451 protein-coding genes, 1 tRNA gene, 1 other RNA gene, 5 pseudogenes, 4 riboswitches and 3 other annotated features (2 of these 465 cut by a window edge) are annotated in these 461,373 nt (G+C 48.6%); of the genes and pseudogenes, 316 read left to right on the forward strand and 142 right to left on the reverse strand.

All coding sequences use genetic code 11. The annotated features are described in order from the left end of the window. The 6 genes in view from AC5LIL_RS02995 to AC5LIL_RS03020 are tightly spaced (at most 22 nt apart) and all read left to right on the forward strand, a layout consistent with a single transcriptional unit that may run on beyond the window. On the forward strand, positions 1-1,916 hold the 3' portion of the coding sequence (locus tag AC5LIL_RS02995; protein ID WP_499824839.1) for a beta-galactosidase. 73 nt of this gene lie to the left of the window's left edge; only the last 1,916 of its 1,989 coding nucleotides appear in the window; its start codon lies beyond the left edge, outside the window; its stop codon occupies positions 1,914-1,916. After that, positions 1,913-3,979 (forward strand): alpha-galactosidase, encoded by a 2,067-nt coding sequence (locus AC5LIL_RS03000; protein ID WP_499824840.1) that lies wholly within the window; start codon positions 1,913-1,915, stop codon positions 3,977-3,979. Before AC5LIL_RS02995 ends, AC5LIL_RS03000 begins: the two co-directional genes overlap by 4 nt. A gap of 22 nt (positions 3,980-4,001) precedes the next feature. Then, positions 4,002-5,186 (forward strand): galactokinase, encoded by a 1,185-nt coding sequence (locus tag AC5LIL_RS03005; RefSeq protein WP_499824841.1) that lies wholly within the window; start codon positions 4,002-4,004, stop codon positions 5,184-5,186. Then, positions 5,183-6,187 (forward strand): UDP-glucose 4-epimerase GalE, encoded by a 1,005-nt coding sequence (gene galE, locus AC5LIL_RS03010; protein ID WP_499824842.1) that lies wholly within the window; start codon positions 5,183-5,185, stop codon positions 6,185-6,187. Before AC5LIL_RS03005 ends, galE begins: the two co-directional genes overlap by 4 nt. Beyond that, a complete protein-coding gene (locus tag AC5LIL_RS03015) occupies positions 6,184-7,713 on the forward strand; it encodes a UDP-glucose--hexose-1-phosphate uridylyltransferase (protein WP_499824843.1) in 1,530 nt (509 codons plus the stop codon). The genes galE and AC5LIL_RS03015 overlap by 4 nt, the downstream gene beginning before the upstream one ends. A 14-nt stretch (positions 7,714-7,727) precedes the next feature. Then, on the forward strand, positions 7,728-8,690 hold the full coding sequence (locus AC5LIL_RS03020) for an aldose epimerase family protein (protein WP_499824844.1): 963 nt from the start codon (positions 7,728-7,730) through the stop codon (positions 8,688-8,690). Positions 8,691-8,776: 86 nt separating this feature from the next. Here the strand turns inward: AC5LIL_RS03020 and AC5LIL_RS03025 are convergent, their stop codons facing one another. After that, the gene (locus AC5LIL_RS03025; RefSeq protein ID WP_499824845.1) at positions 8,777-11,383 is read right to left on the reverse strand and encodes a tetratricopeptide repeat protein; all 2,607 of its coding nucleotides are present in this window, start codon (positions 11,381-11,383) and stop codon (positions 8,777-8,779) included. Between the two features lie 4 nt (positions 11,384-11,387). Continuing rightward, positions 11,388-12,755: a PDDEXK-like family protein gene (locus AC5LIL_RS03030; protein WP_499824846.1), complete on the reverse strand. Its 1,368-nt coding sequence runs from the start codon at positions 12,753-12,755 to the stop codon at positions 11,388-11,390. A gap of 227 nt (positions 12,756-12,982) precedes the next feature. Here AC5LIL_RS03030 and AC5LIL_RS03035 point away from each other — a divergent pair, with 227 nt between their 5' ends. The 3 genes from AC5LIL_RS03035 (at position 12,983) to AC5LIL_RS03045 (ending at position 19,723) form a co-directional block, all read left to right on the forward strand. Beyond that, positions 12,983-13,747: an SH3 domain-containing protein gene (locus AC5LIL_RS03035; RefSeq protein ID WP_499824847.1), complete on the forward strand. Its 765-nt coding sequence runs from the start codon at positions 12,983-12,985 to the stop codon at positions 13,745-13,747. Positions 13,748-13,973: 226 nt separating this feature from the next. After that, complete coding sequence (locus tag AC5LIL_RS03040; RefSeq protein ID WP_499824848.1) at positions 13,974-18,428, forward strand: Ig-like domain-containing protein; 4,455 nt, start codon at positions 13,974-13,976, stop codon at positions 18,426-18,428. 110 nt (positions 18,429-18,538) lie between these two features. After that, the gene (locus tag AC5LIL_RS03045) at positions 18,539-19,723 is read left to right on the forward strand and encodes a transglutaminase domain-containing protein (RefSeq protein ID WP_499824849.1); all 1,185 of its coding nucleotides are present in this window, start codon (positions 18,539-18,541) and stop codon (positions 19,721-19,723) included. A 69-nt stretch (positions 19,724-19,792) separates the two neighbouring features. Here AC5LIL_RS03045 and AC5LIL_RS03050 read toward each other — a convergent pair whose 3' ends face one another. The 9 genes from AC5LIL_RS03050 to AC5LIL_RS03090 form a co-directional block, all read right to left on the reverse strand. Then, the gene (locus AC5LIL_RS03050) at positions 19,793-20,473 is read right to left on the reverse strand and encodes a DUF4956 domain-containing protein (RefSeq protein ID WP_214816736.1); all 681 of its coding nucleotides are present in this window, start codon (positions 20,471-20,473) and stop codon (positions 19,793-19,795) included. A 13-nt stretch (positions 20,474-20,486) separates the two neighbouring features. After that, positions 20,487-21,185, reverse strand: a complete 699-nt coding sequence (locus tag AC5LIL_RS03055; protein WP_214784430.1) for a polyphosphate polymerase domain-containing protein — start codon at positions 21,183-21,185, stop codon at positions 20,487-20,489. Continuing rightward, complete coding sequence (locus tag AC5LIL_RS03060; RefSeq protein WP_499824850.1) at positions 21,182-22,909, reverse strand: CotH kinase family protein; 1,728 nt, start codon at positions 22,907-22,909, stop codon at positions 21,182-21,184. Before AC5LIL_RS03060 ends, AC5LIL_RS03055 begins: the two co-directional genes overlap by 4 nt. Before the next feature lie 15 nt (positions 22,910-22,924). Further along, positions 22,925-24,361, reverse strand: coding sequence for an exopolysaccharide Pel transporter PelG (gene pelG, locus AC5LIL_RS03065; RefSeq protein ID WP_427372314.1), 1,437 nt, complete (start codon positions 24,359-24,361; stop codon positions 22,925-22,927). Further along, on the reverse strand, positions 24,324-25,763 hold the full coding sequence (gene pelF / locus AC5LIL_RS03070; RefSeq protein ID WP_499824851.1) for a GT4 family glycosyltransferase PelF: 1,440 nt from the start codon (positions 25,761-25,763) through the stop codon (positions 24,324-24,326). The genes pelG and pelF overlap by 38 nt, the downstream gene beginning before the upstream one ends. Further along, positions 25,763-27,397, reverse strand: coding sequence for a DUF2194 domain-containing protein (locus AC5LIL_RS03075; protein WP_499824852.1), 1,635 nt, complete (start codon positions 27,395-27,397; stop codon positions 25,763-25,765). The genes pelF and AC5LIL_RS03075 overlap by 1 nt, the downstream gene beginning before the upstream one ends. Positions 27,398-27,407: 10 nt before the next feature. Further along, the gene (locus AC5LIL_RS03080) at positions 27,408-28,277 is read right to left on the reverse strand and encodes a hypothetical protein (RefSeq protein WP_499824853.1); all 870 of its coding nucleotides are present in this window, start codon (positions 28,275-28,277) and stop codon (positions 27,408-27,410) included. Continuing rightward, on the reverse strand, positions 28,267-30,390 hold the full coding sequence (locus tag AC5LIL_RS03085) for an NAD-dependent epimerase/dehydratase family protein (protein ID WP_499824854.1): 2,124 nt from the start codon (positions 30,388-30,390) through the stop codon (positions 28,267-28,269). The genes AC5LIL_RS03080 and AC5LIL_RS03085 overlap by 11 nt, the downstream gene beginning before the upstream one ends. Positions 30,391-30,618: 228 nt before the next feature. Beyond that, positions 30,619-31,266 (reverse strand): acetyltransferase, encoded by a 648-nt coding sequence (locus tag AC5LIL_RS03090; RefSeq protein WP_499824855.1) that lies wholly within the window; start codon positions 31,264-31,266, stop codon positions 30,619-30,621. Between the two features lie 227 nt (positions 31,267-31,493). Between AC5LIL_RS03090 and AC5LIL_RS03095 the strand changes: the two genes are divergently transcribed. From AC5LIL_RS03095 to AC5LIL_RS03135, 9 genes are all read left to right on the forward strand, one after another. Next, positions 31,494-32,339: an HpcH/HpaI aldolase family protein gene (locus tag AC5LIL_RS03095; protein ID WP_499824856.1), complete on the forward strand. Its 846-nt coding sequence runs from the start codon at positions 31,494-31,496 to the stop codon at positions 32,337-32,339. After that, the gene (locus AC5LIL_RS03100) at positions 32,336-33,247 is read left to right on the forward strand and encodes an NAD(P)-dependent oxidoreductase (protein WP_499824857.1); all 912 of its coding nucleotides are present in this window, start codon (positions 32,336-32,338) and stop codon (positions 33,245-33,247) included. Before AC5LIL_RS03095 ends, AC5LIL_RS03100 begins: the two co-directional genes overlap by 4 nt. 208 nt (positions 33,248-33,455) lie before the next feature. Beyond that, on the forward strand, positions 33,456-34,508 hold the full coding sequence (locus tag AC5LIL_RS03105) for a glycosyltransferase family 2 protein (RefSeq protein ID WP_499824858.1): 1,053 nt from the start codon (positions 33,456-33,458) through the stop codon (positions 34,506-34,508). Positions 34,509-34,521: 13 nt separating this feature from the next. Beyond that, the gene (locus AC5LIL_RS03110; protein ID WP_499824859.1) at positions 34,522-35,676 is read left to right on the forward strand and encodes a glycosyltransferase family 4 protein; all 1,155 of its coding nucleotides are present in this window, start codon (positions 34,522-34,524) and stop codon (positions 35,674-35,676) included. Between the two features lie 17 nt (positions 35,677-35,693). After that, positions 35,694-36,905 carry a hypothetical protein gene (locus AC5LIL_RS03115; RefSeq protein WP_499824860.1) on the forward strand — a complete coding sequence of 404 codons (1,212 nt, stop codon included), beginning with the start codon at positions 35,694-35,696 and terminating at the stop codon, positions 36,903-36,905. A gap of 105 nt (positions 36,906-37,010) precedes the next feature. Then, positions 37,011-37,772, forward strand: a complete 762-nt coding sequence (locus tag AC5LIL_RS03120) for a YveK family protein (protein ID WP_499824861.1) — start codon at positions 37,011-37,013, stop codon at positions 37,770-37,772. Next, positions 37,741-38,442, forward strand: coding sequence for a CpsD/CapB family tyrosine-protein kinase (locus AC5LIL_RS03125; protein ID WP_499824862.1), 702 nt, complete (start codon positions 37,741-37,743; stop codon positions 38,440-38,442). The genes AC5LIL_RS03120 and AC5LIL_RS03125 overlap by 32 nt, the downstream gene beginning before the upstream one ends. A gap of 12 nt (positions 38,443-38,454) precedes the next feature. Further along, the gene (locus AC5LIL_RS03130; protein ID WP_499824863.1) at positions 38,455-40,011 is read left to right on the forward strand and encodes a lipopolysaccharide biosynthesis protein; all 1,557 of its coding nucleotides are present in this window, start codon (positions 38,455-38,457) and stop codon (positions 40,009-40,011) included. Then, positions 40,008-40,649 carry a sugar transferase gene (locus AC5LIL_RS03135; protein ID WP_499824864.1) on the forward strand — a complete coding sequence of 214 codons (642 nt, stop codon included), beginning with the start codon at positions 40,008-40,010 and terminating at the stop codon, positions 40,647-40,649. Before AC5LIL_RS03130 ends, AC5LIL_RS03135 begins: the two co-directional genes overlap by 4 nt. On the opposite strand, the gene AC5LIL_RS03140 is transcribed toward AC5LIL_RS03135, so the two are convergent. The 4 genes from AC5LIL_RS03140 to AC5LIL_RS03155 all read right to left on the reverse strand — a co-directional run bounded on the left by AC5LIL_RS03140 (position 40,639) and on the right by AC5LIL_RS03155 (position 43,725). Beyond that, positions 40,639-41,514, reverse strand: a complete 876-nt coding sequence (locus AC5LIL_RS03140) for a polysaccharide deacetylase family protein (RefSeq protein ID WP_499824865.1) — start codon at positions 41,512-41,514, stop codon at positions 40,639-40,641. The two genes, AC5LIL_RS03135 and AC5LIL_RS03140, sit on opposite strands and share 11 nt — an antisense overlap. Further along, entirely contained in the window at positions 41,511-41,975 is a 465-nt protein-coding gene (gene pgaD / locus AC5LIL_RS03145) for a poly-beta-1,6-N-acetyl-D-glucosamine biosynthesis protein PgaD (protein WP_499824866.1), read from the reverse strand. The genes AC5LIL_RS03140 and pgaD overlap by 4 nt, the downstream gene beginning before the upstream one ends. Continuing rightward, entirely contained in the window at positions 41,933-43,192 is a 1,260-nt protein-coding gene (gene pgaC / locus AC5LIL_RS03150; protein ID WP_499824867.1) for a poly-beta-1,6-N-acetyl-D-glucosamine synthase, read from the reverse strand. The genes pgaD and pgaC overlap by 43 nt, the downstream gene beginning before the upstream one ends. Positions 43,193-43,464: 272 nt before the next feature. Further along, positions 43,465-43,725 carry a hypothetical protein gene (locus tag AC5LIL_RS03155; protein WP_499824868.1) on the reverse strand — a complete coding sequence of 87 codons (261 nt, stop codon included), beginning with the start codon at positions 43,723-43,725 and terminating at the stop codon, positions 43,465-43,467. A 104-nt stretch (positions 43,726-43,829) separates the two neighbouring features. On the opposite strand from AC5LIL_RS03155, the gene AC5LIL_RS03160 reads away from it, so the two are divergent. The 3 genes from AC5LIL_RS03160 (at position 43,830) to AC5LIL_RS03170 (ending at position 45,898) form a co-directional block, all read left to right on the forward strand. Continuing rightward, positions 43,830-45,071, forward strand: a complete 1,242-nt coding sequence (locus AC5LIL_RS03160) for a UDP-glucose dehydrogenase family protein (protein WP_499824869.1) — start codon at positions 43,830-43,832, stop codon at positions 45,069-45,071. A gap of 98 nt (positions 45,072-45,169) precedes the next feature. Next, entirely contained in the window at positions 45,170-45,577 is a 408-nt protein-coding gene (locus AC5LIL_RS03165) for a DUF3784 domain-containing protein (RefSeq protein WP_499824870.1), read from the forward strand. A 24-nt stretch (positions 45,578-45,601) separates the two neighbouring features. After that, entirely contained in the window at positions 45,602-45,898 is a 297-nt protein-coding gene (locus AC5LIL_RS03170) for a hypothetical protein (RefSeq protein ID WP_499824871.1), read from the forward strand. Between the two features lie 13 nt (positions 45,899-45,911). Here the strand turns inward: AC5LIL_RS03170 and AC5LIL_RS03175 are convergent, their stop codons facing one another. Then, the gene (locus tag AC5LIL_RS03175) at positions 45,912-48,608 is read right to left on the reverse strand and encodes an EAL domain-containing protein (protein WP_499824872.1); all 2,697 of its coding nucleotides are present in this window, start codon (positions 48,606-48,608) and stop codon (positions 45,912-45,914) included. Between the two features lie 112 nt (positions 48,609-48,720). Beyond that, a complete protein-coding gene (locus AC5LIL_RS03180) occupies positions 48,721-50,523 on the reverse strand; it encodes a C40 family peptidase (RefSeq protein ID WP_499824873.1) in 1,803 nt (600 codons plus the stop codon). Between the two features lie 295 nt (positions 50,524-50,818). Here AC5LIL_RS03180 and AC5LIL_RS03185 point away from each other — a divergent pair, with 295 nt between their 5' ends. Continuing rightward, the gene (locus AC5LIL_RS03185) at positions 50,819-52,666 is read left to right on the forward strand and encodes a sensor domain-containing phosphodiesterase (RefSeq protein ID WP_499824874.1); all 1,848 of its coding nucleotides are present in this window, start codon (positions 50,819-50,821) and stop codon (positions 52,664-52,666) included. 14 nt (positions 52,667-52,680) lie between these two features. Here AC5LIL_RS03185 and AC5LIL_RS03190 read toward each other — a convergent pair whose 3' ends face one another. Together AC5LIL_RS03190 and AC5LIL_RS03195 are read right to left on the reverse strand one after the other, a co-directional pair. Beyond that, positions 52,681-54,054 carry a sensor histidine kinase gene (locus AC5LIL_RS03190; RefSeq protein WP_499824875.1) on the reverse strand — a complete coding sequence of 458 codons (1,374 nt, stop codon included), beginning with the start codon at positions 54,052-54,054 and terminating at the stop codon, positions 52,681-52,683. A 12-nt stretch (positions 54,055-54,066) separates the two neighbouring features. Further along, entirely contained in the window at positions 54,067-54,753 is a 687-nt protein-coding gene (locus tag AC5LIL_RS03195) for a response regulator transcription factor (RefSeq protein WP_499824876.1), read from the reverse strand. Between the two features lie 107 nt (positions 54,754-54,860). On the opposite strand from AC5LIL_RS03195, the gene AC5LIL_RS03200 reads away from it, so the two are divergent. From AC5LIL_RS03200 to AC5LIL_RS03210, 3 genes are read left to right on the forward strand one after another with little or no spacing between them, the layout of a single operon-like run. Beyond that, on the forward strand, positions 54,861-55,622 hold the full coding sequence (locus tag AC5LIL_RS03200) for an ABC transporter ATP-binding protein (RefSeq protein WP_499824877.1): 762 nt from the start codon (positions 54,861-54,863) through the stop codon (positions 55,620-55,622). Further along, the gene (locus tag AC5LIL_RS03205; protein WP_499824878.1) at positions 55,609-57,441 is read left to right on the forward strand and encodes an FtsX-like permease family protein; all 1,833 of its coding nucleotides are present in this window, start codon (positions 55,609-55,611) and stop codon (positions 57,439-57,441) included. The genes AC5LIL_RS03200 and AC5LIL_RS03205 overlap by 14 nt, the downstream gene beginning before the upstream one ends. A 13-nt stretch (positions 57,442-57,454) precedes the next feature. After that, positions 57,455-57,799, forward strand: coding sequence for a YxeA family protein (locus AC5LIL_RS03210; RefSeq protein WP_499824879.1), 345 nt, complete (start codon positions 57,455-57,457; stop codon positions 57,797-57,799). Between the two features lie 48 nt (positions 57,800-57,847). Here AC5LIL_RS03210 and AC5LIL_RS03215 read toward each other — a convergent pair whose 3' ends face one another. Further along, positions 57,848-58,291, reverse strand: a complete 444-nt coding sequence (locus tag AC5LIL_RS03215) for a MerR family transcriptional regulator (protein WP_499824880.1) — start codon at positions 58,289-58,291, stop codon at positions 57,848-57,850. Between the two features lie 317 nt (positions 58,292-58,608). On the opposite strand from AC5LIL_RS03215, the gene AC5LIL_RS03220 reads away from it, so the two are divergent. The 7 genes from AC5LIL_RS03220 (at position 58,609) to AC5LIL_RS03250 (ending at position 64,232) form a co-directional block, all read left to right on the forward strand. After that, positions 58,609-58,818, forward strand: coding sequence for a hypothetical protein (locus AC5LIL_RS03220; RefSeq protein WP_214784309.1), 210 nt, complete (start codon positions 58,609-58,611; stop codon positions 58,816-58,818). A 68-nt stretch (positions 58,819-58,886) separates the two neighbouring features. Beyond that, on the forward strand, positions 58,887-59,027 hold the full coding sequence (locus tag AC5LIL_RS03225; protein ID WP_214694127.1) for a YvrJ family protein: 141 nt from the start codon (positions 58,887-58,889) through the stop codon (positions 59,025-59,027). A gap of 27 nt (positions 59,028-59,054) precedes the next feature. Further along, on the forward strand, positions 59,055-59,267 hold the full coding sequence (locus AC5LIL_RS03230) for a hypothetical protein (RefSeq protein ID WP_074036277.1): 213 nt from the start codon (positions 59,055-59,057) through the stop codon (positions 59,265-59,267). 26 nt (positions 59,268-59,293) lie between these two features. Beyond that, the gene (locus AC5LIL_RS03235) at positions 59,294-59,506 is read left to right on the forward strand and encodes a DUF2922 family protein (protein WP_074036279.1); all 213 of its coding nucleotides are present in this window, start codon (positions 59,294-59,296) and stop codon (positions 59,504-59,506) included. 124 nt (positions 59,507-59,630) lie between these two features. Continuing rightward, on the forward strand, positions 59,631-61,475 hold the full coding sequence (locus tag AC5LIL_RS03240; RefSeq protein ID WP_499824881.1) for a methyl-accepting chemotaxis protein: 1,845 nt from the start codon (positions 59,631-59,633) through the stop codon (positions 61,473-61,475). Positions 61,476-61,657: 182 nt separating this feature from the next. Continuing rightward, entirely contained in the window at positions 61,658-63,364 is a 1,707-nt protein-coding gene (locus AC5LIL_RS03245; RefSeq protein ID WP_499824882.1) for a methyl-accepting chemotaxis protein, read from the forward strand. Positions 63,365-63,482: 118 nt separating this feature from the next. Then, positions 63,483-64,232 carry an SDR family NAD(P)-dependent oxidoreductase gene (locus AC5LIL_RS03250; RefSeq protein ID WP_214744286.1) on the forward strand — a complete coding sequence of 250 codons (750 nt, stop codon included), beginning with the start codon at positions 63,483-63,485 and terminating at the stop codon, positions 64,230-64,232. 35 nt (positions 64,233-64,267) lie between these two features. On the opposite strand, the gene AC5LIL_RS03255 is transcribed toward AC5LIL_RS03250, so the two are convergent. Continuing rightward, positions 64,268-65,143 carry a tetratricopeptide repeat protein gene (locus AC5LIL_RS03255; RefSeq protein WP_214759628.1) on the reverse strand — a complete coding sequence of 292 codons (876 nt, stop codon included), beginning with the start codon at positions 65,141-65,143 and terminating at the stop codon, positions 64,268-64,270. A gap of 118 nt (positions 65,144-65,261) precedes the next feature. Here AC5LIL_RS03255 and AC5LIL_RS03260 point away from each other — a divergent pair, with 118 nt between their 5' ends. Then, positions 65,262-65,486 carry a hypothetical protein gene (locus AC5LIL_RS03260; protein ID WP_499824883.1) on the forward strand — a complete coding sequence of 75 codons (225 nt, stop codon included), beginning with the start codon at positions 65,262-65,264 and terminating at the stop codon, positions 65,484-65,486. Positions 65,487-65,505: 19 nt separating this feature from the next. Further along, positions 65,506-65,670, forward strand: coding sequence for a hypothetical protein (locus AC5LIL_RS03265; protein WP_214816856.1), 165 nt, complete (start codon positions 65,506-65,508; stop codon positions 65,668-65,670). Between the two features lie 11 nt (positions 65,671-65,681). Here AC5LIL_RS03265 and AC5LIL_RS03270 read toward each other — a convergent pair whose 3' ends face one another. Continuing rightward, a complete protein-coding gene (locus AC5LIL_RS03270; protein WP_499824884.1) occupies positions 65,682-66,857 on the reverse strand; it encodes a hypothetical protein in 1,176 nt (391 codons plus the stop codon). A gap of 133 nt (positions 66,858-66,990) precedes the next feature. Between AC5LIL_RS03270 and AC5LIL_RS03275 the strand changes: the two genes are divergently transcribed. Continuing rightward, positions 66,991-67,551: an AAA family ATPase gene (locus tag AC5LIL_RS03275; protein WP_499824885.1), complete on the forward strand. Its 561-nt coding sequence runs from the start codon at positions 66,991-66,993 to the stop codon at positions 67,549-67,551. Positions 67,552-67,585: 34 nt separating this feature from the next. On the opposite strand, the gene AC5LIL_RS03280 is transcribed toward AC5LIL_RS03275, so the two are convergent. Genes AC5LIL_RS03280 through AC5LIL_RS03300 form a run of 5 tightly spaced genes read right to left on the reverse strand, consistent with a single transcriptional unit; the run spans position 67,586 to position 71,528 of the window. Next, positions 67,586-68,305 (reverse strand): carbohydrate deacetylase, encoded by a 720-nt coding sequence (locus AC5LIL_RS03280; protein WP_499824886.1) that lies wholly within the window; start codon positions 68,303-68,305, stop codon positions 67,586-67,588. Continuing rightward, on the reverse strand, positions 68,274-68,567 hold the full coding sequence (locus tag AC5LIL_RS03285; RefSeq protein WP_214694114.1) for a PTS sugar transporter subunit IIB: 294 nt from the start codon (positions 68,565-68,567) through the stop codon (positions 68,274-68,276). The genes AC5LIL_RS03280 and AC5LIL_RS03285 overlap by 32 nt, the downstream gene beginning before the upstream one ends. Next, positions 68,564-68,863: a PTS sugar transporter subunit IIA gene (locus tag AC5LIL_RS03290; protein WP_224862777.1), complete on the reverse strand. Its 300-nt coding sequence runs from the start codon at positions 68,861-68,863 to the stop codon at positions 68,564-68,566. The genes AC5LIL_RS03285 and AC5LIL_RS03290 overlap by 4 nt, the downstream gene beginning before the upstream one ends. A gap of 29 nt (positions 68,864-68,892) precedes the next feature. Beyond that, the gene (locus AC5LIL_RS03295; protein WP_499824887.1) at positions 68,893-70,212 is read right to left on the reverse strand and encodes a PTS sugar transporter subunit IIC; all 1,320 of its coding nucleotides are present in this window, start codon (positions 70,210-70,212) and stop codon (positions 68,893-68,895) included. Next, positions 70,209-71,528 carry a 6-phospho-beta-glucosidase gene (locus AC5LIL_RS03300; RefSeq protein WP_499824888.1) on the reverse strand — a complete coding sequence of 440 codons (1,320 nt, stop codon included), beginning with the start codon at positions 71,526-71,528 and terminating at the stop codon, positions 70,209-70,211. The genes AC5LIL_RS03295 and AC5LIL_RS03300 overlap by 4 nt, the downstream gene beginning before the upstream one ends. Positions 71,529-71,701: 173 nt before the next feature. Between AC5LIL_RS03300 and AC5LIL_RS03305 the strand changes: the two genes are divergently transcribed. Continuing rightward, positions 71,702-72,418 (forward strand): GntR family transcriptional regulator, encoded by a 717-nt coding sequence (locus AC5LIL_RS03305; RefSeq protein ID WP_214694104.1) that lies wholly within the window; start codon positions 71,702-71,704, stop codon positions 72,416-72,418. Positions 72,419-72,585: 167 nt separating this feature from the next. On the opposite strand, the gene AC5LIL_RS03310 is transcribed toward AC5LIL_RS03305, so the two are convergent. Further along, positions 72,586-72,855, reverse strand: a complete 270-nt coding sequence (locus tag AC5LIL_RS03310) for a type II toxin-antitoxin system RelE family toxin (protein WP_499824889.1) — start codon at positions 72,853-72,855, stop codon at positions 72,586-72,588. After that, complete coding sequence (gene relB, locus AC5LIL_RS03315) at positions 72,852-73,076, reverse strand: type II toxin-antitoxin system RelB family antitoxin (protein ID WP_498388111.1); 225 nt, start codon at positions 73,074-73,076, stop codon at positions 72,852-72,854. The genes AC5LIL_RS03310 and relB overlap by 4 nt, the downstream gene beginning before the upstream one ends. A gap of 142 nt (positions 73,077-73,218) precedes the next feature. Between relB and AC5LIL_RS03320 the strand changes: the two genes are divergently transcribed. Genes AC5LIL_RS03320 through AC5LIL_RS03330 form a run of 3 tightly spaced genes read left to right on the forward strand, consistent with a single transcriptional unit; the run spans position 73,219 to position 75,053 of the window. Beyond that, positions 73,219-73,920, forward strand: a complete 702-nt coding sequence (locus AC5LIL_RS03320; RefSeq protein ID WP_074036296.1) for an ABC transporter ATP-binding protein — start codon at positions 73,219-73,221, stop codon at positions 73,918-73,920. Beyond that, complete coding sequence (locus AC5LIL_RS03325; RefSeq protein ID WP_074035973.1) at positions 73,920-74,687, forward strand: ABC transporter permease; 768 nt, start codon at positions 73,920-73,922, stop codon at positions 74,685-74,687. The genes AC5LIL_RS03320 and AC5LIL_RS03325 overlap by 1 nt, the downstream gene beginning before the upstream one ends. A 3-nt stretch (positions 74,688-74,690) precedes the next feature. Next, on the forward strand, positions 74,691-75,053 hold the full coding sequence (locus tag AC5LIL_RS03330) for a VOC family protein (protein WP_499824890.1): 363 nt from the start codon (positions 74,691-74,693) through the stop codon (positions 75,051-75,053). 41 nt (positions 75,054-75,094) lie between these two features. On the opposite strand, the gene AC5LIL_RS03335 is transcribed toward AC5LIL_RS03330, so the two are convergent. Further along, the gene (locus AC5LIL_RS03335; protein WP_499824891.1) at positions 75,095-75,559 is read right to left on the reverse strand and encodes a hypothetical protein; all 465 of its coding nucleotides are present in this window, start codon (positions 75,557-75,559) and stop codon (positions 75,095-75,097) included. Positions 75,560-75,677: 118 nt separating this feature from the next. Next, positions 75,678-76,019: pseudogene (locus tag AC5LIL_RS03340) on the reverse strand (short chain dehydrogenase); the annotation flags it as partial. Positions 76,020-76,227: 208 nt separating this feature from the next. Between AC5LIL_RS03340 and tnpB (AC5LIL_RS03345) the strand changes: the two are divergent. After that, entirely contained in the window at positions 76,228-77,319 is a 1,092-nt protein-coding gene (gene tnpB / locus AC5LIL_RS03345; RefSeq protein WP_499824892.1) for an IS200/IS605 family element RNA-guided endonuclease TnpB, read from the forward strand. Here tnpB (AC5LIL_RS03345) and AC5LIL_RS03350 read toward each other — a convergent pair. From AC5LIL_RS03350 to AC5LIL_RS03370, 5 genes are all read right to left on the reverse strand, one after another. Beyond that, the gene (locus AC5LIL_RS03350; protein ID WP_499824893.1) at positions 77,268-77,699 is read right to left on the reverse strand and encodes an NAD-dependent epimerase/dehydratase family protein; all 432 of its coding nucleotides are present in this window, start codon (positions 77,697-77,699) and stop codon (positions 77,268-77,270) included. The genes tnpB (AC5LIL_RS03345) and AC5LIL_RS03350 overlap by 52 nt on opposite strands. Before the next feature lie 69 nt (positions 77,700-77,768). Continuing rightward, entirely contained in the window at positions 77,769-78,128 is a 360-nt protein-coding gene (locus tag AC5LIL_RS03355) for a nuclear transport factor 2 family protein (RefSeq protein ID WP_499824894.1), read from the reverse strand. Further along, the gene (locus AC5LIL_RS03360) at positions 78,125-78,457 is read right to left on the reverse strand and encodes a DMT family transporter (protein ID WP_012727175.1); all 333 of its coding nucleotides are present in this window, start codon (positions 78,455-78,457) and stop codon (positions 78,125-78,127) included. Before AC5LIL_RS03360 ends, AC5LIL_RS03355 begins: the two co-directional genes overlap by 4 nt. An 11-nt stretch (positions 78,458-78,468) precedes the next feature. After that, on the reverse strand, positions 78,469-78,777 hold the full coding sequence (locus AC5LIL_RS03365) for a DMT family transporter (protein WP_499824895.1): 309 nt from the start codon (positions 78,775-78,777) through the stop codon (positions 78,469-78,471). A gap of 1 nt (position 78,778) precedes the next feature. Continuing rightward, positions 78,779-79,306 (reverse strand): TetR/AcrR family transcriptional regulator, encoded by a 528-nt coding sequence (locus AC5LIL_RS03370; protein WP_499824896.1) that lies wholly within the window; start codon positions 79,304-79,306, stop codon positions 78,779-78,781. Between the two features lie 116 nt (positions 79,307-79,422). Here AC5LIL_RS03370 and AC5LIL_RS03375 point away from each other — a divergent pair, with 116 nt between their 5' ends. The 9 genes from AC5LIL_RS03375 to AC5LIL_RS03415 all read left to right on the forward strand — a co-directional run bounded on the left by AC5LIL_RS03375 (position 79,423) and on the right by AC5LIL_RS03415 (position 85,745). After that, positions 79,423-79,989 (forward strand): zinc dependent phospholipase C family protein, encoded by a 567-nt coding sequence (locus AC5LIL_RS03375; RefSeq protein ID WP_499824897.1) that lies wholly within the window; start codon positions 79,423-79,425, stop codon positions 79,987-79,989. Next, complete coding sequence (locus AC5LIL_RS03380; RefSeq protein ID WP_499824898.1) at positions 79,986-80,273, forward strand: hypothetical protein; 288 nt, start codon at positions 79,986-79,988, stop codon at positions 80,271-80,273. The genes AC5LIL_RS03375 and AC5LIL_RS03380 overlap by 4 nt, the downstream gene beginning before the upstream one ends. Positions 80,274-80,278: 5 nt before the next feature. Then, positions 80,279-80,572 (forward strand): hypothetical protein, encoded by a 294-nt coding sequence (locus tag AC5LIL_RS03385; protein WP_499824899.1) that lies wholly within the window; start codon positions 80,279-80,281, stop codon positions 80,570-80,572. A 111-nt stretch (positions 80,573-80,683) separates the two neighbouring features. Further along, a complete protein-coding gene (locus tag AC5LIL_RS03390; RefSeq protein ID WP_499824900.1) occupies positions 80,684-80,902 on the forward strand; it encodes a hypothetical protein in 219 nt (72 codons plus the stop codon). Between the two features lie 231 nt (positions 80,903-81,133). Further along, the gene (locus AC5LIL_RS03395) at positions 81,134-82,144 is read left to right on the forward strand and encodes a siderophore ABC transporter substrate-binding protein (protein WP_499824901.1); all 1,011 of its coding nucleotides are present in this window, start codon (positions 81,134-81,136) and stop codon (positions 82,142-82,144) included. 9 nt (positions 82,145-82,153) lie between these two features. After that, positions 82,154-83,158, forward strand: a complete 1,005-nt coding sequence (locus AC5LIL_RS03400) for an ABC transporter permease (protein WP_427372371.1) — start codon at positions 82,154-82,156, stop codon at positions 83,156-83,158. Next, positions 83,155-84,213: an iron chelate uptake ABC transporter family permease subunit gene (locus tag AC5LIL_RS03405; RefSeq protein ID WP_499824902.1), complete on the forward strand. Its 1,059-nt coding sequence runs from the start codon at positions 83,155-83,157 to the stop codon at positions 84,211-84,213. Before AC5LIL_RS03400 ends, AC5LIL_RS03405 begins: the two co-directional genes overlap by 4 nt. Continuing rightward, the gene (locus tag AC5LIL_RS03410; protein WP_012727166.1) at positions 84,210-84,962 is read left to right on the forward strand and encodes an iron ABC transporter ATP-binding protein; all 753 of its coding nucleotides are present in this window, start codon (positions 84,210-84,212) and stop codon (positions 84,960-84,962) included. Before AC5LIL_RS03405 ends, AC5LIL_RS03410 begins: the two co-directional genes overlap by 4 nt. Before the next feature lie 87 nt (positions 84,963-85,049). Beyond that, entirely contained in the window at positions 85,050-85,745 is a 696-nt protein-coding gene (locus tag AC5LIL_RS03415) for a ferredoxin--NADP reductase (protein ID WP_499824903.1), read from the forward strand. A gap of 3 nt (positions 85,746-85,748) precedes the next feature. On the opposite strand, the gene AC5LIL_RS03420 is transcribed toward AC5LIL_RS03415, so the two are convergent. The 5 genes from AC5LIL_RS03420 to AC5LIL_RS03440 all read right to left on the reverse strand — a co-directional run bounded on the left by AC5LIL_RS03420 (position 85,749) and on the right by AC5LIL_RS03440 (position 90,867). Next, positions 85,749-86,324, reverse strand: coding sequence for an anthranilate synthase component II (locus tag AC5LIL_RS03420; protein ID WP_499824904.1), 576 nt, complete (start codon positions 86,322-86,324; stop codon positions 85,749-85,751). Continuing rightward, on the reverse strand, positions 86,321-87,652 hold the full coding sequence (gene trpE / locus AC5LIL_RS03425) for an anthranilate synthase component I (protein WP_499824905.1): 1,332 nt from the start codon (positions 87,650-87,652) through the stop codon (positions 86,321-86,323). The genes AC5LIL_RS03420 and trpE overlap by 4 nt, the downstream gene beginning before the upstream one ends. Positions 87,653-87,706: 54 nt before the next feature. After that, positions 87,707-87,938, reverse strand: a binding site (T-box leader). A gap of 49 nt (positions 87,939-87,987) precedes the next feature. Next, positions 87,988-88,254 carry a hypothetical protein gene (locus AC5LIL_RS03430; RefSeq protein ID WP_499824906.1) on the reverse strand — a complete coding sequence of 89 codons (267 nt, stop codon included), beginning with the start codon at positions 88,252-88,254 and terminating at the stop codon, positions 87,988-87,990. A 78-nt stretch (positions 88,255-88,332) separates the two neighbouring features. Further along, positions 88,333-88,623 (reverse strand): DUF2651 family protein, encoded by a 291-nt coding sequence (locus tag AC5LIL_RS03435; RefSeq protein WP_499824907.1) that lies wholly within the window; start codon positions 88,621-88,623, stop codon positions 88,333-88,335. A gap of 12 nt (positions 88,624-88,635) precedes the next feature. Then, positions 88,636-90,867, reverse strand: a complete 2,232-nt coding sequence (locus AC5LIL_RS03440; protein WP_499824908.1) for a C40 family peptidase — start codon at positions 90,865-90,867, stop codon at positions 88,636-88,638. A 185-nt stretch (positions 90,868-91,052) separates the two neighbouring features. Between AC5LIL_RS03440 and AC5LIL_RS03445 the strand changes: the two genes are divergently transcribed. Continuing rightward, positions 91,053-91,427, forward strand: a complete 375-nt coding sequence (locus AC5LIL_RS03445; RefSeq protein WP_499824909.1) for a nuclear transport factor 2 family protein — start codon at positions 91,053-91,055, stop codon at positions 91,425-91,427. A gap of 46 nt (positions 91,428-91,473) precedes the next feature. Here AC5LIL_RS03445 and wecB read toward each other — a convergent pair whose 3' ends face one another. Both wecB and galU read right to left on the reverse strand, forming a co-directional pair. Beyond that, positions 91,474-92,583, reverse strand: a complete 1,110-nt coding sequence (gene wecB, locus AC5LIL_RS03450; RefSeq protein WP_499824910.1) for a non-hydrolyzing UDP-N-acetylglucosamine 2-epimerase — start codon at positions 92,581-92,583, stop codon at positions 91,474-91,476. A gap of 4 nt (positions 92,584-92,587) precedes the next feature. Beyond that, complete coding sequence (gene galU / locus AC5LIL_RS03455; protein WP_499824911.1) at positions 92,588-93,520, reverse strand: UTP--glucose-1-phosphate uridylyltransferase GalU; 933 nt, start codon at positions 93,518-93,520, stop codon at positions 92,588-92,590. 352 nt (positions 93,521-93,872) lie between these two features. Between galU and AC5LIL_RS03460 the strand changes: the two genes are divergently transcribed. From AC5LIL_RS03460 to AC5LIL_RS03500, 9 genes and pseudogenes are all read left to right on the forward strand, one after another. Beyond that, entirely contained in the window at positions 93,873-95,162 is a 1,290-nt protein-coding gene (locus tag AC5LIL_RS03460) for a nucleotide sugar dehydrogenase (RefSeq protein WP_499824912.1), read from the forward strand. 94 nt (positions 95,163-95,256) lie between these two features. Further along, positions 95,257-96,063 carry an ABC transporter permease gene (locus AC5LIL_RS03465; RefSeq protein WP_499824913.1) on the forward strand — a complete coding sequence of 269 codons (807 nt, stop codon included), beginning with the start codon at positions 95,257-95,259 and terminating at the stop codon, positions 96,061-96,063. 17 nt (positions 96,064-96,080) lie between these two features. After that, a pseudogene (tagH, locus tag AC5LIL_RS03470) lies at positions 96,081-96,866 on the forward strand (teichoic acids export ABC transporter ATP-binding subunit TagH); the annotation flags it as partial. 37 nt (positions 96,867-96,903) lie between these two features. Next, positions 96,904-98,556 carry a glycosyltransferase family 4 protein gene (locus tag AC5LIL_RS03475; RefSeq protein WP_499824914.1) on the forward strand — a complete coding sequence of 551 codons (1,653 nt, stop codon included), beginning with the start codon at positions 96,904-96,906 and terminating at the stop codon, positions 98,554-98,556. Continuing rightward, the gene (locus AC5LIL_RS03480; RefSeq protein WP_499824915.1) at positions 98,549-100,165 is read left to right on the forward strand and encodes a glycosyltransferase family 4 protein; all 1,617 of its coding nucleotides are present in this window, start codon (positions 98,549-98,551) and stop codon (positions 100,163-100,165) included. Before AC5LIL_RS03475 ends, AC5LIL_RS03480 begins: the two co-directional genes overlap by 8 nt. Positions 100,166-100,221: 56 nt before the next feature. Continuing rightward, positions 100,222-101,595 carry a hypothetical protein gene (locus tag AC5LIL_RS03485; RefSeq protein WP_499824916.1) on the forward strand — a complete coding sequence of 458 codons (1,374 nt, stop codon included), beginning with the start codon at positions 100,222-100,224 and terminating at the stop codon, positions 101,593-101,595. 18 nt (positions 101,596-101,613) lie between these two features. Next, positions 101,614-102,984 carry a hypothetical protein gene (locus tag AC5LIL_RS03490; protein WP_499824917.1) on the forward strand — a complete coding sequence of 457 codons (1,371 nt, stop codon included), beginning with the start codon at positions 101,614-101,616 and terminating at the stop codon, positions 102,982-102,984. Positions 102,985-103,218: 234 nt separating this feature from the next. Then, on the forward strand, positions 103,219-105,111 hold the full coding sequence (locus AC5LIL_RS03495) for a bifunctional metallophosphatase/5'-nucleotidase (protein WP_499824918.1): 1,893 nt from the start codon (positions 103,219-103,221) through the stop codon (positions 105,109-105,111). Between the two features lie 66 nt (positions 105,112-105,177). Beyond that, positions 105,178-105,678: a YdcF family protein gene (locus AC5LIL_RS03500; RefSeq protein ID WP_499824919.1), complete on the forward strand. Its 501-nt coding sequence runs from the start codon at positions 105,178-105,180 to the stop codon at positions 105,676-105,678. Between the two features lie 20 nt (positions 105,679-105,698). Here the strand turns inward: AC5LIL_RS03500 and AC5LIL_RS03505 are convergent, their stop codons facing one another. From AC5LIL_RS03505 to AC5LIL_RS03515, 3 genes are all read right to left on the reverse strand, one after another. Beyond that, complete coding sequence (locus AC5LIL_RS03505; protein WP_499824920.1) at positions 105,699-107,519, reverse strand: acyltransferase family protein; 1,821 nt, start codon at positions 107,517-107,519, stop codon at positions 105,699-105,701. A 153-nt stretch (positions 107,520-107,672) separates the two neighbouring features. Continuing rightward, positions 107,673-108,857, reverse strand: a complete 1,185-nt coding sequence (gene chrA / locus AC5LIL_RS03510) for a chromate efflux transporter (protein ID WP_499824921.1) — start codon at positions 108,855-108,857, stop codon at positions 107,673-107,675. 4 nt (positions 108,858-108,861) lie between these two features. After that, a complete protein-coding gene (locus tag AC5LIL_RS03515) occupies positions 108,862-109,170 on the reverse strand; it encodes a PadR family transcriptional regulator (protein WP_074036378.1) in 309 nt (102 codons plus the stop codon). A gap of 200 nt (positions 109,171-109,370) precedes the next feature. On the opposite strand from AC5LIL_RS03515, the gene AC5LIL_RS03520 reads away from it, so the two are divergent. Beyond that, entirely contained in the window at positions 109,371-112,055 is a 2,685-nt protein-coding gene (locus AC5LIL_RS03520) for a sensor domain-containing diguanylate cyclase/phosphohydrolase (RefSeq protein WP_499824922.1), read from the forward strand. A gap of 39 nt (positions 112,056-112,094) precedes the next feature. On the opposite strand, the gene AC5LIL_RS03525 is transcribed toward AC5LIL_RS03520, so the two are convergent. From AC5LIL_RS03525 to AC5LIL_RS03535, 3 genes are read right to left on the reverse strand one after another with little or no spacing between them, the layout of a single operon-like run. Next, positions 112,095-113,195, reverse strand: coding sequence for an ABC transporter permease (locus AC5LIL_RS03525; protein ID WP_499824923.1), 1,101 nt, complete (start codon positions 113,193-113,195; stop codon positions 112,095-112,097). Then, the gene (locus AC5LIL_RS03530; protein ID WP_499824924.1) at positions 113,182-114,315 is read right to left on the reverse strand and encodes an ABC transporter permease; all 1,134 of its coding nucleotides are present in this window, start codon (positions 114,313-114,315) and stop codon (positions 113,182-113,184) included. The genes AC5LIL_RS03525 and AC5LIL_RS03530 overlap by 14 nt, the downstream gene beginning before the upstream one ends. A gap of 11 nt (positions 114,316-114,326) precedes the next feature. Next, positions 114,327-115,259, reverse strand: coding sequence for an ABC transporter ATP-binding protein (locus AC5LIL_RS03535; RefSeq protein WP_499824925.1), 933 nt, complete (start codon positions 115,257-115,259; stop codon positions 114,327-114,329). A gap of 144 nt (positions 115,260-115,403) precedes the next feature. On the opposite strand from AC5LIL_RS03535, the gene AC5LIL_RS03540 reads away from it, so the two are divergent. Beyond that, a complete protein-coding gene (locus AC5LIL_RS03540; RefSeq protein ID WP_499824926.1) occupies positions 115,404-115,799 on the forward strand; it encodes a hypothetical protein in 396 nt (131 codons plus the stop codon). A gap of 109 nt (positions 115,800-115,908) precedes the next feature. Here the strand turns inward: AC5LIL_RS03540 and AC5LIL_RS03545 are convergent, their stop codons facing one another. The 8 genes from AC5LIL_RS03545 to AC5LIL_RS03580 all read right to left on the reverse strand — a co-directional run bounded on the left by AC5LIL_RS03545 (position 115,909) and on the right by AC5LIL_RS03580 (position 122,934). Next, positions 115,909-117,123, reverse strand: coding sequence for an exo-beta-N-acetylmuramidase NamZ family protein (locus AC5LIL_RS03545; RefSeq protein ID WP_499825347.1), 1,215 nt, complete (start codon positions 117,121-117,123; stop codon positions 115,909-115,911). 198 nt (positions 117,124-117,321) lie between these two features. Next, positions 117,322-118,260 carry a C39 family peptidase gene (locus AC5LIL_RS03550; RefSeq protein ID WP_499824927.1) on the reverse strand — a complete coding sequence of 313 codons (939 nt, stop codon included), beginning with the start codon at positions 118,258-118,260 and terminating at the stop codon, positions 117,322-117,324. A 129-nt stretch (positions 118,261-118,389) separates the two neighbouring features. Beyond that, entirely contained in the window at positions 118,390-118,956 is a 567-nt protein-coding gene (locus AC5LIL_RS03555; protein ID WP_499824928.1) for an N-acetylmuramoyl-L-alanine amidase family protein, read from the reverse strand. A gap of 92 nt (positions 118,957-119,048) precedes the next feature. After that, positions 119,049-119,807, reverse strand: coding sequence for an ABC transporter permease (locus tag AC5LIL_RS03560; RefSeq protein WP_499824929.1), 759 nt, complete (start codon positions 119,805-119,807; stop codon positions 119,049-119,051). Then, the gene (locus AC5LIL_RS03565; RefSeq protein ID WP_499824930.1) at positions 119,807-120,655 is read right to left on the reverse strand and encodes an ABC transporter ATP-binding protein; all 849 of its coding nucleotides are present in this window, start codon (positions 120,653-120,655) and stop codon (positions 119,807-119,809) included. The genes AC5LIL_RS03560 and AC5LIL_RS03565 overlap by 1 nt, the downstream gene beginning before the upstream one ends. Continuing rightward, a complete protein-coding gene (locus tag AC5LIL_RS03570; RefSeq protein ID WP_078147432.1) occupies positions 120,652-120,858 on the reverse strand; it encodes a PLD nuclease N-terminal domain-containing protein in 207 nt (68 codons plus the stop codon). Before AC5LIL_RS03570 ends, AC5LIL_RS03565 begins: the two co-directional genes overlap by 4 nt. 111 nt (positions 120,859-120,969) lie before the next feature. Continuing rightward, positions 120,970-121,383 carry a universal stress protein gene (locus tag AC5LIL_RS03575; RefSeq protein ID WP_214693889.1) on the reverse strand — a complete coding sequence of 138 codons (414 nt, stop codon included), beginning with the start codon at positions 121,381-121,383 and terminating at the stop codon, positions 120,970-120,972. A gap of 69 nt (positions 121,384-121,452) precedes the next feature. Continuing rightward, on the reverse strand, positions 121,453-122,934 hold the full coding sequence (locus AC5LIL_RS03580) for a SulP family inorganic anion transporter (protein WP_499824931.1): 1,482 nt from the start codon (positions 122,932-122,934) through the stop codon (positions 121,453-121,455). Between the two features lie 224 nt (positions 122,935-123,158). On the opposite strand from AC5LIL_RS03580, the gene AC5LIL_RS03585 reads away from it, so the two are divergent. The 9 genes from AC5LIL_RS03585 (at position 123,159) to AC5LIL_RS03625 (ending at position 133,909) form a co-directional block, all read left to right on the forward strand. Continuing rightward, positions 123,159-123,476, forward strand: a complete 318-nt coding sequence (locus tag AC5LIL_RS03585; RefSeq protein ID WP_499824932.1) for an ArsR/SmtB family transcription factor — start codon at positions 123,159-123,161, stop codon at positions 123,474-123,476. A 12-nt stretch (positions 123,477-123,488) separates the two neighbouring features. After that, a complete protein-coding gene (arsD, locus tag AC5LIL_RS03590) occupies positions 123,489-123,848 on the forward strand; it encodes an arsenite efflux transporter metallochaperone ArsD (RefSeq protein WP_499824933.1) in 360 nt (119 codons plus the stop codon). A gap of 4 nt (positions 123,849-123,852) precedes the next feature. Beyond that, positions 123,853-125,619: an arsenical pump-driving ATPase gene (gene arsA / locus AC5LIL_RS03595; protein ID WP_499824934.1), complete on the forward strand. Its 1,767-nt coding sequence runs from the start codon at positions 123,853-123,855 to the stop codon at positions 125,617-125,619. Continuing rightward, positions 125,616-125,894, forward strand: a complete 279-nt coding sequence (locus tag AC5LIL_RS03600; RefSeq protein ID WP_499824935.1) for a Fe-S cluster assembly protein HesB — start codon at positions 125,616-125,618, stop codon at positions 125,892-125,894. The genes arsA and AC5LIL_RS03600 overlap by 4 nt, the downstream gene beginning before the upstream one ends. 33 nt (positions 125,895-125,927) lie before the next feature. Next, the gene (locus tag AC5LIL_RS03605; protein WP_224861893.1) at positions 125,928-127,214 is read left to right on the forward strand and encodes an arsenic transporter; all 1,287 of its coding nucleotides are present in this window, start codon (positions 125,928-125,930) and stop codon (positions 127,212-127,214) included. A gap of 12 nt (positions 127,215-127,226) precedes the next feature. Continuing rightward, positions 127,227-128,885 carry an FAD-dependent oxidoreductase gene (locus tag AC5LIL_RS03610; protein WP_499824936.1) on the forward strand — a complete coding sequence of 553 codons (1,659 nt, stop codon included), beginning with the start codon at positions 127,227-127,229 and terminating at the stop codon, positions 128,883-128,885. A gap of 60 nt (positions 128,886-128,945) precedes the next feature. Beyond that, entirely contained in the window at positions 128,946-129,515 is a 570-nt protein-coding gene (locus AC5LIL_RS03615) for a hypothetical protein (protein WP_339963199.1), read from the forward strand. A 175-nt stretch (positions 129,516-129,690) separates the two neighbouring features. Continuing rightward, positions 129,691-132,612 (forward strand): type I pullulanase, encoded by a 2,922-nt coding sequence (gene pulA, locus AC5LIL_RS03620; protein WP_214784133.1) that lies wholly within the window; start codon positions 129,691-129,693, stop codon positions 132,610-132,612. A 220-nt stretch (positions 132,613-132,832) separates the two neighbouring features. Continuing rightward, positions 132,833-133,909 carry a nitric oxide synthase oxygenase gene (locus AC5LIL_RS03625; RefSeq protein ID WP_499824937.1) on the forward strand — a complete coding sequence of 359 codons (1,077 nt, stop codon included), beginning with the start codon at positions 132,833-132,835 and terminating at the stop codon, positions 133,907-133,909. A 365-nt stretch (positions 133,910-134,274) separates the two neighbouring features. Here the strand turns inward: AC5LIL_RS03625 and tnpB (AC5LIL_RS03630) are convergent, their stop codons facing one another. After that, a complete protein-coding gene (tnpB, locus tag AC5LIL_RS03630; protein WP_499824938.1) occupies positions 134,275-135,363 on the reverse strand; it encodes an IS200/IS605 family element RNA-guided endonuclease TnpB in 1,089 nt (362 codons plus the stop codon). Positions 135,364-135,489: 126 nt separating this feature from the next. Here tnpB (AC5LIL_RS03630) and AC5LIL_RS03635 point away from each other — a divergent pair, with 126 nt between their 5' ends. The 6 genes from AC5LIL_RS03635 to AC5LIL_RS03660 all read left to right on the forward strand — a co-directional run bounded on the left by AC5LIL_RS03635 (position 135,490) and on the right by AC5LIL_RS03660 (position 138,757). After that, the gene (locus tag AC5LIL_RS03635) at positions 135,490-135,696 is read left to right on the forward strand and encodes a hypothetical protein (RefSeq protein WP_243834794.1); all 207 of its coding nucleotides are present in this window, start codon (positions 135,490-135,492) and stop codon (positions 135,694-135,696) included. 193 nt (positions 135,697-135,889) lie between these two features. Next, positions 135,890-136,741 (forward strand): DegV family protein, encoded by an 852-nt coding sequence (locus AC5LIL_RS03640; RefSeq protein WP_499824939.1) that lies wholly within the window; start codon positions 135,890-135,892, stop codon positions 136,739-136,741. 19 nt (positions 136,742-136,760) lie between these two features. Then, a complete protein-coding gene (locus AC5LIL_RS03645; RefSeq protein WP_074036441.1) occupies positions 136,761-137,087 on the forward strand; it encodes a thioredoxin family protein in 327 nt (108 codons plus the stop codon). 87 nt (positions 137,088-137,174) lie between these two features. Further along, positions 137,175-137,576 carry a (4Fe-4S)-binding protein gene (locus AC5LIL_RS03650; protein ID WP_214693869.1) on the forward strand — a complete coding sequence of 134 codons (402 nt, stop codon included), beginning with the start codon at positions 137,175-137,177 and terminating at the stop codon, positions 137,574-137,576. Between the two features lie 14 nt (positions 137,577-137,590). Next, positions 137,591-138,484: a DUF5996 family protein gene (locus AC5LIL_RS03655; RefSeq protein WP_499824940.1), complete on the forward strand. Its 894-nt coding sequence runs from the start codon at positions 137,591-137,593 to the stop codon at positions 138,482-138,484. Then, entirely contained in the window at positions 138,485-138,757 is a 273-nt protein-coding gene (locus AC5LIL_RS03660) for a GNAT family N-acetyltransferase (RefSeq protein WP_214786035.1), read from the forward strand. It abuts the gene before it with no gap. Between the two features lie 34 nt (positions 138,758-138,791). On the opposite strand, the gene AC5LIL_RS03665 is transcribed toward AC5LIL_RS03660, so the two are convergent. The 3 genes from AC5LIL_RS03665 to AC5LIL_RS03675 form a co-directional block, all read right to left on the reverse strand. Further along, positions 138,792-139,517 (reverse strand): DUF4261 domain-containing protein, encoded by a 726-nt coding sequence (locus AC5LIL_RS03665; RefSeq protein WP_214693859.1) that lies wholly within the window; start codon positions 139,515-139,517, stop codon positions 138,792-138,794. A gap of 84 nt (positions 139,518-139,601) precedes the next feature. Then, positions 139,602-141,923 (reverse strand): ABC transporter permease, encoded by a 2,322-nt coding sequence (locus tag AC5LIL_RS03670; protein WP_499824941.1) that lies wholly within the window; start codon positions 141,921-141,923, stop codon positions 139,602-139,604. 12 nt (positions 141,924-141,935) lie between these two features. Continuing rightward, positions 141,936-142,634: an ABC transporter ATP-binding protein gene (locus tag AC5LIL_RS03675; RefSeq protein ID WP_499824942.1), complete on the reverse strand. Its 699-nt coding sequence runs from the start codon at positions 142,632-142,634 to the stop codon at positions 141,936-141,938. A gap of 160 nt (positions 142,635-142,794) precedes the next feature. Here AC5LIL_RS03675 and AC5LIL_RS03680 point away from each other — a divergent pair, with 160 nt between their 5' ends. Next, positions 142,795-143,625, forward strand: coding sequence for a DegV family protein (locus tag AC5LIL_RS03680; RefSeq protein ID WP_499824943.1), 831 nt, complete (start codon positions 142,795-142,797; stop codon positions 143,623-143,625). 295 nt (positions 143,626-143,920) lie between these two features. Then, a complete protein-coding gene (locus tag AC5LIL_RS03685; RefSeq protein ID WP_499824944.1) occupies positions 143,921-145,600 on the forward strand; it encodes a sensor domain-containing diguanylate cyclase in 1,680 nt (559 codons plus the stop codon). A gap of 45 nt (positions 145,601-145,645) precedes the next feature. Here AC5LIL_RS03685 and AC5LIL_RS03690 read toward each other — a convergent pair whose 3' ends face one another. Next, positions 145,646-146,287 (reverse strand): homing endonuclease associated repeat-containing protein, encoded by a 642-nt coding sequence (locus AC5LIL_RS03690; RefSeq protein ID WP_074036465.1) that lies wholly within the window; start codon positions 146,285-146,287, stop codon positions 145,646-145,648. A 453-nt stretch (positions 146,288-146,740) separates the two neighbouring features. On the opposite strand from AC5LIL_RS03690, the gene AC5LIL_RS03695 reads away from it, so the two are divergent. The 6 genes from AC5LIL_RS03695 (at position 146,741) to AC5LIL_RS03720 (ending at position 152,642) form a co-directional block, all read left to right on the forward strand. Beyond that, complete coding sequence (locus tag AC5LIL_RS03695) at positions 146,741-147,553, forward strand: undecaprenyl-diphosphate phosphatase (protein WP_214693843.1); 813 nt, start codon at positions 146,741-146,743, stop codon at positions 147,551-147,553. Positions 147,554-147,633: 80 nt separating this feature from the next. Then, positions 147,634-147,775: riboswitch (FMN riboswitch) on the forward strand. Between the two features lie 153 nt (positions 147,776-147,928). After that, the gene (ribD, locus tag AC5LIL_RS03700) at positions 147,929-148,993 is read left to right on the forward strand and encodes a bifunctional diaminohydroxyphosphoribosylaminopyrimidine deaminase/5-amino-6-(5-phosphoribosylamino)uracil reductase RibD (protein WP_499824945.1); all 1,065 of its coding nucleotides are present in this window, start codon (positions 147,929-147,931) and stop codon (positions 148,991-148,993) included. After that, positions 148,993-149,634 carry a riboflavin synthase gene (gene ribE / locus AC5LIL_RS03705; protein ID WP_499824946.1) on the forward strand — a complete coding sequence of 214 codons (642 nt, stop codon included), beginning with the start codon at positions 148,993-148,995 and terminating at the stop codon, positions 149,632-149,634. Before ribD ends, ribE begins: the two co-directional genes overlap by 1 nt. After that, positions 149,634-150,818 carry a GTP cyclohydrolase II gene (gene ribA / locus AC5LIL_RS03710; RefSeq protein ID WP_499824947.1) on the forward strand — a complete coding sequence of 395 codons (1,185 nt, stop codon included), beginning with the start codon at positions 149,634-149,636 and terminating at the stop codon, positions 150,816-150,818. Before ribE ends, ribA begins: the two co-directional genes overlap by 1 nt. Then, positions 150,815-151,279 (forward strand): 6,7-dimethyl-8-ribityllumazine synthase, encoded by a 465-nt coding sequence (gene ribH / locus AC5LIL_RS03715; protein ID WP_214745735.1) that lies wholly within the window; start codon positions 150,815-150,817, stop codon positions 151,277-151,279. Before ribA ends, ribH begins: the two co-directional genes overlap by 4 nt. Before the next feature lie 127 nt (positions 151,280-151,406). Then, positions 151,407-152,642 carry a GAF and HD-GYP domain-containing protein gene (locus AC5LIL_RS03720; RefSeq protein ID WP_499824948.1) on the forward strand — a complete coding sequence of 412 codons (1,236 nt, stop codon included), beginning with the start codon at positions 151,407-151,409 and terminating at the stop codon, positions 152,640-152,642. A gap of 39 nt (positions 152,643-152,681) precedes the next feature. Here AC5LIL_RS03720 and pruA read toward each other — a convergent pair whose 3' ends face one another. Continuing rightward, complete coding sequence (pruA, locus tag AC5LIL_RS03725; protein ID WP_339963217.1) at positions 152,682-154,226, reverse strand: L-glutamate gamma-semialdehyde dehydrogenase; 1,545 nt, start codon at positions 154,224-154,226, stop codon at positions 152,682-152,684. Positions 154,227-154,397: 171 nt separating this feature from the next. Between pruA and AC5LIL_RS03730 the strand changes: the two genes are divergently transcribed. The 3 genes from AC5LIL_RS03730 to AC5LIL_RS03740 all read left to right on the forward strand — a co-directional run bounded on the left by AC5LIL_RS03730 (position 154,398) and on the right by AC5LIL_RS03740 (position 157,356). Next, positions 154,398-155,201, forward strand: coding sequence for a hypothetical protein (locus AC5LIL_RS03730; protein WP_499824949.1), 804 nt, complete (start codon positions 154,398-154,400; stop codon positions 155,199-155,201). A 12-nt stretch (positions 155,202-155,213) separates the two neighbouring features. Then, complete coding sequence (gene bcp / locus AC5LIL_RS03735) at positions 155,214-155,651, forward strand: thioredoxin-dependent thiol peroxidase (protein ID WP_337874838.1); 438 nt, start codon at positions 155,214-155,216, stop codon at positions 155,649-155,651. Positions 155,652-155,994: 343 nt separating this feature from the next. Beyond that, a complete protein-coding gene (locus AC5LIL_RS03740) occupies positions 155,995-157,356 on the forward strand; it encodes an alanine/glycine:cation symporter family protein (RefSeq protein WP_499824950.1) in 1,362 nt (453 codons plus the stop codon). Between the two features lie 40 nt (positions 157,357-157,396). Here AC5LIL_RS03740 and AC5LIL_RS03745 read toward each other — a convergent pair whose 3' ends face one another. Then, positions 157,397-159,100: a methyl-accepting chemotaxis protein gene (locus tag AC5LIL_RS03745; RefSeq protein ID WP_499824951.1), complete on the reverse strand. Its 1,704-nt coding sequence runs from the start codon at positions 159,098-159,100 to the stop codon at positions 157,397-157,399. Positions 159,101-159,316: 216 nt separating this feature from the next. On the opposite strand from AC5LIL_RS03745, the gene gatC reads away from it, so the two are divergent. The 8 genes from gatC (at position 159,317) to AC5LIL_RS03785 (ending at position 166,680) form a co-directional block, all read left to right on the forward strand. Continuing rightward, positions 159,317-159,607 carry an Asp-tRNA(Asn)/Glu-tRNA(Gln) amidotransferase subunit GatC gene (gene gatC, locus AC5LIL_RS03750; RefSeq protein WP_012727041.1) on the forward strand — a complete coding sequence of 97 codons (291 nt, stop codon included), beginning with the start codon at positions 159,317-159,319 and terminating at the stop codon, positions 159,605-159,607. 11 nt (positions 159,608-159,618) lie between these two features. Further along, positions 159,619-161,061: an Asp-tRNA(Asn)/Glu-tRNA(Gln) amidotransferase subunit GatA gene (gene gatA, locus AC5LIL_RS03755; RefSeq protein ID WP_074036499.1), complete on the forward strand. Its 1,443-nt coding sequence runs from the start codon at positions 159,619-159,621 to the stop codon at positions 161,059-161,061. Positions 161,062-161,073: 12 nt separating this feature from the next. After that, positions 161,074-162,504, forward strand: coding sequence for an Asp-tRNA(Asn)/Glu-tRNA(Gln) amidotransferase subunit GatB (gene gatB / locus AC5LIL_RS03760; protein WP_499824952.1), 1,431 nt, complete (start codon positions 161,074-161,076; stop codon positions 162,502-162,504). A 63-nt stretch (positions 162,505-162,567) separates the two neighbouring features. After that, entirely contained in the window at positions 162,568-163,545 is a 978-nt protein-coding gene (locus AC5LIL_RS03765) for a diacylglycerol kinase (RefSeq protein WP_499824953.1), read from the forward strand. A gap of 65 nt (positions 163,546-163,610) precedes the next feature. After that, positions 163,611-164,972 carry a 23S rRNA (uracil(1939)-C(5))-methyltransferase RlmD gene (gene rlmD, locus AC5LIL_RS03770; protein WP_337874841.1) on the forward strand — a complete coding sequence of 454 codons (1,362 nt, stop codon included), beginning with the start codon at positions 163,611-163,613 and terminating at the stop codon, positions 164,970-164,972. Between the two features lie 72 nt (positions 164,973-165,044). Further along, positions 165,045-165,638, forward strand: a complete 594-nt coding sequence (locus AC5LIL_RS03775) for a dihydrofolate reductase family protein (protein WP_214785998.1) — start codon at positions 165,045-165,047, stop codon at positions 165,636-165,638. Then, positions 165,635-166,168, forward strand: a complete 534-nt coding sequence (locus AC5LIL_RS03780; protein ID WP_499824954.1) for a GNAT family N-acetyltransferase — start codon at positions 165,635-165,637, stop codon at positions 166,166-166,168. Before AC5LIL_RS03775 ends, AC5LIL_RS03780 begins: the two co-directional genes overlap by 4 nt. A 71-nt stretch (positions 166,169-166,239) precedes the next feature. Next, the gene (locus AC5LIL_RS03785; RefSeq protein WP_499824955.1) at positions 166,240-166,680 is read left to right on the forward strand and encodes a hypothetical protein; all 441 of its coding nucleotides are present in this window, start codon (positions 166,240-166,242) and stop codon (positions 166,678-166,680) included. Here AC5LIL_RS03785 and AC5LIL_RS03790 read toward each other — a convergent pair. Both AC5LIL_RS03790 and AC5LIL_RS03795 read right to left on the reverse strand, forming a co-directional pair. Continuing rightward, on the reverse strand, positions 166,672-167,199 hold the full coding sequence (locus AC5LIL_RS03790; protein WP_499824956.1) for an AAA family ATPase: 528 nt from the start codon (positions 167,197-167,199) through the stop codon (positions 166,672-166,674). The two genes, AC5LIL_RS03785 and AC5LIL_RS03790, sit on opposite strands and share 9 nt — an antisense overlap. Positions 167,200-167,302: 103 nt before the next feature. Continuing rightward, on the reverse strand, positions 167,303-168,247 hold the full coding sequence (locus AC5LIL_RS03795; protein ID WP_499824957.1) for a DUF5692 family protein: 945 nt from the start codon (positions 168,245-168,247) through the stop codon (positions 167,303-167,305). Between the two features lie 201 nt (positions 168,248-168,448). On the opposite strand from AC5LIL_RS03795, the gene AC5LIL_RS03800 reads away from it, so the two are divergent. From AC5LIL_RS03800 to AC5LIL_RS03870, 15 genes are all read left to right on the forward strand, one after another. Continuing rightward, a complete protein-coding gene (locus AC5LIL_RS03800; protein WP_499824958.1) occupies positions 168,449-169,063 on the forward strand; it encodes a TetR/AcrR family transcriptional regulator in 615 nt (204 codons plus the stop codon). 84 nt (positions 169,064-169,147) lie between these two features. Then, positions 169,148-170,140, forward strand: coding sequence for a tRNA dihydrouridine synthase (locus AC5LIL_RS03805; RefSeq protein ID WP_442899505.1), 993 nt, complete (start codon positions 169,148-169,150; stop codon positions 170,138-170,140). A gap of 97 nt (positions 170,141-170,237) precedes the next feature. After that, positions 170,238-171,305 (forward strand): glycoside hydrolase family 5 protein, encoded by a 1,068-nt coding sequence (locus tag AC5LIL_RS03810; protein WP_214785980.1) that lies wholly within the window; start codon positions 170,238-170,240, stop codon positions 171,303-171,305. A gap of 112 nt (positions 171,306-171,417) precedes the next feature. Continuing rightward, positions 171,418-171,741 carry a PadR family transcriptional regulator gene (locus tag AC5LIL_RS03815; RefSeq protein ID WP_214745790.1) on the forward strand — a complete coding sequence of 108 codons (324 nt, stop codon included), beginning with the start codon at positions 171,418-171,420 and terminating at the stop codon, positions 171,739-171,741. Beyond that, positions 171,738-172,274, forward strand: a complete 537-nt coding sequence (locus tag AC5LIL_RS03820; RefSeq protein WP_214785978.1) for a DUF2812 domain-containing protein — start codon at positions 171,738-171,740, stop codon at positions 172,272-172,274. The genes AC5LIL_RS03815 and AC5LIL_RS03820 overlap by 4 nt, the downstream gene beginning before the upstream one ends. A gap of 23 nt (positions 172,275-172,297) precedes the next feature. Next, positions 172,298-172,468, forward strand: coding sequence for a hypothetical protein (locus tag AC5LIL_RS03825; RefSeq protein WP_214785976.1), 171 nt, complete (start codon positions 172,298-172,300; stop codon positions 172,466-172,468). A gap of 115 nt (positions 172,469-172,583) precedes the next feature. Next, positions 172,584-173,126: an RNA polymerase sigma factor gene (locus tag AC5LIL_RS03830; protein WP_214785974.1), complete on the forward strand. Its 543-nt coding sequence runs from the start codon at positions 172,584-172,586 to the stop codon at positions 173,124-173,126. Next, the gene (locus tag AC5LIL_RS03835) at positions 173,123-173,872 is read left to right on the forward strand and encodes a hypothetical protein (protein WP_499824959.1); all 750 of its coding nucleotides are present in this window, start codon (positions 173,123-173,125) and stop codon (positions 173,870-173,872) included. Before AC5LIL_RS03830 ends, AC5LIL_RS03835 begins: the two co-directional genes overlap by 4 nt. Before the next feature lie 33 nt (positions 173,873-173,905). Continuing rightward, positions 173,906-174,556, forward strand: coding sequence for an SIMPL domain-containing protein (locus tag AC5LIL_RS03840; protein WP_214785970.1), 651 nt, complete (start codon positions 173,906-173,908; stop codon positions 174,554-174,556). Beyond that, on the forward strand, positions 174,553-174,993 hold the full coding sequence (locus AC5LIL_RS03845) for a hypothetical protein (protein ID WP_499824960.1): 441 nt from the start codon (positions 174,553-174,555) through the stop codon (positions 174,991-174,993). The genes AC5LIL_RS03840 and AC5LIL_RS03845 overlap by 4 nt, the downstream gene beginning before the upstream one ends. 55 nt (positions 174,994-175,048) lie before the next feature. After that, on the forward strand, positions 175,049-175,516 hold the full coding sequence (locus AC5LIL_RS03850) for a flavodoxin family protein (RefSeq protein ID WP_214745811.1): 468 nt from the start codon (positions 175,049-175,051) through the stop codon (positions 175,514-175,516). A 114-nt stretch (positions 175,517-175,630) separates the two neighbouring features. Further along, a complete protein-coding gene (locus AC5LIL_RS03855) occupies positions 175,631-176,029 on the forward strand; it encodes a hypothetical protein (RefSeq protein WP_214874696.1) in 399 nt (132 codons plus the stop codon). Between the two features lie 86 nt (positions 176,030-176,115). Continuing rightward, positions 176,116-177,228 carry a M14 family metallopeptidase gene (locus AC5LIL_RS03860; protein ID WP_339963226.1) on the forward strand — a complete coding sequence of 371 codons (1,113 nt, stop codon included), beginning with the start codon at positions 176,116-176,118 and terminating at the stop codon, positions 177,226-177,228. Positions 177,229-177,303: 75 nt separating this feature from the next. Beyond that, positions 177,304-178,107 (forward strand): alpha/beta fold hydrolase, encoded by an 804-nt coding sequence (locus AC5LIL_RS03865; protein ID WP_499824961.1) that lies wholly within the window; start codon positions 177,304-177,306, stop codon positions 178,105-178,107. Between the two features lie 257 nt (positions 178,108-178,364). Continuing rightward, positions 178,365-178,793 (forward strand): CBS domain-containing protein, encoded by a 429-nt coding sequence (locus AC5LIL_RS03870; RefSeq protein WP_074033810.1) that lies wholly within the window; start codon positions 178,365-178,367, stop codon positions 178,791-178,793. A gap of 37 nt (positions 178,794-178,830) precedes the next feature. On the opposite strand, the gene AC5LIL_RS03875 is transcribed toward AC5LIL_RS03870, so the two are convergent. The 3 genes from AC5LIL_RS03875 to AC5LIL_RS03885 all read right to left on the reverse strand — a co-directional run bounded on the left by AC5LIL_RS03875 (position 178,831) and on the right by AC5LIL_RS03885 (position 182,185). Then, positions 178,831-179,940, reverse strand: coding sequence for a low temperature requirement protein A (locus AC5LIL_RS03875; RefSeq protein WP_499824962.1), 1,110 nt, complete (start codon positions 179,938-179,940; stop codon positions 178,831-178,833). Between the two features lie 84 nt (positions 179,941-180,024). Beyond that, complete coding sequence (locus AC5LIL_RS03880) at positions 180,025-180,972, reverse strand: LLM class oxidoreductase (protein ID WP_499824963.1); 948 nt, start codon at positions 180,970-180,972, stop codon at positions 180,025-180,027. Between the two features lie 10 nt (positions 180,973-180,982). Next, positions 180,983-182,185, reverse strand: a complete 1,203-nt coding sequence (locus AC5LIL_RS03885; protein WP_499824964.1) for an MFS transporter — start codon at positions 182,183-182,185, stop codon at positions 180,983-180,985. Positions 182,186-182,449: 264 nt separating this feature from the next. Between AC5LIL_RS03885 and AC5LIL_RS03890 the strand changes: the two genes are divergently transcribed. From AC5LIL_RS03890 to AC5LIL_RS03905, 4 genes are all read left to right on the forward strand, one after another. Continuing rightward, the gene (locus tag AC5LIL_RS03890; protein ID WP_012727011.1) at positions 182,450-182,776 is read left to right on the forward strand and encodes a winged helix-turn-helix transcriptional regulator; all 327 of its coding nucleotides are present in this window, start codon (positions 182,450-182,452) and stop codon (positions 182,774-182,776) included. An 82-nt stretch (positions 182,777-182,858) separates the two neighbouring features. Further along, positions 182,859-183,362 (forward strand): cupin domain-containing protein, encoded by a 504-nt coding sequence (locus AC5LIL_RS03895; RefSeq protein ID WP_499824965.1) that lies wholly within the window; start codon positions 182,859-182,861, stop codon positions 183,360-183,362. Continuing rightward, on the forward strand, positions 183,359-184,252 hold the full coding sequence (locus AC5LIL_RS03900) for an aldo/keto reductase (protein WP_499824966.1): 894 nt from the start codon (positions 183,359-183,361) through the stop codon (positions 184,250-184,252). The genes AC5LIL_RS03895 and AC5LIL_RS03900 overlap by 4 nt, the downstream gene beginning before the upstream one ends. A 135-nt stretch (positions 184,253-184,387) precedes the next feature. Next, on the forward strand, positions 184,388-185,455 hold the full coding sequence (locus tag AC5LIL_RS03905; RefSeq protein ID WP_499824967.1) for a DUF389 domain-containing protein: 1,068 nt from the start codon (positions 184,388-184,390) through the stop codon (positions 185,453-185,455). Between the two features lie 31 nt (positions 185,456-185,486). Here AC5LIL_RS03905 and AC5LIL_RS03910 read toward each other — a convergent pair whose 3' ends face one another. Next, the gene (locus AC5LIL_RS03910) at positions 185,487-187,181 is read right to left on the reverse strand and encodes a M3 family oligoendopeptidase (RefSeq protein ID WP_499824968.1); all 1,695 of its coding nucleotides are present in this window, start codon (positions 187,179-187,181) and stop codon (positions 185,487-185,489) included. Between the two features lie 208 nt (positions 187,182-187,389). On the opposite strand from AC5LIL_RS03910, the gene AC5LIL_RS03915 reads away from it, so the two are divergent. Both AC5LIL_RS03915 and AC5LIL_RS03920 read left to right on the forward strand, forming a co-directional pair. Further along, entirely contained in the window at positions 187,390-187,890 is a 501-nt protein-coding gene (locus AC5LIL_RS03915; RefSeq protein WP_012727005.1) for a PTS sugar transporter subunit IIA, read from the forward strand. 90 nt (positions 187,891-187,980) lie between these two features. Continuing rightward, on the forward strand, positions 187,981-188,586 hold the full coding sequence (locus AC5LIL_RS03920) for a helix-turn-helix domain-containing protein (RefSeq protein ID WP_499824969.1): 606 nt from the start codon (positions 187,981-187,983) through the stop codon (positions 188,584-188,586). Positions 188,587-188,650: 64 nt separating this feature from the next. On the opposite strand, the gene AC5LIL_RS03925 is transcribed toward AC5LIL_RS03920, so the two are convergent. From AC5LIL_RS03925 to AC5LIL_RS03935, 3 genes are all read right to left on the reverse strand, one after another. Then, positions 188,651-189,076, reverse strand: coding sequence for a hypothetical protein (locus AC5LIL_RS03925; protein WP_499824970.1), 426 nt, complete (start codon positions 189,074-189,076; stop codon positions 188,651-188,653). A 64-nt stretch (positions 189,077-189,140) separates the two neighbouring features. Then, positions 189,141-190,334, reverse strand: a complete 1,194-nt coding sequence (locus AC5LIL_RS03930) for an ABC transporter permease (protein WP_499824971.1) — start codon at positions 190,332-190,334, stop codon at positions 189,141-189,143. Then, positions 190,324-191,214, reverse strand: a complete 891-nt coding sequence (locus tag AC5LIL_RS03935) for an ABC transporter ATP-binding protein (protein ID WP_499824972.1) — start codon at positions 191,212-191,214, stop codon at positions 190,324-190,326. Before AC5LIL_RS03935 ends, AC5LIL_RS03930 begins: the two co-directional genes overlap by 11 nt. Positions 191,215-191,330: 116 nt before the next feature. Between AC5LIL_RS03935 and AC5LIL_RS03940 the strand changes: the two genes are divergently transcribed. Together AC5LIL_RS03940 and AC5LIL_RS03945 are read left to right on the forward strand one after the other, a co-directional pair. Further along, positions 191,331-192,275: a ring-cleaving dioxygenase gene (locus tag AC5LIL_RS03940; protein WP_214693727.1), complete on the forward strand. Its 945-nt coding sequence runs from the start codon at positions 191,331-191,333 to the stop codon at positions 192,273-192,275. Then, entirely contained in the window at positions 192,272-192,871 is a 600-nt protein-coding gene (locus tag AC5LIL_RS03945) for an alpha/beta hydrolase (protein WP_499824973.1), read from the forward strand. The genes AC5LIL_RS03940 and AC5LIL_RS03945 overlap by 4 nt, the downstream gene beginning before the upstream one ends. A gap of 5 nt (positions 192,872-192,876) precedes the next feature. On the opposite strand, the gene AC5LIL_RS03950 is transcribed toward AC5LIL_RS03945, so the two are convergent. After that, entirely contained in the window at positions 192,877-193,365 is a 489-nt protein-coding gene (locus tag AC5LIL_RS03950; protein ID WP_214693723.1) for a hypothetical protein, read from the reverse strand. Positions 193,366-193,694: 329 nt separating this feature from the next. Here AC5LIL_RS03950 and AC5LIL_RS03955 point away from each other — a divergent pair, with 329 nt between their 5' ends. From AC5LIL_RS03955 to AC5LIL_RS03975, 5 genes are all read left to right on the forward strand, one after another. Continuing rightward, positions 193,695-194,750 carry an acyltransferase family protein gene (locus AC5LIL_RS03955; RefSeq protein ID WP_499824974.1) on the forward strand — a complete coding sequence of 352 codons (1,056 nt, stop codon included), beginning with the start codon at positions 193,695-193,697 and terminating at the stop codon, positions 194,748-194,750. A gap of 74 nt (positions 194,751-194,824) precedes the next feature. Continuing rightward, positions 194,825-195,160: an Asp23/Gls24 family envelope stress response protein gene (locus AC5LIL_RS03960; RefSeq protein ID WP_074033784.1), complete on the forward strand. Its 336-nt coding sequence runs from the start codon at positions 194,825-194,827 to the stop codon at positions 195,158-195,160. Positions 195,161-195,360: 200 nt separating this feature from the next. After that, a complete protein-coding gene (gene pgmB / locus AC5LIL_RS03965; RefSeq protein ID WP_074033782.1) occupies positions 195,361-196,026 on the forward strand; it encodes a beta-phosphoglucomutase in 666 nt (221 codons plus the stop codon). A gap of 209 nt (positions 196,027-196,235) precedes the next feature. Continuing rightward, positions 196,236-196,646 (forward strand): Rok-like winged helix domain-containing protein, encoded by a 411-nt coding sequence (locus AC5LIL_RS03970; RefSeq protein ID WP_499824975.1) that lies wholly within the window; start codon positions 196,236-196,238, stop codon positions 196,644-196,646. Between the two features lie 124 nt (positions 196,647-196,770). After that, positions 196,771-197,823, forward strand: coding sequence for a glycosyltransferase family 4 protein (locus AC5LIL_RS03975; RefSeq protein WP_074033780.1), 1,053 nt, complete (start codon positions 196,771-196,773; stop codon positions 197,821-197,823). A gap of 40 nt (positions 197,824-197,863) precedes the next feature. Here the strand turns inward: AC5LIL_RS03975 and AC5LIL_RS03980 are convergent, their stop codons facing one another. Further along, complete coding sequence (locus tag AC5LIL_RS03980; protein WP_499824976.1) at positions 197,864-198,871, reverse strand: LCP family protein; 1,008 nt, start codon at positions 198,869-198,871, stop codon at positions 197,864-197,866. Between the two features lie 41 nt (positions 198,872-198,912). Further along, the gene (locus AC5LIL_RS03985) at positions 198,913-199,554 is read right to left on the reverse strand and encodes a YigZ family protein (protein WP_499824977.1); all 642 of its coding nucleotides are present in this window, start codon (positions 199,552-199,554) and stop codon (positions 198,913-198,915) included. Between the two features lie 180 nt (positions 199,555-199,734). Here AC5LIL_RS03985 and AC5LIL_RS03990 point away from each other — a divergent pair, with 180 nt between their 5' ends. From AC5LIL_RS03990 to AC5LIL_RS04070, 17 genes are all read left to right on the forward strand, one after another. Continuing rightward, positions 199,735-200,859, forward strand: coding sequence for a sensor histidine kinase (locus AC5LIL_RS03990; RefSeq protein ID WP_499824978.1), 1,125 nt, complete (start codon positions 199,735-199,737; stop codon positions 200,857-200,859). A 22-nt stretch (positions 200,860-200,881) separates the two neighbouring features. Beyond that, entirely contained in the window at positions 200,882-201,574 is a 693-nt protein-coding gene (locus tag AC5LIL_RS03995) for a response regulator transcription factor (RefSeq protein WP_499824979.1), read from the forward strand. A gap of 94 nt (positions 201,575-201,668) precedes the next feature. Beyond that, positions 201,669-202,517, forward strand: a complete 849-nt coding sequence (locus AC5LIL_RS04000; protein WP_499824980.1) for a DegV family protein — start codon at positions 201,669-201,671, stop codon at positions 202,515-202,517. A gap of 51 nt (positions 202,518-202,568) precedes the next feature. Then, entirely contained in the window at positions 202,569-203,276 is a 708-nt protein-coding gene (gene treR, locus AC5LIL_RS04005) for a trehalose operon repressor (protein ID WP_499824981.1), read from the forward strand. A 200-nt stretch (positions 203,277-203,476) separates the two neighbouring features. After that, entirely contained in the window at positions 203,477-204,925 is a 1,449-nt protein-coding gene (gene treP / locus AC5LIL_RS04010; protein ID WP_499824982.1) for a PTS system trehalose-specific EIIBC component, read from the forward strand. Positions 204,926-205,008: 83 nt separating this feature from the next. Next, a complete protein-coding gene (treC, locus tag AC5LIL_RS04015) occupies positions 205,009-206,643 on the forward strand; it encodes an alpha,alpha-phosphotrehalase (protein ID WP_271305323.1) in 1,635 nt (544 codons plus the stop codon). A gap of 125 nt (positions 206,644-206,768) precedes the next feature. Further along, the gene (locus tag AC5LIL_RS04020) at positions 206,769-207,926 is read left to right on the forward strand and encodes a DEAD/DEAH box helicase family protein (RefSeq protein WP_499824983.1); all 1,158 of its coding nucleotides are present in this window, start codon (positions 206,769-206,771) and stop codon (positions 207,924-207,926) included. Beyond that, positions 207,923-208,591, forward strand: a complete 669-nt coding sequence (locus AC5LIL_RS04025; protein WP_499824984.1) for a ComFC family protein — start codon at positions 207,923-207,925, stop codon at positions 208,589-208,591. Before AC5LIL_RS04020 ends, AC5LIL_RS04025 begins: the two co-directional genes overlap by 4 nt. Before the next feature lie 18 nt (positions 208,592-208,609). Beyond that, positions 208,610-208,996 carry a flagellar protein gene (locus AC5LIL_RS04030; protein WP_499824985.1) on the forward strand — a complete coding sequence of 129 codons (387 nt, stop codon included), beginning with the start codon at positions 208,610-208,612 and terminating at the stop codon, positions 208,994-208,996. A gap of 23 nt (positions 208,997-209,019) precedes the next feature. Beyond that, on the forward strand, positions 209,020-209,271 hold the full coding sequence (locus AC5LIL_RS04035; protein WP_499824986.1) for a flagellar biosynthesis anti-sigma factor FlgM: 252 nt from the start codon (positions 209,020-209,022) through the stop codon (positions 209,269-209,271). A 114-nt stretch (positions 209,272-209,385) separates the two neighbouring features. Further along, complete coding sequence (gene flgN / locus AC5LIL_RS04040) at positions 209,386-209,742, forward strand: flagellar export chaperone FlgN (RefSeq protein WP_499824987.1); 357 nt, start codon at positions 209,386-209,388, stop codon at positions 209,740-209,742. Between the two features lie 14 nt (positions 209,743-209,756). Further along, entirely contained in the window at positions 209,757-211,277 is a 1,521-nt protein-coding gene (flgK, locus tag AC5LIL_RS04045; protein ID WP_499824988.1) for a flagellar hook-associated protein FlgK, read from the forward strand. Positions 211,278-211,283: 6 nt separating this feature from the next. Continuing rightward, positions 211,284-212,219 carry a flagellar hook-associated protein FlgL gene (flgL, locus tag AC5LIL_RS04050; RefSeq protein ID WP_339963241.1) on the forward strand — a complete coding sequence of 312 codons (936 nt, stop codon included), beginning with the start codon at positions 211,284-211,286 and terminating at the stop codon, positions 212,217-212,219. A gap of 27 nt (positions 212,220-212,246) precedes the next feature. After that, on the forward strand, positions 212,247-212,801 hold the full coding sequence (locus tag AC5LIL_RS04055) for a DUF6470 family protein (RefSeq protein WP_499824989.1): 555 nt from the start codon (positions 212,247-212,249) through the stop codon (positions 212,799-212,801). Between the two features lie 15 nt (positions 212,802-212,816). Further along, on the forward strand, positions 212,817-213,254 hold the full coding sequence (gene fliW, locus AC5LIL_RS04060) for a flagellar assembly protein FliW (RefSeq protein ID WP_499824990.1): 438 nt from the start codon (positions 212,817-212,819) through the stop codon (positions 213,252-213,254). Further along, positions 213,254-213,481 (forward strand): carbon storage regulator CsrA, encoded by a 228-nt coding sequence (gene csrA / locus AC5LIL_RS04065; RefSeq protein ID WP_214785909.1) that lies wholly within the window; start codon positions 213,254-213,256, stop codon positions 213,479-213,481. Before fliW ends, csrA begins: the two co-directional genes overlap by 1 nt. Positions 213,482-213,574: 93 nt before the next feature. Continuing rightward, positions 213,575-214,630, forward strand: coding sequence for a GGDEF domain-containing protein (locus tag AC5LIL_RS04070; protein WP_499824991.1), 1,056 nt, complete (start codon positions 213,575-213,577; stop codon positions 214,628-214,630). 56 nt (positions 214,631-214,686) lie between these two features. On the opposite strand, the gene AC5LIL_RS04075 is transcribed toward AC5LIL_RS04070, so the two are convergent. Further along, the gene (locus AC5LIL_RS04075) at positions 214,687-215,601 is read right to left on the reverse strand and encodes a YitT family protein (protein ID WP_026825390.1); all 915 of its coding nucleotides are present in this window, start codon (positions 215,599-215,601) and stop codon (positions 214,687-214,689) included. A 179-nt stretch (positions 215,602-215,780) separates the two neighbouring features. Between AC5LIL_RS04075 and AC5LIL_RS04080 the strand changes: the two genes are divergently transcribed. The 3 genes from AC5LIL_RS04080 to AC5LIL_RS04090 all read left to right on the forward strand — a co-directional run bounded on the left by AC5LIL_RS04080 (position 215,781) and on the right by AC5LIL_RS04090 (position 218,113). Continuing rightward, positions 215,781-216,641 carry a YitT family protein gene (locus AC5LIL_RS04080; protein WP_499824992.1) on the forward strand — a complete coding sequence of 287 codons (861 nt, stop codon included), beginning with the start codon at positions 215,781-215,783 and terminating at the stop codon, positions 216,639-216,641. A 142-nt stretch (positions 216,642-216,783) separates the two neighbouring features. Continuing rightward, positions 216,784-217,071 (forward strand): putative quinol monooxygenase, encoded by a 288-nt coding sequence (locus tag AC5LIL_RS04085; RefSeq protein ID WP_499824993.1) that lies wholly within the window; start codon positions 216,784-216,786, stop codon positions 217,069-217,071. Between the two features lie 106 nt (positions 217,072-217,177). Next, complete coding sequence (locus tag AC5LIL_RS04090; RefSeq protein WP_499824994.1) at positions 217,178-218,113, forward strand: DMT family transporter; 936 nt, start codon at positions 217,178-217,180, stop codon at positions 218,111-218,113. Between the two features lie 31 nt (positions 218,114-218,144). Here the strand turns inward: AC5LIL_RS04090 and AC5LIL_RS04095 are convergent, their stop codons facing one another. After that, positions 218,145-218,645, reverse strand: a complete 501-nt coding sequence (locus tag AC5LIL_RS04095; protein WP_074033734.1) for a hypothetical protein — start codon at positions 218,643-218,645, stop codon at positions 218,145-218,147. Positions 218,646-218,801: 156 nt separating this feature from the next. On the opposite strand from AC5LIL_RS04095, the gene AC5LIL_RS04100 reads away from it, so the two are divergent. From AC5LIL_RS04100 to AC5LIL_RS04115, 4 genes are all read left to right on the forward strand, one after another. Then, the gene (locus AC5LIL_RS04100) at positions 218,802-219,287 is read left to right on the forward strand and encodes a hypothetical protein (RefSeq protein ID WP_499824995.1); all 486 of its coding nucleotides are present in this window, start codon (positions 218,802-218,804) and stop codon (positions 219,285-219,287) included. Between the two features lie 66 nt (positions 219,288-219,353). After that, positions 219,354-220,181, forward strand: a complete 828-nt coding sequence (locus AC5LIL_RS04105) for a GNAT family N-acetyltransferase (protein WP_499824996.1) — start codon at positions 219,354-219,356, stop codon at positions 220,179-220,181. 10 nt (positions 220,182-220,191) lie between these two features. Continuing rightward, complete coding sequence (locus tag AC5LIL_RS04110; RefSeq protein WP_499824997.1) at positions 220,192-220,515, forward strand: hypothetical protein; 324 nt, start codon at positions 220,192-220,194, stop codon at positions 220,513-220,515. Positions 220,516-220,638: 123 nt separating this feature from the next. After that, complete coding sequence (locus AC5LIL_RS04115; RefSeq protein ID WP_499824998.1) at positions 220,639-221,925, forward strand: methyl-accepting chemotaxis protein; 1,287 nt, start codon at positions 220,639-220,641, stop codon at positions 221,923-221,925. 91 nt (positions 221,926-222,016) lie between these two features. Here AC5LIL_RS04115 and AC5LIL_RS04120 read toward each other — a convergent pair whose 3' ends face one another. Continuing rightward, positions 222,017-224,635 carry an SH3 domain-containing protein gene (locus tag AC5LIL_RS04120; RefSeq protein WP_499824999.1) on the reverse strand — a complete coding sequence of 873 codons (2,619 nt, stop codon included), beginning with the start codon at positions 224,633-224,635 and terminating at the stop codon, positions 222,017-222,019. A gap of 324 nt (positions 224,636-224,959) precedes the next feature. Between AC5LIL_RS04120 and AC5LIL_RS04125 the strand changes: the two genes are divergently transcribed. Then, the gene (locus AC5LIL_RS04125; protein ID WP_021066574.1) at positions 224,960-225,802 is read left to right on the forward strand and encodes a flagellin; all 843 of its coding nucleotides are present in this window, start codon (positions 224,960-224,962) and stop codon (positions 225,800-225,802) included. Positions 225,803-225,980: 178 nt separating this feature from the next. On the opposite strand, the pseudogene AC5LIL_RS04130 reads toward AC5LIL_RS04125, so the two are convergent. Continuing rightward, positions 225,981-227,327: pseudogene (locus tag AC5LIL_RS04130) on the reverse strand (IS1182 family transposase); the annotation flags it as partial. 430 nt (positions 227,328-227,757) lie between these two features. On the opposite strand from AC5LIL_RS04130, the gene AC5LIL_RS04135 reads away from it, so the two are divergent. The 5 genes from AC5LIL_RS04135 (at position 227,758) to AC5LIL_RS04155 (ending at position 234,488) form a co-directional block, all read left to right on the forward strand. Continuing rightward, on the forward strand, positions 227,758-231,522 hold the full coding sequence (locus tag AC5LIL_RS04135) for a hypothetical protein (protein WP_499825000.1): 3,765 nt from the start codon (positions 227,758-227,760) through the stop codon (positions 231,520-231,522). 178 nt (positions 231,523-231,700) lie between these two features. Beyond that, positions 231,701-232,057 carry a flagellar protein FlaG gene (locus tag AC5LIL_RS04140; protein ID WP_499825001.1) on the forward strand — a complete coding sequence of 119 codons (357 nt, stop codon included), beginning with the start codon at positions 231,701-231,703 and terminating at the stop codon, positions 232,055-232,057. Between the two features lie 12 nt (positions 232,058-232,069). Next, positions 232,070-233,749 (forward strand): flagellar filament capping protein FliD, encoded by a 1,680-nt coding sequence (gene fliD, locus AC5LIL_RS04145; protein ID WP_499825002.1) that lies wholly within the window; start codon positions 232,070-232,072, stop codon positions 233,747-233,749. A gap of 14 nt (positions 233,750-233,763) precedes the next feature. Further along, positions 233,764-234,138 (forward strand): flagellar export chaperone FliS, encoded by a 375-nt coding sequence (gene fliS / locus AC5LIL_RS04150; protein ID WP_214758342.1) that lies wholly within the window; start codon positions 233,764-233,766, stop codon positions 234,136-234,138. After that, positions 234,102-234,488 carry a flagellar protein FliT gene (locus tag AC5LIL_RS04155; protein ID WP_499825003.1) on the forward strand — a complete coding sequence of 129 codons (387 nt, stop codon included), beginning with the start codon at positions 234,102-234,104 and terminating at the stop codon, positions 234,486-234,488. Before fliS ends, AC5LIL_RS04155 begins: the two co-directional genes overlap by 37 nt. Before the next feature lie 35 nt (positions 234,489-234,523). On the opposite strand, the gene AC5LIL_RS04160 is transcribed toward AC5LIL_RS04155, so the two are convergent. Further along, a complete protein-coding gene (locus tag AC5LIL_RS04160) occupies positions 234,524-234,901 on the reverse strand; it encodes a DUF3021 family protein (protein WP_499825004.1) in 378 nt (125 codons plus the stop codon). Positions 234,902-235,060: 159 nt separating this feature from the next. On the opposite strand from AC5LIL_RS04160, the gene AC5LIL_RS04165 reads away from it, so the two are divergent. From AC5LIL_RS04165 to AC5LIL_RS04180, 4 genes are all read left to right on the forward strand, one after another. Continuing rightward, positions 235,061-235,246, forward strand: coding sequence for a hypothetical protein (locus tag AC5LIL_RS04165; RefSeq protein WP_499825005.1), 186 nt, complete (start codon positions 235,061-235,063; stop codon positions 235,244-235,246). A gap of 135 nt (positions 235,247-235,381) precedes the next feature. Then, positions 235,382-236,008, forward strand: a complete 627-nt coding sequence (locus AC5LIL_RS04170) for a DUF5068 domain-containing protein (protein WP_499825006.1) — start codon at positions 235,382-235,384, stop codon at positions 236,006-236,008. A 159-nt stretch (positions 236,009-236,167) separates the two neighbouring features. Further along, positions 236,168-236,836: a DUF4352 domain-containing protein gene (locus tag AC5LIL_RS04175; RefSeq protein ID WP_499825007.1), complete on the forward strand. Its 669-nt coding sequence runs from the start codon at positions 236,168-236,170 to the stop codon at positions 236,834-236,836. Between the two features lie 100 nt (positions 236,837-236,936). Next, a complete protein-coding gene (locus tag AC5LIL_RS04180; protein WP_499825008.1) occupies positions 236,937-237,458 on the forward strand; it encodes a DUF402 domain-containing protein in 522 nt (173 codons plus the stop codon). On the opposite strand, the gene AC5LIL_RS04185 is transcribed toward AC5LIL_RS04180, so the two are convergent. The 8 genes from AC5LIL_RS04185 to AC5LIL_RS04220 form a co-directional block, all read right to left on the reverse strand. Further along, positions 237,446-237,946 (reverse strand): DUF1572 family protein, encoded by a 501-nt coding sequence (locus tag AC5LIL_RS04185; protein WP_214785877.1) that lies wholly within the window; start codon positions 237,944-237,946, stop codon positions 237,446-237,448. The two genes, AC5LIL_RS04180 and AC5LIL_RS04185, sit on opposite strands and share 13 nt — an antisense overlap. A gap of 104 nt (positions 237,947-238,050) precedes the next feature. Next, the gene (locus AC5LIL_RS04190) at positions 238,051-238,716 is read right to left on the reverse strand and encodes a DUF2225 domain-containing protein (protein WP_499825009.1); all 666 of its coding nucleotides are present in this window, start codon (positions 238,714-238,716) and stop codon (positions 238,051-238,053) included. A gap of 9 nt (positions 238,717-238,725) precedes the next feature. Further along, positions 238,726-239,169, reverse strand: a complete 444-nt coding sequence (locus AC5LIL_RS04195; RefSeq protein WP_499825010.1) for a YaaR family protein — start codon at positions 239,167-239,169, stop codon at positions 238,726-238,728. A 24-nt stretch (positions 239,170-239,193) separates the two neighbouring features. Continuing rightward, positions 239,194-240,096, reverse strand: coding sequence for a flagellin N-terminal helical domain-containing protein (locus AC5LIL_RS04200; RefSeq protein ID WP_499825011.1), 903 nt, complete (start codon positions 240,094-240,096; stop codon positions 239,194-239,196). Next, positions 240,080-240,460 (reverse strand): flagellar export chaperone FliS, encoded by a 381-nt coding sequence (locus AC5LIL_RS04205; RefSeq protein ID WP_214785869.1) that lies wholly within the window; start codon positions 240,458-240,460, stop codon positions 240,080-240,082. The genes AC5LIL_RS04200 and AC5LIL_RS04205 overlap by 17 nt, the downstream gene beginning before the upstream one ends. Continuing rightward, positions 240,457-240,747, reverse strand: coding sequence for an EscU/YscU/HrcU family type III secretion system export apparatus switch protein (locus AC5LIL_RS04210; RefSeq protein ID WP_074033686.1), 291 nt, complete (start codon positions 240,745-240,747; stop codon positions 240,457-240,459). Before AC5LIL_RS04210 ends, AC5LIL_RS04205 begins: the two co-directional genes overlap by 4 nt. A 9-nt stretch (positions 240,748-240,756) precedes the next feature. Further along, complete coding sequence (locus AC5LIL_RS04215; RefSeq protein ID WP_214785867.1) at positions 240,757-242,472, reverse strand: hypothetical protein; 1,716 nt, start codon at positions 242,470-242,472, stop codon at positions 240,757-240,759. 74 nt (positions 242,473-242,546) lie between these two features. Continuing rightward, complete coding sequence (locus AC5LIL_RS04220) at positions 242,547-243,041, reverse strand: competence protein ComK (RefSeq protein ID WP_214745974.1); 495 nt, start codon at positions 243,039-243,041, stop codon at positions 242,547-242,549. Positions 243,042-243,313: 272 nt separating this feature from the next. Here AC5LIL_RS04220 and cspD point away from each other — a divergent pair, with 272 nt between their 5' ends. The 12 genes from cspD to AC5LIL_RS04280 all read left to right on the forward strand — a co-directional run bounded on the left by cspD (position 243,314) and on the right by AC5LIL_RS04280 (position 257,265). Beyond that, positions 243,314-243,511: a cold-shock protein CspD gene (gene cspD, locus AC5LIL_RS04225; protein ID WP_012726946.1), complete on the forward strand. Its 198-nt coding sequence runs from the start codon at positions 243,314-243,316 to the stop codon at positions 243,509-243,511. 303 nt (positions 243,512-243,814) lie between these two features. Continuing rightward, positions 243,815-244,378: a ribosome hibernation-promoting factor, HPF/YfiA family gene (hpf, locus tag AC5LIL_RS04230; RefSeq protein ID WP_214687196.1), complete on the forward strand. Its 564-nt coding sequence runs from the start codon at positions 243,815-243,817 to the stop codon at positions 244,376-244,378. Between the two features lie 139 nt (positions 244,379-244,517). Continuing rightward, positions 244,518-247,040 carry a preprotein translocase subunit SecA gene (gene secA, locus AC5LIL_RS04235; protein WP_214760051.1) on the forward strand — a complete coding sequence of 841 codons (2,523 nt, stop codon included), beginning with the start codon at positions 244,518-244,520 and terminating at the stop codon, positions 247,038-247,040. Positions 247,041-247,095: 55 nt separating this feature from the next. Continuing rightward, positions 247,096-248,196 (forward strand): peptide chain release factor 2, encoded by a 1,101-nt coding sequence (gene prfB, locus AC5LIL_RS04240; protein WP_214693596.1) that lies wholly within the window; start codon positions 247,096-247,098, stop codon positions 248,194-248,196. A gap of 61 nt (positions 248,197-248,257) precedes the next feature. Next, the gene (locus tag AC5LIL_RS04245; RefSeq protein ID WP_214693594.1) at positions 248,258-249,115 is read left to right on the forward strand and encodes a YitT family protein; all 858 of its coding nucleotides are present in this window, start codon (positions 248,258-248,260) and stop codon (positions 249,113-249,115) included. Between the two features lie 108 nt (positions 249,116-249,223). Then, a complete protein-coding gene (gene cccB, locus AC5LIL_RS04250) occupies positions 249,224-249,559 on the forward strand; it encodes a cytochrome c551 (RefSeq protein WP_012726941.1) in 336 nt (111 codons plus the stop codon). A gap of 113 nt (positions 249,560-249,672) precedes the next feature. Continuing rightward, on the forward strand, positions 249,673-251,280 hold the full coding sequence (locus AC5LIL_RS04255; protein ID WP_499825013.1) for a BCCT family transporter: 1,608 nt from the start codon (positions 249,673-249,675) through the stop codon (positions 251,278-251,280). 354 nt (positions 251,281-251,634) lie between these two features. After that, positions 251,635-252,321, forward strand: a complete 687-nt coding sequence (gene ftsE, locus AC5LIL_RS04260; RefSeq protein WP_499825014.1) for a cell division ATP-binding protein FtsE — start codon at positions 251,635-251,637, stop codon at positions 252,319-252,321. Continuing rightward, positions 252,311-253,213, forward strand: coding sequence for a permease-like cell division protein FtsX (gene ftsX, locus AC5LIL_RS04265; protein ID WP_499825015.1), 903 nt, complete (start codon positions 252,311-252,313; stop codon positions 253,211-253,213). Before ftsE ends, ftsX begins: the two co-directional genes overlap by 11 nt. 23 nt (positions 253,214-253,236) lie before the next feature. Beyond that, positions 253,237-254,577: a murein hydrolase activator EnvC family protein gene (locus AC5LIL_RS04270; protein ID WP_499825016.1), complete on the forward strand. Its 1,341-nt coding sequence runs from the start codon at positions 253,237-253,239 to the stop codon at positions 254,575-254,577. Between the two features lie 101 nt (positions 254,578-254,678). Continuing rightward, positions 254,679-256,082 carry a S41 family peptidase gene (locus AC5LIL_RS04275; RefSeq protein WP_271305288.1) on the forward strand — a complete coding sequence of 468 codons (1,404 nt, stop codon included), beginning with the start codon at positions 254,679-254,681 and terminating at the stop codon, positions 256,080-256,082. A 43-nt stretch (positions 256,083-256,125) separates the two neighbouring features. After that, positions 256,126-257,265, forward strand: a complete 1,140-nt coding sequence (locus AC5LIL_RS04280; RefSeq protein ID WP_214785857.1) for a PDZ domain-containing protein — start codon at positions 256,126-256,128, stop codon at positions 257,263-257,265. A gap of 65 nt (positions 257,266-257,330) precedes the next feature. Here the strand turns inward: AC5LIL_RS04280 and glpK are convergent, their stop codons facing one another. Beyond that, on the reverse strand, positions 257,331-258,848 hold the full coding sequence (gene glpK / locus AC5LIL_RS04285; RefSeq protein ID WP_214785855.1) for a glycerol kinase GlpK: 1,518 nt from the start codon (positions 258,846-258,848) through the stop codon (positions 257,331-257,333). 28 nt (positions 258,849-258,876) lie between these two features. Continuing rightward, entirely contained in the window at positions 258,877-259,584 is a 708-nt protein-coding gene (locus tag AC5LIL_RS04290; RefSeq protein WP_214746002.1) for an MIP/aquaporin family protein, read from the reverse strand. A gap of 451 nt (positions 259,585-260,035) precedes the next feature. On the opposite strand from AC5LIL_RS04290, the gene uvrB reads away from it, so the two are divergent. The 3 genes from uvrB to AC5LIL_RS04305 all read left to right on the forward strand — a co-directional run bounded on the left by uvrB (position 260,036) and on the right by AC5LIL_RS04305 (position 266,115). Beyond that, positions 260,036-262,006, forward strand: coding sequence for an excinuclease ABC subunit UvrB (gene uvrB, locus AC5LIL_RS04295; protein WP_499825018.1), 1,971 nt, complete (start codon positions 260,036-260,038; stop codon positions 262,004-262,006). Beyond that, positions 262,007-264,880: an excinuclease ABC subunit UvrA gene (gene uvrA, locus AC5LIL_RS04300; protein ID WP_214785853.1), complete on the forward strand. Its 2,874-nt coding sequence runs from the start codon at positions 262,007-262,009 to the stop codon at positions 264,878-264,880. It begins immediately after the preceding gene. Positions 264,881-264,945: 65 nt separating this feature from the next. After that, positions 264,946-266,115 (forward strand): DUF4097 family beta strand repeat-containing protein, encoded by a 1,170-nt coding sequence (locus tag AC5LIL_RS04305; protein WP_499825019.1) that lies wholly within the window; start codon positions 264,946-264,948, stop codon positions 266,113-266,115. Between the two features lie 37 nt (positions 266,116-266,152). Here AC5LIL_RS04305 and AC5LIL_RS04310 read toward each other — a convergent pair whose 3' ends face one another. After that, entirely contained in the window at positions 266,153-266,509 is a 357-nt protein-coding gene (locus AC5LIL_RS04310; RefSeq protein ID WP_214785849.1) for a hypothetical protein, read from the reverse strand. Positions 266,510-266,657: 148 nt separating this feature from the next. On the opposite strand from AC5LIL_RS04310, the gene hprK reads away from it, so the two are divergent. The 10 genes from hprK (at position 266,658) to AC5LIL_RS04360 (ending at position 275,630) form a co-directional block, all read left to right on the forward strand. Next, a complete protein-coding gene (hprK, locus tag AC5LIL_RS04315; protein WP_214693573.1) occupies positions 266,658-267,593 on the forward strand; it encodes an HPr(Ser) kinase/phosphatase in 936 nt (311 codons plus the stop codon). 2 nt (positions 267,594-267,595) lie between these two features. Further along, positions 267,596-268,414 (forward strand): prolipoprotein diacylglyceryl transferase, encoded by an 819-nt coding sequence (gene lgt / locus AC5LIL_RS04320; protein ID WP_074033649.1) that lies wholly within the window; start codon positions 267,596-267,598, stop codon positions 268,412-268,414. Then, positions 268,414-269,064 carry a pyrophosphatase PpaX gene (gene ppaX, locus AC5LIL_RS04325; protein WP_499825021.1) on the forward strand — a complete coding sequence of 217 codons (651 nt, stop codon included), beginning with the start codon at positions 268,414-268,416 and terminating at the stop codon, positions 269,062-269,064. The genes lgt and ppaX overlap by 1 nt, the downstream gene beginning before the upstream one ends. Further along, positions 269,057-269,539, forward strand: a complete 483-nt coding sequence (locus AC5LIL_RS04330) for an acyltransferase (protein ID WP_214746036.1) — start codon at positions 269,057-269,059, stop codon at positions 269,537-269,539. The genes ppaX and AC5LIL_RS04330 overlap by 8 nt, the downstream gene beginning before the upstream one ends. Before the next feature lie 294 nt (positions 269,540-269,833). Further along, positions 269,834-271,306 carry a tetratricopeptide repeat protein gene (locus AC5LIL_RS04335; RefSeq protein WP_499825022.1) on the forward strand — a complete coding sequence of 491 codons (1,473 nt, stop codon included), beginning with the start codon at positions 269,834-269,836 and terminating at the stop codon, positions 271,304-271,306. A 68-nt stretch (positions 271,307-271,374) separates the two neighbouring features. Beyond that, positions 271,375-272,328: a thioredoxin-disulfide reductase gene (gene trxB, locus AC5LIL_RS04340; protein WP_214746041.1), complete on the forward strand. Its 954-nt coding sequence runs from the start codon at positions 271,375-271,377 to the stop codon at positions 272,326-272,328. 120 nt (positions 272,329-272,448) lie between these two features. Then, complete coding sequence (gene rapZ / locus AC5LIL_RS04345; RefSeq protein ID WP_074033636.1) at positions 272,449-273,321, forward strand: RNase adapter RapZ; 873 nt, start codon at positions 272,449-272,451, stop codon at positions 273,319-273,321. Position 273,322: 1 nt separating this feature from the next. Continuing rightward, positions 273,323-274,318 (forward strand): gluconeogenesis morphogenetic factor MgfK, encoded by a 996-nt coding sequence (mgfK, locus tag AC5LIL_RS04350; RefSeq protein ID WP_499825024.1) that lies wholly within the window; start codon positions 273,323-273,325, stop codon positions 274,316-274,318. A gap of 34 nt (positions 274,319-274,352) precedes the next feature. Then, positions 274,353-275,306 carry a DNA-binding protein WhiA gene (whiA, locus tag AC5LIL_RS04355; protein ID WP_074033630.1) on the forward strand — a complete coding sequence of 318 codons (954 nt, stop codon included), beginning with the start codon at positions 274,353-274,355 and terminating at the stop codon, positions 275,304-275,306. 84 nt (positions 275,307-275,390) lie between these two features. After that, the gene (locus AC5LIL_RS04360) at positions 275,391-275,630 is read left to right on the forward strand and encodes a CopG family transcriptional regulator (RefSeq protein WP_074033629.1); all 240 of its coding nucleotides are present in this window, start codon (positions 275,391-275,393) and stop codon (positions 275,628-275,630) included. Between the two features lie 50 nt (positions 275,631-275,680). Here AC5LIL_RS04360 and AC5LIL_RS04365 read toward each other — a convergent pair whose 3' ends face one another. Beyond that, positions 275,681-276,577: an IS3 family transposase gene (locus tag AC5LIL_RS04365; protein ID WP_499825348.1), complete on the reverse strand. Its 897-nt coding sequence runs from the start codon at positions 276,575-276,577 to the stop codon at positions 275,681-275,683. Then, on the reverse strand, positions 276,520-277,029 hold the full coding sequence (locus tag AC5LIL_RS04370) for a helix-turn-helix domain-containing protein (RefSeq protein ID WP_483299210.1): 510 nt from the start codon (positions 277,027-277,029) through the stop codon (positions 276,520-276,522). Before AC5LIL_RS04370 ends, AC5LIL_RS04365 begins: the two co-directional genes overlap by 58 nt. Positions 277,030-277,165: 136 nt before the next feature. Here AC5LIL_RS04370 and AC5LIL_RS04375 point away from each other — a divergent pair, with 136 nt between their 5' ends. The 3 genes from AC5LIL_RS04375 to AC5LIL_RS04385 all read left to right on the forward strand — a co-directional run bounded on the left by AC5LIL_RS04375 (position 277,166) and on the right by AC5LIL_RS04385 (position 278,966). Beyond that, positions 277,166-277,681 carry a DUF2179 domain-containing protein gene (locus tag AC5LIL_RS04375; protein ID WP_074033625.1) on the forward strand — a complete coding sequence of 172 codons (516 nt, stop codon included), beginning with the start codon at positions 277,166-277,168 and terminating at the stop codon, positions 277,679-277,681. An 89-nt stretch (positions 277,682-277,770) separates the two neighbouring features. After that, positions 277,771-278,214, forward strand: a complete 444-nt coding sequence (locus AC5LIL_RS04380; RefSeq protein WP_499825025.1) for a hypothetical protein — start codon at positions 277,771-277,773, stop codon at positions 278,212-278,214. 56 nt (positions 278,215-278,270) lie between these two features. Beyond that, entirely contained in the window at positions 278,271-278,966 is a 696-nt protein-coding gene (locus tag AC5LIL_RS04385) for a MerR family transcriptional regulator (RefSeq protein WP_499825026.1), read from the forward strand. A 43-nt stretch (positions 278,967-279,009) separates the two neighbouring features. Here the strand turns inward: AC5LIL_RS04385 and clpP are convergent, their stop codons facing one another. Both clpP and AC5LIL_RS04395 read right to left on the reverse strand, forming a co-directional pair. Next, positions 279,010-279,585: an ATP-dependent Clp endopeptidase proteolytic subunit ClpP gene (gene clpP / locus AC5LIL_RS04390; protein WP_012726916.1), complete on the reverse strand. Its 576-nt coding sequence runs from the start codon at positions 279,583-279,585 to the stop codon at positions 279,010-279,012. Between the two features lie 151 nt (positions 279,586-279,736). Then, positions 279,737-279,809: transfer RNA gene (locus AC5LIL_RS04395), tRNA-Arg, on the reverse strand. A 118-nt stretch (positions 279,810-279,927) separates the two neighbouring features. On the opposite strand from AC5LIL_RS04395, the gene AC5LIL_RS04400 reads away from it, so the two are divergent. From AC5LIL_RS04400 to AC5LIL_RS04510, 23 genes are all read left to right on the forward strand, one after another. After that, complete coding sequence (locus tag AC5LIL_RS04400) at positions 279,928-281,073, forward strand: RNA polymerase factor sigma-54 (RefSeq protein WP_499825027.1); 1,146 nt, start codon at positions 279,928-279,930, stop codon at positions 281,071-281,073. Between the two features lie 5 nt (positions 281,074-281,078). Further along, entirely contained in the window at positions 281,079-281,336 is a 258-nt protein-coding gene (locus AC5LIL_RS04405; protein ID WP_074033610.1) for a glutaredoxin family protein, read from the forward strand. A 109-nt stretch (positions 281,337-281,445) separates the two neighbouring features. Then, positions 281,446-282,474: a sugar-binding transcriptional regulator gene (locus AC5LIL_RS04410; RefSeq protein WP_499825028.1), complete on the forward strand. Its 1,029-nt coding sequence runs from the start codon at positions 281,446-281,448 to the stop codon at positions 282,472-282,474. A gap of 59 nt (positions 282,475-282,533) precedes the next feature. Further along, positions 282,534-283,541, forward strand: coding sequence for a type I glyceraldehyde-3-phosphate dehydrogenase (gene gap / locus AC5LIL_RS04415; protein ID WP_012726912.1), 1,008 nt, complete (start codon positions 282,534-282,536; stop codon positions 283,539-283,541). Between the two features lie 97 nt (positions 283,542-283,638). Then, positions 283,639-284,823: a phosphoglycerate kinase gene (locus tag AC5LIL_RS04420; RefSeq protein ID WP_224861717.1), complete on the forward strand. Its 1,185-nt coding sequence runs from the start codon at positions 283,639-283,641 to the stop codon at positions 284,821-284,823. Between the two features lie 18 nt (positions 284,824-284,841). Further along, positions 284,842-285,594 carry a triose-phosphate isomerase gene (gene tpiA, locus AC5LIL_RS04425; protein WP_034778525.1) on the forward strand — a complete coding sequence of 251 codons (753 nt, stop codon included), beginning with the start codon at positions 284,842-284,844 and terminating at the stop codon, positions 285,592-285,594. Next, the gene (gene gpmI, locus AC5LIL_RS04430; protein WP_499825030.1) at positions 285,595-287,136 is read left to right on the forward strand and encodes a 2,3-bisphosphoglycerate-independent phosphoglycerate mutase; all 1,542 of its coding nucleotides are present in this window, start codon (positions 285,595-285,597) and stop codon (positions 287,134-287,136) included. Positions 287,137-287,169: 33 nt separating this feature from the next. After that, complete coding sequence (eno, locus tag AC5LIL_RS04435; protein WP_012726908.1) at positions 287,170-288,462, forward strand: phosphopyruvate hydratase; 1,293 nt, start codon at positions 287,170-287,172, stop codon at positions 288,460-288,462. Between the two features lie 266 nt (positions 288,463-288,728). Further along, positions 288,729-289,526, forward strand: a complete 798-nt coding sequence (locus AC5LIL_RS04440; protein ID WP_499825031.1) for an aminoglycoside phosphotransferase family protein — start codon at positions 288,729-288,731, stop codon at positions 289,524-289,526. A 484-nt stretch (positions 289,527-290,010) separates the two neighbouring features. Then, positions 290,011-291,219: a glycosyltransferase family 4 protein gene (locus AC5LIL_RS04445; RefSeq protein ID WP_499825349.1), complete on the forward strand. Its 1,209-nt coding sequence runs from the start codon at positions 290,011-290,013 to the stop codon at positions 291,217-291,219. Beyond that, complete coding sequence (locus AC5LIL_RS04450; protein ID WP_499825033.1) at positions 291,216-292,556, forward strand: glycosyltransferase; 1,341 nt, start codon at positions 291,216-291,218, stop codon at positions 292,554-292,556. The genes AC5LIL_RS04445 and AC5LIL_RS04450 overlap by 4 nt, the downstream gene beginning before the upstream one ends. A 48-nt stretch (positions 292,557-292,604) precedes the next feature. Further along, positions 292,605-293,492 carry a YitT family protein gene (locus AC5LIL_RS04455; RefSeq protein ID WP_499825035.1) on the forward strand — a complete coding sequence of 296 codons (888 nt, stop codon included), beginning with the start codon at positions 292,605-292,607 and terminating at the stop codon, positions 293,490-293,492. Between the two features lie 73 nt (positions 293,493-293,565). Continuing rightward, a complete protein-coding gene (secG, locus tag AC5LIL_RS04460) occupies positions 293,566-293,790 on the forward strand; it encodes a preprotein translocase subunit SecG (RefSeq protein ID WP_012726902.1) in 225 nt (74 codons plus the stop codon). A gap of 102 nt (positions 293,791-293,892) precedes the next feature. After that, a complete protein-coding gene (locus AC5LIL_RS04465; protein ID WP_074033592.1) occupies positions 293,893-294,633 on the forward strand; it encodes an alpha/beta hydrolase in 741 nt (246 codons plus the stop codon). 15 nt (positions 294,634-294,648) lie between these two features. Next, positions 294,649-297,063 carry a ribonuclease R gene (rnr, locus tag AC5LIL_RS04470; protein ID WP_499825036.1) on the forward strand — a complete coding sequence of 805 codons (2,415 nt, stop codon included), beginning with the start codon at positions 294,649-294,651 and terminating at the stop codon, positions 297,061-297,063. A 54-nt stretch (positions 297,064-297,117) separates the two neighbouring features. Further along, positions 297,118-297,588, forward strand: a complete 471-nt coding sequence (gene smpB / locus AC5LIL_RS04475) for an SsrA-binding protein SmpB (protein ID WP_214693541.1) — start codon at positions 297,118-297,120, stop codon at positions 297,586-297,588. Positions 297,589-297,637: 49 nt separating this feature from the next. Next, positions 297,638-297,993: a transfer-messenger RNA gene (gene ssrA / locus AC5LIL_RS04480) on the forward strand. A gap of 834 nt (positions 297,994-298,827) precedes the next feature. Beyond that, on the forward strand, positions 298,828-299,949 hold the full coding sequence (locus tag AC5LIL_RS04485) for a hypothetical protein (protein WP_499825038.1): 1,122 nt from the start codon (positions 298,828-298,830) through the stop codon (positions 299,947-299,949). Then, complete coding sequence (locus AC5LIL_RS04490; RefSeq protein ID WP_499825039.1) at positions 299,939-300,568, forward strand: DUF1643 domain-containing protein; 630 nt, start codon at positions 299,939-299,941, stop codon at positions 300,566-300,568. The genes AC5LIL_RS04485 and AC5LIL_RS04490 overlap by 11 nt, the downstream gene beginning before the upstream one ends. A 276-nt stretch (positions 300,569-300,844) precedes the next feature. Then, positions 300,845-300,988 carry an alcohol dehydrogenase gene (locus AC5LIL_RS04495; protein ID WP_214746089.1) on the forward strand — a complete coding sequence of 48 codons (144 nt, stop codon included), beginning with the start codon at positions 300,845-300,847 and terminating at the stop codon, positions 300,986-300,988. 174 nt (positions 300,989-301,162) lie between these two features. Further along, the gene (locus tag AC5LIL_RS04500; RefSeq protein WP_499825041.1) at positions 301,163-301,765 is read left to right on the forward strand and encodes a hypothetical protein; all 603 of its coding nucleotides are present in this window, start codon (positions 301,163-301,165) and stop codon (positions 301,763-301,765) included. A gap of 71 nt (positions 301,766-301,836) precedes the next feature. Further along, on the forward strand, positions 301,837-302,796 hold the full coding sequence (locus AC5LIL_RS04505; RefSeq protein ID WP_499825042.1) for an HNH endonuclease: 960 nt from the start codon (positions 301,837-301,839) through the stop codon (positions 302,794-302,796). A 537-nt stretch (positions 302,797-303,333) separates the two neighbouring features. Beyond that, positions 303,334-303,798 carry a GNAT family N-acetyltransferase gene (locus AC5LIL_RS04510; RefSeq protein WP_499825043.1) on the forward strand — a complete coding sequence of 155 codons (465 nt, stop codon included), beginning with the start codon at positions 303,334-303,336 and terminating at the stop codon, positions 303,796-303,798. A 90-nt stretch (positions 303,799-303,888) separates the two neighbouring features. On the opposite strand, the gene AC5LIL_RS04515 is transcribed toward AC5LIL_RS04510, so the two are convergent. Both AC5LIL_RS04515 and AC5LIL_RS04520 read right to left on the reverse strand, forming a co-directional pair. Then, positions 303,889-304,389, reverse strand: coding sequence for a hypothetical protein (locus AC5LIL_RS04515; RefSeq protein ID WP_499825046.1), 501 nt, complete (start codon positions 304,387-304,389; stop codon positions 303,889-303,891). Between the two features lie 81 nt (positions 304,390-304,470). After that, positions 304,471-304,659, reverse strand: coding sequence for a hypothetical protein (locus AC5LIL_RS04520; protein WP_214760082.1), 189 nt, complete (start codon positions 304,657-304,659; stop codon positions 304,471-304,473). A 135-nt stretch (positions 304,660-304,794) separates the two neighbouring features. Here AC5LIL_RS04520 and AC5LIL_RS04525 point away from each other — a divergent pair, with 135 nt between their 5' ends. Beyond that, entirely contained in the window at positions 304,795-306,207 is a 1,413-nt protein-coding gene (locus AC5LIL_RS04525) for an NAD-dependent epimerase/dehydratase family protein (RefSeq protein WP_499825048.1), read from the forward strand. Positions 306,208-306,340: 133 nt separating this feature from the next. After that, positions 306,341-307,897, forward strand: a complete 1,557-nt coding sequence (locus tag AC5LIL_RS04530; RefSeq protein WP_499825049.1) for a SulP family inorganic anion transporter — start codon at positions 306,341-306,343, stop codon at positions 307,895-307,897. On the opposite strand, the gene AC5LIL_RS04535 is transcribed toward AC5LIL_RS04530, so the two are convergent. Together AC5LIL_RS04535 and AC5LIL_RS04540 are read right to left on the reverse strand one after the other, a co-directional pair. Beyond that, positions 307,894-308,223, reverse strand: coding sequence for a YolD-like family protein (locus tag AC5LIL_RS04535; protein ID WP_214746123.1), 330 nt, complete (start codon positions 308,221-308,223; stop codon positions 307,894-307,896). The two genes, AC5LIL_RS04530 and AC5LIL_RS04535, sit on opposite strands and share 4 nt — an antisense overlap. Continuing rightward, a complete protein-coding gene (locus AC5LIL_RS04540; RefSeq protein WP_499825051.1) occupies positions 308,220-309,515 on the reverse strand; it encodes a Y-family DNA polymerase in 1,296 nt (431 codons plus the stop codon). The genes AC5LIL_RS04535 and AC5LIL_RS04540 overlap by 4 nt, the downstream gene beginning before the upstream one ends. A gap of 364 nt (positions 309,516-309,879) precedes the next feature. On the opposite strand from AC5LIL_RS04540, the gene AC5LIL_RS04545 reads away from it, so the two are divergent. From AC5LIL_RS04545 to AC5LIL_RS04560, 4 genes are all read left to right on the forward strand, one after another. After that, the gene (locus AC5LIL_RS04545; RefSeq protein ID WP_499825053.1) at positions 309,880-312,165 is read left to right on the forward strand and encodes a bifunctional 2',3'-cyclic-nucleotide 2'-phosphodiesterase/3'-nucleotidase; all 2,286 of its coding nucleotides are present in this window, start codon (positions 309,880-309,882) and stop codon (positions 312,163-312,165) included. A 175-nt stretch (positions 312,166-312,340) separates the two neighbouring features. Beyond that, the gene (locus AC5LIL_RS04550; RefSeq protein ID WP_214874617.1) at positions 312,341-313,783 is read left to right on the forward strand and encodes a carbon starvation CstA family protein; all 1,443 of its coding nucleotides are present in this window, start codon (positions 312,341-312,343) and stop codon (positions 313,781-313,783) included. Between the two features lie 95 nt (positions 313,784-313,878). After that, positions 313,879-314,550 (forward strand): PAQR family membrane homeostasis protein TrhA, encoded by a 672-nt coding sequence (gene trhA / locus AC5LIL_RS04555; protein WP_051829405.1) that lies wholly within the window; start codon positions 313,879-313,881, stop codon positions 314,548-314,550. Positions 314,551-314,707: 157 nt separating this feature from the next. Next, positions 314,708-315,625 carry a proline dehydrogenase family protein gene (locus AC5LIL_RS04560; RefSeq protein WP_214795503.1) on the forward strand — a complete coding sequence of 306 codons (918 nt, stop codon included), beginning with the start codon at positions 314,708-314,710 and terminating at the stop codon, positions 315,623-315,625. A gap of 15 nt (positions 315,626-315,640) precedes the next feature. On the opposite strand, the gene AC5LIL_RS04565 is transcribed toward AC5LIL_RS04560, so the two are convergent. The 3 genes from AC5LIL_RS04565 to AC5LIL_RS04575 all read right to left on the reverse strand — a co-directional run bounded on the left by AC5LIL_RS04565 (position 315,641) and on the right by AC5LIL_RS04575 (position 317,858). Further along, positions 315,641-316,213, reverse strand: coding sequence for a YcxB family protein (locus tag AC5LIL_RS04565; protein WP_214693509.1), 573 nt, complete (start codon positions 316,211-316,213; stop codon positions 315,641-315,643). 70 nt (positions 316,214-316,283) lie between these two features. Then, positions 316,284-316,832, reverse strand: a complete 549-nt coding sequence (locus tag AC5LIL_RS04570) for a YcxB family protein (protein ID WP_499825054.1) — start codon at positions 316,830-316,832, stop codon at positions 316,284-316,286. A gap of 123 nt (positions 316,833-316,955) precedes the next feature. After that, positions 316,956-317,858: an SDR family oxidoreductase gene (locus AC5LIL_RS04575; RefSeq protein ID WP_499825055.1), complete on the reverse strand. Its 903-nt coding sequence runs from the start codon at positions 317,856-317,858 to the stop codon at positions 316,956-316,958. Positions 317,859-318,072: 214 nt separating this feature from the next. Between AC5LIL_RS04575 and AC5LIL_RS04580 the strand changes: the two genes are divergently transcribed. The 6 genes from AC5LIL_RS04580 (at position 318,073) to gcvH (ending at position 325,127) form a co-directional block, all read left to right on the forward strand. Then, positions 318,073-320,484 carry a 3-hydroxyacyl-CoA dehydrogenase/enoyl-CoA hydratase family protein gene (locus AC5LIL_RS04580; protein ID WP_499825056.1) on the forward strand — a complete coding sequence of 804 codons (2,412 nt, stop codon included), beginning with the start codon at positions 318,073-318,075 and terminating at the stop codon, positions 320,482-320,484. Between the two features lie 18 nt (positions 320,485-320,502). After that, positions 320,503-321,675, forward strand: a complete 1,173-nt coding sequence (locus AC5LIL_RS04585; RefSeq protein ID WP_074033549.1) for an acetyl-CoA C-acetyltransferase — start codon at positions 320,503-320,505, stop codon at positions 321,673-321,675. Between the two features lie 13 nt (positions 321,676-321,688). Then, entirely contained in the window at positions 321,689-323,473 is a 1,785-nt protein-coding gene (locus AC5LIL_RS04590) for an acyl-CoA dehydrogenase FadE (protein WP_499825058.1), read from the forward strand. A gap of 89 nt (positions 323,474-323,562) precedes the next feature. Beyond that, positions 323,563-324,294, forward strand: coding sequence for a hypothetical protein (locus tag AC5LIL_RS04595; protein ID WP_499825059.1), 732 nt, complete (start codon positions 323,563-323,565; stop codon positions 324,292-324,294). Between the two features lie 47 nt (positions 324,295-324,341). Continuing rightward, positions 324,342-324,695, forward strand: a complete 354-nt coding sequence (locus AC5LIL_RS04600) for an arsenate reductase family protein (protein WP_214693491.1) — start codon at positions 324,342-324,344, stop codon at positions 324,693-324,695. A gap of 48 nt (positions 324,696-324,743) precedes the next feature. Next, positions 324,744-325,127 (forward strand): glycine cleavage system protein GcvH, encoded by a 384-nt coding sequence (gcvH, locus tag AC5LIL_RS04605; RefSeq protein WP_026825478.1) that lies wholly within the window; start codon positions 324,744-324,746, stop codon positions 325,125-325,127. A 45-nt stretch (positions 325,128-325,172) separates the two neighbouring features. On the opposite strand, the gene AC5LIL_RS04610 is transcribed toward gcvH, so the two are convergent. Then, positions 325,173-326,228: a PTS sugar transporter subunit IIC gene (locus tag AC5LIL_RS04610; RefSeq protein WP_251126844.1), complete on the reverse strand. Its 1,056-nt coding sequence runs from the start codon at positions 326,226-326,228 to the stop codon at positions 325,173-325,175. 180 nt (positions 326,229-326,408) lie between these two features. Between AC5LIL_RS04610 and AC5LIL_RS04615 the strand changes: the two genes are divergently transcribed. The 11 genes from AC5LIL_RS04615 to AC5LIL_RS04665 all read left to right on the forward strand — a co-directional run bounded on the left by AC5LIL_RS04615 (position 326,409) and on the right by AC5LIL_RS04665 (position 337,536). Next, positions 326,409-326,666: a thioredoxin family protein gene (locus AC5LIL_RS04615; protein WP_214693488.1), complete on the forward strand. Its 258-nt coding sequence runs from the start codon at positions 326,409-326,411 to the stop codon at positions 326,664-326,666. Positions 326,667-327,116: 450 nt separating this feature from the next. Then, positions 327,117-327,223: riboswitch (SAM riboswitch) on the forward strand. 77 nt (positions 327,224-327,300) lie between these two features. After that, positions 327,301-328,329 carry a methionine ABC transporter ATP-binding protein gene (locus AC5LIL_RS04620; RefSeq protein WP_214693486.1) on the forward strand — a complete coding sequence of 343 codons (1,029 nt, stop codon included), beginning with the start codon at positions 327,301-327,303 and terminating at the stop codon, positions 328,327-328,329. Continuing rightward, complete coding sequence (locus AC5LIL_RS04625; protein WP_012726857.1) at positions 328,319-328,981, forward strand: methionine ABC transporter permease; 663 nt, start codon at positions 328,319-328,321, stop codon at positions 328,979-328,981. The genes AC5LIL_RS04620 and AC5LIL_RS04625 overlap by 11 nt, the downstream gene beginning before the upstream one ends. Positions 328,982-329,011: 30 nt before the next feature. Beyond that, positions 329,012-329,845, forward strand: a complete 834-nt coding sequence (locus AC5LIL_RS04630; protein WP_499825060.1) for a MetQ/NlpA family ABC transporter substrate-binding protein — start codon at positions 329,012-329,014, stop codon at positions 329,843-329,845. Positions 329,846-329,944: 99 nt separating this feature from the next. Then, entirely contained in the window at positions 329,945-331,159 is a 1,215-nt protein-coding gene (locus AC5LIL_RS04635) for an MDR family MFS transporter (RefSeq protein WP_499825061.1), read from the forward strand. A 178-nt stretch (positions 331,160-331,337) separates the two neighbouring features. Further along, positions 331,338-332,099: a Fe-S cluster assembly ATPase SufC gene (sufC, locus tag AC5LIL_RS04640; protein WP_143180266.1), complete on the forward strand. Its 762-nt coding sequence runs from the start codon at positions 331,338-331,340 to the stop codon at positions 332,097-332,099. 12 nt (positions 332,100-332,111) lie between these two features. After that, positions 332,112-333,380, forward strand: coding sequence for a Fe-S cluster assembly protein SufD (sufD, locus tag AC5LIL_RS04645; RefSeq protein WP_499825062.1), 1,269 nt, complete (start codon positions 332,112-332,114; stop codon positions 333,378-333,380). Between the two features lies 1 nt (position 333,381). Beyond that, entirely contained in the window at positions 333,382-334,602 is a 1,221-nt protein-coding gene (locus tag AC5LIL_RS04650; protein ID WP_074033539.1) for a cysteine desulfurase, read from the forward strand. Further along, positions 334,592-335,026, forward strand: a complete 435-nt coding sequence (sufU, locus tag AC5LIL_RS04655) for a Fe-S cluster assembly sulfur transfer protein SufU (protein WP_499825064.1) — start codon at positions 334,592-334,594, stop codon at positions 335,024-335,026. Before AC5LIL_RS04650 ends, sufU begins: the two co-directional genes overlap by 11 nt. Before the next feature lie 19 nt (positions 335,027-335,045). Further along, entirely contained in the window at positions 335,046-336,443 is a 1,398-nt protein-coding gene (gene sufB, locus AC5LIL_RS04660; protein ID WP_047795116.1) for a Fe-S cluster assembly protein SufB, read from the forward strand. A gap of 109 nt (positions 336,444-336,552) precedes the next feature. Beyond that, complete coding sequence (locus AC5LIL_RS04665; RefSeq protein ID WP_499825065.1) at positions 336,553-337,536, forward strand: L-lactate dehydrogenase; 984 nt, start codon at positions 336,553-336,555, stop codon at positions 337,534-337,536. A gap of 35 nt (positions 337,537-337,571) precedes the next feature. Here AC5LIL_RS04665 and AC5LIL_RS04670 read toward each other — a convergent pair whose 3' ends face one another. Beyond that, on the reverse strand, positions 337,572-338,954 hold the full coding sequence (locus AC5LIL_RS04670) for an alanine/glycine:cation symporter family protein (protein WP_499825066.1): 1,383 nt from the start codon (positions 338,952-338,954) through the stop codon (positions 337,572-337,574). A 92-nt stretch (positions 338,955-339,046) separates the two neighbouring features. Here AC5LIL_RS04670 and AC5LIL_RS04675 point away from each other — a divergent pair, with 92 nt between their 5' ends. From AC5LIL_RS04675 to AC5LIL_RS04710, 8 genes are all read left to right on the forward strand, one after another. Continuing rightward, complete coding sequence (locus tag AC5LIL_RS04675; RefSeq protein WP_499825067.1) at positions 339,047-339,319, forward strand: acylphosphatase; 273 nt, start codon at positions 339,047-339,049, stop codon at positions 339,317-339,319. A gap of 204 nt (positions 339,320-339,523) precedes the next feature. Next, positions 339,524-340,843 (forward strand): branched-chain amino acid transport system II carrier protein, encoded by a 1,320-nt coding sequence (gene brnQ / locus AC5LIL_RS04680; RefSeq protein WP_499825069.1) that lies wholly within the window; start codon positions 339,524-339,526, stop codon positions 340,841-340,843. A 105-nt stretch (positions 340,844-340,948) separates the two neighbouring features. Beyond that, complete coding sequence (locus tag AC5LIL_RS04685; protein ID WP_499825070.1) at positions 340,949-342,130, forward strand: MFS transporter; 1,182 nt, start codon at positions 340,949-340,951, stop codon at positions 342,128-342,130. Positions 342,131-342,141: 11 nt separating this feature from the next. Then, entirely contained in the window at positions 342,142-342,987 is an 846-nt protein-coding gene (locus AC5LIL_RS04690) for a DUF72 domain-containing protein (protein WP_499825072.1), read from the forward strand. Between the two features lie 9 nt (positions 342,988-342,996). Further along, the gene (locus AC5LIL_RS04695; RefSeq protein ID WP_499825073.1) at positions 342,997-344,343 is read left to right on the forward strand and encodes a bifunctional metallophosphatase/5'-nucleotidase; all 1,347 of its coding nucleotides are present in this window, start codon (positions 342,997-342,999) and stop codon (positions 344,341-344,343) included. A 48-nt stretch (positions 344,344-344,391) separates the two neighbouring features. Beyond that, on the forward strand, positions 344,392-344,760 hold the full coding sequence (locus tag AC5LIL_RS04700) for a YutD family protein (RefSeq protein ID WP_074033531.1): 369 nt from the start codon (positions 344,392-344,394) through the stop codon (positions 344,758-344,760). A gap of 163 nt (positions 344,761-344,923) precedes the next feature. After that, a complete protein-coding gene (locus tag AC5LIL_RS04705; protein WP_499825074.1) occupies positions 344,924-345,229 on the forward strand; it encodes a hypothetical protein in 306 nt (101 codons plus the stop codon). Positions 345,230-345,453: 224 nt separating this feature from the next. After that, a complete protein-coding gene (locus tag AC5LIL_RS04710) occupies positions 345,454-346,005 on the forward strand; it encodes a DUF975 family protein (protein ID WP_499825075.1) in 552 nt (183 codons plus the stop codon). Between the two features lie 55 nt (positions 346,006-346,060). Here AC5LIL_RS04710 and glpX read toward each other — a convergent pair whose 3' ends face one another. Continuing rightward, positions 346,061-347,029 carry a class II fructose-bisphosphatase gene (gene glpX, locus AC5LIL_RS04715; protein ID WP_499825077.1) on the reverse strand — a complete coding sequence of 323 codons (969 nt, stop codon included), beginning with the start codon at positions 347,027-347,029 and terminating at the stop codon, positions 346,061-346,063. A 157-nt stretch (positions 347,030-347,186) separates the two neighbouring features. On the opposite strand from glpX, the gene AC5LIL_RS04720 reads away from it, so the two are divergent. Further along, the gene (locus AC5LIL_RS04720) at positions 347,187-347,630 is read left to right on the forward strand and encodes a DUF86 domain-containing protein (protein WP_499825078.1); all 444 of its coding nucleotides are present in this window, start codon (positions 347,187-347,189) and stop codon (positions 347,628-347,630) included. Between the two features lie 4 nt (positions 347,631-347,634). Next, entirely contained in the window at positions 347,635-348,414 is a 780-nt protein-coding gene (gene nucF, locus AC5LIL_RS04725) for a 5' nucleotidase NucF (RefSeq protein WP_499825079.1), read from the forward strand. Positions 348,415-348,433: 19 nt separating this feature from the next. Here nucF and AC5LIL_RS04730 read toward each other — a convergent pair whose 3' ends face one another. Beyond that, positions 348,434-348,661, reverse strand: coding sequence for a NifU family protein (locus AC5LIL_RS04730; protein ID WP_012726833.1), 228 nt, complete (start codon positions 348,659-348,661; stop codon positions 348,434-348,436). Between the two features lie 128 nt (positions 348,662-348,789). Here AC5LIL_RS04730 and AC5LIL_RS04735 point away from each other — a divergent pair, with 128 nt between their 5' ends. After that, positions 348,790-349,077 carry a YuzD family protein gene (locus AC5LIL_RS04735; protein ID WP_499825080.1) on the forward strand — a complete coding sequence of 96 codons (288 nt, stop codon included), beginning with the start codon at positions 348,790-348,792 and terminating at the stop codon, positions 349,075-349,077. A gap of 226 nt (positions 349,078-349,303) precedes the next feature. On the opposite strand, the gene AC5LIL_RS04740 is transcribed toward AC5LIL_RS04735, so the two are convergent. Next, positions 349,304-350,734 (reverse strand): S8 family serine peptidase, encoded by a 1,431-nt coding sequence (locus tag AC5LIL_RS04740; protein WP_499825081.1) that lies wholly within the window; start codon positions 350,732-350,734, stop codon positions 349,304-349,306. A gap of 242 nt (positions 350,735-350,976) precedes the next feature. Next, a complete protein-coding gene (locus AC5LIL_RS04745) occupies positions 350,977-352,032 on the reverse strand; it encodes an NAD(P)/FAD-dependent oxidoreductase (protein ID WP_214746262.1) in 1,056 nt (351 codons plus the stop codon). A gap of 98 nt (positions 352,033-352,130) precedes the next feature. On the opposite strand from AC5LIL_RS04745, the gene AC5LIL_RS04750 reads away from it, so the two are divergent. Together AC5LIL_RS04750 and AC5LIL_RS04755 are read left to right on the forward strand one after the other, a co-directional pair. Next, the gene (locus tag AC5LIL_RS04750) at positions 352,131-352,367 is read left to right on the forward strand and encodes a YuzB family protein (protein WP_074033523.1); all 237 of its coding nucleotides are present in this window, start codon (positions 352,131-352,133) and stop codon (positions 352,365-352,367) included. 202 nt (positions 352,368-352,569) lie between these two features. Next, positions 352,570-353,781 carry a NupC/NupG family nucleoside CNT transporter gene (locus tag AC5LIL_RS04755; protein ID WP_499825082.1) on the forward strand — a complete coding sequence of 404 codons (1,212 nt, stop codon included), beginning with the start codon at positions 352,570-352,572 and terminating at the stop codon, positions 353,779-353,781. A 40-nt stretch (positions 353,782-353,821) separates the two neighbouring features. On the opposite strand, the gene AC5LIL_RS04760 is transcribed toward AC5LIL_RS04755, so the two are convergent. Next, positions 353,822-354,394 carry a nucleotidyltransferase family protein gene (locus AC5LIL_RS04760; protein ID WP_499825083.1) on the reverse strand — a complete coding sequence of 191 codons (573 nt, stop codon included), beginning with the start codon at positions 354,392-354,394 and terminating at the stop codon, positions 353,822-353,824. Between the two features lie 70 nt (positions 354,395-354,464). Then, positions 354,465-355,052, reverse strand: a complete 588-nt coding sequence (locus tag AC5LIL_RS04765) for an ECF transporter S component (protein WP_214693438.1) — start codon at positions 355,050-355,052, stop codon at positions 354,465-354,467. Between the two features lie 163 nt (positions 355,053-355,215). Further along, positions 355,216-355,358: riboswitch (FMN riboswitch) on the reverse strand. A 98-nt stretch (positions 355,359-355,456) separates the two neighbouring features. On the opposite strand from AC5LIL_RS04765, the gene AC5LIL_RS04770 reads away from it, so the two are divergent. The 4 genes from AC5LIL_RS04770 to AC5LIL_RS04785 all read left to right on the forward strand — a co-directional run bounded on the left by AC5LIL_RS04770 (position 355,457) and on the right by AC5LIL_RS04785 (position 358,119). After that, positions 355,457-355,813 carry a HesB/IscA family protein gene (locus AC5LIL_RS04770; protein ID WP_074033519.1) on the forward strand — a complete coding sequence of 119 codons (357 nt, stop codon included), beginning with the start codon at positions 355,457-355,459 and terminating at the stop codon, positions 355,811-355,813. A gap of 76 nt (positions 355,814-355,889) precedes the next feature. Continuing rightward, positions 355,890-356,657, forward strand: coding sequence for a zeta toxin family protein (locus AC5LIL_RS04775; protein WP_499825084.1), 768 nt, complete (start codon positions 355,890-355,892; stop codon positions 356,655-356,657). Between the two features lie 107 nt (positions 356,658-356,764). Continuing rightward, complete coding sequence (locus tag AC5LIL_RS04780; RefSeq protein WP_499825085.1) at positions 356,765-356,920, forward strand: hypothetical protein; 156 nt, start codon at positions 356,765-356,767, stop codon at positions 356,918-356,920. 344 nt (positions 356,921-357,264) lie between these two features. Next, on the forward strand, positions 357,265-358,119 hold the full coding sequence (locus AC5LIL_RS04785) for a Rossmann-fold NAD(P)-binding domain-containing protein (protein WP_499825087.1): 855 nt from the start codon (positions 357,265-357,267) through the stop codon (positions 358,117-358,119). A gap of 39 nt (positions 358,120-358,158) precedes the next feature. Here AC5LIL_RS04785 and AC5LIL_RS04790 read toward each other — a convergent pair whose 3' ends face one another. Beyond that, on the reverse strand, positions 358,159-359,136 hold the full coding sequence (locus tag AC5LIL_RS04790; protein ID WP_074033516.1) for an NAD(P)/FAD-dependent oxidoreductase: 978 nt from the start codon (positions 359,134-359,136) through the stop codon (positions 358,159-358,161). Between the two features lie 263 nt (positions 359,137-359,399). On the opposite strand from AC5LIL_RS04790, the gene AC5LIL_RS04795 reads away from it, so the two are divergent. The 6 genes and pseudogenes from AC5LIL_RS04795 (at position 359,400) to AC5LIL_RS04820 (ending at position 366,865) form a co-directional block, all read left to right on the forward strand. Next, positions 359,400-360,611, forward strand: a complete 1,212-nt coding sequence (locus tag AC5LIL_RS04795) for an NAD(P)/FAD-dependent oxidoreductase (RefSeq protein ID WP_074033515.1) — start codon at positions 359,400-359,402, stop codon at positions 360,609-360,611. A gap of 127 nt (positions 360,612-360,738) precedes the next feature. After that, positions 360,739-361,056 carry a YuiB family protein gene (locus tag AC5LIL_RS04800; protein ID WP_012726819.1) on the forward strand — a complete coding sequence of 106 codons (318 nt, stop codon included), beginning with the start codon at positions 360,739-360,741 and terminating at the stop codon, positions 361,054-361,056. 105 nt (positions 361,057-361,161) lie between these two features. Then, positions 361,162-362,007: a glucose PTS transporter transcription antiterminator GlcT gene (gene glcT, locus AC5LIL_RS04805; protein WP_499825090.1), complete on the forward strand. Its 846-nt coding sequence runs from the start codon at positions 361,162-361,164 to the stop codon at positions 362,005-362,007. Positions 362,008-362,228: 221 nt separating this feature from the next. Then, positions 362,229-363,728, forward strand: a pseudogene (ptsG, locus tag AC5LIL_RS04810) (glucose-specific PTS transporter subunit IIBC); the annotation flags it as partial. Between the two features lie 136 nt (positions 363,729-363,864). Next, on the forward strand, positions 363,865-365,904 hold the full coding sequence (gene ptsG / locus AC5LIL_RS04815) for a glucose-specific PTS transporter subunit IIBC (protein ID WP_499825091.1): 2,040 nt from the start codon (positions 363,865-363,867) through the stop codon (positions 365,902-365,904). Positions 365,905-366,031: 127 nt separating this feature from the next. Continuing rightward, positions 366,032-366,865, forward strand: a pseudogene (locus AC5LIL_RS04820) (aldo/keto reductase). 50 nt (positions 366,866-366,915) lie between these two features. Here AC5LIL_RS04820 and ptsP read toward each other — a convergent pair. Continuing rightward, complete coding sequence (gene ptsP / locus AC5LIL_RS04825; protein ID WP_499825093.1) at positions 366,916-368,517, reverse strand: phosphoenolpyruvate--protein phosphotransferase; 1,602 nt, start codon at positions 368,515-368,517, stop codon at positions 366,916-366,918. A gap of 325 nt (positions 368,518-368,842) precedes the next feature. On the opposite strand from ptsP, the gene AC5LIL_RS04830 reads away from it, so the two are divergent. Both AC5LIL_RS04830 and AC5LIL_RS04835 read left to right on the forward strand, forming a co-directional pair. After that, positions 368,843-370,285 (forward strand): leucyl aminopeptidase, encoded by a 1,443-nt coding sequence (locus AC5LIL_RS04830; protein WP_499825094.1) that lies wholly within the window; start codon positions 368,843-368,845, stop codon positions 370,283-370,285. Between the two features lie 132 nt (positions 370,286-370,417). Next, positions 370,418-371,077: a DUF429 domain-containing protein gene (locus AC5LIL_RS04835; RefSeq protein WP_499825095.1), complete on the forward strand. Its 660-nt coding sequence runs from the start codon at positions 370,418-370,420 to the stop codon at positions 371,075-371,077. Between the two features lie 10 nt (positions 371,078-371,087). Here the strand turns inward: AC5LIL_RS04835 and ytvI are convergent, their stop codons facing one another. Continuing rightward, positions 371,088-372,221 carry a sporulation integral membrane protein YtvI gene (gene ytvI, locus AC5LIL_RS04840; RefSeq protein ID WP_499825096.1) on the reverse strand — a complete coding sequence of 378 codons (1,134 nt, stop codon included), beginning with the start codon at positions 372,219-372,221 and terminating at the stop codon, positions 371,088-371,090. An 85-nt stretch (positions 372,222-372,306) separates the two neighbouring features. On the opposite strand from ytvI, the gene AC5LIL_RS04845 reads away from it, so the two are divergent. Together AC5LIL_RS04845 and AC5LIL_RS04850 are read left to right on the forward strand one after the other, a co-directional pair. Then, the gene (locus AC5LIL_RS04845; protein ID WP_499825097.1) at positions 372,307-373,095 is read left to right on the forward strand and encodes a MazG nucleotide pyrophosphohydrolase domain-containing protein; all 789 of its coding nucleotides are present in this window, start codon (positions 372,307-372,309) and stop codon (positions 373,093-373,095) included. 121 nt (positions 373,096-373,216) lie between these two features. Continuing rightward, a complete protein-coding gene (locus AC5LIL_RS04850; protein ID WP_499825099.1) occupies positions 373,217-375,121 on the forward strand; it encodes an N-acetylmuramoyl-L-alanine amidase in 1,905 nt (634 codons plus the stop codon). Positions 375,122-375,207: 86 nt separating this feature from the next. On the opposite strand, the gene AC5LIL_RS04855 is transcribed toward AC5LIL_RS04850, so the two are convergent. Genes AC5LIL_RS04855 through AC5LIL_RS04865 form a run of 3 tightly spaced genes read right to left on the reverse strand, consistent with a single transcriptional unit; the run spans position 375,208 to position 379,001 of the window. Then, positions 375,208-376,248 (reverse strand): ribonucleotide-diphosphate reductase subunit beta, encoded by a 1,041-nt coding sequence (locus AC5LIL_RS04855; protein ID WP_074033504.1) that lies wholly within the window; start codon positions 376,246-376,248, stop codon positions 375,208-375,210. Beyond that, entirely contained in the window at positions 376,205-376,711 is a 507-nt protein-coding gene (locus AC5LIL_RS04860; RefSeq protein ID WP_214693399.1) for a flavodoxin domain-containing protein, read from the reverse strand. The genes AC5LIL_RS04855 and AC5LIL_RS04860 overlap by 44 nt, the downstream gene beginning before the upstream one ends. Positions 376,712-376,760: 49 nt before the next feature. Beyond that, complete coding sequence (locus AC5LIL_RS04865; protein WP_427373265.1) at positions 376,761-379,001, reverse strand: ribonucleoside-diphosphate reductase subunit alpha; 2,241 nt, start codon at positions 378,999-379,001, stop codon at positions 376,761-376,763. Positions 379,002-379,547: 546 nt separating this feature from the next. On the opposite strand from AC5LIL_RS04865, the gene AC5LIL_RS04870 reads away from it, so the two are divergent. The 12 genes from AC5LIL_RS04870 (at position 379,548) to AC5LIL_RS04925 (ending at position 389,517) form a co-directional block, all read left to right on the forward strand. Then, on the forward strand, positions 379,548-379,778 hold the full coding sequence (locus AC5LIL_RS04870; RefSeq protein WP_499825105.1) for a DUF1871 family protein: 231 nt from the start codon (positions 379,548-379,550) through the stop codon (positions 379,776-379,778). Between the two features lie 13 nt (positions 379,779-379,791). Continuing rightward, positions 379,792-380,040: a NifU N-terminal domain-containing protein gene (locus AC5LIL_RS04875; RefSeq protein ID WP_012726804.1), complete on the forward strand. Its 249-nt coding sequence runs from the start codon at positions 379,792-379,794 to the stop codon at positions 380,038-380,040. After that, positions 380,037-380,837: a glycosyltransferase family 2 protein gene (locus AC5LIL_RS04880; protein WP_499825107.1), complete on the forward strand. Its 801-nt coding sequence runs from the start codon at positions 380,037-380,039 to the stop codon at positions 380,835-380,837. Before AC5LIL_RS04875 ends, AC5LIL_RS04880 begins: the two co-directional genes overlap by 4 nt. A 2-nt stretch (positions 380,838-380,839) precedes the next feature. Continuing rightward, positions 380,840-381,334, forward strand: a complete 495-nt coding sequence (locus tag AC5LIL_RS04885) for an Lrp/AsnC family transcriptional regulator (RefSeq protein WP_074033499.1) — start codon at positions 380,840-380,842, stop codon at positions 381,332-381,334. Beyond that, entirely contained in the window at positions 381,331-382,515 is a 1,185-nt protein-coding gene (locus AC5LIL_RS04890; RefSeq protein ID WP_499825108.1) for an aminotransferase, read from the forward strand. Before AC5LIL_RS04885 ends, AC5LIL_RS04890 begins: the two co-directional genes overlap by 4 nt. Positions 382,516-382,573: 58 nt before the next feature. Beyond that, positions 382,574-383,818 carry a lysine N(6)-hydroxylase/L-ornithine N(5)-oxygenase family protein gene (locus AC5LIL_RS04895; RefSeq protein ID WP_499825110.1) on the forward strand — a complete coding sequence of 415 codons (1,245 nt, stop codon included), beginning with the start codon at positions 382,574-382,576 and terminating at the stop codon, positions 383,816-383,818. 197 nt (positions 383,819-384,015) lie between these two features. Further along, positions 384,016-384,408, forward strand: a complete 393-nt coding sequence (gene yugI / locus AC5LIL_RS04900; RefSeq protein WP_074033496.1) for a S1 domain-containing post-transcriptional regulator GSP13 — start codon at positions 384,016-384,018, stop codon at positions 384,406-384,408. Between the two features lie 101 nt (positions 384,409-384,509). Continuing rightward, on the forward strand, positions 384,510-385,502 hold the full coding sequence (locus tag AC5LIL_RS04905; protein ID WP_499825111.1) for a Gfo/Idh/MocA family protein: 993 nt from the start codon (positions 384,510-384,512) through the stop codon (positions 385,500-385,502). 74 nt (positions 385,503-385,576) lie between these two features. Continuing rightward, entirely contained in the window at positions 385,577-386,740 is a 1,164-nt protein-coding gene (locus tag AC5LIL_RS04910; protein ID WP_214782085.1) for an iron-containing alcohol dehydrogenase, read from the forward strand. A gap of 106 nt (positions 386,741-386,846) precedes the next feature. Next, positions 386,847-388,199, forward strand: coding sequence for a glucose-6-phosphate isomerase (locus AC5LIL_RS04915; RefSeq protein WP_074033493.1), 1,353 nt, complete (start codon positions 386,847-386,849; stop codon positions 388,197-388,199). Between the two features lie 99 nt (positions 388,200-388,298). Next, positions 388,299-388,772, forward strand: a complete 474-nt coding sequence (gene ytkD, locus AC5LIL_RS04920) for an RNA deprotection pyrophosphohydrolase (RefSeq protein ID WP_074033492.1) — start codon at positions 388,299-388,301, stop codon at positions 388,770-388,772. After that, on the forward strand, positions 388,753-389,517 hold the full coding sequence (locus tag AC5LIL_RS04925) for an alpha/beta hydrolase family protein (protein ID WP_214782093.1): 765 nt from the start codon (positions 388,753-388,755) through the stop codon (positions 389,515-389,517). The genes ytkD and AC5LIL_RS04925 overlap by 20 nt, the downstream gene beginning before the upstream one ends. A gap of 16 nt (positions 389,518-389,533) precedes the next feature. On the opposite strand, the gene pckA is transcribed toward AC5LIL_RS04925, so the two are convergent. Then, positions 389,534-391,105, reverse strand: coding sequence for a phosphoenolpyruvate carboxykinase (ATP) (gene pckA / locus AC5LIL_RS04930; RefSeq protein ID WP_214782095.1), 1,572 nt, complete (start codon positions 391,103-391,105; stop codon positions 389,534-389,536). A gap of 322 nt (positions 391,106-391,427) precedes the next feature. Further along, positions 391,428-391,547, forward strand: a riboswitch (SAM riboswitch). A 132-nt stretch (positions 391,548-391,679) separates the two neighbouring features. Here pckA and metK point away from each other — a divergent pair. Further along, positions 391,680-392,888, forward strand: a complete 1,209-nt coding sequence (metK, locus tag AC5LIL_RS04935) for a methionine adenosyltransferase (protein ID WP_214782098.1) — start codon at positions 391,680-391,682, stop codon at positions 392,886-392,888. Between the two features lie 42 nt (positions 392,889-392,930). Here the strand turns inward: metK and AC5LIL_RS04940 are convergent, their stop codons facing one another. Beyond that, a complete protein-coding gene (locus AC5LIL_RS04940; RefSeq protein ID WP_214782100.1) occupies positions 392,931-393,452 on the reverse strand; it encodes a hypothetical protein in 522 nt (173 codons plus the stop codon). Between the two features lie 164 nt (positions 393,453-393,616). Here AC5LIL_RS04940 and AC5LIL_RS04945 point away from each other — a divergent pair, with 164 nt between their 5' ends. Together AC5LIL_RS04945 and AC5LIL_RS04950 are read left to right on the forward strand one after the other, a co-directional pair. After that, a complete protein-coding gene (locus tag AC5LIL_RS04945) occupies positions 393,617-394,087 on the forward strand; it encodes a GNAT family N-acetyltransferase (protein WP_214782102.1) in 471 nt (156 codons plus the stop codon). An 88-nt stretch (positions 394,088-394,175) separates the two neighbouring features. After that, positions 394,176-394,889: an alpha/beta hydrolase gene (locus AC5LIL_RS04950; protein WP_074033486.1), complete on the forward strand. Its 714-nt coding sequence runs from the start codon at positions 394,176-394,178 to the stop codon at positions 394,887-394,889. A 31-nt stretch (positions 394,890-394,920) separates the two neighbouring features. Here the strand turns inward: AC5LIL_RS04950 and mnmM are convergent, their stop codons facing one another. Both mnmM and mnmL read right to left on the reverse strand, forming a co-directional pair. Beyond that, positions 394,921-395,493: a tRNA 5-(aminomethyl)-2-thiouridylate-methyltransferase MnmM gene (gene mnmM / locus AC5LIL_RS04955; RefSeq protein WP_214782104.1), complete on the reverse strand. Its 573-nt coding sequence runs from the start codon at positions 395,491-395,493 to the stop codon at positions 394,921-394,923. Beyond that, positions 395,447-396,421: a tRNA modification radical SAM protein MnmL/YtqA gene (gene mnmL / locus AC5LIL_RS04960; RefSeq protein WP_214782106.1), complete on the reverse strand. Its 975-nt coding sequence runs from the start codon at positions 396,419-396,421 to the stop codon at positions 395,447-395,449. Before mnmL ends, mnmM begins: the two co-directional genes overlap by 47 nt. A 179-nt stretch (positions 396,422-396,600) precedes the next feature. On the opposite strand from mnmL, the gene AC5LIL_RS04965 reads away from it, so the two are divergent. The 5 genes from AC5LIL_RS04965 (at position 396,601) to AC5LIL_RS04985 (ending at position 403,418) form a co-directional block, all read left to right on the forward strand. After that, positions 396,601-397,791: an MDR family MFS transporter gene (locus AC5LIL_RS04965; protein WP_353047500.1), complete on the forward strand. Its 1,191-nt coding sequence runs from the start codon at positions 396,601-396,603 to the stop codon at positions 397,789-397,791. Between the two features lie 39 nt (positions 397,792-397,830). Next, positions 397,831-398,046: a binding site (T-box leader), on the forward strand. A gap of 42 nt (positions 398,047-398,088) precedes the next feature. Next, on the forward strand, positions 398,089-400,491 hold the full coding sequence (leuS, locus tag AC5LIL_RS04970; RefSeq protein WP_214782110.1) for a leucine--tRNA ligase: 2,403 nt from the start codon (positions 398,089-398,091) through the stop codon (positions 400,489-400,491). Positions 400,492-400,608: 117 nt separating this feature from the next. After that, positions 400,609-401,736 (forward strand): hypothetical protein, encoded by a 1,128-nt coding sequence (locus tag AC5LIL_RS04975; RefSeq protein ID WP_499825116.1) that lies wholly within the window; start codon positions 400,609-400,611, stop codon positions 401,734-401,736. 17 nt (positions 401,737-401,753) lie between these two features. Continuing rightward, positions 401,754-402,266 carry a pyrophosphohydrolase domain-containing protein gene (locus tag AC5LIL_RS04980; RefSeq protein ID WP_214693364.1) on the forward strand — a complete coding sequence of 171 codons (513 nt, stop codon included), beginning with the start codon at positions 401,754-401,756 and terminating at the stop codon, positions 402,264-402,266. A gap of 315 nt (positions 402,267-402,581) precedes the next feature. Continuing rightward, positions 402,582-403,418: a DUF2268 domain-containing putative Zn-dependent protease gene (locus AC5LIL_RS04985; RefSeq protein ID WP_337874809.1), complete on the forward strand. Its 837-nt coding sequence runs from the start codon at positions 402,582-402,584 to the stop codon at positions 403,416-403,418. Between the two features lie 114 nt (positions 403,419-403,532). Here the strand turns inward: AC5LIL_RS04985 and AC5LIL_RS04990 are convergent, their stop codons facing one another. Next, positions 403,533-404,798: a BaiN/RdsA family NAD(P)/FAD-dependent oxidoreductase gene (locus tag AC5LIL_RS04990; protein WP_499825117.1), complete on the reverse strand. Its 1,266-nt coding sequence runs from the start codon at positions 404,796-404,798 to the stop codon at positions 403,533-403,535. Between the two features lie 143 nt (positions 404,799-404,941). Between AC5LIL_RS04990 and AC5LIL_RS04995 the strand changes: the two genes are divergently transcribed. Together AC5LIL_RS04995 and AC5LIL_RS05000 are read left to right on the forward strand one after the other, a co-directional pair. Then, positions 404,942-406,639, forward strand: a complete 1,698-nt coding sequence (locus AC5LIL_RS04995) for a putative polysaccharide biosynthesis protein (protein ID WP_499825118.1) — start codon at positions 404,942-404,944, stop codon at positions 406,637-406,639. Continuing rightward, positions 406,639-407,349 carry a pseudouridine synthase gene (locus tag AC5LIL_RS05000; RefSeq protein ID WP_214874571.1) on the forward strand — a complete coding sequence of 237 codons (711 nt, stop codon included), beginning with the start codon at positions 406,639-406,641 and terminating at the stop codon, positions 407,347-407,349. Before AC5LIL_RS04995 ends, AC5LIL_RS05000 begins: the two co-directional genes overlap by 1 nt. A gap of 71 nt (positions 407,350-407,420) precedes the next feature. Here AC5LIL_RS05000 and AC5LIL_RS05005 read toward each other — a convergent pair whose 3' ends face one another. Together AC5LIL_RS05005 and AC5LIL_RS05010 are read right to left on the reverse strand one after the other, a co-directional pair. Then, complete coding sequence (locus AC5LIL_RS05005; RefSeq protein WP_499825121.1) at positions 407,421-408,047, reverse strand: DUF3885 domain-containing protein; 627 nt, start codon at positions 408,045-408,047, stop codon at positions 407,421-407,423. 103 nt (positions 408,048-408,150) lie between these two features. Next, positions 408,151-408,372, reverse strand: a complete 222-nt coding sequence (locus AC5LIL_RS05010; RefSeq protein WP_074033475.1) for a DeoR family transcriptional regulator — start codon at positions 408,370-408,372, stop codon at positions 408,151-408,153. Positions 408,373-408,680: 308 nt separating this feature from the next. Between AC5LIL_RS05010 and pepV the strand changes: the two genes are divergently transcribed. The 6 genes from pepV to AC5LIL_RS05040 are packed head-to-tail and all read left to right on the forward strand — an operon-like array spanning position 408,681 to position 415,699. Then, positions 408,681-410,069, forward strand: a complete 1,389-nt coding sequence (gene pepV, locus AC5LIL_RS05015) for a dipeptidase PepV (RefSeq protein WP_499825122.1) — start codon at positions 408,681-408,683, stop codon at positions 410,067-410,069. Positions 410,070-410,128: 59 nt separating this feature from the next. After that, on the forward strand, positions 410,129-411,280 hold the full coding sequence (locus AC5LIL_RS05020) for an MFS transporter (RefSeq protein ID WP_499825123.1): 1,152 nt from the start codon (positions 410,129-410,131) through the stop codon (positions 411,278-411,280). Between the two features lie 5 nt (positions 411,281-411,285). Continuing rightward, complete coding sequence (gene thpR, locus AC5LIL_RS05025; protein ID WP_499825124.1) at positions 411,286-411,861, forward strand: RNA 2',3'-cyclic phosphodiesterase; 576 nt, start codon at positions 411,286-411,288, stop codon at positions 411,859-411,861. Next, complete coding sequence (locus tag AC5LIL_RS05030; protein ID WP_214693346.1) at positions 411,831-412,670, forward strand: NERD domain-containing protein; 840 nt, start codon at positions 411,831-411,833, stop codon at positions 412,668-412,670. Before thpR ends, AC5LIL_RS05030 begins: the two co-directional genes overlap by 31 nt. Before the next feature lie 19 nt (positions 412,671-412,689). Then, the gene (gene pulA / locus AC5LIL_RS05035) at positions 412,690-414,855 is read left to right on the forward strand and encodes a type I pullulanase (protein ID WP_499825127.1); all 2,166 of its coding nucleotides are present in this window, start codon (positions 412,690-412,692) and stop codon (positions 414,853-414,855) included. Between the two features lie 49 nt (positions 414,856-414,904). After that, positions 414,905-415,699 (forward strand): phosphotransferase family protein, encoded by a 795-nt coding sequence (locus AC5LIL_RS05040; protein ID WP_214693342.1) that lies wholly within the window; start codon positions 414,905-414,907, stop codon positions 415,697-415,699. Between the two features lie 36 nt (positions 415,700-415,735). Here the strand turns inward: AC5LIL_RS05040 and AC5LIL_RS05045 are convergent, their stop codons facing one another. After that, positions 415,736-415,846, reverse strand: a complete 111-nt coding sequence (locus tag AC5LIL_RS05045) for a hypothetical protein (protein WP_012726769.1) — start codon at positions 415,844-415,846, stop codon at positions 415,736-415,738. A gap of 138 nt (positions 415,847-415,984) precedes the next feature. On the opposite strand from AC5LIL_RS05045, the gene trmB reads away from it, so the two are divergent. Further along, on the forward strand, positions 415,985-416,632 hold the full coding sequence (trmB, locus tag AC5LIL_RS05050; RefSeq protein WP_074033469.1) for a tRNA (guanosine(46)-N7)-methyltransferase TrmB: 648 nt from the start codon (positions 415,985-415,987) through the stop codon (positions 416,630-416,632). Between the two features lie 105 nt (positions 416,633-416,737). Next, positions 416,738-417,247, forward strand: a complete 510-nt coding sequence (locus AC5LIL_RS05055; protein WP_499825128.1) for a hypothetical protein — start codon at positions 416,738-416,740, stop codon at positions 417,245-417,247. Positions 417,248-417,286: 39 nt separating this feature from the next. Here the strand turns inward: AC5LIL_RS05055 and dhaM are convergent, their stop codons facing one another. From dhaM to AC5LIL_RS05075, 4 genes are all read right to left on the reverse strand, one after another. After that, positions 417,287-417,637 carry a dihydroxyacetone kinase phosphoryl donor subunit DhaM gene (gene dhaM / locus AC5LIL_RS05060; RefSeq protein ID WP_499825130.1) on the reverse strand — a complete coding sequence of 117 codons (351 nt, stop codon included), beginning with the start codon at positions 417,635-417,637 and terminating at the stop codon, positions 417,287-417,289. A 10-nt stretch (positions 417,638-417,647) separates the two neighbouring features. After that, positions 417,648-418,238 carry a dihydroxyacetone kinase subunit DhaL gene (gene dhaL, locus AC5LIL_RS05065; RefSeq protein ID WP_499825131.1) on the reverse strand — a complete coding sequence of 197 codons (591 nt, stop codon included), beginning with the start codon at positions 418,236-418,238 and terminating at the stop codon, positions 417,648-417,650. Between the two features lie 19 nt (positions 418,239-418,257). Beyond that, entirely contained in the window at positions 418,258-419,235 is a 978-nt protein-coding gene (gene dhaK, locus AC5LIL_RS05070; protein WP_214746387.1) for a dihydroxyacetone kinase subunit DhaK, read from the reverse strand. Between the two features lie 102 nt (positions 419,236-419,337). Then, positions 419,338-419,640 (reverse strand): PepSY domain-containing protein, encoded by a 303-nt coding sequence (locus AC5LIL_RS05075; protein ID WP_012726763.1) that lies wholly within the window; start codon positions 419,638-419,640, stop codon positions 419,338-419,340. 138 nt (positions 419,641-419,778) lie between these two features. On the opposite strand from AC5LIL_RS05075, the gene AC5LIL_RS05080 reads away from it, so the two are divergent. Together AC5LIL_RS05080 and AC5LIL_RS05085 are read left to right on the forward strand one after the other, a co-directional pair. Next, positions 419,779-420,852, forward strand: a complete 1,074-nt coding sequence (locus AC5LIL_RS05080) for a M42 family metallopeptidase (protein WP_214782140.1) — start codon at positions 419,779-419,781, stop codon at positions 420,850-420,852. Between the two features lie 152 nt (positions 420,853-421,004). After that, on the forward strand, positions 421,005-422,021 hold the full coding sequence (locus AC5LIL_RS05085; RefSeq protein ID WP_499825132.1) for a PTS sugar transporter subunit IIC: 1,017 nt from the start codon (positions 421,005-421,007) through the stop codon (positions 422,019-422,021). Between the two features lie 39 nt (positions 422,022-422,060). On the opposite strand, the gene AC5LIL_RS05090 is transcribed toward AC5LIL_RS05085, so the two are convergent. Beyond that, a complete protein-coding gene (locus AC5LIL_RS05090) occupies positions 422,061-422,393 on the reverse strand; it encodes a hypothetical protein (RefSeq protein ID WP_214693325.1) in 333 nt (110 codons plus the stop codon). A gap of 116 nt (positions 422,394-422,509) precedes the next feature. On the opposite strand from AC5LIL_RS05090, the gene AC5LIL_RS05095 reads away from it, so the two are divergent. From AC5LIL_RS05095 to AC5LIL_RS05120, 6 genes are all read left to right on the forward strand, one after another. Continuing rightward, on the forward strand, positions 422,510-422,821 hold the full coding sequence (locus AC5LIL_RS05095) for a thioredoxin family protein (protein WP_074033461.1): 312 nt from the start codon (positions 422,510-422,512) through the stop codon (positions 422,819-422,821). A 6-nt stretch (positions 422,822-422,827) separates the two neighbouring features. Further along, on the forward strand, positions 422,828-423,622 hold the full coding sequence (locus AC5LIL_RS05100) for a DUF1444 family protein (RefSeq protein WP_214693323.1): 795 nt from the start codon (positions 422,828-422,830) through the stop codon (positions 423,620-423,622). Positions 423,623-423,676: 54 nt separating this feature from the next. Beyond that, the gene (gene ytpR, locus AC5LIL_RS05105) at positions 423,677-424,291 is read left to right on the forward strand and encodes a YtpR family tRNA-binding protein (protein WP_499825134.1); all 615 of its coding nucleotides are present in this window, start codon (positions 423,677-423,679) and stop codon (positions 424,289-424,291) included. Positions 424,292-424,345: 54 nt separating this feature from the next. Next, positions 424,346-425,053 (forward strand): hypothetical protein, encoded by a 708-nt coding sequence (locus AC5LIL_RS05110; protein WP_499825135.1) that lies wholly within the window; start codon positions 424,346-424,348, stop codon positions 425,051-425,053. An 85-nt stretch (positions 425,054-425,138) separates the two neighbouring features. Then, the gene (gene murC / locus AC5LIL_RS05115; RefSeq protein ID WP_214693311.1) at positions 425,139-426,446 is read left to right on the forward strand and encodes a UDP-N-acetylmuramate--L-alanine ligase; all 1,308 of its coding nucleotides are present in this window, start codon (positions 425,139-425,141) and stop codon (positions 426,444-426,446) included. Positions 426,447-426,543: 97 nt separating this feature from the next. Further along, positions 426,544-426,996 (forward strand): Dps family protein, encoded by a 453-nt coding sequence (locus tag AC5LIL_RS05120; protein WP_214693309.1) that lies wholly within the window; start codon positions 426,544-426,546, stop codon positions 426,994-426,996. Positions 426,997-427,037: 41 nt separating this feature from the next. Here the strand turns inward: AC5LIL_RS05120 and AC5LIL_RS05125 are convergent, their stop codons facing one another. Beyond that, positions 427,038-428,150, reverse strand: a complete 1,113-nt coding sequence (locus tag AC5LIL_RS05125; RefSeq protein ID WP_214746407.1) for an aminopeptidase — start codon at positions 428,148-428,150, stop codon at positions 427,038-427,040. Between the two features lie 169 nt (positions 428,151-428,319). Between AC5LIL_RS05125 and AC5LIL_RS05130 the strand changes: the two genes are divergently transcribed. The 4 genes from AC5LIL_RS05130 (at position 428,320) to ccpA (ending at position 431,772) form a co-directional block, all read left to right on the forward strand. After that, on the forward strand, positions 428,320-428,832 hold the full coding sequence (locus AC5LIL_RS05130) for a DUF948 domain-containing protein (RefSeq protein WP_499825138.1): 513 nt from the start codon (positions 428,320-428,322) through the stop codon (positions 428,830-428,832). A gap of 25 nt (positions 428,833-428,857) precedes the next feature. After that, complete coding sequence (locus tag AC5LIL_RS05135) at positions 428,858-429,406, forward strand: YtxH domain-containing protein (RefSeq protein WP_427372562.1); 549 nt, start codon at positions 428,858-428,860, stop codon at positions 429,404-429,406. Positions 429,407-429,539: 133 nt separating this feature from the next. Beyond that, positions 429,540-430,631, forward strand: a complete 1,092-nt coding sequence (locus AC5LIL_RS05140) for a bifunctional 3-deoxy-7-phosphoheptulonate synthase/chorismate mutase (RefSeq protein WP_214741397.1) — start codon at positions 429,540-429,542, stop codon at positions 430,629-430,631. Between the two features lie 127 nt (positions 430,632-430,758). Next, positions 430,759-431,772, forward strand: coding sequence for a catabolite control protein A (gene ccpA, locus AC5LIL_RS05145; RefSeq protein ID WP_214746416.1), 1,014 nt, complete (start codon positions 430,759-430,761; stop codon positions 431,770-431,772). Between the two features lie 51 nt (positions 431,773-431,823). Here the strand turns inward: ccpA and AC5LIL_RS05150 are convergent, their stop codons facing one another. The 3 genes from AC5LIL_RS05150 to AC5LIL_RS05160 are packed head-to-tail and all read right to left on the reverse strand — an operon-like array spanning position 431,824 to position 434,263. Further along, the gene (locus AC5LIL_RS05150) at positions 431,824-432,993 is read right to left on the reverse strand and encodes an acetoin utilization protein AcuC (protein ID WP_499825140.1); all 1,170 of its coding nucleotides are present in this window, start codon (positions 432,991-432,993) and stop codon (positions 431,824-431,826) included. Continuing rightward, a complete protein-coding gene (locus AC5LIL_RS05155) occupies positions 432,990-433,622 on the reverse strand; it encodes an acetoin utilization AcuB family protein (protein WP_012726747.1) in 633 nt (210 codons plus the stop codon). The genes AC5LIL_RS05150 and AC5LIL_RS05155 overlap by 4 nt, the downstream gene beginning before the upstream one ends. A gap of 11 nt (positions 433,623-433,633) precedes the next feature. Further along, the gene (locus tag AC5LIL_RS05160; RefSeq protein ID WP_214693289.1) at positions 433,634-434,263 is read right to left on the reverse strand and encodes a GNAT family N-acetyltransferase; all 630 of its coding nucleotides are present in this window, start codon (positions 434,261-434,263) and stop codon (positions 433,634-433,636) included. Between the two features lie 155 nt (positions 434,264-434,418). Here AC5LIL_RS05160 and acsA point away from each other — a divergent pair, with 155 nt between their 5' ends. Continuing rightward, positions 434,419-436,125, forward strand: a complete 1,707-nt coding sequence (gene acsA, locus AC5LIL_RS05165; protein WP_499825141.1) for an acetate--CoA ligase — start codon at positions 434,419-434,421, stop codon at positions 436,123-436,125. Positions 436,126-436,166: 41 nt separating this feature from the next. Here acsA and AC5LIL_RS05170 read toward each other — a convergent pair whose 3' ends face one another. Continuing rightward, entirely contained in the window at positions 436,167-438,665 is a 2,499-nt protein-coding gene (locus AC5LIL_RS05170) for a transglycosylase domain-containing protein (RefSeq protein WP_499825142.1), read from the reverse strand. Positions 438,666-438,833: 168 nt separating this feature from the next. Then, positions 438,834-439,031, forward strand: a binding site (T-box leader). A gap of 48 nt (positions 439,032-439,079) precedes the next feature. Between AC5LIL_RS05170 and tyrS the strand changes: the two genes are divergently transcribed. Together tyrS and AC5LIL_RS05180 are read left to right on the forward strand one after the other, a co-directional pair. Then, positions 439,080-440,327: a tyrosine--tRNA ligase gene (gene tyrS, locus AC5LIL_RS05175; protein WP_499825143.1), complete on the forward strand. Its 1,248-nt coding sequence runs from the start codon at positions 439,080-439,082 to the stop codon at positions 440,325-440,327. A gap of 96 nt (positions 440,328-440,423) precedes the next feature. Further along, positions 440,424-441,050 (forward strand): GTP pyrophosphokinase, encoded by a 627-nt coding sequence (locus AC5LIL_RS05180; protein WP_214693273.1) that lies wholly within the window; start codon positions 440,424-440,426, stop codon positions 441,048-441,050. Between the two features lie 35 nt (positions 441,051-441,085). Here AC5LIL_RS05180 and rpsD read toward each other — a convergent pair whose 3' ends face one another. Both rpsD and AC5LIL_RS05190 read right to left on the reverse strand, forming a co-directional pair. Further along, the gene (gene rpsD / locus AC5LIL_RS05185) at positions 441,086-441,685 is read right to left on the reverse strand and encodes a 30S ribosomal protein S4 (protein WP_074033444.1); all 600 of its coding nucleotides are present in this window, start codon (positions 441,683-441,685) and stop codon (positions 441,086-441,088) included. Between the two features lie 222 nt (positions 441,686-441,907). Further along, positions 441,908-442,390, reverse strand: coding sequence for a free L-methionine (R)-S-oxide reductase MsrC (locus AC5LIL_RS05190; protein WP_214693271.1), 483 nt, complete (start codon positions 442,388-442,390; stop codon positions 441,908-441,910). Between the two features lie 234 nt (positions 442,391-442,624). Between AC5LIL_RS05190 and ezrA the strand changes: the two genes are divergently transcribed. Together ezrA and AC5LIL_RS05200 are read left to right on the forward strand one after the other, a co-directional pair. Next, positions 442,625-444,355 carry a septation ring formation regulator EzrA gene (gene ezrA / locus AC5LIL_RS05195; RefSeq protein ID WP_499825145.1) on the forward strand — a complete coding sequence of 577 codons (1,731 nt, stop codon included), beginning with the start codon at positions 442,625-442,627 and terminating at the stop codon, positions 444,353-444,355. A gap of 74 nt (positions 444,356-444,429) precedes the next feature. Next, a complete protein-coding gene (locus tag AC5LIL_RS05200; protein ID WP_499825147.1) occupies positions 444,430-446,001 on the forward strand; it encodes an amidohydrolase in 1,572 nt (523 codons plus the stop codon). Between the two features lie 53 nt (positions 446,002-446,054). On the opposite strand, the gene AC5LIL_RS05205 is transcribed toward AC5LIL_RS05200, so the two are convergent. Then, a complete protein-coding gene (locus AC5LIL_RS05205) occupies positions 446,055-446,873 on the reverse strand; it encodes an NAD kinase (RefSeq protein ID WP_499825350.1) in 819 nt (272 codons plus the stop codon). Positions 446,874-447,022: 149 nt separating this feature from the next. On the opposite strand from AC5LIL_RS05205, the gene tpx reads away from it, so the two are divergent. The 4 genes from tpx to AC5LIL_RS05225 all read left to right on the forward strand — a co-directional run bounded on the left by tpx (position 447,023) and on the right by AC5LIL_RS05225 (position 450,806). Then, entirely contained in the window at positions 447,023-447,511 is a 489-nt protein-coding gene (tpx, locus tag AC5LIL_RS05210) for a thiol peroxidase (protein ID WP_499825148.1), read from the forward strand. 96 nt (positions 447,512-447,607) lie between these two features. Continuing rightward, complete coding sequence (locus AC5LIL_RS05215; protein WP_499825149.1) at positions 447,608-448,501, forward strand: class I SAM-dependent methyltransferase; 894 nt, start codon at positions 447,608-447,610, stop codon at positions 448,499-448,501. Between the two features lie 119 nt (positions 448,502-448,620). Continuing rightward, a complete protein-coding gene (locus AC5LIL_RS05220) occupies positions 448,621-449,832 on the forward strand; it encodes an acetate kinase (protein ID WP_214693261.1) in 1,212 nt (403 codons plus the stop codon). A 377-nt stretch (positions 449,833-450,209) separates the two neighbouring features. After that, positions 450,210-450,806, forward strand: coding sequence for a 3D domain-containing protein (locus AC5LIL_RS05225; protein WP_214795643.1), 597 nt, complete (start codon positions 450,210-450,212; stop codon positions 450,804-450,806). A 53-nt stretch (positions 450,807-450,859) separates the two neighbouring features. On the opposite strand, the gene AC5LIL_RS05230 is transcribed toward AC5LIL_RS05225, so the two are convergent. Further along, positions 450,860-451,297, reverse strand: a complete 438-nt coding sequence (locus tag AC5LIL_RS05230; RefSeq protein ID WP_012726732.1) for a universal stress protein — start codon at positions 451,295-451,297, stop codon at positions 450,860-450,862. A gap of 183 nt (positions 451,298-451,480) precedes the next feature. Here AC5LIL_RS05230 and AC5LIL_RS05235 point away from each other — a divergent pair, with 183 nt between their 5' ends. Both AC5LIL_RS05235 and AC5LIL_RS05240 read left to right on the forward strand, forming a co-directional pair. Beyond that, complete coding sequence (locus tag AC5LIL_RS05235) at positions 451,481-452,206, forward strand: SDR family oxidoreductase (RefSeq protein WP_427372569.1); 726 nt, start codon at positions 451,481-451,483, stop codon at positions 452,204-452,206. Between the two features lie 11 nt (positions 452,207-452,217). After that, the gene (locus tag AC5LIL_RS05240) at positions 452,218-452,940 is read left to right on the forward strand and encodes a metallophosphoesterase family protein (RefSeq protein ID WP_499825151.1); all 723 of its coding nucleotides are present in this window, start codon (positions 452,218-452,220) and stop codon (positions 452,938-452,940) included. Between the two features lie 42 nt (positions 452,941-452,982). Here the strand turns inward: AC5LIL_RS05240 and AC5LIL_RS05245 are convergent, their stop codons facing one another. Beyond that, entirely contained in the window at positions 452,983-454,080 is a 1,098-nt protein-coding gene (locus AC5LIL_RS05245) for a M24 family metallopeptidase (protein WP_499825152.1), read from the reverse strand. A 165-nt stretch (positions 454,081-454,245) separates the two neighbouring features. Here AC5LIL_RS05245 and AC5LIL_RS05250 point away from each other — a divergent pair, with 165 nt between their 5' ends. Continuing rightward, positions 454,246-455,556 carry a DRTGG domain-containing protein gene (locus AC5LIL_RS05250; RefSeq protein ID WP_214782184.1) on the forward strand — a complete coding sequence of 437 codons (1,311 nt, stop codon included), beginning with the start codon at positions 454,246-454,248 and terminating at the stop codon, positions 455,554-455,556. Positions 455,557-455,598: 42 nt separating this feature from the next. Here the strand turns inward: AC5LIL_RS05250 and AC5LIL_RS05255 are convergent, their stop codons facing one another. Then, positions 455,599-455,913 carry a YtpI family protein gene (locus tag AC5LIL_RS05255; protein WP_074033432.1) on the reverse strand — a complete coding sequence of 105 codons (315 nt, stop codon included), beginning with the start codon at positions 455,911-455,913 and terminating at the stop codon, positions 455,599-455,601. Positions 455,914-455,988: 75 nt separating this feature from the next. Here AC5LIL_RS05255 and AC5LIL_RS05260 point away from each other — a divergent pair, with 75 nt between their 5' ends. After that, the gene (locus AC5LIL_RS05260) at positions 455,989-456,957 is read left to right on the forward strand and encodes a DHH family phosphoesterase (protein ID WP_499825153.1); all 969 of its coding nucleotides are present in this window, start codon (positions 455,989-455,991) and stop codon (positions 456,955-456,957) included. Between the two features lie 16 nt (positions 456,958-456,973). Here AC5LIL_RS05260 and AC5LIL_RS05265 read toward each other — a convergent pair whose 3' ends face one another. Further along, a complete protein-coding gene (locus tag AC5LIL_RS05265; protein WP_074033430.1) occupies positions 456,974-457,165 on the reverse strand; it encodes a YtzJ family protein in 192 nt (63 codons plus the stop codon). 102 nt (positions 457,166-457,267) lie between these two features. Between AC5LIL_RS05265 and dnaE the strand changes: the two genes are divergently transcribed. From dnaE to accD, 3 genes are all read left to right on the forward strand, one after another. Further along, positions 457,268-460,435: a DNA polymerase III subunit alpha gene (dnaE, locus tag AC5LIL_RS05270; protein ID WP_499825154.1), complete on the forward strand. Its 3,168-nt coding sequence runs from the start codon at positions 457,268-457,270 to the stop codon at positions 460,433-460,435. Between the two features lie 77 nt (positions 460,436-460,512). Further along, a complete protein-coding gene (locus AC5LIL_RS05275) occupies positions 460,513-461,067 on the forward strand; it encodes a FadR/GntR family transcriptional regulator (RefSeq protein WP_214782193.1) in 555 nt (184 codons plus the stop codon). A 14-nt stretch (positions 461,068-461,081) separates the two neighbouring features. Continuing rightward, positions 461,082-461,373 carry the 5' end (the start) of an acetyl-CoA carboxylase, carboxyltransferase subunit beta gene (accD, locus tag AC5LIL_RS05280; RefSeq protein ID WP_074033936.1) on the forward strand. Its footprint extends 563 nt past the window's final position, so the window shows 292 of its 855 coding nt (coding positions 1-292); it begins with the start codon at positions 461,082-461,084; its stop codon lies beyond the right edge, outside the window.

The raw sequence follows: 461,373 nt of genomic DNA on the forward strand, positions 1-461,373 counted from the left end.
AAGAACTCGGTGTCAACGTCATCCGTATGGCCGAATTTGCCTGGACGATGATGGAGCCGGCAGACGGTGAATTCGACTTCTCTTTTTGGGACGAGGTCGTCGAGACGTTCGGCGAACACTTTGACATCGTACTCGGCACGCCGACGGCGACACCGCCCGCATGGCTCATCGAGAAGTACCCGGACATCCTCCCGGTAACGAAAGACGGTGTCCGCATCAGTTTCGGTGCCCGTCGTCATTATACGGTCAACAGTCCCGTCTATCGCGAGTACTGTGAACGCATCACCCGCAAGATGGCGGAACGGTACGGACGACATCCACGCGTGATCGGCTGGCAGACGGACAACGAGTATGGACATGAACAGTCGGACCGCTCGTACGGCGACGTCGATCAAGTGGCGTTCCAGGAATGGTTGAAAGAACGTTACGAGACGCTCGACGCGCTCAACGCGGCTTGGGGGACCGTCTTCTGGAGCCATACATATACGGCATGGACACAGATTCCGGTCCCTCGCACCGTGTTCCAAGAACACAACCCGTCGCTTCTCGTCGATTTCGACCGTTTCTGTTCGGACGCGTATCGCTCGTTCAACAAACTCCAAGTCGACACGCTCCGTCCGCTCATCCACGAGGACGCGTTCATCACGCATAACCTCGTCTATAGCGACATGGCGATCAACCAGCAACAGATGGCCCAAGACCTCGATTACGTCTCGTTCGACAACTACCCGGTCTGGGGCGGATTGCCGGAGCCGAACCGTTTCGAGAAGACGGCGCACGACCATGACTTGTGCCGCTCGTCAAAACAAGGAAAAGGGTTTTGGGTGATGGAGCAACTCAGTGGGGCACAAGGATGGAGCCGCATTGGCTACTTGCCACGACCAGGACATATCCGCCTTTGGACGCATCAAGCCGTCGCCCGTGGCGCCGAGGCGATCGTCTACTTCCGATTCCGTGCCGCTGACTTCGGGACAGAGGAGTTCTGTCACGGCATCATCGACCATGATGGGAAGCCGAAACGGAAGTTTGAAGAAGTGAAGCACGTCATGTCAGAGCTTCACGCGCATGGCGACATGATCAACGCGGCTGCATACAAGTCGGACGTCGCCGTCTATTTCGACCAGGAGAACTTATGGGCGTGGACGCATCAACCGCACTCGGACGCGTTCAACTTCAAACAAGAGTTCGTCCGCTTCTATGGTGCCGCTGTCCGTCAAGGGGTCAACACGGATATCGTCTTCCCAGGGGATGCGCTCGACTCATATAAACTCGTCATCGTCCCGCTCTATTTCTTAGGGAATGACGTGTTCGATGAGACGCTCATCGACTATATCGAGAACGGTGGGAACGTCATCTTCACATATCGGACTGGGGTGAAAGACCCGATCAACCGTTGCCATAACTTGACGCTCCCAGGCAAGTTCGCTGAGTACGCGGGTATCGAGATTGACGAGTACGAGAGCTTACAAGCCGTCCAGTCGAACGAGGTCCGCCTCGGCGACCAAGTATCTAAGGCGAACATCTGGTGCGACTTGATCACGCCAAAAGGTGCAGACGTACTCGCGACTTACGGGCAGGCGTTCTATAAAGGAACGGCGGCCATCACGCGCCACACGTATAAAGGCGACGTGACGTATATCGGCTCATCGGTCGACGATGCGATGCTCGACACGGTCTATCACGAGGCGCTCACACGCGCCGGCATTGACGCGCACCGACTCCCGGACGATGTCGAGAAAGTCGACCGTCATGGGGACGGGCAGTTGATTCGCTTCTATTTGAACCATTCGACCGAAGTCACGTCATCCGTCGAACTCGACGGTACATGGCAGACGCTCGACGGGGAGACGGTGACGGGCACGCTTGAGCTCGAACCGCTCGCGGTCGTCCTACTCAAACGGGAGGTGGAAGCATGATCGTTCGTCACGACAATCGGTTCGCCCTCATCGGGATGAATCTCACGTACGTGTTTGATGTCGATGCGCGTGGTCGTCTCGTCCATCAATATCTCGGTGGACGCCTGCATGAGTCGGACATCAAAGAACTACCGGACGCGCGCGTGTTGCATTCGTCGTTCGAGACACCGGAAGGGGTGGCCGCTTACGAGTTCACCTCGTTCGGCGACCTTGTCTATACGGAACCGACGTTGAAAAGTCATACCGAGACGGAACGGTTGCATGCGTTCGCACTCCGTGATGCGCGGATCGATGGCGAGACGCTCGAGATCGATTTGTTCGACTCCATTCAGTCCCTTCACGTGACGCTTCAGTTCACGCTCTATCCGGCGTACGACATCATCGCCCGGCGCATGACCGTCAAAGCAGGTGAGACGGTCACGCTCGAGAGCGCGCAATCGTTCAGTCTCGGACTGATCGAGCGCGACATGCGACTCCGTCATTTCAGCGGGGCGTGGACGAGCGAGTTCCAGCTTCAAGAAGGGCCGCTCCTCCCGGGCAAGAAGACGATCGAAAGCCGTCGCGGGTTGACGAGCCATCAAAGCAACCCATGGTTCGCACTCGACGATAATGCGACAGAGACACACGGGGAAGTCGTTTACGGCTTCCTCGGACATTCCGGCAACTGGGCGATCCATTTTGAGAAAGACCAGTTCGGCTTCACGCAAGTGACGGGCGGGATCAATTCGTTCGACTTCGCGAAGACGCTTCAAGCGGGGGAGTCGTTCACGACGCCAACAGGCTATATCGGTTATACACAACGCGGATTCGGTGGCATGAGCCAGAACGCCCACGATTTCGAGCGCGACGTCATCATGCCGAAAGCGACGCGTGACGTGTTGCGCCCGGTCCTCTACAACTCGTGGGAGGCGACCTATTTCGACGTCAGCGAGGACGGACAGAAACGTCTCGTCGACGAGGCGGCCGCCATTGGCTGTGAGTTGTTCGTCGTCGATGACGGCTGGTTCGGTGAGCGCCACTCGGACGCAGCCGGACTCGGCGATTGGCACGTCAACGAGACGAAGTTCCCGAACGGGCTCGACCCGCTCGTCCGCTACGTCGAGGAGAAAGGTCTCCAGTTCGGGCTATGGGTCGAACCGGAGATGGTCAATCCAGATTCCGACCTGTACCGGACTCATCCGGAGTGGATTTACTATACGGACGGACGCCCGTCGACGACGTCGCGGAACCAGTTCGTCTTGAACCTCGCCTTGCCTGAAGTCGAGGCGCACGTGACGACATGGCTCGACGAGTTACTCGGACGACACGACATCCGCTACATCAAGTGGGACATGAATCGTGCCTTCTCCGAGCCGGACAGCCCATACCTACGTGACGCGAAAGAACTGTGGCTCCGTCATGCAGAAGCGGTGTATCGCATCCTCGACACGTTACGGGAAAGACATCCGAACGTCGCGTTCGAGTCATGCGCTGGTGGCGGTGGACGGATTGACCTCGGTGTCCTCGCGCGCGTCGAACAAGTTTGGACGAGCGATAACACGGACGCACTCGACCGTCTCACCATCCAGGATGGCTTCTCATACGCCTATAACGCCAAGATGATGAGCTGCTGGGTGACGGACGCCCCGAACTGGTTGAACAATCGTTCGTTGCCGCTCGGATATCGGTTCGTCAGTGCCATGCAAGGGACGCTCGGCATTGGCGGCAACCTGCTCGAATGGACGAAAGAAGAATTGGCAGAAGCAAAAGAATGGATCGCTACGTATAAGACGATCCGTCCGCTTGTGCAGCACGGGACGAGCCATCGTCTCGCCTCGCTCAAACGGGACGGCTTCCACGCCGTAGGCTATACGGACGGAGAAGACTACGTCGTCCTCGTCAACGCCGACCGACGCCAGTACGGGAAGAACCGCTTACGCGTGAAGCTACGCGGACTCGACCCGGAGCGGACGTACGAACTAGAAGGGCGCCGCGTGAGCGGGCGCTATTTGATGGAACAAGGCATAAACCTCACACAACAAACAGACTATGACGCGTATTGCCTGGTCATTCACCCGGCATGAGCGATGGAAGGGATGAAGCCGTATGCTTTCATTTGATATGGAACAGCTGAAACAACAATTCGAGGAGGTGTTCGCCGCATCAGCGGACCGGGTGTTCTTCGCGCCGGGTCGCATCAACTTGATCGGCGAGCACACTGACTATAACGGAGGGCACGTCTTCCCATGTGCGATCACGTTCGGGACGTATGGACTTGTGAAGAAGCGGGAGGACGATTTGATTCGTGTCTACTCACGTAACTTTGAGGACGTCGGCATCGTGTCGTTCCCTGTGATGGACGGGACGTATGAGGCAAGCCACGACTGGGCGAACTACGTGAAAGGTGTCGTCACGCTCCTTCGACAAGACGGGCACGACATCCACGGGTTCGACTTCCTCCTTGCGGGCAACATCCCGAACGGGGCGGGTCTCTCCTCATCGGCTTCCCTCGAACTCGTGACGGCGTTCATGTTGAATGAAGTGTACGGTCTCGGTCTCGAACGGCTTGACCTCGTCCGACTTGGACAACGTGTTGAGAACACATTCATCGGCGTCAACAGCGGTATCATGGATCAGTTCGCCATCGGGATGGGCAAGGCCGGGCAGGCGATGCTCCTCGATTGTGAGACGCTCCATCACGACTATGCACCGATCTCACTCGACGGATATGACATCGTCATCATGAATACGAACAAACGACGCGAGCTCGCCGACTCGAAATATAACGAACGTCGACGTGAATGCGACACGGCGCTCGGGTTGATTCAACCAAAATTCGACGTAGCGTCACTTGGGCAGCTGTCGATGGAGGCGTTCGAACAAGTCGCGATTGACTTACCGGAGACGCTCCGCAAACGGGCACGCCACGCCGTCTCGGAGAACGAGCGGACGAAACTCGCTTACGCCGCTTTACAAGAAGGACGACTCGAGACGTTCGGTCAGTTGATGAACGCATCACACGCGTCGCTTCGTGACGATTATGAAGTGACGGGGCTCGAACTCGACACGCTCGTCGCAGCCGCCCAAGGCTGTGACGGTGTCATCGGGGCCCGCATGACAGGGGCCGGATTCGGTGGCTGTGCCATCGCCATCGTCCGACAAACGGATACGAATGCGATGATCAAACAGACGTCCGCGAAGTACGAAGAGACGATTGGGTACGCGCCGACATGTTACGTCGCCTCGGTCGGGAACGGTGTCCGAGAACTCGTAGAGGAGGAAGTGAAATGAGTGTACTTGTCGTCGGCGGTGCCGGCTATATCGGATCGCACGCCGTCCGTGCCTTATTGAAAGACGGGGAAGACGTCGTCATCCTCGACAATCTCCAGACGGGACACGTCGAGTCGATCCCGCAAGACGTCCGTTTCTATGAAGGGGACTTACGTGACCGCACGTTTGTGAAAGAGGTATTCGCGAAAGAAAGGATCACGGACGTTCTCCATTTCGCGGCAAACTCGCTCGTCGGGGAATCGATGACGGACCCGCTCGCTTACTATGACAACAACGTCTTCGGGACACAGGTGCTCCTCGAGACGATGCGGGACGCACGAGTGAAGCGGATCGTCTTTTCCTCGACGGCCGCGACATACGGTGACCAGACCGTCATGCCGATCGATGAGACGGCGCTGACGAACCCGACGAACACGTACGGGGCGACGAAGCTCGCGATGGAGTCGATGATTCGCTGGTGTGACCAGGCGCACGGCATCCGCTCGGTCGCGCTTCGTTACTTCAACGTTGCCGGCGCGATCGCGACTGGTGAGATCGGGGAAGACCATGACCCGGAGACACACCTCATCCCGATCGTCCTTCAAGTTGCGAACGGACAGCGTGACGCCATCACCGTGTTTGGTGACGACTATGCGACAGAGGACGGCACGTGTATCCGCGACTATATCCACGTCCAGGACCTCGTCGACGCGCATCTTCTGGCACTCCGTTATTTACGGGAAGACGGAGCGAGCGACGTGTTTAACCTCGGGACGGCGAACGGATTATCCGTGCTCGAAATCGTTGAAGCGGCACGCCGCGTGACGGGTCATGACATCCCGGTCCGACTCGGGGAACGCCGCGCCGGTGACCCGGCGAAGTTGATCGCCTCGTCCGACAAGGCACGAAGCGTCCTCGGTTGGACACCGACCCGGTCAAATGTCGAGACGATTTTGACGGACGCATGGAACTGGCATGCGACCCATCCATACGGTTATCAGGCGAAAGAGGTGAGACGATGATCGATGTGACGATTGAGGCACTCGTCGAGGCGGCGATTCGTGCAGAGTTGATTGACGAACAGGACCGGATCTATTCACGGAACCGTGTGCTCGCCACGCTTCATAAACTCGACATGGACGTCCCGACGTCTGTGCCGTCGATGGCAATTCCGGACGCATTAGAGGAGTTGGTCGCGTATGCGATCGAACAGGAGTTGATTGAACCGATCCTCGAAGAGAAGGACCGCTTCATGGCTGAGGTGATGAACGTCTTCGTCTCGAAACCGTCTGAAGTGACGCGTCGTTTCAATGAACTTCGCGCGACGGACGTGACAGCGGCGACGGATTATTTCTATCGGATGAGCCAGGCGTCGAACTATATCCAGACACGACGGATCGCGAACAACATCACGTATCAAGCACCGACACGTTACGGCACGCTCGATATCACCATCAACTTGTCCAAACCGGAGAAGGACCCGCGTGAGATCGCACTCGCTCGGACGCAGCCGACCCCGACGTCGAACTATCCGAAAGGGTTGCTCGCGATCGAGAACGAAGGCTACGGCGGACACTTGAAACACCCGGCGCGTGCGAACCATCGCGTCATCCCGCTCACGCTCGGCGGACAGCCATGGTCGTTCCAATATTCACCATACCTCTACTACAACGAGCACTCGATCTTGTTGTCGAACGAGGTGCGCGACATGGTCATCGACCGGGGCGCGTTCGAGCGTCTGCTTGACTTCATCACACAGTTCCCGCACTATTTCGCCGGGTCGAACGCGGACTTGCCGATCGTCGGCGGTTCGATTTTGACGCACGACCATTATCAGGCCGGCCGCTACCGGTTTGCGATGGATGATGCGCGTGTCGTCTCGACGTATCGCTCGGAGCGCTATGACCAAGTCGAGATTGAGACGCTCTACTGGCCACTCTCGGTCGTCCGTCTCCGTTCCCGTCAACAAGAGCAGCTCGTCATGTTGGCGAATCAGTTGCTCGGCTATTGGCGTGACTATGAGGACGAATCGAGTGAGGTTATCCCGTATACGGATGGCGTCCCACACAACACGGTCACTCCGATTGCGAGACGACGGGACGGGCGCTATGAGCTCGACCTCGTCCTCCGGAACAATCGGACGAGCGACGCACATCCAGACGGCATCTTCCACCCACATGCTGACGTGCATCACATCAAGCGTGAGAATATCGGATTGATCGAGGTGATGGGACTCGCCGTCTTACCGGCGCGATTGAAGACGGAACTTGAACAAGTCGTCCGTTATGTGGCGGGCGAGAATGTCGAAGTTGAAGCGATGCATCAGGAATGGGCGGACGCGTTACGGAAGAAGGCAGGCGACCCGAAAACCATCGTCGATCAGGCGGTCGTCGACAAGTTCGTGAAAGGACTCGAAGACGCCGGTGTCTTCAAACAGACGGAAACGGGGCAGGAACGGTTTGATGTGTTCGTCCGTTCACTCCTAAGTCATGTCGATAAAGTGGAGTACGAAACACCAAGGTCGGGAATGAGAGAGAAAACGAACTAAAGGTGGTTGTACGAGTGAAACAAGCGACGATTCAAAACACCAACGGCATGAAACTATCCGCCATCGACTATGGCTGTGCGATGACGGAACTGACAGCCCCGGACCGAGACGGCAATCTCGACTCGGTCATCTTGAAATATGGGGACGTCTCTCAATACTTAGAAAACCCGGTCTATCTCGGATCGGTCGTCGGGCGGATTGCCGGACGAATTCGCGATGCGGAGATCGATGGCGTTGCCTTGACCCCAAGCGAGGCGCCCCATCATATCCATGGAGGCGACAAAGGCATCACGGCCCGTTACTGGGAGATGGACGCGGATGAGCAGTGCATCCAGTTCACGTATGTGAGCCCGGACGGGGAAGAAGGGTATCCCGGAAACGTCTTCTTCAAAGTGTTATATGAACTGACAGATGACAATGAACTGATCGTCACGATGACGGCGGAGACGGACCAACTGACGTGGGTCAACCTGAACCACCACAACTATTTCAATCTCGGGGGACGCCCGACCATCCACGACCATGAGCTGACGCTACCAGCCGATTCGGTCGGGGTGCTCGATACGGAATCGCTGCCGACAGGAGAGTTGCGGGATGTGACCGGGACCCCGTTTGATTTCCGCGACGGGAAAGCGGTCCGAGAGGCGCTCGCGTCAGGAGACGAGGCGATTGTAAAAGCCGGTGGACTCGATCATCCGTTCATCTTGAAGGACGGGGAGACGAGGCTACATGACCCGGTGAGCGGACGGACGATGACGGTCGAGACGAATCAACCCGTCATGGTCGTCTATACGGGCAACTTCCTCAGTGAAGAGACGCCGGTGACGCTTGACGGCCGACAAAAACATAGCGCGATTTGTCTCGAGGCCCAGGCGTTCCCGGACGCCCCGAACCATCCAGATATCGCGACCTCGATCGAACTGAAACCGGGTGAGTTGTATCACTCGCGGACAGTGTATCGGTTTGGGGTGGAGTGAATAAAAATAGAGCAGCTAATCACACTGTGCACAACACAATGCGATTAGCTGCTCTTAATTGTTTTAAAGTAGGTATCAAAAGTTTATCAAGTCTTGATTTGGTCATAGCTGTTTGCTAATTCGTAATGCGATAGTGATTGAACTGTGTTACCTAAGCAACCATAGACGTCTCCCAATAGTTGATGTGTTCTTTGTAAACTGTTGTTTAAATAAATATAATTCGGAGTATACGATACCAGTTGTTCATAAAGATGAAGTGATTGTTTCAAGTGAGAAAGTGCGGAATTGTATTTATGTTGCTCAATTAATCCTTTACTAAAATGCGTGTAAAGTGAAGCATGGCGATTTCTTGAACTAGCTCGATAAGGAGACAGTTGTTCGATAGTATCAAACACATGTGCCGCTTCGATAAATAGCTTTTCAGCCTTTTCAAATTCGGCGTAGTCAATTTTATGAATCATGTAGTCGACAAGCGCGTGTCCCTTTTTCTCTAGACACTCTACAAATACGCTTGATTTATTGAGTACTTGATTATACATACAAATCGCTTCGTTGAAATGATAGTCCTTAATTACAGGGTCTTGATGATGTTCCGCCAGTCGCTTGTGTACCATGCCGTAATTGATGAATGTCCAATAAATATTCTCGTCTGTAGCAGATTGTAGCGACTGCTCATATGCTGTAAGAGAATGGAGGTAAGCATCAAATCGGGCTAATTGATTTTTTTTGCCGTAAGCTTCGCCTAACTTTTCATATGCTAGTCCTAGGTTTGTGAAAAGTGTATTTGAATCTGGGTAGAGTTCGATTCCGTTTTCACAATTCACTAGAGCTAGTTCATAGAGACGGATTGCATGGTCTATTTTTTTATAACGAAGATTTAGTTTTCCAAGACGAATATAAGAAAGCGACATCGTAATAAAATAGTTTTCGTCGATTCGGTCCTTAATATCAGATGAAACGACTTTCTCTAATAGGGCGCGCGCTTCGTTATAATTTGAAGTTTGAATATTAATTTCAGCCATATTTGACCGAATCTCTAGTATCTCTGATGCGTATGCTGATTGTTCAAGATATTGTTGAAGCGATGTCTCGTAAGAGGTTAATGCCTCGCGGTATATTCCTTGATAAAACAAAATATCACCTCGTAGACGGTTTAGTGGTGCTAATTTTCTAGAATCAGAGATAGTATGTAAAGCGTCAGTAATCGCTTGACCAATACTGATTAAATCTCGAGTTGATTTATAACGATTGACATAGTCAATCATCCAAGCAATATACTCATCAAGGTTATCCGAACAAGAACCGTGAAACGAGGCCTCTTTAAATAAGTCAGAAATATCTTTTGGGTCAGTCTCGTCTTTAAACTTTTCAAGATAATACTTCCACATGAACGAGTTAATTCGACGATTGAAATATCCGTTGTGTGCTCCTTTTAAGTCTTCGATGAGACACTTCCTCATGAGAGGATGGATTTGCCAACCTTTGTTCTCTTTTTCGATGATGAATGAAGAAGCTATTAATTGATTGAAAGCAGTGATTGGAAAACCTGTATTAAACTCTTTCATCAAGCTAAAGTAAATATCGAGAGACCAAAAATTAGGTATTGCTAAAACTTTTAACGTTTCTCGTTCATGTAAGTCTAAACAATAGAGAAATTTCTTTGATACTTCGATAGTGGAGTTAGAATAGTCAAACGTAAATGTGTTTTGACTAGATTTATGATACATATCAACCATCAAATCTAAGTAATACGGAACTCCGTAACTTGCCTCGGCAATATGCTGTAATGAATCATCACATTCAATACCGCATGCCTGTAAAAAACTCAATCGATCATCATCAGGTAATTCCTCTAAACGATGTGTGATTAGTTTACAAGATGTTTCAGACCAAGAAACTTGATTTCGACTCCCGATGATCCAAGTGATATTCGGAAGTGATTCAATTAAATGCTGAACCCAGTCGATTGAATTGAAAAATCGACTATGGTTTTTCTGTGATGATTGAAGTAATAACTCATACGAATCAAAGAAGATTATAAAAGGCTTCCTTATATTTTTAGTATTAATGTGACGAGAGAGGTCTTCTTTAAAATAAAAAAGTAATAAGTTTTCTGTTTCAATAATTGACTTGCCTTCTAATGTCTTTAGAATATCTTTTGATTCCTTAGACCAAGAAGGGTGACTAGTAAATGCTTCTTCAATCTTTTTCAATAATGGTGGAACGATTGAGAAGTAAGGGACTATATCAAGTTCGGAAATCACTTTTTCAAGTAAGCTACCTTCGTCCAAAAAAGGGAAGACACTTTCTTTAGCATTTGGAAGAAATCCAGGGTTCAGTTTCTTCCAAAATACTGAGTAGGCAAGTTCAAAACTCCGAAATGGTATTTTGTATCGCTGATGGAGATCCATCTTCATTTGAAGCAATGCGCTGGAAAGACGATGATGATCTGTATTTTCAAAATTAATATTTGTATAAATAGAATCATTGTTTGAACTATTCAACTCTTCGATAAGTTTTCGTATTAATGCTGTTTTTCCAATGCCTCCAAACCCGAAAAAGTTTAGAATGATCGGGATTTCTCGCTTTGAATCATATGTAGCTACGGCTTCATGAAATGCAGATGTATGCTCTTTACGATCGGTAAACATTCGATTAGCGACAGTTAGATGAAGCGAATTGGTTAGGGTCATTTTATTAATCCCTTCTTAGTGATGGAGTGATATGATTGTTTTCAGTTACCTCTTTCAACACATCAATCATACTGCTATGGAAATCTCGAAATGCGTCGGTTTCTACTAAGTCTTTCATCGTTTGATGTACATGGTTGGCGTTCGTCCAATCTGGAACATCCATCGTATCTGTATAAATGCGAGTGAACTTTTTCCCTTCTTGTTTTCCTGATTTCATAAAGGAAATTCCTTTTTCTTCGATGGCTTCCAATAGTTCAAGACGACGTTCGTAAGGAATCGGACCAACTTCGACATATAGTTTGAGTCGCTTATCGCCTTTTCGCTCAAACCACATGATGAGCGCATAATTGAGCCAATAGCGTTTCAAGCGAGGCAATTGTTCAAGTGCAGGTAACCACTCGTTCATCACAAAGTTTGGAACACGTGAATGTGCACTGTACACATTCAATTGCAGTTCATTTGCGAATGTTTCAAATGCCTGAGGCAGAATGTTCCCACTCACTTTAATGATGTGATCGATGGTCTGCCGCTTTCGGTTATAAATGATGCGTAGATGTCTTTTGGTATCCTCATCTAACGTCTTTAAGATACGCGTCGCTTTTCGAAGGTCGACTTGTTTTTGTTTTGATGGATTGGCATTCGCAAAAAGTAGTTGAATGGCAAGCGTATTCTCTTGATACAGTTGTAGTGCCGTACGGTCCGCTTCTTCGTTCTCGACGAGGCGCTCTTCCAACAGATTCGTGTAATACGTTAAGAAATCATAAATGTTGTCAGCAATCGTTGCACGATTCAATTCAAGTTCTTGTTTGATGATGGTCAACACATCACCGTAGTCGAGTACCCAATAGTCTTCATGCGAAGGAAGGTCACTCGATAAGGTGAGGTAGACGGGGAGCACGTTCCGATTCGGAAACATGTCTTTCACGTGAGTGATATATCGAGTCAATTGTCCAGACGACTCACTTGAATGGAACTTATTTTCGATGAGTAAGGTGATATTGAGAGTGGGGATATCGATGAGTAAGTCAATCGATCCATTTCCCGTATACCATTCACGGTGAACAATCACGTCCGTGAGAGCTTGATGAGAGAAAGCTAAGTAATCGAACAAATGAATTTTATCTTCGTTGTCTTGTTTTGTAATGAGATGCATCAGTAATTTTCTCAAGAAGAAGCTTCCGAGGCGATGATTCTCGTTAGGATCTAATAACCAGGCGAGTACGTTCGAATGTCGAATCTCATATTGATCGACCCGTAACACTTTCAATGGATTGAATTGCTCGAATTGTTGGTGCAGTCGATTGAACTCAGGTGCATTTTCAAGTTGAAGAATGGTGTCCAACTGAATTGATTGTTCAGAAGTGGGATTCATGTAGGAGCCTCCGTTACATATATTGTAAGTCCATTAAAACATACAATGAATCCATATCCTTTAATGAAATTGCTATAGCTATGAAATGGGAGTTAAAAAATCAAAAAACGATTTTCTTATTTCCTAAAATCTCCGAAAAAGCAGTATGACCACTTGATAAACTACATATAAAGAATAAAGTCATGGAGGCTATACATATGAAGAATAAAGTCATGGAGGCTATACATATGAAGAAGTTGTTAAGTGGCGTTATGTTAGCAGTGTTTTGTTTGACAGCCATACTGTCACCAGCTCAGATTCCTTTTTCTCAAGGTGATGTGAGTAAAGTCGAAGCAACGCTTGAAAAGCAGTTTAACAAATCGAGTAAAATCTATGCATCACGTAGTCGGAAAGCAAAGGTAATCCTTAACGTCAAAAAGAATCAAACCGTCACGGTTCTCGAGACAGTCGGTAGTTGGAGCAAGGTGCGTGTAGGTAAGAAAACGGGATGGACTGCAAACCGAGATTTGAGTGTGGTGAAGCCGAAGATTGAGATTGATCGCCCTTCGCCAACAGCTCTATTTGAAAAGGTGAAGCTGGATCCCCGCTTCGCCGAATTTGAGGGTATTCGTCTCATTGGCTATAAATATGAAAAGGGAGAACAGAATTTCCTTCAGGTGTTTCACCTCGAAGATAAAGGAATTTTAGTCATGAGACATTGGTTCGGTGATGCCTATAAACCAGGTGTGAGACCAAAAGAACGTGAGGCGATGATGAAATATCAATATGAATCGATTAAAATGATGGGTGAGTTGATGTACGGACCTGATACACAAGAAGCTAAAAACTATGCGAGCGTGGCATCTGCACATATGACTGAGGTGGAACGTCTTGTTATGGAAGACTGGCATAATCGGATGCGTTATTTCAAAGAAGGAACGTTCCGTGCAAATGGAGACTCCTTTAAATATTATATGGCCGGACCAGGAATTGAGATTGAGTTTTCTGAATAAAATAGGAATTCTACGTATGAAATGTAGAGTAGTAAATTTATGTATAAATAAGCGTTTAGGAAAGTGGAGTGATCGAAACTGGTCACTCCGCTTTTTTGTGTTGTTCATGCCCCTATTTTTATAAAATAGGTCATTCTGTTTTTGGAAAACGTGCTATATTTTTATATGGGATTTATAGGATTCATATTCAAAAACCTACATATGATAAAAGAGAAGAGGAAAACATATGAAGAAGTGGTTGGCTCAATTGATTATCATCATATTATTAGTGCATTCATTGCCTTATTCAGGATTTGCGATGGAGGATACAGAGGCACCAGAATTAGTCAACTATACGCTTGACTCAGGGGAGTTCACAATCGGGGACAACGTGCACTTAACACTAGAGGCGAAAGACAACTCGGGGCTGCCGCCATACGTATATGTGTATTTGAAGAAACCGATCACGGGACACATGCACAACGTACCAGTCTACCATCGAGGGGACGGCATATATGAAGGAGCATTCACGATTGAGGAGGGGATGGAATCTGGGCGATACGTCCTCGAATACGTGTATCTGGTGGACGCTCGTTCGAATGACCGATCGGTCTATCGTGATGAGAGCGACGTACAGGGTTTTAACGTCTATGGAACAAACAGTGATACGACAGCTCCTGAGCTTATCGATTATAAGCTTGACTCGGGGGAATTCACAATCGGGGACAACGTGCACATAACGCTAGAGGCGAGAGACAACTCGGGGCTGCCGCCATACGTATATGTGTATTTGAAGAAACCGATCACGGGACACATGCACAACGTACCAGTCTACCATCGAGGGGACGGCATATATGAAGGAGCATTCACGATTGAGGAGGGGATGGAATCTGGGCGATACGTCCTCGAATACGTGTATCTGGTGGACGCTCGTTCGAATGACCGATCGGTCTATCGTGATGAGAGCGACGTACAGGGTTTTAGCGTCTATGGAACAAACAGTGATACGACGGCTCCTGAGCTTATCGATTATAAGCTTGACTCGGGGGAATTCACAATCGGGGACAACGTGCACATAACGCTAGAGGCGAGAGACAACTCGGGGCTGCCGCCATACGTATATGTGTATTTGAAGAAACCGATCACGGGACACATGCACAACGTACCAGTCTACCATCGAGGGGACGGCATATATGAAGGAGCATTCACGATTGAGGAGGGGATGGAATCTGGGCGATACGTCCTCGAATACGTGTATTTGGTGGACGCTCGCTCGAATGATCGAACGGTCTATCGAAATGTAGAAGACACTCAAGGTTTCACGTTACGTTATCCTTCGTCCGACACAGTCAAACCAACCTTCGAAAAAATCGATTCGGCAACACTCGAACTTGATGAAGGTGACTTCCAATCCTTCACCATCTTTGCGTCTGATGACTTGAAGCTAAAATCAGTCGATGCCACGTTTGTGAACGAGTTCAATGAAACAGTGACATTGTCGAGTACGAATGTCACGACTGATGGGTTTAACATGGAGCTATCTCGTAGCGCATTCCCTAAAGAAGCAGCAACATGGAAACTCCAGTCCTTGCGTATTCAAGATATGAATGCGAATGAAACCATCGTGACAGAAGGGTTATCTTTCACAGTTAAAACGCTCGCTCCAATCACGCCTGTCGATGCTCGCATCGTTAAGTCAAATGAGTCTTGGAGTTACACAACGGTGAACCAGGATATTTACATCATGCCAGGTGCCACATTGACGGTCGGACAAGGAACGGTATTGAACGGCAATGTGTACGTGGGTGGACGATTACGACTGACCGGAGGAGTAAATGTGAAGGGGCAACTTCGCGGCACATACTTCACATTTGGGTACTATACCCCTTCCCAAGATGGAATGGTCGTCATGTCAGGGTCGAACAGTGTCTATTCGATGACTGCGACGAATCAATTATATGATACGTTACCATTCCGACTCGAAAGCACACCTGTATTCGAACAAGACGGACAGGTGTCAGTATTGGGATCATTCATTCCGTTGTCGACGCTCTACTTAAATGGAGAACCACTCCAAACGAAAGCGAACGGGACATTCCGTGTCGAGTTGAAGACTCCGGAAGATCGGACGTTACGTTTCTCGATGACCGATGCTTACGGTAAGATTCACCGATGGTCATATCGAGTGTATAAGACGGACATTCCAGTCGTAACTGCCACACTCGACAGTGGCATCTATTTGAAAGGTCAGACGGTTGGATTGACGGCGACCGATGGAACGATTCATGTCACACGCAACAATCAAGCATCTGTTTATGAAGGTCCCTTCACGCTCAATGAGACCGTGATCCTCTCTGCTTATGCGAAGGATGAGATTGATCGTACATCTGAGACCGTATCCCGTCGATATGAAATCATGACGATTGATCCTGTGACGAACCGAGATACGTCGATTCAAGGAACGGCAGAACCGGGGACACATGTGACATTGACACTCGGCGCAGACACATCTACAGTAACGACCGATGAAACGGGTCGATTCGTCTTCGACGGCCTACAGTTAACCAATCAATCAACATTCTCAATCCAAGCGACTCACGGGATGCTGGCGAGTGACGTTTGGACGAAGTCAATTCAAGATGTGATTGCACCGACCGTGACAGGTGTGTCACATGACCATTTCTACGCTCAACCTGTCTCGTTCACGTTCAATGAAGGGACAGCGACGATGAATGGCAATGTTGTCACGTCGCCTGTCCGTGTTGAAACGGATGGAACCTATGAGTTAGTGGTTAAGGATGAAGCGAACAATCAGACAACCGTGCGTTTCACGTTGGATCAACAAGCACCTGTTTTGACGGGAGTGCCGAACGATTTGACCAATCAAATCGTGACACCGACCTTCAATGAAGGAGTAGCGTTGTTGAATGGGAAATCGTTCACGTCAGGTCAATCGATTACGACAGACGGAACGTATACGCTGATTGTTCGAGACAAAGCAGGAAATGAAACGAAGCAATCATTCACGATTGATCGTACCGCGCCTGTCGTCAGCAATATTCAAAACGGATCATTTAACCGAAATATTACTCCAGTCTTTGGAGAAGGTACCGCGACCTTAAACGACAAACCGTTCACGAGTGGGACGGTCGTGTCGGAAGAAGGCGTCTATGAATTAGTGGTCAAGGATGACGCGGAGAACATCACGAAGATCATGTTCACCATCGATAAGACAGCGGTCGAGGTTCAAGGCGTGACAGCTAACGGATACTATCAATCGGCACGTCCGGCCTTCAGCGAAGGAACCGCGACCTTGAACGACAAACCGTTCACTAGTGGGACGCTCGTGGCAGAAGAGGGCATCTATGAACTAGTGGTCAAAGATGACGCGGGGAACGTCACGAAGGTCATGTTCACCATCGATAAAACGGCAGTCGAAGTTCAGGGTGTGACGGCTGATGGATACTATCAATCGGCACGTCCGACCTTCAGCGAAGGAACCGCGACCTTGAACGATAAACCGTTCACGAGTGGGACAGTCGTTTCGGAAGAAGGCGTCTATGAACTAGAGGTCAAGGATAAGGCAGGGAACGTCACAAAAATCACGTTCACTATCGATAAGACAGCAGTCGAGGTTCAAGGTGTGACAGAAGCTGGCACGTACCCGTTCGCTCAACCAACATTTAGTGAGGGAGAGGCAACACTGAACGGAAAACCGTTCACATCGGGTCAAGCTATCGCAACCGACGGAAACTATACATTGATCGTCACCGATCGAGCTGGAAATCAGACGGTCGTTCAATTCACGATTGATGCGACACCTCCTGCACTCAGTGGCTTCACGTCAGGAAAAGTCGCCTATCGAGAAGTGAAACCAACCTTTACAGAAGGGACGGCGACATTGAACGGGAAGCCATTCCTTTCCGGGACAACGATTGCCACAGCAGGGAAGTATACGTTGGAGATTACAGATGAGCATGGGAACAAGCGGAGCGAAACGTTTACGATTGATCGCACCTCTCCAGTCGTGACTGGGGTGACGCATCGCCAATTGACGAATAAAGACCTCGTCATCAAGTTCAATGAAGGAACGGCGACATTGAACGGGAAGCGGATCGCTAATCAGACGAAAGTAAGTACTTCTGGAGCTTATACACTCCGTGTGACGGATGCCGCTGGGAACATCACACAACTAACATTCACAATCGATAAGCAGGCACCTGCTCGTCCGACCCTTCTCACGCTCACGAACAAATCGACTCGCGTGACGGGGAAAGCGGAAAAGGGAGCAATGGTGTACATTTACTACAACAACCGCACGTATAAAGCGAAAGCAAGTAGTACGGGTGTGTATCGCTACGATATGAAGACGACAAAAGTCGGTGCAACCGTATCGGTTCGTGCGTTAGACGCTGCAGGCAACCTCTCACCGCTCACATCGCTACGTGTCCTCAACACGTTCCGTACGTTTTCTGTCAACTCGGTCCGAGCAAATCAGACTTACGTGACGGGTAAAGGGAATAAAGGGGCGACAGTTCAGGCATTTGTCGGGACGAAAGCCATCAGCAAGACCGCTAAAGTTGATTCCCGTGGAAATTATAAACTAGTGATTCCACGTCAGAAATCAGGTGTGACGGTCACAGTGAAGATGAAACAGAGTGGGTATCAAGATTTGAAGAAGACGATAAAAGTCGTCCGCTAACCGAGGAGCATCCTATCATGATGATAGGATGCTTTCTATTTTTATACATCTCAGACTTTTAATTGGTTTATAATGACAATTGAAGAGACTACTATTGTGAGGGTGAATGTATGAGTCCTGTGATGATCGGAACGGTTTTGTTGTTGATTTGTTTACCTTTGGGTTGTCTGTTAGGCATGCGTGCCTTTCAGATGTTTCGGATTCACACGCGCGTACGTGCAGGCTTGTTCGCGGTCCGTCATGCGTTACGTGCTGCGAAACATCACCCTGGTCGTCAGTTTGACATACTCGATCCCATTTATCGCGGTGTCGTCTTTCAGCTCAACGGAAGGAATTTGATGAAGCGTCATCAACTCGAACAAGCCGTCAATGATGAGCTGAATCGTGTGTTGAAATATGGATGGTTGTCTTCTTTGTCTCTTGTCGGAAGAGGGGTTCTTGCGATGATCTTTTTCGGGATCGCGGGTGTGAGTGGGAATATCGTCGCGCAAGAAACGAAGTCGTTTGACGTGGTGAACTGGTTTGTTTCACAACACGTCGAAAGTGAGACGACCGTGCTCGGGAAGTCGTTCAAACTCCCATACGAAATTGACTCAGCCGAAACGCTTGGCACCGCCATCGCCTATCATATGACCCGCTTTGATGAGACATTCACGATTCCCTACACAGGGGAGACGGGAGACATGCAGCAGACGATGGACGCGGCGTGGGAATGGATCGAGCGACATCACATCTACGTGTATCGACTCTCGCGTGGAGGGGAATCAAAATGGATTGAGCAGAATGGCGTCTTCAACTTACAGATGACACTGAACTATGACATGACGGCTTCCGAGGCCGCACAAGTACAAGAACGCGTCAACGAAGTGATTCGCGACATGCCGCGTGATTTGGACGAAGTCGGCAAGGTCAAATACGTGAACGACTATGTCGTCTCGCACACTGCCTACAATCTAGATAGTCTGGCAAGTCCATATACGCCGTATTCGATCTTGTTCAACGGGGAAGGGGTATGTGAAGGCTATGCGCTAACGACGCTCTTATTGTTAGAGGCGGCAGGCATCGAAGCACGTTATATTTCCGGGGAAGTCGCAAGCGGTCTCCATGCGTGGAACCTCGTCCGTGTGAACAACGAATGGTATCATCTCGATACGACGTGGAACGACCCGGTTCCGAACCAACCTGGGAACGGGCGAACGGACTATTTCCTCGTCTCGGACGCAACGCTTCGCGCGGACCATACGTGGGCATTCGGTCGTTATCCGGTGACAGCCACGCAAAATATTCAATTGTGAGAGCGAAAGGAGATTCCTTTCGCTTTTTTGCATACGAAAAGGACCGATTGTTGAATCGGTCCCGTGGTCTTACACAGCATAATCCCCATTGTATTGAACAAGCGAAACATCTCGCACTTCCTCGATGTCATTCAATCGGTTCATAAAGGCCGTGTTGTCGATTTTCAAGCGGACTTCAGCCGTCAGTTCGACGACGTCTTTCCGAACAATCTTCGACTTGAGCGTGTAGTCGAGTTGCTGGAGCTCTCGTCGTACTTCATCGTTCCCGTCCTCATAGTAATGGATGACAAGAAGATAAAGCGTATCCGTATGTTTTTTACGAGCCAGGCTGACGATGACGGCTCCGATGACGGCGGCGCCGAATAATGTCAGGAAGTAGAGCCCGGCACCACTCGAAATCCCGGCAGCGATCGCCCAAAACATGAACACGACGTCGAGCGGGTCTTTGATCGCCGTCCGGAAGCGGACGATACTGAGCGCCCCGACCATCCCGAGCGAGAGGACGACGTTCGTCGAAATCGTCATGATGACGAGCGACGTGATCATCGTCATAACGAGGAGGGTCGCGTTGAAGCTCGGGCTATACAGGACGCCGCGATAGGTAATTTTATAGATGAAGTAGATGAAGCTCCCCGCTAGGAAAGCCGTGAGCAGTCCGAGCATGACGTCGATGATTGACAAGTTGCCGAAGCTGAACTCGTTTAAAAAGCTATTTTTGATAATGTCATTAAAGTTTACGGTTGTGTCCATAGGCTCTCACTTTCTAGAATCCGTGATATTGAATGCTCGCCATCCGACAGTGCACATATTTCGAGATGGCAGAACGCTGATGGGTATGAAGTTGTAACACTTGCCGGATATAGTCCGGTAAAAACTCGTCATATTTCACTTCGAGAATCGTCTTTGGATAATCAAGGACTTCTTCGGAGACCGGGTTTGGTTCGAACAGGTCGACACTGTTCGTGACGAAACTCAGTTCTTTGTCAAACGTCACTCGGACGTTGCCGAGGCTGCCGACATACGCCTCGCGTACGTAATCGACGATGACCCGCGGGCGCATGATCGTCCCTGTGAGATACGAATAAAACTCATGGTAGAGCGGTTCGGTCTTCTCGAGCAAGAAGTCATACTCCCAATCTAAAATCTGTTCGTATTCCTCGCGCGTGATGGCGACGGACGACTTGAGAATGTACTCCCCTTGACGGCTCTTCTTCTCGAGTCGAATGACAGTATCCGAATAGTTATACGTCCGGATGCGGAACTTTTTCCGACGGAAGATGCCGCTGTTTTTTTGAATCAAGTCATGGTCGTAGACGTTGTCGAAGTAGAGACTTCGAATCAAGTAGCCGTCACGAGAGACGGAATGCTCATCTTGTTTCAAAATCGTGGCGATACGCTCACGAAGCGTATGATAGTCTTGTTCGTTGATAAAATATTTTAATTCATGTCGGAATCGTTTCATGATGCTTCTCCTGGTATGACGATTTGTTGGACGCCCCAATAGAGCTTGCGGTCGTTGTCGCGATAATAATCGAACGGGATTTGCGTGTTGCCCGATTCATCCTTAACGGTGACGCGCCAATAGTAGCGACCTGGCGCGAGAGCCGGCATCGAATAAGAGAACGTCGTCAAGTTTGTTTGTTCTTTGAGTAAGGTTGTAAAGTCAGGCGAGGTGCTCAATTCGAAGTGATACGTCAACTCCTCGTTCTGAAGGTCGTATGACGCATCCCAGCGGAACACATCTTGTTTTCCGTCGCGACCGTACTGCAGGAAGATTGGCATCGGATTTTCGAGCGACCGTTCAAAGTCTGTCGCGTATTTCGCCGTGATGCCTTCTAATCTCTTATAATTTGCTTCATAGGAAGACACCTCGATCTTCAAGAAACGTAAATCCGGTTCGCTCGTTACAAGTGGCGAGACGACGGGATAAAAGCCATCGATCAATTGTTTCGTTCTGGTCGGATTGATCACCTCTTGAAGTTCCGTCATCTTCGTTTGGAGCGCTTTGACGTTCTCCGGGTCTTTTAAGTAACGACGATGGAGAAGCGTTCCCCAGTAGCGCTGAATCCCTTGTTGCCAACTCGGCATGGCGTCGGTACGTTCCGTGTCCCGACCGAGCGCCTTGTCGAAGTCCCACGGCATGAAGTACCACTTCTCCGAGTTGAGCGGGCTATACAGGTAATAGTTGGTCGACATCGTGTCATAGTTCCCGAACAAGATGTTCGTCCCGAGCCAGGTCAGGTAGTTGTCTTCATCAAAGTACTTGTCGAACACTTGATCGAACGGTTTCGACAAGTCGTTCAAGTCGTCGAGCATCGTCAACAGTTCGTCATGATTGTCGGACCCATTGATCTTCAATACCGATTCGAACGCTTTTTTGTCATAGTTCGGGTCATCGCTCGGCAAGAGTTTGTCGGGATAACGGAAGAACTCGAAGTTCTCGGCTTTATACAAATGACCATCCGGATTGAGCCCGCGTGCGGCGAGTGCTTCTTCGTTCAATTGTTCGACGTGGGTATAGAGACCGTAATCTTCGAACGTGTCTGCTTTCTCTGGATTGGTCATATCTCGGACGTGTAGCTGTACAAAGTTTGTCCGTAGACTGGAGATATCATCTAACTGTTCATAGTACGCGAATGCGAGTCGGTTCCGGACACGGGTGCGGTCGTCGGCATGTTTGTTCAAGTTGAGGACGCTTTGACCGTACCAAAGACCCGCGTTGTCTTGGAGGCGAATCTTATAAGATTTTTGCGGTTCGAGGCGGCTCGACCGGCCTCGCAGTTGGATTGTCGCATTCACTTCCTGTTCATCGAACAATTGAATGCCATCTGGTCCTTTCGCGTCCCCGGTCTCGAAATGGACATATAGCTTCGGACCGCTCTCGAGGTTGCTGTACTGTTTGTATGACTCGTTCAAGTCATACAATGTCAAGTCATTTTCGGGAACGGTGCGTTGGTCGAAGATGGTGACATACACATGCTCGAGCTTGTTCCCGTCATGCTTGTCATAGACACGCTTATCTTCTTTGAATGTCGCATCGAGTGTAGCGACGTCGTTTGTCGTCTCTGTACGTTCTGTCGATGTAACTGCTGATTCAGGTGCTTTTAATAAGGCCTGTATCCCTAACAAAAGGAAGAAGAGAATGATGAGGCCAATCATCACTCTCGGGTAAGGCAAACGCTTCATACATATAAACTCCTTCTAAGACAGACTTCCAATGCGTCGTAAAAACATCTCCGTTTTTGTCGTCACTTCTTGATAGACGATCGGCTGCGAGCAGAACGTCGTATAGTCGATATCGTTCAAGCTCCGGATAAGTAATCGTGCTCCCCACATAAAGGCAAGAATGGCAGAGAGGAACATGCCGACGCCATATAAATCGAACAACAAGACGAGGGCGAGCGTCACGAGGAAACTCGTGACCGCATAAAATCCTGTCAGCTGTATGGCGGCGCGTCGCTCGTCGAAATACAGTAGAATCAAGAAAATCGTGATGACGAGACTCAAGAACCAGCTACCGAGTACGACGATGATAAAGATGTCGATTTGATTTTGCGTCATGCCGAGGAATGGCAATAAACGGACACCGAGGAACAAAAAGATGAACGTGACGAGCATCTGGACTTGGGCCATGAATAAGAGCTCCGAGCCGAGGACGCGGAACATCTCACGTTTGGCGGTCTGGATGTCTTGGAACGGATACCCGTTCAAAATCCGACCGTAATATTTCTTATAAGACGTATAAAACGTCGTCTCGAGCGTCACCATGAACAAGACGAGCGAGGGAAGGACGCTCAAGTAGGCGTAGAAGACGGGTGTGTCGTAATACGGCGCCATCAAGTACGTCTCGCCGACGATAATCGCCCGGTCACTGAACCAGGTGGCGAGGTTATGGCCATACAATCCGAAGTAGTAGGCCGTTCCAATCAAGAAAAGGAGCGGATACTTCTCGAGATATACTAAAAAGTAGAAGTAGTTGCGGTTATTCACTTGGAAATAATGATGGATGTCGCGGAACAATCGAATCAAAATGACAAAGAAGCCGAGATTTAGTCCGATGAACACCGAGGTCGCCGTCGGATGGCCGAGCGGGGACGTCAACAACCAAATGAAGAATGCCGCGACCAACGTCCCGAGGACATAACTCGTGACGATTTTTTTATAGTCTTTTAAGGCGGACACGTACATCGATAAAATCCAGATGACAGATAGCTGCGTGAAATACAGATACGTCACGAGCTTATAGCTGAACGGGAGGGGCGACCTCATATAAAACAACACAGAGATGACCAGACCGATCACGACGATCAGACTGATGAGTCCGTAGAGCGAGGACAAGACGTTTTCCTCTTTTTCTAAGAAGGTCTGATCCGCCACGAACCGTGAAATCGTAAATAAAAATCCACCCGTCAACAGTTGCGAGAAGATGAACGTGTACTGGACGGCCGCCATGTAGATGTTCACTTCGCTCGCCCCGACGTTCAAGTAGAGCAACCATTCACGCGATGCGGTGATCAGCAAAATGGAGAGAAACATCGGACCGACCGCCGTGATGGCCGAATAGCCGTACGCACGGAGCTGTCCGAAAAATCCTGATTTGTCATACAGTCGTTTCAATTGAAATCCGATTCCGGCCATGACGTTCTCCTTTCTCATAATAAGTACGATACGCGTCAATCATCATCGGTAACGTATAAAGATTCGCGACGCGTGTGCGTCCATTCTTCCCATACGTCTGTCGTACGTCAGGCTGTTCGATCAATTTGATGATCTCATGCGCCAACAGATGAAAATGCATGACGGGGACGACGCTGCCGGCTTTGCCGAAGCGGTCGTTCGGGCCTTCTAGCAGTTCACGGCAAGCCCCGACATCGGTCGAGACGAACGGGATTTCCATAGCGAGCCCTTCGAGGATGACGAGCGGTTGTCCCTCACTGATGCTCGAGAGGACGAGGATGTCTAAAAACGACAAATAATCTTGAACGTTGGCAGGTCCCGTGAAATGAACATGTTTGAGTCCGAGCATGTCGACGAGCTCGAGGCATTCCTCGTAATACTCCTCGTCTTCATCTAACGGTCCGATGAGATAAAACTGGGCTTCCACGAACTTCTCTTGGACGATGGCGAACGCTTGGAGCATCGTCTTGACGTCTTTGATCGGGACGACCCGAAGGATGGCACCAATGTGTACGCCAGGACGTGTCGCACGGCTTTCGGGTGAAAAACGTGTCACATCGATGCCGTTCGGGACGAGGAACGTCTTCTCCGACGGGCAACCGAGCTCCAGTTGAATCTCTCGGTTCCCTTCGAACAACGTACTGACGTCATCGGCATAGCCGTAAGCGCAGTAGGAGAGACTATAGAAATAATCAATCCATACATCTTTAAAGTAACCTTTGATCCAGGAGGCTTTGATAATCTCTTCTTCACGTTCCCGTGTGTAAATCCCGTGCTCCGTTAAGAGTAACGGCTTGCCGTACTGATATTTTGCGAGGGCGCCGAGTACGCCCGCATAGCCGGTCGAGACGCTATGATAGGCGTCCGCTTCCGGTACTTTATGGTCGATACAGACGAACAACGGTAACAGCATCGAGCGGAGCGCCCAAAACATATCGGTGAACGGCACTTGGACGAACCGTTTCTCACAAAGCGTGCTGACGATATCGAAGAAATCTTTACTGCCAAGGAAGTTCATGACCGAATCGATGCGGCCGCTCGTAAAGAATTGGAACAACACGTCCCAGTCCGTCTGGCGCTCCGACATGAGGGACAGGAAGGCGAGACGTTCCGCGTCCGTCAGATTGTATCGTTTTCCGCTGACGATTTTCTGATCCATATAATCGCCGAGGTGAATCTCGTGCAGTTCGACCAAGTTCTCAGGAATGTGATATTTCGGTTTACTTCCTTTCACTTCTTTTGCAGAGATGGAGTAGACGATGAACTCATGTTCGGGCATCTCGGTGATGAGCGACTGAATCCAGCTCGATACACCACCCGTCACGTGAGGATACGCGCCTTCTGAAATCAAGCAAATCTTCATCATTTCGCCTCCAATCGGATTGAGAAGGATAATGCTTCGGTTTTGACGAGATATAAGTCAGGACCGATTCGTTCGACTTCACACTGGTCCACATCTTCAATCCCTTGTGAAGATTGAAGATAAAAGTACGTCTCGCTAGCTGCTTCGTCCAACGTGTAGGTATACAAGTTTTCTGACTGACTGACATACACGTGACCTTCAAAAAAGTGATGGTTTTGAGCAACGTCCGATGCTTTCATCGAGCGAATCCACGGAACGTCATGACGTTGTTCATCTAAGACAGATTGAAAGGCTGTGACCAACGCTTCGCCTTCTGTTTGCGACGTGATTTCTTGAGGGGAGAGCGTCATCGAGACACTCCCACTTGTTACGAGCTCGTTGAAGAGCGTCCAAGACGTCCAGTCCGGGTCCGAAAAGTCGAGCGGGGTCGATGGCAGTTTTACGACCGCATCCGTTTTTATTGGAAAACTGGCCGTCCCAATCTCTGTCGTATGATCATCAAATACGCCTTGAGCTGTCTCTCCATCAGTCGTATAAGACGATTTAATTGTGAGACCTGGTAACGCGTAATCAAACTGTGTTTTCGTTGCGCGAATCTCTTCTGAAGAGGAACCTGAGACAGCGATTTCTCCGCCGGATCGTAGTGTCTCTCGTCCATACAGCGCTAAGTCTTCCGAATATGCAGAGGTTGCCGGTGTCGGATTCAACGAAGGACTCGTCGTGGCGAGGACATAGTTCAACCCGTATTTGGCGCCGAGGCGTTGTACGTCAGCCCAAAGCACGTTCCGGAAATAGTCACGGTCGGTCATCGATTTGGCGACAAGTCGTTCGTTCGAAGCTAAAAATGGGAAACCTTGAAGCGTTGTGACTTCTGCATTCAAAATCGGTCGCAGCATAGGTTCACCTTGTGCGAGACCGACAAATAGAAGTGCCTGTTGATTGAATTCAGAGAGCATCGTGCCATTGAATACGATAAATCGGCCTGCCCCATAGGTTTTTGACCACAGTAAAGGCAAGTCTTGTGAGGACGTGGCGAGTAAGTTGGCCTCTGGGTCAATCCGTAAGGCGAGTGACGAGTTCAATAGACGTTCTGACTCAAATGACTTGGCGGCTTTCTCTTCGAAAAAGGGAGAGGTCAATCGAACTCCAGTCGTCTCGACAAATGATCCGATTTCGATGATGCCGATCTGGCGATACATCTCCATCAGTCGATCACTCGGCGACGGACGTGTGGCAAACAAGACGGTCCCGCCCTTTTCGACATAATCGAGAAGAATATGTCGGTCTTTTAAACGGTCGAGATGTTCCGTCGCGATGATGACCGTCTTCTCATCCGTCAAAGACGTCAGTTGTTCAATGTTCTTGAGAGTGCTTTGTTTACCAATCGAACGAAAACGTTCCTGGAGACGCTCCGCAAGCTGTTCATCCTTCGTACTGCTCAATATTAAATAGGAATCGAGCATCCCATCTGCACGAGAGATGGATTGTGATTGGATTGATGTCGGATTACTCTCTGAGAACTGTGGGAACTTTAAGACAACATCTGAACGAATTAGGATGAAGATGAAACCGAAAAGCGCAATAAAGCCACCGATTAAATACATCCCTTTTTGAATCTTAAATGTATATTTCATAAAAAATCCCCTATATCCAAAATCGTAATTGTTGGAGTCCCTCTGGTGAGAGACGAATGTCGGATGCGCGAAGCGCATCGACCATATGATGCACTTGTTTGACGTTCTTCATTACATAATGAACGTGCATCGCCTCGAAGTAGGCTTGTTCACGACGTGGGTACTGTCTCAAAAAGAGTTCGCTCGCTGCGAGCGCCTGGTCATACTCTTCTAAAGAAAGTGCAACCCGGATTCGTTCGGCATGGTAGTCGGGATTGATCATCCCTCCCAGTTCAATCAAGGTGGTTAACGCATGTAAGTAGGAATACGTATATTTCACTTGTGTGCGTCGATCTAAAAATTCCATATCAATCATCTGTTTCAGAATATTTAAGTAGTCGATCATGACACTTAAGTCGTTCGGACGTTCTGCTAGCTCCCGTTCCACGTGTCGAAGCTGTTTGGATAACAACGATTTTGCCTGTTGCAGCGCGGTTGCCGCATAATGCGACGTCTCGTTATCCTCACTCTTGAGCGCTGCTGCGAGGAGCGGGGCTTGTTGAAGAAAGTCATTTTTTAACACGTTCATCAGCGTCTTCCGCTTCACTTGGTTGGAGTTGAGGATGAGCGCATCCTGTAGGGAAATCATATTCGTCTCATTCAACAAATCTGGTCGTTGAAGCGACACATCTTCATACGTCTCTTTTCGAAGTAACCAATCTGGCAGTTCGGCATCTTTATGCTTCGAGCGTTGCAAATAATAAAGGATTCCCCAACTGAAAAAAGGGAGCGCCAACAACAAGAAGAAGCTTGGCATGATGTCTTCGCGTCGCTTCACGAACAAAAGAAGCAAGACGAGTAAAGACACGCCATAATGAAACAGCAAAAGGTTAATCCACATAGGTGACGTCCTCCACGACTTCGGCACGAATCGCCTTACGTGCGAGACGTTCGATGACGATTTGTGACTCTTCTTTCGTTGCGTTCGACAGGATGGCATACAAACAATCATCCGTTCGGAATCCTAAATAGTCGGTCGTCCGTAGCGTCGTATCTGTGCTCTGAATTACGGATTCATTGCTGTCTTCTGCGATGAGCAGGAGCGTATACGGGATATTTAATTCCTGTTGTGCCTGTTCTTTTTGAGTGAGGATGCGCTCAAAGTACTCTTGTTTTAATGCGTTCGTGTTGCCGACATAGCGATCAGATTGAATCGCATGAATGTATCCAAGCGAGCGATCGAGTGAAGAGTTGATGAGGCGGATCATGACATCAATCAAATTGCGGTAAGACAAGGTCAAATTCTGGAATGGTACTTCGTAACATAGGACAACGGCCACTACTTCTCCTTGACGAATGAGTGGGGCACCGAATAAAGGCTCACCAGGCGTTAGCGATGTATTGAAAATAATATCGGAAGAAGTGACCACTTCATGAATCACCGTCTGTTCTAAGATTTCTAACGAGTTACGTGGTGCGAAAGTAGAATCAGCAGATTTTGCCGCAAGTCGGGCGAAAGATGACTGATTGACCATGTAAATCGCAAAATGTTTCGCTTTCAATGTCTTCTCCAAAACAGAAATCGATCCAACGAACAGTCCTTCCGGTTCCAAACTGTCGAGGGCACGCGTCGCTTCATACACACTTCCGATACTCTCTTCTGAGTGAAGAATCTGTTGCTGTAACTGATTTTTGATGGTGAGCGTTTCTTCATAGATTTCGCTCAAGAACGTATGCCGTTCGGTCGTTGCAGCCAACTCGTCTTTTAAAAATTGAATTTCGATATTTCTACGTTCCATCACATAGCTGACGACGAGACCAATCAATAAGTACATCGTGAACGTGGCCAAAATCGAGTTGTCCACAAAGAGAGACAAGACGTTTCGACCAATCGATGCACTTTCGTAGAGGTGGACCCCGACAGCAAGCAAGGAAGCGATGAGTGATTGGGACTTACCGAACAACAGTGCTGCTAAGAGGACATAAATGAACCAATAGTCCGGCGTATCCACAATCGGTGTCAGTAAAAGAGAGCCGATGAAGAACAGAAAGAACAAGGTGAGGTTCTCTAGCGTTCGTAGGATCGGATGGCTGAGTACGTTCTTAAATCGACGTTCTTTTGAAATTGGGTGAGGCGATGTGGATGACGATTGTTGTGCATAATAACTTTTCGTTATGTGCAGCCCTTCTTCCAAACCGAATCGAGGCACCCAGTCCAAATCTGTCTTCAATTTACGGTTGTCGAGGTTGGGCTGGTGTTTCGGTACATGTTGATTCGCAAGTGGTGGTTGGATCCCTAGGTGCGCGCAGACTGATTCAATCGAAGTCGATTCACCCGAAGTTAGATGATACAGTCCCGATAATTCACTGATGACGCCACGATATACGGCTTCCACTACATCTCCGATAAAGATGAAATCAGTTTGACTGTCATGCGATAAAGGAAGGGGGAGATGCTCCGGATCGGTCGTCGACATGAGGTCGTGAATCCATCGACTCTTGAGACTGACGTGTTGCTTCGGTCCATACACGGACGATAAACGGAAAACTAATGTGGAGAGTGTAGAGTGATTGCCCCAGTGCAGGCAGTACTCCTCGCCGTGTCGCTCATTTAATGCAGAAGGCGAGCGTGGAACGGGAGACGCTGTCTCAGGTATGTCTGTTTCGACATCGAATTCAAACCCATCACTTGATGAAAAGGAGACAAACTGTTTGACTCCATATTTTTCAGATAAAGACAACAGGTTGAATAAACCATCTGTCGTTGGATGTGAGTGCTCTTCGGTTGAACTGTTCGCGCAATGGATGACGACATCAAACGCATACGTTTTGAAAAATGTCTCACATTTACGGTCGGCCACGTCTGCCGATAAGTGGCGATGTTTGAAGTCGATTGTATCTTTTGAGCTAGATATGAGATTGTCGAGAATATGTATACGATGTCCTTCTTTGAAGAATCGCTCGGCAATCGAACTGCCTAAAAAACCATAGCCCCCTGTAATGAGAATGTTCATGGGCAATCTCCTTCGTGAAATAGTTTTATAAAAAAATAAAAATATGTATGAAATATTATAATATAAGGACATTTTGATTTACCTAAATTCGAACGATTTTCCCTATTATTTTGTCGCTTTTGGTCGAAAATTTTATGTTTTATAACAAATGTGACAAAACACGACAAAAGATATATGTGAATAATAAAAAGTTCCAACCGATTGATAGATGACGGTTGGAACTTTTTTCTATAAATATCTTTCTTGAATGTCACGTTTCCGTGTTACTTTTGCCGGTGTTCCGAACGCGATGACTTGGCTCGGTAGATTGGAAACGACGGTCGCGCCGGCGCCGACAACGGTATCGGACCCGATGTGAATATTATGGATGACTGTCGCGCCCATCCCGATGAAAGAACGTTCGCCAAGACGAACATTTCCACCAAGATGAGCACCAGGTGCAACGGATGAAAATGGAGCGAGGAGACAATCATGATCGACAGAAGACATCGTGTTGACGACGCTGTGTGCTTCGAGTCGCGTGTTCGGGTTGACGACACTTCCCGCCATCACAGCGACACCTGGACCAATGGTTACATTTTTACCGATGATGGCGCTAGGATGAACGGCGGATATGAATTCAAAGTTTGGCATTTTCTCGTTTATTCGCTTCGCAATCGAGGCACGTTGATCATTATCACCGATGCCAATAATCCCCTGTCGAATGACAGTACTTGCACCAATCCTACCGAGTATGGGGTAACCATAAATGAATTTCCCGACTAATTCGGGATGGTCGTCATATATTCCAGCTATTTTGTAAATCCCCGTTAATTCCAAGATATCGATTAGTACTTGTGCGTGACCGCCTGCCCCGAAAACAACAACCCATTCCATTTGGAAGTCACCCCTTTGCCGAAACTTGTCGAAAGATTTTGTCTGTAATGACATTATTGCCGATTCTCTTGATTTCAAACAAAACGGAAAAGAAGTTTCGAGCATGATTTCTGTACGATAGTCAGAAGCCATGTACGTTGCAAAAAGATGCTATTCTTTTCTGTTTCATTGTTTTTGGTGATGGCTAATTTCAAATCGTAGTGATTTTTTTAAAGGGGGATGTGACAATGTCCTTGGCATTCATGTATATCACCAATCAGCCAGAAGTAGCACTTTTGGCCGAACAGAATGGAGTCGACTTAATTTTTATAGATTTAGAGCTGAACGGAAAATCAGAACGACAGGGACATCTCGACACGGTCATTTCAAGACATTCGATGCACGATGTCAGTCGCATCCGTTCCGTCTTGAAGCATGCGATGTTGCTCGTCCGCATCAATCCGATTCATGCAGGGTCACGTTTCGAAATAAACGAAGCGATTTTTCGTGGTGCGGACATGTTGATGTTGCCGTACTATAAGACAGTAGCTGAAGTGGAGATATTTATCGAAATGGTCGGGGGGCGCGTCAAAGTTTGTCTTCTCTGTGAGACGAAAGAAGCGGTCGCGTGCATGCCGGACGTATTACGTTTACACGGAATCGATTCGATTCATATCGGACTGAACGATCTTCATTTGAGTTATGGTCAGACGTTTCTATTTGAACCGCTCACGAATGGACTCGTCGAAGCGATTGTCACGCAAATCCGTGTTGCTGGTATTCCGTATGGCTTCGGTGGGATCGCCCGAATCGGAGAGGGGCGGGTGCCTGCCGAGCGAATCATTCCAGAGCATGTCCGCCTCGGTTCGTCGTGCGTCATTTTGTCTCGGAGCTTCTGTCATATCGGAAATGCGACAAAAGTGTCGTCACAGCAGGCTCAAACGTTCCGAGAAGGGGTATGGAGAATTAGGGCATATGAGCAACAACTCGAAACGATGCCTGTGGAGTGGTTTGAACAAAATCGTCTACGGCTCGTCGACGAGGTTCAAGCCATCATATCAGAAATACAACAACAGAAAGGAATGTTGTCATGAACGTATGGGTGACAGGGATGCGTCTATCCCTCGACCAACAAGCACGACTTGAACAGTTAGGCCACAACGTCACCGTTCTTGAAAAAGAGTCAGACATTCAAGAACGAGATATATCTGAAGTGGAGGTGCTCGTCTGCCAAAACGTGTTTGCATATCGGGCGCTTGAAGATTTTCCTCGATTGCAGGTCGTTCAAGCAGTGAGTGCCGGCCTTGACCGTTTACCTGTTCAAGCCTTAAAAGAAAGAGGCATCCGCGTCTATAACGCCGGCGATACATATGCCGTGCCGATGGCGGAATGGGTCGTCTGGCAATTGCTCGACTTTATGAAACATGGGGCTGCGTTTCGGGAGAAGCAACAAAACCGACAATGGGAAAAAGAACGGCGGCTACTTGAACTGACGGGCAAGACGGTCACGCTACTCGGTGTCGGCAACGTCAGTGAGGCGATCGCCAAACGACTGCGCGCATTTGATATGCATCTGATTGGTGTCGGGCACCGTGAAAAAGACGTACCGTTTGTCGATCGTTATGTGTTATTGGATGAACTCCATGATGTGTTGAAAGAGAGTGACGTCGTCATTTTGGCGTTACCGCTCAAGGACGAGACGTATCATCTCATCGATCGGGATGCGCTCGCGGCGATGAAAGAAGATGCAATCCTCATCAATGTGGCACGCGGGGCGATCATCGACGAGGATGCACTCGTCGAGACGCTCCAAGAAGGAAAATTCTTCGGCGTCGCGCTCGACGTGTTCGAAACGGAGCCGATTCAACCGAGTCATCCATTGTATGAGTTCGCGTGGGTGAGTCTCACGCCACACAACTCCTACGTATCGGATCAGGTGAACAACCGACTCTTCCAGAACGTGCTCGCAAATCTACAGAATGAACAACCATCTAACACGTGACGACGAACAGACCGAAACTTTCGGTCTGTTTTTTGTTGTGCCGCTTCAAAAGGAGCCCTTATGATAATTCACTAAAAAATTATACGCTACTCATTTCAATTCGTATTTATGGAAAATGTTGAATGGGAAGAATGAGATATAACATAGTTTGTGAATGTTTTTTTCTACATGACAACTAGAATTTACAACTTAGAGGAGTGAAGAGTAGATGGTGCATTCAATGCCACTTGTTAGTGTGGTTGTTCCAGTTTATAACGCAGAACGATACATTCGGCAATGTATCGACAGTTTAATCAACCAAACTTACCCACATCTCGAAATCATTTGTATCAACGATGGTAGTAACGATCGTAGTTTAGATATCCTGATGGAATACGATGATAAGCGGCTACGGATTATGGATCAAACCAATCGTGGTTGTGCGTTTAGCCGGACTCGCGGTCTAAAGTCTGGAGCAGGTGAGTACTTCATGTTTATTGACAGTGATGACTGGATTGAATTAGAAGCGATTCAGACACTTGTCGAATATGCAGAACGGGAGCGTGCTGACGCTGTGATGGGAACTTACGTTCGTGAGTATGGTGAACGTTCTTTACCAAAACAGATTTTTAACGCTGACTATTTATCCTACGACAAAGAAGAAACAAGACAATTCGTACATCGTCGCTTGTTCGGATTAATCGGGGAGGAATTGGCACACCCAGAAAATGTAGATGCACTTAATTCGAATTGTTTTACTTTATATCATCGTGATTTAATCAAACATTTGAAATTTGGGAACGGTCCGTATGGAACATTTAGCGATTTATACTTTCAAATCGAAGCATTAGAACATTGTGAACGCTTCGTTTATATTGACTATCCTCTTTATCATTATCGAAAAACAGATCAACAGTCCATGTCAAGTGCATATAAACGAGACTTGATTGCATCTCGTGTTCACTTCTTTCATATTTTAATGAATTATATTGAAGTTCATCAACTCGGTGAAGAGTACAAAGAAGCATTAAATAACCGAATTGCCTTAAGCATGATTGGGATTGGAATTAATGAAATGGCTTCTTCCAAGTCACTGCGTCTAAAAGCAAACACGCTGAAAGACGTTCTTCGTCGAGAAGAGTATAAAAAAGCGTATGCCCATATGGATTTACATTATTTTGATTTGAAATGGCGAACGTTCTTTGAATTTTGTAAACGAGAAAGAACGATTCCTCTCGTTTTCATGTTGCGCGGCGTCAACTATTTGAGAAAACGCGTATGAGGAGGGGAATGGGATGAAACGAGTTCTAATGGTGGCTTCTGTCGTATCCATGATTGAAAGTTTCAATCGTGACAATATTCGTATACTTCAAGAGATGGGCTATGACGTGGACGTTGCCACGAACTTTGAATGGGGGAGCATGTACTCCGAAGATAAGATTGCAAACATCAAAAAGAATTTGCAACAACAAGGTGTTCGGCTATTTCAAATTGATTTCGAACGTGACATTAAAAAAATGAATGCGCACGTTCGAGCTTACCAACAGCTAAAAGAGGTTATGACGTTCACATCGTATCATTTCATTCACTGTCACTCTCCGATCGGTGGCGTGATTGGACGCCTCGTCGCAAGACAAACTCACACACCTTGTATGTACACTGCGCATGGTTTTCACTTCTTTAAGGGAAGCCCCTCATTAAATTGGATGTTATATTATCCGGTCGAACGAACACTTGCACGTATGACGGATACGCTCGTTACCATTAATGAAGAAGATTACTCACGAGCCAAAACATTTAAAACCTCACAAACATTTCGGATTCCTGGCATTGGAGTGGATACAAAGCGCATTGAAGAAACCGTGATTGATCGTCCGAAGAAACGACAAGAGTTGGGAGGATTTGAAGAATCAGATTTTGTTTTATTATCGGTCGGTGAACTAAATGAGAACAAAAACCACGAGACCATTATTCGGGCGATTGCAACGCTCCAAGAACCGACGTTACATTATATGATTGCTGGAACAGGAGAGAATCGGAAGCGGATCGAGGAGATTATTAGAGAATTGAATCTAACCAATCACGTTCATTTGCTAGGATTTCGAGAAGATGTTTTTGAGGTGATGAAAGCCTCTGACTGCTTCGTTTTCCCTTCAAAGCGAGAGGGATTGGGTATGGCGGCGTTGGAAGCAATGGCGGCAGGGTTACCGTTAATCACATCAAATGTGCATGGAATCAATGATTACTCAATCGAAGGCGTCACGGGTTATAAGTGTGCCCCGAATGATGTGACTGGATTTGCCCGAGCGATTCGTACGATGCAACTTGATTTTCAACTCTCTCGAAAAATGGGACTTCATAATAGTGAATTGGTCAAATCGTTTGATATCAATCAATCACAGTCTGAAATGCGTCGGATTTATCAAAAATTCAATTCACCACCTGCATAACAAAAGGAGGAAGCGTCATGAAAATGAGTAAGGAGGTAGGAGTCGTCAAGTACCTGATTCTGTTTTATTATTTGCTCGCGACAACCGCCTTTTATATGTTAGCCATTTACACGACTGGTAATGGCGTTTCCTACCATTTGTTTGGTGAAGGCGATGACGGGGTCTTTTATTGGGAACAAGCCATGAATGTATTTTATGACTTATCATGGATCCGCACATCGATATATCCATGGGTGATTGGGAAATTGATGCAGTTGATTGGAGTGGAGAGCGTCTTTGCAATCCGCCTTTTCAACTTTGCCGGGGTGGCCCTATTAATTCACTTCGCCTTAAAGCTAGTCTCCATTCAAATTGTCACTTCTCGATTTGAGCACAAAGAGGACGAGATTCGTCAGCAAGCCTATTTATTTGCACTCTTAGGTTTTGCTGCATATATCAGCTTATTTATTAATATCACGACCTCGATTTATCGAGATGTTTGGATTTATATGTTGTTTGTTGCGGCGACTTATCTCGCAATTCGCTGGCTGTTTGAAAAGAATTGGACGTATTTCATTTTATTGATTCCCACGGTCTGGTTACTCGGTCAATTCCGGACGTATGCGCTTTTATCTTTTGTGATGGCAACTGCCATTTGGCTTGCGATTCAATTCCTTTCAAGAGTAATGCGCCCAATGATGATCATTTTTCTGGTCGTCGTTGGTTTTGGCCTCGTGTATACGTTCTCGATGGATGTGGTGATTCCGATTGTCGATAAGACACTGCGCTCTGCATTACAGTATCGTTCCGACGGGATTGGGATACTTGCTGGTGGCAGTCAAATGGGTATTCAACTTGAGGCTGCCAATTACGTCCTGTTTTTAGCGAACTATATGCACAGTTATCTTGGAAATTTGATTGGACCGTTACCGTGGCATGTTCACAATGCGACGACACTAATCGTATTTTTCATTGAGGCGTTACCGATGATTCTCATTTTAAGTTTTCTATGGATGAAGCACGCGTGGCTAACGAAAGTACAAGGCTTTATCTTGACACAGGCGTTTGTTTGGAACGGCCTGATTGCGATAACAAACGATAATATCGGAACAGCATTACGTTTACGGGCTATCGCCTTCATCTTGATATTATTAACCTTTGTCGTCATGTATAGCAAATATCGAATTGAACGAGCTGAGGAAATAAAGGAACTTCAGATGATGCCGATGATGCATCTTTCAAAAAAATAATAAACATCTCCTTTAGGTTGGTAATTGAACGTCTTGGAGAGAGGGAAATGTTTTTTATCTATTAACAAATCTATTTTTCTTCACACTAACAAAGGAGGTACCGTTGTGAAAGACATCAATGCATCGATTCGTGATATTTGGTTCATTCTAAAGTCTAAGAAATGGACGATTCTCTTGACGATGATCATTATCGGTGGCTTGGCCTATTCTTTAAGTCGTTATGTCTTCCCCCCAACATATGAAGCATCGACACAAATTTTAGTCGTCCCAAAACAAAGTGGTTCCGAGACGCTCGATAGTACGCAAATTCAATCCTCTCAAGGGCTTGTAAATACGTACCGAATCATAATGAAGAGTCCAATCATTCTGAACGAAGTTCGTCAAAACGTGACGAATGCACCTGAAAAACTTGAAGATCAAATTGTCATTGAAAGCGAAGAAAACTCACAAGTCATCACAATTCGAGCAACGGCAGAATCTGCTGTATTGGCCACGACGATTGCCAATGAACTAGGTCGCGTTTTTTCGAATGAAGTACCAAAACTAATGAATATTGATAACACACAAATCTTATCACCGGCTTTTACTCCGACTGAACCAGTGGAACCGAATATTCCAAGAAACACAGCTTTAGGCGTGTTAATTGGTTTCATCCTCAGTAGTGGTGTGATTCTCGTTCGACAGTTATTCAACAAACAAATTCGGTCGGAACGAGAGGCTGAAGAAGTTCTCGGAATTCCTGTGATTGCCTCGATTCCCTTATTTGAGCGACCCCATGTTAAAAATGAAAAACGTGAACCGAAACAACAGCAACCATTGAAGGAGGGAGATCCGTATGTTCCGAAAACGCAAAGAAAATTATCATAGAGATATGACCAAAAATCTCATAACCATCTATGACCCGAAATCACCAATTTCAGAACAGTATCGAACATTACGTACGAATCTCGAATTTACCTCTCTCGGTACTCAGTTACAGACAATTCTCGTTACATCCACTTCTACCGGAGAAGGGAAGTCGACGACGGCGAGTAATCTAGCTGTTGTGTATTCGCAATTAGGAAAACGGGTGCTATTGATTGACTGTGACATGCGTAGACCGACACTTCATCAAATTTTCCGTTTAGATACTCGTGATGGATTATCCAACGTCTTGGCAAAGCGCTCTTCCGTTGAAGCAGCGGTTCAGGCGACACAGTTAGACCACCTCTTTGTCATCACTGCTGGTGTGGTGCCGCCTAATCCTTCAGAATTACTTGCTGCACCGAGCTTTCTTGATTTACTAGAAGATGCCAAGTCAAAGTTTGATATCGTCATTCTAGATGCCCCGCCTGTCATGCAAGTAGCTGACAGTCGAATTCTTGCCCCGTTAGTAGATGGGTCAATCCTTGTATTAAGTTGTGAAACGTCGGATCGAGATGAAGTGATTAAAGCGAAAGATCAACTTCAATTGACAGGGACCAAAATTCTCGGGCTGGTGTTGAATCGTAGAGAAACACGTTACGATAAAAATCATTATTATTATGCATACCAGTAAGGAGGGGGGACCATGGCGACCAAATACGAAGTCGAACCTGAACAACACAGCACAAATCAAATTAAATATGGCGCTTTGGTCTCTTACGGTTCGATTGGGTTCAATATCATTTCGGGGTTACTGTACACACCGTGGATGATTGGAAAAATCGGACAAAGTGATTACGGACTATATGTATTATCTTTCTCTATCATTGCAATTTTTGCATTTAATCTTGGTTTAGAAATTGTTGTCGCACGATTTCTAAGTAATTATCGTACAAGCGGAGATCGAACAGGAGAAATTCAATTTCTTGGAATTGCCTACAAAATGTTTTTCTTTTTGACTTTCTTATTGGCCATTCTCCTTGTCGCATTATATTTTTTTCTTGATGTACTCTACGGTAACTTAAATCCATCTGATATGGATAAGTTAAAAGTGATGTATCCAATCGTCGGATTTTATATTTTAATCACATTACTAGCTAAACCGATTGATGCCGTTTTCATTGTAAATGAACGATTCATTCAGTTGAACAGTTTGCTATTTCTCGAAAAAATCCTCATTGTCAGCTTTACAATCGGTGCACTCCTTGCGGGATACGGGGTTTACTCACTTGTTGTAATTAATGCCTCAATGATTTTACTTATCAACGTACTTAAGTTGTTGTATGTATGGAGGTGGACCGACACTAAAATTGATTTTGCAGCATCTGGGAAAGGGATGTATCGAGAAATTTTTGTATTCGCTTCCTGGCAAACGGCCGTCTCCTCTACCCAGAACTTTTTGATGCACATTATGCCGACTGTCCTTGTTATTTTTGCAAGTGGGGTCGCGGTTGCTATCTTTTCAATAGGGATGGTGATTGAAGGGTATGTTCTGTTGATTGCCACCGCCATCAACTCATTATTTTTACCCAAAGTGACACGCCTCAACCACTCGGGTGGAGTAAAAGAAGTTGAAGATCTCATGATTCGAGTCGGCCGTATTCAACTTTATGTCATCGGTTTTATTACTATGACCTTTATTGCGATGGGTGCCGAATTCATTCACTTCTGGGTAGGTGATGACTTTAAAGAGTCTTATGTTGTTGCTTCGTTACTTATTGCGATGGGCCTCATCACACTCCCGCAAGAGATCGCCAATATTCAACTTGTCACGACGAATAAAGTACGTTATCGTGCATACGGCATGATTATCTCCGCAATCATAGCTCTCATCTGTTCAGCATTTTTAAGTGGTCCGTATGGAGCAAGTGGAGCCGCATTGTCCGTCATGATTGGTTATTTGACAGGAAATACGTTATTCATGAATATCGTATACGTACGCGTTCTACAGATAAACGTATGGCGTTTTTTTAAAGAATGTCACTTGAAGTTGGCTCCTGGTCTCCTCTTTATTCTCATATTAGGGATCGTGATGCAGTCGTTTTTCCCTGCTAGTTCTTTATTTGACTTCTTAATCAAAGCGATAGGTCTTGCTCTCAGTTATGCACTATTTATGTGGGTGTTTACAATAGATTCATTTGAGAAGAAATTGTTACAGTCCATCTTACCGTTGAAACGTGCTAGAAAGGGGGAGGCGTCATGAGAATTTACGAAACATATGTGAAACGTCCGCAAGATTTACTGTTAGCTTCTTTCGTATTTATTCTTCTGAGTCCATTCTTACTCGTTGTTTCAATTTTGATCAAATGGAAACTCGGTGGACCGGTCCTTTTTAGGCAAAAGCGCCCGGGGAAAGACGACGTTATTTTTGAAATGGTAAAATTTCGAACGATGACAGAAGAACGAGATAAACATGGGCAACTGCTCCCCGATGATAAGCGTTTGACACCTTTCGGACAAAAACTACGTTCCTTGAGTATCGACGAGTTACCGAGCCTGATCAACATCATAAAAGGAGACATTTCGATTGTCGGTCCTCGACCGCTACTTGTAGACTATTTATCCAGGTACAATGAAAAACAGAAAAGACGTCATGAAGTGCGACCTGGACTTACCGGACTTGCTCAAGTGAATGGTCGCAATCGATTGTCATGGGAGGAACGGTTTGATTTAGATGTTCAATACGTGGACCATATCACGTTTTTAGGAGACTGGAAAATTGTCGTTCAAACGGTTTATAAAGTGTTCAAACGAGATGGAATCTCTTCTGACACCTCGGCGACGATGGAAGCGTTTATGGGAAGTGACATCAAGAAAAAACAAGACGCCCTCAGTCGTTGAGGGCGTCTTGTTTTTCGTTGAGCAGATATGGTTTGACGAATTCACTGTATAGCTGACGATCGAGTAAGTATCGATTGATAAAAAGGGACGAATTTTCGTTTGTGATGGGGTTAGGACTCAAAATGAAAGCATCGGTATAGCCTGCCGATTGGGCAATGGCAGTCACTGCATCATCCGTCTCTCCGAACGGATAAGCGATTGTGGTAACATCCAATCCAAGTTCTTGTTGGAGAGTGTCACGACTTGTTTGGAGGTCTTCACGAAACGCCTCATGTTGAGCCGGGTCGAGAAATGTGGCCTGTCCATCTTGGATGTAATGAAAGTCATGGGTATGGGAGCCGAAGTCGGCAAGTCCACTTTCATTCATTTCTCGCAACTCATCCCATGTGGAGAGTTCTAAGTTTTGGAATCGTTCCCCTACATGACCTGTAATGACAAATAAGGTGAACGGCACTTGTTCTTCTTTTAAAATCGGAAATGCATTCTCATATACCGTATGGTCTACATCGTCAAAAGAAATCCATACACATTTGTCCGGAATCGGATTCCCTCGAACGTATTCGGATATGTCCTTTGATGTCGCAAAATGAACGCCTTGTTGCTTCATCCAGGTGATTTGGTCCTCAAACTCATCCTCGTATACGTTATATCGTGTTAAATTATCAGATCCAGATACAAACTCAATCGCTTTGTTCCATAGGTTCGGTGACTTGATCCGATGATAATTGAGACCGAGACAGACACCGTCCTTGGCAAGAAGTTGCGGATCTGGTACTTCTGATGTGGTAGACATCACATCTTGCACTTTCCATATGATGAAGAGCCCGGCAATTAGTATGAATCCCCACTTCAGCCAACGTGTCATTCTTCGAGTTCCTTCACTGGATTTTTTTCGAATATGATGACTTTATCCTGTTGTAACATCTCGATTGTCGAAGGTTCAATTAGTCCGAGATTATTCAACTCTTCTAAAGTCGTAGGTTTAGGCGCTTTTCGGCGATTCAGTGGACCATATCTCTTCTTGTTGTACGTTCTCCAAACAAAGAGTAAGGTCGCCAATCCAATTAGAATGAGGACACCGAAACTAATTAAATCACGAATATCTTCATTCGTTATGTTGAGTGCAGATTTTAATGTGGCGATGTAGCGGTCGTTTTGATTGAGAAGGGCGCTTACGAAAAACCAACTAACGACGAGTGTGTAAATCCAGAATACGATTGTTAAAAGAATTTCGATGAACGAACGAAAGAAAGAACGCTTCGTCTTGACGAGGACGTCTTCTCCTATAAGCTGCTCCGTCTCGTTCCGCGATCGGGAGAATTCCATGTCGCATATCCTCCTTTCAAAGTCGAACGAATCGCTTTTGGTGTTGCCGCGATGACGACAAACGTATTTAACATCCAATAGACGGCCGGATACCAAGCTGCCCATACATAATAACGGAAGACATTATCATACTTCGCGTCGTTCCAAAGAGAGATGAGTAATTGAATGTGACTGATCAAGACAAGCGCAAAGGAGTTATATGTGAACCAAATCAACATATCTTGAATCGTGTCTGCCGTGACGAGTAGATAGAGTGTGACGATGAGCCAAGCATATGCCCAAATGACACTGATGACTTGTTCGATGTAAACGGGCCAAATCCGACGTTGACGCCAATCTTTGAAGATGTCGAAGTGACGTAAGACGACTTCTTGTCCCCCTTGAGACCAGCGGACGCGTTGTCGCCAAATTCCAGATAGCGATTCTGGTACGAGCATCCAACAAAGAGCGCGCGGCTCGTAACGGATATCCCAAAACTTACGTTGGAGTTTCCATGAAACAGCGATGTCTTCGGTGATCATATCACGGTCCCATAAGCCGACAGAGAGTAAAGCTTTCTTGCGGAACATAACGATGACACCGGATACGGTCATGATTTTCCCCATTACACGTTGCGTCCGTTTAATTGAGCCGATGATAGAAGCATACTCGACGATTTGCATCCGACTGAGCAGTGTGTCTCGATTTCGAATACGAGGATTCCCGGTGACGGCCCCGACACGTTCTCCTTTTTCAAGGAAGTGACGCACAAGATAATAAGGTGCTTCCTCAGATAAAAATGCATCCGAATCCACACATAGCAAATATTCTGAATGAGCAGCATGCGCAGCCATATGTAGCGCATTGGCCTTCCCACGGTTCTCATGACAATCAATGACACGGAGACGTTCATGTTTATCGGCCAACTCAATTAATATTTTTCCTGTGTCATCCGAACTGCCATCATTCACCGCAATGATTTCAAGGTTAGGGTACGTGAGATGGTCGAGATACGTAATCGTTTCTTCAATCGTTTCCGCCTCATTATAGCAAGGAATGAGAATACTGATCAGCGGCCACTCTCGTTCGTTTAAATCGAGTTCTTTCTCCCGTTCGCGGGTGACACTGAATAATAAAGCGCCTGATATCCAAAACATGGCCATGACAAATGGGTACCAAAAGACGAATTGTGCCAGTGGTTCAATCCATGGGGCGAACTCTAGTAAATAAAAGGTCATAAACAAGTTCCTTTCTATTGAAAAATAGGACACATAAGGAGATTGAACTCATATAAAATATGATGGATATTTTTACATTATACTAGATGTCGATTTGATTGTACGATTATCTGCTTCAAAAATAGGTCATATTTTAGGTAGTAAATGACACGTGATATAGACGGTATTCTTTTAAAGCAGTAGTAGGCGATTACATGCGATTTTGAGTATCGAAAGCAGGGAATTCAGAAGCTTTCTCGAATAGGACAAAAAGAAAAAGCGCCCGACCGAGGTCAAACACTTTTCTTCATTTGCTGTTTTCGGTCGCGTTGTACTTTCCAAATCACTGACACAATGACAATCAGAATTGGCGCGAATATCCATGGCCGAGCTTCTAAGATTGAAACGAGCTCAAAGATGGAGAGCCAACCACTCACCATGATTAATACAAGTAAAAAGGTTTTCAGTCCCCCCCGGACTGGTAGCCAAAAATAAATCAATAACGTCACCAAAAAGAAAGCGATTAAGCCCATGCGTTTTGTCCTTTCACCCATCATTTTGACTCATTATAGCAAAGAACATTGAGAGAGTGTTAGAAGCTTCACTTCGCGAGCATATTTGAGTACGCTTAGGAAAGATGATTGAAGGAGGAACTGATGTGAAATTTGGAATAATAGGCTTAGGATATGTTGGATTGGCAACACTATGCGGATTGGCCAAAGCCGGTCATGAAGTCATCGGGGTCGAGACGCACCAAGGGAAGTTAGGTCTCCTGAAGAGTGGTCACCCTCCATTCCACGAACCGGGCATGGCGGACGTGTTACAAGAACACGCCGATCAAATCACGTTGACCGACGAAATCGCGGATGCGGATCACGTCGACTATTTGGTTCTCGCGGTCGGCACACCGAGCAAGCCCGATGGCAGTTGCGACCTCTTTTATATCGAGACGGCTCTTTCCGAATTGAAGACGAAGCACAAGGTCGTCATTCGTAGTTCGGTCCCACCTGGCACGACGGATTTGTTGAAAATTATGTATCCTTCTCATACTTTCGCGATCGTACCTGAGTTTTTACAAGAAGGGCGCGCCCTCGCGGATGTGATGAGACCACATCGTGTCGTCATCGGATGTGAGGACCTCGAGGTTTGTGAGGAGTTGGCAGGCATTTATGGCCGACTTGGCGTCCCACTCATCTGTACGACACCGATCAATGCCGAGCTCATCAAATATGCCTCGAACGCCTTTTTGGCGACAAAGATCAGCTTCATGAACGACTTGTCCCGTCTAGCCGATGAGGCAGGGGCTGACATCACGACGATTGCGGACGGGATGGGGCTCGATTCACGGATCGGACGTTCGTTCCTTAATGCCGGAATCGGATATGGGGGCTCTTGTTTCCCTAAAGATATGGATGCGCTTCTTCATGTAGCGGAAGAAAATGGCGTCAATCTTCGCATCATCAAAGCGGCAGCGAAAGTGAACGAAACACAAGCACCGTACGTATTGTCGAAACTTCATCTAGAACCTAAGATGCGTGTCGCCATTCTCGGCTTGGCATTCAAACCAGGAACGGATGATATGCGAGATGCACCGTCGATTCTACTCGCACACCATATGGTCGCACGAGACGTCGAAGTCATTGGCTATGACCCGATTGCAACATGGGAATATCCACAAGCAGCGTCTGTTGAAGAAGCTTTGAAAGATGCAGATTATGCCATTCTCGTCACGGAATGGGAAGAGCTTGTGAACTTAGCACCGGAAGCCTTCTCGGGCATGCGTCAACGTCGGTTGATTGATGCGCGGAATGCGTGGAAGTTCGCACGTGACTCGGGTGACGTCGCGTACGAAGGCATCGGCCGGATGCAACGACCGTCCAACACCCCGACATCAAACTAAATCTTCTGAGGGACCGCTCCATTTAGCGGTCCTGTTTTTGTGTGAGGTGAATCTTTTACGTGACTCATGACGTAAAGGAAGAAGAGGAGGTGAGGCACATGTGGATTCTTGTATTGGCCGCTGTCATTGTCATCGCACTCGGTTTTGCGGTAGACCGTCTCGGATGGCACGATTTGATTTCGGGCTACAATACGATGTCTAAGGAGAAGAAGGAGCGGGTGAACGTTCAGAAAGTGGCACGTCTCGTCGCGTGGATGTGTTACGGGATTGGCGCCATCTTTCTCCTCATCGCGCTCATCGAAGGATTTGAATTGGACATTCCGCTCGCTCCATTCTTTATCGTGATGATTATCTTCACTGTGGCGATACTTTGGCGGATGCAAAAGTATGACGGCAATATTTATGACGAATCGGGGCGCTTGAGACCGGGCGGTAAAAAACGTCTCATTCCGATTGTCATCGTTTCCGTCGTCTTACTCGTTGGAGTGCCGGCGCTCATGTTTTAGTTCAGTCAACCGACTGAGGTGACCGTGACAGATTCGACGATCGTCATTGAAGGGAGTTATAGCCGTGAGATTCCGTTCGATGAACTCGATGATGTGACGTGGACGACGTTACCCGAAATCGCGCGACGGACGAGTGGGGCGGAATCGGGATCACGTCTGACGGGACATTTTCGGACGAAAGCAGGGGAGGATGTCCTCCTCTTTATCGACCGTGATGTCGAACCGGTCATTCGACTCGATTGGTCGGAAGAACCGATTTGTTTGAATCAGTCCTCGGCAGAAGCGACGAGGCAATTATATGAGGACATTCGTTCTCGCTGAAGAAAAGGGACACTCAATTCGAGTGTCCCTTCGTGTTAACCCATAATTCAAATGAAGCCGCATCGAGTGCAGGTGAGAAGAAGTAGCCTTGACCGAGTTCGACTCCTTCCCGAATCATACGGGACAGGTCGTTCTCAGTTTCGATTCCTTCCGCGAGAGCGGTCAACTGTTGCTCGTTCGCAAAACGTGAGACGGCACGTAAGAACGACGTGCTCTCTTTCGCTTTCCCACTCACATACATCCTGTCGATTTTCACTTCCTGAATCGGTAAGTGCCAAATCGCTTCGAATGAGGCATACCCAGTGCCGAAGTCGTCAATCGAGAGACAATACCCGAGGTCGGCGATATCTTCTAACCGTTCGAGCTCGCTCGCATACGACATGATATCCGATGACTCGGTCAATTCGATTTTCAATCGGTCCGGTAGCCATGGGTATTTCTCAATCGAATCACGAAGTTTCGTGACGATTGATGGGTCGACGGAGTGGGCCGACAAGTTGAACGACAGAGAAATGTCTTCAAACGAAGTTCCTTGCCAAGCGACGAGTTGTTCAATCGTCTGGTCGAGGATGTTGTGTGACAGCCAAAGGATTTGATCAGACCGCTCGGCGATTCGGATGAATTCGTTCGGTGGAATGATTCCCATCTCAGGATGTGTCCAACGGGCGAGTACTTCCGCACCGACGACGCGTCCGGTTTTCAGCTCGACTTGCGGCTGATAGGCGACCGTCAAGTCACCTTTTCGAATGGCATCCGGAAGTGCCTGTTCAATCAAGGCGGCGAGTTGCATTTGAGCCAAGATGTCTGAGTCATACCAAACGAGTGGCGTACGTGTTTCTTTCGCGTGCTGTAAGGCTTTCATCGCCTCGAATAGGCAATCGTTATACGCCGGTTTCGTCTCGGTCGCACCGAGTTGGATATGCACGTTTTGTCGCTTGTGGTTGACAATCAATTCACTCGGGAACAGTTCGATTAGTTCATGTTCATCCTCGGCAGTGAAGCCTTTCACGTATAACATGAACATATCATCCCGATATCGACCGAAGAGATGGTGCGCATATTTGGATAGACGGGTTTCGACAGCGCGGGCGAACTCAGTCATGAGTAGGTCCGCATACGCCGGGTCATACCAGTCGGCGAGATGATGGTAGTCGTGTAGTCGGATGAGGACGAATGCTCCATCAATTTCTTGACGCTCCCATTTCCGAATGAATCCATATTCGTTATAGAGATTGGTCGCTAAATCGAAGCGGACGAGGCGGTCGACTTTCCGCTCCCGTTCGACTCGATCGGTCTCGTCTTCGACAATCAAATAATATGTCAGCTTTTCTTCCCGTTTGAGCGGCGTCAACTTGATGTTCAAATAGCGTGTGTGTTCACCTTTTAAATGAATGATGAACTGCGCGCTCGTACCTTGATCGGTCACACCTTCGAGCGCTTGCTCGAACAGGCGCCGCCCCGTCTCGGTGAATAGTTGATTGATTTCATATAAATTTCGGTCTCCGAAAAATTGACGGAACATCTCGTTTCGTTCCATCAGATTATACGAGTCGTCCATCAAGGCGATGGCGAGACCCGTCTCTGAGAAGAGAGATGACCAACGTTCGTGATAGCGGACGAGTTCTTGTGAGCGATTTTCGAGCTCATGGACGGTCGAATGGACGCTCGCCGCAATCTCACGTAATTCGTCTTCGATGCCACGGAAGTCATGTGTTTTCGGGAATGTCGCTTCGACCGGAACTATACTGGGATCGATGGCGAGGGCGCGTGCTTTCAGATGCGCCAAATCGTGAGTGTACCGTTTTCGTGTATAGTAGAGCAGGAAAATCAGTCCAAGCGATAAGAGGAGCGTCATGACAAAGGATGCTGTGGCAAGGACTTGAAAGTGTTTACTTTCCTCTTGCAACATCGTCTCAGACGTGGAACGAATCGAGCGAAGGGCAGCGTATGCATCTTCGTAGACGTTCGTCGAATTGACGTAACGAGCTTCAAGTGACGCTTCACTACTTGCCATATTCGCAAACGATTGACCACTTTCTGCGACATCGATGACAGCTTTCGTTTGTAACGCTTCGTTTTGATCGATAATCTTTTGAATGATTGTCGCTTCATTGACGATCAAATCAACAGTGCTCATCAATTGTTCTTCATCAATCGGTTCACGGTATAGTGCATCACCACTGCGCATGAGCATTGACTGGATTCGCATCATTGCGTCCGTCAGCTCATATGTGGCGTTTGGTTGATTGGTTTGTTCGAGCGCCTGATAGAGCCAACGTCGATTGATTGAACTGATGACATCAGACGGGACCGCTTCGAACTGCTCCGCATCGAGAATGCCTTCCAATTCATTTGAAAATGCCTGAAGCGTCTCCCGCTCTCGTTCATTCACACCGGCCTCAAAGTCTTTCTTCAGTCGTTCATTGTATTGAAGCGCGCGCTCTTTATAAGGGGTAGAAAGAAATGATGTCGTCTGATTCGATTGATCCTCATATCGAGTCGCCGCTTCGAACAAGGTGACATATGCTTCGACGCCAGCCAGGTTCGCTGCCTGATTCAAGTTCGTGATGGTCTCGTCAATCGCTTCTTGTTTTTCATGCCAGTAATAACTCGTTCCGAGTCCGAACATCAAGACACCGATGAGACAAGCGATTGCCAGTACCATCGTGTAGGTACGGTATGGAATTTTAGCAAAGCGGGGTTGACCCATCCGGCACCTCCTTTTTTCCTTCATCATACTTCCGATTTCGTTTCATCGGATGAAAATCCTGCAAAATGAAAGAAAAACCCGACTTTCGTCGGGTTTTATGGTGTGACCAAAGTCACGGTCGTTTATAACCGATCAAGCGTGATTGCCAATACGGTTCTTGAATTTTATTGTAGCCAAGTCCAGAAGAACCGGAATGAATGAATGTGTTTGCATCAATCATAATACCCATATGAGATGGGCCTGCTGTATATGTGTTTTCGAAGAAAACGAGGTCACCCGCTTTTGGTGTAAAGGATTCACTTAACTGTTGACCGAAATAAGATCCAGTCCAATAGTTATATACGTTCGTTCTCGGAATAGAGACGCCAGTTTGATTAAATACATAATAAATAAGTCCGGAACAATCAAATCCTCCATTTGATGGACTAGATGAAGCCCATACGTAAGGAGAACCGATATATTTTTGAGCAATCGCAATCGTTGCGAGTCGCGTTGCTTGAGGGCTTTGTCCATTAATTTGAGTAACGGCTGACTTTAGAATGTATCCGGATGTCGTGCGATAGTGCGTCGATGTTTCACCGACTACATTTAAAAGTTCTCCTCTTACAGTGGAACCGACAACTTTACTGGATTCATTTGCCTGTGACCGAATGACCGTTGGACGGTATGTGTAGAATGAATGTTGATCATATGACCCTTCCACCCAAGATGGAGATTCTGTTGAACCTTTTGGAACCGATTTGACATAAGCGGAAGAGACGAACCCGGTCGTATTTCCATAATAAATTTGATGCCATCCGTTCGAGGTCTGAACGACGCGTAAGGTCTGACCAGCTTTTACACTTCCGATTATGGACGAGTTTGTCGTGGCACTTGCACGAACATTTAGCGATGGGGTATTCACGATATAATCAACACTCGTGTTGCCTGCTCCGGCATCGCCATCATTTGGAGCAATCGGTTCACTAGGAGTTGTTGATGTCTGTTTCAAATAACTGGCACTGACATAACCAGTCTTTCCGTTGTACGTGACATAGTACCAGTTCCCCGATTTTTTCGAAGCTTTGACAGTCGTACCGTTCGGAATTGTCGCGACGAGCGCATAGCCAATCCCGGCCCCTTGACGCATATTCAAGTTTGCTGTTGTGACGAACTGTTGATTAAGCGTGTTTTCAGTTGGTGTACTCGGCGTACTTGGTACGGCAGGTGTCGAAGGCGTCGCTGGTCCTGTTGCTGTTAAATATGTATGAGCGACATATCCTGTGCGTGTTCCATACTTGACTTGCGACCAAGAACCTTCACGCTTTAAAATCGTGACTGTTTTTCCTTTTGGGATGGTCGTTAGTATACTCGCGTTTGTTGAATTTGAAGCACGAAGGTTCAAATTGACTGTTGTCTTAGCGGTCGAAGAACTAGGTGTCACGCTAGGTGGTGTAGTCGGTACGGGCGTTGTTGAGGTAGAAGTTTTTTTCAAATACCCGTTGTGCACCCAACCCGTTTGACCACCGTAGCTCACTTTTGTCCACGTGCCGTTCGTTTGGATTGTCGTGACGATTTTTCCTTTTGGAATCGTCAATAGAATTCGATGGGACGTCCCGGCGCCCGAACGTAAATTCAGTGCATCGGTTGTCGTCATTTTCGTTGTGCTCGACGTTGTTAACGATGAACCAGCTGTTGAACTAGACGAGCCTTCAGACAATTTGAGAGTTTGTCCTACTCGAATCACATCTGAGTTCAGACCGTTCAATGATTTCAGCGCTGATACGGAAAGATTGTAGGAACGGCTGATGGACCACAATGAGTCACCGGATCGCACTGTGTGTGTGCTTGCGGCAGTAGCCTCATCTGCATGGGCGAGAAAACTAACTGCTGCAATTGCTGCGAATGAATAGGCGAGACCAGATTTTTGATTCATGAAGCCACTTCCTCTCTCGAACAACTTATGGTGATGGTTTACAAGCATATCAATACATTTCCATTCTATTGTACTTGTTATGCAATTTAAGTCGCAATGATATTGATGATATTTTCAAAAGGTATCTTAGCAAAAAAGGTCAATGTTTTAGATGGGCTTAATTTATTATTTTTTTAATCTTTCTTCTATATAAGATGGTGGTAACCATTGACTTTCTGTTGAATTTTGGAAAACGTGAGATAAGAGGTTTCATGCTATTATAAGGTCAAATCAAATGTGGTGAGGTAGCAGACTGATGGTCGAGAAGAACTTTTCAAGCCAAACATATCGTAAACATCAAGAGAAACTGTTCGAGCTCGTACGCATGCCGGTTGTGACAGAGGACACGGTACAAGAGGCAACGCGGTACATGTGTGAAATCGTTGCCGATATGCTGGCGGTCGATACGGTGTCGATTTGGCATTTTGACACAACGTATCAATCCATTTCATGCCAAGTCGCCTATTCTCACGAATCAGGGACACATTATCCAAAACTGACGGTTCACCGCGAACTCGCCCCGGACTACTTTGATGCACTTCAAAAAGACCGAGTGCTTGCATTTGAAGATGTCCGCAATCATCCATGGGTGAAAGAACTATATACCGACTATTTCGTGGAAGGACAACGAATCCAATCGATGCTCGATGCGCCGATTTATGCGAACAATCGCGCCAAAGGTGTCATTTGTTGTGAGACGTTCCTCCCACGGGAGTGGACTTACCTCGAAGAGTTGATTGTCAGTACATTGACGGACTTTATTTCGATTCTTTACTTCCGACTCGATCGACAGGCGGTTGATACACACATTCGTCGTCTAGCTTATATGGATGAATTGACGGGTCTTTTAAAAGATACGGGCTTCATCGAGAAGATGGACGAGGAACGTCAGCAACAGCCGCAACAACTAGGGGCTTTAGTCTATTTGAAGGTCGACGATTTTCGGTCGATCGAAGATGCGATTGGAATCGAAAAATCAGATGAGATTGTCCGAGAAGTGGCCAATCGTCTACGTCGTTATGTCGACGAGTCGAACCTGAGTCGCTTGTCACAGTCAGGTTTTGCGATTTGGTTACCGTACGGGGATCGAATCAAACTAAATGCTGTCGCGGATGAGTTGTGTGAAGTTCTCGTACGCGACCCGTTCCTTGTCGATGAGTTAGAAGTCATCTTGACGATGAGCGCATTTATCGCTATCGAGCAAAAGGACATCACGACGCTCGAGATGGTTCACCGGACACGCATCGCCGCGAGTGAAAGAGGGTTTCAACGGGCGGCGATTGTCTTCTATGAAGAAGAAATGGGGACGAAAGCGGCGAATCGACTGATTTTGGAGATGAATTTACGAAGTGGACTCGCCGGAAATGAGTTCATGTTATATTATCAACCGAAAGTCGATGCGTCGACCGGAGCGCTCAGAGGGTTCGAAGGCTTGATGCGTTGGAACCATCCCGAACGAGGTCTCGTGCCACCGCTCGACTTCATCCCACTCGCCGAATCGACGGGTGTCATCATTGACTTAGAAGAGTGGGGGTTTGTGACGGCCTGTCGCCAACTCAAACGATGGCATGACCGGGGAGACCAGTATTCCCTTGCCCTCAACTTATCAGCACGTCACTTCTTGTCTGAAGGAGTCGTCGAGAAGTTCGCCCAAATTGCCCGGGAAGAGGGTGTCTGTACGAGCTATTTGACGCTCGAGATCACCGAGAGTGTCGGCATGGAAAACCAACAGCATGTCATCGACCGGTTTGTCGCGTTCCGTGAAGAAGGGTTTTCGATTTCGATTGATGACTTCGGGACCGGCTTCTCGGCGTTCGTCTACTTAAAGCACTATCCGATTCATGAGATTAAAATTGATCGTCAGTTCATCCAAGTGACGGAGAACGATCCGACCGGGAACGTCATCGTCGAGTCGATCGTCGACCTCGCGCGAGGACTGAACTTGAAGACCGTCTGTGAAGGAATCGAGACGATTGAACAGTGGCATGCGTTACGCGAACTCGGCTGCGATGAGATGCAAGGGTATTACTTCTCTAAGCCGCTGCCGCTCGAAGAACTAGAGATATGGATTGATCACTATATGAAACAAAAAAGGGACGCCTGAGTGCGTCCCTTTTGCTATGGGGTGAAGAGAATTCGGATGGTCGTACCTTGTCCTTGATGACTTTCGACCTCGACCTTCCCATCATGTGCTTCGATGATATCCCGTGAGATTGCCATTCCGAGACCACTCCCACGAGCATCATCCGTGTTCGTTCCCCGATAATAGCGTTCGAATATATACGGCAATTCAGATTCGGCGATTCCGTTCCCATCATCCAGGACGGTCACGACGTCTTCATCGACCCGAACCGTCACGATGACCGATTCATCATTATGAAGGAGGGCGTTATACAAGAAGTTGAGCAGGGCACGCTTCATAAAGTGGTGGTCAATCGAAACGGTCGCTGCCGTGGTCGCCTCGAATTCAATCTGACGCTCACTAAAACGTGGGTCGTTCAACACGTCAATGATGACTTCTCGAACGAACGGCTCAAGGCGTGTCTCTTCTAATGTAAGCGGGAAGTCGCCGTGCTGCAGTCGCATCGTCAAGTTGAAATCATCGAGCAATTCTTTCATATACTTGGCTTGGCGCTCGATCACGTGTACATATTGGTTACGATCCGCTTCGTCCAACGAATCATCATCCAACAGTTCAGCGTACCCCTGGATCGAGGCAAGCGGTGTCTTCAAATCATGGGACACGTTACTCATCCATTCTTTCCGTCGATTATCGAGTTCTTCGCGTTGTCGTTCGTACGTCGTGAGCGTCTCGGAGACCGCATTTAAGTCATGGAAGACAGGACGATAGATGCCGACACGCTTCGGTTCAGATTGAGAGAAATCTCGTCTCTTCAATTGTTGGATTCGCTCCGTCAATCGATAGACAGGGCGGGTCAATCTAGAACTGAACAAGAGACCAATCAATGCGGCAACGATCAAATCGACGACAAGAATCCATAGAAACGCCTTCGACATATAGGAAAGGACCGCCTGTTCATCTAACATCAAGAGCACCCGGCGTTCACTCGCCTCTGGCACACCGATTAGATAACTGTAGGATTCATATTCTCCAATGAAATAGAGTCGAAGCTCGTCATCCATATATTTATAGATTTGAATCAGTTCAATCGGCGAATAGGCATCAGGTAGTCCGCTCGGTGCATCGACTTCACTCACGACCTGGCCTGTTTCATCTAAAAAGCGGATGAACGCCCCATACTGCTTGAGCGCCTCCTGACCTTCAGTTGAGACGACGGGCTCTCCGTCCTCGAGTGACAGGTACGTGCTGAAGTTGCGGGTGAACGTCTCCCCAGAGTTGCTTTCCACATCGTCGAGTCCTGTTCGGTCATTGATGAGAAGTCCAAATAGGATAGCGATGTTCAGAAAGACGACAATGGCGACAATCAATACAATCGACAATAAATAGCGACCGGTCAGTTTCCATTTCATCATAAACGCTCCTTATACCGTCAACCGGTAACCGAGACCTTTGACCGTCTTGATATAGGTCGGGGCAGAAGGATTCGGCTCGATTTTTTCTCGTAAACGCCGGATATGGACCATGACCGTGTTATCCGAACCGAAGAATGATTCGCTCCATACTTGGGTGAATAATGTCTCTTTGCTGAGAATCCGATTCGGGTTTCGCAAAAAGCAGGCGAGGAGACCGACTTCTTTCGCCGTCAATTCCAATCGTTCCCCGTTCATATACACTTCCGTCTCATCTTCATTCATGAGGAACGGTCCGACGGTCGTCTCTTCCATCGGTGCTTCCATCATCGATACTCGACGAAGTTGCGCTTTGACGCGGAAGGCCACTTCTTTCGGACTGAACGGCTTCGTGATGTAATCGTCACCCCCGATGGCGAGCCCGAGCAGTTTGTCGACTTCTTCCGATTTAGCGGATAAGAAGAGGATGGGGATGTTCGAGTGTGCTCGAATCTGTTGGCAAAGTTGATAACCTTCCCCATCCGGTAGCATGACATCTAAAATCGCCAAATGTGGATGGAACGTCTCAAAGACGTCATACCCGTCCTTTAGTGTGTGGGCGGTTCGGATTTGCGTGATTCCTTCCTTTTCAAGCGCCCGTTGCATCAACGTACATAAATCTTGTTCATCATCCACGATGAGAATCCGTGGTTGTTCCATCGTCATCACCTCTTAATCAAGCATATCACGTAAGGATTTTGTAAGGTACGCGTGAGTTGAAGTTAAGACAAGGGGCGTAATGTAAGAGTCAGAAAGAGGTGCTGAACATGGAAACATTATTACAAGTGAAATCGATTCAAAAGAAATATGGAAAAGGCAATACAACATTTCGGGCGCTCGATGACGTCTCGTTCACGATCGAACATGGTGAGTTCGTCGGAATCATGGGACCGTCCGGGGCCGGGAAATCGACGCTACTGAACGTCCTCGCGACGATTGATACACCGACGTCCGGTGAGATTCTCGTGGAAGGGGAAGATATCGCGTCGATGAACGAGGAGGCCCTCGCCGACTTCCGCCGTGACCATCTCGGCTTCATCTTCCAGGACTACAACCTGCTCGACTCGTTGACGGTACGGGAAAACATGTTGCTCCCGCTCGCCGTCTCGAAGACGCCCGTTCACGAAACACGAGAGAAAGTCGAACGGTTGGCGAAGCGGTTCGGACTTGAAGGGATCCTCGACCAATATCCGTATCAAATCTCAGGAGGACAAAAACAACGGACGGCCGTCTGTCGTGCCTTGATCTCGGACCCGAAACTCATCTTCGCCGATGAACCGACCGGCGCGCTCGACTCGAAGTCAGCGACGGATTTGTTGGATACGCTCGCACGGTTGAACGAGGCCGAGACGACCATCATGATGGTGACGCATGACGCCTTCGCTGCAAGCTTCTGTCGCCGTGTCCTCTATATCCAGGACGGGCGTTTGAACAAGGAACTGATTCGTGGCAATGCGTCACGTGATGCGTTCTATCAGTCCATCCTCGAAGAGCTGGCGAAAGGCGGTGCCGTCGATGACGCTATTTGAGCTCGCGAAGAAGAACGTCGCACGTAATTTGTCACGATACGCGCTTTACGTCGGGACGACCATTTTCTCGATCGTCATTTACTTCACGTTTGCGACGCTCAAACATAGCCATGAAATCAGTGCGCTCGCAGAAACGTCGAAGAAAATCAGTGGACTGATGAGCACGTCGACGTTCATCCTCATGTTGTTCGTCGCGCTCTTCATCGCCTATTCGAACGCCTTCTTCTTGAGAGGTCGGAAGCGAGAAATCGGGCTCTATTCACTACTCGGGGTCCGAAAGAAACAAATCGGACTCTTGCTCTTGTTTGAAAATATCGTCATCGGAGCGGTGTCGTTGATTGTCGGAATCGTTCTCGGACTCTTCGGGTCGAATGCGCTTCTCCAACTATTGATGCGTCTCATGAAGAGCGACCTCGACATCGGATTCGCCTTCTCGGCGTCGGCACTCGTGGAGACGTTCCTCGTGTTTCTTGCCATTTTCCTCTTTACTTCGTTCCAAGGGTATCGGGTCATCTATCGCTTCAAGTTGATCGAGCTGTTCCATGCGGATAAGAGCGGGGAAGGCGTGCCGACAGCAAGAGGATGGGTCGCGCTTATGGGTGTCTTCACGATCGGGGTTGCCTATTGGCTCGCGCTTCAAGACTTGATGACGTCCTCACTTTGGAGAACGCTCGGGCTCGCCATGCCGCTACTCATCATTGGGTTGAGCGTCATCGGTTCGGCGCTCTTGTTCCATAGCGTGTTGATCTTTGCGTTGGCGTGGCTTAAACAACATGAGCGCTGGTCGTGGAAACGACTCAACTTGTTGACGACGTCACAACTGCTCTATCGCATCCGTGGCAATGCCAAGACGCTCACACTGATCAGTATTATCAGTGCGACGGCGATCACGGCCGGCGGTGCTATCTTCAGTGTCTACTATTACGCGGAAGAGAATGTATCTTCCTATACACCGTACACGTATGCCTGGAAAGGGGAGGCAGTCGATGTAAAAGGGGCGACGTTCGAATCAAGCGTAGAACAAAAGACGATCCGGATGGAAGCGGAATACGGAGAACGAGAGCTTGGCGTCATCGATGCGTCGACCTATCGTCACCTTCTCAAAGGGCTCGGACAGGAAGAACCTGCATCGTTCCCAGAGGATGAGGTTTTGTCGGTCGACCCGTTCTATGACGAGCGTTACTCGGAGGACCTTGAATCGGTCGAACTTTCAGCAGGGACGTTTGACGTCGCGACACGTACGGAAGCCTCGCCACTCAATGTCATGACATTTGGCGGGACGTTCCTCGTCGTTGCGGATGAGGTGTTCGAGACGATGTCGGAGCCGAGTGAGACGTATCAGGTCGCCCTCACGGAGTCGTTCAAAGATCAGCAAGTTCAATCTGAACGTTTGGCGAATCTCGGGCTCGAATCGTTCTCGAGTGCACCAGACGTATACGCGGAAACGATGGCAATGAACGGGGCGCTCCTTTTCGTCGGAACGTTTCTCGGGCTCGTCTTCCTCGTCGCGACAGGTAGCGTCATCTACTTCAAGACGATGACGGAAGCTGAGGATGACCGGGCGAAGTACGCCATCTTGCAAAAAATCGGAATATCCGAACGGGACGTGCGACGCACGGTGCGTCAACAGATCATCGTCGTCTTCCTCGCACCGTTCGCACTCGGGATTTTGCATGCGACGGTCGCACTCATTGCTTTTTCAAACTTGTTAAGTATGAATTTTACGGTGCCTGTTCTCGCATGGATGGGTGTCTATACGGCCATCTATGCGGTCTATTACGGAATCACGGTTCGTCGGTTCATGACGGCCATTCGATAAGGAGAGCAGAAAGATGAAAAAATGGATTGGAATGGGAGTAGTTTCCATCCTACTCCTCGCGGGTTTATTGCAAGTGGATTGGAATCGATTGGGGAAAGACACCTTGTTTGTGGAAGTTCAAACACCGAGTGACGTGGAAGAGACGACACTTGAAAATGGGGATGTGATGAAACGATACGTGTACACGCAACCCGCGTATACACCAGAAGGAGAGTTGAATGAAGTCACGTTTACTGCAGGAAAAGAACTTCGAGAAGGGGCGTATTTGCGCTTATACGTTAAAGACGGGGATACCGTCACCTCGTATGACGAAGTCTCCCGCGAGGACGTACCGCGTTCGGTCATTCAATATTGGTAACAAAAAAGCCATTCGTCATGAGCATCATGGCGGATGGCTTTTGCCTGCTCAGACGTCAGGCGCTTCATAAGCGTTCAGTTCGAGTTGTAATATGTACGTCAATTCATGATGCGCCAATTCAGAGAAGTTTGTCTTTTTGACATGTGTCCGTGGACGCAATCCGCATTCTAATGCGATGTCGACAATGGTACGAATCTGATTTTCCGTATAGAATCGCTTTCGGCCGAACGTGAACGGGGTAGGTGGCAATACGCCATCTGTCTCCCATTTAATCAACTGTTGTTGGCTGCGTGGAATACCAGCCACACTAAAGGCACGGCTCAATTCTTTGAGCGGATAAACAATCAAATGTTGCTCTTTATACGAGATTGGTTTTCCTTGTTCCGGTCGGTATGCATCCCATTCGGTCGCTGAAAACGTCAGGTCGGCCTGGTCGAAGTCGTGTTGAGCGGAAGGAATAGAAGTAGTACGTGCGAGGTCTAAGCTGTTCATATGATGGATCTCCTTCTTCAAGACTGACTGGTCATTTCAAAATGTCTTCTTACGTATCGTACCCCATTTTCAAGATTTTAACTTACAGTTTTTTCAAAGTGGGGAAATGATTCATGGGACTTTTGGCGTAATTTTGAACGATGTCTGTCGAACATTAAGATACCCTAATTGGTATCAAAACTCAAGTGGCGCAGTAAAAATTTGAAAAATGAATAAAAATTCAGAAAATATGGGACTTTCGTCTTGAAGACACCTTGAAAATAGTTTGAGCACATTTTTCTTGTAAGCGGTTAATAAGGGCGAAGGAGGTGAGACAGATGGCAACTTACGAAGAAGTGGCGACGATGTTTTATTTGGACACTCGTCGACTCGTGGATGGGAAAGAGAAGAAGCAGCTCGTTCGCTACGGACCGCTCGGCGGTCAAATGGATGAGGCGTTGATGCGGCAGTTCGGAGATTTACTGACGGCACTCATCGATGTCGAATCCGTCAATTACGTCGTCGCTAAAGAATCGATCGTGTATTAACACGGAGGACTTATGCAAAACCTCACTCGTACCGGCACCGACATTTGGCATGATGAGCAGGTGGTCACATGAGTTGGCCCGAACTCATCTCGAATCTCGGGTTCCCGATCGTCGTTTCGCTCTATTTGCTTCATCGAATCGAGACGAAACTCGATCGGATGATCCAGCTCCTCGAGCGCATGGATGATTCGACCTTATCAGAAACCTAATCCCCCATTGAAAGGAGCCATCCCCCTATGGCTGTCTTAACGGAAAAGAAAGCGACACTCGTCTTGACGACGCACCACGACATTGAAACGGCAAAACCGACGAAAAAAGCACAACGGTTCGGTCCAGTCCGTGCCGACCTCACGGCCGATACGGTCAACGCGTTCGGTCGTCTCTTGATCGATTTAGTGATTCAAGAAGACGCAGACCTCGGCATCATCCGCGAATACGATTTAGTCTAACCCATACCCTAAGGAGGACATAACCCATGACTGACACAAAACTTGAAATCTCATTTTTAGACGCATTCCATAAGGTCGTTCGTTTCCGTCTCAACAACGTGAAACAACCCGTCGACTCACAAAAAATCGAAGCATTGGCGGACTTCATGGTCGCCAACGACCCACTCGCGAAAAACGTGATGGAATGGACGGAAATCAAAATGATTGAAGGCACGCAGACAGTATTGAGTGCAAAATAATCTGTTGGCTGGCGACTCTTGCAATTGGGGTCGCCTTTTTTAAGTTTGGTCAATCCCCTTCACTATTTTCAGAAAATTGTCGATAGTATAGGAAACACTGCATGATTGAGAGGGGAATACATAGATGGCATGGAAATCAATCTGGTCTAAGACACTCAGTCGGATCAAACGAAAACCGACATGGACGTGGAAACCGACGCTCAAACGAAAACGTGGAGAGAAGCGTGAACGCACGACATCTTTCGGGGCGAACGTCGGCAAGAACTTGACGATTCGTCAAAAATTGTGGGGACTCGTCATCATCTCACTCGTGATGGTCATTGGCGTCGGTGGGTATGCACTATTTTCGATGAACGACGCGAACCGTCAAGCGGACGATATCGTCAACAACTGGAACAAAGGGCTCGACTATGCCCATGAACTGAACACGCTCGCAGCGAACTATCGCACGCTCGAACTTGATCACATCGTGACAGAGGATGCAACGCAAAAAGAAGAATTGATGACGCAAATGAAAGAGATTCGGGATGAAATCAATACGATTGCGCCGAAGTATGAAGAAAGAGCCGTGAATGAAGAGGACAAAGAACTCTTCCATAACTTCTCACGTCAATGGGAGATGTATCAACGTGTCTCGGACAACATGTTAACGTTCAGCTCGACCGGAAACACGGGCATGGCACGATCATATTATGATGCTCAGTCGCAAGCGACGTATGACAACTTCACTCAAAAACTTAGTGACCTGGTCGCATACAACTCAGAAGGGTCGCAACGTGTCGGACAGGACATGGAGCGTGAGTTCATGCAGTCACTCATGGCGCTCATCGCCGTGACGGTCGGAGCCGTAGTCATTCTATTATTCCTCGGACTCAGTTTGTTACGCTCGATTATCCGACCGATGCAGACGCTCCAGACCCGATTTGATGAGCTTGCGACGCAAGGCGGCGATTTGACGATGACAATCCCGGTGACGTCGAACGATGAGATTGCCCAAGTCAGTCGCTCGTTCAATACGTTCCTCGGGACACTGCGCGAAATTATGATTGATGTCGATGAGACGGCAAAAGTCGTCCTGTCCTCTTCAAAAGACGTATCTGCAGAAGTGACGCGACTCAGTCACTATATGGAAGAAACATCTGGAACGGTCGAAGAATTGACGGCCGGCATGGAAGAAACGGCAGCTTCTTCGCAAGAGATGAGCGCCTCGACGACCGAGATGGGTAGCTCGATTGATTCCATCGTCGACTTATCCAACGATAGTGCTGAAACGGCGACACGTGTCGAGACACGCGCGCACGAAATGCGTGAACAGGCTGTCGTCTCGAAGACGGAGGCCGTGACGATTATCGAGAAGAAACAAGTTGAACTCGCGGAAGCGATCAAGGGAGCGCAGTCTGTCGAAGAGATTCGCGTCTTGACGACGGCCATTCTCGCCATTGCCGATCAGACGAACTTGCTCGCATTGAACGCATCGATTGAAGCGGCACGAGCGGGTGAAGCGGGTCGTGGGTTTGCGGTCGTCGCTTCTGAAATTCGTAAACTTGCAGAAAACTCACGTCAGACGGTGAACGAGATTCGTGACGTATCAAACACGGTCATCGATTCGGTCGAGCGCCTCAACACGAGTTCGGCTGACATGCTGACGTTCTTGAACACGAAAGTCATGGCCGATTACGATCGTCTCGAAGAGGCTGCGACGCAGTATGAACAAGACGCAACGGTGTTCGGCGAGACGGCGAAAACGTTCGAAGGCAATGCGCTTCAACTCCGACATATGACGGACAACATTCTCGGCGTCATTCAAGAAGTGGCGACGACCGTGACAGAAGGCGCGGACGGAACGCAGTCGATCTCAGAGAAAGTTCAACTTTCGGTCGAACGCTTCAATGATGTCCAGGCGAAGATGAGTGAGACGGAAAAACGCGCGAGCGAACTATCGAATCGCGTCGCTCAATTTAAACTATAAGCAGTAATCAGAACCAGGCGTATGTCTGGTTCTTTTTTTGCTGTCTTTTCGAAAGGTAGGTCAATGCATTTATGAATTTCAAATTGTTGGTACAAATTAGGGTGTGATGTCCGATATAGAAAAGGCAGTACTTAAACAAAAAGAGAAAAAGAGGTGGAAGAGGAGAAGACTCCTCGTAAGTCGTGAAAACAGTATTCAACAAATGGACGTTGTCCAAAAAAATTATGGCGAGCATCGGATTGCTCCTCATCTTGACGTTCGTCGGGATGGGATACAACCTTTGGACGCTTGAACGCATGACGAGTCAGTATGAGCAGATGATCTCAAACGATGTCATGAAAATGAAAGCGGCAGACGATTTGGCGCTCGGAATGGTACGTCAAGCATATGGGGTCCGTGGCTATGTCTTGGTTCAGGATGATGAACGCAAACAACAAATCATCCAAGGTGGAGAAGAGAAGAAAACGGCCATCGAATCGTTGATTGGACTGGCAGACAATGAAACGGAACGTAACGAGTTTGAAGCATTGCTTGAATATGCGACGGGCTATGATGCGCTCGCGACACAAGCAATCACCGCCATCGATGAGAATGACCAAGAGGCAATCGACCGCTTGACGCTCCGTCTCATGCCGGACGTCACGAAGTCGATCTCGTCGACAGGAGAGGCACTTCAAGCCGAAACGGAGAAAGACATGTTGGCGATGCAAACCAAACTCCAACAGGCGGGCGAGCGTGCTTTCTTGTATTCAATTGTCATCGCCATTGTGAGTGTTGTGTTGATGGTGGGGGCAGGATACGCCATCAGTCGAATGGTGACGGCTCCGCTACGCTTTTTAGCGAAAGAAGTGGCTGTGGTCGCAGAAGGTGATCTGACACGTGCAGACCTAGAGGCACTCACACAAGATGAAATCGGACAGTTGATGACCGGCTTCAACCGAATGAAAGGAAACTTGCGCGAATTGATTGACCGTGTCACACAAAACGCACAAGAAATCACAGCACAATCTGAAGAGCTGTATGCGAGCACAGAAGAGATGGCGTCACAGACGGAAGAGACGACTCGCCTCATCGACCGGGTCGTGGAAGAAACGGTCGCCCAGGCGAAAGAAGCGAGTGGATCAGCCCGCGCTGTGGCAGCTGCAGACGAAGGCATCGGTCAAATCGCCGGTTCAATCGGTTTGATTGATGATGATGTGTCACAAAGTTTGAAACTCGCTGAAGAAGGCGGGGCGACGATGACGCAGGCAAAAGACGAAGTACGTGCACTTGAGCGGGAGACACGTCTCACCGGGGAATCGATTTCGGCCTTGAAACAACAGTCGGATGAGATCGCCCTCATCACAGAAGTCATCCAATCGATTACCGACCAGACGAACTTGTTGGCGCTGAATGCAGCCATCGAAGCGGCACGTGCCGGTGAACAAGGAAAAGGATTCGCGGTCGTCGCAGAAGAAGTGCGTAAACTCGCGGAGCAGTCGAAACAATCGGCGACACAAATCGCTGGGCTGATTGAGTCGATTCAGGCGCAATCGAATGCCGTCCTCGACCAACACGTCGTCAGTGCGAAGCGTGTCGAAACGAATTCAAAGTTACTTGAACAAGCGACACGTGCGTTCGAACAGATTGTCCGTCAACTCGAGACGTCGGTCGATAACACGTCGCACATCCGCATCGCGTCAAGCGAGATTGCGAAGACGACGAAGCAAGTCGCAACATCCTCTCTACACATGTCACAAGACAGTGAAGCGATGGCTGAAACGATGCGTTCGGTCGGAGAAACTTCTGACGCACAGCTTGCGATGATTCAAGAATTGAACGGCGTCGCCGAGTCACTCGGAAATATGACGAGCGACTTACAGACATTGATTGGAAAGTTCACGACATGATGTGAGGGAAATCTTGTCTCTTCGGAGTCAGGATTTTTTTCATTCACATCGAGACGATTCATGAGATGAAAAGTAGGGAAATGAGAACAGGGTAAACGAAAAAAAGGGAGTGGGTCACATGAAATATACGGTCATTACAGGAGCAAGTTCAGGAATTGGCTATGAGACAGCGAAGCTGCTCGCTGAAAAAGGGAAGTCACTCGTCCTCGTCGCAAGACGGAAAGATGAGCTCGAATCGCTGCGAGATGAAATCAAGTCGATCTCGTCAGATAGTGACGTCATCATTAAATCGACGGACCTCTCATACAGTGAGAACGTATACGGTCTATATGAATCACTCGCCGACCTCGATATCGAGACGTGGATCAACAATGCCGGGTTCGGAGACGCAGACCTCATCAAAGATGTCGATTTAGGCAAGATTGAGAATATGATTCGCCTGAATATTGAGGCGCTCACGGTCTTGTCGAGCCTATACGTCCGCGACTACCATGATGTTGAAGGGGCCCAACTGTTGAACGTGTCTTCCGTCGGTGGCTATCGCATCGTGCCAAACTCGGTCACGTATTGTGCGACGAAGTTTTACGTGAGTGCTTATACGGAAGGGCTCGCACAAGAATTGATGAATAGTGGCGCGAAGCTTAGGGCGAAAGTGCTCGCACCGGCCGCGACCGAGACGAGCTTTGCCGACCGAGCGCGCGATACGGAAGGATTCGACTATAGTGAGAACGTGGCGAAGTATCATACGGCACGCGAAATGGCTGAGTTCTTGTATGACCTTCTCGAAGGGGATGAAGTCGTCGGGATTGTCGACCCAGAGGACTATTCGTTCAGTTTACGTGGACCGATTAAACCGTACGCTGGATAACCTAAAAAATCACGCCACTGTGTGGCGTGATTTTTTCATGACATCGGGACGGTGTAGCCACCTGTGAAGCGGTGTGTCAGACGGCGTGTCCAATAACGCATCCGGAGACGCAATACATAAAACTGTGACGTGTTCGGGAGAATGACGTTGTTCACATAGTCGGCGAACATGTGGCGGAACGTCCGGTCTTCACTGCGATCGTAAGTCGCACTCCACATCCCGTGGTTCTCGACTTCGAGGAGCATCCAAATCATCTCTTCGGTGAGCGGGTCCTCGTCTTCAAGTCCGGCGGAGAGGGAAGCGAAACGTTGACTGCAGATGGCGGCATATAGAGAGTGGGCATGCGAGTCATGCGGATTGGCCGTCAAATAGCCGCTCGCCGTTTTCATCAGTTCGTCCACCATCTCGATTGGAATATCGTCATATACTTGGAAAAACTCGAGAAGCATCGGGACGGTATCCGGTCCGAGTCCGGCAAGGCGGACGTAATGCATGACGTGAAGGCCGGCCTCTCCGTAGAACTTCCGCTCGAAGTAATGAATGGCGATGGCACGGTGCATGAGCGGAACGTCAGGATAGCGTTCGACACCTCGGAGGAAATGCTGCTCCGCCTCGAACGTGAAGCCCGTATCTTCGCTGACGATCCCGTTCAGCATGTGAAGGATGAAATGGTCACCTCGTTCACTTGCTCGATCGAGCCACTCCTTTGCCTTTGCGGTGTTCCCTTCACGAATATACGGATAGGCGCGCATCGCAGGAAAGAATGGATCTTCTGGGAAAGCCGTCTCGCCACGTGTCGCAAGTGCCGTAATCGCTTCTGTGTTATACGCATCTGTTAATTCTGCGAGGAGCATCATCTCAAGAAACGTGCGTTGGAAGTCTGGGCTGTGTAAATCGATGGTGTGTGTCATGTGATCTCCTCCTCACGAATATAGGTGTGGCTTTATTATACTTGTTCTCGAAACGTGGGAGTAGCATCTTTTCGAAAAACGGGAAATGAAGAATAAGGCATGAAAAGGAGGGGATGATATGGCGACGTTCACGGGTTATATCGCAGAAGTGATGGAAAGGAAGATTCGTGTCGCTCCGTCACGAGAGGCAGAACCATTCGACGGCATCGTGTTTCATTTAGAGGAACCATTTCCTGAAGAAACACCACTTCTTGTCGGTCAATATGTAAGAGTCGAGCACGATGAACAGATGACGCGTTCTCTGCCGCCGCAGACGACGGCGTATCGCATCGATGTGTTATGATGAGGACGAGGTGAACCATATGGGACAACGTAACTTTTTGTGGCTCGGGGCGGTGATCGGCTTCAGTGCCCTCGTCGTCTGGTTATTGCAAGACGCGTTGCCGTTTTGGGCGTTATCGATCTTGCTCCTCGGACTCGGAGCGGTGCTCGGTAATCTGCAACGACGATTCACGCGAGACAAATGACAAGCACACCATCACTCGGATGGTGTGCTTGTGTCGTTTTCTTCAACATTTTCTTCTTCCATTACATCTTCTTCCGTGGCTGGGTCGTCCTCGACGCTGGAGTCGTCTTCACCATCTGGTTCAAGTGTGGTCGGCTCCTCTGGCTCAACTGGCTCTTCAGGTTCGACCGGCTCCTCTGGCTCAGTAGGCACTTCTGGTTCTGTCACCGGAGGGTCATCCTCGATCGGCTCTTCCGTTTCCGGTGGATCAACTGGTTCTGCTGGCTCTGTAGGTGGTTCTGTTGGTTCTTCAGGTGTCACCTCAGGAGTAGCCGGTTCGGTTTCTTCTTCGACGTTCTCTTCAGCAGGTGCTTCCGGTTCAGTCGCTGGCGGTAGTTCAGGCTGCGTCTCTGGAACGCTTGGGGCTTCCGGGATGACGGCGGGTTCTTCTGTCAAATCAGGTCGGATCGGCTCGACCGGTGCGAGTTCGACCGGCGGTGGTGCGGCTACGTCTGAATCGATCAACGTGCGGAGATCTCGTTCGAATAAGGCGGTCGGTAAGGCAATCCCTCGTAAATGAATCGCGACGACCCGACCGGATGCTGAGAGGAGGGGGCTACCATACGCATAACGTGGCAATTCAAAGTTTCGGATGTAGCCGTTCTCTGCGAATGTGACCGTACCATTCATGCGTTCCTTCATGGTCAATGTGATAAGGTTTTCATCTTCTGCGGCGATAGCTTGCGTCAGCAAGAACGGGGTTTTGTCGGTTTCTTCGATGCGAATAACGGCAATCAAACTCGTACGACCGACGACTGTTCCGGAGACGGCCTGTCCGTCATGGTACATGATGATGTTCGTCAAGCCGGCTACGTTCGAGGCCGCAGTGACAACGTCCTGGGAACTGACCAAAAAGCCGGTCCCATAACTGACGCTAAAGAGACTGTCTTGTAACGTATCGAAATCGGCGGTCGTCGCTTCGTCAGCAGAAACGGTATCCTCACCAACTGGTAAGTCGACCTGATCGGCGAGCGAGTCAGTCGAACGCAACATATCCGTGAAATAGGCGTTTCCAATAAAGGCGGCAAAAGCAATGAGTGCAATGGCGAGCGGGGTGACGAGTAACCAAATTGTGCGACGTGAGCGGCGGCCACACGTCGGACAGACCGTTTTCGATCGTGTCTTCTTTCCGCAGTGGGGACAAGTCACGGGGGCACCTTCTTTCTGTAAAGTTCGATGTTATGCTTATTCCTTCAATTGGAAAGAGGTAAACAAATATTTTAGGAGGCTTCTCCAATCGAACGTACGTGGTAAAATCGTCAAAAGCGCAGGGGGAGATTCAATGAAATTCATCATCTTATTTGGTCCGCAAGCCGTCGGTAAAATGACCGTCGGACAGGCACTCGCCGACCGGACCGGGCTCAAGTTATTCCATAACCATATGACGATCGATCTCGTCGGCCCGTTCTTCAATTACGGGACGGCAGAAGGGAAACGACTCGTCCAACTGTTTCGGCAAGAGCTGTTCGAGTCGGTCGCGAAAAGTGATCTGCCCGGTATGATTTTCACATTCGTCTGGGCGTTTGATATGCAGGAAGATTGGGACTACGTGAGAAAAGTGACGGATTTGTTCGAATCACATGGGGCGGATATCTACTACGTCGAGCTCGAGGCAGAGATGGAGGAGCGGCTCGCGCGCAATACGACCGAAAATCGTCTCACCCATAAACCGTCGAAGCGTGACATCGCTTGGTCAGAGGCGGAATTGAAACAGACGGCGACGATGTATCGCTTGAACTCGCGTCCAGGGGAATTGGATGTCGAGCATTATGTCCGTATCGATAACACCCATTTAAGTCCTGAAGAGACAGCGGCACAGATTCAACGAGCGTTTGACCTATGAAAAAGCGGGTCCCCAACAAGGGAACCCGCTTTTATCATGCCCACCAATCGGGGCGCTGATAGTCGACCAACACCTGTTTTTCGAGGAGGCGTGGCACAAGGTAAGAGGTGATGCTCGGAAGATGATCGTCGAGGTCGGCCGGATGGACCATCACTTCGATGGACCCTCCAGGTTCGATGGCATCGAGCGTCGCATGGGAGACACCATCTGCGTAAAATTGATCACTGAACCGTTCGGTCACCCACAAGTCTCGGCGCGACCCGAGCGTCGTTAAGGCCCGAAACGTCGTGTCATATTCTTCGGCGAGACGAATGATGACGTCATGCAGGACCGGCCAGCCGTGAACGTGGTGATGACTGTCGAGATGGTCGAGCGGGAGACCTGTCGCGAGAAACGCCTCGATTTGGGCTTTCCACTCGAGATAGACGAGCTCCGGGTCAGGTGGTGTCTCAGTCAAAAAACGGCTCGTGTAGCGGAACGTGCCGTCTTCTTTTGTAAGGGGTGCACTCGTGTCGGCGAGCGGTTTGCCCCATGACAAGACGAGATGGACACCGACGCGAAGCGATGGATACTGTTTCGCGAGTCGGACGGCTTCCTCGACGGCATACCCGTTCATAATCATTGTCGCCGAATTCACGATTCCATTCAGATGACTCTCCAAGGTGCCGGCGTTCACACCAGTCGTCAATCCAAAATCATCCGCGTTGACGAGGACGAACGTTTTAGGCATTGACGAGACCGAGTGCCTGATCAAGGACGAGGTCACCTTTCATCATCCCGTACGCCATATTGTCAATAACCGCGACCGGTACGTCGACGGACGACTTGATCTTCCCTTCAAGGTAACGAACTTGTGGTCCGATCAAGATGACGTCGACGTTCGTCTGTTCTTTCAAACGAGACTCGGGGATGGCGTCAATGGACGCGTCGATTCCGCGGTTCGCAGCTTCTTTTCGCATTTTTTCCACTAAGATCGATGTCGACATACCTGCCGAGCAGACGAGTAAGATGTTCATGTTGTTTCCTCCAATCGATTCAAACGGGTGATCATGTCAATCATTTCGACAGCGAGTTCTTTCACCGTCATCGCCGTCATGAGATGGTCTTGGGCATGGACGAGGAGGACGCTCATATCGCTCGTCGCCCCTCGCGCTTCTTCTTGTAACAGTTCGGTCTGAAGTTTATGTGCTTCTAGAAAAGCCGCATCAGCTTCTTTTAATTTGGCTGTCGCCTCATCCGCTTCACCGCGTTTTGCCGCAGCGATGGCTTCGAATGCCGACGAACGGGCATTGCCGGCGTGCAGAATAATCATAAATGAGAGTTCTTGGATTGTTTCGGTTTTCACGAAATCTTTTCTCCTTCCTCAGTTGCAGCTTTGTTTTTGTTGATTTCAGCTGTCATCGCTCTTGCTCCTGCCATGACGAATGGGATATACATCGCAGTCGCAATCGACAAGTTGACGATTTGTAGCAGGACACCACGGACGCTACCGCCAGTGACCAAATATCCGCTGATGATCGGTGGTGTCGTCCAAGGAACGATGGCGACCGTCTTCGGAACCATCCCTGTTGAGAGGGCGACGTAAGAGACAATCGTGAGTGTCACCGGCACTAAAATGAACGGGACGAGCATGATCGGGTTCAAGACGATTGGAAGACCGAAGATGACCGGTTCGTTGATGTTAAAGAGACTGGCTGGTGTCGAGAGTTTTGCCACTTGGTGATATGGGTGATTCCGTTGTTTCCGCACGACGATGAAGATCGCGAGCAAGAGCGCGAACGTCGTACCGGATCCACCCATGAAGACGAATGCATCCAAGAACGGTTTTGTGACCGTGTATGGGACATCAAACGCTGATGTTCCTGCTTGGAAAGCTGCCAAGTTCTGTTCGATGAGTGGAAGATAAACCGGTTCAATGACCGCACCGATAATGTTTGTACCGTGAAGCCCGAAGAACCAAAGGATGTGATTCAAGAATGCGATGACAAGGGCAGCTGGAAGCGAATCTCCGAAACCTTGGAGCGGTTGTTGAATCGCTTTGAAGATGACTTCAAACACACTGAGTTCGACGACGAGCGTCATGAAAAGTTGGAATCCTGCGACGACTGTCAAGATAATCATCGATGGGATGAGCGCTTGGAACGAACGCGTGACCCCACCAGGTACTCCTTCTGGCATCTTGATTGTCAATTTCGTATTGATGAGATAGCGGAACATTTCCGTGACGGCAATCGACACGATGATGGCAACAAAGAGCCCTTGGGCACCGAGCCATGCGAAGTTGAGACCCCAGTCGGCAGTGACCGGTACGAGCATGATGTATGAGGCGAGCGACAAAATCCCCGCCGCAAGTCCGTCAATCCCGTACGAACGGGCCAAGTTATACCCAATTGAGAAAGCGATCAGTAGACCGAGTATGGCGAACGAAGCGTTCCAGATGCTTCCGCCGAGTCCTTGCCAATTCCCTTCGCCGAACATGTTGTTCATCGAGCCGACGAAGTCGAGCGAGAGACTGCCGATGTTGACAGCAGGGAAGTTGTTAATGAGGACGGCGAGCGACCCGACGATGATGAGTGGCATGACGGAAACGAACCCGTCACGGATGGCGACTAAGTGCCTTTGGGACCCGATACGTCCCGCGATTTCAATAAACTTGTTCATGAATAGACCTCCTTCTTAAATTGGGGTAGGTACGCCTCGTGCGCTGTGAACAGCTCCTTGAGAAGCGGATCGATCCGTTTCTCGTCTTGGATGAGCGGGTTCATGAGGCAGGCAAGGTAGGCGTCCTCGTAAGAACCGGATACAGCCGCCTGAATGGCGAGCTGTTCAAACGTTTTTAAGTTCGTAATGAGTCCACGAATCGGGAGCGGTAATGACCCGATTGAGATCGGACGTGGGCCAGACTTCGTGATGACGGCGTTTACTTCGATGACCGCGTCGTCTGGTAAGTCCCGAATTGTGCCGTTGTTGAGCGTGTTGACCGTCTGGATGTCGCCACGGTCATTGTGAATCGAGTCCATCAAATTGCAGGCGGCGTCTGAATAGTAGGCGCCTCCACGTTTTTCAAGCTCTTCCGGTTTGACGGCGAGGTCGACGTCTTTATATTTCTCGAACAACTGCGCCTCGACTTGTTGAACGACTTCGGCACGGGTGCCGTTTTGTTCGTACGCCTCGAGGTCTTTTTTCAACACGTCTTTCGTCTGGAAATAATACTGGTGATACGGGTTTGGTAACATGCCGAGTGACGATAAGAACGATTCGCTCCATCCGAGACCGACGATGTTCGCTGGCGAGTAATCGTTCCCAGCGTTGAGCGAGGCAAGGACGTCACCCGTCCGATCCACGCCGTCGACCCAGACGTGACGACCGAAGACGAAATGGTTCAATCCGATAAATTCAATCGCGACTCGTTCGACCGGCGTCTCGAGAATCTCTGCGACCGAGTTTCGCATGTTGAACGGGATGTTGCAGACACCGATGACCTTCTTATGAGATGAGTGCTTGAGTACGGCCTCGGTGACGATGCCCGCCGGATTGGTGAAATTGACGAGCCAGGCGTCCGGACAAATCTCGGCGACTTCATTGGCCAAGTCGATTAAGACGGGGATTGTGCGGAACGCTTTGAATAATCCACCTGCGCCGTTCGTCTCTTGTCCGATGAAGCCATGCTTGAGCGGGATGCGTTCATCGAGCGCACGTGCCTTAAGTCCGCCGACCCGAATCTGTGTCGAAACAAAATCTGCGCCGACGAGCGCGGCTTTTCGGTCGAGCGTCCAACTGAGTGCGATCTCGGCATTTGCCTTCTCAATCATCCGTTTTGTGAGACGACCGACAATCTCTAGTTTCTCCCTCCCTTCTTCGATATCGACGAGCACGATCTCCCGAACGGGGAACGATGCTTGCCGATCAATCAATCCTTCGATGATTTCCGGGGTGTAACTAGACCCACCGCCGATGATGACGACCTTGACTGCCATGGTGTCAACTCCTCCTTTTGAAAGCGATTTCTTTTTGTTGTAACAAATATAACAAATAGTACAACTTTCGGCAATATAAAAATACAAATAATACAATTAGTTTTTTGTATTTGCAATTGTATGCTTGCTGTATCACAATAAAGGAACCAACCTAACGTAAAGGAGATGGAGATATGTCGCAATCGACGCTCCAAACCGCAATCAAGGATGAATTGTTGTCCCGCATCAAAAGTGGGCATTATAAAGAAGGGGAGAAATTTCCGACCGAGTACGCGCTTTGCGAGGAGTTCGATGTGAGCCGAACGACGGTGCGTGGCGCCCTCAATCAGTTGACGACGGAAGGGTATTTGGTCCGTCAACAAGGTCGCGGCACGTTCGTCGCCGGAAAGAAAGTACAACAGACGTTGTCGTATACACCGAACAACTATGCGGCCCAGCTTGCTGTTCAAGGAAAGCGTGGTCAGGTCGCGTTGATCGACATCTCCGTCATCTCGGCGTCCGGTCAAATCGCTTCGGTATTCGAAGCAGAAGACAATGCGCCGATTCAAAAAATTGAGCGGATTCGTCATGCGGACGGGGAACCGACACAGTATGAGGTCTCATTCATCCCGTGGAAGATTGCACCGGGGATCACGAAAGAACAGGCGGAGCATTCGCTTTTCCGAACACTCGCTGAAGTCCACGATGTCCATGTCGCGAAGACGACGGAGGCATTGGAGATTGCCCTTGCTGACGAGAAGGTGAGTACCCTCCTCAACTGCCCACTCGGGTCACCATGTTTCCATATCGAGACGGTGACAGAGGATGAGTCGGGACGAGCGATTGAATATTCACGTTCGTACTTCCGTGGGGACAAGACGAGCTTCGTCATCGAACGGAATTATAACTAACAAAAGCGCTCGACCGTTTCGTATGGAAACGTTCGGGCGCTTTGTTTGTTTCACCTGTAACGAAAAGAATCATGGTCATTTTGGTCTGAGATGATTATGTTTTGAAAGAAATAATTTAGAAGAGGAGTGGAAGATAAGAAAAGAGAAATTGATATTACGAATAGATATTACGAATAGATATCTCTTCGATGTCCAATTTCTAGAATAAGAATGATAATATTTTCATCTTGGATATCAGCGATTAAGCGATAATCTCCGATACGATAGCGCCATTCACCAGAGTGATTTCCAACTAAGCCCTTTCCATGACGTCGTGGATCATCAGTACCAACTAAATTTTTCTTAATCCATGCCATAATGATTTTTGATTGCTGTGGATCCATTTTCTTTAGCTTCTTTTGAGCGCTGTGCTCGAACAAGACTTGATAAGTCTTCATTCAGCATTCAATTCCTTCATCATATCGTCAAATGAGATGGCTTCAGGTTGTTTTTTATGGGCTTTCATTGCTTCGTGATAAAGTTTCAAATCAAGCTCATCTTCTATCCGTTCCAAAACGGCGTCTCTGACAAGTGTAGACAAGGTTAAATTTTTTGTTTTTGCATACTCTCGAATAAGTCTTGCATCTTCTTCATCTAAGCGAACTGAAATAGTTCCCATAAAATCGCCTCCCTTTGTATTACATTGTATTACAAAAAGGTGGATTTGTACAGTGAGTAACAGAGTACGTTTGAATGATTTTGCATTCTTGACCACCTCATCCTCTCTTTTTTGTACACTAGAACCAGGAGGCGAGAGAAGCATGTCAATCATTGAATTCAAAGATGTGAGTCATCAAGACATCCTGCACCATGTGTCCGGGACGTTTCGGGAAGGGCGAATCACGACGTTCGTCGGACCGAGCGGCGCCGGCAAGACGACGTGTCTGAAGCATATCAATGGATTGCTTTCACCAGACACAGGCACGATTCTTTTCAAAGGGGAAGACATCGCGGAGATGAACATCCTCGAGCTACGAAAAAAAATCGGGATGGCGTTCCAAAGCGCGCCGATGATTCAAGGGACAGTGTACGACAACTTGAATCTTCCGAAAGCCATCTTCGACGAGACACTCGACCGCGACCGGGCTGCCGAGTTGCTCCATCGCGTCGATTTGAGTGAGGCACTCCTTGACCAACCCGTCAAATCACTGTCGGGCGGGGAACGAAGTCGGGTCGCCATCGCCCGTACACTCGTCAATAAACCCGACGTGCTCTTGCTCGATGAAATCACGGCGAGTCTCGATTATCGGACGGTGAAAGAAATCGAGCGACTCATCCGAAAACTGCAACAATCGTATGGCGTGACCGTCATCTGGATCACCCATGACTTAGACCAGGCGCGGCGGGTGAGTGACGACATGTGGTTCTTGAAAGACGGGGAACTGCTTGCGTATGGGGACGCATCGTTCATTGATGAATCGGACGATCCGGTCATCCAACAATTCGTCAGGGGGGAAGATTGATGTCATACATTGAACTCGCGACAGCGCTCATCTTCGTAGTCATCCCGCTTGCCTTGACGCTCGTCCTACGACTCGGACTCGAGCGAGATATTATCATTGCGACCGTCCGTTCCATCATTCAACTGCTGATCATCGGCTATATTTTGACGTTCGTCTTTGAGAGCGACAGTCCGATTTTCATGCTGTTGATGATCTTACTCATGATTGTCGCCGCGACACAGAATATCCGACGGAAAGGGGACGGGATTCCGGGTATCATGTGGATCATCGTCCTGACGCTCGTGACGATCGAAGCGCTGACGATGGGTCTCATGCTCGGGCTCGGCATTATCCCGTTTGAACCGGAGAAGGTCATTCCAATCAGCGGGATGGTCATCGGGAACAGCATGGTGTTGTCGCTGCTCTTCCTGAATAAGTTTAAAGACGAGGTCGAGCGGAGTGATGACGTCATCGAACTCATCCTCTCGCTAGGCGGGACACCGAAAGTGGCCATCGACCGCAGCTTGAAGAATGCGATTCGCACGAGCATGATTCCGACCGTGGAGGCACAAAAGACGATGGGGCTCGTCCAGCTACCGGGAATGATGAGTGGTCTCATCATCGGTGGGGCTGATCCGATGGAAGCGGTGCTGTACCAACTCTTGATTCTGTTCTTGATTTTGACGACTGCTTCCATCTCGGCGACACTCGTTGGTTACTTGGCGTATCCACGCCTGTTTAACGAGAAGATGCAGTATATCGGATTGACCTATCGGAAGGGGAAATGAAGCATGATCACAGGGATTCATCATGTACAGCTCACGATTCCAACTGGAGCGGAACGAGAGGCGAAGTCGTTCTACTGCGACTTTCTCGGTTTACGTGAAATTGAGAAACCGGACTCACTGAAAGGGCGCGGTGGATTTTGGCTTCAAGTCGGCGACCGTTCCGTTCATGTCGGGACTGAGGACGGCGTCGAACGACAGAAGACGAAAGCACACATCGCGTATGCTGTGACAGATTTAGGTCATTGGAAGGCGGCCCTCACAGAAAACGAGATTGTATACTCTGAAGGCATCCCAATCCCAGGATTCGATCGATTCGAGTTCCGGGATCCGTTCGGCAATCGGGTCGAAATGATTCAAGCACTTTGACGAAAGGGAGTATCCTACGCGGATGCTCCCTTTGTCGTTCTTCAAGAAATACCGAACAGGCGAGTCACGTGCTCCCATTCGGACGGATAGGCGTTACTCCCATGATGCTCGTGAATGAGTGTCCCGTTCGTGTATACGCTAAGGCTCCACTGCGTACCGTCTAGCGTGCGAACCCCTTCCAGTTCTTCGAAAACGGTTGGCCACCAATTCGTTCCAAGCAGATGAAACGCGACACGCATCTGTTTCGCTTCCTCGCCCTCATAGTATTCGAATTCAAAGGGCTCGGTGATGGATCGGTCGGACCGCTCGATGTGACGAAGGACGGTGCCCCTCTCAAAAAAGGTGATCGTACTCACATCATACGTGCCGAACCCACCGACGCGGAAGATGACCTCGACCATCGATTCTTGAGTACGACGGACTGCCTGTAGGGCGCGCTTTTGGAGCGGATGTTCGACGAAAGAAGGGGGGATGTGATAAAGGGCGCGAAACGTTTTGTCTTTCATGAAACTTCAACCTTTCTCGGACATAAGATGCCCCGAGTATAGCGGAATCTTCCGGACGAGGGAGACAAAATAAAGTGCAAGGTACGAAAAAAGCACCTCCTGAGGAGATGCTTCAAGGTTAATACACTTCGTACGTTTGTCCAGTCTGCGCGCCTTCGACACTCTTCACATAGGCGAGGGCGACCCGTTCACCCGGTACCGCCTCGTAACCACGGAAATAAGGACCATACGCATCGAGTGCTTCAACGAGGACGTTCGGACTGACCTTGTTGATGCGGATGCCCCGTGGCATCTCAATCGCCGCACCGGTCACGAATCCTTTGATGGCCCCGTTCGCGAGTGCCGCCGATGCGCCTTCTTTGATGGGGTCGTCCATCAAAATCCCGCTCGTCAGTGTAAAGCTACCACCATCGTTCACATAATCGAGCCCGAGAAGGACGAGGTTGACCTGTCCTTTGACTAAATCAGGCGAGAATTCTCCCTCCTCTAAGCGTCTCGGAGCGAAGCCCGGCGTAGGTGGGGGATGAATCGCCCGGTCCAAAACTCTTCTCTCCCTGTGACAGATATAACGAACAAAAGTTCGTGATTCCGTCAGATTCGTCCTCCCCCTCCACGGGTATCGGACGAGGAGGACACATCACGATCTTCTGGAGGGAGGAGGGACGGACATGCTGAAAGGCTATAAATACAGGCTCCACCCGACGCCTGCACAGGCCGAGTTCCTGGTCCGGACGATCGGCTGCGCCCGGTTCATCTACAACAAGCTGCTCGAGGACCGGATCGCCATCCGCGAGGAGGCGAAAACGGGGAGCGGAACGAGACGGAAACCGGCGACACCCGCCTCCTACAAGCCCCTCTTCCCGTTCCTCGCCGAGTCGGACAGCCTCGCGCTCGCGAACGCGAAGCTGAACCTCGACAACGCGTTCGCGAAGTTCTTCGCCGGGACGGGCGGCTTCCCGGTGTTCAAATCGAGACGGCGGTCGCGCGCCTCCTACACGACGAACAACCAGCATGGCACGATCCGCATCGAGGCGGGCAAGGTCCGTCTGCCGAAGGTCGGGTTCGTGCGGTTCACACAACATCGCCCGTTCGAGGGCGTCATCCGGTCGGCGACGGTGTCGATGACCAAGACAGGCAAGTTCTTTGTCTCCCTCCTTGTCGAACAGGACGATGAACCATGGATCCCAGCCGAGAACAAGGTCGGGATTGATCTTGGCCTGGAGCACTTCGCCGTCATGACGAACGACGCGATGGTCTCGGAGAAGATTGACAACCCCCGACTCCTCCGGAAGTCCGAAGCAAAGGTCAAGAAGGCGCAGCGAGCTTTGTCACGAAAGAAGATCGGAAGCAAGAATCGTGAAAAAGCCAAGTTACTTTTGGCCAAGAAACACGAAAAGATCGCCAACCAACGCAAGGACTTCCTTCACAAACTGTCGAGACGGATCGTTGACGAGAATCAAGTCATCGTCGTGGAGACATTGAAGTCGAAGGACATGATGCAAAACCACAAGGTCGCCAAATCGATTGCAGATGTCAGTTGGTACGAGTTCGTCCGTCAACTCGAGTACAAATCAAACTTCTACGGACGGACGCTCATCAAGGCGGATCAATGGTTCGCATCGACTCAAATCTGCTCCACTTGCGGCGTAAAAGGCGAGAAGAAGGCGATGGATGTCCGTGAATGGACGTGCACTCATTGCGGTGTTCATCATGACCGTGACATCAACGCGAGCATCAACCTGTTGATGTTGGCCGACTGACAATCCTTCAGGGCAGGGACTGCCCAACGAGCTTGGTCCATAACCGTGGCTGGTGAGAGCACGGTCTTCCCAAGAAGCTTCCACTTCAATTTGCGAAGCAAATAAGTGGCGAGTAGTTCACTCTTGCTGTCGATACTCTTCTGATTATCCGCTGGTGTCATCTCGGAAAGTGGACCGAAATGCGTGCTGCCCGCCGTGCTGATGACCGCGTCGACGCGCCCGACCGTCTCATACATCTGGCGGATGCTGTCTTCTGAGGTGAGGTCGACTTGCACGTCCGCCCCGTTACGCCCAGCCCGGATGATTGTATGTGTTTTCTCCAACTCTTTTGCGACGGCCTGACCGACCGTACCGCTTGCCCCAACGAGTAAAATTTTCATAAAGAAACTGCCCCTTTCGTCACGCTGAGATTCCATTTCAGAGTAGCGGATGGCGAGGACGTTCGGCAATCAAGTTGCCTTCGGTGGGACGACTGTGCCTTGATGGAATCGCATCTTCCAACGTCCGTCCACGAATACCCAAATCGAGCTGCGACGTGTCACACGATTTAGTTTCGGTTGAACGAGACGGTACGTCACCAAAACGTGATCTTCCGTCAACGGATGCAGCGTGAATTCGGATAACTCCGCCTCGATCGGGTCGAGCTGGAGTGTCGTCTGATCCCAATCTTGATACAGCAACCGTCCCGAGCTACCGATTTCAAAGAAGTCGTCGGTTAACAGTTCACGCAATCGCTCCGTCGACTGCCTGACTTCCGTCGTCAATAACGCTTCTTCCAGTGTTTGAAGATGATTTGCCAACTCGTTCATGTCACGACTTCCTCTCTTCGTTGATTCATGACGATGACGCCGAGGACGATCAACAACAGACCGATTCCGTTCAATGCCGAGAGAACTTCCCCGTACACGAACACCCCGATGAGTCCCGTCGCCACGGTCCCGAGTCCGGCCCAGATGCTATAGGCGATACTGAGGGGGATCGTCTTCAACACGATGCCCATAAGGGTGAACGAGGCGGCGAAACTGACCAAGAGGATGACACTCGGCACGAGATTCGTGAATCCATCCGACAGTTTCAACATCGACGTCCCGAGTACCTCAAATCCGATAGAAAAGAACAGTAAAAGATAGGCTTTCATTCCGATTCACCTCACACTTTCATCAAGACGAGCCCGGTGATGACGAGCCCAATCCCCGCAATTTTTTGACGACTGATTTGTTCCCGGAAGACGACGAAACCGATCACCGCCGTGAGTGCCGTCCCGACCCCGCTCCAAAACGCATACGCGAAACTGAGCGGAATGGTGAAGAGGGCGAGCGATAAGAGATAAAACGCCGTCCCGTAACCGAAGGCGACCCCGAGAATCGGGAGTCGGCTCGTCGAGGTGGCGTTCACTTTCAACATGCTCGACCCGAACAGTTCCGAGGCGATGGCCCCGATCAAATAGATGAATCCCATATTACAATCCTCCTTGAACCAACTCGCCACATGCCTCCCGAATGAGTGTCGCCGCACGGTCCTTGAACGATTCACTATACCCATACAGAACGGCGAACCAAAAGCCGTCGCAGAGGAGACGAAGTTTCAAAATCGCATCCTGGTCCGGTCCATCTGCAGAAAATCGCTCGTCCCAACCGGTCGACACGGCACTCCAAATCGACTCGCTCGTCGCATCCTCTTGTGAGGAGATGAAGACGGCGACAAGGTCCATATCTCCATGATCGACATCCTCCAATGTCGCGAGGGCATAGGCGCGGGTGAACGAATATGGACCGTTCGATAGATGGGCGGTGATTCGTTTCTCGAACGTCTCGATGGCGAGCTCGTTCATCTGGCGCAATAAGTTGGCCTTGCTGTCGAAATGGTAGAGGACCCCGGCTTTCGTGATTCCTGCTTTCGTCGCCAATCGTTCGAGCGACAACTGACTGATTCCGTCCTCTCGAATCATCTGGGCGGCAATCTGTAGCAACAATTGTTTTTTACTCATCCGATCACACCTCTCTATACTTTACTGACCGTTCAGTAAAGTTAGTCTATCAAAATTTACGAGGGGTTGTCGAGATAGAACGTTGATGGAATAATCAGGGAAAAGGGGGGCGTGACATGGGTTCACATTTGATGCATCTCGTCATCGCGAATGAGATGTTACCAGCGTTGTCGGAGGTGGATGAGGTCGCATTTTTGCTTGGAAGTCTTGCACCGGATGCAACGACAGAAAAAGAGGCATCCCATTACTACGCAGGACGCCATGATGATTTATCTCGTCGTTTGGATCTGTCCCAATATTGGATTGACAGCAAGGAGGAAGACTTCTCGTATCGACTCGGCTATTACGCGCACCTCGTCGCGGATGAGATATGGTTGCAAGGGTTTTATAAAAGTTGGCTGAAGGAAGTCATCACACAGAGTCCAGAGAAACAGGCAGCCTATTATGCGGACTTTGATGCGTATAATGCTCGTCTGTCGAAACGACTAGGGGATTTCAATTTTGAACGTTTGAAAGGGAATCCGAAGTTTGTGGAACTGGTCGAAAAAGTCGAGCGGGACGCAGCGATGACGGAGGAGGGGACGTATACGATGTTCCTCCCGCACCAGTTCGATGGCTATGTCGATACGTGTGTCCGCCGCTGCCTGGAGATGGTCAAACGGAAGCGGGCGATGCTCGTATGAACAAGCGATACGCACCACTCTACGCAATGCTCGGACTCTTTATCGTGACGGTGATCACCTTCTTCACCTTGAACGGTCGAGTGTTTCCGAACCTTGAGTTGATGACGGTCATCTGGATATATCTCGCGATTGACATCGCCTTGTTCGTCACGTTGATTTGGGGTCTGTTCACGAAGGATCGAATCATTAAAATCTACACGTTGCTTGCGACGATTGGATTGATGATTCCATTGTCGATTTGGATTTTCTTATTGCTGTTGGCGAATGGGATCTCGGAGGCGTGAGTCAGATGGACGAACCGAAGAACATTCCGTTTCTAATGCGCCGCGTTCCGTTTTTTATGTTGTATGCCCTTTGCGGTCCGCTCGCGCTTCTCATCTTGATCATTTACTGGCGAGACACGCCGACTGACAATCGAGGACCGTATTTGTTTTTCTCGGTCGTGTTTTCGTTGTTCTTCATCAGGAAACTCATACCGGACGGATTGTTGAGTATCGTGATCTTTTCAGCGACGTATACGTTCGTCTTATTCGTCACGTACATCATTCTCAATCGAAAACGAAATCGTGATGACAATGAGTAACTTTGAAAGTGAATTTTTCACTTTCTTTGCGACACTCGGATTAATGATTCCGCTTTCGATTTGGATTTTCCTGTTGCTGTTGGCGAACGGAATCTCGGAGGCGTGAGTTGAATGACTGAAAACGAGAAAAAATTACCTTTTGTGGCTCAAACAGTCCCGTTCTTGATTGGTTGTCTGATTTTTGGACCAATCGGATTGGTGATTCTGCTGTTCATGTGGAGACGCTTGGAACGAGATGAACAAATCATCTATCTGATTGCTGCGCTCTTCTTCACGTTACTCGACGTTCTCGACTGTTTCACAGATGGTCTACTTTATTATTTGATTTGAGAAAATGGATGCTTTCCATTTTCTTTTTTTATGCTCTCTATAGAAAGAAAATTTTTCCTATCCGAATCTTTACAATTTGACGTTGCGTATCCTTTTTTTGTTTGTTATGCTACTTGATGAAAACGACAATGATAATCATTATCACTGATAACGAGAAAGAAAAAGAGACATACATAACCAACATGACTCGTTTTTTGGTGGAAGAATCATTGAAACTTACATACAGAGGAGATGGATGAAGTGGGGAAATTAAAACTTTCACTCATGTTGACGTTACTCGTCTTCGTACTCGCCGCATGTGGCGGAACGAGTGAGACGAAGCAAGAAGAGAACGTCGACGGTGCAACAAAAACAGAGACAGTCGAGATTACAGATGCGCACGGCACAATCGAGGTACCGGTTAATCCAGAGAAAGTTGTTGCCCTTGATAACCGTACATTCGAAACATTAGCAGCGTGGGACATTGACTTGGTTGCGGCACCAATCGGACTCCTTCCAGCTGAGTCACCATACGCATCAGACAAAGACATCGCAGACGTCGGTATGCACTTTGAACCGAACTTAGAGGCGATTGCGGGAGTGGACCCGGACGTCGTCATCGTAGGTCAACGTTTCGCGGATTACTACGAAGACATCAAAAAGTTAGTACCAGAAGCAGCGGTCATCGACTTGAACATTGAGATCCCAGAAGATACAGGGACACCGGGTGAGATCTTGGTTAAAGGATTGAAAGACACGACACTCACGCTCGGTCAAATCTTTGACAAGAACAAAGATGCAGCACAAATCGTCGCTGACCTCGACAAGTCAATCGAAGATGCAAAAGCAGCGTATAACGGAGAAGACACAATCATGTCTGTCATCGTATCGGGCGGCGACATTGGATTCTCAGCACCGGTGACGGGACGCGTGTTCGGACCGATGTACGACATCTTCGGATGGGTACCGGCCCTTGAAGTCGAGAAGACGTCAGGTGACCACGAAGGCGACGAAGTATCTGTTGAAGCCATCGCGGAAAGCAACCCAGACTGGTTGTTCGTCTTAGACCGTGACGCGCCACTTGGTGACGCAGAAGGAGCGGTACCGGCAGAGGACGTCATCGATAACGCACCTGCCCTTCAAAAGACGACGGCTGTGACGGAAGACCAAATCGTTTATGCGCCGAAAGACACGTACTTAAACGAATCGATTCAAACGTATTCGGAATTCTTCAACAGTGTCTCGGAAGCACTCACGAAGTAAGGTTTCGTTATGCAAAAACCGTTGACAGCCAGGGTTGAGACGATGTCTCAGCCCTCCTTTTCTAAATTGTGGACGAAGTCGTTCGTATTCACCGTGATCATCGTCCTCGGTTTGGCGGTGCTGTCGCTCTTCACAGGCGTATATGACTTATCACGGACAGACGGCTTCGATATGTTTTGGATCACCCGCGTCCCTCGTACGGTCGCGCTCATGCTGACGGGAGCGGCGATGGCGATGGCGGGACTCGTCATGCAGCTCATCACGCAAAACCGACTCGTCGAACCGACGACGACGGGGACGCTTGAATGGGCAGGGTTAGGCTTACTTACCGTGTACTTGCTCGTTCCGGCACCGAGCCTCATGATGCGCATGACGGGAGCAATCGTCTTTTCGTTCATCGGAACGATGGTGTTCTTCTGGTTCTTACGTTCGGTCAAACTCCGCTCGTCACTCATCGTCCCAATTATCGGACTTATGCTAGGGGCGGTCATCTCTGCCATCTCGACGTTCCTCGGTCTATTCTTTCGAGCCAGTCAGGCGATCGAGGGCTGGTTCGTCGGGTCGTTCGCTTCGGTACAAATCGGGCGTTATGAATATTTGTGGGTCATCATCGTCGTGACGGTGCTCATCTTTCTGCTGGCTAACCGCTTGACGCTAGCAGGGCTCGGGGAAGACATCGCGACGAGTCTCGGTGTGAACTATAACCAATTGATGATGATTGCGACCGGACTCATCGCCTTGTCGGTCGGGGTCGTGGCGACGGTCATCGGGAATTTACCGTTCCTTGGCCTCATCGTCCCGAACCTCGTTTCGATGTTTCGTGGAGATGATTTACGCAGCAATCTGCCGTGGGTCTGTCTTGTCGGAATGGGTGCGATTCTCGTGAGTGACTTGATCTCGCGGACAATCATCATGCCGTTCGAACTCCCCGTCTCGCTTATTCTCGGAACGGTCGGTGCGTTCGTCTTCATCATGATTCTATTGCGGCAACGTAAGAAGGGAGGGGTTCGATGAGTACAGTCATTGAACGAGATGCTGTTGAAGTGAAAGTCGGGGCATTGACAGAAGAACGTCATGCTTCTGCGTTTCAATCGAAACGAGCGGCACGTCGCTACTGGCTCTTTTTAAGTTCTTTTATTCTCGGGGGACTCTTGTGCGCGCTCGGCCTTCTCCTTTACAAAAATCCGGTCTCTGTCGATTCGCCGTCATTCGTTCCGGTCGTCGAACGGCGGATCGTCGCCATCGTGACGATGCTCATCGCGGCACTGTGCCAAAGTCTTGCGACGGTCGCATTCCACTCCGTGACGAACAACCGTATCATCACGCCATCGCTTCTCGGGTTCGACGCGCTCTATTCGACGATCCAGACGAGCATGGTGTTCTTCTTCGGGGCAGGGGCGTTGATCGGATTCTCGGGAACTGGCGCCTTCTTGACACAGGTCGGGCTCATGGTGACGATGAGTCTTCTCTTATACGGATGGCTCTTATCGGGGAAGTACGCCAATCTTCAGCTTATGTTGCTCGTTGGAATTATCATCGGGACGGGACTGAACTCAGTGTCGTCGTTCATGCGCCGCATGCTCGCACCGTCCGAGTTCGATATCTTGCAAGCACGATTGTTTGGATCGGTGACGAATGCCGACGTGGCCTACTTTCCCATCGTCATTCCAATCGTTGTCATCGCCGGGACGCTGTTGTTCCTGTTTTCGAACCGACTCAATATCGTGGCGCTCGGTAAGGACGTTTCGACGACATTCGGCGTGAATCATCGGAGAAGCGTCATCTATACGCTCGTCCTGATTTCACTCCTCATGTCGGTGTCGACGGCACTCATCGGACCGCTCACGTTCTTCGGATTTTTAGTCGCGACGCTCAGCTATCAGGTCGCCTCGACGTATGATCATAAATACGTTTTCCCAATGGCGTTCGTCCTAGGGTTCTTCGTCCTGACGAGCGCGTATTTCTTTATGTATCACATATTCCAGACGCCAAGTGTCGTCTCCGTCATCATCGAACTGTTCGGGGGACTCATCTTCTTGGCCGTCATTCTAAGGAAGAGGTCGCTATGATTCAAATCGAACAAGTCAAAAAATCGTATACAGACGACGTCCACATCGGACCGCTCACGCTCGACATCCCGAAAGCCGGGTTCACCTCACTCATTGGACCGAACGGGGCAGGCAAATCGACGACGCTCATGATGATCGGACGGTTACTCAACTTAGACGAGGGACAGATTCAAGTTGCCGGGATGGATGTATCAAGCACGAAGTCAAAAGACTTGGCGAAAATCATCACGATTCTTCGTCAAGAGAACCATTTCGTGACGCGGCTCACGGTTCGACAACTCGCCGGATTCGGTCGATTCCCGTATTCAAAAGGAAGATTGACGAAAGAGGACGAGGCGATCATCTCGAAATATATCGACTTCCTCGACTTAACCGCTCTCGAGAATCGCTATCTCGACGAACTGTCAGGTGGGCAGCGTCAGCGTGCATATGTGGCGATGGTACTCTGTCAGGAAACGGAATACGTCCTCCTCGATGAGCCGCTCAATAACCTAGATATCGCTCGTTCAGTGCAGATGATGGAATATTTGCGCCACGTCGCGGACGAGTTTGGTCGGACGATTGTCACGGTGCTCCATGATATCAATTTCGCGGCGAAATATTCGGATCGGATTTGTGCGATGAAGGACGGACAAATCGCTGCATTCGGAACGGTCGATGAGATTATGGACGCAAAGATTTTATCAGATATTTTTGAGACGAAACTCGAAATCATTGAAGGGCCGTATGGGCCGATTGCGGTGTACTGAGCCATTGGAATTGAATCGCTGTACAACGGTGACTTTAAACTGCAGTATTTCCAGTACTTCGGTTACATAAAACTAAGGAGAATTCATATGAAAATTGATTGGACACCGATCACCAAAGTCGTAAACGAGGCACCCGATACATACACGTTCCATCTCGCGTTACCTCCTGAGTTCACGTGGCAAGAAGGGGCGCATACGCATCTCGCGCTCGAAGGATTTAACGCCGGGGACAAGCCGAACCGAAGCCTCGTCCGCCATATGTCAATCTCCACATTGCCGCACGAAGGGGCAATCGGGATCACGACCCGCATCAAGTCAGAATGTTCGACGTTCAAATCCATCCTTCGCGACATGGTGCCGGGAGACAAGGTCGCCTTGTTCAAGACACATTCGAACGTCCCGCTCGAGCGGAGCGGAAAGAACGTCTATCTGTTATCGGCGGGTGTCGGACTCGCGACATTCCGTCCAATCGTCCTCGAGTACTTGGCGAATGGGGAAGGCGTCCCGCATCTCCATTCGTTGAACGTCGATTCGTCGAAAGCGTATCTATTCGCTGACGTCTTCGAATCGAACGAGACCTTCACGTCCGAGTTCGTCCCGAGTCGGAAAGATTACTATGAACGAGTTGAAGCGTTGGCTGCCGATCAAGATGGATTATTCTATGTCGTCGGCAGTGACGAACTGTTACGCGAAACGATTCAGGTACTTCGGACGAACGGAGTAGCTTGTGACAACATCAAGATCGACAAACATGATTTTCAGCGAGAAGACTTTTTAGGCTGACACTCAAACCGGGGACACGTGCCCCGGTTTTTTCGTGCACAGCTGGACGAAACGTTCAAAGATACTGCGACCATCTGGTGTACCAATCGACTCAGGATGGAACTGGACGCCATACGTCGGATGGGTCGGATGTTCGATTGCCATGATGACACCATCTGTCGTCTCTGCCGTAACAATCAAATCCGTCTCTTGTACGACGAGCGAATGGTAGCGCATGACGTCCATAGAGAGACCTTCGAATAAGACACCAGGTGACGTATTGATGCGCGACACTTTCCCGTGCATGACCTCGTTCGCCCGACCGACGACTCCGCCGAACGCCTCGGCGATGACCTGATGACCGAGACAGACCCCAAGGATTGGGACGTACCCGGACAATTGTCGAACGACCGCAAGCGAGACACCGGCATCTTTTGGACCACCGGGACCCGGAGAAAGGATGATCCCACTCGGGTTCATGCGACGGATTTCTTCTATAGTATGTTCATCATTCCGAATGACGCAGACGTCACTGAATCGAGCGACGTCTTGATAGACGTTATACGTGAACGAATCATAGTTGTCGATGAGGAGAATCATGCGAACACCTCCAAAAGGGATTTAGCTTTATGCAACGTTTCTTCGTATTCTGATACAGGATCCGAATCATATACGATTCCGGCACCAGCTTGGACGTGGGCCGTGTCACCTTGGATGACCATCGTCCGGATGGCGAGAGCAAAGTCGAATCCACCCCGGACGTCGAGATAACCGACCGCCCCGGCGTACACTTCGCGCTTCACCGTCTCGAGCTCGTCAATGAGTTGCATCGCCCGAATCTTCGGGGCACCCGAAACGGTACCGGCTGGAAGACAGGCGCGGAGCGCATCGATCGGTGTCACGTCTGCCCGTAGTTCACCTTCGACTTCGGAGACGAGGTGCATCACATTTTTGAACCGTTCGAGCTCAATGTGTTTCGGGATCGTGACTGTGCCGACTTTAGCGACACGACCGATGTCGTTCCGTCCGAGGTCGAGAAGCATCCGGTGTTCGGCGAGTTCCTTCTCGTCCTTTAGAAGCGACTCCGCGTGACGCATATCTTCCTCGACCGTCTTTCCGCGTGGTCGTGTGCCGGCGATCGGGTTCGTCGTCACTTTGCCGTCTTCGACACGGACGAGACTCTCAGGTGAGGCGCCGAGGACGATGGCTTCCCCGAGGTCGATGTAGAACAAGTACGGGCTCGGGTTTTGTTTGCGGAGCGTCCGGTAAAAGTGGAACGGGTCACCGGTGAATGTGGCATCGATGCGTTGCGACAAGACGAGTTGGAAGACTTCACCTGCAAGAATTGCTTCTTTCGCCTGGAGGACACGGTCGATGAACTCGTCTTTTGTTGTTAAAAGCTGTTCGCTCGTCCGAACGACCGGTTCGAGGGCGTGTGTCTCCGGTGTTTCGAGCTGTTCACGGATGGACTTCAGTCGCTTGGCCGCGTCCGTCTCGCTCGTATCAATCAAGACGACCTGTTCTTCGAGATGGTCGTATAAGACGACTGTCTCATAGCGCTGGAAGAGGGCGTCCGGTAAATCACGTGTCTCGGTCGGCGTGTTCGGAATCGGTTCATATACTCGGAGTAAATCATATCCGATATAGCCGACGGCACCCCCGATGAACGGATATGGTGCCTCGATGTCGTCACGTGTGATGCGTTCAGATAGGGCGTGGAGCGGGTCGTCCGCATAGATAGTGCCGGTTGAATCTGTCACGTCGTTCCCGTCGACCCGGATTGTCTCGACCGGATTCGCCGCGATGATGGAATATCGTCCGTGCTTGCCTTCCGCCCGACTCTCTAGCAAGACCTTACGTTCACCTTGCAGACGGTGAAAAATTGCCACCGGTGTCAATTCGTCGCCATTGATGATTAGTTGTTGCATCGAAATCTCCTCCTTAAACTAAAAAATCTCCCCGTCCCACATGCCCGATTGGACATGAAGGACGAGGAGATTCCCCGTGTTGCCACCTTCGTTGAAAGACGCCTTGTCTTCCCACTCATCGCGAACCATCATTCGCTGTCCCCGATAACGGGAGGACCCGTCAGAGCCTACATGTCGGTCTGAACGCTCAAAAGCCCATTCACGCTAGGCACGACACCGGTTCGCATCGACTACCGGCTTTCTGGAGACGTCCCTTCGCGCTACTCTTCTTTCTCATCGCGAGTTCGTATGAATGTTATCGTTACTTTAACGGGATGAAGATGCGTTGTCAAGCATCATTTGATTGCAGCATGCTCCACCTGACGTTTCCCGATGAACGTGAACGTGATTCCTAGTGCCATTAGTGGGAGCAACCACCACTTCGTAAAGAAGAAGAGTGTGCCCCGATACATGAACCACTCCATGCACCAGTAGGCGAAAAGCGTGATTAAGGGTGCGATAGACAAACGCTTCAGGTGCAGTCCGATGGCGACCCCTAGTCCAATCGTAAACGTTGGGACCATCACGAGTTGCCATAAGAACGGGTCGATATAGTGAAACATAGAGAGTCCTCCTTTTAACGGCTAGACATGACACATCAGGCAGATTTCGATGTTTTCAATAATCCGATGAAGATGTTTTCAATAATCCGATGAAGATGTTTTCAATAATCCGATGAATATGAACGAAAACAAGAGCGAAATCAGCGAGAAGATGACATTCCACGAACTGAGATGACTGACATCAAATAGACTGTGGCCATAATAGACAGCAAAATACGTCAATTCGATAATAGTGTTAAATAAGAACGTCACCAGCGGACCAACCCAGACCCGTTTCATGATCATAGCTACCACGACACCACCACCAATGGTGAGAAACGGAACGATGACAAGTTGCCATAAGAATGGACCAATATATTCAAACATCATGTATGCACCTCATCAGAGCGATTTATAGCCGAGGAAATATGGACGCCATTGTGGATCATGAATCGAGTTAATTTGAAGTGTTTCGCCACCTGCATGGATGAAGAACTCGTTGCTCAGCATGATTCCAATATGCGATGGACCGTTTCGATATGTTCCCGCAAAGAAAATCATATCTCCACGTCGACCACTTGTTAGACTCATTCGTTTATTCTTGAAGTGGCTACCATACCAGTAGCCGGAAACGTTTGAACGCCCACCGATTTTACCAGCCTGGTTTGATGCGTAATGAATTAATCCGGAACAATCAAACCCTCCATTTCGAGGCGATTGTGAGCCCCACGTATAAGGGGTTCCTAAATAATTGACCGCAGAAGCGATCAACCGCTCATTCTTTGAATTATTTCGTTTTTTGACAAGTGAATCTTGTTTAACGAGAACCTGAGACGTCTTCACATAAACCGGACGCCAGTTATATTGTACCAAGTAGGAATCGCCATTCTTGCTACGAGGATAAATACGGCGGTTCGCATCTAAATATCCAATAGGTGTTTGGTCATAAGGATTTGCATAAAAAGCAGTTCGTTTAGTTGTGCTGAAAAATTGAGCTGGATTGACCCATTTTGGGGTGACAGCTTTCGGTTTTGTTTGCGAAATGTAGGGATTTGTTACGTACACTCGTTTTCCAGATGATAGACGAACGTACCAAAAATCATCATCAATCGAGCGAATACCAATCAGTTTTGTTCCGCGCGCAAGTGTTCCTGCTGGACGTGTATACGCAACATCCGTATTGAAATAAGGAGTCCCGTTGAATTGAACGTAAAATACGGTACCTGCTTTTGGTTTGGCCACTGGTTTATTGAGTGTCAAATAGTTCGTAGCAATGTAGCGATAGGCTCCGTTCGCACGAATACGCGTATAATAGCCGGTTGTTCCAAATGTTTCAACGATTTGTCCTTGTTTGAGGCGAGAGACGCGTTTCGACGTTGAAGGGGCAGAATAAATGCTTACATCGTCATAGCGAATATATCGTTTTCCTGTTGCGTCATATAACGGAGGTTTTTTTGTTCCTAACATTTTCGTCAGAACAAAGTAATATTTCCCTTTGAACATGACGCGTGAGTATGCGCCAGATGTTCCGTAAATGTGAACGAGTTGTCCACGTTTATAGGTTAGTCTCGTCTTTGATTTGTTCGCTGTACGAGTGAACAGTGATGTGTTGTTCAAAATGTATTTTTTTTCTGTGATCAGATAAGGAGGGAATGAGATGCCAAGCATACTGGTTTCAACTAAAAAGAAACGATTGTTTACAAGTACACGTGTAAAAGCATCTTCTGTTCCGTAAATATCAATTTTTGTTGAACGTTTAATGGTTCCGATAATGTCCTTTTTATCTTGATCACGATAAATATAGGTGTCAGCTTTGGCATAACGAAAACCTGTTCTTTTATAGGTTGGCATATTGTCGGTAAGGTCAGAACGTTTTATGTATATGAAATCTTTGTTCCATAATACGCGGGCGTATTCATGGTCGATACCATAAACATCAACTCGCTCACCGCGTGGGAGGGTACCTAGTTTGGTTTGACCAAAATCTTTGTAATACGATGCTGATGTCAAAAGATAGAAGTGACCCGTTTTTACAGGAGATTCATTTACATTTTGTTTTGGAATAAATAAAAAGCGACCATTGAAATCGATGCGAAGATATCCATCCAGTTCCCCATAACTTTGTACAGGATCACCGACTACAATCGAATCAATTGCTTTTCCGTTCGGCATCAAGTAAATATCGCTTGTAGCCTTTACGTAGTATGTCTTTGGCGAGAGCGGAGTATCTGATAAAACAGTTCGATCAACCCATGTTCCGTCAATTGTTTGAACGAGCGATTTATTTCCAACGTCAAACACTTGAATCGTTGAATGGAATGGTAAAGGAGCAATGTCATTTCCATGCTCGTCTTTTGTCTTCGCTTCACGAATAACATAGAAGTGCTTTGGGTGATGAATATCAGTATTTTTTACAAATCCAACTTCATTTCCGATTTCAACTTGAGAATGAGTATTTGAATAAGGTTGGACATGTATGATCAAATCATGACTAATGACTTCAAGTACAGTCGTGTCTTGAGCGTCCGTGTAAATCGTTGTTCCGGATAAAAGCATTACGTCTGTTTCTTCTGCGGAAACAGGTGAGAGCATGATGGTCAGAATGACCAGGCATAAGCTAAGTACGTATTTCACTGTGAGCACCTCTTTATAATGAAATTTAAACAATTAATTCCAATTTTTAGTATAACGAGTTTACGTATAAATATAGTGTGTTTTTTTATCAGGAGGGAAATAGATTTCAATGTGTATGTAGGACAATGGTAGTTTGGGTCGGAAGAGTGGTATGATATGATAGGCAAAGGAAGGAAGGGACAGCTATGGAAACACTCAACATGAAGCAACTTTCTGATGAACGCTCAGCTTTTCAAACAAGCGGAAATATCGAAGCAATCGGACGCCTTATGCATGATTCGTTCCGATATGTCGATTCGAGTGGCCGTCAGTTTGATAAAGAAACTTTTATAGATCAATTTGTTGATCCTGAAGCCATTCAATGGATTACACAGGAAACAATAACGTTTGATGAAACAGTTAAAGAGGACTTGGCAGTAGTCCAACTGTTGCTAGAAGAACGCTTTATTCTCGGTACAAATGCGTACGAAGGGCGTTTTTGGGTTCTTCACTTGTATGTAAAAGAGAATGATACATGGTTCTGGCAAGGTGGTCAGGCAACTATGATAAATGAAACATAAAAAAACTTCCGCCAGTTTTCAATGGCGGAAGTTTTTTGTTTTACATTCACTTCGAGAAATAGCGGACGATGTGTTCAGTAATTTGTTTAGAAGCGGTACCATCACCGTATGGGTTTGATGCTTTCGCCATTGAATCATAGAACGCCGAATCTGTTAATAATCGGTGAGAAAGTTCGAAGATGTTTTCCTCATCTGTTCCAGCTAGTTTCAATGTGCCTGCTGCTACCCCTTCTGGTCGCTCAGTTGTATCACGAAGTACGAGGACTGGTACTCCAAGCGAAGGTGCTTCTTCTTGAACACCACCAGAATCTGTCAAAATAATATGCGATGCTGCAGCAAAGTTGTGGAAATCAAACACATCTAGCGGTTCGATTAAATGAACGCGATCGACATCATGCAAGATTTCGTTAGCTGCATCACGAACGATAGGGTTCATATGAACGGGATAAACTACTTCAATGTCATCGTGACGTTCGATGAGACGTTTAACTGCTCTGAAAATATTTTTCATCGGATCACCTAAGTTTTCACGACGGTGAGCTGTTAAAAGAACTAATTTGCGTTCGGATTGCTTAATTTCGTCAAGAAGAGGATGTGAGTAGTCATCTGAAACAGTTGTTTTCAACGCATCGATGGCTGTGTTACCTGTTACAAATATAACGTCCTCTGATTTGCCTTCTTTTAGAAGGTTGTTTTTTGAATCGTCTGTAGGTGCAAAGTGTAAGTCGCTCATGATTCCAGTCGCCTGACGATTAAGTTCCTCTGGGAATGGAGAATATTTATTATATGTTCGTAAACCAGCTTCAACATGACCGACAGCTGTCTGATTATAGAAGGCAGCAAGTGAAGAGGCGAATGTTGTCGTCGTATCTCCATGAACAAGTACGATATCTGGCTTCACGTCTGAGATGATTTCTCCCATTCCTTTTAGCACTTTTGCGGTGACATCAAATAAAGTTTGGCCACTCTGCATAATGTTCAAGTCATAGTCAGGTGTAACTTTAAACAGTTGAAGCACTTGATCAAGCATTTGACGATGTTGTGCAGTTACAACAACAATTGGCTCAATCTCAGGGTGTTTCTTTAGTTCTAGCACGAGAGGTGCCATTTTAATGGCTTCTGGTCGCGTACCAAAAACAGTCATTACTTTAATCATGTGTTCATTCTCCTTCTTCGTTCGCTGATAATTCTTTAATAAAGTCTGCCAATTGCTCACGTGAAAATTCTTCTTTCAAATACTTTGTAAGGATTGGTGCGAGTTCGTCGTGAATCGATTCATCTTGCAAGGCGAACGCTAGTGTCGTTTCGACGTAGCCTAATTTTTCTCCGACGTCAAAACGCTTTCCTTCAAAGTTATAAGCAAATACACGTTGTATACCGTTCAAGTAATTGATTGCATCCGTCAATTGAATTTCGCCGCCTGCTCCAATTTCTTGGCGCTCTAGGAATCGGAAAATTTGAGGAGTCAGTACATATCGACCCACGATGGCTAAATTAGATGGTGAAGTACCTGGAGCCGGTTTCTCAACAAATCCTTTTACATCATATAATCTACCATCACTTGTTAGTGGATTAATGACCCCGTAGCGATGTGTCTGATCTTCAGGAACTTCCTGAACACCGATGACGGCAGATTCTGTCTTCTCATACTGCTCAATCAATTGTTGGAGACCTGGTTTTTCAGAGACGATTAAATCGTCACCAAGCAATACCGCAAATGGTTCGTCTCCAATAAAGTGACGAGCACTCCAAATCGCATGTCCTAGACCTTTTGGTTCTTGTTGGCGAATATAATGAATTTCAGCAAGTTGAGAAGAAGCTTGTACTTTTTCAAGTAAGTCATACTTTTCTTTTGCACGAAGTTGACTTTCAAGTTCTGGATTAGAATCAAAGTGATCTTCTATTGCACGTTTATTACGGCCAGTGACGATAATGATTTGTTCAATTCCTGAAGCGACTGCTTCTTCAACAATATATTGAATAGTTGGTTTTGTGAGAATTGGAAGCATCTCTTTTGGTGTTGCTTTCGTAGCTGGTAGAAAGCGTGTTCCAAGTCCGGCTGCCGGAATAATAGCTTTTCTAATCTTTTTCATAAAGAATCTCCTTTTAATCAAAGAATTAAATGTTCAACACAAATCATCATAGCATAAACCAATTTTATTATTCATGAAGATGATAAAAATGTAGTCATTATGTAATTTGACTACCTTCTGAAAACATATTAGACTTACGTCTGTGTTCGTAAGCGTCTAGCTAAGTGTCAATCTAGATGGATAAGCTTGAAATTAGTACACAAACAATAGTATAATTCTGCTTGTTTGTCTTTACTAAATCTTTTCAATCTTTTTAACATAAAATGATGAAGATGCCTTAGTGATGGATAGGTTTAGTAACAATATATAATGACGAAAAGTAAATGAGTAAAGTTAATTTGGAGGAAAAAACATGAAACTCTGTACAATTGGACTCGGATATATCGGTTTACCGACTTCGGCTGTTTTTGCGAAGTACGGTACAGATGTAGTAGGTGTTGATATTCATCAATCAGTTGTAGATAAATTGAACCGTGGTGAAATTCACATTGAAGAACCAGGGTTAGGTGAAGTTGTTAAAGAAGTAGTGGCATCAGGTAAATTCCGTGCTTCACTCGATGTTGAACCAGCAGATGCTTTTATCATTGCGGTACCTACACCAAACAATGATGATGAAAATAAGTCATGTGACCTCACATATGTATTGGATGCAACACGTCGTGTGCTCCCAGTCGTTCAAAAAGGAAATGTCATTATCGTGGAATCTACGATTGCTCCACGTACGATGGACGACTTTGTAAAACCATTAGTAGAAGAAGCCGGTTTTGTTGTAGGAGAAGACGTTTATCTCGTACATTGTCCTGAACGCGTATTACCAGGTCAAATTTTGCATGAACTTGTTTACAACAACCGTATTGTTGGCGGAATCACTTCAAATTGTGCTGAAAAAGGTGCTGAAGTATATCGTACGTTTGTTGAAGGCGAGATCGTTTTAACAGATGCGAAGACTGCAGAAATGTCAAAATTAATGGAAAACACATTTAGAGATGTTAACATTGCTTTAGCGAATGAACTAGCAAAAGTATGTAACGCTCTTGATATTAACGTATTAGATGTTATTGAAATGGCTAACAAACATCCACGTGTAAATCTTCATAGTCCTGGTCCAGGCGTTGGTGGTCACTGTCTAGCTGTTGACCCTTACTTTATCGTTGCTAAGCAACCGGACCTTGCTAAAATCATCAAATTGTCCCGTGATACGAACGTTTCAATGCCAGATTATGTAGCGACACACGCTCAAAAATTGGTTCAAGGAATTGAGAACCCTAAAATCGCTGCATTTGGCGTAACGTACAAAGGAAACGTTGATGATATGCGTGAAAGTCCAGCTGTTGAAATTATCGACTTGTTGATTGATCGAGGTATGAATGTCGAGGTTCATGATCCACATGTCGAACGTTCGATTTCTGACAAGTTTGACCTTGTATCTTCGGAACAAGCACTGACAGGAGCAGATTTGGTGTTAGTGTTAGTCGACCATAACGAGTTCAAACAACTTAACTTTAATGAATTAACGGCAACTATGAATACGCCTCGTATTTTCGATACACGAAACATTGTTAAAGAGGATGCAGATAGTAAGGTTGAAGTGGTTAACTACGGCAATCTCTACAAGTACACAAATGTTGCGGAGTTAATCTAATCAATTCAAGACGGTTAGGAGTGCCTCTGTACAATATCAATTTGTATAGAGGCACTTCTACTTTACTTCGACTATGGAGAGGATTCGTTGAATTATGTTTCAATCATTTCAAAAAGTGTTAAAAGAACACGTTGATAACATATATATGGTAGGTAGACTTGCGCGCTATGAAACAAAGTCGCAGTACTCAAACCACTACTTAGGAATTGTATGGGAGTTTTTAAATCCATTATTCCAGATTGCTGTATATTGGTTTGTATTCGGGATTGGGTTGCGTTCAGGAAATGACGTGGATGGTGTCCCGTTTTTACCTTGGATGATCGTTGGGATTTCACTTTGGTTCTTCGTTAGTAAAGCGTTTGTACAAGGGTCAAACTCCATTTACGCGAGATTAAATTTAGTATCAAAGATGAACTTCCCTATGAGTATTATCCCATCATACGTGATGTTGACATTCTTTATTGAACACGCGTTTATTTTATTGATTATCGGAGTCGTTTTAATTGGTTACGATATTCCATTCTCGATTTATATTTTGCAGTTACCATATTATTTGGTGGCAACTTTCTTATTGAGTTATGCATTTGCATTACTCTTTTCAACATTTTCAACCTTGGCGCGAGATTTTCAAAGTCTTTTGCAGTCGATGGTGAGGATGTTATTTTATGTAACTCCAATTTTATGGCCATTGACGACGATGCCGGAAGTCATTCGACCAATTTTACAGCTGAATCCAATCAACTATGTCATCGAAGGATATAGAAACACGTTCTTTTATCATCATTGGTTCTGGGAACATCCAGGATACATGCTGTATTTTTGGTCATTTGTTGCAATCATCTTATTGATTGCGGCGGCGTTACACGTGAAGTTCCGTGATTCGTTTACAGACTACTTGTAAAGATAAGGTGAATTTAAATGAGCTATGCAATTAAAGTTGAGCATGTTTCAAAGCATTTCAAGATATATAAAAACTCAAAAGATAAATTTTTGGATTTAGTCATTCCGGGAGGTTATGGAGAACGATTTGTAGCCCTCAATGACATCTCATTCGAACTTCCAAAAGGTGAAGTGTTAGGCCTCGTCGGTGTAAACGGTTCTGGAAAATCGACTTTATCGAACCTCATTTCGGGTGTTACACAACCTTCGCACGGAGAAATTAAAACAGACGGAGATGTGTCACTAGTTGCCATCTCTTCTGGGTTGAATGGAAATTTAAGTGGTCGAGATAACATTGAATTAAAGGGATTGATGTTAGGTCTGACACCAAAGCGAATTAAAGAACTTGAGCCTGACATTATCGAATTTGCTGATATTGGTCGGTTTATTGATCAACCTGTCAAAAATTATTCGAGTGGTATGAAATCCCGCTTAGGATTTGCCATTTCAGTTCACATCAACCCGAATATTTTGGTAATCGATGAAGCTTTATCCGTAGGGGACCAAACATTTACGGACAAGTGTTTAGACAAAATGAATGAGTTTAAAGATGAAGGGAAAACGATCGTCTTTGTCAGCCACTCTATTGCACAAGTGAGAAGCTTCTGTACCAAAGTATTATGGTTAGAATATGGGGTCATTCGTGAATATGGCGATTCGAAAGAAGTGCTAGACAATTACGGAAAATTTTTAACTCGTTATAAGCGATGGACTCCAGAAGAACGGAAAGAATATCGTGAAAAAATGTTACAAACTCAATATCAAACTGTTAAAAAGTCAAAGGATAAAGGGAGTAGCGTAAATGCTTAAGTTTCCAAGCGATAAGATTAGAAAAACGGCACAACGTGTTCGCAACAATGCGAAGTTGATTCCAAATATTGATTATAAATCTGTAATGAAGTATGCGTTAGAGACATCACGCTCAGCGCAAATAGCGACAGATGCAGGCGAATTGAATCTGACAAACTATCACTCTCTTGATACGAAGCAACTAAAAGTTTTAATTTACGGAAACGTCAATTTAAACCTATTAGACGGTTCAGCAGTCTGGGCGACTTCTGTCGCACGAATGCTCTCAGTTGGAGAAAATATTCAAACAGACTTATTGTTGAAAACTCACGTTCATAACGATCGTTTATTGAAACCTTTATACGATTTAGATAATGTGCAAATCATTGATCCGTTTGCTGATAAACATCGTGAGCAATTAGGAACGGCAAGATGGTATAAGCGTAAGGATATTAGTCCGGGATACGCACCGACGGTCATACAGCATTGCTTCAACGAAAAAGATTATGACTTCTGTATTGTTCGAGGCTATCCTGTCATTAAAGCACTCTTGAAACATCCACACTTGATGAAGAAGATGTGGGTATATTTGACGGACTTCCCACATACTATGGAAGAGTTCTCAGTACAAGAGTTTGAAGATTTACAATCGGTCTTGTTGCATTGCAATCGATTCTTATGTCAAACAGAAGAGATGCGAGCATTTTTGATTGAATTGTTCCCGTTCGCAAAAGACAAAGTATATGTATTAAATCCAATGATTCCATTGAACGAGGAATTAAACCCTACGTTTAAAATTTCAAATCAACCATCGCTTGTTTACGCTGGTAAATTCGCCGACCTATGGATGTCTCAAGAACTATTAGAACTGTTCCCAGCTATCCGTCAGCGTCTTCCAAAAATCACATTTAACATTGCGGGTGATAAGTTTAATGATTCGAAAGTGAATGAGAACTTTAAAGAAGACGTTACACGATTGCTTGAAACGACAACAGGTGTCAATTGGATTGGTGGCGTTTCGCGAGAAGAGTCACAAAAATTGATTTTAGAATCAGACATTGGGATTAGTTATCGTTCACATGAACTTGATGACTCACTAGAACTATCTACAAAAGTGCTAGAGTACGCTATTTTAGGAAAGCCAGTCATCTTCAACAAGTCTGATATGCACACGAGATTGTTTGGGGAAGACTATCCACTTTATGCAAATTCAGATGAAGAAGTTGTTGAAAAAATTGTGCTTGCAGTCGAAAATCCTGAAGTTTATGAAATGGCTGCAAAACGTATGTTTGAAGTAGCTAAGCGTTTTACATTCGAATCGATGTATCTTCAATTGAGTGATAAACTTTGGAATGAGAAAAAAATCCCACCATTTTATATGACTCCACGGGAAGTTCGAGAGCAGATTCGTTTTTATAAATCAAGATTAGCTGTTTTGTCACAGGAATATCTTTTCTTGATCAACCGTTTAGGAAATGATGAGTCAAAAATTGAAATCGACGAAGCGATCATGAATGCTGCTCACAAAGTTGAGAACTCTGAGTCCTATGAAGATTTAGATATGTATATGAAAGACGTTATTTTCTTGTCAGAGGAAGTCTCCCGACTTACAAAAGCGCTACGAGAGAAACACATGACAGATGGAACGGGTGAATCACATGAATAAATATCAAAACGCATCGAATTGGATTGTCAAAGGCACAGAAGTTGAAATGTACAATTCTAAATCGGATTCTTTGAATGTCTATATTAACTGTACGAATAAAGTGCCACATCGCTATCTTCACTTTGAAGCATATGGAGCTTTTCGAGAAGATGAGTCTGCTACGATTACACCTCCTGAGAATCAGCGAGAACTTCTTGTTACCTTCACGGGTAGAAAAGAGGGGAATGTTGAAGCGACCATGCAATACATTTTCTATAACGAAAATGGGGAAAAAAAGCATGTGCGCCGCATCAAGTTTGGTGAGACGGGTGTCATTCATATTCCTGTATGGACAAAGAAAATCAAAATGGCCTTACGTGTAAGCGGACAAGGTATGATTTCGATTGAAGATCTTGAGTTGCGTTGGATTGCAAACTATAAAGAATATGAGCAACTCGTCATTCCAAAGCGAATGGACTTGAGTGATACGGAAGAACGTTATCTCGTTTTGACGAACATCTATCCGAATGAAGAAAACCTTTACCGCAATGGCTTCGTGCATCGTCGTGTGAAGTCATACCAAGAAGATCAACTTCCGGTAGATGTATTTGCCTTCCAAGGATCGTCGCTTTTGAATGAGTATGAGTTTGATGGCGTACGTGTATTTGAAGGGAATCAAACAAGCTTAGAGTATTTCTTAAAACATACAAACTATAAGAAGATTTTGATTCACTTCATTAATCGAAATATGTATGAAGCGATTGAAATTGGCGCACCGAACACACCGGTTTTAGTTTGGATTCATGCAGTTGAAGCGGAGAGATGGACACGCCGACTGTTCAACGTTGAAACTAATGCGATGATGGCACGTACACTTCGAACACTGCCGAGTAACAATAATCGTCGAATGAAGTTTATCCATGAACTATTTAGTCGCCAGGATGATCGTTATCAGTTCATATTTATTTCTGAGTTTATTGCGAATGTCGCACAAGAAGATGCTGGATTCCAATTGGCGGATGATCGTTATCGCGTGATTCATAATATTACAGATGACTCTGTATTTAAATTCGAAAAGAAAAATCCAGAATTACGTAAAAAGATTTGGACAGTTCGTCCTTTTGTTAATAAAAAATATGGAAATGATTTAGCAGTGAAGGCGATTCTTGAACTTTCAAAACGCCCTCTGTTTGAAGAACTTGATTTTGAGATTTACGGAATGGGACCACAGTTTGATGAATTACTCGAACCGTTGCGTCAATTTGAAAATGTTCATATTCATGAAAAATTCCTAACTCAACCTGAAATTGCTGAAATACATCGGAATAAAGGTATTTTCTTATGCCCGACACGCTGGGATACACAAGGCGTTTCGATGTGTGAAGCAATGTCTAGTGGTGTGATAGCAGCTACGAATGCTGTCTCGTGTATTCCAGAGTTTATGCGAGAAGACACGGGAATTTTAGCAGGCGAAGAGGACTACATTGGAATTGCTGACGGGATTGAAGAGCTTTATCATGACCCGGAACTTTTCTTGAAGAAATCAAAAGTAGGTTCGGACTGGATTATTCAAAAAACTGGTAAGAACACGGTTATTCCTGAAGAGCTTGAGGAAATTCGAAAAGCATAAAATCTAAAAGCACTTCCTCTTTTTGAGGAAGTGTTTTTAAAAAAAGGTGAGAATCTATGGGGACAATCTTTACGGCATTCAAGACTTTGGATTTTGACTCAACGAATCATTCGAATCAATGTGTAGTTCACCCTCATCCATCGCTTGGATTATTTTATAATCGAATTCATTTATTAGATGGTGTATCTGACCAGAAATTAAAAGCAATCTTTGAAGAAGAGTGGGCAGATATTCAAAAATGGATGAATGATTCTAAAGAAAACAACTATTCTACTTTACTTGAATGGAACCCAATCGGGAGATATTATTTGTATGAGATTCAAATCAATGCACAGTTTACATTTCAATGGTTAAGTACAATTGAGCTTGATGTAGAGCTTTACTCAAGTATAAAGTCCTGTAAAGTTATTCGTCTAAATGGGAGCAGTTTGTGGGATGATTTTGTGTTTAATCGATTTATTCGACATATGCACGAAGCGAATATGTTACAACAAATCATTTTTATATTCCCAAAAGAGCTCGAAGAGAAGCGATCTGAATGGAAGTATAAATATTATCCGAGTATGAAAACATTAAATGGGACTGATGAAGCAATCCAATCTTTTTTAGACGAGGAGACTGTCTTTCCTACCTTTAAGGGGGAAAAGGTTTATTTTGCAGATCGAGCCATTCGTTACGTGTTTCAACCATGTGAGGGAAGTCAACAAATGCTTGTGGTGTTCTCTGCCATGTCACCTGATGAGACGGCACGCTATAATTACTTGAAGGTGCTGAAGGATGAGCCTTGCCACCGACTCTTTATTTTAGATGATTTTGGACAGCGAGGAACGTTTAACATAGGCGTAGATGGAAATCATGAAATCGAAACGTCCGTTATTTCGCTATTGCATGCCATTTCTCGTGAGATTGGTGTAGGATTCGAAAAAATGATTGCGCTAGGTACTTCAAAAGCTGGTGGGATTGCTACATTATTTGCGTTAAAATACCACTTTGAAGGATTGATTGTAGGAGGAAGTGTTTATCAAATTGGTGATTGGATGCTTGAAAATGATGAAGAACGAAATAAAATGCGACTTACCATGACGCCTTCAACCTATAAAGATCACATTGATTTGCAAAGAGCGTATTTAAATCAGTTGATGTACCAAGTCGATTTTAAAAAGAAACCTAAAACTCAAATTTTCATTCAAACAATTGAAAATGACCCTTATCGGAAAGGGGTACTTGAACCTTTTCTGAAGTTTTTAGATTTTCACCAATTACCATATGAATTTGATATTTATCCGGGCAAACGACATAATCTATTAGGTGAAAGTTACCCTGAATACTTGCGACAAGTCTTAACGAGTCATTTTTACGATGTGAAAGACTTTCAAGAAGATGTTAAGAAAATCTCGTTATGGGAGCGAACGCTAAAACGATTTAAGTAATGATATAAAGGAGTCAATATGAAAACAATAGCAACGGATTCGTCACTTCTACTCACTTCTTTGCTCAGGGATGAAATCATGCCCCGTTTTGAAGAGCACAATATTCAAGTTGATCTTGAGGAGACAAAGTTAATCATAACAGGGACGGCCGATGATCAAGCAGGTCCGGTATTTTTACCAATCAAATATTATCGATACAATATTCGAAATCGAATGATTGAATTATTTTCAGCAAAGCGAAAACAGTTTGAAATCGAAATCATTGGCTCTTCAAAGAATACAGTACGAGTAATCGGTGATGACTTAGTATTAAACTTTGAACCGAATCAACGATTTAAAGTGATTCTTCGAACAACACGTTTTTTGACGATGCGACCAGTTTTTCCTCAAACGTTTGAATCAACATTTTCGATGCATGATCAAGTAAAATATAAATTCATTCCTGCGAGGGATGAAGCATTTAGTAAAGACTTGATTGTCGTGTTTTCAGCAATGGGGAGACCCCATCAATATAATTTTAACTATATGAAGAGTTTCAAAGACCATCCAGCAAACCAACTGTTCATTTTAGATGATTTTGGTGAAAAAGGAAGCTATTATTTAGGCAAAGATATGTCTTTCCGAAACGAGACATCAGTCATTTCATTAATCATGAATATTTTACATCGCATTCATGCAACTCCAAAACATGTCACAACGTTTGGATCTTCAAAAGGTGGCTATGTAGCACTATATTATGCACTAAAATACGGATTTGGAGAGGTCGTTAGTTTAGCTCCTTCCATTAACTTAGGAGACTTCTTAATTAACCAGCACCCTGATTTACTTGAATATATGACTGGAGGCAGTCAAACTTATCACATTTATGAGATGAATCAACTGATCTATGATTTAGTTCGAGAAAAACGGAATGAAATGCCTCATCTTCATTTGATGGTTGGTACGGCAGATTCACGTAAATTAGAACACCTAGATCCATTCACATCTTACCTAGAATCTCTCGAGATACCATTTGATTACCATATTGTTGAAGGGGTAGACCATTCTGAACTCAAGTTTTTTGCTCCTCCATACATTGATTATTATTTCTCACGTAAATTCTCACTTAAATCCTCTCAGCTTTATTTCTTTATATTGAATGAGAAGTTCTCCGTTGAAGATGGGCAAGTGATGTTTAACATGAAGATCGTTACGGATGAAAGTACAGAAGTGGCATATTATTGGTATGTGAATGATCAAATCTATAAAAAAACACCGTACTCAAGAGATTGGACAACACAAATCCCATATCAACCTGAAAATCAATATAGAGTAAAAGTATTTATTCGAGATCGAGTAAACCAAGATCAAAAAGTCATATTTAATCGTACATTTACACCTGAGGCATAATCAAGTTAATGTATTTTGGGTGAACTGTAAATAAAAAGAATGAATCCAATCACATTTATTGTGTTTGGATTTTTTTGTTTTTTAGAGAAATATTTTTATTTTTAAATTATTTGTTAAAGAGAATAGAATTGTATTGAGTTTCTTTAGTAGGTCCGATAGATTAGAAGGTGAGAGTGTCATTGTACTCTTGAGGTGTAAAGACGTAACTGGGGAAAATTGAAAGGGGAAAAGTAAATGTTTTCATCAAAATCAGAACGTTTATTTACTGGGATGATTGCTGCGGCATTGGCCGTTTCAGCAGTGACTCCGTTGGTTTCTGTTGAAGCCAAGCAAAGTGAGAAGGTTACATATCAAGCGAAGAAACAGCAAGCGATTGAGATTTTAGCACCAGCTTCACCACTTGTTTTCAAGCAAGGGGAAAAGTTGAAAGGGAAAGACCGTATCCTAAATGTGAAAATTGATGGGAAAGTTAAGAAACAACCTGTCCGTTGGTCAAATCTATCGACTTCTACAATCGGTGAATTTACAGCTACGGCAACGTATTCTCACAAAGGACAAACTGTCACATTGGATGTTCCTTACACGGTAGAAGGCTATGAGCTTGCGATTATGCACACGAATGACACGCATGCCTCACTCGACAATGCGCCAAAACGTGCAACGGCCATCAACCAACTTCGTGAAGAAAATGCAAATCGTCTGTTGATTGATGCAGGAGATGTGTTCTCAGGTTCGCTCTACTTTAACAAGTTTAAAGGACAAGCAGACCTTACATTAATGAACTATATGCAATACGACTTGATGGTTCCGGGAAACCATGAGTTCGACCTCGGAACAGAAGCAGGACATCCTGAATTCGCAGAGTTCATTCAAAACGCTGAATTCCCGTTCGTCAGTTCGAACGTTGATTACAGTGGTGACCAATATTTGAATGAGCTTTATTCTGAAGAGGTGACGCGTAAACCTGTCGATGGAAAATTGTATGAGGGTGTCATCAAAACAATCGATGGGAAAAAAGTAGGATTCTTCGGTTTGACGACTGAAGATACAGCAAACATCGCGAGCCCTGGTCCGATTCAGTTCCAACACTACATCGATGAGGCGGAAAAAGCCGTCAAATCATTCAAACAACGTGGTGTCGATCAAATCGTGGCAGTATCACACTTAGGTTTTGATGACAACCCAGCTGTCGATAACGATTTGGAATTGGCAAAACGTGTAGAGGGCATCGATATCATCATCGGTGGACACTCACATTCACGTTTAAATGAACCAGTGATCGTGGCAGATGGAGCTGAACCGACGGTAATCGTCCAGGCTTACCAATATGGCGACTTCTTAGGAACATTAGACGTCGTGTTTGATCAAAAAGGTAAAATTGTTTCCCATCAAGGGAAGTTGATTGATGTGAAAACATACGCTGCTGACCCGACTGCAGTCAGTCTATTAGCTCCATTTGCACAAGAAATTGAAAGCATTCGTAATGCTGAAATCGGAGCAGATGCAACTGCAGCATTCGAAAATCCGCGTGATGCAGGTGATGTCACGAAGCCGAGTGTCCGTAAAAACGAGACAGCTTTAGGGAATTTGATCACAGATGGTATGCTCGACCGCGCGAAACAAATGGACGGAGAAGTCGTTGCAGCAATTCAAAACGCAGGAGGTATCCGTGCGCCAATCAATGCTGGTCCAATTACAACGGGTGAAGTGTTAACGACACTTCCATTCGGTAACACGTTAGCTGTTATGACACTTGATGGTTCTGAACTATTGTCAGCGCTCGAGCGTAGTGTTAGCGTTTATCCGATTGAAAGTGGCGGATTCTTGCACATGTCAGGTATGAAAGTTGAGTTCGATAGCTCGAAACCTGCAAACAGCCGTATCGTCAAAGCCCAAGTTCTCAAGGACGGGCAGTATGTGGATGTTGTGCCGGCAGAGACATACAAAATTGCAACGAACTACTTTGCAGCAAAAGGTGGAGACAACTACCTTGAGTTCAAAAAAGCGTACGAAGAAGGTCGTGTCAATGACCTAGGAATCATTGACTGGGAAATCATGCGTGATTACTTGGTGAAACTTCAGACGGTTACGCCTTCTGTTGAAGGACGCATTGTAGACGTAAAATAAAACAGACATGGGAGAATCTGATGGTAACTCAATCAGATTCTCCTATTCTTTATAGGTGGGTTATAAATGAAACGAATCAATGGGAATGGTACTTATCGCTTCGTATTGATTCTTGGAGCAAAGGTCAACGGCACCTCGCCATCGAGAGCGCTCCGACATCGAATTGACGTCGCGGCTGATTATGCGAAGGCGCATCCAACTGTAGAACTCATTGCAACTGGGGGACAAGGGCCAGACGAAGGCATGGCCGAGGCACTTGTGATTGAACGGGAACTGATGGCGCGTGGCATTGATCCACACCGAATCCATGTTGAAGCGACCTCTACCTCGACAATCGAGAACTTTCGGCACAGTCAATCGTTTTGGCAAGGCGAGACAGGGCTCACCATCGTGACGAATGACTTTCATGTTCCGCGGGCCCGTCTCATTGCGAAGCTCTATTTCCAACTCGAGAGCGATGCCTTGTATGCACCGACTCCGTCACTAGCAAAAGGGCGATACGTGATCCGTGAAGTATTGGCTTATGTGAAACTACTCGTCCGCTATCTATTCAAAGATAAAAACTAGGCTCTTGCATCCGCAAGAGCCTAGTTTGATTGACAGCCGATTTCTTGATTTAAGACCTCACCGAACGCTTCGGCGCCTTCCACATTTAAGTGGACGCCGTCGCTCTCAAAATAAGATTCTTTCCCGACGGATTGACCATGCCAATCGATGAGAGAAACGTTCTTGTGAAGTTCGCTTGCCCGAGCGAGTTTCTCATTGACCTCGCTCTCCCACGGACGAGGGACGCGGGTATTGATCAAATAAATATGGTCCGCGCGCTCGAACTGCTTGAGGAGCGTGTCGAGTTGTTCCATTTTGAACGCCCCGTTCGTTCCGAGGTGAAGGAAGACGACATGTCCTGGCGCGTTATACGATGCATACTGAGATGCGACAGGAATGGCATCACGGACTTGGCGTCCGATTTCAGCATCGATGGTCATATTCGGAAACGCATCTGCCAAGTACTCGTTCAATCCGAGCATGACCGAATCACCAATCGCAAGGGCCGGTGGACAACTCTTTTCTTCTGGCGTTTCAGTTGGTGGAGGCGTCACCTCTGTGGTTGCTTCTTCCGAATCGTCCGTTTCAGGTTCTTTTGGCACGTCAGGTGTCTCTTCTTTTGGCATCGGCACTTTTACAATCGGAATCTCATCTTGTGCCGGCTTCGATTCAGAGAAGGCCAAGATGGTCAAGTTGCCGACAAGTACGAGTGAGAGTGCCGTCGCACAAGCCGTGGCCGCGAAACGGACACTTGGGTGCGTCGGTGTCGAGACGAGTTGACGGAACGAGGCGATGAATCCGTTCCGACGAATCGGTGTCTCGATATAGCGATACGACAACTCGGCGATCAACAGCGTGAGTGCGACCTGACCGACCGCAAGGAGCGGTGAAAACGTTCCAAGTCGTTCGAGCGGTGTCGACAAGATGATGACCGGATAGTGCCATAAATAAATCCCGTACGTTCGCGTGCCGATCACACGAAGCCAAGCGCTTCCAAATAGGCGTGACCAGATCGTCGCCGGATGGGCGACGGCGGCAATCAAGATTGCGGACAAGAAGGCAACGAGCAAGAAGCCTCCATAATAGAGAAACGCGTCATACGCATTCACCGTGACGATGATCCCGACGATTCCGATGAGAGAAATCGCACCAGCCACGTTCAAAATATGTCGTCCGATGTTTGGAATGACCGCTTTGAACGTATCTGGTCGCCAGCCGAATGCGAGCATGGCACCCAGGAGCAGACCGAACAGGCGTGTATCCGTCCCGTAGTAGACACGGCTCGGGTCCGCTTCTGGAACGTAGCGGAACGTCATCCATGCCGCCGAGACGAGTAAGAGTGCTGCGACAAATTGAAGCAACCGTTTCCGGAAGGCGAGGCCGACGAGTAGAAGGAGCGGCCAGACCGCGTAAAACTGTTCCTCGATGGAGAGGGACCATAAGTTTTGAAGCGGTGACGGTTTCCCGAAGCTCTCGAAATATGACACTTCATGGAAGATGTACCACCAGTTGTTCACGTAAGCGAGCGCAGCGAGTGAATCTTGCCGTACCGTCTCAAGCAACGAGCGGTCAAAGAGCGTGACGTATGTCATCACGAGAGACAACATCAAGACGAGCGCCGGGAGCAGTCGACGGAAACGGGCGATATAGAATCTTTTCAAGTCGATCGTGCCGGTCTTCGTCCACTCTCGAATGAGAATACCGGTAATCAAATAACCGGACAGGACGAAGAAGACATCGACACCGAGGAATCCCCCGGATATGTAAGGTACGTTTAAATGATATAAAATGACAGCCAAAACAGCGAATGTGCGTAAGCCGTCCAGACCGGGCATATACGTTGTATGTTTAAGTGGTTTCATGCCCCCACTTCCTTTCTAGTCAAAGCGGACATTTCCCTTTTTTTAGAATCCATTCTTCAGTATAACGAGTGGGGGAGAGGGAATGGTTTCAAAAGATTAACAATCAAATGAGCAAAAAATCCACAAAAAAAGGGACGAAATGTCCCTTAGTGATTACACCATATTGATTAACATACCACCGATGACGCCAGCGATGACAAGTGCCCAAGGTGGCAATTTCCAGTAGGCAATCATGACGAACAAGAAAGCGGCAAAGACGAAGTCGACCGCGCCGTTGACGGTACTTGTGAAAATTGGGCTGTAGAATGCGGCGATCAAAATACCGACGACCGCAGCGTTCACCCCGATTAAGGCTCCAGCGACTTTCGGATTGTGGCGAAGCGCATCCCAGAACGGAAGTGCCCCAAGAATGAGCAAGAACGCCGGTAAGAAAATAGCGACCGTCGCCAAAATCCCACCCGGAATCCCATTGATGACTGTCCCGAGGTAAGAAGCGAATGTGAACAATGGTCCCGGAACGGCCTGGGCGGCACCGTATCCTGCGAGGAACGCTTCTTCACTCAAGAAACCTGCAGGGACGAGTTCACGTTCGAGAAGCGGCAAGACGACGTGCCCGCCACCGAAGACGAGCGCACCGGCGCGATAAAAACTATCGAACAAGGCAATCGCCTGATTTTCAAACGTTTCCCGTAAAATCGGTAAGATGATGAGAAGTGCCCCGAATACCGACAGCAAGACGGCACCGAGTCGTTTTGAAATCGGGAACGTGCTTGATTTCGCATCGAGACGATCTGGCTTGAACAACAAGAACCCAGCGACAGCAGCGACGAGAATGACGAGCACTTGGCTGAACGTCGTCTGCCAAAGTAATACGCCGGCAAGTGCGAAGAAGGCAATCGTCTTCGTCTTCGGATCAGGTGTGAGCTTACTCGCCATGCCTAAAATCGCATGGGCGACGATGGCGACGGCGACGACTTTCAATCCGTACAACCAACCGGCATCGGAGACGTCGAGACCAGACAGTGCCAAAGCAAATAACATGAGGGCGATGACCGACGGGGTCGTGAAGCCGATGAACGAGGTGATCCCACCTAATATCCCGCCACGAACGATGCCGATGCCGATCCCGACTTGCGAACTCGCGGGACCGGGCAAGAATTGACATAAGGCGACAAGGTCGGCGTATGCCTTCTCATCCATCCATTTGCGCCGTCTCACATATTCCTCATGGAAATAGCCAAGGTGGGCGACCGGTCCGCCGAACGATGTCAGACCGAGCCGGGTTGAAACGAATAAAATCTCTAGTAACGTCTTGAACGTCACACGTTGTGTCGTCATATCTTCACTCCTTAATTTCTTTGAATAACTCATAAGCTTTCTGGCGGGCTTCTTGTAACACCGAGAGCCCTTTTTCGGTCGTCACGTAATTTTTGCGGACGTGTCCGTCGACGGTCTCGTTTTCGCGAACGAGGAGGCCATCCTTCTCCATCCCGTGCAAAATTGGATAGAGCGTACCGGCACTGATTTCATATCCGTGCTCCCTTAGCTCATCGACCATCCATGCCCCGTACACTGGATGTTCAGCGGCATGATGCAAAATATGAATGTGGATGAATCCGAGGAACAGCTTTCGCAGGACGCGGTCTTCCATACGTGTCATCTCCTTGTTATCGAATTCCGATATCGGTTTTCGAAATCAGTCTAACAAATGTGCGAGAAGGTGACAAGGAAGCTGTATGCAGTTTACGAAAACTTAAAACAAGAAGAAGGGAATGAGTTCGGAAAAAATAGGGAATCAATCACAAATGAGGTAAACTAGGTGTTGAGATTAATTGCTGAGGAGGAAGTGACGTGACAAACCCCATTCATTCTTCATACGCTACATTGTTGCGCCATATGCCCCAAGGCTACGTCGAGTTTAAAGTGATTTACGACGACGCTTCGGAGCCGATTGACTATGAATTCTTTGAAGTGAACGCCGCCTTCGAGAAGATGATGAAGGGAAAACGGAAACATTTTATCGGGCAGAAAGTGTCGACGGCACTGAAGGATTTTGAATATAGCGAGCGGGAGTGGATGATTCAAGTGGCACGGGTCGTCAGTGATGGCGGTACCGTGACATTTGAACACTTCTCTCGCCGTAACAAATCGTGGTTCGAAATGTCCGTTTTCAGTGAACGAAAAGGCTTTGTCTCCGTCATGTTCCATGACGTTACGCGACATGTACAGGAAAACAATGCCTTGAAGCAACTCGTGAACGTATCGCATCGTTTTGTTTCAACGGGAAGCGACTTATTGATGAACCAACAGTTTCTTGACCAGATTCGTGATTTCACTGGGGCGAAAGCGGTCGCGCTCAATTTGATGGAAAACGATGGGGAGTCATATACGACGGTCGCGTTGTCCGGTATGGACGAGATGTTAGAACGAAGCCTCGATGTGTTAGGGTTTCATCCGGTCGGGAAGAAGTGGCCGATGACCGACCAACGACGGGAACTATTCAGTCAATCGAATCCACTCGTTTTTGACGGGATTGATCCGTTAATTGATGGTGCGCTCCCGAAACGGCTCGTTAAAAACTTACTTCGTATCTTCTCGCTCGGAGAGGTCGTTCTCTTTAAAATCGAGAAAAACGGAGTACTATATGGAGATTTGACGATTGTGATGCAAGAAGGGAAAGGGGCGAATCGACTTGGACTTGTCGAATTGTATCTTGTCCATGTACTCGAACAATTGGTCAAAGCGGATCACCAAGTCGGAGAAACAAAAAAATCGATGTTCGATGGGTTTGCAACACTCGACCTGGAGTGCATCATGGCGCTCAATACGCGTCAAATCTTACATTTGAACGATACATGGGAGCGGGTGCTCGGATATTCGATTGACGAACTTGAAAATATGGATTTCCTGAGTTTGATTCACCCAGACGATGACGGTATTACAGAAGCTGCCTTCACAGAACTCGAAGAACGGGGAGAACTGTTCCGCTTCGTCAATCGCTTCCGAACCATTGATGATACCTATCGATCCATCGAATGGCACTGTAAACTTCAAGGAAACTATATTTACGCCGTCGCAAAAGATGTGACGGACCGCGTTCAGTTGGAAGAAAAATTAGCCGAACGGGACCGTTTGTTGACGAAACTGTCCGACCAAATCCCGGGTGCCATCTATCAATTCGAGTTGTTGCCGGATGGTAGCTTCAATTTCCCGTTTTTCAGCCGAGGTTTTGAAGACATGTTAGGAATCTCTGCGGAAGAAGTACAGGCAGATGCCGGACTCGTCTTCCGACGGATGCATCCCGATGACTATCCTCACGTCATGCAGTCGATTGATCAATCGTATCGCAACTTGACGATATGGGACGCGGAGTTTCGTGTATTGGCCAAAGACGGACGAACGATTTGGATTTTAGGATCATCCCGCCCAGAGAAGATTGCTGACGGTCATGTCCTCTGGCACGGCTATATTGGTGACGTCACGGAGAAGAAAAAATACGAGAAAGAAATCGAGTATTTGAGCTATCACGACCAATTGACGGGTGTGAAAAACCGTCGGTACTTTGAAGAAGCGTTGGATCGCTATGACGACGATGCATTCTATCCTTTGTCACTGATTGTCATCGATATTAACGGGCTGAAGTTGACGAACGATGCGTTCGGACACTTGATTGGGGACCGATTGCTCGTCGAAGCGGCGAATATTTTACGAAATGAGTTGCGAGCGAAAGATGAAGTGGCACGTATCGGTGGAGATGAGTTCGTCGTCATCTCGCCGAACACGACACTCGACGAGGCGAAGCATTTGTCTGATCGTTTGAGCCGCCTCTTCCTTGGACAAACGGTAGAAGGACTCCCGATTTCTGCTTCATTCGGTGAAGCGGTCAAACACGACACGTCCATCGGATTGACGGACGTCTTCAATTTAGCCGAAGATCGGATGTATCACCATAAAGTATCGGAGAAACAAAGTCGCCGTCATCACTCGATTCAACTGATCATGCGGACGCTGTATGAAAAGATTCCCCGTGAAGAGGCGCACTCTCAGCGCGTCGCGAATTTGTCTGGGAAGCTCGCGGAAGCGATGGGCTTTACGAGCGCAGAGGTGAATGAAATTCGAACGGCCGCCATCTTGCATGACATCGGAAAAGTAGCGATCAGTAACGAAATTTTGGATAAACCGGGTGCCTTGACTGAATCCGAATGGCGTGAAATCAAACGACATCCGGAGGTCAGTTACAACATTTTAAGTACAGTTCCTGAATATGTCGCCTTGTCTGAAATCGTCTTGGCACACCATGAACGATGGGATGGGAAAGGATACCCGAAAGGGATGAGTGAATACGAAATCCCGCTCGCTTCCCGTATTATCTCGATCGCCGACACGTTCGATGTCATGGTGACGGGTCGTCCTTATCGACAGGCGAAGTCGATTGATGAGGCGCTTGCCATCATTCAACAAGAGGCGGGCAAGCAGTTCGACCCGACGCTCGTCGATGTCTTCTTTGAAAAAGTCGTTCCAACACTGCAGCAATAAAGAAGCGAGTCCTCTCTTATTTTGGGAGGACTCGCTTCTTTAAATGGTGAGTGGACGCTTCTTCAAGACGAGAACCGTCATCAAGAAGACGACGCCGGTCATGCCAATCATGACGAGGATGGAGAGGAACGGAAACTGTCCTTCGTACATCGTGATGACCCCGTTATTTAGCCAATAGGTCGGTAGGAAATGTCCGACAAGTTTCAATGAATCTGGTAACCAAAGCAGACTGATGAACGCGCCTCCGGTGATGGCAGATGCCATCGTGACCGATATTTGAAAGATGTTCGCCTTCTCTCGATTCGTCGCAAATACCGCGATGAGGCCACCAAATGCCAGACAGACGAGCAGATAGGTCGAGAACAAGGCGAAGACGGTCGGGAGATGGGTCCACACGTCGTGACCGTAAAGCGCGAGGCTCACGCCAATCAACAGCATGACATAGACGAAGCCGACGAGATAGAAGGCGAGAAGAAGTGATGCGAAATACCGCCGTGGTGACACCGGTGAGGCGAACAGGCGGGCATAAATCTTCTCGTCCCGGTCATCCGCGACAAACATCGGAATGAACTGGAGGAACGTCGACATCATGATGAACGACAAGAGACCGAAAAACGCTTGTGTGCGTGCGGTCGTCGCGACGCTCTCTTGGAACGGTTCGCTAGAGAGCGTGTACCCGTTCTCTGTCTCCTCGTTCGCGAGTTGGGCGAATGTGGCTTCGTCATATCCACTCGCCTCAAGAAGCTGTCGTTCACGTGACAAGTGACCGTTCAATGCCTGTTCGACTAAAGAAGCGTCACTGCCGGCGATTGCGGAGAACGAGAGGCGAGGCATATCGCCATTGAACGATTGTTCTGTGAAACCTTCAGGAATGAGAAGCACGATATCTTCTCCTTCTAACAAGACATCTTCGCCGCTCGTCTCGAGCATGGTGACACGACCAAAACGTTCAGCTTCTTCCATGAGGCGCTCGGCGAGAATGCCCCCGTCCTCATCGACAATGCCAATCGACGCATTAAGACTCGACGTCCCCCCGACGAAGGAGAGGATGAGCGCAAACCCGAACATCGAGACAAACGTGAACACCCAGAGCCCTTTCTTTCGGAGCATCCGTTTGGCGACATGCCTAATGAGCACCATGGCGTCTCACCCCTTTCGACAGAAGATAGCTGAGTACGATGAAGATCAGCAGATGAACCCCGAGTAAACCGAGGCTTTCCCAATAGACGCTCATGTCACCCTCACGAAGCATGACGGCGAGCATCCCGTCGCGCATGAAAATCGGCATGAATACATACGCGGCCCATGGCGCATAGTTCAGCGTCACTTGATCGAATCCGGGAACGTAGCCCCCTGATAAAATCATGATGATGGCGACAAAGCCGTTGACGACCGCATCTTTCGTCGTCGTACTCAACTTCGGTAGGTTGACGATGACAAATCCGATGGCGACCCCATACGCGGTCAAGGCGAGCCAGGCAAGAATTAAATAACCGAACTGGATATTTGCCAAATCAAACGTCCGATAGACGAAATGACTGAACCAGAATAACAAGATGAGCTGAAGCAAAATGATGACGTAGCGGCTGAACGTCCGAGCGAGTCGATATTGGACCGTTCGGACAGGAGCAGCTTGAATTCGTAAATAGCTGCCGATATTCGGTTGTTCTTCCCGTGCCATCGCAGTGATATAAAACGACCCGAACAGAGCGGTCATGATGGAGATGGTAACGGTGAAGTATTCAAGAGACGTCGGGGTCCGTCCCGCTAAATCGACACTTTCTGTATCAAGCCATGCTTCGTTCTCGTAGGGTGCTGACACACCAGTCTCTGCGAGCGTAATCTGCTGGTTGGCGATTGCCGTATACTGACCGAGTATGGCCTCAAGGACGTCAAACTCGACGGTCGTCGGCTCTTCGTATAACAACGTAATGTCACTGCCGTCGAGCCGTAAGATCACGTCTGCATCCCCATCGTTCACACCTTGCTCGGCTGACGCGATGTCTTCATAAGGGACAAGTCGGATGAACGCCTGAATGTCATCGTCGTTCAAAAAGTTCTCGAGCGGTTCACGATACTGGTCGGTCGACGCTTCGACGTACGCGACGTTCGTAACTGGAAGTTTGAACGTGTCACTGAAGACGGCCGATAGCATCGTCCCGAGTCCGAAGATGAGGATGAGCGGGAAGAGGAGCATCCAAAAAAGTGTCGCACGATCACGGAGCCGCTGTTTCACATCGTATTTGATAAATGTCCACATGAGATTGCCTCCTATTCCCGGAGTGTCTTCCCGGTCAATGCCAAAAAGACGGTATTGAGGGAAGGGCGATTGACCGTGATGGACGTGAAGTGCACATGTTCTTGATGAAGCGTATCAAGAAGTGGGGCGAGTGGTGTATCTTTATCGAGCGACACTTCGATATACGGTTCCTCATATTGTACTTTTTGCACATGGTCGAGTGCATCGAGACGTTCGAGCAGATGAGGCGTGAGTGCATCGACTTTGATACGAGCCGTCTCGAGCGTCATGACGCGGTCTTTTAGTTCATCTTGCGTCCCTTCGGCAATGATCTTTCCTTCGTCGACGATGGCGATACGGTCGCAGAGTAGCTCGACCTCTTCCATGTAGTGTGACGTATAAATGATTGTGGCCCCTCGACGGTTCAGTTCACGGATGTTCTCTAAAATCGTATTTCGTGACTGTGGATCGATGGCGACGGTCGGCTCATCCATGAAGATGAGTTCCGGTTCATGGACGATTCCGCATGCGATGTTGAGGCGGCGGAGGAGACCGCCGGACAGTTCAGGTGGGCGTTTCTTTTGATGGGCATCGAGTTCGACGAACGCAATCGCGGCCTCGGTCTTTTGTTTCGCTTCTTTTGGACTGAATCCGTATAATTCGGCGAAGAATTGAATGTTCTCATAAACGGTCAGCTGGTCGTAGACAGAGACGTGTTGCGGAACAATCCCGACACGTCGCTTGATGGAAAGTTCGTCTTTTGGCATCGATTGACCAAAGATTTGAATCGTTCCCGAGTCCGCCTCGTACAGATTCAACATGACAGAGATGGCAGTCGTCTTACCGGCCCCGTTCGGACCGAGGAGTCCGAACAGCTCTCCTTCTTCGACGTTCAGACTAAGGTCGTTCAAGGCGAGGGTGTCTCCGAACCGCTTCGTGACATGATCGAGCGAGATGATCGACATAGGTACACTCCTTTCTCATGTGAAAGACTCATCATTCTACACAAAGGTGTTCGTGGATTGTCACGAATATACCTGTCAGGATCGATTAAAATGTGTAATAATCTAATTATTCAGATAATTATTGTGTTGAAATGAGGGATTTGGATGAAAGGGTGGCAGTTTAATAAACATGAGGGGGCGTTGTTCCCAGACGAAATCGTACTGTCCGCATTTTGTACAGTCGAACCAAAACGAATGGATTCGACGTTACCGTTTTATTATGACGAATCGATTTTTCGATTCACCAATAAAGAGGAGACGTTCTACTTTAAAATTTCCCCGAGCTATCACGAGTTTGAAATCAATGTGAAAGACCGAGACGGGGAACTTCTTTACTATCAGTTGCTTCGGACCGTCAGCAAGGTCGAAATTTTAGAAGACCGGCGTGACCATGCGGAGTTGTTGATCGTTCTCGCGGAAGACCGGAAGCGGACCGTGACGTCAGTCGAATTGACCGTCCGACCGCGTTTTCGTGTGCTTGTGAAAGAGCATGAAGTATGAATGGATAAGAGTTGGAGCGAATTTGTGTCCGCTCCTAAATCATCAATGAGATATAGAGTTTTGCTCGTTCCATAGACAAGGATGGACTCCTAAGGAGTCCATCCTCGCTTCATTTATAAAGTAAGTACTCTTTTCGGATTGGGAGGAACGCGTTCCGTTCGTCCTCGATTTTAGTCAGGATTTCTTCAAGCGGAGCTCCTTCGAGAATCATGTCTTTCACATAGGCGTTTCCTGTCAACTTCGTGATGAAGTCGTTCGCTAAAAACTCAAAGTCGTCCGGATACAAATCGTGTGCCGTTTGAATCATCGCAATCCCGGTTTTCGTTGATTCGAATCGAGTCGGATCGGTGACATAGACTTCGACCCCGTGGGTCAGTTTGCCCGCATGTTTTGAGAATGTCGGCGTGAACGAGGCGGCCCGGAAGGCGACACCAGGCAAGTCAAGGTCGTTCAGCTCTTTCGCATACTCGTGTGCTTGTATATATGGAGCGCCGATCAGTTGAAACGGTTTTGTCGTGCCGCGCCCTTCTGATAAATTCGTTCCTTCAAATAATCCGGTCGTAGGATAGACGTTGACCGTGTCGGTCGTCGGCATGTTTGGGGACGGCATGACGAATGGAAGCCCCGTATCCTCATACATCATCGAACGCTTCCATCCTTTCATTTTGACGACTTCGAGGTCGGCTTGAATTTGATACTCGCTGTTGAACAACTGCGCGAGTTCACCGACGGTCATTCCATGCTTCAAGGGAATCGGATAGAGCCCGATGAAGCTGGAGTAGTCAGGGTCGAGCACCGGACCATCGACGCGAAGACCACCTTGGGGGTTCGGACGGTCGAGGACGACGAATGGAATTCCATTCTCGGCAGCAGCTTCCATCGCGTAAGCCATCGTGTAGATATACGTATAATAGCGAGTCCCGACGTCTTGAATGTCAAAGACGAGCACATCCACATCTTTTAGCATTTCAGCCGTGGGTTTCTTCGTGGCACCGTATAAACTGTATACCGGCAACCCTGTCACTTCATCTACATAAGAGCTGACAGTGGAGCCGGCCTGGGCATCCCCTCGAACGCCATGTTCGGGTCCATAAAGTGCCGTCAATTCGAAGTCATCGGACTGGTCGAACAAGTCGACGATGCTCGTCCGTTCCGCATTGATCCCGGTCGGGTTCGTGATCAGTCCGACTCGTTTTCCTTTCAAGATATCTGGGTTCTGCATCAAGCGATCAACACCAAGTTCAACCTTGGGCTTTTTCGGTTCAGACTTCGCATCCGCATCAAGCAAGACGATTGAAGTCGAGAGTAGCGTCAATGCTGCCATACCACCAATCCATTTTTTCATGAGAAGTTCCTCCTTAGAAAAATGTAAGCGCTTCAAATACTTAAAGAGAGTGTACCATCTAGAAATTTAATTTCAATATTTTTGAATAAAAATAGGAATTTATATTTCTGAATTTCATACTATTCTCCTAGTCGCACATCAAAAAACGTGTCTCTCTCATGAAAGACACGTTTCCACTTATCTGACCGCGAGCGCTTTCCATCCTGTGGCGCCCATGACGGCACTCACTTTCGATTTCGGGACGACGAGTCGACCACGATATGGGTCATTGATATATAGATTTGATTTGTCATAACCGGTCGCCAACATGACGTGATAATTCACGTATCCGGTGAATTTTTTATTCGAGGCGGTATACCAATTGAAATAGCCGTAAGGTTTGTTGAAGTCGACACTTGCCCAGACGATGACGGGGTTGCCCATCGACAACTCACGTTCGATTGAAGCGAGTCCTTGCCCCGACAAGTCTTTCACAGGACGATATTTACTGGAAAATCCAATCATGCCTTTCGGGTAAATGCCGTAGTTCTTGTACTTGCCCAACGTACGGCGCGGGTCACCGGTGAACATGACGTTCGGGTCGACCCAGCGGTATAACCGATTCTCATAACGCGCATTCCACATACTCTTTGGCATCTCGTTGTATAAGGTCGAGGCACTGACAGCGCGACCCTTTTCTTCGAGCGCCATTTTGAGCGAGAAGAACTCGCAACCGGACGGATACCCCATCGGGAACTGACGATAGATTGGGACGCTCATCTTATACATCGATAGCCGAGGGGAATAGACTCCTTTCGCATCAAACGAGGCATTGCCGACACGTTTGTTTTGGTACATACGTCCGTTGGCATCGAAGTAGTACCACTGTCCTTTGATCAGCTGCCAATCCGTCTTCTTCGTCAGTGCCGGGGCGAAGTACTCATAGCGTGTCGAGTATTTCCATCCGGTCTCTTGTACTCCGGTCGAATGAAAGAAGTACGTTTCATTGCCCATCTTGAATTTCCCTTTTAGACGATATCCGTACTGGGGATGGAAACCGTATGTTTTTCCATTGATCCGTTGTAACCCATATAGGCGCTTTCCTTTTGAATCAAATAAGTAATTGCGGTCGCGCAACCGATATGCCCCTTTTAGGCTATATCCGTAAGTCGGGTGGAATCCATATACGTCTTTCCCAACCCAGGCCAAGCCTTGGCGGCGGATTCCGTCATTTCCAAAGTAGTAGGAACGGGCTTTGATTGTCTGCTATCCGGTCGCGACTTTACCATCATTCAGAAGGAAATACGATTTTCCACCGAGCGTATACATGCCGGTACGAATCGTTCCGTCTGAAAAGATGTAGTGCTTTGCGCCAGCAATTTGCTGCCAACTGGAGAGGCGAACGCCTTTGTCTGAGAAATAGTAGCGCTTGCCGTCAATTGTCTGGAATCCTGTGACGGGCAGACCGGTTTCGTTGTAGTAATAGAAGAGTCCATCTCGTTCTTGCCATCCGGTCAGCAGTTTTCCGTCTTCACCAAAGGTGTAAGTCGTTCCGTCGATGGAATAGCTGCCAGTGACGAGGCGACCATCCGTTTCAAAATAATATGTAGCTTCTTCGATTTGTTGCCATCCGGTGAGGAGGATTCCTTCCGAATCGAGATAATACATATTGCCATCAATTTGTTGCCACCCCGTCAACATCGTCCCGTCACTCGACGTGTAAACAATCCCGTCTTCGGTCTGTTGAAACGACCCTTCAGCGGAAACGAGTTGGGGACTCACCCATAAGGCACCCATTAAAAATCCGATGCCGATTTTCCTTTTCCATGCCATCGATTGAACCACCTCCATACGAATACAGAAGAGATACCCATATTTATCCAATGTCAAGCTGAGGCAAAAGATTCAATTGAAAGATCGGACGTTTACGCCGAATGGCTCATGAACCGAAGACGCTTCGACGCTACATAAAGCGAGAGGATGACGACGAGCGTTCCGATCACGAGCGGCCACATGAAATCTACTTCTGTCAGGAGCACTTCGCTCGATAGCGGACCGAGCATCCAAGGCATCCAATCGAGGTCGACCCATCCGATGATGAGCGACATGACGAAATGAAGACCGAGCGTCAATACGACCGCAACGACACCACTTTCCAACATTGCGGCGATGAGGAAGAAAATCGATATCTGAACGACGAAATGACAGATGAGGAGTATGGTCGATATGAGAAAGTCGAGCCAATCGAATGCGTCGAATAAAATGACCGTATAATAGGCGGCTGCCGTTTGTGCGAGCAAGATGCCGCCGACGGTCAGGAGGGCGTAATGTCCCCATTTACTGACGACGATGCGCGACGTCGGGATTTGTAACGACTTGAGCCAGGCGAGGGTCCCGTTCGTCCGTTCATGGCTGAACGTATGCATCGCCGACAATAAGACGACGAGGAGCCCGATTTGGCGAAGCTGTTCGCTGACAGAAATCAATACTTCTTCCGGTGTCGGTGTCGGAATCTCAATGACGGCACCGTCCGGTAAGTTCCCACCGGATGCGAGAATATCTGGTAAGAAATAAAGCGTGAGCGGCTGCATGGAGGCGAGGAGCATGAGAGCGATCGGAATCCAGATGAGTCGCTTGTTCGCCCACGACTCCCGCCATTCTTGTTTAAAGATTGCTGTGCGCATCAGGCATTCACCTCCAAGAACAAAGACTCGAGTGACGGATGCCCGACATGTAACGATTGGACGGTGACGTTCAGTTCAAGGATTCGGTTTAAAATTGCCCGTTCAGCAATATCTCGGTCCGTCGATTCAAACGTCCACGTCGAGCCATTCTTCGTTACGTGAAGCACACCCGCTAACATTTCCCAATCTGTCCCGCTCGTCGGGTCGTCGAAGAGACGTAATTCAATCGTGGATTTCGATCCGAGCAAGTCGGTCACCGTTCCTTCCATGAGTAATTTTCCTTGTCGAAGCAAGAGCACCCAGTCGCTCGCTTCTTCTGCATCCGGGAGGACGTGTGTCGAATAGAGAATCATTCGCTCTCGTTTCAAGTCGCTCAATAAATCGAGGACTTCCCGTCGACCGCGTGGATCTAGAGCCGAGACAGGTTCGTCGAGTAACAGTAATTCAGGATCATGAACGAGTGCCTGGGCGATGCCGAGTCGTTGGCGCATCCCCCCTGATAGGTTGGAGGCTGGACGGTCAACCGGCTCAAGGCCGACACGTTTTAATAGATTGACCGGATCGACATGTTTCACACCCGTCAATTCAGCAGCGTAGCGAATTGTCTCGACTGGCGTGAGGGATGGATAGAGGGCGGGCCGTTGTGGCAAATAGCCAACCCGAATCTGGTCATGTCCGCTCATGTCTCCACTCGTCGGGTCTGTGACTCGCGCGAGCAAGTTCAACAACGTTGTCTTACCGGCACCGTTTTCCCCGAGTAACGAGGTACATCCTGGGCGCAACTCAAAGCTGACATCATCGAGGGCTGTGAAGGAGCCGAATCGTTTGGTTAACTGTGTGACTTTCATCGCGGCGTCCGTCCCCATAAGAAGTAGATGATTGGGCCGAGAATGTTGATGAAGACGATGACGAGGAGCCATACCCATTTCGGGCCGTTCGTCATGTCCCGTTTGAACAAGTCGATCAAAGCGACGACGAGTAAGATCAGTTGCAAAATGAGGACAGGTAACAGGATGAGAAAAAGTGTATTCGGGTCGTTTGCGATATCCATAGCGAGAACCTCCTTTAGAAATAGACTGTCCTTACACATTCTACACGAACAGGCTGTCCCCTGTATGTGACACAAAAAATCCCCATCTCACGAAGAGACGGGGAAGATGAATCATTTGACGATGATGACAGGAGCGAGTGCACGTTTGGCGAGTTTATGACTGACGCTACCGAGCACGAACTCTTGAAACGTGTTCAAGCCGCGTGACCCGACGACGACATATTCGTATGGTTCGTGGTTCGCATATTTGACGAGCTCGACGTCCGGTTCACCACGGAGTTCGATGTACTCGTATGGGATGCCTTCAGCTTCCGTCAAATCGAACAACGGTTTGAGCATCTGCTTCCGTTTTGTTTCCAAATCGATTTTGCCGGTTGAGTTGAGGGCGGCCTCTTTTGATTCTTTCGCACTGATGACATGAACGATGTCAATCGACGCATTGGACGCCTTTGCGAGTTGAATCGCCTTTTCAAGCGCACGTTTCGAGTGGGCAGAACCGTCTGCCGCTAAAAATACCTTTCCCATGAAAACTCCTCCTCTTTCGCACGTTCTACATTTAGTATAGGTGATTTGGTGAAGCGGGGGAATGCCGAATCAATGTCCTGCGTTTGCGTCTTGTTGCTTCAAGTGGAGCGCGAGCGTGTTGAGCAGTTTTTCAGAGTCTTTATTCAAATTGAGAAGTTCAGGTTCAATTCCTACTTCACGGTATTTGAAGACGACCTTATCGATGGCGCCGATGGCCGAGTCATCCCAGAGATGCGTGTTCGCAAAATCGATGGTGACTTGATTGACACCTGCCTCCACATCTTCTGTCACATCAAACTGGTTGACGAATTCAGATGTCGAGGCGAAGAACAGTTGTCCGTTCACCGTATAGTCTACACGATGCGACGTGACGTGGCGACCGAGGTCGATTTTCGAAATTTTGGCGGCGAACAAAATCGCAGCCGTCAAAATTCCACCGAGCACACCGAGTGACAAGTCGTGCGTGAAGACGGTGACGATGACCGTGACGAGCATGACGACCGTGTCTGACTTTTGAGCGGTCCGCATCGCTTTGAGCGAACCCCAGTCGAACGTCGCATACGATACGAAGAACATGACACCGACGAGCGCGCCGACAGGAATGAGCATGAGCACATCACTGATCGTCATGATCATGATGAAGAGGGCGAGTCCTGCGGTGAATGTCGAGAGACGACCACGCGCACCAGAGGAGACGTTGATGACCGATTGCCCGATCATCGCACATCCTGGCATCCCACCGAAGAACCCGGCGATGATGTTTGAGATACCTTGTCCGCGAGATTCACGGTTCTTGTTTGAGTCCGTGCCTGTCATGTCATCAACGATTTGTGCCGTCAAGAGCGACTCGATCAATCCGACGAATGCGAGGGAAATCGAGTAAGGAAGAATGATCAACAACGTCTCAAACGTCAACGGGACGTTCGGGAATAAAAATTCCGGGAGTGTTGCTGAGATTGTTCCCATGTCTCCGATATTTTTTGTATCGAGACCGAGTGTGATGGCTAAAATCGTCATGACGACGATGGCGACGAGCGGGGCAGGGATCATTTTCGTGACTCGCGGGAACAAAAAGATGATGGCGAGTGACGCCGCGACGATTGCCCAGATAATCCAGCTCTCGCCTTCAAAGTTTGATAACTGTGCCTGGAAAATCAAAATCGCAAGCGCGTTGACGAATCCGACCATGACGGCACGTGGGATGAACTTCATTAAACGGGCGATGCCGAGATAACCGAGGACGATTTGAATGATCCCCGTTAAAATACCGGCAGCCAACAAATATTGAAGGCCGTGGTCGGCAACGAGCGAGACAACGACGAGTGCCATTGCACCGGTCGCAGCCGAAATCATCGCAGGTCTACCGCCGGCGATTGAAATGACCATGGCGATGATGAACGAAGCATAAAGCCCGACCATCGGGTTGACGCCAGCAATGAGGGAGAACGCAATCGCCTCAGGGATGAGGGCGAGCGCGACGACAATTCCCGCAAGGAGGTCTGCTCGGACGTTACCGAGCCAATCTTGTTTGATTGTATTCATTTTTTCCAAGAAGAACACACCTCTCTTTTTATTTTGACTTTGACCTTCGAGTCTCACGAAGATCAAACGCCGCATTATATGAAAGGAAATGTTCTGACGTTATATGTTTTTACAACGTGTTTCATCATAACGGATTTTTTTTGAAAAGACAATTGAATACAGGTAAAAAATATGGTAACTTCATAACGGATACGTTATATAACGATTTTGTTATACAAGGGAGTGTAATGAAGATGTACACCGTGGAAGAATTGAGTAAAGTGCTCAAAGTGCTCGGTGATTCGACCCGATTGACGATGTTGAAACAGATGGAAGCAGGCGAGCAGTGCGCCTGTAGTTTCGTCGATTGTTTCGATATTTCGCAACCGGCCATCAGTCGCCATTTGAAGATGTTGCGCCAAGCGGGGCTCTTGCTCGAGCGTCGGGACAAACAGTGGATTCATTATCGATTGAACGAGACGAGTCCGTTTTATCCGCTCGTCAAAGATTTATTAGCGAATTTAGAGACGACTGAGCCGAGCTGTGATTGTGAGCCGAATTGTGCCATTTAAGGAGAGATGAAGATGAAACTTGAAGTGTTCGAACCAGCCATGTGTTGTCCGACGGGATTATGCGGACCGTCCATCGACCCCGAACTGACGCGGGTAGCGACAATTCATTATGTATTGAAGCAACGAGGATTTGATGTGTCGCGCTATAATCTCGCATCGGAACCGAACCGATTCGTCGAGAATGCCATCGTTCAAACTGAAATCATGAACGGGCTCGACGTGCTCCCGATGACGCTCGTCGACGGAGAGATTGTAAAACGGGGCACCTATTTGACGAATGAAGAGATGGCGGAATTGACGGGATTACCGATTGCCGCATTCGCCAAACAAGATGGAGAAAAACCGAAAGTTCGAATCTCACTCAAAAAATAAGGAGATGCTCACAGTGAAGCCATTTGATTTTCAGACGATTGAACCGACCCGCTATGTGTTTTTGACCGGGAAAGGTGGCGTTGGGAAGACGTCGACAGCATCGAGTCTCGCTTTGACCCTCGCCAATCGGGGGAAACAGATCTTGCTCGTCTCGACTGATCCGGCGAGTAATCTACAAGACGTGTTTGAGATGGAGCTCGATGAGACGCCACGTCTCGTCACAGGGACGACGCTCGCGGTTGCCAACTTTGACCCGGAACAGGCGGCAAAACAGTATATGGAACGCATGGTCGGTCCGTATCGGGGCGTTTTACCGGACGTTGCCATCCAATCAATGGAAGAACAGTTGTCTGGCGCCTGTACGGTCGAGATTGCGGCGTTCGACCAGTTCACGGAACTGTTGACGTCAGAGGCTGCACGGGACCGATACGACCATGTCATCTTCGATACGGCACCGACTGGGCATACGCTCCGATTACTGACACTACCGAGCGCATGGAATGAATTTTTAGAGACGAATACGACAGGTGCGTCTTGCCTCGGTCCACTTGCGGGTCTCGCGGATAAGCAAGTGCAGTATAAACAAGCCGTCGGGACGCTCACTGACGACCAGGAAACGACCTTACTGCTCGTCGCTCGTCCCGAAAAGTCGACGCTTGTCGAAGCGGCACGAGCCGCGACAGAACTTCGCGCCATCGGCATCGAGCGAATGCAACTCATCATCAACGGTGTTGTCGAGTCAAGTGAAGGGACAGACCGTTACACGAAGCGGTTCATCGAACGCCAACAACAAGCCCTGTCATACCTCCCAGACAGTATCGTCGACCTCGATACGTTCACGCTCCCGTATGCGTACGAGAATCTCGTCGGGATATCGGCGCTCCAGCGATTTGTGGGCGGGGAGTCGGTCGTGATCTCGGATGCATGTTATGACACGAGTCGTTACGGCTCGATCGATCAACTCGTCGACGAAGTAGAAGCTGACGGTCCGAGCGTGATCATGACGATGGGAAAAGGTGGCGTCGGGAAGACGACACTCGCCTCACTCCTTGCGGTTGCGCTTCACGAACGAGGACATGCTGTGCATTTGACGACAACAGACCCGGCCGCCCATGTCGCACTCACGATTGGAGCGGACGTTTCAGATACGTTCACCGTCGATGCTATTGATCCGAAAACCGAGATTGAGAAGTATCGGGCGGATGTGTTCCGAGAAGCAGGGGACATGAACGAGGAGCAACGGATGATGCTCGAAGAGGACTTGCGCTCACCGTGTACAGAAGAGATTGCCGTCTTCCGTGCCTTTGCTGATCAAGTGGCGAAAGCGAAAGACCGCTTCGTCGTCATCGATACAGCTCCAACGGGACATACGCTTCTGTTATTAGATGCGACGGAGAGCTATCATCGTGAACTCGAACGGTCGACCGGCGTCGTTCCGGAAGCGGTCCGAGAGTTGTTACCGAAACTGCGTGACCCGAAACAAACGCACGTCATCATCACGACACTGCCTGAGGCGACGCCAGTCTATGAAGCGGAGCGTCTCACAGCAGACTTACAACGGGCAGCGATTCAACCGTTCGCTTGGGTCGTCAATCAATCGTTTACGCCACTCGATGTGACGAGCAAGCTCTTGACATCGAAAGTCGCGAGCGAGGCGATTTGGCTAGAGCGAGTGAACAACAATCCACGTCCGACGGTTCTCGCATGGCAAGAACAACTGCCAGTCGGATACTCGGCGTTATCTCAATTAGGAAAGGAGAAAATACAATGAACATCACGAACGAAGCAATCGACTTTTTACAAACCGCTTTAGAAGAGGAAGAAACGAAATCTGTCCGCATCATCACAGAGGCGGGTTGCTGTGGACCGACGCTCGGTCTAGCCGTGGCGACACCAGAAGAGACAGACGAGGTGAAGCAGTTCGACACGCTCACATTTGCTGTTGCGAAGGAAGCTGAGGCGTTGGCGGAAAACGTGACGCTCGACGTCGAATCGACAGAAGATGGCATCAAGCTCGTGTTGCACGGTTTACAACCGTCTTGTTAATGAAATAAATAGAGATTATTGGAGGAACTCATTGTGCAGTGGATTGCTAGTTTAATTTTTTTGGTGACGCTCTTTCTCATCATCAAGCAACCGAAAGGCCTCGGCATCGGTTACTCGGCGATGGGGATGGCCGTCATCGCTCTCCTTTCGGGCGTCGTCAACCTCGATGACGTCGGAACGGTATGGGGCATCATCTGGAACGCGACATTCACGTTCATCGCTGTGATTTTGATCTCACTCATTTTAGATGAGATTGGGTTTTTTGAATGGGCCGCTTTACATATGGCGCGAATCGCTAAAGGCGGTGGGGTGAAGCTATTTGTCTATATCACCTTGCTCGGCGCGCTCGTCGCAGCATTGTTCGCGAACGACGGAGCCGCACTCATTTTGACACCAATCGTTTTAGCGATGGTGCGGGCACTTAAACTGCCGGACGCGGTCGTGTTGGCATATGTTATGGCATCCGGCTTCATCGCCGACACGGCAAGTCTCCCGTTCATCGTCTCGAACTTGGTTAATATCGTCTCGGCTGACTTCTTCGGTATCGGGTTTGCCGAGTATGCGGCGCGGATGGTATTCGTCAACGTGTTCGCAGTCGCAGGTAGTCTGCTCGTCTTGTATCTCTATTTCAAAAAAGACATCCCGAAACAATATGACGCATCTCAGTTGGCTGAGCCAGCATCGGTCATCAAAGACCATACGATGTTCCGCTTATCGTGGGTCGTACTCGCATTGCTGGTCATCGGTTACTTCACGAGTGACTTACTCGGGATCCCGGTCTCACTTGTTGCCGGTGTCATCGCCTTGTTCTTCCTCGTGATGGCGAATCGATCATCTGCGGTAGAGACGACTCAAGTCGTCAAAGGTGCACCGTGGGCCATCGTCTTTTTCTCGCTCGGAATGTATATCGTCGTTTACGGTTTACAAAACGCGGGACTGACACAAGTACTCGCCAACTTCATTGATTGGTTTGCAGTGAATGCATTCAGTGCGACGTTCGGGATGGGCTTCTTGGCTGCCATCTTGTCATCGGTCATGAACAACATGCCGACCGTCATGATTGATGCGCTAGCCATCGACTTGACGCATACGACCGGTCAGATTCGGGAAGCGTTAATCTATGCGAACGTCATCGGGTCCGACCTTGGACCGAAGATCACCCCGATTGGATCACTTGCGACGCTTCTTTGGCTCCATGTGCTCCGTACGAAAGGCCTTAAGATCGGATGGGGTGAGTATTTCAAAGTCGGGATCATCTTGACGATTCCGACACTGGCCATCACATTGCTCGGCCTATATATCAGCTTATTACTTTATTAAGGAGTGGGTTATATGAAACTAGTCATCATTGGATCCGTTGCTGCCGGGACATCGGTCGCAGCGAAAGCACGTCGGAATAATGAGGACGCCCAAATTACGATTTACGACCGGGATTATGATATCTCGTATTCAGGTTGCGGCATTCCGTACTACGTCGGCGGAGAAGTAGAGTCACGTGACGATTTGACACCTCGTGACGCGGCGTTCTTCAAGAAACGCTACAACATCGACGTCATGACGCGTCATAACGTGACGACGGTCGATAAGGATGCGAAGACGGTGACGGTTGAAAACTTGGAGACGGGTGACACGTTCACGGACTCGTATGACGTCCTCGTCCTCGCAACAGGGGCGACGAGCATCATTCCCCCGATTCCGGGTGTGAAATCGGATAACGTCTTCCCAATCCGAAACATTCAGCACGCTGAAGCGACACGGTCGTTCGTCGATTCGACGAGCCCGAAACATGCGACAATCATCGGTGCCGGCTTCATCGGTTTGGAGATGGCCGAACAGTTGAAGCTACGCGGTGTGGACGTGACAATCATCGAGCGCGTGCCGCAGGTGATGCCACCACTCGATAAAGACATGGCGTGCCGCGTCGAGGAACACCTCGAGAAGAACGGAATCGAACTCATGCTCGGGGAGACAGTGACGGAACTTGTCGGTGATGGACATGTAGAACGTGTCGTCACGGAGAGCGGCAAGACGATCGAAACCGACTTCGTCATCTTATCGGTCGGGGTCCGTCCGAACGTCGAACTTGCGATGCATATGGGAGTTGAACTAGGTGAGACGGGAGCGATTGCCGTCAATGAACGTATGGAAACGAACATCCCGGACGTGTATGCGGCTGGAGACGTCGCGGAGAGCTTCTCCATCGTGACGGGGAAACCAATCTGGCGCCCACTCGGTTCGACAGCGAACAAGATGGGACGGACCGCTGGGGACGTGATCACGGGCGGGCATCTCGAGCATCGCGGTATTCTCGGAACGGGTATCTTCAAAGTGTTCGGACTTGCGGTGGCGCAGACGGGACTTTCCGAGAAGGAAGCACGCGAACTCGGATATGACATCGAAGTGCTCCATAACACGAAACCGGACAAGCCTGCCTACATGGGTGGGAAAGACATGACGATTAAAGCGGTTGCGGATCGTTCGACACGTCAACTGCTCGGTATCCAAATCGTCGGATTCGAAGGAGTCGACAAACGAATCGACGTCTTCGTCACGGCCATCACATTGAAAGCGAAAGTGGATGACTTGTTCCACCTCGACCTCGCATACGCACCACCGTTCTCGACGACGAAAGATCCGGTCATGTATACAGGGATGGTCCTTTCGAACAGTATCGACAAGGCGGCACGACTCATCACACCAGCCGAGCTGCAGACACGAATCGATGCAGGGGAAGACATGCAAATCATCGACACGCGGAAAGCAGCGCAGTTCGAGAAGGCGTGTGTCGATTGTGCCGTCAACGTCCCACTCGGCAACTTGCGGGAAGCGGCGAAAGACATGGACAAAAACAAGCCGACCGTCGTCTATTGTAACGGCGGGGTGACGGGGAACGCGGCACAAAACGTGCTCCGTAACCTCGGATTCACCGACGTCTACAACTTGTCAGGCGGGAATAAGAACTATCAGTTGTTCAAAAAATACGGGAACTAAATAAGACGACGTCCATTGCGGGCGTCGTATTTTGATATGCTGAAACGTGAGGTGAGTCGTATGAATTATAAGATGCTACATGAAAAGTTTGAACGTCGGAAGCAGTGGCTCATTTTTGATAAGGAAGAAGTCGTCCGGCGTGTGATGGTGCGCTATAAGGCAAGAATCATCCCGAAGACGGACATCATGGACTTAGTGAACGACGATCAACTGTCGTATGAACATATCTTTTGTTGCTTAACGATTGATGACCCAAGAATACTCGAGAAAATCTTCACGGCGAAAGAGAGAAAAAATCATCAGTGGGAGATTGATGACAACGCAAGACGTGGGACGGTGTATAAGCATAAGGACGAAGAACACCGGCGATACAACCAGTTGATCATCGATGAACAGGAAGGACGTCGACTCGACATCGTCTTCGAGAGCAAGGATGGAAAGTATGTGACCGGCTTTTTGACGAGATACATGTCGGAGCAAGTCGGCTCTTATATTTTTGCTCATGTCGGAGGTGCCAAGTTCACAGGTCTCGTGCCACGTTCGCTTTTGCCAGCCGATTTGACAGATGAAGAAATCAAGATAAGCTATCGGTGGTATTTGGAGTCACTCGAGGAATGGAATAAACTTTGACGGATTGTGCCATAAGGAGCAACATCCGTCTTTTTAGTTCATTGTCCTTAGACAATCTGTAAGAAGAATGATGCCAATTGACTCTTTTCTAAAATAACGTTGCTTCGCTAAAGGAAACCGTTTACAATTTTTGTGTAAGCGTTTTCTCAAAATAGTGCTACAAGGAGGGACCCTCATGGTCAAAAAGCAATGGAAACCCGTATGGGCAGTTGTGCTAACGTTTGCACTAATTCTGTCAATGTTTCCGATGCCGACGTCCGCTTTAGATAAAGGGAAGTCGACACTCGTCGTCGTCCATTATCAAGAGGCGCCGGATAACGAAAAGGATTGGAACTTATGGCTTTGGGCGAATGGCCCAGATTACTTCCCGAACAAAGGATTCACATTTAATGGGGAAGATGCATTCGGAAAGGTGGCGGCTTACGAATTCCCGGTCGATTCACCTGAAAAAATTGGTCTCATCGTTCGAACGGACAACTGGGATAAAGATAAAGGGTCAGAGAACGACCGCTTCATCACGAGCGACATGATTCAAGATGGTGTCGCAGAAGTGTGGATCAAGTCAGGTGATCCGAAGATTTATACGTCAAACCCGGACGGGGAGACGGCTTCAACGGAAATCGATATGAAAGTTCATTATTTCCGTTACGACAATACATACACGGACTGGGGCCTTTGGACTTGGCCGGACGGTGGCGATGGTCAGAACATCGCGTTTGACGAGACGGATGCATTCGGTGGCGTGGCGAACGTCAAGCTCGCCAACCCAGAGTCGAAAAAACTTATGGGCTTGATCACGAAAAAAGGAGAATGGACGGAGAAAGACGGAGAAGACCGCTTCGTTCTTGGTTCAGCGAAAGAAATTTGGCTCGTTGAAGGAGATTCGACAATTTACTATTCAGAGCCTGAAATCGATCGCTCACCGAAACTCGTCTCATTCTCGGCGGACACGTTCCGCCAAGCAACGCTCACGACGAACCGCGTCATTACAGATGCGTTCATCGATGAAGTGACGGTAGATGGTGCAACTGTCGCTTCAATCACAAAGGCTGGTGACAAGTCAGTCACAATCGAATTCAAAGAAGATATCGATTTAGCAAAAGTCATCAAAGCCTCACATCCTGAGTTTGGTGAACAGACGCTTCAAGCAGGAAAAGTACTTCGTTCAAAAGAGTTTGATGCGAAGTATGCCTATAATGGAAAACTCGGCATCACGTACCAAAAATCAAAAACTCAATTTGTTCTTTGGGCACCGACCGCTCAGCAAGTCGAGCTCGAGCTATGGAACATGCCGAAAGACCGACCAGCGAACGACAAAGACTTGAAAAAAGTCATCCAGATGAAACGTGGGGAACGTGGCACGTGGGTGGCTGAAGTACGCGGCGACCTCGACGGTGTCGGGTATACGTATCAAGTGACACATGCGACAGGGAAAGTCCGTGCGGTCGATCCGTATGCGACAGCTGTCGGTGTGAACGGTGACCAAGGTGTCATCGTCGACTTGAAAGAAACAGATCCGAAACGTTGGAACTCGATGAAGCCGAAGTTGAAAAATGCAACGGACGCCATCATCTATGAGACACACGTCCGTGACTTCTCGATTTTTGATGTCACATCGAACACATATGATTCAGGAATCCGCCATAAAGGCAAATACCTCGGTGTCGTTCAACCAGGAACTCGCTTGATCGAGAACGGGAAGAAGACAGCGACGAAGACGGGACTCGACCACGTCAAAGACCTTGGCGTGACACACGTCCAGTTCATCCCGGTCTATGACTATAACACGGCTTCTGTCGACGAAACGAACCCGACGGCGACATATAACTGGGGCTACGACCCGAAAAACTACAATGCACCAGAAGGATCGTATTCGACAAACCCGTACGATGCCAAAGTGCGGATCAGTCAGATGAAAGAAATGATTCAAGGGCTACATGACAACAACTTACGTGCCGTCATGGACGTTGTCTATAACCACATGTTCGACGCGCAAGCATCTAACCTTCACAAAATCGTACCGGGTTACTACTACCGTTATACGGCAGGTGGCGACTTCGCAAACGGAACAGGTGTCGGGAACGATACAGCGTCTGAGCGTGCGATGATGCAAAAACTCATCGTCGATTCAGTCGTCTACTGGGCAAAAGAATACCATTGGGACGGCTTCCGCTTCGACTTGATGGGAATCCACGATGTCGATACAATGAACAAAGTTCGTGCAGAATTGAATAAAGTCGACAAATCAATTCTCGTCTTCGGTGAAGGCTGGGATCTCGGCACGCCACTTGACGCCGAACTCAAAGCGAATCAAAAGAACGCCTACGACATGCCTGGTGTTGCTCACTTTAATGACAACATCCGTGATGGATTGAAAGGTAGCGTCTTCTATGATGAAGACAATGGCTTCATCAACGGAAAAGAAGGCATGGAGAACCGCGTGAAGACAGGAATCGTCGGTGAAATCACGTATAACGACATGATCAAAGGCTTCACGAAAGAACCGACGCAAGCGATCACATATGTCGAAGCACACGACAATCATACGCTTTGGGACAAGTTAGAACTGACGAATCCGGAAGCTTCTGAAGAAGTGCGTACCGACATGCATCGTCTCGCTTCAAGCATTTTGTTGACGAGCCAAGGTACGACATTCCTTCACGCTGGCCAGGAGTTCATGCGTACGAAAGACGGCGACCATAACTCGTACAAATCACCGGACTCAATCAACCAGCTCGACTGGAAACGGGCAGCCGACCGTAAGGCGGATGTCCAATACATGAAAGGCTTGATTGAGATGCGCAAAGCCAACCCTGGACTCCGCATGACGAAAGCGACTGATGTGAAGCGCTTCTTGAAATTCTACAAGTCTGAGGCGAACGTCATCACGTACTTGATTGATGAAGACGCACCAGGACAAAAGAACGACTTGTACATCACACATAACGCAAACCCGAACGCTGTATCCGTGAAACTTCCAAAAGGAACGTGGAACGTGATTGTCGACGGGGACCGCGCTGGAACGAAGACGATCAAACGTACGACGGGCAGAGTCACAGTCCCTGCATACCATACGTTTGTCCTCGAACGTAACTAATTCATTGACCCCACTTGTAAAAGAGTGGGGTTTTCGTATGGGGAAATTGCAGACGACAGATGAATGTTGTTTCGAAATTGGTCATTTCAACTTTTCGTAAAAAGATTTTTAGGAAGAGTGAATGTGAGTCTAACCTGTCATGTGCGAGAACGGATAGTTGAAACGAAGGTCTCCTTTTCTCTAAGATGGAGAAGAGAGAATAAATGAGGAGACTTAAGACATGAATTTGTATGAACAAGCGAGCGAGTGGATGCGACAGTGGCAAGACGACCCTTCCGAACGTTTGCGAGAAATCGAACAAGAAATTGAACGCACGGGTACGTATTCGTTGACGACGGAGGAGTTGTGCGAAGGCGCGAAAGTAGCGTGGCGGAACTCGAACCGTTGCATCGGACGATTGTTTTGGCAGACACTTCATGTGATCGATGCCCGGGATGCGAAAACGTTTGATGACGTCTACGCTCGGCTTGTGGAGCATCTTCACTTCTCTACAAATGGTGGGAAAATCCGCTCGACGATGACGGTCCTTCCGAACGAGTTCAAACTGTTGAACACGCAGCTGATTCGGTATGCCGGATATGAGACACCGGACGGAATCATCGGGGACCCGATGTCCGTGCCGATGACGAAACGGGCCGAACAACTCGGATGGGTCGGGACCGGCACTCCGTTTGATCTTTTGCCGCTCATGATTACGGACGGTCAGAACGTTCGTCTATATGACTTACCGAGTGATGCCGTGCTCGAAGTCGACATCGTTCACGAGGAGTTTGACTTGTTTGATGGGCGCCCGATTAAATGGCATGCCATTCCGGCCATCGCCGACATGGAACTTGAAATCGGCGGTCTCCGTTTTACGTCTGTGCCGTTCAACGGATGGTACATGGAGACAGAAATCGGTGCCCGCAACTTGGCAGACACCGATCGCTATGACTTGTTGCCGCTCGTCGGCCGCTCGCTCGGGCTCGACACGTCGAAAGAGCGCTCGCTCTGGCGGGACCGCGCGCTCGTTGAATTGAATATCGCCGTCCTCCAGTCGTTCGAGCGAGCGGGTGTCACAATCGTTGATCATCATACCGCCGCCAAACAGTTCAAACGATTCGAAAAGAATGAACGGGAAGCGGGGCGTGAGGTCACAGGGCAGTGGAGCTGGCTCATCCCCCCTCTATCGCCTGCGACGACGCACGTCTTTCATGAACATTATGACAACATCATCAAAACGCCGAACTTGTTCGCACGAAGCGGATGTCCGTTCTCTGGGTTTCGTCAGCCGTTAAAAGAGAAAATAAAAGGCTAGAACCGAGAGAAAGGATGATTGCTGTGGCAGTCCCGCTTTGGAAACGAGCCGTCGCCGGTCAAATCGACCAAGTCGTCTTTCAGACGCCGGCCAAATTGATTGAAAAGGCCATCCGTAAAAAGGTATGGCCCGACAAGGAAGTGAAGCGGTATTACTTGCCGACCGTTGTGACGATGGCCGGAGAGGTTTACTGTATGCTGTACCAAAACGGTCAGTCACTCGGAGACCGAGTCGTCGGGAGTGAACTACTCGCCACTTATTTGCTTCGCAAATTGAAGGGGGAGCTTCTTGGGAAGACCGTGCTTTTACCAGCCACGGTTGTTTACCAAGCTCGTCGGGTGGTTCCCACCCTGAAGGAATTCGTTTTAGTTTGCCAACATCAACAGGTTGATGCTCGCGTTGATGTCGCGGTCATGATGCGCGCCACAGGCACACGTCCATTCACGGACATCCATCGCCTTCTTCTCGCCTTTTACGCCGCAAGTGGAACAGATTTGTGTCGATGCGAACCATGGATCCGCCTTGATGAGCGTCCGTCCGTAGAAGTTTGATTTGTACTCGAGTTGACGGACGAACTCGTACCAACTTACGTCTCCAATAGACTTCGCGACCTTGTGATCCTTCATCATGTTCTTCGACTTCAATGTCTCCACGACGATGACTTGGTTCTCGTCAACGATCCGTCTCGACAGCTTGTGAAGGAAGTCCTTGCGTTGGTTGGCGATCTTTTCGTGTTTCTTGGCCAAAAGTAACTTGGCTTTTTCACGATTCTTGCTTCCGATCTTCTTTCGTGACAAAGCTCGCTGCGCCTTCTTGACCTTCGCTTCGGACTTCCGGAGGAGTCGGGGGTTGTCAATCTTCTCCGAGACCATCGCGTCGTTCGTCATGACGGCGAAGTGCTCCAGGCCAAGATCAATCCCGACCTTGTTCTCGGCTGGGATCCATGGTTCATCGTCCTGTTCGACAAGGAGGGAGACAAAGAACTTGCCTGTCTTGGTCATCGACACCGTCGCCGACCGGATGACGCCCTCGAACGGGCGATGTTGTGTGAACCGCACGAACCCGACCTTCGGCAGACGGACCTTGCCCGCCTCGATGCGGATCGTGCCGTGCTGGTTGTTCGTCGTGTAGGAGGCGCGCGACCGCCGTCTCGATTTGAAGGTCGGGAAGCCGGCCGTCCCGGCGAAGAACTTCGCGAACGCCGTGTCGAGGTTCAGCTTCGCGTTCGCGAGCGCGAGGCTGTCCGCCTCGGCGAGGAACGGGAACAGGGGCTTATAGGAGGCGGGTGTCGCCGGTTTCCGTCTCGTTCCGCTCCGCGCCTTCGTCTCCTCGCGGATGGCGATGCGGTCCTCGAGCAGCTTGTTGTAGATGAACCGGGCGCAGCCGATCGTCTTGATGAAGAACTCGGCCTGTGCAGGCGTCGGGTGGAGCCTGTATTTGTAGCCTTTCAGCATGTCCGTCCCTTCTCCCTTCAGAAGATCGTGATGTATCCTCCTCGTCCGATACCCGCGGAAGGGGAGGGAGAATCTGACGGAATCACGAACTTCTGTTCGTCATATCTGTCACAGGGAAAAAGAGTTTTGGATCGGGCGATTCATCTCCCCCCTACGCTGGGCTTCGCCCCGAGACGCTTAGAGGAGGGAGAATTCTCGCCTGATTTAGTTAAAGTCGTGAGTGCGGACGGACGCCCGCTCTCCCTTGAGCAGGTCATCAAACGGACGCTTTATAAAGATGTCGTCTATCCGGCGACGCTTGGGATTCCACTCATTCGAGCGCTTCACAGATGAAGTCGAATAAAGATCTCGAGTTGCCGCATGACGAGTTCGCCCATACGAAACTGATTTCGACGAAGTGAAAAGAAGCAGGGCGACCGCGTGTCGCTCTGTTTTTGCGTCTCATTCGGTCGGCTAGGAATAGGGATAGAAAATAAGGTATAATGAGGTTGGATAAAAATGAACGACCATTGGAGGCTTTTTAGTTATGACAAAAATCGCATGGATTACCGACAGTATGGCCAACTTCTCACCAGAAGAGGCATCACGTCTCGGTGTAGATATCGTCCCGATTCAATTGATTGTGGATGGCAACGGCTATAGTGAAACAAATCTCTCGCTTGAAGACTTGCATCGGTATATGATTGACCAAAAGAAAGAAGCGAAGACGTCACAACCGATTTTCGGAGATTTCATCGGCCGCTACGAACGCTTGAAAGAAGAAGGGTATGATTGCGCCATCGCCGTCCACTGTTCGAACGGGTTGAGCAGCACGGCGAAAAACTCAAAAGCAGCGGCAGAGGCGGCTGACTTCAAAGTATATACGATCGACTCGCACGCCGCGCTCGAAGCGCAACAAGAGCTCGTTCGAATCGGAAAGGCTGCTGAACAAGAAGGCAAATCCGTCGAAGAGATTGTCGCATTGCTCGAGGCATGGCGTGATAAGAAAAACTTTTTCATGATTATCGGAAACATGGAAACGATGCGCCGCGGTGGCCGTGTTTCTTCGGGTGAACTGTTCCTTGCGAACATTTTGAACATTAAACCGATCATCACGCTCGATGAGACGGGGAAAGTCATTCCGTTCAAAAAAGCACGCTCGTTGAAGAAAGCCTATGCGGAGATGGTCGGCGAACTCGAACGTCGTCATGCGGAGAATGGTGTGAAGGATAACCGAGTGTTCGTCCAGACGGCGCTCGCACCGAAGATGCAAGACGACCTCGTCGCGCTCATCGAGTCGAAATTACCGGGTCTTGAAGTGGTACGGACACGATTCTGTCCATCCATCGCGGTACATGCCGGGTTTGAGACGGTCGGTGTCTTGTGGCTCGACGCTTAATCAATAGGAGGAATGTAAGATGGAAGCAATGACAACCTTGACTGGATTGAATGAACGGATTGCGAGCACGGAACAACTGCTCGTCTACGTATCACATCCAGGATGCAGTGTCTGTCATGCCCTGAAACCTCAAATCGAAGAGATGCTTCATCAATTCCCTGACATCGAGGCGGTCGCGGTGGATTCGGACGAAGTCCCGGAAGTTGCGGGATCCTTCTCCATTTTCACGGTACCGGTCGTCCTCTTTTTCATCAACGGGAAAGAGATGCTACGCCGGGCACGATTCGTCCCAATTGGTGAACTGACACATCAACTCGAACGCATGCAAGAAATGAGACAAGCCTAAAATCAACCCATCATCCGATTTAGAGGATGATGGGTTTTTTTCGTAAGTGAACGGGTAAAGACCCGCAAACACATAAGGGGTGATTCGATGCGAGGCAAGCAATACGTGGGAGAATCGATTGATGTGTACTACGACGTGTCGCTCTGCGTACATGCGGCAGAATGTGTACGTGGGCTACCGGAAGTGTTTGATACGCAACGGAAACCGTGGATTTTACCAGATGGTGCCGAGGCGCCAGATGTCGCGACGGTGATTGAACGTTGTCCGAGCGGTGCCCTCCAATTCGTCCGAAAAGATGGAGGGGATGCGGAGACACCAGATGTACCGACATCCGTAAAATTAAACGATTGGCAACAAATCGAAGTGCGGGGTGATCTTCAAATCGATCAAGGCGATGAGGTCATTTCGACTTACCGGGCGACACTATGTGGATGCGGGCAATCTGGGAAACGTCCGATTTGTGACCATAGTGGTGCGTGTAAAGGATGAGAGGATGATGGGGGATGCACATTCCAGTGCATTCAGAATGGCACGATACGAAATTGACCTTACACTTGATTTCGCAGCTTCTCGGAAAAATTAAGCTCAAACTGGCACCACCAGAACCGCAATGGGGGCACGTCTCGTTGCCGCTCACGGTGCAAGGTTTCACGACAGGGTTGTTATTTGAAGGAGAGCGTGCGCTACAGATTGATGTGGACCTATTGACGTCTTGCCTCGTCGTCCATGTCGAGGAACAGACGGACGCCATTCCGATTGAAGCTGGAAAAACGATTAAGTCTTATCATGATGACTTGTTCGCGCGCCTTCGTGAACACGGGGTACACATCACCATCAATCCGAAACCACAAGAGATGGCCTTCAAAGGGTTACTCGATACGGATGAGACACCGCTCGCCTATGACGCGACGTATGCTCGGAAAGGATTGAGACTGTTTCAGCGGGCGGCGCACGAACAACTGACATATTTATCGAAGTTGCGATGTCGGAAAATCAAACCGGCCCTCTTTTGGGGAACGTTTGATGTCTCATCACTTGTCATCTATCCGATTGAACATCCATTTCCGGAAGATAAAATAATCGAACGTGTCGCCTTTGATGAACAGTTGATTGAATTCGGATTTTGGCTCGGAGACGACGTGACGGATCGTCCGAGTTATTTCGTGTTGCCGTATCCGTTTTTGTTCAGACCGTTACCGACGGATACGTTGAAGCCGGAAGCGGCTTATTATGATGCGGAGAAGAGCGAATTTTTCTTACCTCTTGATGAAGCGACGAGTGGTCACGTCCAAGACTTTTTGTCCACCTCGTTCGATATCTTGATGCGTGAGATGGACTGGACGACGCGTGATCATTTCTTCATCCCGCTAAAATTAGAGGAGGAGAGTGCTGAGTGAATGGACATCAAACAAAAAGAAAACACATTTTATGTAGGAGACGAGGCTGAACCGTCTGCAGAACTGCACTACGTACCGACGGGACCCGACAAACTGATTGTCGACCATACGTATGTCAGTGACGACCTGAGAGGGCAAGGGATCGGGGAGAAGCTCGTCCTCGCTGTCGTCGAATATGCACGGGAGCAAGGGAAGACGATCATCCCGCTCTGTCCGTTCACAAAAAATCAGTTCGACCGTCATGAGGAGTATCACGACGTGTTGGCGACATAAATAAAAATGGAGCGCCATCGGGCGCTCCATTTGGTTATTCTGCTGCTTGCGGGACGAGGTAGATTAATCCGAACGGGTTATGCAACAAGTTGTCGATTGTCGTCCGCTCGTCTTCACCCATCTCGACCGTGAAAGCACGTCCGTCTTCGAATGCGAAATGGTCGCCATCACCGAACATCGCCCCGCCTGAGATGAGGTGGAAGTTGAACGAGTGAATCACATGGATGGCATCTTCGATTTCGAGTGTCATCGGTACGGCCACGTCCGCATGTCCAAACGCTTTCATTCCCCAAGACATATAAGCGTTCTCTTCTTCCGTGATTGCCGTCAATAGCGAGTAGTCAAGCGCAAGGTCTTCTTCTTTTGACTCTTGCCATTCGTCTTTCGAGAAGGAAACACCAGCCGACTCGACCATGACACCGACCCCACCGGCATTCAAGACAGCGTTTGCGGCACGACGCGCGGCGGCGACGTCTGTCAAATCGTTGACGTCGACAATCAAGTAGACGACATGCGTGTGACGGGCGATTCCTTTTGCGACTTTCGGTGTGAATCCACCAGAACTCGCGTGGATCATGGCCTCGGCAAGAGCCGGGTCACGTTCCACGACTTCTACGGTGAACGCTTTGCCCGTCTCATCTTCGAGCAGCAATAAGCCGGCCATCGTGTAGCCTTCACTATGTAAACTGATTTGTTCGTTCACGCCTTCCGCGGAAGACCAGTTCCCGGGAATAGCGAGCATAACTTGTGTACGATTCATGTCAATCATCCTTTTCTGCAAAAATCAGGCCCCTCCTCGGGAGAGGCCTGGTCTATCTCTTATTATGCCCTATTTTGGCATAAATTATTCTTGATATGTCTTCAATACTTCCTGAAGTGGGATTTGATCGATCTTCCGTCGGCTGACGAACGTGCTCAAGAAGAAGAGGAGAACGACCGCACCGAGCGTATAGACGATATAAATCCATTCGAATTCAAGCGGGAGGACAAGCCCGTAATCTTCTGCGAATACGACGATGATGACCCGAAGCGTCAACAAGGCGATCGGAATACTCAAGAGGGCCGAGACGAGCGCATAGATGAAGTAGCTGTTTAGAATCATCGAACGGACTTCCCGTTTTTGGTATCCCATGACTTTCAATAACGAAATGACGTAGTAGTTCTTCTCGACCGTCAGCGCCGTCAGGACGAATAGAATGCTGAAGGCGATGAGAGACGCACCACCAATCAAGACATTCATCATGAAGTTCATATATTGATTGATGGACTCGGATTGTTCAATCAACCCTTGACGGGACAGGATGGTCGGATAGTCTGAGTCGTTCGGGCGCTCCGTCGCATAAATGCCATTGAACAACTCGTCTGTCGCGCCGTCGGTAAGCAGTTCACTTAGCGTCGCCCGGGGCAAATAGGCGAAGTCTCCAGAGAATTCATCGGCAATCCCGACAATCGGATAGGTCAGCGTCTCCTCGTTCAGTTCGACATCGATGTCCTGACCGACTTCAAGTCCGAGTTTGAGGGCGAGTGACGAGGAGACGATTAGTCCGTCGGGTTCAAGTGTCAATGTGTCACCATCTTCGTTACGTAGCGGGAACAAGGTATTGTCAATCTCTAAACCTTTCAACGTAATCAATTTCTCTTCGACAAATGCGAACGGATAAGTGAGGAACGGCTCTTGTCCGTCTTCGATTGGCGGTGAACCGTCCGTATAGGCTTCGTATTCATACACTGCTTCATTCAAACCACCCACGGTCATTCGATCGACAGCCCCGTTCATCATGAGGGCGAAGACGATGAGGATGGTCGAGAACAAGATGCCGAGGAAGAAAATGAGGAAGCTTCCCGTGCTCTTGACCGCATACAAGTATTTGAACTTCGTCTTGCCGCTCGCGCGTTTCAATAGTCGACTAACGAGCCGACTCAGGCGATTCAAGGAAACATTGTCCCGAGGCGATAAGAGGGCGAGGGCGCTTTCTCCCATGATCTTGTAGATGACCGCTCCTGCGACGAGTGCAAAGAAAAGCAGTGGCGCAAATACGGCCGTCAAAAAGACGAGCGGACTCTGGGCGATGGTGATGGACGGTAAGAGATAAAAATCGAGATACAGTTCTTTCAACGGGTCTGCGAAATAAAGACCAAGGAAATAACCGATGATCAGCATGAAGAAAGCGAAGATTAAGATGAGGATGAGATAAGGTGCTGCGATTTGTCGACGACTGTATCCGATTGCCTTTAACAGTCCGATTTGACCGCGTTCCGCCTCAAGCATATTCGAGATCAGGATGGCGACGATGATAACGGCGATGGAGACGATAAAGAGGCTGAGCCCGAGCGCCATCGCTTTCCCAGAAGAGATTTCACTGTAAATCGCACCGCTACGGATAATATTTTCCGTCTCCATGACAGACACGACAAACGGGAGGTCGAGATCGGTCATGACCGTCTGTTCCGTCACACCGGAGAGGCGGAACGATTCTTGTCCGACGGTCGATTCGAACGATTCGTCTGTCATGAGTAAGAGCGTCTGGGAGCCGGGATCTAGATTGAAAAAATTGTCGTCGAAGAGGGGGAGGGTATAGTCCGGAAAGAGGACGAACCCGCTGACGGTGAACGGTCTGCCAAGGTCGATCGTGTCCCCGATTTCAATTCCATTCTCTTCAGCATACTTTTTGTTCAGGGCGACCTCGTCGTTCGTGCTCGGTCTTGCTCCCGCCTCTACATAGGAACGGTTGATTGAATCGGATTCTTTTAGCAAGAGACCGCGATGTTCCGCGTCACCGAGTGTGTACGTGATCGCTTTTAGGTCACGGAGTTCAATCGTCGCCTCTGGCATCTCTTGTTCGACCGCATCGATGCGTGACGCAATCAAACGATTAAAGACTTCCTCGTCTGCCTGCTTGATGTCGGCTAGTGTGAACGTTCCGGCTTCAGCGAGTGCGGCAACATCGGGGTCACGTAATTCTTCTTCCGTCACCCGGTTGAGCATCTCGATGGCGAAGTCTTCTTGGTTCGATTCCTCCAAGTATTCTTCGGTCGGAACTTCGATTCCGCTAATTCCATAGAACATCATCGTGTACGTGAGTGAACTCATGACGATGATGATGGCGATGGCGAGCAGTTGCATCCATTTCTTACTGAGCGTCTTCCACACGTTTTTGTATAGCATGTCGCCACCTCCTTATCCCCAACGAATGTCACGCGCCGAAACGCGGGTGTCATTATGGGTCACTTCGACGATTCGACCGGAGTTCATTTTGATGACATCGTCCGCCATATCGCTAATCCCGTTGTTATGCGTGATGACGACAATCGTCTTTTGATACGTCTTGTTCAGTCGCTCCAACAGCTCAAGCACTTTCTTCGAATTCTCCTCATCGAGCGATCCCGTCGGTTCGTCACAGAAGACGATTGCTGGATTTTTAGCGAGACTTCGGGCGACAGAGACCCGTTGCTGTTCACCACCGGATAGTTGATAGGGATATTTGTCACGCGATTCCAAAAGCCCGACTTGGTCGAGCAATTCATCGATGGGGAGCGGGTCTTTCGTCAAATCGGACCCGATTTGTACGTTCTCATAGACGGTCAAGTTTTGAAGGAGATTGTATTGTTGAAAAATGAATCCGAGGTGGTCGCGCCGAAACGCCGTCATCTGTTCGGGGTACAAATCGGTGAGCACCGTGTCTCCGAATGTGATTTTGCCGCTCGTCACGGTATCGAGTCCGCTGATGACGTTGAGTAGCGTACTTTTCCCGCTTCCGCTCGGTCCGAGGATGACGACGAACGCGCCGTCACGAATGCTTAGGTTAATCTCTTTCAACGCGGCCGTTTCCACGTCACCGGTCTTATAGATTTTATTGACGTTCTCGAGCTGAATCATCTCTCGTTCGCCTCCTTTGTTCGTTATGTATCATGTACCCTTTTCGAAGTCAGATTGGACAAGTTGCACATAGGATGTTTTGAAAAAATAGTGAAACCGCTTCACCTGTGATAAAATAATATAACCAGGTACTAAAAACTTTTTTAAGGGAGAACTTTTCATGAAGATTGCATACATCACGGACAGTACAATCGTCCTTCCAGATGCTTTAGTGAACCACCCAGATATTCATATCGTCCCGCTCTATGTCGTCAAAGGGGACCAACCGTATAAAGACGGGATTGAAGTCGATGCCACGACCGTCTATGAATGGATTGATGCCGGGGAGCGCGTTTCGACGAGCCAGCCAGCCATCGGAGATTTTGTCACACTCTATGAGAAGTTGAAGGAAGAGTACGATATGGGAATTGCGATTCACCTGTCCTCTGATTTGAGTGGAACGTACTCGGCGTCTGTACAAGGTGCTGAAATCGCAGAATTTAAGTTACTCGCCATTGATTCACGAGCGGGGATTTATACGATGGGGCTCATGCTTGAAGAGTTGATTGAACGAGTCGAACGAGGAGATGCGCTCGAAGACGTGGAAGCCTACATGAAGCAACGCGTCGAAGACGTAAGGATTGAGCTGACGCTGCAAAATTTAACGCAGATGCAAAAAGGCGGACGCATCTCAAAATCGAAAGCGTTAATCGGTAACATGCTTCAATTGAAACCGGTGCTCCAATTCGAGGACGGATTGATCGTTCCATATCAAACGGTCCGCACGTATAAGAAAGCACAGGCTCACTTATTCGAAGTGTTGCGTGCAGCGATTGAGTCTGGTGAGTGTAAAGACGTCTCGATTTTCCATGGAAACGTTCCTGAACTCGCACAAGAGTGGAAAGAGCGACTTGGTGATCAGATTCCGATTCGTGTCGACACACTTGCCCCGCTCCTCGGTGCGCATACTGGCTCTGGGTCAATCGGGATTTCGTATTTGAAAGCGAAATAAGACGTAAAGGCGATTCTCATGAGAGAATCGCCTTTTGAATGGTTTAATGTTGTTTCTGTTTTCGTAAATACAAAAAAGTGATTGTCAGCGAATAAATCAATAGGAACGTGATGAGAAACATGGAAAGGTCCATGGTTACCCTCCTTTCTTTGACTGTTGCCGACTTTGTTGTCTATAAAACCTCATATTGGAAATATTTTCAATATTTCATTGTCTCAACTTTCAAACAATTGCTGGAATGTTTTTGCATTACGGGTCATACTAGAAAAAATGAACGAGAAAAGGGGAGAAGACGATGCGATTTCGGAAGTATCTAGTTCGGAGCTGGCTCGCGTGGGCAATCGTCTTCACAGGTGTGACGTATTTGACTTTACACCACCTGGAATCGTTCGACTGGCCGTTGTTTTGGTTTATCTATACGCTAGGCGCTTTGTTCGTCATGAACCCGCTAAAGCGTAGACATCTCCATTTTACGTTCCATGAGATGTTCGTCTTTATCACGTTCTTCCTCTACGGGCTTGCCCCGGCCCTCCTGATGGGGCAACTCCTCTTGTTTACCTTTCAAGCGAGGACGTTCAATCGTCGGGTCGGGCGGCGGCGTTTCTTACATTTCTATCCGCTGAATACGGTGATCGAGTGCCTCCTCGTTTTGTTACCGGGACTGGCCTATATCGGACTCGGTGGACGCATCGGTGAACCCGTTCATTTGATGCAAGAGGGAGTAGCGATGTTGGCGTTCTTAGGGACACTTTTCATCGTCTTGACAATGAGTTTTGCCTTGTCTTATTTCATGGTCGGGGAGCGGATCCCGTTCCCAATCATGTGGCGATTGATTCGATTCGATTGGCTCGTCGTGTCACTCGAACTGTTGTTCACAATGATCGCGATTGAATCGTATCACGTGTTTGGGTACGTCGGTCTCATCGTCACGTTCTTCGTGTTATCTGTCTTAAAAATGTCGATGTCAAAAGCAACGGAGACAGAAGAGACGAAAACAAAAGTCGATCAGGTCGAGCGATTGAAAGAACAGCTATACCGTGTCGATAGCGAGCAACTGTTGATTGAAAAGTTTTGGAACGGACTGCGTGACGTTGTGGAAGTCGAACGTGGTTGGCTGCAGGTCAACCGAAAAGGGGAGCGGACGTTTTATGACATGACGGGACGCATCATCCCAAGTGTGCCGGACGCCTATACGATTGAGCGTTATCAAGACGAGGATGAGCCATGTTTCGTCTATGATTCGTTACATGAATGGCACCCCGAGCTTCAACAACAGCAACAAGAGCTGCATCATTCAGCGCTCGTCATCCAGCCCGTTTGGGGAGCGGAAACGGCCGTCAGCTGTATGGTGTCGACGACAGCCAACGGCGCGTATGAGACGCCGATCGCCATCGAAGTGAACCGGCTACTTAAAACGTTGTCGTGGTCGATCGAGCGAATCGATGAGCGGGACCGCCTGCAGCATGAGAGTTTGACGGACCCCTTGACGGGCCTACATAATCAGCGGGCGTTACGCAGTTGGGCGACAGAACGATTGAATGACGTGGCATCCTATCCGCTCTCGCTTTTCCTAGTTGACTTGGATCATTTCAAATCGATCAACGATACGTATGGACATGCGTTCGGGGATGAGGTGTTGATTGAGGCAGGACTGTTGTTCACGCGCAGTGTTCGGGCAACGGATTTGGTGACGCGGTATGGTGGGGAAGAATTTGTATTCGTGTTTCCCCGAATGGATGAGGCGACGGCCCATCTGGTCGGGGAAAAGATACGTGATGCGCTGAGACGCCATGACTTTGGTGCGGAAGGGACGCGCATCACGGTGACAGCGAGTATTGGGATCGAGACGATTCATGAATATGAAGACCTTGATACGGTACTCCGGCATGCGGACCGAGCCATGTATGTCGGGGCCAAGTTCAAAGGTCGTGACCGGGTCGCCCACTATCAAGAACTATCCACAGAAGTTAGATGAAAGGAGGATCCACCAAATGGCGGATCCTCCTTCTGTATGAAAAGATTATGAGTTCGTATTATAAAGTTCCGATTCAACCGCATGAACGGCGGCCGACCAAGAGCCGTAGCGATGTAGGATCGCTTTTGTCGAAGGCTTGTTGTTACGCTTCGCCCATTCCCGATATGCTTCGAATGAGAGGGAGAAGCCCATTTCCTGAATAGCTTCACGTAGCGCGTTGGATAATTCTGTTTTCGAATAGGTCACACTCGCCTCAAGTCCTGCCTCGGCACAGGCATCATGCCACGAACCGAACGTTTTGACGATATGATAATGGCTCGGTGCCTTCGGATGGAGCTTTCGCCATTGCTGATACTTCTTCAAGGTAATGATTGAGCCCATGTCTCGCGAATAAAGTGCAAGCGTCTCGATGATATCCTCGCGTGTATACTTCGGCATTTTGTCTGGCAATTCGACAGTTGCTTCTCCATGCCATTCATAGCCTGCGATGGCAAGTGCCTCAGCCCATGACCCGAACTGTCTGATGATGGATTCAGGAGATGGCCAATTCTGTTCCATGGCAAAGCGACGGTAGACAGAGCGGCGTGGACGTTCCTTCAACAAGTCCCCGAGAAGGCGGATGCAATGGATCATCCTCTGTTGTTCGGTGGACAGGTGATGGGATTTAGTGGTTAGCGTTTGACTCAATGATGGTTCCTCCTTCCGTGGACTCAAATATGAACCGACAAAGATGAAAAAAATGCTCCTACAATCATACTATCGGATGGTTTTTCGGATTTATTAACGTGATTTTGAAAATTATTAAACAATTTCTAAGAATTGGATAGGTCTAAAGTCACAGAAAAACATTTCAAAAAATGGTAACAGTTCTATTACAAATTAAATCGAATTTCGTGATAAATGTAAACAAAAAGTTTTAATCAACCAAAAATGTCATATTTTTATAAAAAAGTACCCAACTGGAGAAATGGGGTCATCGCCTTCGCTCCAGATGAGTACCCTTCTATAATAAATTTAATTTTCAGACTAATCAATCGAATATTGAAATTACATCAAAAAATTTTTAACAGCTGGTCAACGAAAGTCCAATTCTGCTAAAATAGGCGCATTGAGTGAAAAACAGAAAAGAGGATTATCATTATGACAGTTTGGTTATTTTATACGTTGCTCGGATTGATCCAAGGATTTACGGAACCAATCCCGATTTCCTCGAGCGGACATCTTGTTATCTTCCAAGAATTATTTAACATCGACTTGCCGGGATTGTCATTTGAAGTTTTCGTAAATTTTGCATCGCTCCTCGCGGTCTTGACGGTCTATCGTAAAGATGTCGTCCGCCTCATCGTCAGTTTATGGACGTTCCTGTTCAAGAAAGACCGGACAGATGAGACGATGGTCGATGTGAAGTTTATCGGCTTGCTCCTCGTCGCAACGGTTCCAGCTGGTGTTCTCGGTGTCATTTTTGGTGATTGGATTGGAGAAGTACTCGGTGGCGTCGCGACGGTCGGATACACGCTCATCATCACGGGTCTTGCGCTTTGGTTCATTCGAAACATGCGCGGGAATAAAGGAGACGGCGGGATCACGTTACGTGACGCCGTATTGATTGGACTCGCCCAAGCGGTGGCGCTCATCCCAGGGATCAGTCGCTCTGGAGCAACCATCGTCATGGCAATGTTGCTCGGAATCAAGCAGGAATCAGCACTTCGCTTTTCGTTCTTCTTGTTCATCCCAATCAGTCTCGGGACGATGATTTTGGACGGACCAGCGTTATTTACGAACCCAGAAACACGTGACTTGTTTGGTCCGCTCATCCTGGCGTTCATCGCTTCTTATGTGTTGACTGCGATTTCGTTGAAGTGGTTCCAGCACATCATGGCAAAAGGTGAATTAAAGTATTTCTCATATTATTGCTGGATTGTAGGGCTTCTCGTCGTCCTATTTCTCGCATAATCAAGGCGCTACTCTCACGAGTAGCGTTTTTTGTTTTGCGAAATAAAAACAATTGCGATACAGTAAATCTGTACAAACAAATATTCCTTCGGGGTCGGGTGAAATTCCCAACCGGCGGTGATGGGCCATGCCCTAAGTCCGTGACCCGGGCGCACGTGTGCGAACGGTGGATCTAGTGAGACTCTAGAGCCGACAGTATAGTCTGGATGGGAGAAGGAACAAAAAACAGGTCCGTGTGACCTGTGCTTCGTCGTACGCTTTTCTGTAAAGAAAACGTTTATTTGGCTTGCCCAAAGTCGACGAAACCCTCCCACCAAGACCCTAAGGACCATTCCTTAGGGTCTTTTGTTTGTACGGAAAAAAGGAGGGAGAACGATGAAACAGTACATGCAACAAGCCATCCAATTGGCGAAATCTGCCGACGGACAGACGGGTGTAAACCCGCTTGTCGGCGCCGTTCTCGTCAAAGACGGTCGTGTCGTCGGGCTAGGTGCCCATCTCAAGGCGGGCGAGCCGCATGCCGAGGTTCACGCAATCAAGATGGCAGGTGCGGCAGCGTACGGGGCGACACTTTACGTCACGCTTGAGCCATGCTCGCATCACGGGAAGACACCACCGTGTGCCGACTTGATTGTTGAATCCGGAGTCAAGCGAGTCGTCATCGCCATGAAAGATCCGAACCCACTCGTTGCTGGAAAAGGGATCATGCGTCTGAAGTCGGCTGGCGTCGAGGTGGAAATCGGGCTACTTGAAGAGGAGGCACGGGCACTGAATCCGGCGTTCTTACGAGCGCTCGAGACGAAAAGACCGTACGTCATCTTAAAGACGGCGACGAGTCTCGATGGAAAAGTTTCCTTGGATTCAGGAGAGAGTCAATGGGTGACGAGTCCGGAAGCCCGTCGTGACGTCCATGAACTACGTGCCAAAACCGATGCGATTTTAACGGGAATCGGAACGGTGCTAGCAGATGATCCGGCACTGACCGTTCGATTGGACCGTGAGACACGTCAACCGAAGCGAGTCGTCCTTGACCGTGACCTTCGCCTGCCACTCGCGAGCACGCTTGCACGAACGGCTGAAGATGTCCCGGTGTTCCTGTTCACTTCGTCAGATGACAAAGAAAAACGGGAACAGGCACGTACCATGGGAATCGAGTTATTCGATTATACGTCGCTCGGAAACGTGCTTGAGACACTTTACGCGAACGGGGTTGGACGTTTATTGATCGAGGCGGGACCGACACTTGTCACGTCCCTTCTTGACGGAGGGTACGTGGATGAATGGGTCGCCTATCAATCACCGCGCGTGTTCGGCGGGAAAAACGGTGTTTACCGTTCACAACAAGAAGGTTCGCTGGATGCGATTTCTCGTTTTAAGATTCAGCAGGTCGAGACAATCGGACCTGATCTGAAAGTCGTCCTTCGAAAGGGGGCGCACTGATGTTTACAGGAATCGTAGAAGAAATCGGTTCGGTCAAAGCGGTGAAACGAAACGGTCCGTCCTTGCGGCTCGTCCTATCGGGGGCAAAGGTGCTCGATGACGTAAAAATCGGCGACAGCATTTCGGTAAATGGGATTTGTTTGACGGTTACAACGTTTGATGCGTCGACATTCGCCGTTGATGTGATGCCTGAGACACTGAAATCATCCAGTCTAGATGGCGTGAAGCCAGGAACGCGCGTCAATCTCGAACGAGCGATGCCGGCGAACGGACGATTCGGCGGGCATTTCGTGTCCGGACACGTTGACGGCGTCGGGCGCATCACCAAGAAGCGCCCACTCGCAAATGCCGTATATGTCGACATTCAATGTGACCCTTCGCTTCTCCCATACATCGTGCCGAAAGGCTCGATTTCGGTGGACGGAACGAGTCTGACCGTATTCGACGTATCTGAACGTGGGTTTACGTTGTCGTTGATCCCGCACACGTATAGTGAGACCGTTCTCGGGTCGAAGCACGTTGGTGACCCCGTCAATTTGGAATGTGACTTGTTAGCAAAATATATGGAAAAACTAGTCGGACAATCAAAGATGACACTCGAATCTTTGGCATCACAAGGTTATGGAAAGGCGGGATGGTAATGTTTGATTCGATTGAACGGGCTATTAAGGAATTAAGACGCGGACGTCCGATCATCGTCGTCGATGACGAGTATCGTGAGAATGAAGGTGACTTTGTCGTACTTGGTGACAAAATGACACACGAAACGATGAACTTTTTAATCACGGAAGGGAAAGGACTCGTCTGTGCGGCCGTCGCCGAAGAAGTAGCGGCACGCCTTGAGCTTGCACCAATGGTGACGAATAGCACGGACCCGCATGGTACGGCGTTCACGGTCAGTGTCGATCATATCAATTCGACGACAGGCATCTCGGCGAGCGAGCGCTCCCATACCGTTCGTGAATTAGCGAACCCGACATCACGTCCCTCTGACTTTCAACGACCGGGACATCTCTTCCCGCTCATCGCCAAAAAAGGAGGGGTCTCGGTTCGTCGTGGTCACACAGAAGCATCCGTCGATTTGGCACGCCTTGCTGGTAGTGAGCCGGTAGCCGTCATCTGCGAAATCATTCGAGAAGACGGGGAGATGGCCCGCGTCCCGGACTTGGTCGAAGTCGCAAAACGTCACGAATTGGCATTCATCACAATCGAAGCATTGGTCCAGTATATGGAGACGAGCCTTGTCAAGCGCGAAGCGGACGTATCACTCCCTTCATCGAAAGGGGCGTTTCGAATGATCGGATACGAGAATCGATTCGACCGACAAGAACATGTGGCCCTCGTGACCGAGACGCTTACAGACGTTCCGCTCGTTCGGATCCATTCCGAATGTTTGACGGGAGACGTCTTTGGGTCGTTCCGATGTGACTGTGGTCCGCAACTTGATGCCGCCATCGAGAGAATCGAACAGGAGTCGGGCATCGTCCTTTATATGCGTCAGGAAGGGCGAGGCATCGGACTCGTGAACAAACTGAAAGCCTATGCCTTACAAGAGGAAGGGTTGGATACGGTCGAGGCGAACGAGGCACTCGGATTCCATCCCGACATGCGTGACTATCGTGTCAGTGCGGCGATGCTCCGCGACCTCGGGGTGACCCGTGTACGACTCATGACGAACAACCCTGAAAAAGTCGATGCCTTAGAATCATGTGGCATCACCGTCGTCGAGCGTGTCCCGCTTCACGTCGGCGCGCACGAAGCGAATGAATCATATCGTATGACGAAACAACTCAAAATGAACCATATTGGAGGAAAAATGAGATGACATATACATTTGAAGGTAATTTAGTAGGAGAAGGCTTAAAGATTGGAATCGTCGTCGGTCGATTCAACGACTTGATCACGATGCGTCTTCTAGACGGTGCGAAAGATGCATTGAAGCGTCATGGCGTGAAAGAAGAGGACGTGTCACTCGCATTTGTTCCGGGTGCGTTTGAGCTCCCACTCGTTGCGAAAAAAATGGCGATGAGTCAAAAATATGATGCGGTTATTACACTCGGGGCCGTCATCCGTGGCGCGACGCCGCATTTTGATTACGTGTGTAACGAAGCGGCGAAAGGAATTGCACAAGCGAGCTATCAATCGGAGGTCCCGGTCATCTTTGGCGTATTGACGACGGAGACGATCGAGCAGGCGATTGAACGGGCTGGTACGAAAGCAGGGAATAAAGGCTGGGAAGCAGCGACGTCAGCCATTGAAATGGCCAATTTATTGAAGCAAGTGTGAGAGCGAACCGGGTGCATCGTCGCCCGGTTTTTCAATTGGGATAAGCAGGGTAAAAAGACTGAAAATTGGGTAAAATAAACTCATGGAACGATTGCATATATTCCAGACAAAAAGGGAGGTTTGGCACGTGGCAACTTCGCATGAATCATTGACGTTACAGTTACAACAACAAGAGCGACTCCATCACCTGCTTTCGTCACTCCTCAATCGCTTTTTAACAACAGAGATTGCGGATTTCAAAAAGCGGGTTGACCAGTCGCTAGCCGAACTCGGACATTATTTCGCGGTCGACCGCGTCTATGTCTTCGATTACGATTTCACGAATCAGGTTTGTCACAACACGTTCGAGTGGTGCGCCGAGGGCATCACCGCCGAGATGGACAATCTTCAAGACGTGCCGATCGACGTGCTGCCCGAATGGGTCAACACTCACATGGCTGGCGAGACGATGTATATTCCGCGCGTGTCCGATCTGCCGGAGACAAATGCCGTTCGTGCAATACTTGAACCGCAATCGATTCAAAGTTTGCTGGCGGTCCCGATGATGCAAGGCAAGACGTGCCAAGGGTTCGTCGGATTTGATTCCGTCGTCTCGGAGCGAACGTACACGGAATACGAGCAACAGGCACTGCAAGATTTCAGTAACGCACTTCTCGGTGCGGTCGAACGGCACCGGATCGAGGCGGGACGGGAAGAGGCACAGCGTATCCTCGCCGAGCGGGAAAAAGAAATGATCGATTATCAAGAGGGGCTCGTCCGGACGTTGTTACGGCTGTCCGCACTACGTAACAATGAGACGGGGAACCATATCGAGCGGGTACAAGATTTGTCGACGCTCTTGGCGACGATTTTATATGACCATCATCACCCGGACGTGTCGCCACTCTTCATCGAAGGAATTCGACTCGCGGCACCGCTTCATGACGTTGGGAAGATTTCTGTACCAGATTCGATTTTATTGAAGGCGAATAAGTTATCCGACCAGGAATGGGTCTTCATGAAAGATCATGTGCGCGTCGGGGGTGAAGTGTTGAAGGATCTCCAGATACAGTTCCCTCAAAACTACTTTATCCAAATGGCTTATCAGATCGCGCTCTATCATCATGAGCGTTGGGACGGGACAGGATATATCAAAGGGTTGAAGGGAGAGGAGATTCCACTCGCGGCCCGAATCGTCACCATCATCGACGTCTATGACGCGTTACGGACGGTTCGCCCGTATAAACCTGCTTTCTCCCATGACGATACGATTGTCGCGATGAAAGACATGAAAGGGGCGTTCGATCCGACGCTGTTTGATCTGTTCCTGCTCCATCAAGAAGAGATTGCCATCATGTTCGATCAGACTTTTAAAGCACACTAATAAAGGAGACGCTCCCCCGAGGGAACGTCTCCTTGTTGATTAGAATGTTTCAGATGTTGTTTTCGCTTGCATGTGGAGTTGGATGTAATCCGGTCCACCTGCTTTTGAATCCGTTCCTGACATGTTGAATCCACCGAACGGCTGGTAGCCGACGATTGCGCCTGTGCAACCACGGTTGAAGTAAAGGTTACCAACGTGGAAGTTTTGGCGAGCGAACTCTTGGTTTGCGCGGTCACGCGTAAGCACTGCACCTGTCAAGCCGTATTCTGTGTTGTTCGCGATGTCGATCGCTTCTTTAAAGTCTTTCGCTTTTGTGAAGGCGACGACTGGTCCAAAGATCTCTTCTTGCATGAGACGTGCTTTCGGGTCGACGTCTGCGACAACCGTCGGCTCGATGAAGTAGCCTGTTGAGTCATCGGCGTTTCCACCTGCGACGATGCGTCCTTCTTCTTTTGCCACATCGAAGTACGATGTGATTTTCTTGAAGGCTGCTGCGTCGATGACAGGTCCCATGAAGTGTTCGTTCTTCTCTGTGTTTCCGACAGAGAGTTCGTTCGTGAGTTCGACGACGCGGTCAAGTACCGTATCATAAACGCTGTCGACGATGACGGCACGTGAACAAGCTGAACATTTCTGACCTGAGAATCCGAATGCCGATTTGACGATCGATTGTGCTGCGAGTTCGAGATCCGCTGACTCGTCGACGACGATTGTATCTTTTCCGCCCATCTCTGCGATGACGCGTTTGAGCCAGATTTGACCTTCGTTCAATTTAGAAGCACGTTCGTTGATGCGGAGTCCCACATCACGTGATCCTGTGAAGCTGATGAAACGAGTTTTTGGATGGTCGACGAGGTAGTCTCCAACTTCTGCACCAGGTCCTGGGATGAAGTTGAGGACACCTTTTGGAAGACCTGCCTCTTCCATCACTTCGACGAATTTTGCAGCAACGATTGGTGTCGTTGAAGCTGGCTTCAAGAGAATCGTGTTACCGGCTACGATTGCCGCAACAGCTGTACCGGCCATGATGGCGAACGGGAAGTTCCATGGGCTGATGACGATCCCGACCCCGAGTGGGATGTAGTCATAACGGTTGTATTCGCCTGGACGGCTCTCGACTTTCTTACCAGGTTTGAGTTCTAGCATTTGACGTGCATAGTATTCCATGAAGTCAATCGCTTCTGCCGTGTCCGCATCTGCCTCGTTCCATGGCTTACCAGCTTCTTTGACGAGGTAAGCTGAGAACTCATGCTTGCGTTTGCGGACGATGTTCGCTGCTTTGAACAAGACGTCTGCGCGGACGGCTGGGTCCACATGGCGCCAAGTGTCAAAAGCTGTGAGTGCTTCTTGCATCGCACGTTCTGCGAGCTCTTGGTTTGCTTTTGAGACGCGACCGATCACTTCTTCTTTGTTCGCTGGGTTGTAAGACGTGATTTTACCTTCCGTCGTAACCTTTTCCCCACCGATTACGAGCGGATAGTCTTTCCCGAGCTCACCGTTCACTTTCTCGATTGCCGCTTGAATCGCATCGGCATTCTCTTTTTGTGTAAAGTCTGTGAATGGTTCATGTTTGTATGGAATCATTCTCGTTCCCCCTTAAAGTGATGTTGAGCGTTAAAGCGCTTACGTCTGTATTGTATCGAAATTATCGTAGAAATCCTAGTGAAACAATTTTCCAGAAACACATGCCATTGGAGCGACGATTCGAGACATGGTAGGATGGGGGAGAACACGGCTTTAGAAAGGACGAACAACATGAAAAAATGGCTCATTCCGCTCCTCCTCGTCTTCACGCTCGGGGCATGTGGGAACGACGAAGAGACGGTTATAGAAGAAACGAAACGCGCATTGCCAGACGCTGTCACGGAAGTGTATGCGGACTATCAAACGGCGCTCGAATCGGGCGATGCCGAGGCGCTCGCAGCCATCGACTACGCGGGTCGATTGACTGACATTCCGGCGACCGGTGCCGTCACGCGTCAGCTCGCCCCGGGTGACATCTATGAGAGTTGGGTCAACGAGGACGAAGACGTGGCGTTTCTCGTTCATGAAATGGTCGACCAAGACGGCAATCCGCTCCCGAACCGGCTCAGTAAAGTCGCTGTGAAAGAAGGCGACGACTGGTCGCTCGTCATCACGCCGACTGCGTTACCAGAGGATGTTATCGCCGAAGTCGGAGAGCTCCTCATCGGGATACAGGCCAACGAATATGGGGTCAACGCAGAAGCGAACGCCCGTCTTGCAGAGGTTCCGGAAGATGAGGCAGGACCGATCTACGACCGAGTCAACGCCCAGACCGACTATACGGCACTCGAGGCGGACAATAACGTCTTTCTCTTGATGGCGGAGACGTTGACGGTCGAAGAGAACCAAGCGATCATGGCCGATTACTTTAAAGCGTATGAGACGTGGTACACCGACAATGATGAGACGCTTCGAAAAGCGGCCGCCACTGAAGATCCAATCGAGTATATCGAAGTTCTCGATCCATTGAAGACAAAATTAGAGGAAGCGATCGATGGCTTCGACGAACAACTCGTCGACCCGTCGTTCGGTTAAGGAGGAAAACAGATGCTCGCACCTACATTTTCATTACCAAACCAAAATGGAGAGATGGTCTCGCTAAAAGATTATTTAGGCAAGAAAGTCGTTTTGTATTTTTATCCTCGTGACTCGACACCGGGTTGCACGACGGAAGCGTGTGATTTCCGTGATGCGATGCCGAAGATGGAAGGCGCGGTCGTCATCGGGATTTCAGCGGACAGTCAGAAGAAACACCAGAACTTTATCGCGAAGAATGAGTTGCCGTTCGATTTGCTCGTCGACGAGAATCATGAAGTATCTGAATTGTACGGCGTTTGGCAATTGAAGAAGAATTACGGGAAAGAATACTACGGCATCGTCCGTTCGACGTTCCTGATCAACGAGGACGGCTACATTCAAGAAGAGTGGCGTAACGTCAAAGTAAAGGGACACGTTGAAGAGGTCGTATCTGCCATTCATTCGTAAAATGAGCAAAAGCGGTATCAGACTGTAGACAATATAGGTCTACAGTCTTTTTTTGATCAAGTACAGGCACGGAGCTGCATCGCTTTTTCATCGAGAAATAGTCTCTTAATCAACGATTTGTATGGAATGTGAAATCCCTGCTTCTGGATTCCGAGATATATTACAATCATATTTCGAAATAAATTTTAAGAAGCTCTTAAGAACAAGGTTTCAGGGAAAATATTACAATTATATAACGCGTTGAAAACGCTTTCTTTCAGTGGCGTACCTTGACTCGATTGTGAATGTTCTGAAAAATATAGGGAGAGCGCTCAAATCAAGAACGTAGGAGGAGAGCAACACAGTGAATCAAATTGAAAGTTGGCTGTCGAGTTTGTCAAATCTCGTTTGGGGGCCACATTTATTAATCTTACTCGTCGGTACAGGAATCTTCCTGACCGTCCGTCTCGGCTTTATTCAAGTAACGAGGCTTGGTGTCGGCTTGAAAGAGGCCTTTATTCCAAAGAATGAGAAACCGAAGAAGAAACAACGTGGGGACATCTCGCATTTCCAAGCATTGATGACGGCATTGGCGGCCACGGTCGGTACCGGAAATATGGTCGGTGTCGCGACGGCAATCGTCCTCGGGGGACCGGGCGCAGTCGTTTGGATGTGGTTATCCGGTTTTGTCGGAATGGCGACGAAGTATGCGGAGGCCATCCTTGCGGTCAAATATCGTGTCGTCGATGAACGAGGTGAAATTGCCGGGGGACCGATGTATTACTTAGAACACGGGCTAAAGAAAAAGTGGCTCGGCATGTTGTTTGCCTTATTCGCATCGGTCGCAGCCTTTGGGATTGGGAACGGGGTACAGACGAACTCGATCAGTCTCGCCTTGAACAACTCGTTCAACGTCCCAATGGTTGTGACAGGGATCGTCATGATGGCGGTCACGGCATTTGTCATCTTAGGTGGTGTCAAATCGATCGGGAAAGTCGTCGGGATCTTCGTCCCGTTCATGATTTTTGCATATGTCGGAAGCGGGCTCGTGATTCTCATCATGAACCTTGAATTGGTGCCGGGTGCCTTATCGACGATGTTCTCGAGCACATTCAGTGCCGAAGCCATCGGTGGGGGTGCGTTAGGTGCCGCGATTCGCTACGGGGTCGCGCGCGGTGTGTTCTCTAACGAGGCAGGACTCGGATCTGCACCGATTGCGGCCGCGGCAGCGAAAACCGACTTCCCGGGACGACAAGCACTCGTCTCGATGACACAGGTGTTGATTGATACGCTCATCGTCTGTTCAATCACCGGACTCACGATTGTTATGGGTGGTCAATACACAGAAGGGCTCGAAGGGATTGCCTTGACGCAAGCGTCATTCGCCTATTTCCTAGGACCGATTGGTGAAATCATCGTGACAATCTCCCTTGTCTTCTTCGCCTACTCGACCGTCCTTGGCTGGTGTTATTACGGGGAACGTTCCGCGTACTATTTACTCGGGGAAAAAGTGATCGTTCCGTATCGTGTCCTCTATATTTTAGTCGCAGGACTCGGTGCGATGACGACGAACTTGAATTTGATTTGGTCCATCTCGGATGTGTTCAACGGTCTCATGGCGATTCCGAACTTGATTGGACTCTTGTTCCTGTCAGGTGTCGTCGTCGCCGAGACAAAACGATTCGAACTCGAACGTAAAAAAGAAGCGGCGCAATCTGTCGCCTGATCAGAAAACCCGCCGAACAGCACGTGTCGGCGGGTTTTTGTCATACCTTGAATTGTCGAATCAATGAATCGAGTTCTTCCATCTTTTGCTGTGACTGTTCGGTCGCTCGGTTCAATTCAGCGAAGCGATCGACGGACATCGTCACTTTTTCAGCTATCTCTTGCGTCCCAAGAGCACCATTGTTGACGGTCGTCGCCACGTCTTGAATGACGCCGATCATATTCGACGTCAATAGCTCAAGCTCACCCGCGGCAGCGGCGAACTCGGTCGCGGTCGTCTCGAAACGTCCCGCGTCCTCGCTATATTGGCCGGCCGCCTCCTCGAGTTGGTCATAGTCTTTCAACACGTTCGTATCGAGGAAGTGAAGCATCTGACCTGAGCTCTCATTCAAATGATCGACTGAATGGAGGACGGTCGTCGAGATGGCTTGGATGCGTTCGACGGTCGCTCGGCTCGTCTCGGCAAGTTTTCGAATCTCATCAGCGACAACGGCAAATCCACGACCGGCCTCACCGGCACGCGCTGCCTCAATGGAAGCATTGAGGGAAAGCAGGTTCGTTTGAGCGGCGATGTCGAGAATATCGTTCGTAAGCGTTGCGATTTCACGGACAGCTTTGGCGTCTTGCATCGCTTTCTCTAAGTTCGTGCGTGTCGACTGCAGAACGCTGATGGCGTTCTCCTTCGCTTCCACCGCATGCGACTTCAGAGAGAGGGCGCGTTCATCAATCTGTTTGGCTTCAACTTTTCGCTCATCAGCCATCGTCACGATATGATGAATCGTCCGTTCCATATCCGACGCAGACGCGTTCATCTCTTGCGCGCTCGCGGCCGTCTGTTGCATGCCGGCGGTCAAGTCTTCGGTCGTCGCCGCAGTCGTCGTCATATACGTATCGAGTTCTTTCAATTCGTCATACATATGGGTTGATTGTTTCGTCACGCCTGTTGTCACATCGTTCACTTGCAAAATCAACTGACGTAAATTGGCGATGAACTGATTGAAGTCACGGGCAAGTCCTGCGAACTCGTCACGACGTTTCACGGGAATCGACGTCGTCAAATCGCCTTCGCTCGTTGCCAGTTCATGCATCTTCGTCTTGAACTCTTTGAGCGGTTCAAAAATCGAACGGAAGATGAAGAGCATCATGAGAATGGTCATAACGGCCGCGACCCCGAGAACGATGAGGAGTGTCAGCTGAACCTGTTCAAACATCTTAGCCGCAGCAGCCGTGTCCGTTTGAATTTCTTCACGGTTCAAGTTGACAAGAAGACCGAGAGCGTTCGAAAGGGTATCCGCGCTTGCGGTAGCCGTATCACGAATGTATTCTTCCGCAGCTCCTTCACCTTCTTCATTTGAAATACGGATAAGTTCGGTCATGACAGTCTGGAAGTCGTTCCAGTTCGCACTAGCTTCATCAAAAAGTTGTTGATCCTCTTCCATAATAATTGTCGCTTCATAGCCATCCATCCGCTGTTCTAAAATCGCGACGGATGCTTGAATGTCTCGCTCGATATTTTGTTTCGTCACCGCATCGTCGACTAGAGCGTGACGAATGAGGTGGCGTCGAATTTCGAGCAATTGTTTATCGACCTGATGGATTTGGTCCATCCCCGGTACCCAGGAGACGGTCATATCTTCTTGAGCCGCTTTTGAGGCGTTCAAGGCATACCAAGAGTAACCGCTTACACCGAGAAGTAAAACGAACATGATGCTGAAAGCGGTGATCAGTTTATTCCGGATCGACATATGATTCCTCCTTAACGAATCGTTTCTATACATAAGCATAATCAGAATCGCACTCCGACCGTATAGCTGATTTTGAAAGCGGGTCAATATTCGGGAAGGATTCCCCTAGTTTGATAAAAATGAGACAATTTAGAACGAGATAGATTTCCTTTTTTGTCTTATGAAAAAGTGGTATGATAATGAACGATGTATTGAAAACTGTTGGAGGTGGGAATTTTGGCTCGTATTACAGAAGCTGAAGTTCGGCACGTCGCCGGACTTGCCCGACTTGCGATCACGGATGAAGAAGTGACGCACTTCACGGAGCAATTGACAAAAATTCTCGAGTTCGCCGAGCAACTCGATGAGCTGGATACAACGGGCGTCGAACCGACGACCCATGCCCTAGATTTGAAAAACGTACTACGCAAAGACGAGGTTCGTCCATCGCTTCCACGTGAGGAAGTCGAACGGATGGCACCTGACTGGGAGAACGGCCAAGTCCGTGTCCCTGCGGTCTTTGAGTAAGGAGGCCTTTCATGAGTTTATTTGACCACGGTGTAGCGAAGCTGCATACGCTATTAAAAGAAGGCGAAGTCACGGTCACGGACCTCGTCAAAGAGTCGTTCGATCGGATTGAAGCGACAGATGACAAAATCGGTGCGTTTTTGACGCTCAATGAAGATGCGTTCGAGCAAGCGAAACGCATGGACGAGCTCGCCAAAACATCAGATAACCCGCTCTTCGGGATGCCAATCGGTGTGAAAGACAACATCGTCACAAAAGGGATGCGCACGACATGTGCCTCGACGTTCCTCGAGAACTTCGTCCCGGCACATGATGCGACAGTTGTGGAGCGTCTTCATGACGCTGGCGCTGTCACGATCGGGAAGTTGAACATGGACGAGTTTGCGATGGGTTCATCGAACGAGAACTCGGCGTTCAAACCGGTCCGTAACCCATGGGACCCGACACGTGTGCCAGGAGGTTCTTCAGGTGGTTCAGCGGCATCAGTCGCAGCTGGACAAGTCCTCTTTAGCCTCGGTTCGGATACGGGTGGTTCGATTCGTCAACCGGCCGCGTATTGCGGTGTCGTCGGGATGAAACCGACATACGGTCTCGTCTCACGCTTCGGCCTCGTTGCCTTCGCGTCGTCACTTGACCAAATCGGTCCGCTCACGCGTACCGTTGAAGACAATGCTTACTTATTGAATACGATTGCGGGACACTGTGACATGGATTCGACGTCAGCCGAGGTCGAGGTGCCGGACTATACGGCAGCGCTCAACCAAGATTTGACGGGAATGAAGTTTGCCCTCCCGGAAGAGTTCATGGCAGAAGGCGTCGCGCCAGGCGTCCGTGAACAGATTGAAAAAGCGATTGAGACGCTCAAGTCTCTCGGTGCGACGATCGAGACGGTCTCGATTCCGTCCGTGAAGTACGCGCTCTCGGCTTACTACTTGCTCGCATCATCGGAAGCCTCTTCGAACTTGGCTCGTTTCGACGGCATCCGTTACGGACGTCGTGCCGAAGCGGACACACTCGACGAAGTGTTCACGTATTCGCGTGAACAAGGTTTCGGTGACGAGGTCAAACGCCGGATCATGCTTGGGACATATGCGCTCAGCTCGGGTTATTACGATGCGTTCTATAAGAAAGCACAACAAGTCCGTACCCTCATGAAGCAGGACTTCGCGAAAGTGTTCGAAGAGTATGATGCCATCGTTGGACCAACGGCACCGACGACAGCGTTCAAACTCGGCGAACAGCTCGACGATCCGCTCACGATGTATGCGAACGATATCATGACGATTCCGGTCAACTTGGTCGGTATCCCGGCGATCTCGGTCCCGGCAGGTCTTTCAGAAGGTCTTCCGGTCGGTCTTCAAATTATCGGGAACTACTTTGATGAATCAACACTTTACCGCGTGGCCCATGCTTTTGAACAAGCAAACGGCGGTTTCAAGATGCCACAGCTCTAAGGAGGACGTACGATGAACTTTGAAACGATCATCGGGATCGAGGTGCACGCCGAGCTGAGCACGAAGTCGAAGATTTGGTGTGGCTGCTCACGCACTTACGGTGCCGAAACGAATACACAGACGTGTCCGATTTGTCTCGGACACCCGGGCGTCTTGCCTAAATTGAACGAAGAAGCGGTCAACCTCGCCATCAAAGCGGCGATGGCACTCAACTGTGAGATTGCGACAGATACAAAATTTGACCGTAAAAACTACTTCTACCCAGACACGCCAAAAGCGTATCAAATTTCGCAGTTTGACAAGCCAATCGGTTCAAACGGCCACGTCGACGTCGAAGTCGATGGAGAGATGAAACGATTCCGCATCGAGCGCGTGCACTTGGAAGAAGATGCTGGGAAGATGAACCACACGGGTGAGAAGCACTCGGTCGTCGACTTCAACCGGACCGGCTCACCGCTCATCGAGATTGTCAGTGAAGCCGATATGCGTTCACCAAAAGATGCGGTCGCATACCTCGAACGTTTGAAAGAGGTCCTTTCGTTCGCTGGCGTCTCGGACGTCAAGATGGAAGAAGGATCGCTTCGCTGTGACTGTAACATCTCGGTCCGTCCATTCGGGCAAGAGAAGTTCGGCACGAAGACAGAGCTCAAGAACTTGAACTCGTTCTCGAACGTCTTGAAGGCACTCGACTTTGAAGAGACGCGTCACCGTAAATTGCTTCTCTCAGGTGGCGTCATGCGTCAAGAGACGCTCCGCTACGACGAAGCAGCGAAAAAGACGATTCTCATGCGTGTCAAAGAAGGGGCAGCGGACTACCGCTACTTCCCAGAGCCGGACCTCGTCCGTCTCGAAATCGATGAGGCGTGGAAAGAGCGCATTCGCGCGACGATTCCAGAGATGCCGGCAGCACGTCGTGAACGCTACATGAGTCAATACGGTCTCTCGGCATACGATGCGAAAGCCCTCACGTCGACGCGTGAGTTCTCAGACTTCTTCGAAGCGACGACCGCGGCTGGAGCTGAACCGAAAGCAGCAGCGAACTGGCTCATGGGTGAAGTACTCGGTCACTTGAACAAGTCGAATGAAACGGTCGAAACGATGAAGTTGACACCGGAATCACTCGCAGAACTCATCCGCTTGATCGCAGAAGGGACGATTTCATCGAAGATTGCGAAGCGTGTCTTCACAGCGATGATGGAAGAGGGCGCAGAGCCGAAAGCGTATGTCGAAGCGAACGGTCTCGCCCAAATCTCGGACGAGAACTTGCTCCGTGGCTACATCCTCGAATTGTTCGAGGCGCACCCGCAAATGATCGAAGACTTCAAGAACGGGAAAGACCGTGCGAAAGGCTTCATCATCGGGCAAATCATGAAACAGACGAAAGGGATGGCGAACCCGGCACTCCTCGATGGCTTGTTCCACGAAGAGATCGCGAAACGCTAAGCAGGCGGCGAGACACTTGTGTCTCGCTTTTCGCTCGAGTTGAGCACAGGGGAGAGAATCAATATGCAACGGAAACGTGCGCGGGTCATTTATAACCCGACATCTGGTAAAGAAGTGATCAAACGGGAACTCCCGTACATTTTGAACCGCCTCGAGGATGCGGGTTATGAGACGTCGACGTATGCGACGAAAGCGATTGGTGATGCCACGCTCGAAGCAAAACGGGCCTCGGCGGCCGAGTTCGACCTCATCATCGCCGCAGGTGGAGACGGGACATTGAACGAAGTCATCTCAGGGCTCGCACCGCTTGAGAATCGTCCGACAATCGGTCTCATTCCGGTCGGGACGACGAACGACTTTGCCCGGGCGATGCGGATTCCGCTGAGCGTCGTCGGCGCGCTCGACGTCATTTGTGACGGATTCGAGATGCCGGTCGACCTCGGGGAGATCGAAGGCGAGAAAGGTGATATCCACTACTTCATCAATATCGCCGGCGGTGGAATCATGACCGAGCTCTCGTATGAGGTGCCATCGAAGTTGAAGACGGCACTCGGACAGCTCGCGTATTACGTGAAGGGAATGGAGAAACTGCCACTCATCAAACCGACATATATCGAACTCGAGCACGATGAAGGGACATTCCAAGGCGAGGTCATGGTCTTCCTCACATCGAACTCGAATTCAGTCGGTGGATTTGAAAAAATCTCACCGCACGCGTCGTTGAATGACGGGTTGTTCGACTTGTTCATCCTTCGGAAATGTAACTTATTTGAATTCATCCATGTCGTCCGTCTTCTCCTCCGCGGGGAACATTTGTCGAGTCCACTCGTTGAACACGTGAAGACGAGCCGCGTCCGGATGAAAACGACCGAACCGATGAGTCTCAATATCGATGGCGAGTATGGTGGGGAGTGCACAGGTGAGATGCGGAACTTGTTCCGTCACTTGACGGTGCTCGCACCGAACGCCCGAATCCGCGAGATGGAAGATTTGAATACGCGAACAGATGATCAAGCAATTGTTCAATGTTTCGCTCGATAAAGCAGAGTGAAAAGATAGGAATGACGACATCAGTCATTCCTATTTGCAATGGAAGGAGCATTCGTATGCTACCAGTGAAAAAGAATGATCGTCTCGATGTCCACGTCCACGACCTGACCCATGAAGGAGCGGGTGTGGCACGTGTCGATGGCTATACATTGTTCGTGCCGAACGCGTTGCCAGGAGAGACGGTCGAAATCGTCGTGACGAAGACGAACAAGCAGTACGGGTTCGCCCGATTGTTGAACGTGAAAGAAGCGAGTGCCGACCGCGTCGAGCCGCCGTGCCCGATCTTTTATCAATGTGGTGGCTGCCAGCTGCAACACTTCAGCTATGAAGGACAACTCCGCCAGAAACGGGAACGCGTCGTCGATGCGCTGAAGCGACTCGGTCAGTTCGATGTACCGGTCCATGACACGATTGGGATGCCAGAACCTTGGCGCTATCGCAACAAGGCACAAGTCCCGTTCAAACAAGAAGGGGACCGTCTCGTCTCAGGCTTCTATCGTCCTCGTTCGCATGACATCGTCGAGATGAGCGAATGTTTGATTCAAGATGAGCGTAATGACAAGGCGATCCAAGTCGTCCGTGATGTATTGGACGCACGAGGCGTTCCAGCGTATGATGAGAAGACAGGACGTGGGGTCATTCGTCATGTCATGGCCCGTTACGGGTACCATTCAGGTGAACTCATGATCGTCCTCATCACGAAGACGACGAAACTAAAAGGCGTGAATGAGATTGTCGCGGACATCGTCGAGCGTCTCCCGGACGTGACGTCGATCATGCAAAACGTCAACCCTGACAAGACGAACGTCATCCTCGGGGCGACGAACAAGTTGCTCTACGGCCATGAGACGATTGAGGACAAAATCGCAGGACTCACGTTCACGATTTCCCCTCACTCGTTCTTCCAAGTGAACCCGGTCCAAACGGAGAAGCTGTACGGGAAAGCGTTAGAATACGCACAACTGTCAGGTACGGAGCAAGTCGTCGATGCGTATTGTGGCATCGGGACAATCAGCCTCTTCCTCGCCCGGAAAGCGGCTCATGTGTACGGTGTCGAAGTCGTACCGGAAGCAATCGAGGATGCGAAACAAAATGCGCTCGTCAATGAGATCGATAACGTGACGTACGCATGTGGAGCGGCCGAAGATGTGCTCCCACAGTGGAAGAAAGATGGCGTGAATCCGGACGTGATCGTCGTCGACCCGCCACGTAAAGGATGTGCCGAGTCATTCCTCGAGACGATGGTCGAGATGGGACCGAAGCGAATCGTATACGTCTCATGTAACGTCGCGACACAAGCGCGTGATATGCGTTACCTCGCCGACCGTGGCTATCGCTTGATGGAAGTGACACCGGTCGACATGTTCCCGCATACGGCGCATGTGGAGACGGTGGCATGGATGGAGAAAGTAGAATAAGATGAATGTATGATGCCTTCGATTGAATCAATCGAAGGCTTTTTTTGCAAACAGCCGAAAGGGGAGTCGGAGATGAGAAAGATCATTGTTCTGGAACATTTGTCATTGGATGGCGTGATTCAAGCACCTGGTGGAAAAGAAGAGGACATGAGCGGGGATTTCATGCATGGAGGATGGACAGAGCCATTTTCGAGTCAAGAGCTCGGCATTTGGATTCGAACGCAGATGCACAGTGAGTTTGATCTGTTACTTGGTCGAAAAACATATGATCAGTGGGCGAGTTACTGGCCAAAACATGATGACATTTGGCCGGAAGCCAACCGTGCAGTGAAGTATGTGGTTAGTAGGCATTCACATGATTCACAATGGGAATCAACGACGTTTCTGACAGACCCGGTCGAATCATTGAAACGACTCAAACAAGAGGACGGACCGGATTTACACGTCTGGGGCAGCAGTGAACTCGTACACACGTTACTCGCGAACGACCTCATCGATGAATACCGATTGATCATGTATCCGATTATCATTGGTTCCGGAAAACGTCTTTTCCCAGATGGAAACATCTTGCCACTTCAACTTGATGTAGTCGAGCAACAGTTGATGCCGAACGGAGTCAGTATCGTCCGCTACGAACGTATTCAACAAGATGGAGAGGGGCTATGAGAATCGAGCGGCACCTCGAGATGACCCTTTCCGAATCGATGGATAAAGGGTTGATCGAGCTATTACAACATGCGTTTCCTTCCATTTATCCGAATCGCCGCTATTTCAAGCAATTGCCCCATCTCCGTCTGATTGCGTATGAAGACGAACAAATCATCGGACAAGTCGGGTTAGATTTTCGTGTGATGAATATGGATGGAACGCCGATTCACGTGCTTGGCATCATCGATTTATGCGTACGGGAAGCAGTGCGGGGACGTGGGGTCGGACGGGCGTTAATGGAAAAAGTCATCGCGCTCGGGGAAGCGTACCCAATCGATTTTCTCCTGTTGTTCGCTGACCGGTCAGATCTTTACGAGCGCATTGGATTTCACACGGTATCCAATACATGCACGTGGCTTCAAATCAATGACGAGAATCAAACGACACGAGGAATCGGGAAGGCGTCATTTGACGAACTGATGGTCCGGTCGGTTGGGGATAAGAGATGGACGGAAGGGAAACTCGATTTGCTGGGATACTTATACTAAGGTATATCTTCATTTTGATTAAAGGATCAAAAAGCGAAACAAACATCACAGTGATACTTAGGAGGGATTGAATGAAACAATATACGATTCGAAACCGAAGCGTCCCGCTTTCCTTACATGACGCCGTCATCACAGAAGCGACCGTGATCGGTTCGACCGTCCGTCTCGTATTTGCGGATGGAATCCGTGATTTGTTCAAGAAGGAAGCGGTGTGGACAGGACGTGCCACCGTGACGATTTCGGACGTAAATCGAGATTCTTCTTCACTTACACGCTTTGGTGAAACGACCTATTCGATGTGTCCGATCGAACAACTCAGTCAGTTCGTCAAAAACGGACGGTTCGAGATTGTCGATGAGTTGTATGGTTACCGCCAGCTATTATTCCGATGCATGTGGTTGACCGATACGACATGTGAGACGGTGGAGTTGAATCTCTCCCATGCAAGCGAGTTCGTCATCCAATGGGAAGACGAACCCGTGGAAGAAATGTATGAATCTGAATCACTTTGAAGAAAGCGTAAGTCCTATATGCTGAGCGACTGCTCTCGCGACATCTTGTTTTGATTGATAATCCGTTACAATCTTTTCTGCATGGATGTCAGATTCGAATGCGGACTGGCAACGGTCGATTTGAGACTTCCCCCAAGAGTTGAACCACTCGAACCGTTTATTCAATCGCTTCACGAGTGTCCGTCGATTCGCTTCGAGAATGATATGTCGTACATCGACGCCTTCCCGTTGAAGTCGTCCGATGATTTCATCTACATACGTTGCGTCAACGAGTGTCATCGGCACGAGGATGACCCCATCAAAGGACGTTGCGATTTTCAAAAGCATTCGATAATTGAACTCTCGCCATTCCGGGTGATGTTGAAAATCAGATTGCTGAAGGCTCTCCGGTAATTGATTCCGTATAAAAAATCCAGCCTGCTCCGGGTCATAGAGAAATGCGTTCGGCAGTTGTTTCTGAAGTATATTAGCACATGTGGTTTTGCCTGAACCGAAAGCGCCGTTGATCCACAAAATCATTGTCATCATCCTTTCGTGTTTATATTCTCTACGATTACAATGGAGTCCTATAAAAAACACCCCATAGTAACGGAATTCGAATTCCATCTACTATGGGGTGTTGTCATGCTGTCTTTGGATTAGGCGATTCTGTTTCGCGTAATGTATCGACTCGCTTGTATTCTTCGGTATCGGTCCAGAGCTCGTCTTTCAACGGGTTGAGACGTCGTTTAACAATACGTGACACCTGCATGACGGCGAGCACGACGTTGAGGACAAGACTGATGAGTGCGAGTGTCCAGTTCGCTGCTGGATTATACGAGACACTCACGTTGAACGTACTGCCGACCGCAAAGAAATAAGGGAAGGTCATGACCCACATCATCCAAATCGATAGTGTCTGGGCACGGTTTTGCATCCATGTTCCTTTCGCCCAAAGAAGAGCAGGAATCGTTGCGGCAATGTTCAAAGCGAAGCCGGAATAGAATGCATTGCCCGGTGCACAAGAGTAGACATAAGAGATGTTCCAAATGCCATAGGCGATGATCCACAGTTTCGTCTGGTCCGGCCAAATCATATCGACTCGTTTACCGGACGTCGCGAAGATACCGAACCATCCGCAAATCGTGAGGATGTTCAAAATCCCGGCGAAGGCGTTGATATAGTTCCAACCACCAGAGATGTAAGTCATTCCATCGACGACTCCATCAAATCCCATGATGCCGACTTGAAACTCCCGAATGACGGCCTCCATGATATTGATGGCAAGAATAGCTGGGACGAGTACTAAATACCAAGGATGTTTCTTATGGTAGTTCGTGAAGCGGATGACCATGTAGATGAGTGCGCCGGCGAGTGCCGAGTACACCTTCACCCAGTGGAACCATGATGTAATTTCAGAATCGACGACAAACAACCAAATCGGGGTCAACGCAATCGGTAACGCCATGAACATGAGTTGACTTGCCCGCTTTCCAGAGCGGACGAACTCGTTCAAACCCATTAAAAGACCAAGTACGACGAACCACATGACGACGTTATACCAAGGAATCGACTCGAAGAAAAGCATAAAACAACACTCCTTTCAGAAATGAAATGACCAGAAATAAATGCAACGACTAAAAATACCGAACGTTCGTTATGTTTATGTGAAAAGTGTAACAATTTATTGGAAGCGTTGTCAATCTGAGTTGGTAGCTCACAAGGAAGTGTCGAAAGTTCGCCACATCATTATGATATAATGAGCGATGAGAACAGAGGAGGGTGCTAGATGATGATGAACGAAGGGAAGTTAAAAATCTTACAAGCCGCGCGTGAAATCATCGTCGAACAAGGCATCAAAGGCACGACGCTTCGAGGAATCGCAGAGCGAGCCGGATTCAGTACGGGCGCGATTTATCATTACTATACGTCCAAAGAAGCGATTCTTTATGACGTAATGGATGAGGGGCTTGGAGAAGTCAAACGCATTGAGACCGTTTCCCATGACGATCGAAAAGAGGCGGCGGTGATCATCCAAGAAATCTACGAAGGCATGCAGGAGCGCCTTCAAAAAGATGCGGAGAGCCGACTCCAGTTTTATCTCGCCCATGAAGCGATGATTGGGAATGAGGACATTCAACAGAAATTCAAAGAGAAGTATGAAGACTGGATCACACGAATTGAGGCAATTTTTGTACGAGCCTATGATGTCGAACAAGGACCGATGACTCGGGCGGTCGCCACGTGGACGATGGCCGGGATTGATGGAATGGTCCTCCAGACGCTACTCCGGACGGGAACGATCGAACCGGAATACACGAATCGTGTGCTTCATTATTTGTTGACTGAAGGATTCCCACACTTTTTTCAGCTCATTCGTTCGAAAGAAACGAATTATGAGTAATGTCAGTTGATACAATCCGACAGACATAATAGAATAGATGAGTGATTTTGTTGGACTGTATGGATGAAAGGAACTGATTTTACGATGAAAGAAAACTTTTGGCGCGATCTTCCGCGTCCATTCTTTATACTTGCCCCGATGGAAGATGTGACCGATGTCGTCTTCCGTCATGTCGTCGCTCATGCGGGACGCCCGGACGTCTTCTTCACAGAATTTGCGAACTCGGACAGTTATTGCCATCCTGAAGGGAAAGGCAGCCTTCGTGGCCGTTTGACATTCACGGAAGACGAGCAGCCGATGGTCGCCCACATCTGGGGAGACAATCCGGAATATTTCCGTCAGATGAGTATCGGTATGGCCGAGATGGGCTATAAAGGTCTCGACATCAACATGGGTTGCCCGGTTCCAAACGTTGCAAAACGAGGAAAAGGGAGCGGACTCATTCTCCGTCCTGACGTTGCGGCTGAGCTCATTCAAGCGGCGAAAGCCGGCGGCATCCCGGTCAGCGTCAAGACGCGTCTCGGTTTTGCGAAGCTCGACGAGTGGCGCGACTGGTTGACGCATCTCTTGAAACAAGACATCGCCAACTTGTCGATTCACTTGCGCACGCGCAACGAGATGAGTAAAGTTGACGCGCACTGGGAGATGATCCCGGATATCGTGAAGTTGCGTGACGAGATTGCACCGGATACGCTCATCACTATCAACGGAGATATCCTCGACCGTCAAATGGGACTCGAGCTCGTTGAGAAGTACGGGGTCGATGGTGTCATGATTGGTCGTGGGATTTTCAAGAACCCGTTCGCATTTGAGAAAGAGCCACGCGAACACTCGATGGAAGAACATCTCGATCTATTGCGTTTGCAACTGGACCTTCAAGACAAATTCCAAGAAGACGTGCCACGTTCGATTTCGAACTTGCATCGTTTCTTCAAGATTTATGTCAAAGGATTCCGCGGGGCGAGCGAACTCCGTCATAATCTGATGGAAACGAAATCGACGGACGAGGTACGGGCGTTGCTTGATGCCTTCGTCGAGAAATATCACGAAGAAGAGGCAGCGCTGGCTGCCGAATAAGCTTATTGGATACGAGGCGTACTCGTATCTTTTTTTTGCAGGAAAAGTTATTTATGGGACGAATGAGAACAGGAGAGTGAAAAAGGGAGGAAAGCGAATGCTACACGTTCAAGGACAACATTTAGTCAATGCGGCAGGAGACGTTGTTCGGTTGCGTGGTTTCACGTTGACGGCTTTATATTGGGAGCCGACACAAGTAGTTACGGAACTGTATCCAACGGACGAGCCATATCGTGTCATGCGAGAAGTAGGAGCAAATGTCGTGCGTCTCACGTTCCACGCTCGCCTGATTGAACGTGAACCGTTTTTAGAGGAAACAGCCGGCCTGGAATGGTTAGATCGACAACTTGATTTCGCTCAAGCGAACGGGTTGTACGTCATCCTTTGTCTAATTTTGCCGCCGGGAGCGGACTGGATGGACGATCGTCCCGAACCGGATTATTCTCTATGGAGCGATCTCTCGAAACAGGAACGATTTCGTTGGATTTGGCGGACGTTACTGACACGTTATAAAGGAACGACATGTGGTAAGGCGATAGCAGCGTTCGATTTATTCAATGCTCCCGCCACAATCGATGGGAATGGAGAAACATATCGTCAATTACTTCAGTCGACTGTGAACGAATTATATGCTCTCGATTCAAACCGTATTTTCGTTATCGCGCCATGTTATGGTACGAATGGTATGAAACACGAAGACCTATTGAGAAATTGGTTTTTGCTGGATAATCCGAACGTGATTTATGACCTTCATTTTTACGATCCTTTTTCGTATACCCATCAGTATGCGGAGTGGGTTGGTGTTCATGAAGAGGGTGGCGTTTATCCGGATCGTTCTCTTTTAGAGCCTACACTTGAAGGTTATATGCCGCGCTGTCAATCATATCTTGCTAAACAGCTCGAACCACTTCTTCAATTACGAATGATGCATGAGGTCCCGATTTTCATCAGCGAGTTCGGTTTGATTCATCATTGTTTTGAAGATGGGCGAGGTGGTTTGGCTTACGTGAATGATGTTATCACGTTATTAAATGAAGCGGGCATCGGATTTACGTATTGGGACTTTCAGTCGACAGTCATGGGACTGTTTCGTTCGGATGCCCGATCATCGCTTATGCAATCGGATCAACAACGTGATCTTGCCCTTACATTATTTAAAACATAATCCTGTCTGCGATGGATGCAGACAGGATTTTATTGCTTTTGTGACCAAAATAGGATAATTTTGATATATCGGATGACGATATAACGAAACACGATATAAAGGAGTAGGATACGTGACACAACAGTCGAGTACAGGCGCACTAACCGAGGCGGTTTATTATATATTATTGTCCCTTCAAGTCCCGAGGCACGGGTACGGCATGATGCAGTTTGTCCAGGAGTTGAGCCATGGGCGAGTTCAGCTCGCGCCCGGTACGTTATATGGAGCTCTCAGTAGTTTAGTTGAAAGAGGTTGGATTCAAGCACTTGAAGGAACGGCACGGAAAAAAGAGTACGAGATCACCGATGCTGGTCGAGAAGCACTTCAAATCGAATTAAAACGATTGGAAGAATTAGTGCGGCACGGTCATGAGTGGACGAAGGAGTTGGAAACATGAAGACGAAGACCAAATACCGTATATTTGTCGACTATGAAAAAGAAGAAAAATGGCTCAATGAGATGGCAGAAAAGGGATGGGCTCTCGAGTCGTTTCGCTTCATGCGATATCGCTTTCGTTCAGTCGAACCAGGGATGTATACATATCGAATTGAATTGTTACGAGAACTGCCCTCTCATCCTGATTCGAAAGCTTACATGGCTTTCATGGATGAAGTTGGGATTGAGGTCGTCGACACATCCTATCGCTGGGTCTTTTTAAGAAAACGAACGAGCGACGGACCGTTCCGATTGTATTCGGATTTTGACTCGATGATTCAGCGTGAAAATCGAATCATCCAACTGTATGGAACCGTTTTGTTCGCCAATTTTGTGGTCGTCTTAGCAAACTTCTCGAATCCGGTTGCAAAATGGACAATCCTTTTAAATATAGTTGTTGTCGCCATGTTGGCTTATGCCGTCCAGCATCACACACGGAAAATGAGAACGTTGAAAGGTCTTAAAGCAATAGGGGAAATGAAGTCGTCAGATTGAGCGAATTGGTAAGGAGGAGCAAGATGGATTCACGAGAATGGAAGGACTGTATCATTTGTTTTGGATTGATTACGGGGACAACACTCGGTGTAATCCTCTCGTTTTTCTTCGATATACAGCTGACATACGGCATCGCGAGCGGAGCGATGGTTGGCTATATCGGAGGACTTGCCGTATCGATTTTGAAGAAATGATGGATAAGCGTTTCGATTCCTCGTCTCAACGACGAGGTTTTTTTAGCACGTTGTGACGAAGTATAGTCGATTGGGATCTATAGTTATAGAGGGGTTATACGAAGGGGGTAACTGGATGGATGACCAGGTCATCATCGATTGGTACTGGGAGCGATCGGAGTATGCGATTGTCGCGACAAAGAAGAAATACGGAAACTATTGTCATCGTGTTTCCTACAACATTCTACAAAATCATGAAGATACGGAAGAGTGTCTGAATGATTTATATATGAAAGCATGGGAATCAATACCGCCGACACGTCCGTTTCGACTAGGGGCGTATTTGACGAAGATTGTTCGGAATCTCTCGTTGCAACGCTATAGGAAGAATCATGCGAAAAAACGGGGTGGTGGACAAGTACCGCTCGTCTATGAAGAACTAGAACATGTCCTCACGGTGTCGATGAAAGACGAAGACATCGTCGACCTATTGAACGTATTTCTTGCAGACCTTCCTCGACAGACGAGAATGATGTTCATGCAGCGTTATTTTTATCTTCACTCGATTCAAGAAATTGCGAAAAACCATCAACTCGGGGAGAGTCATGTCAAAATGACGCTGAAGCGAACGCGTGATGCATTACAGCGAGCGCTTGAAGCAGAAGGGATTCGCGTATGAAGAATGAACAGTTGCTTCGACTACTTGGAGAAGTGGATGACCGCTTTATAGAGGAATCCATGATGATAGAGCGAAGACCTTATCAACGACTCAAATGGGGGGCAGGACTGGTACTCGCCACCGCTGCGGGATTCATGCTCTTCACATCGAATATTTGGAATGAACGTATGCCGTTATCTACGGATTCGACGGCAAACTCGGTTCATATCGTCGATAAATCAGAAATAAGGCAAGGTACTTCCCAGGAAAACTTGATGGACATGACAGAGGATGAACTTTTTTCGCGGTGGAGTCCGGTCGTGATCAGAGGAACGGTCTCGAACATCCAGCACATTGAGATTGATTTCAACGGGGAGACCGAATATCAGTCCCTCATCACGATCCATGTGTCAGATGTGTATCGGGGAGATGTGCAAGTCGGGCAAGAACTGGTTGTTCGTGCCGATGTAATCGGAAGAGCGGAACAGACAGAGCATACGAGCGTCATCTCACACGTACGTCAAGGGATGGAGGGCATCTTTATGCCGATTCCATATGATGACGAATTCATCTGGGAACAAAACGGGGCGACACTTCGACTGAAAGATATTGCGGATTATGGTTTTCCAGACGGGGAACGTTATCTGTTTTTAGATACCCCGGACGGACTGTTGTTTGAACGGGACGCCTATCCGTCATTGCAAGATATGCATTCTTTAGATGGAATAGAACGTTGGATGATCTCACGATTTAAAGAGTCAGAATGATCTACATCTCATATTATTAGGAGGGCGAACGATATGGAACGTACGATTACGGTAAAAGGAACAGGAAATGTCTCGTCTCGACCAGATTTGATTGTGATTCACATGGACCTTGTCACAAAAGCACCACGATATGAAGAGACGATGACTGAGGCAGCGAACGCCGTGGTGCAGCTTCAAAAGGCCATCGTACGCGCAGGATTTGAAAAGAAGGATTTGAAGACGAGTGATTTTTCGATTGACACATTATACGACCAGTATCGTGATAAAGATAAGAATTACCGTTCACGGTTAATTGGATATGCTTGTAGACAAAAAATGAAAGTGGAGTTCCCGCTAGATACATCCAAACTGTCTGATGCCATCGAACAAATCAGTCAATGTCGTGCGAATCCGCTACTATCGATTCGTTTCACGATGAAAGATCCGAACGCGATTGAAGATCAGCTGTTAGTGAACGCTGCGGAAAATGCAAAAAAAAGAGCGGAACTCCTCGCGACAGGAGCGGGCGCAACGTTAGGAGAGTTGATTCAAATTGACTATACATGGAGCGATATTCACCTCTTCTCTGCAACTGACATTCGCTATGGTCATGAAATCGACTTTTCTGAATCACGGATGCCTGAACTCGAACCAGATGACATCAATGTCAGTGATTCGGCGACATTCGTCTGGAGTCTCAAATGAGGCGATCCATAATCCTGACTCTTTTCGCTATATCGATTGCGCTTCCCGTATCCGCTCTTTCCTGGGCCTATACGTTTGTCGTGTTCGACCGAAATGCATACGAAGTACTTGATACGACATTAGATGAAGATACGCTCGGTGACGTGATCGGTGAAGTAGAAACAACGGTCAACGACGAGACGGGACGTTACTACGGGAATGCCTCAAATGGCTATCCGATTGGGACCGCTTACCGTGAAGTTGTTGGGGAGCCCGTTGAAGACGTCATTGCGGTCGAGGACGGCTCGAAATGGAAGCGGGCGGAATACCGATTCGAAGCACCCTATCACACGCGCGACTTTGTCACATTCTTCGGCTACATCTTGCTCGTACTCGGCATTGTTATCGTGAGTTGGACGCTCTTTAAGCGAAGTTCACTGTACAAAAAAGAAGCATGAACGAACGTTGGAATGGGAAGGGGATAAAGAGACGTTAGGCAAAGGGGGATTCATCATGAACATTTTGATTATCTTTGATTCGTTGTATGGTCATACAGAAAAGATTGCCCATGCGATGCAGGAAGAACTTTCAAAAGAGCATGAGGCGCGCATGGAACATGTGTTGAACATCGGCCTTGGTGACTTGGCGCATGTCGACCTTGTCGTCATCGGTTCACCGACACATGGGGGTTATGAGACGGAGGACATTAAAGTGTTTCTAGACGGAATCTCGGACAATGCGCTTCGCGGGAAGCGGACGGCTGCGTTTGATACGAGTGTCGTCAAAGAAAAACAGAATCCGATTCTCGGTAAAATCATCGACTGGTTCGGTCATGCGGTCAATCGCGTCGAAGGGGAAATGATTGAAAAAGGCGCGACGAACGTTCAAAAAGAATCGTTCTTGGTTGATGGGAAGACAGAGATGCTGAAAGAAGGCGAGCTCGAACGTGCGAAAGCATGGGCACGGGAGTTGGTCGGATAATACGTGAAACGCATTCAGGAATCAGGATGCGTTTTTTTAGTGGAAGCGGAAGAGAAGGCTGAAAAAGCGGGTAAATACTTAGTATTCAACTCTTTAGAAAGGGAGCTGGTTGTGATGAGAAAAATGGAACGTGATGTCTTCGTCGGATGGATGGTCGTCTTGCTCGTTATATTGGTGCACTTCCTCATCACCGTCTCTCTCGGAAACTCATACTTTGCCGAGTCCTCACTCAATCGCATGTTGTGGCTCTCGAGTTTCCCAGCATTTTTGATTGCTTTCGTCGCAGCCTTTTTCCAAAAAACGAATACGATTCTCCTAGCGGTTCGTCGTGGATTGTTGTGGACCGTCGAGCTGATCGTCGCGTTCACAGTCCTCGCCTGGGTGTTCCGTTCGTTTGAAGGATTGTATGCGAACGCGGGTCTCTATTGGTTATTCGGTGCCGTCTTGATTGGTCCGATTTTCTACGTGATGGCATTCCGGCGTCAACATACGAAACGGATCCGAACACCTTGACTCGAAACGTCTCCTCTTTCAGGAGGCGTTTTTAGATTGTCGTAGGATGGGAATGGAGTAGAGAGAAAAGAATGGAGGAGAGTGCGATGAGCCAGTATTTTTCATCATCCTATGAAGAGTCGCGAGAGAAGTTCATCAATTTGTTGCCGGAGGTGAAACGCTTTTATCCGAAAGCGGAGCTGTTGACGCATTCGATTGGGGACGAAAGCATCGACATCATTCTAGGTGAACCGAAACGAGAGCGGAGAGCGATGCTTCTCATGACCATTGGGGAACATGGGATCGAAGGCTATGCGGGTGCCGCGGTGACACAGCAATTCGTACAGATACAACTCGGCCAAGTACGACATGAAACGACAGGCATCTGTCTCATACACGCTGTCAATCCGTGGGGGATGAAACACTTCCGTCGGGTCAATGAGCACAACGTCGACTTGAACCGAAACTACGTCATTGATCGTGAGTCTGTTCCATATAACGTGAATCGTGAATACGAACTCATGCGCCATTTGTTCGTCCCAGACGGTGTGATTGACGACTATCATGAGGCGCGTGAACAGATTTATTCATTCCTTGGTTCCGGAATTAAGCTCGATGGCTTCAAAGCGATGAGTGAGGCGAAAGGGATGGGGCAATATCAATTCCCGAAAGGGGTGTATTACGGGGGAGATGAAGACGAACCGTCCGCCATCTTCTTGAAAGGAATTCAACACGATTTACTGGAGCGCTACGAGAAAGTGGTCCATCTCGATTGGCATACGGCGCTCGGTCCGACGAACGAAGTGACGATGGTCATCAGCAAGCGGGACGGACGATCAGAAGATGAGTTAAAACAGGCGTACGGTCTCGATAACGTCAAGGTATATGACCCGGATGAGGTGCTCGGGGACTCGACGAACCATTTTTATTATGTCCGTGACACAGAATATCCGGACAAGGGACTTGTCTCCGCCTTATTTGAATTCGGGACGTTCGGAACATCGACGAAAGCCTCGATTCGAGAATTTTTGACAATTATTTTAGAGAATCGTCTCTACTTCGAAGGAACGAAAGATCCCGAAGCGCGTAACGGGATTCAGAATGAGTTCATGGCGATGTTTTATCCGGAAGATCTATCCTGGCGAGAGGCGGTTTTACGAGAAGGGGCGAAAGCCATCGAAGGATATGTAAAAGGAGAATCGCTCTGGCGTGACACATGAGAAGGTTTTTAAGGCTTGAAAACGGGAACAAGTAGGTTGTGAGTATTTACAATCAATTAAAAATGTGGAGGTTGGATGATGGGATATATTACAGCACATGACGGAACAAACTTATATGTGGAGGATGTCGGTTCTGGGGAGCCGATTGTCTTCTTACACGGTTGGCCGGCGAACAACAACATGTTCGAGTATCAGAAGAATGCACTCGTTGAGGCAGGCTATCGTTATGTCGGGATTGACTATAGGGGATATGGTAAGTCTGATGCCCCGGCGACAGGCTATGATTATGAGACAATGGCATCCGACGTGCATATGGTCGTCTACGGCCTTGGTTTGAAAGACTTCACACTCGTTGGATTCTCGATGGGTGGGGCAATTGCAGTGCGATATGCAGCAGACTATAAAGAAGACGGTCTGAAAAAGTTAGTGTTAGCGGGAGCAGCGGCACCAATTTTCACACAACGTCCAGACTATCCATACGGGATGACGACGGACGAGGTCGATGCGTTGATCGAAGATACGCGAGCCGACCGGCCGAAGATGCTCGAAGGATTCGGGGAAATCTTCTTTGAAAAAGAACATTCGAAACCGATGCAGAATTGGTTCCATCATCTTGCGCTCGTGGCTTCGAGTCACGGAACGATTGCCTCGGCAAAAGCGCTCCGAGACGAAGATTTGCGCGATGCCTTGCCGAAGATTGACGTAGAGACGTTAATCATTCACGGTGTACATGATAAAATCTGTCCGTTTGAGTTTGCCGAACAGATGGAGCAGGGCATTTCAAATGCTCGAATTGAACGTTTTGAAGAGAGCGGGCACGGTACCGTACTCGATGAACGAGAGAAATTTAACGATACACTGTTGCAGTTTGTTCAATAATTTATGGGCTCCTAAAGGGGCCCTTTTGTATGTCTGGATGGATAAGAACCAACTAAAACGGGTATAAATCAATTGGAGTTCCCTTCCAATTCTTTTGAATCACCGAAACATCGCTGTGACAAGGATCACGATGTTTTTTTGTGTCGTTTGGAAGAAAGGGGATGATACGAGATAATAGGAACATGGATTTAGTTCAACCTGTCCTACCATTCATGGTACAATAACGGGGTGGATTAACAGATTGAGGAGAGATTTAAATGAACATCGCTTTCTTTTTATATCCGAAAGAAGACGTCAAATATTTGGACCCCGAATCAACGGTACGACAAGCACTTGAAAAGATGAAGCATCATCGATTCACGTCTGTCCCACTCGTTTCGGAAAACGGATTTTACGCCGGGACGATGACAGAGGGGGATTTACTCTGGGCACTCGCAGAACAGCTTCGCGGGGAAGAAGACTATGAAAAAGTGCTCCGGACACGTCTAAAAGACATCAAGCAACGCGTTCGCTATAAGCCGGTATCCATTACGGCCCAAATCGAAGAACTCGTCGATGCGATCACGGATCAAAACTTCGTGCCGGTCGTCGATGACGGCAAATACTTCATCGGCATCATCCGACGCCGCGACATCATCGAGTATTACTCGTCAAAGTTGAAACAACTGGAGAATGAAGTCCGATGACGAACAAGCCAGAACCGAATCCCGGTTCTGGCTTGTTTTACGTTTCTTTCTGTTTTGTTTTCAAGAATGGAAGTGGAGCGATCATTGCGATGAAATAAATCAAGGCGATCACGAGTAAAAGTATGATTGCCGGTAAATAGGGTGCGATGAGTGGGATGACGAGTAGGACCGCAAGAACCACGAGTCGCTTCCACGACACTTTGAAGAACAGGCGATTGAAGTAAATGACACCATATCCAAACAAGACGATGGCGACATACAGCGTGATTCGATGTGCCAAATCGAGTGTCTGCATCGGATCGTGTACGATGGTGATTTTGACGACGGCGAGTAAGATGATGCCGAGAAACATAGAGAGGTGTGACCAATAGAACCCGGCTTTGGCTGTCTGATCTCGTTTATCCGTATGCATGTCTTGAAAACGATTCTCTCTTGCTTCATCCTCTTTCACGTAGGAGTACCAAAGCAGAACGGTCAGCATAAGGGCAAGAATCATTGTCAGAACCACATCCGAGGTTAAATCCTCATCAATCGCAGCTCGACCAGTCGACGCAATCGTTTCGCCAAGGGCGATGACGAGAATGAGATAATGACGCTCAAGGAAGTGCCAGGACGACACTTCGAACTGCCCTCTGTTTTTCTGTACAAGAGGACCTAATACAGCGACAATCGCGACAATTCCCCATACAATCAGGCGTACGTTCCCCTCAAACAGCGAAGCGACGAGGATGATGATGCTAAAGGAGACATTGTACGGTACGATGGCAAGCATCGCCTTTTTCGTATCCTCATTACTGTGCAACAAGAATAGCGTCGAATGCACGGCGACAATCACTAAAAAGCCAAGCCCGAAAATGAAGCCATCTTGATCATATGCTTTTGGGATGGCGACAGAAATGAGCATAAAGCCAATCATCCCGAGCGTCATGAAGATTTGATGGTTCCTTCTTGTCAGTTTGGTCGTATTCGTCAACCAAATATACCCTTCAAAGATGTACCAAATGAGGGCCATGAGGACGAGAACTTCTAAAAACGTATGAAATGTGAGATGATGTTCGAGTTTCAATGTGAGTTGGATGAACGTAAATACAAATACCAAGTCAAAAAACAGTTCAATCTTTTCTACCTTTTCATGATGAGAGGGCATGAGAGGACTCCTTTTCATAGATTCCTTTTTATTTACCCGTCCGATTCACAAAAAACCCTTCATTTCATAAATGAAGGGCAAACCTCAAACAAGGGGTGGGAAATGCGGCAACACATATTCTCCTAATTCATCGATGACTTTTTCAGCCGGACGTTCTCCGTCGAAGAGGGCGAAGAAGAGGTGATTCACGCCGATGGCACGATACGCTTCGAGCAATTTGATTAAGTGGTTGCGACCTAGACGGAAACCGAGGCGAATTGGCGTCGGTGGCTCGTCTGGGTCATGCGTCAAGTCAAGATGCATCGGCATCGAGAACGGACGAAAAGCACGACCGTGTGCCTCACCGCTTTCACGCCAAGCGTCAAGCGCTTGTTTTTGTGCGAAAGGTGCCTGCGGATAGTACATCCATCCATCCCCGTTCGCCCCGAGCCAGTCCATATCCTGTTGCGCGAAGCCGGTGATCATTGTCGGGATCCGTTTCTTCGGACGTGGTACGAGCGTTGCCTGTTCAACTTCCCCGTAAGGTGAGTCAATCGTTGGGTAGTTGTAATAGAGTGCCTGCTCCATGACGCGAAGCGATTCTTTGAACTGGTCGCCGCGTGTCGGATGATCGACTCCGAGTCCTTTGAAGTCGGCACGACGGTCGCCTGACGAGATTCCGAGAATCAATCGTTCCGGGAATAACGCTTCAATCGTCGCGACTTCCTTCGCTGAACGAAGCGGATGTCGGAGTGGTAAGACGAGCGCGGACGTACCGAGCGCGATGTTTTTCGTTTGACCGAGTAAATGTGTCCCGTAGATCAACATGTCATAAATCTGACCGACGGCGGGGTCTAAAAAGTTCGGGTCTTTTAATAGAACATCCCGTAACCAGAGCGCTGTGAAGCCGTAGTCGTCTGCTTTTTGAGCGAGTTCGACTTGACGTTCGAGTGTCGGGGTACGCATTTTAAAATTTTCTAAAGGGATGTGGAGGCCGAGCGTAAGCTCGCCCTCCCGATACATCCGGTTGTAGCTTTTATGATTGTTGAACATAAGCTCCTCCTTAGTTTGCTTCCAGACGACGAGAGATGGCTGTCAAGATGACGGCGATGATGACCATGATCCCACCGACCCACGGTGTGTGGACGAGTCCGATTGAATCGGCGACGAGTCCGCCGATTGTCGCACCGAGGGCGATCCCGATGTTGAAGGCCGCGATGTTGAGTGCGGATGCGACATCGACAGCAGCGGGTACATATTTTTCAGCCAATTGTACGATATACAGTTGGAGTCCAGGCACGTTCATGAAGGCGAGAAGTCCCATCAAGACGATGGCAATGAGACCAGCGACTTTGAACGGAATCATGAACGACATGATGATCATGACCGCTGCATGAACGATGAACATATAGAACAATGCTTTCGCCGGGTTTTCGTTGGCGAGTTTTCCGCCGACCGCGTTCCCGATGGCGACTGCGATTCCGTAAACGAGTAAGACGACGCTGATTAAGCTCGGGCTGATTTTTGTCACGTCTTGCATGATGGGTGTCAAGTACGTAAACGCGACGAACGTTCCGCCGTAACCGAGTGCTGTGATCAAGAATCCGAGCATGAGACGACCGTTCGTGAGCAGTTTCTTCATATCTGAGAACTTCGCCGGTGGTGACTGTTTCAAATCTTTCGGAATCAAAAAGAAGCTGGTGATGATTGAAACGACACCGAGTGCTGCGACGGCGAAGAATGTAGCACGCCATCCGAACGCTTGACCGATGAAAGTACCAAGTGGGACACCTGTAACGGTCGCGACAGTTAAACCTGTGAACATGAGAGCGATGGCACTCGCTTTTTTATGCGGGGGCACGAGCTGTACGGCGATGGTTGCTCCGATTGAGAAGAAGACCCCGTGCGAGAACGCGGTGATAAAGCGGGCGACAATCAAGAGTTCAAAGCTGGTCGACATGGCAGAGACCAAGTTTCCAACGATGAAGACGACCATCAGTGACATGAGTAACGTCTTGCGGTTCATCCGGTTCGTCAGTGCCGTTAAAATCGGTGCACCGACGGCGACACCAATGGCGTATCCCGAAATAATGAGACCTGCGAGTGTGATTCCGATGTTTAAGTCACTTGCAATGGATGCGAGCAGTCCGACAGGGACGAACTCGGTCGTCCCGATGCCGAAAGCACTAATGGCGAGGGCGAGTAACGCTAATCCTCCATTTTTAGGTACCTGTTCTTCAACAGGTTGCGTATAAGGTTGATTCATGAGTAGTTCCTCCTAGTTGGATAAAAATGGTGTGGAAGACGAGGGCCCTTCGTCTCCCGATAGCAAAGACATCTCACTTTCCTCTATTTGTTCAGTACGGTCGAAAAAGTACCTTACCGTCTCAAGAGGGTGCTACGAGCGAAATGAACTTGTATTGATTTGCTATAGTCGTTATCATAAGGGCATGAAAACCGTTTGAGAAGTACGTACTTTCAAGTGCGGTAGGCACCAAAAAGTGCCTATGGAAGAAATGGAGGAACTGATATGCCATATAACATTCCGGTCGAAGCGACACTTGACGTCATCGGTGGTAAATGGAAAGTCGTCATCATGTGTCACTTGATCAAAGGAGAGCGTCGGACGAGTGAGCTGCGTAAACTCATGCCGAACATCACACAGAAGATGCTCACCCAACAATTGCGTGAGCTTGAAGCGGACGGGGTCGTCGTACGCACGGTGTACGAGCAAGTTCCACCGAAAGTCATCTACTCGCTCTCAGAGTATGGATGGTCACTTAAACCGATCTTAGACGCCATGTGCGCCTGGGGAGAGTGCCATATCGACCAGTCTGGAGAAGAGGTCATCTCATAACAATCACGGTCGTCCATGATGGACGACCGTTTTTTGTGCGGGGAAGTCGGGTACAGGGACAGAGACAAGGAGGGTTTTTAGAATGGACTTGAAAACTTTTTTGTTTACAGATGACGGCTCGATTCCGAATCATCCCGATTATCCGGCGCTTCTTTATCGTGGTGTCTTTGATGACCCGAGTGGGATGCAAGAAACGTTCGCTCATAATGAATGGACGAACAGTTGGGTGAACGGGGTGTTCGATTATCATCACTATCACAGCAACACGCATGAAGTGTTGGGCGTCTTACATGGTGAGGCGACCCTTCAACTCGGAGGGACGAATGGTGATCTCGTACGCGTCAGTGCAGGGGATGTCCTCGTCTTGCCGGCGGGAACAGGACATCGGCGCATCGAGGCGAGCGAAGACTTTCAAGTCGTCGGGGCATACCCGGACGGTCGTGACTATGACACATTGACCGGGAAGACGGAAGAACGTCCGGACAATGTGAAGCGAATCGAACAAGTCGAGAAACCGACGTACGACCCTGTCTTCGGGACGACGGGACCGTTACATGAGGCTTGGACAAAGGAGGAAACGATATGAATCAACGACTACCACATTCTTTATTACTCGCGGCATTGAAACAAAACGTTGTCGAATTGAAAGACGGACGGGAGATGCGCGCACTCGGGCAAGGGACGTGGCGTATGGGAGAAGAGAAATCGAAGCATGACGCTGAGGTGGAAGCGCTTCGGACAGGACTCGATTGCGGACTTCATGTCATCGATACAGCTGAGATGTACGGGGAAGGGGAGTCGGAAAAGTTGGTTGGCGAAGCCATTCAAGACCGACGCGAAGACGTTTTCCTCGTCTCGAAAGTGTACCCATACAATGCGTACGGCGACAAACTTGCCAAAGCGTGCGACGCGTCACTCGAACGACTCGGAACAGACTATCTCGATCTTTACTTACTCCATTGGCGAGGGGATGCCCCGCTCGAGGAGACGATTCAAGGAATGGAGCAGCTCAAGGCAGACGGCAAGATTCGGGCATGGGGTGTCTCGAACTTCGATGTCGAGGATATGAAAGAACTTCTCGCCTTACCGAACGGAGACAACTGCGCGGTCAACCAAGTGCTCTATCATCTTGGCAGTCGAGGGATCGAGTATGACCTGCTCCCTTATTTGAAAGAACAAGGCATCCCGGTTATGGCGTACGCACCGCTCGCCGAGGGAAGTGACGTGAAAAAAGACGTCTTCGAAAACGAGACGGTCAATCGACTAGTGGAGGCGTATAGTGCCTCGGTCGCCCAAATCTTACTCGCCTGGACGATTCGGAGCGGACACGTCATCGCCATTCCGAAAGCGGGGCAGGCCGAGCACGTCGAGGAGAATGCGGCGGCCCTCTTGCTCGATTTGAGTGAAGAAGATTTCGAGGCGCTCGATGAAGCATTCCCACCACCGACGACGAAACAACCGTTAGATGTCATTTGATGATGTGAACTGGACCAATCAAAGGTCCAGTTTTTCTTTTGCTGAAATCGATTGTCTTTTTCGAGTTGCGGGTAAATAAAGGAAGGACTTGCTTCTGTGGATGATATCGATACGACAAGGGAGCTGAAAATCAGAATGGAACAGACGTACACCGCCGAAGAATTCAAAGACAAGATGTACACGAATTTAAAGGTACGACCAAGTGATTCCGTCATTTTGATGTGTTCCATCTTTATCGCATCCATTGGACTCAATATGAACTCCATTCCCATCATTATCGGGGCGATGTTAATCTCGCCACTCATGACACCAATCTTGAGTATCGGTCTAGCTTTGTCACTTTATGACATGAAGTTATTGCGGGCAGGTGTTCGTTTACTGCTCGTCCAAGTTGCGGTCAGTCTCACCGTCGCGACCATCTATTTCGCCATCTCCCCAATCACCTATGCGAGTAATGAAATCATCGCACGGACCGAACCGACGATTTGGGATGTCATCATCGCCTTCGCCGGGGGAACCGCCGGGATTATCGGGGCGCAAAAGAAAATGAGTAACAACATCGTCCCGGGGGTCGCCATCGCGACCGCCTTGATGCCACCGCTCTGTACGGTCGGCTATTCGATTGCAACACGCAATCTCGACTACTTAATCGGGTCGAGCTACCTGTTCGTCATCAACTGTGCGTTCATTGCCATCGCCACGTTCATCGGGGTCAAGTTTATGGGCATCTCTCAAGTGTTGACGAAACAGGATGCGAACCATAAAAAAATTAATCGACTTCTCATCGCCGTATCTGTCCTGATTGTCGTTCCGAGTATCTTTTCGGCCGCGACGCTCGTTCAAGACAGCATCGTCCGGACGGGAATCAATAACTTCATCGAAGAAGAATTTTCAGATGCCATCATTATCAGTCAGGACTATCAGGAAGATGACAATCTCCTTCTCGTGACGACGACAGGGAAACGGTTGACCGAAGAGGAGCTTGCCGACATCGAATCACGGTTGCCTGACTATGGGCTTCGCACTATTGAACTCTCGGTGACACAGGTTCCGGACTTGAACGGATTGTCCGGGGAGAAGGTAGCTGAACTACTTCAAAAATATTTGGAAAGTCGCCTCCAACAGTTCAACCTGTTCGACAGCCGTCAAATCAATTTAGAGGACTTGCCGTTCGAACTGCAGAACGAAATCAATCCAAACTAAAAGACCATCGATTCTTCGATGGTCTTTCTTGTTAGTTCGCGAGCGGGTGTTTCAAGAGATAGTCTTCGATTTGATCAATCGTTTCTTTCAACACGCCGTCTGCGAATGGCGATTTGAGACCAGCCAGTTCAACGAGTTCGAGGAACGAGCGGCTTCCGCCTGCCTGACAGAGCGTGAGGTAATCGCTCCATGCGGCTTCGCGGTCTTCATGCATGCGCACCCAGAACTGGAACGCACACACTTGAGCAAGCGTGTAGTCGATATAGTAGAACGGACTTTGGAAGATATGTCCTTGTTGGTGCCACCATGCACCTGATTCGAGATAGTCGTTCGTCTCATAGTCACGATGCGGAAGGTACACCTTCTCCAAGTCGCGCCATGCCTGACGACGCTCGGCAGCTGTCATGTCCGGATTGCGGTAGACGACATGTTGGAACTCATCGACGAGCACGCCGTACGGAAGGAACGTCATGCTGCCAGCCAAATGGTTGAACTTGTACTTGTCGACTTGGTCGCCGAAGAAGAGTTCCATCCATGGCCAACAGAAGAATTCCATCGACATCGAATGGATCTCACATGCCTCATATGTTGGGAAGGCGTATTCCGGAGTCGTCAAATGACGGCTTTCATACACTTGGAAGGCATGACCGACTTCGTGTGTAAGGACATCGATGTCTCCGGCTGTGCCGTTGAAGTTCGAGAAGATGAACGGGAGACCTTCAGATGGCAAGTACGTGCAATATCCGCCGCCAGCTTTACCTGGTTTCGCCGTCAAATCGAGGGCGCCGCGCTCTTGCATGTATTGGAAGAACTCATCTGTCTCGTTCGAGAGCTCATGATACATCTTGTTTCCACCTTCGATGATGAACGACTCATCCCCTTGAGGTGTCGCGTTACCGTCAGGGAAGACGAACGACTCATCGTAATAGTAGAGATGGTCGACACCGATGCGTTTCGCCTGCTTCTCTTTTAACGCAGAAGCGAGCGGGACGATGACGTCGCGGACTTGTTTGCGGAAGTTATCGACCATCGACTCGTCATATCCGACACGTTGCATACGAGCATAGCCGAGTTCAACAAATGATGGGAAGCCGAGCGCATGGGCGATCTCTGTACGCACACGTACAAGTTCTCCGTAAATTCGGTCGAGCTCGTCACCGTTGTCAGAAAGGTATGTATAGCGGGCAACGGATGCGGCTTTACGGACATCGCGGTCAGGTGACTGAAGGTATGGACCGAACTGTGACAAGTTGAGTGTCTTGCCGTCAAATTCAATCTGTGCCGCTGACATGACCTTTTGATAAGCCGTCGCGAGGCGGTTCTCTTCCTGCAATTTCGGGATGAGCGACTCCTCGAATGTCTCGAGTGCACGCTCGGCGAGAGAGAATAACTGGCTACCCCATTCCGCTTCGAGTTCAGAACGAAGCTCGTGGTTCGTCAAGACGCGGTAGTACGCTTGGATTTCTTTCTCATAGACCGGTAGTGCATCGTCGAAGAAAGATTGTTCTTCTTCATAAAAAGCGTCGCGTGTGTCGACCGAGTGTCGGATCGCGACGAGTTGACTTTGTGTCTCAAAGTCGTTCCGTTCCTTGTTGATTTGACGAATGAGTTCATTCGCTTCCTCAAGTGTGCTCGCTTGCTGTAATTCGGCAGAATAGTCCGACAATCTGCTGTTCAAAGCGTCCAAGTCGGGCCGTTCATATGACAATTTTGTGAAAGTCGTCATTGTAAGCGCCTCCATCGTGTGAAATTTTTATAAAGTGTAAAAAGGGCTTGCAAAAGCGATTGCACACTCGTATTCTTACGATGTGTAAAACGATTTCGCACTACCTTATATCTACTTTACCGTTAATAAGGTAGGGATTGAAGTTTTAGCTTTTCGGGTATAAAAGTGAAGACTTCGATTCAATAGAACATGTTGGAGGGATTAAGCTATGGGATTCTTTAAAAAACTATTTGGTGGTAAAGAAGAACAACTCAACGCGGTTTCACCGCTTACAGGAAAGGTCGTCGACATCACGAACGTACCGGACCAAGTATTCTCACAAAAAATGATGGGTGACGGAATTGCGATCGAGCCGACAGAAGGCAAAGTCGTTTCACCAGTTAGCGGAACAATCGCAACGGTATTCCCGACGAAACACGCAATCGGCATCAACGCGGACAACGGTGCAGAGTACTTGATCCACATCGGTTTGGATACGGTAAACCTTAAAGGTGAAGGCTTCGAGACACACGTCACAGAAGGTCAATCTGTCAAAGCAGGCGACCCGCTCGTCACGTTCGACCTCGACTTCATCAAAGCGAACGCTCCATCAACAATCACTCCGATCATCATCACGAACCATGACAGCTTCGGCGTGAACAAACTTGTCGCAGAAGGCGACACGGTGACAGCTGGATCTTCAGAAGTCGTCGAATTGACGAAGAAATAAGAGAACGATTCATGACTCGGGAGCTTACGCTTCCGAGTATTTTTTTGTGAATTCGGGAATTATAATGTAGAGAGGGAAGGGGGAAATGAGATGGATGGTAAAAATGCACCATATCGGGGATACGGAGACCGGATTCGAATCTTGCGAGAGCGGGCTGGATTATCGATTGAGACGCTTGCGGAACAAATCGGCGTCGCCCCATATTTTATTCGACGTACCGAACTGAGCGAGGTCTACCCGACGATGCCTTACATAGAGGCGCTCGCAGAAGCTCTGCGCATCGATTCCAATTATTTGGCGCGTCACATTTGGACGGGGGAGTCGCTCAAAGTGTTGATGCGGGGGAAAGTACCCGAAATTGAACAGATGAAGCTCGCCTATGAAGAAGCGATGCACGGAAAGTCAGTCGAGGAGATGCAGCGACAACTCGAGGAGCGGATGCGCATCTTCGACCTGATGCACGAAGAAGAATTACAACGAATCTTTGAAGAGGACGAAGAGCCGACGTCGCACCATGCGCTCGAAGCACTCGTCGACGCCGTCCTTGACCTCGGACGTTCCCATGATTCAAATCAAAATCGTCACATCGTCCCGTTCGCTCGTTACGTGGAACGACTCGTCCCCGATCAGTTCGCGGACAACTCGTTCCAGTATGCAGAGTACAGCGTCGTGGACAAATCATATAAATTACAATGAGTGAGACAGGTATGAATCTAAAAAAATGACCAGGAGAATCACTCTCCTGGTCATTTTTCATTGATCAGCGCATCGGACGCGCTTCGTAGCGTACTTTCGGACGAGTGCCGGTAAGTAAAAAGCCGAGCACGATATTCAAGATTGTGAGCACCCATCCGACATACCCGAACGTGTAAGCAAGACTCGCCAGCACCGTTTGCCAGTCGAGCAGAGCTGCTGCGTCGCCGCGGAATGTGAAGCGGATGACGGTGAAGCCAATGAGTGTCGTTGCAGTAATCATGATGCCGATCCATGCGCCACCGAAGCGAGACGTTTGTGGACGTCTGCTGACCGGATACCAAAACGCGAGCGTTCCGATAAATGTACTACCTGCATACGCAAGCAGGATTTGCCATAACGCATCCGCGTCTAAGAAGACGGTATAACAGATGAACGTCGTGAGCGTCGTCATAAACGTAAAGATTAAGGCCGCGAGTAATCGTGATCGCATAGTTCGTTTTCCTCCTCATTTTGCACATTCTTTAGAGTAAACGAAAACGAATTTGCTGTAAACGTTATTGGCGGTTTTGTAATATTTGTCGCCATTGTTTAATGGCATTGGTTCCGTAAAACAGGACGCCACCTCGATAAAACTTAGAGCCAATCCAAAGCGTCACACCGATCGTTCCGATGAGTAAGCCAATCGAGAGCGCGACTTCCCACACGGCTACATCGACGAGCATGACCCGAAGGAACATGAGCATCGGGGCAAAGAACGGGACGAACGAGAGAATCGTCACGATGGTCGCGTCCGGATTGTTCAAGCCGAACATCGCCACTAAGAATGCTGCGACGAGTAGCATGATGACCGGCATGACCATCTGTTGGGATTCTTCGACGCGGCTGACGAGTGAGCCGAGGACGGCGAAGAGTGACGCGTACAACAAATAACCGAGTAGGAAGAATACGAGTAAGTAGATGACAGCTCGCGCATTCCCGGCATTTTCGATGACCGTTGTCGCTAACTCACTGCCGCTCGCGCTGACATAACCAAACCCAAGGAAAATCCCAATCTGGATGAGGGCGAGCGTTCCGATGGCGGTCACTTTGGCGAGCATGTGCGTCACCGGATGCGTCGTTGAGATGATCAATTCCATGACACGCGACGACTTCTCGGTCGTCACTTCTGTCGAAATCATCGATCCGTACGTAATGATCGAGATGTAAAGGAGCATCAACATGACATAGACGAGTGCCGAAGACGAAAGCAGCTCATCCGAGTTCTCGCCTCCGCGCCCGAGATACGACTCATCGAGCTGGATTGGTTCACTGAGAGCCGTGATGACGGCCGGGTCGACATCGGCTGATTCAATTAATTCCGCATTACGCAATTGCTGAAGCGACGTTTGCAAGATGGTAATGAACTCCTGCTCCGGGCGTTCCGAGATGACACGGGCGTCGTAACCGTCGACGAAAGCAACGACTCCGTATTCGCCGTCATTGATTCCGGCGCGTGCCTCTTTTTCGGTGATGTCACTTGTGGCAACGTCTTCATAGCCGAGCGACTGCATCGTATCGACGAGCGCTGTGTTTTCCGTTACGACGAGGGCGCTCGCTTGTTCTGAATCCTCGAACGAGGACATGATGCGGTCGATGTTCGTGAACCCGAAGATGAATAGAATCGTCAACGCCGTCGAGATGACGAACGCTTTTGAACGGATCCTCGATTTGAGGGTGAATGCATAGAGCGGTCCAAAGTTATGAAACATGCTGTCCGACCTCCTTGATAAAGATGTCATTGAGCGATACCGGTTGGCGCATGAACGTCTTGACGTTCGCCTGATGGCGGACGAGTGTCGATAGGACGACGTCGCTATCTTCAAATGAATGTAGACGTACTAAATGGCCGGACTTATACGGCTCGATTGTTTCGATGACCGGGAGTGATTCGAGCACGTGAATCTGGTCCGTCTCGATGAAGAGAGCTGGCTCGGCGTAACGCGATTTGATGGAGGGTACGTCACCACTGACGACGGCACGTCCACCTTTCAAAATGCCGACATGTTGACAGAGCTCTTCGACATGTTCCATTCGGTGACTCGAGAAGACGATGGTCGTTCCAGCGTCACGCAAAGCGAGCACCTCGCGTTTCAGAATCTCGACGTTGACCGGGTCGAGTCCACTGAACGGCTCATCTAAGATGACGAGCTCGGGGTTGTGGAGCAGGGCGGCGACGAGTTGAATCTTCTGCTGATTCCCTTTTGACAGTTGTTCGACGCGCATCGTCTCATACTGAGGAATCTCTAGCCGTTCGAGCCAAGATTTGACCGCACGTTTGGCATCGCTTGAGCGCATGCCTTTTAAACTGGCTAAAAAGACGAGTTGTTCGCGTACTTGTGACTTCGGGTATAGTCCTCGTTCCTCGGGTAAGTATCCGACAATCCGGTGGTCGACCGCTTTACCATTCCACGTGATGCTTCCATCGGTCGGTTTCAAAATATCGAGGATCATCCGGAACGTTGTTGTCTTGCCGGCACCGTTCGCTCCAAGAAGACCAAACATTTCTCCTTGTGGAACGCGGAACGTGAGGTCGTCGACAGCGGTGAAGTCACCGAATTCTTTGGTGACTCGTTCAATCTGTAATGCCATATTCTCATACCTCCTTAGAATGTCTCTCTTCTTATCGTACGCCACTCTGAGCAAAAAGTTTCACTTTTTCTGGCAAATGATTTATCTTGAAATCAAGATAATAAAGGAGGATGACAATGAACACGCAGTCTACAGGCATCCATCATATTTCATCGATGGTACAAGACCCACAACGTACGCTTGATTTTTATGGACAAGTACTCGGTCTTCGCTTTGTGAAGCAGACCGTCAATTTTGATGACCCGGGTACGTATCATCTCTATTTCGGGGACGAGGTCGGCACACCGGGAACCGTCATCACCTTCTTCCCGATCCCTGGGTTAGGGAAAGGACAGGTCGGGAGCGGTCAAGTCGGCGTGACGACATATCTCGTGCCGGCAGGAAGTTTACCGTTCTGGGAAGAAAGATTACAACAGCATGGAATTGCGACCGTCGCCACGGAACGGTTCGAGGAGCCGTCACTTCTGTTTGAAGACCCGGACGGACTCGTCGTCGAACTCGTCGCTCGACCGACGACGAAACAGACGCACTGGGTCATCCCAGGCGTCACGAAGGATGAGGCGATCGTCGGATTCGCGGGCGCGACATTATTATCAAAAGCACCAGACGAGACCGTACGCTTGTTGACGGAACTGTTTGGATTTGAACGAGTCGGAGAAGACGAGGAATGGGTACGTTTGAAAGGGACGGCTGACTATGGGAACATCATCGACGTCAAAAAGACGATTCTTCCGAACGGTGTGCCCGGAACGGGGACGGTTCACCACATCGCTTGGCGAGTCGCGGACGGTGAACACTATCCGACGTGGCAAGACGCCATCTTTGACCTTGGATTGAGACCGACCGAAGTGAAAGAACGAAACTATTTCCGCTCGGTTTATTTCCACGATGCCGGACGGATCTTACACGAACTCGCGACAGACGTACCTGGGTTCACCGTGGACGAATCCATCGACACGCTCGGTGAGACGTTACGCCTACCACCATGGCTTGAAGCGGACCGTGACAAGATTGTCCGCACGCTACCAACGATTACAATCCCGAAAGGAGAACGGATATGATTCATCAATTCATTCAAGGAACGAAAGAGACGACGCTCGTCTTATTGCACGGAACAGGGGGGAGCGAGCAAGACTTGATCCCGCTCGCAAAAGAGTTATCACCGGAATCGAACGTCCTGACGCTACGAGGGGACATTCTTGAGAATGGGATGACCCGCTTCTTCCGTCGTCACGCGGAAGGCGTGCTCGACCTCGAAGATTTAAAGAAACAGACAGAACGCTTCCTTCAGTTTTTAGATGATGCTGCAGCGGAATATGGCATCAAACGGGACAAGATGATTCCAATCGGATATTCGAACGGGGCGAACTTGATCGGTTCGGCACTGTACCGTCAGCCGGCATTCGCCGCTTCACTCTTGTTCCATCCGATGGTCCCGGACCGTTCGCTCACATTGCCTGACTTGTCAGGTACGAACGTATTCATCTCGGCAGGTGAGCGCGATCCGATTTGCCCGAAAGCAGAAACAGAAGAGCTGACATCGACACTCCGGAATGCCGGAGCGGACGTCGAGCTCTTCTATCATACGGGTGGGCATGAAGTGCGCATGGAAGAAGTCGAGGCGGCACGGACATGGATCGCCGCTCACCTCGACTAATTCGTTCAAGCCATTTTTTTCGGTTTGTTCGGACGAGAATAGACGACGAGGACACCTCGGTCAATCAAATAGGCAGCGAATAAACGTTTCGCTTCCTCAGCATGCACGGTTCGGTCGATTTGGATATACAATCGGCCGAGCTTTTTTTGTGAGGTTCGCGTCAGCAACCAGATCGAGTCGAGCGTATACTGCCAGCTCTGAAGCGTGTCGCCACCGATGTATAAGTACCGGTTTTGGGTGCGCTCAAGTAGATAGTTGAGCCACCAGACATCACGGACCAATTTGGCGCACACACCGAGCGCGAACGTGAGACCAAGGAAGGCCATACTAGACAACACAGGATGAATGGCAGAGAACCCGTTACGGACCGACTCAAAGGCCACCATCAGTAGCCCGACGGAAAAGCTGCTGATTAACCACCAGAATCCGAAGTTAGAGAATGAACGTTTCGGGTCGTGCACCATATGATGTCGATTCCGGATGATCGAAGCCATTCTCTCCACCTCCTTTATTAGAATATTCTGAATATTTAGTAACACTACTATACTATACTGTACCCAATCCCGTCTATTTGAATACGCCCACAACGTGCTGAATCGTGAGGATTTTTTGACGTTTCGGCTTGCAATACGTGAATTATGGGAATGATGACAGTGAAGACATGAAAATTTTGTTGAAACGTAATTTCACTTGGCGAGGGAATCGATTATGATAGGTGAGGGATTTTTCCATCTGATCTTCCATGCAGTCCGTGTGCGAATTGAACGTGAAAACATGAAGGTCAGCTTCATCGCAATCATCATAAAAAACTAGAGGGAATGTTATGAGAAATTATTGGTATGACAATATTAAGGGAGTACTCGTCCTACTCGTCGTGTTCGGTCACCTGTTGACGGACGTCCGCGGCGCTTATGACGACATTCTTCCGAAGTGGGTGTATTTGTTCCTGTACACCTTCCATATGCCGTTATTCATTATGCTAAGCGGTTACTTCTATCGGGAGAACCGTTATTTACGTGTGATCCAGTTGTTCGTCGTTTACGTTATCTGGCAAGTCATTCTCGGGTCATGGTTCGCTTTCACAGAAAGCATCCCGATTTTCTCGCTGGAGAATCCGGGACTGAATCTGTTGAAACCGTATTGGGCACTCTGGTATTTGATGGCGATCATCTTCTGGTACATCATTACCCCATACGTGACACAGCTGAAAGGGTATGTCCTATACGCACTTCTATTTGCGCTCTTGTTCGGGTTCCAGGCAGAGGCGACCGGCTATTTCGCGTTACGAAAAGTGATCATGTTCTATCCGTTCTTCTTAATTGGGAACTGGATGTCCGAACGGAACACACTCAATTTCTTCGAATTGCCGAAACGGGCCGAACAACGGAACCGTTACCGGATTGGGGGAGCGATTGTCTTTGTCACGTTGACGATTGGCTTATTGATCTCCATGCGCGTCCAACAGGCCGACGCGTTCTATCACATCGGAAACTTGTTCAAGTTCCGCTTCGCTTATGATACGGCGGTACCGGAGGCGATGTGGAGCGGACCGTTCGCATTCTTGATCGTCTATACGGTGTCGCTCCTCATGTCGATCAGCTTCGCGCTCATCATTCCGGGACGAAGACTACCAATCTTCTCGAGGGCTGGTCGATATAGCTTATATGTCTATCTCGTTCACGTATTCTTTGTCGTCGCTTGGAAGGCGTTCGTCCCGGCTGGATTCATGCCAACGTCCTGGATGCAATTGCTCGTCTTGTTCGGTGTCGCATTCGTGATGGTGCTTGTGATTATCAGTCCTCCGATGGTCCGTCTTTTACGTCCGCTCGTCGAGATTGACGTGAGGCGCGTACAAAATACGAAAGGTGTGAAAGGGTAAAGTCTTTTCTAAACGCTTCATTTCCGCTACACTTTATAAAGAGGAAACGAAACTAGAGTTAAGGAAGTGACCCTATGCCATACGAAAATGGAATGCACAGCACAGAAGGTGACGTGAACGTCTCACGTCACGTCGTAGAAATGATCGCCGCAGTCGCGGTCAAAGAAACGAAACACGTATCGTTCACGCAAGAAGACACGAAATTGTCAGAGCGTGCGCTCATGAAGCATGTGAAAGTCGATGAGTCAGAAGAAGGCATCACGATCAACTTGTCACTTTATATCGCATATGGGCAGTCGATCATCAAAACGGTGACGGCGGTTCAAGAGCGAATCACGCAAGATATGGATACGATGCTTGCGATGACACCACGTTCGGTGAACGTGAAAGTCGTAGGGATCCAGTTGTAAAAGAGAGGGGAGAGCAGAGAGCTCTTCTCTTTTTTTGATTTTTGCGAAAACGGTTGCATCAAGATAACGTTTTCATTTATAATAGAAATCGAACAAGTGCAACCGTTTGCATCATTGACCAAACGTGCGACGGGTACTTGTCAAGTTCCCTAAATGTAGTCTGACGACACAAGCATTTGAAGGAAAGGCGGAAAGCATGTATGTCAACGATTGAAGCAGTGATTTTCGATTTGGACGGTGTCATCACTGACACGGCAGAGTACCATTACCTCGCTTGGAAGCAGCTCGGTGAAGAGCTCGGAATTCCATTTGACCGCGAATTCAACGAAACGCTCAAAGGGGTGAGTCGGACTGAATCGCTCGAGCGGATCCTTACGCTCGGCGGAAAACAGAACGACTTCACGCCGGAAGAGAAAGAAGAACTCGCTCAAAAGAAAAACGAGCATTACGTTGAACTCATTCAACATATCTCATCTGACGATCTTCTTCCTGGCATCGTTTCATTCCTTGATGAAATCAAAGAGGCGGGACTTAAAATCGGAATGGCGTCTGCTTCAAAGAACGCATTTGCGGTTGTTGACGCACTAGGTGTCCGTCATTACTTCGACCATATTGTCGATGCAGCAACTGTCGCCCAGTCAAAACCACACCCCGAAGTGTTTTTGAAAGCCGCTTCTGCCCTTGGCGTGAAACCCGAACTCGCCATCGGCGTTGAAGACGCGGCTGCCGGCGTAACTGCAATCAAAGCGGCAAACATGTTTGCTGTCGCCGTCGGGGAAGAATCGATGCTTGGTCATGCAGACCTCATCGTCGCTTCTACCGACGAACTTTCACTCGATCGCATCCTCGAACGCGCTCGCGTGTAATAGACTACAATCATCTTCCGTGAGACGGCGACTGCCCCGAACAGTCGCCGTCTTTTTCTATTGAATCAAAAGTCCCGAATAGACAATATTGTCCAAAAAGAGATGACAAACACATTACAAATCCGTTACAATTCTAAAGAGATATTTTTGTAAATAATTTATATAAATAGAATTATAGATTTGAATTGTATATAGAAGGGGATTTGTGCATGGAATTTACTAATAAGAATGACCATATTTATCGAGAATTGTTAGAAATTGAAGAGTCATATCGACAACTCCAACAACGTGCAGAATATTTAGTTTCTGAATTGAATCGTGACCAAGATCGAGAAACGGCACTCTCGGAAATGTCGAAACGCTTACGCCCTCGACGTGTCAATCAACGTTATCCGCTAGATGTATATGTCCATCAAGTGACCGACTTATTAAAAGAACGACAAACCATGAGTGTACGTGACATTCAAATGGAGCTTGAACTTCGATATCGTCATCACATCAGTAATATCTACCAATTGATGGTGAAAATCGAAGGGGTCAACCCAGAGATAAAAAAGATTGGCCGCGGCCTCTATACATACGAGCCTGTAACAGATAAAGAGGCAGTGCCACATTCATAATCTAGAGTCGATGGGGAGAGCACCCGTCGGCCTTTTTGTTGTAAACGGACTGACATAAACTGAATGGTTTAAAATATGATATAATCGTCAGAGTCTATTTTTTTGAGAGAGGAACTGTCGGCCCATGCTATGGATTGCCATGTTGGTCAGTTTTGTAATGGCCATCTTGATTACACCGCTCGTTCGTCGATTCGCATTCTTTATCGGTGCAGTCGATCATCCGAACGCACGAAAAGTACATTTACGGACGATGCCACGAATCGGTGGTCTGGCGATCTTCATCGCCTTTTTTATCGGCTATGCGTTGCTACTTCCGACGAGTCGCTATAATGACGCCATCTTGATCGGGGCCGTCGTGATTCTCCTGACCGGACTGATCGATGACCGTTTCCAGCTCTCTGCCCGCGTGAAGTTGATGGGTCAGATGATTGCGACGGTCGTCGTCTTGAACTCAGGGATGCGTATCGAGCTCGTCAATCTCCCGTTTGATCAGCAACTGTACCTCGGGTCATGGAGCATCCCGGTCACGGTTCTTTGGTTGATCGGGATTACGAATGCAATCAACTTGATTGACGGACTCGACGGGCTCGCCGCTGGTGTCTCGAGTATCGCCCTCGGAACGATTGCTGTCTTGGCAATCATTCAAGGGAACGTCTATTTGACGATGATGGCTTTATTGTTACTCGCGAGTACGCTCGGCTTTCTCGTCCACAACTTCTACCCGGCGAAGATTTTCATGGGGGACACAGGAGCGCTGTTTCTCGGTTACATGCTCGCCGTGTTCTCACTGATCGGTTTTAAAAACGTGACGTTGTTTTCTCTCGTCGTCCCGGTCCTCTTGCTCGGGTTGCCAATCTCAGATACAATTTTCGCAATCGTCCGCCGGCTCGTCCAAGGTCGACCTCCGATGTCACCGGACAAGTCGCATATGCACCACCAGTTGATTGACATGGGGTTCACGACGCGCCAAGCCGTCCTGCTCATGTATGGGATGACGCTATTCTTCGGCATCTCATCGATCTTGTTTGCGAAGACGACAATGCTCGGTGCGGTCATCACGTTCGTCGTGGTCCTGATTGTCATCGAATTGATTGTCGAATCGACGGAACTCATTCATCCGAACTATAAACCCATCATCCGAACGTCCCGTCGACTTCTTGGTCGACCAAGGACATAAACAAACGGCCGGTATCGCCTAGCGATATCGGCCGTATTCTTTAGTAAATCGTCGTCTCGGTCATCGAGTCGTCTGTCTCATCGGTTGACGGCTCATCCGCCGTGACAGGCATTCCAAGCTCCGTTTGGAGAAGGGCTTGCGCGTCTCGTAGGTCAGCGGGATCGAGCTCGTAATAATAGACACCGTTCAACGTCAAATCGGTTCCTTCAAGTGTTTCGCGATTGAACGACTTGAGCGATTTCGTATACGGTTGAAGCTGTGAGGCTTCCGACAAGGACATGTTCGTTCGAATGTTCTCGCCGACCGCGTTCATGATCCGGTTCAATTTGGTGAACGAGTTGATCGTGGTCGCCTCGTTGATGATGGCTTCGATTACTTGCTGCTGTCGACCGGCCCGACCGATGTCGCCGGCAGGATCTTCTTTTCGCATGCGGGCGTATGCGAGCGCTTCTTTTCCATTCAATACTTGAACGCCTGGCTCTAAGTCGACGTTTCCGGTCGCTTTTCCAGAAATGGGGATGAGGACGTCGATCTCGACGCCACCGACCGCATCGACGAGGTCTTCGATCCCATCAAAATTGATAGTCGCATAGTAGTCGATGGGGATGTCGAGCAAGTTTTCGACGGTCGCGATGGTCGCATCGATGCCTCCGTACGAGTAAGCATGGTTGATCTTGTCTTTGAACGGGTCTCCTTCATCGAGGATGATGTCGACATATGAGTCGCGTGGGATGCTGACGAGCGTCACTTGACGCGATTCCTTGTTGAATGTCGCGACCATCAATGAATCACTTCGGCCTTCTTCGAGCGAGGCGCCGCCATCGACCCCTGCTAACAGGACGGAGAAGTGGTCTTTCGTCAAGTCGATGGTTTCATCACGGCGTTCGGATTTATCGCCACGCTCCAACTCTTTGTTTGCGTTCTCGGCGGTCTCGTTCGCTTTGAAGACAAAATAGCCGAAAGCGGAACCGCCGATCAGCAAGACGACACCCAACACGATGAGGACGATTTTCCAAGGTGACTTTTTCTTGCGTGGGGGTGTTTCCATGTGGATTCCTCATTTCAGTTGTTTCTTTTAGTATAGGCGTTTCAGCGTTTGAAATCACGTTCGATGATGCGGATATCATGGGTTTGTAGCGCTCCTTGACCGTTTGTCATGTCCGTCAGCCAATCGAGCGCTATAGTTGTTTCTTCCACGGGTACTGAGACGTGAAACGTGACAAGGTCGGTATACGAGATATCGTCGAGCAAGTAGGTGGACTGTCGCAATTCATTCTCGACTTTGCCGATCCAGGTGTAGTCGACGGTGAGCGTCAATTGCTGCATTTGCAAACGTTCGACAATCCCGATCGCATCGAGTCCTTCGCTGACGGTCCCACCGTATGCCCGGATGAGTCCGCCTCCGCCCAATTTGATGCCTCCGAAATAACGTGTCACGACGACGACCGTGTCTTTGAGATGACGTTTCCGCAACACCTCGAGCATCGGCATGCCTGCTGTACCACTCGGTTCCCCGTCATCGTTCGCTTTCTGGTGCTCGTTCCGTTCCCCGATGATATAGGCAGAACAGTTGTGGTTCGCGTTCCAATGCTCTTTTTTGATGCCTTGGATAAACGACTGCGCCTCTTCCTCGGTTTCGACACGTTTGAAGTGGGCGATAAATTTTGACTTTTGTATGACGACTTCGTATGTTCCACTTTGTTTTATAGTATAATTTGACTCAATAGACATTTCTGAAAATTCTCCTTTCTATTTTTGAATATTTTTTTTAGAATTCAAGTAGGCACATACGCTTCAATTGGCGAATGCAATTTATAGAAAATCTCTCATGTTCACTGTAAACCTGTTTTCAAGTGGACGATATATAAGGATAGATGAGGATTAACTACCGAACTATTAGGGGATGGCATCGTGAATCATATTACCGATCGGACAGCTTTAGAACATATCATAACAAATATGATTGATACGGTGACGGAAAGTAAAGAGGAGATTGTCCGTATAACCGAAAGTTCATCAACTGAATATTCAGCGATTCAAAACGAGTTGAAAGAATTGACGGATAAAATCGAGTTCTACATCGAGGAGTCCGATCGACTCGACCGACTCGTGAAAGCCGCAAAAGCCAAGCTCGTTCAAGTTAGCAAAAAGTTTCATATACATAGTGAGCAAGAAATTCGTGAAGCCTATGAACGGGCGAATCAGATGCAATTGGAGCGGTTTCTCGTTCAAAAAGAAGAGATGGCGGCCCAGCAGCGTCGTAACGATTTAGAACGACGACTTCTTATTTTAGAGGACACGATCGAACGTGCCGAAAAACTGATCGGTCGTGTCAGCGTCGTCTTGAACTTCTTACGGGACGACCTGCAACAAGAATATTCGGACATGATGAAAAAGCAGGAGATGGCTATCGGTGTATTCGAAGCGGCCGAGCGTGAACGACGTCACCTCGCTCGCGAGATGCACGACGGACCGGCGCAATCGCTTGCCCATATTTTGATTCGTGCCGACTTGATTGAAAAGACGTTTGATAAACGAGGGAAAGACGAGGCGTTTGCCGAATTACATGAATTGAAAAAATTGATTCGTGGGGCGCTAGTCGACGTACGTCGTCTGATTTACGATTTGCGTCCGATGTCGCTTGACGATTTAGGCTTTTTACCGACGCTCGAGCGCTATCTCCACCAAACGGAGGAGTATACGGCCATCAAGACACGTCTCAACTATCGCGGGTCACGTGCCCGTCTGCCGGAGAAGTTAGAAATCAACGTGTTCCGTCTCGTACAGGAAGCGGTGCAAAATGCGATCAAGCATGCCAAGACGCCAGAAATCATCGTCAATGTCGAACAGGCGAGCGATGTGATTCACCTTCACATCCGCGACTATGGCATCGGTTTCGAACCGAGTACGATTGGCGAAGAGTCGTTTGGGATCGTCGGGATGCGTGAGCGAATTGAGTTGGTGAACGGAAGTATCACCATTGACTCGGAAGTCGGCAAGGGGACGGTCGTCCGCATGTCGATTCCGATTCCGTGAGAGAACAAGGGGGAAGACATACATGGAAATGACACAGACACGCATTGCAATCGTGGATGATCACGAACTGTTCCGCGAAGGATTAAAGCGGATTTTTGATTTAGAAGATGAATTTACGGTCGTCGCAGAAGGACGGACGGGTCGCGAGGCGATTCGCATCGCCGGCGAACAAAAACCGGAGATCATGATTTTAGACATCAACATGCCGGATATGAACGGAATCGAGGCGACGAAGCAACTGTCGCTCCTTTCACCGGAGACACGCATCCTCATCCTCTCAATCCACGATGATGAGTCGTATATCACACATGCGCTTGAAGCGGGTGCCTCCGGTTTTCTTTTAAAAGAAGTGGCGTCGACTGAATTGATTTCAGCTGTCCGTGCCGTCGCTCGGGACGGGGCTTACCTTCATCCGAAAGTGACGACAAACGTCTTGAAAGAGTATCGTCGTCTCTTGCAATTCAAAGGAGAACAGGCGGGTCGTGGCGTCGAGAACCGCACGGATGACCCGGTATACCAACTGTTGTCACGTCGTGAGGTCGAAGTGTTACACCTTCTCGCGGATGGTCGGTCGAACCGAGACATCAGTGACATGTTGTTCATCAGTGAAAAAACGGTTAAAAACCATGTGTCCTCTGTCCTCCGTAAAATGGATGTAAACGACCGGACGCAAGCGGTCGTCGATGCGATTCGCCGGGGATGGGTCGAGATTTGAGCGTCACCGATGCTTTACCTCGTTTTTGTGTTACAATATGGAATGGAATCCTAACATAATTGGAAAATGAAACGACGTAAAGTGAGGATATAGTATGGGAAACATTGCGATTTTAACCGACAGTACCGCCTATCTGTCGGATGATTTTTTGGCACGACATGACGTCCATGTCGCTCCACTCAGTGTCATCTTCGATGGCGCGTCGTACCGCGAGTCGATCGATATGTCGACGGAGGCGTTTTATGAGCGAATCGAGGCAGGCAAACTGCCGACGACGTCACAACCGGTCATCGGTGAGACGGTCGAGTTGATTGAGAATTTGCCGGATGATGTGACGGACGTGATCGCCATCACACTCTCAAGTGGCATCAGCGGAACGTACCAGTCGATGGTCGCGTTAAATGATATGGTTGGCGTGACCGTTCATGCGTTTGACTCAGAGATTTCTTGTATGCCGCAAGCGTTCTTGGTCGAAGAGGCGTTAAACCTCCGTGACAAAGGCGCCACGCCAGAAGAAATCATCGCCCGACTCGAGACGGTCCGTGATTCGATTCGCGCCTATTTCGTCGTCGATGACCTCGATCATCTGCAACGTGGTGGACGATTGAGCGCCGCGCAAGCGCTCGTCGGCTCGTTTTTACAAATCAAGCCGGTCCTTCACTTCCAAGACAAGTTGATTGTCCCATTTGAGAAGATTCGTACGTATAAGAAGGCTGTACGTCGAATCGAAGAAATGATGGAAGAGTCGATCGCAGGTGACGGTGAGGGATACTGTATCGGAATCATTCACGCCAACTGCCCGGAGCGTCAGGCGGAAGAAATCGCTTCGATGAAACAGAAGTTCCCGAAAGCACACATCTCGGGAAGCCATTTCGGTCCGGTCATCGGAACGCATCTCGGACCTGGTGCAATCGGCATCACTTGGTATCGTCGCGAATGGTAAACCACAAGACGACCGCTATTGGTCGTCTTTTTTAATGGAGGAGGGAATGCGATGGCGAAATATCGCCAAATATTTGAGCGGCTGGCAGAAGAGATGCGGAACGGCACGAGACCTGCAGACTCGAAACTTCCGTCGGAGACGGAGCTGATGCATCAGTTCGAGGCGAGTCGGGGTACGGTCCGTAAGGCACTCGATCTCTTACAGGAGAACGGGTACGTCCGAAAGCACCACGGGAAAGGTGTTTTCGTGTTGAAGCGGGACCAGATCGAGTTTCAATTCAACGGCATCGTCAGTTTCTCGGAAGTGTACGCCAGCATGCTTGGTCATTCCATCCAGACGCACGTCGCGGCGTTTGAAGAGATGGAGGCCCCACCTTGGCTTGCCGAACGGATGAACTTGAAGGCGGGGACACATGTGTTTCGCATCGAACGGGTCCGAAATTTTGACGGGGAGAACGTCATCCTCGACATCAACTATTTCGTCAAAGACCACGTCCCTGGATTGACAGAAGAGATTGCTGCTCGTTCGATTTATGGCTATATCGAAGGAGAGCTCGGCTTACAGATTAGCTACGCCAAACGGAAGATCGCGGCAGAGGACGTGACCGAGCTCGACCGGATGCGTCTCGATTTGCACGACTATGAATATGTCATCGTCATCACGAACGATACGTTCTTATATGAAGGACAGCAATTTGAATATACGGAATCGCGTCACCGCTTGGACAAGTTCCAGTTCAGCGACGTCGCCCGGCGCTAAACCTCTTTCGAACAGGAAGAGGTTTTTTGTTTGAATGATCATGACTAAGGGATTTTTTTACAATAAATCCTGTCGCAGAACCTTCACTCAAACTTGTATATATAAGTTGTTGACTTAACTTATATAGATAAGTTATACTTTGTTTGTACTCATAAGTAACCGTTTTCATTAGAAGTTTTCAAACAAAGGAGGACATAAACATGAAGGCAGATTATCGTCAAATTGCCGCAGACATCTTAGAAGCGATCGGCGGCAAAGAGAACGTGGATAAGGCCGCACACTGTGTGACACGTCTCCGTCTCTCCCTCAAAGACCAGTCAAAAGTCGATGAGGCACGTGTGAAAGAAGTCGATCTCGTCAAAGGGGCGTTCGAGAACTCCGGCGTGTATCAAATCGTCATCGGAGCCGGCGATGTCGACCGCGTCTATGCCGAGTTCATTAAACTTGCAGGACTCGAGGCGGCGACGGTCGCCGAGGTCAAATCCGCAGGCGGCAAAAAAATGAATCCGCTTCAAAAACTCGTCAAAGTCTTCTCTGACGTCTTTATGCCAATCATTCCAGCCATCATCGTGGCCGGTCTCCTCATGGGGATCAACAACTTACTTGCTTCTGAAGGTCTCTTCATCGACGGGCAGACGCTCATCGAGGCTTATCCGAACTTACAAGGACTTTGGGACCTCATCAACATGATGGCGAACACGTCATTCGTCTTCTTACCGGCACTCGTCGGATGGTCGGCGACGAAACGTTTCGGCGGAAGCGAAGTGCTCGGGATCGTCATGGGTCTCTTGCTTGTCCACCCGGACCTCATGAACGCTTGGGGCTACGGGACAGCGGCACTTGAAGGAGAAGTACCGACGTTCGATATCCTCGGACTGTTCGAGATCGAGAAAGTCGGCTATCAAGGTCAAATCTTACCGGTTCTCGCCGCGGCTTATATTTTGAGCCAAATTGAGATGTTCTTGAAAAAACGTGTACCGAATGCGATTCAACTCTTGGTCGTTCCAATCACGACAATCGTTGTCACTGGATTCCTCGCACTCGCAATCGTTGGACCAATCACACGCGGAATTGGTAATGTGATTGCGACAGGACTCGTCAACACGTTTGAAGCCGTACCGGTCGTCGGGGCACTCCTCTTCGGATTGTTCTACGCACCACTCGTCGTCACAGGGATGCACCACTTGTTCATCGCCATCGACCTTCAGTTGATCGCAGATACAGGCGGTACGTTCATCTGGCCGATGATCGCACTCTCAAATATCGCGCAAGGTTCTGCTGCACTCGCGATGTTCTTCGTCTACAAGCACAACGCGAAACAAAAGAGCATGGCATCGACTTCAGCCATCTCGGCTTACTTCGGGATCACGGAGCCGGCGATGTTCGGGGTCAACTTGCCGAATAAATTCCCGTTCTACTCTGCGATGATCGGGTCAGCGATCGCAGCCATCTTCATCACATTGAATGATGTTCAAGCGATCGCGATCGGTGTCGGAGGACTCCCTGGATTCCTCTCAATCTTCACAGACAAAATCCTTCTCTTCATCGTCGGGATGATCATCGCGATCATCGTACCGTTCGCGCTTACGTTCATCTTGTCGAAGCGTTACATGAAGAAAGGTGAAATCGAAGAAAATAAAGTCGCATAAGCATTGACTCGGGAGGGAGGGACGGCAGTTCTTCCCTCTTTCCTATTGAAATGAAAACTCTTACAAAAAAGGAGATGTCGTTGATGACACAGAAAAATTGGCGCAAATCAGTCGTCTATCAAATTTACCCGAAAAGCTTTTACAGTCCGGAAGGAAACGCGACCGGATCGATCAAAGGGGTGACGGCGAAGCTAGATTACTTGGCAGAACTCGGCATCGAATACATTTGGATGACGCCTGTCTATCAGTCACCTCAACACGACAACGGCTATGACGTGAGTGATTACTATGCCATCGACCCGTCTTACGGCACGATGGAAGACCTCGACGAATTGATTCGTGAGGCAGAGGCGCGGGGCATTGGCCTCATGATGGACATCGTCGTCAACCACTCGTCAACAGACCATGAATGGTTCCAGAAATCATTGGCGGGAGACGAGCGGTACCGTGACTACTACATCTGGCGCGACGAGCCGACGAACTGGGAATCGAAGTTCGGTGGGAACGCGTGGGAATATGACGAGAAGAGCGGCCAATACTATCTCCACTTGTTCGACGTGACCCAGGCCGACCTGAACTGGGAGAATGAACAGATGCGTGAAGACGTCTATGAGATGATGCGTTTCTGGCGCGAGAAAGGAATCAAAGGGTTCCGTCTCGACGTCATCAACTTGATCTCAAAAGAGCAAGATTTCCCGGAAGACGAGTCTGACGGTCGGAAGTTCTATACGGACGGCCCACGCATCCATGAATATTTGAAAGAGATGAACCGAGAAGTATTTGATGGGCATGACGTCATCACGGTCGGGGAGATGTCGTCGACGACGCTCGACCATTGCGTGCGCTATTCGAACCCGGACGAGAACGAACTCAGCATGACGTTCAGCTTCCACCACTTGAAAGTCGACTACCCGAACGGCGAGAAGTTCGTCGCCTCCCCGTTCGACTTTATCCAGTTGAAAGACATCATGTCGACGTGGCAACAAGGGATGCACGGGAAGGGATGGAACGCCATCTTCTGGTGCAACCATGACCAACCTCGCGTCGTCAGCCGTTTCGGGAACGACACGAACCATCGCGTCGAGAGTGCGAAGATGCTTGCGACCGTACTCCACGGTCTCCAAGGGACACCGTACATCTATCAAGGAGAAGAAATCGGGATGACGAATCCTGGCTTCGATGATTTGAACGAATATCGTGACATCGAGACGCTCAACAACTATAAGTTGAAACGCGAAGAAGGTGTGTCGCATGAAGACATGATGGCGGCCATCAAACAAAAGTCACGCGACAACTCGAGGACACCGATGCAGTGGGATGCGACGACACATGCCGGCTTCACGAACGGCACACCGTGGATCAACGTGGCACCGAACTATCAGGACGTGAACGTCGAAGCGGCACTCGATGACCCGAACTCGGTGTTCTACCACTACAAGAACTTGATTGCATTACGAAAAGAACTTGACGTCTTAACGGACGGGGACTATACGCTCCTCACGCCTGATTCGTTAGACGTTTGGGCATATACACGAAAGACCGACCGCGAGGAGCTCCTCGTCGTCGCCAACTTCTACGGAACGGAAACGACGTACACGATCCCGGAAGGTTTCGAGCGGGTGAGCGTCGTCAGCCACAACTATGACGTGCCTGAGCTCGACGGAACGACGTTGTCCCTTCGTCCATACGAGGCGATCATGTTCTACAAACAGAAATAAGCAGGTAGGACCCGACTTTTTCCTCGGGTCTTATTTATGTTTAGTCAATCGGTTGTCTTTCATAAGCCAAGTCGCACTCAGACGTCCACTCTGTTAGCGTGAAAGAAAAAAAGGAGCAAAGGGGTATGGGGGAACTCATCGTTGCATCAACGGGGGCGTGCGCCATCCGTTTTGGCATCTGTCAACGCTGTCTCAGCACGGACGTCCGAACGTTCACCTGTCACCATGGGTCGTGTGCCTACTGCCGGAACTGTCTTTATCTTGGGCGTGTCTGTCGATGTGATTTTCTTCAAGAGCGGGACATCACGACACCTCTTGAAACGACCGAATTGACGATGCCATTCGAGCTCGCACCAGCCCAAACGCGGGTCGCGAGTCAGTTACTCACGTGGTGGGACGAACGGAAGACCGGTCTCGTCCATGCGGTGTGCGGCGCCGGGAAGACCGAGATGACGTTCCATGTGATCGAGCAGGTCGTCAATGAAGGGAAGCGGGTATTGATCGTCTCCCCGAGGAAAGATGTCGCCATCGAATGGGTGGAACGGCTCGAACAAGCATTCACCGTGCCCGTCACGAGACGTTACGGGGGTGGGGAGAAAGGTTCCATCGGGATGATCACGGTGGCGACCGCACCGTTGTTGTTGAATCTACGAGACGTATTTGATTATGTGCTCATCGATGAGTCCGATGCCTTCCCGTTCGCTTTTGACATGACGTTATGGCGCACCATCTATCGGGTCGGAAAAGGGGTGTTTGTCTTCATCACGGCGACCCCGACCGCTTGGCAACAGATGGTTTCGACGGTGCATCTGTCCCGTCGCTATCACGGGTTCGATTTGCCGGTGCCGACACTCGTCAAACAGTCGGACGAGCAGATTTTCGACTTCTGTCGACGTCACACCGCAAAACCACGTCTCTTGTTCGTACCGACAAAGCCTCACCTCGAGCGATATCGTAAGACGCTAGAAGACGCGGGATTTACGTGTCGGACGGTATCGGCCGAGACCGAGGAGCGGACCGACGCGCTGCACTGGCTCCAAGAAACGAAGGGAATCGTCCTCGCGACATCAATCTGGGAGCGGGGGATGACGGTCCGGGACGTACAGGTCGGGGTACTTGAGAGCGAACATCGACTCTTCTCGACACGAGGGCTCATTCAAATGGCGGGGCGGGCCGGACGAAAGCCGGATGCGCCGACAGGCGAGGTCTGCTTCTTTTACGGGGAACGGACGTTTCGGCAAGATCTCGCTATCCGGGGGATCATCAAGGCGAACAGCCGATGAAGTGTCTTCTCTGTCACGAAGCGATGACCGTCCCGTGGACACCGGCTACGTTATGGCGACGTGACTGGGTGTGCCCGGCATGTGAGGACCGACTGACGCCGCTCGGGACAGGCTGCCCGCGCTGTGGTCAACCGAATGAGGCTGAGGAGACGTGCTCGGACTGCATCCGCTGGCTCGCGCTCGGCTCTGATTTGACCGTCCGTTGTCTGTACGCCTATGACGAGGCAGGCTTGGAGTGGCTACATCGCTTCAAATTCAGTGGGGACGTCGTCATTGCCGCATCGGTCGCACCAAGACTTCGGGCACTGCGAGAACCTGGCGTGACGTATGTGCCCGTCCCGCTCAGTGACGAACGGCACAGGTTGCGTCGCTTCAACCAAGCGGAAGTGCTCGCACGAAAGATTGGTCCGACCCGGCAACTGATCGAGAAATCCGAGGTTTCGAGTCAACGCGAACTCGGGAAAGAAGAAAGACGACACCGAACGAATCCTTTCACTGTACCAACTTCAGTGAAATGTGGGAAAATTATTCTTGTAGACGATGTCTATACGACGGGGACGACGCTCCATCAAGCGGCATTTTCGTTACGGCAGGCGGGCGCGACAGAAGTTTCTGCGATTTGCTTATTTAGGGCGCTAAACAAATCAAAAACGCGTCCGATATAAAAGGCAGAGGTGAAACCAATGGATGCAGCATCTTGCCAAATGTGCGGACGCTTGTTTATGAAACAAGGTCGCTCGCCTTATTGCCCATCATGTAATGAAGTCGACTATCAAAACTTTTTGAAAGTCCGTGACTTCATTCGTGAACCAAAAAACAAAGCAACGAACATCGGCGCTCTCGTCGAAGCGACGGGTGTGTCAGAACTTGATATCACGCGATATATCCATGAAGGACGCCTGATCATCAAGGACAACCCGGAACTCTTAATCGGCTGTGTACGTTGTGGCCAACCGACGAACGAAGGGAAAATCTGTTCGAATTGCCAGAGAGATATGCAGAAGGAACTGTCTAGTCTACAAGAGAGCGTGACGAAGTCGTCATCTGCTCGCGCTTATCGTTTGGATTAACATTATGAAGAGGGGGAAGACGCATGCGCATCGATTCAGCCAAGTGGGTACACTTACCGAACACTTATGAAAAGAAAACGCAAGTCGAGCCGAAGCCCGCGCCATCACGCCAAACGGACCAATTGTCAATCTCGGCGGAAGCCCGCGCCCGGTTTGAAGAACCGGTGAAACATCCGAACCGTCTCGCAAAAATCGACGCTTTGAAAGCAGAGATTGATGCGGGCACGTATTCACGGGACGCGCGTGAAATCGCCAAACGCTTTCTACAAGGATGAATGGAAGCGAGGTCCGTTTGAGGCCTTCGCACTGAATAACACGGCACGGAAGCTGACTAAATAAGGGGCACCCCTTTCTTTAGTCGGCTCTTTTTTTGAAAAAAGGAGAGACTCATGCTCACATTACATAAACGTTTACTCGAGTTGGCCTATACAAAAGAACAGCTGCTCGTTCAAAATGACATGGCCGCTTTTAGCGCGCTCGTCAAAGAAGAGGCGAAACTCGTCCGACAAATCTCACAAAAAGAAGCGGAACGACTTCAAGGGATGTATGAATTGGACGATGAAGAGATAGAGGAACTGAGACTGGTCTTGTTCGAGTTGAAGCGTCAGAACGAATTGAACGCATCGCTTCTCGAACAGTCCCTTCGTTATATTACCTGGCACTTGGATATGCTCTTGCCAGAAGCAGATGATTTCACATACGGACAACAGGCGTTTGAAACACGCTCGTTCAGCCGTGACGTTTAAGGAGGAAGTACAGAATGGGCTCAACATTTATGGGATTAGAGACGGCGCGCCGCAGCCTGACGACACACCAATGGGCGCTGCAGGCGACGGGGAACAACGTGGCGAACGCCTCAAATCCTGGCTATTCACGCCAACGCCTTACCCTCGGGATGACGGAACAGCTCTCGGTCAACTTCGGTGGCACGAAAGCCGGACAATTCGGAACAGGGGTACGCGGAGAAACGCTCGCCCGGATTCGCGATCTCATGATCGACCAGCAGTATCGCGATGAGTCGGTGAAGAACGCGTTCTATGCGACGAAAGAGGCAGCGTTCGGTCGGATGGAGGACATCATCAACGAACCGTCTGAGAACGGTCTTGCCAAATCGCTCGACTTGTTCTGGGCATCACTTCAGGACTTGTCGGTCAACCCCGACGATACGGGCGCACGAAGCGTCGTCCGCCAGCGGGCGATGACGCTCGCCGAGACGTTCAACTATATGTCTTCGTCGCTGACGAAAGTGCAAGACGATTTGAAAGCGGAAGCGGGCGTCGTGTCGAAAAAAATCAACGACTTGTTGACGAAGATCAATAACGTGAACCGTCAAATCGGGGACGCGGAACCACTTGGCGTCTTGCCGAACGAACTGTATGACGAGCGCGACCGTTACATGGACGAGCTCTCGCAATATATCGAGTTTGAGCGTGTGCCCGTCGATTACTTGAACGGGGAGACACGCGGGAACTCGCAACGTGTCGCAGAAGGACGGATCGACATCCAAATCACCGTGCCAGGAAATCCGAATCCGATCAAATTGGTCGATGGCATCACGGGTGGCGTCGGGGCAATGACCGAGTCGACGTATCGTGCGGCAGATGCTGCGACAGCTGAGGCGATGCCGCTCCAAGACATGCCGAACGGCAAATTACGAGCACTCGTTGAGATGTACGGAAGCCAAACGGGTCCTGAAGCGGCGGACGGGGCGTACACGAAGATGCTCAAAGACTTAGACGAGATGGCGAGCGTGTTTGCGACGGCGTTTAACAATGCACACATGACGAACAAAGATGCATCAGGGACGAACGGGCGAAACGATTTCTTCGTGAACTCAGGAACGAACACGAACACCGACATCACAGCGTCGAATATCGAAGTGAACGAGACGTTCATGAGTAACCTTGACTTGATCGCCGCCTCAAAAGACGGCAATATCGGGGACGGGAGCGGGGCGCTCGAACTCGCACGTCTAAAAGAGATGGCACTCAGCTTTGCCGGGTCGGCCACAACGACGACATCGATCGGGAAGTACTATCAGAACGTCATCGGGAACATGGCGGTCGAGGCGAGTCAGAACGCGAACCTCGCGAAGAGCACGTTCGCCCTCTTGAGTAGCTCGGACCAGCGCCGCCAGTCGGTGAGCGCGGTCTCACTCGATGAAGAGATGACGATGATGATCCAATATCAACATGCATACAATGCGGCGGCACGGAACATCACGGCCGTCGACGAGATGCTCGACAAAATCATTAACGGCATGGGTGTCGTTGGGAGGTAATGACTGATGCGTGTCACACAGACGATGCTCACACAGACGAACTTGAAACACTTATCGAGTAGCTATAACACGCTCGCCCGCGTCCAGGAACAACTAATCAGCGGGAAGCGGATCCAAAAGGCATCGGAGGACCCGGTCGTCGCGATGCAGGGGATCCGGTACCGGACCGAAGTGCGGGAAGTCGACCAGTTCCGTCGCAATGTCAGCGAGGCGACAAGCTGGATGGACATGACGGACTCGACCTTGAACGAAGTCACGGAAGCCGTCAAACGGATTCGGGAATTGACGACGCAAGCCGCGAACGATACGTACGAGTCGTCACAGCGCGCGATCATCAAGAGCGAGGTCGACCAGTTGATCGAACATATCGGCTCACTCGCCAACTCGAAGGCGGGCGAGAAGTATATTTATAATGGGACGAAAACGGATCAACCGCTCATTGACATGCAGGCGCTGAAAGACTATTTGAATGAAGCGCCAGGGGCGACGCTCGAGTCGATTTATGGAACGGACGGTCCTCCGACGGCGAGCGGGAAAATCGAATTTGAAGTCTCAAAAGGCATCACAATGCAAGTGAACATGCAGCCGGAGACCGTCTTCGGACGAGAGCTCTTTGAAGGATTGAAGCAACTGAGCGGTTTGCTCGCCGATGAAAATACGGGAGGTGCCGACTTATCGGCCCAACTCGAGACGCTCGATACGATCGGTCAAAACTTGATCACGGAGCGGTCTGAGCTCGGTGCCCGGGCGAACCGCTTGGAGCTCGTCGACAATCGTCTGCAAGACCACGAGATTATCGCGAAGACGATCATGTCCGACAACGAAGACATTGACGTCGAGAAAGTCATCATGGAATTGAAGTCGCATGAGACGGTACACCGCGCCGCACTCTCGGCAGGTGCTCGGATCATTCAACCGACGCTCCTTGACTTCCTCCGGTAATCGGTCATGAATCTCGCGAGACTTGAAATGCGGCAAACGTTTGCTGCCATCCAGATGACCTCGAACCGACCGGTGCTCGAGATGCGTCAAGGTCGGGCGGACATGTCGATGCAGCAAGGGAAAGCCGAGATGACGCAACAGACGACTCAAGGAAGACTTGAAGTCGATTCTTCGGTGGCACGGAGTGAGAGTAACCTGAAAGGGGCGTTCGAACTCGGTAAATCGTTCGGACAAATGGGGGAACAAGGGGCCCGCGAAGCGATGATGAACATCGCCCGTGAAGGGGACCGTATGATGCGCATCGAGAACGGCAACCCGATCCCTTCGATGGCGGCGGAGAAAGTGAACGATCCGTATCCGATTGTCGAGATGGGCTATATGCCGAAATCAATCGACCGTGTCAAGTTGACGTATACGCCGGCGGATGTGAAAATCGAATGGAATATTACACCGCCACAGATTGATGTATCGCTCACACCGGCGGACATTTCGTTCACGCCATGGACGACGGATATTTCTCTCCGTCAACAGGCATCGCTCGAGATCTGGCCGGTCGGTGGGATGTATGATGAAACGCGTTGAAAGTGAGGACAATCCATGTTCATTGAAACAGACTACTTTGGCAAGATTGAAATAAATGAAGCGGAGACGATCACGTTTGTCAGTGAGATTCCGGGATTCCCGGAATCGAAGACGTTCGTGTTGATTCCGTACGGGGAAGAGCTGCCGTTCTGGTCGCTCCAGTCAATCGAAGAGAAGGCGTGCGCGTTCGTCGTGACGAATCCGTTCTGGCACAAGTCGGACTATTCGTTCGAACTGTCGGATGGGGCGAAGGATCAGCTGGGGATCGCAGAAGCGGAACACGTCTCTGTCTACTCGATCGTCACATTGCGTGAGCCGTTCGATGCGTCGACGCTCAACTTGAAGGCACCGATCGTCATCGAGACGAAGGAACGTCGCGGGAAGCAAGTCATCTTAGATGATGCCTACCCGGCCCGTTATCCGCTCGGCGGCACGAAGGCGGAGGTGCGCTGATGCTCGTATTGAAACGAAAACAAGGCGAGGCGATCCATATCGGGGACGACGTGACGCTCACGGTGCTCGCCATCGAGGGTGACCAGGTGAAACTCGGCATCGATGCCCCGCGCCATATCGATATCCATCGACATGAAGTGTACATTCAGATGCAAGAAGAGAATGAGTCGGCACGGAACAGTGCCAACTTGATGAAACAAATGATCAAAAAGCAGTCGGAAGCGTGAGCTTTCGACTTTTTTTGTAAATATAGAATGTAAGGGTGACATTTTTCACCTGGTTGGGATAGGATGGAAACGGAAAGGGAAGGAGGCGAATCGATGGGAACGGTCATCAACCAGTTTTTTATTAATATCAGTATCATCTTTTTACTCATGTCGCTCACGTTCTATGTGATGCGGACGGTCTTGCCGATTCAACCGTCCTCCCCGCTGTTCGTCCGTTTTTGGTTCGGGGTATCGAACGGATTGACGGCGATCTTGTTGACCTTAAACGCCATCGAGCTTGGCGATGCGAGGATCGATCTCCGTCTCATCCCGATTGCCTTGTCGGCAACGTACGCCGGACCGTTCGGTGCCGTCGTCACGCTCGCGCTCATCTTTATCGGACGCATGACCTTGCATGGAATGAGTGCCCCGTTCGTCGATTCGATTCTCATGTTCGTCGTTTTTTACATCTTTTCGCTTCTCCTCTCGCGTGTCCCGATGCATCGATCACGAGGATATGCCGTCTATGTCGGATTCGGTGCGCTGCTCGTCTTGATTCGCGTGACCGGCAGTGTGGATACGATGGTGTTCGTGAACGTCTTCATCCCGTACTTCCTTATGCTGTCGCTCGGGGCGTGGCTCTGTTACTGGGGGGCGAAGAAGCTCGAGACGCATCTATGGATGTTCCTCCTGCATACGCATCGGGCGACCGTCGATGAATTGACGGGACTCCCGAACCGTTACCGGACGCTCGAACAGATGAACGACTTGGAGATGTCCGGGAAGCCATGGACGTTACTCGTCATCGATGTCGATCACTTCAAGCAGTTGAACGATACATATGGTCATCTGGCAGGAGACGCCGCGCTCCGACATATCGGTCAGACGCTCGAACGGCACTGTCCGCCGGGCGGGTTCGTCGGTCGTTACGGCGGGGAGGAGTTCTTGCTCGTGATCGAGGGTAGTGAACAGGCGAAAGAAGTGGCCGAATCGTTAGTTGAGACGGTGCGCCACACGACGTTCGAATGTCAGAGCGAGGTCATCCCGATGACCGTCTCGATCGGTGCCGCGGTCGCAGGGCACGAACCGAGCATGGTCGTGTTCGAACGAGCGGACGAGGCTTTATATGATGCGAAACGGAATGGACGGGACCAGGTCCGCTTCGCCTAAAAAACCCCCTATAACCGTTGGCAAATGGTGTCCAGCGGTTATAGGGGATTTCACGTTTAGTGAATGTTTTTCTTCTTGAACTGTCCGCCTCGGACGTCGTGAATGTTGCCGATGGCAAGGAACGCTTTCTCGTCATAGTCGTCAAGGATATCTTTTAATTTCGTCTCCTCGAGTCGGCTGATGACCGTAAAGACGACTTTCTTCCCATCTCCGGTATAGGCCCCTTCTCCATGGAGATACGTCACGCCCCGACCGAGCCGGTCCATGATTGCTTGGCCAATCTCTTCCGGTGCCGTCGTGATGATCCACGCCGCCTTCGACTGATCGATCCCTTCCAAGACGACATCGATCGTCTTGAAGGCGATGAAATAGGTGAGGAGCGAGTACATCGCCCGGTCCCAGCTGAAGACGAAGCCGGCCGTCCCGAGGATGAAGATGTTGAAGAACATGACGATCTCCCCGACCGAGAACGGCAAGCGGTTCGTGAAGGAGACGGCGAGAATCTCGGTCCCGTCTAGCGACCCACCGGCGCGGATGACGAGCCCGATTCCGGCCCCGAGCAAGAAGCCCCCGAAGACGGTAGACAAGAGCAAATCGTCCGTGAACGGTTTGATGTCATGCAAGACGATTGTGAACGCCGACATGAGCAGGATCGCCGTCAACGTGACGACGGCGAACGTTTTCCCGATTTGCCGATAGCCGAAGTAGATGAACGGCAAATTGAACAGGACGAGCCAGATGGCGAGTTTCGTCTCCGTCAAATACGAGACGATGATCGAGACCCCGACGATCCCACCGTCGATGATCTGGTTCGGAACAAGGAACGCCTCCAGGCCGACCGCGAAGACGAGGGAACCGAGCAGCAAGAGGACGACTTTCGCAAACAGTTCGGACGCTTTGATCGGATTATGTTCGCGCCTTAAGCGCTGCACTTCCTCCGGTGTCGGGGAAGGCATGGGTGTACGCTGCATACGTAGTGCCCCCTTTCCATTTTCTTAAGTATACCAAAACGAGCCGACACAAAATCCTTTAAGACAGAGAATCTGACATGAATATTCAGAATAGATTGATGATTTCCTGTAAATTATTTCAGTATTATTTTGTGGTAGGCTTAGAAAGTTGTTGAAAGTGAGAAGGAGGTCAATGGATCATGAAACGAGAGAATAAAGTCTGGTTGATGGGGTTTCAAATCATCATGAACATCATCGGCGGACTCATTGCGGCATATGGGTTGGAGTCTGTACTCATCCCGAACAACGTGTCGGACGGGGGCGTCACCGGCATCAGTATCGTCGGATCGCAGCTCACGGGATTACCGCTCGGAATCTTTATCGGGATTCTCAATATCCCGTTCATCTATCTCGGGTATAAACAGATTGGGAAAAGCTTCGCAATCCTTTCCGTCACGGGAATCGCGTCGTTGTCTGTCGGTACGGTGATCATGCACCATGTCCCGACCATCATCGAGGGCGACGCGCTCCTCATCACCGTGGTCGGCGGAATCATCCTGGGATTCGGGATGGGGATTTCCCTCCGTAACGGGGGTGCGCTTGACGGGATTGATATGCTGGCCGTCCTCTTGTCTCGTAAACTGCCGTTCGGGACGAGTGACTTGATTTTATTTTTGAATACGTTCGTCTTCATCGTCGTCTCGACGGTGTTCGGGCTCCAAGGAGCCGTCTTGTCGGCGATTGCCTATTTCATCGCCTCGAAAGTGATTCATATCGTCGAAGAGGGATTGAGCGGGGCGAAAACGTTCAAGATCATCACGAGTGAACCGCATGAAATGGTCGAGACGATTCGGGACCGTCTCGGACGGAGCGCCACGTTGAATCAAATCCAAGGTGCGTATTCAAAAGAGAGCTATTACGAAATCACGTGCGTCATCAACCGGCTCGAAGAACGAAAGATCAAGGACATCATCGATCAAGTCGACCCGAAAGCGTTCGTTGTCGTGTACGAGGTGACGGAAGTCAAAGGCGGGAATTTCCAAAAACGCGATATTCACTAACGGATGGCCACGTGCCGTCCGTTTTTTTGTATGACAAGGATACGTGTGCCGTGAAAACATTCCGCATGTCTGAACCAGTAAGGCAGGAAATCGGACGCAAAAAGTGGAATGAGACGATGCAAGGGAAAGGGGAGGATGGAGCATGTATGCACTGATCGGAAAGCTCGTCACAAAAGCGGGACAACGTGACCGACTCGTGGCGATTTTATCGGAAGCGGCGCGAGAGATGGAGGCGACATCGGACTGTGAATCGTATCGAGTCCACGTGTCGCTCGACGAGGCGGACACGGTGTTCGTCTATGAAGTGTGGCGGAGTGAGGATGCGCATGCGGCGTCGTTGTCGCTTACTGAAGTGAGGGCGTATATCGATCAGGCGAAGCCCATCCTCGAGCGGATAGAGCGGATTGCCGCGCTCGAACTGCGGACGTGACGGAATCATTGAATCAACAGGCGGATGACCACGCGTCGTCCGTCTTTTTTGCAGGAGAAATAGATGGATACCGAGAACAAGACAGGATTCGGAAAGGAGGGAACGTATGCGCCCACTCATACTCGGGGTCTTCGCGGCCTTGTTTTTTGCGAGCACGTTCGTGTTGAACGAAGTGATGCAAGTCGGGGGAGGTAGCTTCACCTATAGTGCCTCGCTCCGCTTTTTATGGATGATCCCACTGTTGATGCTCGTCGTCGCCTTACGGGGAGGACTCAAGCGGGTCGTCGCGGCACTTAAAAACAATCCGCGTCCGTGGATAATCTGGGGGACGGTCGGGTTCGGATTCTTTTACGTTCCCATCTGTCTCGCCGCCGAGGTCGCACCCCCGTGGCTCATCGCGGGCACGTGGCAAGTGACGATCGTCGCCGGGGCACTGTTGTCGCCACTCTTCAAAAAAGCGGACGGGTCACGCGAACAGATCCCGTGGCGAGGACTTCGGTTCTCGAGCCTGATCTTGATCGGTGTCGTCTTGATGCAAGTCGAGTTTTTTGAGTCGTTCGAGCCTCGCTTCCTTTGGCTTGGTGTCGTCCCGGTCGTCATCGCGGCCTTCGCGTATCCGCTCGGCAACCGCAAGATGATGCAACATACGGACCTCGACGTGTTCGAACGCATCCTCGGGATGTGTCTCGGGTCGCTCCCGGTCTGGTTCTTGCTGTTCGGGTACGGGTTGACGACGGGGCGTCCCTCATCGAGCCAGCTCGGACAAACGTTCTTCGTCGCCTTGTTGTCAGGGATTGTCGCGACCGTCCTATTTTTCAAGGCGACGGACCTCGTCAAACACGACATGGGAAAACTGGCGTCCGTCGAGGCGACGCAGGCGCTCGAAGTGTTGTTCGCCCTCATCGGCGAGCTCCTGTTCCTCCATGCGGTCATGCCGTCCCCAATCGCCTTGACCGGGATCACACTCGTCATGGTCGGCGTCGTCTTCCATAGTCGGAGCCAATTCATCGAGCTTCCGATGGCAATTGAAAAGGAAGCATAAAAAATACCTCGCTCCTTCGAGCGAGGTATTTTCATGAACTTGTTGTCAAACTGCCTTTGACTTTGTCGTAAAAGTCATCCATCATGCCAGTACGGCTGCCGAGCTGACAGATGAGTTCGAGCGTTTCTTTATAGAACTTTTTGACGAGTCCTTTGTTTTTGATCCCGTCCATCGACGCGAGCGTCTTGTCGAGGTTCTCTAAAATCTCTTTGATCTGTGCGTCCGAGTCCGGTTTGACGACCGTCATGTTCTCCGGGATGCTGACGACCTTCTCTTGACCTTGGTGGCGGAACGATGCGCCGAAGCCGAGGTTCTCGATGAAGAGGTGCGGCATGACCTTTTGACCGAAGAAGTGCTTGTGCCAGTCTGTCGCTTTCATCGTGTCCATATCTTGTTTGAACGTGGAAGCCGTCGAGACGTATTGTTTAAACAAATCCGTCATGAATTTCTCGATGACCGGGATTTGAAGGGCGAAGACGTTTTTCAAGAGCGCGTCGAGCTGAGCGCGCGTCAAAGTAGTTTCGTTAGACATGTCAGTTCCTCTTTTCTCTAGTACGTTACTACCATCGTATGGGATTGGCGGACGGTCGTCAATGTAAGGGGAAACATTTTTTCAGAATATTTGATGAAAAGTCATCAACTTGTGGGATAATCAAGTGAAGACATCAACAAGTAGGGAGTGGTTCTTGTGAACAAATCGATGAAATGGGCGCTCGCGCTCAGTGTGACAGGTGCATTGGTGGCAACGGTCGGTGTCGTCTCGTCCCGGGGACGGACAGAGGATACGACGCAGACGATCCGTGACCGAGAGCTCGGGTATGAGATCATCTTGCCATCAAAAATCGTTGCGGCGATTGAGCGCGGTGACGTCTATATCGAGAAGGCACAGGACGTCGTCGACATCGGGGACACGAAGAGCTATAGCACGTTCGATTTGTATTATAACGTCGAGGATGGGGACGACCAGCTCTTGTTCCACTTGGACTTGATCGACCGTGAATTGACGGAAGAGGCGTTCGCGACAGAGGTCGGTTATGGCAACTACCTCGGCACGAACGACAAGACGTTCTTCTGGGTCGAACCGACAGAGGCCGTCCCGGGCGCGGAGGCGTATACGGATGAGATCGCTGCATTGATCGAGACACTCCCTGAGTTGGAGTTTCGGACGTTATAATCTCGTAAGTTGGCTCGCTACGGCGGGCTTTTTCCTTTGTGCTACAATACAAATGAGGTGATGTACATGAATTGGACAGTAGAAGAAGTAAGACAGGCAGATGACGTCAAGGCGTTAGAACAGGCGGTCAATACGAACGACAAAATCGACGTCAAAGTCGGTCACGAGTCGCTCGGACAGAACGACTATGCGGTATATGACGGGGAAACGCTCGTCGGGTATCTCATGCTCTTCCCGTATCTCCCGAATGAGTATGAGGTGAATGCGCTCGTCCATCCAGAATATCGGAAACAAGGCGTCTTCACGGCACTGCTCGAGACGGCGAAACGGGATGCGAAACTGAACGGCTGTGAGGCGTTCACGTTAGTCATCGACCGGAACTCAGCGTCTGGGAAGGCGGTGCTTGAACATCTTCAGGCAGCGTATCAGTTCTCGGAATACAATCTCGTCTTGAAGAAGGCGGAATTGTTCTTGAAACCGGACGAGGTATCGCTCCGTGAGGCGACGGCAGACGACCGCCCGCTCATCATCGCGACACTCAGCGAGGCGTTCGGTGACCCGGTCGATGTGACGGAAAACATCTATCAACAAATCGATACACCTGACCGCGTGACGTATATCGGCGAAGTCGACGGCAAACCGGTCGGCATCATCCGTGCCCTTCTCGTCGGTGACGATGCGGCAAGCATCCACGCATTCGGCGTCAAGGCATGCGAGCAAGGCAAAGGCTACGGCACGAAGATGTTGAAGCAGATGGTACAACAACTGTTCCGTATGGGCCGGACGAAAGTCGAACTCGATGTCGAGACGGAAAACAAGGCGGCGCTCGAAATCTATAAGCGCGCAGGCTTTGCAGAAAATGGCGGCTACGAGTTTTACATGATCGAATTATGAGGTGACCCACATGGTGAAAAATCTGAAATGGCTCGGTGCAGCGTTTGAAGCATTTCTTGGGATTCCGATTCTCGGTGGTCTCTTCATCATCGGGATGGGGTATTCGCCCCTCGGATTCATGTTCGTCTATCACGTCATTGTGTTGATTCTCTCGTTCAGTCGACTTAACCGATTCTCGTATGGTGCGGCTGTCGGGATCACGGCATCGGTCCTCGGGTTCATTCCGATTGTCGGGATGATGCTCCACTGGGCGGCAGCGATCACGCTCGCGATTGATGCAGTGACGACGCCACGCCGTGTGACGCACGTCGAACGTGACGATGAAGCGTTTTGACGAAACGTACTCCTTTACGGGGTACGTTTTTTCATTGACCAAACGTTCAACTGAAAACGCTATACATTCATTGGAAATCGGACGATATAGGGAGTGATGAACACAATGAGGAGGAACAACACAGTGAAAGTATTTAAAAACTTTACGACGCAACTGCTCGCGTGGATTTTGGTCACGTCCTTTATCACGGGCGGAGCGGTCGGCTACATCACGCTATTGCTTTTGACAGAACTCGAGATGGAACAAGGTCAGGTCATGCTCGTCGGTACGGTCGTGGCGTTACTCATCTCGTCACTCGGCGGCATTGTCATTTACTTGATTGCCCGTCGTCCACTGAAAGCGGTCGAGATGGCTTCAGAGAAAGCCGTCGAAGTCGGGAACGGCGATTTGACGGTTCACTTCGCGGACGAGAAGACATCAGACCGTTCGGAGATGGGACGTTTGCTCTTGTCGATGGACAACATGGTCGAGCACCTCCGGGAGCAAGGAACGAACATGCGCTATACGGCGGACCAGTTGACAGGTTCAGCGCAAGAGATTGCGGCAGCGGTTCAAGAAGGAAACGTGGCAGGCGAAAACATTCGTGTCGCGATGGATTCCCTCAACAAGATGTTAGAAGATAACGTCAGTGCGACATACAATTCGATGGATTTACTCGGAGCGGTCGCGCGGACAATGGAGAGCATCCGTCAAGAAATGTCATCGGCGCTTGATTCAGCGAGCGAGATGCAACAAGAAGCGGAGAGCGGGAAAGGGCTCGCGTCGTCGTCAGTCAACGCGATGCATGCAATTGCTGGAAAAGTGGAGCAATCATCGACGCTCAACAGCCAGTTGACAGAGATGACAGGCGAGATCTCACGTATCACGGATGTCATCAGTGACATCTCAGCACAGACGAACTTGCTTGCCTTGAACGCGTCAATTGAAGCGGCACGTGCCGGAGAGCATGGACGTGGCTTCGCTGTCGTAGCGGCAGAAGTGAAAAAGCTCGCCGAACAAACGGCGAACTCGACACAAGAAATCACGGATCTCATCGTCGACGTGAAGCGTCTCGTTGGCGACACGTCATCATCGATGGCAAACGTGAAAGCAGAAGTGGAGACAGGCGTCGGTTTGGTTGAAAAAGCAGGCGGTGCGTTCGCATCGATTCATAACTCAGCGAATGAAGTGTACAGCCATGTCCATTCGGTCGATTCACTCCTCGATGAATCACGCGGTCAGATCGATTCGGTCGTGACGAACTCGGCAGGCATCGTCGGTATGGTCGAAGAAGCGTCGCGTTATGCGAATGAAGTGACGTCAGCGGCGAGCCAGCAAGCGGCAAGCCTTGGTGAAGTGAACGGGGCGATGACAGAGCTCGTTCGTGTCGCGGAGAGTTTGCAGAACGAGACGGAACAGATGAAAGTATAATGAAAAGGAAAAGGTAGACGAAAAAAACCACTCATAGTAGTCGTTCGGTGTGAAACGAACGACTACATGAGTGGTTTTTATTAAATCACAATTAATAAGTGAATCTTGGAATATCAAAGTGAGTCGTATAAGAGTTTAGTAATTGATACGTTGTATACAATGTATATGTTTGTTTATAGGCCCATCCAATATCAGTGGCATATTGATTCAGACCCGGATTGTCCGGATTAAATCGCATTTTATAAAGCGTGTTTTGATTTCTTGAGTTATTGATATACTTCTCGCTGATCCATTGACCGCCACCATAAATCGCGCTTTCAGGACTGAACCAACCTTGAACAAATGCATGTTTCGCCCCTGCTGCAGTTGGATTGCTATCAATCGCTCCAATTCCGAACATATTGTAAACCTTTTTATAGTTTGTGGCAGCAGAAGTACTCAAGTTTCCATTTTGGTCTACCCAAACCCCTGATGCGAGAGTAGATGTACCGTTCCCTGTTTCAAGGAAGGCGTGAGACATCAAATAGACTTCATTAATATTAAAATCTTTCGCAGCATTGACGAATGCCTGACCTTGTCCGCTTAATGTTCCTTTTGATTGTAAGGCATTATTTAAGACCGTAGCAGAGACATTTGCTGATTTAGATAAATCAAGATATTGGAATGCTTCTCGAGACGATCCGTTCACATCATTGAATTGAACCGAGCGCGGATCGATATATTTTAAAATATCTTCATTCTTAGCGATGCGCCAAGTATTATCAAATACTCGTTCACCCTGACCTGCTTTTCGTGTATACGAAACCGTATAGAAATCACCGACTTGGCCAGTTATGGTAACGATTGTGTTCAATGGAAGTACGCCATAAATATGAGAAGTGGCATTAGGTTCAGAGCGTACATTCAATGTAGAAGCTGTAATTTTTCCGTTTCGAGTCCCGTCAATCGGTGATACGTAACTTTTTGAAACATAACCCGGTGCGTTTCGGTATGCGTCGGTTTGAGCATATACACTAGCTTGTTTTCCAAGCATATAGACCAAGCTATAGTTATAGTCCGTATAATTTAGTACGACATTTTTTTCACCTGGTTCTGGTTCAGGCACATCGGGTCCTTCATATAAGGTTAAGTATTGACGGCTAACGTATGCGGTCGTCAAGACATCGTTCACATAGAACTCAATCTTAGCCCAGTTGGAATTTGTGTTTTCTAATACCGGTACGATTTGGTTGTATGACAATTTCCCAATTAAGTTATCGCCAATTTCCGGAGTGGAGCGTACGTTCAACGTTGGGTCTGCTGTAACAATTGCTCGATACAGTACGGTAGGAGCTTCAACAGCTTCTTTTAAGTATGTTGAATCCATATAACCGATACTAGCCCCATATTTGACTTTGAACCATTTCCCGTGTTTAGAGATGAGATGAACCTCTTTCCCTTTCGGAACGACTTTGATGGAACTATACGTTTCTGCAGGACCAGTTCTTAGATTGAGGTCTGCCATTACATCATACTTGCCGATGGTCACGATTGATCCAGCAGGGGGTGTTTCGACTTCGATGACCTCTTTCAAATCTGCAATCGGAAGATAGCCGTACTTGGTACCAAATTTGACTTTGTACCAATCTCCCTTGACCGCTAGCACATGAACTTCTTTTCCAGCTTCAATCGTTTTAATAGCTGTGCTAGTAGAGCTAGCTGCAGCTCGCAACACGAGAGATTTGAGTAATTCAAATTTAGGACTCCCTGGAATTGCAGTCTCTACAGGTTCACTGGGTGTGGAAGTGACTGGAGTTAAATGTTCCTTCGTTAAATAACCATATTTGTTTCCGTATCGTACTTTGACCCAAGCACCATGGTTAGAAATGTGATACACTTCGTGTCCTTTCGGAATAACTTTAATGATGTTATCAGAGAAGGTTGGGCTTGTTCTGAAGTTCAAGTTTACATTTAACGTGTATTTTTCAGGAGTGGTCGTACTAGAGTCGGAATCAATTTTATCTTTTTCAGTGACATCGTTGATGGACATATAACCGATTTTCGCACCAAATTTGACGCGTACCCAGTTGCCGTGCGTTGAAATTAAGTGCACTTCTTTACCTTGGTCAATCGAGCGAACGATTGATGATGTATAGGACGTGCTTGAGTGTAAATTGACTTTACGATTTGTGATGAATACAGTTGATGTCACAATGGTCGTTGATGTTTTATCAAGTTCTTCTCCACCATCTTGAGGTTTTAAATACTGGCTAGCGACATAACCTGTCTTTCTACCGTATGATACTCGATACCAGTCTCCGTGTTTAGAAACCAAACGAACTTCGTGTCCTTCAGGAATCGTATTGATAACTGTAGCTGATAGGCTCATTGCGGAGCGTAAGTTCAATTTTGCTGTAGTATTATAACGCTCTACTGTAGAAGAAGTGCTTGTCGACGTAGTCGTTTTTAAATAGGAACTCGCGACATATCGTTTCGATCCATTGAAATCGATTTGAGACCATGTCCCAGATGTTCCGAGAACCGAAACAATTTGTCCTTCTTTCAATTGTCCAACTATTGAAGAAGTGGTTGAGGTAGAAGAGCGAACGTTTAAAATTGGTGTAGTGACTGTAGCTTTTGTTTCAGCATCCGCCTGATGTGGAAGTTGTGTTGCAAAAATGGTAGATGTGATGAGTATCGATGTACTTAGGCGTTTCATGCTTTTGTTCAACGTGCGGGTCCTCCTTTTCCGTAATTTCCTACTTTGTGGATAGGTTCGTCACAAGTATAGAAAAGTAGGTATGCGATTGAAAGGATAATTTGTTAAAAGAGGTAAATGCTTGTCGATTATTATAAAGAGTTCAATATTTAAAAGTGTGAATGCAAAAAAAATAAAAATAGTATTAAACACCTGATGAATTGAACCGATATTGAGTATGGAAACGCTAAAACCGTTCCAACTAGTGTAAGGTGAGGGGCCGGCCTAAACCTTGCATGCTCGGACAAATGGATTTGGAAGAGCGGAAAAACTTTAAACCTATGGAGGGAAATTACAATGATTATCAACCACAACCTTAACGCTATGAACGCACACCGCAATATGTCAGCGAACACTTCAAACGCTGGGAAAGCAATGGAGAAATTATCTTCAGGCCTTCGCATCAACCGTGCTGGCGATGACGCAGCTGGTCTTGCAATCTCTGAAAAAATGCGTGGACAAATTCGCGGTCTTGATATGGCTTCGAAAAACGCACAAGACGGTATCTCAATGATTCAAACAGCTGAAGGCGCATTGAACGAAACACATTCAATCCTTCAACGTATGCGTGAACTTGCTGTTCAAGCATCGAACGACACGAACGTAACTGTAGACCGTGATGCAATCGGTGACGAGTTGGCTGAACTTGGTAAAGAAATCACGCGTATCAAGGATAACACTGAGTTCAACGAACAGACTCTTTTAGACGGTACTGCAGGTAACGCTGGTACAGTTACATTCCAAGTTGGTGCTAACAACGCACAAACTATGACGGTCGACTTCACAACTGCTGGAATCAACTTGACTGATGTTGAAACAGCTGTTGGAACGTTGACTGGAACAAGCGTAGCTGATTCAGCAACTGCTACAGCGTTGATCGATACAATCTCGACTCAAATCGAAACAGTGTCAAAAGGACGTTCACTTTTGGGGGCAACTCAAAACCGTCTCGAGCACACAATCAACAACTTAAGCACATCTGCTGAAAACCTTCAAGCTGCTGAGTCACGCATTCGTGACGTAGATATGGCCAAAGAGATGATGAACTTCACGAAGAACAACATCCTTAACCAAGCTTCACAAGCAATGCTCAGTCAAGCTAACCAACAGCCGCAAGCAGTACTTCAACTTTTACGTTAATTTTAAAAATCAAACATTAAGCAAAAAGTCACTATTTCTAATTAGAAATAGTGACTTTTTGCAGGCTGTTGACGAACCAGATCGCAAGATGCGATCTGGTTCGTCTTTTTTTATGTTCAACGAGCTTGAGGCGTTCTGTCCGACAAAAGATTGAAGAAATGTTATGTAGACAGTCCTTTCTGGCCAACAGGTTGGCCAGCTTCTTCATGTTTTGTGCGGTGGCTGCCACCAGATTGGCGCGTTGGACCTTCGCGGTCCCCCTGTAGAAGGTGAAACGGAGCCCGTGGAGCTCTTTCCCATCGGCGAACGAGCGCTCGACGGTCTGTGGCCGCAGTCGGTAGAGGGATTTTCCAGTCGCGGACAGGCGGTTCTCGTTCACCTGCTCACGGTAATGTTCATCGACGTGGCGTGTGATGTCCCTTCGGTGCGTCCGGCTGGACGTGCACTTCTCGAGGAGAGGGCAGTTCTGACAGATGGAGGGGTCGGACACGTAATGGTGATAGCCGTGGCGGTCCGTCGTCTGATAGGTGAGGCGCTGTCGCGCCGGACAGAGATATGCATCTTCCTCGGGCAGGTACGTGTACCGGGTCTTGCGGAACATCCCCTTCTTTCCGCCGAAACGCCTCCGGGCGATGACCCCGAAGATGCCCCGTTCGACGAGCGCCTTCGCCGATCCCGGTCGTGAAGTAGCCGGCATCGAGTGCGACCGCCTCAAGCGGGAAATGGAAACGTTCGAGGACATGGTCGAGCCGATTGAGATAGACGGTGCTGTCCGAGACGTTCCCGGGTGTGACGTGTACATCGACGATGAAATTGTGCTTGGCGTCGACCGTCCGATGCGCCAGCCAGAAAAAGCCTTCCGGCTTCTGGTCACGATACATGTATCCCGCATCCGGGTCGGTCCGGCTCATCTTGACGAGCCGGCGCTCCCTCTTCTCAGATGCCGGTTTCAGTTCTTTTTTCCGCGTTCGGCCCGTTCCTCGTTCACGCGGGTGAGAAGCTCGTCCTCGATCGCACCGACGACCCGTTCGACCTCTACCTTGTCGAATTTCTTCTTGTTCGCGTTCGCTCGGATGTGCGTGGAATCCGTTATCAGGATGCGTCCGGAGACGAGACCGTGAGATTCCGCCTGTCGGACGATGTCCTCGAAGATTTGTTGGAACACGTCGTTCCCCTGGAAGCGTCGGCGGTAGGCCTGGCTGATCGTCGAATGGTCGGGAACCTTCTCATCGATGCCGAGACCGAGGAACCAACGATAGGCGAGGTTCGTCTGAACCTCCCTCACGGTCTGGCGCACGGAACGGATGTTGAACAGGGGTCCGAGTAGGATAATCTTGATGATGATCTCCGGATCGATGCCGGGCGTACCGGTGTTCGAATAGAGCGGGGCGCAGAGCCGGTGCACGATCGAGAAGTCGATGTGACGGTCGAGTCTCCGGACAAGATGATCCTGCGGGACCAGCTGGTCCAACGTGGTCTTCGACTGGATCGGTTCATGTCGTTTCTCAGAATGGGCGCGATACATATCGGGTTCCTCCTTTTGATGACGGGCGAACTTGTTGTTTACCTTCTTCTTTCCCTGTTTGTAAGGGTTCGAAGTATGTATCAGGCTTTTTCTTCGGCCATCGAGGCCTCAGAAAAAGACAAACGGCCGTCAGATGACGACCGTTTGCGTTGCTCGCCCAACGGCGCCCCGACTCCGACAGGAAAGCAATCCGACGGAGACCCAGCAGCGACCTAGGTCGCGATGCGGCTCCGGGATTGCCTGCGGAAAGCGTGGGCGCCGGACAGGCGAGCGATATGATTCATGTTAGTCAACAAGCTGCAAAAAGTCACTATTTCTAATTAGAAATAGTGACTTTTTGCTTAATGTTTTTTTATTTCCATCCGATACTACTAATGGAATATAATTCATTGTTTAATTCTAAAAAATACAAATTAAGGATTGTGATTCTATGAACGCGCAAATTAAGAAGACTTTAACGTTATTAGTGATTTTCATAGTAATATTATCTCCAATAGTTCAAGCGGTGGATATTATTATTGAAGATCCGAAACCTGATACTACGGCTCCTACTTTAGGTGCAGTTGAAATTAAAGAAAGTGCAGTTACTCCAACGCAGTCTCAGAAATTTAGAGTTGAAACCACCGATGACTTATCGGGTGTAAAAACTGTCACAGCAGTTTTTAGGCATGATTCAGGAATATCTAAGTATATATATCTACAGAAAAGTGACGGGTATTTCTTTGACGGTGTTTTTTCAGTAGATCGTTATGAAAAAGTAGGAGATTGGAAGTTACATACAATTGAACTAACAGACAACAAAACTAACAGAACTACATATTACTCAACTGGTTCAGGCTATTCTAACACGTTCGACTTTTCTGAAAGCTTTTTTGTAGTATCAGGGACTGAAGTACGTCCACCAGTACTACGTCCAGATGATTTTGAAGCTCCTAAATTATCATCAATTACCGTGAATACTGAGACCGACGAATTATTAGTTTCCCCTACTACACCGTTATCAATAAAAGTTGAAGCAACAGATAATATGCTAGAAGTGGAGAGGGTTTATGTAAACTTTACTACTCCAAGAGGAACCGATACTACAGCATACTTATCATATAAAGCTAATACAAATACATTTGAAGGCTCTTTATATCCAAATCAATTTGAAGAATTAGGAACTTGGAGAATATCTTCCGTATATTTAAGTGATGGTTGGAATACAAGAACTGTTTATAATTCATTGTTTTACCCAACGGCTACTGAAAAAATTGATATGGAAATCGATAGTTTTGAAGTAATTAATACGACTCCCGATTTTTCACCTCCGACGTTGGATGGCTTAGAAAGAGCGCTTACCCAAGTCTCTTCAAAGTCGGCTATTTATAAATTAATTGCTACGGTTAACGATAATTTATCAGGAGTAAACTCAGTAAGTGCAACATATTTAAAACCAAATAAATCAAGTTTTAATGTCCAATTCAGTAAATTGAATGACGGTAGATATTATGCTGAAATCCCGATTGATCAATATGATCAATTAGGCAAATGGACGATGCATTCGATGACATTAAGAGATGCTAGGTTTAATGATATAACTATATATAATTCTGAATTGAATACTTATGCGAACAATAAGAGAGATTTTAGTCCATATAACTTTACTGTAAGAGGATTGATCTCGTTAGAACCCGTAGTTCCTTTTGGGATTGATTCTACTTACTCACAAATTGAGATTAATCCGGGGGAGACTCAAGTACTTACGACGCATTTAACTTATTCAGATGGAAGTAAAATTGATGTTAGTGCAACGAAAACCGGCACAATGTATTCTACAAATACAAAAGAATTGAATATTGATGCCAATGGAACGATTACTGCAAGCGTGGATATTCAATCAGGTGAATACTTTATTGATGTGAAATATGGCGCCTTCTATAAACGAATCAAAATTTTAGTGCCTGGGGAATACGAAAAAGAAAATCGCCTGATAGTATCTCCTTCAAATTTGACACTCTCTAAAGGGGCGACTCATCAACTTAGGGTATCAGCTGAAATTAATGGCAATTTATATGACGTTAGTGGTACTGATAATGATATCACGTACATCAATGAGTCCCCCCAGTTAGTATCGATAGATTCTAATGGATTAATTAAAAATCTAACCGATGCAGTTTTGAAAACTAAAATTGAAGTACGATATAAAGATTTGACGACTTCAATTGAAGTAAATTTAACGGGTCCACCTTCAGTAGAAAAAGTAGTTAGCTCTCCTTCTGAAATCGAATTATTTAGAGGAAGTAATATTCAACTTAACAGTCGAGCGTTGTTCTCGGATGGTTCATCAGAGACCATATCTAACTCTTCGAACACTACTTATACAAGCTCTTTAACTAGTAGAGTGGCTGTTAACGGAACTGGACTTATTGAAGTTCCCTTAGATGCATCTTATGGATTTGCTACAGTTATAGTTAAAAATGGTGCTAATTTTTCAAAGGTTATAGTAAAAGTGATTGAAGATTTAAGTAATGTCCTGGCTGGACTTGAGGTATTCGATCCGGAATTGACAATGTATCGTGATGATAGTTATCAACTCGATGTAAAAGGTATATATCCGACAGGTAAACGAGACATCACATCGAGCACAGAGGGGACGACATATGTGAGCTCTGTGCCGAGTCGGGTGAGTGTGGACGCCGAGGGCCTCCTAACGGTCCCGGCGGGAGCAACATACGGCGTAGCGACAATCACGGTAAAGAACGGGACGTTCGTGCAGAAGTTGACGGTGACGATCGCAGAAGATACGAGCAAGGTTCTCGGTGGCATCGAGGTGACGGGGCCGGAGACGTCGTTGGAACGTAACGCGACATACCAGCTCGAAGTGACGGGGACATACCCCACGGGCCAACGAGACATCACATCGAGCACAGAGGGGACGACATATGTGAGCTCTGTGCCGAGTCGGGTGAGTGTGGACGCCGAGGGCCTCCTAACGGTCCCGGCGGGAGCAACATACGGCGTAGCGACAATCACGGTAAAGAACGGGACGTTCGTGCAGAAGTTGACGGTGACGATCGCAGAAGATACGAGCAAGGTTCTCGGTGGCATCGAGGTGACGGGGCCGGAGACGTCGTTGGAACGTAACGCGACATACCAGCTCGAAGTGACGGGGACATACCCCACGGGCCAACGAGACATCACATCGAGCACAGAGGGGACGACATATGTGAGCTCTGTGCCGAGTCGGGTGAGTGTGGACGCCGAGGGCCTCCTAACGGTCCCGGCGGGAGCAACATACGGCGTAGCGACAATCACGGTAAAGAACGGGACGTTCGTGCAGAAGTTGACGGTGACGATCGCAGAAGATACAAGCAAGGTTCTCGGTGGCATCGAGGTGACGGGGCCGGAGACGTCGTTGGAACGTAACGCGACATACCAGCTCGAAGTGACGGGGACATACCCCACGGGCCAACGAGACATCACATCGAGCACAGAGGGGACGACATATGTGAGCTCTGTGCCGAGCCGGGTGAGTGTGGACGCCGAGGGCCTCCTAACGGTCCCGGCGGGAGCAACATACGGCGTAGCGACAATCACAGTAAAGAACGGGACGTTCGTGCAGAAGTTGACGGTGACGATCGCAGAAGATACAAGCAAGGTTCTCGGTGGCATCGAGGTGACGGGGCCGGAGACGTCGTTGGAACGTAACGCGACATACCAGCTCGAAGTGACGGGGACATACCCCACGGGCCAACGAGACATCACATCGAGCACAGAGGGGACGACATATGTGAGCTCTGTGCCGAGCCGGGTGAGTGTGGACGCCGAGGGCCTCCTAACGGTCCCGGCGGGAGCAACATATGGAATAGTAACCATTACTGTAAAAAATGGAATGGTGAATCATAAGATTACAGTGACCGTTTCAGAGAATCCTTACAACACACTTATAGAATTAATGGTTTCTGATTCTACAATCTATCTTAGAAGAGGAGAGTCCTATTCTCTATCTGTTCAAGGGATTTATTTATTACGAACTGAAGATTTAACCCTAGGGTCGACTGGAACCACCTATATCAGTTCAGTCCCGAGCCGATTAGTTGTTGGCGGTGATGGTGTTTTGTTAGTACCTTCAAATGCAACTACTGGACTAGCGGTCGTCACCATCAAGAACGGACAAAAATATGTAAAGAAAACTATCCACATAATCAACTAAATGAGAGGTGTCTAATTTCATCCAAAAACAGAAACAATCTTGTGACGATTGTTTCTGTTTTTTTAGTACAAAAAGGTATTCATATAAATCGAGTTAAAGAAAACTCTTTATCAATAAGTGAAAAGTTGGGTATTTGTTGCCGATACTAATGATGAATATAGTAAAGGGGAGTATAAAAATGAGCTCTACAATTTCGGAAATTCGCCTTCATTTGCCATCTTCAGTGTTACCGTATGAACAAACAAAAAATATATTTAGTGAGGATTCTCAAACACGGTTGGTTACTGAGGGGATTGTAGTTTTGCCAACTCCTCAGCATGTCACAAAACTAGAAACAGCGATTGAAAAAGCTAACCAATCATTAGATTTGCAACGAGCGGGGTTGAAATTTGTTAAGCATGAAAAGTTAAATGATTACTACATTCAAATTGTAGACACTAATAACGAAGTTATTAGAGAAATTCCTAGTAAAAAATCACTTGATTTTTTTGCTGCTTTTATGGAATTCAATCGATTGTTCGATGAACGTGTATAAAGGAGGGAAATCATGACAACACCTATCCGATTTGGCGGACTTGCTAGTGGGATTGATACAGATACAATCATCAAACAATTGATGCAAGCGGAGCGAGTTCCTGTAGATAAACTTGAACAAAAAAAACAAACTACCGAATGGAAGCGTGATGCGTATCGAGAAATAAATCGATCGCTCATGACACTCCGAAACAGTGCTGTCGATTTAATGTTCAGTCGAAACTTCTATGCAAAAACTTCTAGCTCATCTGATGAATCGCGTGTCTCAGTTGTAGCAGGACCATCGAGCGGGAACACGGCAATTCGTGTTGAATCCGTTAGTCAGCTTGCGACAGCTGCAACCCAAGTTGTCGAACCAATAGACAAAAATGGGAATGCAGTTACAAAGACAACGAAAGTTGCAGACATGAATTTGCAATCGACCACTCAAGAAGTGACTTTATCTACCATTACAAAGGAATGGACACTCTCACCAAAACCGAGAACAGGGACAACCATAACATTAAAAGATGCAACGAGTAATCCTATTGACGCCTCAACCTATACTTACGATGAAGCAACAGGAAAAGTGACAATGAATGATGGGACAGATGTACCTATCGGAGCAACGGCGACCTACACATCGGGTTATCAAGTTCAAGTTCGTTCGACTAACGGTGGTGAATTTAAAACAATTAAAGTGGCAGAAGATGCCACTATGGAGAATTTTGTTACTGCGTTAAATGGCAAAGATTCTGGGATTTCTGCATTTTTCGAGCCGATTTCTGGAAAGTTGTCACTCACTCAAAAACAAACGGGTGAAGAGGCGATTATTGAATTTGATGCCACTACGAAAGCTGTTTTTGGGATTGATCCGACTGCTGCTCCCCAAAAAGGAAGTAACGCTACTTTCATGGTTAATGGTATTTCAATGACTCAAAGCTCGAACACTGTGACAATTGATAATATGACGATAACGTTAAAGTCACAGTTTACGGCAGGTGAAGGTGCTGTCACTTTAACTGCAGCGACTGACACCCAGAAAGTCTTTGATAACATAAAAGCGTTTGTCGATAAATATAATGAAACGATCGACCTTATGAACAAAAAAGTAAAAGAAGATCGCTTCCGTTCATTTGCGCCACTTACGCAAGCACAGCGTGATGAATTGTCAGAGGACGAAGTTAAAAAGTGGGAAGAAAAAGCGATGAGCGGGATGTTACGGGGCGATACAATTGTTCGAGGGGCGATGGAATCGCTTCGAAGTAATTGGTCAAGTACTTCGATCGCAACGAATGACACAGACATGCGTCAATTGTTTCAAATTGGTATTTCAACCGGTGCTGACTTTACAAACGGTGGGAAAATTGAGCTGAATGAAGAAAAACTCAAGGCTGCAATTGAAAAAGATCCGGACCAAGTGTATCAGTTATTTTCCAACACGGAGAGTGGCTTACTCACACAAGTTCGTGATACTGCAGCTAGTTCACGTTCGTCTATCACTCGAATTGCTGGTGCGGATGGCTCAGGTGCACCAACATATTCGATGGGGCGTGAAATGACAGAAATAGATAATCGGATTAGACGATTAAATGATCTGTTAATCGATAAAGAAAATGCCTACTACCGTCGCTTTGCGGCGATGGAAACGGCGATGAACCAGGCGAACTCGCAAGCCGCTTCACTTCAACAGTTCTTAGGCGGAGGCATGTAAGAGGAGGAATTTAAATGGTAGCCAATCCATACGCAGCTTATCAAAACAATGCGGTCACGACCGCGAACCCACAGGAACTGACGCTTATGCTTTATGACGGGGCGCTCAAGTTCATGCGCCTAGCCAAGCTTGCGATCGACCAGGGCAACCCTGACTTGAAGAACATCAATATCCAAAAGACGCAAGCCATCTTCCAAGAGCTTCGTCTCACACTTAATAAAGACATCGCCATCTCGGCGAACCTAGACTCGCTCTATGAGTACATGTGGCGCCGTCTCGTCGATGCGAACGTCAAGAACGACACGACAATCCTCGACGAGGTACTCGATTTCACGACGGAACTCCGCGACACGTGGAAGGAAGCGATGAAACTCGCGAAGCAGTCATGATGCCGATTGATGAGATCATCTTAAAGACACAGCGCCTGAAAGAGTTGCTGGCACAAGTCCCGGAGGAGCCGACGTATGACACGTGGATGGAACAAATCCATGAGCTCTTGGACGACCGGGAACAATTGCTCGCGGCGCACGGTCCTGATTTGGAGAAAGCCGATCAGACGGTTCTCCGGCAGCTCGTCGACGACAGTCAAAAGATTGCGCGTCTCATTGAGGCCGAACACCAGCGTCTCGGAATGACGCTCGGGACGGCCCGAATGGAACGGAAGACGGTCAAATCGTACGTCGACCCGTATGAAGACGTCGATTCTAACTTTTCTGGTCTATTCGATCAACAGACATAAAAGCTCGGAGGCATATGCCTTCGAGCTTTTATGCGTTAAGAGGTTTTGACTTGGCGACGCATGCGAATGATGAAATAAGAGACCGTAAACAAGATCAGCCCACTTACCGTGAAATTTAAGTAGAGGCGCACGGCATCTTGAAGTGACGTCACTGGCGTAGACCCACCAAACCAAAGGAGTGGCAGGATTGTCACGTGCATGATGCTCCAGTGAATGAAAATCTGCTTTTTGAACGACCATTGTCGGACTTCGTAAATGACACTCGTCAGCCCGAGAAAGAAGGCGACCCCGGTATAGACGAGCATCGGGCGTAAAGCGTCTGCATTTCCTGACCAGCCTTGATAGAGCGCGAGGATCGCGAACGGAAGCGACCATAAGAGGCTCCGTACGAACCCTTTCTTCACGAATTGCATATGTACCATCCCTTCATTGAATCGTTGTGCATATATACGGATATCACGCAAAAAGGTTTCGGATAAAAAGCGAGGATGAAATCACGTCTGTTTTCCGCTATAATCGGGTAAATATCATTGTAGCCGTTGCTTCTTTTCTGGAAAGAGGAGGGAAACGAGATGCGTGAGAAAGAGTCCAAACCGGTATCGTCACGGAAGCGCCGTTATTTCGTCTATGGTCCAGAGGGAGCGTACGATGAGTATGTGGAACGGGACCCGAAACTCGAGGCGTATGTCGAGGACGATATGCCGCTTGAAGATCGTCCCGACCCATATGAGGAAGAAGAGCTAAAATCAAGAGGATAAGTGTATATGTCAAGGTCCGATTGTGGACCTTGACTTTTATTTTGCCTGGAATGTTTTCTTATCACGGTACGGATTGCCAATTCGTTATATTCGTCTTAAGCACATCACTTGGATTATGAAAAAGGAGAGATGAAGATGAACATGAAACGATTTGGCTTACTGGTGGCGGTACCGCTCGCACTACTCGCCGGATGCGGGGAAGCAGATGAACTGAAGACGACGGCGACGGATACGGAAGAAGTGGCAGAGGCGGAAGCGAGTGCGCCAGAGGAGACGACTGCTGAGGAGATGGACGTCCAAGAAAGCGAACTCGGCACGAACAAGATTTATTTGAAGAATAAGGCAGTCACCATCACGGAGACGATGGGACCGATTCAGTTCGCAATCGACAAAGTGCAGACGTCACGTCTCACGGTCGCGGAAGCATACAGCGACTCATTCGATGGACAAGAAGAGGTGACGGTCGTCGCGATGAACATGATCGTCGAGAACACGGTCGACGAGACGATGAGTTTCCATCCGAACCAGGCGACACTCGTGACGAACACGGGGGAGCAGGTGTCTTCGGACTTATGGTTCTCAGATGACGTTGGTGGCGAATTCATGGGGAAAGTGAAGAAAGAAGGGAATGTCCTCTTCTTCGTGAAGGCGAAGCCAGAAGAGCTGACGGACTTGAAAGTCGTCATCGATGGACCGTTTAACGAGAACTTCGACAAAGTGGCAGAAGAACGCTACGAATATACAATCAACGTGACGAAATAAGATTAAGCGTGCCGAGCGAGTGTCGGCACGTTTTTTGTATGGTCATTGGAAAATGAGTAGAGGAATTATCATAAAACACATGATTATTTCTAATTAGATGGGTACATATTCAATATAAGTCATTGTCCGACGAGATTTTCGAATAGGAGGGAGCGTGTCATGAAGGTTCGACATTGGTTGTTCACATTGCCTCTCGTATTTCTGATTGGATGCGGGGAGACGGATGAGGCGACGAGTTCTGAAACTACCGAGCAAACCGAGCAGGCGACTGATGAAGAAACCACTTCTTCATCAGAAGGAAGTGAATCGAGCAAGGGTGAAGATACGTCAGAAGGGATTGGTGGCTCCGAAGAGTTTGAGGTAGAGGAGGATGAGATTGGAGTTAGACAAATCTACATGAGAGACAGCGATTTAGGCATCGAAGAAAAAATCGGTCCAATCATTTTTCAAATCAACAAAGTTCAGACGATGCGGCTTCAAGTAGCTTCTGATTTCCGCTCCGTGTTCGACGACAAAAAGGAAGTGACGCTCGTTTCCTTTAGCGTGGTTGCAGAAAACACGAGCGATGATACTGTCACCTTTTATCCGGATCAAGCACGTCTTGTCACGAACACAGGAGAACAGATTGATGCTGCTTTCTTACTTTCCGATGACGTCGGTGGTGAATTTTTAGGAAAAGTGAAGAAGGAAGGTGGGGTACACTTTCAGGTTGAATCAATGCCAGCAGAGTTGACCGAAGTGCGTTTTGTCGTAGAGGGTCCGTATAACGACCAATTCAATACAATCGCGGAAGACCGTTACGAATACACAATCGATATATCGAAATAAATAAAGGGCGTGCCGAAACCAAACGGCACGCCCTCTTTGTCTAGTCTAAACCTGAACGATAGAGGATAATGAAGATATCCCATCTTTTAGGAGGTCAGTGATGAAGGATGTATCTCTACTCAAATATGACCAAAAGCTCCATTATGAATGGTCGAGTCATGTCTTGGAAGAAACGGAGGATTATGTATTATTGTATGCGGGGCCGGGGCGGAAGCTCCAACATCATACGCGAAATGCCTGTTATACATACGATTCTCACTCGCTGGAGTGCTTCATGCGGCATGAAGGGTTTACGTTACAGCTTGATTTAGAACAGGACGGCACGATGCGCTGGTACTCCAATATCGGTCTCCCTCCAAAAATTACGGATGAGGAGATTCATTTCGTTGACTTGGATGTCGACCTCATTTCGAGAGAACCGGGTGAATGGCAACTCGTCGATGAAGAGGAGTTTGACATTAACCGGATAAGATATGGCTATCCAGATGCACTTGTTGAACAAGTATGGCACACCGTCGCTGAAGTGAAACGACGAATCCAGCATCAGCAATTTCCGTTTGACGGTTCGCTAGAGCGTCGTCTCATCGAACTCGCTCAAAGAGAGACGTCTCACTTCCGCTGATGCGGTAGCGGGATCGACAACACGTCCCAGTCGCTACCAGCAAATAGTTTCGAAAGGTAGACGATCTGACCGACGTGATAGCCGTAATGCGACACTTGTCGCTCAATCGCATCGATCACGGAGTGGGCTTCCCCACGAATCATGACGTTTTTCCCTAAATCCTCTGGTGTCAGGTCGGCCAAGACGTCATCCAACAGTTGCCAGCGCTCGTCCCACACCTGCATGAGTTCGTCCCGGGACAACTGCTGGTCCTCGAACTCGGCGTCGCGATTCCGGTCCGGCTTCTCGCCGTCCGTCGTCAAGAAGTCGGTCCAGCGCGACTTCATATTGTTCGCCACATGTTGGATGATGAGGGCGAGGGAGAGCGTATCGGGTGCAAGCGTCTTGTGAAGGTCCTCGTCACTCACTTGGACGAGTGCGCGCTCGGCGAGTTGTTTCTGGCTTTTGAACGTGGCGCGTACGGTATCGGGATATTGTGTTTCAAACATGAAAAAACCTCCTTTAATATGTAAGCTATTTGTTTATACCCCATCATCGAATTTCTCAATGATGACTACGAAAAAGCGTAGGATTTAATGTCCTACGCTTTCGTTTACGCATGTTCCAATCGAAAATCTTCCCAATGCGTCCGTGCCTGATTCCGAATCCGCTCCGATACTTCCTTACTGCTGAGGAGGATCCCGTACCAGCGACGAGCATCCTCATAGTAATCGAGCGAAGCCGAAAGGTCGGCAATCCGAAGCATAAGTTGATCGTACGGTAATCCGGTTCGAATCGGGTCCGTGTATGCCTCTTGCACCTCGTTGTATTTATCGAGCGTCCGCTGCATCCATTCCTTCTCAGATGCCGTATCTCCCATCAACCGATACATCCAGACGATTCGCATCCCGAGCATGGCGACGACGGACGGCTTTTGTCCGCTCAACTGGGCCGTCATGACCGCAAATTTATATAAGAGAATGACGTGCTCATGTGTCCGGTCACCTTTTAGGACATCCTGGTTCACTTGTTTGAAGTAGTGCGTCTCGAGTGCCTCCCGGTTATGCTTCCGTACCTTGTCGAACGAGTCATGGAAGACGAGGTGGCAGTGACCGCAGACGGTCGGCTCATACAAATACGGGTTCGGTCCGTCATACGTCGTATAGCCGTCCTTTTCGACCTCGAGCGGACGGATGTGACGCGACAAGACACGCTGGGTCTTACTTTCCTGTAAACAATACGGACATTTGACTTTCTTCAGAAACAAATGTTCTGCCATCTCGACACCTCACACATAGACGTTGACGAGCAATCCGCGAATCTCACCGACCTGGTCGAGGAGGGAGAGGCGAGAAGCTTCCCCTGAGATGACCTGGTCCGTCAGCGCGAGGAGTTTCTGGTCGACTTGTTCGACGACCTTGTAGATCTTCGCACGTCCCCGGCGGTTAAATCCGCGTTTGTCCTCAAGGCGGAGTGCCGCGTCAACGGCCTCTTTCATAAAGTCTTTGATCATTTTTTTATAATCGGTTAGCGCCTCGACCGTCTGGCTCTCGGCAAGAAGCTCTCCTTGTTCCTGGATCGCGGCGATCTGACGATGGAACCGCTCGTGTTCAGAGTCTTCACGCTTTTGACCGATGACGTTTTGGAAGGAGACGCCGGGTTCGACCTCGGGGCGTTTTGCCTTATTTGAGCCGAGGAGCGATTGCGTCTCCATGATGCGACGAATGTCCATATGGGCAACCGTCCTTTCTTTAGGTTAGTTCAATAATTGTAACACGCCTTGTGGCAATGCGTTCGACTGCGCAATCATCGCCATGCCGGACTGATTCAAGATATTGAGTCGGGCGAAGTCCATCATTTCACGGGCCATATCGGCATCACGGATTCGTGACTCGGACGCCGTCAAGTTCTCAGAACCGATGGCGACGACGCTGACGTTCGCCTCAAGCCGGTTTTGGATCGCCCCGAGCTTCGAGCGCTCGAGTGACACACGGTTGATGGCCGCATCGAACTTCGCGATTGCTTCTCCCGCTTTGTCTGGCGTCAATACGCTGAGGGAGTAGTAAGAAACATCTGCTGTTGTTTGATTGTTGTCATGGTCGAGAGGAGATAACGCTCCGCCTCCCGCTGTCGTCGTTGTGATGCCTAGCGCGTGCGCGCGCATGTCTTCGAGGTTCAAGACGACGGCCTCGTTATTGCCGGCACCGATTTGGAAGAAGAGCGTGCTCGCACCCTGCATGTATTCCCCGTTCATGATCTTCTTCGAGTTGAACTCCGTCGTCTCAGCGATTCGTGTCACTTCTTCCGTCAAGGCGTTGATCTCTTCTTGGACGGCTTTCGCATCGTCCTCGCTGAGCGTTCCGTTCGCCGCTTGGACCGACAGTTCACGCATGCGTTGGAGGAGGGAATGCGTCTCGTTCATCCCGCCTTCGAGCGTCTGGGTGAGTGAGATGCCGTCGAGCGTGTTGCGCTCGGCCATTGAGAGCGAGTCGAGGCGCATCCGCATCTTCTCGGAGATGGCGAGTCCTGCCGCGTCATCTGACGCCTTATTGATCCGGACCCCGCTCGAGAGACGGTCCATCGTCTTCTTCATCGACGCCTGATTCAACGAGAGTGACGTATAGGCCTTCAACGCTTGGACGTTATTGGTAATTTTCATAGCGGTTTCCTCCAGTCGGGACAGATTGTGTTTTCGCGCGTTCCATCGCCTCGCTCCACGTCTTGTCGAGGTCACTAGCGAGCGTATGTAGTTCTGCGATCTTTTGCTGATCCTGGTCGATGATCGCCTCGATGCTGGCGTTCGCCATATAGAGATAGATTTCATCAAGTTGCGCCGCGATGATGCCACCGCCGTCATGAAGTCCTTGGTGGAGCTTGACCAACAGTTCGCGCGCTTGGCGCAGGTGACGATTTCGTTCGGCAATCGTCGAGCCTTGGGCGCGTTCGTAATGATACGTGAGCGCGTGTAACATCGCCTGTGTCAGTTCTTCAGGCCTCATTTCATATAACTGGGTTGGGTTCATCTTGGTTCTCCTTTAATGGAATCGAGTTCTTCTATTAACAGCAACACTTCTGCCATCACGTCATACAGCTGAGGGGGAATGGCGTCCCCTAAGTCGAGGTCGAGCAGGTGTCCGAGCAAGGAATGGTCATTCTCGACCGCCACGCCTCGGGCACGTGCCTCTTGTAGAATCTTTTCAGCGACGGCTCCCGTTCCGCGGGCGACGACGACGGGCGCTTTGTCCGTCGATTCGTCATAGCGGACGACCGCGGCCGTCTTTCGTTTCGTCAAATCCATGCGTTGGTACATCGTGGCCTCCTAAATTCTAAAGTCATAGCCGGTCGTCGGGGCCGGCTTCGGCTCATCGACGACGCGTTCGGCTTTCGTGAGCGGTTTGAACTGGGTCGTCACGCTCTTATAGCCGATCGTCTCGAGCGTCTGTTCGATTTTGCCGAGGAGCGGGCGGGCGAGTCGTTCGACCGTCGCATCGTCATGCTCGAGCGTGAGGCGGAGGTTCCGGTCTTTCGCTTCGAGTTTGACACCGATTTCGCCGAGGCGAGGTGTCTCTAAGCGGATATAGAGGACGCTGTTCTCCCAGTCGACGACGTCACCGGCCTCGCGGTTTTGGATGTGGACGTGGACCCCGGTGTCGATCTCCTGTACTTTCGCCGGAAGGGCGAAGAGGAGCTGGTGGAGCTGCCCGCCATCGAGGCGGTTGAGCGTCTGTTGGACCTGAAGGAATGATGCGAGTCGCTGCGCTTCAGGGTTTGTCGTGTCGCTTCGTACGGACAGGGCGGACGTCGGCGTGTTGTTCGCCTGCGCGAGCTGAGCCTGTGCCTGGACGCGTTGCGTCACTTCCTGGACGTGCCGACCGGATAGTGTCGCGTCAAGTTTCAGCGGCGTGACGTTCGGGACCTCCCCCGCGCGCATTGCACCGTGAGGGATATATTCAATCCGTGCCTGGTTCGGTGCGTAACGGAAGTCGTTCAACGTCGCCCGGACGTCTTTGACGAGTGCCGCGCTCTCTTGTGGCTTTGTCGAGAGTAACGACAAGGCGAGGTCGAGCTTCGCGGTCATGGCGACGAGTTGTTTCTCCTGCGTCACATCTGTGTGAAGGAGCGCGTCCGTCTTTTGGACGAGTTGCGTCAATCTAGTCGAGACGGTCTCAAGCGCGGGACGTGCCGCATGAGGATTCGTCTCGATGAGTGCTGAGACCTGTCCGAGTTGTTTCGTCACCGTCGCCTGTTCGTTCCGGAACGTGTTCGTCACGTTCGCGAGATGGCTTGTCACTTCCTTGACCATCACCTGTCTTCCGTTCACCGGTGGGAGCGGCAACGGTTCGGTGCGCTCCATCTTCGGTGGGGCAGGGAAGTCTCGGATGACCCGGTCAATTGTCTCCGGCGTCGGTGTCACCCGTTCGCTCACGGGACGTGACAAGTTGACGAGTTCGACGTATCGCTCTTTTTGAGGATACGGCGCGTCTGGTGATGGTGTTGTGAGGAGTTGTCTTGCCTCATTTAAAGAAAGGACGGCAATCTCCCGTGCGACCTCACGCGGGACAGCCTGAGTATCGAGCGTCTTTAGATGAAGAATGACGTCACGCATGTCTCCTTTAAAGGCCGTTTCGAGCAGGCGCACCGTATCTTCGTTCATCGGCAAACGCCCGGACTGGAGCAGACGGCTGACGGCGCTTCGAACTTCGGGCGGAAGGGAAGCGAGGAGCGTCTGAATCTTCGCGTCGAGCTTTGACGATGCAGGTGGTGCGGGTTCAAGCGTCTCTTCCTTTTGTGGAACGACGGTCGCGAGCAAGACGCCGTCCTGTTCGGCAAGCGTCACGTGGAACGGGTTCGTCTTCGGAAGCCCGTCTTTGAATGTGACCTCGACTTCTTCGCCGTTGATCTTGACGATGGCGGAGTCGGGTCCTGTCTGTTTGACGAGTTCGGCCTTATAGGTCCGGTTCGTCTGGATGCCTGGTAAGACCGAACTGACGGCGGTCGCTTGGGCTTGAATTTGCATGTTTGTCACCTCGACCATAATATCGACCTCTTTTTCAAAAAATGAAGCAAAACAAACGAAAAAAACCTTCCGTCTTTTCGACGGAAGGCGTGTCATGATTCAAGCGCTGGGCTCGCATTCAATTGTTGGAACCGGGCGACGAGTTCACCTGTCGCTTTCAGTTGGTTCCGAAGGACGTACGGTGTCGCGTTCGTCTGAATTTGATGTCCATCTTTTGTGAGGACGAGGCCGTTCGGCTCCTCCTCGATATTCAGTATGTCTCGAATATGGGACCAGGCATACCATTCACAATCGTCTCGCTTTGGAGACTTCGTCGGGAAGAAGACGAGTCCGGTTGTCGGTTCGATTACGACAGGGACTTTCCCTTTTACGCCGGCGACGCGTTTGGCGATGAAGATTCTTTCCTCGATCGAGCTGTTGTACTGGCGGCAAGAAAGTTGCAACAACTGGTACGGCCGGAGCGGGGTTGAAATCTCGGTGCCATCCTCGAGAATGATCCGTGACTGCTTCATAATGTCAAAGCAAGGGAGAATCGCCACGGTTCGCTTTGTGATGCGATATTTTTCCTCAGAATAGTAGGAGCGCATACGCTGCACCATCCTCCTCGTATTAGATTTTCAGGATCGGCTAAATGACAAACGGCACAAACCTAAATCATCCCTTCAATGATATATCACAAAAAATGTAAATTCAACAAGACAATATGAAAAGTAGGGAAATAGAATTCCAATGAAAGCCAAATGACGAAACGTTTACAAATATTTGAGAAAGTGTTTGTCACGCTTACAAGAAGGTGGTAAGATTAGCCGTAGAGGACAACCCTCTGTATTCTCCAATGGTGAAAGGAATGGATTTACACATGGTAGGTAAAGTAAAATGGTTTAACTCAGAAAAAGGTTTTGGATTCATCGAAGTAGAAGGCGGCAAAGACGTGTTCGTACACTTCTCAGCAATCCAATCTGAAGGCTACAAATCACTTGACGAAGGTCAAGACGTAGAGTTTGAAATCGTTGATGGCGAGCGTGGCCCACAAGCGGCTAACGTTGTAAAATTATAATTTCAAACCGTGAAGCCGGCTCCCTCGGGAGTCGGCTTTTTATTTTGTCTATATAATAAAAAAACGCGTTTAAAAATGGGTGGAATGGGTATTTTCTTTCTATACCTTTCGCTCGTTGTAGGAAATGTTGAATTCGGAACAAAATTGTCATTATTTTCTGATGATAACGTTTTCAAACATAGCGATTTCGGGGTATAATATTAGTGAGCCACCTGGTTCCACTTTCTTTTAGAAATGAAGCAGGAGATTCCGTCACGTTCGACGAATCATTGGTTCAAGCGGTTATTTTAAGGAGGAGTTCAGATGATTTATAACATTCGCGGCGAAAACATTGAGGTCACACCAGCAATCAAAGACTATGTCGAGAAAAAGCTGGAGAAGTTGACTCGGTATTTCACAACTCCTACGGATGCACAGACGGCTTACGTCAACTTAAAAGTGTATAACGAGAAACAAAAAGTGGAAGTGACGATCCCGATGCCGAACTTGTTGCTCCGTGCCGAGGATATCAACCTTGACATGTACGCGGCAATCGACCTCGTCGTCGATAAATTGGAACGTCAAATCCGTAAACACAAAACGAAACTCAACCGTAAAGGACGCGGGAAAGAAGGTGGCGTCGGCGAGTACTTCAAGTCCCTCGAAGGACCTGATGATGCACCGGCCGTCTATGATGAGGACGAGGCAGAACTCGAACTCGTACGGACGAAACGCTTCACATTGAAACCGATGGACACGGAAGAGGCGATTCTTCAAATGGACATGCTCGGTCACAGCTTCTTCGTCTTCTCTGACGCGGAAACGGGCAACACGAACGTCGTCTACCGTCGTAAAGATGGGAAGTATGGCTTGATCGAACCAGAATAATATACTTGACCTTACACGACCCTCCGGCTTCGGAGGGTCGTTTCGTTTTGCCTTTCCTTGAAAGGTGGCACCACTTCGGTTAAACTGTACATTAGGGAAAAAACATGCATTTTTTAGTGAGTGCAGAGGAGATATGAGTATGGCGAACTTTTTGAAAGAGTTATTTGCTCCACAGAAACGAGTATTGAAAAAAGCAGAGAAAGCGGCCGACTTGATCGAGTCGTTCGCCGAACCAATCAAAGCATTGTCAGACGAACAGCTTCAAGCGAAAACGGAAGAGTTCCGTGCACGCCTAGAGAAAGGCGAGACGCTCGACGATATCTTGCCAGAGGCGTTCGCGGTCTGTCGTGAGGCATCAGAGCGTGTGCTCGGCATGCGTCACTATCGTGTCCAGCTCATCGGGGGTTACGTGCTCCACAATGGTGACATCGCCGAGATGAAAACCGGTGAAGGGAAGACGCTCGTTGCGACACTTCCGGTCTACTTGAACGCGCTCACGGGCCGTGGCGTACACGTCGTAACGGTCAACGAATACTTGGCGAAGCGAGATAAAGAACTCATGGAGCCGCTCTATTTCGCACTCGGTCTCTCGGTCGGCCTTAACGTGTCGAACATGGACCGTGTCGAGAAACAAGCGGCCTACAATTGTGATATCACGTACTCGACGAACAACGAGCTCGGATTCGACTACCTCCGTGACAACATGGTCCTTTATAAGGAAGACCGTGTGCAACGCGAGCTCTACTATACGATTGTCGATGAAGTCGACTCAATCCTCGTCGATGAGGCGCGTACCCCGCTCATCATCTCAGGATCGGCTCAAAAATCGACGGAACTCTATACGCGTGCCGATGCATTCGTCCGTACGTTAAAAGAGGAAGACGATTACACGGTGGACGTGAAGACGAAATCGGTCCTCTTGACGGACCAAGGGGTCGACCTCGCCGAGAAGTTCTTCGGCATCGACAACTTGTTCGCCATCGAGCACGTCGCGGTCAACCACCACGTCGGGCTCGCCCTTCGTGCGAACGCGGTCATGCATCACGACATCGACTATATGGTGCGTGACGGACAAGTCATGATCATCGACCAGTTCACAGGTCGTGTCATGGACGGACGTCGCTACTCGGAAGGTCTTCACCAGGCCATCGAGGCGAAAGAAGGCGTTGAGATTCAGCGTGAATCGATGACGCTCGCGACGATCACGTATCAGAACTACTTCCGTATGTACGAGAAGCTTGCCGGGATGACTGGTACGGCGAAGACAGAGGAAGAAGAGTTCCGTAACATCTACAACATGCAAGTCGTGACGATTCCGACGAACAAACCGATTCTTCGTGAGGACCGCTCAGACCTCATCTTCAAGTCGATGGAAGGGAAGTTCAAAGCCGTCGTCGAGGAGATCGCAACGGTCCACGCGACTGGTCAACCGATCCTCGTCGGTACGGTCGCCGTCGAAACGTCTGAATACTTGAGCAAGCTCTTGACGAAGAAAAAGATTCGTCACGACGTCTTGAACGCGAAGAACCACGCGCGCGAGGCGGAAATCATCGAGAACGCCGGTCAAAAAGGCTCGGTCACGATCGCGACGAACATGGCCGGTCGTGGTACCGACATCAAGCTCGGCGAAGGTGTCATTGACCTCGGTGGTCTTTATATCATCGGGACAGAGCGTCACGAGTCACGCCGGATCGATAACCAGCTTCGTGGTCGTTCAGGTCGTCAAGGGGACCCGGGTAAATCCCAGTTCTACTTGTCGCTCGAAGATGAGCTCATGCGTCGTTTCGGAACGGACAGCCTCCAGAACATGATGGAGCGTCTCGGGATGGACGACACGCAACCGATCGAGAGCCGTATGGTCTCGAAAGCCGTCGAATCGGCGCAAAAACGCGTCGAAGGAAACAACTACGATGCACGTAAACAGCTTCTCGGTTACGATAACGTCATGGCCGACCAACGGAAGGTCATGTATAAAGACCGCTCGAGCATCCTCGAGAACGAGTCGGTCACAGACATCGTCCGTTCGATGATGGCACAGACGGTCGAACTCGGTGTCGGTCAATACACACCGATCGAACTCGTGCCAGAAGAGTGGAACATCGACGAGCTCGCGCACTGGGCGAACCAGACGCTCGCGCTCGAGCGTACGGTCGAAGGTAAAGACTTCTTCGGTAAAGAACGCGAAGAGATCATCGAACTCCTCATGGAGCGCGTGAACGAGCAGTACGAGGCGAAACGTCAACTCGCACCGCCTGAGCGCTTCAACGAGTTCGAGAAGATCATCGTTCTCCGTGCCGTCGACTCGCACTGGATGTCTCACATCGACCACATGGATCAGTTGCGTCAAGGGATTCATCTCCGTGCATACGGACAGAACGACCCGCTCCGCGAGTATCAGGCGGAAGGGATTAACATGTTCGATGCGATGAACGCAGCCATCTCAGAAGAAGTGACAGGCTTCGTGCTCCGTGCCGAAGTCGGGGACAACCTCCGACGCGAGAAAGTCGTCGAAGAAGAAGTCGCCGTCTCAGGCAAGGAAGACGCACCGGTCAAGAAGAAGCCGGTCCGTCGTTCGAAAGAAGACAGCATCGGCCGGAATGATCCGTGCTGGTGTGGGTCTGGTAAGAAGTTCAAGAACTGTCACGGTAGACAACAGGCTTAATTATTGAAGAGGCGGGTCCGCTCGCCTCTTTCCTACGGAAAGGTGAATCAACACTATGGAAATTTCAGATATTCGGAACGAACTTGAGGCAATGGCGAAGCGCCTCGAGAACTACAGAGCTTCGCTCAACTTAACGGAGAAGGAAGCACGCATCGCCGAGCTCGAGAACGAGATGACGTACCCTGACTTTTGGGACAACCAAGAGAAGGCACAAAAAGTCATCGACGAGTCGAACGGTCTCAAAGCGATGGTCGACAAGTACCAAGACCTCGCGACACAGCATGAGGACGGCGAAGTGACGCTCGAACTCATCAAAGAAGAGCCGGATGCCGAGATGCAAGAAGAGCTCGCGGAGACGATTCAATCGCTCAAGAAAGAGTTCGATGATTTCGAGCTCGAGATTCTCTTGAACGGACCGTACGATGCGAACAACGCGATCTTGGAACTACACCCGGGTGCGGGCGGTACCGAGTCACAGGACTGGGCATCGATGCTTCTTCGGATGTATCAGCGCTTCGCAGACAAGCAAGGCTGGAAAGTCGAGACGGTCGACTACCTTCCTGGTGAAGAAGCGGGCGTCAAGTCGGTCACGCTCCGCATCGTCGGGCACAACGCGTACGGCTACTTGAAAGCGGAGAAAGGGATTCACCGTTTGGTCCGCATCTCGCCGTTCGACTCGTCGGGCCGTCGTCACACGTCGTTCGTGTCATGTGACGTCATGCCAGAATTCGATGACGACATCGAAATCGAAGTACGGACAGAAGACCTCCGCATCGACACATACCGCGCGTCAGGTGCCGGCGGACAGCACATCAACACGACAGACTCTGCCGTCCGGATCACGCACGTGCCGACGGGCGTCGTCGTCTCTTGTCAGACAGAACGTTCACAGATCAAGAACCGTGAGTCGGCGATGAAGATGTTGAAAGCGAAATTGTACCAACGCGAACTCGACGAGCAACAACGTAAGCTCGACGAGATCCGTGGGGAAAAAACGGACATCGGTTGGGGTAGCCAAATCCGTTCATACGTCTTCCACCCGTATTCGATGGTCAAAGACCACCGTACGAACCACGAGGTCGGAAATACAAGTGGTGTTATGGATGGTGACGTCATGCCGTTCATCGATGCTTACCTTCGTAAAACAAATATGTGATGCATGTGGCTCAAAGACTCCTGTCTTTGGGCCACGTTGTCTGTAAAGGAGAATTTCTTTAATGAAGCAAATCGTCAAAGACTATCTATATTTGTTGACGGGCTCGGTGTTCGTCGCCTCGGCCTTCAGCTTGTTCCTGTTGCCGAACAACCTCGCGTCGGGCGGGGTGAGCGGGATCTCGGTCATCACGTATGAACTGTTCGGCATCTCGCCGGGGGCGTTCCAGCTCGTGGCGAACGTGTTGCTACTTATCATCGGATGGGCCATCCTCGGTCTCGGCTTCGGCGTGAAGTCGCTCGTCGGCTCCATCTTTTTACCGGGTGTCATCCTTTTCTATGAGGCGATCGATGCGGGAGCTGCCGTGAACGACACGTTACTCGCCGCCATCTTCGGTGGAGTCGGCGTCGGTGTCGGACTCGGTCTCATCTTCCGGGGGCGTGCCTCGACAGGTGGAATGGACTTGATCGCACAGATCTTACATAAGTTCACGCACATCCCGCTCTATCTCTGTATCGCCATCCTCGACGGTATGGTCGTTTTGACCGCTGCTGTCACGTTCTCGTTCTCGACCGGGCTCTATGCACTTATCGCGTTATTCATTACGGTCAAGATGATCGACTTCGTCCAGCTCGGGTTCACACAGGACAAGATGGCGTATGTCATATCGGAGAAACGGGACTTCATCGTTCGGGCCGTCTTTGAGGAGCTCGACCGTGGCGCGACGGAGATTCAGGCGATCGGGGCGTATTCTCGTCTCGACCGTCCGATGCTCATGATTGTCGTCCGTCAGAGCGAGGTGAGCCGTCTGAAAGAAATCATCCGTCGGATCGATCCGGAGGCGTTCCTCGTCTTCAGCGAGGCGCACGAGGTGCTCGGACAAGGGTTCACGTCGGATAAGCGCTACATCAACGTCCCGTAAGTTGTGGAATCTTTGTGTACTTTTCGTGAGATTAGGTTAGAAAGTATACGTGAACGGCTATAATGGTAAATGTAGGTCATTTCTACAACTTAGGAGGGGAACGTGGTTATGAAAAAATGGATGATGGCCATCGGCCTTGGCGCCATGCTGACACTCGGCGCATGTGGCGGCGGCGAAGAAGAGGACACGTCGAGCAACGGGGATTCGGGCTCGAACACGGCATCGGTTGACGCGGAAGCGGTATACGCACAAAACTGTGCGGCATGTCACGGTGCGAACCTTGAAGGAATGAGTGGTCCGTCACTCGAGCAAGTCGGTGCTCGTCTGTCGGCAGAAGAGATTGAAAACGTCATTCGTAACGGTCAAGGCGCGATGCCTGCGAACGTCCTCGAAGACGATGAAGAGATCACGGCAGTTGCCGCTTGGCTCGCTGAGAAAAAATAAGACACGGAAGCATGAGGTGAGCATTTACCTCGTGCTTTTTTGTTTTGGGTGTTATTGCTTGGGGAATTATTGTTAGGGTAGTAGTAGACGTTATGGAAATGGAGTGAGGACAATTGAAGACGAAGTTGATTGACTGGCCGACTTTTATTGGCTCGTTTGTACTACTGTTAGGGGTGACGTTACCGCTCATTTTCTTCCCGGAGACTGGTAAGGCGTGGGTCGGGGCGGCGAACGAATACATGACCTCTAACTTCGGAGTATTGTACTTAGCGATGGGCTTAGGTGCATTCGGATTTTTGATTTTCATTGCCTTCAGTAAGAATGGTCATATCAAGTTAGGTCGTGAAGATGAAGAACCCGAGTTCAGCACGTTCTCGTGGGCGGCGATGTTGTTTGCTGCCGGTATCGGGTCGAGTATCCTGTATTGGTCAGTCATCGAATGGGTCTACTATTATCAAGGACCGCCGTTCGGGCTGACACCTGAGTCACCTGAAGCGATTCAGTGGTCGACGGCATACGGCATGTTCCATTGGGGACCGATAGCCTGGGCAATCTATACGTTACCGGCACTGCCGATCGCCTATTTCTTCTATGTGCGTAAAAAGTCAGTATTGAAAGTCAGTGAAGCGGTACGTCCCGTGATTGGCAGATGGGCGGACGGCCCACTCGGTAAATTGATTGATATCTTATTCATTTTTGGATTATTAGGCGGTGCCGGGACGACGCTCGCGCTCGGGACACCGATGATTGCCGAAGGGGTCAACGAACTGACTGGGATTCCGGTCACGCTCGGTATGCAAGCCGTCATCATGTTGATTTGTACCGTCATCTTTGCCGTCAGTTCATATATCGGACTGAAGGGCGGAATCAAAGTACTGAGTGACTTGAACATCTGGCTCGCGCTCGGGATTTTAACGTTCGTCTTCATCTTTGGACCGACACGCTTCATTTTGGAGACGACATTCAACGGAGTCGGGATTGTCATGGACAACTTCTTCCGCATGGCGACGTGGATGGAACCGTTCGGTGACTTCGGCGGATTCACGACAACGGGGTTCCCTGAGTCGTGGACTGTATTCTATTGGGCATGGTGGCTCGTGTACGCACCGTTCGTCGGACTGTTCGTCGCCCGCATCTCGCGCGGCCGGACGATTCGGAATATGATCTTCGGGACAATGGTGTACGGGACGCTCGGATGTATCCTGTTCTTCGGGATTCTCGGGAACTACGGACTGTACCTCCACTTGAGCGGCACGTTCGATGTCGTCGGCTATATGGCGGCAAATGGACCGGCCCCGACGATCATCGCCATCATCAGCCAGTTGCCGTTCGGTAAGGTTGTCGTCGGCGTCTTCACGCTTCTCGCCATCATCTTCTTGGCGACGACGTTCGATTCATCGTCTTACATTTTGGCATCGGTCACACAGAAACATGTCGAGGACGAGCCGATCGTCTGGAACCGTCTCTTCTGGGCGTTCGCACTTGCGATCATGCCGCTCACGCTCATGTTCCTCGGTGGACTTGATACGCTACAGACGGCGAGTATCGTCGGTGGGTTCCCGTTGATCTTTATCATGTTCCTCCTGGCCTGGTCGTTCGTCCGGGTGTCGAGTCGGGATATCCGAGCATCCGATGATTATGAGTCGTCGACGATCCATATCAAATATCGGAAGCGCAAAAAGTCTCCGTTTGACGCATTGAAAGAAAAACCGCATGACTAATTATTGACGATATCGTGAAGGGTGCTCCCGCAGGAACACCCTTTTTGAAATGCGGTTTCAACATTTTCATACATATAGAGAAGGCGAGGTTCTTCGCGACATTTTCCCACCGAACTCAATCGAACTGAAACACTCCTGTAATGGTCTTTTAAAAGTTGGATTGATATAATTGTAGTCGCTTCAACTATGCCCTAGATGATTTTTTGACCAGGCGAACAATAAAACAGGACACCTTGACAGAGGGAGCCGTTTCCTGTAAAAAAGACTCTAGGCGAAATATACAGTAACTAAAACAATTGATTCAACTTCGTCATAGATGCATAAAAATATTTTAAAAAGGGTAGGGAATACGTTATGATCTCGATGCAAAAAGTCAGTAAAGTATATCCAAACGGCGTCGTAGCCATGGATGACCTCGATCTAGAGATTCGCGACGGCGAGTTCCTTTATGTGGTCGGGCCTTCTGGTGCCGGAAAGTCGACCTTCATGAAGATGATTTATCGTGAGGAGAAACCGACGGCCGGTCAATTGTTGATTGACGGACTAGATGTCGGAAAAATTAAAGACCGGCACGTACCGAAGTTGCGCCGCCAACTCGGCGTCATCTTCCAAGATTTCAAATTGCTTCCGACACTCACTGTCTATGAGAACGTTGCGTTCGCATTGGAAGTCGTAGGGGCAGACGCGACGTCGATTCGTAAACAAGTCATGGATGTGTTGAACCTTGTCGGATTGAAAAACAAGGCGCGCAACTATCCAGATGAACTCTCAGGCGGAGAGCAGCAACGTGTCTCAATCGCACGGGCGATTGTGAATAAACCAAAACTCATCATCGCCGATGAGCCGACGGGGAACTTGGACCCGGAAACGGCATGGGGCATTATGGAAGTGTTTGAGGAAATTCACCGCCGCGGAGCGACGATCGTCATGGCGACGCACAACCGTGACATCGTCGATAAGATTCGTCACCGCGTCATCGCGATTGAGAATGGGAAAGTAGTTCGCGATGAAGAGAAAGGAGCATATGGCTATGATATTTAAGACTGGATTGCGCCATTTGCGTGAAGGGTTCAAAGGAACACTTCGTAATGGATGGATGTCGTTTGCGGCGATTAGTGCCGTGACAATCACCTTGTTGCTTGTCGGTGTCTTCGCACTCGTCATGTTCAACGTCAATGAGATCTCAGACAACGTTGAGAACGATGTCGAGATTCAAGTGTTCATCACCCGGACAGCGGATGAGAACTCGGTAGAGAAACTCGGACAGAACATTGAACAGGTACCAGGCGTCTCGACGGTCACGTTCAGCTCGAAAGAGGATGAATTGCAGAAGTTCCAAACCCAACTCGGGGACGATGCGGCAGCATACGGAACGGTTGAGAAAGACAACCCGCTCCACGCCCGTTATATCGTCAAAGCGCAAGACCCGACAGAATTAGAGGAAGTGGCCAAGTCGGTCGGTTCACTCGAAAATGTCGATGATGTGAAGTACGGAAAAGACTACATCGACAAAATGTTTGCCTTCTTCAACGGGATTCGCATCGGTGGACTCGCGTTGATCGTCGGATTGACATTGATGGCGATGTTCTTAATCTCGAACACGATCAAGATGACCATCTTCTCACGTCGTCGTGAGATTGAAATCATGCGACTCGTCGGAGCGAAGAACAGCTTCATCCGCTGGCCGTTCTTTATCGAAGGACTGCTTCTCGGTATGCTTGGTGCTCTCGTCCCGATTCTCGTCATTTATTTCGGATATGACGTCGCATATAGTGCTTTACAACCATCGCTTGATCAATTGAATAGTGATATATTTAAGTTGATTGATCCATCAATGCTCACGGTACAAGTATCGCTCGTCTTACTTGCACTCGGTGCGTTCATCGGGATCTGGGGATCGACGACATCGCTCGGTCGCTTCTTGAAAATCTAACTTAAATAAGGAGGAGTTGGCGGATGAAACGTTCGCTTGCGCTAGGGTTGTGTGTATCGTTACTTGCCATGCCGGTCATGGCGACAGAGAAAGACACGTTAAAAGCTCGACAAGACCGACTGTCCAATGAATTGGAGGAGTCGAAAAAAGCGCAGGCCGAGACGGATGCCGAGCTAGAGGTCACCGAGGCAGAACGGGACGCCGTGCAGACGGAAATTCTCGTCGTCGATGACCGCTTGAATGATTTGAGTGAACAAATCGCGATTCAACAGCACGAGGTCGATACGGCCCGTGAAGAGCTCGAGGCGACCCGCCAACAACTTTCTGTTCAGGAAGAATACTTGGAAAGTCAGAAGGAACTGTTAAACGAGCGCCTTCGCGTCTTACAAGTGCATGAAGATTCTTCTTATTTACAAGTCATTTTTGAGTCCCGTTCCTTCGGCGATTTCGTGACTCGGGTCATGACGGCCCGCACGATCGCTGAGCAGGACCGGGAGCTCATACATAATTATATGAGTGAGATGGAACGTCTCGAGTCGTTAGAGACGACACAGCGTACCCAGCTCTCCTTTATCAAACAAAAAGAGCGTGAGCTCGTCATTACGAAACAAGACCTTGACCGGACGGCCGAAAAGAAACGTGACTTGTTGGTCGAACTGAACGAACAAGTCGAGCAGCTCGAACTCGAAAAAATGACGCGCAGCGAAGAACAAGCCGTCATGGCCGAACAGAACCGGATCATCAGTGAACAGCTTGAGGCAATCGCGACAGCTGAACGAGAAGCCGCTGAAGCGGCAGAACGTGCGAAGCGAGAAGCCGAGGCACGCGCTGCGGAAGAACAGGCACGCGCTGAAGCAGAGGCGCGGGAAGCGGAGACGGAAGTCGCGGCACCTGAAGTGACGCCACCGCCAGCGTCGCCGGAAGAAACGCCGACGAACGTGTCCACCTCAACTGGTTTCGTCCGTCCCGTTTCCGGTTACGTCTCGAGCCCGTTCGGTCCACGGAACAATCCGTTGACAGGCGTGCCTGAGAGTCATCGAGGCATCGACCTCGTCAATGCCCCAGGTACACCAATCGTCGCGAGTGCGCCAGGTGTGGTCATCAAGGCGGCTCCGGCGACCGGATATGGGAACGTCGTCTTCGTCTCCCACGTCATGAACGGAGAGATTTGGACGACCGTCTACGCCCATCTAGATGCGATCACGGTCGGTGCCGGTCAACAAGTCACAGCAGGACAGACAGTCGGGACGCTCGGTAATACCGGCTGGTCGACTGGACCGCATCTCCATTTTGAGTTACATCGAGGAAAATGGGCACCGGGACAACCGAATGCGATTGACCCAGCCCCGTATATTGGATACTGACTAAAGCGGACGCGTCCCAAATATGTGGAACGCGTCCGCTTTTCCTCTCGTTTTTGCTATACTAATGAAAAGACTTACAAAGAGAAATGAGGGACCAACCCGTGAAAAATTCAACCGCAGGACTACTCGCTGGCACAACGTTCGTGGCTGGGGCCGGTGCAGGCCTTGCGACGATGGCGTTTACAGACACATCACTTCCGATTCAGACGAATGCGGAAGGCTGGGATAAAGTCGACCAAGTGCGTGATTTGATTGAGGAACATTCGTTACAAGACATCTCGGAAGAGGATTTATTGACCGGTGCGCTCGATGGTATGACGGCAGCACTCAATGACCCGTATTCGGATTTCTTGGATGCGGAAGAAACATCGCAATTTACAGACTCGATTGAATCGAGTTTTGAAGGAATCGGCGCGACTTTGGAGAAGAAAGGAGAAGACATCTTAATCGTCGCTCCGATCAAAGGCGCTCCAGCCGAGGAGGCGGGCCTTCGTCCTGGTGATATCATCACGGCGGTCGACGGGGAGTCGATTGAAGGGATGGACGTACAAGAAGCTGTCCAGCTCATCCGAGGGGAAAAAGGGACGACCGTCACGTTGACGATTCGCCGTGGCAGTCAGACGGCGGATTATGAGATTACGCGTGATACGATTCCAATTGAAACAGTATTCTCAGAAGTGAAAGAGCAAGACGGCAAAAAAATCGGCTATCTGCAAGTGACGCAGTTCTCAGAACCGACGGCCGATGAGTTTCTTGAACAACTCGAACAACTCGAGTCAGAAGATATCGACAGCTTGATTATCGACGTACGTGGAAACCCAGGTGGTCTCTTGCCGGCCGTCATCGAGATGTCGGAAGGGTTCGTACCGACATCAAAACCGGTCGTTCAAATCGAAAATGCGGACGGGGACCGTGATGCACAGAACGGTCGCGCCCGCGAAGCGAAACCATATGAGTTATTCGTCTTGACGGATGAGGGCTCTGCCTCGGCATCTGAGATTTTGACGGGTGCGATGAAAGAAGGGGCAGGCGCAACAATCATCGGGACGAAAACGTTCGGAAAAGGCGTCGTCCAGACGGCATTCGATTTAGAAGATGGCAGCAACTTGAAGTTGACGACGAGCAAATGGCTCACGCCGGACGGGAACTGGATCAATAAAAAAGGGATTGAGCCGGACATCGAAGTGAAACAACCGGACTTCTTCAATGTGACCCGTGTGTTGACAGAAGAAGAGTCACTGAAAGTCGGGGATTACGGCGATGCCGTCTCGAACTTGCATAAAATCTTGACAGGAATCGGTTATGAGCCAGGCGGTCAACCAGGGTACTATGGTGACACGATGGCAGACGCCGTGAAAGAATTCCAGACAGACAATGGTCTCGAGGCTTCTGGGACAGTCGATGAAGAGACAGCTTCGGCGCTCGAATCGAAATTGCTCGAGGCGATTCAAGATGAGGCGAACGATGCCCAATTGAACCGGGCGCTCGAAGAAGCCGCAAAATAACGTTGAATGAAAGAAAGGGTTGGACCGCGTGGAAGTTGTACGAATGAGTGTTACGGCTTTATTGACGTTGTTAGGTAGTCCGCTGTTTTGGGTGACACTCGTCGCCCTTACATACATATCGATGACACGAGTCAAACGAGAACGAGCCATGTTTCGTTCGAGACGACGCTCGCCGAAGTCGGAATGGAAGCATTTCATCTGGCCGAGTCTTCTTCTAGCGGTCCTCTCATCGGCCGCGACGATTCTACTTGAGACGACCATCACGTTTGAATGGGCCGTCTCGTTCACGGTGCTCTATACGCTCGTGGTGTTGACGATGCATCCGCGATTCTTCAATCCGGTGCTTCCGCTCCTTGTCTTGTTCGCGGTCGTCATGTTGCGAGATGTCGTCTCTTACGGGGCGCTCAGTGATTGGGTGAGAGAGCTCGCTCGGGTCGATTGGACGGTCTACGCGCTCACGTTCGGACTCGTCACACTCGCGGAAGCGATTCTCTTGCGCTGGAACGGACCCAAAGAGACGTCGCCGACGCTGATCTTATCGAAACGTGGTCAGTTCATCGGGGGGCATGTCGTCAAACGCATTTGGTTTTTCCCGCTCGTCGTCTTCTTGCCACCGACGTTCGGCCTCGACTGGCCCATGGTGCCGATCATTCTTCCGATTCCGATCGGGGTCAGTTTACTGTCGACCGGTGCGTTACCGGGGACGCTTCTCGCACGATTGAGCAACTATCGCGGGGTACTCGCCTTGATCGCTCTCGGTCTATTCGGTCTCTCGTATGTATGGGAGATCCCGTATGTCGACTATGCGCTGTTCGCCTTGTTCGTTCTTTATGAACTTGGGCTTCAGTGGATCAAACGAGAGAATCGCGGTACGACACCTGTCTTCATCAATGGAAATCGTGGGGCGGTCATCGTGGACACGCTTCCGAATTCACCAGGAGAGGCGATGCAGCTTATCCCAGGTGAATCCATCTATAAAGTGAATGGGACGATCATCACGGGAGGGCACAGTTTTTATGAGGCGCTCCAGCAACATAAACCGTACATCAAGCTCGAGGTGTTGAATCTGAACGGAGATATCCGTTTCGTTCAACGGGCGATGTATGAGACCGATCCACACGAACTCGGTATCTTGTTCGTCGGGGAGCCGACGAGCCCACGTGTCCGACTTCGTAAATTGTAAGAGTATCCATACGGGTACTCTTTTTTTGCATACAAAAAGGGCACCCGTGAGGATGCCCTTGCCACTTATACGTCAAGTTTTGATGGTTTGAATGCCATCGTTGCTTCGACAGCGTGTTGCCAACCTTTGTACAGTGCTTCGCGATGAGACTCGTCCATGTTTGGCTCGAACTTCTTGTCGAGTTTCCACTGGTCTTTGATTTCTGCTTGGTCTTTCCAGAAACCAACGGCGAGACCTGCCAAGTAGGCGGCACCGAGTGCAGTCGTTTCACTTACTTCAGGACGTTCGACCGGTACATCGAGGATGTCCGATTGGAACTGCATGAGGAAGTTGTTGCTGACGGCTCCACCATCGACGCGGAGTGTCTTCAAGTTGATGCCTGAATCGTTCTCCATTGACGTGAGGACATCACGTGTCTGATAAGCGAGTGATTCGATCGTCGCACGGACCAATTGTTCTTTCTCCGTTCCGCGTGTGAGACCGAAGATGGCACCACGTACGTCAGAGTTCCAATATGGTGCACCGAGACCAACGAAGGCAGGTACGACATAGACGCCCTCTGTCGATTCGATTCGCGTCGCATACTGTTCCGAGTCTTTCGCGGATTTCAACATCCGCAATCCGTCACGGAGCCACTGAATTGCCGAACCGGCGACGAAGATTGAACCTTCGAGCGCGTATTCGACTTTTCCGTTATAGCCCCACGCGATTGTCGTCAATAGACCGTGATCCGATTTGACGGCTTCTTCACCCGTGTTCATGAGCATGAAGCAACCCGTTCCGTACGTGTTCTTTCCTTCACCTTTTTCGAAGCACGTCTGACCGAACAAGGCAGCCTGTTGGTCACCTGCGGCTCCGGCAATCGGTACTTCAAATCCGAAGAAGTGATACGGGATCGTATTCGCATAGACTTCACTCGAAGGCTTGACTTCAGGAAGCATCGATTTCGGTACCGTCAAGATGTCGAGTAACTCGTCATCCCACTTCTGTTCGTAAATGTTATACATGAGTGTACGTGATGCGTTCGAATAATCTGTCACGTGGGCTTTACCACCTGAGAGTTTCCAGATGAGCCATGTGTCGATTGTTCCGAAGAGAAGTTCACCGTTCTCGGCTTTCTCACGAGCGCCTTCGACGTTATCCAAAATCCATTTGACTTTCGTACCTGAGAAGTAGGCGTCGATGAGAAGACCCGTTTTGTCACGAACCATGTCCGAGTGACCTGCCGCTTTTAGCTCTTCACAGATATCAGCAGTTTGACGTGATTGCCAAACAACCGCGTTATAAACAGGACGTCCTGTTTCTTTCTCCCAAACGACCGCAGTCTCACGTTGGTTCGTGATCCCGATTCCTGCGATTTCATTCGGGTCGATATCCGCCGAACCGAACGCTTCCGCCATAACGGCGAGGACAGAACCCCAGATCTCATTGGCGTTATGCTCAACCCAGCCTGGTTTTGGGAAGTATTGTTTGAATTCGCGCTGTGCGACTGTGACGATTTTTCCATCATGATCAAAAATGATTGCCCGTGAACTTGTCGTTCCTTGGTCCAATGCTAAAATATAACGTTTTTCTTTCGCCATATGTGATTTCCTCCTTCAAAATTATGTGTTAAGGGACGAGAATGCCGTAAACGAGTGCGGCGATGACAGCACCGATAATCGGACCGACAACTGGAATCCATGAATAGCCCCAGTCTGAAGATCCTTTTCCTTTAATCGGAAGAATGGCGTGCGCGATACGTGGCCCAAGGTCACGTGCCGGGTTGATCGCATATCCCGTCGTACCACCGAGCGAGAGACCGATTGAGACGATCAAGAAACCAACGATGAGCGGATTGAGTCCATCTGCGAATGTGTTTGCCCCGAATGACAACAACGCGAACAAGAGGACGAATGTTCCGATAATCTCACCAATCAAGTTGTACGGTGTGCTTCGGATACCTGGTGCAGTAGAGAACGTTGCGAGTTTCAAGCCTGGATCGTCCGTCGCATCGTAATGCGGCTTGTAGTGGACATATACCAAACATGCCCCGATGAACGCCCCGATAAACTGAGCAAGGATGTAGAGTGGGACATCGGCCCATGGGAATTCGCCTGCTGTCGCGAGACCAATCGTGACGGCAGGGTTGATGTGTGCGCCTCCGTAAATACCGGCTGCGTAGACCCCGACCATAACGGCAAGACCCCAACCCATGGTGATAACAATCCAGCCAGAGTTTTCCGCTTTGGAATGGCGGAGGACGACGCCGGCGACGACACCGTTACCGAGCAGAATCAATAGCATCGTACCGATAATTTCACTTACAAATGCTGACATGTGATACTCCCCTTTCTCCCTTATGCAATTTGACTTACCACTTCATTATATGCCCAAAATGTAAGCGTTTTAAAACAGTGTTTTTCAAAAATCCTACTTTTTGCCTACAAATGTTCACATTTACACCTGTAAACTTCACACAAAGAGTCAGATAGAGAGCGACATGTAAATGATTTTGACATCCTTTTTAAAAATCATGGGAATTTCAATTGAATAGGAACAAGGTCCAGGATCCGACTTTCCGTGTTCTATGCTACAAAAATGATTGTGAAGCGTTTCTCGAAGGTTAAGTGCAACAAGATTTGATGTTTCTTTTGAGACAGTAAAGGAAAAAGAAATGATGATATATAAGAGAAAAGGCTTAAATGTGTATGTAAGCTAATAAGCGAATATTTGTTCGTGTCTATGGTATAATCAAGACACTATGAAATGAGAAGGTGAGGAGTATCTTATGGAATCGATTCCGTTTGCATTACAATCTGAATTTCAACCAGGAGGTGACCAGCCTGAAGCGATTCGACAACTTGTCGAAGGCGTCAATCGGGGTGACCGTTATCAGACACTCCTCGGGGCGACCGGAACAGGGAAGACGTTCACCGTCTCGAACGTCATCCAAGAAGTGAAGAAGCCGACACTCGTCCTGGCTCACAACAAGACGCTCGCTGGTCAATTGTATTCCGAGTTCAAAGAGTTCTTCCCGAACAACGCGGTCGAATATTTTGTCAGTTACTATGACTATTATCAACCAGAAGCGTACGTGCCTTCGACCGATACGTTCATCGAGAAGGATGCCTCTATCAACGATGAAATTGATAAGCTGCGTCACTCGGCGACGTCGGCTCTCTTCGAGCGGGATGACGTCATCATCGTTGCATCCGTTTCCTGTATATATGGTCTCGGTAACCCGGAAGAATATCGCAGTCTCGTATTGAGTCTCCGCGTCGGTAAAGAGATGGGTCGTGATGAGATGCTTCGTAAGCTCATCGACATTCAATATGAACGAAACGATATCGACTTCCAGCGTGGACGTTTCCGTGTACGTGGGGACGTCGTCGAAATCTTCCCGGCGTCACGTGACGAACACTGCATGCGCATCGAATTTTTCGGGGACGAGATTGACCGGATCCGTGAGATGGACCCGTTGACGGGTGAAATCATCGCGGACCGTGATCATGTCGCCATCTTCCCGGCATCCCACTTCGTCACGCGTGACGAGAAACTGCAAAAAGCAATCGTCAACATCGAAGCGGAACTCGAGGAGCAGCTCGAGAAGTTCCGTGAAGAAGGGAAGCTACTTGAGGCACAGCGTCTTGAGCAGCGAACGCATTACGATTTGGAGATGATGCGTGAAATGGGGTATTGTTCAGGCATCGAGAACTATTCGCGACACTTGAACTTGATGCCGGAGGGCTCGACCCCGTATACATTGATCGACTACTTCCCGGAAGACTTCCTCCTCGTCGCCGATGAGTCACACGTGACGCTCCCGCAAGTGCGCGGGATGTATAACGGGGACCAGGCGCGGAAACAAGTGCTCGTCGACCACGGGTTCCGTCTTCCTTCTGCGAAGGACAACCGTCCGCTCAAATTCGATGAGTTCGAGAAAAAATTGTCACAAGCGATCTTCATCTCGGCGACACCAGGTCCGTACGAGCTCGAACATACACCGAACATGATCGAGCAGATCATTCGTCCGACAGGGTTACTCGACCCGACCATCGAGATTCATCCGATCAAAGGACAAATCGACTACTTGATGGACCAGATTCGCGAACGCATCAAGCGAGACGAGCGCGTTCTCGTGACGACACTCACGAAGAAAATGGCAGAAGACTTGTCCGACTACTTGCGTGAAGCGGGAATCAAGGTCAACTATATGCACTCCGAGATCAAGACGCTCGAACGGATTGAGATCATCCGTGACCTTCGTCTCGGGAAATATGACGTGCTCGTCGGAATCAACTTGTTACGAGAAGGGCTCGACATTCCGGAAGTCAGTCTCGTGACGATTCTCGATGCCGATAAGGAAGGATTCCTCCGTTCCGACCGTTCGCTCATCCAGACGATTGGACGGGCGGCCCGTAATGCGAACGGACACGTCATCCTATTTGCGGACAAGATGACCGATTCGATGGCACGAGCCATCGAAGAGACGGATCGTCGTCGGACAATCCAACAAGCATATAATGAAGAACATGGCATTACGCCACAGACGATTCGAAAAGACGTCCGTGGTGTCATCCGAGCGACGGTCGAGGCCGAAGAAGAGGCATTCGAATCGCTCAGTACGATGAAGCCGGCCGAACGCGAGGCGGCAATTGCCAAACTAGAAGAAGAAATGAAGCAAGCGGCGCGCGATCTCCAGTTCGAGCGTGCGGCCGAATTGCGTGACTTAATCTTGGAGTTGAAGGTAGGGAATTAAATGGCTGAAAAGAAAAATGCGATTGTCATCAAAGGGGCACGCGTCAACAATTTAAAAAATATCGACATCGATATCCCACGTGACCAGCTCGTCGTCTTGACGGGCTTGTCCGGCTCCGGGAAGTCGTCGCTCGCGTTCGACACGATTTATGCGGAAGGGCAGCGACGCTACGTCGAGAGTTTATCTGCGTACGCTCGTCAGTTCCTCGGACAGATGGATAAGCCGGACGTCGATACGATTGAAGGCTTAAGTCCGGCCATCTCGATCGACCAGAAGACAACGAGCCGAAACCCGCGCTCGACCGTCGGAACGGTGACAGAGATTTACGACTATCTCCGACTCTTGTTCGCACGAATCGGGAAACCGGTCTGTCCGAACCACGGTATCGAGATCTCGAGTCAGACGATTTCGCAGATGGTCGACCAGGTGATGGAATTGCCGGAACGGACGCGACTTCAGATTTTGGCACCGATCGTGTCAGGTCGTAAAGGAACGCACGTCAAAGTGTTCGATTCGTTGAAGAAAGAAGGATTCGTCCGTGTCCGCGTGAACGGAGAGACCATCGAACTGACAGATGAGATCGAGCTCGACAAAAACAAGAAGCACTCGATCGAAGTCGTCGTCGACCGTCTTGTTGTCCGACCTGACGTCGAAGGGCGCCTTGCCGACTCTCTCGAGACGGCGTTACGCCTCGCCGACGGACGTGTCATCATCGACAAGATGGACGGGACCGAGCTTCTTTTCAGCGAACACCACGCTTGCCCGATTTGTGGATTCTCGATTGGAGAACTCGAGCCACGTATGTTCTCTTTCAACTCACCGTTCGGGGCTTGCCCGACGTGTGATGGTCTTGGGACGAAACTAGACGTCGACCCAGAACTCGTCATCCCTGATCCATCGAAGACGTTAAAAGAAGGGGCGGTCGCTGCATGGCAACCGACGAGTTCCCAGTACTATCCGCAACTGTTGGCGGCGATGTGCCAGCATTTCAACATCGACATGGACGTGCCGTTCGAACGTCTGTCAAAACGTGACCAGGACCTCGTCTTGAACGGTTCTTCGGAAGAGTCATTCCTCTTCCGTTATGAGAACGACTTCGGTCAGGTCCGGACGAACACAATCTTCTTTGAAGGGGTGCTCCGTAACATCGAGCGACGCTACCGGGAGACAACGTCCGACTACATCCGCGAACAGATGGAGATGTATATGGCGACCCACGCCTGCCCGACATGTCACGGCTATCGCTTGAAAGAAGAGTCACTCGCCGTCAAGATCACCGGCCAGCACGTCGGACAAGTGACGGAAAAGTCTGTCGTGAATGCACTCGCGTTCTTCGAAGGACTGAATGAACAGCTCAGTGAAAAAGATATCGCCATCGCCCGTCTTATCTTGCAGGAGATTCGAGAGCGACTCAGCTTCTTGAATAACGTCGGTCTCGACTATTTGACGCTGTCTCGTGCCGCGGGAACCCTCTCAGGTGGAGAAGCCCAGCGGATTCGACTTGCGACGCAAATCGGTTCACGTCTCACAGGTGTCTTGTACGTCCTCGATGAACCGTCGATCGGTCTTCATCAACGGGATAACGACCGCTTGATCGCAACGCTCAAACAGATGCGAGACATCGGCAACACGCTCATCGTCGTCGAGCATGATGAAGATACGATGATGGAAGCCGATTATTTGATCGATATCGGACCGGGTGCCGGGGAGCACGGTGGACAAGTCATCGCTGCAGGGACGCCGAAGCAACTGATGAAAAACAAGAACTCGCTCACGGGTCAATACCTTGCCGGGAAGAAGTTCATCCCGCTCCCGGCTGAACGGAAGATGCCGGACGAACGGTTCTTGAAGATCGTCAAGGCGGAAGAGAACAACTTGAAAGATGTGGATGTCTCGATTCCGCTCGGGATGTTCGTCGCCGTGACGGGTGTATCCGGTTCTGGGAAATCGACACTCATCAACGAGATTCTCTACAAATCGCTCGCACACAATATGAATCGTGCCAAAGCGAAGCCAGGGAAACATAAGAAGATTGAAGGTCTTGAGCATATCGATAAAGTCATCGATATCGACCAATCTCCAATCGGGCGTACACCGCGTTCAAACCCGGCGACGTATACGGGCGTCTTCGACGACATCCGTGACGTCTTCGCCTCGACGAACGAAGCGAAGATGCGCGGCTATAAGAAAGGGCGCTTCAGTTTCAACGTGAAAGGCGGACGCTGTGAAGCGTGCCGTGGGGACGGAATCATCAAAATCGAGATGCACTTCTTGCCGGACGTGTACGTGCCATGTGAAGTCTGTCACGGGAAACGCTATAACCGCGAGACGCTCGAAGTGAAGTATAAAGGGAAGACGATTGCCGATGTCCTCGATATGACGATTGAGGAAGGGCTCGAATTCTTTGACAAAATTCCGAAAATCAAGCGAAAGATTCAGACCATCTATGACGTCGGTCTTGGCTATATGAAACTCGGTCAGCCAGCGACTGAACTTTCCGGCGGGGAAGCCCAGCGTGTCAAACTCGCTTCGGAGCTTCATAAACGTTCGACCGGGAAGACGATTTATATTTTGGACGAACCGACGACAGGTCTTCATGTCGACGACATTGCCCGCTTGTTGAAAGTGCTACAGCGCCTCGTCGAGAACGGGGACACGGTGCTCGTCATCGAACATAACCTCGACGTCATCAAGTCAGCCGATTATTTGATTGACCTCGGACCAGAAGGCGGGGACGGCGGCGGACTCATCGTCGCGACGGGAACGCCGGAAGAAGTCGCCGAAGTGTCAGGTTCGTATACCGGCAAGTATTTGAAGCCGGTGCTCGAACGAGATGCGGCTCGCGTGAAACCAAAAGCAGGAAAAAAGAAATAAGTATAGAAATGGTGAGAAACGGGAAGGTAATTGACGTGCAACCAAATTGAAGGGGGAAAACGAACGTGAAACAAGAAATGCGTGAACTGATTCTCCAGCAAGTGAAGGAAGGCAAGATGACAATCGAGGAGGCGATGACGCAACTCGAGCGTCTCGAGCGCCTCGAACCAGAACAAGTCCAGGCGTTAGAAGAGCGACAAGACACGGAAAAGGTCGATGCCTATTCGGTCGAATCGCTCACGACGAAACTGACGTCTGCGGTAGAAGGACTCGTCACGAAGCTTCGTGACAGCGACTTCTCCTTCAGCTCGAACTTCGGACCGGAAGTGACGTATTCGAAATCATTCCCATTCACGGGTAGCGACATCTCACTCGATCTCTTCAACGCATCGGCGACCATCGTCTCGTCAGATGCAGAAGATTGTGAGCTCATCGTGACCGGTCGTCCGCTTCGCCAACAAGACGCGGACAAAGCGCTCGAACAGTTGCAATCGGCGGTCAAGCATTCCGTCATTGGGGACCGTCTCGTCGTCTCCTTGCGTGACAAGCTCGTCCGGGCTCACGTGGAACTGTACATCCCGCACCACCATTTCAACCATCTTCATATTCAGACGTTGAACGGGGAAGTCCGTGCCGATGGTTTGGACGTTGAGAACGTCCGCGTGCAAACGGCGAACGGTCGCGTTGTCCTACATGAAGTACATGCGTCTGAACTCCTTCTCAATACCGGAAACGGGACAGTCGAGGTGGAAGGCGTCGAGGCGGAGCTCGTGCACGTCCGTACCGGAAACGGGGCGGTCATCGTCGGAGGGAAGTACGATAAAGCATCCCTCAAGACAGGGAACGGCAACATCCGCGCGGAACTCGCGACAGCGCGTCCGGCCAAGTTCGAACTCGCTTCGCTCGCCGGAAATATTCGACTCGTGTTGCCACACGGCGTCGAGGTGGAAGGAGAACTCGAGACGAACTTCGGTGGACTCCACTGCTTACTCGACGAACTCGAAATCATCCGTGACCGAAAAGACGTTGCCCAACGTCGTCTCGAATTCTTGTCCGGTCGAGGTCAAACGCCTCGCATCGAAGTCGAAGCGGGTACACGTACCGGTACGATCGATTTGGAACACGGATCGGTGTATACACCGTCGACTTTCCTTGAGGAAGAACAGACGGAGCCGTCGGATCCGGTCGATCCCGTCGATCCAGCCGATTTGAATAATCCGTTTCATCAACAATAAGCAAATCCCGAAGGCTGAGCCTTCGGGATTTTTTTGATTATAAATTCATTTCATACTCCATCTGTTGCCAATCCATCATCTGTGTATCAAACATCGTGAATGCACTAATGGCAAAGACGATAAAGAGGACGGGACCGGCAATGAGCAAGATGATGCCGAGAAGTCGCATCGATTTCGAGCGATTCCAGTAGAAGATGATCCCGACAATCATCGAGATGAGCGCACCGGATAAGAAGAATCCGATGATATTCAAAATGAACAAGAGCAAGACCGTCTCGTTTTTCGTCGCCGCATACTCTTTCCACATATCAATCAATGACTTGATCAAATACACGAGCGTACCGATTCCGATGATAAACGCAAATATAAAAATCAACCAAATCCAAGTATCCATCATTTCACCTCCTCTATTTGCCTATACCCTTCCTACGAACGCCATGTACGAAAGTTTCAACAATTTTTTGACACGTTCTTTATCACTTCCCTAACGCTTCCGAGAAAGAGCTATGATACAATAATGAGCGTGAAAGGAGCAGATACTGATGCAAAATATCGTACGTACAGCTCAAGTCGTTGAGCGTTTTAAACTTCAAGTCATTGCGGGAGAAGAGGGCCTTCATCGTCCGGTCGCCACACCTGACCTTAGTCGACCAGGACTCGTCCTCGCCGGTTATTACACGCACTATGCGAAAAATCGTCTTCAAGTGCTCGGGAAGACGGAGTTGACTTTCTATGCGAGTTTATCGGAAGAAAAGCGCCGCGAGCGTGCCCGTATTTTATGTACGGAATCGACACCTGGGATTTTAATCACACGTGGATTTGATATTCCGACAGAAATCGAAGAAGAAGCGGAAGCGGCAAACGTCCCACTCATGAGGACGAATGCGGTGACGACGTCAATCGAGTCGCAAATCACGAACTTCCTCGAGATGGAACTTGCACCGATGACAGCGATGCACGGCGTCCTCGTCGACATTTACGGCGTCGGCGTTCTCATCAAAGGACAGAGCGGTGTCGGGAAATCGGAGACCGCGCTTGAACTCGTCAAACGGGGGCACCGTCTCGTCGCCGATGATTCGGTCGAGATTCGCCAAACAGGCGACCAGCTCCTCGTCGGTTCAGCACCGAAGCTGATTCGCCACTTGCTTGAGATTCGTGGAATTGGCATCATCGATGTCATGACCTTGTTCGGCGCAGGTGCGGTCCGGTCCCATAAGAAAATCAGTCTCATCGTCAACTTGGAGAACTGGGACGCTGGAAAAGTGTACGACCGCGTCGGGCTCGATCACAACACGATGAAAATCATCGACAGTGAAGTCCCGCTCCTCACGATTCCTGTCCGCCCAGGTCGAAACTTGGCGGTCATCATCGAGGTCGCAGCGATGAACTATCGTCTGCAAAATATGGGCATCAATACGGCTGAAGAGTTTGCGGAACGTCTCGCGAACGCGATTCAGGACACTGAAGGAGACTTGTGATCATGGTAGAACCGACATTTGATCGTGTAGCGTTTGAAATCGGGTCTCTGCCGATTTACTGGTATGGTATGATTATCGCCTTCGGGGCAATGCTCGGACTCGTCCTTGCCCTTTACGAGGCGAAGCGCATCAACTATGATTCGGAACGACTCGTTGACGTCGTCATCTGGTCGATACCAATCAGTATCATCTTCGCGCGTATTTACTACGTGACGTTCCAATGGGATTACTACTCAGAGAATCTCGGACAGATCATCGATATCCGTCAAGGCGGGATTGCCATTCACGGTGCCATCTTCGGGGCACTCCTTGTCGTCATCGTCTATTGTATGCGGAAATCGATGTCGTTCTGGAAAGTCACAGACATTTTGGCACCATCACTTCTCCTCGGACAAGCCATCGGGCGCTGGGGGAACTTCATGAACCAAGAGGCCCATGGTGGCGAAACGACGCGTAGCTTCTTACAAGACACGCTCATGCTACCGGATTGGATCGTCAATCAGATGTATATCGACGGGGCATACTATATCCCGACGTTCCTCTATGAAAGTGTATGGAACATCATTGGAGTCATTCTCCTCGTCGCATGGCGCATGATTGGAAACCCACGTCGCGGATACATCTTCTTGTCGTATCTCGTCTGGTATTCGATTGGTCGCTTCTATATCGAAGGACTTCGAACGGATAGTCTCATGTCAGGCGATTTGCGTGCGGCCCAAATGGTGTCGATCGCCTTGATCCTCTTCGGTATCGTCATGATGGTCCTTCGCCGTAACGCGAAACGATACAATGACCCATCAGAGAAAGGATTGTTTGATTAATGGATACGCTCTTATTTGACTTAGACGGTACGTTACTCGATACGAACCCGCTCATCATCGCCAGCTTCCGTCATACGTTCGACTATTATTTCCCGGAACATACGTATCGAGATGAGGACATCTATCGCTTCATCGGACCGACGCTCGAGAAGTCGTTCCGTGAATTGAACGAAGCAGAATGGAAAGAGATGCAGGCGTTCTATCGGAGTTTCAACATCGCCATGCACGACCAACTCGTCGCAGAGTACCCAGGTGTCATCGAAGGCTTATATCGCCTTCATGCGAAAGGGTACAAGATGGGCGTCGTCACATCGAAAGGCCGTCCGGTCGTCGAACGGGGCCTTCGGTTGTTTAACATCGACCACTTGTTTGATGTCGTCGTGACAGCTGACGATGTCGAGAATGAAAAACCGCACGCTGAACCGGTCGAACGTGCTCTGCAAGCGCTCGGCTCGTCACCGGAGCGAGCGGTCATGGTCGGTGATAACGATACGGACATCTTCAGCGGGAAAAACGCTGGGACGAAGACGGTCGCTGTCGGGTGGGCACTAAAAGGTCGCCCATTCCTCGAGTCACTCGAGCCGGACGTCATCATCGACTCGATGGAACATTTCGAGGCATGGCTTGACGAGGTCAGCATCCATGCGTAAGACGAAACGGTTTCGCATCGACGGACCGAACCCGCTTTGGCAGATGTATCGAACGATTCGCTTCCTACGTGTCTTTAAAAACACGGCGGTCGTGCTCGTTGGGCGTTACTTCCCTTCGGTGAAGGCGAAGCGGTGGTTGTACCGGACGTTTCTCGGGATGAACATCGGAGAGTATAGCGCTCTCGCCCTCATGGTCACGCCGGACGTCATGTTTCCGGAACGGATCACCATCGGTCGGAACACGGTCATCGGATTCAACTCGACGATTCTCTGTCATGAGTATCTCGTCGATGAGTATCGAATCGGAGATGTCGTCATCGGAAATGAAGTCTTGATTGGCGCGAACGTGACCATCTTACCGGGCGTGACGATCGGCGACGGTGCTGTCGTCGGTGCAGGTGCGGTCGTACATCGCGACGTCTTGCCGGGAGAGCGGGTCGTCGGTTCGAAACTCCAGTCGCTGACACATATTTGACACAATTTTTCGCAAAATGTTTTTATGCCTCTTTTGTATAGAGACATGAAAGAATACTTGAGCGGTATCACTTTTTTTAAAAGGGATGCCGCTTTTTAATGGGAAAATGAACCGAAATGAAGGAATCATATTTTCGCTCAAAAACAATTTTTGAACCTAGTAAAAAATATTCATTATAGAGGGAATATAGTCGCAATTTTTTTTAACTTTTTCAGTTGCCCTCGTTGTTCGAGTGCGGTATTCTTATCCCTGCAACTAAAAAAAGATTCAGAGATGATGTGGAGGATTTAGAATATGGAAGCGAACTATGAAGCAGTAATGACGCTACCCGAACCAGAATCTCCGCTCGCTGCGGAGCTCCACTACTATAGAGGTCGTCGTGCGTTACGGGAAGGTCGCCTAGATGAAGCGACTTTTTTCATGGCTGAAGCGACAGCGGCAGCCACGCATCGCGTCGACTATCATAAACAGTACGCAGAACTGTTATTTGAAGTAGGGGAGGTCTACCACGCCAATGACGTGTGGAAACGAGTATTAGAGCTCGACGAGACCGCGACAGAGGCGCTCTATCATTTAGCGAGCAACTGTGCCTATGTCTCTCAATATGAAGAAGCGGCGAACTATGCTTCTGAATATCTCGCCCGTGACACGAAAGGTCACTACGCGGAAGCCGTGCAATCCCTTCTCGAACTAATCGAACTCGAACAAGAGCTCGAGGACGAGGAAGAAGACGAATTGATCACATGGCATTCAGAGGCGCAGCGTCAAATCGACAAAGGACGGCTATTTGCGGCAAAGGCGACGCTCGAGCGTTTAATCGGGCAGTATCCATCGTTTTGGCCGGCCTATAACAATTTATCCGTCGTCAGTTTTTATCTCGGCGACGACCAAGCGGCGTTTCGGACGCTCGAGTACGTGCTCGACCAAAATCCGGGCAACTTGCATGCGATCTTGAACACGATTCTTCTATTGCATGAAGCGGGACAATCCGAAGCGGCGATGCAGTTATCGACGCCACTCACACGTGTTCGTCCACTCCAGTTTGATTTACGTTACAAATTGGCGACGACACTCGCGCTCGTCGGTCATTATGACCGTGCGTATGAAGAGTTACGTCTATTGAAAGAACGCGGGTTTCGCGGTGACGCATTGTTCGGGCATTGGCTCAGCGTGTCTGCCTATAAGACAGGACGTTTAGAAGAGGCAGCCACCTACTTGAACAAAGATGAGATGAAACGGTTTGAAGAGAAGCAAAGTTTCGATATTCGAGAAAACCTCGAGTTTCGTTCGGCGCTCGTCCAAGGACTTCGTCAAGAGACGGACTTGGCCCGGGTCGAGATCATTCGAATCATTTCTAACTTGAAAGACGATGAGGCGTTTGAAGCGCTCGCGCTGACGAACGCCGTGACGGAGAACGAGACGGTCCGTGCGTTTGCGGAAATGTGTCGTGCCGACCTCTGTCAGCAATCGTTCCAAGGAGACGCTCGTGTCAAACGCGCGTTTGATGCCCTTGTCCTTGCCGAATCACATGTTTCGGAAGCGGAACGGATGAGCCTAGAAGGTGATTTTTATGAACGATTTGCTACGCTTCTGTTATCGGACGAAGCATTCATGGACGTAACGGCATCGGCCGCTGCGCTCGTCTGGATGTTTTATACGAAACGAGACGCCTTGATTCTCGAGGACTGTGCGAATGCCTTCCATCTCCCGGTCGACACGTTGACGGGGACGGTTCGTTCGTTCAAACGGACACTCGAACAAGCATAAAGATAGACGATACCCATACAGGTTTCTTATACTAAAGGCAATCAATATTTTGCAGAGGTGGAATCAACATGACAGAAGAAAAAATTTATGACGTCATTATCATCGGTGCCGGCCCTGCCGGAATGACCGCTGCGCTATATGCTTCACGTGCGAACCTTTCAACACTTATGATCGAACGCGGAATTCCTGGTGGTCAGATGGCCAACACGGAAGACATCGAGAACTACCCAGGATACGACAGCATTCTCGGTCCTGACTTGTCTCAAAAGATGTTCGACCATTCGAAAGCGTTCGGTGCGGAGTATGCGTATGGGGACGTACAAAGCATCTCGGATGAAACAGAATACAAAATCGTGCATGCGCACAACCGCGACTATAAAGCGCGTGCCATCATCCTCGCCTCTGGTGCTCAGTATAAGAAAATCGGTGTACCGGGTGAAGAAGAACTCGGCGGCCGTGGCGTATCGTACTGTGCGGTATGTGACGGAGCATTCTTCAAAGGCAAAGATCTCTTCGTCATCGGTGGTGGCGACTCAGCCGTTGAAGAAGGTGTCTTCTTGACACGTTTCGCGAACAAGGTGACGATCGTTCACCGTCGCGATGAGCTCCGCGCCCAAAAGATTCTTCAAAAACGTGCGTTCGATAATGAGAAAATCGATTTCATTTGGAACCACACACTGAAAGAAATCACAGAAAAAGACGGTAAAGTCGGTGGCGCTCGTCTCGTCAGCACGATTGACGGTACAGAGACAGACCATGAAATCGACGGCGTCTTCATCTATATCGGTATGAACCCGATCACTGGATTTGTCCAAGACCTCGGGATTACGAACGAGCAAGGCTATATCGTCACGAACGAGGCGATGGAAACGAAGATTCCTGGAATCTTTGCTGCCGGTGACGTTCGTGACAAAACGCTCCGCCAAGTCGTCACGGCGACGAATGACGGATCGATTGCCGCTCAGAACGCTCAGCACTTCATCGAGGGGCTCCTCGAATCGTTGCAAGAACAAAACGCATGATTCAAGAAGGTAGGACTGCGGGGAACCGCGGTCCTTCTCTTTTTTTCGGACGTTCGTTATACTAGATGGAGAGAGCTACACACACGGCTCGGTTGTCAATTTTAAGGGGGCGTCAGCGAGATGGAAGATTTTAAAGGATTAGAAGAATTGATCATCATCAGCGGAATGAGCGGGGCTGGGAAGTCGGTCGCGATGAATAGTTTCGAGGATCTCGGCTATTTCTGTGTCGATAACTTGCCACCGGTGCTTTTGCCACAATTGATTGATGTCATCAGCTCGGTCCGACCGAAAATCGCGGTCGCCATTGATACACGTACGAGAGATTTTATCGATAGCCTGTTCATCGTCATCGACGATTTAGAAAAGAAGAACGTACACCCACATCTTCTGTACTTAGAGACGCGTGACGATGTGCTCGTTCGTCGCTATAAAGAGACGCGGCGGTCACATCCGCTCGCACCAGAGGATGCGCCACTCGTCGGCATCCAGATGGAGCGCGAACTGTTAGAAGGGTTCCGCGACCGTGCCCATACACTTTATGACACGAGTGACTTGAAGCCGCAGATGCTGAAGGACCGCATCTTGCAACAGTTCAACGAGGAACGCATCCCGTTCACGGTCAACTTTATGTCGTTCGGATTCAAACACGGGGTCCCGCTCGATGTAGACTTACTGTTTGATGTCCGCTTCATCACGAACCCGTTCTATATCCCTGAGCTTCGGCCGCTCACGGGTCAGACGACGGAAGTGCAAGACTACGTCATGTCACATCCGGAAGCGCGGGCGTTTTATAAGAAGTTGATCGATATGCTCGAATTCCTGCTTCCGCAATATAAGCGGGAAGGGAAGACACAGATTGTCGTGGCGTTCGGTTGTACGGGTGGGAAACACCGTTCGATTACGTTCGCCGAGAAAGTGTCGGAGCATTTCGCGGAGCGCTACAACGTGAAGACGGTCCACCGTGACCTTGCCCACGCGACGAAGGAGAAATAATATGAGACGAGACCGGAAAGTAGTGGCCATCGGTGGAGGGACAGGGTTGTCCACCCTCGTCCGTGGCTTGAAGCATTATCCGCTCGACATCACCGCCATCGTCACGGTCGGGGACGACGGAGGCAGCTCAGGACGCTTGCGCGACGAATTTCATATGTTGCCCCCGGGCGACATTCGAAACGTCATCTTGGCCCTGTCAGAAGTCGAGCCATTGATGGATAAGATTTTACAGTATCGTTTCGACACGGGGTATGGCCTAGAAGGTCACTCCCTCGGGAACTTGATGCTGACGGCGGCGACGCATATTTGTGAAGGCTCGTTCGTCAAAGCGATTGACGTCATGTCGCAGCTTTTGAACGCACAAGGGAAAGTGTTGCCGGTGACGGAGACGCTCATGACGCTCGCGGCGGAGTTTGAGGATGGGACGATCGTCAAAGGCGAATCGAAAATCCCGCTCCATCAGCAGCCGATCAAACGCCTGTTTTTACTCGAAGAAGGCATCAAGCCGGCCCCAGGGGTCGTAGAAGCCATCGAGTCGGCAGACGTCATCGTGCTCGGCCCAGGGAGTCTCTATACGAGCATCATCCCGAACCTACTCATCCCAGACGTGCGAGAAGCCATCGTCCGTTCACAAGTCCCGGTCGTCTATATTTGTAACGTCATGACACAACCTGGCGAGACGAAGGGCTATGACGCCATGAAACATTTAAAAGCCATCGAAGCATATCTCGGGAAGGCGTCGATTGATACAATCGTCGTCAATAACGAGCCGATCGATGAAGAATATTTGGGGCGTTACCTCGAGGACGGATCGGAAGAGGTCCGATTCGACCGGAAAAAGCTCCGAAACTATGGAACGAACGTCCTGGCAGGAGATATCGTCGATTACAATCGGGATTACATCCGTCACGACTCCGACGCCATCGCCGGACTCGTCATGCAACGGGTGCTTCGGATCAAGAAGCCGCGCTCGTTCCAGCAGTTAGAATTGAAATAAGAATTGTTCGAAAGACAGAAAGGAGGGGGACTCGATGAGCTTTGCATCAGATGTGAAGAAAGAATTGACACAACTTGAAGTGAATGACGCCGAGGCGAAAGCGGAATTGTCGGCACTCGTTCGGATGAACGGGGTCATCTCGCTCGCCCTAGGACGAGGCATGACGCTCGACGTCTCGACCGAAAACGCCTCGATCGCCCGTCGGATGTATTCGTTGATGAAACGTCTCTACGACCATCCATTAGATTTGTTCGTACGGAAGAAAATGCGTCTGAAAAAGAATAACGTCTACATCGTCCGTGTGTCACAGCACGCGGAGACGATGCTTCGTGACCTCGAGATTCTCGGGGAGCATTATGAGATGATCCGGACACTGAACTCGGATATGACACGTGACGAGAACTTGGCACGCGCCTACTTGCGTGGGGCTTTCCTCGCTGGAGGATCCATCAACCATCCGAAGACATCGTCGTATCACCTCGAAGTCTACAGCTTATATGAAAACCATAACCAGGCGCTACGCGATCTGGCGAATCGGTTCGATTTGAATGCGAAGACGCTCGAACGGAAAAAAGGGCACATCCTCTATATGAAGGAGAGCGAGAAAATCTCAGACTTCCTCAAGTTGATCGGTGCGACACGGGGAATGCTCGAATTTGAGGATGCGCGCATCATCAAGGACATGCGCAACTCCGTCAACCGTCTCGTCAACTGTGAAACGGCCAACTTGAACAAGACGGTCGGAGCGGCGTTACGCCAAGTCGAGAACATCAAGTTCTTGGAGCGGACGGTCGGACTCGATGTCTTGCCGAAAAAGCTTCGGGAAATCGCCGAACTACGTGTCACGCATCAAGACGTCTCGTTACAAGAACTCGGGGAGATGCTCGAGTCTGGTCCGATCTCGAAGTCTGGAATTAACCATCGACTTCGCAAAATTGACCAAATTGCCGAGCGTGTGCGGAGCGGCGACGAGATCGCCTCATCGTGACGCGGTTGCACCAAAACCATTCTTCCTATATAATAAGCAACTGGAATAGGTTTACTGAATAGGAATTAAAGGAGCTTCATCACTATGTCGAATGAAAAGAAAAGATTATCGCTCACGATTGACGCTAAGCTCGACCAAGTCATCACGGAGCGCGCAAAAGAAATCGGAATTCCGAAGAGTGCACTCGTCACGTTCGCAACAAGCCTTCTCTTGAACCAGCTTCGTGCAGAAGAGTTGTTGAACGGAGATAAGAACGCGATCTACGAAGTGATTCGTAAAGACTATGAATTGCTCACGAGCGTGAAAAATCTAGATACGAAATAATAAGGTTGACTTTGAACTGAACCGAAAAAGTTAGACACTAAATAGTTTCTTTAGGCGACCTTTAGAACCTGCGTCCGATATTCCACCGGGCTCAGGTTTTTTAGTCGTTTCTTGATGCGACGATGATTATAGTACTCGATGTATCGCTCGAGCTCCTGTTTGAAATGGGTCATATCTTCGAACTTCCTGAGATAAAGGAGCTCGGACTTGAGCACGGCGAAGAAGCTCTCGATGGCCGCGTTGTCGAGACAGTTGCCCTTTCGGGACATACTCTGGGTGATGCCGTGTTCGCGCAGCTTCGCCGTGAATGCTCGGAACTGGTATTGCCAGCCCTGGTCAGAATGGAGGATTGGTCTCCCATCACCGTCGAGTCTTGCGATGGCTTGGTCCAACATCTCGCCGACGAACGGATATCTAGGACTGTCTGACATCGAATAGGCAATGATTTCCCGGTTGGCCAGGTCCATCATCGGTGAGAGATAGAGTTTCTCCCCGAAAAGATGGAACTCGGTGACATCGGTCACCCACTTCTGGTTTAGGCCTGTGGCCTGGAAATCCCGTTCGAGGAGGTTCGGTGCGATCGTTCCGACCTCTCCTTTGTAGGACCGATATTTCTTCATGCGGACGAGGCACTTGAGACCAAGCTCGTCCATGAGACGCAATACGGTCTTCGGGTCGTGCCTGAACCCTCGGCGCTCGAGAAGCGCATGGATGCGACGATAACCACAACGTCCTTCGTGTTCGTGGAAGAGGGTCTGAATCGCTTCCTTCACGTCCGCGTACTTGTCAACAGCCGTCAGGCGTGTCCGCCAATAGTAGTAGACGCTTCGAGCCATATCGAGCACTTGGAGGAGACCCGGTACAGGATAGGTGGCTCGCAGCTCGTCGATTACTTGGGCCTTGATCCGGTTCGTCGCGCTTCCTCTTCTTGAACCAAGGCTTTCAATTTTTTTAACGCGGCGTTCTCCATCTCGAGGTACTCGACCCGTTCCTTGAGCTTCTCGACCTCTGTCATCTCGTCAGGATTCTTTTTCTTGCGTTTCGCCATTGGGGCACGTCCTTTCGCTTTGGCTACCAGCCCCTCCACTCCTTTCCGTTCGTACGCGGACCGCCACTTGGAGATCATTCCAGGGGAGGAGATGCGGTACTTCAGGGCCGCATCCAAGCAGGACAGTCCATTGGTAGCCATATCGTTTAGTACCTCCAGTTTAAACGCCTGCGAGTGGACTGTATAGGAAGGATCGAAGATTTCCTCCCCCCAACGCTTGTAGAGATGCGCCCAGGTACGCACCTGGTTATACGAGATTCCGAACTCCTGTGACAAAACCTCAAATCCGTCCCTTCCCGTGAAGTAGCGCTGGGCGATTTGGACTTTCAATGCCTTTGAATATTTGGTCATAAAAAACACCCCATAAAAGTTGGATTTTCATGTCCAACTTTTATGGGGCAGTTCACTTCGGTCAGCCTTTTTTAGTTGCATCTCACTCTGAAATTTGGAATAGTGGTGGTAATGAATTTGAACGGAGGTCGATCGAATGGGTCAAATCTTACTCATCCTATTGCTACAACTTATCTACGTCCCGGTGCTCACGCTCCGGACAATCATGCTCGTGAAAGGGAAGACCGTCATCGCGGGTCTGTTCGGGACGCTTGAAACACTCATCTATATCTTTGCACTCGGAATCGTATTCCAAGATTTGACGACGCTCGGTATGATCGTGTACGCAGTCGGATTCGGGCTTGGGATTTTACTCGGTGGCTACGTCGAACGTAAACTCGCCATCGGCTACAACATGATCCAAGTTCACACGAAAGAATATCCGGCAGAGCTCATTCAACAGATGCGCGACAACGGTTACGGGGTGACGCATTACCAAGGACAAGGTCGAGACGGTGTCCGTTATCGTCTAGACGTCTTGGCAGCCCGTACACGGATGAAAGAATTGCGTGAACTCGTCGAGAAGCATGAACCGAAAGCGTTTCTCGTCGCATTCGACCCGATCGACTTCAAAGGCGGCTATATGATGAAAGGACTGCGTCGTCCGAAATGACGCACACGACTCACGGAAGTGGGTCTTTTTTTGTTGGAGTAGGGATTTTCCTGCACGATAGGGAATGAGTGAGGAAAGGAGATGAGACCGTGAAGAGCAATCGACGTTTTTGGATCGTATTGATTGGGTTACTTGTCGGTGTGGGGGTGATTTATGTCGCCATGTCTTGGTTCGGTGATGGGGACGACCCCGTCAAACCGCCGCTCCCGACGGTTCGTGTCGGTTCGGTGACAGCGGAAGTAGAACAATCGACGTATTGTTGGGAAGCTGGCAGTCGTGCGACGTGCGCCGACTATGGCTTACCGGAAGCGGATGACCTGCAACTCATCACGGTCAAACCGGGTGACGCGATTGACGTTGTCTACCATGCCGACCCGATGGAATCGAGTTTCTTTCAGATTGAGGACGGAGAGCTCGTCCCGGCTGAACCGGTCGTGCCGGACGAACCCGGGATTTATCTATTCGAAATCGGCGGGGAATGGGCGCAAGGGGATAGCCGATACGTATTCGGTGTCAGCGTGCCTGAAAACTAATGGTTGACCTGCCTCTTAGGGACGGCTGTACAGTGAAGATAGGAGGTGGGAACACAGTGATTCCGATTGGAAGAGTTTCGCATGTGACCGGATTGTCGGTCAAAGCCATCAAATTTTACGAAGGGCGCGGGTTGATTCGACCGACACGATCGGGCAACCAGTATCGGATGTACGGGATGGAAGAGATTCGACGGTTGAGTGAAATTAAACGATTACGTCAAATCGGGCTCAGTTTAGAACGGATTCAGTCTGGAGAGTCTGTTGAGACGTTGCTTGAAACACGGTTATGTGAAGTCAGGAAAGAAATCGAACAGCTTTGCCAAATCGAGAGACAGATTCGGTCGATGCAGTCAGGAGGGAATGACATGAACATTCGATACGAAACATTGCGTGAACCGATTACAGTCTACGGATACGCGAGTACGTTAGAGGACATCCCACGCGTGTGGGCCAGACTCCAACCAGAATTGACGACGGATGAGTCATACGGCGTCTGCCTACCGCATGAGAACGGCTATGTGGCTGGCATGACGAAGCCTGTGAGTGGGGAAGGATCGCGACAAGTCGAACTGACCGAAGGGAACTATATCGTCGCGACGGTCGAAGGGGGTATCCCGATGATTCCTACGACGTACGAACAACTGTTAAACGTTCCAGACGTGATGCTTCGCGACGCCGTCGACTTTGAACGTTATATTCACGGTCAAGGCGGAGAGGACGACATGATTGAAGTCTGGATGCCCATCGAATAGAAAAAGACGTTTCCCGATTGATCGGGAAACGTCTTTTGTATGATTAGCGTGTCATGACTTTGTCGATGAGACCGTAGTCTTTCGCTTGGTCAGCTGCCATGAAGTAGTCACGCTCTGTGTCGCGCTCGATGACTTCAAGTGGCTGTCCAGTGTTCTCTGCCATGATTTGGTTCAATTTCTCACGCATTTTGATGATGCGTTCTGCGTGAATCTTAATGTCTGACGCTTGGCCTTGTGTGCCGCCGAGCGGTTGGTGAATCATGATTTCTGCGTTCGGAAGTGCGAAGCGTTTTCCTTTTTCACCGGCTTGGAGCAAGAAGGCACCCATCGATGCAGCCATTCCGATACAAATCGTCGACACGTTCGGCTTGATGAAGTTCATCGTGTCGTAAATCGCCATGCCCGCTGTGATCGAACCACCTGGGCTGTTGATGTAGAGCGAGATGTCCTTTTCTGGATCCTCAGCTGCGAGGAAGAGAAGCTGTGCGACGATTGAGTTCGCGACGTTGTCGTCAATCGCACTTCCGAGAAGGATGATACGGTCTTTGAGCAAGCGTGAGTAGATGTCGTACGCGCGCTCCCCACGGCCTGTCTGTTCGATAACTGTTGGAATTAACATTGAATCTGCCTCCTTTATGTAGGTTGTAAGTTCATCATACCTGTATAGTCAATGTTGGTCAAACGATAGTCATCGTTTTTCACCTATTCCACGATTTTCGCGTCCTGAAACGAAAAAGAGGCCAGGCAATCTGCCTGACCTCTACATCTGATACACCCGGAGAGATTCGAACTCCCGACACCTGGCACCGGAAACCAGTGCTCTATCCCCTGAGCTACGGGTGCATGTGTGTGACACGAATTTATTATACATTTGTTTTATTGAAAAAGCAATCCTGTTCATTATCCTTTTTTGAGCGCAAGCGGAGCGGGTTCGTTACAATAGAGAAGAGGGGGGAGAACGATGCAACGGCAAGAACAAAAACAGGTACAACAGCAACAGATGACGCAAGACCTTGTGCAACGGCTACCGGTGCTCGAGGCGGACCGTCTGGCGCTCTCGTTTCGTCTCGCACGTCTGGCGCGCCATAATCCAAACATTCATATCGGGAGCGGGGATCTCGGATGGGTAGCGGATGCGGCGAGCGCGTTCGAAGAGAAGCTGTTCACCCAGATTCGAGAAGGAAGCGGCAGCGACTCGGAGAAAGAGCTGAGACGGCAACTCGTCTTGTTGCTCGACCATCGAGGATTATTGCCGGATACGAATGAGGTGTTGGCGGAGCGGTTCGGTGTCGACGTGACTCAAATCGAACAGGCGAGACAGGCACTCTTATTTCTTGAACCGACGGGAATCGGGGCGAGAACGGAACGAGAGTGTCAGTACCGCCATGCAATTGAACATGAGGACCCACGCGTCGTCGATGTATTTGATGCGATTGAGAGTGGCGTGAGCCAAAAACAGATGGCGAGCGTGCTCGCGATTTCAGATGAAGAGCTCGCCCGTTTAGAGCGAATTGTCGCGACACTACCAAAACGTCCATTATTATATGAAGAAACGGGTCACGTCTTCCCGGAAGTCGAAGTACGTTACGAAGATGGAGAGCTTGTCACGACGTGGTTCAGTCCGGAACTTGACGCAACACGAGTTGGGAATGACCGTGAGGCGAAATGGTGGACGACGTCCCTTGCGATGCGGAACGAGACGTTACGTGAGATATGGGCTGTCATCGCGTCACGTCAGACCGAGTGGTTGAAAGGTGAACTCGTCCTCAATCCGCTGACCCGTCGGACCGTCGCGCAACAAATCGGCAAGCACGAATCGACGGTCGGACGTGCCATCCAAGGGAAGTTCGCGAAGACCGAGGGCGGGATCATGGAATGGAAACACTTTTTCGTAAGGTCGACGAGTCATGGGCATTCGCCGTTCATGATCAAGCGGACGCTCGCAGAACTGATTCAACGGGAGAAGGCCCCGCAAAGTGATCAGGCACTCGCGGACGAACTCGCCCGATACGGCTATCCAGTGACGAGACGGACCGTGACGAATTATCGGGAAGAACTCGGATTCGGCAACTCACGTGAGCGTGAGCGGCAGTTATGGAAGGGATGACGAAAATGAAACTAACTTTATATAAACGTGACAATTGTTCGCTCTGTGACGAGGCGCTTGTCATGCTCGAATGGCTACAGGAGGATTATCCGATCGAACTCGAACAGATTGATATTACGGGAGATGAGGATCTCGAGGCGAAGTACCTCTTCGAAATCCCCGTTCTCATACATGAAGGAGAAGTCATCAGTCAAGGGCGATATGATGACAACAAAGTTGAAGATTTTGTTAAGTATACGCTTACATCGAAAAAAAACGTTTGAAGGGGTTGCCAGACGGAAAAGTGATTGATAAGATGAACTCGTAGCGGTGGGACGCAAATAAAAAAGTGGGACAAAAATTGTCCACACTGAAAGTCGAGGGGGTAAGAGCATGATCCAGCAACTGATTCACGTTCAGAAGCAAATTGTCCCTGACCTGCTCGATACGCTCCGACATCGTTACGATATCTTACACTATGTCCGCTTGATGCAGCCGATTGGCCGCAGGACACTCGCAACGAGTTTGGGACTGACCGAACGGGTACTCAGACGAGAAGTCGACTTTTTGAAAGACCAAGGTCTTCTTTACGTCGCTACTCAAGGAATTTCCCTCAGTGAGACGGGACGAAACGTCTTACGGGACTTGCACGAGATCATGGGAGAGATTCTCGGGATCTCAGAAGTGGCAAGAGAGCTCGAAGAAAAGTTAGGGGTTCGCCAAGTCGTCATCGTACCGGGTGATTCAGATGAGACATTCTGGGTCCAACGCGATATCGGACGGGCAGCGGTCACGCAGTTAAAAGCGCGGCTCGCACCGGATGATAACGTGATTGCGGTAACAGGTGGAACGACAATGGCATCGGTTGCGGCGATGATGTCGCCCGATAAAAAAGAACGCCCAATGCATTTTGTGCCCGCACGCGGAGGTCTTGGAGAAACGCTTGAACTTCAAGCGAATACCGTCTGTTCACGCATGGCGGACCGGGCCCACGCAGACTATCATCTTCTACATATTCCGGATGAGGTGTCACAAGAGACATTCGACCGGATGGTGGAGGAACCTAGTATTAAAAATGTACTGGAAATGATTAGAGCGGCGCGAATTGTGGTACATGGAATTGGTGAGGCAGAAACGATGGCAAAACGCCGTCACGCATCACCGGAGCATTTGCGGATGATTGAACGGCATGACGCCGTCGCCGAAGCATTCGGATATTATTTCAATGCGGAAGGTGAGATCGTCCATCGCGTCAAGACGGTCGGGATTCAACTCGAAGAGCTGGATGACATGGATACCGTCATCGCGGTTGCCGGAGGAAAATCGAAGGCACAGGCGATCGCCGCTTATGCGAAACACACGTCGAACATCATCCTCGTCACAGACGAAGGTGCGGCGAAAGAATTATTAACTTGTTATTAAAGAGTTGACCCCCCGTTGGCTCTTCAATAAATAGCTTCTACCCTAAGGAGGAAATTAACATGGCAGTAAAAGTTGGTATTAACGGATTTGGACGTATCGGTCGTTTGGCATTCCGCGAGATCATCAAAAACGAAGGAATCGAAGTTGTTGCAATCAACGACTTGACAGACACGAAGATGCTTGCGCACCTTCTCAAGTATGACACGACTCAAGGTCGTTTCGACGGAGAAGTTGAAGTACACGACGATCACTTCCTCGTAAACGGAGAGAAAGTTATCACGCTCGCTAACCGTAACCCTGAAGAACTTCCATGGGGAGACCTCGGTGTAGACATCGTTCTCGAATGTACTGGATTCTTCACTTCTAAAGAAAAAGCTGAGCTTCACTTGAAAGCTGGCGCGAAGAAAGTTGTTATCTCGGCTCCTGCTACAGGTGACATGAAGACTGTTGTTTACAACACAAACCACGACATCCTCGATGGTACTGAAACAGTCATCTCAGGTGCTTCTTGTACAACAAACTGCTTGGCTCCAATGGCTAAAGTACTTCAAGACCAGTTCGGAATCGTTGAAGGTCTCATGACGACAATCCACGCTTACACTGGCGACCAAAACACGCTTGACGCTCCACACCCGAAAGGTGACTTCCGTCGTGCGCGTGCAGCTGCAGCGAACATCGTTCCTAACACAACAGGAGCTGCTAAAGCAATCGGTCTCGTAATCCCTGAACTTCAAGGAAAACTTGACGGTGCTGCACAACGTGTACCAGTTGCTACAGGTTCACTCACTGAGCTCGTAACTGTACTCGACAAGCAAGTATCTGTTGACGAAGTAAACGCAGCGATGAAAGCAGCAGCAAACGAGTCATTCGGTTACACTGAAGACGAAATCGTTTCTTCTGACATCGTTGGAATCACATACGGTTCACTCTTCGACGCGACTCAAACAAAAGTTATGACAGTTGGCGACAAGCAACTCGTTAAAACAGTTTCTTGGTACGACAACGAAATGTCTTACACTGCACAATTGGTTCGCACAGTTAAGCACTTCGCTAACATCGCGAAGTAATTTCGTGAACTAAATAGAATCAAATAGGAGCGGAAACAAGAGATTGTTCTCCGCTCTATTTATGAAATGACACGCACGACATATGGAGGCGAAAGTTATGAACAAACAGTCTATTCGTGACATCGATGTAAAAGGGAAACGCGTCTTTTGCCGCGTTGACTTCAACGTTCCACTCAAAGATGGCGTCATCCAAGATGAAACTCGGATCCAAGCCGCACTTCCAACAATCAAGCACTTGCTTGACGGTGGTGCGAAACTCGTCCTTGCGAGCCACCTCGGCCGTCCGAAAGGCGAGAAGAACCCTGAGTTCTCACTTGCTCCAGTAGCGAAGCGTCTCGCTGAGCTCCTCGGAAAAGATGTGCCGCTCGTCGAAGAAGCATACGGCCCGGTCGCAGAAGAAGCGGTCGCTAAACTCTCTGAAGGCGATGTCGTCGTTTTAGAGAACGTTCGTTTCTACCCAGGTGAAACGAAAAACGACGCTGAACTTGCAAAAGGATTCGCAGCACTTGCTGACGTATACGTCAACGACGCGTTCGGCGCGGCTCACCGTGCACACGCTTCAACTGAAGGGATTGCACACCACGTGGACACAGCCGTTGCTGGTCTCTTGATGGAAAAAGAACTTGAAGTTCTCGGTAAAGCTCTTTCTAACCCAGACCGTCCGTTCACGGCGATTATCGGTGGGTCGAAAGTAGCGGACAAGATTGGGGTCATCGACCACCTTCTTGACATCGTTGACACACTCATCATTGGTGGCGGACTCTCGTACACGTTCTCGAAAGCACTCGGGCACGAAGTCGGAACGTCACTCCTTGAAGAGGATAAGCTTGACCTCGCTCGTCAATTCATGAAGAAAGCAGAAGACAAAGGCGTGAAATTCTTGATGCCAATCGACTGTGTCATCACGAAAGAATTCGGCGAAGAAACGTATGTCGGCCCAGTCGATATCGACTCGATCCCAGCGGATCACATGAGTCTTGATATCGGACCGAAGACAGTCGAACTTTACGCGGATGCGATTCGCGAATCGAAACTTGTCGTATGGAACGGACCGATGGGCGTATTCGAACTCGATAAATACGCAAACGGAACGAAAGGTGTCGCTCAAGCACTTGCAGATAGCGATGCATATTCAATCATCGGTGGTGGCGACTCAGCCGCTGCAGCAGCCAAGTTTGGTCTTGCTGACAAGATGAGTCACATTTCAACTGGTGGTGGCGCGTCACTCGAATTCATGGAAGGCAAAAAACTTCCAGGTGTCGAGGCGCTTAACGACAAGTAATTTAGAGGAGGGTTATCGATGCGTAAACCGATTATTGCAGGTAACTGGAAAATGAACAAAACACTCTCGGAAGCTGTCGCTTTCGTAGAGGAAGTTAAAAACAACATTCCGTCTACTGACAAAGTAGATGCAGCGATTGGTGCTCCGGCACTTTTCCTCGCACCGATGGTAGAAGCAGCTAAAGGGTCAAACTTGAAGCTCGGTGCACAAAACATGTACGACAAAGATAGCGGTGCATACACTGGCGAAATCAGCCCAGCTATGGTCGCTGACCTCGGCGTGACTTACGTCATCCTCGGTCACTCAGAACGTCGCGAGTACTTTGGCGAATCAGATGCGTTCATCAACAGCAAAACGAAAAAAGCGTTCGAACACGGTCTTACGCCAATCGTTTGTGTCGGTGAAACACTTGAAGAGCGCGAAGGCGACAAGTTCGAAGAAGTCATCAAAACACAAGTCGAAGGCGGTCTCGCTGACCTCTCTGCTGACCAAGTCAAACAACTCGTCATCGCGTATGAGCCAGTTTGGGCAATCGGTACAGGTAAATCAGCAGACGAAGCTGACGCACAAAGCTCTTGTAAGTATGTTCGCGACGTGGTGAAAGGTCTTTACGGTGAAGACGTAGCGGCTGCAGTACGCATCCAATACGGTGGATCTGTCAAACCTGAGAACATCAAAGAGTACATGGCACAAGAAGATATCGACGGCGCACTCGTCGGCGGTGCTTCACTTGAAGCCGCTTCGTTCCTCAAATTGTTGGAGGCGATTTAAATGGCTAGACCAGTCGCACTCATCATCTTAGATGGTTTCGGGATGCGTGACGAATCGTTCGGTAACGCGGTCATGGCTGCGGACAAACCGAACTTCAATCGCTACTGGGAGCAGTATCCACATACGCTCTTAAACGCAAAAGGCGAGTACGTCGGTCTTCCAGAAGGACAGATGGGGAACTCGGAAGTCGGTCACTTGAATATCGGTGCCGGTCGAGTCGTCTATCAGTCACTCTCACGCGTCAACAACGCAATCCAAGACCGTTCGTTCTTCGACCGTCAGGCGATGAACCATTTGGCAGGACATGTGAAGAAACATGACTCGAGTCTCCATATCATGGGCCTCGTGTCGGATGGCGGGATTCACTCGCATATCAAACACATGTATGCCGTCGTTGAGTTCGCAAAACTCCACGGCATCGAAAAAGTGTACATTCACGCGTTCACGGACGGCCGTGACTGTGATCCGAAGTCAGGTGCTGGTTTCCTCAAGGAAACTGAAGAAAAGCTCGCTGAACTCGGTGTCGGTCAAGTCGCTAGCGTGTCTGGTCGCTACTATGCCATGGACCGCGACAACCGTTGGGAGCGCGTCGAGAAAGTATATGACGTCCTCGTAAACGGAAAAGGTGAAGTCGGTACGGACCCAGTCGAGGTTCTCAAGAAGTCGTATGAGAACGATTTGACGGATGAGTTCGTCTTACCGACAGTCATCGAAAAAGATGGAAAGCCGGTCGCGACGATTCAAGACAACGATGCGATCATGTTCTTCAACTTCCGTCCGGACCGAGCAATCCAGTTGTCGAAAGTATTCAAAGAGAAAGCTGGATTCGAAGGCTTTACACTCTCTGAAAACCATCCTGAGAACCTTCTTCTCGTCTCGATGACGAAGTACTCGGATGACGTCGACACGGACATCGTCTTCCCACCGGAAGATTTGAAAAACACACTCGGGGAAACACTCTCTGCGCAAGGATACAAACAGCTCCGTGCCGCAGAAACAGAGAAGTACCCACACGTCACGTTCTTCTTGAACGGACAAAAAGAAAAACCATTCGAAGGAGAGGATCGTCTCCTCATTCCTTCACCGAAAGTCGCGACATACGACTTGCAACCAGAAATGAGTGCGTACGAACTCACAGACGGCTTGCTCGAGCGTATCGAGTCGGATGAGTATGATGCATACATCATCAACTTCGCGAACCCGGATATGGTTGGTCACTCAGGTAAGCTTGAGCCGACGAAGAAAGCAATCGAAGCAGTCGATGAATGCCTCGGTAAAGTAGTGGACGCATTACTTGCTAAAGGCGGCGTGGCCATCATCACAGCAGACCACGGGAACGCAGACATCGTCACGAACCCAGACGGCTCGCCGATGACAGCGCACACGACGGAACCTGTTCCGTGCATCATCACAAAAGAGGGAGTCGAACTGAAACCAGTTCTCGAAGGAGCACTTTGCGACCTCGCCCCAACGCTTCTCGACCTTCTCGGTGGGGAGCAACCAGCTGAAATGACTGGTTCATCAATCGTTACAAAATCATAAAACTATTTTTCATACGAAAAGGAGCGATTTTTCATGTCAATGATTACAGAAATTTACGCACGCGAGATTTTAGATTCACGCGGTAACCCATCAGTAGAAGTAGAAGTCTTCACAGAAGACGGCGGTTTCGGCCGTGCCCTCGTCCCATCAGGCGCTTCAACAGGTGAGCACGAAGCAGTTGAGCTTCGCGATGGCGACAAGTCACGTTACCTCGGTAAAGGTGTCTTGAAAGCAGTTGCAAACGTAAACGACACGATTGCACCAGAACTCATCGGCTACGATGTTTTCGACCAAAACGCAATCGATGCGAAAATGATCGAACTCGACGGTACGCCAAACAAAGCTAAACTTGGTGCAAACGCAATCCTCGGTGTGTCAATGGCAGCAGCTCACGCAGCAGCAGATGAGCTTGGTCTCCCACTTTACACATACCTCGGTGGATTCAACGCGAAGACACTTCCAACACCAATGATGAACATCATCAACGGTGGTTCGCACGCGGACAACAACGTGGACTTCCAAGAGTTTATGATCATGCCTGTTGGCGCGCCAACATTCCGTGAAGCGCTTCGTATGGGTGCTGAAGTATTCCACGCCCTCAAATCAGTTCTTTCTGGTATGGGTCTTAACACAGCTGTTGGTGACGAAGGTGGTTTCGCACCAAACTTGAAATCTAACGAAGAAGCGATCACAGTTATCCTTGAAGCGATCGAAAAAGCTGGTTACAAACCAGGCGAAGACGTCTACCTCGCAATGGACGTTGCATCTTCTGAGTTCTACGACAAGTCAACTGGTAAATATGAACTCGCTGGCGAAGGTAAGTCACTCACAACTGCTGAGCTTGTAGACTTCTACGCTGAGCTCGTTGACAAGTACCCAATCCTCTCAATCGAAGATGGTTGTGACGAAAACGACTGGGATGGCCACAAGCTTCTCACAGACAAAATCGGACACAAAGTTCAACTCGTTGGGGATGACCTCTTCGTAACGAACACATCTAAACTTGCTGAAGGTATCGAAAAAGGAATCGCAAACTCGATCCTTATCAAAGTTAACCAAATCGGTACGCTCACAGAAACATTCGACGCGATCGAAATGGCTAAAAAAGCTGGTTACACAGCAGTTGTCTCACACCGCTCTGGTGAAACAGAAGACGCGACAATCGCGGACATCGCTGTTGCGACAAACGCTGGACAAATCAAAACTGGTTCACTTTCACGTACAGACCGTATCGCGAAATACAACCAACTTCTCCGCATCGAAGACATGCTCGGCGATGTAGCGAAATACGACGGCATCAAGTCGTTCTACAACCTTAAAAAATAATTGATTGTTTCAGGCTCGCCAAATGGCGGGCCTGTTTTTTTCTGGGTGTTTTTCAACCCGTCCTGACGGCACCGATGCTTTCTGCAGGCAATCCACGGAGCCTCCTCGCGTTTATGCGCTTGCGGGGTCTCCGCGGGATTGCTTTCCTGCAAAAGTCACCGTGCCGCTTGGACGGACAAAATCGCTCTTTGTCGGACCTTCTCGTCATCGAGATCCTGTGTTGCTGTATACTGAACGTGATTGATGAAGAATAGGGGGATTATTGGATGGACCAATCGAATGAACAAGAAAAAAGGCTGAGTGGCGGGAACGTGTCGAATGTCTATAAAAAGGGGGATTACGTCTATCGTACTCAAAAGGAAGGCAGCGAGCGTATTCATCGATGGTTACGTCATTTGGAGGTAAAGCAACTTTCCGGAGTGCCGCGTTTTATTGGAATCGATGATCGAGGAAGAGAAGTGTTAACTTACTTGGAAGGAGAAACCGCAGACTATCCTCTAAAGTCTTACATGTGGTCCAATGAGGCAATTCAAGATGTTGCGCGACTGATGAGACGTCTGCATGATGCGTCGACAGATTTTGAATGGTCATCGGATTGGTCACCGATTGACAACACGCCTCGACCACTAGAGGTCATTTGCCATAATGACTTCGCTGTCTACAATACGATTTTTCATAAGGGGAAAGCATCTGGGATTATCGACTTTGATTTGGCTGCGCCAGGTCCGAGAGCTTGGGATATCGTCTACGTGCTTTACACGTTCGTCCCGCTCAGTCGCCGGCATCAAGCTGAATCAGGAGAAGTCATCGATTACGATGCGATTCGAGATGATAAGTCGTATCAAGAACGTGTGTCATTATTCTTAAAGGCATATGGTTGGGACAACCCTAAGGAAGACTGGTTTGAGATGTTGCAGCTACGCATCGAGGCACTCTGTCTTTTGATGAAACGAAAAGCCTCTGAAGGGGATATCGCCTTCATAAAGATGATGGATAAGGGGCACTATGATCATTATCAAGAAGAACTGCGCTTCATTCAAACGCATGGCCATAAGTGGTTCTGAAACGATCTTTGCAGGGAATAGATTAGTGAAGGATGAACGAGGAGGCGGTTCCGATGATGATGTTCGGATTACTATTCTTGGTATTGCTAATCGGATTCGGTATTTGGTACTACCTAAAATCACAGCGCAACGACGATTGGTCATGACTAAGAGTCATGACCTTTTTTAGTTACGTAAAAGTAAGCTAACAGTCTTGAATGTTATTTTTACACTCAAGCATAAATGCATGAATAAAACTAAAAAGAGAGATCAGTCGTCTCTCGATGTTGGATAAGACGTTCTTTGTGGAATTATGGTATAATTGTCCCGCTTGCCATTTATTCTGAAGCCACTATCGATTTGGTTTTTTAACATGTTGTTCTTCAGAAGAATCGAGAACAACATGTCATAATGGCGTGCCCAACTATCGAATAACGTCCGAATCTGCTCGATAGAGATTATGGACAAACTTGATTAACAGTAAGGTGTGTTATTTTTGAAAACAATGCTCATGGTGTGTCAAAACTATTATCCGGAGATCGGCAGTGCCGGCAACCGGATGCAAAATATTACGCATTTAATGAAACAGCGTGGGTATGAAGTCGAGGTCATCACGGCCGCCCCTTCCTATCCAAGCTTTGATATGTACCAAGATAATCGTTTTTGGAACGATCAAGAATTGAACAATCAACCGTTCATTAAACGTCTCATTACGAAGAAACGGAAACACACATCCAACATGGTCAGTCGTCTCTTCTTATTCCTCGAACAGATGGTAAAGGGGATTGGAGCCGTCCGTCAGCTAAAATTGAAGCCAGACGTCGTGTTTGCGACGACCCCTTCTTTTTTTATGGCGTTTGTCGGGGTATATGCGAAACGCAAGTATCGTGTCCCCCTCATTTTAGACGTTCGTGACCTTTGGCCGGAATCGGTGAAAGGGGTCGGCGTGTTCAAGCACGACTGGGTGCTCGCGCCGGCGTTTTGGCTCGAGAAGCGACTGTATCGTGCTGCCGACGAGGTCATCATCAACTCGGAAGGCTTCCGCAGCTATCTGCGTCAACGCGGTGTCCCGAACGAGAAAATCCACTACATGCCGAACTCGATTCGGGAATCGGAACGGACGCTTGAGCGGACGATCCCGCCGGACGACCGGATGGAGATCCTATATGCCGGAAACATGGGCCTCGCGCAAGACGTGTCACTCTTACTCGAACTCGCCGAACGGTTCCGTGACGAACCGCGGATTCACTTCAAACTGATTGGCTACGGGTACCGGAAAGAAGAGTTGAAGCAGACGATCAAGGAACGTGGTTTCCAAAACTTCTTATTCCTTGAAGCGATGCCACGGACGGAGGCGTTCCAAGCGATTAAAAATGCGGACGTCGCCTTTGTCAGCCTGATTGAGCAAGAAGTGTTCGATACGGTCATCCCTGGGAAACTCATCGACTATATGGCGGTCGGCAAACCGATTGTCGCAGCAGTGTCAGGCCATGCGGCGAATGTCATTGAAGCGGCTGAAGTCGGATTCGTCTCTCGGAAACGGGATATCGATGAGATCGAGCGGATTCTCCGCAAGCTCCTCGACCGACCGGACCTTCGGGAGGCGCTCGGGGCGAACGGGATTCGTTACGTCAAAGAGAATTTATGTTGGGAAGAGAATATCGACGTGTTAGATCAAGTCGTACAACAGTTAGTGATGGAGGAAACACAATGAAGTCAGTATGTATGTTTGTATGGAACCATTTTACGAATGATGCGCGCGTTCTTCGCGAATGCTCGGCACTCGCCGAGGCAGGTTATGAAGTTGATTTGATTGCGCTCCAAGACCCGAAAAATAAAGAGTTACCGAAAGAAGAGATGCGTCCGGAAGGCTTCCGCGTCATCCGCGTGAAGCGTCAACCATCGATTCTCGTCAACGCGCTCAAGTTCGCTAAGAAGACGTATCAATGGGTGAGTGAGAAACGGACCCGTCAAATCGGTGCCGGACTCGTCGGTGCTGGCTTGTTCCTACTCGCACCGTTCACGATGCTCGCTCTCGGGGCAGCGGTCGGTACGATCTTGTTGCCGCAAGTACGTAAGCAAATCGTCAATGCGAGTGCGATGCTCGAGATGGTGTTCGCATCGACGAAAAAATCGTATGACTTTTATCATGCGAACGATTTGAACACAGTCCCGCAAGCACTTCTCGCTGGAAAAGTGTTTAATAAAGGTACAATCGTCTACGATTCACACGAGGTACAAACGGACCGTACCGGTTACGGTTACATCCAACGAAACCTTGAAGGATGGCTCTTGCCGTTCGTCGATACGATGATGGTCGAGAACCATACGCGCGCGGCACATAACGAAGAGTTATACGGATTCTATCCGTACGTGCTCCACAACTATCCGTTCTATCGTCCGCTTGACTTCTCGCTCCGTAAAGACTTACATGCGCTGCTCGACTTGCCGAAAGACGAGAAGATCCTCTTGTATCAAGGTGGAATTCAAGCAGGGCGCGGTCTTGAACAACTCGTGCTCGCGGCGAAAGACTTCAAAGAGGGCACGCTCGTCATGATCGGGGACGGGAAGCTCAAACCAACGATTCAACAGTTGATCGAAACGGAAGGTGTCGGCGATCGTGTCAAGATGATTGACAAAGTACCGGTCGAAGCGTTACCTTACTATACGATGAACGCCTACTTAGGCTTCCAAGTATTGAACAACGTCTGCTTCAACCACTACTCGGCGTCGTCGAACAAATTGTTCGAGTATTTGATGGCCGAAGTACCGGTCGTCTCATGTGACTTCCCTGAAATCGAACGGGTCGTTGCGGGGAACGATGTCGGGGTGCTCGTTGACTCGCACGATCCACAATCGATCGCAGACGGCGTCAACCGTTTGATTGAAGACCAAGCACTCTATGCGCGTGTCAAAGAGAACACGAAGACCGCGCGTGAGAAATATAACTGGGATTTGGAAAAAGAGGCACTCTTGAACGTCTACGCGAACGCAGCGGAGCGCAAGTTGCCGATTATGAAAGACGGTGCGCCAAAGCCAGTACAATCTTAAGACTGCGGCTTTGGCCGCGGTCTTTTTTATGTGGAAGGAGGACAATTTATGAAACGTCAACAGCAACATCTATTGCGCCAACAAGTATGGCGCAAGCTACAAACCATCTCGGTGAAGGATATCGCCTGGATCATCGCGGGTTCATTCATTCTCTCGTTCGGGGTCAACTACTTCACAGTACCGAACGATTTCTCGGAAGGTGGCCTGCTCGGGGTCACGATCATCCTGTACTATGTGTTCGGCTGGGACCTCGGGCTCACGTCGATCATCGGGAACGGGATTCTCTTTATCGTCGGTTATAAGCTGCTTGACCGCCGGACAATGGTCTATTCGGTCATCGCCGTCGTCGCGACGTCATTCTTCCTCAGTCTGACGCACGACTGGGGCAGCCCTGCTGAGGATAAACTGCTCGCGGCCGTCTATGCTGGGATCATGATCGGGGTCGGGATCGGCATGGTGCTCCGTGTCGGCGGCACGACCGGTGGGGGTGTCATCATCGCCCGGCTCATGGAGCGTTATCTCCACTTGAGCGTCGCCGTCTCGATGTTCATTATCGATGCGCTCGTCGTCGCGACATCTGGTTTCTTCTTAGGGGAACAGGTCGTCCTCTATACGCTTATCGCCATCATCATCGGCTCGTGGGTCATCGACCTCGTCGCGGAAGGACTCAACATCCGCAAGGCCGTCACGATCATCAGCGACAAGCAAGAAGAGCTCGCCGTCGTCTTGACGGAGACGCTCGGGCGCTCGGCGACGATTATCCATGGACATGGCTACTATACGAAGCAGGATAAGAACATGTTATATATGATCGTCGACAAACGTCAGATCGCGCCGCTCAAAAAGATCGTACAAGTGACGGACGACCGTGCCTTCGTCGTCATCCACCAGGTGAAGGAAGTCATCGGAGAAGGGTTCAGCTACCCGTCCCGATAATTTGAATGCTGGTGTTTTGACGATAACTTCTATATAATAAAAGGCGTGTAAATAGAAGGAGGAACTGACTACTATGCAAACGATCGCTACAATCAGCCTACTTGTCGTGGCTGTCTTATTGATTGTCGTCGTACTGCTCATGTCAGGTCGGTCGCAAGGTCTTGGAGCGATTGCAGGTGGCGCGGAGCAGTTGTTCGGACGCCAGAAAGCGCGCGGCTTCGATGCTGTTTTGAACCGAACTGCAGCTGTACTAGGCACTTTGTTTTTCATTTTAGGATTACTAGTCGCATCATTATGATGATAAGGCTGATCGTTCTCGATTTTCACGTGAGGCGGTCAGCTTTTGTTTTTTCGATTTATTTTTTGGGAATAATGTAGATACGAGGAGATGACAGATAAAATGAAAGTGACTGCACCAAAACCGTTCTTCTTCGAGGGCGGAAAACGTGCCGTGTTGATGTTACATGGCTTCACTGGATCGAGCGCGGATGTCCGCATGCTCGGTCGCTTCCTTCAAAAAGAAGGATACACATGTATGGGACCGATCTATCGTGGTCATGCCGTCCCACCGGAAGAATTACTCCAATATGGACCAGAAGACTGGTGGGAAGACGTCTTGAACGCCTACCAGACACTCGTCGACAAAGGTCATGAGGAGATCGTCGTCTGCGGACTATCGCTAGGTGGCGTGATGTCGCTCCGTCTCGCCGAGGAGAAAGACGTCAAGGCGGTCATCCCGATGTGCGCGCCGACTGGAATCGATGCCGAGGACCGCTTGTACAAAGGAGTCCAGGCATATGCCCGAGAATATAAGGGTAGAGAAGAAAAGTCGCCGGAACAGATCGAGCAGGAGATGGCAGAGTTCAAACCGATGCCAACGCTAAAAGACCTCCGTGCCTTCGTCCGCGACACGGCGTCGAAGCTCGAGGACATCTTCGTCCCGACACTCGTCGTCCAAGGCGCCAAAGACAACATGATCGACCCGGAATCGGCGAATCAAATTTACGAGGCGGTCAACACGTTCCAAAAAGAGTTGCTCATCTATGAGAACTCGGGACATGTGATCACGCTCGACAAAGAAAAAGAGAAACTGCACCAGGACGTGCTCGATTTTCTCGAAACGTTAGACTGGTCAGTCTAAGAAGGAGGTGTCACGTTGAATTTACGTGACCAATTACTAGAGATCTTACAGGCGAGCGAAAAACCGCTCTCTGTCGATCAACTGACCGAGCGACTACAGCTCGCGTCGACGGATGACTTCAAAGAACTCATCCGCACATTGAATGCCCTCGAGGAAGAGGGTGCCATCGGCCGGACGCGGACGAACCGTTACGGGACGCTCGCCTCGCTCGGCCAAGTCGCGGGGATCATCTCGATCCACCAGCGCGGATTCGGCTTCTTGTCGGTCGAAGGGGAAGCGGAAGACGTGTTCTTGCCGCCCGACCAACTGAAAGACGTCTACCATGGCGATACGATCCTCGTCAAAAAACGCGAGGACAACCGTGGCAAGACAGAAGGAATCTTATTGAAAGTATTGAAGCGCGGACTCTCCGAGTTCGTCGGGACGTATACGCTCCCGAGCGGTCGACTCGACCAGTTCGCCTTCATCGAGCCGGATGACAAGCGCATCAACTTCTGGCCGGTCGTCAACCCGGACAAGTCGCTCGGTGCCGTCGACGGACATAAAGTCGTCGTGCGCATCACGAAGTATCCGGACGGACGCTTCGCCGGTGCCTGTGACGTCGTCCGTATCATTGGGCATAAGAACGACCCAGGCGTCGACATCTTGTCGATCGTCTATAAGCACGGCATTCCGACGGAGTTCCCGGAGGACGTGATCGCGCAGGCGAACGCGGTGCCGGACGAGGCGGATGAGAAAGACTTCATCGGTCGCGTCGACCTTCGTGACGAGACGATCTTTACGATTGACGGCGAAGATGCGAAAGACTTGGACGATGCCGTCCACGTCAAAAAACTCGATAACGGCAACTACGAGCTCGGTGTCCATATCGCCGACGTCTCGCATTACGTGAAAGAGGGCTCGCCGCTCGACGTCGAGGCGCTCGAGCGCGGGACGAGTGTGTATCTTGTCGACCGTGTTATCCCGATGTTGCCGCACCGACTCTCGAACGGAATTTGTTCCCTCAACCCGCACGTCAACCGTTTGACGCTCAGCTGTGTCATGGAAATCTCTCCGCAAAACGGGAAGGTCGTCAGCCATGACTTGTTCCCGAGTGTCATCAAGACGACGGAACGGATGACGTATACGAACGTCCGTGAGATCATCGAGCGCGATGACGAAGAGACGTTGAAAAAGTATGGGCCGTTCATCGGTGAGTTCGACCTCATGGCCGAGCTCGCAGAAGTCCTTCGGAAACGACGCAACTCACGCGGTGCCATCAACTTCGATTTCGCCGAGGCGAAAGTCGTCGTCAACGAGGAAGGGAAGCCGGCGGATATCGTGCTTCGTCCACGTTCGGTCGCCGAGAAGTTGATTGAGGAGTTCATGCTCGCGGCCAACGAAACGGTCGCTGAACACTTCCACAAGATGGACGTGCCGTTCATCTATCGTGTCCACGACAATCCGAAACCGGACAAGCTCGACTTCTTCTTCGACTTCGTCGCAAACTTCGGCGTTCACATCGAACGCATCAAAGGACAGACAGTCGAACCGAAGACACTTCAAAAAATCTTGAAGGCGATCGACGGTGAACCGGAAGAGCCGGTCATCAGCACAATCATGCTTCGCTCGATGCAACAGGCGAAATATGATGACGTCTCGCTCGGTCACTTCGGACTCGCGACGGACTTTTATACGCACTTCACGTCACCGATCCGTCGTTACCCGGACTTGATTGTCCACCGTCTCATGCGCACATACGTCTTCAACAACGACTTGTCGGAGAAGACGATTGCGAAGTACGAGGACCGTCTCGGAGCGATCGCCGAACAGGCATCGAAACGGGAACGTCGTTCGGTCGACGCAGAGCGTGAGACCCAGGCGCTCAAGAAAGCCGAATACATGGAAGCCCATCTCGGTGAAGAGTTCGATGGTGTCGTCGCCGGCGTCACGAACTTCGGAATGTTCGTCGAGCTTCCGAATACAATCGAAGGTCTCGTTCGTCTTCAGTCGATGGATGACTACTACCACTTCGACGAATCACAGCTCATGCTGCTCGGGGAGCGCACGAAACGTCAGTTCCGGATTGGGGACGCCGTCCGTGTCAAAGTCGACGCCGTCAATCTAGACGAGCGGACAATCGACTTCACGGTCGTCGGCATGCCGAAACGGGAACAGTCAAGCCGTCGCCAACCGACGACGATCAAAGCAAAAGGCGGTCGTCCGAAGAAGGATGAGAAAGACCGTCGTGGCGGTCGCGGTCGAGACGACAAGAAGAAGCGCGGCAAACCAGGAAGACCTGGGAAGCCGGGCAAACCGGGTAAACCAGGTGAGAAACCGAAACGTGACGGGGAGAAGTCTTCCCAAGGCCGTTCGGCACTCGACTTGAAGAAGAAAGACAAGCACAAACGAAAAGGCGACGCCAAACGAGGTGCGAAGAAGCGTCGCTGACGGGGAAGGGCTCGTCCCTTCCTCCGTATCTTGTAGATAAAGGACTGAATGTGTATGGCCAAGAAGAAAGATTCGAACGCACTCGCCCAAAACCGCAAGGCGTCCTTCGATTACGCGATCGAGGATACGATTGAGGCGGGCATGGTGCTCACAGGGACGGAAATCAAGTCGGTCCGTCAATCGAAGATCAATATCGCGGATGCGTACGTCCGGTTCGACGGAGGCGAGGCGACGCTTCACAACTGTCATATCAGCCCGTTCGACCAGGGGAACCGCTTCAACCATGAGCCACTCCGCGTCCGAAAGCTATTGCTGCATAAGAAACAGATCAATCAGCTCATCGGGGCGTCAGGGCGTGACGGCTACACGATCATCCCGCTCAAAGTGTATATCAAGAACGGGTTCGCCAAGTGCCTGCTCGGCGTCGGAAAAGGGAAGAAGAAGTACGACAAACGTGAGGACTTGAAGAAGAAAGATGCGAAACGTGACGTCGACCGTGCGATGCGCGATCGGCAAAAATACTGACAACGAATCCTGATTGTGGTATATTAAATATAGTACCAATTACCACCCCGGGGACGTTATGGATTCGACGGGGGTAGGTCGGTCGTATGTGGCGTGTCGAGGGGTCGGCCTCGTTAAAACGCAAACGCCTATAACTGGCAAAACTAACACACAACTCGCAGCAGCCTAAGTGCCCTGCGGATCCTGACATCCATCGCTTGTGTGGATGACTTTCAGGGTCACAAACTAAGCAAGCTACGCTTCAACCTCGCCGTCTGAGGGCGCGAAGAAGAGATGAAACAGACTGGATGCGACAACGCCTGTTTATCGGCAGTGTCACATCGAGATTCAATAGATAAACTACACACGTAGAAGCATGCGTTACGATGCCTTCGGACGCGGGTTCGACTCCCGCCGTCTCCATTTATGAAATGGCTGGAAACGTAGCTATATCAAGGTTTTACGACATTAGGGGTATTGAACGGGAGTTAAACTCTTGTTGAATATCCCTTTTTGCATCCCTACATATTTATTCAACTTTGTTCTTAAATCTTCTAATTCAAATGATGAGTTGGAGGACGTTTTTATGTTCAAGAGTAGAAAGCACGGCGGATTTTCTGTAGTTTTTTTATTTTCGGTATTTCCATTAGCATTTCAATAGATTGTAATAAGGTATCATCTATTTTTAAAGAAGGATATCTTTTAAGAATACAAATGCCTGGTTGATCTGCATTTAAATTTTTGGCTACATCAGTGTTTGTGTTTATAAAATAGACATTTTTAAAAGTAGCATTATTAAAATCGATATTTTTTTGTTTACCCCGTAAAAGACTACATTTTTAAATTTACTTTTTTAAGGTTAGTGTTTATATAATCTACTCCAATTATTTTGCTGTTCCGAAAGTTACAAGACCTTATATTAGACGCATTATATATAGTGTTTTTAAAAAAGGAACCAACAAATATTAGATTATATATATTAGTTTTATATTCATGTTTGTTAGTTCTTCCATTAAGTTTTCGAGGTGAATTTGCTAAGGAGAATGGAACGTATTTACCTATTCTAATTTTTTAATTCTCTTCTGTTTTTTGAATTCTTTTTTCTTTGCTTATCTCTTCCCATATATCATTCCACCTATAATGAAATTTACCAATAGAATATCATTAGGTATATAAAGGTTTTTTGAATAAAATATAGGAAGACTAATCCTTCTTGTACGCTCAAGATAATAATGTAAACTAAACAAAAGGAGGGGCAAAATGGAAAGTTCTAAAAATACAGCAATACTTGATTTGTATATGTTAAATAGAATTGCATTATCATGTGGTCGGAATGAAGAGTTTACATCAGCGTATAATTTTATTTTACTAAGGGACTATTGTGTAGTCTTTGAAGAAATTATAAATGCATTTAAACCTCCTATTACTTTGAATGGTGATATAAAAAAGATTAGGCAAAATATAAAACTTTTTGGTAAAAGAGGAAGTTTGAGAAATGATGGTATATACCTAAAAATTAGGGGAATTCATGAAGAAAGTTTTGCCAAATATGAAAATAATATCGGACTATACTTAAAGGATAACAAAGTTATAGGGAGTACAATGTACAGTACATTTATCTTCTTAGGTTCAAATTTTGAAAATCCTTATTTAACACTATATGATGATGTTTTTAAAGAGAAGCTGAAATCATTTTTAATTGAAACTATACCTCAAGTAAGAATGAAACTCGAACCCTACATTTTAGGTACAGAGAATGATAGCTTTTATCATGCTATAACCAGAGTGAAGAGCGAAGAAAGCAGTATTAAGTGTTTTGATGTTAGGGTCGAGAAATTTTTTAGAGATGATAAAAGTTCTATCGCTTATCAGACTTTGCAATTTCGATTATTGATTTGTTTACAAGAGTTAAATTATATGATCTATATTTATCACCTCATGATAGAAAGGAAAGAAACACATTTTATTGATGAATATACTTTTACAAGAGTTTTGACTAGGGGTTTAGATTCAATAGTGAAAAATATAAATAATTTATGGGAGTACAGCAACAAAGAATTTCTAGGATGGATTGCAACTATGGATGATGACTTGGAAAGTAAAATTAAAAGTATAGCTAATAATAAAGAGTTGTTATCTTGGACTAAAAAATATAGAGACATGATTCATTATTCGGTGAGAAATGAGGAAAAAGAAAGTAATTTTCTCGATGTTATAAAGAATGATCCAAACTTTATAAATAAGTGTTATGAAATTTACGAGGATGTTGTCTTGCCTATCCATACGGCGGTTTCCAATTTTTTCATTGTAGATAAATCACATCAGTATTCGTTGTTAGAAATGATATCTATGAAGTTTCGGGGGAGATTCCATGATAAATAACGTTACAAAGATAAACGGAGAAAATTTAATGAAATCACATGTTGATGTAGGGTGTGGCAAAGCAATTTTTGATAATCCAAAAAATGCAACAAGGAGATATTTTTTAGAGAAAAGATGGGCGGAGGGAAATAGAAATTTAACCGTTATTATGACTAATCCGAGTTTAGCTAACTCTTTATCATCTGATGCTACAGTAGAGTTTCTAATAGAATATGCTAGGGAAAGTTCAATCAATTATGATGCACTTTTCGTTGTGAATATTATCCCTATCATAAATTCAAGTACTAAAAGGTTAAAAACTCATAGTAGAGAGGCTATATCTGAATCAGTAAAAGAAAAGATGAACCAAGAGTCAATAAAACACGCAATAAGTAATTCAAATACCATTATCCTAGGTTGGGGAGAATTTGGGCAAAGTTATTTTGAAGAACTGATTGAGGACGAAGAATTAAAAAATTTACTTATAACAAAGTCCTCAAGTTGTAAAGTTTTCGGGTTTGGCAAAGGTGAAAAGTTTCCTAAACACCCTAGACCTAACAATCCAGATAGGTATGTTTTTAAAGTTGGTTCTCCCTTATTCAATGCTTCTTCTCAATTGCGTTCATGGATATCTGAGTGATATCATATTAAAATTGTGCTATTATAAAGAGGGTCTTCGAACCGAGTTCGTATATATGTAATACTCCTGAAAATAAATAATCTTGATAAGATAACATTAGAGTCTTAGAAGCTTAAGTGCCGATACTTCTGGACGCGGGTTCGACTCCCGCCGTCTCCATTTTGAAACAGTCTGTAACGACTGCGATCAATGATTTTCATGAAGACCTTCTAATTTCATTGAGATTAGAAGGTCTTTGCTTTTGATTGAAGCCATCAAGAAAGGAAGGTGAAGAGCATGGGGAAATATCAATTAGATACGAGAAGCAAAGTAGCTGCGGCGAAATACCAAGACGGGAAAAAGCCGACTGTCTCGAACAAGAAGGAACGATTGAACAAGCTTCGTGAAGCGTATTTGCAGAAGCAACAAGAGAAGAAGTGATCTGACGAAGGATTATTGAGTGACTGCTCATTAATCCTTTTCTTATGGATAGTGGACACCGGTCATTAGGTTTTTGAATGAAATCAAGGGATTGAGCATTCCTTTATTGAATAGAAACTACGAGTTGTTTTTTGAAAATCGTCATGAAATTTACATATCAAAGGAGAATTCCTCATGTCTAAAAAATCGACGGAACTTATTGCGAATGGATTCAAAAAATATGGTCCGACAGTGGTCGAACTTGCATTAAAACATAACAAAGAAATCATTGGAGCTTTAGAGTCAATCAATTTAAAGAAACGATTTAATAAATCCGATGACCTCGATCAAAGTCTTAAAAAAGCTAAAAACATGCATCCACGAAAGCAACGGTATCAGTATTATTTAACCGAAGTGACGCCTACGCTAGACACTCGAAATCGAGATGAGTTGTTCCAATATAGACTAGAAGTGGAGCAATGCATTCAACAAATCAAAATGGAACAAGCACAAGACATCGTCATCAAAAAACAGATTCATGAGGGGCGAATCAAAGAGTGGGAGGCCATTTTATCTCACATCGTGAGCCAAATGAAAATCAAAGACTATATGGAATATTTAAGACTATTCAACAATCCAGAGTATCAGAGTGAATATTTCGCAGGCTTTAGAGGGGATGTAGAGAAATTTAAAAAACTGAATACGGTCGAACAGTATGATGCGCTCGTTCAGTATGTTCATGAAAAAACAATGATTGATATCGAACAAATCAAAAGAGAGTTTTCTGCTCCTGTATGAAGCACCGTGATCCACTTCCTATCTGTATTCGTTATAATCAATAGTGCAACGAATAGATGGAGGTGAAGCCATTGGGATGGGATTTAAGTGTCGCTGAGGCAAAAGATACGTATTTAACCGAATCTGACTTATGGCGCTTTACGCAACAATTTCTGATGAACGCTTCTCACACGACTACGTACAAACATGTATTGATGAAGGCGTTACTTGAATGTACAACAGAATTAAATGAATCAGGTGTCGTGTCATTCCATCAGATTGCTAAACATGTGACGAAAATCTATTGGAATCTCATTGTGACACATGGTTTAACACAGATGAATCAACTAGGAAAGCAGAGCGCTGTTGAAAAAGCGATGGTCTCCTTTCAGAAAGAAAATGACATCCCACGAGATTGGAACTTCGACCGCTTACCAGAACATCAACAAAGTCAATTGATTCGGAACGTGAATCAATTTTATAAAAAATACGTATATGGTTCTTTCTATCGCTCATTTAACGAAACGATTTACTCTTTTAATCGAAAAGAAGAGTGGATTCAGCTCGTTCCGGTGTATGTTGTATTTTTTGAAAAATACAAACGCATTCTAATGAACGTGACAAACTATCAGTTAGCCGTCTTCTTAGAGAAGTACAATTCACAAGATGCGATGAAACGGATCTTGAGTAAGCTGGAGTTTGTGTCTGTGCGTCAATCGCTTGAAGAGTTTAAACAAATTTTATTAAGCCACGGTCATTCAACGTGTTTTTATTGCTTAAAGCCGGTAAAACAGATTCACGTTGATCATTTCATTCCTTGGTCTTATATGCAAAACGATGTCTTATGGAACTTTGTTCTTGCATGTCCGACGTGCAATACAAGCAAGAATAATCGATTAGCGAAGATTGATTATCTTTATACTTTGGTAGAACGAAATCATGAACTGCGTACGTCAGAACATTTGTCTAGATACAAAGAGTCAAAACTCATTCATTTGTATCATTACGCTGTTCAAAATGGATTTGAAAATAGTTGGGCACCGAAGACGTGAAAAAGTCGAACCTTATCAATTAGGTTCGACTTTTGTTTAGTATTCATTATAGTCAGACACTAGAAAATCTAAAGTGAATGAACGAAGAAGATAATGTATTTATGTCTGGACGCGTATTAAAAAGAAATAAGGTAGCGAATTGATAAAAAGGATTTGTGATTGTGAAAATTTGAAAAAGACATACGATAGAGGCCGATATGGGAGCGAATCCGATATGCTATTCGGTCTGTCAATACAAGATAGAGATGGATGTCTTCACGATTTCTGACGCACTGAAGAGTGATTTCCATGAATGGGTTAGTCGATCCGGAGAATAGATTGACGTGAACGTCCTTACAAGATGGAAAATCAAGGAGGAACAACATAATAGTGAACGCGACTTTTTTCGAAAAGTTTGCAAGTTGGGTTTGGTAAAGCTTATGAAATTAAATTCACTCCTATAGCATACGTTAACTTTACAAAAATCTGAGCTTCATTAAAAATGTTTATTCCAAAAATTGTATGTTACACTAAAGGAAAACGATTAGGGGTAAACAGATGACCATTCATTTTGACAAGATGACGGAACAAGAAATCGCGAATTATGTGACTTGGTTGATTGACGATTATGCAAAAGATGTGGCACGAAACTATCAACTTCCGATGGTATTGGCGCAAGAGGAATCGACACAATTGATTCAAGACCTCTTCCCAGATAATCGCCCCGGGGAAGGGCAGACCGTTGTTCATGTGATGAGCGAAGACACTCGTGTTGGGATTTTGTGGTATGCGTTTCAAGCTGAATCGAAACGTGTTTTCATTTATCATATTTTGATTGAAGAGACGTACCGTGGACAAGGATACGCGACAGCAGTGTTTGAGAAACTTGAGAAAGTCGTCTCAGAAGAACTTGGTGCAACATCCATTGGATTAAGTGTATTCGGTACGAACCCAGACGCACAGCGATTGTATAGACGACTCGGATTCCAAGAAGCGTCCATCGCCATGAACAAACAGTTATGAGAGGACTCTATATTTAACGTTATTTGAGTGGCGGCCTAGATTTATCGTTTTAACAATAATCCCACCTTCCAATTGGATAGTGGGATTTATTCAATCCAACACTCGGTTGACCCAGCGTTTGAAAAAAGGTTGTTCCGATTGTGTCACACTATGATTATCAAGCTCGACTTCTTCTATTGCCTCATTCGGAGATCTCAATTGAATCGTCATCTCGTCACCAAGCCCAGTCGTTACACCGTTTTGGAATGTAAGATGTCTCGTCACATATGCATTCGCATATAAGAAACCGCCTTTTTCCTCCACTTGCACATCCTGAATCGTATATTGGAACTGCTCGACCCAATCCCGCTGACCGAGGACGAGTCGAACGAGATCATCTTCGTGCGATAGTTTCGTTCGCTCGATATCTTCGAGCGGGGTATGTGCTTCAATTGCTACTCGTTGCGCGTCTAAGATGTCTTTGAAGTGATGTGTCGCAGCTTCTGTCGTCCATGCATCGGATCCTGTCTTTGACTCTGTCGCATAGTGGAAAAGTATAAACCCAATCAAGGCGAATAACGCCATGGCACTTACTCGTTTGAACCGTTTCATCGTCGTGTTCCCTCCACATAAATTGAAGTCTGTTGGTTACCAATCTTATAACGGGTGATATCGATTTATTCCACTGCTGGTCTATCGACCCGTGATTTGATCAAACCAACTTGCGACCAAGTCCGCGCTGCCATCTTGGAACATAAATATGGATACTCCGATCATCACAAGCCCGACTAAGATCAATCCACCTTGTTTCGCGCTACTTGCAATCCCTCTCACGACGAGGATCATTCCCAATCCAAGCAAAAGAAAATACCAGAATCCCATGAATATTCCTCCTTTTTCTAATTATTCTCATTTTATTACGTATCGAACGGGCAGGCTCTACATACTTAGACTGATTTATTTTTTCGAAAAGACGGGTACATTACCTCTATGTGAAAATGAAGGGGAGTGAGCTTTATGCGGAAAACGATTGTCATTGCGGGGGCGAGCGGCTATATCGGCTCGAATGTGATGGAACAGCTGAAAGAAGAGTACGATATCATCGCGTTGTCGCGATCGACGAAGAATAAAGAAGATGAAGCCCATATCACATGGCGTGCCTGTGACTTATTTTCATATGAGGCAACCAGAGAAGCATGTGAGGGAGCGGACTACGCCATGTTCCTGGTCCATTCGATGATTCCGGACGGCGGCTTGACGCAAGCGACATTCGAGGATATGGATGCACTTATTGCCGATAACTTTGCCCGCGCGACGAAGGCGAACGACATCGAGCAGATCGTCTATTTGAGCGGCATCATTCCAAAACATGAGAAGACGTTGTCACGTCACTTGAAGAGCCGACTCGAGGTCGAACGTATCCTCGGCGGACAAGGCGTACCGGTAACGACGATTCGGGCGGGGCTCATTATCGGTCCGGAAGGCTCATCGTTCCCGATTTTAGCGAAACTTGTCAAACGGTTGCCGTCGATGACCTTGCCACGCTGGACGAAGACGGAGACGCATCCGATCGACATCCGTGAAGCCGTTCAGGCCCTCATCTCGGTCGTCGGTGCCGAATCGCTTTATGACCGTCATATCGACATCGGGGGTCCCGAGGTGATGACCTATCGGAAGATGATCGAACAGACGGCCGAAGTCATGGACAAGCGTCGCGTTCTGCTCGACTTCCCATTCCCGACAATCAAACTGTCGCGCCTATGGGTCATGGCCGTCACGGGTGAACCGAAGGCAACCGTCTATCCGCTCGTTGAGAGCATGGGGCACGCGATGGTGGCAGAAGATACCGTCGAAGGCATCGGACAAGGTGAAATTCCATTCAAACAGGCTGTCGAACATGCGCTTGAAGAAGAGGAGAAACAGTCCTCGGGCGGCAAGAAGAAAAAGCAACCGAAGTCGTATACCGTCCGCTCGATTCAGCGGTTCGGTCTGCCGGAAGAGAAGTCGGCAATTTGGATGGCGGATACGTACTTTGAATGGCTCGGTCGTTTTATGTATCCGCTCATTCAGACGACAAAAGAAGACGATGATTGGGAGATTGCGCTTCTCGATCCGTCATTCGTCGCACTTCATCTATCACTTGAACGAGAAGCGACGGATGATATGGCATCCTTTGCGATTGACGGAGGCAAGTTCGTCAAATTGAGTGAAGAGAATAAGACGGGACGTCTCGAATTTAGACGATTACCGGAGTCGGATGAAGGACTCGTCGCCATCCATGAGTTCGTCCCAGCACTTCCGTGGTGGTTCTATACGAAGACTCAGGCGAAAGCCCATCTCGTCGTCATGTGGCTGTTCGGCCGTCACGTGAAGTTGTTGGCGAAAGACGCGGAAGACGGTGATCAAGTCGTAGAGGCTCCGACGAATTGAAGGGAGACGCATCGAAAGGTGCGTCTTTTTCTTTTGTACATTCTGTTAACGTTTTTCTCAACCCGTTTACAAGCCCTCTTTCCAGGCGTACACTAAACTCGTTTTTGAACTGATTGGAAAGAAGGAATGTATGATGCAAGACTCACTCTCCACACGTGAGATGTGGCAAAAAGACATCTCGGCCGGCATCACGGTCGGTGTCGTCGCCATCCCGCTCGCCATGGCATTCGCCATCGCCTCAGGGGTCCCGCCGGTGTATGGGCTCTACACCTCCATCTTCGCTGGAATCCTCGTCAGCCTGTTCGGGGGTTCGACGTTCCAAATTGCCGGGCCGACGGGAGCGTTCATCCCGATTGTCTCGGGTGTCGTTCTCGCATACGGATATGAGGGATTGCTCGTCACGACCGTTCTTGCGGGGATCTTACTGCTCCTCATGAGTGTACTTCGGGTCGGACGGCTCATCCGCTTCATGCCCCGTGCCGTCACCATCGGCTTCACGGCAGGGATCGCCGTCGTCATCTTCGTCGACCAGCTCGATGAGTTGTTCGGGGTCACGTTTAAAAAGGCGCCGCACTTTCATGAGAATCTGCTTCGTCTCGGTCAGGCGCTTCCCGAAGCATCGATGTGGCCGATTGTCATTGCCGGAATCGGCTTCTTGACACTTTGGCTCGTGCCGAAGCTGCCGTTTCGTTTACCGCTCTTACTCATGGCGATGCTCGTCCCGACGTTCGTCAGTCTCCTCATCCCGGGTGAGGTCGCGACCATCGGGAGTGCCTACGGCGGTATCCCAAGCGGACTGCCAGAATTCAACTGGCTCGCGATCGACGTCGACTTGATCACCACGCTCCTTCCGTCTGCGTTCGCCATCGCCTTCCTCGGTGCGCTCGAGTCACTTTTATCAGGAACGGTCGCCGATGGGATGGCGGGGACGAAGATGAAGCCGGATAAGGAACTGTTCGGGCAAGGGATCGCGAACGTGATCACACCGTTCTTCGGTGGAATCCCTTCGACAGGTGCGATCGCCCGGACGGCGACAAACATTCAGGCGGGAGCGGTCAGCCGACGCGCCGGCGTTGTTCACGGCATCACGGTCCTCGTTGCGGTGCTCATCCTCGCACCGTTCGCGAGTTACGTGCCGCTCGCCGCACTCGCTCCGATTTTGATGCGGGTCGCCTGGAACATGTCCGAGCGTCATCACGTGATGGCGATGTTACGTCATCGTTCATCCGAATCGCTCGTCCTTCTCGTTACGCTACTATTGACGGTATTCGTTGATTTGGTCGTCGCCGTCGAGGTCGGGGTCATCTGTGCGCTCGCGCTCTTCGCGAAGCGGATGGCTGATACGATCGACGTGCGTGAACGGACAGAACGGTACGTCACGCGGGACGGACAAATCGTCTTCAGTGTAGAAGGCCCCCTCTTTTTCGGTGCGGTCGAGCTGTTCGAGCACGTCCTCCATCACATTCATCGGGAACCGAGCGTGTTCATCTTCAACTTCCACCGCTGCCCGGTCATCGATGTGACCGCGGTCGAGGAGTTGCGTCGTATCGTCACCGAACTGAAAGTGGCCGACCGTCACGTCATCTTCGCGCATCTGTCACCGTCGGTCCATGCGACGCTTGCTCACTATGGACTACTCGACGGGATTGAGACGTTCGAGACAACACAAGAGGCAATCGAGGCGTCTTAACGAACGGACAAGATGTCACCGAACGGGACGCGCCGTACTTCACCGTCGAACAGTTCGACTTCGCGCTCGGCATAATAGATGGCGTGGACGTAGCCGCGCATGCTTTTCGTCAAGCCGTCCACGAACAAGGTCACCTCGACCTGATCGCCTTCACGAATGGCGCGTTCGAGCTCGGTCTGCCAGAGATAGAGGAGCTGTTCGTCCAAATCGGGTAGCTCGATCTTTTGGATTTGGGCATAATAACGTTTCAGTAGGGCGACGTGCTCGGGCATGAGAAATGGGATCCATTTCAACTCACCCCGGTCACGATAGCGGGTCTTACTCATGAGGAATCGCCTCCTTGTTTATGTCCGCCAATTAAGCGTTGGCGCGTCCGAAGCGGACTGTCTTTCAGTAAGCTCGATGCCGGTCGGATTGTGCCGCGACCGAACCGGACGTTCAACCCGTCGATCAAATCGAGGAAGTCGAGCCGTTTCGCCTTCGCCCATTCGTCTTCGAAGAACGACAATTGGACGTGGTCGCTCCGTGGCTCGAGTTTGCCGAGTGCGACCGAGACGTAGCGAACGGCCTCCGTCTCTTCCCAGCCGTCTAAAAATAGGTGCAATAAGATGGGTAAAAACTCTTGCTCGTCCGCTGTGAAGCGGGGGAGCTTCTTTTGTTTACTGAATCCGCCTCGGTCGCTCGTCCGCGTATAGCGTACCCCGAGATGAATTGTGCCCCCAACGAGTCCCGCTTGCCGGGTCCGCATCCCGACTTCGACCGCAATCGCTTGTAGGACGAGCCGGATCGAGGAGTACGTCGTGTAATCTTTCATGAGGGTGATCCCGTGTCCGATCGACTTCGGTCGCGTCCGTTTCGCCCCGAACAAGGAACTCGCCGGCAAGATGGTCGGCGACTCATCGATGCCCCAGGCGTGATGCCAGAGTTCGGCACCGATGACGCCGAATTTTTCATGAAGAGACTCGAGCGGATAGCGGGCCAAATCACCAATCGTGAAAATGCCGAGTCGCTGCAAGTGGACCGCCATCTTCGCCCCGACGCCCCACATCTTCTCAATCGGGGCAGGGTGAATCAGTCGCTCGACGTCATGGAGGAAACATGTGGCGACACCTTTCTTTTTCGCATGCAAGTCGAGGACGAGCTTGGCGAGGACGTTGTTCGGTCCGATGCCGATGGTCACAGGGATGCCCGTATAGCGAAAAATCGTCGCACGCATGAGGTGGGCGACGTGCTCGTCACTACCGAACAACCGCTCCGTTCCCGTCATGTCGACGAGCGTCTCGTCAATCGAGTAGACGCGAATCGCTTCGGGCGGGGCGAACTGATGGAGGATGTGGATGATTTGGATGGAGACGTTCAAGTAATGACTCATCCGCGCCTCGGCATACAAAACGTCCCGTCGTTCGTGCCACGGAAGACGGTCGATGTGGAAGCGACGCGACCCGGTCTTGATGCCGAGCTGCTTCATCTTCGGGGTCGCCGCGAGGACGAGCGCCCCGCTGTCCTGTAGATTCGAGAGGACGACGAGCTTCGTGCGGTAAGGATTTTTGTTGCGCGCGGCACACTCGCAACTGGCATAGAACGAGACGCTGTCGATACAAAAAATTCGTCTACGCATCGTCACCACTCCTTTTTTACGAACAAATGTTCTGTTTTTTTCATCGTAACACGGTCTCACGCCGTCTCAAATAGTGAATTGAAATTTTTTTCGAAGGAGAGAACCATTTCATACACACATTTGAGGAAGGATTTAAAACATTGAACGAATTTTAAGAAGGCTCAACTACTGATACAGACACGCTTCGAATAGTGATGACGATGAATCGTTAACTGCCCGTATCCAACCTGAACAGGAAGATAGACCTAATTTCTGTAAAGGAAATTGGGTCTTTTTTATACAAAATTTCAATAGAAGGTCAACGAGGCTGGTGTTATATTGAGTATGGTTAGACACTTATCAACCAGACAAAGGGGACAATCACATGAAAAGTGCATTAAAATGGTCAATCGCGACCGCGCTCGTGTTACCAACCGTTTTACCGCTACAGGCACCAAACGTTTTGGCAGAAGTCGACGAGGATATCGTCAAGCTCCGTTTCTTAGAGACGACAGACTTACATACGAACATCACGAACTATGACTACTTCCAAGACAAGGTCGACAACACGATCGGGTTGACGAAAGTCGCGACACTCATCAATGAACATCGTACAGCCGCTGGGGAATCGAACACGTTCTTGTTCGATAACGGCGATACGATTCAAGGGACACCGTTTGGCGACTACGTCCGTGAGCTTCAAGCTGGGAAAAATGAAGCGTTCGAACATCCGATGTATAAGGCGATGGCAGCACTCAACTATGACGCTGTCACACTCGGGAACCACGAATTCAACTTCGGGCTCGAATTCTTGTACAACGCGATGGAAGGGTCGAAAGGGAAGCTCCGTTTCGTCAACTCGAACGTTAAAGACTTAGAAGGCAACCCGATCGTCTCGAAGTTCAACGTGGATGGACAAGAGGTCCAAATCATCGAACGGACGGTCACGGACACAGACGGGGAAACACATACAATCAAAGTCGGTGTGTTCGGTGTCGTGCCGCCGAAAATCATGTCATGGGATTCAGGGAACCTACAAGGCCGCGTGACGGCAGAGGACATCATCCCATCGGCGCGTGAATCGGTTCAAAAGTTGAAAGACCAAGGAGCAGACGTCGTCGTCGCGCTCGCGCACTCAGGCATCGGCGAAAGTGCAGCACTCGCGGACGAACAGCTCGACAGCGAAGAGAACGTCGGATATGCGCTCACGAAGATTGATGGGCTCGACATGGTCATGACGGGGCACCAGCACGGTCGCTTCCCGGATGCGAAAGGTATGTTCGCTTCGTTCCCGAACGTCGATATGGCAAAAGGGACGATCAACGGCAAACCGGTCGTCATGGCGAACAACCAAGGGAAAGACCTCGGTGTCATCGATTTCGAACTCGAACTCGTCGACGGCAAATGGCAGATTCTTGACGCATCAGCTGCGCTCGACACGGTGACAGCCGATACGGCGGTCGACCCGACAATCCAGGCGTTGATCGAAGACGACCACCTGGCGACGATTGACTACATCAACCAGCCGGTCGGTCAAATTCAAGACGATATTCAAAGCTACTTCGCGCTCGTCCGTGACGATGCGTCGGTCCAGTTCGTGACGAACGCACAGAAATGGTACGTCGAGAAAGAACTCGAGACGAACCCGGAGCTTTCACCATACAAAGGTCTGCCACTCTTGTCGGCAGGGGCACCGTTCAAAGCAGGCGGTCGTGAATTGACGGACGCAAGCTATTACACGAACATCCCGAAAGGTCAAATCGCCTTGAAGAACGTGGCAGACCTATATGTCTATCCGAACACGCTTGAAGTCGTCAAAGTGACAGGGAAAGACGTCATGGACTGGCTCGAGATGTCAGCGGGAGCATATGACCAAATCGAGACAGATGGGGAAAACCTCCTCAACCTCCAGTTCCGTAGCTATAACTTCGACGTCCTCGACGGTTTGACGTATGAGATCGATGTCACAGGTCCAGCGAAGTTCGATGTCGGCGGGAAGCTCGTCAACGAGAACGCCAACCGCGTGAAGAACGTCGAGTATAACGGTCAACCGATCACGATGGACCAAGAGTTCTTGGTCGCGACGAACAACTATCGTGCCGGTTCGTCTTCGTTCCCGGGTCTCGGTGGCGGGAAGAACATCGTCTATCGCTCAGCGTATGAGACACGTAACGTCATCTCGGACTATATCGTGTCGAGTGGCAGCAACTTGGACTATAAAGCCGACAACAACTGGAAGATTGTCGCGGACGCAAAACGTTCTGTGACATTTGAGACAGCAGATGCCGGCAAGCAGTACTTGAACCTTTACGAAGGCATCGAAGCGACAGACGCGACTCGTGCGGATGCAGCGGGTCGTCTCTTCCGGACGTATACACTCGGTCTCGAGCCGACAGCACCAGAGTTCGTATTGACCCTCACGGTAGATACGATCAAACCGGGCTCAAAACGCGTGACGGGGATGACGGCTCCGGGAGCTGACGTGACGCTTCGCGACGGCAAGCGTGTATTGGCTGAGACAGTCGCAAGTGAGAACGGGGAATATGTACTGTCTGTCAAACCGCTCAAGCTTCGCCAAACAGTCGAAGTCGTCAGTGAAAAAGACGGGCAGATGAAGTCAGAAATGAAAGTCGTCGGTGCCGGCCACGTCGGTGAACCAGCGCTTCGTTAATTGGAAATGAGCTTCCTGAATGGGGGCTCATTTTTTGTGGCAAAAATGTGAATAAAAACCCTTACATTACATAGAATCTTCTTGTATAATCAAACGTGTAATCGGTTACATGACACATGTAAACCGAAGAGCTGACGGGGATCAGCTACATATGGACGGAAAAGGGGACTGACAGATGATTACATTCTTTGTCGCACTCGCACTACTTTTGGTCGGGTATTTGGTATATGGTCGTTACGTCGAGAAGACGTTCGGCATTAAGGAAGAGCGGACGACGCCCGCTTACGCTTCCCAGGACGGCATCGACTACGTGCCGATGGGTAAAAAACGGAACTCGATGATTCAATTACTGAACATCGCCGGTGTCGGACCGATCTTTGGACCGATCATGGGGGCGCTCTACGGACCGGTCGCATTTCTTTGGATCGTCTTCGGGTCGATTTTTGCCGGGGCGGTACACGACTATTTGACAGGAATGATTTCCCTTCGGAATAATGGGGCACACTTGCCACAACTCGCGGAGAAGTTCCTCGGACGCTCGCTCCGCCATATCGTCAACGGATTCGCACTTTTACTTCTGTTACTCGTCGGAACAGTGTTCGTCACGTCTCCGAGTAACATGATCAACAACTTGTTTGATGGAAACGCATCGACGCTCATGTTCGTCATCTTCGGTGTATTCGCCTACTATATCTTGGCGACGCTCCTCCCGGTCGATAAGATCATCGGGCGCATCTATCCGTTCTTCGGGGCACTACTCGTCGTCAGTGCCATCGGAATCGCGGTCAGCTTGTTCGCACAAGGCTACCAAATCCCAGAAATGACATTGACGAACATGCATCCGGACGGCTTACCGATTTGGCCGCTCCTCTTCTTCACGATTTCGTGTGGGGCGCTCTCTGGCTTCCATGCGACACAGTCGCCGATCATCTCACGGACGACGATGAAAGAAAGCAACGGCCGTGAAATCTTCTACGGTATGATGATCGCCGAAGCAGTCATCGCCATGATTTGGGCTGGGGCTGCGATGGCCATCTTCGAGCCAGGTGAATTGCTCGGACTCATCAACTCAGGGACACCGGCACTCGTCGTCCAAGAAGTGGCGACACTCATGCTCGGTAGCATCGGTGGAACGCTCGCGATTCTCGGTGTCATCGTATTACCAATCACATCAGGCGACACGGCATTCCGTAGCGCCCGTATGATTATCGCGGACTACTTGTCGATCGCGCAGAAGAAGTTCTCGTCACGCCTCTGGATCGCACTTCCACTCTTCGCGATCTCATACGTGCTCACGAACATGGACTTCCAGATGCTTTGGCAATACTTCAACTGGGCGAACCAGACGACGGCGGTCATCGCACTGTTCGTCGGGGCGATGTACCTCTACATTAAAGGACGTAACCACTACATCGCGCTCCTTCCAGGGACGTTCATGTTGTATGCGGTCTGGTTCTATATTTTGACGGCACCAATCGGATTCAAGCTGGACGGGGTCCTTCCGTATGTCATTTCGACACTCGGGACGTTGACGTTGCTCGTCTTGTTCCACAAACGGGCACGCGCGATGCGGGCTGCACAAATGGAATGTGACGTTCCAGTGAAAGAAGTCGCATAATCTCGACACGGGCTAATCGGTAGCCCGTGTTTTCGATTGCGTTTAAATCGGGAAATGTCCATACTAGAGGGAACAGTTATGGAAGGTGGGAGCATATGAAACAAGAACAACTCAAAGAGATGCTCCATGCCGACACGCTCGGGGAAGAGATCGCGAGCGCGATCACGCACGGCTTAGGAGTCATCTTCAGCATCGTCGCCCTCGTCTTACTCGTCATGAGTGCGACGGAAAGTGGGAGCACGTGGAACGTCACGGCGGTCAGCGTGTTCGGGGCATCGATGATTTTACTCTACTTATTCTCGACGCTCATGCACGCCATCCCGCATCCACGGGCGAAGCGGGTGCTACAAGTGTTCGACCACGCGGGGATTTACTTACTCATCGCCGGAAGCTATACGCCGTTTGCCCTTGTGACGCTTCATGGGACGCTCGGCTGGACGTTGTTCGGGATTGTATGGGGTGTGGCGATTCTCGGAATCGTCTGGAAACTGTTTTCGACCGGGAAGTATATGTGGGTGTCGAATGTGACGTATCTCGCACTCGGCTGGATCTGCATCATCGCCATCCGTCCGTTATATGAATCACTCGGTCATCAAGGGTTCATGCTTCTCCTCGCAGGAGGGATCGCCTATTCGGTCGGAATCGTGTTTTATGTGTGGCAAAAACTGCCGTTCAACCATGCGATTTGGCACTTGTTCGTCCTAGCCGGAAGCGTGTTCATCTTCCTAAGTATTTTGCTCTATGTCGCACCTTCGACAAGCCTATAAGACAGCCGTCCTACGGGGCGTCTGTCTTTTTTGAAAAGTTGGGAAGAAAGTGCTGCAAACGGTTACAAAAATACAGACGAATTGACGTTTGTGTGTCATAATAATTGCAGACATCATCATAGAGATAGATGGGTGTAAAAGTAAGGGGGAAAATCAGATGGAAAAAGTGTTGCGCGATGGATTTATCTACATGTCACAAAACAAAACACTCAACAGTTTGGCAAAGAAATATGGCCTACGATTTGGTGCATCACGCTTTGTAGCAGGGGAAGACTTTAAAGCATCCGTTCCGACGATTCGCGAATTGAACGCGAAAGGGTTGTCGGTCACGGTCGACCACCTCGGGGAATTTATTAAGACGGTCGAGGAAGCGAATACGAATCGTGACGAAATCATTCGTGCGATTGAAATTATGGCAGAAGAGCAATTGGACGCCTATATGTCCCTTAAATTGACGTCACTCGGATTCGACATCTCGGACGAATTGATTGAAGACAACATGCGTCAAATTTTGACGGTCGCACAAAGAGTCGGGGTCTTTGTGGCCATCGATATGGAAGACGAGCAGCGTTGTGAGAAGACGCTCGAATTGTTCAAGAAGCTGAAGGCTGAATTTGACGGTCTCGGGACGGTCATCCAGTCGTACTTGTATCGCTCGGAAGATGACATCAATCACCTCGCACCGCTCAAGCCGAACCTCCGGATTGTCAAAGGGGCATACAAAGAGCCGGCGACGGTCGCGTTCCCTGAAAAAGAGGACGTCGACCATAACTACGTGAAGCTCGTCAAACTCCATCTTGCGAACGGAAACTACGCATCCATCGCGACACACGATGACCATATGATTGACGCCGTCATCGAGCACGTCAAAGAAAACAACATCCCGCTCGACCAGTTCGAGTTCCAGATGCTATACGGCATCCGCGTCGAGCGTCAACTCGAGCTCGTACGCCAAGGCTATAAAGTCCGCGTCTACGTGCCATACGGCCGTGACTGGTACGGTTACTTCATGCGCCGCCTCGCGGAGCGCCCGGCAAACGTGGCGTTCGTGTTAAAAGGAATGGTGAAGAAATAAAACAAGCACACGAGTTCACGTTGAACTTGTGTGCTTTTCTGTGTGTAGATGTTTTTCGAGTATCCGATCGATTTCACTTTGTTCGACTTCGGTAATCCCATCTTTCATTTTCGGGATAATCAAAGCTTCATCCTCTTCATAATAAAGGAAGCGATACGACTCGTCTTGATATACGCGAAGAATAGATGTCCAAGGAACTTGTGTCGTACGGTGGATACTACCGCGAACGGCTTGCATTTCGACGTGAGTTTCAGAAAACTGAAGCTTAATGTCTTTTGGCCAAACGTTCTGTTTTTTGAGGATGCGACGGATCTGCCAAAGGTAGAGTGGGGCATGTAAATCTTTAAACAGCGGTCTAAGTAATAGGGCGAACAACATCCCAATTCCAAATGTGATCAACAATCGGGTCATCGTCGATTCGAGATTAGGAAATAATAAGATTGTAGCAATGAACCCAAGCGCGAATAGCGGAATATTCATATATTTCAACCATACGCTGCGAATTCGTTTATGTTGATCAGAATGGTGAATCATATCGTTTTGGAAAGCTGAAAAATCTTCAAGCGTCAGTTTGTACGTGGTGACCATAACATCTGCTCCTTTGTAGTTTGTCATATGCATGTATGTCTATGGAGTATTGAACCTTGAATATAGTTGCTTAGAGAGTGATATTTAAGTGATTTTGTAACAAGTGATTGATGGTTGTTTGATTAGTCTCACGCAACTTTCGCTTCGGTATAATAATTGCTTCCGTCGCTTCGATGTATAGATAATAGTTGGTTTCGTCTTCACTTACTCTTTCAATTGCTTTCCATGAGACTCGAACCTGTTTATTGACGGCGTTGTGGAGAGAGTTGACTTCAATTCCGTTCTCATAAATTGATAATGTCAAGTCACGTGGCCATTTCGATTCCTGTCGAAATATGGAACGTAATAGTTTCAGCCTAATTGTAAAATGCACTTTCTTGAAGAAAGGGAACAAGAGAAGCGGTGCTACAACAGCGGTACCGACAGCGAGTATGAGGATGATGGCGGCGGACATTGTTTCAGGTAACAAGGTGATTGCGAGGGCAAATCCATAAAAAGCTGTCAGCAACATGAGTACAATCGTGATAAGTAAAGATTTCCGTTTTTCCGAAACCGAGTTTTCAATAAAATTTTTTTGTAGCATGAAAAAATCATTTTTTGTCAATTGATAATGAATCATCTATCACTAACTCCTTCCTTTCATCTGATTAACGAAGTAATATCTGTTAACCACTGTATCATGTAGTGGATTAATTTCCCATAAAAACAGACTCAGTACCTGATGACTGAGCCTGTTTCAAAATTATCCATTAATCACTGTACCACCATTGACGTGAATGACTTGACCACTGACATACGTCGAGTCATCGCTTGCAAGATAGACGTATGCCGGTGCGAGTTCGGCCGGTTGCCCCGGACGTTTCATACCGGAAGAGTCCCCGAACGATTTCACTTTCTCTGCGTCAAATGTCGACGGGATGAGCGGTGTCCAAATTGGTCCGGGGGCGACCCCGTTGACGCGAATCTTTTTGTCCGCCAAGTTTTTGGCGAGCGAGCGGGTGAACGCGGTGATGGCGCCTTTCGTCGACGCATAGTCGATTAGCTGATCGTTTCCTTCATATGCCGTGATCGAAGTCGTATTGATGATGCTCGCTCCTTCTTTTAAATAGGGGAGCGCGGCTTTCGTTAAGTAGAACATGCTGAAGATATTCGTGCGGAACGTCTTCTCGAGCTGTTCGTCCGAGATGTCGAGGAGTGATTCCTGCGGATGCTGCTCGGCGGCGTTATTGACGAGGATGTCGATATGACCGAACGTCTCGAGCGTCTCCTCGACGATTCGTTGACAGAAGGAAGATTCCCCGAGGTCTCCCTGTAGCAAGAGGCAGGCTTGGCCCAAGTCTTCAATCCGTTCTTTCGTCGCTTCCGCGTCTTCGAGCTCGTTTTGATCCTTATAGACGATGACGGAGTTCGCACCTTCATGGGCGAAGAAGATGGCGACCGATTTCCCAATCCCGGAATCCCCGCCGGTGATGATCGCGACTTTGTCTTTTAACTTGTCACTTCCCTTATAGTCTTCCCGTTCATAAATCGGGAAGGGCTCCATCTTCGAATCGATTCCCGGTTGGTGCGCCTGTTCTTGTGCGTTCTTTTTAAACGACTCAAAATCCTTTCGGCTACCTGCAGTGTTCAGACGATTATCGCGCATACATATATTCCCCTTTCTGAATTTGACTCTTTTTGTCTATACCACATCGATTGAAAACTAATCGTTCAATCAAAAAATGGAATGAAATTGAAAAATGAACGCTTGCGAATGAATGTTCATTCATTTATGATAGAAGAGTAAACACGATGGTGATTGCGATTTTTTTTACGCGTGAAATGAATCACTATTCATTCTCATTTTAGGGGGGAACACTATGACGAGTCACATCGAACAATCAACCGACCTCCGTTTGACGAACTCAATTCGTTTTGCGGTCGTCATCGGTTCAGGAGTAATGGGGGCGGGGATTGCGGCTCACTTGGCGAACGCGGGGATTCGTTCGCTCATGCTCGACATCGTACCACGTGAATTGACAGCAAAAGAGGAAGCGAAAGGGTTGACGCTCGAGTCACCAGAAGTACGAAATCGCATCGCCTCAGAAAACCGTCAGAAGCTATTGAAACAAAATCCGGCACCACTTGCGACAGCCGACCATCTCAACTTCATCGAAGTCGGGAACTTAGAAGATGATTTAGAGCGTTTGAAAGAAGCGGACTGGGTCATCGAAGTCGTCGTCGAGCGCCTCGATGTGAAGCAACAGCTCTTCGAGAAGATTGCACCTTACATCCGTGAAGATGCGATCCTCAGCTCGAACACGTCAGGGATCTCCATCGAAGCGATGGCAAGTGCCCTTCCGGAAGGATTGAAATCACGCTTCCTCGGAACGCACTTCTTCAACCCACCGCGCTACTTGAAGTTGCTCGAACTCATCCCGACGGAGAAGACAGCACGCCCGGTCATCGACTTCATGTCACGCTTCGCGGAAGACCGTCTCGGGAAAGGTGTCGTCGAAGCTAAAGACACGCCGAACTTCATCGGTAACCGCATCGGGACATACGGTCTCCTCGTCACGTTTGAAGAGATGCTCAAGCAAAACGCGTCAATCGGAGAGATGGATTCGATCACAGGTCCGCTCATCGGTCGTCCGAAATCAGCGACGTTCCGCACACTCGATGTCGTCGGAATCGACACATTCGTTCACGTGGCGGGTAACGTCTACGAGACGCTCGAAGCTGGGGAAGAGAAGGACACGTTCGACGTCCCTTCAGAAATGAAGCAACTCGTGGAAAAAGGCTGGATCGGACAAAAGGCCGGTCAAGGCTTCTATAAAAAAGAAGGAAAGGTCATTCAGGAATTGAATCTTCAAACGTTCGAATACGAACAATTGAAAGCGATTACAGGTCCTGAACTTGATCAAATCAAATCACTTCCTGGTTCGAAAGCGAAGTTGAAAGGTGCCATCTTGAACAAAGGTCGTGTCGGACAACTGCTCTGGCCAATCACGGCGAAGACGCTCGCTTACTCGGGACGTCTTACTGGAGAGATTGCAGACACAATCGTTGCGATTGACGATGCGATGAAGTGGGGCTTCGGTTGGAAATTCGGACCGTTCGAAATGTGGGATGCCCTCGGTGTTGAAAAATCAGTCGAACGTATGAAAGCGGAAGGCTACGACGTCCCGGCATGGATCGATGAGATGCTTGCTGCAGGTAACACGTCATTCTATAAGGGAGACCAGTATTACGATAAAGCGTCGAAGGCGTATGTCGAGAAGACCGTCAACCCGAAAGAATTGAAACTCAAGCCACTCGCAAAATCAAACGGCATCATCTTAGAGAACGGTGGGGCACGCCTCGTTGATATCGGCGATGACGTCGTCGCACTCGAATTCACATCACCAAACAACGCGATCGGTGTCGACATCATGCAGATGATCGAACAGTCGATCGACCGTGTCGAACAAGATTTCAAAGGAATGGTCCTCGCGAACGACGGCAAGAACTTCTGTGTCGGCGCAAACCTTGCGATGATGCTCATGGAAGCAGAAGACGAGAACTGGTACGAACTCGATTGGATCATCAACAAGTTCCAACAAGTCGTTCAAAAGATTCGTTACTCGGGACGTCCGGTCGTCGCCGCACCATACGGCATGACGCTCGGTGGCGGAACGGAAATCAGCTTACCGGCAGCACGTATGCAAGCCGCGCTTGAGACGTATATGGGTCTCGTCGAAGTCGGTGTCGGTCTCATCCCAGGTGGAGGCGGAAACGTCAACACGTATCGTCGTCTCCTCGAACAGACGCCGAAATCGATGCAAAACATCGAGAAGGCTGCGCAACAGACGTTCGAGAACATCGCGATGGCGAAAGTATCGAAGTCGGCATTTGATGCGAAGACACTCGGTTACCACCGTGCGGTCGACGGGATCTCGATGAACCGTGATCACTTGACGTTCGATGCGAAACAGACGGTACTCGAACTTGCCGATGGGTATACGGCACCGGTTCGTGAGAAGTTACCGGTCGTCGGTCAAACGGGTAAAGCGACGCTTGAACTCGCGGCGTACGAAATGTTCTACGGCGGTTATATTTCAGAGCATGATTTGAAGATTGCGAAGAAACTCGCACACGTCATCAGTGGTGGCGACTTGGCATACGGTACGCTCGTCGATGAACAGTACTTCCTCGACATCGAGCGTGAAGCCTTCTTGAGCCTTATCGGGGAGCCGAAGTCACAACAACGGATGCAACATATGCTCGTGAAAGGCAAACCACTACGGAACTGATAAAGGGGGACATAACAGATGAGGGAAGCAGTCATCGTAGCCGGCGCACGGACGCCGGTCGGAAAAGCAAAACGCGGTTCGTTCCGTAACGTTCGTTCGGACGAGCTCGCGGGATATGCCATCAAGGCAACGCTTGAGCGTTCAGGATATAAAGGCCCGATTGATGACGTCATCATGGGTTGTGCGATGCCAGAAGCGGAGCAAGGGATGAACATCGCTCGCTATGCGGCGGTCCGGGGGGGACTGTCGCACGAAGTTCCAGCGATCACCATCAACCGCTACTGCTCGTCAGGTCTTCAAGCCATCGCAGATGCGGCGGCGAAAATCATGATCGGTCAAGCGACGGCAATCATCGCCGGCGGTATGGAGTCGATGAGCCAAGTACCGATGGGTGGTCACGTCATCCGTCCAAACCCACACATCATGGAGACGGCACCAGAGTACTACATGAGCATGGGTCATACGGCAGAGCGTGTCGCGGCCGAGTATAACATCTCGCGCGAAGACCAAGATGCGTTCGCTATCAACAGTCACCAAAAAGCGGCTGCAGCGATCGCGGGTGGCAAGTTCCAGGAAGAAATCGCTCCTGTGACGGTCATCGAGCACGTGCTCGGTGAAGACGGTAAAGTCGCGGAAGTGGAGAAAGTCGTGAAGCATGACGAAGGTGTCCGTGCCGATTCGACAATCGAAGCGCTCGGTAAACTTCGCCCAGCTTTCAAAATCAAAGGCTCGGTCACGGCGGGTAACGCCTCACAAGTGTCAGACGGGGCGGCGGCAGTCCTCGTCATGGACCGTGAAGAAGCAGAACGCCAAGGGTTACAACCGATGGCGAAGTTCCTCTCGTTCGCAGTCGGCGGTGTCCGTCCGGAAGTGATGGGAATCGGTCCAGTCGTCGCCATTCCAAAAGCACTCGAAATGGCTGGCGTGAAGCTAGAAGAAGTCGGATTGTTCGAGTTGAACGAAGCGTTCGCGAGCCAATCACTCGGTGTCATCCGTGAACTCGGAATCGATCCATCGAAAGTGAACGTGAATGGTGGCGCTATCGCCCTCGGTCACCCACTCGGTTGTACAGGAGCAAAACTTTCTGTCTCAATCTTGCATGAGATGAAACGACGCAATGAGAAGTATGGGGTTGTCACGATGTGTATCGGCGGCGGAATGGGCGCGGCTGGTGTCTTCGAATTACTTTAAGGGGGAATCGGATATGGAACGTACAGAACATGAATTGATTAAAGGCGGTAGCTTTGTCATTGACGCACTCGACGCATCGCGTCTCTTCACACCAGAGGATTTCTCAGATGAGCATAAGATGATTGGGGACACGACGGCAGGATTCGTCGATGACCGCGTCATGCCAGTTCTCGAGCGCATCGAGAAGCACGAGTTCGACCTTTCAGTCGAATTGTTGAAAGAAGCAGGCGAGCTCGGTCTCCTCGGAGCAGACGTTCCAGAAGAGTACGGCGGCTACCAACTCGATAAAATCTCTTCTTCGATCATCACAGAGCGTTTCGCGAAAGCTCGTTCGTTCGCACTCAGCTACGGCGCACACGTCGGAATCGGGACACTCCCAATCGTCTTCTTCGGATCAGAAGAGCAAAAACACAAGTACTTGCCAAAACTCGCAACAGGCGAATGGATCGCGGCTTACGCGCTCACTGAGCCAGGCTCAGGGTCTGACGCTCTCGGTGCGAAAACGACGGCTGTCTTGAACGAGGCGGGCACGCACTACGTCTTGAACGGTGAGAAACAATGGATCACAAACGCTGGCTTCGCGAACGTCTTCGTCGTCTACGCAAAAATCGATGGTGACAAGTTCAGTGCCTTCATCGTTGAGCGTGACTTTAAAGGAGTCTCAACTGGAGCAGAAGAGCAGAAGATGGGAATCAAGGGATCGTCGACACGTACGCTTATCCTTGAAGACGTCGAAGTACCAGTCGACAACCTTCTCGGTGAAATCGGAAAAGGTCACGTCATCGCCTTCAACATCTTGAACGTCGGTCGTTACAAACTTGCAGTCGGTGCGGTCGGTTCATCGAAACGTGCGTTCGACCTCTCGGTACAATATTCGAACGAGCGCAAGCAGTTCAAGACACCAATTAGCCAATTCCCACTCATCCAAGAGAAATTGGCAACGATGGCAGCCAACATCTATGCGATGGAAAGCTCAGTGTATCGCACGGGTGGCTTGTTCCAAGATAGCTTGGATGCACTTGGTGACGAGAACATGCGTGACGGATCAAAAGTCGCACAAGCGATTGCTGAATATGCGATCGAATGCTCACTCAACAAAGTATTCGCTTCTGAAACGTTTGACTACGTTGTCGATGAAGCGGTCCAAATCCATGGTGGATACGGATTCATGGCAGAGTATGAAGTCGAAAACCTCTATCGTGATTCACGCATCAACCGAATCTTCGAAGGAACGAACGAAATCAACCGTTTGATTGTTCCGGGTACGCTTCTCAAGAAAGCGATGAAAGGTGAATTGCCGCTCCTCGCCGAAGCACAAAAACTTCAAAAAGAGCTCATGAGCTACATGCCACAAGAATTGGACGGCTCACCGCTCGCACGCGAGAAGATGCTCCTTTCGAACATGAAGAAAATCAACTTGATGGTCGCAGGTACAGCGGTTCAGAAGTACCAACAAGACCTTCAAAACGAACAAGAAATCTTGGCGAAGATTGCAGACATGATCAGTGCTATCTACGCGCTTGAAGCAGCCATCGCTCGTACAGACAAGGCGATCGCACGCACAGGCGAAGAGAAGAACACGCTTAAAGTCCGCTACACAGAAATCTTTGCGGAGCAAGTGTTCAAACAAGTCGAACTCATGGCGAAAGAGGTATTGTATGCAGCGGCGTCTGGTGACGAGCAACGCATGCTTCTCTCGGCAATGAAGAAATTCAGCCGCTACCAGCCGATCAATGTGATCGGGACGAAGCGTGAAGTCGCTGCGAGCCTCATCAAAGCGAACAAGTTTATCGTGTAATCCAATCGACAGAAAGGGTGGACCGGACGCGGTCGGCCCTTTCTTTTTTTGACCTCTGCCACGTACAATAGAAACGAGGAGGAGAGACGATGAGAACACGCGATAGATTGCTTGAACGAATGGAACGAATCGGAGAATCGGTTGCCGCACACGAAGGGACGCTGATGCTGCTTGCATTAGGGTCGATTGGACAAGAGACGGAGCGGTTGGATGATTATTCGGACCTCGATTTCTTTTTAATTGTCGAGGACGGGCAGAAGGCACGCTTTATCGACCGACTCGACTGGCTTGAAGTCGAGCCGCTTCACTATCAGTTTCAAAACACGAAAGACGGACATAAGATCATGTATCACGATGGCATCTACGGTGAGTTCGCCGTCTTTGAAGTACATGAACTCGCAGCAATCGCCTATACATCAGGACGCGTCGTCTGGCGACGGGATGAAGCACTCGACGTGTTCGCGACACCGCGTCTTGAGATCGCGCGTGAAGCGACGGCTTATTACTATGAAGAAGCGTTGACGAACCTATATGTCGGCTTGCTTCGGGAACGCCGGGGCGAGATGCTCGCCGGGTTCGAACTCGTCCAAGTCGCGGCCGTTCAAAACGTCTTGAAGGCGCTCGGTGGACAAGGAGACCCGTTCAACCCGACACGTCGGGTCGAGACGAGACATCCAGAGATGATTCCTTTCCTGTCAGGCGGGGTATTAGGATATGGCAAGTCGGGCGTCGCGGCAGCGGTCATCTTACGTTTCATCGAAGAGCGATATGAGGTCAACCCAACGATGAAGCGAGAGATCGAACGGTTGCTTGAGACGTGAATTGATTTCTCTAGATATGCTACATTGATGAAAGAGGTGATGAACAGATGGTGACACTATACGGCTATCCACCATGCAGTACGTGTAAAAAAGCAGAAAAATGGTTGAAAGAGCAAGGCGTCGAGTATACATACGTTCATATCGTCGAATCGACACCGACGAAAGAAGAACTCGCCGAGCTTTGGAAACAATCGGACTTGCCGCTTAAGAAATTCTTCAATACGAGCGGGCAAGTCTATCGAAACGAAGGCATCAAAGACAAGCTACCTAATCTATCAGAAGACGAACAACTTGAGCTATTATCAAGCAATGGTATGCTTTTGAAGCGTCCAATCGTCACAAATGGTGAAAAAACGACGGTCGGATTTTCAGAAAAGTCCTTTACGGACGTTTGGGGCTAAGTGCTATAATACAGATGTGAGTCTAATTTATTTGAGGGGGAAGTTAGGATGAGCAAAGTACCAGCAAATTTACGTTATTCAAAAGAACATGAGTGGGTAGAAGTGAACGGAACGAAAGCCCGCATCGGCATCACGGATTTCGCACAAAGCGAACTAGGGGATATCGTGTTTGTGGAACTCCCAGAAGTTGACGGTACAATCCTACTCGACGAGCCATTCGGTTCAGTCGAATCAGTCAAGACGGTCTCTGAGTTGTATGCGCCAGTATCTGGACGCATCACAGCAGTGAACGAAGACCTTGCCGATTCTCCAGAACTCGTCAACGAGTCACCGTTTGAAAATGCATGGATGGTCGAAGTTGAGTTGACGGAAGAGTCAGACCTCGACAAGCTCATGTCTGCAGAAGAATATGAAGCGATGATTCAAGGATAAGTAAAACCGGCCTCTCCTAATTGGAGAAGCCGGCTTTTTTTATGTTCACTCGAAATCGAGTCGGTAATGGTCCGATTTGACGAGCGTCGCCCGTTCGAACACACGATAGAAGAAAATCCCGAGCCCGACTGGAATAAGCCCGAACAAGACGATCACGAGAAGCACGTTGAACAAGGCGAACCCGCCCGGCATGAGATGTAGCGCGTTTACCGGTCCGATGAGTCCAGATACGCCAAACCCTGCGCTGATTGGAGTCCCCTCGATTCTTAATATACCAGCGAGCGCACCGAGGATGGCCGCATTCGCCAAAATCGGAAGCATCATAATCGGGCGTCGGACGAAGTTTGCCATTTGAATCTTCGGCGATCCGAGGAAGTGGGCGATCGATGTACCGGTCGCGTTCGCCTGCCAACCCGCGATGGCGAGACCGAACCCGGCGGCGACGACGCCGAGGTTTGCCGCACCGGCTGCAACGCCTGATAGACTGATGGCCGTCGCAATCCCGACAGTCGAAATCGGCGAGACGATGATGAGCGAGAACGCCATCGCGATCAAGATGCCCATGAGAACCGGTTGAAGATCCGTCATCGTCATGATGAGGTATCCGATGTATGTCGTGATCTGTGAGATATACGTCAATAAGAAGGCACCGATGCCGCCTGCGACGACAATGACTGTCATCGGCATGACGATGACCGTATACGTCTTCAAGTGGGGAGCGAGCTTCATGACAAGAATCGTAGCGATTGCAGCGGTCACACCGGCTGTGATCACGTCACCGATTCCGGCCATCACGAACGCACCTTCATTAATTCGAACAGCGCCACTGCCGACATAGGTTGCGATGGCAATCGTTCCTGCCTCTAAAATCGATCGTCCGAACTGCATCGCGACGGCAAGACCGATAATGGCCGGGAGGAGGCGCATCGCAATCGTCGTCGCATCCAATATGAATTGAAGAGACGGAAAATAAGGGAGTATAGCTTTCGTGAGTTCACCGAGCAGCGCGCTCGGGATGAGGGCGATCAGAATCGCCATGCTGAGACCGTTTAAGACGTTCATCGTAAATTGCTTTGTCGTACCTGTTGCCTGTTCCGTCATCATTCATTCACCTGTCCTTCTTCTTTGCTGTTATGTACAAAAGCGATAAAGTTAGAACCCATATTATTCCTATCAGACAGAAGAGTCAAGAGAATCATTGAAAAATTCTGAAATTTCACGAGAGCACGATTTTTGAACGGAACTCGAACGACTATTATAATGACAAGAGAGGTGAGAAAAATGATTACAGACGGATACTTATATATATACGCCCCAATGTGTGGTACATGCGCTGTCGCGGAGAAAATGTTGACGGTTGTCGAGGCGGTCGACCCTGAAATTCAGATTGAAAAGCGCGATGCGAACTATATCCCAAAAGAACTTGAAGCTTATCAGGTGATGAGCGTCCCAGCGCTGTTAAAGCTTGAAAATGGCGAGGTTCGGGATCGTCTTTATGCCTTTCAAAACGTTCAGCATGTCCTCTCTTTCGTGAAGTGAGAGAGGAACATTAGAATAATCTGAAAATTTTAAATAATCAGTTGACACAGAAAGTTCACGAATGGTATATTCATTACAACATCTTACTTGAACACAAAATAGGACGCGATATTCCCGACATCAAGACGTTTTGGTGAAGCCGCTGCTACCTTTATACGAATACACGTCAGTCTTCCCTTCGATTGTCCCCCAAAAAAATCAAGCGAAGAAAGACGTTCCGTATAATCGCACGGTCCAAGTCAAGATCGAGTGATGATTGGTGAATCTCCCCCATATAGGGATGTAAATCTTGAACGGGCAAAAGATTTTCATCTATGGGCTGTCCTTCCGTGACTCAAGGTGCTACGTTCTGTGTCGTCCTCGGACGGCACCTTTTTTTGATTTTTTTGAAAAAATGATTTGACAGCAGAAAAAGCTGTCGCTATGATAAAGCTAATCGAATACACAACACTCTTATCAAGAGAGGCTGAGGGACTGGCCCTATGACGCCCAGCAACCGCGGAGTAATCCGAAATGGTGCTAATTCCAGCAAGGTGAGAAACCTTGACAGATGAGAGCAATCGTTGTCCGTACGATAAAGTGCGCACGTTTGCTCAAACGTGCGCGCTTTTTTTGTTGTCAGGAGGGAAAGGAATTGATTCAATTACGAAACGTCGCCAAATGGTTCGATACGAAGAATGGTCGTGTCCAGGCGGTGGATGATGTGTCACTAACGATTGATCGCGGTGAAATTTTTGGAATAATCGGATATTCGGGGGCGGGGAAGTCGACGCTCATCCGATTACTCAACCGTCTCGAATCACCGTCTAGCGGTGAAATCGAGGTCGCCGGGAGTGAGCTCACGAAGCTCAGCCCGAAAGAATTACGAGGGGTTCGCAAGAACGTCTCGATGGTCTTCCAGCACTTTAACCTTCTGTGGTCGCGCACGGTCGCAGAAAACATCAGCTTCCCACTCGAATTGATCGGGGTACCGGCAAGTGAGCGGAAGCGTCGGGTTCAGGAACTCGTCGAGCTCGTCGGATTATCAGGTCGTGAAGACAGCTATCCGTCACAATTATCCGGCGGTCAAAAACAGCGAGTCGGGATTGCCCGCGCGCTCGCTACAAATCCAGAGGTGCTCCTCTGTGACGAAGCGACAAGCGCGCTCGACCCGAAGACGACGGATTCGATTCTTGAACTGCTCGTCAGCATCAATAAGAAACTCGGATTGACAATCGTCCTCATCACGCATGAGATGCACGTCATCCAAAAGATTTGTCATCGCGTCGCCGTGATGGAGGCAGGGAAAGTCGTTGAGACAGGTCAAGTCTCTGATGTGTTCCAACATCCGGAGCAGCCGATCACAAAAGAATTCGTGAAACAAATCGGGGCGGTCGACGATCTGTCGCTCACGTTCGAACATTTGAAAGCACGCTATCCGAGTGGGCAAATCGTCAAATTGAAATTCTTGAACGAAACGGCAGAACAACCGATTTTGTCTGACGTCCTTAAGACGCACGACATCGGATTCAACATCATCGGCGGTAACGTGACTCAGTCACAAGTCGGTGCGCTCGGCACGCTATTCATCCAATTGATTGGGGAAGCACGAGAAATCGAACGCGCCATCGCGTCGATTCGTTCGCAATCAGTAGAAGTGGAGGTGGAAAGCGATGTTTCCTAACGTAGACTGGCAAATCATGATGGAACAGACATGGGAGACGTTATACATGACGCTCGTCGCGGGTGTCGCGACGTTTGTGATCGGACTCGCTTTAGGTTTGATTCTTTATATTACAAACGAATCGCTATTATTGAAGAATCGTCCAATTTACGTCTTCGTCAGCGCGATCGTCAACGTTTTCCGTTCGATCCCGTTCATCATCTTAATCATTTTACTCATCCCGTTCACGTTGTTCCTGCTCGGTACCATGCTCGGTTCGACGGCGGCGCTTCCGGCACTCATCATCGGAGCTGCACCGTTCTATGCCCGTATGGTCGAACTTGCCCTTCGAGAAGTCGACCGCGGTGTCATCGAGGCGGCCGAATCGATGGGCGCGACGAAATGGCAAATCATTTATAAAGTCTTGATTCCGGAAGCACTTCCGGCAATCGTTTCAGGACTCACGGTGACCATCGTGGCAATCGTCGGTTATACGGCGATGGCCGGTGTCGTCGGAGGCGGCGGACTCGGGAACTTGGCCTTCTTGGAAGGGTTCCAACGCTCACAAAACGACGTCACGTTCGTGGCGACGGTGCTCATCTTGATCATCGTGTTCGTCATCCAGTTCATCGGTGACCGACTCGTCACAAAAATTGATAAACGTTCAGCTTAATTACACATACACCATTTGGAGGGATTCATAATGAAAACTTGGAAAACAGTACTCGGATTGACAGCTTTATCAGCATTCACAGTTCTCGCGGCTTGCGGCGGAGAAGAGGCAGAAACAGGTTCTGGCGATGAAAAAACATTGATTGTCGGTGCGTCGAACGTACCGCACGCTGAGATTTTAGAGCACGTACAAGAAGAATATGAAGCAAAAGGCTACAAACTCGAAATCAAGAAGTTCCAAGACTACGTGCTTCCGAACAAGACGCTCGCAAGCGGTGAGCTTGATGCGAACTACTTCCAACACGAGCCATACCTCGAGTCGCAAATGGCTGAAAACAAAGACTACAAATTCGCATCTGCGGGTGGTGTCCACATCGAGCCAATCGGTGTCTACTCACAAGACTACAAATCGCTCGACGAACTTCCAGAAGGTGCGGAAATCATCATGAGTTCATCGGTCGCTGACCACGGACGTATCCTCACGATGCTCCAATCAGAAGGTCTCATCACACTTGCTGAAGGCAAGACGGTCGATGCGACAGTCTCTGACATCGTTGACAATCCTAAAGACTTGAAGTTCAAAACAGACGTTGAAGCAGCACTTCTTCCGACAGCTTACAACAACGGAGAAGGCGATGCGGTCCTCATCAACACGAACTACGCAATCGACGCAGGTCTCAACCCACTTGAAGATGCCATCGCACTCGAAGGCGAAGACTCACCATACGTCAACTTGATCGTCACACGTGAAGGGGACGAAGAAGATGAGCGCGTCAAAGCACTTCTCGAAGTATTGACTTCTGAAGAGACACAACAGTGGATCTTAGACGAATACAAAGGTGCGGTCGTACCGGTACAACAATAAGCAGTCTCGACTCAGGGGTCATCCCCTGGGTCTTTTTTTGTCTAGTGTTCTTTCATGAAGAGAAGTACACTACATATATGAAAGAAAAGGGGGGGTTGGATGAAGCTCAGACAGATTCATCCACTGACGTGGGGCGTCCTGTTCGGGACGTTTTTTGCACGACTGGCGACGTTTTTCGTCATGCCATTTTTTGCGATCTATCTGGCCACGCTCGGCTTTTCGGCGAGTGTGATTGGAACGATCTTTGCCGTGACGGCACTTTCGGGTCTGTTCATGAGCTTCTTTGGAGGGACTCTTTCTGACCGATATGGGCGAAAACAGCTCATGTTGATTGGCATCGTGCTCAATGCCGTTACGTTCGCTGGTCTCGCGCTCGCGACCGAACTGTTTTGGTTTTATATGTTATCGATGTTGATGGGCATGTCGCGATCTTTCTTAGAACCGGCTTCACGCGCACTCATCAGTGACACGACGCAGGCAGACCAACGGGTCATCGTCTATAACGTCCGTTACTTTATGATCAATATCGCCGCGGCCTTCGGGCCACTCTTGGCGGTCGTCCTATCACTCACCGGAGTGAAGACCGCATTCTTTGTCGTGACGGCAGTATACATATTGTATGGAATCATCATCTCGATCTTGTTTTATAAGTATCCGTTTGAAGAGGGAGACGGGGTCAAGGCACGGCCACACTTGACGGAGACGTTCCGGGTCCTGCGAGACGACCGGACATTCCGTGCGGTTATCATCGGAATGATCTTTGCAATTATCGGTTACAGTCAGTTCAATTCGACGCTCCCTCAATTCATCGCATTAAGCGACGGGTTGGAAGACGGTTCGAGATTGTTTGCATACTTATTGACGACGAACGCCATCACGGTGCTCATCGTCCAGTATCCGATTATGCGTTTCGGGATTCGTGTCTCGCCGATCAAGTCACTCTTCTTCGGCATTTCGACGTTGTCGTTCGGTCTTTTATTGATTGGTTTTGCGACAGTTGAATGGGTACTCTTTGTGGCAATGGCCATTTTCACGGTCGGCGAAGTATTGATGTTCACGATGACAGATGTATTGACGGATGAACTGGCTCCCGAACATTTACGGGGAACTTATTTTGGGGCGATGGGATTGACGTCACTCGGTCAGACGATCGGTCCGATTATCGGTGGGGTGTTACTCGATACATTCGGGCAATCATCGCTTCCGGTGTTCGGAAGTTTGGCGCTCTTGACGGGGTGTGGTGCCTTCTTCTTCGCGGCCGCAGTACGAGAGCGGAAAGCCGTCCTCGCACTTGTCGAAGAGAATGCCGGATAATGTCTTGATTTCCTACTATTAGCATTCTCAACTTTTATCATTCTATTGAGAATGAATTCTAAGGTGAGTCGCTTGAAATAAAAAAATGACTAGTCTAAGATTAGAATATATCTAATCTACGCCATTCACTATGGCGAGAAAATACGGAAGGGGTATCCGAATGTCTAACGTACCACAAATGAAAATTGATGACCTCCGCGTCTCAATCGAAGGAAAAGAGATTGTTAAAGGTCTTAACCTAGAAATTAAAGGTGGCGAAATTCATGCCATCATGGGTCCAAACGGGACTGGTAAATCAACACTCGCATCAGCACTCATGGGTCATCCACTTTATGAGGTCACTGGGGGGAGCGTCGAATTAAACGGCGAAGATGTCCTCGAGATGGAAGTCGACGAGCGCGCACAAGCAGGAATGTTCCTTGCGATGCAGTACCCGGCTGAAATCAGCGGTGTGACAAACGCAGACTTCTTGCGTTCAGCAATCAACTCACGTCGTGAAGAAGGTCAAGAAATCTCACTCATGAAGTTCATCCGTGAACTCGATGCGAAGATGGAACTTCTCGAAATCCCTTCAGAAATGGCACACCGTTACTTAAACGAAGGATTCTCAGGCGGTGAGAAGAAACGTAACGAAATTCTTCAAATGATGATGATTCAACCGAACATCGCCATCTTGGATGAAATCGACTCAGGTCTTGATATCGATGCACTCAAAGTTGTCGCAAAAGGTGTTAACGAAATGCGTTCAGAAGAGTTCGGCTGCTTGATCATCACGCACTACCAACGTCTCCTCAACTATATTGAGCCAGACTTCGTACACATCATGATGGACGGGAAAATCGTCATGTCTGGTGGCAAAGAGCTCGCACAGCGACTCGAAGCAGAAGGTTACGACTGGGTGAAGCAAGAACTCGGAATGACAGTAGACACAGAAGCGTAAGGAGGCTGTACGATGACCGTACAATTTGAATTGGATGCACAAGCGTTGTCGGCACGTGCAGAAGCGCTCGGCGGACCAGCATGGATGGTCAACCGTCGTAAAGAGGCAGCAGAACTTGCGCCGACACTTGCTTTGCCAAAAGTTGAAAAGATTAAGATTGATAAGTGGTACTTCGCAGCGGGTGATGTCAATCTCGAACCGAAAGATGGTTTGACAGCTGACATCGAATCACTTCTCGGAGACCACCGGACAAACGTGCTCGTTGAACGCAACGGTCATGTCGTCTATAACGAATTGTCGATGCCAGAAGGCGTCTTATTCATGGGAATCAAAGAAGCGATGGAGCAACATCCTGAGCTCGTTGAGAAATACTTCATGACGGAAGGCGTACGTGTCGATGAAGAACGTCTTTCGGCGTTGAACGCTGCCCTCACAAACGGTGGGGCGTTCATTTACGTACCGAAAAACACACAATTGAAAGATCCGCTTCAAGCCATCTTTACGATGGAACAGGCGAACGGTGCCCTCTATCACCACACGATTCTCGTCGCTGACGAAGGCAGTGAAGTGACATACATCGAAAACTTCCTTTCTGGTACGAACGAACCGCACACGGTCAACGTCGTGACGGAAGTATTCGCTGGAGAGAACGCGAAAGTCGTCTTCGGTGGTGTCGATCAGCTCGCTGAATCAGCCCTTACGTTCATGAACCGTCGCGGTGTCGTCTATGCGAACGGTCGCCTCGATTGGGCGCTCGGTCACATGAATGACGGGAACTCGGTCGTCGAGACGAAGACTCACCTCGTCGGAGACAACACGTATTCGGATACAAAAGCTGTGACAATCGGTCGCGGTGCACAAAAACAAAATTTCAACATTCGTACCGACCACTTCGGAAAAGCATCTGAAGGGTTCATCTTGATTCACGGTGTCCAAAAAGACGCAGCCACTGCGATTTTCAGCGGTACATCGATGATTCACCACGGTGCGTCAAAATCGAACGGTGTACAAACCGAGCGCGTCTTGATGCTCTCTGAAAAAGCACGTGGGGACGCCAACCCGATTCTTCTTATCGATGAAGATGATGTTATGGCAGGTCACGCGGCATCGGTCGGTCGTGTCGATGACGTTCAATTGTATTACTTGATGAGCCGTGGATTGTCTCGCCAAGAGGCAGAGCGTTTAATCATCCACGGATTCTTGACGCCTGTCGTCGAAGAACTCGCAATCGATTCGGTCAAAGACCGTCTCCGCGAAGTCATCGAAGGGAAAGTACGTTAAGATGTTGAACGCCTCGATTCGTGAACAATTTCCGATTTTAAATCAGGAAATCAATGGACACCCGCTCGTTTATCTTGATAGCGCGGCGAGCTCACAAAAGCCGCTCGCTGTCATCGAGGCGATCGAGGACTATTATCGTCGCAACCATTCGAACGTGCATCGTGGCGTCCATACGCTCGGGACGCAAGCGACGGATGCATATGAAGGAGCACGCGAACGCGTCCGCTCGTTCATCCATGCGGCGGTTCCTGAAGAAATCATTTTCACACGTGGGACAACGACGGCCATCAACTTGGTTGCGTCGAGCTACGGGGATGCGAATGTCGGTGAAGGCGACGAAATCGTCCTCACTCCGATGGAACACCATGCGAACTTGATTCCGTGGCAACAACTCGCCAAGCGAAAAGGCGCGACGCTTCGATACGTCGAGCTCACGCCGGACGGACGTGTCACATTGGATGCCGTTCAAGCCGTCTTATCGGACCGGACGAAAATCGTCGCGATGAGCCACGTCTCAAACGTGCTCGGTACGATCAATCCGATTGCCGAAGTCGCTCGACTTGCGCATGAGTTTGGTGCCGTCATGGTCGTCGATGCTGCACAAAGTGCACCGCATCGTAAACTGGACGTTCAAGCGCTCGACTGTGACTTCCTTGCCTTTTCTGGACATAAGATGCTCGGACCGACTGGAATCGGTGTCTTATACGGGAAGAAACAACTCCTCAAAAACATGGAACCGGTCGAGTTCGGTGGCGAGATGATCGACTATGTCGATTTGTATGAATCGACGTGGAAAGACATCCCGTACCGCTTCGAAGCGGGAACACCAATCATTGCTGGAGCGGTCGGACTTGCGGCAGCCATCGATTTCTTAGAAGAAATCGGGCTTGAGAACGTCGAAGCACACGAACGTGAACTCGCGTCTTACGCGATCGAGCAGATGAAAACGATTGAAGGAATCGAGATTTATGGTCCTGAAGATCGCGTCGGTCTCGTCACGTTCAACTTGAAGGACGTGCATGCGCACGACCTCGCGACCGTTCTCGATATGCAAGGCATCGCGGTTCGTGCCGGTCACCACTGTGCACAACCACTCATGCGTCTTTTGAAGCAATCATCGACGGCACGGGCGAGCTTCTATTTGTACAACACAAAAGAAGAGGTCGACCGTTTCATCGAGGGATTACGTCAAACGAAGGAGTATTTCAATTATGAGTTTTAATAATCTCGACATGTTGTACCGCCAGGTCATCATGGATCACTATAAAAACCCAAGAAACCGTGGCGTCATCGAAGATGGCGTGACGGTGGACTTGAACAACCCGACATGTGGGGATGCGCTTCGTCTTCAACTACAAGTCGAAGACGATATCGTCAAAGATGCGAAGTTCGAAGGGGAAGGCTGCTCGATCAGTCTCGCCTCGGCATCGATGATGACCCAAATCGTCAAAGGAAAAACAGTAGAAGAGGCGCTTCAACTCGCTAACATCTTCTCTGAAATGGTTCAAGGCAAAGAGTACGACACGGATACGTTTGACCTCGGTGATATCGAGGCGCTCTCAGGCGTATCGAAATTCCCGGCTCGAATCAAGTGTGCCACGCTTGCGTGGAAGGCGCTTGAAAAAGGAGTAGATGAGGACGCGTAAGGAGAAGGAGGAGACCGATATGGCAAAGAACATGCCGGAAATTGGCGATTATAAATACGGCTTCCATGATCGGGACGTTTCGATTTTCCGTTCAGGCCGCGGCTTGACGACAGAAATCGTAGAGACGATCTCGCGCATGAAAGAAGAGCCACAATGGATGCTCGACTTCCGTTTGAAGTCGTTGGATCACTTCAACAAGATGGCGATGCCGACATGGGGCGGAGACCTCTCGGCACTTGATTTCGACGAAATCACTTACTATGTCAAACCATCTGAGAAGACAGAACGCTCATGGGATGAGGTACCAGAAGAAATCAAACGTACGTTTGACAAGCTCGGTATCCCAGAAGCAGAGCAAAAATACTTGGCAGGTGTCTCGGCTCAGTATGAGTCTGAGGTTGTCTACCACAGCATGCAAGAAGACTTCGAAGCCAAAGGTGTCATCTTCAAAGATACAGACACAGCACTCAAAGAAGACGAAGAAATCTTCAAAGAGTACTTTGGGAAGTTGATCCCGCCGACAGACAACAAGTTCGCGGCCCTCAACTCAGCTGTTTGGTCGGGTGGCTCGTTCATTTACGTACCAAAAGGTGTGAAACTCGAGCAACCGCTTCAAGCTTATTTCCGTATTAACTCGGAAAACATGGGTCAGTTCGAGCGTACGCTCATCATCGTCGACGAAGGCGCATCGGTTCATTACGTCGAAGGATGTACGGCACCGGTTTACACAACGAACTCGCTTCACTCAGCGGTCGTTGAGATCTTCGTCAACAAAGACGCATACTGCCGTTACACGACAATCCAAAACTGGGCGAACAACGTCTACAACTTGGTAACGAAACGTGCAGTCTGTGAAGCGGGTGGATCAATGGAGTGGATCGATGGAAACATCGGATCGAAACTCACGATGAAATACCCGGCTGTCATCTTGAAAGGGGAAGGCGCACGTGGGATGACACTCTCGATCGCCCTCGCTGGTAAAGGACAGCACCAAGACGCTGGAGCGAAAATGATTCACCTCGCGCCGAACACGTCTTCGTCAATCGTCTCGAAATCGATTTCGAAACAAGGCGGAAAAGTATCGTACCGTGGAATCGTCCACTTCGGCCGTAAGGCGAAGGGCGCGCGCTCGAACATCGAGTGTGACACGCTCATCATGGACAACGAGTCAACGTCAGATACAATCCCGTACAACGAAATCTTGAACGACCAAGTGTCACTCGAACACGAAGCGAAAGTCTCAAAAGTGTCAGAAGAGCAACTCTTCTACCTCATGAGCCGTGGAATCTCGGAAGAAGAAGCGACAGAAATGATCGTTATGGGCTTCATCGAGCCATTCACAAAAGAATTGCCAATGGAATATGCGGTCGAAATGAACCGTCTCATCAAGTTCGAGATGGAAGGTTCGATTGGATAATCGCCTGAATGACGGACTCCTTGTAAAAAGGGGTCCGTTTTTTTGTTATGTCTATGCCTTATGTAGGGTATGCTAAAAAGAGAATGATATATAGAAAGGAAGGATCTACATGACACGTATTCCACATAAAGATGATATTGACCCGAAAGATATCACTCGCATCGCCGTCATCGGTGCAGGATGGGTTGGGGTCAGTTTTGCTTATCAATTATCAACGGCAGCCCTTTGTGAAGAGCTCGTCTTAATCGACTCGAATCATGCCAAAGCAGAAGGGGAGGCAATGGACCTGAATCATGGCATCTCGTTCGCCCCGACACCGGTCCGAATTTGGGCAGGGGACTATTCGGATTGTAAAGACGCAGATATCGTCGTCATCACGGCAGGTGCGGCGCAAAAACTCGGCCAAACACGGATGGACCTCGTCGAGCAAAACGCGAAGGTCGTCCGCACCGTGACACAAGACTTGATGAAGAGTGGATTTGACGGCATCTTAGTCGTCGCGACGAACCCGGTCGATGTCATGGCACACGTCGCTTGGAAAGCATCGGGTCTACCGAAAGAACGTGTCATCGGGTCAGGGACCGTCCTCGATACGGCGCGACTCCGTTACAAACTTGGAGACTATTTCGAACTGTCGCCACGAAACTGCCACGCTTATTATATGGGAGAACATGGGGATACGGGATTTGTCGCATGGAACAACGCGCGCATCTATGGAAAGAGTATTGATGAACTGTTGGCAGAGAACGAGAAGTATCGGTTTGAGGACTTGGAATCCATTTATATAGATGTGCGTGACGCTGCTTATCAGATTATCGAGTATAAGAGTGCCGCTTATTATGCAATTGGGGTCGGCTTACTACGCATTATCCGGGCCATCGTTCGAAATGAAAATTCCGTCGTCACGATTGGGGCTCATTTAGAAGGCGAGTATGGGGCGAGTGACGTGCATATCGGTGTACCGGCCTTGATTGACCGGAGCGGCATTCGCAAGATTATCGAAATTGAATTGACGGACGAAGAACAACAGAAGTTTGATGCCTCGGTACAAGCAATCAAGGCCGGAATCGAGAAAGTCGAACCAGCATCCTAAAAAAAATCCGACTGCACAAGCAGTCGGATTGTTGGTTAAGACGCCTCTTCTTCGGCGATATCTTTCTTATAGTACTTCTCGGATGTGAAGAATTCGGTCGTTAGTCGTTTCACTTCACCACTTAGAAGCAGGACGGCAATCATGTTCGGGATGAGAATCATCGCGAGCATCAAATCGAGGAAGTTCCAAATCATTTGGGCGCCTCCAATCGAACCGATGACAATCGAGACGATATAGACGGCCTTCATGATTTTTCCTGCCGTCAAACCGAACAAGTACTCGGCCTGACGCGATCCGTAAAAGATGATGACGATAATGGTCGAGAGAACAAAGAAGATGAGCGAGATGGTGACGAGTAAGCTTCCCGTGTAACCGAAGTATTCACGGAAGGCGATCGTCGTCAACGCCGCTGGGTCATCCATCGCTCCGTCTGCCGTCCACACACCGGAAGACAAGACGACGAAGGCGGTCGTGCTACAAATGATGAGCGTATCGATGACGATTCCGATGACCGCCCAGAATCCTTGGCGCACCGGGTGATCCGTTTGTGCAGCAGCGTGGGCAATCGGTGCCGTTCCAAGACCCGCTTCATTCGAATAGAGTCCGCGGGCGAAGCCCCAACGAATCGTTTCGGCGACGGCAGCTCCGGCAAATCCTCCGAACGCGGCCATCGGCTCGAACGCATACGAGAAGATGAGACTGAGCACGTTTGGAATCTCAGAGAAGTTCATCAAGACGATGACGATTCCGGCTCCGACATAGACGAGTGCCATGCCAGGAACGACGATCTCCGTGACTTTCGCGATGCGCTTCAGTCCACCAAAGACGATGATGCCAACAAGAATAGCGACGACGATACCGGTGATGAGCGTGTTCCCATTGAACGTCTCACGGACTGCCGAGCTGACGGCGTTCCCTTGTACCATGATACTCGGAATGAGTTCGATCATGAGGGCGAAAGCGAACCAAGTCGCAAGCCATTTCCAACGAAGTCCTTTTGATATGTAGTAGACAGGTCCACCGACAAATTCGCCGGCGTCATTCTTTTCACGATAGTGTACGGCCAGTACGCTCTCCGAAAACTTGATGGCCATGCCGATGATGGCAATGACCCACATCCAGAAGATGGCACCCGGTCCCCCGAACATGATCGCTGCAGGTACACCGATAATGTTCGCGGCCCCGACTGTTGAAGAGAGCGCTGACGTTAAGGCTTGTCTCGGACTGATGTCGCCTTCACCTTTTGGTTTTTTAAAGATGCTTCCGAACGTTTGCTTAAATATGTAGATTGGATGACGAAACTGAAAGAAACCAAGTTTGATCGTAAGAAACACACCGGACAAGACGAGTAACGAGATGATCGGCACACCCCAAAGCCAATTTGAAAAACTCGTGACGATATCGATAACTGCATTCATATAACCACTCCAATTCCATTATTTTACTTAAATACTGTTTCCTAAAGTAAGGACCTCTAAACATCTTTGTCAAAATAAAGGAGGAATATAGAATGAGAGTCGCCAAACATTTGGTCGTATCTGGACGTGTCCAAGGCGTCGGGTTTCGATACTTTTCACAAGAAACCGCTCGCCAATATGGAATCAAAGGATGGGTGCGAAACTTGAATGACGGGACGGTCGAACTTCATGTAGAAGGCACGAGTGAAGACATCGAGTCATTTCAAAAAGCTTTACAAGATGGAAATCGTTTCGTCGGCGTCGAGCGAATTGACGAAGCGAAGACAGATGATCAAAGATTCCGTAAATTCGAAATCCGGTATTAAACGCTTACATCCTCCTTCGTTCCGAAGGGGGATTTTTTTGTGAAATCTACATTTCTAAAAATTAAACCTCGAATTTTGGAGATGGGGTGGTCAAACGATAGGAAGTGTGTATAATGAAATAGACCAAGCGATATATTGTCAGAAAATTTAGTTATTATTTTTTTGTTAATTCGTTCGGAATATCAAGTGTATGGAGGTAGTTGTATGAAAAAATCGACATTGTTCCCGTTAGCGTTTACGATTTTTGCTTTATTCTTTGGGGCCGGGAACTTGCTGTTCCCACCAGAGCTCGGCGCCTTGGCGGGGGAAAACCTCGTACCGGCGATGATCGGGTTCATCATTACGGGTGTCGGTTTACCGCTTCTTGCTTTGTTCGCAGTCGCTCAGGTCGGCGGCGGAACAGACCAAATTGCTCGGTACATTCCTAAACGTCTCGCGCTCGTCTTGACGGGATTGATGTACGTAGCCATCGGGCCATTCTTCGGAATCCCGCGTACGGCCGCTGTCACGTATGAAATGGGACTTGTTCCGTTTCTCGATGCACCTTCAACTTTGACACTCGCGATGAGTTCGACCGTCTTTTTCGGGTTGACGTTCTTCTTGACGCTCCGTGCTCAAAAGTTGATTGAAGTCATCGGACGAATCATCACACCAATCCTCTTATTCTTGCTCGTAGCGATTGGAATCACGAACCTTGTCGCTCCACTTGGAGAGCCAGGAGCTCCAGCAGAAGGATTTGAGACATGGGTTGGCGCACTCGGTCAAGGTTTCCAACAAGGTTATTTGACGATGGATGTATTCGGGGCCCTCGTCTTTGGGGCAATCGTCCTCGTCACGTTGAAAGCCAATGGATTGAGTGACCAAAAAGAAGCGTCTTCACTCCTTCGCTCTGCAGGGATGCTCGCGGTTACCTGTTTGATGCTCGTCTATATCTCGCTCGCTTCAATCGGTGCGAATATGACAGTCGCAGAAGGAACGACGAGTGGCGCAAGCCTTCTCCAAGCGTTCGCAGGTACGTCTTACGGACAAATCGGAATGCTCGCACTCGGATTAGCGGTCTTCCTCGCTTGTTTGACGACAGCAGTTGGACTCATCTCAGAGTTCTCACGCTTCATCAGCAATCAGTTTGATTCTCTCAAATATCATCATGTCGTCATCGCGACAACGTTGTTTGGATTCATGATCTCACTCGTCGGTTTGAGTTCGTTGATTCAAATCGCGGTGCCGCTTCTCACGCTCCTCTATCCGGTCATGATCGCACTCGTGCTCGTATCGGTGACGGAACGTTTTCAACGAAACCCTCGTGTGGCGATGAAAGCGACGATTTATACGGCGCTCGTGCTCTCGTTCTTTGAGACGTGGAACGGCATCCAGCCTTCTGCGGTTACTTCTTGGATCGGAAACTTACCAATGGCGGATATCGGACTTGCCTGGGCAGTTCCGACGCTGATCGTCTATGCGATCACGCTTCTTCTTCCGAAGGGAACGCCACAAGAACCACTCGCTCAATCACGCATCTCATAAGTCTCGCCCATCCTTTGGTCTAGGATGGGCTTTTTTCTGTCTTATTGTTTGCCTGGATGTGAACTCAAACAGTAAAATGGAAAGATGAAAAGGGAGTGACACGAGTTGACGACAAAACAAAAAAATCAATTGGCGATTCTCATGTTGAACATGTTTATCGCCGTCGCCGGGTTTGGGATCATCATCCCAATTATTCCGGATTACTTAAAGATGATTGGCGAAGGAGGGACAGCCGCCGGACTCATGATTTCCGTATTTGCGGGTGCCCAGCTCGTCATGTCACCGATTGCTGGGAAATGGGCGGACGTCTACGGGCGCCGACTCATGATCATTCTCGGTCTGATTGGATTCACTATCTCGATGGGAGTCTTCTATCTATCAGATAACTTAACGATTCTTCTCATCTCTCGTGCCATCGGGGGTGTTGGTGCAGCGCTTTTGATTCCTGCCATCTTCGCTTATGTGGCAGATATCACGACACTCGAGCAACGAGCTCGAGGGAACAGTTATATTTCCGCGGCAATGTCACTCGGAATTGTTGTCGGACCAGGTATTGGTGGATTTTTTGCCGAGTTCGAGCTAAAGACGCCATTACTCGTCTCAGCAATCGTTTCGTTCATTGCTGTCATTTCATCCGTCCTTCTTTTAAAAGAACCGGACCGTGCTCCTTACGTGGCACCGAAAATAAAAGAATCGTTACCGACACAATTGGTTATGTCGACACGTAAACCATACTTCTTCGTATTATTGATCAACTTGGTCATGGCGTTCGGACTCATGGCGTATGAATCAGTGCTTGGATTATACGTCAGCGAGATGTTCAGCGCGACGCCTCAAGAGATTGCGATCATGGTGACGGGAACGGGCATCGTCAGCGTCATCGTCCAATTGTTCGCGGTCGACCGTTTAGTCGAGTTGATGGGAGAGGTCAAAGTCGTCCTCGCCTTCATCGCGCTCGCGGCGTTTGGTTTCTTATTATCCCTCTTCGCGGGAACGTATATATTGTTCTTTGCAGTGACACTCGTCATTTTCTTGTCGACGTCCATCTTGCGCCCGGTATTGAACACGCTCGTCTCGAAACTTGCAGGAAACGAGCAGGGGCTTGCGATGGGGATGAACAACGCCTATATGAGCATCGGAAATATTTTAGGACCGACACTTGCCGGTATTGCGTTTGATATTGATATGCGCTATCCGTTCATCATGGGGCTGGTCTTGTTGCTCATTACGTATACAGGCACATGGAACTGGTCGAAACGGAAAGCGACCGTCATTTCGGAGTCATAAAGGAGGACGCTATGATTTACGTTGGTGTGACTGGATGGGGTGACCACGATCTGTTATACACGACCCCAGAGGAACGAAAACATAAACTATCGACGTACGCGGGTCATTTCCCGACCGTTGAAATCGATTCGACATTTTATGCGATACAGCCCGTGAAAAATTTCGAGAAGTGGGATGCCGAGACACCGGACCATTTCCAATTCGTCGTCAAAGTTTCCCGGGAAATGAGCGGACATGACCGTGAACCGAAAACGCCACTCATTGAATTGTTTGAGCGTTATCGTGTTTCGGTCGATCCATTGAAACAGGCAGGGAAGTTACGGGCTGTGCTCGTCCAGCTTCCGCCTTGGTTCGACGTATCGAAACCGCATCTCGACTATTTACGAACACTCCGTGCCGAACTCTCTGATTATGCGATTGCCATCGAGTTTCGTAATCCGACTTGGTTCTCTGAAGCGTTCCGGGATCGTACACTTCAATTTTTAAAGGAACAGCGATTCATCAATACGATTTGTGATGAGCCACAGACGAAAGAGAGCAGTATTCCGTTCGTACCGGTCGTGACACACCCTGAGGTAGCCGTCGTTCGATTACATGGACGCAATACGTCAGGTTGGCTTAAAAAGCCGGGCATGACGAGTCAAGAATGGCGACACGTCCGTTGTCTATATCGCTATAGCGAGGAAGAGCTTCAGGAACTCGCTACCTCGCTCCGCGAGATTGACCGTGAAGCGAAAGACGTGTACGTATACTTTAACAACAACTCGGCCGGGGACGCGGCTCCTAACGCCAAGCGTTTAATTGAAATTCTCGGGCTCGAATACGAGCTTGCACCTAGACAAATTAGTCTGTTTTAGAAGGAAGGGATGGCCGTGACGAAACTTACTATTTTTCACTACAATGATCTTCACTCAAAGTTCGACCAATGGCCGAAACTTGTTTCATTTCTAGAAGAACGTCGTACGGACGATACACTCTATTTTGATTTAGGTGATCATGCCGATCGCACACATCCGGCGACTGAGGTGACGCGCGGAAAGTTGAACGTTCGCTTACTCGAGCGACTTCAACCGACGGCTGTCACGATTGGAAACAATGAAGGCATCACGTTTCCACACGATTGGTTAGCCGATCTATATGAAGAGGCGACGTTCCCGATTTTGCTTGGGAATGTGTATGAAGCAGACGGGTCGCGACCAAATTGGGTCGAAGAAACGCTTGTTCTTGAGCGTGATGGGTTGAAAATTGGCTTATTTGGTGTCACAGCCCCTTATGAAGAGTTGTATCCCGAACTTGGTTGGCAAATCGAATCACCTTACGAAGCGACAAAGCGAGCGCTAGAGCGGTTGGCACATTGTGATGTCATCATCGCACTCAGTCATCTCGGTTTCTTCGGGGATGAACGATTAGCAGACATGTATCCTGATATTGACGTCATCCTCGGGGCCCATACGCATCACGTTTTAGATGAAGGCGTGACGACGAACGGAGTGCTCATTGCACAAGCTGGGAAATATGGGAAGTATGTCGGGGAAGTGACACTGACGCTCGATGAGTCAGGAGTCGTTTCGAAAGAAGCTCGCCTCCATGAACTGTCACAACAATCAGATAGTCCAGATACGTTGGCTTTGTTAGATACAGAAGGGGCAGATGCCGAACGCCTCCTTAATATCACAATCGCAGAAACAGAAGGATATGCATCTGATTGGTTCGGGCATTCTCCGCTTAGTGAGTTGCTTGTAGAAGGGATGGTTGAATGGTGTGCAGCCGATGTCGGAATCATTCCGTCTGGAGTCGTCCTAGACGGTCTCGCTCCAGGAAAAGTCACGCTGAACATGTTGCATCGGATCTGTCCACATCCAATCAACCCATGTGTCCTGACGCTTGACGGTAAGACGCTCGATCGATTTTTACATGACGTAAATGAGGAAACGTTCACGAATATGCACGTCAGAGGTCTAGGATTCAGAGGCACCGTACTCGGTGAACCGAGTCTGTATCAAATCGAACAGCGGGACGGTCAGTACTACGTCATGGGAGAAAAGCTAGAACCGAATCGGACATATCGCGTCGCAACGGTCGATATGTTGACGTTTGGTCCGCTCCTTCCATACTTAGCAGACCAGCCGAAACGATATTTCATGCCCGAACTTCTGCGGGATGTGTTGCGAGAGACAATTGTCGCTCGTCATGAGGTCATTCGAAAAGGATAGAGCCGTCATAGTGGGGCATGCTATGATAACAGAGTGGAGGTGGGAGCAATGATTCGAGTGAATCGCCACGGATATACCGTTTTAGAAGAGAAGCGCGACGGATTTGACGAAGAAGCGTTTATCGCAAGGTATAGTGACGTGCTTGATAAATACGACTATATTGTCGGCGACTGGGGACACGGGCAGCTACGTTTGAAAGGGTTCTATGAACCACAATCAAAGTTAGCGACGTATGAGAACCGGATTGATCACGTGATGGACTATGTATACGAGTATTGCAATTTCGGATGTCCTTATTTCGTTCTGAAGAAAGAGACAGACATTAACGAAGAAGAGAGTGGTCCTGTCTTTGGTGGAACGAAGCAGAAACTGAAGTTGAAGCGGAAGTTCAACAAGACTGAAGAGACAAATGCGTAAAGTGCTGAGCAATCAGCACTTTTTATATTTCTATATTACAGTTAATTTCCAAATATTTCGTTTAGGTAAAAAGTCATGACTTCGAGTTTAAGGGTTGGAAAAATGTGATAAGTTGTCATTAAGGATAGCTACGTAGTTTTGGTTTTTAGAGTGAGGTGATTGGATGCAACATGTACAAACGACCGTCGGGGATCGGGATGACGTCCATAATCGAATTCATAATCTCGGACTAGGGATACTGGCTATGTTCTTTTTTGGCTTTCACATCATGATGACCTTCTATTTTACGGCGGCAGTCATTCTTTTTGAACTCATTCATGTGTTGATCGTCCGTCGCTTTGAATACAGCCATTCTTTTTTACGGAGTCGCGTCTTCAAAATTACATCTCACCTTGCGTTTTCGCTCGGAGTGCTCTTATTGATCTTATCCATGTCTCAGTTCTTTTTAGGTAATGTAATGATTCGTTAAGCGGAAAGGAAAAAATCCTTTCCCTTTTTTTATGTTTTTTTGAAACGTCCTGCAACCTTTTCACGTACACTGTAGAGAAGACTATAAAAAAGGATGGGTTACAATGAGATCTGAATGGAAACAACATGCACGACAAGCGCTGAAAGGAAAATGGTGGCTCGTGGCCGGATTGGCGCTTTTGTTTTGTCATCGTCAATGGGATTCCACAGTGGTTCGCTCCTGAAATGGATCCCAACTCACCAGAAGCGTTCACATCGACAGACGCCACGTTAAGTTTCGTGTCGACAATTCTTCAAATCTTGATTGCGCCACTTGCCATCGGTTGGTCATGGCTCGCGCTTAACGTATCGCGCGGAAATGGCGCGTCACTCTCGACAATGTTCAAACCGTTCCAAACACGTTATGTGAAACATGTCATCACTTCATTTGTGATGAGCCTCTTTATCGTATTATGGACACTGTTATTGATTGTACCTGGAATCATCAAAGGATTCTCGTACTCGCTTACGCCGTATATCTTACGCGATCAGCCTGAGCTTTCGGCACTTGAATCGATCACGGAATCGCGTCGTCTCATGGACGGGCACAAGATGGAAGCATTCATGCTCTTCTTGTCGTTCTTCGGATGGTTCCTCGTCGGGATTTTGACGCTCGGGATTGGGTTCTTCTTTATCGGTCCTTACTTCTCGACAACGTATGCGACGTTCTATGACTCGATTCGCGATAACCAAGTTGGTTCGGAAGAGCCGGTGCACGGAACGGAACAAGGCTTCTAATCAACAAAACGCCTCGCTCATTTTATTGAGCAAGGCGTTTTTTTAGGCATTGACTTCAGTTTTTTTGTAAGTATGGCTTCAATGACAAGTGATGTTCAGCCACGACTTTACGAATCGTGCGTGTCTTCGAGCGCATGACGAGTGACGTCGTCTCGACGATATCGTCCGTCAAGAACTTGACGCCATCGAGCAATTCACCAGACGTGACACCTGTCGCAGCAAAGATGCAGTCGTCGCTCTTGACGAGGTCGTCGAGCGTGAGGAGTTGGAGTGGATCTTCAATCCCCATCGAGATGACGCGAGCTGATTCCTCTTCGTTCATCGGATGTAGACGGGCCTGCATGTCTCCACCGAGCGCTTTGACAGCAGCGGCTGTGATGACTCCTTCAGGAGCTCCGCCTGTACTGATGAAAATATCGATCGGGTTCGATTTGACGGCGGCAGCGATTCCCGCAGACACATCGCCATCCTCGAAGAGCTTGACGCGTGCGCCGACATTCATGACGGCTTGACGAAGGTGTTCGTGGCGGTCACGGTCTTGCATGATGACCGTCACTTCTTCGATACGCTTATTATTATATTTCGCAGCTTTTTCAATGATTGACTCGAGCGGTTCGTCGAGTGAGACTTTCCCTTTTAAGTTTGGACCGACGACAAGCTTGTCCATGTACATATCTGGTGCGTGGAGGAGGGCACCTTCATCAGCAACGGCGATGACGACCATCGCATCTCCAAGGCCTTTTGCGACAATGGATGTTCCTTCGAGTGGGTCGACGGCGATGTCAACTTTCGGGCCGAATGTTGTTCCGAGTTTTTCCCCGATGTAGAGCATTGGAGCCTCATCGAGTTCACCTTCTCCGATGACAACTGTAGCGTCCATGTTGACCGTTCCGAGAACTTCTCGCATCGCTGACGTTGCTGCATCATCGGCCTCGTTCTTTTGACCGCGTCCAATCCATTTGGATGATGCGAGTGCTGCTGCTTCTGTTGCCCGTACAATTTCTAATGCTAATTCACGTTCCATAGTGTTGTACCCTCCACGTTATCTCTATCAATGTGTTATACTTTTTACGGTTTAAATCCGTTGATTAGTGTATCACAATGTTATAAATGATGTAAATAGGACAGATTCTTTTCTCCTGCCCGAAAAAGCATTAGTATTAACAGCAGGGGGGATCATCATGTATTTTGTGAATAGAGAGAAGATTAATCAGACACTGGAACAAATGGAGACGATGTTAGCGCACACCGATCAATTGACGGGGGATGCGTTCACGGTGGAGCTTGCGAAACAGCGAATGGCCGTCCTTCTTATGGAAGGTGTCATCGATGTTGGGAACTCGATGATTGACGGGTTCATTATGCGAGACCCGGGCAGTTATGAAGACATTGTCGACATCTTACTGGATGAGCGCGTACTCGATGAGACGACGGGGAACGCGACGAAAGCGCTCGTCGGATTACGTGCCTATTACGTTCGTGAGTTTGTGCACGCCGACGCATCAAAATTTGATGAGTGGGTGAAGACGTCAAAACAAGACTTCACGGCATTCTCCGCACAAGTTCGTCACTACATAGAAGTCGAGCTTGGACCAGTGTCCGCATTCTTACCAGAAAGCGAGTGATTGGATGGAACCGATTAAAGGATATTTGTTTGATTTAGACGGCACGATGTATGCCGGTACAGAACCCGTTCAGGCAGCGGTTGATTTCGTCAACGAACTAGAAGCGACGGGCGTCCCGTATTTGTTCGTCACGAACAACGCTTCGATGACACAACAACAGATCGCGGATAAATTGATTGCGATGGGCGCAAACGTGAAGGCGGAGAATGTCTTGACGAGCGCGATGGCGACGGCTTTTTATATTGATAAGATGTCGCCAGGAGCAACCGTCTATATGATTGGGGAAGACGGACTTCGTCTCGCGTTAGAGTCTCGCGGTTTTTATATCACAGACGAACCGAAGGCGGACTACGTGGTCATCGGACTCGACCGACACATCACGTATGAGAAGTTGGCGCGAGGCGCAATCGCCATCCGTTCGGGGGCTCGATTCATCTCGACGAATGGGGATATCGCCATTCCGACCGAACGTGGATTTTTACCGGGGAACGGATCACTCACGTCCGTGTTGACCGTGACGACGGAGAAAGATCCTTTCTTCATCGGAAAGCCGGAACCGGTCATGATTGACATCGCACTCGACATGATTGGGTTGAATAAAGAAGATGTCGTCATGGTAGGGGATAACTATCACACAGATATTTTATTTGGAATCAATGGTGGCATTCGTACACTCCATGTGAATTCAGGTGTACATGGACCGGCATTTATCCAAGAACAAGAAAAACTCCCAACCTATATGGTCGAGAGCTTAGATGAATGGAAGCATGAAAAAAAGGGATGACGAATGTCTCCCTTTTTGCTTAGAATACTTGTTCTACTTCGACGATGCCTGGTACTTCTTCGATAAGCGCACGCTCAATACCGGCTTTTAGCGTGATTGTTGAAGACGGGCAGCTGCCGCAAGCACCCATCAAACGGAGCTTGACGATGCCTTCTTCGACATCTACGAGTTCGACGTCTCCGCCGTCACGAAGCAAGAACGGACGCAATTTATCGAGCACTTCTTGGACTTGATCAAACATTTCCATGGTATCTACCCCTTTCTCGTTCTACTTTATTCTAGCAAGTTTGAGAGTGTTTCTCAATCATTTACGCTGAGCGTTTCATCATCGAGTAAGGGAAGGATTTTGTATAATGGTTTTGAGGGGGAATGAAGATGAAAATTACGGTATATGGGGCTGAAGTTCAATGTGCGAGTTGTGTCGGTGCACCGAGTTCGACCGAGACGTATGAATGGTTGCAAAGTGCACTCGGACGAAAGTATCCAGAGCAATCCTTTTCGTTCGAATATATCGAATTCGAACAGAGTGAAGACGAGTTCGCCCAGGCACTTAAAGAGGACGAATGGTTCTATCCGCTCGTCTTGTTAGACGGGGAAGTAATTGATGAAGGCGTCGTTCAGTTAAGAAAAGTATATGCGGCGATTGAAGCGAAGCAATTATAAATGAGTATTGACGACAGACGAACCATGCGAATACAAGGTTCGTTTTTTGTTTACCTATTCTATCGAAAACGAAATATGAGGACTTGTTTCATCAGTTTTACACAACTAAGGCACTTGTTGAACACTTTACCTGATGGTTTGGAATCATAAAAAGACGAACCAGGTCGTATGAAGCGACGTGGTTCGTCAATCAGTGAAGTCGAGCGATTCGCTCGACTTTTTTCGGTTAAAGAAGTTGGAACGAAGACGTCGCTGAACCAGCTGTGTAACCAGTTAGCGTCGCGTCAGACTTCACTTGATACGTACCACGCTGTGACCAAGAGTTCGTAGAGAGTGTGAACGTGATGGCACCTGAAGCATTCGTCTTGCCTGAACCGACGAGCGTCGCGCCGTTCGGTTGTGTGACCGTAACACGGACATCGGAGTTTGCGACCGCTTGGCCATTCGAATTACGAACTGTTGAAGAAATCGAGACGACTTCACCCGCGTAGTAGTATGACTTCGAAGTCGATACTGTCGTCGTGAGTGCTTGTACCGGTTGTGTCGTACCACCAGAAGTAGGGGCTTGGACGAGTCCATTTCCGAACCAAGTGTCACGACCTGCCGTACCGAGGTCAATCGAATCTTGCGCTAATTTCGTACGGAGTTGCGTGCTCGATAATGTTGGGAAGGCTTGCTTCATGAGAGCAAGGTTACCTGCAACGTAAGGCGTCGCCATCGATGTCCCGCTCATTTGACCGTAGCCGCCATTTGAGAGGGTTGAATTGATGCTGACACCGGGTGCCGCGACTTCGACTGTGCCACCTGTCGCTGAGAACGAGGCACGGTTGTTGTTGATATCCGTCGCAGCGACGGCGATTGCCGAACTGTAACGCGCTGGGTAGTTAACGAGATCGCCCGACCCATCGGTACGTCCGTTGTTACCGGCTGCCGCAACGACAAGGATGCCTGCGTTATTCGCACGATCTACGACTTGTTGGAGTGTCGTCGAAGGGCTTGTCGTCCCAAGACTCAAGTTGATGATGTCCATGTCATTTGTGATCGACCAATCAATGCCGGCGATGATGCTTGATAGACTACCGCTACCGTTCGCTTCAAGTGCTTTGACGGCATAGATGCTTGCCTCGTGAGCGATTCCGACCGTACCGATGCTGTTGTTACGGGCTCCGATAATCCCGGCGACGTGCGTACCGTGACCGTTATCATCGGCGTAAGAACTCGTGACTGTACTAAACGAGGCACCACCAGCAATCGTTAAGTCAGGATGAGCGGAGATACCCGTATCGACGACGGATACTTTGACACCTTTCCCAGTGAACCCACTTTGCCAAGCGGAAGGAGCTTGAAGTTTAGGGATTCCCCAATCCTGGTTTTGGTTTTCGATATGTACCGTTTGATCGACTTCCACGTGTGCGACATGCGGGTTATTCTTCAGTCCGTTCAAGGCAGCTTTTGGAACTTGGAGTGCTGCTGCAGGAATATTCGAATACTGTTGTTTAACTTCCATGCCTTCAATCGAGAGCGGGATTTTCTTTGCCGATTCTTTGAAGACGACGAGGACGCGTTCTTTCTCTTTGTTCGGGGCGGCTTCCGCGCCTCCTGGGACGGTTGATAAGACGAGCAATGATGCAAGGACGGTGCTACAGATTTTCTTCAACTTGTTTCCTCCTTTAAGGTAGTAGGCAAGATGACAGGATGTCGTACTGCCGTGTTCATAGAGTAACAAGTATTTCCAACGGATAGAATATGTCGATGGCATTAAAAATCTGAATATTTAGATAAGGATACAGGGGATTCAGATACAAGACTTTTGACTCAAGAGGACGTAACGGTAACAGTAAATCGGTGATGCGGTGCATAAAAAAAGCGAATCGACCCGTCAGGTCCATTCGCAATTGTTTACTTGATGACTTTATGTTTCCAAAGAATGCCGGACTTCAACAAGCGGGCGACTTTGCCGGTGAGTGATTGTTTCCCCATGAATACCCCGAAGCCTGCTTTCTTACCGAGGGAACCGAGCGTCCCTTTCAATTTGATGTCTGGTAATTCTGGATAGGCGAGCCCTTTCCATTTACAGAGGAGCACTTGAACGATTTGTTCCGCCTGAGCTTCGGCGAGCTGTCCGGACGGTGCGTACGGCAAGCTCGCATTATCTCCGACGACGAATACGTCTGGTAGGCCAGGGACGAAATGGTGCTCCGTTAACTTGACACGTCCGCCTCCATCAAGCTCCCATCCTTGATTGCGTACGACAGCGACCGGTTGAATCCCGGCTGTCCATACCGTCAAGTCGGAAGGGAACAAATCTTCATGGTTCCATAAGCCATCGGCATCGACGCGCGTAATGTTGGCGTTGTTGATGACTTCGACTCCGTGCTCTTCGAACCAAGATTGCACATACATGGAGACACGATTGGATAAGAATGATAATACGGAAGGTCCACGGTCAAACAAGCGAACTGTCAAATCAGGACGACTCTCGCGTAGTTCGCTTGCGAGTTCGACGCCGGATAATCCGGCTCCAACGACTGAAACGACCGAGCCCGGTCGTAACCCGTTGATCGCTTGTTGCGTTTTTCGTGATTCTTCAAGTGTTTGAATACTGTACGTGAACTCTGCTGCCCCCTGGACGTTGTGATACTTGTCTTCACAGCCTAATCCGATGACGAGGTCATCATAAGGTACTTTTTCTCCACTCGCGAGAAGAACCATCTTGTCTTCCGTATCGATATCCGTGACTTGTCCGTATATGTAGTCAATTTCTTCCGGAAAATCGATGCGAATATCGCGGTCTGAGACCGTTCCTGCAGCGAGCGCATAATACTCTGTTTTTAATCCATGATAAGGTAAGCGATCGACGAGCGTGACCGATACGTCCTTCAACTGATGTCCAAGAACTCTTTCGATGACACGCATACCCCCGTAACCGCCCCCTAAGACGACTAATTTGCGCATAATAATCCCCCTTTGTTACTCTTCAACTGTATCATGTTATAATCTGCCGTAGAAGAACCATTTTCCGATAATTCACGTAAAGAAAGACGGTGACATATATGATGAATCCAATCATCGAATTTTGCGCCTCGAATTTAGCGATGGGCTCACAAGTGGCCCGAGCAAAATTAGAGTCTGACCCTGATCTTGATGTGGTCGAATACGGCTGTACAGGCTACTGTGGTGTCTGTTCCCTTGATCTCTTTTGCCTCGTCGACGGGGAAGTCGTGACCGGTGAAACGCCGGATGAGTTGGTGACGAAGGTGTATGAAAAAATAGAAGAGATGGCATGGTAAAAAGTTTGAGGGGTGACCTCAATCTTTTTTATTTCACCCGTTGCATTTTAAAAAGAGGGATGTTATATTCTAAGAGGTTCGAATGTAGGTTGTCTGACGTTTAACAACAAGAAAAAGAAAGCGTTTCAAACGGTAGGGCACATCTTTTTTCGGGTATGACACATATAATCGCTTTGTTTAATATGAAAGGAGCACAACATCAATGAAAATCATGAGCGTGGTTGGTATTTTGGCACTAATTGCAATCGCTTACATCTTCTCTACCAACCGTAAAGCCATCAAATGGCGCACGGTCTTGGCGGCATTCGCTGTTCAATTCGCTTTTGCATTCCTCGTCTTGTATACAGCGTGGGGACGTAAGGCGCTTGAATGGATCTCAAACGGGGTTCAAGCTGTCTTGAACACAGCAGGTGACGGGATTGCCTTCGTATTCGGAACAGCAGTCGGTGGCGACAACTTCGTCTTCGCATTCCAAGTTCTTCCGATTATCATCTTCATGTCATCATTAATCGCATTGCTTTACTACCTCGGCGTCATGCAGTGGGTCATCCGTATCCTTGGTACTGCCCTAGCGAAAGCACTTGGTACGTCACGTAAAGAGTCACTTTCAGCAACAGCAAACATCTTCGTCGGTCAAACGGAAGCGCCGCTTGTCATCAAGCCGTACCTTCCTACGATGACACAGTCTGAGCTCTTCGCTGTTATGGTCGGTGGTCTCGCGTCAGTTGCCGGTTCTGTACTTGCTGGATACGCAGCACTCGGTGTACCACTTGAGTACTTGCTCGCAGCGAGCTTCATGGCAGCGCCAGCCGGTCTCTTGTTCGCGAAAATCATCGTTCCAGAAACAGAAGAATACGATGATGACATCGAGATTGTAGAGGAAGAAGAAGACAGAGCGGCGAACTTCGTCGATGCAGCGGCACGTGGTGCTTCTGACGGTCTCTTCCTTGCTTTGAACGTTGGTGCAATGCTTCTTGCGTTCGTTTCATTGATTGCGCTCGTCAACTTGATTCTCGGTTCAATCGGCGGACTCTTCGGATTTGATAGCTTGTCACTCGAATTGATCCTTGGTTACGTGTTCGCTCCACTTGCATTCGTTATCGGTGTTCCGTGGGCAGATGCTGTACAATTCGGTAGCTTCCTCGGTCAAAAACTAGTCTTGAACGAATTCGTTGCCTTCTCTGAGTTTGCGCCAGTCATCGGTACTGGTGATTTGTCAGCTCGTACAGAAGCGATGATCGCATTCGCACTTTGTGGTTTCGCAAACATTTCATCACTCGCGATCCTTCTCGGTGGTCTTGGTGGTATGGCGCCAAACCGTCGTGGTGACATCGCACGCATGGGTGTTCTCGCGATTCTTGCAGGTACGCTTGCAAACTTGATGTCAGCTACATTGGCTGGACTTCTTCTTTAATCGGTATAAGAAAACGCGATCACTTCGGTGGTCGCGTTTTTTAGTGTAGGGATGATGTATACAATTTGACGTTCGGCCATTGAGCTGGCCAATTTTTTTGAGCCATTCGTTTCAAGTAGATTGGATGTTTTGAGGTGCTTGTTTCAAAATATGGTGTAGGTCTAGCTTTTAGTGTGAGAAGGTCTTGAACGCCATAGGGTGCTGAGAGAATGAGCTCACCGTCTACATTGAGACGTACCCCGATTGCGGTCACCGTCTCGGGGAAGTGCGCTAGCGCATCGACCGATGACGTATATGGTGGCAAATGGTTCACATGATGCATCCTCGCTTGGTTTTTCACAGACCATGGTACGTCTGGATTCAGCTGATGTAGCTTCTGTTCTAATTCTTTTTCGATGGATTCTTCCGACTGAGTAGGGTCGAAATAAATCACATCGACGTCGTCCGTTTGAGTCGGTGCATTGTATCCATGAAGATGGTCCCATATTTTTGTGCGAATATAGCCCGCGCAAATCCACCAGTCTGGTAGTTGAAGGGTAGCAACGGTGCGAAGGTGATTCATAAGTTCTGCATCTTGTTGTAAAAAATCAATCAAATCCTGTTCGTGTTTCATTAATCAAACTCCTCCTGATCAATCGGATTGAAAAAAGCACCTAGGCAACGCCTAAGTGCTCGTATATCGATTATGCTTGAAGTTGTACGCGCTGACGTTCGATCCACGGCTTCAATTTCAAGAAGAGTGGAACGAAGAGTGCGCTGATCAAGATTGCTTTAATCAAGTTGAACGGTAAGATCCCGTAAAGGACGAGGTCCGTCTTCACGGCCGGGTCGGCCATGTCTGCCATTCCGAAGAAGAAGGCATAGGCTGGCAAGATGACGAGATAGTTTAAAATGGCGAGGCTGAGTGCCATCGTGATTGTACCGGCGAGTAGTCCAGAAGCGAGTGCTTTGTTCGTCTTCCGTTTGTGATAGAACCATGCGACCGGGTACATGAATGCGACACCTGCGAAGAAGTTTGCGACTTCTCCGACCGGGACACCGCCACCGTTAAAGACATAGTACAAGACGTTTTTCAATCCGACGACCACGACACCTGCGAGTGGGGAAAAGACGATTCCGGCAATGAGTGCAGGAATGTCACTGAAATCCACTTTGAGGAATGGCGGTAAAAATGGGAGCGGGAAGTTGAATAGCATGAGTACGAACGAAATCGTCCCTAGCATCGCCAAAGTCACCATAGTTGTCAGTCGTTTGTTGCGCGTAGTTTTCATCAGAATCTCTCCTTTAGGTCGCTCCTCGATGAATGGCACCCGTCGCATGTAAAAACCCGATTGCAATGAAGACAATCGGGAGAGTTTACGCGCATACGAAATAGATGTTTTCCGAGGTGGAAAAGTCCACGTCAAAGAAAACATCCGGATATCGGTCGGATGCCGCCATCTTCTCCCATCCAGACTGTACTGTCGGCTTTCGAATCTCACGAAATCAGCAAACAACGCCTTGCTCGCTCACGGGCTGAGAAGAATAAATTCTTCAATACCGCCGGTCGGGAATTTCACCCTGCCCCGAAGATGGAACGATTTAATTTTTTTTGTTACAGTTTAGTTATACAAGATAATGCACAAAACTACAAGTCAATTGACTTGAAATGAAGATAAAATGAGGAGGAGTTCAGATGATTCATTTGACAGAATCAGCAGCACTTCAAGTGCAAGAGATGATGAAACAGACCGAACGTCCAGATGCGCAATACTTGCGAGTGAAGGTCCAAGGTGGCGGATGTACAGGACTTTCATATGGAATGGGCTTTGATGAGGAGAAGACGGATAAAGATATTCAATTCGACCATCATGGTGTCCGCGTCATCGTCGCGGAAGTTGATCACGGTGTCGTCGATGGGCTCGAGATTGACTACAAACAGTCGATGCTCGGTGGGGGCTTCACGATTAAAAACCCGAATGCCATCGCCACGTGTGGCTGCGGTTCAAGTTTCCGAACGGCGACGAACGCTGGTACACCAGGAGAATGTTAATTTCAAACGAACTTCATCTACTAATTGATATTTTAACTAATGTAGATTATAAAAAAAGAAGGTTGAAGGTGATTATTTGATTGTTTATAAAACGAGTAAAGAAATGTGGTTTAGAAATGGCGATTATTTATCATTTCGAAAAACTTGTCATCAAAATATAATTTCTAAGCTTACAAATAATAAAGAACCTTCTGATTCAAAGGAAGTTATTTTAATCGGTGGGGGATCAGGGGCAGGGAAAACAAAATTTACAGAGGGCTTTTTACATGATACTTTTTTTGAAAATAGTGAATCACCTCATGTCATCAACGCCGATAATATTAAGTATGAGATTTTCGAATTTAAACACTGGGACCAGTTTTTAAAAAGGATAACTCCATACATTACTATTGACTGTGACAATGCCTCTGACTATGTTCACGATGAAAGTTCAGACCTTTCTATGAATTTATTTGATATTTCCGTGCAAAGAGATTTAAAGTTTGTCTATGATGGAACTTTTAAAAATCCAGCGAAATACGTTAGATTGTTGGAGGACTTATACTCTAAGGGTTATCAAGTTAACGTTGTTATTATTGATGTGGATGTTCAAGTTGCGATTCAAAGAGTAGAAGCGAGAAACGTTGAAGGAAGATTTGTTCCGCGTAATGTGGTGGAAGAAAGCAATTTAGGGGTGGCACAAACATTCTTTGCATTGAAGTCTCAGATTAGTTCGTATTTACTTTATGATAATAGTGTAAATGGTGAACCTCCTACACTTATTGCAGAATGTACTCGAGAACAAGGTGAAATTATACACGACGAAGATAAATTTATGATTTTTCGAAAAAAAGCTGAAGTATAATTTTTTTGAAAAGACTAATATTTAGTTATATTGTGAGGAATGGGGTATTGTATAGAAAAGGCGCCCGTTAACAATATGATAATTTTCTGAGATTGGAGCGAAGGAATATGAACTTTAATGAAAAATTGAAAGCTAAAATTTGTTCTGATGGAAAAGACGTTGCTACTGAATGGAATAAGGCTTTAGAAAAAAACCTTCGTCAATTAGAGCTTAATAAGAACAAGATGAAAGAAGAAAGAACTAAAGTGCTTGCGAAATACTAATTACATTGTTTTACTTAATTTGCTGAAGATATAATAAGTTTTTAGGTTAAAGCATATCTAGTAATAAAGATTGACGTTTTGAAATTCTAATGGATCATTTAATCCTAAAATGTGTATTTTTGTGAAGCTCTTAACTGCTTAACAAGGTTAGAGTGTATTAGTTGGCTCAATATTCTTTATAAGAAGTCATTTGGCGAGAATAGATTGCGCCAAATGACTTTTTTGATTCATTATAAGGAATAATTTACCGATAAATTGATTCTATGACTCACTTTACGACAGGATTGAATAAATAAAATGAGGGGGAATATTGATTAAAGTGGGACACAAAGGAGGTAGGAACAATGAGAAAGATATTGATTTTTGGAGGATCGCGCTATTTTGGGAAACGACTTGCCTTGCGACTCGCTGAGGAGGGGGATGATGTGACGATTGTGACGAGGGGCCAACTTCAAGTACCAGAAGCCGAAGGGATACGGTCGATTAAAGGAGAACGACAATCGGTCGCGACGATGAAAGACTTGGCACGTGAGCGGTACGACCTCGTCTACGACAATATTTGCTTTACCCCGTATCAGGCAAAAATCGCCTCGGATGCGTTCATGGACAAAGTCGGAAAGTATGTCCTGACGTCTACAATGTCGGTATACGCGCCGGGACCTGATTTAAAAGAGAGTGACTTTAATCCGCTCCATTATGAATATCATCTAGAAGCCGAGCATGACTACGGACAAGGGAAGCGAGAGGCAGAGTCGTTCTTCTTCCACCGGGCTTCGTTCCCAGTTGCGACCGTACGCTTACCGATTGTCCTCGGACCAGATGATTATACAGATCGACTCAAATTTTATGTGGACGCGATTCGCAACGAGGAACCGATTGTGTTGCATCGTCCAGAAGCGAAAATGGGCTTCATCTCGAGCGCGGAAGCAGCAGCATTTTTAGAATGGGTGGGACGTGCGAACGTGACTGGACCCTTCAACGCTGCGAGTGACGGTCTCATCTCCATGGGTGCTTTAATGGAGCGAATCGGGCAACATGTCGGAAAACCTGTCCATATCATAAAAGATGGGGAGTCGTCCCCATATGATTCGGACGTCGACTATTACATGTCGATTGCTGAAGCGAAAAAGGCGGGCTTCGTGTTCACGCAACTCGATGACTGGATTGACCGGGTCATCATTCAAACGATGCGGAAATGAAAAAATCCTCTGTGGACACAGTCCACAGAGGATTGATCATTATTTCCCGGCAAATACAGATGTCGAGTGTTGCGGGTGACGGGCAGTCGGGTCCACAAGTTGCTTCACTTGATTGATGGCAATTGGTGCTTCACCAAAACCTGTCGCAATCAGCTTCACTTTTCCTTCGTATGTGGCGATATCACCACAAGCGAAGATCCCGGCAACTGTAGTTTCCATGCGTGAGTCGACACGGATCGTGTTCTTCTCAAATTCCATTCCCCAGTTCTTGATTGGGCCAAGAGATGACACGAATCCGTAGTTACAAATCAAATCATCGATCTCAACGATTTTCGACTCGCCGTCCTTATCCGTCAATTCAACAGATTCGATGTGTGTCTCACCTGAGAGTGACTCGATGTTGTACGGCGTTAGGACATTAATCGTCGATGCCTTCATTTGTTCGACCGTATGTTCGTGAGCACGGAAACGGTCACGGCGGTGGACGATGTGTACTTCTTTCGCGATTCCTTCGAGCATGAGTGCCCAGTCGACAGCAGAGTCGCCACCACCGGCAATCATGACGCGGCGATCACGGAATTTCTCCATGTTGTCGACAAAGTAATGAAGGTTTGCGTAATCTTCGCAACCGTCAAGACCGAGTGGACGAGCCGAGAAGGCACCGTTTCCAGCAGTGATGATGACCGCTTTCGTATGGTACTCTTCTTTATTTGTCGTCAAAACGAACGTGCCGTCCTCGAGACGTTCCACCGTCTCAACTGTTTCGCCGAGGCGGTAGTCTTGCTCGAATTGATCAGCCTGTGCTTTTAATTGATCAATCAAATCCTGTGCTTTCACTTTCGGGAAACCAGCGATATCGTAAATATATTTTTCAGGATAGAGCGTTGACAATTGACCGCCGAGTTGCGGTAAACTTTCAATCAACGTCGTATCGAGTTGGCGCATGCCTGCGTAAAATGCGGTGAACAATCCAACCGGACCTCCACCGATGATGATTACATCTTTCGTCGTCTTCATCGAATTCCTCCTCAAAGCGTATACATTTATTATAGAGAGTTTATTGAATTAAATCCATTCAGTACAAACATGCAACACTTTCAAAAAAAATTCAAGAAGATAAGCTTTTCCATTGAGAATTCAAATTAAAGAGCGTACAATGAAACAGAAGCAATTGTGAACAGATGTTGAACAAGAATAGGCTTTATTGTGAACATCTATGTGAAGAAACACACAACATAGTTGTTCAAAAAAACAAAACTTTAAACAAGGTGGAAATGAACATGAAACGACCTAACATTGTTATTCTTGGCGCGGGCTTTGGCGGACTCATCACAGCCGTCAACCTTCAAAAGACACTCGCTGCAGGTGACGCGAACATCACGCTCATCAACAAGCATGATTATCACTACCAAACAACTTGGCTTCACGAACCAGCTGCTGGAACGATGAACCCAGACCAAGCACGCATTTACATTAACGACATTGTGAACCCGTCACGTGTGAAACTTGTCAAAGGGATCGTCGATCGCGTCGATACTGCTGCGAAACAAGTCACGCTTGAAGATGGTTCTGTCGTCGAATACGACTATGTTGTCATCGGCCTCGGCGGTGTACCGGAAACATTCGGTATCCCAGGCTTGAAAGAAAATGCCATGACAATTAGCTCATTGAACAGTGTTCGTAAAATTAAAGAGCACATCGAGTACTCATTCGCTCAATATAAAACAAACGGTTCTTCTGACAACTCGTTCGTGACGATTGTTGTCGGTGGTGCTGGATTTACAGGAATCGAATTCCTCGGTGAAATCGTCAACCGAATCCCTGAGCTTTGCAAACAGTATGATGTTCCACGCGAAGCGGTTCGTATCGTCAACATTGAAGCGGCGCCAACGGTTCTTCCAGGTTTCGACCCGGAACTCACAACATACGCACAGAAATGGTTGGAGCGTAACGGTGTCGAGATGAAACTCGGTAACGGAATCAAAGGTGTCGAGCCAGGTGTCGTCACATTCGGTCCACTCCAAGGTGACACGACGGAGACAATCCGTGCCAACACAATCATTTGGACAGGTGGCGTAAGTGGTAGCCCAATCATCGAAAAATCAGGATTTGAAGCGGTTCGTAACCGTGTCATGGTGGAAGCGGACAACCGTGCACCAGGTCACGACAACGTCTTCATCATCGGTGACTGCTCGGCAGTCATGGACCCTGCATCAAACCGTCCGTATCCACCGACGGCACAAATCGCAACACAACAAGCGCACAACGTTGCGAAAAACATCGCTGCGCTCATCAATGGCAAATCGACTTCGAAGTTCACTTACGAGAGCAAAGGAACAGTCGCTTCGCTCGGTCATAACGATGGAATCGGAATCGTCATGGGTAAAAAAATCTTCGGTCGTAACGCTTCATTCATGAAGAAAGTCATCGACAACAAACACTTCATCGAATTGAAAAAATACGGACTCGTCCTCAAAAAAGGGAAGTTCTAATTTTCGATTAACGTACGGCTCGTTCTGATTCTGAACGAGCTGTTTTCTTTCGAAATTGTCATAGGAAGTTCTTTGACCACGTCGGTCGGAATTTTGTATAATGGAGAGCGGACAAGGGGGACATCACATGCATATTATCCAAGCAGTCATTGGGGCCGTCTTATATATGACGATTTTCTTCAGTATCGGCTTCATCTTGAATATGTTACTTAAAAAGACATGGACACTCGTGTTCATTTATCCGATTTTTGTCATCATGATGATTGATAATGTCAAACTTTCGAGTTACGTGACCGAGACGTCAACTGCACTCACGGGGATCTATGAAGGACTCGTCGGATTGCAACTTCTCGATTTGTTCATGCTCGGTTTCGGGTTGCTCGGAGCAATCTTGGCTGGCGTGACGATTCGTTTCTTACGGAAGAGCGGTTATTCAATGTTTTAAATGGCGACAGAAATGTTCGCCTTTTTTTGTTTTGTCCCTACTTTTTTAGGGCATGAACCGATATACTAGATAGCGAAACGATTTTTAGTAAGGGATGCGATGCGAATGACATTACCGATGTATACGATCAAAAAAGTGTTGAATAATAGCGTTGTCATTTGTCAACATGATACGGATCCGGAAGTCATTCTACTCGGGAAGGGAATTGGCTTTGGTAAAAAACCAGGCGACCTCGTCGACCCGGCCAGCGTCCCGGAGAAAGTGTATCAACTGACAGATAAAGAAGAACAGTCGCAGTATCAAGAGCTCGTCAAACATGTCGATGAGGATTTTATTGCGTTCATGCAAGAGATCGTCGGCTTCATCGAGACGAGTACGGGTAAAAAAGTCGATGAGCACATTCATATCGGCTTGACCGACCATTTGTTCTTCACGATGAAACGAATCGAGCAAGGGATGGAAGTGACGAATCCGTTTTTACTTGAGACGGAATCGCTTTATCCAAACGAGTTTGCGCTCGCGGAACGAATCGTCGATATGTTCCATGAACGATTGAATGTACTTCTTCCGGATGCGGAGACTGGATTTATCGCGCTGCACATCCACTCGGCGACGACGTTCAAAAATGTCCTTGAAGTGAATCGTCACAATCAAATCATTGGACAAATCGTCCAGACGATTGAGAGTCATTTGAACGTAAAAATGGACCGAACTTCACTCGATTATAAGCGCTTACTTCGGCACTTACGGTATGCCGTTGAGCGGGTTGCGACGGGGGAGATGGTCGAGGCACCACAAAAAATTGAAAAGGTGTTGCGTGACGAATATCCGCTATGCTATAGTACTGCTTGGGAGCTGATGGGTATCATGGAACGCGAGTTAAAGCGTCCCGTCCCACGAGGTGAAGCGACATATTTGACGATTCATCTCCAGCGCCTAACAAGTAGATAAATGATACCACGTGTCTTACGTGTTACTGATTCGATCAGGCATGAGTAAGGAGTGGAACGTTATATGATGTCTCCATTGGGAGAGGTCTACGTTCTATCCTTATTCATGCCTTTTCTGTTTTTATAAACGTGATTTATGAAAACGTTTAGATACGTCGGTTGTCTGACATCTCCACCGCTATCATATTGTTTATACGTACTTAAAAAAAGGAGGAAATGTTGATGTTTAAGCAGATCTTTGGTGTTCTTCAAAAAGTCGGTAAAGCACTTATGCTTCCTGTTGCGATCTTGCCGGCAGCCGGTCTTCTTCTTGCATTCGGTAACGCAATGCAAAACCCACAACTTACATCACGCGCTGGTTGGTTAACAAACGAAGGCGTCGTGAAATTCGCTCAATTGATGGAGCAAGCAGGTGGAATCATCTTCTCGAACTTGGCACTCTTGTTCGCAGTCGGTGTCGCCATCGGTTTAGCAGGTGACGGTGTAGCCGGACTTGCAGCAATCGTTGGATTCTTGATCATGAACAAAGTGATGGGTGTTTGGCTCGAACTCACACCTGAAGTGTTAGCTCAAGGTGACCCTGCTTACGCGAACGTACTCGGTATCCCAACGCTCCAAACAGGGGTATTCGGAGGGATCATCATGGGTCTCATCGCCGCATGGGCCTATAACAAGTACTTCAATATCGAATTGCCACAGTTCCTTGGGTTCTTCGCTGGTAAACGTTTCGTTCCAATCGTAACAGCAGTTGCAGCCGTCGTTGCTGGTTTCGTTTTACTATTGGTCTGGCCACCAGTTCAACACGGATTGAACTCATTCTCTAACTTCATGTTGAATGAAAACCGTACATTTGCAGCGTTCATCTTCGGTTTAATCGAACGTTCATTGATTCCATTCGGTCTTCACCACATCTTCTACTCACCGTTCTGGTTTGAATTCGGTTCATACACAGATGCAGCGGGTAACGTTGTACGTGGTGACCAAGCGATCTTCTTCGCACAAATTCGTGACGGCGCTGAATTGACGGCAGGTACGTTCATGACTGGTAAATTCCCGTTCATGATGTTCGGTCTTCCAGCAGCAGCACTCGCAATGTATCACGAAGCACGTCCTGAGCGTAAAGCGGTTGTCGGTGGTCTCTTAGCTTCTGCTGCCCTTACATCGTTCTTGACTGGTATCACAGAACCAATCGAGTTCTCATTCTTGTTCGTAGCACCACTTCTCTTCGCAGTACACGCAGTATTTGCAGGTCTTTCGTTCATGACGATGCACCTCTTGAACGTTAAGATCGGGATGACGTTCTCAGGTGGTTTGATCGACTTCTTGCTCTTCGGTGTTCTTCCAGGTCGTACGGCTTGGTGGCTCGTCATTCCAGTCGGTCTCGTGTTCGCGGTTGTTTACTACTTCGGATTCCGCTTCGTTATCCGTAAGTTCAACCTTAAAACACCAGGTCGTGAAGATGAGGTTGTTGAACAATCAACAGCTACTGGTTCGGAACTTGCACAAGATATCCTCGTCGGTCTTGGTGGCTCACAAAACATCAAGCACCTCGATGCATGTATCACACGTCTTCGTGTCGAAGTTAAAGACAAAGCAAACGTAAACAAAGATGAGTTGAAACGCCTTGGCGCTTCTGGTGTCCTTGAAGTTGGTAACAACATTCAAGCAATCTTCGGACCACGTTCGGATGCATTGAAATCAGAAATTCAAGCGGTTATCGCTTCAGGTAACGAAAAGAAAGCAAACTAATCCTCATCTAGACCAATCCTTCGGGGTTGGTCTTTTTCTTTTATATGAAACGGTTTCATCCAAACGTTAGAGGGAAAAAGTAAGTATTCTGACAAAGGAGGGAACCATGATGTGGAAGAAAGTGTTTGGCGTTTTACAACGGATCGGGAAAGCACTCATGCTTCCGGTTGCGATCTTACCGGCAGCCGGTCTTCTCTTGGCGTTTGGTACCGCATTCCAAAACCCGGACCTCGTTGAATTGCTCCCGTTTCTGGCAAATGACTCACTTGTCCTGATTTGGCAAGTCATGACAGATGCCGGGGACATCGTCTTCGCGAACTTAGGGTTACTGTTTGCCGTCGGGGTCGCAATCGGCCTGGCGAACGGGGATGGGGTTGCTGGTCTAGCAGCCATTGTCGGTTATTTGATTATGAACAAAGTCATCAGTACGTGGAACGGGATTACCGCGGAAATCGCTCAAGGCGACCCGCAGTATGCGTCTGTTCTCGGTATCCCGACACTCCAAATGGGGGTATTCGGGGGTATCATCGCAGGTCTTGTTGCAGCCTATGCGTACAACAAGTATTTCAACATCAAGTTGCCAGATTTCTTAGGATTCTTTGCCGGGAAGCGGTTCGTCCCGATTGCGACGGCCGCATTCAGTTTGATTATCGGGATTGCGCTCGCGTATATATGGCCACCGATCGGGAATGCGATCAATACGTTCTCAAGTACGGTCATCGAGTCTAACGTTGCCTTATCAGCATTCATCTTTGGATTGGTAGAACGTTCCTTGATTCCGTTCGGTCTTCACCATATTTGGTATTCTCCGTTCTGGTTCCAATTCGGGGAATATACGAACCAAGCCGGTGATCTCGTACAAGGGGACCAACGGATCTTCTTTGCGCAACTACGTGACGGTGTCGAGTTCACAGCCGGTACGTACATGACCGGGAAATTCCCGTTCATGATGTTCGGGTTACCTGCTGCCTGTCTCGCCATGTTCCACACGGTTCCAAAAGAACGTCGAAAAGACGTCGAAGGTCTCTATTTTTCAGCTGCCCTTACGTCATTCTTGACAGGGATCACAGAACCAATCGAGTTCTCGTTTGTCTTCGTCGCACCACTTCTCTTCGGAATTCACGCCGTCTTTGCGGGTCTTTCGTTCATGACGATGCATCTACTGAACGTCAAGATCGGGATGACATTCTCTGGCGGTCTCATTGACTACCTTCTCTTCGGAGTCTTGCCGAACCGAACCGCCTGGTGGCTCGTCATTCCGGTCGGACTCGTCTTTGCGGTCATCTATTACTTCGGATTCCGCTTTGCCATTACGAAATTCGACCTGAAAATCCCTGGACGTGACGTTCAGACCGGAGCGAAAGGGGACAAAACAGGTATTGGGGACGACTTGCCATATGAAGTGCTCGTCGGACTCGGTGGTCCTGAAAACATTAAACATTTGGATGCTTGTATCACGCGACTTCGTGTTACGGTCAATGATGTCAAACAAGTCGACAAAGACCTCCTGAAAACACTTGGTGCTGCCGGTGTCCTTGAAGTAGGGGATAACATTCAGGCCATCTTTGGACCGAAGTCGGATACGCTCAAATCACAAATCGCGACCATCATCGAAGGTGGTGAGTATAAACCGAAAGAAAAAGTTGAAAAAGCGGTGATTACACCGGAAGCGGCTGAACAAGCTGATCATCGCTTCCTCGCTCCGATGTCAGGTGTATTGTTGTCACTTGATGATGTACCAGATCAAGTCTTCTCTGGTCGGATGATGGGAGAAGGATTTGCGATTGAACCGAGTTCGGGTCAGGTCGTTTCGCCGGTGACGGGTCAAATCACGACATTCTTCCCAACGAAACATGCGATCGGTATCTTGGCTGACGATGGACGTGAACTACTGATTCATGTTGGTCTCGATACGGTCAATTTGAAAGGGGAAGGATTTACTGCGAAAGTAGAAGAGGGTGCTCGAGTCGAAGCGGGAGATGTTCTTCTCGAAGTCGATCTCAACGCGATTCGAGATAAAGTACCATCACTCATCACACCAATCATTTGGACGAACGGAGACGGAAAAGTCGTCGTCGTACCGTTCGGTGAGACGGTCGTCGCAGGAGAAGCGCTCGACTTTAGAGCCGATGATAGAGGTCCAGAATAACCAACTCTCACACGCCGCTCCAATAATGGGGCGGCTCTTTTTGTGTAGTTACTTCAATGTGCCTTATTCCGGAAAGTGAGAATCCCTTTTATAGTGAAGAAGAATTCTCACGAAAGAAGGGGTACAAATGAAACAATCTATAGAGTTGAATCACAGTCAGAAAGCCATTCCTACCATCGGACTTGGCGTCTTTAAAGTAGAGGACGGAGATACGGTCATCGATGCCGTCGTGGAAGCGATTCGTCAAGGATACCGCCACATCGATACGGCAGCTGTTTATGAGAACGAGGAAGGTGTCGGAATCGGAATTCGAAAAGGAATGGAGATGGCGAATATTTCCCGGGATGATTTGTTCATCACATCAAAACTTTGGAACGCCGATCAAGGATATGACTCAGCCATCGCCGCGTATGAAGCTTCACTCGAACGCCTCGGCTTAGAATAATTGGATTTATATTTGATCCATTGGCCGGTGGAAGACAAAATCGTTGACTCTTGGCGCGCCATTGAACAATTATATCGCGAAGGACGTGTCGGAGCGGTCGGAGTGAGTAACTTCCAGATTCATCACCTTGAGACATTGGCTGCAAACAGTGAACTCGTTCCAGCCGTGAACCAAGTCGAGCGGCATCCGTTGCTACGTCAAACGGAATTAGCATCGTATATGGCCGAGCATGGCATCGTACCGGTCGCTTGGGCACCGCTCATGCAAGGTGGATTGTTCGAAGATCCGACGTTAGTTACAATCGCGAAAGAAGTGGAACGTTCTGTCGCTCAAGTGATATTGCGCTGGCACCTTCAGACAGGGTGGGTCATCATTCCGAAGTCGGTCAAATCGCATCGAATCGAAGAAAACTTCAGCCTGCATGATTTTGAATTGAGCAAAGAACAAATGGAACGGATCGACGCACTCGACCAACATAAACGTGTCGGTCCAGACCCGGACGACTTCGATTTTTAAATAGTATGTAAAAAAAGTCCTTCTCTCGCTCGAGAGAAGGACTTTTGACGTTATTTTTTAATGTCAAACTTTTCGCTAAGGAAGTTCACGACTTCTTCAGCTGTGTCCATGTTGAGGACTTCGTTGACGATCGATTCTGTTTCTGTCTTCGTCAAGCGCTTCACGAGGCTACGTGCACGAAGGACGCTTGAAGCTGACATCGAGAATTCATCGAGTCCAAGACCGAGAAGGATTGGAATCGCAAGTTCTTCTCCAGCCATCTCTCCACACATACCGACCCATTTGCCAGCTTTGTGTGCTTCTGTGATGACGTTATGGAGAAGGTTCAAGATGGCAGGGTTGAACGGTTGGTACAAGTAAGATACTTTTTCGTTCATGCGGTCAGCCGCCATCGTGTATTGAATCAAGTCGTTTGTACCGACTGAGAAGAAGTCGACTTCTTTTGCGAATTGTTTCGCCATGACAGCTGTAGATGGAATTTCAACCATCATACCTGTTTCATATTGACCGACTTCGATTCCTTCTTCTTTCAACTTCGCTTCTTCTTCAAGAAGAATAGCTTTCGCTGCGCGGAACTCCTCAAGTGTCGCAATCATTGGGAACATGATCGCGAGGTTACCGTGAGCTGATGCGCGGAGAAGGGCACGAAGTTGTGTGCGGAACAAATCTGTTTCCTCGAGGCAAAGGCGAATCGCACGATAGCCGAGGAACGGGTTCATCTCTTTCGGGAGGTCGAGGTAAGACAATTCTTTGTCGCCACCGATATCGAGTGTACGGATGACAACTTGCTTGCCTTCCATACCTTCAAGAACCGTTTTGTATGCTGTGTACTGCTCTTCTTCTGTCGGGAATGTTTCAGAGTCCATGTACAAGAACTCTGTACGATAAAGACCGATTGCATCTGAACCGTTTTTCAAGACGCCTTCTAAGTCGTTTGGCGTTCCGATGTTCGCTGCAAGCTTCACTTTATGACCGTCAGCAGTGACAGACTCTTCGTTGACGAGGTCACCGTTTTTGATTTTTTCAAGGGCCACTTTCGTACCAACGACCGCTGGAATTTCGAGTGAACGTGACATGATGGCAGAGTGAGACGTACGTCCACCGATGTTTGTTGCGAACCCTTTGACGTATTTACGGTTGAGTTGTGCCGTGTCTGAAGGCGTCAAGTCTTCAGCGATGATGATCACTTCTTCTGAGATTGATGCAGGTGTCACGAATGTCACCCCAAGAATGTGTGCCAAAACACGTTTTGTCACGTCACGAACGTCAGCTGCACGTTCGCGCATGTATTCGTTGTCCATCGATTCGAAAATCATGATCATCGTCTGTGCGACTTCATCAAGTGCTTTCGCAGCGTTCATGTTTTCGCTTTCAATTTTATCGTTCACTTGCGAAACGATTTCTGGATCCTCAACGATTAAAAGGTGAGCTGAGAAAATCTCGGCTTTGTCTGGACCAAGTTCACGAAGCGTGTGCTCGCGGATTTCTTCAAGCTCCGTTTTAGATTGTGCGATTGCATCTTGGAAACGTGCCTTTTCTGCAGCGACATCTTCAATCTTGTGTGTTGGGATATCGAATGAAGGTGTCTCCATGACGAATGCTTTTGCAACTGCAATCCCTGCAGATGCACCAATACCTTTAATGTGTGACATAAGCGTAGTCCCTCTTTTCAAAGAAATAGTGTACTTTCCTGCCTCGTTACTTCATACCCGAAAAGAAAAAAGAATTAACGAGAACGAAGAAAGTTAAAGTAGCAACGGTCTACGACTAGGGGAAGCCTCGACCAGTCAAATTGGCCTCACTTCACGATGAAGAGAAGCCCGATTGCGTACTTTCTTATCCTATCATAAAATAAAACAACGTCACAACGAGGAGATAGCCCACGAATTCGAAGATTTCTTGACTCTTACGCATACTATTTCATTATTTTGGAGAAGTTCGCTATGCTTACCATATATAAAGAAGGGAAGTGGCAAGATGTATCAAATTGCTCAATTAAATTGGACAGATTCATATGACACGATGATTGTTGGAATCGGTGCGGCCGATTCAATCGACGAAGGGCTCGACACATTGTTCGGTGGACGAGTGAAAGCACTCATTCAATCAGGAGACCTTTCGACGAAAACAGGAGAAGTGACGTTATTGCCGACGTTCGCAGGGGAAACGGCACGCGTCTTGTTTGTCGGACTTGGTCAACGAAACGACGTCACGACAGAGAATGTTCGGAACTGGTTTGGGAAAGTAGCGAAACTCGTCCACGCGCGTGGACTAAAGGACGTCGCAGTCGCACTCGACACGTTCACAAACGACGCGGCTCGCATTTTCGCAGAAGCATTTGAAATGGCGACGTATGCTCATCCTACATACAAGTCAGAGCCGAAACAAACGGTCGAAGAGCCAAACATCACACTTCTTGGGGATGTGTCACAAGAAGACATCGATGCGGGTGTCGCTTATGGAAAAGGGGTCAATGTCGCCCGAACGTTGACGATGATGCCGGCTAATATTTTGACAGCAGAGACGTTGGCGGATTATGCGGTAGAATTAGCGAAACGCCATGATTTCAAATACCGAGTGTTAGAAAAAGAAGAAATGGAAGGGCTCGGAATGGGTGCACTCCTCGCCGTAAACCAAGGCTCGACGATCCCGCCGAAATTGATCGTGTTGGAATATCGTGGTGCAGAGGAAGAAGCTCCGATTGCGGTTGTCGGAAAAGGCGTCACGTTCGATACAGGTGGCTATTCAATCAAGCCGAAAGACGGCATCGTCGGAATGAAAGGCGATATGGGTGGTGCGGCTACTGTCCTCGGACTATTCGAGACACTCGGACGCACACGACCGAATAAAAACGTCATCGGAATCATCGGTGCGACAGACAATATGATTTCAGGCGATGCCTTCAAACCGGATGATGTCATCACGGCGATGAACGGCAAAACGATCGAAGTACTCAACACAGATGCGGAAGGGCGCCTCGTTCTAGCGGATGCTGTTACGTTTGCGAAAACGTATGAGCCAAAAGCGATCATCGATGTAGCTACGCTAACAGGTGGTGTACTCGTCGCACTCGGTACGGACGTGACGGGCTGTCTGACGAACGATGACACACTCTATCGCTCTCTAGAAGAAGCTAGTCGCGAGACGAATGAGCTCGTTTGGCAAATGCCATACTTTGATGTGTTCATCGACAAAGTGAGAAAATCAGAAGTAGCCGACTTGAACAACTCACCTGGTCGGTTCGGTCACATGATTTTCGGTGGAGCGTTTGTTGGCGAGTTTGTAGGCGATACACCGTGGCTTCACCTCGATATCGCAGGAACGAGCGAACGTGCGGCAGCGTACGACCTCGGCCCGAAAGGCCCGACTGGTGTAATGGTCCGAACGCTTGCACGGATGATTGAAACGTGGGAGCGCTAAGAGCGCTCCTCTTGATCGGTTTGGCGATTCTGTGTGGCTTTGCGTACACGGTTTGGCCGAACCGAATCTGGTTAGGGTGTACAGTATTTCTCGCCGTCTTCGGCGTGTTGATGATGTTACAGGAGGTACGACATGGTAGGAGTAGGAATTGACGGCGCACGCGGAGGTTGGGTGCGCATCACATACGATAGCATTTCCTTATGTTTGACGATTTCGGAAACGCTAGAGGAGTTGCTCATTGACGGTGCGATGCATTTCGTGGATATGCCGAAAGATTTAGGGACGGTCGACCATCCGAGTCGAGCGTGTGACGCGTGGATGCGGAGCCAACTTGTCGAGCGGAAATCGTCCGTTTTCATCCCGCCGATTCAAGAAGTACTTCATGAAGCGACATACGAGGAAGCGAACAAACGAAGTCGAACGTTGATTGATAAAGGGATCAGCAAACAGGCTTGGCATTTGGTTCCGCGTATCCGTGAGTTCCAGCATGTGTTAGCGGAGAACGTTTACGAATCTCACCCAGAAGTATGCTTCTCGGTCATGATGGGGCATGAGGCAAGTCATTCCAAAAAGACAGTCGAAGGGCAGGATGAGCGAATCGAGTTACTTCGAAAATACTCGAAAAGCTCTCCATGGAAATGGAAAATGTCGAACGTCCAAATCGATGATATTATTGATGCTTGCATCTTGGCAGTGGCCGCCTATGAAGCGGGGACGAGTGGTCTTTCGTTACACCCGGCTGAAGCGAATGAGCCGAAAGTAGCTGTACCTCAAATGAAAGAAGAGCGATGAAATGTTGATTTCATCGCTCTTTTGCTGTCGTGGCGGTCGGACCGACGACGAACCGCCACATATAATGAAAGACTTTAGCGTTGTATACAGCCTTTAGTAGTACGGCGAGTACGGGACCTAAGATGAAGCCGAATACACCGAATAGTTTTAGACCGACAAAAATCGAGATGAGTGCGGCAAGCGGATTCAACCCGATGTGGGAACCAACAATCTTCGGTTCAGCCAAGTTTCGTTGAACGATGACGATGATATATAGCACAATCAATCCGATGGCGACGAACCAATCGCCCGATACTGCGGCATAGGCGGCCCACGGAATGAGTAGTGTACCGACACCTAAATAAGGTAAAAGGTCGAAGAACCCTGCGAGTAAAGCGAATGAGAGCGGATTGTCGACGCGGAGAATAAACATACCGATGAGTACGATTCCGAATGTGATAGAAATGAGCGTAAGTTGTGCTCGAACGTAACCGAATAGTGCGGACTTTAGGTTGATCATCACTTCCTCGAACTCTTTAAATCCTTTGCGTTTATTCAAGCGATTTAGAGAGGTCACGTAGGACGGCCAGTCTTTCGTAATAAAGAACCAGGCGAGCACAATGACGACGACAAGCAGCAGGACGAGTGGGAGTGCTGCCAACATGCCTTGTAGGACACTTGCCACACCACGGGATAAAACACCGATTGCGGCCGCGAGTTGGACACCGAGCTCTGTGATGCCGCCTTCTAATGAAGTCGTCTGTCCAGGATTCAATTGTTGATAGCTCTCGTACGCATCGTTGACGAGTGGTGCAATCTTTTCGTTGAACAAGCGCTGGACGTATTCAGTGAACGTTTGGATTTGTTCAGGAAGTCGCTCCGCTGCGATTGTCGCATAATGAATCAATTGGATGATGACGATGGTGATGATGCCGACGACGATACTGAGGACGATTAACAACGAGATGAGTGTCCCGAGCGCACGCGGCATGTTGGTTTTTCGTTCGAAAAAATTGACGAGTGGAACGGTCAAGAGAGATAAGAGTAGGGCAAACACGAAAGGATACGTATATTCGAAGAGGATGTTCAGTACCCATGTAATCAAAAATAAGCCGATTACGACAAGTACGAACCGAAGCAGTTGCCAAAGTCTTACCGAAGACATGAAAAACCCACCCTTTCCGGACAGTTAGATTGAGCATAGTATATCATGTAGACGGTAAATAAAGCAGAAAGATAGGTGAATGAACATGAGAGAGATTCAACAAAAAATTGATACGATGATTCTTCATTTGGGAGGCTACTGGAGACCGTTATCGGGGCTGGCACGATTGTTAGAAGAAGTAGGAGAAGTGGGAGGAGCGATGCGGAGAGGAACAGCGGAGGAGTTAAAAGAAGAACTGCTCGATGTGCTCGTCATTTCCACGTGTCTCGCGAACCAGTATGCCATTTCACTTCAACAACCAGAAGCGAATGTAAGAGAAGTGACGAAAGAACAGTTATATTTTCAAATCGTAGAAGAGGCCGGAGAAGTGGCGAGGATATTGAATGCTTACGAAGGAGATAAAAAGCTGAAGCCGAATCGCCAAGGAGAGTCATTACAGTTGCATATCGAGCAACTGCAACGTGCCGTGATTTCTTTAGGGGAGCAGTGCAACTATCAATTGTTTGACTCATTGTATGCATTGATTGATGAAAAATCGACACGTGACTTCGGACGTTTCGATCATACACCCGATCCGATTACGGAAACTTCCGTCAGAATTTATGTAACGTATCAGTCTGGACGCTATTGGGGTGGGATTGACCCTAAACCTTTTGAGCGATTTGACCGATATATGGAGAAAGAGAAACATATGGAACGCTTTTTGAAAATTGCTCATATTGAGGGACTTGATGGATTTGTCATCAAGTTGGATCGAGATGGACTAATTGTTCCTGAAAATGTTGAAAAAGACTTAAACTTACCTAGTGATTTCAAGGTAACTGTTGAGGCATACAATAATCAAGGTTTTGTCGTCATTCGTCCAAAGTTATAAAAAACATAAAAAAGATAAATCATTTATCTCTTTTTCTAAAAAGAAAGTATCGACTATTTTAATATTTGCTAATATATTTCTAACAACCATTGTCAAAAGCTTTCAATGAAAGGAAAAGTGGATGAAAAAGAAATTATTTACATTCGTTATGTCGGTTTTTATCGTCTTTGCAAGCGTAGGGATTAATCAAGTTGAAGCGGCAACATATAATGGCAAAACATCTGTCAATTTAAATGTTCGTGTAAAACCAGATGTGAATGGAAAAGTGTACACAACACTAAAGAAAAACAGTAGTGTAAATTACGGTAACTACAATAGTAGTTGGGTAAAGGTATATCTGAATGGGAAAACATATTTTGCTTCGAAACGTTACATTGTTCCAATAAAGGCATCACAAATTAGCACAACTTCAACTGTCAAAACGACAAAAGGAGTAACAACAACAAACTTAAACGTCCGCACGTCCCCTAGTTTAAGTGGAAAAGTATATAAAACATTGAAGAAGAATACGAAAGTCGATTACGCGTCCCATAACTCATCGTGGGTCAAAGTGGTCATCAGTGGAAAAACATACTATGCTTCGAAGAAATATGTTAAGTCAGTAAGTACAAAACCTTCTTCATCAGTACCATCTACTCCGAAAGTGTTGAAAGGCATTTTGACGAGCAATTTAAATATTCGTACGTCCCCTAGTTTAAGTGGGAAAGTGTATAAGACACTGAAGAAGAACACAAAAGTTGATTACGCATCGTACAATTCATCGTGGGTCAAAGTGATGATAAGCGGGAGAACTTATTACGCGTCGAAAGCTTACATCAAACCTGTTACTACAGAAGTAAAAGTGACTAAGGTGACTGGTTATGCGAAAGAACCTTTGAAGCTCTACAGCAAAGCAGACCAAAAGTCGACAGTCGTCAACACGTTGCCAAGCAAAAAAGAAATTACTTATAGCAAGCATAATTCAGATTGGTCGATTGTCTACTTAGGTACAAAAACCTATTTCACCTTGACAAAATGGATTACTGTCGGGAAAGTTCCGGTTGAAAAGCCGGTAGAAGAAAAGATTCAAGGGTACGCATCACAAACACTCTCCTTATACAACCAATTATCAAGCAATGCGACTATTGTAAAAGAACTCCGAAAACACGAAAGTCTAACATATAGTAAAATCGATGAAAAGTGGATAAAAGTTTATATTGGATCGAACGTATATTATGCTGAGGCGAGTAAGGTTATCTCTGGGAAGCCGGATGTTGATTCTCTAGGTGTTATTTATGTGAACGTTCCGGGTGATGTACTTAATGTTCGTCAAGCTGCTTCCGTTAATTCGAAGCAAGTAGGGACATTAAAACATGGAACTGAGATTGAATATTACGGTACGGAAAGCGGATTTCATAAAATTAAACTTAATGGGCAATTCGCTTATATTTCTTCAGCATTCATAAAAACTTCTAAACCTGTTGCTTCATCAAACGCTGTTATCATTCTTGATCCAGGGCACGGTGGAAGGGATCCAGGTGCGGTTAATGGTTCACTTTATGAAAAAACAATCGTGTTAGATGTGACGAAGCGGGTGGAGGCATATCTTCGTTCGAAATACGGGTATACGGTACGCCTGACACGTTCGACAGATGTCTATTTGACACTCGAACAGCGTGTCGCTGCAGCGAAGTCGCTACGTGGCAACTTGTTCATCAGCATGCATGTCAATGCTTTAAATGTTTCTTCCGCAAAAGGGATGGAAACATACTACTCAACACGTTCAGCTCATAGTGCTCGTAGTCGCGTGTTGGCTTCAAATATTCAAAGTAACCTAGCTAGTAAGATGGGTGGGATGTCGAACCGTGGTGTGAAGACAGCAAATTATCACGTCATCACGTATAATACGATGCCATCTGCTCTCGTTGAGCTTGGATTCATTTCTTCTCCAACGGATTTGACGTATCTTCGCAGTGGCGCATCTCGTCAACGTATGGCAGAGGGTGTTGCGGAAGGAATCGCTAAATACGTACAAACCTATCATTAATTCGAAAAACCTTAGACGAACGTGTCTAAGGTTTTTTGTTGCACCAAAAAAACCGAACCATGTAAAGGTTCGGTTGATCGCGTATCTTACAAATCGTCGAAACCGTTCGCGTCTGTCACTTTCGCATACGAACGCGATTTTTGTTCGAAGAAATCAGATTTTGTTGCGTTGAGCGAATCGTCTGAGTATGCACGGATCCAAGGCATGACATCTTCGTCATATCCTTCGTACAAGTCGTTCAGACCGATTACACGTAAACGTTTGTTTGCCAAGTATTTGACGTAGTCACGCATCTCACTGACGTCGAGTCCATCGAGATCGCGAAGGACGTATTCACACCACTCAATCTCAAGGTCGACGGCTTCTGCCATCGTATCGTATACGAATTGGCTGAACTGTCCGTCCGCATCAATCTTTGGATTTTCAGTCAATACGGCACGGAGCAACTGGCTGATGAAGTAAGAATGTTGCATCTCGTCACGCTGGATATAACTGATCATCGTTGACGTCCCGACCATTTTTTGATGACGGGCCAAGTTATAGAAGTAGGCGAAGCCAGAATAGAAGTTGATGCCTTCCAAAATGACCGAGGCCACAAGTGATTTTGCGAAATTCTCTGCGTTTGGCGTATCGCGGAACTCTTCATATAAGTCCAGGATGAATTGGTTACGTTTCATGACCATCTCGTCATCTTTCGCAATATCAAAAATACGATTTTGTTCAGCGAGTGGGACAAGGCTTGATAAAACGTAACTGTACGATTGATTGTGTACGACTTCCTGTTGCGCGATGACGGCAAGTACGGCGTGCACGGATGAGTCTGACGAGAACATCGACGACTCGAGGATGTATCGTGTCTGGACAGAGTCGAGAATCGATAATAGTCCGATGATCCGTTTGAACGCGTCTTGTTCACGTTCCGTTAGTTGCGGCCACTGTTGCATGTCTTTCGACATCGAAATCTCATCTGGGATCCAAAAGTTTGAAAGCAACTGCTTATAAATCGTATAAAACTGAGGATATGCGATATCGTTCCAGTTCACGATTGAGCTTGTTTCGCCACCGATGATGGCGGTTGCCCGGTTAGGATGTTTGGGCGACAATAATTTGATTTTCTGAATCGACATGGTGCATGACTCCTTCTTCTACATTCTGAGCCATCCGTTCTGCCCAGTGCTGGACGTTGAACGGTTGGTTGCGAGGCGACTGCTCGATTTTAAGCAGTTCACCGGCTAGTGGGATTCCGTATTTTGAAAGGTGGTACGCCATCTCATCGACCGCTCGACAGAAATGAACAAACATTTTGTCACCCGTTCCGAATACTGCTGCCTGACGAATCGGTACATTCAATTCTTTTAGCACGAGACGGAACGTGTCCTTCATTTCATCCGGCAAGATGCCATCTGCCCATGTGTAAGACCCGAAATAGACGAGGTCACACGATGCGAGAGACTGGGCTTCCCGATATCCGACCCGATCCGCGTCGTAGCGGACAACGTGGTCACCACGATGATGGTGGGTCGACTCGATGAGCGTCGCCACTTCTTCTGTGTTTCCGCTCATCGAATGACAAATGATTGCAATGTTCATGTCGTTAACCACCTTTCACTAAAAACGGACTAATGATGAATCAAACAAGTTATGAGGCACAAGACTCACATTCATCTACTTCAACGGTCGTTGAACGTGTGTAATAAATCGATTTCATACCGAGAGACCAAGCTTCTAAGTGCATCGCGAGAAGCTCTGTCGCTTTCACATCGTTCTTCACATACAAGTTGAAGCTGATTGCTTGGTCGATGTGACGTTGGCGCGATGCGTTTTGACGGATGCTCCATAGTTGATCGACTTCGAATGCTGATTTATAGAACCAGTTCGTCTCAGGTGTCAAATCTGGCACCGTGACTGGAATCTTATAGTTCTTCTTCTCTTCTGAGTAGACTTTTTTATAGACCGGGTCAATCGAAGCGGTACTACCCGCGATGATAGCAGTCGACGAGTTCGGTGCAACAGCCATCATATAGGCGTTACGAACACCGTTTTGGTGGACGGCTTCTGCGAGACCATCCCAATCCAACTCGTCGTGCGAGCGATAGTTCCGGCGCTTGAAGTATTCACCTGTATGCCATTCCGATCCTTCGAAGACGCCGAACGCGCCTTTCTCCTTCGCGAGCTCCATCGAAGCTTGGATCGTGAGGTAGGCAATCTTCTCGTAGAGTTTCTCCGCGTATTGAACGGCGTCGACCGATTCCCAGCGGATTCCTTCGAGGGCGAGTAGATGATGCCATCCGAACGTGCCGAGACCGACCGCGCGATACTTCTGGTTCGTAATCATCGCTTGTGGCACTTCAATGGTGTTCAAGTCAATGACGTTGTCGAGCATACGCATTTGAATCGGGATCAGGCGTTCGAGCACGTCTGCTTTCACCGCACGGGCGAGTGCAATTGAGCTCAAGTTACAGACGACGAAATCACCTGGTGTTTTCGTGATGACGATTTTTCCGTCTTGTGTGTACTCTTCTTCAATCGTCGTTGCTGACATGTTTTGTGCAATCTCTGAACAGAGGTTCGAGCTATAAATCATACCGGCGTGTTTGTTTGGGTTTGCCCGGTTCACGGCGTCACGGAAGAACATGTACGGAGTACCCGTCTCAAGCTGTGAACGCATGTAACGTTTCACAAGGTCGATGGCAGGTACGGTCACGCGTGATAGCTCTGGCGTATTGACGCACTCCATGTATTTCTCAGTGAAGCTACCGCCGTTCTCTGTCTCGTCAAAGTAGTCCTCGAGGCTGTATCCCATCACCGTGCGAATCTCATGCGGGTCGAATAGGTGCCATTCACCGCGCGCCTCGACCGTACGCATGAAGAGGTCCGGTAAACAGACTCCCGTGAACAAGTCGTGCGTCCGAAGACGCTCATCCCCGTTGTTCAACTTCGCATCTAAGAATTCGAAGATGTCTTTATGCCAGATGTCTAGATACACAGCAATCGAACCTTGGCGCATGCCGAGTTGGTCTACGGAAACGGCCGTGTTGTTCAATTGTTTCATCCAAGGAAGGGCACCGCTCGAGACGCCTTTGAATCCTTTGATGTCACTTCCGCGTGAGCGGATTTTACCGAGATAGACACCGATTCCGCCACCGCCTTTTGAAAGGGTCGCCACGTCGGTGTTAGAGTCGTAAATGCCGCGAAGCGAGTCGTCGACTGTATCGATGAAGCAAGAGCTGAGCTGACCGTATGACTTACCAGCGTTCGATAACGTCGGTGTCGCGACGGTCATATAAAGGTTTGAAAGTGCCCAGTACGCCTCTTCGACGAGTTTGAGGCGTGTTTTTTCATCCTCTTTTTGCATGAGGGTCATCGCGATGACCATGAAGCGCTCTTGCGGAAGCTCGTATAAATTCTTCACATGATCGCGACCGAGGTAACGGTCCGATAACGTGCGAAGACCGATATAGGTGAAGAGACGGTCGCGAGACGGGTCAATCAATGTCTCCAGGTGGTCCATATCTTCTTTTGAATACGTATCCATCAATGCTGAAGTGAAAATGCGTTTTGATGTCAACGTCTCGATCAAGTGATGGAAGTTGCCATAGCGCATTGATGCATCATAGCCACGATTGCGTGCCGCCTCGAGATAGAGACGGTTCAGATACATCTCGGTCGCCACGAACGTCCAGTCCGGTTCTTCGGCTTTCAACATATCGAGCGCGTGCATCGTCAATAAGTCATATACTACATCTTGTGTCAGCGTCTTCGTCTCGAGCGCTCGAATCGCGCGTTCCTCGTAACGCTGTACACTTAAATGAGGATACCGTGTTTGGATAGATTGAATAAGAGAAGAAACATCAGCAAGCGTTGGTGCCGCTGGTAGCATCGTCTCGTGGTGGATAGGGGATGTCAAAATCGATCACTCCTTTAATAGATGTAGACGTTATGAAAGTATAATAAGAACTTCCTAACCTGTCACAATAATGTGTCAACGACCAAAATAGCTGTTAACTATATATTGACACATTTTTATCTTTTTAATCATAAAACACCTATATTTAGTTTTTCAATCCTTGACATTCTTGAATGTGCAGGGCGATGTTTTGCTTTTGTTCGAAAAGGGCTTCATGACCCAATTTGAGACAGAGAAATGAGATAAAAAATTTTTATGAATTCTAATTGCACAGTTCTTCACAGAAAAATGAATTCGATTTCATCTTCGAAGAAGGGGTGTTTGAACCTCTATGTAGGCACGAATGTATTGTATTTGACGTTGATCATCAGAATACCTGCATGAATCGATCAATACTAGATATAGTATTTCGTCAAATCGTGACGAATGAATCCATTTGTCAAGGCTGGTATCCGAACAAAAAGTAAGGTAGATTGATGAGGTAGGACATGGATTTCAACGAAAAGAAGGGTTTAACAAGTGCGTACAGAAGACTTATTATTAACATGGGACCCGCTCGGTTATGGAACAGGTTCATACGGACCAGAGTTCTATGAGGTGATGTTGGCATTAACCTATGTCGAATCTTCAGAACAATTGACCGATGTGATTCGCCGTACGCTTCTTGAAGCGTTCGATGAGTGTCCCCCTGAAGAAGAAATCATAAAGATGGCGCAGCAACTATTCGCGTCGTCATCTTGCAAACTATAAGGAGGAAGAATTAATGTTACGAATTGATCCAACACCAAACCCGAATGCTATGAAAGTCACACTTCCAGAAAACGTATTCGGCGCAAAAAGCCAAAGTGTGAAAGCAGGAGAAGCGACAGATCAGCCGCTCCTTGCGAAACTTGTCGAGATTGAAGGTGTCGAGAGTGTATTCGCATACGGCGACTTCGTAACCGTTTCAAAAGAGAATGGCGTGAGTTGGGAAGCAATCCTTCCACACGTTGAGACGGCATATCGCGGATGAACCCGACTGTCTCAATAGTCATTCCAGCGTATAAGCGCGAAACGGAATTGACGGAGCTGCTTGAAAGCTTAACGGTCCAAACGTTTCAGCAGTTCGAAGTCTTGGTCATGAATAATGAAGGGCCGCCAAAACAGCATATTTTGGCGCCTTTTTTGAATCAATTGGATGTGCGTGTCATTGAAGTCGGGGAGAACCATCACGTCCGTGCGCGGAATCGTGGCGTACTCGAAGCGAAAGGGGACGTCATCTTACTGTTAGACGATGATGATTTGCTCATGCCGACTCACATCGAAGATGGACTACGCGATTTACAAGAAGCGGACTTCGTCTATGCGGATGCCGAGCTATTCCGTTTTACATGGGAAGGCGGTCGTCGGGTAGTGACGGACTGGGAACCGTTCGCATATGACTTCGACCGTGAGCGGATGCGAAAGGACTCGACGTTCATCCCGTCCGGTACGATGTATCGCAAATCAATCCATGACACAATCGGTCTCTTCGATGAAGATGTCTATAATTATTGGGACTGGGATTTTTTCTTGAGGGTCATGGAGACGTTCACCGTGTCCCATCCCGCTCGAGCAACGGTTCTCTACGCATTCAATGGGACAGACAACTTATCAGCGAAACAAGACGAAACGAGACGTCGTTACTTTGACCGCTTTTGTCAGAAGCATGGGCTGACAGACATGGGGATGAAGAATTTCCATATGGTCCAAGAGGAACGACGTCCATATGTGAGGCAGACAGAGAGAACGTTCACAGGCGTGTTACCTGGTCGGACGGAAGGAGAATAAGTATGTATTCATCAAAAGAACTTGAACTATTAGAGTTGTTAGAGGAAAAGGGCTATCTGGAGACGAAGATGTTGGCTGATTTGTTGGCGCTTGATGAAGAGACGATTGAGTCGATGCTCGAGAAGTTCAAACAAGACGGCATTTTGCTTGGTTTTCGGGCGATGGTCAATTGGCAAAAAATCAACCGTCATGATGTCACGGCGTTTATCGATGTCAAAGTTGCGCCGAAACGAGGACGTGGATTTGATGATGTGGCCGAGCGTATTTATCGCTTCCCGGAAGTGACGGCCCTTTATTTGATGTCAGGTGCCTACGATCTCCAAGTCGTCATTCAAGCGAGCTCGCTCCAGGACGTGGCCTCGTTCGTCTCTGACAAGTTGTCACCGCTTGACTCGGTCTTGTCGACGACGACACATTTTAAATTGAAGACGTACAAGCACGACGGGATTTTGTTCACCCCACAAACTGAAGACAAGCGGTTGAACATCACGCCATGAAGTCATTATCCAATCAAGTTGTCTCGATGAAACCATCAGGCATCCGCCGATTCTTTGATTTGGCGCAGACGATGGAAAATGTGGTCTCTCTCGGGGTGGGAGAACCGGATTTCATCACGCCTTGGAACGTTCGGGAAGCGAGTTATGTTGCACTCGAACAAGGATATACGGCGTATAGTGCCAATGCAGGACTCATCGAATTACGAGAAGAGATTGCTACTTATATGAAAGAACGATTTTCAGTCAAATACGATCCGGCATCGGAATTGATTGTGACGACAGGTGCCTCACAGGCGCTCGATATCGCATTCCGTGCCCTCCTGAACCCAGGAGATGAAGTCATCGTCGTCGAACCAGCCTTCGTATCTTACGGACCACTCATCGAGATGGCGGGTGGGAAAGTTGTTCCTGTCGCCTGTCGTCCGGAAAAGGGTTTTCGCCTCGACCGCGATGATGTCGAGCGCGTCATCACTGAGCGGACGAAGGCGATTCTCCTCTGCTTCCCGTCCAACCCGACGGGAGCGACGATGAACGCCGACGAGCTCGCGCAAATGGCAGAACTCGCGACCAAGTATGACCTTTGGGTGGTCAGTGACGAGATTTATGCAGAACTTTGCTATGACGAGCCGTTCACGAGTTTCGCGACACTTCACGATATGCGGGACCGGACAATCATCATCAATGGTTTCTCGAAAGCGTTTGCGATGACAGGATGGCGTCTCGGGTTTACATGCGCCCCTGAAGTCGTGACCCGGGAAATGTTGAAGGTCCATCAATACGGAATGATGTGTGCACCGACGCTCGTTCAATTCGGCGGACTCGAGGCACTTCGTTCACGTCATCAACACGTACCGAACATGGTGAAGAGCTATCGTCAACGTCGGAACTATTTCATCCAGGCATTGAATGAGGCAGGTCTCCCGACACACGTGCCAGGTGGGGCTTTCTATGCTTTCCCGTCGATTCGACACACGGGGTTGACGAGTGAAGAGTTCGCGGAACGTCTCTTGCTTGAAGAACGGGTCGCCGTCGTCCCGGGGAATGCCTTCGGTGAGAGTGGGGAAGGGTTCGTGCGAGCGAGCTATGCGACGTCGCTCGAACAGTTACAAGAAGCGATTCGACGCATCCATCGATTTATGCAGCAATTTGAAGTCACAGCGGTCAAGGACTCTCAATCGTGAGAGTCTTTTGCCGTTTTAGCGATATAATGAAAGGGAAAAGACGGGCGAGGTGAAGAAAATGAAACAAGTTGACTTTGTTGCAATCGGATGTGGTCCTTATAATCTTGGATTAATGGCTCTCGCGAAAAAAACATCACTACGCGGGATTTGCTTTGAAAAGCGGAAGGAAATGATGTGGCATGAAGGGATGCTCATCGAAGGGATGACGATGCAAACACATTACTTACAAGATCTCGTCACGCTCGCGGATCCGACGAACCCATCGAGTTTCTTGAACTACTTGAGTGAGACGGGGCGTCTCCAGACGTTCATCACGCAAGAACAGGATAAGATTCCTCGGACGGAATACAATCGATATTTGCGTTGGGTCGCCGAACAGCTGTCGACCATCCACTTCAATCATGAGGTGACGGATGTGTTGGTCGAGGAAAATGGTTTTCTCGTGACGGTCGAATCAAACGGTGAAACGACTCAAGTTCAAGCTAAACATGTTGTTCTTGGAACTGGGGCAGAACCGTTTGTGCCAGACGGTTTTGAACAAGTGATCCATACGAGCGAGTATTTGACCTATCGGGACGTCCTTCGAGATCGTTATCGCGTCGCGGTCGTCGGGAGTGGACAGAGTGCGGCAGAAGTGTTTCTTGATCTGTTTCGTGAAGCGACGGATGAACAACGTGTCGACTGGATTACACGTTCCGATCATTTCGAGTCACTAGAAGCAGGAAAGCTCGGGGACGAGATTTTTAGTGTGGACTATGTCGAATATTTTCATGGTTTGTCTTACGAAGCACGTCAACAATTGCTTCAGTCATTTGAACGTTTCCGCCATGGCGTCAACCCTGAGACGATGACGGCGATTTATGAGGCGCTCTATCACCGGACTGCAGAAGGTGAGCCGAAGCGAGCAGAGATGCTGACGCAAGTCGAGGTGGAATCCATTTCCTATGACTGGTTGACGCATCGTTTGAAGGGGACGCAGCGCTATACAGGAGAAGTGATTGAGAAAGAGTACGACCTCGTCGTTGTGGCGACAGGCTATCGCCCGGTAATCCCGTCTTGGGTCGCTAAGCTTCCGGTAGTATGGGAAGAAGAGGGAGAATGGGCAGTGCATGACACATATGAAGTGATGATGAGCGAGTCGTTAGGTGGGAAGTTGTTCACACATACGAACTTGGAGCATTCCCATGGTCCCGCAGCAACGAATCTAGGGATGGCCGTCTATCGAAATGCGGTGATGTTGAACGAAATGGTTGGAGAAACGATCTATCCGATTCGCCATCAAAAGCCGTTCACGACGTTTTGAACAAAAAAAGGGCTAGGCGAGTCGCCTAGCGGAATCAGGGGGGAATACTTGAAGTCTTGCTTGATTTGTATTTACCCCGCGCTTCGACTTTAAAACATAACAACACGTCAAAAATAATCTTTTTTACTAATTTGTACACTTTATCGAAAAAAGTATGTTATAGTAAGTTGATGAATTTAGCATAGGAGTTGTTTGTAATGGCAAAATACGAAAAAGATCAAGTATTAACAGGTAAAGTAACAGGAATTCAACCTTTCGGTGCTTTCGTAGCACTCGATGACGAGACTCAAGGTCTTGTACACATTTCAGAAATCTCACACGACTACGTAAAAGACGTAAACGATTACGTTCAAGTTGGTCAAGAAGTTGAAGTGAAAATCCTTGAAGTGGACGAAGCTTCTAAAAAGATCAAGCTTTCAATGAAAGCAACTCAAGAAGCTCCAAAACGCGAGAAGTCTGCGAAGCCAGCTCGTCGTGCGCCACGCCGCAACGAAGCATCTTCAAACTTCAAGCAAGAAGAAGCTCCAGGATTCACAGTCCTCAAAGACAAACTTGAAGACTGGATCAAAAACACAAACTTCAAGAAGTAAGTGTTCCAAGGTGACCCGTTCTAAACAGGTCACCTTTTTTGTGTTTTACAGGAATCGATGGGGCCTATGACGAAACTGTAATTCGAATAGGGGGAGATTAGATGAAGATTGGCATCATTGGAACGGGCGGGATTGCGACGAGTGCTCACATTCCGAATTATGTAAAAGCAGGGGTGGATGTGGTAGCGGTCATGAATCGGACACGGGCTAACGGTGAACGTGTCGCACGACAGTTTAACATTCCGAACGTCTATGAAACGGTCGAAGAGATGCTCACGCACGAACAGCTCGATGCGGTCAGCATCTGTACGCCGAACGCCTTACATAAAGAGCAAGTGCTTCTTGCACTAGAAGCAGGATGCCATGTGCTCTGTGAGAAGCCTCCGGGCATATCGGAAGATGAAGCGGTGGAGATGTTAGAAGCAGCGAAACGAGCGGGAAAGACGCTCCATTATGGATTTCATTATCGGCATCGTGCCGACACGGTTCTCTTGAAACGGATGATTGACGCAGGAGAGATGGGGGACATCTATGCGGCAACGGCACTTGCCCTTCGCCGACGAGGCATTCCTGGATGGGGCGTGTTCACGGACAAAGAGCTTCAGGGTGGAGGGGCACTACTCGATATCGGCGTCCATATGTTAGATCTCGCGCTTCACTTGATGGGTTATCCGGAACCGAAAGAGATTGTCGGTCATGTCGGGCAATATTTAGGGAATCGTCCGGGTGTGGGCTTGATGGGCAAATGGGACCATGAATCTCTGTCTGTCGAAGACACGGCGAGAGCGATGATCACCTTCGATACGGGAGCTTCTTTGTTGCTCGACGTCAGTTACATGGCCAATGTCGAAGCAGAAGATGCGATGCGTGTCGAGTGCCGGGGAACGAACGCCGGGGCAAGTCTATTCCCGCTCACGCTCCATACTGAAAAACATGGGGCGTTGTTTGACGAACGACCTGCCTATTTGACGGAGCATGATCCGTATGAACGTCAAATTCAGCTGTTTCTCGAAGCGTGCCGAAAGGAACCGAACTATCGGCAAGCAGAGGAAGCCGTCATACTCCATCGCATCATCGATCGCATTTACGCATAAGCACGATACTTTTCATTCTTTGAAAACAGGGTATATAGTGTAGGTGTTACATATTTCTACGAGGAGGATGAATCATGCACAACTTTGAATACAAAAACCCGACGAAATTGATCTTCGGTACACATCAGGTCGAAACATTATCGAAAGAACTTGGCGCGCTCGACGCGAAGAAAGTGATGCTCGTCTATGGTGGCGGAAGCATCAAAAAGAACGGAACGTACGATGAAGTCGTGGCTGAGCTTGAAAAGGCAGGCATCTCATACGTAGACTTCTCTGGCGTCGAACCGAACCCGCGTATTGAGACAGTACGTCGTGCGGTCAAATTTGCACGTGAAGAAAACATCGATGCGTTGCTCGCAGTCGGCGGAGGTTCCGTCATCGACTGTACGAAACTCATTTCAGCAGCGATTCCTTATGAAGGGGATGCATGGGACATCGTGCTCCGCGAACATATCCCGACAGAGGCGGTACCATTTGGGACGGTCCTCACACTCGCGGCAACAGGATCAGAAATGAACTCAGGATCGGTCATCACGAACTGGGAGACACAAGAGAAGTTCGGTTGGGGTCACCCACTCGTCTTCCCAACATTCTCAATCCTTGACCCACGTTATACAGTCTCGGTTCCAAAAGACCAGACGATTTACGGTATTGTCGACATGATGAGCCACTGTTTCGAACAATACTTCCACCCGAACCATGCGCCGGTACAGGAACGCATGACAGAAGGTGTCTTGAAAGCAGTCGTTGAATCGGCACCGAAACTCGTGAACGATTTGGAAAACGTCGATTTACGTGCCATCATCTTGTTCTCAGGTACGATGGCGTTGAACGGCGTCCTTCAAATGGGTGCTTCTGGTGACTGGGCATCGCACAACATCGAGCACGCTGTATCGGCTGTCCACGATATCCCGCACGCTGGTGGTCTCGCGATTCTCTTCCCACGTTGGATGGAGCACGTATTGGATGAAGACAACGCGGCACGTTTCGCCCGACTCGGTACGGAAGTATTCGATGTGGAACCAGGTGAAAACGACTTGGAGACTGGGAAACGTACAATCGAAGCGATTCGTGCATTCTTCGACCAGCTCGGTGCACCAAACTCACTCCGTGACTACGATATCGATGAGTCGACATTCGATGCGATTCTCGATTCTGCGATGAAACGTGGCGCATTCGGTCGTTTCCGTACACTCGAACGTGAAGATGTCGCGCATATCCTCGAACTCAGCAAATAAGGCAATTTATTGCCTATTTTGCAATAATGATTGAACGAATCTAGCGTTTCCGTTTATGATGGGTCATGTATGGCTCTTTTACGAGCGATTTAAAGGAGGAAATGACATGTCAACTGTACGTTTCGATTATTCAAACGCGCTCTCATTCGTAGGGAAGCACGAAATCGACCAAATGCAAGAAACGGTAAAAACCCTTCACTCGGTGATTCACGAGCGGAGCGGTGCCGGAAGTGATTTTCTTGGGTGGGTCGATCTTCCGACCGAATACGATCAAGATGAGTTCGCACGAATCAAAGCTGCGGCGGAACGAATTCGCGAGAATTCAGACGTTCTCGTCGTCGTCGGAATCGGAGGATCTTACCTCGGTGCCCGTGCAGCGATCGAAATGCTTCAACATTCGTTCTTCAACGTATTGTCAAAAGAAGAGCGCAAGGCACCACAAGTATTCTATGCGGGCCACAATATCTCTTCAACGTATATGAGAGAGTTGCTTCAAGTACTTGAAGGCAAAGAGGTCTCAATCAACGTCATCTCGAAATCAGGAACGACGACAGAACCTGCGATTGCATTCCGTGTCCTCAAGCAGTTCATGGAAGACAAGTACGGTCAAGATGGAGCGCGTGAGCGGATCTATGCAACGACAGACCGTGCCCGTGGTGCACTCAAGACACTTGCGGACGCAGAAGGATACGAGACGTTCGTGATTCCAGATGATGTCGGTGGACGTTTCTCGGTCCTCACGCCAGTCGGACTTCTTCCAATTGCCGCTGCAGGAATTGATATCGATGCATTGATGGAAGGTGCACGTGACGCGCAAAACGCTTACAGCTCACCAGAATTGGCTGAAAACGAAGCGTATCAGTATGCAGTCGTACGTAACGCCCTTTACGCGAAAGGCAAATCGATTGAGATGCTCGTCAACTATGAGCCAGCTCTTCACTACGTGTCAGAATGGTGGAAACAACTTTACGGTGAGTCAGAAGGAAAAGACAACAAAGGGATCTTCCCAGCGGCTGTTGACTTCTCGACGGATCTCCACTCGATGGGGCAATACATCCAAGAAGGTCGTCGTGACTTGTTCGAGACGGTCATTCGTGTGAAAGAAGTCCGTCACTCGATGAACGTCCCAGAAGACGCTCAAGATTTGGACGGTTTGAACTTCCTCGCAGGCGAAACGATTCAGTTCGTGAACGACAAAGCGACAGAAGGAACACTTCTCGCACACACTGACGGCGATGTACCGAACTTGGTCGTCGAATTGCCAGAGATGACCCCTTATCACCTCGGCTACTTGTTCTACTTCTTCGAAAAAGCATGTGCGATGAGCGGATACATCCTCGGGGTGAACCCGTTCAACCAGCCAGGCGTCGAAGCTTACAAAGCGAACATGTTCGCGTTACTCGGTAAACCAGGGTATGAAGAACAAAAAGCAGAGCTCGAAAAACGTTTGAATCAATAAGAAAACGAATCGGTCCGCGCGTCGGACCGATTTTTTTGTTTGAAACTGGGTGAAGACAAGGTAAAGTGAGAGTAGACAGGGGAAAGAAAGGGATGGACTATGAAGACATTCAAGGATTACTATCATAATCAAGTCGAGTTAAGCTTCACCCATTATCCGTTCTCAGACACGCCGCTCCACGTCTGGGTCGTCGCCCGATATGAAGACAAGTGGGTATTGACGAAGCATAAACAGCGAGGACTCGAGTTTCCAGGAGGGAAAGTCGAGCCAGGAGAACACGAGGACGATGCCGCTATCCGGGAAGTGTACGAAGAGACCGGTGGAGTCGTCAAAACGTTGCGCTATTTGGGACAGTACCGTGTGTTAGGTAGAGGTGATACGGTCATCAAAAACATTTATTATGCGGAGATTGAGCGATTCGAGGATCATCCTGCCATTGACGAGACAGATGGGGCTGTCCTGATCGATGCCTTGCCGGATAACTTATTGCGCAATCCACGCTACAGCTTCATGATGAAAGACCGTGTCCTACCAGAAACGATGAGGGTTCTCTATGATCAAAAACTGGTTTGACCGAATCGATGTGTTACCACCTTATGCGGGTTACCGAGTGACACGAGGATGGTACACGACGACAGATGGGGAAGAGGTCGTGGCGTATTCGATTGAGCCGAAACGATCAAACGGCCAAGTGTTGATGTACTTACGAGGAGGAACGGCGCGAATCGGGGATGTTCGTTTACCACGTCTCATGCAATTTGCATCGCGGGGCTTTCACGTCGTCGCCCCGGTCTATCGTGGCAATCACGGCGGGACTGGAAAAGAGGACTTCGGTGGAGAAGACTTAGAGGATGTGCTCTCGCTATTCGACCGTGTCCACATGAGCGGACGACCGGTCCACGTTCTCGGCTTTTCAAGAGGGGGCATGATGGCCCTCTCGCTCGCTTCCGAACGACCGGTCACGACGGTTACATCATGGGCTGGCGTGACAAACCTCGAGTGGACGTATGAGGAACAGCGTTCGATGCGGAAAATGTTACGTCGGATGACGGGTGGAGACCCCGAGTCTGCAGAATCTGCGTATGTCGACCGTTCGCCGCTTTACAAGGAATGGGTCGCCCCGACACTCCTCATTCACGGCACGGACGATGAACAAGTTCGCTTACGTCATGCAACGGCCGTCGCCGAGAAATTAGGAAAGCAGGCAGAGTTTTGGGTTCTCCCGTTCGGTCACCAGCTCCCGTTTTGGGATAAATGGGAGACAACTGAACAGGCGATGGATTGGATGTTGCGACAAGAAAAAGCACTGACTCGATGAGTCAGTGCTTTTTGTGTTAGATGACGAGTGGTCCGGCTGCGATGACGGACTCACTTGCTTTCGTGAAGCGAGTGAAGTTTTCTTTAAATTTCATGGCGAGTGCTTTTGCTTCGACATCGTAACGAGCTGGGTCGCTCCACGTATCTCGCGGATTGAGCACGTCGCTCGGTACACCATCGATGGCTACAGGAATCTCGACATTGAAAATGTCATGTTTCATCGTCTCCACATCACGGAGCTGGCCGTTGACGGCGGCATTGACCATCGCACGCGTATAGGCGAGTTTCATACGTGAACCTTCGCCGTATGCTCCACCTGTCCAGCCCGTATTGACGAGGTAGACATCTACATCGTGCTCTTCAATCAATTTACCGAGCATATCCGCATAACGCTCTGGAGCGAGCGGAAGGAACGGTGAACCGAAGCAAGTCGAGAACGTTGCTTGTGGTTCTGTGACACCACGCTCTGTACCAGCAAGCTTAGACGTATAACCAGACAAGAAGTGATACATCGCCTGTTCTTTCGTCAGTTTGCTGATCGGTGGCAAGACACCATACGCATCGGCCGTCAAGAAGACGATCGTATTTGGATGACCGGCACGTGATGGGAGCATCGCGTTGTCGATGAATTCGATCGGATATGCCGCACGCGTATTTTCAGTCAAGGAGATGTTCTTGTAGTCCGGCGTACGATCTTCATTCAATACGACGTTTTCAATCAATGAACCGAAACGGATTGCATCATAGATTTGTGGTTCGTTCTCACGCGAAAGGTTAATCGTCTTCGCGTAGCAACCGCCTTCAATGTTGAAGACCCCATCCGGTGACCATCCATGCTCATCGTCTCCGATTAAGTGGCGCTGTGGATCAGCTGAAAGTGTCGTCTTCCCAGTTCCCGACAATCCGAAGAAGAGTGCCGTTTCATTTGCATCGTTGACGTTTGCCGAACAGTGCATCGATAAGACGTTTTGTTCAGGTAACAAGAAATTCATGACGGAGAAGATTGATTTTTTAATTTCGCCACCGTACTCTGTTCCCCCGATCAGAATGGTGCGCTTAGCGAATGAAACGAGAATGAACGTCTCTGAGTTCGTGCCATCCACTGCAGGGTCGGCTTTATAACTCGGTGCATAAATTACAGTGAACGGGTCGAACGCACCTTTCGTTGGCCATTCGCGTAAAAACAGTTGTTTTGCGAATAGACTATGCCATGCATATTCCGTAATGGCACGGACCGGTAACGTATAGTGCTCATCGGCACCAGCAGACGCTTCGAGGTAATAAAGTTTGTCTTTCTTTTCTAAATGGTTCAGTACTTTGTCGAGAAGTGCTGAAAACTTCTCTTCCGCGATCGGTTGGTTCACTTTTCCCCAATCGACAAGGTTGTTGCTGACTTCATCTTGGACGACGAATTTGTCTTTCGGTGACCGTCCGGTAAAAGCACCGGTGCTGACAGATAAAGCCCCGTCTTTTGTCAGTACACCTTCCCCATTTTGGATGGCTTCTTCCACCAGTTCTGGAACCGTCAAGTTCCGTTTCATGTCGGCACCATTAATTAATTCTTCGATTTTCAGGAGCGTTGTCGCCATCCTGAATCCCACCTTTCCCCTAAATAGATGTGGATGAAATCCGCATACTTCCGCGATTACGATTAATCAGTATGACATTTTTAATTATATGTGACACACTAATTAAACACAAGCGTTTCTTCTCTCTGAGTAAGCGCTTTCTTACAAAGACAGTTTATCACATTCTCTTATCACAAGGTGTTAAAAAACAGAAACGAATTAAAAAAATGTTTGACGATTCACAAACAGAAATGTTTTGCAAGTCAGTGAAAACTTTAACGAATTCGTTCGATTCCCTTGACATAATCGAGCGTCATTTATATGATGGTTTTCGTAACGGATACTCTTATTCTGAGCGGTGGAGGGAACAAGGCCCTACGAAGCCCAGCAACCGTCCGACATGAAGTCTTGTGCGGAAAAGGTGCTATCCTGAAGCGAAGCCATTAGCTTCGAACGATAAGAGGGTAAGGAAGAACGATTCAACCTTTCCCCATGTATGTCATCGGGGGAGGTTTTTTTCATTACCGTCCCAAAGCAACGCGTAAGGGGAACGAGTACCGTCCACATATCACCCTTATTATAGGAGGTTTTTTGAATGTCAAAATTGAACCGTCGACTTTTTACTTCAGAGTCGGTTACTGAAGGACATCCAGATAAAATTTGTGATCAGATCTCTGACTCGATTTTGGATGCCATTTTAGCGGAAGACCCGAATGCCCGTGTTGCGGCAGAAACGTCTGTCACAACGGGTCTTGTACTCGTAGCTGGTGAAATCACAACGTCAACTTACGTGGATATCCCGAAAGTTGTCCGTGAAACAATCCGTGAAATCGGATACACACGTGCGAAATATGGTTTCGATGCAGAAACATGTGCAGTCTTGACGTCGATTGACGAGCAATCAGTAGACATCGCGCAAGGTGTTGACCAAGCTCTCGAAGCACGTGAAGGTCAGATGACTGAAGAGGAACTCGATGCAATCGGTGCTGGGGACCAAGGTCTCATGTTCGGATACGCGACAAACGAGACACCTGAACTCATGCCGCTCCCGATCTCATTGGCGCACAAATTATCACGTCGTCTTGCTGAAGTTCGTAAGAACGGTACGCTTGAATACCTCCGTCCGGATGGTAAGACGCAAGTAACGGTTGAGTACGATGAGGACAACAACCCTGTTCGCATCGATACAATCGTCATCTCGACACAACACGCAGAAGAGATCACGCTCGAGCAAATTCAAGAAGACTTGAAAAAGTATGTCATCGAAGCAGTCATCCCGGCTGAACTCATCGATGCTGAAACAAAATACTTCATCAACCCGACTGGTCGCTTCGTAATCGGTGGACCACAAGGAGATGCAGGTCTTACAGGACGTAAAATCATCGTCGATACGTACGGTGGATACGCACGTCACGGCGGTGGCGCATTCTCTGGTAAAGATCCTACAAAAGTTGACCGTTCAGCAGCATACGCAGCTCGTTATGTAGCGAAAAACATCGTTGCAGCAGGACTTGCGGATAAAGCAGAAGTTCAACTCGCTTACGCGATTGGGGTAGCACATCCAGTATCAATCGCTGTCGATACGTTCGGCACTGGTAAATTGAGCGAAACAGAGCTCGTTGAACTCGTTCGTGAGAACTTCGACCTCCGTCCAGCAGGCATCATCAAGATGCTTGACCTTCGCCGTCCAATCTACAAACAAACAGCAGCTTACGGTCACTTCGGTCGTACAGATATCGAACTCCCATGGGAGCAAACAGATAAAGCAGCAGTTCTTGAAGAAGGCGCGAAGCGTTTCGCGTAATCAACAAAAACGACCTTTCCGCGGAAAGGTCGTTTTTTAGGTTCAAGTCGTTGGAGGTGTCTGTTTATGATCATTCGATGACGAATCAGTTGAAGTGTTTTCTTGTCCAAGCGCGGTATCCTTCGCTTCGACGACTTTTTCACCGATGTCTTGTAAATCTGATTTGGCTTCTTGGGCCGTCTCGACGATTTTATTGACGTCTTCTTTGACCGTATCGACTTCACCGACGACTTTTTCATATACGTTTTGAACGTCTGTAGTCACTTCCTGAATCTTGCCAGAAGCGGTCTTCACTTGTTCAATGACTTGAGATGCCTTACCGGCTGGATCTTGTTTGACCTCATTCACGATGCCTCCGACCGAAGATTTTGCATTCGTAAGCGATTGTTTCGTCTGCTCCCGATTCGAAGAGCTAAGTAAGGCGAGGAGACCACCGACGAGGGCACCGAGTAACATCCCGGTCACAACGCTGATTTTTGGACCTCCTGCATCCATTTGGTCAAATTGACGGTTCGGATTCTCTGTTTGTTCGACTTTCGGGTCATGCTCTAATTTTGGTGTCATGTTGTTCCACTCCTTCATGTGATTGGCATTGCTAGTGTTATACCCTAGTCGATTGCGGACATAACGTTTTCTTATGAATCGTCATGAAAAAGAAACGAATGGCAGGATAAAAACGTGACGATAGGGAATGATACAAATAGATTGGCCAAAAGGGGGAAGCTGTCATGAACATGAGGGAAGCAGTTCCAGAAGATGCAGCATTAATTCGAACGATCGCACTTGCGACGATTTCAGAGGATGATTTGAATCGTTTGAAAGCAATGGAGCGCGCTTATCGACAAGAAGAGATTGTTCGAGCGATCAATTCGAGTGAAGAAGCACGAGAGCAATATTTTATCGTCGGCGAGTTCGAAGAAGATGTCATCGGATTTTGTCATGCCATCGATCGCGGTGACATGTGGGAGATGCTTCGACTTTATCTTCATCCTGATTTTCACCGGAACGGATATGGGGCAGCCTTTTTAAACTATCTCCAATCGAAAAAAACACAACCGATGGAAGTGTACGTTGAAAATTCAAATGACCAAGCGATTGCCTTCCTTTTGCATCAATCGTTTAAAGAAGTGAATCGGATCCAAGAAGAGGTATACGACCAACCGATGGAACTCATTCATTTACGATATCATCCGAGCTAAGCCTCCAGACGGATTTTCTTCAAACATCAGTTGCGGCTGATGTTTTTTTGATACAATATACATAGTCCATAAATGAGGTGACGGCAGCATGACATATGAAGAAGCACGAAAAGGGGTCATCGTCATCGTGTACCCGCTACAGTTCACGTCTCGGATTAGTGAGAACTTTATTCGCCGACTCCAAGACGAGTACGAGGTAATTGTCGTCCGTGACCAATCGGTCGGATTGACGGCAGATGACCATAAACAGCTTATTAAGCGAGCGTTACGTGAGGCAGGGGAATACAAACTACCGATCCATGTCGTGGCATTCAGTCTAGGGGCACTTTTCACGAACCGACTCTTGCAAGAGTATGATGTGCCGCTTGGGAGTTTGACGTATATCTCTCCTTTATTTGATTGGCATGCCACTCGTCAAATCGGCGGATTGAAACAAGTCGTCGCGAGTGCTGTCGATCGTTTCCGCCCAGACTTGCCGCTCGGGATGATGACATTCACTGGTGGAGGCGAGGAATCGTCACGCTTCGGTGAGATTACGTATGCGCAATATCGTGAGATTGAAGAAGAGATCGTGGAACATCAAGAAGAGAAGAAGCACTTACCACGACTTCCACTTGCTTGTTTCTATGCACCAGACGATCAATTTGCGGACGTGAAGTTGACGTTAAACGTCTGCCGGAAGATTGGTGGGGATCAAGTGTACATCCGTCGGTTGGAAGGTTTCCCGCATTTTGGATATGAACGTTTGAATACCAAGTTTGCGGAGACATTGATGACGTTTTATGAATTGATTCAAGAATGACAGAAGGCGACTCGAATGAGCCGCCTTTTGCTTATGCGCGTTTTTCAATCGCCACGATGAATGGGGGATGATTGATTTGGTTGATGAAACCGTAGCGGAGGACGCCAGCCTGTTTTTGGTCAAGCGACTCCACGTATTGAAGCACTTCATCCCGTTCGACTTTTCCGCTCTCATGTCCGTGATAAATGACGATGACGATGACGCCACCGACGGTCATGACCTCTAATAATTGAGATAACGCGGCAATCGTCGTATTCCCGTGAGTCGTGATTGATTTATCGCTTCCTGGTAAATAACCTAAATTGAAGACGGCAGCGGAGATGGGGCGCGTCTCGTTCGCGACGACCGCTTGAACCGTGTCGTGACTGTCATGAATGACGGATACCCGTTCATCGAGACCGGATTCCTGTATACGTGCGCGTGTGGACGCGACCGCTTCTGACTGGATATCAAATGCATACACATGACCCGTTTCGCCCACTGCATTCGCCAAAAACAGCGTATCGTGTCCGTTTCCGGCGGTCATGTCGATGGCGACATGTCCTTCTTCAAGGTGGTCATGTAGTAATTGTTTTGCAAACGGTAGTACTCTCATTAATCCCATACATCTCATCCTTCTTTTTTCCTTGGAAAGAATCTCGTCGTTCCAATTCTGCACGGATCTTGTTTAACACCTGCATCTTGTGACGGCTCCAAAACGGACCAATCAATAAGTCAGGTGGGCCGTCTCCTGTCAAACGATGGACGATGACCTCGGGAGGTATACATTCGAGCTGATCGCAGACGAGGGAGACATAGTCATCTTCCTCCATCAAGTCGAGTAGGCCTTTTTCGTATTGACGGGCGAGCGGTGTATGCTTCAAGACGTGAAGTAAATGGATCTTGATTCCTTGTATGTCCATTTTAGCAACTTCTCGGGCTGTGTCGAGCATCATCTCAAGTGTCTCACCGGGTAAACCGTTAATGATATGAACACAGACACGGATGTTGTGGCGTCGAAGTTTTGCAAGACCGCTCAAAAATGTCTCGTAGTCATGTCCACGATTGATTTTTTTCGCCGTCGTGTCATGGATGGTCTGAAGGCCGAGCTCCACCCAAAGCGACGTCCGTTCATTCAATTCTGATAAATAGGCGACGACATCGTCTGGCAAGCAGTCCGGACGTGTCGCAATCGAGAGACCGACGACGCCTTCTTCTTGAAGTGCAGGTTCGTACAACTCACGTAACCGTTCGACCGGCGCGTACGTGTTACTGAATGCTTGGAAATAAGCGATGTAGTTGGCGTTCTTCCACTTTCGGTGAAGACGAGCCTTTACTTCGGCAAATTGAACGGGAATCGGATCGCAAGCATTTCCTGCAAAGTCACCACTCCCGTCGTCTGAACAGAACGTACATCCTCCTTTTGAAACGCGCCCGTCACGGTTTGGGCAGGTGAATCCACCATCGAGCGGGACCTTGAACACCTTTCCTCCATATTCTCGGCGATACGCCTCGTTCAACGTGTGATATCGGTTTTGACCAAATGGATTCATTCAACATCTCTCCTTCTTTGCTCATGCTATCACAAATGAAAAATGACAAAACTTCATAATAAGTAATTTTTCTTGACACTTCTTTGGCATTCGTTTAGGTTTGATAAGGAAATCTTGTCGATTCGGCCATTTGTGCCGATTTTTTTTGATGTGAAAGAGGAATGAAAGGAGGACTTGGTGTGAACAATAAAATGCCAATTTCGGTATGGATTCTAGTCATTGCGATGGCGCTCAATACAACGGCGGCGTCTTTTTTATGGCCATTTAACACACTGTATATTCATGATTTTTTAGGTGAGTCGATGACACTTGCTGGGGTGGCACTTCTTGTGAACTCCGCACTCGCAATCGTCGGAAACTACATCGGAGGGACATTATTCGACCGAATCGGTGGAAAGATGACGCTCATGATTTCTGTCGGTTTGTTGCTTGCGAGCTCACTCGGATTTTTACTGTTCCACGCCACGTTCTTCGGCTATTTGGTGTGGCTCGGTATGATTGGGTTCTCAGGTGGACTCGTCTTTCCGACCGTTTACGCGTTTGCAGGACTCATCTGGCCAGAAGGTGGACGCCGTTCGTTCAACGCGATTTATGTTGCGCAAAACGTAGGTGTCGCACTCGGTACGGCCATGAGTGGTCAAATCGCGCGTTTTAACATCGAGTGGATCTTTTATGCGAACTTCTTCTTGTCGGTCTTATTTGTCGTGGTCCTTTTATTTGGACTTCGTTACTTGAAAAACCCGGCACGTCCTGTCGTTCAATCACAGTTAGAGGCAGCCGCCACGACGCTCTCGAGCGCAACGATGAAGTCGATGTGGTATGTCGCCGTCGGTTACGCCGTGCTTTGGTTCGTTTACGTTCAGTGGCAAGGGACGATCGCCGTTCATTCGAAAGACCTTGGTGTCACGATCAGCCAATATTCACTGCTTTGGACGGTGAACGGGGCGATGATCGTATTTGCACAGCCGTTACTCAACCGTGTCTTGCGACAATTTGAGGACGACTTGAAACGTCAACTGATTATCGGAGCCTCGATTTTCCTCGGTGCTTTCTTGATCGTGCCGTTCGCAGGCGGATTTGGCATGTTCATGGTCGCGATGGTCGTCATGACAATCGGGGAAATGTTCGTCTGGCCAGCAGTCCCGACGATTGCGGCGAAACTTGCCCCTCCTGGTAAGGCGGGACAGTATCAAGGGCTCGTCAATATCGCAGCATCTGTCGGTCGTATGATTGGGCCAACATTGTCTGGATTTGTCTATGACATGTTCGGCATTACTGCGGTCTTCGGTATGCTTCTTCTGCTCGCTACGTTCGCCCTTACTCTATTCGTTATCATGAAAGACATTCGCGTCGCTGAAAAATCAAGTTGACGTTGAATTTCAGAATGGGCTAAAATAGACTACGATGAATAGCAAGCGATGAAGAGGATTAGTAGCGAACGTTCCGTTTCAAAGAGAGTCGATGGTTGGTGTGAATCGATAAATGGAGGTCGTGAACTCGCCTTGGAGCTGTTTTCCTGAACCGAGTAGGGAAAACCGGGGTTACGCCTCGTTATCGGCGTCTCAAGTGGCAGCAATGCAACATGGGTGGTACCGCGGAGAGCTTTCAAGCCTTTCGTCCCATTTTCGGGGACGGAAGGCTTTTTATTATGCAGAGGAGGAAGAATATTGAGCTATTTTAAACATCAAGAAATCGAGCCGAAATGGCAAAAGCGTTGGGAAGAGAAAGACGCATTCAAAACGACAGAAGACCCGGAGAAGGATTGTTTCTACGTCCTTGATATGTTCCCATACCCATCAGGTGCTGGTCTTCACGTTGGTCACCCGGAAGGTTACACGGCGACGGATATCATCGCCCGTATGAAGCGGATGCAAGGATATAACGTCCTTCACCCGATCGGCTGGGATGCGTTCGGTCTTCCTGCCGAGCAGTACGCGCTCGACACAGGGAACGACCCACGCGAATTCACAGCGCGTAACATCGAGACGTTCCGCCGTCAGTTGAAAGAACTCGGTTTCTCGTATGACTGGGCCCGTGAAATCAGCACGACGGACCCGAAATACTATAAATGGACACAATGGATCTTCACGCAATTGTTCGAGCGTGACCTCGCATACGTCGACGAAGTTGCCGTTAACTGGTGCCCTGCACTTGGCACGGTCCTTGCGAACGAAGAAGTCATCGACGGCTTGTCAGAGCGTGGGAATCACCCGGTATACCGTGTCCCGATGAAACAGTGGGTGCTTCGCATCACAGAATACGCGGAGCGTTTGCTTGAAGACTTGGAAGGTCTCGACTGGCCAGAGAGCGTCAAAGAGATGCAACGCAACTGGATCGGGAAATCGGTCGGTGCCGAGGTAGACTTCAAAGTCGACGGTCACGACAAGATTGTCACGGTCTTCACGACACGTCCGGACACACTTCACGGAGCGACCTATGTGACGCTCGCACCAGAGCATCCGTTTACGAAAGTGATCACAACGCCTGAACAATCAACGGCAGTAGAAGCATACATCGAGGAAGTTTCGAAGAAGACGGACCTTGAGCGTACAGACCTCGCTAAAGAGAAGACAGGAGTCTTCACGGGCGCTTATGCGATCAACCCGGTAAACGGTGAGAAACTTCCGATTTGGACAGCAGACTATGTCCTCTCGACATACGGGACAGGTGCAGTCATGGCCGTTCCTGGACACGATGAGCGTGATTATGAGTTTGCAAAAACGTTCGACCTCCCGATTCGTGAAGTCGTCAAAGGTGGAAACTTGGAAGAGGCGGCTTATGTCGAAGACGGGGAGCACGTCAACTCAGGTAGCTTGAACGGTCTTAATAAAGCCGATGCAATCAAGACGATCATTGAAGAACTCGAAGCTGCGGGTACGGGTCGTGCGAAGACGACATACCGTCTTCGTGACTGGTTGTTCAGCCGTCAACGTTACTGGGGAGAGCCGATTCCGGTCGTCCACATGGAAGACGGAACGATGAAGACGGTACCGGTCGAAGAGCTTCCGCTCGAACTTCCAATCATCGATGAAATCAAACCGTCTGGTACGGGTGAGTCGCCACTTGCGAACGCAGAAGAGTGGTTGACGTACACAGATCCTGTCACAGGGGAAAAAGGTCGTCGCGAGACGAACACGATGCCACAATGGGCAGGTAGCTGCTGGTACTATATCCGTTACATCGATCCAGATAACGAAGAAATGATTGCGGACCCTGAAAAACTCAAACGTTGGCTTCCAGTCGACTTGTATATCGGTGGTACGGAACATGCCGTTCTTCACTTGCTCTATGCACGTTTCTGGCATAAAGTCCTTTACGATATCGGTGTCGTCCCAACGAACGAGCCGTTCCAAAAACTCTACAACCAAGGGATGATCCTCGGTGAGAACAACGAGAAGATGTCAAAATCTCGTGGGAACGTCGTCAACCCAGACGATATCGTGAAGTCACACGGCGCGGATACACTCCGTCTTTATGAAATGTTCATGGGCCCACTTGACGCGGCAATCGCATGGTCAACGAATGGTCTTGACGGGGCACGTCGCTTCCTCGACCGCGTATGGCGTTTGTTCGATCAAACGAACTTTGCGGACGTGGCACCGACTGCCGACTTTGAACGTACGTATCATCAGACGGTGAAAAAAGTCACTGAAGACTATGAAGCACTTCGCTTCAACACAGCAATCTCTCAGTTGATGGTCTTCGTCAATGAAGCGAACAAACAAGAGACGTTGCCAAAATCGCAAATGGTCGACTTCATCAAGATGCTTTCACCTGTTGCTCCGCATTTGTCTGAAGAGTTGTGGGAGAAGATGGGCATGACGGAAGAGTTGACGTATGCGGCTTGGCCGACGTACGATGAATCAAAACTTGTGAGTGACACGATTGAAGTCGTCATCCAAGTGAACGGGAAACTTCGTGCGAAAATGCACGTTTCGCGTGACGCATCAAAAGAAGCGCTTGAAGCGGAGGCACTCGGCAACGAGCGTGTCCAAGAGTTCACAGAAGGCAAGACGGTTCGTAAAGTCATTGTCGTTCCTGGAAAACTCGTCAATATCGTAGTTGGATAATCGAAAGAATGTGTGACATTGTCGCACATTCTTTTCTTTTTGGTGAGGTCATTTTCTTTTACGGTTGGTTTTGATACACTAAAGGGCGATACTGAAGTAGAAGGGGACGACATGTCCATGAAACGTTCTTATGTGCTATACACGACACTATGTGCTGTCGTGGTCGGCGTGATTCTTTGCTATGTCTTTGTCTTCTCTGACGAAGAGATTCAGCGACAGGTCGCCTCGACATTTGAAAAAATCGACATTCAAACGAGTCATCAAACGGCATCCCTCCCACCTGTGGAGGCAGCGCAAGATGACGAAGATATTGATACGACCGATGCGCTCGAGCAAATCAACCAGATCGATGAAGTGTACTATAGCGATACGATCGGGGCCTATCTCGTGCTTACCGAGCAGGCTGAATTTTTCGAAGTGAGCGGGAACGGCACACGCGTTAACTCAGTGCTTCAACTCGAAAATACGGGACAGGCGCGTCTCGATGACTTTATCGGGATGCGGATGGTCGAAGAGAACCTCGTATATGCGGTGACAGCAAACGGGACGCTCATCACGATTGAACGGGAAGAAGGGCGTTGGGTCGAACAACCACGTAAACAAATCAAAGGTCTCGTATCGGAAGACCGAATCTTTGGTCTCGGCTATGACCGAGAATCGAATCGTCTGTTCATGATGAATCGATTAGCAGACACGCCGGACCTTGAGCTCCTCTATATCGAAGAGCGTGAAATTGAACCGGAAGCGCCTGCGGAAAACGAGTTAGAAGAATCGACAGAATCTGATGATAATGTTGAAGGCACTGAAGAATCAACAGAAGAAACGACAACAGAAAACGTTTCGACGAGTGACGGTGTCTCTAGTGACACAGCCGTTGCGGAAGAAGAGGCACTTGAGAATGAACAGGATACGCCAGATGAGGCAGTCGAGGAAAAAGAACCGGAAACGGAATGGATGCTCGATTCGCGTCAAGCGTTATCGGCTGACGGGATGAGCGCCTCAATCCAGCAAAAGTTTGAGCGATTCGAAGGCGTTGGGCTTGTCGAGCGACAAGGCCGAATATACGTGCTCGACTCGGAAGAGCTCGTCCTCTATACGGTCAACCCGGAAGAAGGTACCATCAACGGTCAGATGGTGACACCTCGCGTGTATGACTCGACCGGCATGTTTTTACAAGACAATGAAATCTTTGCAATCGTCCACCCGGAAGTATTCGATTTGGATGCATTCGTTTCCGTGGACTAACAATGGGGGAAGAACAGATGAGCAAACGTTACTTTTTTGAAGAAGTGAAACAATTCCACGAGACTTTCGGACATCCAGGAGCAAAATCTCCGCAACCGTTGACACTTGATCGTGCGACAAAACGATCGGTTTGGACGGCAGAGGAAGCGGTCGTTGAATTTTTACACCAATCGTCACAGACTGAAGAAGAGTTCTTACAGGCCATCGAGCAATTCCAAGAAGGCTTCCAAAAAGCGGTCCAAAAATCATTACAAGACGCACCACCGTCAGATGATGTGGAACGCCTCGTTGGTCAAGGGGATGCGTTAACGGATGCGTTATATTTTGTGATGGGCAGTTTCGTTGAACTCGGACTTGATCCCGTTCCGTTGTTTGAAATCGTCCAGCGTGCCAATATGGCGAAGCTTGGACCGGACGGGAAACCGATTTTACGCGAGTCGGACAACAAAGTTATGAAACCTGAAGGATGGATGCCTCCGGAGCCGGAGCTCGAAAAAGAAGTGCGTCGTCAAATTGCAGGGAAAGAATAATCACAAACGGCTTGAGCCCTCATTAGAAAGGGTTTGAGTCGTTTTTTTTTGTTGTGGTCGTGACGACATCATGATACTAGATGGTATCTGAAAGGTCATAAGAGTAATTTATGGTATAATTTAACATAAGTAAACAAGTGAGGGATATTAATCATTGAGATGGAGGTTATTTAACTGAAAAAATTATTCGGTATTCTATGTTGTAGTTCAGTACTTCTGTTAGCATCATGTAGCAATGATGAAAAAACGTCAGAATCTAAAACGTCTGAGCCTGACGTTTCAATCGAAACGATAAAAATCAACGAAGAGAATGAATTGACAATCGTCCCACTCTACACCCAATACCAACAATATTTGAATGCATCCCTTGAAACAACCGATGCGGAGGAGAACAAACAGAACTTCAAGAAATATGTATTAGATTACATAGGAGAGGTCGGAGAGGAAGAAAAAATCGATACATCCCTCATCAAAACAAACTTTTCTCTGAAGCCGACGCCTCATAAGCAACAATTGCTAAAGCAACTTGATACGTTAATTGATAAACATGACGAGATTAAAGAAATTATTACTTCCACATACGCGGATTCAAATCAAGTCCTTCCTAAAAAGAAAAGTACCGTGTTTATCGCACCGTATAATCCTGAATTCTTCTACGATAGTGGGCCGATGGAAGGAGTAGGAGCCTCAGCTTATAAAGACGCCTTCATCTTGTTTCTCGATACAGATTATGACAAAGGTGTGCTAGCTCATTCGACGGCTCACGAGTACCATCACCTGATCCTTCGTGATCAAAACGAATATAACCTTAGTTCGATTCTCGAGTCTATCATCATCGAAGGGAAAGCGGATGCGTTTGCCGACCGCATTGTCAAAGGGGTAACTCCACCATGGTATGTACCAATCGATGATGCGACCATGGAACATATCGCGAGTCGAGTGAATGATTATGAAACATCCTTTAACGATTTTGTGGTGGGAAATAATCAAAAAGACATTCCGCGTTGGAGTAACTATATTCTAGGTAGGGATGTGCTCCATGAATATTTGACGGCGCACCCAGAGCTGTCGATTTCTGAGTGGACGTTTAAAGAAGACCACGAGATTTTGGAAGGTTATAAGTATGAAGGCGTTATGAAATTGGGGAATTAAGTTAAAATGAATGTCAAAAGGCTTGACCCTGTCTCATTCAGGGGTCAAGCCTTTTGATTGTGCATTAAATCACTACGATGAGACGCATGTGCCATTGCTTTATAAACAATGCTTTTACCGCTCTGTGGCCAGTGCAGCTGCGTGCGATCCGGCGCAATGTCCTGTCGTGAAAGCGGCCGTGATGTTGTAGCCGCCTGTGTATCCATGAATGTCGAGCACTTCACCGGCAAAGAAGAGACCTGGTGCCTTCTTCGACATCATCGTCTGTGGCGCAACTTCCTTAACCGAAACGCCACCACCTGTGACGAACGCTTTGTCAAAGTCGAGCGTCCCGACGGCGTGCATCTCGAACATTTTTAAACGCGTTGCGAAATCAATGACGGATTGCTTCTTCAACTGACTCGCGTCTTCTTCGCCAAATGCGAGTTCTTCTAGCAACAAGTCAAGAAGTCGCTCGGGGATATAGCCTTTCCATACGTTTTTGACGGCACGCTTCGGTTGACCCTGTACTTGGTTCCACAATTCCTGGACGAGCGCATCTCGTGACGTGTCCGGGAAGAAGTCGAGTGATAGGAGGACGACTTGTTCTTTGCTGCGTTTCCGTTCTTTAATCGTGTACTGACTGCAACGGAGTGCGATTGGACCTGAAATCCCGAAATGGGTAAAGATCATGTCGCCTTGGTGCGTCTTGATAGCTTTTCCTTTTTTGCCGTGCACCGTCAACGCGACGTCACGTAACGATAGTCCTTGAAGTTGTTTTGTTCCGATGAACGAATCGTTCAACTTGATCGGCACCTCTGTCGGAAATAGCTCCGTGATCGTATGCCCGGCTTTCTGTGCCCACGGATAACCATCACCCGTCGAACCAGTGTGAGGCACGGATTGTCCGCCGACCGCGACGACACAAGCTTTTGCTTCAATCATTTCTCCGTCCATCAGCTCGACCGCGTGAAACTCGTTTTCTTCATTAAAATGTAGCGTTTTAACTTCTGCTTTTTTTCGAATCTCGACACCGAGGTCTTCAATCGCACGAAGCAACGTGTTGACCACGTCTTGTGCCTTATCGGTCACTGGGAACATGCGCCCGTTGTCCTCTTCTTTCAGCGGGATGCCGAATCCTGTGAACAGGTCGATGATCGATTGGTTGTCGAACTGAGCGAGGGCGCTATATAAGAAGCGGCCATTCCCAGGGATGAACTGAATCAATTCATCGATTGGTTTTCGGTTCGTGACGTTACAACGCCCTCCACCTGAAATCGCTAATTTCCGACCGAGTTTAGACCCTTTATCAATTAACAAGGTCGATGCGCCGCTATTTGCAGCCGCATACGTGGCCATAAGTCCGCTTGGACCTCCGCCGATGACGATGACATCCTTCATGTAAAATCTCCTCATTTCTTCATCTATATGATTAGTAAAATTATCGTAACTTTATTATCCGTAATAGTAAGAGTATAATGAGAAGCGGTTGTTTTGTAAAACCGAATTCATATGAATAGTTGATTTATAGATGGAGGTGCCTCATGTCATCAAGCGCCAAACAAGATTCTGGAAGAGCCTCCTTCGTCAAAGGAACGCTTCTTTTATCAGCGGGAAACTTGATTTCCCGGATGTTAGGGCTGTTGTATACATTCCCGTTCCAAGCGATGGTCGGGATTGCCGGAGTGACGTTGTATCAAGCTGCATATACGTATTACGCAATCATGATCTCCATATCGACGGCAGGGATTCCTGTTGCCGTCTCGAAATTTATCGCCAAATACAATGCGCTAGGAGAGTACGGAACGAGTCAACGATTGTTCCGACAAGGAATGAAGCTGATGCTTGCGACCGGTGTCGTCGCTTTTTTATTACTCTTTTTTGCGGCACCATGGCTATCCGAGCTGATGGTCCGAAATTCGGAGAACAATCAGCAATACATTGACTCGCTCACACTCGTGACGAGAAGCGTCAGTTTTGCGTTACTACTCATCCCAGCGATGAGTATGGTTCGTGGTTATTTCCAAGGACATCAAGACATGGCTCCGACGGCAATCTCACAAGTCGTCGAACAGATTGTACGCATTCTATTCCTTCTCAGCGGGACGATGCTCGTCTTGTTCGTCTTTGCGGACTCTGACTTCATTCGACCAATCGCGAACGCTCTTGGGGGAACGCAATCCGTCGAGACGACTGAACTGAATGGATTGAAAGTCATTGCCGTCACGATTGCGACGTTCAGTGCTTTTGTTGGGGCAATCGGTAGTTTCGTCGTACTCATGATGTATTGGAAGCGTCGAAAAGACATCCATCGTCAGACGGATAATCCAGCGGGCACACCTGTCCGTTCGATGAAGTCGTTGTTACTCGAGTTGCTCAGCTACTCAATCCCAATCGTGATGGTCGGGGTATCGACCCCTCTCTATCAGCTGATTGATCAGTTGACGATGGTCAATACGTTACTCAGTTCGGGTTCGACCGTATCCGAAGCGACTTCAGCTTATGGATTTTTAACCGGAAACGCACATAAAATTGTATTGATCCCCGTGTCGATTGCGGCGAGTGTCTCGATGGCAACCATCCCGCTCGTGACCCGTTCCTTCACGACAGGAGATTTGCTGAAGGTACGAAATCAAGTCAATCATATTTTCCAAGTCTCGTTCTTCGTGACAATTCCTGCTGTCATCGGTCTCGTGGCTCTCGCGGAGCCGTTGTTTGGGACGTTGTTCCCGGGAGACCGTGAAGGATGGGTGTATTTACTTCATTATGCACCGAGTGCTTTCTTCTTAGCCTATTACTCGGTTGCGGCTGCGATCCTCCAAGGGATTAACCGTCAGTACTTCACCATCTTTGCTACATCGATGGGTCTGTTGGCGAAACTTGCCCTGAACGTACCGTTCGTCTATTGGCTCGGTGGTATCGGTGCGGGTTATGCGACGATTGCTGGATACATTGTGGCGATCGTGCTCATGGTATGGATGATTCAGCGGTCTCTACATTTCCCATACAAGCAGTTGCTTCGTCGGACCATCTTGATGTTCTTGATGGGGGCGGCGATGTTTGCGGCTGTTTACCTTTCTCTTCTCGTCACGTTGCAAGATGAAGCGAGTTGGGGAAATGACATCTTTGCGACAATCGTCGGTGTCATTGTCGGGATTCTCGTATACGGATATCTCGGCTGGCGCAGCCATCTTGCAGGGAAATTATTAGGGAAACGCTTTGAATATCGGAGGAACGGATAATGCGAATTGATAAATTACTATCGAACATGGGATATGGGTCACGAAAAGATGTAAAAATCCTATTAAAACAAGGGGCAGTACGAGTCGATGATGTGCCTGTAAAAGATGCGAAACGGCACGTTAACCCAGAATCAGAACGGGTCACCGTATTCGGGGAAGTCGTTGAATATCGTCCATACATCTATTTCATGATGAACAAGCCGGAAGGGGTCATCAGTGCGACGGAAGATCAAGTCGAGACGACGGTCATCGAGTTGATCGATCCGGAGTATGCCCATTATGACCTCTTCCCGGTCGGACGTCTTGACAAAGATACGACAGGCCTTCTCCTCATCACAAACGATGGTGCGTTCAACCATGCGCTCATGTCACCACGTAAACATGTCGACAAGGTGTATATCGCCGAAGTCGATGGGGAGATGACCGTGGACGACATCAAGGCGTTTGCGAACGGCGTCGAATTAGAGGATGGATATACGACGAAACCGGCCCGACTCGAGATTTTGAGTCGGAGCGGGCGTCGGTCGGTCATTCGTCTCACGTTGTCTGAGGGGAAATATCACCAAGTGAAACGAATGGTCGCGGCGGTAGGCAAACACGTCGAGCGATTAGAGCGTGTTCAAATCGGTGAGCTAGAACTCGATGAGACGCTTGAGCTCGGGGCATATCGTGAGTTGACGGAAGAAGAAGTTCAATTGTTTCTCCAATAATTAATGAGGTGAGAGGGAATTTGTCCAATTGGGCAGATTCTCTTTTTTGCGTAAAAAGCTCTGATTTTCGATTATATCTTTTTGAAAATGTCATCAAAATCATCACGCCAAGAGTCAACCAACCAATCGTTATATTTATGATACAAAAGGACAAGTGGTTCAACTTCATTTGAACTTATGATACAACCTCGATCATCGTACATATAAAAAACGATGTTCTTTTCGGTGCTTATAAAGTATACAGTTTGTCCAATCGAAGGGTCTCTTCCTTGCTCGTAATTTCCTATACCTCTAAGGATTTTCTCGTAAGAGATTGACTTTATCTGCGAGGATACAAATTTCGCTTTATATTCATGTTTGATTTCTATAATTTCCCCTGTTTTTTCGTCTATATCTTCATCTAATTCGAATAACGTTTCTTCTTCAATCTGTTGCTTCATGAATAAAGCATACAAATATTCGGGAGTGGTATTCCCGAACATGATGTCCTCTGTTTCGTTCCAATCCTTGATAAAGACATGGATGTAATCATCAGATTGAAACACTTCCTCGAACAATGTTGTCACTCTTTTTACCACCTGCTCTATTCTCTCATCCGTTCCGTTTTTATACGGTTCGCCGAGTTCGAATCTTAGATGGACTTCTCCAGATAGGTTTGGAAAATGATTATCTATGTACTTCATTATTTCTTCTTTCACATCATCACCTCATCTTGAACATTTGATACAATCCAAAACCACAAGACCTTCTTTCATAAAAAAGAGACCTGAATGTCAGGTCTCTTGAATCTACATATACGTTTCAATTTGCCGTCTTGAGTGAACGTTTCGATGAAGTCCACGTGCCACGGCTAGGGCTCTCCACAAGATTATTGTACTCAAGCACGTTCAAATCACGTTGCACAGTGCGCGACGTAATGCCGAACTCTTCTACTAGTTCTGAAGTGGTAACTGTCTCCCTTTCATTGATGAACAAATAAATGGACTTGATGCGCGTTAACATCCGATCTGTTGAGCCTTTCATTGGATAACCTCCCAATGTGTAGAATAATGATAAACCATACCTACAGACGACAAAATGAAATATAAAATTGTTATTTTCTAAAATTACACCTTTAGTATACCGCTCCTGTACAAAAATGCAAGTAGAAAGCACGAACAATCTGTTTGTAAAGATTTGATTATGAACGTAAATATCGAATGAAGATTGTTTTTTTGTATTTTAAACAACGTCAAACACGAACGAAAAAAACTTTCCTAAATGAATGTTCGTCTTTCATTCATTTGGATATACTAGTAAGGGAGAGAACATTCGCAAAAGGGGAGATGAACATGAATTGGAGACAAGAAGTCGACAATCGTAAAGATGCATTTTTAGAAGATTTAAAAGGATTACTACAAATCCCTAGCGTGCTCGATGAATCAAAAGCCGCACCGAACATGCCATTCGGGCCAGAGGTTCGAAAAGCGCTCGATTACATGTTTGAGCTTGGTGAGCGAGATGGCTTTAAAACGAAGGACGTCAATGGATATGCGGGACACTTGGAGTATGGGGATGGTGAGGATATCGTCGGAATCTTATGTCACCTTGATGTCGTCCCTGCAGGTGAAGGATGGACGTATGGTGCGTTCAATCCGACGATTACATCGGACGGAAAAATCGTCGCTCGCGGAAGCAATGATGATAAAGGACCATCGATGGCTGCTTACTATGGTTTACGCATCGTCAAAGAGCTCGGGTTACCGCTCTCGAAACGTGTCCGCCTGATCGCAGGTTGTGACGAGGAGAGCGAATGGCGCTGTGTCCGCGAATACTTTAAACAAGAACAGATGCCGACATACGGCTTTGCACCAGACGCAGACTTCCCAATCATTAACGCGGAGAAAGGGCTATATGACGGTGTGTTGACACAACTTCCGATTCAACGGGCACCAGAGTCGGCGTACCACCTCCTATCGTTCACGAGTGGGGAGCGTCCGAATATGGTTCCGGACTTCGCGAAAGCTGAATTGAAAACAGACGAGGTACTTGAAGACAAGTTCGAGGCTTATCTTGAAAAATATGAAGCGGACGGGACATGCGTGTATGACCGTGGCACATATACGTTCACGATGAAAGGGAAAGCGGCACACGCGATGGAACCGGATAACGGGATCAACGCGGCATACGTCCTCGCTGGATTCTTGTTGCACCTTCCTCTCGATATTCAAGGGGAACGCTATATTGAACTCGTTCGTCATGTGTTTGCCGATTCTCGCGGGATTTCACTCGGGATTGAGGCGAGTGACGAGACAGGTGATTTGACGATCAACGGTGGTGTGTTCCGCTATCACGAAGATGAGCGCACGGCTACGGTCAATATTCGATACCCTTATACGGCGAAGTTTGAAGAGCGGTTGCAAAACCTACGTGAAATCGCGTTGTCGCTCGGTTTCGAATTGAAGACGCGTCAACATATGCCACCGCATCACGTGGCTGAAGATCATCCGCTCGTGAAGACGCTCGCTAGTGTGTACGAACGTCAGACGGGGGAGCATGCGAACTTGATGGCAATCGGTGGGGGAACTTACGCCCGTTCACTCGAGGCAGGTGTCGCATTCGGTGCATTGTTCCCAGGCGCTAAAGATGTGGCGCATCAGGTCGATGAATATATGGAGATAGAAGATTTATTACGCGCTGCAGCGATTTATGCTGAAGCGATATACGAGCTCGCTAAATAAGAACCGTGGAGAGCTGACTGATGTAGTCGGCTCTCTGTCCTTTAGGAAGGAAGTTATCATTGAATTCGCAAAAAAGATTGTTTCAATCTGTGTACGTCGCCATTTTCTTCGCACAAGGGGCATTGATCCCTTACATGGCTTTATATTTTTCACAAGATCAATTCGGACTGAGTCCTAGTCAGGTCGGAAATATCGTGGCCATTCTCCCGATTCTCTCGATTGGGGTACAACCACTTTGGGGAATGTTGACCGACCGCACCGGGCGGGTGAAGGCGTGGCTCATGTTAGCGATGTTAAGCGCAGCCCTCATTTCGTTTACTTTTTTAGTGGCAACTTCATATGTATGGATTGTGATGCTCATGGTGATTTGGTCTGTATTCCAATGTGCACACATTCCGCTCGTCGATATGATGACACTCGACTATACGACACGTTCAAAAGTGGATTATGGAGCGATTCGTTTGTATGGGTCGGCAGGTTTTGCCATCGCGGTGTTTGCGATGGGGTGGATTTCCGATTCGACGTGGGGATTAGCCAGCACATTTGTGTTGAGTGCGGTTCTCCTTATCATCGGAAGCGTGTTCGTTCGAATGATTCCGGAAAAGAGCTCGATTCGTGACGTCACGTTAGCTCCGATCTCATGGACAGCTGTGTGGAATAAGTCCTTCTTATTCTTTCTGCTCGGGGGCATGCTCGTCTTCGGACCAATTTATGCGAACAACTATTATTTTGGATTGTACGTGACAGGTAGCGGGGGATCGACGACGCTCGTCGGAACACTATTCCTCGTCGCGGTTTTGTTTGAAATTCCCTTCATGAAAGTGGCGTCACAATTTGTAGAACGCTTCGGCAGTGTCCCGGTACTCGTCGGGGCGGCAGCCATCTCGGCCATGCGAAATGGAATCCTTGCATTGGAGCCACCCATTTGGGTTGTTTGGCTTCTGGCGATTGCACAAGGTCTCGTCGTCGGACTTTTAATTCCGGTCGCGCTTCAGTTCGTCCGGAAACTTGTCGACCGTCAAGTCTCTTCAACGGCAATCGGTGTTTACATGGCGTTGACTTCAGGACTTGCGACAGCGGGATTCAACAAGTTGAGTGGTACAATCATCGAACTCGATGACATCATCGGCGTATTTTGGATGTATACGATCGTCACGGCAATCGGGGCAGTGATTTGGATTGGACTGTCACGTCGCGCACTGAAAGGATGAATCAGATGAGCACGCATTATTTTATTGCGATTCCAATCGAAGCGGCCGAACTCGCCGCTGTGCAACAAGCCATCTTACCGTATTACTCGTATCGGCGAATTTATCGACCGGACGAGTTTCATTTGACGATACAATTTTTAGGGGGGATCGATGGTGAAGAGCTGGATGAAGTGAAAGAAATCACTAGAAGAATCAGTCAAGAAACCCTTCCGTTCACGTTGACGTTTCATGCCATCGACCATTTCGGGAGAGCGGACCGTCCACGCGTGTTGACGATTGTACCTGATGCGTCAGATGCTCTTCAGCGATTTGCGACGGCGCTGCGTCAAGAGCTCGTCGCATTGATTCCGAATTTAGACCGAAAAACATTCGTCCCTCATGTCACTCTCGCAAAAAAGTGGGACAAAGGGGAACGGATTGCTTACGTCCCACCCGAGTTCAACGTAACCGAGTCGGTGGAAGAAGTGATCCTGTATGAAGTGCAGCCGAATCAGACTCCGTCCTATAGGGCGATTGAAGTATTTCCGTTAAGACGGCCAGAGGAGGACATATGGCAATCCCGGTTAAAATTTTTGACGTAATCTCAAAATATGAACGTGATGTATTAGATCAATACAATCGCTATTTAGAATATGTAGAAACCGATACGGCCCGATTGCAGCGTCTTCATGAAAACAATCGACTGAGTCCGGTCGAAATACTTGAGATCGACCGGCCGTGGTGGAAATTTTGGGCGAAGTCGGAACGGATTGAACTAGAACCGAAACCACTCGCCGAATCACAGTATCAGAAATTACTTCGAGAGCGCCGACACATTCAAAAACTGCAATTTGCTTGTGAAGGGGTGCTTGAGGCAGATTTACCACATTTGGCATTCACGAGAGATTTTGCATATCGCGTGATGCGTTCCGAATGGAATGAACGACACTTCTTCTTTTATCGTCCCGTCATTGAGTGGAACGGTGCGACCGTTGAATTAAGTCATGTCCTTGTCGGTCCGACTCATCTCTATATCGTAGAGTGGCTCGAGGGAGACCGAAGCATCTATCACATATCGAAAGAGAAGACGTGGGTTCATCAACCGCTGAAAGGGGAAAATACTCGTGTAGTGAACCCGCTCATTGCGTTGACACGCACCGAAGAACTTGTTCGACAAATTGTACCGAACTATGCGGGTGTCCTTCAAAAAGTCGTCATTGCAGCAGATGGTTATTTTGATAATGTTCCGAGCGTTCGAACGACGCATTATGTGGGACGAAATGAGTATAAAGAATGGATGAAACAAGTGAATGGGCGCGCACCGATTGTAAAAGCGCAGCAAGTTCGCGATGTCGCTACATTGTTAGAAGTGACAGCCAAGATGCCGTTTCGTCAATTTATGGATCAGTGATTGAGAGGAAGGGACGCATATGCATCATACACCAGATCAAAAGACGGCCTCGCATGTAACGATTGAGAGCGCGTCTTTCGTATCATTTGAGACCATACAACTTGAGATTGTGCGCGAATATGAATCCGTTCCAGTACAAATTGAACAGAATGGACGCCCGATCGACTACATGGTCGAACAACAACATGTGACCGAATCAGGGATGATTGAACAAATTCTGCGACTATATGAACCTATTTCTTTAGAGATGATGTATACGGTGTTTCATCCGGGACAAAAGACGACGGTCATCGTTCCACGAGAAATTGTACGCTCCGAAGAGTTCGAGCGTCGGTTCTCATATGATGGACCACTCGGTGTGTCATTTACACCACACGGGATGGAAGTGACCGTATGGTCGCCTGTCGCACTCTCGATGTGGATTACCGTCCATGACGACATGAACCACCGTGAACTCGAACGCTTCCATATGCATCGCGGTTCTCGCGGGGAATGGAATGGAGAAGTGCCAAAAGCGTTCGAAGGGATGCTATATCGTTTAGAAGTAAAGACGCCCGTCGATACAAGACAAGTCGTTGACCCTTATGCGAGAGCCGTTAGCTTGAATGGAGAGTACGGGGTATTGATGGACGTTGAACGATTTGTGAATGAACAAGTCGAACAAGCTCCACGTCCACCTCTTTGGAAAGCGACCGATGCCGTCATTTATGAACTGCACATCCGAGACTTTACAAGCCACCCCTCATCGTTGAGTCAATTGAAAGGACTGTACGGTGGGGTGTCTGAAAAAGGAGTTCGGACGAAAGCAGGCAATAGTGCCGGACTCGACTATTTAAAAGAACTTGGTGTGACGCATGTCCAGTTGCTCCCTATCCATGATTTTGGGAGTGTCGATGAAGCGACACGCATGCCGTATAACTGGGGTTACGATCCGATTCATTGGTTCAGCCTTGAAGGAAGTTACGCCTCTAGCCCGGATGTACCGATGAGTCGGGTATTCGAGTACGCGTCACTTGTCGCGGACCTTCACCGCTCAGGTCTTCGTGTCGTCACAGACGTCGTGATGAATCACATCTATATTCGTGAACATTCACCGCTCGAGGCCCTCGTCCCTTATTATTATTTTCGGTATGAGCATGACGGGACGGTCGCAAACGGGACCGGTGTCGGAAACGATACAGCATCGGAACGTTATATGATGAGGCGAATGATTGTCGACTTCGTCTCATACTTTGCGACAACTTATCGAGTGGACGGATTCCGTTTCGACTTGATGGGAATCCATGACGTCGAGACGATGAATCAGGTAAGAGCCGCCCTTGATAAAGTTGACCCGTCCATCCTTGTGTATGGAGAAGGGTGGGACTTGGCGACACCGCTCGGGCAGTCCTTAAAGGCGACTTCGCAAAATGCAGCCCGAATGCCTCGTATCGGACACTTTAACGATATGATTCGAGATGCCCTAAAAGGTTCGACCTTCAATGACCGAGAACGTGGATTCATTTCAGGAAATGAGTGGCGAGAATGGGAGCTCCGTGAATGTCTGACCGGGGCCGTCCATATCCCGAACGTGACGGTTGGACGTTTCCCGAGTCCGACGTATTCAATCAACTATGCCGAAGCCCATGACAATTATACGATTTATGACAAATTACAGTTGTCGTGTGAAGGGGTTGATGAAGCGACTCGCCTCGCAATGCAGCGACTCGCCAATGCGGTTGTCATCACGTCTCAAGGGATCCCGTTTATCCATGCGGGTCAAGAGTTCGGTCGAACGAAGCACGGCGTGGAGAATAGCTATAATTCACCAGATCACATCAATCATTTCGATTGGGACTTACGCGATGCGCGAATCAGTGAGATCGAGTATGTGAAGACGCTATTGAAACTGCGACGACTGCATACATGCTTCCGTTACGATTCACGTCAGGAAGTCATCGATCATTTCACATTCCTGCCGTCGCCCCCGGGCGTCATCATTTATGAACTGACGGCGAGCCACTCGTATGACGCTTGGCAGCGGGTACGCGTATATATTAATGGAACGTTCGAAAAACTGTCATTCGAGAGCGATGCGAAATGGAACGTCTACGTTCAGGGGGAGACTGCTAGCCTCATCCCAATCGAAAGAAACCCGTCACACATTCAAGTCGAGTCGTTGTCAATGACGATTCTCGCGTGTTAAGATGTTGATTGTATCTCTTTAATTCAAGTAAGATTTGAGCGTGATGAATATGTATTCAGATATAGTCGGTGCGCTCGGTAAAGAGTGGACAGTCGCTTCTGCCGGAGGTATTACGGGCGAAGCGTATGTAGCGACGACGCGCCAACAGAAGATTTTTGTGAAACGGAATTCTTCTCCATTCTTGGCGATTCTTTCAGCGGAAGGAATTGTTCCGAAACTTCTTTGGACAAAGCGGATGTTTAACGGGGACGTATTAAGTGCCCAACAATTCATTGAAAGCCGCGAACTTTCACCAGAAGATATGAAGCGACCAGATGTCGCGGCACAACTCGGAAAGATTCATGATTCGAAAGAGCTATTATTCATGTTACAACAATTAAATCACACACCGGTGACGCCGCACTTGTTGCTTCATCAGTGTGAGGCATACGAACAAGATGAGACAGATCCTACGATCGGAGAGGCGATTCAATGGTTAAAACACCATTTGCCTAAAGTCGACGAGCAAGAGTTCGTCGTATGCCACTCTGATTTAAATCACAACAATTGGATTGAAGATGAAAACGGTCTTCTCTATTTGACGGATTGGGACGATGCGATCATCGCGGACCGTGCCTTTGATTTGGCGATGGTAGTCTATAGCTATGTCGAAGAGACGGAATGGGAGCGTTGGTTCACGCATTATGGGGTCGAAATTTCGAGTGAGCTTCATAATCGAATGCATTGGTATGCGATTGCCCAAACGATTTTAACGATTTATGGGGAACGAAACGATGCAGCACGAACAGAAGGTTTTCATGTACTGCGCGAATTGATCGATGAGGCGTATGAACGAATCAATTAAAAGGGATGGCTGAGTGCCACCCCTTTTTGAATGTGTTTAGATGTCGTCTGGATTCATGAAGTAAGCCCAAACGAACGTTGCGATGACGCCTGCGAAAAACGTAAGTGGAGCGGCATAAAAAATTAAGAATTGATCTAATGTACTCATCGTATCTAACCTCCTTGTGAAGGATGATTCACGTTCATTAAACTATGATTTCGTGTATAATCGCAAGAGGACTGCTCGTACGGAACGTGCATATTCCCATTAAACTTGAACATTTGATGAACGAAAGGTAGGATTTTCATGCGTTTACGACATAAGCCTTGGGCAAAAGAATATATGGAAGCTCAAGAACACGTATTTATTCAACATCCTGAACAATTAAAAGGGAAGTGGGACGCCGAGTTCGGCAATGACCACCCACTCTTTATCGAGGTCGGTTCAGGGAAAGGACAATTCATTTTAGGGATGGCGAAACAGCACCCGGACGTGAACTTTATCGCAATCGAACTATTTGAAAGCGTAGCTGTCTCAATCGTTCAAAAGCTCGTCGAGACGCCGATGCCGAACGTGAGAGTACTGACGGTTGATGCGAAGCGACTCGTCGAATACTTCGAAGCTGGAGAAGTCGACCGCGTATACTTAAACTTCTCAGACCCGTGGCCGAAAACACGCCATGCGAAACGTCGCTTGACGTACAAGACATTTTTAGCGACATATGAAGCGATTCTTCCGAAAGCAGGGGAGATTCATTTCAAGACGGACAACCGCGGACTCTTTGAATATTCTCTTCAAAGCATGAGTCAATACGGGATGTTCTTCACAGAAATTTCACTTGATTTACATGTAAATGAACCGGAAGATAATATTCGAACAGAGTATGAAGAGCGCTTCAGTGCGCTCGGTCAGCCGATTTATCGAATGGAAGCTGTATTCCGTCCGAAAAATTGACACGCTTTTTTCTTATTTTAATAGTATTTTCTTCACACTTTTTTCTTTCTTCTTGGTACAATAGGAATGACGCTAAACTGGAATAAGAGAAGGGGGAACATGGGGATGTTGAAAAAAGCATGGGCAAGCCTGCTTGCAGTAATCTTCATTCTAACAATCGCACCAATGAATACCTCAGCGAACGAAGCGTTCTTAGACGCACTCGAAGAGGATTTGAAAGCGACGCATTACGATTATAAAGAAGGAACAGCTGAAATCATCAAAGAAGAGACGCTTCGCCATTCAAATGGTAACGAAGTGATCGCGGCTGTCGTAGAACTCGATACGATTCGTGATGGGATCTTCATCACACGTAAAACCGAGTACCATTACTTTGATGCGACAGACAACAAAATCCTTTCATCAGCAGACCTCGTAGAAGTTGAAGGAGCAGCCGAATTCGCAGATGCGAACATCGATATGCTTGGTCATGAAATTGTCTACTGGTTGCCGGTATTGGTATTACTTCTATTGATTGCGATTCCAGCACTCGTTTTGTTCTTGGTCGTACCACGTTTCTATTCAACAAGCTCATATATGAATGCCGTATATGAAAAGAATGACAACCCACGTTAAGACATAAAAGCACCCCGTTCTTCTGAACGGGGTGCTTTTTCATTGTTGCTTCAACTGTTCGACGATATCTGTGAGAGACATGTCGTTTCCTGAGGAAACTGAAGCGATGAATGCACTTTCGACAATCGGACCGTCGAAAAATGCGACCTCGTTACTTCCTTCGTACATGTCGATGGCAAGTTCGGCGTTCATCGTCGCCGAACCGATATCGCTGAGAAGAAGCGCTTCCCCTTCGACTTGGTCGAGTGCCTCCAAGATGCGCGTGACGTCTGTTCCAATCGAACCGTCTTCGAGACCGCCGGCTAGATGGATGGGGACGGATGGCGCCATCTCTTTCATGAGATCTTGGATCCCTTCCGCAATTTTTGTACTGTGCGAGACGATAATCAATTCGACGATGTCAATCGACCTCCTTCATAATCGCGGCTAACAGAATCGAACTGGAGAGGGCACCCGGGTCGACCGTCCCACGCGAATTTTCACCGAAGTAGGAAGCTCGACCTTTCGTTGCCACCATATCTTCCGTTTTTTGCACAAGTTCGTCTAATTGTTGTTTGTAGTCGTCCCCTTGTTTCACATGTTCGAGGAACGGGTCCCAAACGTCGACCATCGTTTTCTGACCGACTTCTGACTTTCCACGTGCTTTAATCGAATCGGAACCTTCTTGGAGTGCTTCTTTGAGAAGATCAAAGTCAGCTTCGGTCGCATCCCCGAACTTGGTCGCCATCTTGACGAAAGCAGAACCATATAATGGACCAGCCGCACCGCCTACTTTCGACATCAGAGTCATGCCTACTTTTTTACTGAGCGCACCGAGAGAGTCATACTCCTCGTCTAAAATGGAAGTGACCGCGTCGAAACCACGAGACATGTTAATCCCGTGATCTCCATCCCCGATGGCACGGTCTAAATCTGTCAGTGTGTCTTTTTGGTCTTCAATTCCGACTTGTGTGTCGCGTAACGCTTGCTTCATCCGATCAATCGTCAACATAAATCAAACACCTCATTCATCAAAGTTTAAATCCAAGTGCTTCCGATGGAGCATCTAGATAAGTGGTCATCTCATCATCAAGCGGTAACAGGGTAATCGAGAATCCGTGCATCTCGAGTGACGTCATGTAGTTACCGACATATTTACGTTTCAGCGTATATCCAGCAGCTTCGAGTTTTTGCGCGACGAAATGATACGTCACATATAGTTCGGACAATGGAGTCCCACCCATTCCATTTACCATGACGGCGACTTCGCCAGGCTCAACTTCTTTTTTCAAATGACTGAGAAGGTCATCAACGATTTGGTCGACATCGCTCGTTGGTTTACGTTCGACACCGCGCTCCCCGTGAATCCCAATCCCGATTTCCATCTCTTCCTCGTTCAAGTCAAAACCAGGCTTTCCACTCACTGGCATGTAGCAAGGCTCTACCGCCATCCCCATTGAGCGGACGTGTGATGCGACTTTTTCCGCAATCGATTTAACTTCCTCAAGTGATTTACCGCTTGCTGCAGCGGCACCTGCGATTTTATGAACGAAGACGGTACCGGCAACACCACGACGGTCTTCCTTGTTTGAAATCGCGACGTCATCAGCGACGACAACATGGTCGACTTTAATCCCGTCTCCTTCAGCCAATTCGGCGGCGAGTTCGAAGTTCATGACATCCCCCGAATAATTTTTGACGATCAACAAAACACCGTTGCCACCGTCAGCTGCTTTGATTCCTTCAAGCACCATGTCCGGAGTAGGGGATGTAAAGACTTCCCCGCAAACTGCCGCATCGAGCATGCCGTCTCCGACATAACCGGCGTGTGCCGGTTCGTGTCCGCTACCACCACCCGAGACGAGCCCGACCTTACCGGATTTTGCACCGTTCGCCCGACGGATGACATTGAATCCTTCGACACGACCGTACAGTTCAGGATGGGCATGGACCATTCCTTCTACCATTTGCGATACGAGTTCACTTGCCTCACCGATTAGCTTTTTCACGCGAGATCACTCCTTTTTTAAATTGAAAACTACCAATTTCAATTTTCCACTCTTTCGCTGCAACTAAACAAAAAAACCGACGAATCATTCGTCGGTTTCGTGTCATGCATATTCGAGTAAAGCGCCAGTCTCAGAGTCGACTGTGAACTCATACGTTTTTTCTTCGTCATTCTCTAGAACCGAGATTCCACCTTTGTAGACATCGTATTCACGACCGTCATACGTATAAATCTCAGGTGATGCAGAGATCCATGCCCCTTGGACATGACCTTTCGCTGAGAAAGCACGTTTTGTGTATTCCAACGCGTTTTCTGCAGATAAGCTACGTTCATCTAAAGCCTTTTTCGTCATAAGTGCGGCAATGACGGCAACCCCGATTCCAATAAACCAATACCTTTTTTTCATATGACTACCTCCCCTTGAACTATGGCTATCATGTACATCGTACCAAAACCTGTACCCGAATGGAATGAAAAGCATTCGCATCCTATCAAAACTTTTGTATATAATGAGACAAGAACGGTTAGGAAGGGATGATAAAAGATGGATCAAAAGACGAGAGATTTATTTAAGACGTTAACAGAACTACCAGGTGCTCCTGGGTTCGAGTCAGAAGTTCGTCAGTTCGTACGTGAACGAATTGAACCACACTCAGATGAAATCGTCACAGATGGCATCGGATCAATTTTTGGGAAACGTGTCGGGGACGAAGCGGGACCTAAAGTAATGGTAGCCGGTCACATGGATGAGGTTGCCTTCATGGTGACACGCATCACGGAGAATGGCATGTTATACATACAACCGCTCGGCGGATGGTGGAGCCAAGTGCTCATGGCACAACGTTTTGACATCATCACTTCGAACGGGAAAATCCCAGGTGTCGTCGCTTCGACACCGCCTCACTTACTCGGACCAGATGCGATGAGTAAACCGATGGACATCAAACAAATGTTCATCGATATCGGTGCCGATTCAAAAGAAGAAGCAGAATCATGGGGAGTACGTCCTGGTGTTCCTGCAGTACCATCGAGCGCTTTTACACCACTTCATCACCCGAAAAAAATTATGGCGAAAGCATGGGATAACCGTTACGGTGTCGGTCTTGCTGTCGAATTGTTAGAAGAGACGACAAAAGCAGATCACCCGAACATCTTGTTCTCGGGTGCTACCGTACAAGAAGAAGTTGGATTACGTGGAGCGCAGACGGCATCTGAATTGATTCAACCAGACGTGGCACTCGTACTCGATGCCTCACCGGCGAACGATGCATCTGGAAGTAAAACGGAGTTTGGACAACTCGGTGAAGGTGCCTTGATTCGAATTTTAGACCGGGTTATGGTTATGTCGCCTGAAATGCGTGACTTCTTGCTCGACACAGCTTCTGATGAAAATATTAAGACGCAGTATTTCGTCTCGCCAGGCGGTACGGATGCTGGACGCGTGCATATGAGTGGCGAAGGTGTGCCGACAGCCGTCATCGGTGTCGCATCACGCTACATCCATACACATGCTTCGATTCTTCATACAGACGACTACGATGCGGCGAAAGCGTTACTAAAAGCGTTGGTCAAACGACTTGACCGTTCGACGCTTGAAACACTCCGTCCGTCTCGCTAAACGTACATGCCGTTCACTCATATTTTTGAGTGGACGGTTTTTTTATGTAGATGTTCTTGCTATTTTAAGAAAACGCCTTATACTGATAGAGGTGTTTATACATATTGTTTACTTGTGTAAAGACATCTGTATGATTGTAAGGAGGATCTCATATGTTCAAGAAAAAAGGAATCTCACTTAGCCCGTCTGTTTATTTTGTGACGGCACTTAGTTATATGGCATTAGGGTTGTTCAGTACATTGATTATCGGTTTGATTATGAAGACGATTGGTGGTCAGCTTGAAGGGACCGCACTTGCGGGAACAAGCACGACGCTCGTTCAAATTGGTGACGTGGCGATGAGCCTGACGGGTCCAGCCATCGGGATTGCGATTGCTTATGCCCTTGAGGCGCCGCCTCTTATTCTATTTTCTGCACTCGTTGTCGGGACGTTCGGATATGAGTTTGGACCTGCCGGTAGTTACGTCGCCACGCTTTTAGCCGTTGAGGTGTCAAAACTTGTATCGAAATCGACGAAACTTGATATTTTGGTGACGCCATTTACGACAATCGCAGTCGGTTTCTTCACAGCGACATATATCGGAAAATATGTTGGGATGTTCATGACGCAGCTCGGTAGTTGGATCGAGTGGGGTACTGAGCAACAACCATTGTTCATGGGAGTCGTCGTAGCGACACTCATGGGATTGGCACTGACTGCGCCGATTTCGAGTGCAGCCATCGCTTTGATGCTTGGGTTGAATGGTATTGCGGCTGGTGCCGCGACGGTCGGATGTGCAGCTCAAATGATTGGGTTTGCGATTACGAGTTATCGCGATAACGGAGTCGGCGGAGCGATTGCGCAAGGAATCGGTACGTCGATGCTCCAAGTCGGGAATATCGTGAAAAATCCGTGGATTCTTTTACCCCCTACATTAGCTGGGGCTGTCCTCGCACCAATTGCGATTCTATTGTTTGAATTAGAAAGTGTGGCAGCCGGGGCAGGGATGGGGACGAGTGGACTCGTCGGACCGATTGTCATGCTTGAAACGATGGGCTTTAGTTGGTACACATTTATCATTGTCCTCGGCCTCCTAGTCATTGGACCTGCTCTGTTAAGTTATGCGGTCTATGCTGTATTGAGAAGGACTGGACGCATTCAGCCGAACGATATGAAAATTGACTATTAAAAAAAGGCGCCGTTTGAAGCAAACGGCGCCTTTTTCGTGTCATCCGATACCGAATAAGACTTTGACAGAATCAACCGTTTCGCGAGGGACACGGAAGCTGATGAGGAACAGTAGAAGGACGATCACATAAATCGGGATCAAATATCGTTTTCGTACAATCGGTAAATGACGGGCGAGTTGCTTGAGCCACTTTTCGAGGACATAAATGACGGCGAAGCCCACAACAAGCCAAATCAAGATCTCGAGTCTCGTTTTATCGGTATCAATAAATAAATATCCATATCGCAAAATGGCGAGCATCCCAAAGACACCGACCATCTGTTCGAGCGGATGTTTCATTTCAGGATTCAATTTTTCTCGTGTCAATTTCATATGGTTTCACCTGTTTCAACTAGTTTCGGCTTTGATTATAACAAACAGCAGAGCAGAATGTGTGACAGGACTTATGCTATTATAAGTGAGGAAAAAGCAAACAGGAGTGGTTAATCATGAAACAACTATCAACAATGGCAGAATATACAGAAGCAAAAGAATCAAAAAGTATTTTCATGTTCTCGGCAACATGGTGTGGAGATTGCCGTTTCCTCGACCCGTTCATGCCTGAAATCGAACAGAAATTTGAAGACTGGACGTTTTATTACGTCGACCGTGATGAGTTTATGGAACTCGCGCAAGAGCTCGATATTTTTGGTATCCCAAGCTTTGTCGCCTTTGAAAATGGAAAGGAAATCGATCGCTATGTCGGTCGCGAACGGAAGACACCGGAACAGGTCGAAGCATTTTTGAATGGATTAGGGTGACCCTATATGGAACGGAATGAGTTAAGACGTTATTTAGAAGCGAATTTCAAAGAGGACTATCGCACATCTTATGACCGCGAGAATGAGGTATTGCGCGTCGAACGGAAAGCTGATCGCTTTGGTGTGAATATTCGACTCGCACCAATCGTCGCGAAAGCGAAAACGCGGGGCAAAGTGGCAGTCGATGAAGTCATCGAATATATCGAGTCGGCAATGAAGGCAGATGATCAGATCTCACTCGCTGGAAAATTAGATGCCATCTATCCGGTCATTCGTTCGAACTCGTTTGCAAAGACGACGAAAAGTGGGGAACCGCTAATTTTCAGTCCGCATACGGCGGAGACCGCCATCTTTTACGCGCTCGATCGCGGAAACGGCTATCGTTTAATCGAGGAGAAGCATGTATCCGGTGATTTGACGCTTGAAACGATTGAGCGCATCGCCCGGGAAAACGTCAAAAAACTCCCGACCGAGATGAAACAAGATGAAGTTGCCGGCAACCCATTCTACTTTTTATCGACGCGAGACGGCTACGAGGCATCGCGCATTTTAAACGATGATTTTCTTCGAATGATGGAGCGCCGAGTCGAAGGGGATATGCTCGTCGGTGTACCGCATCAAGATGTGATGATCATCGCCGATATCCGAAACGACCAAGGGTATGATGCGATGCAACAATTGATGTTTGACTTCTTTACGAATGGTCGTGTCCCAGTGACTGCACTCGCCTTTCATTATGAGGCAGGGCAGCTTGAACCGATTTTTATTGTCGGAAAAAAGACCCCGCCATCGAACACATAATCTGATAAAATAAGTGAGATGAGTTTGAAAGAAGGGACGTAGGAACGTATGCAAATGAATGTGTTTTATAACCGAGAAGGAATCGGCGATGTACTCATGGTGTTATTGAAAGAGGGAGAACGTCACCATCAATCTGTAGAACGAACAGGTGACGTTGCCATCGTCAAATCTGAAGACGGAGCCGTTAACGGATATAATGTGTTTCAAGCAAGTGAGCATTTTGAAGTCACAGGTTGGAACGGTCCGGTTGATTTGACGACGGAATTGGTTGAACAGGTACAAGCTGTCTTGAAGGAACATGGAATTGACGAAGACTTCTCATGGGTAGATGTGACACCGAAGTTTGTCGTCGGTTATGTGGAAAGTGCGGAAAAACATCCGGATGCGGATAAGTTATCCGTTTGCCAAGTTCAAATCGACCAAGGCACTGTGCAAATCGTATGTGGCGCACCAAACGTCGCGACTGGCCAAAAGGTAGTCGTAGCCAAACCAGGAGCGGTCATGCCGACCGGTTTGATTATTCGACCATCCGCACTTCGCGGAGAGAGCTCACATGGAATGATTTGCTCGGCGCGTGAATTAAATCTTCCGAATGCCCCGCAAGAAAAAGGGATTTTAGTATTAGATAACGAATATGAAGTAGGTACAGCATTTGAAATCGGTCGCTAAACTCGACCGGTTTTTTGTTAAATATGGATTGAGTGAAAAAGCGAGGAATCAAGTATGGATGCATATGAACGTTCATTGAAACAACAAGCAGATCGAATCAAACGAGAGCTGTCGAGAGAAGGACAGCCGGTCTCACCACCTCCGAAGGTAGATATCACCGATGAATTCATTCCGACTGATGTTCCTTCACCGATTTACGGATATGCCCGTCCAAAACCGAAGATTGTTCTACCGGTCGAGCATTCTCCTGAAACGAGAGAACCGGTCGAAATGAGCACAGCATCTGAAGTGGTTCTGCCAGAAGAGTCACTTCAAGATGAAGAGACCACTAATACGATAAGTCCTGAAATAGACGCAGAACATGTTGAAGACATTTCCGGGGAAACAACCGAAGAAGAAAAATCGATTCTCGGTCAGGTTTCGATTTTAGATAACGGTTTCTCGTCCGTCTTTATGCAATCGACGGATTTATCCCGTTCGAAAAAAGAAGAGGTCGAGGAAGTTCATCAAAGTGCAGCGCCAGAAGAAAGTTTAGACTCCGACGGTTCTGCGGAACAAATCGGAGAGTCGATTGAGCAGATTGCAGAAAAATTACAAACATCATCTGAACAAGAAGAATTACCGGCTGACACCGAATTAACACCGGCTGTTCAAGTTTCGTTTAAAGCCGACCAACCGCCTGTAAATGTGATGATGACGCCAAAAGATCGCATGGCGATGTACCGTAGCCGACGACTTGCACAAAAAAACAATAATCTGTAATAGCACGACTCAGTGAGTTTTGCTATAATGACAAAGGTTTGTCGCATTTTGACGAGCCGCAATGAATTAGGGGGGCTATTTACAGATGAACCGTTATCACTTCGTCGGAATTAAAGGAACGGGCATGAGTCCTTTAGCTCAAATTTTATTTGATATGAATAATGAGGTCCGTGGATCGGACGTTGAAAAAGCATTTTTTACAGAAGAAGCATTGAAACGAAAAGGGATTGAAATTTTGCCATTCGACCCTGAAAATATTTCTGAAGATCAAATCGTCGTACAAGGAAACGCGTTCAGCGACGATCATCCAGAAATCGTACGCGCGCGTGAACTCGGATTGACGATTTATAAGTACTACGAGTTTTTAGGTGAGCTCGCGAATCATTACACAAGTGTCGCCATCACAGGGTCACACGGTAAAACATCGACTACAGGTTTGCTTGCCCACGTCATGCGTGGAATCGAACCGACATCATTCTTGATTGGTGATGGAACAGGTGAAGGTGTTGCCGATTCGAAGAACTTTGTCTTCGAGGCTTGCGAATATAAGCGTCACTTCTTATATTACCGTCCAGACTATGCCATCATGACAAATATCGACTTTGACCATTCGGATTACTTCTCTGGTTTAGACGATGTCATCGATGCATTCCAGGAGATGGCGAAACAAGTGAAGAAAGGAATCATTGCCTGTGGTGATGATGAGAACCTTCAGCACATTCAAGCGAACGTTCCACTCGTTTATTACGGGTTTGGGACGCATAACGACTTCCGTGCAGAAAACGTTACGTCGACAGAGAACGGAACGACGTTCGATGTCTTTTTACGTGATGATTTCTACGGAACGTTCCGCATTCCTGGATACGGCGACCATAGCGTGTTGAACGCACTTGCTGTCATCGCTACGTGTGATTACGAGAACTTACCGAAAGAGTTGGTGAAAGAGCGTCTTGCATCATTCAACGGGGTGAAGCGTCGTTTTAGTGAATCAACGCTTAACAATCAAATACTCGTTGACGATTACGCACACCACCCACGTGAGATTAGTGCAACGGTCGAAGCAGCTCGGAAGAAGTATGGAGAACGGGAAGTCGTTGCGATTTTCCAACCACATACGTACACACGTCTTAAATCATTCATGGATGACTTTGCAACAGCATTGGCTGAAGCAGATACGGTCTATCTTTGTGATATCTTCGGTTCAGCCCGTGAACAAGAAGGGACTGTCACAATCGAGGACCTTCAATCACGCATCGACGGTGCGCATATTTTGAAACGTGGTGGTACGAGCGTCTTACGCAATCATGACAAGGCAGTACTGTTGTTCATGGGTGCAGGTGACATCCAAACGTATCAACGTGAATATGAAGAAATCGTAAAACTTGAAGCATAAGACGGGGGAGGGACGAATGTCTCTCCTTTTTTATGTTTAGCCAACCAAAATCTCGGTAATAGTAGTATCGATGAATATGACAAAGGAGATGTTTGGAATGGCTAGTCAAGGTGCACTCAATACGTTAAACAAGGAAGTCGCAAACTATGGGTTACTGTTTGTGAAACTGCATAATTATCATTGGTACATTAGCGGTCCTCACTTCTTTACGTATCATGAGAAACTCGAAGAGCTCTATAACTTAGTGGCGGAACTCTACGATGACGTAGCGGAAAGACTTCTTATGAATGACGGTGAACCGTTTGCGACGATGAAAGAGTATTTGGAGCACTCGACGCTGACAGAAGGTGATCGTCATGCGGAAACGGATCAGATGATTAAAGATATCATCAACGACTTCAAACAAATTCGCCAAGAGATGCAAGATGCGATGGAAAACTTTGAAGACGGGGATGAAGCGATTGAAGATACGTTCGTCTCTCATATCGAGCGACTCGAAAAAGAAATTTGGATGATGTCTGCCGCACTCGGTAAAAAAACAAAATTGTAACCACAAAAATGGTGCGCCTTCGACAGGCGCACCATTTTATATTATTTCAAGTTTTCGGGATTGAGTGGAAGCAACGCATCGATGACGAAACGTCCGTCTTTACGAATGAGGACATCATCGAACCAGATCTCACCACCACCATAATCCGGGCGTTGGATGTTGACGAGGTCCCAGTGAACTGACGAATTATTGCCATTATAGGCATCGTCATACGCTTGACCTGGCGTGAAGTGGAAGCTGCCGTCAATTTTCTCATCGAAGAGGATATCTTTCATCGGATGTTGAATGTATGGGTTCACACCGATTGCGAACTCACCGACGTAACGAGCTCCTTCATCTGTATTGAATACTTCATTGATTCGTTCTGTATCATTGGCCGTCGCGTCCACGATTTTGCCGTCTTTGAACGTCAACTTCACATTCTCGAACGTGAATCCTTGGTATGGAGATGGAGTGTTGTACGTGATTACGCCATTGACCGAATCTTTTACCGGTGCCGTAAACACTTCACCGTCTGGAATGTTCATTTGACCAGAGCACTTGATTGCCGGAATATCTTTAATAGAGAACGAGAGGTCCGTTCCTGGTCCTTTCAATGTGACACGGTCCGTCTTGTTCATCAATTCGACTAATCCGTCCATTGCACGGTCCATTTTGCCGTAGTCGAGTGTACATACATTGAAGTAGAAGTCTTCGAACGCTTCGGTTGATTTACCTGCCAATTGTGCCATTGATGGAGAAGGGTAACGAAGTACGACCCATTTCGTCCCTTTGACGCGGTCTTCCGTGTGCATTTTACCGAGTGTGGCACCGACGAGTTTTTGTTGCTCACTCGGCACATCAGAGAGTTCGTTAATGTTATCACCGGCACGTAAGCCGATGTACGCATCCATTGCCTGCATCTGTTTCCGTTCGATGTCAGCCATGAGTTCGAGTTGCTCACGACTTGCTCCCGTATACAATTTGCGTAAGATGCGGCTTTCTTTCAACAAGACGAATGGGTGTCCGCCGGCCTCATATGCTTTTTCGACGAGTGCCTCGACGAGCGATTCCTCTACGCCAAAATTCTCAATCAGTACTTTTTCCCCCGGTTGTAACTTGACGGAATAATTGATTAAACCGTCTGCTAATTGTGTAATTCTTGGATCTCTCACACGACCACCCCTAATTATTTTTATGAATTTCTATTTTAGTGTAATCGAAAACATAAAAACGGGTAAAGGAATAATCAGACCGAATGGCGAAAACGATTGTAGCAAATCTTTTCAGTCATAATGGTGCTATAATGAAACAAGAAACGATTGAATAGGAGGAATGGATTGAATGGAGATCACATTAGGAGGCATCGCCGGCCTGATTGCGGCCCTCGCGTTTGTCGTACTCGTCATCTTCTTGGCACGTGTCTTATCGAATGTAAACCGTACACTCGGTAGCGTCGCCAATACGACAGAAAACTTAGAACGCCAGCTCGACGGAATCACAATGGAAGTGACGGCGCTCTTACATAAGACGAACCGTCTCGTTGACAACGTGGAAGAAAAAACAGAGTTGCTCGCACCTGTTGCTCATGCACTCGACGAATTAGGTACATCACTGAACGAGGTAACCGAATCGGTCCGAACCGTCTCAACTTCTGTCCACTCGGCAGCGGATGAAAACAAAGAACAGATTGCTCAAGCGGTTCGATGGGGATCGGTCGCGGTAGAATTGTTCAAGAAAAACAAACCAGAATCTTCAACTACGAAAGAACGTCCACGTCGTCGAACGCGACGTGAAAAGAAAGAAGAAGCACCTGTATCGCCCGACATGATTAACACGGAAGATACGATCAAATAACGATACATCGGGGAGGAACTCACACATGACAGACCAAAAACAACCAACAGACAAGAATCAATCAAGTAGTGGATTTTTGACGGGTGTCATTCTTGGAGGGATCGTCGGAGCGGCTGTCGCACTATTGACATCACCGAAAAGCGGACGGGAAGTAAGAACATACCTAGACGAAAAGACATCTACATCGCGTGAACGATTGACTGTCAAATCGAAGGAAATGCGTGAGAAGGCAGAGCCAGTCGTCGGCGAGTGGATTAAAGTGGCGAGCGATAAAGCGGCACCGGTCCTCAATATCGTGAAAGATAAGGCGCGTGAAGCGGCCGAATTGAAACAACAAATGGACGAGGATGACCTCTCAATCGAAGAAGCGATGGAGAAAGCGGATCAACTCGTCGCGGAAGCGGAATCCGAAGTGAAAGAACAGATGGACCGCGCGGCTGAAGAAGAGACGACGGACTCATCACTTGAATCTGAGTCGGACGATACACTCGAAGCACCTGTTAATGAGATGCTCGATGATGAGTCGAAAGAAGAACTCAATGATTTGAAGAAAGACCTTAAAAAAGAAGAATGATGTAAAAGGACCGAACGCATTCGGTCCTTTTTTGGTGATTTTGTGACGTAGAAGGTTTCCTTATGACAAAGCGCACAAAGTTCGATATAATTAGGTTTCTGGAAAGAACGGCTTAAGAATGTGAGGGAAACGAATGAGTCCACAAGATCAATTGAATCGATTACGTCGAGAAATGGATGAATTGAACCATGAAATGCTCGACTTGCTGAGTCGGCGTGGTGCACTTGCCGTCGAAATTGGAAAAATCAAACGTCTTCAAGGCGTCGAACGATACGACCCGGTCCGGGAACGAGAGATGCTCGATTTCATCGCAGCTTCGAATCAAGGACCGTTCGAAACGTCACGTCTTCAACATATTTTTAAAGAAGTATTCAAAGCGTCTGCTGAACTGCAAGGCGAAGACCGGGATAAGACGTTACTCGTTTCGCGTAAACGTCAACCGGAAGATACGTTGGTCCATGTGAAGGACGTGACGATTGGGAATGGACGTCCGCAGCTGATTGCGGGGCCATGTGCCGTCGAATCGTTCGAACAAGTGAACGCGGTCGCAGAGAAGCTCGCCTTGTCTGGAGTGAAAGTGATGCGAGGCGGGGCATACAAACCACGTACATCGCCGTATGACTTCCAAGGCTTAGGTTTTGAAGGGTTGAAAATGCTGAAGGCAGCAGCGGACCGTCATGATTTACGCGTCATCACGGAGATCATGACGCCAGGAGCAGTCGAGTCGGCCTTGCCATATGTCGATATCATTCAAGTTGGTGCCCGGAATATGCAAAACTTTGATTTGTTGAAAGAAGTCGGTAAGACAGACAAACCGGTCTTGTTGAAGCGTGGATTATCCGCTACAATCGAAGAGTTCATTTATGCGGCAGAGTACATTATGGCGAGTGGGAACAGCCAAGTCATCTTGTGCGAACGAGGGATTCGGACGTATGAGCGTGCGACACGCAATACGTTAGATATCACGGCGGTGCCGATTTTGAAACAAGAGACGCATTTACCGGTTATGGTAGATGTCACCCATTCGACAGGTCGTCGTGACTTGTTGTTGCCGGCTGCGAAAGCGGCACTTGCCATTGGGGCAGACGGTGTCATGGTCGAAGTACACCCGAATCCTGCCATTGCATTATCGGATGCGCAACAACAATTGGATTTCGATCAATTCGATCAATTTGTGGAAGGACTAACGGTCCAGTTTCCTCAACTTGATTTGGTGAAAAAGTAAGCTTTCCAAATGGAAACGTTTTATATCGCATGAAGACAGGGTAAATGGATGACAGATACCTGTCTTCCTTTTTTAAGACGTTTTATGAAAACTTTTTGAAAATCATGACTTGTAGGAGGAGTAGTTTATGAATAGTAACAACGTAACGATTTACGATGTCGCACGAGAAGCCGGGGTGTCTATGGCAACCGTCTCTCGTGTCGTCAACGGAAACCCGAACGTCAAACCAACGACACGTAAGAAAGTACAAGATGCGATTGACCGTCTCGGTTATCGTCCGAACGCCGTCGCACGTGGACTAGCAAGTAAGAAAACGACGACGGTCGGTGTCATCGTACCGGACATCTCAAACATTTTCTTCGCCGATTTGGCACGAGGCATTGAAGATGTGGCGACGATGTACAAATACAACATCATCCTTGGAAACTCGGATTCAAGTCGTGACAAAGAAGTCCATTTATTGAATACGCTATTAGGGAAACAAGTAGACGGCATCATCTTCATGGGTGGACGCTTGCATGAAGATCTCGTCGAAGAGTTCAAAAAATCACCGGTTCCAATCGTTCTCGCAGCGACGTTGAACCAAGGATATGACCTCCCGGCCGTCAACATCGATTATGAGCAAGCAGCATATGACGCGACTCAGATGTTGATCAACCACGGACATGACCGTGTTGGGTTCATCACTGGGCCGCTCGAGCAACAGATCAATGGCGAGAAGAAATTCGCAGGATACCGTCGCGCCCTTGAAGATGCAGGTCTTCCATTCCACGACAACGATATGATTCTTGGGAATTACACATACGCATCAGGTCTTGAAGCGATGCAAAAAATGTTGCAGCGAGACGATTGCCCGAAAGCAATCTTTGCTGGGACTGATGAGATGGCCCTCGGTGTCATCCATGCCATTCAAGATGCCGGCTTCTCGGTTCCGAACGACTTTGAAGTCGTCGGTCACGATAACACGCGTCTCGCGACGATGATTCGTCCGAAGTTGACGACTGTCGTTCAACCGATGTACGATATCGGAGCCGTCGCGATGCGTCTTTTGACAAAGATCTTGAACGCAGAAGAAATCGAAGAGAAAAACGTCGTGCTTCCTCACCGGATCGAGCGTCGTGATTCGCTTCGTCAAGACTAATGAAAAGCCTCCCCATCCGTCACATCATGTGAGGGATGGGGAGGCTTATTTTTATAGGTAAATTGACTTTCGATCATTTGAGATAAACGGCCAAAAGGCTCGTTTCGTGACTTCCCAATTTTTTTCTTCGATTTGTTGACGTCGTGGGATATGGTCAAACGCATAAAGAGAGTCGTCCCACTGAGTAGGCAACGGTTGACCAGCGATACTTGACCATTGCTCAATCCACTCTTGCGGGATATCCCCAGAATAGGGCGCTTCTCTCGTCAACCCTGCCCATACTTGAGCCCAAGCGCGTGGCACGGCACGATACCAGTCATACCCACCGCCACCAAGGGCGACGAGACGGCCATCTGTATATTCATCAGCCAGGCGTGAGGCAATCTGTGGGATTTGTTCAAACGTCCGTATCGTTGATGCCAGATGGGTGAGCGGATCAAAGACATGGGCGTCTGCACCGTTTTGGGTCAAGATGATATCGGGTTTAAACCATTCGCACGCCTCGCGCAAGACAGTCTCATAGCACGTCAAGAAAGAATCATCTTGCGTGAACGCATCGACCGGTACATTCCAACTGTAGCCGTATCCTTTGCCGTTCCCTCGTTCTGTCACCATTCCGGTGCCGGGGAACAAATAGCGTCCCGTCTCATGAATCGACAGTGTCATCACGTCATCATCGTCATAGAAGAGCCATTGAACGCCGTCTCCATGATGCGCATCGGTATCCACATAAAGGACGCGCGACCCGTATTGTTTCCTGACATGAGCAATCGCGACGGCTGCATCATTGTATACACAAAATCCGGATGCCTTGCGTCGCATGCCATGATGTAAACCGCCACCGACATGGAAAGCGCGCTCCGCTTTCCCGCTCGCGACCAAGTCGAGCGCATGAATCGTCCCACCGACAAGGCGAGCGGCCCCCTCATGTATCGTCGGAAAGATAGGTGTGTCTTCCGTACCGAGACCAAACTTATTCGCTTTCAGCGTAGAAAGTTCTCCTGTAGCCGCAGCTTGGACGGCTTCGATATAATCGAGATCGTGAACGAGCGCTAACTCTTCAACCGAGGCGAGTGGAGGAGACACACATTCCGATTTGGAAAGTTTTCCGGCTGCAATCAAAAGCGATGTCGTCAATTCAAGTCGTAGCGGATTGAACGGATGATCCTCATGAAAGCGATAAGACGTCTCGTCTTCGCCAAATATGTAAATCGGTCTCATCGCGACATCTCCGGACCGAGGACATCATAGCCTTCGCGTTTCAACCGTTCGATGATTCGGAGCGGGTTCATCGTCTGGACGCGGAACGAGATGATGCGCTTATACGGATCGCTCGTCGGATGAACGAAGACGTTGATGATATTGACGTTCGTTTTGGCGAGGAGTCGGGTTACTTTTTCGAGTGTACCGGTCGTATTTTCGACGAGGATCTCAATTTGCGAACTTGGTTCGAGTGCGCCGGTCAATTGTACGAAATATCGTAATAAATCGGTCTCAGTTAATACACCGACGAGTTTCCCTTGTTCGACGATGGGGAGACAGGTTAGCCGGTTTTCATAAAACAAAGCAGCAGCATCTTCAAAAAAGTCGAAAGGATGTGCTGTCGGTACCTCGGATCGCATGATGCTCGATACAGGGTTTTGAAAGTCTGCATTTTCACTTTCGGGATGAAAGACGCTCGTCGCACCACTCATCTCGAATTGTCCGACAATCCCGACGACTTGGCGGGCCGGATTAGTCACAATCAAATGTCGGACACGATGCTCGCGCATCAATTTGGCGGCATGAGCAATCGTATTGGTCGGTTGAATCGTCACGACATGTCGATTCATCATCTGTTCGATTAGCATGAAATCCCTCCTTAGTCGTACATGAATCGCCGGCGAAGCCGTAGCGAATCAAAATGGTCAATGGATTCTTGGCGCACGTTTTTGCCGATGCGAGCCATCAAACAGTTGGCAGGGTGAGAGGCGATTTCAGGATCGTCTGTCGGGAAGAAGACAAGTCCACCGTGATTCATCATCTTCTCCATGACTTTTCGATAATCCCAAATCGAGAGTCCGCTACCTTTCAAATCCCAGTGCCAATAATATTCGGTCGTCAAAATTAAAAAGTCATCCATATGTGGGTCCATCATCGATACTTCGAGTAATTGTTTCCCAATTCGTTGACCACGGAAGCGGGGACTCACCTCGATTGCCCCAAGTTCAAGAATGTATGGGTCGTTTCCTTCACTCCACCGCTCATATGGGTCAGGATAGAGGAATGTCACGTAACCGATCACGAGATCATCCTGTCTGGCGACAATGATTCTTCCTTCTTTCAACCCAGCAATATCGACAAGAGCCTCGTGCTGATCTTCTGGTTCACGAAAAGCCGTCAATCCTTCATCAAGACGATACGTCTGCAACACGTCGGGCGCAACCGGACCGTCAATCGTGACGTCACCTTGTGAGGTCTGCCACACTTTTGAATGATATTGTTTTTCCATTGGGTCACCACCTTTTCCACCTCTTATTATAGCGCTTTCATCAAGTAGGAATCATCCTGTTTTGATGAAATTGGAAATTCATTGATTTGTCATAATTTTAACACTATACTGAAAGTGGTTATACCAATCTGTACAGGGGAGGCGAATCTTTAGCGATGGAAAAATTGAAAGCGTTAACAGGGGAACATCAATTAGCGTCGTATGAAGAGGCTTGTCAGTCGTTTGAATGGACACAAGCAGAAGCTTTATTTTCTTGGAACTTAACGGGGAAGGTCAATTTGGCATACGAAGCAATCGATCGTCATGCGGAAAGTGAATTGGCGACGAAAGTGGCATTGCTCTATTTCGATGGGGATCGGGAAGAGCGCTACACGTATGCGGATATGAAGCAAGAAAGTAATCGTTCTGGAAATGTTCTGAAGTCGATTGGTGTGGAGAAAGGCGACCGCGTCTTTATCTTTATGCCACGTCAACCAGAACTTTATTTTATTTTACTCGGTGCCATCAAACTCGGTGCCATCGTAGGACCGTTGTTTGAGGCGTTCATGGAACAGGCAGTACACGATCGATTGCTCGACTCTGAAGCAAAAGTGATCGTGACAACGAAAGAACTGTTGCCACGTGTACCGGTCGACCAATTGCCGCACCTCGAGACGATTCTGCTCGTCGGTGACGATGTCGAAGAGTCGGAGAAAGTGCTTGACTATCGGAAATTGGCGAACGAGGCGACGACAGAACTCGGGTTAACATGGGTCGATCGAGAAGATGGTCTGATTTTACACTATACATCGGGATCAACAGGGAAGCCAAAAGGGGTCCTTCACGTTCATAACGCCATGATTCAACATATGATGACCGGTAAATGGGTGGTTGACCTTCAGCCAGACGATATTTACTGGTGCACCGCTGACCCAGGCTGGGTAACCGGGACGAGCTACGGGATTTTTGCGCCGTTCTTGAACGGGGCGACGAACGTCATCGTCGGGGGACGATTCAACCCTGAGTTCTGGTATTCGGTCATCGAACGATTCGGTGTGACGGTCTGGTATAGTGCACCGACGGCGTTCCGCATGCTTATGGGTGCGGGCGATGAGGCGTTTGAAAAGTATGACTTATCGTCACTAAGACACATTTTATCAGTCGGTGAGCCGTTGAATCCTGAAGTCATTCGTTGGGGGCACGAAGCGTTCGACCTCCGGATCCACGATACGTGGTGGATGACAGAAACCGGCGCGATGATGATTTGTAACTATCCGACGATGGACATCAAACCTGGTTCAATGGGGAAACCGATCCCAGGATGTGAAGCTGCCATTTTGGATGACCGGGGTCAACCACTTCCGCCACACCGAATGGGGAACTTGGCACTCAAGACGCCTTGGCCATCGATGATGCGGAAGATTTGGAAGAACGATGCGAAGTATGAGAGCTATTTCTGGGGAGATTGGTACGTATCGGGCGACTCGGCTTACATGGATGAAGATGGATACTTCTGGTTCCAAGGACGTGTGGATGACGTCATCATGACGGCTGGAGAACGCGTCGGTCCGTTTGAAGTCGAAAGCCGACTCGTAGAGCACCCGGCTGTCGCTGAGGCAGGTGTCATCGGGAAACCGGACCCAATCCGAGGTGAAATCATCAAAGCATTCATTGCGCTCCGGAAAGGCTATGAGCCGTCAGATGAGTTAAAACAAGAAATCCAGCAATTCGTCAAAGAGGGATTAGCTGCGCATGCGGCACCACGTGAAATTGAATTCAAAGACAAGTTGCCGAAAACGCGAAGCGGTAAGATCATGCGTCGCGTCTTGAAAGCTTGGGAGTTGAATTTGGAGACAGGTGACCTCTCGACGATGGAAGATTGAGATATACAAAACGGTCGACACGCGATGTGTCGACCGTTTGTTTATGCACCGTCCGAATCGGTGTCCTCTTCAGCTGGTTGATCGGCTTCTTGTTGAGCCTCTTCTTCAGCTTTCTTCTTCGCTTCTTCCTCGGCTTTCTTCTTCGCTTCTTCCTCAGCTTTCTTCTTCGCTTCTTCCTCAGCTTTCTTCTTTGCCTCGGCTTCAGCTTTTGCTCTAGCTTCTTCTTCAGCTTTTTTCTTAGCGGCAGCATCGGCAGCGGCTTCTTGTTTCTTCTCTTCAGCCTCTTCCTTCGCTTCCTCCGCCTCTCGTTTCTTCTCTTCTTCTTCCTTCTTCTTCTCTTCCTCTTCTTTTTCTTTCTCTTCTACTTTCTTCTTCTCAGAGAATGAACCAGAGTCTTTGAAGTCTTTTGCAGTTACGCTAGAAGGTTGATTGAAGCGAGAACCTGTATTGAATAGTTCTGGATTGTTCGCATAAACTTCATTTACAGTTTGTGCCCAAATGCGTTGAGTGCGTTGATAATACGGTCCATAAGGATACGCATCAGTCATACCAAGTTCCTGGCTATCATAGCCTGACCATACAGCAAGAGTGACTTCTGGTGTCGAGGCTACTAGATATGAGTCACGTTTCAATTGTGTTGTACCGGTTTTCCCCATCCAATCTCCAGGAACATTCATAAGCGATCTTGCATATGTGGCAGTTCCTGATGTGAAAACATCGCGAAGCATATCGACTACGAGGTATGATGTTCGATCTTCGTAAATTTGTGTTTTCTTAGCTTCGGCCTTGAAGATTGTTTCTCCATTAAATTCAATTTTATCAATGAAATAAGGTTCAACATGTTCTCCGTAATTGGCAAGCATTGCATAAGAAGATGCTAAGTTAACTGGGCTTACTTCACCCACACCTAATGCCATTGAAGACGCTTTGCGGTTAACATCGGATACTTCAATTCCCATATCAACAAGATGTTGAGTATCAGCCATCATTTGATTACGTTCTTCGTAAATTTTAACGGCAGGAACGTTTAAAGAAAGTTTAAGCGCATCGCGCACGGTGACTGGACCACGATATGTTTTCCCTTCATTAATTACTGGAGATTTGCGATTACTATAATCAAACTTATAAAAGTATTCTTCATCAATAATTTGTGTAGCGGGTGTAATCATGCCAGCTTCGATTGCACTAGCATATACGAGTATTGGTTTTGCCGTTGATCCAATCTGACGAGTCATTCTAACTGCATGATTGTATTCTTCGGTCTTGCCGTTAATGTATCGCCCACCTACAAAGCCGAGAACTCTTCCAGTTTTGTTCTCTAACATGACACTCGCAGTCTGTTCTGGATAATTTTTACCATCTAAATTTTTTGTGGGTCCAAAATTATCTGCATTTTTTGCAGGTTTCTGCATGGATTCATGGATATCGCGGTCAAGGGTCAAATGAATATTATATCCACCTTGACGTAATGCATTGTGTGCACGTTTCGCGTAACTTGAGCGAATTTCATCTCGTTCTTTTGGTTCAAGGTCATTTACGTTAATGCCGTCTTGAGCGAGTAAATAGTCTGTGACAATCGCTCGGGCTTCTTGCTCAGCTAAATCAATAACGTACGGATACTTATCCCGTGGCTTCGACTGTGTCTTCATGAAGTCTTGAGTAATATCATAGTTATACGCTGCGTCATACTCTTCTTGTGTAATCTTCCCAGCGACATACATCCGGTTCAAGACGGTCTTCATTCGGTTGACCGCACCTGACACATCTTCTTTAATGACCCCACCTTGATAGTAAGGTGTATAGAAGAATGGGTTTTTCGGAATACCTGCTAAAAATGCTGCTTGTGGAAGCGTTAATTTCTCGGCAGATGTATTGAAGACGCCGTTTGCAGCGGCTTCGATACCTGAAATGTTACGTCCCATCGAGTTACGACCGAATGAGACGACGTTTAGGTAGGCATTTAAAATCTCATCCTTATCCATCGCTTTTTCAAGACGAAGGGCAAGTAGGATTTCTTTTGCTTTCCGTTCGAACGATACTTCATTCGTCAACATTTGGTTTTTAATCAACTGTTGCGTCAAGGTCGAACCACCTGTGCGATCCTCTGACCCTGTCGCTTCTTGTAAGATGGCACGTAGCGTCGCTTTCGGCACGACTCCGTCGTGTTCATAGAATTCAACGTCCTCTGTCGCGAGAAGCGCATCAATAACGAATGGTGATACTTTTTCTACAGGGATTGGAACTCGGACTTCATCGGTCGTATAGTTCCCGATGCGTTCACCGCTCCCGAAATAAATATTTGACGTCGACGTATACGTATTGATTTGTGACGTCATCGTTTTATAGGCAGGGGTCGGCATATCTTTGACAAGGGATGCGAAATATCCGACACCGATTCCGGCACCTAAAAATCCGATTAGTACAACAGAAATGATGGTGAGGAGTAAGACGTTCCACGACACATCATAGATCACATTGGCATAGCGACGTGTTTTCATGGACGTCGGATTATTCCATAAGTCTCGAATCTTCTGCAGCATGACAGCCTCCTTAATATGGTGTAAAACTATTTTAGACAGTAATATATTCGATTATAGCACAATTCAACCTACACCTTACCTTGAAACCGAAGTCTCGTGCAAGTTTCATTATGGGAGTTGACAAGTTGAAAACGATGCTTATAAAATGAATAGCATAGTCAACAATATCATGACGCGATGAAGAAAGCGAAGTAGTCGGTGGGCCTCTTGTCCAGAAAGCTAGTGGTTGCTGTGAACTAGCCAATGCCAAACGATGAATTACACTTTCAGAGCGTGCCTTTAGGCCGGTTCGAGACCGTTATCTCTCGCTCAAGCGGTCGCAAATTGCGACAAGTAGGGTGGTACCGCGGAATCTCCGTCCCTTCTCATATGAGAAGGGACGTTTTTTTTATGTTAATCGAAGGAGTGGAACAGATGGAACTATTAAAAGACTTAGAGTTTCGAGGACTTGTCAACCAAATGACAGATGAAGAAGGATTGAAAGAACAACTTAAGCAACCGACGACGTTGTACACGGGATTTGACCCGACAGCTGACTCGCTTCATATCGGGCACTTGCTCCCGATTTTGACGCTAAAACGTTTCCAACAAGCAGGCCATCAGGTCATCGCGCTCGTCGGTGGGGCGACAGGTATGATTGGAGACCCGTCAGGTCGTTCGGATGAACGTTCATTGAACACGTTAGATACGGTCAAACTCTTCTCGGACCGCATCAAAGATCAGTTGAGCCGATTCCTTCCGCTTGAAGGGGAGAACCCGATCACGATTCGCAACAACTACGAATGGACGGGAGAGATGTCAATCATCGATTTCCTTCGCGACATCGGGAAGCACTTCCCAATCAGTTACATGCTTGCGAAAGATTCCGTCGATTCACGCATGGAGAACGGGATCTCGTACACAGAGTTCTCATACATGTTGCTCCAATCTTACGACTTCTTGAAACTATATGAGACAGAGAAATGTCGTCTTCAAGTCGGTGGAAGTGACCAATGGGGGAACATCACGGCAGGTCTTGAATTGATTCGTCGCTTCGGCCATTCAGAAAAAGCGTTCGGCCTTACGGTTCCCCTCGTCACAAAGTCGGACGGACAGAAGTTCGGGAAGACAGCCGGCGGTGCGGTCTGGTTAGACGCTGACAAGACGTCGCCATACGAGTTCTACCAGTTCTGGATCAACGTCGACGATGCGGATGTCATCAAGTTCATCAAATACTTCACGTTCATGTCGCATGAAGAGATTGAAGCACTTGCGACTGAAGTGGCAGAAGCACCTGAGAAGCGTGTGGCGCAGCGCCGTCTCGCAGAAGAGATGACGAAGCTCGTCCATGGTGAAGCAGGTCTTGAACAAGCGGAACGCATCACGACAGCATTCTTTAGCGGAGATTTGACGTCGCTTCAACCAGAAGACATGGAAGATGCTTTCAAAGGAATGCCGCAATTCGAGCTTGACGGCGAGCGCAACATCGTCGACCTCCTCGTCGAGGCGAAGATCTCACCATCGAAACGTCAGGCACGTGAAGATGTGACGAACGGAGCGATTTACTTGAACGGCGAACGCGAACAAGCGCTTGATAAAGTCGTCACGCGCGAAGACACACTCGGTGAATTTACAATCATTCGTCGCGGTAAGAAAAAGTACTTTGTGATTCGTCACGTATAATCATCACGTCCATTCTTCATTGGTTGAGGAATGGACGTTTTTTGTACATTCTATGTTATTCGGATTTGATAAAATGAGGAGATAGGAGGGATGACGATGGAGATTGAAGAATTTTTCGGCGACCAGTTCCATCAATGGCGCGAACACTTTCGATATTATGAAATGGCGATCACGGAGCTCGAGAGCGATCTCGGAATCATTGACTTGGATTGGCAGACGCGACTCGGTTATTCACCGATTGAACACGTGAAGACGAGAATGAAGACGTTACCGTCCATCGTGCGCAAAATGAAGCGGAAAGACTTACCTCTAGAGGTGTCTGCACTTTGGGAACACGTCCATGATGTGGCGGGGATTCGGATTGTCACGAGCTTCCGTGATGACATTTATGAGATCTTGCGTCATTTAGAGGCACGGGATGATTTGGACATCATCGAAATCAAAGATTACATCGAACACCCGAAGCCGAGCGGGTATCGGAGTTTACATCTGATCGTGAAGACAAAAGTCTATTTGGCCGAGCGGATCATCTGGGTACCGGCTGAAATTCAAATTCGTACGCTTGCCATGGATTTTTGGGCGGCGACGGAACATAAACTTCAATATAAATATCAGCACGAGGTACCGGAGTCGTCGAAAGAAGAACTCATTGAGGCGTCACGGATGGCCGATGCCCTCGATACGCAGATGGGACGCATTCGACAAGAAATTCTGAAGAAATAAAAAAATCCCCTTCGTAAAGAAGGGGATTAAAAGCATTAACGTGAGTAGTACTCGACGATAAGTTGCTCTTTGATTTGGTCGTTGAGTTCAGCGCGTTCTGGGAGACGTACGAATGTACCTTCGAGTTTCTCAGCGTCAAACGATACGAAGTCTTTTGTAGCTGGTGCTACTTCAAGAGCTTCAGCGATTGCTTTCACGTTTTTCGACTTTTCGCGAACTGCGATAACTTGACCTGGTTTTACGCGGTAAGACGCGATGTCTACGCGTGATCCGTCAACTGTGATGTGACCGTGGTTGACGAGTTGGCGTGCTCCACGACGTGTGCGAGCGAGGCCGAAACGGTAAACGAGGTTGTCAAGGCGTGATTCGAGCAAGAACATGAAGTTCTCACCGTGGATGCCTGGCATTTTACCAGCATCGTTGAAGATGCGGCGGAATTGCTTCTCGTTCACTCCGTACATGTGACGAAGTGCTTGCTTCGCTTGAAGCTGAAGACCGTATTCTGAGATTTTCTTACGACCATTTCCGTGTTGACCTGGTGCGTAAGGACGTTTTACTAATTCTTTACCCGTTTCGCTAAGCGAGATGCCTAAGCGACGCGAGAGTTTCCAAGCTGGACCTGTGTAACGAGCCATGATTGGACTCCTCCTTGTTGTTCATGTATTTTGCACAAAAGAACAACGGTGTCAAAGACGAGTAACGCCCCTTTCAAGGTGCAAGCACCTTCACTTGATAGCGAAGCTACGAGATGCCCCTCCGACTAAGTCGAGGCCCGAAAGGTGGATACGTTTGTCTATGACTGCTATCGTCATTTCATGCACAAAGATGAGTATACGATGAAAGTAAATGCTTGTCAATCAAATAAAGCGAAGTAGCGTCTCACAAAAACGTTCGAGTCCAACACGATCGACTTCGGAGAAACGATCGAATTCTGGACTGTCGATATCGAGGACACCGATTGTCTTCCCATCCCGTACGAGTGGTACAACGATTTCAGAGTTTGAAGCCGCGTCACACGCAATATGTCCTGGGAATTGATGAACGTCGGCGACGAGTTGCGTTTCTTGAGTAGACGCTGCTGTTCCACAAACGCCTTTTCCGAATGCGATATGCACGCAAGCTGGAAGACCTTGGAAAGGACCGAGAATGAGGCTATCCTCAGAGTCTGTCACATAAAAACCGACCCAGTTGATTCGATCTAAAAATTGGTTCAGTAAAGCACTTGCGTTGGCAAGGTTGGCGACCGCATTTGTTTCGCCTTCTAATAGAGCGGCAAGCTGTTTATTTAATAGATCGTAACCGGCAGCTAAATCACCTGAATAGGATGTTGTTTGGAACATATTGAATCCCCTCCATCTTCTTTTTTTTAGAATTTAGCATTATGGTACACGCAAATTTCGGATTTGTCTTGCGTGAAAGTTCAGAAAAAATGAACAATCTCCACTGAAACCATTGGAAAACCTATGCAAATCATTGGTTCTATAATATGATTAGGTATATCTATTCTTATAAAATACTTCTTTTTTATATAAGGTACATAAGTCCACGAAAGCGGCTTGGAGGTTGTGACAAAGATGGATTACGGAATTTATGGGTTAATCATTGGAATCATCGTCGTCGTATTAGGCGGCATGTTGGGGAGTATGCTCATTCGAAGGAATTTTTACCAAAAAATCGATGACTTGGATATGAGGAAACAAAGTGTGCTCAGCGCAAGCATCCCGGTTGAACTTCAGAAGTTCAAGCAATGGCCAATGGAAGGAGAAACGAAAGAAAAGTTCGATCGCTGGCATCAATCCTGGGATGAGTTGGTCAGTGTGCATGCAGGTCAAATCGATGAAGCGTTATACCGAGCCGAGGAAGACTTGGACAAATATCGCTTCATGAAAGTAAAGGCGGACTTGAATGCGACAGAACAACTCATCGAAGAACTCGAGACGATGGTACACGCCATGCTCGATGAGATGGATGAGTTCACGACACACCACACTTCGCTCATGGACATCGTGAAGCAAGACGAGAAAGAATTGTATCAGTTCCGCAAAACATTGAATTCGCAAAATCATGCGTTTGGACCGACGTATACGCTTGTCGAGCAAGAGATTGCTGCCGCTGAGGCGAAGCGCAGTGAAATGATCAATTTGAAACAAGTCGGTCAAGTCTCTGAGGCGTTCGAGACTGGACAAGCCTTATCGGACCAAGTCGGTCATATCCGTGAATTGATTCGGATCATTCCGCAATTCGTACGTACGGTCCAAGTGGAGTTGAAACAACAACTTCAACAGTTACGGGCTGGACATAAAGAAATGCAAATGGACGGATATGCGCTCGAACCGCTCGGATTAATGGAAGAAATCGATCAAGCGGAAGAACGTCGTGAGGAACTGATGGCTCGCATCGAACGATTGGAATTCGATCATTTCGAAGAGGACATGCAACAGTTGAGTTCCGATATCGACCAGCTGTTTGAAGCGTTCCGAACGGAAGTCGATGCACGTCAATATGTGAAGAAAGAATTTGCGACGATTCAGGAGCGCGAACGTCTATCTTCCGAAATTATGACCAACCTGCAAACAGAAATGTCTCGACTCGTCAGTAACTATGAGATCAATGCTCGCGTCGGCGAGGAGTTTGAACAGTTAGAACGCGAACGGACGACGCTCACGGCGAACGTACTCGATATCGAGCAAGCGCTCGTCGCCCAAATGTTGCCGTATAGCATGATCAAATCGAAAGTCCAGGAAGCGAAACGTTCACTCGATCAATTCAATGCCATGCATGAGCGATTCATCGAGGACACGAATTCGTTACGTAAAGAAGAACTCGAAGTACGACATAAGCTCGAAACGTGGAAGAAAGAATTGTCTGCGCACCGCCGCCTTTTGGCGAAAAGCGCGATGCCTGTCGTCCCGAACGATTTATCCAACGACTTACGTCAACTTCAAAAAGGCGTCCAGTCTCTAGATGAACAGTTCGATAGAGCGCCATTTAATATGACCTATATCGTTGGACTCAGTCATGATGTAGAAGAAATGATGGATCACTTCCGCGACCGTGTCCATGCGCTGATTCGTCAAGTGACGTATGCTGAACAGTTGTTACAATACGCCAACCGATTCCGTCGTCGTGACAACGAAGTGCACATCGCTTTGACACTCGCAGAAAACAAGTTTTTGCACGGAGAGTATGGTACTGCCGTTGAAATCGGTGAGCGTGTGCTCGGCCGCTTCGAAGAAGATGGTGCGCATGAGATTCGTCGACGCGTCGATCAAGGGTTAGAACAGCAAGAACTGCTAAAAAAATAAACGATGCATGAAGATTGACGGAAACGGGAAAAACGTAGACGTCAATCTTTTTTCAATCAAGGAGGAATCGTCAGATGGGTACGTTGTGGGTAAATGGAAACATCAATACGTTAAATAAACCAGGTGAAGTGATGCGGGCCATGTTCGTGGAGCATGGACGTATCTTAAAAATGGGCGAAGAGGGTTATCTCCGTCGTACATACGCCGGTCGGATTGAAGAGATTATGAACTTAGAAGGAAAGAGTGTCTATCCTGCCTTCACAGACTCGCACATTCACCTTGTCGGTTACGGAGAAGCGCTAGACCGTGTCGATGCAAGCGAGGCGACCAACCTTCGAGAATTACTTGAGACGATGAAACAACAAGGTCCAGATGATGAATGGGTGGTCGCAGAAGGATTTGATGATCGATTACTCGGTGAAATGCCGACGCGAGACATGATTGATGACGTCATTTCGGATCGTCCCGTCGTCTTGAAGCGTGTCTGCCGTCATGTGGCGGTCGTGAACTCGAAAGGACTCGAGCGCCTCGGCTTGATTCATCACACGGTCATCGAAGGCGGGAAGCTCGGCCGGGACGAGGAAGGGAAATTGAACGGTGTCCTGTATGATGCCGCGCTCGACCTCTTATATAAAGAATTGAGTGGGAATCGGAAGAAAAATGCTGCCTCACTCCGACGTGCCATCGATTCGTTGTTCGCACACGGGATCGTTGGTGCCCACACCGAGGACTTGTTTTATCATGGTGACCCGTTAGAGACGATTCAAGCGTATGAGGACGTGCTAGATGAATTACCGTTCCAAGCGCATCTTCTCGTTCATGAACAAGTGGTGGACCGTGTCATTCAACATGATGCGATGACAAAACGAAAACGGTTTGACTTTGGGGCGATGAAACTGTTCGTAGACGGCTCGTTCGGGGGGCGGACAGCACTGCTCTCAGCACCGTATGCTGATGACCTGGCTCAGCGAGGGATCGAAGTACATCGACCGGATCATCTAGAAGCGCTTGTGAAAAAGGCGCGTACGTACGGGATGAACGTGGCGGCTCACGTGATTGGGGATGCGGCCGTCGAACAGTTTGTCAGTCTGCTTGAGAAATATCCAGCTAAAAAAGGGACGCGAGACCGGATTATCCATGCTTCCTTATTGAACGATTCCTTGATCAAGCGTATCAAATCCCTGCCTGTTCTAATCGATGCGCAACCGGTCTTTCTTTCTGACGACTTAGATATGTTGTTTGAACGGTTAGGGAATGAACGCGTTTATGATGTGTATCGCTTCAAGTCACTTCTTGATACGGGGGCGTTGTTGCTCGGGGGAAGTGATGCCCCAATCTCATCCGTTGATGTTCGGAAAGGGTTGTTCGGAGCGGTGGCGAGACAGTCGTTTAAGGGTTCGAGCACGTTAAATCCAAGTGAACGTCTATCGATGTACGAGGCGCTTCGCAGCTTTACGTATTCACCTCATGTCGCCACGGGTACACACGGAAGAAACGGGTTGTTGATCCAAAGTTACAACGCGAACTTCACCGTGTGGGACGAGGACTTCTTCCAATTACAAGGGGAGGACATTCTTCACAATCGTTTAGCCATGACGATCGTCGAAGGAAAACCGGTATATGAGGCGGAAGTCGTCACATCGTAAATAAAAGAGGAGCCAATTGATCCTAAATAGGGTCGATTGGCTCCTCTTTTTGATTAGAAGAATGAACGTTGTACTTTATGCCAGAACGAGTTCGTGCGAAGTTTGACGGTCTTGATGACTTTGTCAGAAAGTTCGATGTCGATCCGGTCCGTGTACTTCAAACTAAGTGCTTCATTATCCATACCGATGATCGGGTAATCGTTTCCATCTTCGACGATGCGAAGTGATAGCTTGCGCGATTCGTGTACGATAAACGAAGAGCCGAGTGTGCGGTAACGGTTGTTGTTGACCGAAGCGATCTCACTGACTTGCATACATGGGATGAGTGGGTCGACGACCGCGCCACTCAACGATTTGTTATAAGCGGTCGAACCGCTCGGAGTCGACACGACCATTCCGTCCCCACGGAATGTCTCAAAGTGCAAGTCGTCGATATATACCTCGATCGCGAGTGATTTGATGATACTCGATTTAATAGAAGCTTCATTTAAACAAAGAAGCGGTGTCGATTCGTTGATTGATGCGGAGAGAAGTGGATATTTGCGTACTTCGAGACCTTCTTCGATTCGCGTCGAGTTGTCCGAGAAGAGACGGTCGACTTCATCGAGTTTATGTATGTCAAAGTCACAATAAAACTCGTTCAATCCGCGTCCGAATCCGACATAGATAGCATCCTGACGAAAACCTGTATAGCGAACAGCCTGTAAAAAGGCGCCGTCTCCACCAACCGCAGCGATGATATTCGCATCTTCTGGTTGATTGACGATGTTAAACCCGTGTTTTTCCCCGATTTCTTTTAGCTTTTTCACTTCTTTCGTGAATTCGTTGACGTTACGATGGTACAAATAGACGTTATTTCTCATCTGAGTCATCCCCTTTGTCAATGATGTCCCCCTTATTATAACGTGTTTCCTTCAACCAATATAGGGAAAACTGAAACAGAGCCAAAAGCAGGAAGTTTGTCAAAGGCTTAATTTCATCGATATGATGAGAAGGTAACTACAACAAAGGGGATGAGTTCATGCCAACATTTAAAGGGAACAACGTGACATTACAAGGAAATCCAGTGAAAGTGGGAGACCAAGCTCCTGACTTCCAAGTGTTGACGACAGCCTTAGAAGAAGTGACATTAGCAAGTTATCCGGGGAAAAAATTAATCAGTGTCATTCCTTCAATTGATACAGGCGTATGTGACGCACAAACGCGTGAATTCAATGAGAAAGCATCATCACTTGGCGGAACGGTCTTGACTGTGTCGAACGACCTCCCATTCGCACAACGTCGTTGGTGCTCGGCTTCAGGTCTTGACAACGTGGTCACGCTCTCTGATCACCGTGATCTATCATTCGCGAAAGCCTACGGCGTATTAATTGAAGAAATGCGTCTCCTCGCTCGTTCTGTGTTCGTCGTCGATTCAAACGATGTCGTCCAGTACGTTCAATATATGGATGAAATGACAGACGAAGTTGATTTTGAAGCAGCGCTTCAGGCATTCGAACAAGCGAATTGATTCGTTTGGCGAAATTGATTAAAATAGCTTACACTAGTACGTGAACCGACCGGTCCTCTTATGGGGGCCGGTTTTGTATGGAAAGGATGAACGAAAATGGAACGTTTTGAACAACTGTATCGTGATTGGAAGAAAGAAGCGAAAAAACTTGTCAACGACCTTGATGTATTACCGATTGAGGCACTCGTGCAAGTGTTTGACCATGTCGACATCGAAAATGAGAAGATGGATGACGTGCGGAAAGCTATCAGTCTACTTGTGCTTGAAGAAACGACGCAACTCCCACCGAACAACCAACCGACTCCGGATGCGGTCAGTTTGTTCATGGGCTACTTGGCAACGAAGCTCCTCAAAGATGGTGCGACGATTCTCGATCTTGGGAGCGGCACAGGCACGTTGACACATGCGGTCCTCTCGCAATTGAAAGAAGCGACGACACAAGCGGTCGAAGTCGATGAATTGTTGCTTCGTCTCTCTTATTCGATTAGCAATTTATTAGGAGAGCCGGTTTCATACTTCCATCAAGACGCGCTCGCCCCGTTGTTTGTCGAACCGAGTGATTTGTCACTTGCGGATCTACCGATCGGTTACTACCCAAATGATGAAGTCGCGGCCGAATACGACATGAAACGTAATGAAGGGCATGCCTATTCTCATTTCTTGATGATGGAACAGGCGATCCGTCATACGAAACCGGGTGGACACGGATTGTTCGTCATTCCGAACAATTTGTTTGAACAGGATGATGAAGGGAAATTAAAACAATGGATGGACCGTGAAGCAGTTGTCAAAGGTGTGATCCAACTTCCGACGACAATGTTTAAAGACGAACGTTATGCGAAAAGTTTGTTGCTCCTGCAAAAAGTGGGGGAAGGCGTCACACGCCCGAAACAAGCCTTATTCGTTGAGCTTCCGTCGTTCACAGATGTTCGAGCGGTTGCCAATGTAGTGAAACAGATTGATGATTGGTTCAAAACAACGCAAAAATAATAGACAAAATACTTGAAAAATGTATTCAAAATCAAGTATCTTCATTATGATACAGTTATCAGTTTTAAATTGAACAGATAAAGAAACGCGTTTAAAACGAAAGGTAAGAGGTGTATGACATGACGAAAATTATGGCAGTCAATGCTGGTAGTTCATCGCTCAAGTTCCAGTTACTCGAGATGCCAACGGAAGAGTTGCTCGCAGTCGGATTGGTTGAGCGTGTAGGGAAAGAAGATGCAATTTTTACAATCAAGTACGGTGAAGGACAGAAGTTCAACGTGGTCACGCCACTTCACACGCACAAGGAAGCGGTTGAATTGACGCTAGAGAAACTGATCGAACTTGATATCATTCAATCGTTCGATGAGATTTCTGGCGTAGGTCACCGTGTGTTACACGGGAAAGAGTTGTATGCGGATTCGGTTGTTATCGATGACGAAGTCATGAAGAACATCGAGTCTTTCACAGAGCTCGGACCACTTCACATCCCACCAAACTTGACTGGGATTCGTGCTTTCCAAGCAATCTTGCCAAACGTTCCACAAGTTGCGGTATTCGACACGGCATTCCACCAATCGATGCCAGAAGAGAACTTCTTGTACAGTCTCCCGTACGAATACTATACAGAGCACGGTGTACGTAAATATGGTTTCCACGGGACGAGCCACAAGTATGTGACACAACGTGCAGCAGAACTTCTCGGTCGTCCGCTCGAAGACTTGCGTTTAATCTCATGTCACCTCGGTAGCGGTGCGTCAATCGCAGCCGTTGCAGGTGGTCGTTCAATCGATACAACAATGGGCTTCACACCGCTTGAAGGAATCACGATGGGAACTCGCTCAGGTTCGCTTGACCCGGCCCTCATCCCATTCTTGATGCAAAAAACAGGGAAGTCTGCTGAAGACGTCTTGAACGTCATGAACAAAGAGTCAGGTGTTTACGGTCTCTCTGGTATTTCAAGTGACTTACGTGACATCGAGCAAGCGGCTGCAGAAGGAAACCACCGTGCAGAAGTATCTCTCAAAATCTTCTCAAACCGTATTCACGGTTACATCGGTCAATATGCCGCTGAAATGAATGGTGTCGACGCCATCATCTTCACGGCGGGTGTCGGTGAAAACTCGGATGTCATCCGTGAGCGTATCCTCCGTGGTCTCGAATTCATGGGCGTCTACTGGGATCCTTCACTTAACAATGGTGCACGAGGCAAAGAGTTGTTCATCAACTACCCACACTCACCAGTTAAGGTCATCATCATCCCGACGAACGAAGAATTGGTCATCGCGCGCGATACGGTTCGCATTGCAAACCTCGTTGAAGAGCACGCATAAGATCACTCAAACCCACGTTACCTCGCGTAACGTGGGTTTTTTTGAGGCTTTTTTCCTAACATACTGGAGGAGTGATAGGACAAATGATTCTTCACTTTGTAACATCAGATGCATGTTTTATATCGTTTTGTAACATTCGAGTCATGAAATAACCATATATTGGATAATTATTTATATTTACATCTCTACTTCGTTTCAGAAATGCGATTTAAAGCAAAGAATCGACTATTTTGACATCAAGTTGTAACGCTCGTGACATTTAAATGAACCGTAAGTGTAACGGCACTGCTACATATTTCATCATATAGTTATCTGGACGAAACATTCGATGTACAGTTCATCGATGACACGATCTGAACTAAGGGAGGAACGATTGCATGCTTAAAAAGTTAGGATGGATGATGCTAATTACGATTTTAGTTTCAACGCTTTTCCTGCCACAATCGCAAGTGCAAGCTGCCTCTTCAAATAAAGTTTATGTCGTCAGTAAAGTGAACGATTTAAATATCCGTTCAGATGCACGAATGGGTACAAAAATCTTAGGTAAGTTAAACAAAGGTCAAAAATTGCAACGTTTAGGTTCAAAAGGAGCCTGGACACAAGTTTATTATAAAAAGAAAAAAGCATGGGTTGCGACAAGTTATGTCACGACAACAGGAGCGAAGAAACAGTCTGTCGGTAAAACGTACACGATGAAAGCATCCGCGTATACACCTTATTGCAAAGGCTGTTCTGGGAAGACGGCTCTCGGTTGGAACGTCCGTACACAAAAACGTAATGTGATCGCGGTCGACCCGCGTGTCATTCCACTTGGCACGAAAGTTCAAGTATACGTAGGGAGCAAGTTGTTAGGAACGTATACGGCTGCAGATACTGGCGGCGCCATCAAAGGAAACAAAATCGATATCTTAATGTACTCGCACAGTGCGGCGATTCAATTCGGTCGTAAAACGGTTACGGTCAAGGTGTTGTAATAAAGAAAAGGGGTCTTGCGATTGCGCAAGACCCCTTCTTTTAGGATAAACGATTATTGACGGACGATGAGCACGTCGCACTTCGCATAGCGGACGATGCTTTCTGAAACACTTCCGATAAAGAAGCGTTCGACAGCGTTCAACCCAGTCGCGCCACAAATAATAAGATCAATATCATGGTTAGGAGCAATCTTTTTAGCGATTGTCACTTTTGGAGAACCGTATTCGATCACGGTCTCGACTTCTTTTACGCCACGTTCTTTGGCACGGTTCACATAGTCTTCGAGTAACTCTTTAGCATACGTTTCTGCGCGTTCGGTAATCGTCCGATCGTAGGCTTCAACTGTCGCGAATGTACGCGTGTCAATCACGTGACCTACATACAGTTTCCCTTCGTTACGAATGGCGACATCGATTGCGGTCTCAAATGCACGTTCCGCCTCTTTAGAGCCGTCAACGGCAGATAGAATGTGTTTGTATACAATTGCCATGTAAATCCCAACCTTTCGCTCGAATTATACGTTCGGCTTACATATATAGTATACCACTTCTTTCAGATTTCACGCTTTTTCGTCATGAAAAGGAGTGAATTTTTTCATAGAATTGTTCACGACATGTCCAAGTTTGGAATTCACGTGAAAGAACGGGTAAAATAAGGCGGAGGAGGTTGGACGATGAAACATGTAATGATTACTTCTGGTGCGAAAGGGATTGGGCGTGTCGTGACAGAGCGTCTGTTGCAAGATGGCTGGCACGTCAGTATTCTGCAGCGGAATCCGATTGATTGGGAACATGAGCGGATACATATGATCGAGGCAGGGTTGACGGACCGTAAACAGCTGCTCTCGGCCTATGAGGAAGCAGTCGAGCGGTTTGGTGAACCGAATGCCTTAATTCTAAATGCGGGTCCATACATTTTTGAACGGAAACCGCTCGTCGAATTGACGGATGAGGAGTGGGATGAAGTGGTGACAGGTAACCTGTCTGCCTCGTTTTGGTTGATGCGTCGCGCGATTCCTGCGATGCGCTCTAATCGTTTCGGGCGCATCATCTCATACGGGTTTCCGGAGAGTGCATCGGCTCCCGGATGGATTCACCGTTCAGCGTTTGCGGCAGCGAAAACGGCACTCGTCAGTTTGACGAAATCGGTCGCTCTTGAGGAAGCGCCTTTTGGGATCACGGCAAATATGGTCAATCCAGGAAACATCGTCGGATCTCAAAAAGAGATGCGTATCGAGGAGGCGGAAATCGATGAAGGGACTCCAGTCGGACGACACGGAACTGGAGAGGATATCGCACGACTCATTTCCTTTCTATTACATGAGGAATCAGATATGATCACGGGTGCCGTCATCGATGTGACCGGCGGGGTCAACGTGGTGCATCAGTATCGAAAGTGAGGGGGAGAGCGATGAAGATTGGGGTTGTGACTGACGTTCACGGAAATCTAGAGGCGCTAGAGGCAGTCCTTCATGCGTTAGATACAGAGCAGGTCGACATCATCTGGTCACTCGGTGACATGATTGCGATGGGGCCGGACTCAAACGCGGTCATGGAGAGATTGATTGACCGCGGGGCACACATGATTTCCGGTAATCACGATGAAGCAGTCGTCTCGCTTTTAGCCGGACAGGGCCATCCAGAAAGTTATGCGCATACGCGACCGCATCACGAGTGGGTCGCGCGTCATCTTCAATCTAGATATGTGGATGTTCTTGAGTCTCTTCCGCGAACGATTACGAGTGAGTTGGCTAGTCAAAAAGCGTTCGGCATCCATTACCATATCCCGAGCGAAAAGCGTCAAGCCACCATCGTCGAAGAACCATTTCATGATATTCTCGAGCCGACACTTATAAACATGCAACGGTTGTATGGAGAGTACGATGGGGATGTCATCTTATTTGGTCATCACCACCCGGTTCACTTATTCCAAGACGAGAAGAAGCGGTACGTCAATCCAGGTGCGCTCGGTGTCGCCCGAGATGAACTTGCGCGGTTCGCGATTTTATCAGACGGGGAAAACGGGATGCAGATTGATCTGCGGGCTGTCCCTTATGACAAACGAGCATTTTTAGAAAAAATGGAACGTTATGAAGTTCCACAGCGCGATGTCATGTTCCGATTGTTCTATTGAGGAATGCGTAAAAAGGTGAGGTCCTTGGACCCCACCTTTTTCTTATCCAATCTCTTGAAGTGTTTTCGGATAACTCGTCAATGCAATCGGACCGCTCTCCGTCATGACGAGGTCATCTTCGATGCGGACACCACCGACACCCGGTAAGTATATACCTGGTTCGACGGTAAACGTCATCCCGACTTGAGCTGTCATGTCATTGTTCGCCGCCATCGATGGATGTTCATGAACCTCAATCCCGATTCCATGACCGATACGGTGCGTGAAGTACTCACCGTATCCAGCAGACGTGATGACTTGTCGGGCTGCGATATCGATTGCTCCGAGCGTCGTGCCGACGTTCGCCATCTCGATCGCTGCTTCTTCTGCTTGTAACACTGTTTCGTAAATTTCACGTTGTTTCGTACTCGCTTCACCGAAGACGACTGTTCGAGTGATATCCGAGCAATACCCTTGCCAGACGACACCGAGGTCGAACAAGGCGAAATCGCCTTTCTTCAAACGGTTGTTGCCTGGTACACCGTGAGGGTCAGCGCTATTTTCACCGAACAATACGAGTGTGTCGAATGACATTTCACGAACGCCTTGTTGTTTCATCGCATATTCGATGTCCGCGATGACTTCGAGCTCGGTCACACCTTCACGAAGTGAACGAATTCCTGCTTCGATTGCCATGTCTGCAAGTTCAGCGGCGCGTTTCATTGTACGTACTTCATCCGGTGATTTGATCATGCGTAACGTTTGGAGTTCGTCTGTCAAATCGATAATCGACAATCCGGCAAAACCAGCGCGGAGTTGCTCGACACGATTGAATGTCAAATGCTCACCTTCAATCCCGATACGCTCAGGAACGATTTGGTTATCGAGGAACAACTTGACGATTTTATCCCACGGATTCTCGTGGTCCATGTACGTCACGATTTCACCTGTCCAGTCACTCGCTTCGACAATTCCTTTTTCAAGGGCAGGACAAATGATGGCAGTTGTCCCATTCTTTAGGACGAGGATGGCAATCAGCCGCTCGTGTGCTTCTGCGTATACTCCCGAGAAGTAAAATACAGATGCCTTTGACGTGACGAATGCTGCGTCTAATCCTTTCGTCGCTAAAGATTGTGCAATTTGATTGGTGCGTTGATTCAAGATGAATCCCTTCCCTTCTCACTCTTACGTTGACTACTCGTCTATTATAGCTGTTTCGAAAACAGAAAGGAAATGTTGCAATTTGATTAGTACAGTTTGAACAAGTTTGACTGATACAGTATACTAGAAAGAGTAGAAAATGTATTGAGAGAAGGGACTCCGCGTATGACCACAAAACATGAACAGATCATAGCACATATCGAGTCACTCGATGTTGGGTCAAAAATTTCGGTCCGCCAAATCGCCAAAGAGTTAGCTGTATCAGAAGGTACGGCTTATCGGGCCATCAAAGAAGCTGAGAACCTGGGCTTCGTCTCTACCATCGAACGTGTAGGGACGATTCGGATCAAGCGTAAACAAAAAGAGAATATTGAGAAGCTGACATTTGCCGAAGTCGTCAATATTGTCGATGGACAAGTGTTGGGTGGACGAAATGGTTTGCATAAGACATTATCTAAATTTGTCATCGGAGCCATGAAATTGGAAGCGATGATGCGTTATATCGATGTCGATTCACTCGTCATCATCGGAAACCGGGAGAAGGCGCATGAACTCGTCTTGCAGTCCGGCGGGGCCGTGTTGATCACAGGGGGATTTGATACGACGGATGAAGTGAAACGAATGGCGGATAAGTATGATATGCCCGTCATCTCGACTTCTTACGACAGCTTTACCGTCGCAACGATGATTAACCGGGCTATTTATGATCGACTCATCAAGAAAGAGATTCTTCTTGTCTCAGACATCGTCATTCCGCTTCACGACACGTTTTATTTGAAATCGGATGACACGGTGAAACGTTGGCACGAATTGAATGAGCGGACGAAGCATAATCGTTATCCGGTCATCGATGAGCAGATGAAGGTGGTCGGGGTGATCACTGCGAAAGATGTCATCGACAAATCGCACGACTATGATATCGAGAAAGTCATGACAAAGAGCCCGATTACTGTCGGCGTCCAGACGAGCGTGACCAACGCTGCGCACCAGATGGTATGGGAAGGGATTGAGATGCTCCCTGTCGTCGATAACTATGGTCGCTTGCTCGGAATCATCAGTCGTCAAGATGTGTTGAAGGCGTTGCAGCTTGCGAATCGTCAGCCGCAAGTCGGTGAAACGTTCGACAACATGATCACGAACCAATTGAAAGAAGATCCCACGTCGAACGGTACGGCGTTTACTGTCGAGGTTGCTCCGCAAATGACGAGCCATATGGGGACCGCGTCATCAGGTGTGTTGACGACTTTGTTAGTCGAAGGGGCGACACGCAGTCTGCGTCATATGAAAAAAGGGGATTTGGTGGTCGAGAACATTACCGTCTATTTCATGAAACCGATTCAGATTGAGAGTCAGATTCGAGTGTCGGCAAACGTCTTCGATCTTGGGCGGAAGTTCGGGAAAGTTGATGTGGAGATGACACAAGGTACACAACTTGTCGCCAAGGCGCTTGTCACGGCACAGTTGATTGATCGGTAACTTAAAAGAGCACCGGCTACACGAGTAGCGGGTGCTCTCTTTTTATGAAGGCGTATTCGTCGGTTCTTCTGCGGCGAGCGGATAGATTTTCCGGTAACGGATAAATCCAACGACCGCATTGCCTAAGCCGACGACCAACATGACGATACTGACAATCCAACCGACCGATGAATTCAAACCGAATCCACCAACCATTTGGTTCGCGGCGAATAGCGCGAGGAATAAACTTAACCAGATTAAAGCTTGTGTATTGAACAAGGCTTTACGGTTTGGCGTCTTTGTCAAAAAAGCACGACGCTTGAAGACAAGGTACGCTCCGAGCGCGAACAAAATGAGTCCAATCATGACAAGTTGCAAGTGAAGGAACCCCTTTCTTTCTCGTAATCTGTTATCATCATACCATAATAGTGTGTAGGAAAGTGAGGAATCATCATGTGGGCATGGGCGAAAGCGGATTCAATCAAAACAGAAATCGAGGCGGCTGACACCATTTTTATTCATCGACATGTCAGACCAGACCCCGATGCATTGGGGAGCCAGCTCGGACTCCAACGTATTTTAAAGTCGGTTCATCAGGATAAAAAGATCTATGTAGTCGGTGGTATGGTGCCCGACCTTGAATTTTTAGGAAAGATGGAACACGTTGAGGAAGAAATGTATAAGGATGCGCTCGTTTTGATTCTAGATACAGCGAATCAGGAACGAATCGATGGACCATATGCGTTAAAAGGAAAAACAATCATTAAAATCGATCATCACCCTGATGAAGACCCGTATGCGATGACACAAATCGTGGACACCACGGTCAGTTCGACGTCCGAAATGATTGTGGAGTTGGCGAACATTTGGGATTATCCGATCGATCAAGAAGCGGCCTTCTTATTATATGCCGGTATCGTAGGTGACACGGGGCGCTTCCAGTTCCGTAATGCAACGGCACGTACGTTTGAGATTGCTTCGAGATTGATCGACAAAGGCATCGATACGAACAAACTGTACCGACACATGTATAAGACCAACTTAGCGACGCTACAGTTACAAGGGTACGTGTTACAGCACGTCAATGTCACAGAAGAAGGCGTCGGGTATGTGAAGATTGATAAAGATGTGCTCCGGACGTTCCATGCGTCCCCGGAAGCGGCATCGCAACTCGTCAATAGCTTCTCTGGCCTCGAAGGATTGAAATGTTGGGTCATGTTTGTCGAAAACAAAGAAGAGATTCGTGTCCGGATTCGGTCGAAAGGACCTGTCATCAATGAAGTGGCGAAGCGTTATCGTGGTGGTGGCCATCCGATGGCGTCGGGTGCCACGATTGATACGTGGGATGAAATGGATGACGTCATTGCTGCTCTGAATGAAGTGGCAGGAGAGTTCACGTTTGAAGAAAATGAAGAGAGCTGACCGCGGTCAGCTCTCTTCATTTGTCTCCGTTTTCTTGTGGGATAAACCACGTGCCGCGGTCGGTCACATCTTCGACGACATCGAGTTGATATTCTGCAATATACTTTCGAAGTCGGTCGATGATTTCAGGACTGTCCGCAAAGACGGTTTGACCGTTCTGTAATTTTTCTAACTTATCGCGCGCAATTTGTCCCCGATTGATAATCATACGCTTTTGCCCCCTTTTGTCGTGAGTTTTGTCTATAATTATTGTATCAGAGAAGTGGAGAATTGAGTTTGACAATATCATTAAATAGAAAGGAGGACGAAGATGATTCATCTTAATGTCAGAACTGCTTTTAGCTTACTACAAAGCACGATTCGACTAGAGCAATATGTGATGCAGATGACAGAGCGGGGGAGTCGCGCGGTCGCCATCGCAGACGATGCCTTTTATGGTGTTCCATCGTTTCTATCCTACTGCAAACGCTATGGGGTGAAGCCGCTCATCGGACTGAGAACCGTCCTTCGACTAGACGGGCTCGATGTTTCGGTACTTGCGTATGCATCGAACGAAGCAGAACTACAAGAGCAATATCGAATCATCAAGAAAGGCGGGATCGATGAACGCACGACGATGCCACTCATTGTCCTACCGGAAAACTGGAAAGCGAGCGACCCGGTCCATCGACGTCGTCTTTATCATCAACTGCTGTCTTTTGTAGACGAGAACAGACTATGGCTCGGTCTCCCGGCACCGCAGACGACAGAACAGGTACAACTGTTAAAGCAACTTCGCATGATGAAAGAAGAACTCGCCGTCCAACTGATTCCGGTCCCTGAAACGAGATATATGCGACCTGAAGATGTGGAGGGTTTCCGGGCAATCTCTGCCATTCGAGAAGGCGAAGTGATGTCAGAGGAGGATGTACGTCAAAAAGGTCTGCATGTCCGGCTACCAAGCGAGATGAACGACTGGTTCACTTCAGAAGAATTGGGCGAGCTTAGGCGATTTGAAGAACTGATTCAACTCGAGCAACTTCCACAAGCGGAAGGCGCGATTCCAGAGTTACCGGACGCTGATCAAAAGTTGAAGCAGCTCGTCGGTGAACGGTTAAAAGCGATGGAATTGATGAAAGAACCGTATATCGGACGAGCGAAGTTTGAGCTTGACGTCATTGCCAAGACCGGGTTTTCTTCGTATTTTCTGATTGTCGAAGATATCATCCGATTCGCCCGTGAGTCCGGGATCGAGGTCGGTCCAGGTCGGGGGTCGGCGGCCGGCTCGCTCATCAGTTTTGCACTGCACATTACAGAAGTCGACCCAGTTCGCTATGGTCTCCTATTTGAACGGTTCCTCAATCCGGAACGCGTCTCGATGCCGGATATTGACTTAGATTTTGAAGATGAGCGTCGGGAAGAAGTCGTTTCATACGTGCTATCGAAATATGGGGAGACTCATGCGGCGCAAATTGGTACACTCGCAACCTTTGGGGCAAAGGCAGCCATCCGTGACGTCGCGAGGGCGCTCGGCATGACGTTAGAAGAGGGGCAGGCTGCAAGTAAACAAGTGAAATCAGGTGGGTTGGACGAATTGATGGCGAATCCAAAACAGATGAAATGGTTCGCAGGTAGCCAGAAGCGTCAACAGTTGATTCGGATTGCGAAACAGCTAGAAGGGTTGCCACGTCAATCATCCATACACGCCGCTGGGGTTGTACTCAGTCGTCAACCGATTGAAGACGTGACTCCACTTCAACCCGAACTCGAGGATCATGTGACCCAATATAATATGAAGGATTTGGAAGAAATCGGGCTACTCAAAATTGATTTACTCGGGCTCCGAAACTTGACTCGCCTTCGTCAAATGGAGGAATTGGTCCGCGAGAGTGACGCGTTGTTCTCCTTGAAGACGATTCCCTTACATGATGCCCGGACGTACCGATTGTTAGCAAGAGGAGAGACGAACGGGATCTTCCAGTTTGAGTCGTCGGGTATGAAACAGGCGTTGCGCCAAGTCAAACCGACAGAGTTTGAGGATATCGTCGTGACGATGTCGCTCTATCGACCAGGACCGATGCAGTTTATTGAAACGTATGCAAAACGAAAACATGGTATGCCATATCAACCGATTCACCCGGACGTCGAAGAAATCATGAAGTCGACATATGGCGTGCTCGTTTATCAAGAACAGGTCATGCGACTTCTTCGAAAACTCGGTGGATATTCATTTGCCGAGGCGGATTTAATCAGACGAGCGATTGCCAAAAAAGATACCGGTACGATTGAACGAGAACGAGAGCGGTTTTTACGTCAATCTGAAGGAAAGAACCGAGATGTCTTGTCACAAATCTTCTCTTGGATTGAAAAGTTTGCAGGATATGGGTTTAACCGTTCCCATGCGGTCGCCTACAGTTTGATCAGTTATCGATTGGCTTACGTCAAAGCGCATTATCCACGTGTTTTCCATGTCGTGACGTCGGAGAAGACCAGTCAACTCGTGAGACTATTGCGTAAAGACAAAATCCCTGTGTATCCGCCAGACGTATTGCACGGTCATGCCGATGCGATACTTGAAGGTCCTGGCGTCCGTCTTGGGCTTAAAGCGATTCAAGGACTGACGAAACGAGACGTCGAACGACTCATCGAGCTGAATGGACAGCTAAAAGACGTCCGGACTCTTCAAGAAGCGATGGAATGGAAGAGTAAAGATCAACTCAAGTTGAGACGTTTACTAGGAGCTGGAGCGCTTGACCGAATGTATCACGGGGATCGGACGAGTGCGTTTGAAGCAGTCGAACGTTTACGTGAAGAGGCCGGTACGCACTTCTTACCAGATGAACTATCATCACTCGGGCTTAAGCAGAAAAAAGCGAAAGAACCAAACTGGTCTGAAGAAGAGCGGGAAGCACTCGGAACATGGGTTGTGCACTCGCCGCTTACGACGATTCCGCACGTGGGAATTGAGCCCTCCACGATTGAAGACGTTCTGCACGGGACGAACGGGTATCTAGTCGTGTATGTGGACGACGTGCGTACGTTCATGACGAAAAAGCAAGAACGAATGGGTGTCATGATGGTAGATGATGGGATGACGCAAGAAGAAGTCGTCGTCTTTCCTAGAACCTTCGCTCAATTCAGTCGCTCCCTCTACGTGGGTAACATTTTGTTGCTTGAAGTCCATTCGAACGAACGGGATGGACGTAAACAATTGATTGTCGAGCGGGTGCGCCCATTACATGGTCAAGCTTTGTTCGTAAGGCTTACGCTAGATCGATTCTCTGAACTAGAAGATTGGATTCAGCGTGCGCAAGGAGATGTTCCGGTCGTCTGTCGGTTCACGGATTCGAAAGAAGTGAAACAACTGGCATCCGCTTTTTCAATCAACCCGAACGAGGAGTACGTCGCAGAGGCGAAGAGACGATTTGGAGAAGAGAATGTTGTGTTAAAACGAATCGATCTAAAAATGGTTGGTCCAGAAACTAGTACCAAGTCCTAAATAATGATATAATCGCACTAATTGGTCTGACCACTTAAAATTGATAAGTGATCCAAATAAGGGAGTTGAACGGTCAGATGCATGAAAAACACGCATCCACATTTCACGAGAATATTTCAAAGATACGAAAATTAATTGTCCAATCGTCGTTGGTCCCGGGAGACCGGCTTCCATCCGAACGTGAACTTGCGGAGACGCTATCCATTAGTCGCGCTTCCGTTCGAGAAGCGCTACGCGCGTTAAGCTTTTTAGGCATCGTTGAGACAAGGCGCGGTGGTGGTACTTTCCTATGTGAACAAGACCGGCATCGCTACATCGAGATTTTGTCGGAGTTCATCGTCACGAAACAGACGAAAGCGACCGATATCATCGAAATGCTTAAACTGTTAGAGCGAATGGCGTTTTCGGAAGTAGAGCCGACGAAGGAGCGACTGACTCAATTAGAGGCAGTGATCGAAGAGGATCGAACGTTTCGTCAGCAACTCATTTTTCAGTTGAAGAATGAGTTGTTCATCAGGATTTGGAGCGAAGTGAACCGATTTTTCGAGGGACTAGATGTTGGGGAGTTATATACGCTCGAAGAACGTAAGCGTTTTGTCGAGACGTGGCGTGGAATGGGGATGCCGGAATGAACGAGGGGGAAGCGATGACTGCTTTTTTCAAGAAACCGAAACGATATATGCCGTTGCGTCAACGAGAACCAAAAATTGACGCTCCACAGGGATTGATGACGAAGTGCCCATCTTGTAAATATATGCATTATACAAAACAGTTAAACGAAAACCATAAGGTATGTGACTGTGGCTACCATTTTCCGCTTCATGCACAGGAACGAATCGACATGCTCGTCGATGAAGGTTCTTTCGAACGGTTTGCGGGACCTTCCGTCAAAGCGAATCCACTCGATTTTCCTGATTATGAAGAAAAGTTGAATAAAG

This window comes from Exiguobacterium sp. RM11, from assembly GCF_059821525.1.

Coding starts and splice junctions, on each gene's coding strand:
- AC5LIL_RS04610 (WP_251126844.1), bottom strand. CDS start 326,228: ATGACGGAACAGGCAACAGGTACGACAAAGCAATTTACGATGAACGTC.
- AC5LIL_RS04520 (WP_214760082.1), bottom strand. CDS start 304,659: ATGGGATTCTGGTATTTTCTTTTGCTTGGATTGGGAATGATCCTCGTC.
- pgmB (WP_074033782.1), top strand. CDS start 195,361: ATGTCAACGATTGAAGCAGTGATTTTCGATTTGGACGGTGTCATCACT.
- AC5LIL_RS03180 (WP_499824873.1), bottom strand. CDS start 50,523: ATGAATCAAAAATCTGGTCTCGCCTATTCATTCGCAGCAATTGCAGCA.
- AC5LIL_RS03560 (WP_499824929.1), bottom strand. CDS start 119,807: ATGCGCACAGCAATCTTTAAACAAGAATGGCGGGAGTCGTGGGCGAAC.
- AC5LIL_RS03650 (WP_214693869.1), top strand. CDS start 137,175: ATGCGAGGCAAGCAATACGTGGGAGAATCGATTGATGTGTACTACGAC.
- secG (WP_012726902.1), top strand. CDS start 293,566: ATGCAAACGATCGCTACAATCAGCCTACTTGTCGTGGCTGTCTTATTG.
- pulA (WP_499825127.1), top strand. CDS start 412,690: ATGCATCATACACCAGATCAAAAGACGGCCTCGCATGTAACGATTGAG.
- tyrS (WP_499825143.1), top strand. CDS start 439,080: ATGGAACTATTAAAAGACTTAGAGTTTCGAGGACTTGTCAACCAAATG.
- AC5LIL_RS03095 (WP_499824856.1), top strand. CDS start 31,494: ATGTCCTTGGCATTCATGTATATCACCAATCAGCCAGAAGTAGCACTT.
- pulA (WP_214784133.1), top strand. CDS start 129,691: ATGGTCAAAAAGCAATGGAAACCCGTATGGGCAGTTGTGCTAACGTTT.
- AC5LIL_RS03880 (WP_499824963.1), bottom strand. CDS start 180,972: ATGTTCAACAATCATAAAAGCTACAACCGGATGTATCGGGAGGGCGAG.
- AC5LIL_RS04615 (WP_214693488.1), top strand. CDS start 326,409: ATGATTACAGACGGATACTTATATATATACGCCCCAATGTGTGGTACA.
- tpx (WP_499825148.1), top strand. CDS start 447,023: ATGCCAACATTTAAAGGGAACAACGTGACATTACAAGGAAATCCAGTG.
- AC5LIL_RS04465 (WP_074033592.1), top strand. CDS start 293,893: ATGAAAGTGACTGCACCAAAACCGTTCTTCTTCGAGGGCGGAAAACGT.
- ftsE (WP_499825014.1), top strand. CDS start 251,635: ATGATCTCGATGCAAAAAGTCAGTAAAGTATATCCAAACGGCGTCGTA.
- ribA (WP_499824947.1), top strand. CDS start 149,634: ATGTTTGATTCGATTGAACGGGCTATTAAGGAATTAAGACGCGGACGT.
- AC5LIL_RS03585 (WP_499824932.1), top strand. CDS start 123,159: ATGTACACCGTGGAAGAATTGAGTAAAGTGCTCAAAGTGCTCGGTGAT.
- AC5LIL_RS03130 (WP_499824863.1), top strand. CDS start 38,455: ATGGCGACCAAATACGAAGTCGAACCTGAACAACACAGCACAAATCAA.
- galE (WP_499824842.1), top strand. CDS start 5,183: ATGAGTGTACTTGTCGTCGGCGGTGCCGGCTATATCGGATCGCACGCC.
- tnpB (WP_499824892.1), top strand. CDS start 76,228: ATGCTGAAAGGCTATAAATACAGGCTCCACCCGACGCCTGCACAGGCC.
- AC5LIL_RS04755 (WP_499825082.1), top strand. CDS start 352,570: ATGAAAATCATGAGCGTGGTTGGTATTTTGGCACTAATTGCAATCGCT.
- AC5LIL_RS03905 (WP_499824967.1), top strand. CDS start 184,388: ATGGAACAGACGTACACCGCCGAAGAATTCAAAGACAAGATGTACACG.
- AC5LIL_RS03260 (WP_499824883.1), top strand. CDS start 65,262: ATGGCGACGTTCACGGGTTATATCGCAGAAGTGATGGAAAGGAAGATT.
- AC5LIL_RS03035 (WP_499824847.1), top strand. CDS start 12,983: ATGAAGAAGTTGTTAAGTGGCGTTATGTTAGCAGTGTTTTGTTTGACA.
- tnpB (WP_499824938.1), bottom strand. CDS start 135,363: ATGCTGAAAGGCTACAAATACAGGCTCCACCCGACGCCTGCACAGGCC.
- AC5LIL_RS03370 (WP_499824896.1), bottom strand. CDS start 79,306: ATGAGTAAAAAACAATTGTTGCTACAGATTGCCGCCCAGATGATTCGA.
- AC5LIL_RS04700 (WP_074033531.1), top strand. CDS start 344,392: ATGATTCGAGTGAATCGCCACGGATATACCGTTTTAGAAGAGAAGCGC.
- AC5LIL_RS03870 (WP_074033810.1), top strand. CDS start 178,365: ATGAACATCGCTTTCTTTTTATATCCGAAAGAAGACGTCAAATATTTG.
- AC5LIL_RS04245 (WP_214693594.1), top strand. CDS start 248,258: ATGAAGCAAATCGTCAAAGACTATCTATATTTGTTGACGGGCTCGGTG.
- AC5LIL_RS04160 (WP_499825004.1), bottom strand. CDS start 234,901: ATGCAATTCGTGAAGAAAGGGTTCGTACGGAGCCTCTTATGGTCGCTT.
- AC5LIL_RS03105 (WP_499824858.1), top strand. CDS start 33,456: ATGGTGCATTCAATGCCACTTGTTAGTGTGGTTGTTCCAGTTTATAAC.
- murC (WP_214693311.1), top strand. CDS start 425,139: ATGAACCGTTATCACTTCGTCGGAATTAAAGGAACGGGCATGAGTCCT.
- yugI (WP_074033496.1), top strand. CDS start 384,016: ATGGCAAAATACGAAAAAGATCAAGTATTAACAGGTAAAGTAACAGGA.
- AC5LIL_RS05155 (WP_012726747.1), bottom strand. CDS start 433,622: ATGCTAATCGAACAGATGATGAATCGACATGTCGTGACGATTCAACCG.
- AC5LIL_RS04710 (WP_499825075.1), top strand. CDS start 345,454: ATGGATCCCAACTCACCAGAAGCGTTCACATCGACAGACGCCACGTTA.
- AC5LIL_RS04070 (WP_499824991.1), top strand. CDS start 213,575: ATGGGAACGGTCATCAACCAGTTTTTTATTAATATCAGTATCATCTTT.
- AC5LIL_RS03830 (WP_214785974.1), top strand. CDS start 172,584: ATGGATGACCAGGTCATCATCGATTGGTACTGGGAGCGATCGGAGTAT.
- glpX (WP_499825077.1), bottom strand. CDS start 347,029: ATGGAACGTGAATTAGCATTAGAAATTGTACGGGCAACAGAAGCAGCA.
- AC5LIL_RS03935 (WP_499824972.1), bottom strand. CDS start 191,214: ATGGCATTACAGATTGAACGAGTCACCAAAGAATTCGGTGACTTCACC.
- AC5LIL_RS03610 (WP_499824936.1), top strand. CDS start 127,227: ATGAAACTAGTCATCATTGGATCCGTTGCTGCCGGGACATCGGTCGCA.
- eno (WP_012726908.1), top strand. CDS start 287,170: ATGTCAATGATTACAGAAATTTACGCACGCGAGATTTTAGATTCACGC.
- mnmL (WP_214782106.1), bottom strand. CDS start 396,421: ATGAATCCATTTGGTCAAAACCGATATCACACGTTGAACGAGGCGTAT.
- AC5LIL_RS05120 (WP_214693309.1), top strand. CDS start 426,544: ATGGCTAGTCAAGGTGCACTCAATACGTTAAACAAGGAAGTCGCAAAC.
- secA (WP_214760051.1), top strand. CDS start 244,518: ATGGCGAACTTTTTGAAAGAGTTATTTGCTCCACAGAAACGAGTATTG.
- prfB (WP_214693596.1), top strand. CDS start 247,096: ATGGAAATTTCAGATATTCGGAACGAACTTGAGGCAATGGCGAAGCGC.
- AC5LIL_RS03500 (WP_499824919.1), top strand. CDS start 105,178: ATGAAACGAATCAATGGGAATGGTACTTATCGCTTCGTATTGATTCTT.
- AC5LIL_RS05130 (WP_499825138.1), top strand. CDS start 428,320: ATGGAGATCACATTAGGAGGCATCGCCGGCCTGATTGCGGCCCTCGCG.
- AC5LIL_RS04650 (WP_074033539.1), top strand. CDS start 333,382: ATGTTGAACGCCTCGATTCGTGAACAATTTCCGATTTTAAATCAGGAA.
- AC5LIL_RS04950 (WP_074033486.1), top strand. CDS start 394,176: ATGACATATGAAGAAGCACGAAAAGGGGTCATCGTCATCGTGTACCCG.
- AC5LIL_RS03305 (WP_214694104.1), top strand. CDS start 71,702: ATGTCGCAATCGACGCTCCAAACCGCAATCAAGGATGAATTGTTGTCC.
- AC5LIL_RS03910 (WP_499824968.1), bottom strand. CDS start 187,181: ATGACGACTTTCACAAAATTGTCATATGAACGGCCCGACTTGGACGCT.
- AC5LIL_RS03925 (WP_499824970.1), bottom strand. CDS start 189,076: ATGCGATCACGATTACTCGCGGCCTTAATCTTTACGTTTATGACGACG.
- AC5LIL_RS03615 (WP_339963199.1), top strand. CDS start 128,946: ATGAATTATAAGATGCTACATGAAAAGTTTGAACGTCGGAAGCAGTGG.
- AC5LIL_RS04670 (WP_499825066.1), bottom strand. CDS start 338,954: ATGAATGCAGTTATCGATATCGTCACGAGTTTTTCAAATTGGCTTTGG.
- AC5LIL_RS03250 (WP_214744286.1), top strand. CDS start 63,483: ATGAAATATACGGTCATTACAGGAGCAAGTTCAGGAATTGGCTATGAG.
- uvrA (WP_214785853.1), top strand. CDS start 262,007: ATGGCTGAAAAGAAAAATGCGATTGTCATCAAAGGGGCACGCGTCAAC.
- gap (WP_012726912.1), top strand. CDS start 282,534: ATGGCAGTAAAAGTTGGTATTAACGGATTTGGACGTATCGGTCGTTTG.
- AC5LIL_RS04625 (WP_012726857.1), top strand. CDS start 328,319: ATGTTTCCTAACGTAGACTGGCAAATCATGATGGAACAGACATGGGAG.
- AC5LIL_RS04885 (WP_074033499.1), top strand. CDS start 380,840: ATGTATTCATCAAAAGAACTTGAACTATTAGAGTTGTTAGAGGAAAAG.
- AC5LIL_RS03075 (WP_499824852.1), bottom strand. CDS start 27,397: ATGAAATATACATTTAAGATTCAAAAAGGGATGTATTTAATCGGTGGC.
- clpP (WP_012726916.1), bottom strand. CDS start 279,585: ATGTTAATTCCAACAGTTATCGAACAGACAGGCCGTGGGGAGCGCGCG.
- AC5LIL_RS03255 (WP_214759628.1), bottom strand. CDS start 65,143: ATGACACACACCATCGATTTACACAGCCCAGACTTCCAACGCACGTTT.
- ftsX (WP_499825015.1), top strand. CDS start 252,311: ATGATATTTAAGACTGGATTGCGCCATTTGCGTGAAGGGTTCAAAGGA.
- AC5LIL_RS03025 (WP_499824845.1), bottom strand. CDS start 11,383: ATGACCCTAACCAATTCGCTTCATCTAACTGTCGCTAATCGAATGTTT.
- AC5LIL_RS04750 (WP_074033523.1), top strand. CDS start 352,131: ATGATGAATCCAATCATCGAATTTTGCGCCTCGAATTTAGCGATGGGC.
- hprK (WP_214693573.1), top strand. CDS start 266,658: ATGCAAAATATCGTACGTACAGCTCAAGTCGTTGAGCGTTTTAAACTT.
- AC5LIL_RS05045 (WP_012726769.1), bottom strand. CDS start 415,846: ATGAGTACATTAGATCAATTCTTAATTTTTTATGCCGCTCCACTTACG.
- AC5LIL_RS04855 (WP_074033504.1), bottom strand. CDS start 376,248: ATGTCGATTCAGAAAATCAAATTATTGTCGCCCAAACATCCTAACCGG.
- AC5LIL_RS04055 (WP_499824989.1), top strand. CDS start 212,247: ATGCGGCAAACGTTTGCTGCCATCCAGATGACCTCGAACCGACCGGTG.
- AC5LIL_RS04140 (WP_499825001.1), top strand. CDS start 231,701: ATGAGCTCTACAATTTCGGAAATTCGCCTTCATTTGCCATCTTCAGTG.
- AC5LIL_RS04220 (WP_214745974.1), bottom strand. CDS start 243,041: ATGCGCTCCTACTATTCTGAGGAAAAATATCGCATCACAAAGCGAACC.
- AC5LIL_RS05240 (WP_499825151.1), top strand. CDS start 452,218: ATGAAGATTGGGGTTGTGACTGACGTTCACGGAAATCTAGAGGCGCTA.
- arsD (WP_499824933.1), top strand. CDS start 123,489: ATGAAACTTGAAGTGTTCGAACCAGCCATGTGTTGTCCGACGGGATTA.
- AC5LIL_RS03350 (WP_499824893.1), bottom strand. CDS start 77,699: ATGAAAATTTTACTCGTTGGGGCAAGCGGTACGGTCGGTCAGGCCGTC.
- brnQ (WP_499825069.1), top strand. CDS start 339,524: ATGAAAAAATCGACATTGTTCCCGTTAGCGTTTACGATTTTTGCTTTA.
- AC5LIL_RS04895 (WP_499825110.1), top strand. CDS start 382,574: ATGAAACAAGTTGACTTTGTTGCAATCGGATGTGGTCCTTATAATCTT.
- AC5LIL_RS05140 (WP_214741397.1), top strand. CDS start 429,540: ATGAGTCCACAAGATCAATTGAATCGATTACGTCGAGAAATGGATGAA.
- AC5LIL_RS03355 (WP_499824894.1), bottom strand. CDS start 78,128: ATGAACGAGTTGGCAAATCATCTTCAAACACTGGAAGAAGCGTTATTG.
- lgt (WP_074033649.1), top strand. CDS start 267,596: ATGGTAGAACCGACATTTGATCGTGTAGCGTTTGAAATCGGGTCTCTG.
- mnmM (WP_214782104.1), bottom strand. CDS start 395,493: ATGGGATTAATGAGAGTACTACCGTTTGCAAAACAATTACTACATGAC.
- AC5LIL_RS03850 (WP_214745811.1), top strand. CDS start 175,049: ATGAACATTTTGATTATCTTTGATTCGTTGTATGGTCATACAGAAAAG.
- metK (WP_214782098.1), top strand. CDS start 391,680: ATGTCAAAATTGAACCGTCGACTTTTTACTTCAGAGTCGGTTACTGAA.
- AC5LIL_RS03215 (WP_499824880.1), bottom strand. CDS start 58,291: ATGAACAGCTTAGACCTCGCACGTACTACTTCTATTCCTTCCGCTCAA.
- AC5LIL_RS03445 (WP_499824909.1), top strand. CDS start 91,053: ATGGAAACACTCAACATGAAGCAACTTTCTGATGAACGCTCAGCTTTT.
- AC5LIL_RS04635 (WP_499825061.1), top strand. CDS start 329,945: ATGAAGCTCAGACAGATTCATCCACTGACGTGGGGCGTCCTGTTCGGG.
- AC5LIL_RS03825 (WP_214785976.1), top strand. CDS start 172,298: ATGGATTCACGAGAATGGAAGGACTGTATCATTTGTTTTGGATTGATT.
- fliW (WP_499824990.1), top strand. CDS start 212,817: ATGTTCATTGAAACAGACTACTTTGGCAAGATTGAAATAAATGAAGCG.
- AC5LIL_RS03685 (WP_499824944.1), top strand. CDS start 143,921: ATGCGATTTCGGAAGTATCTAGTTCGGAGCTGGCTCGCGTGGGCAATC.
- AC5LIL_RS04880 (WP_499825107.1), top strand. CDS start 380,037: ATGAACCCGACTGTCTCAATAGTCATTCCAGCGTATAAGCGCGAAACG.
- AC5LIL_RS04575 (WP_499825055.1), bottom strand. CDS start 317,858: ATGCGCGATAATCGTCTGAACACTGCAGGTAGCCGAAAGGATTTTGAG.
- AC5LIL_RS03665 (WP_214693859.1), bottom strand. CDS start 139,517: ATGAATCGTACACAAGTTATGCTCGCTATTCCCGGGAACTGGTCTTCC.
- AC5LIL_RS03225 (WP_214694127.1), top strand. CDS start 58,887: ATGAGTTGGCCCGAACTCATCTCGAATCTCGGGTTCCCGATCGTCGTT.
- AC5LIL_RS03900 (WP_499824966.1), top strand. CDS start 183,359: ATGAATCAACGACTACCACATTCTTTATTACTCGCGGCATTGAAACAA.
- uvrB (WP_499825018.1), top strand. CDS start 260,036: ATGGAATCGATTCCGTTTGCATTACAATCTGAATTTCAACCAGGAGGT.
- smpB (WP_214693541.1), top strand. CDS start 297,118: ATGGCCAAGAAGAAAGATTCGAACGCACTCGCCCAAAACCGCAAGGCG.
- AC5LIL_RS04995 (WP_499825118.1), top strand. CDS start 404,942: ATGTCATCAAGCGCCAAACAAGATTCTGGAAGAGCCTCCTTCGTCAAA.
- AC5LIL_RS04165 (WP_499825005.1), top strand. CDS start 235,061: ATGCGTGAGAAAGAGTCCAAACCGGTATCGTCACGGAAGCGCCGTTAT.
- AC5LIL_RS04545 (WP_499825053.1), top strand. CDS start 309,880: ATGAAAAGTGCATTAAAATGGTCAATCGCGACCGCGCTCGTGTTACCA.
- tpiA (WP_034778525.1), top strand. CDS start 284,842: ATGCGTAAACCGATTATTGCAGGTAACTGGAAAATGAACAAAACACTC.
- AC5LIL_RS03190 (WP_499824875.1), bottom strand. CDS start 54,054: ATGAAATGGAAACTGACCGGTCGCTATTTATTGTCGATTGTATTGATT.
- AC5LIL_RS03360 (WP_012727175.1), bottom strand. CDS start 78,457: ATGAAAGCCTATCTTTTACTGTTCTTTTCTATCGGATTTGAGGTACTC.
- AC5LIL_RS03920 (WP_499824969.1), top strand. CDS start 187,981: ATGGATGGTAAAAATGCACCATATCGGGGATACGGAGACCGGATTCGA.
- AC5LIL_RS05230 (WP_012726732.1), bottom strand. CDS start 451,297: ATGGCAATTGTATACAAACACATTCTATCTGCCGTTGACGGCTCTAAA.
- trpE (WP_499824905.1), bottom strand. CDS start 87,652: ATGCAACAACTAATCATCAATGGCGACGAATTGACACCGGTGGCAATT.
- AC5LIL_RS04020 (WP_499824983.1), top strand. CDS start 206,769: ATGGGGGAACTCATCGTTGCATCAACGGGGGCGTGCGCCATCCGTTTT.
- AC5LIL_RS03930 (WP_499824971.1), bottom strand. CDS start 190,334: ATGTTTCATAACTTTGGACCGCTCTATGCATTCACCCTCAAATCGAGG.
- AC5LIL_RS03380 (WP_499824898.1), top strand. CDS start 79,986: ATGAACAAGCGATACGCACCACTCTACGCAATGCTCGGACTCTTTATC.
- AC5LIL_RS03310 (WP_499824889.1), bottom strand. CDS start 72,855: ATGAAGACTTATCAAGTCTTGTTCGAGCACAGCGCTCAAAAGAAGCTA.
- AC5LIL_RS05275 (WP_214782193.1), top strand. CDS start 460,513: ATGCATGAAAAACACGCATCCACATTTCACGAGAATATTTCAAAGATA.
- AC5LIL_RS03055 (WP_214784430.1), bottom strand. CDS start 21,185: ATGAAACGATTCCGACATGAATTAAAATATTTTATCAACGAACAAGAC.
- AC5LIL_RS03575 (WP_214693889.1), bottom strand. CDS start 121,383: ATGGGAAAGGTATTTTTAGCGGCAGACGGTTCTGCCCACTCGAAACGT.
- AC5LIL_RS04450 (WP_499825033.1), top strand. CDS start 291,216: ATGAAGTCAGTATGTATGTTTGTATGGAACCATTTTACGAATGATGCG.
- AC5LIL_RS03975 (WP_074033780.1), top strand. CDS start 196,771: ATGCTATGGATTGCCATGTTGGTCAGTTTTGTAATGGCCATCTTGATT.
- AC5LIL_RS05150 (WP_499825140.1), bottom strand. CDS start 432,993: ATGAGACCGATTTACATATTTGGCGAAGACGAGACGTCTTATCGCTTT.
- ribD (WP_499824945.1), top strand. CDS start 147,929: ATGAAACAGTACATGCAACAAGCCATCCAATTGGCGAAATCTGCCGAC.
- AC5LIL_RS03890 (WP_012727011.1), top strand. CDS start 182,450: ATGCCATATAACATTCCGGTCGAAGCGACACTTGACGTCATCGGTGGT.
- AC5LIL_RS04170 (WP_499825006.1), top strand. CDS start 235,382: ATGAACATGAAACGATTTGGCTTACTGGTGGCGGTACCGCTCGCACTA.
- AC5LIL_RS03480 (WP_499824915.1), top strand. CDS start 98,549: ATGAATAAATATCAAAACGCATCGAATTGGATTGTCAAAGGCACAGAA.
- AC5LIL_RS04975 (WP_499825116.1), top strand. CDS start 400,609: ATGAAACGTTCTTATGTGCTATACACGACACTATGTGCTGTCGTGGTC.
- AC5LIL_RS03845 (WP_499824960.1), top strand. CDS start 174,553: ATGAGGCGATCCATAATCCTGACTCTTTTCGCTATATCGATTGCGCTT.
- AC5LIL_RS03775 (WP_214785998.1), top strand. CDS start 165,045: ATGAGAAAGATCATTGTTCTGGAACATTTGTCATTGGATGGCGTGATT.
- AC5LIL_RS04375 (WP_074033625.1), top strand. CDS start 277,166: ATGGGTCAAATCTTACTCATCCTATTGCTACAACTTATCTACGTCCCG.
- AC5LIL_RS05055 (WP_499825128.1), top strand. CDS start 416,738: ATGTTGAAAAAAGCATGGGCAAGCCTGCTTGCAGTAATCTTCATTCTA.
- AC5LIL_RS04905 (WP_499825111.1), top strand. CDS start 384,510: ATGAAGATTGGCATCATTGGAACGGGCGGGATTGCGACGAGTGCTCAC.
- AC5LIL_RS03300 (WP_499824888.1), bottom strand. CDS start 71,528: ATGGCAGTCAAGGTCGTCATCATCGGCGGTGGGTCTAGTTACACCCCG.
- fliD (WP_499825002.1), top strand. CDS start 232,070: ATGACAACACCTATCCGATTTGGCGGACTTGCTAGTGGGATTGATACA.
- AC5LIL_RS04695 (WP_499825073.1), top strand. CDS start 342,997: ATGGCCGTGACGAAACTTACTATTTTTCACTACAATGATCTTCACTCA.
- arsA (WP_499824934.1), top strand. CDS start 123,853: ATGCTCACAGTGAAGCCATTTGATTTTCAGACGATTGAACCGACCCGC.
- AC5LIL_RS03165 (WP_499824870.1), top strand. CDS start 45,170: ATGTGGATTCTTGTATTGGCCGCTGTCATTGTCATCGCACTCGGTTTT.
- AC5LIL_RS04580 (WP_499825056.1), top strand. CDS start 318,073: ATGACGAGTCACATCGAACAATCAACCGACCTCCGTTTGACGAACTCA.
- AC5LIL_RS04780 (WP_499825085.1), top strand. CDS start 356,765: ATGAACTTTAATGAAAAATTGAAAGCTAAAATTTGTTCTGATGGAAAA.
- AC5LIL_RS03140 (WP_499824865.1), bottom strand. CDS start 41,514: ATGACACGTTGGCTGAAGTGGGGATTCATACTAATTGCCGGGCTCTTC.
- glcT (WP_499825090.1), top strand. CDS start 361,162: ATGACATTACCGATGTATACGATCAAAAAAGTGTTGAATAATAGCGTT.
- AC5LIL_RS03780 (WP_499824954.1), top strand. CDS start 165,635: ATGAGAATCGAGCGGCACCTCGAGATGACCCTTTCCGAATCGATGGAT.
- AC5LIL_RS03410 (WP_012727166.1), top strand. CDS start 84,210: ATGATTCAAATCGAACAAGTCAAAAAATCGTATACAGACGACGTCCAC.
- thpR (WP_499825124.1), top strand. CDS start 411,286: ATGAGCACGCATTATTTTATTGCGATTCCAATCGAAGCGGCCGAACTC.
- AC5LIL_RS03535 (WP_499824925.1), bottom strand. CDS start 115,259: ATGTCGATCATCTCGCTCGATCATGTCACGAAGCGGTTCGGAGACACC.
- AC5LIL_RS03460 (WP_499824912.1), top strand. CDS start 93,873: ATGAAACTCTGTACAATTGGACTCGGATATATCGGTTTACCGACTTCG.
- AC5LIL_RS04515 (WP_499825046.1), bottom strand. CDS start 304,389: ATGAAACGGTTCAAACGAGTAAGTGCCATGGCGTTATTCGCCTTGATT.
- AC5LIL_RS03045 (WP_499824849.1), top strand. CDS start 18,539: ATGAGTCCTGTGATGATCGGAACGGTTTTGTTGTTGATTTGTTTACCT.
- whiA (WP_074033630.1), top strand. CDS start 274,353: ATGAGCTTTGCATCAGATGTGAAGAAAGAATTGACACAACTTGAAGTG.
- AC5LIL_RS04705 (WP_499825074.1), top strand. CDS start 344,924: ATGCAACATGTACAAACGACCGTCGGGGATCGGGATGACGTCCATAAT.
- AC5LIL_RS04890 (WP_499825108.1), top strand. CDS start 381,331: ATGAAGTCATTATCCAATCAAGTTGTCTCGATGAAACCATCAGGCATC.
- sufB (WP_047795116.1), top strand. CDS start 335,046: ATGGCAAAGAACATGCCGGAAATTGGCGATTATAAATACGGCTTCCAT.
- AC5LIL_RS04760 (WP_499825083.1), bottom strand. CDS start 354,394: ATGAAACACGAACAGGATTTGATTGATTTTTTACAACAAGATGCAGAA.
- AC5LIL_RS04630 (WP_499825060.1), top strand. CDS start 329,012: ATGAAAACTTGGAAAACAGTACTCGGATTGACAGCTTTATCAGCATTC.
- AC5LIL_RS04675 (WP_499825067.1), top strand. CDS start 339,047: ATGAGAGTCGCCAAACATTTGGTCGTATCTGGACGTGTCCAAGGCGTC.
- AC5LIL_RS04420 (WP_224861717.1), top strand. CDS start 283,639: ATGAACAAACAGTCTATTCGTGACATCGATGTAAAAGGGAAACGCGTC.
- AC5LIL_RS05100 (WP_214693323.1), top strand. CDS start 422,828: ATGGAACGGAATGAGTTAAGACGTTATTTAGAAGCGAATTTCAAAGAG.
- AC5LIL_RS03980 (WP_499824976.1), bottom strand. CDS start 198,871: ATGGAAACACCCCCACGCAAGAAAAAGTCACCTTGGAAAATCGTCCTC.
- AC5LIL_RS03945 (WP_499824973.1), top strand. CDS start 192,272: ATGATTCATCAATTCATTCAAGGAACGAAAGAGACGACGCTCGTCTTA.
- AC5LIL_RS04785 (WP_499825087.1), top strand. CDS start 357,265: ATGAGAAAGATATTGATTTTTGGAGGATCGCGCTATTTTGGGAAACGA.
- AC5LIL_RS03765 (WP_499824953.1), top strand. CDS start 162,568: ATGCAACGGAAACGTGCGCGGGTCATTTATAACCCGACATCTGGTAAA.
- gatA (WP_074036499.1), top strand. CDS start 159,619: ATGAGTTTATTTGACCACGGTGTAGCGAAGCTGCATACGCTATTAAAA.
- AC5LIL_RS05180 (WP_214693273.1), top strand. CDS start 440,424: ATGGAGATTGAAGAATTTTTCGGCGACCAGTTCCATCAATGGCGCGAA.
- AC5LIL_RS04400 (WP_499825027.1), top strand. CDS start 279,928: ATGCAACGGCAAGAACAAAAACAGGTACAACAGCAACAGATGACGCAA.
- AC5LIL_RS03320 (WP_074036296.1), top strand. CDS start 73,219: ATGTCAATCATTGAATTCAAAGATGTGAGTCATCAAGACATCCTGCAC.
- AC5LIL_RS04925 (WP_214782093.1), top strand. CDS start 388,753: ATGATCAAAAACTGGTTTGACCGAATCGATGTGTTACCACCTTATGCG.
- csrA (WP_214785909.1), top strand. CDS start 213,254: ATGCTCGTATTGAAACGAAAACAAGGCGAGGCGATCCATATCGGGGAC.
- AC5LIL_RS04195 (WP_499825010.1), bottom strand. CDS start 239,169: ATGGACATTCGTCGCATCATGGAGACGCAATCGCTCCTCGGCTCAAAT.
- AC5LIL_RS03540 (WP_499824926.1), top strand. CDS start 115,404: ATGAAAGGGTGGCAGTTTAATAAACATGAGGGGGCGTTGTTCCCAGAC.
- pelF (WP_499824851.1), bottom strand. CDS start 25,763: ATGAAGATTTGCTTGATTTCAGAAGGCGCGTATCCTCACGTGACGGGT.
- AC5LIL_RS04540 (WP_499825051.1), bottom strand. CDS start 309,515: ATGCGTAGACGAATTTTTTGTATCGACAGCGTCTCGTTCTATGCCAGT.
- acsA (WP_499825141.1), top strand. CDS start 434,419: ATGGAAAAATTGAAAGCGTTAACAGGGGAACATCAATTAGCGTCGTAT.
- sufU (WP_499825064.1), top strand. CDS start 334,592: ATGAGTTTTAATAATCTCGACATGTTGTACCGCCAGGTCATCATGGAT.
- AC5LIL_RS03365 (WP_499824895.1), bottom strand. CDS start 78,777: ATGGGATTCATCTATTTGATCGGGGCCATCGCCTCGGAACTGTTCGGG.
- AC5LIL_RS03240 (WP_499824881.1), top strand. CDS start 59,631: ATGGCATGGAAATCAATCTGGTCTAAGACACTCAGTCGGATCAAACGA.
- AC5LIL_RS04730 (WP_012726833.1), bottom strand. CDS start 348,661: ATGGAAATGTTTGATCAAGTCCAAGAAGTGCTCGATAAATTGCGTCCG.
- AC5LIL_RS04865 (WP_427373265.1), bottom strand. CDS start 379,001: ATGCTACCAGCGGCACCAACGCTTGCTGATGTTTCTTCTCTTATTCAA.
- AC5LIL_RS03050 (WP_214816736.1), bottom strand. CDS start 20,473: ATGGACACAACCGTAAACTTTAATGACATTATCAAAAATAGCTTTTTA.
- AC5LIL_RS05000 (WP_214874571.1), top strand. CDS start 406,639: ATGCGAATTGATAAATTACTATCGAACATGGGATATGGGTCACGAAAA.
- AC5LIL_RS03085 (WP_499824854.1), bottom strand. CDS start 30,390: ATGAACATTCTCATTACAGGGGGCTATGGTTTTTTAGGCAGTTCGATT.
- AC5LIL_RS03265 (WP_214816856.1), top strand. CDS start 65,506: ATGGGACAACGTAACTTTTTGTGGCTCGGGGCGGTGATCGGCTTCAGT.
- ytkD (WP_074033492.1), top strand. CDS start 388,299: ATGAAGACATTCAAGGATTACTATCATAATCAAGTCGAGTTAAGCTTC.
- AC5LIL_RS03290 (WP_224862777.1), bottom strand. CDS start 68,863: ATGATTATTCTGCACGCCGGCAATGCCCGTTCGTCGGCATTCGAAGCC.
- chrA (WP_499824921.1), bottom strand. CDS start 108,857: ATGACGACACAACGTGTGACGTTCAAGACGTTACTAGAGATTTTATTC.
- AC5LIL_RS04830 (WP_499825094.1), top strand. CDS start 368,843: ATGTATCAAATTGCTCAATTAAATTGGACAGATTCATATGACACGATG.
- AC5LIL_RS03555 (WP_499824928.1), bottom strand. CDS start 118,956: ATGGCATGGAAAAGGAAAATCGGCATCGGATTTTTAATGGGTGCCTTA.
- AC5LIL_RS03400 (WP_427372371.1), top strand. CDS start 82,154: ATGCAAAAACCGTTGACAGCCAGGGTTGAGACGATGTCTCAGCCCTCC.
- AC5LIL_RS03985 (WP_499824977.1), bottom strand. CDS start 199,554: ATGTCTATTGAGTCAAATTATACTATAAAACAAAGTGGAACATACGAA.
- AC5LIL_RS03645 (WP_074036441.1), top strand. CDS start 136,761: ATGGAAGCAATGACAACCTTGACTGGATTGAATGAACGGATTGCGAGC.
- flgK (WP_499824988.1), top strand. CDS start 209,757: ATGGGCTCAACATTTATGGGATTAGAGACGGCGCGCCGCAGCCTGACG.
- AC5LIL_RS04095 (WP_074033734.1), bottom strand. CDS start 218,645: ATGTCTAACGAAACTACTTTGACGCGCGCTCAGCTCGACGCGCTCTTG.
- AC5LIL_RS03325 (WP_074035973.1), top strand. CDS start 73,920: ATGTCATACATTGAACTCGCGACAGCGCTCATCTTCGTAGTCATCCCG.
- AC5LIL_RS04940 (WP_214782100.1), bottom strand. CDS start 393,452: ATGACACCAAAATTAGAGCATGACCCGAAAGTCGAACAAACAGAGAAT.
- AC5LIL_RS05235 (WP_427372569.1), top strand. CDS start 451,481: ATGAAACATGTAATGATTACTTCTGGTGCGAAAGGGATTGGGCGTGTC.
- AC5LIL_RS05250 (WP_214782184.1), top strand. CDS start 454,246: ATGACCACAAAACATGAACAGATCATAGCACATATCGAGTCACTCGAT.
- AC5LIL_RS04025 (WP_499824984.1), top strand. CDS start 207,923: ATGAAGTGTCTTCTCTGTCACGAAGCGATGACCGTCCCGTGGACACCG.
- AC5LIL_RS04535 (WP_214746123.1), bottom strand. CDS start 308,223: ATGAGTAAGACCCGCTATCGTGACCGGGGTGAGTTGAAATGGATCCCA.
- AC5LIL_RS03860 (WP_339963226.1), top strand. CDS start 176,116: ATGAGCCAGTATTTTTCATCATCCTATGAAGAGTCGCGAGAGAAGTTC.
- AC5LIL_RS05190 (WP_214693271.1), bottom strand. CDS start 442,390: ATGTTCCAAACAACATCCTATTCAGGTGATTTAGCTGCCGGTTACGAT.
- AC5LIL_RS03545 (WP_499825347.1), bottom strand. CDS start 117,123: ATGGCAGCATTGACGCTACTCTCGACTTCAATCGTCTTGCTTGATGCG.
- relB (WP_498388111.1), bottom strand. CDS start 73,076: ATGGGAACTATTTCAGTTCGCTTAGATGAAGAAGATGCAAGACTTATT.
- AC5LIL_RS04205 (WP_214785869.1), bottom strand. CDS start 240,460: ATGAACCCAACCCAGTTATATGAAATGAGGCCTGAAGAACTGACACAG.
- AC5LIL_RS04795 (WP_074033515.1), top strand. CDS start 359,400: ATGAAACGACCTAACATTGTTATTCTTGGCGCGGGCTTTGGCGGACTC.
- AC5LIL_RS03030 (WP_499824846.1), bottom strand. CDS start 12,755: ATGAATCCCACTTCTGAACAATCAATTCAGTTGGACACCATTCTTCAA.
- AC5LIL_RS03495 (WP_499824918.1), top strand. CDS start 103,219: ATGTTTTCATCAAAATCAGAACGTTTATTTACTGGGATGATTGCTGCG.
- AC5LIL_RS03805 (WP_442899505.1), top strand. CDS start 169,148: ATGAAAGAAAACTTTTGGCGCGATCTTCCGCGTCCATTCTTTATACTT.
- AC5LIL_RS04770 (WP_074033519.1), top strand. CDS start 355,457: ATGATTCATTTGACAGAATCAGCAGCACTTCAAGTGCAAGAGATGATG.
- AC5LIL_RS04270 (WP_499825016.1), top strand. CDS start 253,237: ATGAAACGTTCGCTTGCGCTAGGGTTGTGTGTATCGTTACTTGCCATG.
- cspD (WP_012726946.1), top strand. CDS start 243,314: ATGGTAGGTAAAGTAAAATGGTTTAACTCAGAAAAAGGTTTTGGATTC.
- sufD (WP_499825062.1), top strand. CDS start 332,112: ATGACCGTACAATTTGAATTGGATGCACAAGCGTTGTCGGCACGTGCA.
- AC5LIL_RS03175 (WP_499824872.1), bottom strand. CDS start 48,608: ATGGGTCAACCCCGCTTTGCTAAAATTCCATACCGTACCTACACGATG.
- ppaX (WP_499825021.1), top strand. CDS start 268,414: ATGGATACGCTCTTATTTGACTTAGACGGTACGTTACTCGATACGAAC.
- AC5LIL_RS05260 (WP_499825153.1), top strand. CDS start 455,989: ATGTGGGCATGGGCGAAAGCGGATTCAATCAAAACAGAAATCGAGGCG.
- AC5LIL_RS04490 (WP_499825039.1), top strand. CDS start 299,939: ATGATAAATAACGTTACAAAGATAAACGGAGAAAATTTAATGAAATCA.
- AC5LIL_RS04665 (WP_499825065.1), top strand. CDS start 336,553: ATGACACGTATTCCACATAAAGATGATATTGACCCGAAAGATATCACT.
- pgaD (WP_499824866.1), bottom strand. CDS start 41,975: ATGGAATTCTCCCGATCGCGGAACGAGACGGAGCAGCTTATAGGAGAA.
- AC5LIL_RS03465 (WP_499824913.1), top strand. CDS start 95,257: ATGTTTCAATCATTTCAAAAAGTGTTAAAAGAACACGTTGATAACATA.
- AC5LIL_RS03800 (WP_499824958.1), top strand. CDS start 168,449: ATGATGATGAACGAAGGGAAGTTAAAAATCTTACAAGCCGCGCGTGAA.
- AC5LIL_RS03865 (WP_499824961.1), top strand. CDS start 177,304: ATGATGGGATATATTACAGCACATGACGGAACAAACTTATATGTGGAG.
- AC5LIL_RS04000 (WP_499824980.1), top strand. CDS start 201,669: ATGGGAAACATTGCGATTTTAACCGACAGTACCGCCTATCTGTCGGAT.
- AC5LIL_RS03570 (WP_078147432.1), bottom strand. CDS start 120,858: ATGGATATCGCAAACGACCCGAATACACTTTTTCTCATCCTGTTACCT.
- AC5LIL_RS03955 (WP_499824974.1), top strand. CDS start 193,695: ATGAGAAATTATTGGTATGACAATATTAAGGGAGTACTCGTCCTACTC.
- AC5LIL_RS04690 (WP_499825072.1), top strand. CDS start 342,142: ATGATTTACGTTGGTGTGACTGGATGGGGTGACCACGATCTGTTATAC.
- AC5LIL_RS03375 (WP_499824897.1), top strand. CDS start 79,423: ATGGGTTCACATTTGATGCATCTCGTCATCGCGAATGAGATGTTACCA.
- AC5LIL_RS03475 (WP_499824914.1), top strand. CDS start 96,904: ATGCTTAAGTTTCCAAGCGATAAGATTAGAAAAACGGCACAACGTGTT.
- AC5LIL_RS04875 (WP_012726804.1), top strand. CDS start 379,792: ATGTTACGAATTGATCCAACACCAAACCCGAATGCTATGAAAGTCACA.
- AC5LIL_RS03415 (WP_499824903.1), top strand. CDS start 85,050: ATGAAAATTGATTGGACACCGATCACCAAAGTCGTAAACGAGGCACCC.
- AC5LIL_RS04210 (WP_074033686.1), bottom strand. CDS start 240,747: ATGTACCAACGCATGGATTTGACGAAACGAAAGACGGCCGCGGTCGTC.
- pckA (WP_214782095.1), bottom strand. CDS start 391,105: ATGGCGACAACGCTCCTGAAAATCGAAGAATTAATTAATGGTGCCGAC.
- AC5LIL_RS03285 (WP_214694114.1), bottom strand. CDS start 68,567: ATGAACATCTTACTCGTCTGCTCGGCAGGTATGTCGACATCGATCTTA.
- AC5LIL_RS03015 (WP_499824843.1), top strand. CDS start 6,184: ATGATCGATGTGACGATTGAGGCACTCGTCGAGGCGGCGATTCGTGCA.
- AC5LIL_RS04215 (WP_214785867.1), bottom strand. CDS start 242,472: ATGGTCGAGGTGACAAACATGCAAATTCAAGCCCAAGCGACCGCCGTC.
- AC5LIL_RS04110 (WP_499824997.1), top strand. CDS start 220,192: ATGGTGAAAAATCTGAAATGGCTCGGTGCAGCGTTTGAAGCATTTCTT.
- treP (WP_499824982.1), top strand. CDS start 203,477: ATGAAGGCAGATTATCGTCAAATTGCCGCAGACATCTTAGAAGCGATC.
- AC5LIL_RS03060 (WP_499824850.1), bottom strand. CDS start 22,909: ATGAAGCGTTTGCCTTACCCGAGAGTGATGATTGGCCTCATCATTCTC.
- AC5LIL_RS04550 (WP_214874617.1), top strand. CDS start 312,341: ATGATTACATTCTTTGTCGCACTCGCACTACTTTTGGTCGGGTATTTG.
- AC5LIL_RS05225 (WP_214795643.1), top strand. CDS start 450,210: ATGCTTAAAAAGTTAGGATGGATGATGCTAATTACGATTTTAGTTTCA.
- glpK (WP_214785855.1), bottom strand. CDS start 258,848: ATGGCGAAAGAAAAACGTTATATTTTAGCATTGGACCAAGGAACGACA.
- AC5LIL_RS03820 (WP_214785978.1), top strand. CDS start 171,738: ATGAAGACGAAGACCAAATACCGTATATTTGTCGACTATGAAAAAGAA.
- AC5LIL_RS04560 (WP_214795503.1), top strand. CDS start 314,708: ATGGAAAAAGTGTTGCGCGATGGATTTATCTACATGTCACAAAACAAA.
- AC5LIL_RS03485 (WP_499824916.1), top strand. CDS start 100,222: ATGGGGACAATCTTTACGGCATTCAAGACTTTGGATTTTGACTCAACG.
- pgaC (WP_499824867.1), bottom strand. CDS start 43,192: ATGACCTTTTATTTACTAGAGTTCGCCCCATGGATTGAACCACTGGCA.
- AC5LIL_RS04915 (WP_074033493.1), top strand. CDS start 386,847: ATGTCAACTGTACGTTTCGATTATTCAAACGCGCTCTCATTCGTAGGG.
- AC5LIL_RS03000 (WP_499824840.1), top strand. CDS start 1,913: ATGATCGTTCGTCACGACAATCGGTTCGCCCTCATCGGGATGAATCTC.
- AC5LIL_RS03995 (WP_499824979.1), top strand. CDS start 200,882: ATGGAAATGACACAGACACGCATTGCAATCGTGGATGATCACGAACTG.
- AC5LIL_RS05205 (WP_499825350.1), bottom strand. CDS start 446,873: ATGACTCAGATGAGAAATAACGTCTATTTGTACCATCGTAACGTCAAC.
- AC5LIL_RS03230 (WP_074036277.1), top strand. CDS start 59,055: ATGGCTGTCTTAACGGAAAAGAAAGCGACACTCGTCTTGACGACGCAC.
- AC5LIL_RS03505 (WP_499824920.1), bottom strand. CDS start 107,519: ATGAAACCACTTAAACATACAACGTATATGCCCGGTCTGGACGGCTTA.
- AC5LIL_RS04590 (WP_499825058.1), top strand. CDS start 321,689: ATGGAACGTACAGAACATGAATTGATTAAAGGCGGTAGCTTTGTCATT.
- AC5LIL_RS03110 (WP_499824859.1), top strand. CDS start 34,522: ATGAAACGAGTTCTAATGGTGGCTTCTGTCGTATCCATGATTGAAAGT.
- AC5LIL_RS05010 (WP_074033475.1), bottom strand. CDS start 408,372: ATGAAAGGCTCAACAGATCGGATGTTAACGCGCATCAAGTCCATTTAT.
- ribH (WP_214745735.1), top strand. CDS start 150,815: ATGACATATACATTTGAAGGTAATTTAGTAGGAGAAGGCTTAAAGATT.
- AC5LIL_RS05265 (WP_074033430.1), bottom strand. CDS start 457,165: ATGATTATCAATCGGGGACAAATTGCGCGCGATAAGTTAGAAAAATTA.
- AC5LIL_RS05110 (WP_499825135.1), top strand. CDS start 424,346: ATGGATGCATATGAACGTTCATTGAAACAACAAGCAGATCGAATCAAA.
- AC5LIL_RS03435 (WP_499824907.1), bottom strand. CDS start 88,623: ATGATGTTTGAATATATTGGTCCATTCTTATGGCAACTTGTCATCGTT.
- AC5LIL_RS04510 (WP_499825043.1), top strand. CDS start 303,334: ATGACCATTCATTTTGACAAGATGACGGAACAAGAAATCGCGAATTAT.
- trmB (WP_074033469.1), top strand. CDS start 415,985: ATGCGTTTACGACATAAGCCTTGGGCAAAAGAATATATGGAAGCTCAA.
- AC5LIL_RS05080 (WP_214782140.1), top strand. CDS start 419,779: ATGGATCAAAAGACGAGAGATTTATTTAAGACGTTAACAGAACTACCA.
- cccB (WP_012726941.1), top strand. CDS start 249,224: ATGAAAAAATGGATGATGGCCATCGGCCTTGGCGCCATGCTGACACTC.
- AC5LIL_RS04835 (WP_499825095.1), top strand. CDS start 370,418: ATGGTAGGAGTAGGAATTGACGGCGCACGCGGAGGTTGGGTGCGCATC.
- AC5LIL_RS03835 (WP_499824959.1), top strand. CDS start 173,123: ATGAAGAATGAACAGTTGCTTCGACTACTTGGAGAAGTGGATGACCGC.
- AC5LIL_RS03530 (WP_499824924.1), bottom strand. CDS start 114,315: ATGTGGACATTTATCAAATACGATGTGAAACAGCGGCTCCGTGATCGT.
- AC5LIL_RS03420 (WP_499824904.1), bottom strand. CDS start 86,324: ATGATTCTCCTCATCGACAACTATGATTCGTTCACGTATAACGTCTAT.
- AC5LIL_RS05030 (WP_214693346.1), top strand. CDS start 411,831: ATGGCAATCCCGGTTAAAATTTTTGACGTAATCTCAAAATATGAACGT.
- AC5LIL_RS03090 (WP_499824855.1), bottom strand. CDS start 31,266: ATGGAATGGGTTGTTGTTTTCGGGGCAGGCGGTCACGCACAAGTACTA.
- ribE (WP_499824946.1), top strand. CDS start 148,993: ATGTTTACAGGAATCGTAGAAGAAATCGGTTCGGTCAAAGCGGTGAAA.
- rlmD (WP_337874841.1), top strand. CDS start 163,611: ATGCTACCAGTGAAAAAGAATGATCGTCTCGATGTCCACGTCCACGAC.
- flgN (WP_499824987.1), top strand. CDS start 209,386: ATGCTCACATTACATAAACGTTTACTCGAGTTGGCCTATACAAAAGAA.
- AC5LIL_RS03960 (WP_074033784.1), top strand. CDS start 194,825: ATGCCATACGAAAATGGAATGCACAGCACAGAAGGTGACGTGAACGTC.
- pruA (WP_339963217.1), bottom strand. CDS start 154,226: ATGATTCCATACAAACATGAACCATTCACAGACTTTACACAAAAAGAG.
- AC5LIL_RS03195 (WP_499824876.1), bottom strand. CDS start 54,753: ATGGAACAACCACGGATTCTCATCGTGGATGATGAACAAGATTTATGT.
- flgL (WP_339963241.1), top strand. CDS start 211,284: ATGCGTGTCACACAGACGATGCTCACACAGACGAACTTGAAACACTTA.
- AC5LIL_RS04405 (WP_074033610.1), top strand. CDS start 281,079: ATGAAACTAACTTTATATAAACGTGACAATTGTTCGCTCTGTGACGAG.
- pepV (WP_499825122.1), top strand. CDS start 408,681: ATGAATTGGAGACAAGAAGTCGACAATCGTAAAGATGCATTTTTAGAA.
- AC5LIL_RS05095 (WP_074033461.1), top strand. CDS start 422,510: ATGAAACAACTATCAACAATGGCAGAATATACAGAAGCAAAAGAATCA.
- AC5LIL_RS05075 (WP_012726763.1), bottom strand. CDS start 419,640: ATGAAAAAAAGGTATTGGTTTATTGGAATCGGGGTTGCCGTCATTGCC.
- AC5LIL_RS04800 (WP_012726819.1), top strand. CDS start 360,739: ATGCATATTATCCAAGCAGTCATTGGGGCCGTCTTATATATGACGATT.
- AC5LIL_RS03565 (WP_499824930.1), bottom strand. CDS start 120,655: ATGAAAGTCACACAGTTAACCAAACGATTCGGCTCCTTCACAGCCCTC.
- AC5LIL_RS04850 (WP_499825099.1), top strand. CDS start 373,217: ATGAAAAAGAAATTATTTACATTCGTTATGTCGGTTTTTATCGTCTTT.
- AC5LIL_RS03430 (WP_499824906.1), bottom strand. CDS start 88,254: ATGTTTCACTATATCGACCCGTTCTTATGGCAACTCGTGATGGTCCCA.
- AC5LIL_RS03875 (WP_499824962.1), bottom strand. CDS start 179,940: ATGCCCTCTCATCATGAAAAGGTAGAAAAGATTGAACTGTTTTTTGAC.
- AC5LIL_RS05200 (WP_499825147.1), top strand. CDS start 444,430: ATGGGTACGTTGTGGGTAAATGGAAACATCAATACGTTAAATAAACCA.
- AC5LIL_RS04080 (WP_499824992.1), top strand. CDS start 215,781: ATGAAACGAGAGAATAAAGTCTGGTTGATGGGGTTTCAAATCATCATG.
- AC5LIL_RS03670 (WP_499824941.1), bottom strand. CDS start 141,923: ATGCTATACAAAAACGTGTGGAAGACGCTCAGTAAGAAATGGATGCAA.
- AC5LIL_RS03100 (WP_499824857.1), top strand. CDS start 32,336: ATGAACGTATGGGTGACAGGGATGCGTCTATCCCTCGACCAACAAGCA.
- ytpR (WP_499825134.1), top strand. CDS start 423,677: ATGAATGTGTTTTATAACCGAGAAGGAATCGGCGATGTACTCATGGTG.
- AC5LIL_RS03125 (WP_499824862.1), top strand. CDS start 37,741: ATGTTCCGAAAACGCAAAGAAAATTATCATAGAGATATGACCAAAAAT.
- AC5LIL_RS04910 (WP_214782085.1), top strand. CDS start 385,577: ATGCACAACTTTGAATACAAAAACCCGACGAAATTGATCTTCGGTACA.
- AC5LIL_RS03235 (WP_074036279.1), top strand. CDS start 59,294: ATGACTGACACAAAACTTGAAATCTCATTTTTAGACGCATTCCATAAG.
- AC5LIL_RS05170 (WP_499825142.1), bottom strand. CDS start 438,665: ATGCTGCAGAAGATTCGAGACTTATGGAATAATCCGACGTCCATGAAA.
- sufC (WP_143180266.1), top strand. CDS start 331,338: ATGAAAATTGATGACCTCCGCGTCTCAATCGAAGGAAAAGAGATTGTT.
- AC5LIL_RS04360 (WP_074033629.1), top strand. CDS start 275,391: ATGTCGAATGAAAAGAAAAGATTATCGCTCACGATTGACGCTAAGCTC.
- AC5LIL_RS04410 (WP_499825028.1), top strand. CDS start 281,446: ATGATCCAGCAACTGATTCACGTTCAGAAGCAAATTGTCCCTGACCTG.
- AC5LIL_RS03405 (WP_499824902.1), top strand. CDS start 83,155: ATGAGTACAGTCATTGAACGAGATGCTGTTGAAGTGAAAGTCGGGGCA.
- AC5LIL_RS04370 (WP_483299210.1), bottom strand. CDS start 277,029: ATGACCAAATATTCAAAGGCATTGAAAGTCCAAATCGCCCAGCGCTAC.
- AC5LIL_RS04445 (WP_499825349.1), top strand. CDS start 290,011: ATGCTCATGGTGTGTCAAAACTATTATCCGGAGATCGGCAGTGCCGGC.
- ytvI (WP_499825096.1), bottom strand. CDS start 372,221: ATGTCTTCGGTAAGACTTTGGCAACTGCTTCGGTTCGTACTTGTCGTA.
- AC5LIL_RS04500 (WP_499825041.1), top strand. CDS start 301,163: ATGTCTAAAAAATCGACGGAACTTATTGCGAATGGATTCAAAAAATAT.
- AC5LIL_RS03915 (WP_012727005.1), top strand. CDS start 187,390: ATGGGATTCTTTAAAAAACTATTTGGTGGTAAAGAAGAACAACTCAAC.
- AC5LIL_RS03155 (WP_499824868.1), bottom strand. CDS start 43,725: ATGGGTGAAAGGACAAAACGCATGGGCTTAATCGCTTTCTTTTTGGTG.
- AC5LIL_RS04565 (WP_214693509.1), bottom strand. CDS start 316,213: ATGGTCACCACGTACAAACTGACGCTTGAAGATTTTTCAGCTTTCCAA.
- AC5LIL_RS04030 (WP_499824985.1), top strand. CDS start 208,610: ATGGATGCAGCATCTTGCCAAATGTGCGGACGCTTGTTTATGAAACAA.
- AC5LIL_RS04525 (WP_499825048.1), top strand. CDS start 304,795: ATGCGGAAAACGATTGTCATTGCGGGGGCGAGCGGCTATATCGGCTCG.
- AC5LIL_RS04495 (WP_214746089.1), top strand. CDS start 300,845: ATGGGGAAATATCAATTAGATACGAGAAGCAAAGTAGCTGCGGCGAAA.
- AC5LIL_RS04035 (WP_499824986.1), top strand. CDS start 209,020: ATGCGCATCGATTCAGCCAAGTGGGTACACTTACCGAACACTTATGAA.
- ptsG (WP_499825091.1), top strand. CDS start 363,865: ATGTGGAAGAAAGTGTTTGGCGTTTTACAACGGATCGGGAAAGCACTC.
- AC5LIL_RS03970 (WP_499824975.1), top strand. CDS start 196,236: ATGGAATTTACTAATAAGAATGACCATATTTATCGAGAATTGTTAGAA.
- AC5LIL_RS04175 (WP_499825007.1), top strand. CDS start 236,168: ATGAAGGTTCGACATTGGTTGTTCACATTGCCTCTCGTATTTCTGATT.
- AC5LIL_RS03205 (WP_499824878.1), top strand. CDS start 55,609: ATGACGCTATTTGAGCTCGCGAAGAAGAACGTCGCACGTAATTTGTCA.
- AC5LIL_RS04455 (WP_499825035.1), top strand. CDS start 292,605: ATGAAACGTCAACAGCAACATCTATTGCGCCAACAAGTATGGCGCAAG.
- AC5LIL_RS03210 (WP_499824879.1), top strand. CDS start 57,455: ATGAAAAAATGGATTGGAATGGGAGTAGTTTCCATCCTACTCCTCGCG.
- treR (WP_499824981.1), top strand. CDS start 202,569: ATGGCGAAATATCGCCAAATATTTGAGCGGCTGGCAGAAGAGATGCGG.
- AC5LIL_RS04085 (WP_499824993.1), top strand. CDS start 216,784: ATGTATGCACTGATCGGAAAGCTCGTCACAAAAGCGGGACAACGTGAC.
- AC5LIL_RS05135 (WP_427372562.1), top strand. CDS start 428,858: ATGACAGACCAAAAACAACCAACAGACAAGAATCAATCAAGTAGTGGA.
- AC5LIL_RS03220 (WP_214784309.1), top strand. CDS start 58,609: ATGGCAACTTACGAAGAAGTGGCGACGATGTTTTATTTGGACACTCGT.
- AC5LIL_RS04075 (WP_026825390.1), bottom strand. CDS start 215,601: ATGCAGCGTACACCCATGCCTTCCCCGACACCGGAGGAAGTGCAGCGC.
- AC5LIL_RS04745 (WP_214746262.1), bottom strand. CDS start 352,032: ATGCGCAAATTAGTCGTCTTAGGGGGCGGTTACGGGGGTATGCGTGTC.
- AC5LIL_RS04530 (WP_499825049.1), top strand. CDS start 306,341: ATGCAAGACTCACTCTCCACACGTGAGATGTGGCAAAAAGACATCTCG.
- AC5LIL_RS04190 (WP_499825009.1), bottom strand. CDS start 238,716: ATGGCAGAACATTTGTTTCTGAAGAAAGTCAAATGTCCGTATTGTTTA.
- AC5LIL_RS04310 (WP_214785849.1), bottom strand. CDS start 266,509: ATGGATACTTGGATTTGGTTGATTTTTATATTTGCGTTTATCATCGGA.
- AC5LIL_RS03855 (WP_214874696.1), top strand. CDS start 175,631: ATGAGAAAAATGGAACGTGATGTCTTCGTCGGATGGATGGTCGTCTTG.
- AC5LIL_RS04090 (WP_499824994.1), top strand. CDS start 217,178: ATGCGCCCACTCATACTCGGGGTCTTCGCGGCCTTGTTTTTTGCGAGC.
- AC5LIL_RS05090 (WP_214693325.1), bottom strand. CDS start 422,393: ATGAAATTGACACGAGAAAAATTGAATCCTGAAATGAAACATCCGCTC.
- AC5LIL_RS04335 (WP_499825022.1), top strand. CDS start 269,834: ATGGAAGCGAACTATGAAGCAGTAATGACGCTACCCGAACCAGAATCT.
- dhaL (WP_499825131.1), bottom strand. CDS start 418,238: ATGTTGACGATTGATCGGATGAAGCAAGCGTTACGCGACACACAAGTC.
- AC5LIL_RS04765 (WP_214693438.1), bottom strand. CDS start 355,052: ATGAAAACTACGCGCAACAAACGACTGACAACTATGGTGACTTTGGCG.
- AC5LIL_RS03335 (WP_499824891.1), bottom strand. CDS start 75,559: ATGAAAGACAAAACGTTTCGCGCCCTTTATCACATCCCCCCTTCTTTC.
- trhA (WP_051829405.1), top strand. CDS start 313,879: ATGAAACAAGAACAACTCAAAGAGATGCTCCATGCCGACACGCTCGGG.
- AC5LIL_RS03895 (WP_499824965.1), top strand. CDS start 182,859: ATGGACTTGAAAACTTTTTTGTTTACAGATGACGGCTCGATTCCGAAT.
- galU (WP_499824911.1), bottom strand. CDS start 93,520: ATGAAAAAGATTAGAAAAGCTATTATTCCGGCAGCCGGACTTGGAACA.
- AC5LIL_RS04595 (WP_499825059.1), top strand. CDS start 323,563: ATGAGAACACGCGATAGATTGCTTGAACGAATGGAACGAATCGGAGAA.
- AC5LIL_RS04330 (WP_214746036.1), top strand. CDS start 269,057: ATGCGTAAGACGAAACGGTTTCGCATCGACGGACCGAACCCGCTTTGG.
- AC5LIL_RS04185 (WP_214785877.1), bottom strand. CDS start 237,946: ATGTTTGAAACACAATATCCCGATACCGTACGCGCCACGTTCAAAAGC.
- AC5LIL_RS03680 (WP_499824943.1), top strand. CDS start 142,795: ATGAAGATTGCATACATCACGGACAGTACAATCGTCCTTCCAGATGCT.
- AC5LIL_RS04280 (WP_214785857.1), top strand. CDS start 256,126: ATGAGTGTTACGGCTTTATTGACGTTGTTAGGTAGTCCGCTGTTTTGG.
- AC5LIL_RS05220 (WP_214693261.1), top strand. CDS start 448,621: ATGACGAAAATTATGGCAGTCAATGCTGGTAGTTCATCGCTCAAGTTC.
- AC5LIL_RS03115 (WP_499824860.1), top strand. CDS start 35,694: ATGAAAATGAGTAAGGAGGTAGGAGTCGTCAAGTACCTGATTCTGTTT.
- AC5LIL_RS03080 (WP_499824853.1), bottom strand. CDS start 28,277: ATGTGGATTAACCTTTTGCTGTTTCATTATGGCGTGTCTTTACTCGTC.
- AC5LIL_RS04180 (WP_499825008.1), top strand. CDS start 236,937: ATGAAGGATGTATCTCTACTCAAATATGACCAAAAGCTCCATTATGAA.
- AC5LIL_RS03790 (WP_499824956.1), bottom strand. CDS start 167,199: ATGATTTTGTGGATCAACGGCGCTTTCGGTTCAGGCAAAACCACATGT.
- AC5LIL_RS04585 (WP_074033549.1), top strand. CDS start 320,503: ATGAGGGAAGCAGTCATCGTAGCCGGCGCACGGACGCCGGTCGGAAAA.
- AC5LIL_RS03655 (WP_499824940.1), top strand. CDS start 137,591: ATGCACATTCCAGTGCATTCAGAATGGCACGATACGAAATTGACCTTA.
- AC5LIL_RS03745 (WP_499824951.1), bottom strand. CDS start 159,100: ATGTCGATCCGGAATAAACTGATCACCGCTTTCAGCATCATGTTCGTT.
- mgfK (WP_499825024.1), top strand. CDS start 273,323: ATGAGACGAGACCGGAAAGTAGTGGCCATCGGTGGAGGGACAGGGTTG.
- dnaE (WP_499825154.1), top strand. CDS start 457,268: ATGATTCATCTTAATGTCAGAACTGCTTTTAGCTTACTACAAAGCACG.
- AC5LIL_RS04600 (WP_214693491.1), top strand. CDS start 324,342: ATGGTGACACTATACGGCTATCCACCATGCAGTACGTGTAAAAAAGCA.
- AC5LIL_RS03675 (WP_499824942.1), bottom strand. CDS start 142,634: ATGATTCAGCTCGAGAACGTCAATAAAATCTATAAGACCGGTGACGTG.
- AC5LIL_RS04790 (WP_074033516.1), bottom strand. CDS start 359,136: ATGAAGACGACGAAAGATGTAATCATCATCGGTGGAGGTCCGGTTGGA.
- gcvH (WP_026825478.1), top strand. CDS start 324,744: ATGAGCAAAGTACCAGCAAATTTACGTTATTCAAAAGAACATGAGTGG.
- AC5LIL_RS03490 (WP_499824917.1), top strand. CDS start 101,614: ATGAAAACAATAGCAACGGATTCGTCACTTCTACTCACTTCTTTGCTC.
- wecB (WP_499824910.1), bottom strand. CDS start 92,583: ATGATTAAAGTAATGACTGTTTTTGGTACGCGACCAGAAGCCATTAAA.
- AC5LIL_RS03660 (WP_214786035.1), top strand. CDS start 138,485: ATGGACATCAAACAAAAAGAAAACACATTTTATGTAGGAGACGAGGCT.
- bcp (WP_337874838.1), top strand. CDS start 155,214: ATGCTCGCACCTACATTTTCATTACCAAACCAAAATGGAGAGATGGTC.
- AC5LIL_RS04980 (WP_214693364.1), top strand. CDS start 401,754: ATGAGCAAACGTTACTTTTTTGAAGAAGTGAAACAATTCCACGAGACT.
- AC5LIL_RS03005 (WP_499824841.1), top strand. CDS start 4,002: ATGCTTTCATTTGATATGGAACAGCTGAAACAACAATTCGAGGAGGTG.
- AC5LIL_RS04125 (WP_021066574.1), top strand. CDS start 224,960: ATGATTATCAACCACAACCTTAACGCTATGAACGCACACCGCAATATG.
- AC5LIL_RS03185 (WP_499824874.1), top strand. CDS start 50,819: ATGGTCGAGAAGAACTTTTCAAGCCAAACATATCGTAAACATCAAGAG.
- AC5LIL_RS03390 (WP_499824900.1), top strand. CDS start 80,684: ATGACTGAAAACGAGAAAAAATTACCTTTTGTGGCTCAAACAGTCCCG.
- AC5LIL_RS03730 (WP_499824949.1), top strand. CDS start 154,398: ATGAAAAAATGGCTCATTCCGCTCCTCCTCGTCTTCACGCTCGGGGCA.
- AC5LIL_RS05040 (WP_214693342.1), top strand. CDS start 414,905: ATGTATTCAGATATAGTCGGTGCGCTCGGTAAAGAGTGGACAGTCGCT.
- hpf (WP_214687196.1), top strand. CDS start 243,815: ATGATTTATAACATTCGCGGCGAAAACATTGAGGTCACACCAGCAATC.
- ezrA (WP_499825145.1), top strand. CDS start 442,625: ATGGATTACGGAATTTATGGGTTAATCATTGGAATCATCGTCGTCGTA.
- AC5LIL_RS03640 (WP_499824939.1), top strand. CDS start 135,890: ATGACAAAAATCGCATGGATTACCGACAGTATGGCCAACTTCTCACCA.
- AC5LIL_RS04945 (WP_214782102.1), top strand. CDS start 393,617: ATGAACATGAGGGAAGCAGTTCCAGAAGATGCAGCATTAATTCGAACG.
- rapZ (WP_074033636.1), top strand. CDS start 272,449: ATGGAAGATTTTAAAGGATTAGAAGAATTGATCATCATCAGCGGAATG.
- AC5LIL_RS03135 (WP_499824864.1), top strand. CDS start 40,008: ATGAGAATTTACGAAACATATGTGAAACGTCCGCAAGATTTACTGTTA.
- trxB (WP_214746041.1), top strand. CDS start 271,375: ATGACAGAAGAAAAAATTTATGACGTCATTATCATCGGTGCCGGCCCT.
- AC5LIL_RS03810 (WP_214785980.1), top strand. CDS start 170,238: ATGCTACACGTTCAAGGACAACATTTAGTCAATGCGGCAGGAGACGTT.
- treC (WP_271305323.1), top strand. CDS start 205,009: ATGACACAGAAAAATTGGCGCAAATCAGTCGTCTATCAAATTTACCCG.
- ptsP (WP_499825093.1), bottom strand. CDS start 368,517: ATGTCACACATTAAAGGTATTGGTGCATCTGCAGGGATTGCAGTTGCA.
- AC5LIL_RS03840 (WP_214785970.1), top strand. CDS start 173,906: ATGGAACGTACGATTACGGTAAAAGGAACAGGAAATGTCTCGTCTCGA.
- AC5LIL_RS03040 (WP_499824848.1), top strand. CDS start 13,974: ATGAAGAAGTGGTTGGCTCAATTGATTATCATCATATTATTAGTGCAT.
- ccpA (WP_214746416.1), top strand. CDS start 430,759: ATGAATAGTAACAACGTAACGATTTACGATGTCGCACGAGAAGCCGGG.
- AC5LIL_RS04200 (WP_499825011.1), bottom strand. CDS start 240,096: ATGAAAATTACCAATAACGTCCAAGCGTTGAAGGCCTATACGTCACTC.
- AC5LIL_RS03330 (WP_499824890.1), top strand. CDS start 74,691: ATGATCACAGGGATTCATCATGTACAGCTCACGATTCCAACTGGAGCG.
- AC5LIL_RS04105 (WP_499824996.1), top strand. CDS start 219,354: ATGAATTGGACAGTAGAAGAAGTAAGACAGGCAGATGACGTCAAGGCG.
- AC5LIL_RS03295 (WP_499824887.1), bottom strand. CDS start 70,212: ATGAACAAGTTTATTGAAATCGCGGGACGTATCGGGTCCCAAAGGCAC.
- AC5LIL_RS03940 (WP_214693727.1), top strand. CDS start 191,331: ATGAACACGCAGTCTACAGGCATCCATCATATTTCATCGATGGTACAA.
- AC5LIL_RS03885 (WP_499824964.1), bottom strand. CDS start 182,185: ATGAATCAACCTTATACGCAACCTGTTGAAGAACAGGTACCTAAAAAT.
- AC5LIL_RS04845 (WP_499825097.1), top strand. CDS start 372,307: ATGAGAGAGATTCAACAAAAAATTGATACGATGATTCTTCATTTGGGA.
- AC5LIL_RS04440 (WP_499825031.1), top strand. CDS start 288,729: ATGGACCAATCGAATGAACAAGAAAAAAGGCTGAGTGGCGGGAACGTG.
- rpsD (WP_074033444.1), bottom strand. CDS start 441,685: ATGGCTCGTTACACAGGTCCAGCTTGGAAACTCTCGCGTCGCTTAGGC.
- AC5LIL_RS04990 (WP_499825117.1), bottom strand. CDS start 404,798: ATGAAGGATGTCATCGTCATCGGCGGAGGTCCAAGCGGACTTATGGCC.
- AC5LIL_RS03275 (WP_499824885.1), top strand. CDS start 66,991: ATGAAATTCATCATCTTATTTGGTCCGCAAGCCGTCGGTAAAATGACC.
- AC5LIL_RS03600 (WP_499824935.1), top strand. CDS start 125,616: ATGAACATCACGAACGAAGCAATCGACTTTTTACAAACCGCTTTAGAA.
- AC5LIL_RS04570 (WP_499825054.1), bottom strand. CDS start 316,832: ATGATTCATTATCAATTGACAAAAAATGATTTTTTCATGCTACAAAAA.
- gpmI (WP_499825030.1), top strand. CDS start 285,595: ATGGCTAGACCAGTCGCACTCATCATCTTAGATGGTTTCGGGATGCGT.
- AC5LIL_RS03795 (WP_499824957.1), bottom strand. CDS start 168,247: ATGCTTTTCTTCGAGTCGATTCCTTGGTATAACGTCGTCATGTGGTTC.
- AC5LIL_RS04735 (WP_499825080.1), top strand. CDS start 348,790: ATGAAAATTACGGTATATGGGGCTGAAGTTCAATGTGCGAGTTGTGTC.
- AC5LIL_RS03525 (WP_499824923.1), bottom strand. CDS start 113,195: ATGGTGCTCATTAGGCATGTCGCCAAACGGATGCTCCGAAAGAAAGGG.
- AC5LIL_RS04720 (WP_499825078.1), top strand. CDS start 347,187: ATGTATTTTGTGAATAGAGAGAAGATTAATCAGACACTGGAACAAATG.
- AC5LIL_RS03625 (WP_499824937.1), top strand. CDS start 132,833: ATGAATTTGTATGAACAAGCGAGCGAGTGGATGCGACAGTGGCAAGAC.
- AC5LIL_RS03200 (WP_499824877.1), top strand. CDS start 54,861: ATGGAAACATTATTACAAGTGAAATCGATTCAAAAGAAATATGGAAAA.
- pelG (WP_427372314.1), bottom strand. CDS start 24,361: ATGGCCGGAATCGGATTTCAATTGAAACGACTGTATGACAAATCAGGA.
- AC5LIL_RS03395 (WP_499824901.1), top strand. CDS start 81,134: ATGGATGAAGTGGGGAAATTAAAACTTTCACTCATGTTGACGTTACTC.
- AC5LIL_RS03515 (WP_074036378.1), bottom strand. CDS start 109,170: ATGGAAGACCGCGTCCTGCGAAAGCTGTTCCTCGGATTCATCCACATT.
- fliS (WP_214758342.1), top strand. CDS start 233,764: ATGGTAGCCAATCCATACGCAGCTTATCAAAACAATGCGGTCACGACC.
- AC5LIL_RS05085 (WP_499825132.1), top strand. CDS start 421,005: ATGTTCAAGAAAAAAGGAATCTCACTTAGCCCGTCTGTTTATTTTGTG.
- AC5LIL_RS03950 (WP_214693723.1), bottom strand. CDS start 193,365: ATGGCTTCGATCATCCGGAATCGACATCATATGGTGCACGACCCGAAA.
- nucF (WP_499825079.1), top strand. CDS start 347,635: ATGGAACCGATTAAAGGATATTTGTTTGATTTAGACGGCACGATGTAT.
- AC5LIL_RS04485 (WP_499825038.1), top strand. CDS start 298,828: ATGGAAAGTTCTAAAAATACAGCAATACTTGATTTGTATATGTTAAAT.
- gatB (WP_499824952.1), top strand. CDS start 161,074: ATGAACTTTGAAACGATCATCGGGATCGAGGTGCACGCCGAGCTGAGC.
- AC5LIL_RS04135 (WP_499825000.1), top strand. CDS start 227,758: ATGAACGCGCAAATTAAGAAGACTTTAACGTTATTAGTGATTTTCATA.
- AC5LIL_RS03785 (WP_499824955.1), top strand. CDS start 166,240: ATGAAACAATATACGATTCGAAACCGAAGCGTCCCGCTTTCCTTACAT.
- AC5LIL_RS04860 (WP_214693399.1), bottom strand. CDS start 376,711: ATGAACATTGCAATCATTTGTCATTCGATGAGCGGAAACACAGAAGAA.
- AC5LIL_RS05215 (WP_499825149.1), top strand. CDS start 447,608: ATGGAACGTTTTGAACAACTGTATCGTGATTGGAAGAAAGAAGCGAAA.
- AC5LIL_RS03385 (WP_499824899.1), top strand. CDS start 80,279: ATGGACGAACCGAAGAACATTCCGTTTCTAATGCGCCGCGTTCCGTTT.
- AC5LIL_RS03695 (WP_214693843.1), top strand. CDS start 146,741: ATGACAGTTTGGTTATTTTATACGTTGCTCGGATTGATCCAAGGATTT.
- AC5LIL_RS04290 (WP_214746002.1), bottom strand. CDS start 259,584: ATGTCAGCATTTGTAAGTGAAATTATCGGTACGATGCTATTGATTCTG.
- AC5LIL_RS05160 (WP_214693289.1), bottom strand. CDS start 434,263: ATGGAAAAACAATATCATTCAAAAGTGTGGCAGACCTCACAAGGTGAC.